Raw genomic sequence first — 461,373 nt, forward strand, 5'->3', positions numbered from 1 at the left:
GACAATCTGGTTCAGCGTCGGCCATGATATGCCGGTCGAGACCAGATGCACCTGGGGAAGGCGCGGACGTGTTCCAGCTCTAACCTCGGCCAAAATAGCGGCTGAACTTCGAAACCGCGCTGATGTAGGATCGCTGCGTCGCCGGCGACAGATTGCGGACGGTCATGTCTTCGATCATGCGGCGGCGAAGAGGGCTAAAATCGGCCATCTCGATACTCCTGTCTGAGGGGGGCTCCAACACCCACATCCTCTCAGCCAGGAGGCGACCTAACCACCTTGCCCCTTGCCCCTTACGCCGCGGCAGCGGCTTCGTTCAATCCCCATCTGATTCATTTCGGTCAGATTTTGCTCTCTAAATCGTTAAAGCCTAAATCCCGCCGCTCGCGCGTCGTCGAAAAACATCTTAACCGTTTCAAGCGAGTAGTCATTTAAATCCTTACCCACCAGATGAAGTTTTTTTAGCAACTCGTTGGTGACGGTGATGACATGGCACCCGATTGCGTCAGCCTGAAAAATATTCAGGAGCTCCCTCGGACTAGCCCAAATCAACTCGGCTGTTGGGGCAGCTTTGAGCAATTCCAAAGCCCCCGCCATGAGAGGAACTGGATCCAGACCCGTATCAGCAATGCGGCCAGCAAACACTGAAACGTAACTTGGGACGTCCGGATCCAGGGCAGCCACGACGTCCCGCACTTGATCCAAGGTCATCAGCGCGGTGATGTTCAACTTAACCTTCTTGGCGGCAAGCTTCTCGATAAGCCTGTAGCTGCCTTCCCGTTTGGTATTAGTGACGGGAATCTTAACGTAGACATTCTTGCCCCAACTCGCAATTTCCAGCGCCTGACGCTCCATTTCGGCAAAATCGTCGGAGAACACTTCGAGCGAGATAGGCCGATTGGGAATGGCTGCTAGAATATCTAGGGAGAAAGCCTTGTAGTCAGTGATTCCGGCCTTGCGCATCAACGTCGGATTGGTGGTCAGACCTTTAACGAACGGCTTTGCATACATCTCCAGCATGCCTGCCTTGTCCGCGCCATCGGCGAAAATCTTGACGTTTAGCTCTTCAATTGTTTTCATTGTCACTCTCGCTCTCTATGACTGTCAGCGCTTCATGCGTCGAGAAGACCCTGTGGTTGTAGTTGGTAGGGGGCGGTTCCTCGTACGCGCGATCGATGAAGATGGTGCGGGTACCCGCAGCGATGCCGGCCTCCACATCACTTCCGCGGTCCCCGACCATATAACTCCGCCTCAGGTCGATTTCGAACTCGGCGGCGCCGGCCAGTAGCATTCCTGGCTTCGGTTTGCGGCAGTCGCAGCCGTCACCGCCGTCATGGTAGCAGACGATGAACCTTTCGATCGCCGTTATTTTGCGCGCAATAAGCCTATTGATTGCCTCGACTGTCTCCTTGCACGTGGTTCCACGCGCAACATCCGGTTGGTTGGTAACCACGATTAGAACGAACCCCCGATCCTTCAGACGCTGAAGCCGCTCACTGAGTCCTTCGTAAATTTCCAGGTCCTCGACCCGCGCCGGAGGGTGAGGCTTTCCCGCTCGGATCATTGGACGATTTAACACGCCGTCGCGATCGAGGAAGATCGCCTTCGATTTCATGAGCGCTAACTCGCAGTCCCGACCGTGGATTCCCACTTCGTCTGGTTTGCCTTCAGTTTCGGATGCGAGACTAGCAGATGCCAAACCACCGCCTGAAACGCTTCAGAGTGAGGAGTGACATTTTCCGAATTTACGGTAGGTACGATCACACAGGCGTCGGCAACCTGAGCAGTGTAGCCACCATCGCGGCCTACGACGCCCATGATCGTTGCTCCGATCGTCTTGGCATACTGCAATGCGGTCACTAGATTTGGGCTGATGTTCTTTTCAATGCTTCCGCCGCCGACGGAAAAAATAAAAATCGCGTCTTTTGTCAACAGCTTGCTGATTTTCAGCCACTCTACAAATATGGATGCCCAGCCCTCGTCATTGGCACGCGCAGTCAATTCTGATACGTTGTCCGTTGGCGCATAGCATTCGATGCCAACGATCTTACGAAAATCATTAACCGCATGAGAACAGTTGCCGGCGCTTCCTCCCACGCCGAGGAAAAAGACTCGGCCGCCCTCGGCTTTCACTTGCGCCAGCAGATCGGCTATCTTTTCAATTGGCGTCAGATCCATCTTTTCGATGATCTGGATCGATTCACGCATGTGCTGTTCAGCGTAACCCATCTTTTCCTGCCCTTGTAAAAATCCGCTGTCCCGACGATCTCACTTGCGTGATGTGCATCAGAATTTTTCAGGTGAGCATATGATATTTTACGAGCGACTTTCGAATATGTCACTCTCGTCCTTTGCCCAAGCTCACCGTATGGTTGCGAGCAGGACCTTAACATTAATAACGAGACATTGCTTGACCCCTTGAAAATTCCCGACAATGTTAAGAGGCATCGCGAGAATCGTTGATTTTAACCACGTTAGAGTAACCCTTTATGACGCAAGGCTTCGTTCGAGGCACGGTCGCGGTTTGTATCAAAATCGCGGTGACGGTGAGCCTGCTATGGTTTCTGGTTTCGCATGTTGATCTTCACCATATTTCAAACGCGTTAACGAGTTTAAGCTTAGCGTCACTCGGCCTCGCGGCATTCGTTCTCGCTTTGACGATTCCGGCAAATGCAGCTCGCTGGCATTACATCCTTTCTGCGAGTGGATCTTCTCCGGGTCTGGCGAAATTGGCGAAGATTCTCTTGGTCGGTCTATTCTTCAACCAAGTGCTTCCCAGCGGAGTAGGTGGAGACGCAGTTCGCGTCTGGCGCTGTCATCTACTTGGCATCCCGGCGGGACAAGCTATCAGGAGCGTCTTGCTCGACCGAGCTATGGGCTTTGCATCAATTGTATTGGTATATGCGGCCGGCCTCCCCATCTTGCTGCGTATGATGGCTGACCGCCTGCAGCAGGGTGTTTTCGTAGCAATCTTCGTCTTAGCGGTCGGTGGTTTGGCCGCATTGTTCTCTCTTGATTTCTTGCCCAGTTTTCTATTGCGGGTGAAATTCCTTTCTCCGTTGGCGTCGATCTCGATCGAAGGGCGCCGCCTAGTCAGTGATCCTCGTCGGCTCGGCGTCATATTTTCGTTGGCGCTCCTCGGAACCGCGATAAATATTTACGCCTATCAAAGAATTGCTCAGAGTATGGGCGCTGACCTATCTTTCGTTGATTGGGTACTGGTCGTGCCCCCGGTGACGCTAGTTCAATTGCTGCCCATATCACTGGCGGGGTGGGGAATACGGGAAGCGGCGTTGGTTGTCGTTTTAAGCGCCTTCAATATCCCGTCAGAAATCGCGTTAACGATCTCATTGCTGTTCGGCGCCTGCCAAATTCTGATCGCGCTGCCTGGTGGGCTAATCTGGATTACAGGATGGGATCTTGATGCTGGCTCAAGGTCGGGCAACGAAGATCTGACTCTGGGTATTCCTGCATTTCCCGCAAAGCCCTCTGTTGCCGAGGTCGGTTCATGAAAATCGGAGTTCTCGGTGGTGGTCTTGTTGGCCTCGTAGTAGCAAGTCAGTGCCGCAAGCACGAAAGTGAGGTCCTCGAGCTCGATGAAGAGTGTGGTGGACATTGCCGGACACTACGCGAGGAAGGTTACACGTTCGATCTCGGCGGGCCCCACGTCCTATTCTCCCGCAACCAGGACGTACTGTCATTCATGCATGAAAAGCTTGGCGATAATCTCGCCATACGCCGACGTAACAACATGATTTGGTTCGACGGGAGGTTCGTCAAGTATCCATTCGAAAACGGGCTATACGATTTGGCTCCACAGGATCGGTTCGAGTGCCTGTACCACTATCTAAACAACGATTATCCAGCACCCACGAATTTTAAGGAATGGATCTATCACACCTTTGGCAAAGGCATCGCCGAGAAATACATGATCCCGTACAATGAAAAAATCTGGAACGTGCCTGCAGAGGAAATGACCCTCGACTGGGTCGAAGGGCGCGTGCCGCGTCCACCGGTCGCGGACGTCATCAAATCGGCAGTTGGCGTTGAGACCGAAGGCTACACCCATCAGCTCAATTTTGGATATCCCAAGAGTGGCGGAATCGAAGCCCTACCGCGTGCGTTTGGACGGGACTGCAAGAATGTCACGACTGGTTTCCGCGTCGAAAAGGTTTGGCGTGAGGGCGCGCATTGGCATGTCACCGACGGGGCGAGAGTCAAGACCTATGACAGGATCGTGTCGACAATCCCCATTGAGGATTTGATAGACAGCTTGCCGAACGTTTCCACAGCTGTGCGCGCGGCGGTTCATGGATTGCGTTACAATTCGTTGACCACCGTGATGATTGGTGCTGCAACCCACAGCCCGACACCTTACACGGCGCTCTACGTTCCGGATATGCGCTTCCCTTTCCATCGGCTGTCGTTCTCGCTCAACTTCACCACCGAGGGCGCGCCACCAGGCCACGAAGGCATTGTCGCCGAAATCACTACCAATCCGGGAGACGGGTTTCACGAACTCGACGACCAGGAAGTTGTCCGCCGGGTCGTCGACGGAATGGAAACGATGAATCTACTCAAGCGCGAGAGCATGCGCTTTCAGCGCGTCTACCGCACCAAGCATGCCTATGTCGTGCGCACTTTCGATTACGACAAGAAGTTGAGTCTAGTGCTCGACTATCTCAATGGGCTTGGCATCGTCAGCGTTGGACGAAATGCAGAATTCGAATACATAAATATGGACGAAGCCATCCGCCGCGGCCTCAAAGCAGCGGCGGCACTCGATAGGGATTAACAGGCAATGAGTTACTACGAGCACGAGGACATCAACAACGCTGTTGTTGGCCTGTTTGTTGAAGCAAAAAATAATGACAATAGGACTGGTACGGTACTCGATATCGGTTGCGGCCGTGGTCGACTTGGTCTGGAGATAGAGACACTTGGATTTCGCGTTACTGGCATCGATGAAAGCTCGGTCGCATGCGAGACTGCACGCACTCGCCTGAGCGAAGTCATTGAGCTTAATCTTACGGACTTTGCGAAAGTTGGGCAGATGTTAGGGGACCGTCGGTTCGATTGGCTGATGCTGGCAGACGTACTGGAACACTTGCCGTACCCGGAAAAGGCGCTCGAGTTTTACAAACAGTATCTCGCCCTGGGCGGCCGTCTAATCGTGTCGCTGCCGAATGCCGTCGTATGGGACAATCGGCTGCGGATAATGCTCGGACGCTTCGACTATCGGGACAGTGGCACGATGGACAGGACCCATATGCGCTTCTTTACCTTCCGTTCAGCTCGAGAGTTGGTGGAGAATGCCGGTTTCACGCCGCTGCGCCGGACGTTTGACCCCGGGATCGTCCGCGCTTTCCTTCCGCTTGTGAAGAAGTTGGTTGCTGGCAAACACCCCGGCAGCATTCTCGAGTCGCCGAGCTATCAGTTCTATAAGAAATATCTATTGCCGGTTGAGCAGGCGTTCGCCAGCATTCTCCCAGGCCTTTTTGCATTCCGCATCGTCTTGTCTGCAAAAGTTAGACCTTGACCACACGGATGCGGAGCCGGTCAACCGCTTCTGAGCATCACTACCGATCCGTCAAAATCGAAGGCAAAGTCCATCTCGTGGACGCCTGCTTCGGTCATGATCGTGCGCAGCCGTCGCCGATCGTTGGTGTGAAACAGCAGGAACCCACTGCCACCTGCCCCAACCAGCTTGCCGCCGGTCGCGCCGCCCTTCGTTCGCGCAAGTTCATAGAGTTCGTCGACACGATTGCTGCTCATTCCCTTCGACCGGCTACGCTTGCGCAGCCAGTGTTCATGCATCATCGCCCCAAATCGACCGACGTCGCCCGCCTCGAGCGCGATCTTTATCTCCAGCCCGAGCTGCTTGACAAAATGGAGGCCCTCAATCATTTGCCGGTCGCCTTCTTCAGAACGTTGCTTCTGTTCAGATAATAGATCGACGGCACTGCGCGTATAACCTACAAAAAACATCATCAGCGAGTCGCGCATCTCCCATAGTGTCGATTGCGCAATCCGCAGCGGCGTAATAACGACGCTGCCGTCTGTATTATATTCCTGACAAATCAACCCGCCATAGGCCGCAACGTATTGATCCTGTTTGCCTACGGGCTCCTTCAGGCGGACCATCTCGACCTCAATCGCTTCGCAGGCCAGGAACTCAGCGTTTACCGGCTCGTGCTTATGGGCATGAAGTGCATGAGAAAGCCCGACCAGGAAACTGCCTGATGAGCCGAGGCCGGTGCCGGCAGGTACGTCGGCAACACTTACGATCTCGACATTTTGCTCGACCTCGTTCAGCCGCAGTAGCTCACGAAAAAGCGGGTGACAAATCTCATCGTAGCTAAGCGCATGCTCGATTTCAGAGTATTTGAGAAAATAGCCAGGAAAGAAAGTCCGATTGATTGTGATGTAGATGTACTTATCGATGGCCGCCGATATTACGAACCCTCCGAATTGTGAATAGTAGGACGGCAGGTCGGTTCCTCCACCGCCAATCGAGATTCGCAAAGGTGTTCGCGTTATGATCATCGGTCGCGTTTCTCTGCGGCTGTTAAGAGATAAGCGTTCGTCTCGGCGAGACCTGCGGGTGAACCGATCTCATGAAACCTCTTGTCAACTTCATAACCGGCGAGAAGCCCGCGCGCGAGAAGGTCACGGGATAGATCGGCCAGATCGAATGGGTCTCCCAGCGGCCGCTCCGCTAAAACTGGTGCGGTAAGGACGTGTATGCCATACTCGATGTGTTGCATCGACGGCGTCCGGTTTACCTTATCGTACCGGCGGATCATTCCGTCTACGAATTCGACGTTGCTCACGTCCCATCGGCCGCGGTTCTCGAATACGGTCATCAGAGCGGGACGGCGAGCGCCAAGGAAGGCTGCGTATATGGCCCGGAAATCGATATCAAGATAAGTGTCACCGTACATAACGAAAAACTGCTCTCCGAGCAGATGCAACGCATGGCGCAACGCGCCGCCTGTGCCGAGCGGTTGGGCACCATCGCTCACATAGCGCACGCGGCATCCGAACGCCCAGCCATCACCGACATACGCTTCGATCTGCTCGCCTAGGTGCCCAATGCAGACCACGATGTCGGTAATTCCGTTACGCGCCAGCAGGCGAAGCTGATGCGCGATGAAAGGGTACCCCGCGACTTCGACCATAGATTTGGGCACAGTGGTCGTGATTGGCCGCAACCGAGTTGCCAAACCACCTGCCAGCAAGGCAAGCGGTGGCATCTTCTTAGATATGCTTGTTGCGGACATCGTGGATCAACGCCATCAGGGAATCGCGCAGGGCATCACGGGTAACGCGCTGGCATGTCCAGCCGAGTGCGCGGATACGATCGGTGTTAAGGCGAACGATTGGAACGTCACCCTTCCACCCACGATTGCCACCCGAATATTCGAAAACGGGCTTTGGTGCCAATGCAAGACATTCGGCGGCAAGTTCAGCGATCTCGGTGACTGTAATGTAATCACCCGTTGCGACATTGAAGGTCTCGAAAGGTTTGAGACAATATCGGTTAGCGTGCAGGACGGCAGTAACAACGTCAGAAATATGAATATAAGACTTGCTCTGTGTTCCATCGCCGAGAATTTGGAGGCGCCCCGGATCACGCATGAGGCGCCGCACGAAATCAAGGCCGACCCCATGGGTCTGTCGTGGTCCAACGACATTTCCGAATCGAAATGCGCAGCCGGTCAAGTCGAACATAAAACAATAAGACGATATGAGCGCCTCGCCAGCCAGCTTACTAGCCCCATATGTAGATACGGGGGCCAGCGGGCCATAATCTTCAGTTGTCTCGACCTCTCCAAGATCGCCATATACTCCACTCCCTGAGGCGTAAAGAATTCGACCTAGGCCCGTGCGTCGCATAGCTTCCAACACGTTATTTGTGAGCAGCGTACCCTGATAGAAATCGATCTCAGGTTCGGTCGCGGCGCGCGCGATGTCAGGATTGGATGCGAGGTGAATCACCACATCGTGGCCAGCCATGGCAGCCTCCAGACGAGGCAGATCGCCTACATCGGCGCATACCACCACAAGCCGTTGATCGTCCCGGTGGTGCTCGTAGTGCCAGTCGCGGCCTGAGGAGAAATTGTCGTAAAGGGTAACTTTGGCAATCGCCGGATCGGTCAGCAGCCGGTCCGTAAAATGACTGCCAATGAATCCGGCACCGCCGACGATGAAATACCGGTTGCCTAAATCGGTGCGGGAGCGGCGGTTGTTCATGGAAATACGGCTCACCACGTTACGTGAACCGACTGCGCAGGATGCGCTTAAGTGTCCACCATGCGCCTTGCAAGGGCTCCATCGTGCTCTCGCCGATGCGCGACCGATATGGAATGCCGATCACTTTTACTTTGTATCCCTGCCTGATCGGACGGAGCAGGAGTTCGACCGGCAGAGCCGCACCCTTGCTTTGGTACTGCAGACGTTCGATTAGGGTCTTGCGATAGGCGCGCATACCGCTGTGTAGGTCGGTAATCCGCCGGGCGAACAGAATCGAAGCTATGCCCGCAAAGCCCCAGTTGGCGAAATAGTTGAGCCATGGCATTGCCGCAGGCTTGCCGACAAGGCGCGAGCCGTCCACCAAATCAAAACCCTCTTCAATCACCATGCGTGCCATTTGCTCGATGAATTCGGTGGGGTATGTATCGTCGCAATCGAGAGTCACTACGACCTCACGTTCAGCTGAGTGCAATGCAGTATCCATAGCGGGGCCATATCCGCGCGGAGGAAACTGGCGAATGACGCGCGCTCCGAGGGACTGAGCGATGTCAGCCGTTCGGTCGTAACTGCTGTCGACGATGAGAATCTCAGCGCCCGGCACTGCAGCCCTGATGTCGCCGATCACCTTGCCGACCGCCTTTTCCTCGTTGCGGGTGATCATGGCGACGGTAATCTTGGTTTGCAATCGCGACAATCTTGCACTCCGCCAGTCATGCGGCAGGTCGCCGTTTCGACAACTCGCGAGCCGCATCCAGTACCTACCAGAAAATGCGCACATTGAAATGGCGATTGCAGACAAGATCATTGTCATGGTCAACAGTGCCGATCATGTGCGCGCTTGGGTCCAGGCAAGGTCAGGAAGCGGCGGGATAGCGCATTACGCCGCGTCCGCTCCCCAGCCTGAAGGTCATCGATTTAAGCGCTATCCCGGAGAACGAGTTAAAAGCCCGCATCACCGCGACATGCCGCTGGCGATCGCTGACGCCTTTACAGGCGACCGGCAGAGAAGCGAGGGCGCGGGCCTCGTGCTTGTCGTGCTCAGTGCCGGCCACAGTGCAGCGGTTAACCAACTTTCGGCCTCGAGCTGTGGTGGAGTCCTTGTCGACGATGACGCGGGGCGGAGGTAAGGTTGATGGGCCGAACCGGGGCACCCCGTAGTTTTGCTATTTGCATCGCGAGGAAGGTTGTGCATACATCGGCCATTGAGCTCAGTGGTCGCGGCAAGCATCTGATCTATTTGGTTTTTTAACTTTTTCGAAATCGGAGTTTTCCGTGCCTGAAGGCGCGACGTAGGGAACAAGTTTAGTGCCCCTCCAACTATTCGGATTTCAAATGACCATTGCCGCGACGATGTTGCCGGAAACCAACATGACGTGGCGCAACGATGCTGCGCTGGGATTGGCAGGGGCGCTGTTTGCGCTTTGTCTGCATGCCGTGGGCCACTTCCCGACGCTTCCGGTACCCGCCGGAGACAATGACAGCATGCTCCGGCTGGTCGAAATTCGCGACCTCATTGGCGGGCAGGGCTGGTTCGATCTGCATCAGTATCGCATGGGGCCGCAGGGCGGCTTCGTTATGCACTGGTCGCGTTTGGTCGATGCCCCAATCGCGGTGATGATCCTCGTGGCGTCAGCATTTACCGCAAAGCTGGCGGCGGCTGAAACCGCCGCGCTGCTTGTATGGCCGACACTGCTGATGGCGGCGGCGCTGGCGTTCACGCTGAGAATTGCGCGCGCCGTCGGCGGCGATTGGGCGCTGCTGCCGGCGCTCATCATCTGCACCACGGCGCTCCACTTCGGCGGCCCCTTTGCGCCGGGCGATATCGACCACCACAATGTTCAGCTTATGCTCACTTTGGCCGCCATGACGGCACTGATTATCGGACGCAGTCACATCGCCGGGTTCGCCGCCGGCGCCGCCTGCGCGTTGATGCTGGCCGTCGGCATGGAGACGCTGCCTTACGTTGCCGTCGCCGGACTGATCGTATCTATCGGCTATTTGCTGGGCGGGCAGGCCGGAGCAGCCAAGGCGGCCGGGTTCGGGATCGGCTTTGCCGGCGTTGGGCTCGCCGCCTTCCTTGCGACCGTGCCGGCCAGCGCTTGGCTCGCGTCGCAATGCGACGCCTACTCGTTCCCGCAATTTTCGGTCGCGATGCTATCAGGATTTGGCCTGGCGGCGGCGGCAGTTTCTCCAGCGCCTCGCCGCAGCTTCGTCGGAAGGCTCGCCGCATTGCTGGCGCTCGGCTTCGCGGTTGCCGTCTTCGCCACAATTGCTTTCCCGCAATGCCTTGCCCACCCCGTGCCCGAAATGGGTCCGAGGTTGCAGTCGTACTTTCTCGACAATGTAATCGAGAACCAGTCTTTCTGGAGCGTGATCACCCAAGACTGGGCCAAAGCCGTCCGCTTTTACCTCACGCCGGTCCTCGCTCTAATCGTGCTGGGCATTCGTCTGCGAAAGGGTGGCACGGCGGCAGAGTGGACGCTTATGGCCTTCCTGATCGGAGCGTTCGCGGTCAGCGTCTGGCTGGTGCGTGGTACGATCTTCTCCATCCCCTTTGCGGCCATTGCGCTGGCGGCCTGGGTTGGTGAGTGGCGGCAGCGCATCAGAGTGAAGGCCGATCGGTTATCCATGCTGCGCTTTGCAGTGGCCTGGCTGGTTTCCCTGAACTTCGCCTGGGCCATAGCGGCCTACGCGGCGTCGGCTGCGCTGGGAGAGCGAGCCGCGGCGCCCGCAGCCCAGTCGGAGTGCGAACGCCGAGCCGATTACACCCTGCTCGCAGCGCAGCCCCCAACCACGGTGCTTGCCATCTCCAACCTCGGCGCGCCGATCCTTGTCAGCACCGCCCACCGCGTGCTGGCCGCGCCTTATCACCGCAACATCACCGGCAACCTGCTCACGTTCGACGCCTTCATGGGCACTGCAGAGCAGGCACGGACCGTGATCGACGAAAACTGGATCGGCCTTGTTGCCATATGCCGCGGCAACGGCGAAACGCAACTGCTAACTAAATTGGCGCCCGGTGGATTCCTTGCCGCGTTGATTCGCGACGATGCGCCGAACTGGCTTGAGAAGATGCCGCAAGCCGCCGGCGCGCCGCTCGAGATATATCGCGTCCGGCCGCAACGCTGACATCGGGAAGAACCCGACGGAATTTCGCTTGGCCCATCACGAGGAGGATGCGGCTGCTATAGAAGTTTAATTGCAACCTGGACTCTCGCGTAACCAAGATATTCGTATTTTACAGCGTTTTCTTGCACAAACTCTTGGAAGGCCTTGAACTCATGATTTTTCCAGTTCGGGTAGCCGAAATACTCATCAAAAACGATTATAGATCCAGCCACAAGGCGAGGGGCGATTAGATCAAAGATAGTTTTTGTTGATGAGTAAATGTCGCAATCAATGTGGACAAAGGCAATCTCGCCGGGGTTTGACGACAGCCACTTTGGCAAAGTTTCGCTGAACCACCCACGATGCAGCACCACATTTCTTGGAACCTTCGGGAGTTTACCACCGAGCGCGAATGTCCCCTTGCCCAATGTGTTTCCTGTCCAGGCCTCAGGCAGACCCTCAAAGCTATCGAAGCCGTGCACGCTTCTATTTGGATCTTTGGCAGCGATATAGCGGATTGTGGCTCCCTTGAACACGCCAAATTCAAGAACGTGTCCATGAGACAATGCGCTGTTCAAGGCAATGTCTAAGACGTTCCTCGGCGTGTAGACACCAATCGCAGACGGCATGCTGCTTTGTATGTAGTCGACGGTCTCGCTCAGTGCGCGCTTTCGCATTTCGCGCACCGGGTGGTAAGCGCCAAAATCAAAAATCTCGTAGGCTGTGCAGAGGACTTGTTGGATGAAAGTTTTCAGGCGGAAACTGGCAATGAACATAATGTGTATCAGTCCTCCATGATGAAAACGGCAGTCTCGGCCTGCTCCGAGGATCCTATACGCCCGCCGCAGCCATGGCTGGCGCCGGCTCGCGCCGCCACCACGAACCGGCACGACCCAGGATGAGGATTGAAACAATCAGCGTGGCGCCGAGGCCCGTCGGCGTGTCCGTGAAGTAACAGGCGACGAAAACGAGCGCGCCGCCCAGTGCCGGAAGTTCGTAGCTGCGAAAGCCGGTCTTTAATCCGATGCGGACCAGGAAGGCGACGGGAATGGCGAGCGCCACCATGTCGTACATGAACAGATAGGGTGTGACGAGCAGCGTGCCGGTCGCAAGCGCCGCGGCTTTCAAGGAATAGCGCACACGGCTGCGCCAGATCAGCACCAGCAGTACGGCCACCGTAGCGCCCATGATGCACTGGAATATCCATGCCAACTGTTCGGTGCCGCCGAAATGACGCACCACTGCGAAGATGCTCTGCAACTTCCACCATGCCTCGTGGCCCTCGAAAATCGCTTGCGAGGATCTCGGCATCCGTTGGAAGAACGCCAGCCAGCTCTCAATACCGAAGGCGAGCCACGAAACGACGAACATCGCGATCGCCGTCACACTGGCGCTGACGAACACGCGCCAATGCCCGGCCGCGATCAGCACGATCGGAAACAGTGGCCCGTATTGCGGCTTGTACATCAATAGCCCGAGGCAGATGCCGGCAAGCACCGGGCGTATCGGGATCAGATAGAGCGTGCCACCGATCAGCGCCGCGGTGAGGAAGCCGTTCTGTCCGGCCAGCGCATTGAACAAAGCGATTGGAGTGGCGAGCGCGAGCAGAACGCCGAAGTTATGGCCGACGATCGCGCGCATGACAGCAAGATAAGGCACGATGCTGGCAAGAACCCAGCCGAGATACGCCGCCGAATAGGGCAACAGCGCCAGCGCGGATGCGACGAAGAGGAATGGCGGGGGGTAATGCCAGGGATAATTGCCGGCAAAATCCTGGCCGAGCTTCGCGTCCTCGATCCGCCTCAGGATGTCCCAGTCAAAGACCTGTGCCGGAAAGCCATCGAGCACGAGACGCCCGGCAGCCCAGAAGCCGATGAAGTCCGTCGAGACGGGGAGGCCGTTCCGATCGTAAATCCACACGTGCACTAAATACGCCACCAGGCAAATCGTCAGGTTCATCGCGCACAGCACAAAACACACCTTCCGGAGTCGCGCGGGAATTTGGATTTGGACCGGGGCGATTTCGGGGGTGGAGCGGGAGGCGGCCATGCGAGATCCTTGCTCGGGGAGCGCTTCCTGACCGAAAGCGCACGCCCCAAACGAATAAAGCGCGCAGAAAGAAGTGTCCAGAATCTTCGCACTTTCGATCATGCGATGCCTTAGGTTCGGATGGGTACTGCCGATTGAGTGAGCGAATGCTCATGGACCATTTGACGGACCGCGCTGCTGTCGCTTGGCAAAATGGTTCAAAACGGAACCATCTCACTTCTCGAACGAAACCGGCAGATGACCAAATTACACGCCGGCATCGTCGCCAAACAGCAACCTCGATTCCAGCTAAAACGGCGATGGCGGCGGAGACCACACGCTAGGATTGTGGTATCGCCAATTCAGCCTGTCTCGCCAAGGGGACCGAACCTGGGATGACCGGCGGCAGTTGCCGGAAAGCAAAGCAGACGGTTTCGGGCGCCGACGGCGAGCCTTGCGCCTTTCGCGAGCTCGCACGGAAGCTCTCGCGAGACGTGATAGAGAGGCAAGTGCCTGTTAGCGTCGCCGTAGACGGTTGATTGCTGAACAGGCGATAGGACGAGCTGGCTGTTAGGGTTCAGGCTGCATTTTGCTGCCGCGAAGATCCAAAGTGCGGAATATCGAATCGCCGAGCAGGCAGTAGTTCCGATTTTCGGAATAGGCGAGGTGTTTCGCCTGCGCGCAGCCTGCCGGTAGGCGATCGGCTCCCCTGTGAGCTTAGGGAGCGACAGCCGGGAACGGCGGCAATCGGTGGACAACAAAGAATATTGGGAGCGATACTCTTTTGGCGTCCCTTGGTGATTGAGTTGATATCGAGCCGCGACCAGCATTCTAAAGTGCGCCCCAAATATAGGATCGAACATGCGTAGTTTGTTAATCGGCTGCGCGATCGGCGCCGCCTAGAGAGGAGGATCGGTGAGGGCGTCGCTGCGCGCTCGTCCTGACACTGCGAAGTCGCAGGATTAAATTAAATGCGTCGCTCGTCGCGAGGCTCGCCAATGCCTTCGTGAGGATTGGCATTCAGAAAGTCATAAGGTACGTCAGGATATCTGTCGTGTCGGAGGCTGGCGGACAAGGGAACCGCCCTTGGGCCAACTTTAGCCGAAGGCCGGCGAGCCTTCCGCCTCCCACGTGGCGCGCCTGCCGCCCACCTTGAGTGCTTCTGTGAGGCATTTGCCTAGTAGACAAACAGCCACTGCCGATTTTCGAGGCCGACTCAACATTTCCTGCGATTTGTCGGCGCCGGCTGTTTCCGGGCAAATACGGTAAGCATGTCATAAGTAAGGTTAATGAATGATTAGCAATCGACAATTTTTAGGCCAAGTATTATAGAATTGTTCGCAGTTGGCACCGGCTCTGCCTGCTGCTGACAGACTGCTGACAGACTGGCGTATTCATCTTGTAAAGAAGGATTTTCTCCCATGTTGAAATACTATATTCAAGCCACCGAAGCTCTGAAGGGTCTGCGCTCGGACAAGGACGGCGTCGTGTCGTTCGAGTACGTGGTCGTCGCCTTCTGCATCGTCGCCACCGTGATTGCCGTGTTTGGCACCGGTGGTAATAGCGTCATCGGGGCCGCGCTGAACAAGGCGATCAACGGTATCGTCAGCCAGCTTCCGACCTAACTCGCATTGTCGCTTGGCTAGGGGGGGGGCATTGCGTTGCGCCCCCCCCCTATCCCTTCGCTTTGATTAGTAGATTGCCTCACCCGCCGTTTCTAAACCTTCTATCCTTAAGGATTTCTCCTATGAGGAGGAATGGCAACACGAGCAGCGATCTGCCGAAGCGCCTGCTCATCGACGAAGGCGGCGTAGTATCCTTTGAATACGTCGTCCTTGCGTTTTGTCTGGTCGCGATAGTCCTAGGCGTGTTCGGTAGTAGCGGCAGTGGAGCTCTTGCGATGGGACTGACGAACACTTTGAACGCGATCGTCGCTGCTATCGGAGTTTAATATTGCCCTCGAGGGCAGAGATTTTTGATGAGTTTGAGGCGTTCGATGAGTTGGATTATTCACATAGCCTCGACTGTGGAAGTGCTGCTGTTACTCTACATTGCGGCCAATGATGTCGCGACACGATTGATCAGCAATGAGATTTGTCTGGCGCTGGCGGCTCTCGGGATCGCCAGTCAATTGGCCAGCCCGATGCAAGTTGCGGAGTCGCTGATCGCGGCTGCGATCCTCTTTCTGCTGCTGTTGGTTATCTATGCGCGAGGATGGATTGGGGGCGGCGATATCAAGTTGCTTGTTGCCCTGGCGGTTGGTCTCCCGTTGACCGGCGTGATCCACCTCTTGACCGGGACGGCGCTGGCCGGCGGCGTTCTTGCCATGGTGCACCTGATGATGCGCAACCTGCCTTACCCCAGGCTCGCGCCCGCCGGTTCATCGCTGGTGCGCCGAGTCTATGCTGTAGAACGTTGGCGTCACTTGCGGCACGCACCGCTCCCGTATGGGGTCGCCATTGCGTGCGGTGGTGTTTGGGCCGTTTTGAACAAGGGATTTTGATATGTCATCCGCTTTGCGTGTCTCGATCATCCTGGTGCTGTTGCTCGCGACCACAGCGCTGGGCCTCATTGCGTATAGTATGAACCAGCCGAAGCAGGTCGCGGAGGCGGTCGCACAGCAGGCGCCAGCGCCCGCGACTGTCGGATATTTTGTCGCGACACGCGGGTTGCCGAGAGGGACGTTGGTCCGTGACGAAGATTTCATCGTACGGTCGGTACCGCCGAATCGCGTTCCCGCGGGAGCGATCATTGAAACCCCTGACTCCAAAGCGGGCCTTCCCGGATCTCTGGTTCGCAGGTTCGTTGACGCTGGCAATCCAGTGACGTTGGAAGATATCTTGCGCCCGCGGGATCGAGGGTTCCTCGCCAGCGTGCTTGCGCCGGACAGCCGTGCCATCAGCATCAAGGTTGACGAGGAGTCCGGCGTCTCGGGGCTGATCAGGCCGGGTGATCACGTGGACGTCGTGCTGACCCAGGTGTTCGAGAAGGCAGATCCGGCACGTCGCGCCCTGAGCGAAACCGTTCTCCGTAATGTTCGGATCATTGCGATCGACCAGGAGATCGTGCAGGGCGGGCGACCCGTCACCGCTGCCTTGAGCAAGGTCGCACAGACAGTGTCATTGGAACTTACGGCGGAGCAGGTCAAGAAAATCACGGTCGCAAAGCAACTCGGAACGCTCTCTCTGGCGGTGCGGGCAGCAATCGATCAGTGGGACAAAGCAGACACGGGCGTTGTGTCCAGTTGTGATGTGTCGCCGGAGCTTGCTCGGCAGAATGCACTCGCGGGCCAGAGCACCGCGGTGATGGTTCATTCTGGCGGTGAGGTGAAGCAATACTCGGTCAGGAAGCAGGACGCAGAGGACGACGACACCAGCGTGAGCTGCGATGGGTCGCAGGATGTTGGTCGCCAGACTGCAACCGCGGCCGGGTACGCTGGCCGGTTGCCGGAGAAACGTTGATGAACATCGCCGTGGTAGATCCGCCCGGAGAAATGACGCCTGCTGTTTCGCGCGACCGGATCGTCTGTTTCGTCAATGACGAGTTGAGCGCTGCGGCACTTCGCAAGGGCCTCGAAGGGAGCAATCTGTCGATCAGGCGTGGCACGATCCGCAATGCCATCAAGATGCTCGAGACCGACACCGAGCTTTTCGCGTTGGTGACCGACATCAGCGGAATCGACGATCCATTTGCCGAACTGGAAAGGCTGGCGAGCGTCTGCCCGCCCGACGTCCGGGTCGCTCTGATCGGCGACAACAGGGAGATCACTTTCTACCGCGAGCTCATGGAGCTCGGCCTGATCGAATATCTGCCGGGGCCGATCACGCGGGACATGGTGCTCGACCAGTTGCGTCCGAAGCTGCTTGGCGACGTCCCGTCCGCTCAACCCGATCGTGGCGGGCATGTGGTCTCGATCTGCGGGGCGCAGGGAGGTGCCGGCGCCACGAGCATCGCCATCAATCTCGCCCTGCAACTGGCCGAGGCCACCAAGGCCAAGGTCGCGCTGCTCGATCTTCATCTGCAAGGTGGTGAAGCGGCGGTGATGCTGGGTGTTCAGCCGGGAGCAGGGCTGCGCATCGCTCTCGAGAACCCGATGCGCGCGGACACGTTGTTCATCGAGCGCGTGGCGATCGATGTCAACGAGCGGGTTTGCCTGATTTCCGCTGATGAGGAGCTGGATGCGCAGCTCGACATCACCGAGGCTGGCGTGCGCCATGTGCTGGGGCTGCTCCGTAAACGGTTTAATTACATCGTTGTCGACATGCCGGTGCCGTTCCCGGCATCCATCCATCCGGTGATTAAGCTCTCGCGTCACGTCCTGGTGCTGCTGGAAGCAGAGGTGACCGGACTTCGCAATGCCCATGCACTCCGCGCCGCCGTCACCAACATCGCCGGCAAGGATCGAGTCTTTACGTTGCTGAATCGCTCCAACCGTCCCGGCGGCCTTCCCAGGGCAACGATTGTCAAGGCCCTGGGCGCAGAACCCGACATGGTCATTCCTGATCTCGGAAGGAAGATGACCGAGGCGGTCAATCTCGGAATTCCGGCCCTGAAGCACGTATCAGGATTGCGACGTCACCTCGCTCCGATCGTGCGTGAGATCAGCGGCGTTGGCGCCGAAGGGAAGGGACTTCTGAGGAGGCTGCTTGGGCTATGAAAAAATTCGGGAGGCGCCCAGACGAAACGCCGGTTCATTTGCCTGCATTGACACCAGGGCTGCCGGCATCGCCGTCGCTCTCGATTGCGTCGCAGCCTGGCTCGCCGGCGTCGCCGGCAACCTTGCCTGCGTCGCAGCCGACTTCGTCCGCACCAACGCCCAAGCGCGACCAGCTTTCGGTTCATCACCCTGTGATATCCACGTCGCTGCGCGAACGGGTGATGGAGCAGATTGATCCGTCGGCGGCGGCAACTGTCTCGCGCGACGTTCTTCGGCGGCAGATCGAGGAAATCATCCACGGGATCGCCAATCAGGACCGGCTCGAACTGTCGGGTCGCGAGCAGATCCAGATGGCGGACGAAATCGCGGACGACATGACCGGCTACGGGCCGCTTCGTCCGCTGCTGCTCGATGAATCGATCAACGACATCATGATCAACGGCCCCAGCAACGTCTACGTCGAGCGAAGCGGCAAGCTGGAGCGGGTCGCGGTGCGATTCCGTGACAATGATCACATCGCATCGGTGGGGCAGAAAATTGCCGCGCAGGTCGGGCGGCGCATTGACGAATCCAGTCCGATGGTGGATTGCCGCTTGCCGGACGGCAGCCGGGTCAACATCATCTTCCCGCCGCTCGCGATCCATAGCCCCTGCATTTCCATCCGAAAATTTCCAAGCCGGCGGCTGGACATGGCCGGGCTCATTGAAAATGGTTCAATGACTCCGGCAATCGGACAACTGCTGGAAATCGCCTCCCGGTCGCGGCTTAACATTCTGGTCTCCGGCGGCACCGGTTCCGGCAAGACGACACTATTGAACGCCCTAAGCCAGTTCATCGATCACAGCGAGCGCATCGTCACCATCGAGGATGCGGCGGAATTGCAGCTGCAACAGCCGCATGTGATCAGCCTGGAGACCCGGCCGCCCAGCCTCGAAGGCACGGGCCAGGTGACACAACGCGACCTGCTGTGGAATGCCCTGCGCATGCGTCCCGACCGGATCGTCGTCGGCGAAGTGCGCGGTGCCGAAGCGTTTGACATGCTGCAGGCGATGAACACCGGCCATGACGGTTCGGTCTCCACGGTGCATGCCAACAGCGCCCGCGATGCCCTGACCCGCGTCGAGAACATGGTGCAGATGGGACAGGTCAATCTGCCCTCGCGGGCCATTCGCGCGCAGATCGTCGCTGCTTTGGACATTATCGTGCAGGTCGAGCGTATGCGCGATGGACAGCGGCGCATCGTCCAGATGAGCGAGGTGATCGGCCTGGAAGGCGAGGTGATCACCACCAATGACATCGTGGCATTCGAGTACAAAGAGGAGGATGTCCACGGCCGGCTAATAGGCGCCTATAAGTCCACCAACGCCGTCCCAAAATTCAAGAGCCGTCTTGTCTATTACGGGCTTGATCGAGCCTGGGCTGAGGCCATGAGGCACATATGACATCTCATTCTTTGCTCGCTGTAGTTTTGGTGCTCCTGTTGTGCGCAGGAGCCGTCTCGCTGTGGCTCGATGCTCGGCAAAGACGCATGGATCATCAACTCGCAGTCGCCTTACCGCCGTCGCACGCGGCGAGCCTAACCTCCATTCGTCGTTTGGAGACCAGATCCCGCTGGCTTTTTCTTCAGCGCCTGGCCAATTACAGGGCTGAGATCGCTTATGCTTTGCACCCGGCGCTTGTGCTGCTCGCCGGTTTCATTGCGGCAGCAATCATTTTTTATGCCAATAGTCTGTTTGGATTTCCTGTCTCCGTCGTGGCGATCGCGGCTGTCGCTGTGGCTGTCCTGGTGGTCCGAGGTTTGTTTGGATGGCAGCAACGGCGCCTCGCCAATCAACTTTTTCGACAGTTGCCCGACGTCGTCCAACTCGTGACAAGTACCGTTCGATCAGGGCTGCCGGTCAACGAAGCATTTCGTACGATCGCGCGTGAGATGCCGCAGCCAACGGCCGGTCAGTTTGCGATCGTCTGCAGCGAATTAAGTCTCGGGAGATCTCCAGAGGAAGCTGTGGAAGGTGTGTATCGGCGAACCCAGGTTCCGGAGTATGCAATGTTTGCGGTGACTCTGGCTGTTCAATTGAAGTCGGGGGGCAGCTTGGCAGAAACCCTGCAAACCCTCAGCGACACCGTGAGACAGCGCGTGGCATTGGCTGCCCGCGCAAAGGCTCTGGCGGGAGAGGTGATTTTTTCCTCACGCGCACTTTCGATGGGGCCTCTTATCATCGGCGGTTTGCTGTACTGGATAAATCCGGCATCGATTGATCTGCTGTTCCGTGATCCGACCGGAAACATGCTTCTGGCTTACGCGGCAACCTCAGTGCTTGTAGGGCACCTGGTGATACGCTGGATGATCAGGAGGGAAACCTCACTATGATTACAGGTTTCAGCCTGGTGGTCATGACCATAGCAGCAGCGGCCGGCACCTTCGTGTTGATTATCCGCGAGATTCACCTTCGCGCGTTGGACGCGCGCGTATCGAGTGTTGTACTCGGCACCCCTCAACAGCCAACTCGCTCCCGAGACGTGGTCGGTTGGTTGTCAGCGATCGGCATGCGATACCGGCGCTTCTACGCCGAGGAAAATCTGGAGCAACTGCGAGCGGTCCTTCAATCGGCAGGTTTTAATCATCATCGAACCTTGCCGATCTGGATCGGTGTCAAAATTGTCAGCATGGTCTTGTTCCCGATCGCTGCCTTCCTTATTGCGCAGCTTTCCGAGGGGGGGCCGAACGACGCGCTGGTCTTCATGATGGTCGGTGTGGTCATCGGAATCATGGGGCCGCGGCTGATTCTGCTGATGCTGCGGCGACGGTTCGATGCCGCCGTTCGGGCGGGCACGCCGGATACGATCGATTTGCTGGTTGTGTGCAGCGAAGCGGGCATGGGCCTGGAGAGCGGACTGGGGCGCGTGGCGGCCGAAATGAACCACGCCAATCCCGCCATGGCCTGGGTGTTGCGCAGCCTGCTTGATGACTTGCGAATATTGCCAAATCGCATGGACGCCTTCGAAAAATTGGCATCGACGTCGGACGGACTTCGCCGCTTTAGCACGATGATGAGCCAAAGTCTGCAATACGGAACTCCATTGAGCCAGGTTCTGCGCACCATCGCTGCCGACCTCCGGCAGGAACGTATTACCAAGCTGGAAGAGAGAGCCCACAAGCTGGGCGCCAAGTTGACTATTCCGATGGTGTTGTTCCTGCTTCCGGCCATGTTCGTCATCATGGGGGCAAGTCCGTTCCTGCACCTGATTCGGTCGTTCTCGCAGCTCAAAGGCGGATAGAGGCCATGAGGATGGTACGCGTCTGTCGCAATAGGCTTGGCCTTACAAGGTCATTCCTTGCAGATCAACGCGGCGCCGTCGCGTTTGAGATGCCCATTGTGTATGCTTTCCTGCTATTTGGTTTGCTTCTGCCGCTTGCCGACATGGCAATCGCGGGCTTCCGGTATGTATCTGCGCGGGAGGCACTGCGCGCGTTCGGGCAGTCCATTCAATATTCGCCGCCACTCGACGTCACGAACTCATCAAGTTGGGCGTCAAGCGCGCAAGCCAAGGCTGATCCCAACTACCCCATCCCGAGCATCAATCTGATTTGCGGCGACAGCCAGCTTGCCTGCTCTGCCACCAACCTTGCTTCGCCCAAGTACTATTCCTACACGACATCAGTCACCTTGTCGCCGCTCGTCCTGAGATCGGTGTTGTGTACGAGTGGCAATGGCGATCCTTGTACGTTCACGCTGTCTTACTCCCAACGGTTTCAATAGGATGTTCCATGCGTAACATGCTCCGTTGCCGTCGAGGTTCGGTCGCTTTCGCAACTGTCGTCGCCTTGATTCCCCTGATCGGAGTGGTTGCACTCGGAGCTGAAGGGGGGGCTTGGTACGTCACCAAGCAACACGCCCAGAATGCCGCCGATGCCGCGGCCTATTCGAGCGGCTTGTGGCTGGCGTGCTCTCTCGCCCCGTCGACATGCACGGCCGATACGCAAACGATGGCCTATCGTGGCAAGGAGCTCGCGGCACAGAACGGGTTCTGCAACGCAGGTGTCACCTCTTATCCCGGCGGTCAGTGTATCAATCTTCCGAGCGGTACGTCTCGGACCGTTACAATCACACCACAGGGAACGGATTCCGTTCAGGCTACTGTCACTCAGACACAGCCGGCGTATCTGGCAAAGGTGCTTGGTCTGTCCACTGTTACGATAGGCGCAACAGCGATTGCACAAGTTAAAGTTCTGGCGAATCCGTGCGTTCTGAGTCTCTCGGACCCGGTCGCGTTTCAAGGAAGTACGACCGTAAAGGCGCCAAACTGCGGACTGTCATCGAACAGTACGGCCTCCAATGCCATGAACTTCACCGGTAACGGCCTCGACGTTAGCAATGTCAAATCAATCTCCGGAGCAGGGGGTTGTGCTCAAACGGCCGGCTCTCAATGCAGCAAGGTAATCACCTTTGCGCCACCCGTCGTGGATCCGCTCAGCGGATTGAATTCGGCGATTTTATCGCTCACGAAGGCCGACTTCTCTGGTGGTGCATGTGGTTCGACGCTGAAGGCGTATGGGCCGACTACTGCTACCACCAGCCCTTGTTACAACAACGGCTTCCCCGCCGGCAATCAGACCTTGAACGGCGTGTACTTCTTTACCGGGAACGTCACGATCTCAGGCAGCGTCACCGTAACCGGCACAGCCACTTTGATACTGTTGGGACCAAAATTCCTCAGTAACGGAGATAAAGGAGCGACGCTAACCTTCAACGGTAATCCAACGATCCAGATTACGGCGCTATCGAGCGTATCCAGCACGCAAGTGCCAACCAAATTGGCAACGTCTTCCATCTTGTCGTTGTTGAGTGGATTGCTGATCTATGATCCGGAGACGACAAGCAAGAACCAAACCGTGACGATATCCGGGAACACCACGAGCTCCTTCACCGGCATCACATATTTGCCGAATGCCGACGTTGTTTACCAGGGCAGCACGGTGAGTTCGACGTGCGTCGAGGTCATTGCAAAAGGAGTCACCCTGTCGGGCAACTCCAACTTTGACAATTCGGGATGCCCTGCGAGCTCCAAGATCGTGAGTCAGTACGTTCGATTGGTGCAGTGATGAGAAAGCTCGATCAACGTGGCGTCGCGGCGTTTGAATTCTGTGTTGTGGGTGCGGCGTTTTTCGTATTGATTTTCGCCATCTTCGATCTGGGGCGATATGCTATCACCGTGCAATCATTGCATGCGCTTGCGGATGCCGGCGCCCGGGCGATCTTGATCAGCTGCTACACGGACGCTGCAATCGCAAAGAAAACCCCTGCCTGTAGCGGTGACCCCCTGCCATCCACTACAGCCAAACAGGCCGCAGCCCCGTTCCTGTTTAATGGCGGTCTCACGCCGACGCTGAATGCGGCGGGAAGCGCCCCAATCATCGTGACGGCATCTCAGCCGGGCTTCACCATGATCATGCCGATTTGGGGCACAAGGTTCAATGCGCCGAGCGCGTCCACCCAGATTCCTTCTCCGGTTTGACGCATACTCACATAGTGATTCATCAACCAACTTTTGGTTGCGAGCGTCGGCAATTCGGCCCGCGCTTCAGGTCAGCAGGCAGCCAAAGTGGTGCGCGCTGGCAACATCGGGGAGTTTTCTCTGGCGTTGCCACAACCCAGTGAAGGTCTTTCCTTGCAAACGATGCGTGCGGCGAGGGATTATCTTCAAGCCGCGATTTGCGGCTGGCAGGTGGCCGGGATGGGTCCCGGGTAGGGTGGGATCGTCTCTTGCTCAGCCCGCCGGGGAACGGGATTTTGTAGGTAACTATTTGTAGTCGGACATATTGTAAGCTCCACGGCGTGGTGTGCGAAGGAGTGTGTTTTCAGAAAGCCAGGAGCCGTAGATTTACGGGATAGCCGCACATCTGCGGCGGAGGGGATTTGAAATGGGTAGCGGTCGCGTGTGGGGTAGCGCGGAACGTGGTCTTTTCGCCTTTAGCCTGCTGGCTCTAGGTGCTGCGCTTGCCTTTTTCCCTTCCGCCGATCGCGCGAGGGCGGCGGAGCGTCGGGTCTCTTCCGGCGGCGTCATCGTCAGCGAGATGAGTGACGTTCAGCGCGTCAAGGTGACGGTCAACAAGTCACGCACCTTCAGGGTCGATACAGCTTTCTCCACCATTGTGGCGGGCTCGCCCGACATCATCGACGTGAAGTCGCTGAGCGATCACCTGATCTACATCCAGGGCAAGCAGACCGGAAGCACCAACGTCATTCTATTCGACTCTTCGATGAAGCAAATCGGGGTCCTCGACGTCGAGGTCGCGCTGGATACCGCAACCCTGCAGCAGAATATCCGGGCTAGCACCGGCACCCAGGGCATTCGCGTCTCGTCTTCCGATGGCCAGGTGGTGCTGAGCGGAACGGCGGCCGACGCTGTCGTCGCCGAGCGGGCGATGGCGATTGCCACCGGCACCGTTCCTAAGGGGGGCGTCGTCGTCAACGCCATGAGCGTCGCGGCGCCGCAGCAGGTCATGCTCGAGGTGCGATTCCTTGAGGTCGCGAGAACTGCCGGCCGCAATCTCGGCGTGAACCTTTATGCGGCGAACGCCAACGGGACCAATGTCGGGAACACGGGACTTGGCTCAGCCACCGCGGGGCGGGTGCCTATCGGTGGCGTCAATGGTGCTGTCGGTTCTCCCCCAACGGGTAGCCTTCCACTCCTTGGGACGATTGGGACGCTCATTGGCACCGGGGGCGGTATAGCTCCCGCTCCATTCGGAAGTTTGTTGACCAGCATCGTCCGCACCAGCAACGGCAGCTCGGTGGACCTGCTGATCTCTGCATTGGAGACGAAAGGATTGGTTCGCCGGCTGGCGGAGCCGAATTTGACCACGCTTTCCGGGGATGCCGCCCGCTTCCTGGCCGGCGGCGAATTTCCAGTGCCGATCCCGAACACGACGTCGAACGGCTTTCCCACCGTTACCATCGACTACAAGAAGTTCGGTGTTGAGCTGGCCTTTGTGCCCACCGTTCTCTCCCGCGGCGTAATCAACCTTCGGGTTGAGCCGTCGGTCAGCGAGCTTGATTTCTCCAATGCGATCACGATTCAGGGGACGACCGTTCCGGCGTTGACCGTCCGCAACGCGCGCACCACGGTGGAGTTGCGCGACGGCCAGAGCTTTGCGATAGCTGGGCTGCTGCAGACCAAGAATGCGCAGGACATATCGCAATTGCCCTGGATCGGCTCGGTGCCCGTGCTCGGGACCTTGTTCAGCAGCAAATCATACCAGCAGCAGGAAACCGATCTCGTCATTATCGTCACGCCACGCCTGGTCGCGCCGGCGGCGCCCGGTCAGCAACTGGCGTCGCCGCTCGATTCGCGCCTGCCGGCCAACGATGTCGATTTCTTCCTCAACGGCCAGATGGAAGTTCGCAAGCGCTATGACGACTACGTCAATTCGGGAGGCGGGCTGAAAGGGCCTTATGGCCACATCATTGCTCCCGAGGTGACCGCGCCCGTTCCGCCGCCCGCCGTGGCCGTGGAGCAGCCGGTCGTGAAAACGCTGAATTAGAGGAGCGGCCGATGACGATCAGGCTTCTGGCCATCATCCCAATTCTGTCGCTCGGCGGCTGTTACGGGTTGTATGGGAACGACGAGATGGACCGCTATTTTCAGCGTTCCGACACGATCACGATGAGTGCCGGCGATGCCAAGCAGGTCAATGCCGTCACTCATACGATCAACCCGTGGCCGCGTTATGTCGGCGACACCAGGATCGCCACCGATGCTCGACGTACCAGCGCCGCGGTGACGCGCTACAGCACCACGGCGCGGCCGGTGGATCAGCTACCCGACATTGGGAAGGCCGGTGAGGCAATAGGTCAGGCACCTCCAGTCACCCGGAATTATAATTATAACGTAAGTGGGGCGGGGTCGGGATCCCCTTCAGTATCGGCGCCGATCGGTGGTGGTGGTGGGAATCAATAAAGGGAACCAAGGGTCTCCGCCTCAAAGCGAGAGCGCATGAGCTGCCTTGAGACCTTTCTGCCGGAGATCATTTGATCGCTTGGGCGGGCCTGCGGGGGGAGAGGTGTCTGTTTCTAACGTTGATCTGTTGCTGTCTGGCAACAGGCCTTGCAGAGTGTTTTTGGTAAGTAAGTTTGGCGATGATATTTGCGAACGGTCAGTGAGTCCGCGCGGCCGGGGTAGGGGATAATGGTAATGCGGCCTCTCATTCTGATGCTGACCTGTTGCTGGTTGGGGACATGCCTTGCCGGGTGTGACTACACATTGAGGGAGGCCGCAATCGTGGCTCCAGTGGACCCGCCGGGCGGCGACCCCGTGCAGGAGCCGACCGACGTCAAATATTATCCTTCGGACGAACCGGTCCGGATGGGACTGGAGCAGTACAATCGCGGCAATTATGGAATCGCCCAGCGCTACTTCAAGGACGGCGTCGAGAAATCGCCCAAGGATGTGACCGCCTGGATCGGGCTCGCGGCGAGCTACGATAAGCTGCGTCGCTTTGATCTTGCCGATCAGGCCTATGCGCAGGCGATCCGCCTGGGGGGCGTAACCGTTCAAATCCTCAACGATCAGGGATATTCGTACATGCTGCGCGGCAATTTGAGTGCGGCGCGGCGAAAGTTCGAGCAGGCTCGTTCGCTCGATCCGGGCAACCCGGTCATCGTCAACAATCTCGAACTCCTGAATGGCAGCCGGCAGTTCATTGAAAGGCCGCCGAATAACCAGCCATGAGCGTCAATGCCTGCCTGTAGGCCTCGTTTAATCGATCAGTTTTAGTGCGTGCCAGGAAGGCGCCGCCCGGGCAAGGGGAACTTTTAAGACAAGTTAAACGTTTTTGACGTAAGCCGGACCCAGTGTCCTTGACCATGGCTTTCGTCGCATGAATCGTCTTTTTAAGCTGCAGTTCCTCGGACCGTTGGCGCTTTTTATCGCCACGCTCTGCGCCGAATTGGCCGCGCGCGCCCTTGAATATTCGCCCAGCTCCGGATTTCTCTGGTTCATCAATCTCAGGATCTTCGGCATCTTTCAACGAAGCGATGCGATGCTGAGCCAGTTCGTCGCGATTGATGGATTTCAGTTCTTCGGAATTGCGCTTCCGATCTTCTTGCTTGCCTGCTTTGGCCTTGCAACCAAGTCCAGGCTCCCTTTCACGGTCTCGACGCACTTGAGCGCAGCCTACGCGGCCTTCCTGGTCCAGTCCTGGCAGATTGGTGTACCGACGGTTAAGCAGGCATCGCTTGTACCTATTGCGATCCCGTCCGGTGCGGGTCTGTACGTGATGGCGACCATTTTGGGGGCTTGCCTTCTGTCCTTCTCGGTTACGCACTTGCTCTATCTTCGCTTCGTGCGCGAGGAATTGTCGGCTCTGGCAGGCTGGCTGCGGTCATCTCGCCCCTCCGAAAAGAGCGCATAATTCGTTCCAGCTGTGGTTGATTGGCGCCGAAGCTCGGTAGTGGAGGACGCCGAACCCTTGGCATTGTGGATGACCGGATGACCGTGGGCGTCAAGGCATCCAAGAGCACGCACGAACGCTGTTTCGCCCTCTTTACCAACAGGCCTCAAGCTGGCACGGCAATGCTTGGATGCGGCTGAGCTTAGCGCGCATCACGCGCAGCGTCACCTGATGAAGATTGGCTGATAAGCTTGCAGGGCCTGGTCAAGCTCGGAGAACTCCGGCCACAGAACTTGATCCGCTGCCGATAATAGCGATAAGGGCTTCATGCCATAAGCCGGCACAAGGCCAGAACAGATGGCGCGACCATTGATCCGGATCGAGAACTGCATCCCAATTGACGGATCTTGCGACCAAGTTCCGTCAAACCGTCAAACGCTCCCTTACACGTTCCAGTGCAGCTTCCGCCGCCAGCCGCTCGCCAGCCGTTCCGGCACCCGCGAAAGGAGCCTTGATCTTCCGCAACTTCTCGCGCAACTGAGACTCGATAGACATTGGCAGGGCTCGCGGTTGAGTTTAAAAAAAACCGCCACTCGGCCACATCGACGTCAACCTCCCGGGCGTCGATATCCACGCGATGATTCGCCGCGGAGCAGACGACCGCTATCCTAAGCGGCCTCAGCTCGACGTTTACGAGAGATGAGCGACTTCGAAACCATGATCCGCCGCTAGCTGTACGACTTGCGTCTCGCTAGCCGCAGCAATGGCTGTTCCAGGGCGAACCATGACAATGCTGCGATGGAAATCGAAACAATCATGGCGGTGCAGGTCACAAGGATTTGCGGCGTCGTCGCTATATCTGGTCTGCCACCAAGTACGAAGCCGTGCAGCACGCCGTTGACCGGCTGATGTACCAGATAAAGGCAATATGAGATCGCGCCCAAGGAGCGCAAAACCTTTGAGCGCAGGAACCTGAGCTTCGTCCAACCCTGCGCCGCGAGAAGGATATAAGACGCGAACAGGGGGGCCATCAACGCCAGAAAAACATGGTTCTGCTCCGTGAATATCAAAACGTCAAAGGCCGCTATGGACGCGAGCGGGATAAGGCGGAGAATGATCTCCGGCACTTTGATGTGTTGCTGGATATAGGCGGAAAGCACGCCAACCAGGAGAATGTGGCCATTGCTGAAAAGCAGCAACCTTGATGCTATGTCGGCGCCAGTCGCGTAGAGAACGACACGGGTCAGGAAGCAGAGTGCAATGCCGCTGATAATCGCCGGCAACAAAGCCCGCGCCGGTACAAGCATCATCAGTAACGGAACGACAAGATAGAACTGCTCCTCTACGGCAACCGTCCATGTCGGCAGAAGCCACAACGATCCAGTTTCACCTCGCCATGCCATTACAAAGTTTTGGGTGAACGTGAAATAGAACGGGGCGGACAGAGGCTCGTCAATCCAAGGCGCCGAGCCGCATAGCCAGATGAATCCTAGCGTCGCGGCGAGCGTCACGAAGTAGACCGGCATTATGCGCAGCGCGCGTCTGGTGTAGAAGACCGATAAGAAATTTAGACTGTCTTTGCGTTCCAGAATGATGGAGCCTATCAAAAATCCCGAGAGCACGAAGAACAGGCTGACGCCCATCCAGCCGAAAGAGAAGCCGATAAGAGCATGGTCCACCTCTCCAAAGTAATGGGCGATAACGACGGCCAAGACGGCAACACCTCGCGCTCCATCCAACTCAGGAATGCGCGCTCCACTTGAGATTTGAACGCGCAGCTGCAGTGAGCGCTCTACGCAGGGTTGCGCCCATTCTGAACCGTTCATGAAAAGAGGTCCTGCCAGCCCCTGAAGTCGTGGCAAACTAGCACCGCGACCGGTAATAGAGCAAATCCTTGCGCCTACCTTAAGCTCAACGCCAAATGCTGTGACCGCCGTCAGCCCGCAGCATCCCATGCAGCGTGGTCACATCGTCGGGAAGAGAATGTGGCCGGAGACGTCTACGTGTGGGCGTCGTCGAGGCCCAACTTTTCGGGCGGATCTGCCGAAAGGTTTGGGGGAGGCCGCCGATGGATCGAGCTCGCGGACCAAAGGTCCTTGGCGATTGGTAACGGCGCGATGTGCAGGTTGGCCCACCAGGCTTTCTCGTTGCCGTGGCGATGCAGATCCTGATGGTGCGCGCGGCACAGCGGCACGGTGAACTCGTCGCCGACCTTGCGGCCCAAAGATCTCGGTTGAGCGAACTTCAGGTGATGCGGGTCGGTCGGGGTTTGTTTGCAGACGAGACAGGGCTGGCCACGGACGAAAAGTAAGCGTGTAGCCGAAGCCGTTCAGGCTCTGAAGTTCCACGGCATGAGGGCATCGATCTGAGTGATCGGCCACCGGTTCGCGATGCGCTCGAGCGTTTGCGTGAGCCAGGCGAGTGGATCGACGTCGTTCATTTTGGCGGTCTGCAGAAGCGTAGCGATGGTCGCCCAGGAGCGGCCGCCACCATGGCTACCCGCGAAGAGCGCATTTTTTCTTGTGATTGCCTGGGGTCTGATGGTCCGCTCGACGATATTGGAGTCGATCTCGATACGACCGTCGCTCAGAAAGCGCTCGAGTGCGGCGCGTCTGGATGTGGCATAGCGGATCGCCTCGGCGAGCTTGGATTTGCCGGACAGACGCGGCAGCTCCTTCTCCCACAGATCGAACAGCGCCGCAACGATGGGGGCGGACCTTTGCTGGCGCGCATTCAGCCGCGTCTCAGGATCCTGGCCGCGGATATCGGTCTCGATCTCCCACAGCTCGACCATGGTGGTGACGGTCTGTGTCGCCAGGCGCGAGCTCTCGTTGACGTGAAGCTCGTAGAACCGTCTCCTGACGTGGGCAAAGCACGCTGCAAGCCGCACTCCCTCGTTGGCGCCCGCCGACCTGGCGAGCCGATTATAGGCGGCATAGCCATCGACCTGGAGGATGCCAGCAAAGCCTGCCAGATGGCGCTCGACGCATTCGCCGCCACGGCTGTCCTCGAAGCGATAAGCGACCATCGGTGGACCGATGCCGCCAAACGGCCGGTCGTCACGGGCATAAGCCCACAGCCAGGCCTTTTGCGTCTTGCCGGATCCGGGAGCGAGCGTTGGCAGGGTCGTCTCATCGGCGAAGATCCGTTCGCCTTGCTTGACCTTTTCCAGCACATAGTCGGCCAGCGGCTGCAATTCGAAGCCGACCTTGCCCATCCACTGCGCCATCAACGAGCGGTCCAGCTCGACCCGATCGCGGGCGTAGATCGCTTCCTGCCGGTAAAGCGGCAGCCCGTCCGCATATTTGGAGACGGCAATCTGGGCCAGAAGCGCTTCAGTCGGAAGGCCGCTCTCGATCAAATGGGCAGGCGCTGGCGCCTGTACCACGCCGTCGCGGTTGCGATAGGCGTATTTCGGGCGGCGCGTGACGATCACGCGGAACTTCGCCGGCGTCACATCCAGCCGCTTCGACACGTCCTCGCCGATCAGCACCTTCTCCAGCCCCTCGCACCCGGCAGGAACCTCCGGCTCGATGACGATCTCCACCCGCTCCAGATGCGCCCCGAACTCCTTGCGCGGCCGCGGCACGCGTTTCGGCATGTCCTTGCCGCCAGCCTTGGCCAGTTCGGCTTCAACCGCCGACACGCCGGTCTCAATCTCCTCGAACACGAAGGCGATCTGCTCCGTGCTCAGCTTGTCGCTGCGCAAGCGTTCCGACCGCGTGCCGTAAAGCGTGCGCTCCAGCATTTTGACGATCGCCGTCAGCTCCACGATCCGCGCATCGGCGGCCTTGTTGATCGCCGTAAGATCGGTGTTTGCAGCGGCAATGCGGCTGTTCTCGGCCTCGATCGCCGCCCGCTCTTCCGCCAAGGCGACGATCAGCGCGTGGGCTTCGGCAAGCGTCGTCGGGAGCTCTGTAACGGGCGTCGTCATCGTCGCCATCACAGCAGAGTCGCCGCCACTCTTCCAAACTTTTCAGCACCCTGATTCAATTCGCCGCAGCTTGTCAGCCTACCGTTTCTGGGCGCTTCACAACCACCGGACGCACCTTCGTCCAGTCCAGCCCGTCAATCAGCGCGAGCAACTGCGCATGGTTCAGCTGCACCCGGGTCGGCGCAATCCTCGGCCAGCAGAACTTTGACTCCTCGAGAGTCTTGGCAAACAGGCATACCCCGCTGCCGTCCCACCAAACCGCCTTGATCCGATCCGCCCTTTTCGAACGGAACACGTACAGTGCTCCGCTGAAGGGGTCGGCCCCACCATCTCGAACCAGCGCCATCAAACCCGTGGCTCCCTTGCGGAAGTCGACCGGCGTGCTGGCCACGTAAACCTGAACACCCGCCGGGATCATGCCTGCCGAACCGCCCGGATCACAGCAGCAAGCCGCCCCGCCTCCACATCTCCACCAACGCGCACCACGACATCGCCGATGACGATTTCCACCATCTCCCCCGCCATGGTCTCAAAGCGCGCGAACTTAACCGATCGGTCTCGCGCCCCAGAGAGCGGCGCCACCATTCCCGAGGCCAGCGCCTTGCGTCGCCACGCAAACAACTGCGATGGATCGATCCCATGACAGCGCGCTATCGCCGACACGTTCGCCCCCGGCGCAAACGTTTCCCCGACGATGCGATCCTTCTCCTCCCGCGACCAGGTGCGGTAGCTCCGCCCGGGACTCACCGAAAGCCGCTCGGCCGCCGCTGTGATAACTTCGAAATTCTTGGTATCAGACATATGTTCGCTCTCATGAACTCCTGGGACAAATCACCAGGAGATTCTCTGACAATCGAACATCATCCGCTACGTGGGATGACCTACACGCTTACGACGAAAAGGAGATGCGCCTTGCTGCGCTTGCGGGGGCTTTCCTTGGGAAAAGCGAGCCCGGCATCCGGAGCGTCGTAAAGGGGTTGACCTTGCTCAGGTTCGGCGCCCGCCGCGGCGTCCGGCGGAGATGGTGGGGCGGAGTTTGGCTCCAAGGGTGCGGCTGACCATTCCTCCGCGAGATCGGTGACGGGAGGAGCGGTCTCGAGCCGGCTCTGATAGGCGGCCTCGACCAACCGGGCGTCGCGCTCAAGCAGGGTGTTTTTGAGCGGCAGGCTCGCCTTGGCCCAGGCCAGCAGGTCGTCGCCGGAATGTGAGCTCTCAAGCTCGCTCAGTAGCCGCGCGCGCAACTCGGCCGATGGCTGGGGCGCAAGCACCGCGGGGCGGTTGAGGACGCCCTTGGCGGGCTTGGATCCGGGAACGGCTTGGGGCCTGGCGGGCGATGAGCCGGCAACCGCGTCCGGGGCGTCGAGATCGTCTTCGCCGGCGATCCCGACTAGGGCGAACAGGGCATAGCGGCGGGCGTAGGTTAAGGCCGCCCCCATCCGGTGCGGCGCCTCGGTGGCGCTGGCTGCGCAGACCGGCCAGTCGGAGGCGATCCATTCCCCGGACGAATGAGCCAGCAGGGTGGTCAGGAGAATCTGCCCCGTGGCTGCCTCCAGTCGCGTGGTCTGGACGGTGGCGATCTCCTGCCGGCTTAAGGCCTTGCGGACGATGTCGAGGCCGGAGGCAAGGGAGGCGTAGCGGAAGGTCCGATCGTCCTCCCTTGGGAACGGCGAGCGGATGGTGGCGGTCAGGGTCTTCTCGGGGTTGATCAGTTCCGCCTGAGCTCGGGCGAGGGCTGCCGCGATGGCGCCGATGTGCTCACTGGACTGCATCGGCGTGCTCCATCGCAACGGGATCGAAACTGATGGCGCCGGATTTGGAACGCTTGGCCTTGACGCCGTGGCCGGTTGCCTCCTTGGCATCCTCTGGCACGAGCTTCTTCAACTCCGCTTTGGCAAGCTCGTGGTCGCCGTGCGCCGCGCGGGTTCGCAAATACGTGGCCGCGAGTTCGGCCCAAAGATTGGACGCGCTCATGTCGACGACCTTGACTGCCGCGAGCCGTGGGCGGGGGGCTTCGACCCCGAACAGGCTGGGGGGATCCCCGGTCTGGACGCAACGCCAGAACTTCCTTTCCGCCGTGAGCAGCAGGTGCTGGTAGAGCGGATCGGCATGGACCGTGATCTCGACCCATTTGCCGCCACCGGTGATGATGGACAGCACGGACGACCTTGCCGCGATCACCCACATGTTGTGCTGCAACTGCGCCATGTGCTTCTCGGCGGCGGTTTCCTCGGTGAAGGCCCAGGGCAGCATGAATTTGGCCTCGAACACTGCGCCCGTTTGTTCGATGGTGCCATCAAGTGTTGCCGCCATCCATTTGTGGATCGGGTGATGGACTCGCTTCTGAACATCATTGACATGTTGGCCGCTGCATCGCTCAAACCAGGCCCGGTTGAGATCTTCGGTCACCTTTCCAAGTTGGACGATCAGGTTTTGCGCAAGATCCACTGGCTCGGCTTCGCCGCGCTTTTCCCGCCATAGCCGAATGAGCTCGTGTTCATCGTCGCCCATGATGATCCGGGCGTCGGAGCCGCCAAGGAAATGGCGGCGGTTGCGTTCGATCGACATCGACATATTCTGTCCTCTTGCTGTGTCATGCTTTCGGACGGCATGTGCCGCCCGACAGTGTCCGCCGCGTCGGGGCCTGATGTGCGGGGCGAGCGAAGCCGTCGGGGTGCGACCCGCATATGCAGCGGATCATCGCAGGCTCTGTGGCTACGATTCGGACGTCTAAATTCGCCGACTGGAGATCTTACGCCGGGGCGCAGAGCGCGAGCCGTTTGCGGATTTCATGGATTGCGAGCCGTCAAAGCCTTGGGTCGAGGAGCGCTCTCAAGTGCCAACACGGCGAAAGATCCATTTGTGGCCTCTCCCTCGATACAGGGGCAATCCCGCGCGTCCTGACTGCGCTTGCATTGATCGGCATTTGGATTCAATCTGGATGAGGTTACATCTTGGTTTTGGTGATGCCTCATGCACTTCAACTTCCATCTCGACGATCAAACGGCCAAGGAATCGAACCGAACGGCCAAGAAACTCGGAGATACGCGCAGCGAGCTGATCCGGAAAGCGCTGCGCGAATGGCTGGACAAGAAGCCACTCGGCAGCCCTGGTTGGCCGTCGTTGATCTTTGAATGGCAGGGTGCTTCCGGTGCTCCGATTCGAATCGCATCGTGGCGAATTGCCGCCACCGCGTGAGCCTATTCGTGAAATACCTTCTCGGTACCAATGTGCTGAGTGACGTCGCACGCGGCGAACACGCCGTCACGTCAGGAAGCAACCGCCGCAACCGGCGTTTTCGCTGATCACGGAGCTGGAGGTCGAAGATGGACTTGCACGTTATCCCGATCTTGCTTACCCGAAGCAATGCTTTTGAATACGGTCTCGGTCTTGCCGTCGAGCGCGATGACGCTCGTTGGCAGCGCAATTGCGCGCAAGTCTCAACGGCCAAGGCATGCCGATAGCTGCCTATGATTGCTGCTCGCAGCTTGTGCCTTGCGCCGCGGTCTCAAAATCGGGACGCACAACGCGCGGGAGTTGATCCACGTGCGTGGGCCCAGGCTGGAGGATTGGCGCAGCCGTCGGACTTCGAAGTCCGCTATCTGCCCTGGTGTGGCGGATATCTCGCAAGACGCTGATGAGAAGATGTCTCGATGAAACCACCCAAGCGCCGACGGGCGACCAAGCCGAACAAGGAACCCAAGCTCTCGCGCACCCACGCACCCGCCGATCTATCGCCGGCGGACTGGCAACGCCGCTTGCGCCGCCAGTTCGGCCGCGAGCAGGCTTTCGGGCTCGAGAATCTGACCAGCGAGCCGTTCTTCTCCGAGTTCAGGGTCAGCAATCCTGCTTCGCATTCCAGCTACCGCGTGGCAATTCGAGGCTTGGGGCCAGGCGGCAATTTCTGTTCATGTCCCGACTACTCCAGCAGCGAGCTGGGAACCTGCAAGCATATCGAGTTTGCGCTCCGCCAACTGGAGAAGAAACGTGGCGCCAAGGCGGCGTTTGCGCGGGGCTACCAGCCGGGATTTTCCGAGCTCTATCTGCGCAATGATGGCAAACGCCGTGTGCATTTTCGCGCCGGAACGGACTGCCCGCGGGCGATAAGGGAGGCGGCCGCGGCGTTGTTCGATGCCGCCCGCGGCGGCATGCTTCCGGACGACCGTTATGGCGAGCTGGAGCCCTTCATGGCCATGGCATCTAAGAGCGGTCATGAGTTCCGCGCCTACGACGATGCACTGGATTTCATTGCCGGAAAACGGGACGCGGAATGGCGGGCCTCGAAGCTCGACCAGCTTTTCCCGCAAGGTGCCGCCGATCCCACGCTGCAGACGTTTTTGAAGGTGCCCCTCTATCCCTATCAGGCCGAAGGCGCGCTGTTCGCGACGCGGGCCGGCCGGGCGCTGATTGCCGACGACATGGGATTGGGCAAAACCATCCAGGCGATCGCCGCAACGGAGATCCTGGCGCGATATTTCGGCGTCTCGCGCCAGCTGGTGATCTGCCCAACTTCGCTCAAATACCAATGGCAAAGCGAGATTGCGCGATTTGCGGGACGAGATGGAGAGAATGCGGCGCGCGTCATCGGCGGTGGTCGGGAGCAACGGCAGAAGGACTACGCGCGGGATGACTTCTGCAAAATCACAAACTACGAAAAGCTCAAGCCCGATCTTGACCTGATCGCCGCTTGGGCGCCTGAATTGGTCATCGTCGATGAAGCACAGCGGGTCAAGAACTGGAACACCATCGCCGCGCGCGCCTTAAAGCGCATCGACAGCAGCTATGCGATCGTCCTGACCGGGACCCCTTTGGAAAACAAGCTGGAGGAACTGATATCCATCGTCCAGTTCGTCGATCAGCACCGGCTGGGGCCGACCTGGAAGCTGCTGCACGAGCACCAGGTCAAGGACGAAGGCGGGCGCGTCACCGGCTACACTGGGCTGGAGAAGATCGGCCAAACGCTAGCGCCGATCATGATCCGTCGCCGCAAGTCCGAGGTGCTGCGGCAACTGCCCAGTCGGACGGACCAGAACTTGCTGGTGCCGATGACCGAGATGCAGATGCTGTATCACCAGGAGAATGCCGATGTGGTGGCGAAAATCGTCCACCGCTGGCGCAAGACCAGATTCCTGTCGGACAAGGACCAGCGGCGGCTGACCTGTGCGCTGCAAAACATGCGCATGTCGTGCAACAGCACCTATTTGCTGGATCAGGAAACCGACCATGGTGTCAAGGCAGACGAACTGGCAGCGCTGCTGGACGAACTGCTCACTGACCCCGAAGCCAAGGCGGTGGTGTTCTCCCAATGGACCCGGACCCACGACATCGTCATCCGTCGCCTTGAAGCGCGGGGGACAGGCTATGTCAGCTTCCACGGGGGCGTGCCGTCGGAGAAGCGGCCGGCGCTGGTGGAGCGGTTCCGTTCCGATCCCGCTTGCCGCGTATTCCTGTCCACAGACGCCGGCAGCACGGGCCTCAATCTGCAGCATGCGTCGATGCTGGTAAACATGGACTTGCCGTGGAACCCTGCGATCCTAGAACAGCGTATCGCGCGCATTCATCGCATGGGGCAGGCACGGCCGGTGCAGGTCATCAATTTCGTGGCAAAGGGTACGATCGAGGAGGGCATGCTCTCTGTGCTGGCGTTCAAGCGCTCTCTGTCAGCCGGAATTCTCGATGGCGGTGGCGGCGAGATATCGCTTGGTGGTTCGCGCCTCAACCGCTTCATGAAGCAGGTGGAAAAAGTCACCGGGAGCATGAGCGAAAGCGAGGCCATGATGCCGGCGGAAGAGGTGACAAACATTGTCACCGCTGATAACGCCAAATCCTGGGATACCGCCAATGTGGATATGGACGTTGGTACCGGCGGGACGGCGGTTGCTGATGAGACAAAAGCGCCGCCGCATCATGCGGGTGCGGATCCGTGGATAGCGTTGGTGCAGGTTGGTGCGCAGTTTATCGCGGCGTTGGCCGCCGCCAATAATCCCGATGCTCCGACGCATCCCTGGATCGAGCGTGATCCAACCACAGGTGTGCAAAGCCTCAAGATACCGCTGCCGCCACCGGAAGCCGCGAGGCAACTCGCCAATGCGCTTTCCGCGCTCACTGACAGCTTAGGGGGAAAGATTGGATGAGGGGGGACCGCATCAAATAGTCGCTTTCGTTGCCAGACAGGTGCACCGGCCTCAGACCGTATGAGCGACGGCAGGGATACGTACGCCGGTGTCGATCAGCACGCCGTATGGGAGGCTAGCTAGCCCGGATATCTCACAGTCCGATTTGTGTTCGGCCAATTTGAGGGCGGTGCCCGTTCGGGCGGGCGGGAGTTGAGTTTTGGCGGGCCGATGGAGCTTTGGGACTCGCCAAAAGCGAGTCTCGGCCTCGATCGACACGATCTGCGGGTATCGGACGGCGCGGCATTGCCGAACGATCGGCGAGCATCGACAGTGATGTCGGCGGCGCGGTTGGCTCAGCCGGTGTCGGGCGCGATGGCGAGCGCGTGACATGCCTTCGCAAAGACGGCCTTGTAGGGACAGCCGGACGCCATGGCGAACTTGATGCGGCGGACGCTGATGGTAACGAGAGCTCCGATCTTGAGCAGCTTGCGGCGGATGGTGCGCAACTGGCGTCAGCTAGGTCGGTCGCCTGCAAACCCAACGAGAAGGGGCCTCGGACCGCTCCGAGGCCCCCTCACTGCCGCTGGCGTACATCCGGCCAGCAACCGTTATCCCCATATTGGCGCGTACTTCTTGGACAAATTGCGACCACCCCCGGGTTGAACAAGGGCATCCTGTAGTTAGAGTGCTGACGATGGTAGCGCGGGCCGTGTGATGGGCGTCCAGCATGGCCTCTCTCGCAGCGCTCCATGTGGCCAACCTTTACCGGCTACCCTGGCCGAAGGTGCAAACGCATCGCCTCTGATTCAGATGTCCATTCCGGCGAGGCGCAATGCTTGCGCGTTCGCCGGTTCGCAGCCGTCCGCTGCTTGCGGCTGCACCGACGCGCGGCTCAAAGAAAAATGCCAACGAACTGCAGCCGGCCGGGCTCCGTAAGAATCCGGGGGCAATGCCAGTGGTCATTGACGGAGCATCGACGCGGCGTTTCGGCTCGTTGATCGACGTTGGCATCGACGCCGCCGCGACAGCGTGGCACCCGTCAAATGTCATTGAAAATGTTGACAAAACAAGCCGCCGGCGATTTGGCCGATCAGTCTCCCTCGGCGTCGCAATCAGCCTTCGCTTAATTGGATAACGAAGCGTTGTGCGCCAGCTCCGAATTTTGTTGGTCGATCACAACTGAAGTTTAATCGCCGCGCAATATTAATGCTCGAATTAGGCTTTTAAGCGCTTGAGGACAGCATGACCGCGTCCGTGGGATGGGAAATTGGAATGCCCACCTGGCGAGGGTCGGCACCCGGTTTTTGGAAGGCGCATCGCCTCCTGAGACACTTTGCCAGCAACGAGTCCGGCAGCTATGCAATCATCATCGCCTTGCTGATGCCGGTCCTGGCCGGGACGGCAGGCCTCGGCACTGAGGTCGCGTGGTGGTTCTACAAGCACAAGAACATGCTGAGCGCCGCCGACTCCGCGGCCGTCAGCGCGGCAACCGCGGGCAAGAATCTCGCGGCCGAGGCCAACGCGATCGCGACGTTCTACGGCTACGCCAACGGGGTCAATAACGTGACCGTCACGGTGAACCAGCCACCGTCCACGGGAAGCTTCACCTCAAGCCCTCAAGCCGTCGAGGTCATCATCACCCAGCCGCAACCGCGGCTGCTGTCGGCGTTGTTCGGTTCCGGAGCGGTGCCCGTCACGGCCCGCGCCGTCGCACTCGGCAACAGCGGAACTGGCTGCGTGCTGGCGCTCGACCCGACCGCCAATCCGGCCGTGACCGTGAAGGGCAACACCCAGCTCAACCTGATCAATTGCAACCTCTATGACGATTCCAACGCCGGCTCGGCGCTCAATGTCACCGGCACCGCCGCGATATCCGCGAACATGGTCGGCGTCGTCGGCGGTGTATCCGGCGCGAGCAGCATCACCACCACCAACGGCATCCGGACCGGCATCAGGGCGATGGCCGATCCCTATGCCAATGTCACGCCCACGATGCCGACCTGGTGCGACTACTCGAACAAGTTCAATGTGAAGGGGACGACGACGCTCAGTCCGGCAAGCTATTGCGGCGACATCTCGGTGGCCGCGGGTGCCACGCTGACCCTCAATCCGGGGATCTACTATTTCAACGGCGCGAACCTGTCAGTGGCCGGCAACGCCACCATTACGGGAACGGGCGTCACCCTGGTCTTTACCGGTTCGCCGGGCAATTGGGGCTCGGCGACGATCGGAAGCAACGCCAATGTCAGCCTCACGGCGCCGGCAAGTGGAGTCACCGCGGGAATTGCAATCTACGGCGACAGGAGGATACCGGTCGGCACCAGCTTCTCGCTGACCGGCGGCGGCACGCAGAACCTGCAGGGAGCAATCTACCTGCCGACCGGGGCGCTGAGCTTCAGCGGCGGTAATGGCACAAGCACGACGTGCACGCAGATCATCGCCGACACGATCTCGATCGTCGGAAGTTCGAGTGTCCAGGTCAATTGCGCGGCGATGGGCGGCAATGCCATTGGTACCGCGACAGCGCAGCTTGTCGAGTAAAGCCGGAGTGGTCAGATGCAAACGGACGTGACAGCTGGTGAGTGCCGTTCTCAACGGCGTCGCATATTTTTCGGTCGCAAGTTCGGAACTGACGCACGCGGTGTCGCGGCAATCGAATTCGGCATCATGGTTCCGCTGCTTTCGCTGCTGGTGGTTTCAGTAACCGACATCGGCCTTGCGATCTACCGCAAGATGCAGGTGGAGGGTTCGGCGCAGGCGGGTGTCGAATTCGCCATCGCGCACGGGTTCGACAGCAATGCAATTACGACTGCGGTGGCGGCCGCGACCAATTCCAATGTGATCAGCGCGTCGCCTGTCCCGATCAAATTCTGCGGGTGTGCGACCGCCTCTGGCGTCAGCGGCGTGACCTGCGGCGCAACGTGTCCGGGAGGTGGGTTGGCGGGGACATACACCATCGTCTCCGCACAAGGCAGCTACTCGACCATCATCAACTATCAGGTCGTTCCAAACAGCTATGTCATCAACTCCCAGTCGACGGCGAGGCTGCAGTGAAACGTGCGGGATTCTGGCCCGATCGAAGCGGTGCATCGGCACTCGAGTTCGGCCTGATCGCGCCGCTCTTCTTCACGTTCCTGTTCGGCGTGATCGAGTTCGGGCTGTTGATGTGGACGCAAGTTGGCATGCAGCATGCAGTGGAGGTCACGGCGCGATGCGCCAGTGTGAACGCCACGCTTTGCCCCACCAGCAATCCGAGCGCGATCACCGCCTACGCAACCCAGCAGGCGTTTGGGCTGAGCTTGCCGGCCTCGACGTTCACCTACAACGCCGCGGCCTGCGGCAACCAGATCAGCGCGAACTATCAGTTCCAGTTTCCCCAGGTCCTCAATCTGGCTCCGTTCACGCTGACGGCTGCGGCCTGTTTTCCCGCCTGAACGCTGGCCGGCGGATCTGCCGTGCCGGACATGAGGCGTCGGGGCAATGATCCATGTGGGTGCAGAACCGGCCGACATCGCGAGAGCTTTATCGATATGCGGTTTCCTCTTTGGAAGCCCTGTGGCCGCGCCGAGTCGCGTGACGAGCACGCGCCCGTCCAGCAACTCAATTATCAAATTCGCGCCGCCAACCGCGCGATTTAGACAAGGCTATACTCTGTCCCTTTGGATAAAGCGCTTCGCGGCCTCGATCGCCTCCAGCAGGAACGGGGAGAGCATGAAGAAGGCGCCCATTCCAACCGAGACGATGATGTGGCGCAGGGAAACCTTCTCGTCATCCTCGAACGGGTAGGTGTCCTTGTCGATCGTTGCGGGCGCGAGATGTGCGCCCGCACGGCTCGCCGGCCCCGGCCGTTGCGGCTTTCGTGGTGGCGTCCTGACGATCACAAACAGCACGTTCAGGAGCAGCCAGATCGCAACCAGCATGAGTAAGGTGCGCAAGGTCCAACCTCGACAACGGGATTCTCTTTCCCGCCAAGCCAAAGAAACAAGATTGCCGCTGCGCTCATCAGCGGCCCGCTTTGGTGATCAAAATTGCTTTTACCCTCTAATCCACCGCCTTGTGGACTCCGTAGTAACGCGGTGTTGCCTCGGAACTTTGGTGAATGGCGGGAGGCGATCGGGTCATGCCAGCTCGCCACGCCCAGTTCCGGACAGCAACTAGCTAGGCTCATCTTGAAGCCAACCCTCCCACCTGCGCATCGGCCTGCACGCTCCGCAAAAACCCTGCTTGCGCTCCGCCGGTTGCGGGAAAATCTGCCTTCCTTCTTGTAATGCAGGGGCAAGATGGAAGCATATTTTTCTGGTCGCGCTTTCGATCGCCGTCGCCGCAATTGCCAATGCGCGGGGCCGCAACGCGGGCGGATGGTTTCAACTCGCCCTCATCATTTCACCGCGCTTAGCATTGCTTCTCGTACGGGTAATGCAGCGCAAGAACGGGCCGCCCACTCCGGCTAGCGGCACCGCCTCGGCGTTGTTCAAGGAACCACCCTGTTGTAGATCCGGTAGCTCGCTCACCCGGTCAGCTGATCCACTTTTCCCGCTTCCAGGCATCACCAGGGTGGATCCGATAGGCTTGAACGTGGATTCCCGCTTCGCTGCAGCGAGATGTTGGCGGTCGCGGAGACGATGCAAGGTCGAGGCGTTGCACGCACAGACGGACTACGTGACCGCCGCCCAGTTGAATTTTTCGCGGGGGCGCCGCGGGCGCCGCGCCATCTCGGCCGCCTGGAACCAATATCGTAACTGTGGATGACGCGCGGCCCAGGCCAGCATCGCGCATGAGATGCCGAGATCGTCATGCTTGCCGGCGCGGCACGTATAGACGGTTCCGGTCTGGCGGAACTCGACCTCGAGTTCGATGAGCTGCTGGAACGCCTTTTGAAGTTCAGGCGTGTCAGCGAGACGCACCTGGTTGACTTGCATGAGGCCATGAAGTTGCTCGATCAGGTAGCTACGGCCGACGGTATAGACCAGGATCGCGCCATGGCCGCAGGGACGCCGCTCAGCGCTCTCGCCGTTGCCGGATCGTGTGATCTGCAGCCCGATCAGCCGCGGCCCGAATGTCTGCAGCAGAACCTCGGCATAGCTCGCATCATTGCTGAGGTCGGCGATGATCAAGGCGTTGTGACCCCACCGGCGATCCACCTCGGCGAGCGCGTTCGCCCGTCCCGAACCGTAGAGCTGCTGCGGCAGTTCAACCGCTTCGCGCAGCCCGATCAGGCCTTCGCCGCCGGGGCTGTTGCCGCCGATCACGGCGGTCGAGCGGTCGCGGGTGCGGCCAACGTCATGCGCCATGAGGAGGGGATGAAAGACTGACCATGTCGTCACGTCATAGGGATTGTACCTCATTGGAATAACCTCGAAGCTGGTAGCGAACGAAAGGGATTGGGGGCCGCCCGTGCCATTTCGGCGTGAGGCTGGAGCGCTTGGCCGCGCGGCACCAAGGGCGGCGTCACGCAGGTCGCCCGGTCAAACAGCTCCCAGCTGAACGGGCTGGTATGGGTGCCGGCGGGAATACCAAGATACTCGCGCTTGAAATAGTCGTCGCCAAACGCAGCGCGCTCTTGCTGCAAAAAATTGGCCGTCAGCGGACAGTCCGGCATGTCGGCGGTGGCCTGCAATCTGATCCAGCTGTCGCCATCGCTCTCCCAGGCCTGCCAGAACGGATCGGTCCGGCTCCACGCCGTCGACAGCATCGCAAATCGTGAATGCGCAAACCGCGCGCGCATCGGGCGGACCGCGGCGATCAGGTCGGTCGACAGCCGTGCCGCCTCGTCGGCGATGATCCAGCCGTCGACCGACAGGCCTCTGATCGAATCGTCGCTGCCGGGCAACGCCAACACGCGCGATCGGTTCTTCAGTTCAAGGCCATAGGTGTTGTCGACGACAAGATCGACCCCCGCAGCGGTCAATACGTCCCTGACGCGCCGCACCGCTTCGCCGCTTTGGCGTTGCGCCGGACAGGCCACCACCGAGAGGCTGTTGTCATTGTGGACCATTTGATGGGCAATCGCCCATGCCGCCGCCGTCGTCTTGCCGACTTGCCGCGCCGTAAGCGCCAGGAGCTGCGTGCCCCGTGGCGCCCGCAAGAATTGCATCTGCCAGCACAAAGGTGTCTGGCCAACGACTTCCTTGACCCAGCAGGCGGGATCGAGCCGATAGGCGAGCTTATACAGACTGTTCATGGGCCATCTCCAACAGGGCTGATGCAAGTTTTTCCTTCATCGCCGGCTCATGATCAAAGCGTTCGACCAGGCGCTCGAACACACGATCGAGATCGGCATTGCTTTGCGGCTGTTCGCTTGCGCGGGTGTCGTGATGAGCGGCAAGGCGGTACAGGCTATCGAGGGTTTGCCGCACCGAGTTCAAGCCGGCGAGCGCCGTCTTCAGCGACCCTTCCGCTTCGGCCTGGCGTGCGATGGCGTCGATGCGGTCTTTGAGCGCGGCGTAGGCGGTGCTGAGTTGTCCGGGGGATGGCAGGCATGCGGCCGCAGCCGACCCCCGGGCCGTTTCCTTCATGATGGCATTCGAAGAGCCAAGCCCCAGACAGTTGACGCGGTGGCGGTGCAGGCTCGAGGCGTTGATGCCATAGTCTTTCGCGATCTGGTTGCCCGGCTCGCCGGCTGCCAGACGACGGTCGATCTCAGCACGCTTGACGTGCTGGCATGAGCTACACTTCCTCGACATCGGATTACCCCCTTCGGCACCGAACGCCAATCTCCACGGCTGGTTGGCGCACAGACGCTTGAAACTGTTCCAACCACCACGCTGGGAGCCGAATCTTTCGATCGCGACGCGGTCCCCGTCGGGTGGTTAATGGGCAGTCAAAAGGGCAATGGTTATGGGAGAATTAATGGTCGAATTTAGCGGCGAGAAAGGCTTGCGGCTGACGATCGATCCCGGAACGTCTCCGCAAACAGAAAGGGCGCTGGTCGTGCTCGAACTGGCGGGGAAATCAAGTCCCGAAATATGCCGCTTCGCCTGGTTCAAAGCCGAATGCGTGTCTCGAAAATCGCAAGGAAGCGGGCCGTCGAAGGCCGGCACTTTTGTCGAGGGCGTGGGGTCGAGCGCTCGCGGCCGGGCTTTGGTCACATCCGGCTGGCAACCCGATAAATGTCGTTTTCGTCTTGGGGGGCCGCCGTTGAGGGGAGAGGCACCGTTCTAACCAGGGATGGAAGAGTGGCACAAATCCACCGGCCGCCGGCATCCGATACCTCGCTTCTAAATCGTAGCCCGACGCTTAGATTTGCCGTTGCGGCAAATGAACCGGTTCAGCCGAATGCAGGATCGTCTTTGCGGGGCGGCGGATGTCAAAATGATCGGCGTTGCCTTCCCCCTGAACCGGTATCTCGGACGGGATAGGTCGTTACCAGTCAGTATGACAGTCAAACCGCGCGAGCCCGCGCTCGTCGCCCGATCTCTCGATTGTTCGCCCGCCCTGATCGGAGTCTTGTCCCTGCGCATGCCGCGCTCTCGCTTGATTGTCTTCCCAGGCCCAAAGGGCAAGCCGGCTAATGAGCAGGCAGGACGGCGTCGACCTGACGGCTGTCCTTCCTGACAATGAGGATTGTACCGTCGTGGATTGCAAATCGGGCGCCGGTCAGTTTGGGCAGCTTGTCCGTGAGCGGCGAAGGCAACGGGATCGTGCCGCCCGTGATCGGATCTCCGATCGCGACATAGGGCGCCGGCGGTCCGGCGAAAGGCGCGGGTTTGATGTACTCCCTGATCAACTCAATGTCTTCGCGCGACAGGTTGAGCGCGGCTTGGTCGGCGCGCGGTTCAACTCTGGCCTTGCCTTTGTCGTCTGCCGCTGGCTTGTTTTGGCGAGCCTCCTGCTGCTCGGTTCCCTGTCTGGCTTTTTCCGCGTGTTCGAGCTTTTCCAATCGGTCGCTGAATGATCCAAGTTCTCGATCGAGCCTGGTGATTTCGATCTTGAGCGATTTCGTCTGAACAAGAGCGATCAGCGCGGCAGCGCACGCCGCAAGCGCGAAAAAGCTGAGGAACGCCGATATGGCGGCGCCCATCCTTCCGGCAGCCCGCCTGGGTGTTGGGTTGTCCTTCTTGCCGAGACCTTTCCACCCGCTGGCGACGGATCTCATCCTGGCGTTGAGTGCGGCAAAGACCCGTGCTCGCCGGAGCGGCTTACGATCCGAATCCTGCCGTATCGGTCGAAAGTCGGACGCAGGAACGACGACGGGATGATCCCGATGCCCCACACTTGATGATCGGATCGCGTCCAGACGATCCATTTCGCCTAAATCCGGCTCGCCGATTTCTGGGTTCGCGATCCGATCAGCAGTTTCCGGTGCGGTCATTGCGTGTGTGTCAAGGCCGTCCTGTTCTGGAGGCGCACTGCTTGGCGATGTCGGACAATCCGTGGGAAAGCTGCTCCTTGCCAGCGAATACAGCAGCGAGCGTCCGGCATCCGTAATCTGCAACCAGCCATTGTCCCGGAAGACCAAACCAGATGTGAAAATATCGATCTCGCCGATCTCAGGGAAGCGATTGAGCTGTTCGGTCTGACTTTGGCTCGGTCCAAAAGCTCCGGCATCATGCGTGACTTCATCGAGCGTTGCCCGACCATCAGGACGATGGGCCAATGCGTTCAAGACCTCCAGTCTAAGCCTCACCTTACACTCCCGCGGTCCATTGAGTCGCACCGGCACAAAAGCATAGATCAGAAGCTCAGTCAGGCGCCTGGCCCAAACGATTGTCTTTGGCCGGATCCGCGCTTCGGCCGAATTGGCCACCATCAGCATCTGGTGCCCGGCATGGCGGTTATCCGTTTTCTCCCGCGCGGCAGATAGACCGCGAGGTGCCCCGCCGCAGCCGCTACGGGAAGCTCGCTGGGCGCAGACACCGGTGTCAGTTCCGCAGCCTCACACCGGCGCCGCCGCCATTCCTGGCAATGAATTGAATGCCAGCTTCCTCCAGAGCCCTCTGAAGTGAGAGCACCGCTTGCCGCGAGACGTCGCGGCGAGACTTTTCAAAATCAACGATGGTTGAAAGCCCGAGACCTGCGAGCTCGGCGAGCGCGGGCTGCGTGATGTCCAGGAGCGCACGCGCCGCCCGGCATTGCCCAGGAGAAATTGGGTAGGTTTTCATTTTTTGATTGACGCGTATATTGAATGGTGATTCAATAGAAAATGTTGATACATACCAGCCCCTGATGCTTCATCCCTTATCGCAAAAATCCTGCAGAAAGCCACAGTCGATGTCGATTCCTTCGAGAAAACAGCAACATAAGCCAGACCGGATGAACTTCATCGGCGGCTCCGACGCCCGCACCATCATGGGCAAGGACGAGAAAGCCCTGCTGCGGCTGTGGCGGGAAAAGCGGGGCGAGGCTACGGCGCCGGACCTTTCCGGAGAGCTGATCGTCCAGCTTGGCCTGGTCACCGAGGACCTCAACCGCCGCTGGTACGAGCTCAACTCCGGCAAACGGATCTCCGACGTCCAACGCCACGCCGTTCACCGGACGATCCCCTGGATGGCCGCCACCCTGGATGGGTTGGTCGAGGAAACCGGGGCGGTCTTCGAAGCCAAATTCATGCTGCCGTGGTCATTCTCCGAAGAAGCCGCAGCGGAGAAGCACATGGCCCAGCTTCAACACAACATGTTGGTCGCGGGCACCCGGGAATCTGTCCTCTCGATCATCAATGGCGGCGGCAAATGGATCGAGCTCTCGATCTCGGCCGACCCGATCTACCAGACCATCCTCATCGCCGCCGAAAAGGCCTTCTGGCGGGCGGTCAAGACTGGCGAACCCCCGGCGCTGTTCGACTGTGAGCCTCCAAAGCCCCGTATCGAAGCCGTCCGCGTGGTCGACATGGATGCTTCCAACTCCTGGGGCGAGTTTGCTTCCCTCTATCTCGTGACCCGGGACGCTCACCTCGATCATGAACGGGCCAAGACCGAGCTCAAGGTGCTGATGCCGGAAGATGCAAAGGAGGCGGCAGGCCATGGAGTCCGGGCCAAACGATCCAAATCGGGTGCCGTCAGCTTCGACCTCGTGAATCAGGAGAGTTCTCATGCATCGGTCCAGTGAAAGCGTCGGCTCGATCGCAACCGCACTTGCAAAAGCCCAGACCGAACTCACCAACCCCGAGAAATCGATGGTCGGCTCCATCCTCCACAATAACCGGGGAGACAATCCGCAGACCTTCCGCTATGCGCCCCTTTCGAGTGGCCTGGAGATCGTCCGCAAGACCTTGGGCGGGCAACAGATCGCGGTGGCGCAGACCACCGACGTTGATCGGGTCAATGGCTTGATCAGTCTCACAACAGTCTTGATGCACACCTCGGGTGAGTGGATCTCGTCGGACTGGCCGGTTTGCGTGCTCTCGGAAGCGTCTGCGCCGCGACGAATGGGAGCTGCACTGACCTACGCGCGGCGCTACGCTCTTTTCACCTTGGTAGGAATCGCCGGCGAGGACGACCTCGACGCGCCGCCCGACCTTACCACCGACTCGCCAGCCGGCGACAGCGTAGTAGCCGCGGCGCCCAATCCCATCATTGTGCGACCGCCGGCTCGATCAAGCCAAATCGAGGCCGGCAAGCCTGGCGTCCAGCCCGTTCGCGACAAGCCCAGCGCAGAGCAGTCGGCCGCGATCAGCGCGCAACTGATTCAAGAGATCGAAACGCTGGGGGAGGATGACCTGCGGTCGCGCGCGATCGCCATCCTGAAGGCCAAGAACCGGTTGTCAGCGGATGATGCCAAGAGGCTCGAGGACGCCTTCGAGGCCAGGATAGCCTTGCACCCGGAGATTTTGACGACGGTTGAACCAACGCCCCCTCAAGCAGGACCGGCGGTGAAGCATCCGTCCACGGGATCTGCGGATCCAGAGAAGCGGCCGAGGGGGCGCCCGAGAAAGATCAAAGCCGCAGTCGAACCATCCGCTACAATTCCTGCCGTTCCCTTCGAACCAGCCATTGATGCGTCCCTCCCTGCTTCGACACACCACCAAGCCGACGCCGCTCCCGGCAAGATCCAAAAAAGCGAGCTTTGGATCAGCGAACCGCGTCGGTTTCGCGACAAGGCCCATCTCAAGTTCGTTGGGTCGCAGCCCTGTCTGGTCTGCGGCAGAAATCCGGCGGACGCCCACCATCTGAGGTTCACCCAGTCCCGCGGGATGGGCCTCAAGGTCAGCGACGAGTTCACGGTGCCTTTGTGCCGAGCCCACCACAGGGATAATCACAACTATGGAGACGAGATCGCCTGGTGGGAAAGACGGGCGATCGATCCCGTCGCCACGGCGCGCGCGCTTTGGATCTCAACGCGGCGGATCGAATGAGAAAGAAAAATATCAAATCTGTGCACGGAGAAAGGCAATCAGCTTTGATCTGGTCTAGCGTGGATTTCGATACAGATCCAACTTGAGATTCACGGGGCCTGATCACCTCATTTAATTCGCTAGGAATTGTCACGATGCAAAACAACCTCACTTCCAAAAAAGACGCGCGGGTCCCGCGCGAGCTCGATCCGTTCATCAAGTGCCCGCGGTTGCTGCCGGGCGAATCCGAGAAAGATTACTATGCACTGTTCGACCTCATGGTTGAGGAGATCTGTCCCGAGGAGGCTTCGGAGTGGCTGGTGGCAGCCGATATCGTCGGGCTGTTTTGGGAAATCGCGCGTTATCGAGCCTGGAAGGGCGCTATCCTCAATCTCAATCGCCGACAAGCGCTCGTGACGGCACTGTGGGATACACACCCCAGCCGTCTCCCCACGCAGCCCTCGCCGGTTATCGTCGCGAGGGCGAACACAGAGGCCGACGAGTGCTACGCAAATCCGGAGTTTCGCCGGGCTCTGGAGCCGCGCCTGGCCCAGCGTGGCTATGATGAAGAAGCCATCAACGCGGGGGCATTTTTGGAAGCAATCGAACCGCTCTCGAAAATCGACCGGTTTTTGGCTTCGGCGCGCGGGCAGCTCCAGGTCATGCTGAAACAAGTGTACGTGCGCAGGGAGTTTGCCAACCGCGCCCGCAAGGCGCTGAATGACCGCCTCGATGCGGCGGCGGCCAAGGTCCCCCAGCCCAAGCAGATCGGACCGAACTAGCCGAGCACAATAGTGACCTCCGCTCGCAAAATCGAATCCAACCGAAGCAACGCCTCCCGGAGTACCGGTCCACGGACTCCGGGAGGCAAGTCACATTCCAGTTTTTCCTCAAGGATCAGCTTACACTCGCTGCTGAGCAACTGAGGAAACTCAGCGTCGATGCTGCAAAGTATTCGAAGGAGGATTAAATCGGGCGGCAGTTCGCCGGTCGGCTGGCAACAATGATCCCGGGCATTTGTCCTTGTGTTAGGCAGCGTCGGCCTGCGCTAGATTAATTGTCTTATTCGTATTGCATTCCTCGAAGTGAGAAGCGATTTCGGCTTCAGCGAGACGCTCCCAACGTTCGGCCTCACTTAGCCATTTCCAACCTTCCTCGGGACGAAGAGCCGCCTGCTGACGGCAGCGCGCACTTGATGCTCGGTAGCTGCGAACATTCTTCATTGCGAACTCCTTCAATTGGGCACCTGTCTGTCCGTGCGGGCGATTACGATTATGCGACAGAACCAAAATGAGTGGCTACCAACGGCCGTCAACCCAGGTGGCCTAAAAACTCCCACCCTTAGGGGCGGGTATTAGTTGCGAGACTCCATGACAGGTCACAGACCGTCGCAGAAGACAATTTCGTACCAACGAGCTTTGACGGCTGTATTACAGCCTTATCTGAGTATCTGTTCAGGATGGACTGTGAGGCGAAGGGCTTCTGCCGAGCCGTGAATGATCGCAGAGCAAGAAGCGGAACTCGAGGGCATCCGATTGTGCGACACGAGCGGATTTTGTTGATCGGACAAAGCTGAAGTTTAATCGTCGCGCAATATAATATTTTGAATAGTGGAACTAGGCTTTTAGGCACTTGAGGATAGCATGATGCGGCGTTTCGCGACGTTGGCATCGACGAGCGGCTGGCGAGGCGGGGGACCCGTCGGATGTCATTGGAAATGTTGATAATTCAAGCCACTGGCGCTTCAGCCGATCAGGCCTCCCTCGGCGTCGAAACCACCCCTAACGAAGCGTTACGCGCCAGCTCCGAATTTTGTTGATTGAACACAACTGAATTTTAATCGCCGTGCGGTAATTTAAATTGTGGAACTAGGCTTTCAAGCGCTTGAGGACAGCATGACCACGTCCGTGGGCCGGGAAATTGGAATGCCGTCGTCGCGAAGGTCGGCACCAGGTTTTTGGAAGGCGCATCGCCTCCTGAGCCGCTTTGCGCGCGATGAGTCCGGCAGTTACGTGATCATCATCGCCTTGCTGTTACCCGTTCTCGCCGGGACGGCAGGCCTCGGCACCGAGGTCGCATGGTGGTTCTACAAACACAAGAACATGCTAAGTGCCGCCGACTCCGCAGCCGTCAGCGCGGCAACCGCGGGCAAGAATCTGCCGACCGAAGCCAACGCGGTCACGACGTTCTACGGCTACGCGAACGGCGTCAATAACGTGACCGTCACGGTGAACCAGCCACCGTCCACGGGAAGCTTCGCCTCAAGCCCTCAAGCCGTCGAGGTCGTCATCACCCAGCCGCAACCGCGGCTGTTGTCGGCCTTGTTCGGCTCCGGGTCGGTGCCCGTCACGGCCCGCGCCGTCGCGCTCGGCAACAGCGGAACCGGCTGCGTGCTGGCGCTCGACCCCACCGCCAATCCGGCCGTGACCGTAAAGGGCAACACCCAGCTCAACCTGATCAATTGCAACCTCTATGACAATTCCAACGCCGGCTCGGCGCTCAATGTCACCGGCACCGCCACGATATCCGCGAACATGGTCGGCGTCGTCGGCGGTGTATCCGGCGCGAGCAGCATCACCACCACCAACGGCATCCGGACCGGCATCAGGGCGATGGCCGATCCCTATGCCAATGTCACGCCGACGATGCCGACCTGGTGCGACTACTCGAACAAGTTCAATGTGAAGGGGACGACGACGCTCAGTCCGGCGAGCTATTGCGGCGACATCTCGGTGGCCGCGGGTGCCACGCTGACCCTCAATCCGGGGATCTACTATTTCAACGGCGCGAACCTGTCAGTGGCCGGCAACGCCACCATCACGGGAACGGGCGTCACCCTGGTCTTTACCGGTTCGCCGGGCAATTGGGGCTCGGCGACGATCGGAAGCAACGCCAATGTCAGCCTCACGGCGCCGACAAGTGGAGTCACCGCGGGAATTGCAATCTACGGCGACAGGAGGATACCGGTCGGCACCAGCTTCTCCCTGACCGGCGGCGGCACGCAGAACCTGCAGGGAGCAATCTACCTGCCGACCGGGGCGCTGAGCTTCAGCGGCGGCAATGGCACAAGCACGACGTGCACGCAGATCATCGCCGACACCATCTCGATCGTCGGAAGTTCGAGTGTCCAGGTCAATTGCGCGGCGTTGGGCGGCAATGCGATCGGTACCGCGACAGCGCAGCTTGTCGAGTAAGCCGGAGTGATCAGATGCAAACGGGCATGACAGGTGGTGAGTGCCGTTCTCGACGGCGTGGCATGTTTCTCCGTCGCAGGTTCGGAAAGGATACACGCGGCGTTGCGGCGATCGAGTTCGGCATCATGGTTCCGCTGCTTTCGCTGCTGGTGGTCTCGGTGACCGACATCGGTCTTGCGATCTACCGCAAGATGCAGGTCGAGGGCTCAGCGCAGGCGGGCGTCGAATATGCCATCGCGCATGGGTACGACAGCAATGCGATTACGACTGCGGTGGCCGCCGCGACCAATTCCAATGTGATCAGCGCGTCGCCGGCTCCGACCAAGTTTTGTGGATGTGCGACAGCCTCCGGCGTCAGCGGCGTGACCTGCGGCACAACGTGTCCGGGAGGTGGGTCGGCGGGGACATACACCGTCGTTTCGGCGCAAGGCAGCTACTCGACCATCATCAACTATCAGATCGTTCCAAACAGCTATGTCGTCAACAGCCAGTCGACGGCGAGGCTGCAGTGAAACGTGCGGGATTCTGGCCCGATCGGAGCGGTGCGTCGGCACTCGAGTTCGGCCTGATCGCGCCGGTCTTCTTCGCGTTCCTGTTCGGCGTGATCGAGTTCGGGCTGTTGATGTGGACGCAAGTTGGCATGCAGCACGCGGCGGAGGTCACGGCGCGATGCGCCAGTGTGAACGCCACGCTTTGCCCCACCAGCAATCCGAGCGCGATCACCACCTACGCAACTCAGCAGGCGTTTGGGCTGAGCTTGCCGGCCTCGACGTTCACCTACAGCGCCGCGGCCTGCGGCAACCAGATCAGCGCGAACTATCAATTCCAGTTTCCCCAGATCCTCAACCTGGCTCCGTTCACGCTGACGGCCGCGGCCTGTTTTCCCGCCTGAACGCTGGCCGGCTGATCTGCCGGGCCGAACATGAGGCGACGGAGCTTCCTGTGGTTCATGACGATGCCGTTGCGGCTGAGCAAGACGTAGAGGCCGTCGATAGCCGAACTTCGGTATCGAAAACCTGATCGAGCTCATCAAGCTCTACAAGGAGAATCCTGCGCTGCTCAGGCGGTGACCGCGATGCAAGCCATCCAAGCAACTTAAAGGACCGACGATACCGCTCCCAAAATGACGGATGTCATATGATTGCTGCGGATTTTATTTTGCAGGCGATGCTCGCAGGAAGCACGCAGCAACTAACGCGAGAATAACTGCACATTGGGCCCCCGATTTTTTAGACTTGTGCCGCATGAGGGTTGCGCCGCCCTGCCGGCTCCGCGGTCGGAATCTTCCTCCGAGGTAGGCATTAACACCGCCGGTGAGCGCATAATCCCCGGCGGTTAAGCGTTGCCGACTGATCTGTTAGAGAGCGGCAGTCGTGCCGATGCGGTTCCGTTGCGGAACCCCCGTATGACTCCGGACAAATGAGTTTTCCGCGGGGGCGATCCATTTTGTAGAGCCTTGCTGTCACAAATTAATAGTTAATCAAAAGTATATCACGCGGCATATGGACGGTCGCCTGAATTTATTGCTAATTGCATTCAAAGTAAGTTAAAGAATCCTTATTGAGTGAACCGGGTCGTCACCACCGGAAGGCGGGTTTGGCGAGGGACGTATTGAAGAACTTAGCGACAAATAATTTTCAACGTGCGCGGTGTGCAGGACCGAAGCACGAAGCGGGCAGGGTAATGGCAGTCGGAGTCATTTCACGGTAGGCGAAAGAGCATATTTGCAGCTGCAATTGCGCTTGGCAGGACGCACACGCGACATTTTGAACGGGCGTCTTGATTTCGGTGGATTGAATTTCGGATGCGATCGCGCCTGCTCTGCGTCAGCAGAGTTGAGGAGTGAGCAGTGGGTCGCGTTGTGTTTAGCCCGAAGGCAGAGCCGGCACTCGACTGGTCGCAAATCGAAGCGCGCCTCCTCGACCTCGCCAATTCCTGCGCTCAATCCGCCGATCTTCCGATCGAGCTGTCCGTAACACTTGCCAATGATCCGCCGGCGCCGGACGAGCTACCGGCAAATACAGAAAATACAAATCACTCTGCGGCGACGAATGCCCGGAGCGATCCATTTGACATGCCGTCATTGCTGACAGGCATTCAGTCCAATCAATCCAGAATTTTTTCGAATCAATCCGATTGCAGGGCAGCACCATGACCACTCGTTCCCAGGTTGCTTCAATCTCTACGAACACTTCGGGCGCCGACGCGCTCCGGCTCAATCCTGTCCAGTGGAGAGCGTTTATGGCTGCAAGTGACAAGCGTGAGATCGCCTTCATCGACCGCGGCATCGATGACCTCGAGACGCTGATCGCTGGCCTCCGGCCCGATGTCGAACCGATCCTGCTCTCCAACGATGAACCTGCACCGCGACAGATGGCGCGCGCGGTTCAAGGTCGCGAAGGACTCGAAGCAATCCACGTCATTGCTCATGGACGACCAGGTGAAGTGTCGTTCGGGGCAGGGGCGCTGTCGGTCGAGACAATCGCGGAACATTCCGATGATCTCGGGCAGCTCGGGCTGAGAATCGGCAATGGCGAACTTCAATTGTGGACTTGCCAGACGGCTCAGGGCGAGCGCGGCGCCGCCTTTGTCCACACGTTAGCGCGTTTGGCGGGTGCGCAGGTGGCCGCTTCGACGCAGCTCGTCGGTGCAGCGGCAATGGGAGGACAGTGGGCACTCGACGTCGGTTCAAGCAGCTTAGCGCCGCTCTCCGCGGAAGGGGCCGCGGCCTATTTCGGTGTGATGATGACAACCACCTCGACGACCATCAACGACAATAACACCTCGGCGAACCTTGCGTTGGCGCCGATCACCACCACAAATGCGACGGTCAACCTTAACAACAGCAGCGGCAACGATACCGTCACCACCGATGGCAGCGGCGCGACCACGGTCAACGCCAACAACAGCATCGGCAACGACGCGATCGACATCAACAACGCCAACTCGGTGACGGTCAACCTCAACAACAGCACCGGCAACGATGATATCGACATCGACGGCACGACCGTCAATGCCACGGTCAACGACAACAACAGTGGCGTTGCGGGCGTCTCTGGCAACGATGACATCGACATCGCCGGTACCAACGTTACCGCGACGGTCAATCTCAACAACAGCGTCGGCAACGACGACGTAACGATTGCCGGCACGACCGTCAATGCCACTGTCAATGACAACAACAGCGGCGTTGCCGGCGTCTCCGGCAACGACTGCATCGACATCACCGGTGCCACCGTCATCGCGACGGTCAATCTCAACAACAGTGTGGGCAACGACGACGTAACGATCGTTGGCACGACCAGCGTCAACGCCACGGTCAATGACAACAACAGCGGTGTTGTGGGCGGCACCGACATCATCGACATCACCGGCGCCGCCATAATCGCGACGGTTAATCTCAACAACAGCGTAGGCAATGACGACGTCATCATCGGCAACGCCGGCACCACCAGCGTCAACGCAACCGTCAACCTCAACAACAGCGACGGCACCGACGTCGTAGACGTCACCGGGGCGTCCGCCGCCGTGACGGTCAATCTCAGCAACAGCGCCGGCGGCGATCTGGTCGAACTCGTCGGCGCCGGCACTGGCACGATCAACGCCACCAACAGCCTCGGCAACAACACGCTGGTTGGCGACAATACCACCGACACGATTACCGGCGGCACCGGCAACGACATACTCGATCTCATGGGCGCCGGCACGATCAATGCCGGCAAGGGCAACGATCTCGGCATTTACGACCTGTTGGATCACTACGGGAAGGGCGGCGGCGCCGACTACTATTACGGCCAGGGCGGGACCGACACGCTCGAGGTCGTGTATAACCCGAACCTGTATACCTCGGCGCAGAACGCGACGATCCAGGCGGCGATCAGTGGCTACAACGCCTTCCTGGCGGGCCATCCAGGCGTTAATCAAACCTACACGTTCAATTTCGGTGGGAACACTGCCCCCTTGACGGTCGCGGGCTGGCAGACCCTCAAAATCTCTGGCCTGATGCCGGCGATAACGGTGCCGGGGGCGCAGAATCTCACGCCCGGGCAGCCGACGCTGATCCCCGGCGTCAGCCTGTCGGAAACCGGTAACGTCGCGGGCGAGACCTTCACGGTTGCACTGAGCGACAAGTCCGGCGACCTGTCGGCGAACACGTTAGCTCCAGGCGGTGGCGGCACGATCACCGGGTCTGGCGGGACGAGCCTGACCATCAGCGGCACGCTGGCTCAGGTCAACGCCGACCTCACGACATTGAAGGACATGGTCGCCACGCCCGATACGCCCGATACGATCAGGCTGAGCGCGACTGACAGCTTTGGCAACGGCGCCATTGAGCAAGCGATCGCGGTCGGGAGTTGCGGTGACATTACCGCGACTGGGAAGAACGTCAGCGCCACCGAGGGTCTGTCGACCGGCTCGGTGACGGTGGCCACCTTCACCGACGGCAATTCGGGCAACAACTCGGGCGACTTCACCGCGACCATCAACTGGGGCGACGGTAACAGCTCGACCGGCACCATCAGCTATACCAACGGCGTCTATTCGGTTGCCGGCAGCCACACCTATGCGGAGGAAGGCAGCGACCCGATCAACGTGGTGATCAACGACGTTGGCGGCAGCACGGCGAGCACCACCAGCACCGCCACGGTTGCCGACGCGGCGCTTACGGCGGGAACGGTGACGGTGAGCGGCGGGGTCGAGGGCACGGCCGCGGCGACGCTGTCGGCGACCTTCAGCGACGCCAATGCCAATGCGCCGGCCAGCGACTTCTCGGGCACGATCAACTGGGGCGACGGCCAGACGTCGACCTTCACTAGCAGCAACGTTACCGCCAATGGCAACGGCACCTTTAAGGTGAGCGGCCTGTCGCATGTCTATGCGGAAGACGGCACCGACAGTGTCAGCGTGGCGATCAAGGACGTCGGCGGCAGCACGACGACCGACACCGGCACGACCACGGTTGCCGACGCGGCGCTGAGCGCGGGGACGGTGACGGCGGGCGGCGGCGTCGAGGGCACGACCGCAACGACGCTGTCGGCGACCTTCACCGACGCCAACCTGGGCGCGCCGGCCAGCGACTTCTCGGGCACCATCAACTGGGGCGACGGCACGGCGACCCAGACATTCACCAGCAGCGCCGTTTCGGGCAGCAATGGCTCCTATGCGGTGAGCGGCTCGCATCAATACGCCGAGCAAGGCAGCTACACGGAGACGGTGACGATCAACGACGCCGGCGGCAGCACGACGACCGACACCGGCACGACCACGGTTGCCGACGCGGCGCTGAGCGCGGGGACGGTGACGGCGGGCGGCGGCGTCGAGGGCACGACCGCAACGACGCTGTCGGCGACCTTCACCGACGCCAATAAGGGCGCCACGCCGAGCGACTTCTCGGGCACGATCAACTGGGGCGACGGCACGGCGACCCAGACATTCACCAGCAGCGCCGTGTCGGGCAGCAATGGCTCCTATGCGGTGAGCGGCTCGCATCAATACGCCGAGCAAGGCAGCTACACGGAGACGGTGACGATCAACGACGCCGGCGGCAGCACGACGACCGACACCGGCACGACCACGGTTGCCGACGCGGCGCTGAGCGCGGGGACGGTGACGGCGGGCGGCGGCGTCGAGGGCACGACCGCAACGACGCTGTCGGCGACCTTCACCGACGCCAACCTGGGCGCGCCGGCCAGCGACTTCTCGGGCACCATCAACTGGGGCGACGGCACGGCGACCCAGACATTCACCAGCAGCGCCGTTTCGGGCAGCAATGGCTCCTATGCGGTGAGCGGCTCGCATCAATACGCCGAGCAAGGCAGCTACACGGAGACGGTGACGATCAACGACGCCGGCGGCAGCACGACGACCGACACCGGCACGACCACGGTTGCCGACGCGGCGCTGAGCGCGGGGACGGTGACGGCGGGCGGCGGCGTCGAGGGCACGACCGCAACGACGCTGTCGGCGACCTTCACCGACGCCAACCTGGGCGCGCCGGCCAGCGACTTCTCGGGCACCATCAACTGGGGCGACGGCACGGCGACCCAGACATTCACCAGCAGCGCCGTTTCGGGCAGCAATGGCTCCTATGCGGTGAGCGGCTCGCATCAATACGCCGAGCAAGGCAGCTACACGGAGACGGTGACGATCAACGACGCCGGCGGCAGCACGACGACCGACACCGGCACGACCACGGTTGCCGACGCGGCGCTGAGCGCGGGGACGGTGACGGCGGGCGGCGGCGTCGAGGGCACGACCGCAACGACGCTGTCGGCGACCTTCACCGACGCCAACCTGGGCGCGCCGGCCAGCGACTTCTCGGGCACCATCAACTGGGGCGACGGCACGGCGACCCAGACATTCACCAGCAGCGCCGTGTCGGGCAGCAATGGCTCCTATGCGGTGAGCGGCTCGCATCAATACGCCGAGCAAGGCAGCTACACGGAGACGGTGACGATCAACGACGTCGGCGGCAGCACGACGACCGACACCGGCACGACCACGGTTGCCGACGCGGCGCTGAGCGCGGGGACGGTGACGGCGGGCGGCGGCGTCGAGGGCACGACCGCAACGACGCTGTCGGCGACCTTCACCGACGCCAACCTGGGCGCCACGCCGAGCGACTTCTCGGGCACGATCAACTGGGGCGACGGCACGGCGACCCAGACATTCACCAGCAGCGCCGTGTCGGGCAGCAATGGCTCCTATGCGGTGAGCGGCTCGCATCAATACGCCGAGCAAGGCAGCTACACGGAGACGGTGACGATCAACGACGCCGGCGGCAGCACGACGACCGACACCGGCACGACCACGGTTGCCGACGCGGCGCTGAGCGCGGGGACGGTGACGGCGGGCGGCGGCGTCGAGGGCACGACCGCAACGACGCTGTCGGCGACCTTCACCGACGCCAACCTGGGCGCGCCGGCCAGCGACTTCTCGGGCACCATCAACTGGGGCGACGGCACGGCGACCCAGACATTCACCAGCAGCGCCGTGTCGGGCAGCAATGGCTCCTATGCGGTGAGCGGCTCGCATCAATACGCCGAGCAAGGCAGCTACACGGAGACGGTGACGATCAACGACGCCGGCGGCAGCACGACGACCGACACCGGCACGACCACGGTTGCCGACGCGGCGCTGAGCGCGGGGACGGTGACGGCGGGCGGCGGCGTCGAGGGCACGACCGCAACGACGCTGTCGGCGACCTTCACCGACGCCAACCTGGGCGCGCCGGCCAGCGACTTCTCGGGCACCATCAACTGGGGCGACGGCACGGCGACCCAGACATTCACCAGCAGCGCCGTTTCGGGCAGCAATGGCTCCTATGCGGTGAGCGGCTCGCATCAATACGCCGAGCAAGGCAGCTACACGGAGACGGTGACGATCAACGACGCCGGCGGCAGCACGACGACCGACACCGGCACGACCACGGTTGCCGACGCGGCGCTGAGCGCGGGGACGGTGACGGCGGGCGGCGGCGTCGAGGGCACGACCGCAACGACGCTGTCGGCGACCTTCACCGACGCCAACCTGGGCGCGCCGGCCAGCGACTTCTCGGGCACCATCAACTGGGGCGACGGCACGGCGACCCAGACATTCACCAGCAGCGCCGTTTCGGGCAGCAATGGCTCCTATGCGGTGAGCGGCTCGCATCAATACGCCGAGCAAGGCAGCTACACGGAGACGGTGACGATCAACGACGCCGGCGGCAGCACGACGACCGACACCGGCACGACCACGGTTGCCGACGCGGCGCTGAGCGCGGGGACGGTGACGGCGGGCGGCGGCGTCGAGGGCACGACCGCAACGACGCTGTCGGCGACCTTCACCGACGCCAATAAGGGCGCCACGCCGAGCGACTTCTCGGGCACGATCAACTGGGGCGACGGCACGGCGACCCAGACATTCACCAGCAGCGCCGTGTCGGGCAGCAATGGCTCCTATGCGGTGAGCGGCTCGCATCAATACGCCGAGCAAGGCAGCTACACGGAGACGGTGACGATCAACGACGTCGGCGGCAGCACGACGACCGACACCGGCACGACCACGGTTGCCGACGCGGCGCTGAGCGCGGGGACGGTGACGGCGGGCGGCGGCGTCGAGGGCACGACCGCAACGACGCTGTCGGCGACCTTCACCGACGCCAACCTGGGCGCGCCGGCCAGCGACTTCTCGGGCACCATCAACTGGGGCGACGGCACGGCGACCCAGACATTCACCAGCAGCGCCGTTTCGGGCAGCAATGGCTCCTATGCGGTGAGCGGCTCGCATCAATACGCCGAGCAAGGCAGCTACACGGAGACGGTGACGATCAACGACGCCGGCGGCAGCACGACGACCGACACCGGCACGACCACGGTTGCCGACGCGGCGCTGAGCGCGGGGACGGTGACGGCGGGCGGCGGCGTCGAGGGCACGACCGCAACGACGCTGTCGGCGACCTTCACCGACGCCAACCTGGGCGCGCCGGCCAGCGACTTCTCGGGCACCATCAACTGGGGCGACGGCACGGCGACCCAGACATTCACCAGCAGCGCCGTGTCGGGCAGCAATGGCTCCTATGCGGTGAGCGGCTCGCATCAATACGCCGAGCAAGGCAGCTACACGGAGACGGTGACGATCAACGACGTCGGCGGCAGCACGACGACCGACACCGGCACGACCACGGTTGCCGACGCGGCGCTGAGCGCGGGGACGGTGACGGCGGGCGGCGGCGTCGAGGGCACGACCGCAACGACGCTGTCGGCGACCTTCACCGACGCCAACCTGGGCGCCACGCCGAGCGACTTCTCGGGCACGATCAACTGGGGCGACGGCACGGCGACCCAGACATTCACCAGCAGCGCCGTGTCGGGCAGCAATGGCTCCTATGCGGTGAGCGGCTCGCATCAATACGCCGAGCAAGGCAGCTACACGGAGACGGTGACGATCAACGACGCCGGCGGCAGCACGACGACCGACACCGGCACGACCACGGTTGCCGACGCGGCGCTGAGCGCGGGGACGGTGACGGCGGGCGGCGGCGTCGAGGGCACGACCGCAACGACGCTGTCGGCGACCTTCACCGACGCCAACCTGGGCGCGCCGGCCAGCGACTTCTCGGGCACCATCAACTGGGGCGACGGCACGGCGACCCAGACATTCACCAGCAGCGCCGTGTCGGGCAGCAATGGCTCCTATGCGGTGAGCGGCTCGCATCAATACGCCGAGCAAGGCAGCTACACGGAGACGGTGACGATCAACGACGCCGGCGGCAGCACGACGACCGACACCGGCACGACCACGGTTGCCGACGCGGCGCTGAGCGCGGGGACGGTGACGGCGGGCGGCGGCGTCGAGGGCACGACCGCAACGACGCTGTCGGCGACCTTCACCGACGCCAACCTGGGCGCGCCGGCCAGCGACTTCTCGGGCACCATCAACTGGGGCGACGGCACGGCGACCCAGACATTCACCAGCAGCGCCGTGTCGGGCAGCAATGGCTCCTATGCGGTGAGCGGCTCGCATCAATACGCCGAGCAAGGCAGCTACACGGAGACGGTGACGATCAACGACGCCGGCGGCAGCACGACGACCGACACCGGCACGACCACGGTTGCCGACGCGGCGCTGAGCGCGGGGACGGTGACGGCGGGCGGCGGCGTCGAGGGCACGACCGCAACGACGCTGTCGGCGACCTTCACCGACGCCAACCTGGGCGCGCCGGCCAGCGACTTCTCGGGCACCATCAACTGGGGCGACGGCACGGCGACCCAGACATTCACCAGCAGCGCCGTGTCGGGCAGCAATGGCTCCTATGCGGTGAGCGGCTCGCATCAATACGCCGAGCAAGGCAGCTACACGGAGACGGTGACGATCAACGACGTCGGCGGCAGCACGACGACCGACACCGGCACGACCACGGTTGCCGACGCGGCGCTGAGCGCGGGGACGGTGACGGCGGGCGGCGGCGTCGAGGGCACGACCGCAACGACGCTGTCGGCGACCTTCACCGACGCCAACCTGGGCGCGCCGGCCAGCGACTTCTCGGGCACCATCAACTGGGGCGACGGCACGGCGACCCAGACATTCACCAGCAGCGCCGTTTCGGGCAGCAATGGCTCCTATGCGGTGAGCGGCTCGCATCAATACGCCGAGCAAGGCAGCTACACGGAGACGGTGACGATCAACGACGCCGGCGGCAGCACGACGACCGACACCGGCACGACCACGGTTGCCGACGCGGCGCTGAGCGCGGGGACGGTGACGGCGGGCGGCGGCGTCGAGGGCACGACCGCAACGACGCTGTCGGCGACCTTCACCGACGCCAATAAGGGCGCCACGCCGAGCGACTTCTCGGGCACGATCAACTGGGGCGACGGCACGGCGACCCAGACATTCACCAGCAGCGCCGTGTCGGGCAGCAATGGCTCCTATGCGGTGAGCGGCTCGCATCAATACGCCGAGCAAGGCAGCTACACGGAGACGGTGACGATCAACGACGCCGGCGGCAGCACGACGACCGACACCGGCACGACCACGGTTGCCGACGCGGCGCTGAGCGCGGGGACGGTGACGGCGGGCGGCGGCGTCGAGGGCACGACCGCAACGACGCTGTCGGCGACCTTCACCGACGCCAACCTGGGCGCGCCGGCCAGCGACTTCTCGGGCACCATCAACTGGGGCGACGGCACGGCGACCCAGACATTCACCAGCAGCGCCGTGTCGGGCAGCAATGGCTCCTATGCGGTGAGCGGCTCGCATCAATACGCCGAGCAAGGCAGCTACACGGAGACGGTGACGATCAACGACGCCGGCGGCAGCACGACGACCGACACCGGCACGACCACGGTTGCCGACGCGGCGCTGAGCGCGGGGACGGTGACGGCGGGCGGCGGCGTCGAGGGCACGACCGCAACGACGCTGTCGGCGACCTTCACCGACGCCAACCTGGGCGCGCCGGCCAGCGACTTCTCGGGCACGATCAACTGGGGCGACGGCACGGCGACCCAGACATTCACCAGCAGCGCCGTTTCGGGCAGCAATGGCTCCTATGCGGTGAGCGGCTCGCATCAATACGCCGAGCAAGGCTCCTACACGGAGACGGTGACGATCAACGACGCCGGCGGCAGCACGACGACCGACACCGGCACGACCACGGTTGCCGACGCGGCGCTGAGCGCGGGGACGGTGACGGCGGGCGGCGGCGTCGAGGGCACGACCGCAACGACGCTGTCGGCGACCTTCACCGACGCCAACCTGGGCGCCACGCCGAGCGACTTCTCGGGCACGATCAACTGGGGCGACGGCACGGCGACCCAGACATTCACCAGCAGCGCCGTGTCGGGCAGCAATGGCTCCTATGCGGTGAGCGGCTCGCATCAATACGCCGAGCAAGGCACCTACACGGAGACGGTGACGATCAACGACGACGGCGGCAGCATGACGACCGAGAGCGGTTCGACCACGGTCAATCCGGCGGCGGAGAATCCGACGCTGGGTGAAACCAGCTCGTCGATCACGGTGACGGAGAATACGGCGACCGCGCTGGGTCTGAGCCTGTCGGCCTTCGACAGCGACGACAGCTTGACGGTGACGATCACCAGGGTACCGAGTGGGGCGACGTTCAATGCCGGGACGCTGAGCGGCACTACCTTGACGATCAGCCAGGCTCAGCTCACCGCGCTTGGCGGCCTCGGCAATCTGATGATCACAGCCACAAACGCGGGCAGTGGTACGTTGGGAGTCACAGCAACCAACGCGGAAGGCGGCTCGGCAAGCGAGAACCTGACCGTGACGGTCAACTCGACGGCGCCGACCGTGACTAACGTTACGTATACGGACTCCACCGGAACCACCGAAATCAATCACAAAGACACGGCCACCATAACGCTCACTTTCAGCGAGGTCGTCACGGTAACCGGTTCGCCGTTTTTGAATTTGAACGTGGGTACTGCTGATACCGCTCTCTTTACGAGTGGCTCCGGCACGAACGAACTTGTCTTCACCTACACAGTACCGAACTCCGCAGATAAAACCACGGCCCTCGCAATAACTGCGGTCAATCTGAATGGTGGCACGATCAAAGACGCGGGAGGCGATAACGCCATCACTACTGGTGCCGATGTCACCCTCTCGCCGCATCTGGGCGTCAATGAAGCGGCGGCTCCGGCTGGCGTCGCCGGAGATCCCATCAATCTAGGTCTGACGGATCCATCCGGAGGCCAAGCGGCGGGTCCAATTACGCTGACAGTCACCGGGGTTCCGTCCGATTGGAGCCTCAACCAGGGCACCACCAGCGGCAACGGCACCTGGACGGTGCAGACCAGCGATCCCACGACGCTGACGGTTACGACGCCCGCTACTTTCAACGGGGCGGCGCTATTGCAGGTGACCGAGAACTGGACCAATGCCGACGGCAGCGCGGGAACGGCCAGCCTTGGGAACAACGTCGAGGCCTATGCGCCGGGCGCGCCCATCTTCGCGGTCAGCGGCGACGATACGCTCACCGGAGCTGGCGCAAACGATGAATTCGTCTTTGCCCAGCCAATCGGCAACGACACGATCTACAATTTCAACGTCGCGTCGGACCAGATCGATCTGATCGGCTTCAACAACGTCGCGAGCTTCGCTGACATCCAAGCGAACATAACCGACGACATCAACGGCAATGCGGTGATCACCATCGGCACCGGCAAATCCATAATGCTAAAGGGTGTCGATCCGGCATCGCTAACCGCGAGCGACTTTGTCTTCAACCAGGAGCCGGTCACGACCAATACCGGCGCCATGACGGTGAGCGATGGCGCAATCCTGCCGCTGGGCGGCACCATCGACAACACCGGCACCATTGCGCTCAATTCCACCGGCGACGAGACGGACCTCGAAATCATCGTCCAGGGCGTGACGCTGCAGGGCGGCGGTCAGGTCACGCTCTCGGACAACAGCCAGAACGTCATCTTCGGAGGTGCGGCCGGCGCAACGCTGACCAATGTCGACAATACCATCTCCGGTGCCGGCCAGCTTGGCCAAGGGCAGATGACCCTGGTCAACGAAGGCACGATCGATGCCACCGGGGCCAACGCGCTCATCATCGACACCGGCAGCAACATCATTGCCAATTCCGGCACCCTCGAGGCGACCGGAGGCGGCGGGCTGATCGTTAACAGTGCCGTCGACAATTCCGGCAGTCTGTCGGCGAATGGAGGCAACCTTACCCTCGAGGGAGCAGTCACGGGCAACGGCACCGCGACGATTTCTGGTGCTGCAACGCTCGAGTTCGGCGCGGCCTCGGCCGAGGCCGCGAGCTTCGCCGCTGGAGCGACCGGGACGCTCAAGCTCGACCAGTCGTCCAGCTTCACTGGCTCCGTCTCAGGATTTACGTCCGGCGACGCTCTGGATCTCACGGATATCGCCTTCGGCGCCAATTCGACGCTCGGGTATGCGGCCAACACCAACGGCACTGGCGGCACGCTGAGTATCAGCGACGGGACGCACAGCGCCAGCATTGCCTTGTTCGGGCAGTATGCCGCGGCGGGCTTCCACGTTGGCAACGATTCAGGCGCCGGCACGATCGTTACCTATGCTGATCCGGCCGCAGGCACGACCAGCGCTCCGTTAATCACCAATCCTAACCAAACGTCGTGATTTTGATGTGTGCAGCGAAGCCTGACGGGTACAACTCCGGTGGCTCAAGGCTGAGGGCAGGCGAGTAGATGCCGATAAAGACCGACCAAATCAGAGCTGATGATCCCGGGCTTTTCACCCTGGTTTTGCTGCTGCGCTTTTACGGCCTCAAGGTCGACGCCGCTCAGGTTCGCGAGCGTTTCGGGAGGAAGGCGATCGGCGTCAAGGAAATGGTCCGCTGCGCCAAGGACCTTGAGCTGCGCCCGCGGGTGCAGCTGATGAAGTGGGATCAGCTCTCCGGAGTATCGCTGCCCGGGATTGCGGGGTTGCGCGATGGCGGATTCCTCATTCTTGGCAAGATCACCGATAACACGGTGCTGATCCAGCACCCCTCATCCCCGCAACTCGAAACGCTCACGCGGGCGCAATTCGAATCCATGTGGAATGGCCGCGTCGTGACGGTGGCGCACCGGAGTCAACAGCCTGGTTTGGCCAACAGCCTGCTCCGGTCGCTCGGCGAAATGCGTGAGAGCGTTCGCCGCCTGGCGCAGCGTATGCGTAGTCCCTTTGCCCGGCCCGGTATCCCGGCCGGCGGAGCCGTTGTTGATTCTGAGATCGCGGTCGGCAAGGCCGATTCGATAGCAGCTGACGATTCAGGGCTTGCCGCGCTTGTCATGATGTTACGTATTCATGGCATCGGCGCGGACCCCGAGCAGATTCGCCACCGATGCGGGATGGTCACGATCGGCGTCAACCAAATGCTGCGTTGCGCGAAGGAGCTCGGTCTCAAGGCGCGCATCAGCACCACGAGTTGGGAGCGCTTGTCTGCGACACCGTTACCTGGGATTGCAACACTGCGCGACGGCGGATTTCTCATTCTCGGCAAGGTGGCCGAAGACACGATCCTCGTCCAGCGCCCGTCATCATCGAAACCCGAAGCGATGACGCGCGCACAACTGGAGGCGATCTGGGATGGTCGGCTGGTGCTGATGGCGCGCCGGGCGACACTGGCCGATCTCGGGCGCCGCTTTGATATCACCTGGTTTATGGGGGCGATCCACAAATACCGCCATCTCCTTAGCGAGGTGCTGGTCGCGTCGTTCTTCCTGCAATTGCTTGCGCTCGTTTCGCCACTGTTCTTTCAGGTCGTCATCGACAAGGTGCTCGTGCATCGCAGCATGAGCACGCTCGACGTATTGGCGATCGGCCTGTTGGGCATCTCGCTCTTCGAAGCCATCCTCGGCACGTTGCGCACCTACATGTTTGCCCACACCACAAACCGTATCGATGTAGAGCTTGGTGCCCGGTTGTTTCGTCACTTGCTGGCGCTCCCTATCGCCTATTTTCAGGCGCGGCGCGTCGGCGACTCGGTGGCACGGGTGCGCGAGCTTGAGAACATCCGGCAGTTTCTTACAAGCTCCGCGCTGACGCTTGTGATCGACCTGTTGTTTACCTTCGTGTTCATTGCGGTGATGTTCTACTATGCGCCGCAGTTGACCTTCGTCGTGCTCGGCGCTTTTCCATTTTACATCGCGATCTCGGCTGGCGCGACACCGGCGTTCCGACGCCGGCTTGACGAAAAATTCCGCCGTGGTTCCGAGAACCAGGCCTTTCTGGTCGAAAGCGTCACTGGCGTCGAGACGCTCAAAGCGATGGCGGTCGAGCCGCAAATGCAGCGGCGCTGGGAAGAACAGCTCGCAGGCTATGTGGCGGCGAGCTTCCGGGTCATCAGCCTCAACAACACGGCAAGCCAGGCTGTCCAGCTGATCAACAAGGTGACGATTGTCTTGATCCTTTATTTTGGTGCCAAGCTCGTTATCGAAGGCGACCTTTCGGTCGGCGAACTCGTCGCCTTCAACATGCTGGCCGCCCGCGTCAGCGCGCCGGTGTTGCGTTTGGCGCAGATGTGGCAGGACTTCCACCAGGCCCGTCTTTCGGTGGCGCGGCTTGGCGACATCCTCAACACCATGCCGGAGCCGAGCTTCAGTCCGGGGCGTGCCGCACTCCCGGCGATTCGCGGCGAGGTTAGCTTCGAGCACGTGACGTTCCGCTACCGTGTTGACGCTTCGGAGATTTTGCACGACGTCAGCTTCAATGTAGCGCCCGGCCAGGTCGTCGGAATCGTCGGCTCTTCCGGTTCCGGCAAGAGCACACTGGCCAAACTCGTGCAGCGGCTCTACGTACCGGAAAGCGGGCGCGTGCTGGTTGATGGAGTTGATCTCACGATGGTCGATCTCGCCTGGCTGCGGCGTCAGATCGGGGTCGTGCTGCAGGAGAACGTGCTGTTCAATTGTTCAGTAGCCGAGAATATTGCGTTAGCCGACCCGGCGGTGCCGGTGGAGCGGATCATTGCGGCGGCCAAGCTTGCCGGCGCCCACGACTTTATCCTGGAGCTGACCGAGGGCTATGACACGATCATTGGTGAGCGCGGCAACAGCCTATCGGGGGGACAGCGGCAGCGCATTGCGATTGCCCGCGCCCTTATGTCGAATCCGCGCATCTTGATCTTCGATGAAGCGACCAGCGCGCTCGATTACGAAAGCGAGCGGGCCATACAGGAAAACATGAAGGAAATTTGCAGGGGGCGAACAGTCTTTGTTATCGCCCACCGGCTGTCTACGGTACGCCACGCCGATCGCATCATCACCATCGAACGCGGCCGTATCGTCGAAGATGGCAGCCATGACCAACTCATCCGCAGCAACGGCCGCTATGCCAAGCTGCACTACCTGCAGGCGGGCATCCAGTGACAACCGCTCAGAAAGTCATTCCGTTTCCGAAAAAGGAAGTTATTCGACGCAGCGAGAGCGAACTCGCGTTCCTGCCGGCGGCGCTCGAGATTGTCGAGACGCCACCCTCGCCGATCGGCCGGGCGATCGGGATGACCGTGATCGCGGTATTCTGCCTCGCACTGGCATGGGCCTCATTTGGCACCGTCGATATCGTTGCCACGGCGCCGGGCAAGGTCATTCCGAGCGGCCGCACCAAGGTCATTCAGCCGTTTGAGACCGGTGTCGTGCGCGCGATCCATGTGCGCGACGGTCAGGGCGTCAAGGCCGGCGAGGTCTTGGTCGAGCTTGATCCGACCATAACGGAAGCCGAGCGTGACCATATGAAGAGCGACCTGGTCTCCGCTGCGCTCGAGGTTGCCCGGCTTCGCGCGGTATTGTCCGGCAGCGTCGATGCAAATAGGGAATTCCATCCGCCGGAGGGTGCCAGCCCATCGCTGATCGAAATGAATCGCCAGTTCCTGATCAGCCAGATCGCCGAACAGCAGGGAAAGCTTGCCGCGCTCGATCTGCAAATACGACAGAAAGAGGCGGAGCGCGGGACCATTACAGCCGCGATCACCAAGCTTGAGACCACCATCCCCGTGCTGGCGCAAAAGGTTGATATCCGTAAATATCTTTATGACAAGGATCTGGGCTCCAAAGTCGTGTGGCTCACTGATTACCAGGATCTCGTTGGACTCCAGCAGGAGGTCCTCATCCAGAAGAGCAAATTCCAGGAAGCCGACGCAGCCGTCGCAGCGCTGATCGAAACCCGCGCGCAGACGGCAGCCGAGTTCCGCCGCACCCGGTTTGAGGAGCTGGCCAAGGCCGAAGCGAAGGCCGCCGGCCTGGCGCAGGACGTGATCAAGGCCGAACAGCGGACCAAGCTGCAAGCGCTGGCCGCACCGGTAGACGGCGTGGTGCAGCAGCTGGCCGTTCACACGATCGGTGGCGTGGTAACACCGGGCCAGGCACTGCTCGCAGTGGTGCCGCTCGAAAGCCGTCTGGAAATCGAGGCGATGGTGTCGAACCGCGACATCGGTTTCGTGCACGCGGGTCAGGCGGCTGAAGTCAAAATCGACACCTTCAGCTTTACCCGATACGGGCTCCTTCACGGTGAAGTGATCAACGTCTCGCGGGATGCCATCACGCGCGATAAGCCGCAGGACAAATCCAACGACAAGACGCCGGGCGCCGAGACGACCAGCAGCGAGCCCAAGGGTCAGGAGATGAACTACGCGGCCCGGGTTTCGCTTGACCGCACACAGATGCAGGTGGAAGACAAGCTCGTTAATTTGGCCCCTGGCATGGCGGTCACCGTGGAGATCAAGACCGGATCGCGGAGGATCATCAGCTATCTGATGTCGCCGATCATCAGATATAAGCAGGAGATGCTTCGAGAACGATAGGGCGCGCTGCATCTTTGCCTGCCGCTGTCGGTTTTGGGACCCGTGCTTTTCAGCCCGTTGCGGCGGTCTCCGCTCGTCGTGACGGAAGGACCGGGCGCTGCGTTACCCCGCCTGCGCACTCGCTGAGTCTCGGAGCGGATGGGCCTCGATCCAAAGCTTGCCCGCGATGCCGATCGGCCCGATGCCGGTATTCGCCCACCAGGTGGTTTCGGTCCCGGCGCGGTGCAGCCTGCGGGAACGGATGCTGCCGCATATCCATTGGTTTTGTCGGGTCGATGGTCCATGACCGTTCGCAGCGAGTACCAGTGCGTCGGCAGTCAGCGCCGGCACGTCCTGCGCATCGGGATCATCCTCGCCGGCAATTCCAACCAAAGTGAAGAGCGCATAGCGCTGAGCATAGGTGAGGGCGGCGCCCATCGATGCGGGGCGTTGGTATCGCTGACCGGGCATTCCGCCCAGTCTGACGAGATCCATTCGCCGGACGAATGCGTAAGCAGTGGGTAAGCGGGGCGATCGATCCCGTCGCCACTGCGCGCGCGCTTTGGATCTCAACGCGGCGGATCGAATGAGAAAGAAAAATATCAAATCTGTGCACGGAGAAAGGCAATCAGCTTTGATCTGGTCTAGCGTGGATTTCGAGACAGATCCAACTTGAGATTCACGAGGCTTGATCACCTCATTTAATTCGTAGGAAATTATCACGATGCAAAACAACCTCACTTCCAAAAAAGATGCGAGGGTCCCGCGCGAGCTCGAACCGTTCATCAAGTGCCCGCGGTTGCTGCCGGGCGAATCCGAGAAAGATTACTATGCACTGTTCGACCTCATGGTTGAGGAGATCTGTCCCGAGGAGGCTTCGGAGTGGCTGGTGGCAGCCGATATCGTCGGGCTGTTTTGGGAAATCGCGCGTTATCGAGCCTGGAAGGGCGCTATCCTCAATCTCAATCGCCGACAAGCGCTCGTGACGGCACTGTGGGATACACACCCCAGCCGTCTCCCCACGCAGCCCTCGCCGGTTGTCGTCGCGATGGCGAACACAGAGGCCGACGAGTGCTACGCAAATCCGGAGTTTCGCCGGGCTCTCGAGCCGCGCCTGGCCCAGCGTGGCTATGATGAAGAAGCCATCAACGCGGGGGCATTTTTGGAAGCAATCGAACCGCTCTCGAAAATCGACCGGTTTTTAGCTTCGGCGCGCGGGCAGCTCCAGGTCATGCTGAAACAAGTGTACGTGCGCAGGGAGTTTGCCAACCGCGCCCGCAAGGCGCTGGATGACCGCCTCGATGCGGCGGCGGCCAAGGTCCCCCAGCCCAAGCAGATCGGACCGAATTAGCCGAGCACAATCGTGACCTCCGCTCGCAAAATCGAATCCAACCGAAGCAACGCCTCCCGGAGTACCGGTCCACGGACTCCGGGAGGCAAGTCACGTTCAAGTAACAACGCACGGCGGCATGGCCTCGCCACGCCCATCGAAGACGATCCTGAAGCAGGAAGTGAGATCGAGTGCCTGGCGGCAATTCTAGCTCAAGGGAGCGATGACTTCTTGCGGCTCGAGCAATCGCGCAGCCTCGCCAAATGTCATTTCGACTTGCGGCGGATACGATCGGCCCGTCACGACGTATTCTTGACGATGGATGACTTGCAACCTTCGACCTGTGAGGACTTCGAGAAGGCGTTGCACGCCATCGAGAGAATCAGCCGGTACGAGACCAGAGCGTTGTCGAGGCTCAGGCGACAGCACCGCTACCTACTCCAAGCTGAAGAAGGAGATTCGAAACAAATCGCCACAGCAGCGCTGCCAACCTGACCTCCTACAAATGGCAGAACGAACCCAATTGGCGCGTTCCGGCCGGCGCGCCTAACGCCCTTGTGGGTTCAAATGTCCTCACGACGCGAATAGGCGGAACGAACCCAAATTTTACGAACAAATTCAGAGCCTGGCGCCGGTGATATCAGACGAGCAATATCTTTAAACCCAATCTCTCAAACATGGAGAGCTCTCCAGCGGCGAGCTCCTCCCTTGGGGAGATCCGAGCGAACCGGCGAGGGGAACGGGATCGTGCCCGTGATCGGGACCGCGACGGCGGGTGCCGACGGTTCGGCGAACGGCGCGGGTTTTGATGTATTCCCGAATCACCTGGATTTCCTCGCGCGACAGGTTCAGCGCGCCTAGGTCGGCGCGCGGTTCAACTCCGGCGTTGCCTTTGTTGGCCGCTGAATCTGCCCGCTGGCTTGTTTTGGCGAGCTTCCTGCTGCTCGGTTCCCTGTCTGGCTTTTTCCGCGTGTTCTTACACTCGCGCGGTCCATCCAATTGTACAGCCACAAAAGCAATGATCGGAAGGCTCGGAGCTCAGACGGAATTTCCGATGTGGAAGGCAGGCTGCGATCGCTATGCTCGATCGGCGCTTGATAAAGAGCTCTGCGTTTGGCACCCTCCGTCAAATTAGCGCCGCCGCGAAATTGAGGTTTGCCATGCAGAAGTCATTGTTTGCCGTCGCTGCCGCTCTTTCGCTGATGGCCCTTTCAAGCGGTCCAGCCGTTAGCGGACCTTATCCCTTCGGTGACGAGCCGTACCGGCTCGATTGGGGATACGATCCGCAGATGGAGACCGGTTGCCTGAAATGGAATTGGCAGCAATATCAGTGGCAGAATACCTGCCCGATCTACGTGCACCCCAAGGCCTACATGTATCCGCGTCGGACGGGGGCTGTGCTGCGCACCAAGGGCTAGGCTTAGCCTTGATCGGCGCAGGCACGTCGATAACTTGACGGGTCCTGCCTCACGAGCGCTGCAGTGTGCAGGCGACCTGACTGTGCTTGCCGAAGTTCAGCAGCGCGTTCTCCCGGAAGCCGTCCAGCCAGATCCCGCGCCCGGCGTAGCGATAGCCGACGCCCATGGGGATCATCCGGACATGTGTCGCGCCATGGTGGCCGAGGTGAAGGGAGCCGGTAACGACTTCTCCGGCAATCGACACCGCAATCGGGCAAAGCGGATACTGTCGGCCATTCTCGCAGGTAAAGACCAGCTCGGAGCAGTTTCCGATCGAGCGTGGGCCCGAGGCCATCAGACCGAGATCCGCTGCTGGTGCCGGGCCCGCGAACAAGGACAATCCCAGAAAAGCCGCGGCTGAAAAGAATGTGCCAAGCCCAATGCGCATCGCCGCCCCCCGAGAAGCCAAAAAAACTAGTGCCAAGAGAGCAAAAATTACTCCGAACGTCAATTAAATGGGAGCGTCGCGCCTTGGAGTTCACCCCGACCGAGGCGAATACCGCTTTCAAATCACCTTTACGTCACGGCTCGCGGGCCTCTTTCTTTCACGAGGACGAGGCGAGATTTGCGTTCGGTGTTGCCGGTTTGCCTCAGTGAAGGAGAAGATAATTAAGCAGCATCTTGCGCGCCGCCGTTAACCTTTACTGGCCACAATTAAACTGCAAGTGGTCGGGGTAGATGATTCTTAGCGGCCCGTTTTATCCAAAATTGGCGGGCATGGGGGCAGGGAATGAACTTCCGAAATCACGTTGCTTGCACGAAATTCCGAGGCGCTTACGTCCTCGTCGCATTGATCGTTATGGTACCGTTCTCGGCCCAAGCGCAGTCTCCGTCCTCTCAAGGCCAGGTTGCTGCCGGCCACGCGCCTCAAGCCCATGCTGAAGCGGAATTCGGTGGACCGAGCTTTCGCAAGGGTCTCTGGCATTTCATCCGGACGCTTGATGTCGTCAGGGACGCAAACAAGAACATCAAGTACAGATTGGTCAACGGGGATATGACCCGCTGCGTCGATCCAACCCAGGCGATGAAGGCAACCTTCTCTACGGCACCTGTCGGCAGCTGCGTTTCGGACAGGCCTGAAAAGGTCGGTAACAAATATACGTTCGCCCACAGGTGCGATTATTTGGGGGCGGTCAGCACCATCATAACGGTGCAAAGCGATGAGGCCTACACCGAGGTCAACGAAGTCAGCGAAGGCGATCATCCAAAAACCGATCTCGTCGTCGCAACGAGAATTGGGGATTGTAGCGATGAGAAGACGAGCGGCTTGACTACATCTTCCGTGTCGTCCTGGCAGCACTGAGATGCTCGCTGATCGCAAATCCCGCAAGACGGGGTAGGGCGGCAAGGCTATGGCCCGGCCCTCAGCGCTCGCTACGCAAATGCCATGGCAGGGGCGCTCATCTCGCAGGCCGTCGCGTTCGAATGGCTTGGCGGCTTTCGGCCTGGGTGAGCATCTTACGCCCTTGTTTACCAGGCCGAAGCCCAAGCGCCGTTCGTTAACCTGGATTTAGCGCAGGGCCCCGAATGATCGTCTATAGCTGCCGGAACTGGCTGCTCGGATCAGGCAATGGGGAAAATCGAAAATGACCGCGGGTAGCGACTTGGCTCAGTCAAAAATCGTCGCTCACTGTCTCCGCGTCATGGTCGCATCGTTCATTGCGGCGCTCGTGCTTGTGCCCCAAGCCCAGGCCGACGAGGGGTTCGGCGGTCCGACCTTTCGAAGGGGAATGTGGCGGTTCGTGCGAACGCTGGAGATCGTCACGCATTCAAACGTGCGACAGAAGCTGATCGAACAAGAGATGACGCGGTGCGTTGATCCAACCGTGGCGATGAAGGCGACTTTTTCGTCCGCGCCGGTTGGAAACTGTCACTCCGCGAAGCCTGAGAAGGTCAATAACCGGTTCATCTTCTCCAATCGCTGCGACTATATGGGGCCGGTCAGCACCGTCATAACGGTGCAAAGCGAGGGGGCCTATACGGAAGTCAATCAGCTTTCCGTGGGTCGGCTTCCGAGAACTGATCTTGTGGTCGCTCAAAGGATTGGTGACTGCCGGGAGGATGGCGCCGCGCTCGCCCAGTCTGTTGATTTGACCATCGAGCACTGACGGCCGAGTCGATCCCTAGGACCCGCATCGGCTCAAATGATGGCAATTTAATACCTTGAGCTCGAAGCTTAGATCGCGAATCTCGCGCTTGCTGCCGGTCGCGTGGCGCTCAGATCTTCTGCTGGGTCCCGGGGCCGCTCACCTTGACGGTGAATTTCTGAATCTCCGCGCGTCCGCCCGCATATTTGACCTCGAGGGTGAAGGTGTCGTCGCCGAGGAATTCCGGCGGCGATTTGTAAAACGCGACGTAGGCCGGCACTTCGAGCGCCAGGCAAGCCTTGTAGTTGGTGGCTTTCGCTTTCCCGGTCTTGACGACCACCTTTCCGGCGGCCGGCGGACTGACCAACCGAATGGTCGGCAGTGGACCCGACGTGCAGTCCGGCAGCACGTTCAAGTAAATGCCGATCTGGGTGTCCCTGTTTGGGAGCGCGCGGACTGAGCGCTCGACGGTCGTCTGCGTCGGGGCCTGGGCGGATGCCGCGCCAACGAATCCAGCAAGGACGGCCACGGCGCACGTCCGATAGATTGACCGCATCGACGGCTCCAAATGCTCGGATGGTTAACAGAATGGGGCGCGCAAGCGCCAGCCAACGCATCAATATTGGCTAACCTCTTGTTCTGACAAGTCGGTCTGTCTCCCCTTTACCACATCCCGCCGAAAGGATTGATTAACCAAACACATTTCTTGACCGTCGCCAGCGTTAACAATACCTTAAACGCAAAATTTATCGCTAAAATTTCTGCAAATCGAATTCAACAGAATTTATGGTCTGGCGGAGCTAAACATTATGAACTCTCAATTTCGGGTTGCTCAGGCTACCGGCACCGGGAATTCCAACAGTTCGGCTCCTCCGCGAATTTTTACATTGACGAAGCCGCTCACCGATCAAGCGGTTACTGTCAATCTGGGATACGACCAGAAGGTCAAGGTTGATTTCTCCGGGATCGCCAAAGAGAAAATCACGCTCGTCCACATCGGCGAAAAGCTCATCATTCTGTTCGACAACAACTCGACCGTAACGGTCGAGCCGTTCTTCGATTCCCGACACGACGCGCTGCAGAATCTCACGATTGAAACAACGCCCGGTCGCGAGGTCTCGGTCAGCGATTTTGTAAGCCTGTTCCCGATCACCACGGATTCGTCGGTATTGCCCGCAGCCGACAACGGCGGCGCCTCAAATGCGAACGCCCAAGCGAGCGGTGCGCACTTCAGTGACGCGTTGGTCGACCCACTGCCGCCTGTGCCGACCAATCAGTTGGCTCCGCCGGAAGTGTTGCCCAACTTTGTCATCGAGTTACCGACAGGTATAATCCCGATCACGACGTTGACTGTAGCCAACGCAACGATCGTCAAGAGCTTCACCACGACGCCGACCGATCCGGCAGATGCAGGCCAGGCGGATCACGCCGGGCAGGTGATCGGCTACAAAGTGGTTGTGACCAACACCGGCAACGAGACGCTGACCGGCATGACGGTGACGGACTCGCAGGGCAACATCCTAACGGGCGGCTCGACGACGCTGGCGGTTGGCGCGAGCGAGACGCTGACCGGCACCCATATTGTGACGCAGGCCGAGATCGATGCCGGCAAGGCGATCGTCAACACGGCCACGCTGACCGATAGCCAGGGCGTCGCTGGCGCTTCGACGGTGACGACGCAAATCGATCAGATTCCAGGCGTGTCGATTGTCAAGAGCTTCACGACGGCGCCGACCGATCCAGCAGATGCGGGTCAGGCGGATCAGGCCGGGCAGTTGATCAACTACAGCGTGGTCGTCACCAACACCGGCAACGAGACGCTGACCGGCGTGACGGTGAGCGATCCGAATGATCCGAACCTGCAGGTCAGCCTGACGACGCTGGCGCCGGGCCAGAGCGAGACGCTGACCGGCAGCGTGGTCGCCACCCAGGCCGAGATCAATGCCGGCACGCCGATCGTCAACACGGCGACGGTGACCGACACCCAGGGCGTGACCTCGAGTTTCACGGTGTCGACGCCGGTCGAGGACCATGCGGCTGTGTCGCTGGTCAAGTCGTTCACGACGACGCCGAGCTTCCCCGGCAACACCGACCCTGCGAATACGGTCGATCAGGCCGGGCAGTTGATCAACTACAGCGTGGTTGTCACCAACACCGGCAACGAGACGCTGACCGGCGTGACGGTGAGCGATCCGAATGATCCGAACCTGCAGGTCAGCCTGACGACGCTGGCGCCGGGCCAGAGCGAGACGCTGACCGGCAGCGTGGTCGCCACCCAGGCCGAGATCAATGCCGGCACGCCGATCGTCAACACGGCGACGGTGACCGACACCCAGGGCGTGACCTCGAGTTTCACGGTGTCGACGCCGGTCGAGGACCATGCGGCTGTGTCGCTGGTCAAGTCGTTCACGACGACGCCGAGCTTCCCCGGCAACACCGACCCTGCGAATACGGTCGATCAGGCCGGGCAGTTGATCAACTACAGCGTGGTCGTCACCAACACCGGCAACGAGACGCTGACCGGCGTGACGGTGAGCGATCCGAACGATCCGAACCTGCAGGTCAGCCTGACGACGCTGGCGCCGGGCCAGAGCGAGACGCTGACCGGCAGCGTGGTCGCCACCCAGGCCGAGATCAATGCCGGCACGCCGATCGTCAACACGGCGACGGTGACCGACACCCAGGGCGTGACCTCGAGTTTCACGGTGTCGACGCCGGTCGAGGACCATGCGGCTGTGTCGCTGGTCAAGTCGTTCACGACGACGCCGAGCTTCCCCGGCAACACCGACCCTGCGAATACGGTCGATCAGGCCGGGCAGTTGATCAACTACAGCGTGGTCGTCACCAACACCGGCAACGAGACGCTGACCGGCGTGACGGTGAGCGATCCGAACGATCCGAACCTGCAGGTCAGCCTGACGACGCTGGCGCCGGGCCAGAGCGAGACGCTGACCGGCAGCGTGGTCGCCACCCAGGCCGAGATCAATGCCGACACGCCGATCGTCAACACGGCGACGGTGACCGACACCCAGGGCGTGACCTCGAGTTTCACGGTGTCGACGCCGGTCGAGGACCATGCGGCTGTGTCGCTGGTCAAGTCGTTCACGACGACGCCGAGCTTCCCCGGCAACACCGACCCTGCGAATACGGTCGATCAGGCCGGGCAGTTGATCAACTACAGCGTGGTCGTCACCAACACCGGCAACGAGACGCTGACCGGCGTGACGGTGAGCGATCCGAATGATCCGAACCTGCAGGTCAGCCTGACGACGCTGGCGCCGGGCCAGAGCGAGACGCTGACCGGCAGCGTGGTCGCCACCCAGGCCGAGATCAATGCCGGCACGCCGATCGTCAACACGGCGACGGTGACCGACACCCAGGGCGTGACCTCGAGTTTCACGGTGTCGACGCCGGTCGAGGACCATGCGGCTGTGTCGCTGGTCAAGTCGTTCACGACGACGCCGAGCTTCCCCGGCAACACCGACCCTGCGAATACGGTCGATCAGGCCGGGCAGTTGATCAACTACAGCGTGGTTGTCACCAACACCGGCAACGAGACGCTGACCGGCGTGACGGTGAGCGATCCGAATGATCCGAACCTGCAGGTCAGCCTGACGACGCTGGCGCCGGGCCAGAGCGAGACGCTGACCGGCAGCGTGGTCGCCACCCAGGCCGAGATCAATGCCGGCACGCCGATCGTCAACACGGCGACGGTGACCGACACCCAGGGCGTGACCTCGAGTTTCACGGTGTCGACGCCGGTCGAGGACCATGCGGCTGTGTCGCTGGTCAAGTCGTTCACGACGACGCCGAGCTTCCCCGGCAACACCGACCCTGCGAATACGGTCGATCAGGCCGGGCAGTTGATCAACTACAGCGTGGTCGTCACCAACACCGGCAACGAGACGCTGACCGGCGTGACGGTGAGCGATCCGAACGATCCGAACCTGCAGGTCAGCCTGACGACGCTGGCGCCGGGCCAGAGCGAGACGCTGACCGGCAGCGTGGTCGCCACCCAGGCCGAGATCAATGCCGACACGCCGATCGTCAACACGGCGACGGTGACCGACACCCAGGGCGTGACCTCGAGTTTCACGGTGTCGACGCCGGTCGAGGACCATGCGGCTGTGTCGCTGGTCAAGTCGTTCACGACGACGCCGAGCTTCCCCGGCAACACCGACCCTGCGAATACGGTCGATCAGGCCGGGCAGTTGATCAACTACAGCGTGGTCGTCACCAACACCGGCAACGAGACGCTGACCGGCGTGACGGTGAGCGATCCGAATGATCCGAACCTGCAGGTCAGCCTGACGACGCTGGCGCCGGGCCAGAGCGAGACGCTGACCGGCAGCGTGGTCGCCACCCAGGCCGAGATCAATGCCGGCACGCCGATCGTCAACACGGCGACGGTGACCGACACCCAGGGCGTGACCTCGAGTTTCACGGTGTCGACGCCGGTCGAGGACCATGCGGCTGTGTCGCTGGTCAAGTCGTTCACGACGACGCCGAGCTTCCCCGGCAACACCGACCCTGCGAATACGGTCGATCAGGCCGGGCAGTTGATCAACTACAGCGTGGTCGTCACCAACACCGGCAACGAGACGCTGACCGGCGTGACGGTGAGCGATCCGAACGATCCGAACCTGCAGGTCAGCCTGACGACGCTGGCGCCGGGCCAGAGCGAGACGCTGACCGGCAGCGTGGTCGCCACCCAGGCCGAGATCAATGCCGGCACGCCGATCGTCAACACGGCGACGGTGACCGACACCCAGGGCGTGACCTCGAGTTTCACGGTGTCGACGCCGGTCGAGGACCATGCGGCTGTGTCGCTGGTCAAGTCGTTCACGACGACGCCGAGCTTCCCCGGCAACACCGACCCTGCGAATACGGTCGATCAGGCCGGGCAGTTGATCAACTACAGCGTGGTCGTCACCAACACCGGCAACGAGACGCTGACCGGCGTGACGGTGAGCGATCCGAACGATCCGAACCTGCAGGTCAGCCTGACGACGCTGGCGCCGGGCCAGAGCGAGACGCTGACCGGCAGCGTGGTCGCCACCCAGGCCGAGATCAATGCCGACACGCCGATCGTCAACACGGCGACGGTGACCGACACCCAGGGCGTGACCTCGAGTTTCACGGTGTCGACGCCGGTCGAGGACCATGCGGCTGTGTCGCTGGTCAAGTCGTTCACGACGACGCCGAGCTTCCCCGGCAACACCGACCCTGCGAATACGGTCGATCAGGCCGGGCAGTTGATCAACTACAGCGTGGTCGTCACCAACACCGGCAACGAGACGCTGACCGGCGTGACGGTGAGCGATCCGAATGATCCGAACCTGCAGGTCAGCCTGACGACGCTGGCGCCGGGCCAGAGCGAGACGCTGACCGGCAGCGTGGTCGCCACCCAGGCCGAGATCAATGCCGGCACGCCGATCGTCAACACGGCGACGGTGACCGACACCCAGGGCGTGACCTCGAGTTTCACGGTGTCGACGCCGGTCGAGGACCATGCGGCTGTGTCGCTGGTCAAGTCGTTCACGACGACGCCGAGCTTCCCCGGCAACACCGACCCTGCGAATACGGTCGATCAGGCCGGGCAGTTGATCAACTACAGCGTGGTCGTCACCAACACCGGCAACGAGACGCTGACCGGCGTGACGGTGAGCGATCCGAACGATCCGAACCTGCAGGTCAGCCTGACGACGCTGGCGCCGGGCCAGAGCGAGACGCTGACCGGCAGCGTGGTCGCCACCCAGGCCGAGATCAATGCCGGCACGCCGATCGTCAACACGGCGACGGTGACCGACACCCAGGGCGTGACCTCGAGTTTCACGGTGTCGACGCCGGTCGAGGACCATGCGGCTGTGTCGCTGGTCAAGTCGTTCACGACGACGCCGAGCTTCCCCGGCAACACCGACCCTGCGAATACGGTCGATCAGGCCGGGCAGTTGATCAACTACAGCGTGGTCGTCACCAACACCGGCAACGAGACGCTGACCGGCGTGACGGTGAGCGATCCGAATGATCCGAACCTGCAGGTCAGCCTGACGACGCTGGCGCCGGGCCAGAGCGAGACGCTGACCGGCAGCGTGGTCGCCACCCAGGCCGAGATCAATGCCGGCACGCCGATCGTCAACACGGCGACGGTGACCGACACCCAGGGCGTGACCTCGAGTTTCACGGTGTCGACGCCGGTCGAGGACCATGCGGCTGTGTCGCTGGTCAAGTCGTTCACGACGACGCCGAGCTTCCCCGGCAACACCGACCCTGCGAATACGGTCGATCAGGCCGGGCAGTTGATCAACTACAGCGTGGTTGTCACCAACACCGGCAACGAGACGCTGACCGGTGTGACGGTGAGCGATCCGAATGATCCGAACCTGCAGGTCAGCCTGACGACGCTGGCGCCGGGCCAGAGCGAGACGCTGACCGGCAGCGTGGTCGCCACCCAGGCCGAGATCAATGCCGGCACGCCGATCGTCAACACGGCGACGGTGACCGACACCCAGGGCGTGACCTCGAGTTTCACGGTGTCGACGCCGGTCGAGGACCATGCGGCTGTGTCGCTGGTCAAGTCGTTCACGACGACGCCGAGCTTCCCCGGCAACACCGACCCTGCGAATACGGTCGATCAGGCCGGGCAGTTGATCAACTACAGCGTGGTCGTCACCAACACCGGCAACGAGACGCTGACCGGCGTGACGGTGAGCGATCCGAACGATCCGAACCTGCAGGTCAGCCTGACGACGCTGGCGCCGGGCCAGAGCGAGACGCTGACCGGCAGCGTGGTCGCCACCCAGGCCGAGATCAATGCCGACACGCCGATCGTCAACACGGCGACGGTGACCGACACCCAGGGCGTGACCTCGAGTTTCACGGTGTCGACGCCGGTCGAGGACCATGCGGCTGTGTCGCTGGTCAAGTCGTTCACGACGACGCCGAGCTTCCCCGGCAACACCGACCCTGCGAATACGGTCGATCAGGCCGGGCAGTTGATCAACTACAGCGTGGTCGTCACCAACACCGGCAACGAGACGCTGACCGGCGTGACGGTGAGCGATCCGAATGATCCGAACCTGCAGGTCAGCCTGACGACGCTGGCGCCGGGCCAGAGCGAGACGCTGACCGGCAGCGTGGTCGCCACCCAGGCCGAGATCAATGCCGGCACGCCGATCGTCAACACGGCGACGGTGACCGACACCCAGGGCGTGACCTCGAGTTTCACGGTGTCGACGCCGGTCGAGGACCATGCGGCTGTGTCGCTGGTCAAGTCGTTCACGACGACGCCGAGCTTCCCCGGCAACACCGACCCTGCGAATACGGTCGATCAGGCCGGGCAGTTGATCAACTACAGCGTGGTCGTCACCAACACCGGCAACGAGACGCTGACCGGCGTGACGGTGAGCGATCCGAACGATCCGAACCTGCAGGTCAGCCTGACGACGCTGGCGCCGGGCCAGAGCGAGACGCTGACCGGCAGCGTGGTCGCCACCCAGGCCGAGATCAATGCCGGCACGCCGATCGTCAACACGGCGACGGTGACCGACACCCAGGGCGTGACCTCGAGTTTCACGGTGTCGACGCCGGTCGAGGACCATGCGGCTGTGTCGCTGGTCAAGTCGTTCACGACGACGCCGAGCTTCCCCGGCAACACCGACCCTGCGAATACGGTCGATCAGGCCGGGCAGTTGATCAACTACAGCGTGGTCGTCACCAACACCGGCAACGAGACGCTGACCGGCGTGACGGTGAGCGATCCGAACGATCCGAACCTGCAGGTCAGCCTGACGACGCTGGCGCCGGGCCAGAGCGAGACGCTGACCGGCAGCGTGGTCGCCACCCAGGCCGAGATCAATGCCGACACGCCGATCGTCAACACGGCGACGGTGACCGACACCCAGGGCGTGACCTCGAGTTTCACGGTGTCGACGCCGGTCGAGGACCATGCGGCTGTGTCGCTGGTCAAGTCGTTCACGACGACGCCGAGCTTCCCCGGCAACACCGACCCTGCGAATACGGTCGATCAGGCCGGGCAGTTGATCAACTACAGCGTGGTCGTCACCAACACCGGCAACGAGACGCTGACCGGCGTGACGGTGAGCGATCCGAATGATCCGAACCTGCAGGTCAGCCTGACGACGCTGGCGCCGGGCCAGAGCGAGACGCTGACCGGCAGCGTGGTCGCCACCCAGGCCGAGATCAATGCCGGCACGCCGATCGTCAACACGGCGACGGTGACCGACACCCAGGGCGTGACCTCGAGTTTCACGGTGTCGACGCCGGTCGAGCAGCACGCGCCGACCGAGAGCGGCGCCGTAGCGTTGACGGTGTACGAAGCGGCGCTGTCCACGGTCCCAAAACCCAACGACATCGAGGCGGCAATCACAACAGGCACCACCCCGCTGGCAACGACGGAGACGGCACAGAGCGGTGTTGGGAACCTGCTCACGTTCACGGCGGGGACGGACAACATCACGGGAATTGTGTTCGGCACGGTTAGCGGGATCGTGGTGAATGGCTCGACACTGCCGAGCGCGGACTTCTTCTGGGATGTCAATGGTTCGGGTCAATTGGAGGGGCATATTGGCTCGCTGACTGGTCCACTTGGCATCATCCTGGCGATCTCCGGGACCACGACGGCGGCTGCCTACGGCGGCACGGCCACACCGACGATTACCGCAACCTTGACGGATGCATTCCCGATGCCGACGGGGCCAGCGGGGACGGTGTCAATCTCGGTGACGGGCATCCAGGTGATTGCGGAGACTGACGGGATTCATGACACGTCGAACCCGGGGGCAGTATCAGTCACCATCGTGGATGACACCCCGTCGATCGGCGCCATCCAAAATGTCGTCATGCCGAACGTCATCAATACGGATGCCCACGGTACCTGGCAGCCGAACTTCGATGCGGACGGACCGAATTTGACTAACGCAATCGGGATCGCAATGGGAACAGCTCCCGCGGGCGAAACCTTCACGGTGACCGACACCCACACGACAGTTGGTGGTCACGAGATCTTCCAAGTCGCGGTCACTGGCCCGGCGAACTACACGTTCTATGAGTACACGACTTACACGGCTTCGACCCAGACAGGGGAGATGCTGGCCTTCACTGACTCGACTGCTTCTGCAAATCCGTTCTTCACGCTATCGATGAACGCAAATGGAACTTATGTTTTCGATCTGGAAAACAATTCGTTTCTGAGTACTCAGACGTTTAGCGTCTCGGGAGCCACCCCGAATGGCAATGGCGAGTTCGTCGAAGTTAATCCTGCCGGTACCGGCGCCTATGGCAGCGGGGCCATCCCCGCTCCAAGCGCTGCATTTCCGTTGATTATCGATGGTTTCACCACAACGGACACAAATCCGGCAGACCACAGGGTTTTCAAAGACACGAACGGATTCGGTGTCGATCAGAGCAATTTGCAGGTGGATAGCACTCTTTCGTTCAATTTCCTGTCGCAGCAAAGCGATGTTTCGATGGTTGCTGGAAAGGCAACCGTCACTGAGACGGCGACGGTGACGCTCTTCGATAACCTCGGTCATCAGCTGGCTGCGGAAACGATAAATCTGACGCCCAACGCCGCCCACCAGATCACGATCAACGTCGATGCAGCGGACTGGGTCGGAACAGGAGCAAACGCGTTCCAGAATTTCTATACGGTGGATATCGAGAACACCGGAACGTCCAAGTTCAATCCACTATCGTTGACCTACAACGAGACGACCGTGATCTCCGGTACCACGCTGACCTTCGCTCCAACCATCACTGACGGTGATGGCGACACGGCCACCGGCGGCAATCTTTCTGTTGCATTGACAGCCGCAAACGGCGGTGGCGGCTACACGTTGACTGGCACCGGCGGCGACGTTTTCGTTGCCAGCGCCCATGCGGATACGTTTACCGGTACGGGGACCGGTAACACCGTTGATTATTCCAACGCGCCGTCCGCGGTGACGATCAATCTGGGGACCGACACGGTGAGTGGCGGCGGTGTTTGGAGCGTGGGCGACACGCTCAGCGACATCCAAAATGCTGTCGGCTCGAATGCTGGTGGCAATTCTTTGACTGGTTTGGCCGCCGGCGGCAGCCTGCTGATTGGCGAAGGCTCGGGTAACATCCTTACCGGTCAGGGGAGTGGCAATATCCTCGTTGGCGGCACTGGCAGCGACACTCTGAATGGCTCACTAGGTGGCCATGATATCTTTGCGTTGCAGGGTACCGGCGGCAGTCTCAACGACACCATCAACAATTTCTCGTCTACGGATGAAATTGTGGTGGACGTGGGTAGCCAAAGTATCAACTTCGGTAATGCACAGACCATCAGCACAGCGGGTGCCATTTCCGCATCGCAATTGTTTAATGGAGCACCCAGCAACACTGGCGTGAACAACAGCTTCTTCATTCAAACAATTGACGCCAGCCATCACGATCTTTGGTATTCACCGGACGGTACTGCCGCGCATGCCGTGGATCTTGCGCACCTTGGCACTGGCGTGCCAACGGCGGCGCAAATTCATGTTCATTGATGGCAAAGCGGGTCTCAAGCTGAGTGCTTCGGTGGGACTTCTGGCATTGCCGTCACAGGAGCAAAGGCAGCGTGTCTACCGCCGCGCCGTTGCTCTTGTTCGACACAGCTAGTCCATAGTTCGTCCCAGAGCGTCGGCAGCGGTCGTCGATGTAGCTTGGCTTCGCTCGTGACCGGCCGCCCCTAGAGTTAGTCCGCGGCGTGCGGAGAGGGCGCGTCGAAGTTCTCAACGATCAAAAACAGATCGCTGCAGGTCCAGAGGACTATTCATCGCCGGGACCTCACAACCTCACATCCACAACGGTAGCGAGTTCAGCTCGGGGATGTCGCGGTTCGGCTCATTCAAGCCATTCCATTCCCCAACATTGTTGGTGTCCGCGGCAGCGGGCGCTGCGTCGGTTTCGCCGGCGAGTAGCGGGCGCGCAGCATAGGGGGCTGCAAGGAGTTTGACGCCGCGATGGTCGATCGTGAACAGAGGCGTAATGCTTGAAGCCTCGGAGTCCTCGCTCAATTCCGAGTGCCTGTTATCCAGGATCAGCCAGCGGCCATCGAGGCGAGCGGCCAGGACGGCATGATCCTGCCGAACGGCACGATCGCGGCCCAGCACCAATCGCAATTCATCGCGCGGGAAGCCGGCCTCCTGCAGAGCCACATATTTGGCGATTGCATAATCTTCACAGTCGCCTTTTGCAGTTGCAAATGATGCCAGCGGTGCGCTCCATCGGTCAACTTCACCGAATTGAGCATAGTCGCTGACGTAGCGGATGACCGCGTTGACTCCGCGATTGACCTCGTCGAGCTGGGCCCGGCCGGACTTCGACTTGACGGCAGCGACCAGGCGCAGAAATTGCGCGGCGTTGGGCGGGCAGCTCTTGGCGTCTTCGCGGCAACGATCCAGGACAGTTTGCTCCTTGGCCATGTCAGCTTCGAGGCCACGCCATTTTCGCCAAAGCATCCCGTCAGGGGCGCGGAACGTGAACAGGCCAAACGGCTCGGTCCCTACCGGCGGCGCGTCCTTGGTCGCGGGCAGGGCGTCGGTTTCGACGTTTGAAGGAGTAAGCGATGCAAGGCGCGTCGCGCCCGGACCGCGGCCGTTTTGACGGTCAATCTTTGCAAGAACTGCGTCGATGCTGAAGAACGTCGCCGGCGGCCGCGCCGGTCCGGCGTCGGAGATGGGCATATGCTCTCTCGAGTGAGCCGCGATCGCGTCGGCCGCTCGCGCCGCCGGTGAAACCGAACATGCACCGAACGAAAGAATGAGCGTAGCAACAAGTGCAGGTGAACCCGGCTTACGCAATTTCAAGCGCGGTGTCATGGATGACCTCCCCCGTGTCAGGAACGCCGTCGACGTCTATGCGTCGATCTGCCGTCCCCATCTGTTATCGGGATGGAGAGTGCAGCCGCGGCCGCTTATGCGGCGTTAAAGCGCGCGGGAGGCGAGGGGAATGTCCGAAAAGTCGGTCAACGGCAGGTTTGCGGGATCATTCGAAATCGAGGGCCGAAAGAGACGATCCATTAAGCAAATCGGGCCGTCCTTAATGCTCGCGTAGGGCGTCGCTGCGCAAGGTGCGTGCCGGCTTGAGAAGATAATCGAGAACCGATTTCTGGCCGGTCAGGACCTCCACGGTCGCAACCATTCCGGGGATGATAGGCAACGGCTTTTCGTCTGTGCCGAGGTGGTTCTTCTCAGTCCGCACCATGACCCGATAGAACGTTTCCGGGCGCTCCGTTTTTTCCTTGTCGTCGATAATGGTATCGGCGCTGATGCGCTCGACCTTGCCCTTCAGCGAGCCATAGACCGAGGAATCATACGCGGAGATCTTCACGACGGCATCCTGGTCGGGACGAATAAAGGCAATATCCTGAGGCCGAATACGGCTCTCGACCAACAATGAATCGTCGAGCGGAATGATATCCATCAAATTGGCGCCGGGTTGCACCACCGCGCCGATCGTGGTCACGTTCAATTTGTTAACGATACCGTGCACCGGAGCTCTCAGATCTGTCCGTCGGACGCGATCTTGCGCAGACTTGATATTCTCGTCGAGGACCGCGAGGTCTGCTTTTGATTTGGCCAAATCCTCATCGGCTTGGGATCGAAAAGAGGCGGTTATGTTGGCGATCTTCGATTGCGACTCGGCGAGTTGGCCTCTCATTTCGGTGGCTTGCCGGTCCAGCCGCAACATTTCGATCTCGGGTACAATCTTCTGCTCGTAAAGCCTGTGGGTGAGGGCGAGTTCACGGTCCAGCAGCTTGAGCGTTCCGGTGAGCCGGGTAACCTGCTGGTTCAGCACGTCGATATCCTGAGCCACCTTTTGTGCCCGCATCTTGAACACGCTGGTTTCGGTGGCGACCGCCGCCGGCACCACCTGATCCAGTTGATCCGGAAATACGACCTCGCTGCGTCCCCTCGCTTCGGCTTCAAGCCGCGCAACACGCGCAGCCATCGCCGCGCGGCGCTCCCTGATTTCACCGAATTCGGATGCAAACTTGGTGTCGTCGATCCGCATCAGCGACTGCCCCTGCTCAACGATGGCCCCTTCCTGCACCAGAATATCGCCGACGATGCCGCCCTCGAGGCTTTGGACCACTTGGGTCTGTCGCGACGGCACGACCTTGCCGTTGCCGCGCTTGACCTCGTCCAGGATCGCAAAATGTGCCCAGACGAGAAATGCGACAAGAAGAGCAAGGGAGGCCAGCAGCAACATGCGCGAGGTGCGCGGCGTACGCAGACTTGCTGCCGCCCGGATATCATTGGCGAAGGCAAAATCAGACTGCGGCATTGGGCTTCTGCACCACGGTTGGCGACGCGTTAAAACCCGCAGGTCCCTGGTTCACCGTAGGGCCCGCGGCGGGTTTACCCTGTAAGAGCGCCAGAACCTTGTCGCGCGGTCCATCGGCGACCAGGCGGCCCTGATCAAACAGCAGCAGCCGGTCCACCATGCTAAGCAGTGAAAGCCGGTGGGTGGAAATGATAATCGTCATCCGTTCGTTGCGGATCGCCTTGAGGCGTTCCAGAAACTCGCCTTCGCTGCGTACATCGAAGTGTGCCGTCGGCTCGTCCAGGAACAATACCTGGGGTTTTCTGATCAGCATGCGGGCAAGTCCGATGGCCTGTTTCTGGCCGCCGGACAGGCTGCGTCCGCCTTCGGAAATGGGCATATCGTATCCCAGCGGATGTCCGGCAATGAAGCTTTCCACCCCTGACAGACGCGCCGCGGCGATAACTTCCTCGTCAGTTGCCTCCGGCTTGCCCAGCGCAATGTTGTCGCGCAGCTTCCCAAAGAACAGGTCGGTATCCTGCATCGAGAATCCGATGCCCGTACGGAGATCCGACGGATCATATTGCCGCGAGTCGATGCCATCGATCAGGATGCGGCCTTCCTTGGCTTCGTAGAACCCGAGCAGAAGACGCCCAACGGTCGTCTTTCCCGACCCAACGCGTCCAATGATGCCGATCCGCTCGCCGCCCTCGATCTTGAACGAGACCTTGCTGAGCGCCTCGTCAGGGGCATTGGGATAGGCAAAGCTGACGTTCTCGAAAGCGATCCTGCCGTCCTGGATCTTTCGTGAAACGTAGGTCCGCTGAGGCGATCGTTCACGTTCCAGGGACATGATTCGATCGATCGATTTGAGCGCAGTGAAAGTCTGCGTGCCTCGGGTGATCACGGATGTGATCCCCGCGATCGGCGCAAGGATGCGGCCGGCCAGCATATTCGCCGCGACCAGCGCGCCGACCGTGAGGTGGCCGTCGAGAATGAGAAAGACGCCGATGACGATCAACAGGAGACTGGTAATTTGCTGGGCGGCGGTGGAAGCCGACAAGGCGAGCGATGCCCAGAAATGCACGTCTTCTCCGGATCGTGCAGTAGCCGCGACCGATCGTTCCCAGATCGTCTGCATCCGCCCTTCGGCGCCGACCGCCCGAACGGTCTCGAGCCCGGCGAGAGATTCCACGAGCACGCCGTGGCGCGCCGAAGATTCTGCCTGCAGCCGCTTCATGGCCCGGTCGAGCGGGCGCTGCATCGCCAGGCCGACGATCACCATGACAGGCAACATGAGCAGCGGGATGAACGCCAGCGGCCCGGCAATGATGTACAGGACCCCCACGAACAGAACGGCGAAGATCAAGTCGGTCGCGGATACGACGCCGCCCGACGTGAAAAACTCCCGCACCGAATCGAAATCGCGAATCTGATTGGCGACGATGCCGACTGACGTCGGCCGCTGCGCCATTTTCACCGACATCACATGCTCGAAAATATTGGCGGCAAGGACGACGTCGGCGGTTTTTCCGGTCACATCGATCATGCGACTTCGGACCATGCGGAACAGGAAATCGAAGGCGATCGCCAGTCCCATCCCGATCGAGAGCGCGATCAGCGAGGGAATCGCGCCGTTCGGGACGACACGGTCGTAGACGCTCATGATGAACAGGGGCGTCGACAGCGCGATCATGTTGATCAGGAAAGCGGAGATGGCGATGTGCCCGTAACTGCGCCAGTGGCTCTTGACCACAGACCAGAACCAATGATTCCGCGGCAGCTCGCCGGCCGCGACGGTTCGCGCATCGGCTTCGATCGCGGCCCTGACCAGGAATGTGTAGCCGGTATGATCGGCGGTTAGAGCTCTCAGCTCGCGGATCTCGGGAGTGTTTGGACTCCGCTGCGCATCGACTATCTTGGCACTTTTGTGCTGCTCGTCGAATCCGAGAAGGATCAGCGCGGTGCCATCCTTCATGATCAAGACGGCTGGAAGCACCAGCGCTGGAATATCGGAAATTTCTCGTTTGATGGCCTCGGTCTCAAGGCCTGCACGCCTGGCTGCGCGGTCATAGAGCGCCACCGACAGCCGCCCATCGAGGATGGGGAGCCCTCCCAGCAACGCCTCGCGACTGACCGCGCGGCCATGATAGGCGGCTAGATAGACCAGGGAGGCGCTGAGGGGATCGTCCCCCAGAACGCTTACCCGATTTGGTGTTGCTGCCTTCGTATCCGACTTGTCCGGCGCGGGTCGGTTGGATTCGAGGGCCTGTTTAGGCGTTCGAAATAACAATTTGGAAGTCCTTGATCGCAAAAGAGAAGCTGAAAATTTAATGAGACTAGCCACTTCAGGATACAATAAAAGGCAAACAAGATCATGCGCCTAATCGAACGCGTTCATTTGACAGTTAATTTAATAATGGAAAGGGCCCCTGTTTCGAGGCCCTTTTGTCAAAAATGCTACGAAAGTCGATTATTGCTTCTGGGGCACCGGGAAGGCTGAAAGCAGCCAATTCGGCTTTTGCGTTGCAGCGTAAGAATTCGCGCTCGCGTCAGCCGTATCTCCATATATCACCGTTGGCGTGTCAGCATTGCTACCCTTTTGCTGTGCTATCCACCCCGCGGCGCCAGGTACGTTCGAGGCTTGCGATGGCTGGGGCCAGCGGTTTGCAAAGGCCTCGCCTCCACCCTGGGCCACCTGGGGATCAGCCACCTTGGGATTGGCCGATGCATACGCAGCCGCCGGGCGGGCGGACCCACCGGTGACGGCGTCCGTACGGAGCGGCTCAGAACCCGTTTGCGGCAGATTCACCCGAAGGGTGGGAAGCTTGTAGGCCGGAAGACCGAACGAAAGGACATCAACCGGCGCGGCGTCAACCGCCGGGGGAGCCTTCAGATATTCCATCAGGGTCCCCATTGCCGCCAGCAATTGATAGTCGGCGAAAACGATCACGCCGCGAGCGGACGTCAGCGACACGGCTGCATTGAAATACTGATTCTGAGCGTTCAACAAATCTATCAGGGAGCGCTGGCCCAGCTCATACTCTTTCTGGAAAGCCGCAATGGTCTTCCTGTCTGCGTCCAGCTGACGCGTTAGCGCTGCAATGCGTGTCGCTGTAATTGTACGTCCGTTCCATGCCTTGTCGATTGATTCATAGGCATCGCGTTGCAGTCCCGCGTGGCGCGCCGTCGCCTCAGTAAAGCGCTCCGCCTTTTCCGACCTGTTCCAGACATCCTGACCGCCCCGGAAGATGTCCCAAGACATGACCACCTTGCCGCTATAGTCCTCGTGGGTGACGCTGGGGAGACCGGAGACCGCAACATATGGGAACGAGTTATCATAGTGCGTTGCTCGTCCCTCAAGGTAGAACTTGGGAACGAATGCGCCATCGGTAACCCGGAACGCATGTTTGGCTGCGTCGACGTCATGTTGAGCCGCCGCAATTGTAGAATTGAATCGCAAGGTAATCGCCAGGGCTTCGTCGCGGCTGCCCGGCATTCCTGCGAGCGGACCCGGGAAACGGAGATTGATCGGCTCCAGGCCAACCACCTTCCGGTACTTCGCCCTGGCGTCTTCGAGGCTTCGCTGGAACTCCGCAAGTGCTGCGCGAGCGTTTTCAACGCGCTCTCTCGACTGTTCCAAATCGCCTTCGCCGGCGCGGCCACCCGAGAAGCGGGAATTCACATTCGCGAAGATCTTATCGTGGTTGGCGACGTTCTGCTGAGCGAGGCTGACCAGCCGCATATAACGAGTAACGTCGACGTAGGCTTCGGCGGCGTCCAGGGCCAGTAACTCGGTTCTTTCCTTGACGCGGGCAGCGGCAGCGTCGACCCGTGCCGTTTGACGCCAAACATCGTGGATCGAAGCGAAGCCGTCAAAAAGCAGTTGTCGCACGACAACCGATTCCTGGCTGCCATTCCGCCACGGCCCCGTTCCCGCCACGGGTGCCGTCAATCCAGGTATCGGCGCGGTGCCCGCATAATTTTGATCGAATTTTTCTGGCCCGTAGCTGGCATCAATACGCACCTGGGGTAGCAGCGTGCTCTGAGTCTGCCGCATCTCGCTTTCCGTCGCCCGCCGGTTAGCCGAGGCTTCGCCGACGCCCGGATTGGTTTTGGCGGTCTGCCGCAAGGCATCATTAATTGAGAAAGTCTCGGCCGCGGCCGGGTTCACCAGCAAGAGCAGGCCTGCCGTTGCTATGTAAGCGCCCCTCATTATGCCCCCAAACCGTGGAGTAGAATTAAATTAGTCCCCATCGATTGGTGGAAACCTAACAAAGGGCAGGAGATTCACCTATGACATTTCGGCCACACGCAGACACAAGCTGCCTGTGGAGAGGTAATATAGCACCGTAACTCTATTTAAGTTAAATTAGTGTATATTAGTTGACGTCGAGGTGCTGACCATCAAAGCGCAAAAACAACGCGGCGCGTATCCTCTACGAAGAGGCTTGGCGGCCGGTGTCTCGACAGATCTAGTCCGGAGATTGCCGTATGGAGCGTTTTGCCATGAAAGCCATAGAACAGATCATAGCAGGCTACGTTTTTCTAAAAGACCGCCAATCGCTTGAAGATATCCGGGATCATCGCCAGCGGCTGCTGAGTGAAATTCGCCTGCACAGCTTTTCCGGCTTTAATCCGGCGGCCGTCAACGAAACGCTGCAGGAAGAGTTGGACCTCGTCGAAGCGGCATTGGTCGATCTTGAGAGCGCTCAATTGCCAAGATCGTTCGGCTCGACGAACTTGAAACCTTGAGATTGATCAGAGCTTTCGCGAAAATCGAGGACCCCGACAAGCGGAAGTTGGTCCTGGAGTTTACCGAGGCCGCAGCCTGTGCTCGCCGGTCCGAAGATGGAAGCGACCGGACGGCCGCGCAGGCTGGCCCTCAACCCGAGGACTGAAGCGTCTGCACGACGCCACAGACCGCAACGGGAGGGCGTCTCGGCCTTGAGGAGGCACTGGGTAGTCGAGACTGGGCCTGCCTCGCGCGGGTACTGTCCGAATTTTGGAATTGCCGGGTGCCCGATCTGAAGCCTGGGCGACAGTTTCGCTCTACGAACTCCTTCTTATCCAGCGCACGATTGAACCCCGTCATTCTCGGGCCGTGAGCGGAATTCCGCGGTGGCAGCACCCCAATTTTAAATTAGCTCACACAACGATCAACTCTCGTAAGCTCCCACAGCCGTCGATCAGTCCTTTTGGAGAATATTGTTCTCGCACCGCGAACCCGAGGCGCACACCCACTAATCAGAGTGAGGGGGAGCGCACGAACGACATGGGGGCCCCAAAGCGAAGGCGGGAGGGTCACCTGCGCGGCATCTGCGCCGGCTCTCCTTTCGCGCTGCGCGGATTGCGTTCGTAATTTCATCGCCGGTCATGGTCTTGCGCTTCAGCAGGGTCTCCGCCGTGACCGTTATGTCGTCCCAAAAATAGTTGATCATCTGATCTGCTTGCTCGCAGAGCGATTTCAGACGCTGGTCCCTTTGCGCGGTCGTACCCCCGCTCTTCGCGATGATCTGATCCACACTGGCGAAGTCGCTGGTGAGCCATTCCGACTCCGGCGCCAAGCGCCTCTGCGCAAGCGGGCCCGCGAGAGCGATCAGCATCGCCGAATCGTCGTCCGGTGGGGGCAAACCATGATGGGCAACCCGACCAAGGCTGTTTCCCATCGGCTCGATCGAGACATGCAGGCGCGTCACCGACAGCGCGAGCGCGACAACGGCGTGCCCCGCTTCATGGTGCGCTGCAATATAGCGCTGGCTCACTATCAAATACCCTCTCCCTAAGCAATAGCGCCAAGACTGGTGTCGAGTTCCTGGGATGTCAATTGCAGGGCAGCGGGCGGGGAGAGGCTGCGTTGGCGCGCGAGTGCGCTAGCTTGAGGGTTTTCGCGTTATCGTGGCAGCTCGCGGCCTGAGAAATTCTGAGGACCGGTACGGTTCTGCCATCGTTGCAACCGCTTACTGACCTGGCGTTGCATCACGGTGGATTGGTGGACTCCAATCCTTCTGCGACCGGGCGCGGCGCCAATCGCCGCTCACATCACCACTTCTATCGCCCCGACAAGCAAAATCGTCTCGGTGACCTGCCGGTCGTTTCCCACACCGAGCTCAGATCACTCTACCAACTCGAGTTTTCGCATTTCCTGCAGGCGGGCCAGGCAGCAGTCTCTCGATACAGTGCGTCGATGATTGCCCACATAACCAAATCCCCTGTCGTCCTAATAATAGCACGGTAAGCCGCGTTTGTTTCCGGCGTGCTTCGCGGTTCGGGAAAGTGGCTTCTTGAGCGGCCAGAATGAAGGAGCAGGGGCGGAGCACCGGTTACCGAGCTGTGAATTTGCACGACAGATCACAAGAAACCGACCGAGATTTTCCGGGGAGCCTTTGATATTTGTTCGGTGGGTCGAACCTTTTCCGTTGCCGATCGCCAGGCCCAGTTCAAAGCAGCTCCGCTGCACTCCTGATATCTGGAAAGAATCGCAGCCAATTGGCCCCGGGGGCCGCAAGTCTGGCTCATCCTGCGGACGATTGATCACGCCGCGGCTTCTCTCGGCATCAACAGAATCCTATCGTATGAGCTTAAACCAACTGAACCGAGGCGGTTTCGCTGCCAGTTTCAAGACCTTGAGGCCGGCGTCCTGCAGATCGATCAACGTTCGTCTGCCCGAGCGGGCGCACTGGACGAGTTCGTCGGCAATGCGCTTTCGTAGTTCATTACTGTCGCTGCTCGCCGGGATTTTCTTGCAGACGTGATCCAGGGCGGCCGTCATGTTGGCAATGGTATTTTGATCGAACTCGGTCAGCATGCTCTTGATACTGTCCTTGTTTCTTAAAGCGGAACTTCAGCACATTGATTGGAGTAGGGGGCGCAAAGTGTGCCGCCTGCAACGACGGATTAATGCGCATTAATATGACCGATTCTAGTTAAAATGCCAAAGTCGGAACCCGCGCCCGATCAGATCCCAATTCATCCGACGCATTAATTCCGTGGATATTTTAAGTATGGCGCAACTTGTGAGCGTTAAATTGGGGCTATGGACCACGCACCGGACGTTCAGCAGCGTACCCTTCTCGAGCTCCGAAAGAGCTATGGGCCGTTCGCGAAATGGGTTCTGCGTCTCGACGGCTTCCTGGAACCGAAACTGTCGGCAAATCCTGCCCGAACCGACGTTCCGTCGCAGCTGGTAGAGCCTGCGCCAAAAGCGGACTGAAGCCGAGCAGTCGTATCATCACATGAGAGAAGCTGCCGGGCGGTTCGACGACTTTCGCCTTGCGGTGGACCGCTCGCCCGCCCTAGGTTGTCGGTCTTGCTTCGAACGGGAGAGACGACGTGGCGACAGGTACTGTGAAGTGGTTCAATCCGGTCAAGGGGTTCGGATTTATCCAACCCGACAACGGCGGCAAGGATGTGTTTGTGCACATTTCGGCTGTCGAGCGAGCAGGCCTCAGCACTTTGAACGAGGGAGCCAAGGTGAGCTTCGAAGAGAAGGAAAACCGGGGCAAGACATCTGCGGAAAATCTGAGGGTTGGTTGACGAAGCGTCTGGTGCCCTCGCAATGCGACTGAAGTGCCATACCATGCCGTGCGGTCGATTGCACGGCATGCGCGTTGCTCGATAGCACCGTCAAAGTGGCGCTGCCCTGTCCAGGGCAGGGCGATAATTGGTCCAAGTGAGGCTGATATTGCTGGATTATCACGGCTGCCGTAGTCGATTGGCTTGATGCCTGCAGAAATGCGTTCGATTGCTTCGCTAACGATGCCAGCCTTGCGTGCGGATGCGACAATATCAGTGTCTTCGGCCGCTCGGAGCTTGCGGCTTATCGGCTCCCGCGGCTCACGCGGGTCTCGGCCTTCGGGCTCTAGGACATCAGGTTTCCGAAGGCGTAATGCTCGATGACCTCAATCATGAGGGTAAGCTCGTTGAGATCGTATTTGTGTTCAATGTGGTGCTGGAGTTGTTGCTTACGCGATGCACTGCGGGGCGGGTGGGCCAGCTGCGGCAATGTTCACTAGACGAGCGCGACGCTGCGGCAAGGCGGGCTAATGGCCCCCGGGGAACGACCGCGAGATGGTTATCGGCACCTCGTGGGAAGATCGATGTTCGACAAAGAGGTGCGCTGCCAGCAGCATGCCGATCGAAAACACTGCTGCGAGCGACGCACAAGTGATCCATTGCGCCCACCTTTTCCACATCCGCTCTTCTTCCATAACAACATCCGACCGCTTGACTAAGAGCCGGGACGGCAGGCTTGTTCCAATTGTTGGGAAAAATGGTATCCGTCAAATTCGGATCGGGCATATTAGTGCAAGTGAAATGCTTGGGATCGGATGAGTAAAATTAGCGTCGCGGGTCAGCAAAAATGGATCATTGTCGCAAGGCAGCTTACAGCTGATCCGACCAGATCGGTGCGTTGCCCCTTTTGCGAAGCAGCAGACCTCATCGTATTTGATATTCCAAAGCCAGCGGAAGTGGCTGAGCGCCGGATTGCCTGTATCGCCTGCAAGGAGACGGTGACACTCCGAAATTCCAAATAAGCAATTCGGAGCGGCATAGCCCCGCACGCGCTGTCACCTTTTTAACCTTTCCGTAACCGTCGGTCCGAGGGTTGAAAAACAACCTTTGCTAATATCTTAATAGGCGAGCACTATCGCTACAGCAGGCCGTGCATCCCGACGTGCGGCAACAAGTCCCTCGCATCTGTGGTGGATCAGAGTAGGTGGTGCCTCTCGCACTGGATCAAGATCACCGTGAAACGAGGCTGACGGCTCGTATTTAGATATTAAAATACTGCGCGGCTCAGCGGATTGTGGAGCGGCTACATGGGCAAGACCGTCAACGATTTTCCCGATCCCAGCGACAGGCGGATGTCTGTAAGCATTGTGGGCGCGATCACCCCCAAGTGTCATCGGGCTGACATTAATTAACGCGCATAATTAGCGCGACAGTCAAAATCACACGATCCCGAATTTAGTTTGAATGACCGCCCCTAGGGCCAAGTGTCATTGATGTCATAACGTCCTACGATTTAAGCGCAAAGCTCTTGTTTCCGTTCCGTTTTGGATTGGACACCGCCCATGAAGCTCAGCATTCGCCGGAGTCCAGCAAGGCCGAGGTTCAAACTTCCTGAGTGGAGGGAAGTGGTCAAAAAGTTTTCGCTGGAGCGGCCAGACCCGCTGCAGGGGGGGCACGAATCTCCGTCTAATCGGGAAACAGCATTAAAGTCCGGCTGGTCGGATCGTTTTCGGCGGCGGCCGGCTCGCCTGCAGGCCTATGCGCTGGAGCCGATCGAACCGCGCCTGTTGATGTCCGCGGACCTGGCCTATGCGGGGACCGGAGCGTTCACGCTGAGCGCCTCGGGTAACGTTCTCAATATTTACGCCAGCACCACCGTTTTCGACAGCAGCACCCTCGTCGCCAGCGACACCTTGTCTTCCGGTTCCCAGACTGTCAGCATTCAGCGTGGCAGCGGGAGCGACACCAGCGGCGGCGACATCCTGCATTTCAACCTCGACACCCTTTCCGCGCTCGATAGCACGATCGGCGGCGGCAGCAAGCTGACCCTCCAGTTTACGAGCACCGATCAGTCCAAAGATCAGATTGTGCTCGACGGCACGAACAAGAACAACGCCACGCCCGGCGAGACGATCAAATACGACCTGGCGGTGACGAGCGATTCGCAGATCGTGTCGAGCGGTGCGGCGACGATCCAGGGGAACCTGACGATTCAGTCGTCTTATCAGAGTAATGGCACTGCGGGGACCGGGCTTCTCGCCAACGCCAATACGGGCATCGCCCTCACCGGCACCAACTTCACCACGCTCGGCGCGGGCAATAAAATAACGCTAGCGGCGACTTCGACCCTCGACGTCGCGAACAATGGGACGAATACCGGCAACGTCAGCTCGCTCAACGGTCTGGAGTCGACAGCGCAGTCGGTGCTGAGCAGCGATCTCGGTAGCCTCGCCGCCAGCGCGGGACTGTCGATCATCACCAGCTACAGCAACGCCGCGATCAGCATCACCGGCGGCTCCGTGCTCAACTCTGCGGGCGACCTCGACATTACGTCGATGGTCAGCGGTTCGCTGACGGGGTCGGCCGACGGTCTGACCGGAGTCGATGTCGCGGTCCTCGTGGGCGGCGCCGACCCATCGGTCACGATTGACGGTTCGAACCTCACGGCCGGCGGCGCGATCAACGTGACGGCGACGACGGCGGACGCAAGCAACACGCCATTCACGATCAGCAACACCACGAATCCGGACTCCAACCAGCTTCAGTCCACCGCCGACGGCGCGGTCGCCGTCACGGTGTTTGACAGCCAGGCGACGGTCAGCGTCACTGGATCGGCCGGCGTCAATGCGACTGGCGCAGCGACCTTCACCGCGGACAACGCGCTCAACGCCACCACCACGGGCGATCCCGGCACTGGCTCCACGGCCGGCGCCGGGGTTGCGGTCGCGGTCGTCTACGGCGACACGAATGCCTATGTCGACGGCTCGACCGTCGACGGCAACTCGGTCACCTTCGCCGCCGACTCGTCTCGCACGATCACCACCACGGCGGACGCGTCGTCCATGGGGTCGTCAGCCAGCGGCGATAGCACCTCGAGCACAAAAAACGCGAGCGAAGACGTTCTGTCGAACAACAACGCTTCGGCCAGCGATGGCGCGGGGTCGTCCAGCAGCGTCAGCGTTGCCGGCGCCGTCGCGGTGACGACGGACACTGGCACGGACCAAGCGTATATCAACAACGGCACGATCGGCGCCGGCAGCGGCGGCGTGACGGTGTCGGCGACCCCGACGGACGTCGTGTCGACCACCGCCTCCGGCAGCCAGACCACTTCCGGTTCGGGTTCGGGTCCCAATGTCGGCGTCGGGGTCGGGGTCGCGATCAACATCGTCGACCGCAACAACGATGCGTATATCAGCGGCGCGACCGGCATCACCGCCGGGTCAATATCGGTTCAGGTGCTGGCGACGACTCCGAGCAGTTTCAGCGCCTCGGCCACCTCGGGCTACGGTGCGGCAAACGTCGGCATCGCCGGATCGCTCGCGATCAACGTCATCGTCGACAACGACAAAGCCGATGTCGCGCAAAACGCCGTCCTGACGTTGACGGGCTCCCCCGACCTGACGATCGAGGCTGATTCGAGCGTCACCAACACCGCCACCGCCATGCCGTCGAGCGATACCCCCGCCCAGGCGGGCAAGGTCGGGATCGGGGCCTCGATCGCCATCAATTACGGCGAGAACGCCACCCAAGGATATGTCGACAACGGCGCAGCGATCACGGGCGCGAACAATCTCATTCTAACCGCCAATTCGCAGCAGACCATGTCGACGTCGGCGCAAAACGGCGCTGCCTCCGGCGACGTCGCCGTCACTCCGGTCATCGCGATTTCGATCGCCGACAACACTGTGTCCGCCACCCTCGGGACCGGCGGCGGGCTCCACATCGGCGGCGGCTTTAAGGCTCAGTCGACGCTGAACGACGGCGTGCAGACCACCGCCACGGGCAACACCACGGCCTCCAACGTCGGCGTCGGCATCTCGATCGCGCTGTCGATCGTCAACGACAGCTCGCAAGCGACGACCGCGGAAAACCTCACTGCCGGCGGCGCCGCAGCGTTCCTGTCGACGGTCATTTCGGGCAGCGAGAGCAGGGCGACGGCCAGCAGCGCGGGCGACTCGGACAAAGACAGTTCGGGCGACGGCACCGGCGTCGACGACCAGACCTCGAACCAGAAGAGCATGGCCGGCAACACCGCGAGCGCCGACGAGTCGAAGGTCGGGAACAGCAAGACGATGGGAACCGGTGACGACAGCTCGCCGAAGGCGAAGTCGTCGTCCGGCTCGGTCGATATCGCCGGCGCGGTTGCGGTCAACATCGAGAACGGGTCGTCGACCGCCTCGATCCCCGACGGGATTACGGTCCACGCGGGCGGGCTGGTGACGGTGCAGTCGCAGGCCAACGTCGACAGCCATGCGATCAGCAGCGGCTCCGCCACCACGACTGGCAGCGGCATCAGCGTCGGCGTCGGGGTGTCGGTCAACGTCAACAACCCGACCAACCTCGCCTATGTCGGGCAGGGGGCAATCGTCACCGGCGCCGGTCTTTCGGTCAGCGCGACGATGGCCGACCGCCAGGTCACCGCGCCGGCTGCAACGCCGGCGGTGGTCACTGTGGACGGAAACAGCACCAACACCCCCTTTGGCGCCGATTCGATCTTCCTCGGCCTCAATTCGGGACTGCATAGCGGCGATGAGGTCCTATATAACGCGGAAACGCATAGTGCGATCGACGGGCTGACCAACGGCGACAGCTATTATGTCAACGTCGCCACCAACGGCACGATCCAGCTGTACGGCGACGGCAGCGGCATGGGCAACGGTCAATCCGACGCCATGGCCGGGAACAGCAATTTTATCAAGCTCACTTCGACCGGCTCGGGCAGCGAGCAGGAATTCTTCCCGTACATATCGTTGCCGATGGTCGGCCCCGAGCCCAACCTCGCCAGCCCGATCAAGTTCGACCCGACGGGCAATGTGACGCTCTTGAACCTGGGCGACGCCAGCGAATTCCGTACCGGCGACGTGGTAACCTACGATGCGAACAGCGGTGGGGCGATCGGCGGGACCAGCCCCGGTACACCCTACTACCTGATCGACCTGACCGGCGGCTATTACCAGCTCGCGGCGACGCAGCAGGACGCGTTCGCCGGAAACTTCATCACGACCATCTCCGGCGCCGGTAACACGGGCCAACTCGTGCACGACGACACGGATTCGACGTTCGCCAGCGCGATGTCGGGCGCCAGCGGCGGCAAGATCGGCGTGGACGGTTCGCTCGCGCTCAACATCGTCAACAACAACACCCAGGCGATAGTCGGGCTTACCCCGGGCGAGACCGGTCCCAGCATCGCGTCGATCACGATTGCCCCGACCGGCAATGTGTCGGTCATGGCGGCCAGCGCCCAGACGAACTACGCGTTGGCGACGCCGTCGGCCGGCGACGCCGGCGGCAGCAGCGTCGGGGTCGGCGCGTCGATCGCGATCAACGTCGTCGGCGCCACGCAGAATCTGGTCAATGCCGAGATCGCCGACGGAACCTCGTTCAGCGGCACGATCGGCGCGCTGACGGTATCTGCGACCGGCGATGACGGCGCCTACACCCACGCCGAGAACGGCGCGGCGGGCAGCGTCGCGATCGGCGTCGGGGCGGCGGTGCCGGTCATCGACGACACCACGACGGCATACGTCGGCAGCGGCGGCGGGATTACGGGGACCGGCGACGTCAATATCACCGCACTGCAGACCACCGATTTCACCACCGAAACCGACGCGAAAGCGGCCGGCGGCAAGGTCGGCGTCGGCGCTTCGATATCGGTCACCGTGGTGACGGAAAACGTCAGCGCCGACGTGGCGCGCGACATCACGACGAGCGGCGGGCTGTTCAACCTGACTTCGACCACGACTTTGTCGGACGACGCCATGGCCGTCGCCACGGTGAAGGGCGAAGACAGCAGCGGTTCGAGTGGCGGCGGCAGTAACACCGGCGCCGACGGACAGGCCAGCGAGCAACAATCTAGCGCGACCATGGCCGGTGCCAAGAGCTCTACGCTACCGTCGGCCGGCACCCAAGCCAGTGGCAGCGAAAGCACGAGTTCGTCCGCGGGCGGCGATACCTCGAGCGGCGGCAGCAGCGGCAAAGGCGGCGGCGATTCGAGCGGCGTCGGCGTCGCCGCGGCGGTGTCGGTCAACGTTCTGACCGCGAACAACACCGCTGAAGTCAGCAATGGCGCGGACATCTCCGCAAGCGGCGCGGTGACGATCGAGGCGCAGGCCGGGGACAGCGCGTCGGCCAAGGCCATCGGCGCATCGGTGGCGATGAACAACAACGTCAATATCGGCGCCGGCGTCGGCCTGAACGTCGTCAGCGGCAGCAACAAGGCGTTTGTCGACATCGGGGGGACCGCCGTTCGGGGCGACGGGATCACCATCGAGGCGGTCACGCCCTCCGGGCAGCTCGACAATTTCATCGCCTGGGGCGCCGCCGCGGCGGGCGGCAAGGGCGAACTTTCGATCGCCGGATCGGTCGGCATCAACGTCGTCACGTTCGACACCGAGGCCTCGGCACGCAGCGGATCCTACCTTAATTCGATCGGCGGCATCAATGTCAAGGCGATCGCCAACCTTGATCCGCAGACGTTGGCGGCGGCGGGCGCCTTCTCGCAAGGCGGGAACGCGATCGGCGCGACGATCAACGTGGCCGTCCTCAACGCCTCGACCACAGCCTATATCGGCGGCAACGCCGATGCCCGCGGCGCCATCTCGATCGATGCCGAGAACCACCTCACGCCGTCAGCAATCGCGATTCCCTTCCTCCCGGCCGGGGCGGACCCGTCGGCCACGTCGGTCGCAGTCGCCGGCGCGGCGAGCAGCGGCGACGTCGCCATCGGCGGCTCGTTCATCGTCAACGTCTTTACTCTCGACGTCGACGCCCATATCGGCGGCGGCAGCGATATCAACCAGGGCGTGTCGGGCATAAGCGACGTGATGGGCACGCTTTACACCCCGAACGCCGGCCAAACGATAACGATCACCGCGCAGAACGAGACGCAGATTACCGCTGTCGCCGGCGCGCTCGGACTGACCACCGGCGATGCGGGCGTCGGCATCGGTCTCGACGTAGAGATCCTCGACAAGTCGACGCTGGCCTATATCGCCGGCGGCGAGACGGTCAGCGCTGGCGGCGCGATCAGCGTGACCGCCAAATCGACTGAGCAGATGCTGTCGATCGCGGCGACAGTGGGCGCCGCCGACACCGTCGGCGTCGCCGCCTCGATATCGGTCGCCGTCATCACTCCGGAGACCGAGGCATACATCGGCTCGCCCGCGTACACCGATTCGAGTTCCGTCTTCCATCCCGCAGTGGGGGCAACCGTCAATGTCGGCACCGCCGGCAGCGGCGGAGTCACGGTCGGGGCGGCCGACACTTTCTCGACGTCGATGATCGCCGGTTCGGTCGGCGCGGCCGGCACCGCCGGGATCGGCCTCGCCAACACGACGCTCGTGCTCAGTCCGACCACCGAAGCTTTTGTGGTCGGCGGCAGCAACATCACCGCGGCGGGCACGGTTTCGGTCAGCGCGCAGGCGAGCGAGAATCTCATTACCGTCGCGGCCGGAATCGCGATCGGCGGCGACGCCGGGGTCGCCGGTTCCGCGGCGGTCAACGTGCTCAGCGACACGACGACCGCCTATGTCGGGCCGAGCACGCAGATCAAGACAACGAGCGCCGATCTCACCAACAACCCGAGCAATCTCATCGTCAGCGCCAGCGACGACACCTCGGTCGTCTCGGTCGCCGGATCGCTCGCCGCAAGCGGCAGCGTAGGGGTCGGGATCGGCGCCGATGTCGGCGTCTACACCAAGCACACCAACGCCTATATCGATTCGGGCGTCGTTACCGATATTGCCGGCAACATCCTCGTTTCTGCCGAGTCGAGCGAGAGCCTGATTTCGGTCTCGGCCGGCGTCGCCGTGGGCGGCGATGTCGCGGTCGGGGCCAATGCCGGCGTCCATATCTTCAACCTGCAGACCCGCGCCTTCATCGGTGACGACCCGCTGAATCCGTCGGGCGCCGGGCCGGGCGATGTGCATGCGCAGGGCAGCATCTATCTGAACGCCAACGATATGTCGGACATTAACGAAATCGTCGGCGTGATCGCGGCGAGCGGAGTCGCAGGCGTAGGCGCTGCGGTCGGCGTCAATGTATTCACCCCCGACACCGAATCCTTCATCGGCGCTGGCGCCAATGTCACCGGCGACGGCAACGGCTCGGGCCTGATGGTTGACACCGGCGGGATCAGCATCGGCAGCAGTCCGTCGACAAGCTCCCTCAATCCGAGCAATCCGAGCGGCGTCGGCATCGAGACAAACAATCCCGGCACCATGACCATGGCCGAGAACGGCGACCAATCCGGATTGCAAAGTCAGGGCCAGGTCGGCACGCCGATGCTGGCGAACATGAACTTGGGCAGCGGAAGTCAGAGCTTGCAGGGCATGGACCCGTCGCTGAGCGGCGTGCGCACCGCCAGCCTCGGGGCCGAGAGCGGCTTCCACGGGGTCGCGGTCAGCGCGTCGAACCGCGACCAGGTCCGCACCTTCACGATAAGCCTTGCCGGCGGGACAGTCGGGGTCGCGGTGTCGGCCGGGGTCGACGTCGTCAACGCGACCACCAAGGCCTATATCGGCGATAGCGCGACGGTCAACGCAAACACCTCGGGGGCGAACCCCGCGCAATCGGTCCTCGTCGGCGCGGGCGACGATTTCTATCACCTGGCGGTCGCCGGCAGTGTCGCGGGCGGCGTTGTCGGGGTGGGGCCGGCGGTCGGCGCCAACATCATCACCAACACCACCGAGGCCTATATCGGGCAGTCTGCGACGGTGAACGCGCTCGGCGACATCGCGGTCGCGGCGAGCGGCAGCGAAAACGTCGTGATGGTCGGCTTCGGCATCGGCGCTGGCGTCGTCGGCGTCGGCGGCGCGGTCGATGTGCTCAGCATCAACAACACGACGATTGCCAGCATCGGCGATATTACCTTCGTCGACGGCAATCTGGTCAGCGTCGGCGATGGCGTTCACGTCTACGCCGGCGGCAATGTGTTCGTCGATGCGACCGACGACACGCATGTGTTCCTGCTGTCCGGCGCGCTCGCCGGCGGCCTGGTCGGCGTCGGCGGTTCGGTCGGGGTCATGATCATCGACAAGAACACGGACGCGACGATCGGGACATCCGCCACGGTCGATGCTTTGGGCAATACGTCGGGCGAAACTGGCCTCTTCGACGGCTCCGTCGACGCTAGCGGCACGTTCACGGCGCCGGACGGCGATATGATCTCAGGCGGCAATTTCGGCACAACTTCGGCGCGTGGCGTCATCGTGCAAGCCGAGTCGAGCGAAGACATTTTGCATATCGTGGCCACCGGCGCCGGCGGCTTCGTCGGCGTGTCTGGCGCGGTCGGCGTGACGCTGATCAGCTCGAACACCGACGCCGAGATTGGCGCCGACGCGCAGATCGACACCCTGCACCAGAAGCTCGCCGGCCCGAACCAGAGCGTCTATGTCAACGCTGCCAACGACTCCAACGTGCACACCTACATCGTCGGCGTCGCCGTCGGCGCCGTCGGCGTTTCCGGCGCGGTTGACGTCGGCACGCTCAACAACAATACCAGCGCCAAGGTCGACGCGGGCGCCTCGGTCAACGCGCTCGACAATATCGAAGTCGATGCAGTCGGCATCAAGAACATAACCGGCGTCGACGTCAGCGGCTCGGCTGGGGCCGTCGGGGTCGGCGGCGCGGTCAGCGTGTGGGCGATCGGCACGCAGATCCAGAAAAGCACCGAAGAAGAGAACGGCCAAGGACAGCAGACCCAGAGCAGCAGCGCGCTCAGCAGTAGCAGCGGGTCGGCCGACAGCAGCGCCGGCTCACAGGCGCAGAGCGGCGCCGGCACTGTGACCGGTGGCAACGGCCTCGGCACTTTCACCGGCGACAGCACCGGCAACAGCAACACCAGCCAGAACCGCATCCAATCCGCGACCGGTCAGGCAGGGACGACTGTCAATAACATGGCGCCGACGGCATCGAGCGTCAGCAGCGCCGAGAATGCGGCGTCGACGCCGGCGGGTACGACGGCGCAGATGGACGGCACGGCGACCGCGGGCGGCAATATCGGGGTCACCGCCAACGACAAGGCGGATGTGACCGTGACGACAGGTCAGGTTTCGGCCGGCATCTTTGGAGCGGGCGCCTCGGTCGCGATTCTGTCGGTCAACGACAATGTCTCGGCGCTGGCCGACGGCACGCTGAAGGCCGGCGGCGCCATCGCCGTCAACGCGACGCTCAATGAGACTGTCACCTTGACGGTGATCGACGGCGCGGGGGGCTTCGTGGGAATCGGCGCCGCGGTGGCGGTGGTGACCGACGATAGCCTGACCCAGGCGAGCCTCGGCAATGTCTTGGGCGCCGGCGCCGTTTCGGTCACGGCAAACTCGACGCGCACGATCAACGAGACCACCGGCCAGGTCTCGGTGGGCGCGGTCAGCGCCGGTGCCTCCATCACGAGCATCAATGTCGGCGGCGGCGCCGACGCCTCGGTCGATGCCAACGCCACGCTGTCGTCGATCGCCTCGCTCAGCGTCTCCGCAATGTCGACAATCCACCTCGACGCCGATGCTGTCACCGTTTCCGCCGGGATTGGCGCATTCAGCGCCAGCTTCTCCTTTGTCGACGTGAATCCCGACGTCGAGGCGTCAATCGGCCAGGGCGCGACCGTTAAGGCCAGCGGCGCGGTCTCGGTGGACGCGACCAGCACGGTCAACGCGACAGCGGACATGACCGGCGTTATGGTCGCCAGCGGCGTGTCGTTCGGCGCGATGTTCGGCTTCCTGACGGTCGAAGGCACGACCGCGGCCTCGATCGGATCGGATGCCTCCGTCACGGGATCCACGGTGGCAGTCGATGCGACCTCGACGAATACGGCGAACACAACAGTCGAGGGCGCGTCGGGCGGCTTGGCGAGCGTATCGCTGATGCTTGCCTCGGCGGTTATCCAGGGTATGACACAGGCCTCGGTCGGCGCCGGGTCCAGCGTAACCGGGACGCTCAGCGTCAAGGCGAAAGACACGAGCACCGGAACACCCACGACGAAAGTACTTGGTATCGGCGCCTTCACCGGGGCTGGTTCCTATGCCAGCGCCGTGCTGAATCGCACGGTGGAGGCCTATATCGGAAATGAAACGGGATCGAATCCGGCAAGCCAGTCGACCTTCACGCTGAACGGCTCGGCCGACGTTGAAGCCACGTCGAACGAAACAGCAAACGTCAATTCGGAAGGTGCCAGCGGCGGCCTTTTGGCCTCCATCGGCGTTACGACGAACAACGCGGAAATCGATGGCGACACGCGCGCCTATGTCGGCCCGAACACGACGGTGAACGGCAGCGCCTCGAACAGCGCCGTGACGCTGAAGGCCTCGGACACCAGCACCGCCACTGTCAACGCGGTCGGCATCGACGTTGGCGGTCTGGCCGCCATCGATGTGGTGAGCCCGACCGCTACGGTGGCGCGCAATTCGCGGGCGTTTATCGACGTCGGCGGCAAGGTATTGGCGGGCAGCGCGACAGTTGTGCTGGAGGCCGCATCCGTTACCAGCGCCTCGGCCTCCGCGAGCGGCGGGGGCGGCGGCGGTCTGAGCATCGCGGCGATGATTCCGACCGCGACGATCAGCGGCAACACCGACGCGTTCGTCGGCTCTGGCGGTAGCGTTACCGCCGGCGTGCTCGAGATCACGGCCCAAGACACCAGCCCCCGACTGGCAAGCGCGGACGCCAATGTTATCAGCATCGGGATCGCGGCCGGGGCCGGCGTCGACGCTGTGGTCAACATCAGCGGCGACGTCTACGCCTATATCGACAGCAGCGCCACGATCGATGTCGCGGGCGAGGTGAAGGTCAATGCCCAGTCTTCGGCCAACCCCACCTCGACGGCCAGTGTCGGCCAAGGCGGCGCGATCTCGGTCGGCGTGATGACCTCCGAGGTCAACGTGACCAGCCAAACCTCGGCTTATATCGGCGACCATACGAACATCGTAAATGCCGGAAGCCTCGACGTGGCGGCGAACGACACCAGTACCGCGTCGGTCACCGGGTCGGTGGCGGGCGGCGGCATCGGCGAGGGGCGCAGCGCCAAGACGGTAGCGACGGTCGACCCGACGATCACCGCCTATATCGGCCAAGACGTTCAGGCAAACGTCGTCGGCGACGTGTCGGTGGTCGCCACGTCGATCCGCGCCCAGGGCGATGCGAATTCCACCGACAATGGCGGCGGCGGAGTCGACGTCGGCTTCGCGCAGGCGACAGTCAACGCCAATCCGACGGTCAACGCTTATATCGACATCGGATCGAGCATCACTGCCGGCGGGTCGGTCAAGGTCGACGCAGAGGCTCAGTCGACATCGAGCTCCGGCAGCGCGCTGAACGACGACATTCAAGGCGTCAATACGTCGAATGGCGAGATCACCTTCCCGCAGAGTGGCCTGGCGACCGGCGATTCGGTTACCTACAACCCGAATGGCAATACGCCTATCCAAACCGCGAGCGGCGCTCTGCAGAGCGGCGGGCGCCTGTACAACGTTGTGGTCGTGGATCCGAACACTCTGCAATTGGGCAATCTGTTCAGGGCCGATTCGATCGACTCGAGCATTCCGTTCACCAAGGTCAGCGGCGTCGACTACGCGCGTGACGTGATCCGTTTTGCGATCCCGGACAATTTTGTCACCGGTGACTCGGTCGTGTATTCGCCCAATGGGAACGGCAACATCGGTCTGACGGCGGGCGCGACCTATTATGTCCGTGTCATCGACCCAAACACGATCGAGCTTTACGACACCCTTGCGGGCGCCAAGGCGGTGGCGGACTCCGTGACTGCGTCGGAGGTCAGCGGCAACGCCATCAACATCGCAAACACCTTCGCCAACGGCGAGGCCGTCACCTACAAAGCGCCGGCGCCGATCGCGTTCAACACCGGCGCTGTCAACGTGTCGATCAACAGCGACGGGTCGCTGAGCGCCGCCTCCGGGGCCAACAATATTCTGGTCGGCAGCGGAACCGGGTTCAAGACCGGCGACGAGGTCGTCTACCACACGAACGACACCAGCGAGCCGATCACCGGCCTCTCCAACGGGACAACCTATTTTGTCATCACAACCGGCGATTCGCGTCTGATCCAGCTCGCGGCGAGCGCAAGCGACGCGTCGAAGGGAACGGCCATAACCCTTACTCCGAGCGCCACGGGCGGGTCGTTCCAGGAAGAATTGACGCGGGAGCCAATCGGCGGCCTGCAGGATGGCGTCACCTACTACGTCGCGAACGAGACGCCGACCTCGTTCCAGCTCGCGCTGACCCAGGCGGACGCCACGGCCCAAACCCCGACGGTCATCACCCTGACGGCGCCGGTCAGCACGGGCGGGACGCATCAGTTTTTCGCGGCCGGCGTGCCTCTCGTCAATACCGGCGCCAGCGGCAATGAGGAGCTGAGCATTGATCTGACCAGCGCCGGCAGCGGCACGACGCAGGAACTGCTCGGTCCGGGCGGCATTTCGCTGCGCACGATCTCGCCCCCGGCGGGCAACGGGATCTCCTCTGCTTCGGCAAAGGGTGGCAGCGGCGGCGGAATCGAGGTCAGCAAGCCGACCGCGGAAGTCAACTCGACATATACGGTCTCGGCGAAGATCCTGGCGACTCTCGTCGATGCCGGCGGCGACGTGACGGTTTCCACCGACTCACTGCCGAATGAGTCCTCCTACGCGCAGAACGGCTCGGGCGGCGCCATCAATATCGGCAACGCCGAGGCAGACATTACATTCACCAACACGAACACGACGGCGATCGGCGCCAGCACGACGATCGCCGCGGGCGGCGACTTCTCGATGGTTGCCGACAACGCGTTCAACTTCACGGACGACTCGACCGCCCAGGGCGGCGGCTTCATCAGCTCGGCCGCTTCAACCGCTAATATTCACATCAACAGCACGACGAAAGCCAATATCGGCGCCGGCGCCAATATCACGGCGAGCAGCGTCGACGTCGAGGCTTTGATCTCGTCGAGCAACGCAAGTACGACGGCGGAAGCACAAGGCGGCGGCCTGTTCGGCGACGTCAACGCCAATGGCGACATCGACGGCACGTCGACCGCCAATGTGACGATCGGCGGCGGCGGAACCATTATCGACGGCATCTATGGCGTAACGATCAAGGCCGACCAGAACAATTTCAACGTCAATCCGTCCACCGACAGTTCGTTCTTCATCGGGATCGGCCCGACCATTACTAGCGCGAACAACAATACCAACTTGGTTGAGAACGTGGGTGGCGAGGCGGGCGCGACAATCATCGCGGGTCCGCCGAGCGAGAGCAATCCTGAGGCTCTGGACGTCGAGGCAAACGGCGGCGGCGGAGGGTCCGAGAGCCACCACATCACGTGGTCCGCGGACGTGATCATTTACGAGGGCGCCAGCCCTGAGTTGATCGTCAACGCCGCTGGCGACATCGTCAAGGCCATCAATGTTACGGTGAATGGCGGGAACGACACCGTTGGGTCGTCAGCGGTGAGCAACGGCGCCATCTCGGTCGACCCGATCGCCGACCAGGGCGGTGCCGAGGCCGTCTTCAATTCGCCCGGCAGCAGCATCAACCTCGACTCCTCCGAACCGACTTTCGAGTTCCGCGACAACTTCCAGCAGGTGCTGATCACCAATGAGTCGCCCTACAACCTGACCATCAACGAGATCGACGTCATCGATCGTAAAGGGACGCCGCCGACGGTGCAGTTGGACGGGACCAGCATCGGTCTCAAGTTTTTCCTGACGCAGGATTTCACGCCGACTCTCGTCGACATCGGCAATCTCGGCGCCGGCGACATCGTGCTGCAGGGCGATCCGACCAGCGCCGCGTGGATGGCCACGGACAGTCTGATCGAGAACCCGATCGGCGAGACCCGCATCCTCAACACCGGCGGCGACATCGTCTCGGCTGGGGCGTGGGCCATCATCCGCACGAATACGCTCGGCAACCAGTTCGCGACGCTCCTGCCGGGCGAATCCTTCCATGGTATTCGGGCGACGCTCGGCAGCATCGGCACGGCCACGGCGCCGGTGAACGTGCAGCTGGTGCAGAGCCCCGGCCGCGACGAGCAATTGTACGCCAATGCCGGCGGCAACGTGTACCTGAACCTGACCGGGCTGCTGCACGACCCGACGGTAAGCAACTTCACCGTGCACATCGACTCGATCGTGGCGGGTGGTGACGCCAGTGTGGTGTTGCAGAGCAGCCTGGAGCAAACCTCGGTGTCCGGCGACCTGGGCGGCGTCCTGGTCACCGTGCCGCCCAATGGCCAGAGCGGGACCTTTTACCAGCAGTTCACCTACTTCAATCCCGATGCGAACCCGAATACTGGGCTGGACGTCGGCGTATTCGGGACAGGCACGACGACGATCGCCAGCACCTACGACTTCCGGCAGCGAGACAAAACACTGACGCCTACGACAATGCCGGGCATCACGGCGGGCGGTGACATTATCATCACCGCAGCTGATCCGCTGCAGACAGATCCGATCATCAACGTGCTCGCGATCACGCAGCTTTCGCTTAGCCGTGACATCATCAACGTGCTGACCAACGGTTTCATCACCCTGATGGAAGAGACGGGCGACCTGCGGGCCGGCGTGATCACGTCGACCGCGAACGATGTGACGCTCTACTCGCCGGCTCGGATCATCGACGGGCTGAACGACGCCGCCGGGCTGGACACCAACGTGACCGGGGTCAACATCACGCTGACCGCCGACGACAACAACCTCGGCCAGTCCAACAGCGAGTCCGGCACGGGCGGCATCGGGACGCCGGAGGACTTCGTCACAATCGATGTGAACGTGCTGCGCGGTACGGGGAGCGGGCTTGGCGTTCTGAATGCCTTCGACAACACGACCGGCGTCTTGACCCAGGGCATCTTTATCACGCAGACGACCGGCGACCTCGAGGTCGATACCGTCACCACCTACGGCAACGTTTCGACCAAGGGCAACGTTTCGCTGGCGACAAAGGGCGGCTCGATTCTCGATGCGCGCAATTTCGGCGTCGGCCAGGACGCGCCGGCCAATGTCATCGGCAACACCATCGACCTGTTCGCGTCCGGCGGAAACATCGGTGACTCGAGCGGCGACAACGATCTCAAGATCGATTCGCAGAACGCCGCGTACGGGACGATCGGCGCCCGGGCAACGGACAATATCGATCTGACCCAAGTCAGCGGCAACGCTCAGGTGGCGCTAATTCAGGCGCTGACCGGCGACATCCGATTCACCGTGCGCCAGAGCGGGTTGTCGGGCGAGTACCTCGATCTGCTGAACTCGGGCTCGGTGCTGTTCCTCTCGAATGCTCCGGAGGCGGTGCCGAACGGCCTGATCGACGCGCCGGAGGGCTCGGTTCTGCTGCGTGTCGGCGGAGACGTGACCATCGACCCGAACGCGAAGATCCTGGCCGGCGACAATATCACCATCTTCGGCGACTTCGCCCGGGTGAGCGAACTCTCCGGCGGCGTCTCCGTCAGCGATCCGCTTCCTTCCGTCGGCGCCATTATCACCGTGGAAGGGACGGTCGATGCCGGGCAGTCGATCGCGATCTACGGCGGGATCAACGCCGCCATCACCACGGTGACGACGGGCCTTTACGATCAGATCATCCTGTGGGGCATCATCAGCGCGCCGGAGACCGACATCTACGCCGGCTCCGGCATAGACGCCGGCGGCGGCGTCAACGCGCTGATCGCGCTCAACCCGACCAACGACCTCGGCTACGTGTTGAAGACGGCGGCGATCTCTGGACCGATCAACCTGTGGGGCAACGCCAGCAACGTCACGTTCATCGTCAACAAGCTCGGCAATGTCGATCTGGCGGACAAATTCATCGCCGGACAGAGCGGCCCGACCAGCATCGACCCGGGCAACGGGCAAACACTGGCGCCCGGCGTCGCCAGCGTGCGCGAAACCATCAATCTGTTCGGCGGCGACGGGTCGAACCAATACGACATCAATCTGACCGGCAATAGCGACTACATCGTCAACGTCAATCGCATCGGCCAGCCCAACACAGGCTCAGATACGCTGACCATCAACGGCGTGCCCGGCGACGACACGTTCCTGCTGCGGCAAGACTTCGTCGCGCTGTTGCAATACGACAGCAGCGGCAAACTGCTGCCGACCTATGAGCGGATCAACTACAACGGCCCCGTCGACGCCCTGACAGACGTCGGGGTAGCGAGCAACCCGGTCAACGTGCTCGATGTCAACGCACTCGAGTCGTACGACTATCTCTACAGCGACAGCCTCGGCATGGTGCCTCTCCAAAGCGGCAACCTCAGCACAGTGCCGCAGCCGCAGCTGGTGCCGCAGCCGCAGCTGGTATCGCCGGCCTACGCCGCGCTGAGTCTTACCAGCCAGACCAGCTTCTACGTCGACGGCAACAGCGCGATCACCACGCTGACCGGCGCCGACGGCGGCGACACCTTCCAGTTCGGCCAGGTATTCGGCTCGACGCGCGTCGGCGGCAGCACGGTGCAATTCGGCGACGACATCCCAACGGTCGAGGTTGCGATCGGCGTGGACGCCATGGGGAATATAATTCCCGGCTATCTGACGAGCGGCCCCGAATATTCGACGACGGCTTACGGCGGCGCCGGCAACGATCAATTCTTTGTCTACAGCAATCAGGCGCCGCTGAAGCTCTATGGCGAGGCCGGCAACGACAACTTCGTCGTCCGCTCCTTCGCGCTCGCCCACCAGACCGGTCAATCGACGACGGCGTTGACGACGATCAACACCGGCAACGGCGACAACCAGATCACCTACAATGTCAATGCGCCGGTCAGCATCGACGGCGGCAGCGGCCTTAACACGGTCACCGTGCTCGGCAGCGGCTTCGGCGACAGTTTCGTGATCACCAACCAGGGCGTTGTCGGGGCCGGCGTCAACGTCAGCATGACGAACGTCGAGGTCCTGTATGTCGACGGTGTCAGCGGCAACAACGCCTTCTATGTGCTGAGCACGGCGCCGGGCGAAGTCGTGACTCTGATCGGCGGCAGCGGCAACAACAACACGTTCGACGTCGCCGGCGACGTGACGACCCCGGTCATCGCCGAGGACGTCAACGGCGTCAGCGGCGTGATCAACAACAATGTGATCAGCAACGACCCGAACTACAACGGCATTTACGCCCCCGGCGTCTCGGTCAACGTCGCCAGCGGCGCTGCCGGGCAGGTCGTCATCGGCCAGCTCACCGCGGTCGGCACATCAACCCCAATCCCGCAGCTGTTCGAGAATTCGACGAGCGGGCCGAACGAGGGTCAGTACACGATCAACCTGGCGGCCAAGCCGGGTGCGCTCGTCTATGTCACGGTCGCGGCGGCGCTGCGGCCGTATCAGGACACGTCGCAGGGCAGCCAATCGCTCGAAGTGTCGACGGATAACGTTAATTTCTACCAGTCGTTGGTGCTGACGTTCGCTCCGGGCGACTACAGCACCCCGCAGATTATCTATGTGAAGGCCGAGGCGGACAACGTTGCGGAGGGCCAGCAGACGGTCGTCATCAGCCATTCGAGCTACAGCACGGAAAAAAGCTTCAACGATCTGGCGATCTCCAATCTCGAGGTCAACGTCATCGACCAGACGCTGCCCGACGCCGTCATCACCCCGGCGCATACCGGCAACCTGCAGGTCATCAGCGGCAATTCCTCCGGCTTCGCAGCGCAGAACGATTCGTTCACGGTCCAGCTGAACCGCGCGCCCGTGTCGGGCGAGACGGTGACCGTCACGCTCAACAGCCAGGTCTTCACGACTAACAATTACTTGGTCCTGTCGGCCACGAATGCGCTCGGCGCCCCAGTCTTCACGCAGACCGCCACCGGGGCGACGATCACCTTCAATTCGTCGAACTGGAATGACGCGGTGACGGTGACGGTGGCCGCCGCGCCTGACGGAGGCAAGCCGTTCAACCCGTTGGAGACCGTCATCGAAGACACGGTGACGAGCAGCGGGGGGATCGCTCCTCTATTCAACCAGGACGCCGTCCAGCACAAGCTCACGGTCAACGTGATCGACAGCGCCGTGCCTCAGGTTCTCGTCAGCCCGAGCACGCCGATCACGGTGTCGCCGACGCAGCCCTCGAGCTACACGATGCAGCTCACCGTGCCGCCGCAGGTGGGCGACGCGGTCACGGTCCAGCTTCTCGACGACGGCCAGACGCTGCTGTCTTCGACGAGCGCCAATTTCCATGCGGCGAGCGGCGCCAATCCGCCGTACGTGTTGTTCAACAGCAGCAACTGGAACATCCCGGTCACGATCACCGTCAGCTACAACCCGAGCTACGTGAGCACCAGCCCTCCGGGCGCCCAGCCGCATATGGTCTATCCGGCCCAGCCGCAGCTGACCTCGTCGATCCAGGGACCGGTCATCGTCGAAGGCTATAACATCGCCAACCTGAACCTGACGTTGCGGCCGGCGGTCATGCTGCCGACCGAGACGGATATTGCGCTGGGGACGGTGGTCTATCCGAGCGCCAATACTCAAGCCACTCAGACCAACGTCCTCAACGTCTTCAATTCCGGCAGCAGCGAGGCCGACAACGGGACGCTCACGACGCTCAACAATTTGCCCGTCACCGACCTGAGCGGCATCCTGCAGGATTACGCGGAGAAGACGCTCAACCCGCTGGAATTCGGCAATATCTCCGGCGAGGACATGACCGGCGCGGCGGTCGGGGCGGCCTCTTCGCCGTCGCTGACGCTGAACTTCGGCACGTTACAGAACCCCGACGATTTTACTTATGCCGGCGGCATCACCTACCGCGACGTTCAGGTCGTGAACATTCTGCTGGGGTCGGGCAACGACACCTTTACCGTCAACGCCACGCCGGTGCAGCCGGCGAGCGGCTTCGGCGCCGATGTCGGTGACAGCCTGACCGTCATCCAGGGCGGCGGCGGCAACAACCATCTAATCGCCAACGGCGGCGGCGGCCAGGATTCGGCCTTGATGCTGCTCGGCTCGACGACGCAGGACGGCTACTTCTATAGCTCGACGACGGCGACGCTGAATGGCGAAGGGCGCGTCTTCCACGATCTCGGCAACAATGTCCTCGACGCGCGCAACGACCCCAATCCGGTCATCCTGTACGGCGGCGGCGGCAACGACACGATCTATGGCGGGGCGGGCGGCGACTGGATCGCCGGCGGCGGCGGCGCCAATTTGATCTACGGCGGCACCGGCAACGACATCATCCTGGGCAATGACGGTTTCAACCTGAACCCGGTCTACGAGACGCCGATCAATCAGTACGAAGGCGTGCTCGAATCGGACGTCATGGCCAATCATGTGCCCGTCCCGATTCGGCTCAGCGTGGCCCTCGCGAGCCTCGAGACCAGTCAGCCCGTGCAGGTTCTGTTGCAGGCCAGCGCTCCGCCGACCGGCACGACCGCTCCCGACGCCGACCTCCTGAAGGCGGGCGGCAACACGATCTTCGGCGGCAGCGGCGACAACATCATCGTCGGCGATCTCGGCGTCGTCACGCAGCTCCCGGCGGTCCAGTCGATCCTGACCACCGCCTACGTGACCAGCGTCAGCACCGCCTCGGATTTCGATTTCGCCAATAACACGATCTACGGCGACGGCGGCGGCCTGAGCGGCTTGGTTTGGAACGGCGTCGGCGGCGGCGTCAGCGGCTCGGGCTTGGGCAATGACTTCATCCTCGGCGGCAGCGGCAGCAATACGATCTGGGGCGGCAACGGCCACGACATCATCATCGGCAATGACGGGTTGATCAATTGGGGCGATCTCACTGGCGCGGCCAACCCGCCGACGCTCGTCGAATCGACCGACTTCGCCTATGGCGGCGGCTACATTCAGGGAGGCGGCACGACCGGCAATTTCATTCACGGCGGAACGCTCGACAGCATCATTCTCGGCGGCCCTGGCGACAACTGGATCTGGGGCGGAGAGGGCAACGATCTCATCATCGGCCAGGTCGGCCAGGTTACGATGGACGGCTCAGGGCTGGGCTACGAGCATGCGACGCTGATCGATACGGTGTCCTACGTCGATCCGATTACCGGAGATGTCGCGGCGACGACGCACGGCCCCGGCATGACGGTCGCCGGCAATCCCGGGATCAGCGACGTCATCCAGGCCTACCCGCAAGCGACTGCGCTCGCCGGACCGGTTCCGACCGGCGGTGAAGACGACATTCTGGTCGGCGGTTCAGGCAATTCCTGGATCGGCGGCGGCGCCGGGGACGATCTGATCTTCGGCAACAACGTCAGGCTGGCGCGGCAGGGCAACACCGACAACCCGATCTTCCAGGTACTGACCGGCTCGCAGATCTACACCGACACCGCGACCACCGACACGGTCAACGTCGCCGGAACGGCGAAGGCGTACCGCACCGAGAACGGCCATAATCCAGTATGGGCGAATTTCGGCGTCACGAATCTGGACGAGTCCATAACTACGCCGTCGACGCATTACGGCACCAACTACATCGCCGGCGGACCGGGCGATAACATGATCTTCGGCGGCCAGGGAACCAACGCGATCCAGGGTGCTGGCTCGATCCTCGGCGCGCTCACCCCCCCGACCGTCATAGTCACAACGCCGGGCGTGATCAACACAACGGCGCAGATCGATACCCTGACGTTGAACCCTTTCACCACCACCTACAGCCTGGCTTTTGTCGGCCAGTCGGCAGGCAGCGGAGGGGTGATCGACGGGATCAGCAATACCGCGACCGCAGCATGGCTGGCCGCCTCGATCGCGGCCTTGCCCGGGTTCAGCGGGACCACCGTAACCGGCAACGCCACTGGTGGCTATACGATCACCTTCACCAAGGCGCTCGGCAGCGTCACGCCGACGGTCAACAGCAAGGTCTACGCGTATCGCAATCCGACCATCAATGAGACCGTCGCGCCAGGACAGGTCGTCACCGCGCTCGGTGCATTGCACGTCAACCCGTCCTTCGAGGCGGCGACCGACGGCAACAATTACATCGAAGGCGGCGGCGGCAATGGCACCGTCATCTTCGGCGGCACCGGCCAGAACGACATCATCGGCGGCAACTCCAACCTGTTCAGCCTGACGACGCCGCAGCAGCGGCCGGATTCGGGGAATGTCATCATCTTCGCCGGCGCCGGCACGGAGATTGGCGAAGGCGATTCACAGTCCACCGTGACCATCGGCGGCACCGCGAAGGCGAAGGACACACTCAGCCTGACCATCGGCTGGATCTCGACCGGCACCGGGGCGAGCATGACCGAGACGGTCAGCTACACGGTTCAGGCCAGCGACAACGCCGCCAGCATCGCGCTCGGTCTGCTCGGCGCGGCGCAGAACACCGCGTCGACAGCGGGCGGCATGCTTGCGGCCGCAGGGTTCACCTTCGGGGTGAGCGGCAACGAACTCGTCATCGACAGCACCGACGCCTACACCCTCACGAGTTCCGTCAGCACGGGAGCGACGGAGACGATCAGGATCGCACAGGGCGGCGCGACGGTCGGCACGACGCAGGGCAATGTCCATGCGCGCAACGCCTCGGTGGTCGTCGCCAACAATGGCGACATCTTCGACCTGGTCGGCACGGGCGGGACTGACAGCCACGGCTTCCTGACCTTCAATTACGACTCGGGCATGAACAATTATATCTACATGCCTGGAGAGGATAACGGCGCGACGCCAGCCCTGAACTACTATGGCGGCTCGCAGTTCGTGATCCCGCGGGCGGTCCAGCTGCTCGACTACACCTATGGCGGACCCGACTTCAACGCGACGGCAGCCGCCTCCAATATCGGCGGCACGGCCGAAATCCATGCCGAATCCGGCGATACGCAAATCTACGGTGGCCCGAATCTCGACTATCTGTTCGGCGGGTCGGGCGACGATCTGATCACCGGTGGCTACGGCGGCAAGTGGATTTCGGGCGGCAACGGCGAGACCGGCGAAACGAGCGGCGTGCAGACGATCAACACGACCGGCATTCTCGGCTCCGATGGCCGCCTGGAGATGAGCCGCTACGGCATCGCCGAGCCTCTCTATGGCATCGCAGCGGTCCCGGCTGGCGAAACGCTCAACGAGGTGATCACCAACACGCCCGGCGCCAACCCTATCCTGCAATCGACGATCAATGTCGCCGGCGCGCTGACGGTCACAGCCGACCTGACGCCACTCAACGTCGACCCGCAAGGCGAGTCCGCTTGGACGACGAGTGTGCTAAACGGTACGCCTTTCCAGGCGCAGCATTACGACGACATCATTTATGGCGGGCTCGGCAATGCCTTCATCCATGGCGGCGCGGGCAGCACCGCGATTTCGGGCGTCGAGGCATTGCCGATCTTCTGGAACGATCCGGTTCAGAACCCCTACAACTATTCGATCACAAGCCCGGGCGGCGGCATCCTCGGCTACAATTCGACGACCAACCTGTTCGCAGCTTACAACGAGGCAAATCCGCGGACGCTGATCGGCGGCACGCTCAACGGATTCTTCCTGAACTTCAATCAATACCAGGGCATAGTCGTCTCCGGAGCGACTCCCACCGATCCCGCCTATGCCGGCAACAAGGACCTCTTCGGCGACCTCGGCAACGACTGGATCGTCGGCGGCAACGGCTCAAGCAATCTCTGGGGCGGCTTCGGCAACTCTCTGCTCGACGTCCGGCGCAACCTGACGCTCGACAACGGCCTCAACGACATCACCGACAACAATGCCTCGCCCAATTTCCAGGGTCTCGCTTTTGCCGGAGCCGGAATCAATACGCTGATCGCCGGCGGCGCCTACGACCGGCTGATCGGTTGGACCGGCAACTTCAACACCTTCGTCGTGCCGTTCGCTCCTTGGGGCGAACCCACCGTGACCCGCAGCCCGGCCCCGCACAATCAGCAATACCTGATCAGTTTGGGTGAGGCGGACGGCGCCGACAATCTCTACGCCGATTACAGCGCCGCCACCAATCCCAACGGCAGCGCCAATATCGATCACATCGCCGGCCTCGACCCGACGCGCAACGGCGAGCCCTACGGCGAACTCGGGCTCGTCAACCAGACCGACACATTCTGGAAGCTGCAGCATGGCGCGCCGAACCAGCCGCCGCCCGGCAACATCCCCGGCGGCTCGCGCCTGGTGACCGGTAAGTTTATCGCAGGCTCGACCTCGACGGCTCCGGCTACGCTGACGGCGGTGACCGGAAATCTGTCGATGACGAGCAGCGGCGCCACCGAAACGCCGACAACAGCCGGCGCCAGCACCTTCGCAGCGTTTTCCCCCAACGATTGGCTGCCCAATTATTTCGAGATGACGGCGTCTGTGACACCGGGCGCAGCAGCGAAAGGGGCGCTGTCCAACGGCTATCTGATCTTCAACTATCTCGGCCCGACCAGTTTCGATTATGCTGGCGTCAACGCCACCACCGGCAAGATCGAACTCGGATCCTATAACGGCTCGAGCTGGACCGTGGAGGCCTCGGCAGCAGCGAATATCACGGCCGGAACGACCTACAGCGTGTTCCTGGCGATCAATGGCAATTTAGCCGCCCTGACGGTCATTACCTCCAAGAGTTCAACGACGATCAGTTATACTTACCCCTGGAACGTGGTCGACGGGGTCAATCTCGGACTAAACTACGGCATCGTCGGCACGGGCACCAACAACGCGACCGCGACCTTCAACAACGTCGTCACCCAGGTGCCGATTGCGGCGACCACTTGGACCTACAGCACCTATTTCGGCAGCGGGCCGCTTTATTTCGACGCGCTGACAGGCGGAACTTCGTCGACCAGCGGGACCGGGTTGACCCTTGTTCCGTCAACCGGCGGCTTTGCCATCGAGCCGATCGACCCAGGCCTCGCGCTCACTCCCGCCATGGCGCCCGGATCGTTTGCGTTCCAGGTCGGTTCAAACGTGGACATCGCGGCCACGATCAAATTCCTGGGCGGCCGGGCCGGGCTCGTTTTCGACTACACTCCGGGGTCCTTCAACTTCGCCGCGCTGCTCGGCGATACCAAACAAGTGGCGCTCGGCCATTACACGACGGCGGGTGGCTTTGTTATCGATGAGGCGCAGCACCTTTCTTCGATCGGCAACAGCACTGTGCTCGAGATCGTGGCCAATGGCGATCTGGTCAACGTATTGGTCAACGGCACGCAGATGCTGAGCATGACTTATGGCCGGGTCACCACCAGCAACCAGTTCGGCCTGTTGACGTGGACCGGCAGCAATACGTTCGGCGCCCTGACGGTGACGACGAACGATCCCGCTTTCGGCGGGACGACCCAACTTCAAGTGGCGTCCGCGGCGGCACCAACCAACGGCAGCGTTGCGCCGCTGACGCAGGCGGAGCTGGCGCCGATCGTGGCCGAGGCGGATAAGTTGTGGATCGCGGCGCTTGGCCCGAACAATGCAGTGCTCGCTGCACTGACAACGGTGACGATCGAGATCGGCAATCTGCCGGGCCTCGAACTTGGCGCGACCCACGACGGCGTTATCACGATCTCGGCGAACGCTGCTGGATGGGGGTGGTACGTCGACCCGACGCCCGCCAATAACAGTGAATTTTCGACGGCCTTGTCCAGCTTCGCCTTTTTCGCCAATCCGTCGAGCCCGGCTTACGGTCATATGGATCTTCTGTCGACGGTATTGCACGAACTGGGCAACGCCATGGGATTCGCCGAAGATACGGGTCAGGACGTGACGGGCAAGGTGCTGTCGCCCGGTGAACGCCTACTCCCGGGGACCTTCGACGCGGCGCCCGTGACGGTCGCGCCGAGCGCCTATTCGCCCTGGACGGCGATCCGCGGCTCGGATGCGGGCGATGCGCCGTCCTCACGTCCGGGGGGGGCGCCGTCGATCGACTGGTCGCCCGCGTATCCTCACGTCGCCGACGGCCGCAACATGGCCCGGGGAGACAGCGTGCCAACCTGGCTCGTGGATCTCCTGAACCAATCAGATCATGATACCTTGTTCAAGAAACCAAACGCGAGCATGTCGTTCCGGACAAGTGATGGTCCGCACTGAACGGCGCGGCAAGCCGCGCCGTTCAGTGCGGCCGGCAGCACCGGAGTTATAGCGTAGAGTTGCAACCGGAGGTGAGTTTCTGATGTCGACGCAGCTGCTTATATATAAAACTGCTGTTCCAGTTTCGAGGGCCCGGCACGGCGATTGCTTTATCGATGGCGGCGTGGACTATAGATTCAGCGGCGAAGTCAATTCTGTTCCGCTGATGGCCGTCGAGTTCCCGCAGGCGGCTGCTGAATATGCAATCGTGTTCGCCGGCAACGAGACCGAGGTGATGCCGACCGCGATCCTGGGCGTTCGGGGATCGGAAAACCTTTACCTCGGTGACGACAGCCAATGGAAAGCGAAATACATCCCCGCTTTCGTGCGGAGATACCCATTCGTATTTTCCCGTGAGGGAGATCGATTCCTGTTGTGCGTGGACGAGGAATTTGCTGGCTTCAACCGCGAGGGACGAGGACAGCGCCTTTTCGGCGATAACGGCACGCCTACGCCCTTTGTCAATAATGTGCTCAAATTCCTTCAGGAGTATCAGGCGCAGTTTCTGCGTACGCAGCGGTTCTGCCGGCGCATAAGGGACTTGGGTCTGCTGGAGCCCATGCAGGCGCAGGTGACGATGGGAAGCGGCCCGCGCCTTTCGCTTGGCGGCTTTTCGGCTGTGAGCCGGGACAGACTGAAAGCCCTGCCTGGCGAAACGCTCAGTGAACTGGCGAAGTCCGACGAACTGGAGCTTCTCTATCTTCATTTGCAGTCGATGCGGAACTTCGAAGGTCTGCGCGACCGACTTGAGCATTGCTTGCAGGAGGCAAGAGAAACGCAACTTGAGGACAGCGGCTTGCCGCACGGAACGAACGTTGTGAATTGAACGGGGCGTTCGTATGACCGTCGCGTTTCGTTCGATCGGCTCGGAAGATGGAGTTCGCGCCGAGGCTATCGCTTGGGCGAGATTTTCGTCGGCCAAGAGCGCGGACGAATTCTTTTCGGGCTGGTTGGCAATCCTCTGCTCGCAAATCGATCGGGCGGAGGGCGGTCTGCTGCTTCTCGGGTCCGGCGTCGACGGATCGTTTGCGCCGGCGGCCTTGTGGCCCGACGCCACCCACGATCTTCGCCATCTGGGTTGCGCCGCGCAGCGCGTCCTCGACGGGCGCATCGGCGTTGTTGCAGGCGTCGACGGGCAGTCGGCGCCGACGCGCGATCAACCGGCGCAAATTGGTTATCCAATCGAACTGGCCGGCCAACTCAAAGGCGCAGTTGTTGTGCAGATCGGGGCCAGCCCGGAGTCGAATCTGCAGCGATCGCTGCGGTCGGTGCACTGGGGCTCGGCCTGGCTGGTCGACAGACTGCGCCAGCGGAGTCTCGATGAAACCAAGGAACGCTTGGCCCGAACGGGTCTGGCGATCGACCTCGCCGCCACCGCGCTGAAGCAACGGGGCGTTACGGTATCAGCACTCGCCATCGCCAACGAGCTGACGGTACGCTTGCACTGTGATCGCGTCGCGATCGGGCTGGAGCGTGACGGCGACATTGAGCTCGCAGCGATCTCTCATACCGCCGCCTTCAATCCGAAAATGAGCGTGGTGCAGACGCTATGCGCCGCCATGGAAGAAGTGCTGGATCTGGACGCAGCGATTGTCCTGCCGTCCCTGGACGACGCGCCGCCGGGGGCTGCGGCGCACGCTGAACTTGCGCGCGACCAACACGATATCGGCGTTTGTTCGGTCCCGCTGCGTGACGAGCACCGCGTGATCGGCGTTCTGACCGCAGAGAGAACGAAAGGAAGCCCGTTCGACCAGGAGGCGACGGAGATCCTGGAAGCGGCGTCGACGCTGCTGGCGCCGATCATTGCCCTCAAAATGCAGAACGAGCGCGGGATTCTGCACCGCACGCGCGACGCGTTTTTCCGCCAATTCGAACGTCTGTTCGGACCGGGCCATGCGGGCCTGAAGCTGATCGCCTTGACGGCGACGGCCGTGGTCCTGTTTTTCAGCCTTTTCACAACCACCTATCGCGTTTCCTCCCGCGCGGTCGTCGAAGGGCTCGTGCAGCGTGCGGCCGTCGCGCCGTTCGACGGCCACATCGCGGACAGCGAGGCGCGGGCTGGGGACGTCGTGCGCGCCGGCCAGGTCCTGTGCCGGCTGGACGACCGCGATCTCAAACTCGAGCTGACCCGCCTCTTGTCTGATCGCGATCAGGCGATGGGCAAGCATCGGCAGGCGCAATCTTTGCAGGACCGCGGCGCCATGGCGATCCTGGTAGCCCAGATCAAGGAACTCGACGCCCAGATAGAGTTGCTCCAGTATCGTCTCGCCCGCGCGACGCTGGTCGCGCCTTTCGATGGCGTGGTCGTATTCGGTGACCTGAGTCAATTGCTGGATACGCCGGTCGAACAGGGTAAGCTGTTATTCCAGATCGCGCCGCTGGACGCCTATCGCGTGATCCTGGAAGTTGACGAACGCGACATCTCGGCGCTGAAGCAACATCAGGGCGGCGATCTGATGTTGTCCGCGCTACCCGGGCAGCGCCTGCCCCTCGAAGTGCAGCAGATAACTCCCATGACGACGACACAGGAAGGCCTGAACTTCTTTCGCGTCGAGGCCAGTCTGCGCGGTCCGACCGACCATCTGCGCCCGGGAATGGAAGGGGTAGGCAAAATCGAAGTCGGACAAAGGCGACTTTTCTGGATCTGGACGCACAGCCTGTTCGACTGGCTACGGATGTGGGCCTGGAAGGTAATGCCGTGAACGGGCCGATCCTGAGTAACCTCTGGTATCGAGTCGCCGATTTGAAACCGCGGTTGCGCGCGCACGCCGTCATGTATCGTCATCGCTATCGTGACCGCGTCTGGCACCTGCTGCAGGATCCGGCGTCCGGCCGCGTGCATCGCTTCACGCCCTCGGCGCGCTTGATCATCGGCCTGATGGACGGTCAGCGGACCGTGGCCAATCTATGGGATATCGCCAATCGCCGTCTCGGCGACAGCGCCCCGACCCAGGACGAAATGATTCAGCTCCTGAGCCAATTGCACGCGACCGACCTGCTGCAGAGCGACGTGACGCCCGATGTGGCCGAGATTTTCGATCGCGGCGAGAGGGAGGGGCGCGCGCGTCAACGCCAGGCCCTTGGCAATCCGATGGCGATCCGCCTCGGATTGTGGGACCCGGATCGGTTCCTTAACCGTTGGCCAGGGCTCATCCAGTTCGTCTGGAGCCGGTGGGGCGCACTTTTGTGGCTGGCGGCCGTGCTGCCGGTGCTGGCGCTGGTTCCCCTGCACTGGCCCGAACTCAGTCATAACTTCGCGGATCGCGTGTTGGCGGTCGATAACTTGTTTGTTCTTTATCTGGTCTTTCCAGTGCTGAAGGCGCTCCATGAAATGGGGCACGCGACCGCCATCAAGGCAGGCGGCGGCGAAGTGCACGAAATGGGCATCATCCTGCTCGTGCTGCTGCCCGTGCCGTTCGTCGAGGCGTCGGCCGCAAGCACGTTCAAATCAAGGTATCGCCGCGCCATGGTCGGGGCGGCTGGCATGGCGGTGGAAGTCTTCATCGCCGCGCTGGCGTTCTATCTTTGGTTGATTGTCGAACCGGGGCTGGTGCGGGCCGTTCTGTTCAACATCATGGTGATCGCGGGCGTGTCGACCCTGTTGTTCAACGGCAATCCTCTGTTGCGCTATGACGCCTATTATATTTTGAGCGATCTGGTTGAGATTCCAAATCTCTCCACTCGCGCGACCCGGTACTGGCTGTATTTTGCTGAGCACTATCTGCTTGGTCTGAGTGAACTGGAGCCGCCGGACGCGACGCGTTCAGAAAAGGCATGGTTCCTATTCTTTGGTGCGGCATCCACGGTCTATCGGATCATCGTCACCGTCGTGATCACCTTGTTCATCGCGACAAGATTTTTCTTCATCGGAGTCGTGCTCGCGCTTTGGGCTGTGGCCGCGATGGCGATCGTTCCCATAGTGAGGGGCGTGCTCTACCTGAGCCGAAGCCAAAGGCTGCAAAGGAGCCGTAACCGCGCGGTCGCGGTGGTGGCGGGCGCCGTGACGGCTATTTCGGCCTTCGTCTTTTTTGTGCCCCTGCCTTCCCATACCGAGGTCGAGGGCGTGGTCTGGCTGCCGGAGCAATCGTTTGTTCGTGCCGAAGCGAATGGGCTGCTCGTGCAGTTTCTCGCGGAGCCTGGCAGTCGCGTGGCGGCCGGCGACAAGCTGGCTCGCTTCGACGACCGCGCCTTGGCTTCGCAGTTTGATTTTGGCGCAGGCCGTGTGGAAGAGCTGGAGGCAGTCGCCGCGGTCGAGGCGGTTACCGACCGGGCCCGCGCCGAGCTCGCGCTCCAGCGGCTGCAACACCAGCGTCAGGATCTCGCGATCGTCGCGGGCAAAATGGCGAATCTGACGGTGACGGCGAAGACCGCAGGCGAGTTTGTCGTTCCGCAAAAGGATGACCTGATCGGCCGCTATTTCCGCAAGGGCGAGTTGGTGGGCCACGTTATCGGCGACGTCGAGCCGCTCATCCGCACCGTGGTGCCGCAAGACGCGATCAACCGAGTTCGTATCGACACCGACCGCATCCGCGTGCGAATGGTGGATGATCCAGGGTCCGCATGGGATGGCCGAATCGTTCGCGCCGTTCCCGGTGGCGACGAATTGCTTCCAAGCCGCGCCCTTGCGTTCGAGGGCGGCGGCGAAATCGCCACCGATCCGAGGGAAACCAAGGGCGCAAAGGCCATGGGGCGAATGTTCCAGTTCGACGTCGCGTTGGTCGGCGGGACGAAAATCAGCCACTTTGGTCAGCGGGCGCTTATTCGTTTCGAACATGAGGAGGAGACGTTGTCGACGCAATTCTATCGGGTGATCCGCCTGCTGTTCCTGACGAGGTTCAGTGCCTAGCGCCTCGCTTCTGCTCGCGCCCGAGGAACTCGCTCCGGGCCGCCCTTATGCCGAGCGCGCCGAACGTGTGCCCGGCCAGCACGATATTGCGGCGGAGTTCCTGCTGGCGAACGTGGTTCGGCCGTTGCGACGCGTCTTTTGGAATCCCGCTCGATCCTTGCGGCGGATCGTCGCGGAGAGCGATCGACATGTGGCGAATTTCCGGCTTGCGAGCGACGAGGCACTGGCGGCCAGGGCCGCTGCGATGCGCCCGCTCTTTCGGCGGCGGGGGTTCGCCGCCCCGCTGGCCGGCGAGTGTTTCGCAATCGTCGGCGAGGCGGCGTCGCGCACGCTCGGCGTCCGGCATTTTCCCAGCCAGATGATGGCGGGATGGGCCCTGCTGTTGGGGCGGCTGGTTGAGATGGAGACCGGGGAGGGCAAGACGCTCGCGGCGACGCTTCCCGCCTGCGCTGCGGCGCTGGCGGGCGTGCCTGTTCATGTGATTACGGTAAATGATTATCTGGCCCAACGCGACGCCGCGGCGATGGAGCCGCTCTACCGATTCTTCGGATTGAGCGTGGGCACCGTGACACAGGGTTTGACCCGGCACGAGAAGCGCGAGGCCTATCGACGTTCCATTGTCTATTGCACGAACAAGGAGCTCGCCTTCGATTATCTGCGCGACGGGGTCACGCGCTCGGGCCGGCGCAGTCGACTGCATTTCAGTTTGGACCGGCTGCGCGGAGAGGCCTCAGCGGACGACGCGCCGGTCCTGCGCGGCTTGCATTTTGCGATCGTCGACGAAGCGGACAGCGTCTTCATCGACGAGGCGAGGACGCCGCTGATCCTGGCGACCGACGCGGGCGACAAAGAAGAGGCTGAGGTGCTGCGACAGGCGCTGACGCTGGCTGCCCAGCTTGAAGAGGGCGTGGATTTTATTATCGATCTGGCTGTGCGCGACTGCGCCTTGACCGGCGCAGGATGCAAGAGACTGGCCAGCGCGACCCGGGATTTCGAAGGCGTCTGGCGGTCGGCGCGCGAGCGTGAGGAGCGCGTGACGCACGCGCTCACAGCGATGCGCCTGTTCCACAGGGATCAACACTACGTGCTCGCGGACGGCAAGGTTCAGATCGTCGACGAATACACGGGCCGCGTGCTGGCCGATCGATCCTGGGAGCGCGGGCTGCACCAGATGATCGAGATCAAAGAGAATTGCGAGCCGACGCAACGCCGCGAGACACTCGCGCGCCTGACCTATCAACGCCTGTTTCGCCGCTATGTCCGACTTTCCGGCATGACCGGTACGGCCCGCGAAGTCGCGCGGGAGATCAGATCCGTCTATGGGCTTGACGTCGTTCGCGTGCCGCTGAACCGGCCCTCGCAACGCCGCTATGTGCCTCCGCGGCTCTGCGCGACGAAGGCCGAGAAATGGCGCGAAGTCGCGGAATGCGTCGCGGGTCTTGTTCGCGATCAATCGATCCCTGTCCTGATAGGAACGCGGTCGGTTCTAGCCTCCGAGGAGGTTAGCGCACTCTTGCGCGAGCGGGGAATCGACCACGCTTTGCTGAATGCCAAGCAGGACGAGGCCGAGGCGGCGATCGTGGCATCGGCGGGCGCCGCCGGGCGCGTAACGGTGGCGACCAACATGGCGGGGCGCGGCACCGACATAAGGTTGTGCGACGGGGTGTCGCAGCTTGGCGGTCTGCAGGTAGTCCTGACCGAATATCACGATTCGGCTCGCATCGACCGGCAACTGTACGGCCGCTGCGCACGCCAGGGAGATCCCGGCGGATGCCACACCATCGTGTCCTTGGAGGACGACCTGTTTGTCAGCAATTCGCCCTGGCTTGTCGGGGGGGCGCTCCGCTTTCTCAGCGCGGACGGATTGCGCTGGCCGTTCGTTCTTCGCCTGCTCAAGCTGCGCTCCCAAGCCGTCGCGGAAGCGCGCAACTCGCAGCAGCGGATGACCAACCTTCGGCGGGATCGGCGCCTGGAGCAGATGCTGGCGTTTTCGGGGCCCAGCGAATGATTTCGGACGGGTTAGCGAATCTCGTCCGGACGCAATGTGACCGCACTGACCTCGGCCGTCTTAAAGAGTGAATTCGATCGGTCGATGCCGTTTCGTGGGAAATAGAAGACAAGCTACGCGCTAAGGATCGCCTCGGGGAATTTGATCTGGAATTTATCAGTTTGGGGCAGCGGCATATTAAACGGAATGATGAGCGCCATGACCTGAAGAAGCAACTGGATGTGCAATTAAACTCTGATATTGTCGGGGCACAGAGCCATAAAAAAGTTTGCTCACTTCTCTCGCTATGAAATGGATTTTTCGGAAACGCGTTGATTGTGCGCGAGGCCTTTGACGGGCTGCGTACCAAAAAGCGTCGGACGGCCGGATGTCTGACGTCAGGACTGGACCGAGGAATGTCGTTGCGCCAACAAAACTGCGATTTTTCAGTCTAGAGTGCGCCAAGGCGCCGTGGAGTCAGATCAAATGGCCGACCTGACGTTCAAAAAATGTCTGGATCATTATCGAAATCAGATTTTTTTTTTGAAATGCAAAAGCTAGCGCTGTGGGTCGCGTCAATCGGCGCGGTGCTGTCAGTCGTGTTCGTGGGTATGGCTCGTGCGGGTGTCCTGGCGGACGCGTCTACGTGCCTGGTCAAGCCGAAACAGGTTGTCCAACTCGGAAGCTCCGTATTTGGCGTGCTGGCGGAACTGACGGTCGACCGTTCGGATCCGGTCGTCAAGGGGCAGGTCATCGGCAAGCTCGATACGAGCGTCGAAGAAGCGCAACTCGCGCTAGACACTTATCGCGCGCAGAATACGGCAGCGCTCCGCTCCGCGAAGGCGGATATGGAGTGGAACGAACGCGAACTGGCGCGGCGGCAGAAGCTCGCAAGCAACATGTTCTCGCGCTTGAACGACGTCGATGAAGCCGCCACCAAGGTCGCACAGGACAAGATCGCGATCGACAAGGCCGAGGACGATCAGAAAATCGCCAAGCTGGAAGCGGCCCGCTCGCAGGCCCAATATAACCTCAGACTCATTCGCAGCCCGTTTAATGGCATCGTTTCAGAGGTCAAATTGCAACCGGGTGAGTTCATCTACGAGACGACCCCGATCGTCACTCTCGCGCAGGTGGATCCGCTAACGGTCGACCTGGTCATCCCCGGCAAGCGTTACGGGTCGGTGAAGCTCGGCCAGATGGCTGAACTTTACCTGTTGCCGCCCGCCGACAAGGTCGTTCAGGCTCGAATCGACGTCGTCGACCCCCTGATCGATCCCGCGAGCGATACCTTCCGGGTGCGCCTCACATTGCCCAATCCCGACTACGCAATTCCGGCCGGGATACGCTGCACCGCCAACTTGCCGGACGCGCCCCATGAATGACGCCGGCGAGCAAGCGACCCGAATTAGTCTGGGGTCGTTCCGGACGGCGAGACGTTGTGAGCGCGCTCGTCGCGGCTCGGGCCGCCGAACAATGCGTCGTTGTCGACTTTGGCGAGCGCCTTCATCGCGGCGTCCAAGGTGAGGAAGTGAGTGTTGTCTTGCTGCGCCGGATGAAGTTGCGGCGGCTTTGTCACGCCGACGCGATCTTGCCGTGTCTTCGACTTTACCAACTGGAAATCCTCCGGATTTCTTCTAACGGACCGCGCCTTCGCACAGCTGGGGACAACCACCAACAATCATTCAGCCGTCGTCTCGCGCTTGGCGACGGTAATGAGCCCCTTCGCGATCGCGCCATGCACACGCCCGCAGGAACGAATATCATCTCCGCTCTCGATCTGCGTTCGCATAGCATCCGGATCGCTACCAACTGGCGCAAAGACGCGACCTCCATCGGCCAGGTCAACGGCCACCATTCCCTGAGGCGGACGTACGAGGCTGCGCAGAACCTGCGTCTCGGCTGCGTTGTCGGCAAGCACGACGTGGGCGAGTTTCGCGCGCTTCTTTTGCCCGATGCCAAATTGTACACGCCAGCGGAACAGCAGAACAGCAGCCCGGTGACGATCCCGTGCTTGCGGGCAACGGCAGATACCTTGGCGCCCGGCTGCTCGGTTTCCCTTGCGATCGCGAGCTTCTCCTCGTCGCTGAAGAAGCGCCGGATGGGGGCGGCGGGCGCCGTCGGATCGCCGATTTCTGCGGCTGTCAAGCTCCTTTCGGGAGTTGAGTTCCTGGCACCAGTGCTAACGGCCGGACGGGCGGAGGAGTGAAGATGCGCGCGGTAGTCAATTGCGACCTCGCCGCTATCCAGTCGGTCACCCCATTTACGCCACGAATACGGCGACAGCTGCATCGCAGCGGCGTAGGACGGACGTTCATTCCGCTCCAATTCATCGCCTCTACATGCATCGCCCAGAACGCTTGTGTCGCGCGGTTGCGGATGTCCGTGCTGACGGAAAACCGTTGCTGATTCCGCTTTCGCAGCGCTTTTGTTCGCTCATCCCGGTGCTTCTCGCGGCGCAATTCCGTCTGATATTCCGTGAATTTACGCGCAGTGTCATCGCCGGCAAGCTGCTTCAGCGCTTCAGCCAACGCCGAAACGTGTTCTCGGTGAGACGCTGCTGACGACAATGTTTGCGGAGCCCCAGACCGCTTCGGCGCCGCGCTTCGACGTGCAGCGAAGACTAACGGCTGGGGCGGGCGATCCCTTATCGCGCGATAACGCATTGGTCGGGTTTGGAGTGCGGCGTCGGCCAATATCCGCGCGACTCGACGCTAGAACCAAAAATGCCGTGGGCAATTGCAATTCCGAACTAGCCCTAACGGGCACACGCATCGCGCAGGCCGCCGCAGCGATGTCACTTCTGCTCGACGCCCTCGATCTCGATCCCGATTGCGCGGAAGCTGGCGTATTTGTTGCCAACGTCTGCCTCAGGCTGCGTGAATCTCGACGCGGGAACCCGTTCCGGAAGACGTACTTTGAAACGTGGCTCGTCTCAGCTCGTTACTTGCTACATGGGAAAGAAGCTGAAGCAGCCGTCAGAAGACGATCCGAAAAAGGATAAGCCGTCGCGCACCGATCAGGCTCGGCAAGTCGCCGAGGAATACGCGGACGACCTGCGGGAGACCATCAAGGAACTCCGCAGCTTGCTGAATTGAGGCAGCCTCTGTTTGTCGGCCCGTTTTGTTGTGATGTAACAGCCGATTTTGCTTCTTGCCGACCGATTGAGTGTTACAGTTCCACTTGGCGCTTGCCACCTGCCGCCAAAGCCGCGCAAGCGCCATTTGGTTAGAGACTTTCATCTCTTACCGGCCCCTGTCCGATCCAGCCCCGGACGGGGGCTTTTAATTGGTGGCCTGTTTTGATTCCGCGAGTGGCCTATTTCGACCAGTACCGAAACGTGGGGCCACGGCCGGCAGGGGGCGCTAGACTAGGCGGTGAAAAACACCGATCCTGCCGCGCGTGCGTTCCGCTTCGATACACGGAAAAGTACTGGCGGTTTGCACCGCACACAGGGAAAACCCCGCTTTGGGGAAGCGGGGCTTTCTGGGTTGGGCTGAAGCGGGGGTGGTTGGGGGACCTTGGCGCTTCAATTATCTGTCGGCAGATTTAGTGAAAGGTTCAAAAGAAAAGCCGTCCGAGCCGTGGGCTGCCCCGATACCCTTGTTGAAGTTGATCACCTCGCTCCAGTAGAGCCGAGTGTCGACCCAGCGACCCTGCCGCAGCCGGTGCACGCGAGATGCGTCGAGATGTCGTACCAGTCCCAATCGGGCAGGGCGGCAAGCTTCAGCCAGCCGCTGTGGTGGACGGCGAGCGCAAGCGTCAATCGCCTTCCTTATCAAGCGTGTTGCGAACCGGAGATATACGGCTGAGGTAATTGAATGGATCGACCGACATCTATCGGCACAGTAGCAGATACATACCAACGTTATCCATTGGTCTCCTGTTCTCTGATCTGGACCAAGTCGAATAATGCATATCGCACAGCGCTGCAGCTTGTCGAAGCGAATAGTCACAGGCCTCGCGGGCCTTCCTAAGGTCTCGACCAAATTGCTTCCAATTAATCTTCATGGGAAACCGCATCCAGGGCAAATGGTAGCTTGCGTCGAATGACGGCGAGTTATTGCAAATCGCGGAGGTGAAGGTCTGACGTCATTCGCGGCCTCTCCGAAAGAGTCTCTTCGTGGCCTCGATGGCTTCAAGCAGGACGGGCGAAAGCACGAAAAATGCACCGAGCCCGATTGCCATGATGAGGTGGCGGAGCGAGATCTTTTCCTCATCCTCAAACGGATAAGCATTTTTGTCGATCGGGACGGGGGCGAGTTCACTGGCGCCCAGGGCGGTCGACCTCGAGCGCGGCTTGCGCGGCGGGATCATGATGACCACGAACAGGACATCCAGCAGCAGCCAAATTCCGAGGCAGACCAACAAGATTTGCAAACAGACACCTTTGATAAAATAATAGAAATTTGAATATTCTGAAAGGAAAGCGCAACGTCCGGGCGAGGGCAAGGGTGGAGGGCCCCGCAAGATAATGGGGCCTCGCCGCACGTCGTGGGTATGGAAAAGGCGGTGACCAGGCGCTTGCGCGAGGGGATCTGCCCATTTCCGCCTGGACTGCCTCTTGTCAGGTGCTCCACCGCGCTGACGGCGAACGGTAGCAGCCGAGCGATTTAATTGTTTGGGTTTGAGCGCTCTCCGCTTCATTGTCGCGGTTCGCTTCTTCTTTAATGTCAGTATTCGCTCTTCTGGTCTTTTGTCGCTCACCTACCGGCCCCGTTCGAAAAGGACGTTCATTTCAGTACCGCGGAATCCGTGTGCCGCTAGCACCGGTGCACGGGTTCACTGATGGATAGAATTTAGGGCGGGGGGGCTTACTGGGTGAGGAGCCTGTAGATGTCGGCAAGGTGCGCGCGTTTGCCGCGTTTTCATCGGCTTTTGCTTTGGCCCTTACTTTTGCAGTGATTACCACCTCTAGGCATATCAGCGTTTCTCACGCGGCGGCGGTATCCCGGACAATCTAAGCCCGCAAATCAGCTCCAGCGAATACCGATAAAATCGCCATCTCGCCAGACGAGACGGCACGTGCGGGCCGTCCGGAAGTTGTCGAACGACAGTTCGAAATCCGTAGGCATAGCGCCGATACCATGAAGGCGAATGCTTGCGCCGCGACCGCTCGCGTCGCGGACCGTGCACGAGAGTATGCTGTCCGATCCCACAAAGAACAGTGCTGCGCCACGATCAATTCGCGTCCGGCGGACCGATCGTCGTTCCGGCCTTGAGCGCAGTATGATTTCTTCGATCGAAAACATCGATATCACCTTCAAATGACGAGAGGCATTTGTAAATCCAGCGTCGCCCGTTGAACCTGCGCCAGACACGGCCCCAGACTAGCCATCCTGTGATCGTGCGCCTGGGCATGAGTACCGTCCACACATGCCAGCACTTGGCCCAAGCTGTTTTCGATGTCGAACTATGCACCCGCTCTAAATCCCCTAAGTGGAATTAGGTAAAAAGCCGCGGTCTCGGGTCGCGCCTCTGCGCGCGAGTTCTAGCGAGTTAACTTTGCGCGGACTACCCGTCGGCGCTGTGGACGTAATGCATGACCGTTGGGTTCCAGGCTATCGCATTCAGCTTCACGACGAGCTGTCGTAACTCGAGCTCCTCGCTGTATCGAATATTCAAGCTACGATCGTCTTACTCGCGCTTTGATCTGCCATTTTTTGTCATCTACTTCGGCTGAAAGTACGTGAACGGCTCTCGCTCTATTTGGCGAGATCGCCGCACCGTTGGCGATCCCTGGCCGCGCCGGCTCGGGTAGTGAATGGGGATTATCCCGGCACGATTGCAGGCGAGCATGCGGCGTTGCGTGGCTAAAGTCGTATGCCATCAATCTGGTGTTGCATTGAGACTGAACGCGGAAACCGCGCAACCCGTTTAACTCCTTCATCTCCCGATCAGATCGTCGGCTCGGCTGCGAGCGCGAGCAACACCGCGACAAATGCCGCAAGTGTTGTAACCGCAACATGGAACGCATCGTCTAGCTGCGCAATCGTCGCTGTTTCCTGGATTTGATCGGTTTGCAATCGTCGCCGGAGCCAGAAACAAAAGACCGCCGACGGCGGTCTCTCCGTTAAAATATTCAGTAGACTCAGATCCAGCGGAATGTTGCGTCTCTGCGCCTGTAGCTCATAAATCCTAATCCGGCAAATCCGATGACAATCATCGCCCAGGTGGCCGGCTCCGGAACCGACGAAGCGAGAGACGCTACCTGGATCACATCCACACCGCCTTGCGCGTTCGCGAAGGTAGCGCCGACCGTGAACACTTCATTGCCGGGATTGGTCGCGATAAGATTATTCAATTCTGTCTGCTCCGCGGGCGTGAGCCCGAATACCAATCCGGAGCCGCCGACGCCGCCCGCGACCTGGTCCAGCGTTTGGCCGGCGGCGGTGGAGAACTGTCCCAGAAGCGTCCCGCCCGCACTATAGGCGTTCAACGTGATCGCATTTGCAAGGTTGGCATTGCTCGCCAGTGGACTTAGGGCTGTCGTAACCGAAGGCGGATTTTCCGATCCTGGCTCCGATAGGTTCACCACTAGTGCGAGTTGGCTGGCGCTGGTGATGCCCAAACTCGCGAATGTGAATGTGCTCGATTGGGACGCTCCGGATTTTGCGTCTCCGAAGACTGTCCCATTGAACAGGACACCTCCGCTTTCGGTCGTCGAACTCCCTGGCGATTGCAGGGTAAGCGCGGTCAAGGTTGAACCGATACCTTGGCCCGTGAGGTGCACCTGGGTCAGTTCGACCAGATCCGCCCTGGCGGGCGAGCTTAGCATTCCTACCGCCGCCAGCACGACGCCGACAGCAGATGCGCGAGATAGAAGCATGGTGGACTCTCCATAACTTAGCATCGCCCCCAGTGCCTTCGGCAAGTAGTAGAAGGCGTCCATGTTCCTCCACATTTATGGCAATATGAAAAATATTTAATCAGACATTTCGCTTTAACCGTAAATACTAACACATGTTAATCTCGGTTCCACTTTTACCGGCTTGGACTTGTACGGGATGCGCCCCAAGCCGTGGAGCGAGGATTCGGATTCGACCGGTGGTGAGACCCGCCGAGAGTGCCGCACGAGGCATCTAGGTGTGCCTCATTGCCGCGCGTTTCCTAGAGATGCTGATCAAGAGGTGGTGAGGAGTCCCGGCTAGTCTAGCTAGAGCAGATTCTGATCAGGCGCGATCATAGCCAGCTGGCGGCGAAGAAGTTCAGACAGTCTTGGGCAGTGAGGGCAGCAATGGCGGCGGCGATCGCATTGACCAAGGTCTCGATTGATCTGGCCGCGGCCTTTCGAAGGGCGGCTTTGAGCTTGGCGAAGGCCATGATTCGGGCGAGCTTGCGCCCCTAGGTTGCGTTACGTTAGTATCGCTCCGAGGAGCAGGGGATGACAAGCGAGCTTGAACGAGCCGTACGATTGGCTGACGAGCGGGCGCCAATGCTGTGCCGGTTGCGTCGCGTCGAGGAGTGGCGCAGGGCACCCTTCCAGCGCCTCATGGGATGGGCCGGACCGTGACAAAGCCATCAAGGCCGCACGGCTTTATCTCGAAGTCGGTACGCGCCGGATGACCGTGGAGCGGGGGTTGACCTGACGCTGAGGGCGGCGTGTCTTACTGCACGCCATTTCGAGTAGGTACTACTGCGATTGCACTGTTGACTTTGACCGCAGTTATTGCGCTGCATCTGCCGGTTTTCGCTATCGTTCGAAGCTGTCCGGACACGAAGCGACAAGATTGAAGGAACGGCAGAGCGCCTCGCTCATGCCAGTATCTTTTAGAACGCGAGAGACGTTTGCCCAGGGCCTTCTGCTGTGGCGAAACCCGAGATTGAAACGCCAAGCAGCCTGACCGCCTTCTTCATCGGGAAGAGTGCTTTCAGGAGTTCAACTGATACGGATTCGAGCTCGTCGCGGCTGTCGACGGCGCCAGTCAGTGTCCGACTCCGTGAGATCAGTTCGAAGTCGGCGAACTTCACCTTGAGCGTGACGGTCCGGCAGCGTGTGCCCTTGCCCTCGCAGTGCAACCAGACTTTGTCGATCAGTGGCTGCAACTCTGAGAGCATGGGTTCGAACTCGGTGAGGTCGTTCATGAAGGTGTTCTCGGCGCCGACCGATTTCCGGATCCGGTTGGCACGGACCTCGCGGTCGTCGACGCCCCTCGACACCCAATAGTAATACGTGCCGGCCTTGCCGAAGTTCGCCCGCATGAACTCGAGTGTCTGGTTACGCATGTGGAGACCTGTGTGGAGCCCAAGCGAGTTCATCTTCGCGCTCGTCGCCGGTCCGATGCCATGGAATTTACCGACAGGCAGCGTCTCGACGAAGGGCGGCCCCATCTCCGGCGTGATGACGTACTGGCCATTCGGCTTGCGGTGGTCGGAGGCGAGCTTGGCCAGAAACTTGTTGTAGGAGATGCCGGCGGAGGCGTTGAGACCGGTCTCTTGCTTGATTTTGGCGCGGATCGCTAGCGCGACATCGCGCGCCAGCGCAATCCCTTGCAGATTTTCGGTGACATCTAGATAGGCCTCATCCAGTGACAGCGGCTCGATGATGGCCGTGTGCTCGGCGAAGATTTCGCGGATCTGCTGGGAGATCGCCTTGTAGACCTCGAAGCGGGGCTTCACGAAAATCAGGTCCCGACATTGACGCTTCGCCGTCACTGACGACATCGCCGATCGGACGCCGAACTTGCGGGCCTCGTAGCTTGCGGCCGCCACGACGCCGCGCTCGCGCGACCCACCGACGGCGACCGGCTTGCCGCGGAGGTCCGGATTGTCCCGTTGCTCGACGGACGCATAGAATGCATCCATGTCGACGTGGATGATCTTGCGCTGTCGGGATGGGGCCGTCCCTTGATCGTCGTCTTCGTCGGTCACGCCGCCGACCCGGCCGGATCTTCCTTGGCGCCGCGGGCGACGATCCGGAGCAACCCATCCGGAAGCGGCCGCTGCAGCTTCAGGGCCTCGTCCGGAGGGCCGGTCAGCCAGGTCTCGATTTCGGCTGGCGTCGTCAGGATAACCGGCATCGCCTGCGGATGGATGACGCGGACTTCGGTGTTCGCCTCCGTCGTGAGAAAGGCGAAGATGTCATTGGTGGTCTCGCCTTCCTTCACTTTCCGGACGGACGTCCATTTGGTCCAGAGGCCGGCGAAGCAGGCGAGGGGACGGCTCTCGTCGCGGGCGAACCAGACGTCGCCGCCCTCGGCCTTGTTGAACTCGCTGAAGGAGTTGAACGGCACCACGCAGCGGTGTTCCACGCCCAGCCATCGCGTCCAGTGCTTGCTCTTCACGTTACGGATGTTCGTCGTCCCGCCATCCGGCTCCATCCGGAGCAATTGCTTGAAGTCGATAGGCTTGCCCTTGGCCTCGAGTTTCGCGGCGCGCTTCTTGGTCGCCTGCATCAGGGCCTGCTGCGATGATGGCATCCCCCACCGCGCGGTGGCGAGCTCGCGGCCATCGGCGCCGTTGCGCACGATCGGCGCCTTGTGGTCGGGAAAGACACCTGGCATGGGTGCCAGATTGCCGGCGTATCGATTTACCAAGCGAAACAGCGCCATGATGGCCGCCTGATTGGTGGTGATCGAATAGAGATTGCAGATGTGGACGGCCCCCCACTTGTCAGGATTGTAGCAGACTTCTGGCCAGATCGCTTGCTATCAGATGTCCGGCCTGTTTGCGCGGGCAAAGCCCGCTGGCCGAGATGGTGTTCGCTACGCACGTTCCAAGCACATGGGCGACATTCTTGGTGCCAGTGTAACCTTCGGAAGCTCGCGCGTATCGACCGATCGGTCCTTCCATCTACTGCGTCCTGCAAGTTCATGGGCAATCCGCCGAGCAACCTTGCTCGCGGGCCGATTTCAGATCAAGTCGGCATGGCGGCTACCGGCTGCTTGTACACGCCACCCGAAATCATCAAGCGCCAAGCGATGCGGGCAAACTTGTTGGCCAAGGCCACCGCGACCAGCTTCGGCGGCTTTCGCTCCAGCAGCGCGGCGAGCCATGGTGTGGGCTTATGACGACCCTTTCGGACATGCCTCAGCAGCGCAGTTGCACCGACGATCAACGTCGATCGCAGTACAGAATCTCCAGCCTTTGTGATGCCGCCGAGTCTTTGCCGGCCGCCAGTTGAATGGTCCTTTGGGCGTCAGTCCGAGCCATGCCGCAAAGTCGCGACCCGATCTGAACGTCTCGGGCGGCGGTGCCTTCATGCTGAGCATCGACGACCCAATCGGACCGACGCCGGGAATTGTCGCTATACGCCTGCTGATGTCATCCTCGCGATGCCACTTCATCAGCTTAGCCTCGATCTTTGCTAGGCGAGCTTGGACCGCGGCATACTCGTCCGCCTGAAGGCGGAAGAGATCCCGCGCCATTTCCGGCAGGCTATCGTCTTCGAGCACGCGTTTGATGAGTGCCGCCACGTTCTGCCGGCCGGCGGGGCCGACGATACCAAACTCAGCGGCATAACTCCTGAAAGCGTTGGAGAGCTGCGACTTCACGCTGACCAGGCGTTCCCGCACGGTCATCAACATGCAGGCCGCTTGCCGTTCCTTTGATTTCACCGGTACGAACCGCATGCTGGGCCGGGTGACCGCCTCGCAAAGTGCCTCGGCGTCAGCCGCGTCGTTCTTGCCGCGCTTCACGTAGGCCTTCACGTATTGAGGAGGAATTAGCCTTACCTCGTGCCCGAACGATTGGAGCAGGCGCCCCCAATGGTGCGAGCTGCCGCAAGACTCTATGGCGACGAGAACCGGCGGAAGCCGCTCGAAGTAGCGGATCATCTCGGCTCGCCGGAATTGGCGCCGGACAACCACGACCTCATTCTCATCAACACCGTGAAGCTGGAACACCGACTTCGAGGTATCCATGCCGATACGAACGGGAATATTCATCAGACTTTCCTCTCATCTTTCTGTGACGCCAAGAGCGCCATCAAACCGCGGGGATGAGAGGCCGTCCACACCAGCACATGTCAGGGTCCGGTCGGGGATGGCTCGGCTGCCGGGCAAGTTGCAGCAGGGTCGCGGCCGGCCGCCGCCCCACCTTGGCGCACTTCCGGCAGCGGAGCCGGCTGGCGAGATCGTGCACGAACGTGGTCGGAGGATGCTTCATCGCCGCAAGATCGACGTCGCTCGGCGTCTTGCAACGCGCGCACTGGATTTCCAGCCACGGGAAACCGCCATTGACGGCCTGGTCGATGGTGGGCGACGGATCGATCGGTTCGCCGTCGGACCACATCCGCTCGTTCCAGCTTTCGCATAGAAGCCTGTCGGCCTGCTGGATCAGCGCTTCGCCCTTGGCCCGCATCTCGGCCGACTGCGCGGCCAGGATATTGGCCATCGCGCGCGACTTGCCGAGCTCCTTTGACAGAGCCTTGCGATCGCCGCCCGACAGGGGCGTGGGGTGATATTTCGGGGCCATCCGGATATCCAGGCGCAGAGAGATCGGATCGGCAAATCCGCAGCAGACTACGGCGTCTCAAACCCTGGCCAGCATCCGTCTTCTTCGTGTCTGCCGGTGCGCTGCTGGCAGGTGTTGTAGAACAGCCGCTGCGCGACGTCCTTCCAGACCGCGTCGCCGCCATACAATCGGACGGCATCGGCGGTTTGGATTTCCACGGTCCGCTCGCAGCGGCGGCAGGAGACGCGCAGCACGTGGCGCTGAATTTCCGAAAGACGTCGCTGCCGATTCTGGGCCGCGGTCGCGCCGGCGCGAGGGTCTTTGAGGACCGATTCCCAGTATTCGGCGGGCAGGGGCGCATCCGGACCCTCAGCAGTGGCTGGACCCGGCCTGCGGGCGGCTTCAGCGGCCAGTTTTTCCATCTGCTTCGGGGTCGGCATACGCCAGCTCGCGGGTCGGTCGGTCATTCCGAATTAGAACATAAAGAGAACAAAAGTCGAGTCCGCGTCGACTGGCGCCTGAGAAAAATTCCTGTTGTCGGGAAGCCACCCTGTCGGAACCAAGGCCGCCCGTTCGTCTTGAATCCAGAGACTGTATTTGGAGTTCCCCGCTATGGCCCCCCGCGCTAACTGGAAAGGCTTCCTGCGTCTTTCCCTCGTCACCTGCCCGGTAGCGCTCTATCCGGCCACGTCGGAATCGGAAAAAGTCTCCTTCAATCAGCTCAACCGGAAGACCGGCCACCGCATCAAGTACGCCAAGGTGGACGCTGACACCGGCGAGGAGGTCGCCAACGAGGATATCGCCAAGGGCTACAAGGTCGACACCGACACCTTCATCGAGGTCACGAAGGAGGAGCTCGAGAACGTCGCGCTGGAATCGACGCGAACCATCGAGATCGATGAGTTCGTCGACCGCAGCGAGATCGACCCGAGATATCTGATCCGTCCCTACTATTTGGTGCCGGACGGGAAAGTCGGCCACGACGCGTTCGCGGTCATCCGCGAAACCATCCGAGAGCTGAACAAGGTCGCCATCGGACGCGTGGTGCTGACCAACCGTGAGCACATCATCGCCCTCGAGCCCATGGACAAGGGGCTGATGGGAACGCTGCTGCGCTATCCCTACGAAGTCCGTTCCGCGGATGAGTATTTCGACGAGATACAGGACGTCAAAGTCACCAAGGACATGCTCGATCTCGCAAGGCACATCGTCAATCAGAAGGCGGGCCATTTCGAGCCGGACAAGTTCGAAGACCAGTACGAAACCGCCCTTATCGATCTCATCAACCAGAAGCGCGCCGGCAAACCCATTGCCGCGAAAGCGCGTCCACGCGGCGAGAATGTCGTGGACTTGATGGACGCGCTGCGCAAGAGCATCGGCGCCGCCGAACCGGCCAAAGATTCGAAGACGGCCAAGAAGCCGCGCAAGGTCGCCAGTGGTCAGAAGGAAATGCTGATGCCGATCGCCGGCAAGAAACCAGCGAAGGAGGCCGCGGCGAAGAAGCCGACGGCCAAACCGCAGCGGAAGTCAGCCTAGCGTATCGTGAAGCATCCGGTGACGCCGGACGGTCGCTAGCCAAACGTCGTCGCGCCTCAGATCTTGCGCCGTTACTCCGCCTCGATTTTGCGTTGCAAATAGGAGCGATATGGCAGCGCTGACAAAGACCTCCAGGCGATCGACGTTGAGCGCGGGCATGCTGGCCTACCGGCAAGGCGCTCGCGGGCTCGAGGTTCTGCTCGTTCACCCCGGCGGTCCGTTCTGGCGCGAGAAGGACAATGGCGCCTGGTCCATTCCGAAGGGTGAAATCGATACCGCGGAAGATCCAGAGCAGGCAGCGCGACGTGAGTTTGCCGAGGAACTCGGCACGAGCGCTTCGATTGGGCGGCTGCAGGCCTTAGGGGAGGTTCGCCAGCGAGGAGGCAAACGCGTGATCGCTTTCGCCGGAGAGGGGCATTTCGACCCGGCGACACTGGCGAGCAATACGTTCGATATCGAATGGCCCCCCCGAAGCGATCGGCGACAGAAATTTCCCGAAGTCGACCGCGCGGAATGGTTCGATATCGAATTGGCACGAACGAAGATGCTGTCCGGACAATTGGAGCTTCTCGATCGTCTTTTGGCGATCGCGGGTGAGAGCGCCGGAAAATGATGTACAGGATTGGAATCATTTCGGACACGCACGGCCTGTTGAGACCCGAGGCGGAACGACGACTGACGGGCGTCGATCACATCATTCACGCCGGCGACATCGGGTGTCCCGAGATCGTCGACGCGCTTCGCCGGATCGCGCCCGTCACCGCCATCCGCGGAAACGTCGACAGCGACGAGTGGGCCCGGGAATATCCCGACACGAAACTCGTGCACCTGGCGGGAAAGTTGATCTACGTTCTGCACGACCTGAAGACGCTGCAGGTCGATCCCGGCGCCGGCATCGACGTGATCGTCTCCGGGCATTCCCACGTACCGAAGATCGACACGGTCGGCGGCGTTCTCTACCTGAATCCCGGCAGCGCCGGACGCCGGCGCTTCAGGCTGCCGATCACGCTTGCGACGCTCGAAGTCACGCCTGAGGGCATACGACCGGAAATCCACGACCTTGGAGGTGCGCGACGTTGACGATCGATCGGGAGCGCGGATCAGGCCGATGGCCAGAAAACTGAAAACCTATCAGACTTCGCTGGGCTTCTTCGATCTGGCGATCGCGGCTCCGTCTAGGAAAGCCGCTCTGGAAGCGTGGGGGGCGGACAGCAATCTCTTTCACCAGGGCGCGGCGAGGGAAAGTGACGATCCGGACGTCATCGCCGCGGCTATGGCGAAACCGGGCGTTGTACTCAGGCGCCCGGTCGGATCCGCCGGATCCTTCGGCGAACATGCTGAGCTGCCCACCGATCTTGGCGGCCCCAGGCCAAGGAAGGCCGCCCGCAAGTCGAAAGGCAGAACAGCAAAGCAGCCTTCCTCTCGCCCCATCGACAAGGCGGCGGAGCGAAAGGCCGCTCTCGCCTTCGAAAAGGGGCAAAAGCGGCGAGAGCGCGAACGGACGAGCGAAGAGGCCGCCAGGCAGAGGGACCGTGAACGTCGTCAACACGCAGTCGACAAGGTGCAGGCTGCATTGAACAAGGCCGAGCAGGAGCACGCGAAGCGCGCCGCGGCCATCCGGACCGAGGTTGAGGCTCTCGAGAAGAGATCGCAAGCCGAACAAGCCCGCTGGGATAAAGAGAAGGGGCGATTGGAAGCCGCGTTACGGCGCGCGCGGGGGATAGCTAACGGCTTTTAATTGTCCTTCAAATCAGGAGGGCATTCTGGGCAGGTATCACCGATCGAGTTCAACACGTCGCGAATCTCGGCCGCCGCTGCGTCAGGGGAGACGCCTGCCGGCGGGTCACCACGGGCGATGTCGAGGGCCCGCTCCCATGCATGCGGATCGGCGCGGTCCTGCATCCAGCTATGCGCCTCGCACTCACGGATGGCGCCAGCTTCCTGGAGCACGTCAATCGCCCATCCGCGCATCGTCCGTATCGCCGGTCTTCGGTCACGTGTCATCAGCATGGAAATACTCCTGATACGGCGAATCGTTTCGTCCGCGATTCGTTCCGGCCGCTAACACATGGCTGGGATTCGCAACGGCGGGAACTCAAGGTTTGGCGTGTTATCGCACGCGAGCTGTCCGCTACAGGTTACGCGCCAGGTGGATGGCCGACGGATCGCGGAATTTGCCAGCGGGACCTTGCCTCGGCCGGCGGTGAAGAGTGGAAGAAGCGATTTCCGATGCTTCCGATCACAATTAGGTCGCGCAGACAAACGCTCCCAAGGAAATCTCCAAGGCCTCCAACCCTGGGTCTTCTTTTCCGTTTGTGCGTCCGGCAAGGGCCGGACCGGGCTCTCGTGAACCGAGCCGCGTAGCGTCTCGGCCGTGCGGCTTCGATCCCTCGCGCAAGAGCACATCATGCCCATTGGGGCAGAAACGAAAAACCGGACCTTTGTGCAGCAGCCACCTGCACAAAGGTCCGGCCTTATCTTATCAGGCCGCGATACCGAACGGCTGCAAAGGACGTTTCGGATCCTTTGGAAGGTTTCGCTTTGCGTCCGGGTTGCGACCCGAAGGCGGCAATCTCTCAGTCGCGACTACTTCTTTTTCTTGGAAGTCTTCTTTGCCACCTTCTTGGTGGCTGCCTTTGCGGTCTTCTTTGCCTTCTTCGCTTTCTTGGCCATGTCGTCCTCTTTGAAAAGTGGCTCAGTGAACATGCACACGCCGAGTATCGACATGCACAACGTCGAGACCATATCACAAATGCAGAATTGATACCAACGCATGGTGAGGTCGTTATTGAGTCGCTCGCGTCATTGCATGCCGGCGTCGCTATCACTGTCCCGCGTTCGGGTGCCTTGTTAACCGGTCTCGCGACTGCAGTCGGTCCCGCGTCCCGCCGCGTTCCGCGTCGGCGCTATGCTGACGCTCCTGCGGCTGCCTCTTTCTCCCGGGCATGACTTGCACCGACCAACAGGTCTCTTCCTTTCGCAGAAAAGCTAACGGGCTCCGCCCCTCGCGCGCGCCAGGGTGAAGCGCCGGCAAAACGCCGGCGCCGACCCGAGCGGTATCCCCGGTCTTCCGCGCTTCCTCACATCCAGAATCTTCGCGGCCGGTCATGCGCTTGTGCAGACCCGTGTGTTTCGGCATGGAATAAGGACCCCGTATTCGGGGTAATCGGCATCCAATCGGGACCCCGGGACAAGGGTCCACAGTGGCTTCCATCAAGTCATGGAAGCCGAGGTTGGGATGCTGGTGGTGGAGACGATTGCGAAGATCCGTCGCGCCTATTTTGTTCATGGTCAGCCCATCAAGGCGATCTGCCGGGAGCTTGGCGTATCGCGCAAGGTGGTCCGCAAGGTCATCCGTTCGGAGGCGACGGAGTTCCGGTACGAGCGAGAGACGCAGCCGCTTCCGAAGATGGGCCCGTGGAGTGCCGAGCTTGACCGGTTGCTGGCGGCGAACGAGAGCAAGACGACGCGCGAACGGCTGACGCTGATCCGCTTGTTCGAAGAGCTTCGCGGCCTCGGATATGCCGGCGGCTACGACGCGGTTCGTCGCTATGCGCGGCGGTGGAGCCGAGAGCGTGGCGCCTCGACGACCTCAGCTTATGTGCCGTTGAGCTTTGCGCCCGGCGAAGCCTACCAGTTTGACTGGAGCCACGAAGTCGTCCTGTTGAGCGGGACCACGGTGGTGGTGAAGGCGGCGCATGTCCGGCTTTGCCACAGTCGGATGCTGTTTGTTCGGGCCTATCCGCGCGAGACGCAGGAGATGGTGTTTGACGCCCACAACCGGGCGTTCGCACTGTTCAAGGGGACTTGCCGGCGCGGCATCTACGACAACATGAAGACGGCGGTGGAGACGATCTTTGTCGGCAAAGGCCGCCTCTACAATCGGCGCTTCCTGCAGATGTGCAGCCATTATCTGGTCGATCCGGTTGCCTGCACGCCAGCGTCGGGCTGGGAGAAGGGACAGGTCGAGAACCAGGTCGGGTTGGTCCGCGAACGCTTCTTCACCCCGCGGCTGCGCTTCAAGACATTGGATGAGCTGAACGCCTGGCTGCTCGATAAATGTATCGCCTACGCCAAGGCTCATCGGCATCCAGAGTTCGCCGACCGGACTGTCTGGGAGATCTTCGAGGCCGAGCGACCCAATCTCGTGCCGTATGCAGGTCGGTTCGATGGCTTCCATGCCGTCCCGGCCTCGGTCTCCAAGACCTGTCTGGTGCGCTTCGACAACAACAAGTACTCGGTTGCGGCAAGCGCGGTCGGGCGGCCCATTGAGGTCCAGGCCTATGCTGACCGCATCGTGATCCGCCAGGACGGCCGGGTCGTTGCCGAACATCCGCGATCATTCGGTCGCGGCGAAACGGTCTACGACCCCTGGCACTATGTGCCCGTGCTGGTGCGCAAGCCCGGTGCCTTGCGTAATGGCGCTCCCTTCAAGGACTGGGTGCTGCCCGCAGCGATTGAGCGTGTACGGCGCAAGCTCGCCGGTGCCGATGATGGCAATCGACAGATGGTCGATATCCTCAATGCGGTGCTGACAGACGGATTGCCCGCGGTGGAAGCCGCCTGCGCCGAGGCGGTCGCTCATGGCGTTCATTCCGCTGATGTCGTGCTCAACATCCTGGCTCGTCAACGTGAACCTGCCCCACCGGCCAACATCATGACGCCGGCCGCCTTGACGCTTCGCTATGCGCCGATCGCCGATTGTGCCCGCTACGACAACCTCCGGAGGACAAACTGATGGAACGAACCCAAATCTTCGATCTCATGGGCGAGCTTAAGCTCTACGGTATGAAGGCCGCCTTCGACGAGATCATGGCGACCGCCGTCAAACGCCAGCACGAACCCCAGCGCATCGTCGGCGATCTGCTCTCCGCCGAGATCAACGAGAAGCAGGCCCGCTCGATCAAATACCAGCTCACCATCGCCAAGTTGCCGCTTGCCAAGGACATCGCAGACTTCCAGTTCGACGGCACGCCGATCAACCAGACGCTTGTCAATGATCTCGCCGGCGGCGGCTTCATCGCCCAGCAACGCAACGTCGTCCTGGTCGGCGGAACGGGCACCGGCAAGACCCATCTGGCCATTGCTATCGCGCGAAGCTGCATCCGATCCGGCGCCCGTGGCCGCTTCTATAACGTGGTCGACCTCGTCAACCGCCTTGAGACCGAGACCCGCAACGGGCGACAGGGCCGGCTTGCCGAGCACCTAACCCGCATGGACTTCATTGTCCTGGACGAGCTCGGATATTTGCCCTTTGCCCAGTCCGGCGGTCAGCTTCTCTTCCACCTCGTCAGCCGCCTTTATGAGCGCGCCTCCGTCCTCGTCACCACCAATCTGGCATTCGGCGAGTGGCCGAGCGTGTTCGGCGACGCCAAGATGACAACCGCGCTGCTCGATCGTTTGACTCATCACTGCGACATCGTCGAGACCGGTAACGACAGCTGGCGCTTTAAAAGCCGCGACGACGATCAAACAACCCGCGCTCGCGCCGTCTCCGCAACCCCGGCCAGCTCCGACGCCGCGAGCGCTACCATCAAGACTCGCCGATCAAAGGGGTCCCCTTTGGACGCCGATCGGGGGTCCCAGTCCAACGCCGATTGACAGACCCGCTCTTCGAGCGGCCCTTAAGGGCGGGCGATCCCCCTCCACTCGGGTCGCCCTGGCACTTGCTACCCCCGATCTCGCCGACGGGCAGGGGCGCAGGCGCAGGTGCGCTCTGCGCCCTTAACCCAAAGGAGATCACTGATGTCGGCCAAGCACGTCGAAACCACCGTTGAAAGCGGGACTGAGGTTTTCATTCCGCTCAACAAGCTCAAGAAATCCCCGAAGAACGCCCGTAAGACGCCGCACAGCGAGGCAGCGATCGAAGCCTATGCGGCAAGTATCGCCGCGAAGGGCATTCTGCAAAATCTCGTCGTCGAACCGGAGTTCGACGACGGTGTGACGACTGGATTCTATTTCGTCACCATCGGCGAGGGCAGGCGGCTTGCCCAGCTTCTGCGGCTGAAGCGCAAGGAAATCAAAAAGACCGAGCCGATCCGCTGCATCGTCGATACCGCGAACGATCCCCACGAAATCAGCCTCGACGAGAACGTCACCCGGGAAAACATGCATCCTGCCGACCAGTTCGAGGCCTTCAAGAAACTCGCGGACGAACGCGGGTTCGGTGCGGAAGAGATCGCCGCCCGGTTCGGCGTGACGCCTCACGTGGTGCGTCAGCGCCTGCGCTTGGGCGCGGTCTCCCCGAAATTGATGCAGGTCTATCGCGATGGCGATCTGGCACTGGACCAGTTGATGGCCTTTGCCATCACCGAGGACCATGCCCGGCAGGAGGCGGCTTACGAGCGGCTATCGTACAACCGCGATGCAAGCACGATCCGCCGCATGCTCACCGAAACCCATGTTGCCGCCACGGATCGCCGCGCGATCTTTGTCGGTGTGGAAGCGTACACCGAGGCGGGTGGAACGATCCTTCGCGATCTCTTTACGGAGGATCGCGGCGGCTACTTTGAGGACGTGGCGCTGCTCGATCTGTTGGTGACCGGAAAGCTCGGACGCGCGGCGGATGTCCTGCGGGAAGCAGAGGGCTGGAAGTGGACGCAAGTCCACCTCGATTTCCCCCACGCCCATGGCTTGCGCCGGACATACCCACACCCGGTGGAGCTTTCGCCGGAAGATAGGGCCGCCCTCGATGCGGCGCAGGCCGAATTCAACAGCCTGACCGAACAGCACGAGACGGCCGAGGAACTTCCGGACGAGGTGGACGCACGGTTTGGCGAACTGGAAGCCGAGATCGAGCGACTGGAAGGCAAGCGGCTGGCCTATGATCCTGACGACATCGCGCGGGGCGGCGCTTTCGTAATCCTCAATCATGACGGTGCAGTGCGAATCGAGCGTGGCTTCATCCGAGCCGAGGATGAAAAGCCGAAGGCGGAAACCGAGCATGATGGGGATGGTTCGGAGACCACCGATGCGGAGGCTGGAGAAGGCCGGTCTCCAGAGGATGGGGACGGCGAGGCGGATCAGACAGCCACCGACGGGGAAGATAGCGACAGTCCGTTGTCGGATATCCTCGTTCGTGACCTCACCGCCCATCGCACCCTGGGGCTGCGGCTCAATCTGAGCGAACAGCCCGACGTCGCCATCGTGACCGTCACCCATGCGCTCGCCGCGCAAATCTTCTATCTCGGGGCGGAAGCGCACGTTGTCGGCATCCACCCGGTCAATACGGTGCTGGCGTCGCATGCTGGGCAAGGCAGATGCCCCGCGACGTGACCACCCTGTGGACGTTCGTGACCGAACTGGATCACGACAGCCGCATGGCGTTGCTCGCCCATTGCGTGGCGTTGACGGTCAACGCCGTCAGGTTGCCTTGGGAACGGAAGCCTCGCACCATGGCTACAGCCGAGCGGCTGGCGGAAGCTGTCTCGCTCGATATGACCGGCTACTGGCGGCCGACCGTGCGCACCTATTTCGGTCGCATCACCAAGGCGCGTATCCTCGAAGCGGTGCGGGAAGGCGTCAGTGGCGAGGCGGCCGACCGCATGGCGGACATGAAGAAGCCAGACATGGCGGAAGCCGCCGAGCAGTTGCTGGCCGCGACGGATTGGCTGCCCACGCTGATGCGGACGCCGAAAGCCGTGCAAGAGCGCGGAGAGCAACCGGAGGCGGATGCGGCCGCGGATACGCAGGCAAACGCCTACGCCGACGCTGCCGAATGATCGACGCGGCCGGGACCGCTTCGGCGGTCCCGGCTTTTTCCTATCCAACTGTAGAAAATTCGGCCGCGCGCCATGAGGCGCGCGGCCATCGTCATGATCTTCACTCACCCACAAGAAACACTTTCGGAAGAAAGTGAGATCGCTGTGCGAGGCGCGCCTGTGCGCATCCATTCTGCGAATGGCGCATGACGGATCGCTCCGGTTGGATCGATTGCTGTTGCGGCGGGACCAGATCAGCGTGTAGCTGCCGGCGCGGTCGCTCCTTTACCTGCGAGCTCTAGTCGTTTCGAAGGCTTCGACTGCTCCACGACGAGATAGCGGCATGGTCCCCGGGGACTTCCGTCAGAGCAGCACCAAGGCGCGCCGCAATGCGAAATCGGTCGCTGTCGTTCTCCAGGTCACGCCTTTGTCTTCGTTGACATCCGAGAGCGCGTCTTTACGCGATCAGTGAGGCCGTGTCCTTGTGCCGGTTCGATGACCGTAGTCATGGTGGTCCCTGTCAGTCCGTTTATGGGCGCGTCCCACGCAACCTCGAATGGACGGATCAGGCCCGAGGGACGGCTACGCCTCGATCGCCTTCCCGCAACGGCTTCGCCGGCTTTTTTCCCCTGCCGCTAAGGGCGACATTCCTCGCGAGGCAAAAAAGCCGGCTAACGCCGTCCTCCGCTGCGCTGCGGGCCTGACGGCTGCGGGCCGATCGCTCCCCGGGCCAAGGACCGCCATCGAGGCTGCGATGGTCGCGGCCCGACAACGAAACGGAGACAACCATGGCTACCATCGGCACCTTCACTGCGGCGAACAACGGCTTCACCGGCTCGGTCAAGACGCTTACGCTCAACGTCAAGGCGACCTTCGTCGCGACCGAGAAGGAGAACGACAAGGCTCCCGACTATCGCATTCTGGCGGGCGCGACTGAGTTCGGCGCTGCCTGGAAGAAGACCGCCCGAGAGACCGAGCGCGAATATCTCTCGGTCAAGCTGGACGATCCGAGCTTCCCGGCCCCGATCTACGCCTCGCTGGTGAAGGGCGAGGGCGATGACAGCTACACCCTGATCTGGTCCCGCCGCAACGGCGACTGATCCGCTCCGGACCGATCCGCCCCGCCTCCCTCGGAGGCGGGGCTTTTTTCATGCCTATGGCCCGTCCGCGCAGAGGAGAACGGAAGACCTCCGGTCTCCTTATTTTTGCGGAAGGATCGCTAAGGGCTCCGCCCTCGCGCGCGCAAGGGTGAAGCACCGAAACCGGTGCCGGCTGCAGCGGTCTCCCCGGTCTTCCGCGCCCACGAAGCTTCAGGACGACATTGTCGTCGGGGGCGCGTGCAGACGCGCGATCAACGCGCGCCCTTGTCAGGCGGGTGATCCCCCTCCACTCCAGCCGCCCTTGCTCTTGCTACCCCAGGTCTCGCCGACGGGCAGGGTTGCAGCGCAGCGCTGCGCTTCAACCCAAGCCCATAGGAAAAGACCCATGACCATGATGACCCTGTCTCAGAGTGAACAGCCTGCTTCCGGAGGTTTTCGCGTGGATGTATCGCGCGGCCAGCGGATCGGCCGCGTATCGTCCGAGTGGTTTGCGCGACCGGATGACGAGCGTTATCTGAACCTGCCGGACCTTTATGAAGCGGTGCGAGGACGGGCCGAGCGCGCGCAAGCGCGGACGGTGGAAAGCCGCGCCATCCGAGTGGAGGCGAACCGGGACAATTCCGAGCGGCTCGTTCTGACGGTGCCGGGACGTGACGAGCCGGTGGCGCCGACGCATTGGAGCTTTGGCCAGTTGTGCACGCTTGTCGGCGCGCCGACATCTTATCTGCGGCAATTGCCTGCGACACTGTCGGCCATCAACCTGCAGCATGGTTTGCTGTCCCATCGCGCCGAACTCGTGAAAACTTTGGAAGACGATAGCGGACGCGTCGAGCTTCGTGCTGTCACCGGCCCGGACTATGGTCGTATCTGGGACCACGAGTTGGTTGCGGCGGTCATGAAGATTGCGGGCAACGGCGCGGGAGATACGCGGTGGAAGGTGCCCGGTGTGATGGATTGGTCAACCATGACACACAATCCCTTTGTGGACGTGACCAAGGACACGACCACCCTTTACGCCAGCGATCGCGACGTGTTTCTGTTTCTGGTCGACGATACGAACCCGATCGAGGCGGGGCGATTGCCGGATGGATCACCAGATTTGTATTTCCGGGGATTTTACTGCTGGAATAGCGAGGTCGGCAGCAAGACGCTCGGCATTGCGAGCTTCTACCTTCGTGCCGTCTGCATGAATCGTAATCTGTGGGGCGTCGAGAATTTCGAGGAGATCACCATCCGGCATTCGAAATTTGCCGCGCAACGCTTTGCGCACGAAGCCGCCCCAGCGTTGACGAGCTTTGCCAATTCATCGCCCGCGCCTTTCGTCGCCGGTATCAAGGCCGCGCGGGAGAGGGTTGTTGCCCGCACGGACGATGATAGGGAAAGCTTTCTTCGCAGAAGCGGGTTTTCCAAGTCGGAGACGACGAAGGTCATCGAGACCGTTCTAGGCGAGGAAAGCCGTAAGCCCGAGAGCATCTTTGACTTCGTGCAGGGGATTACGGCGCTTGCTCGCACCAAGTCGCATCAGGATGCAAGGCTTGAACTGGAAGGTAAGGCAAAGCGCTTGATGGAACGCGCAATCTGAGGAGCGAGCCGCGCAATCGCGATCGGTTGCGCGGCTACTTCCCTGTACCCTATGCATCGCCGCCGGTCCGGCTTGCCGGACCGGCGGCGATAACGCGTGTCCGCGTCCGGCGCTCGCCGGGCCTTCGGCCCGGCTCGCGAGGGATCAGGATCTAATCTTAGACACTCTTTCCTCAAGCAGATCAGCAGGCCGCACTTCCAAGGCTTGGGCGATCTGCCAGATCGTGAGGAGGGTTGCGTTTTGCAGCCCTCTTTCCATGCTGCTTATGAAGGCCCTATCGACGCCCATGCGTTCCGCGACTGCCTCTTGGCTCAAACCAAGGGCCAGCCGGAATCGGCGCGCATTTCCTCCGAAGACCTTGCGAATGTCCATCCGCAGGATAGGAGGCAATCGCGTATTTTGGCGCTACGTGTTATAATACGCGGAGTGCCCGGACGCGTGGCCGCAGGATGGAGGTTCGATTTGCGGAAATGTAGAGAAAAGCGCTCCGGGATGCCTTTTGTGGCATGCCAAATGCTACACTCGTACGCTATACGAGGTGGCGGGATGCGTCCCTCAATTCGTGTTTCGATTGCTCGCGCGGCGTAGGGCCATGACTAAACCACCGCTTGATCCTGACGTAGCGGATGTCGCGCCAACCGATTCCGCTCTGACGGTCTATGACGAGCAGCACGTCGTGACGTACACGCGTCTTTTGCAGGCCGACAACGAGGGGGCCGACTGGCGGGAGGTCGCACGAATAGTGCTGCATATCGATCCCGAGCGAGAACCCGATCGCGCGCGTAATGCATACCTGACTCATCTTAAGCGCGCTAAGTGGGTTACGGAACAAGGACGTCTCTTGCGCGGTGCCGGGTCCAAATAGAAGAAATTCATCGACGCAATTCCCGTCGAGAACAAAATCTTCTTCGACTGGCTGGTGGTCATCCCGGAGCACCACGTGGTGCCAAAGTAGGGGCTTCCTACAACCCAATCGATCAGAATTATTGCGCCGCAATCCTTGTTATCTGAATGGATAGGGGGCGTAAGCAATGCCGACATTCGACTGGCGGTCGCCGGATTCGTACAAGAGCCTACAGGACGCTGACATCACAGACATCGCCTGGGAATTTCTTCGGCGAAACAAAGACTATCAGCGCGACTATGAGGAGACCATCAGAAACAGCCCGGACGGCGAAGTAACCCCGGACTTCAGGAGGAAATGGGGTATCTGCTTTCGCCCATGACCCGCAGAGGTCCTTCGAGGAACAGGTTATCATTTGGGCGCCCGAGGTTCTGCCAACGGTCATTCCAATCGCGGTGATGGCGTCGACGGTTAGTGGCGGCATCGCGTTTCAGCCGCTGCTCGATCTTGCTGCGGGCCAGGCGCGGCGAGCCTCCGATGGCTGGCACGCCGTCCTACGGATCGGCGTCGCCGACCATCGCGTCTGGCTGAAGGAGCTGCCAGTCGCCGACGCCAATTGCGCAGCCCAATTGCCCTTCGACCGCGATTTCGATGCACGCGCCCATGCAGCGCAACGGCTGTGGCGCGCGATCAATGAGCGCGCGGTCGGTACCGCCTCTCACGGGCTGTCAAAACAGCGATGCGAACGGCTGTGCGTCGCCATTCGGGCGCTCGACGCTCGTGAGGCCGGCGGTACGTATCGCATCATCGCTGAAGCTCTATTTGGCAGAAAGCGCATCCCCGATCGTGCCTGGAAAACGCACGACCTGCGTAGTCGCACAATTCGTCTCGTGCAAAGCGCCCTTGCATTGATGCGAGGCGGCTATCGCGAATTGCTGCGTCCCAGGCGCAAGGACAAATAGCGCCTCCAGTTTGGGTATCGAAAACATACCCCACAATCATCGGCATCCCCCTTCGCAGGCCTTCTCCGCGATCGTGACCGTCGACGCGCCGCCGTTCGCGCCGGCGCTCCAGATGGTCACGGAGCTTCTCAAATGTCCGATCCGAACGCCGGCTTGCCGCCGCGATACTTGCGCACGCCCGAAGCCGCGCGATTTCTCGGTCTTTCCGGCCGCACGCTGGAAAAGCACCGCACCTACGGCACAGGACCGACCTACCGGAAGATCGGTGGTCGCGTCGTCTATGCGCTGGATGACCTGAAGGCCTGGGCCGATCTCGGCGCCAAGACGTCGACATCCGATCCAGGCAAGGGGACCGTGCTGCCTGCCAAGAAGCATCCGACCCTGCGCCCGTATGCGGGCCAGGAACGCCGCTGATCGTCACGAAAGAGCACTGGCGATGCGGCGCAAACACCTATCCGAACGTGACCAACTGCAACTGTTTCGTGCGCTGCCAGGCGATCTCGCGCCGCGCGACGCGCAGGATCTGATGGCCTATCCGTTCTTTTCGCTCGCAAAGACCAAGCGCATTGTGCCGATCGATTTCCGTGCCGGCGCGATCGCCATTCGGGTCGAAGCCGTGCCGGAACACGGCATGGCAACCATCTGGGATGCAGATGTCCTGATCTGGGCTGCGTCGCAGATCGTCGAGGCCCGTGACTCAGGCCTGAAGACCTCGCGTCTGATGGCTGCAACCTCCTACGAGATTCTGACGTTCGTCGGCCGAGGCACCAGCGCACGTGACTATGATCGGCTGAAGGCGGGTCTCGACAGGCTGCAGTCAACGACGGTGCTGACGTCGATCCGCCAGCCAACAGAACGACGGCGGCATCGCTTCTCCTGGATCAACGAATGGAAGGAGACGGCTGATGCAAATGGCCGTCCCTTCGGGCTCGAGCTGATTCTGCCCGATTGGTTCTATGCCGGCGTGATCGATGATGCGCTCGTGCTGACGATTGATCGCGCCTATTTCGATCTGACGGGCGGACTTGAGCGCTGGCTTTACCGTCTTGTGCGCAAGCACGGCGGTCGTCAGGAGGGCGGCTGGAGTTTCGATCTTGTGCATCTCCATGCCAAGTCGGGCAGCCTATCGCCGCTCAAGCATTTTGCATACGACCTGCGCCAGATCGTCCAGCAGCAGACATTGCCCGGCTACCAACTCGTGCTCACGCGCGATCCCAATGGCGCCGAGCGATTGAACTTCGCAGCCACACCCGTCGATCCATTCACCGAGAGGCTTCGCGGGCGCGGTCTCATTCCGCAGTCAGGAGGCAGCCTGTGAATCAGCTCGTGCTATCGGGGACCACGATCCTCGTGCCATCAGGGACCGGATCCTCGTGCTATCGGGGACCGGAATCGAGCTTAAGTCCTTGTCATCAAGCGCTTTCCAGCCCCCGTAACTTTACTAACATACTGACACTAACTTCTTGTTGTGAATCAGTACGTTGTGAACAAGTCGGCCGCGCGTGCAACGAGGATGCCGCATGCATCCACTCTCTCACGCGCAACATCCACTCTCTCACGCGCAACATTGTCCTGCAACGCGAATCTTTTCTCCAATCTGCGCGCGCGTGCGCGATCACGCGCAACACTGCGCGATCGTCAAACTCAGCGTCACCGCATCACGATCGTTGCTTCCCTTTGCGGCCACTCGCTCGTCGAGGAGAACTCGCTAACATCCGTGGTTGGCACGATGGCCACCACAAGCCGGAATCTGGAGAATGGGCGGTCAGGCTAACCAGCGCCGTGCTTGATGGCTTCAATGGTCTGCATGAAGCCGCCGGCAAGAAAAGTTGCGATCTCACCCAAATCCCCGTCTCCTCGGGAGACGCCGCTCCGCCGTGGCGGAAGGAGAAGGCGCGCGTGGAAGCGGCCGGGTCGCGGAGGCCCTTACTTCGCCGCAGCGACCCGGCCGCGCTTGCCGCCGGCGCCAAACCGGAACGTGGTGCCACTGGTCCAGATCTTGTGCAGCAGCACGGCGAGCGCGCGCGCCACTGCGGTCGCCGCGCGCTTCAAACCCTTCTTCCTGGTGTGTTTCGGCGCCGACGTCGGGACCCATGCTGGTTGCCTGCAGCGGATTGATTCAACTAAGAATTCAGCGCTTCGAGAGGGGTCACAATCGGCGCCGATCGGGCCCCCTCTTAAAGAGCAACTTTTCAAATGTTATCAGCGCGTTGTGCTAGGCGCGGCGGGGGTTCCATTTCAATCAGCAATGACACGTGATCGATGGCAATCACCGCATCAGCGCTTTCTGCGGCTTGCAAAAGATGCCGCCGGAGAGCTTCGAGAAGCTCAAGTTGCGGAAGCCCGAGCCTGCGCAAAAGGTTTGGATCGGAACGCATGCGCGGGACGAAGTACCGCTCGATTAACATGCCGGTCTGATCGAGTACGCCTATCGCGATTGGCCTTAAGGCTTCCCCGCAAATTCCTTCCATAGCCCCAGCACGAGCAGACAATGGATCAGGAGACGCACCGTGTGACCGTCAAACGCGGTAGCACCCAGGAGACCGTGGGCCATTTCGTTTCGAAGATTGAGGCCGCGCGGATCGGCGAACAGCGCTTGCAAGTGCAGGGTCATGTTTGGTCCAAGAACCGCAGTCACCCTATCTTGGTACAGAATGTCACCCATTCCTATCGCAACACTCGTCTCCGGAACTTTGGGATGGGCTTTGGTGACAGGAAGGCCAGCTTCATGCGCGATGCTGCGCAACGCTACTTCAATTTGTGGGATCAGGATATCCTGGTTTGGAGAAGAGGGACTGATCGCGCTTGCGGAAAATCGGCGGCGCTGGCGTAAAAATAGGACGGGTCGAACACAAGCCTTACGAAGATTTGCGCACATGAAGTCATCAGAAATTGGACGTAGAGCCAGGGGAAAGTCACAGCGTGAATTCGGCGGAGTTACGCACAAGCTGCCGGTGGTGCTCAGTTCCGAGGAAGTCGCGCGGCTGCTCGATGCCGCGCCGGGGCTGAAGTACAAGGCGGCGCTGAGCGTGGCCTACGGCGCCGGCGGCGCCCCACGGGTCAGGCATAATAGGCCTGAATGGTGCGGCCGCGAGACTTGCGATGATTGGAGATAGGGTAATTATTGTTGCATACGCCGCCTTTGACGAGGCCGAGGCAAGAATGTTCAGACCGCGCGTCGTGCTGGTTGACGCAGAAAATCGCATATTGCCAGGCTGAAAGCTACAAGGCCGATGTGGAGCTTTAGTTTCTAGCGGCCGCAAAAACGTGTGCGCAACTGATGGCTCGCGTGGAAGTGACCAATGAACCGAACCCATCCGGACAAAACTGCCAGCTATGAGGCCAAACGCTGCGATAACCACCGTGCTTTTGCGCCGCGAACGCTGACAGCGTGGCTGTGCTATGATCCGGCGCCGGGCGTAGTGCTCTCGATCGTAGGAGCGGCCAGGAGCCCGGCCAATGAAACGCCGTCGACGTCTTCGAAAGCGTAACCGGCAGCGGCTAGCGGCTCATGCTCGCCGTCTGGCGAGGTAACTCTCGATCGAACGTTCTGGCGCTAATTTAGCCGGGCGTCGCGGATATGTAGCTCGCACCGCGACAACATCTATGAGCCCGTCGGGGTAAGAAGTCCGACGGGCTTTTTCATTTTGCAACAGGCGGTCGAAAGCTCTAGGGCGTTTCTCGCTTCGGCGAAGTCGCTGCACCGCGGTACGTCGCTGCGAATACCGCCGCGTCTTGCGCTGCTCTGAGCTCACGCGCCTCCTTTAGTGCCCTGCGCAGAAAAGGGTCCTCAGTCTCTTTCGTCAAAGTTATTAACTTATTGCAATCGTGGCAGTTGACCTGCAAGCCATCGCGAACCCGGTTAGCTCTTTCCCTAAATACACGCGTGCAAGCCGGGCAACGAATTTTGACCTTGGTGTCCATAGAATGCCCTTCGTCAAAGAGGGTAACGTGGCAGTGCCGACTTACGAAAGCCTGAAAGGGATCGTTCGATAGCGATGTATCCAGAGACCGCACTAGCGACCTCGCCAAAGGCATGGTGGACCGGTTTAGCGCGGGGCCGCGGACGTCCGAATTTTGATCGGAACTTCTTGCCGCTTACATGCCGATCGCGACGTCGATGCCGTACCGCGCGAAGGCAAGAGAGATCGCCAGCCCAACGAGGCTGAACAGGGTCACAATGGCCAATGTGGAGACCGGACGCGAAGCGGCGAGATCGGTAGCGGGCTTTGAAAGTGAGATCATCAGAAATCTCCCAGAGTCAGCAATGGGTGAGACGATAGGGGTCCGGCGTTACCGGCCGATTTCGTAACCTGTTTCAATTTGATTTCTTCCAGGCGCTGGCGACGAGCCTCAAAAAACTTACGCAGCCAGAGGCCCAGGTCGGCCGATCGGCGAAGATGAGCGTTGTGCAAGACTTGATCGAGATCCTGGAATTGAATGCCCTTGTGTTCCTGCATGGCTTTGCTCCCGCGTCGGGTAAGGGAAAGCACTTCAGGGGCGCTCGACGATCCGAGCAACCGGCTTCTTATGATGCGTCGGCTGAGGGTGCCCAACGATGGTCCATAAAGCTACCGCAGCGGCCACCGCGGTCAGAACTGTACTCGTGACCGGGTATCCTTTCGCGCGGACCATGGTTTAGTGCGACAGCTCGAGCTTCCGCATTTCCTGCAGGCGAGCCAGGCAATAGTCGCGATACAAGGCGTTGATGAAATCCCACATGACCTAATCCCCTCTGGTCCAATGACCGAACGCTAGGCCGGATTCGTTTCAGGCCTGCTTCGTGCGGACCGGAAAATGGTTTCGCGCGGCTCATGTCGCACTGGCGGCGGCTGACAGCCCAAAAAGATACGCCGTCGGGCTCGAAAAATCGTGTCCCGGCGGCGCCCTGCGACTGGGCCCCTGAAATCCCCCAGCGGCTTAGACTGTAGTACGTGCTGCGCAGCACAAATGTGAACTGCTTCACAATTGGCTTCGTGTTGTTTGACGGGAAGAGGAGCCGCCAACGGGGCTGGGGGGTGGCGGCTCCTCCCCGACACGAGACCGCTACTGTCCCCATGCGGACCCGTCCCAAGATCAGGATGCGCGCAAGTGGTTAATAAGGGCGTCGGTGTGCACCCGCCTGTGAACGCAGGTGTGCACCGGCAGGGTCTCCGCAATTATACGGGCGCGATTTTCATAGTGCTGTAACGGACGCCGGCCTTTAATCGCTGCATACTTTACGTGTTCATATTTTCGAATGGCCCGGCACGCAACTGCCGGGTTTTTCGTTCGCGGGGCGCGAGCGGGGAGAGAGCAGGGCTCGGGGCTACGGCTCCGCGTTCCCCCTCGATCGCTGTGGCAGATGATAAGTGAACGGATCTAGCGGACCGCCTTTTCCCTGCCGAACCAGCCAACCTCTATCGACCAGCTTGCGGCACGTCGGGTTGATCCGTTGCTGAGTGCCGCTTTTGCTCAATAGATGTTCGGCCAGTTCGCATTCGGTCTGACCAGGATTTGATCTCAGCTCGCGCAGGATATCGTCTGCCACGCTCATCAAGGTTCTCCGCTTGATCCACAAAGTGACGAAGTGCAGCCAATATCGACTGCAGCCTATATGACGGCCAAGCCGGGCAATTGTTTCTGGCTATTTAGTTGGACCCTGTCGTGGAGCGTGACATAGATCCCGCAAGAGCCCTTTGTTCCGCGTAGCGGAACGAGGGAAAGCCGGCCCCAGTCTTGGGGAAAACTGAGGCCGGTGGGTTGGGAAAAGGGGCCCGGGTTGGGCAGCAGCTTGGACCCCGACAAGAGATTATCGAAGAGCGCCGCTAGCGCGAGTCGAAACGTCAGGCAATCCGGCGAAAGATTCGTGAGGGCGGGTATTCCTACAGCCTCAGCCGAAGTTCTCCTTGCACGAATGCTCGACAAAAATAGATGCCCTCTGTCTTGAGCGCGACCGTCTCAAAGCCGCGCTACCTGTGTCGAAAGGACGAGTTCTCGGTGGGCGGAAATGGTAGCCGGAGCGATGTCAGTTGTGGTACGTCTCATCCACACGTGCAGGGGATACGATGTCCAAGCAAACGGCGAAAGCCGAGATCACGGCGGAGGTGATTATCGTTCGGCTGCGCCGCGTCGAGGAGTGGCGTCGGGCACGCCTCCAGAGGCGGCTAGCCGTAGGCCCCACGGCTCACAAGCAAGCCATCCGGGTCGCCTCTATCTGGAGGTCGGTGCCCGCCGCATGGCCGTTGAGCGCGGGCTGATCGAGCGATAGCGAGACTTTGAGGCGCACCCACGGGGCTAGATCACTCGGGCTCCTCGGTTGGCCCATCAGCGTTGGCTCGCCGTCACCTCTCGAAGATGCAATTCAACTTCCGTGAGGCTGTAAGGCTTGGGAATGAACCGCCCGCCAGCCGGAAGTTTGTCCCGCACGTTCACGGCCGAAGTGGCGATAATCGCAATGGGCGGCCAGCGGTCGCGAACCGCCGCAGCGAGCTTCAAACCATCCATTGAACCGGGCATCTGGATATCAGTGAAGATTACCCGGACATCGTCTCGTGCCTCAAGGATGGCTATGGCGTCGTCAGCGTTCTCCGCCGTGAGAGCTTGAAACCCCGCCGCCTCGACCATATTGGCCGCGTGCAAGCGGATCAGAAATTCGTCTTCGACCACGAGTACAATCAGGCGCGTCATTTTTGGGCCGCCCGTAAAGGATCGGGACCAATCCGGCCGCGCGGCCCATGTTCCTGTAAGCACTGGCGATTGTTCGGAAGGTCAGCCGGCCGCAAAAACTAAAGCCGCCGCGCCGGGTTGAGATCGGTGCGACGGCTCTGGGCTGGATACGCTGCGCGGCGCAGAGTGTCACCGGGTCGAGTAAAGAAACCATCAACAGGCCGCGTTAATGGCCTCCACGAGCGCACGATACGTCTCGTGATTTGGCGCGTTCTCAAAGTTCTCCCACGCGCTCGCTAAGGCATTCCAGATTTCATAAGGCATGCGTCGTCTCCGGTCCTGATCGCTCATGGTGACCCGGCCCGCATGAAACAATCGTTAGCGGTCCCGCAACAGCTTCCGCTTGCCCCAGTGGTGCTCTTTGCGATCAGGATTGAAGACGCGCTCGTCGTGACGGTTGAGGGCCTTCATGACGCCGATGCGCTCCAACATCGTTGGCCCGGTCCGACTGTTCGCCACGAGGATCAGCACTTCAATGGCGGCTTTCCGGATGCTTGTTCGCCCACTGCCAGTACAGATCGAAGGCGTCCATCATAGATCCCTCCCGCACGCCTCGGAAGAACGGGTGCCGCACCTTGCCCTCGGCCGATCTGGCGCGGTACTCGATCTCGGCCAATAGCTCCGGTTCAACCCAGATCGCCTTGTGGGCGATGCGCTTGCTGTGCAGGGTTGCGTCTTTCGGATCAGCGGCGTCAGGCGCTGGCGTAGGTCCGCGATGGAGGCAAGGTATTGTCGAGTTGCTTCGCTCGCGTCGCGTGCCGCAAGTGGCGGTGCTGGCGCTGATGTCTTTTGCCTTTGCCGGCTGCAGCGCCGACATGTCGTCGCGCTTCTCCCAAAACTCCTACTCGCATGTCGAAGCCGTGGTCGACCTTGCCAGCATAGACCAGATCATCGCCCTTGCGGCGGCCTGTTAATCGGGGTACAATATCGACGCCGTCTATCCGAAGTTGATCAAGCACTTAGGATGCCGATCGGCGCTTGGACCCCACGCCGATTAACAGCGCAGGTTCGTTGCAAATAGCTGCCGCAGATCCATTGCGTCAGCCAAGCGGCTTGTGGTTTAGGGGTCCTATGCCTTTTTGAGACGACTCACTCCGATGTCGCTGCAGTTGCGCCGACCGGTCCGGCCCTAACCCCTACGACCATGCCCACCGCGCGACTTATCTGAGGTTGCTCGATGCTCAGGCCGAAGGTGCTGGCTGGCGCCAGGTCGTGCGAATTGTATTGGAAATCGATCCAGATCGAGAACCGGAACGAGCGCGCAACGCGTTTGAAAGCCATCTCGGCCGAGCCAGGTGGATGATTGAACACGGTTACAAGCATCTGTTGAAGGGCGTTTAGATAGATTCAGATACGTGGGCCCGTGGCCCGCCTGTAGTGGCGTCACGCTGACGCTTCTGCGGCTGCCCTGCCTCTCGACCTCGAATGGCCCCCGCTCGCGCTCCCTCCGGCACACGTTGAAATCGTGCCGCTAGACAAGCGTCACATCATCCGAATTGTACGCAATTGCGTCCGAAACTGCGCCGATTGGTATTCGGTCGTTGTCGAGCACTCGCTTCATCTCTAGCTGGTCCGCATCTCTTCAAGTGATGCCGTCCGCAGTCGAGCGTATCGCGCAATCGGTTGGGCCGAACGCACGATGACCGACGAGCCGCAATCAAAGCAAGATCGATGACGATAGCAAAACGCGACGCAGCCCTCCGGTCTGCCGTTGAAAAACTCGGCCTCACTGTTGCGGACGTTGTGGCACTTTCCTCACTCGGCCAGACGTCCGTCTATAAGGCGATTAGGGAAGGGCGCTTGCGAATTCGCAAATATGGCACGCGAACCATTATCACGCGCGCCGACCTGGCGTCCTTCTTGGAGAACCTGCCCGATGGACCGAGAAGCCCGAGGAGTGATATCCTCGTTGATCTAGACGAGAGGCCCAAATCCCTCAGGCGGCTCTGATCGACTTGACGTTGTCTTTCGGTGGTCGCGTCGCGAAGTCCGCAAACGCTTGCATCACGACACGGCGCTTCCTTAGCGCCTCGCCGCGCTTGTAAGCCTTTTCAGCATCATCGCCGGTGATGTGATGCAGGCAATGCTCGACGATCTCCTCCTCGAAGTCGGTTTCTTCCTGCGCCCAGGTCCGGAATGTAGTGCGGAAGCCGTGCACCGTTAGGGTTTCATCTCCTGTGATCTGCTTCAAATGCTTGAGCATCGTCATGTTGGAGATCGGCTGCTTCAGGCTGCGACCCGGAAATACGAACTCGTCACTCACGCGGCTCTCATAGGCCTCGCGCAGATGGGCCAATGCCTGCCGGGCCAGTGGCGTGCGTTTGGGCCGTTCATTCTTGGTATCAATCGTGTTCAGATCCCAGAGTCCGCTTTCGAGATCGAGCTGCGACCAGCGCATGCTCTGCACTTCATTGGTGCGCGCCAATGTGAGGATCGCGACTTCAAGCGCCCGCGTACTTTGATCTGAATTGGCGGTGAGCTTCTGCATGAACGCCGGTAAGTCTTGGTAGTCCATGGCCTTGTGGCTGCCGCGGACGGTGCCACGCTTGCGCTGCTTCGGCATGATCGGCTTCAGCCGGCTGTCCCAATCCGCCGGGTTGTGTTTCGGCCGCAGGTCCAACGCTATGGCTGCGTCCAGAATCTTCTTGATCCGCTGGCGCGCGTCGCGTGAGACCTCGCGTTGATGCCAGACCTTCCGCAGAACGGCGATCACGTGCTCGGTCTCGATCTGGTCGAGCTGCAGCTTGTGCAGCGGTTGGCAGGTAACCTGCACGATGCGACGGAGCTTGTTGCGCGCAGCCTTGTGTTTCAGGCCGGTCTCATAGGTCTGACGCCATTCCTCGGCGAATTCGCCGAACAGGCGCGATCCTTGCGCGCGGCGCTTCTCGTCATCGCGCTGTTCTCTCGGATCAATCCCCTTGGCGAGAAGTCGCAGGGCATCGATCGCCTTGTCCTTGGCCTCGGATAGCTTGAGGCCGGCCGCCTTGGCCGAGCCGAAACCCATCTTTTTGACAATCCCATTGCGCTGATAGCGGAACGCCCAGCGACGGCCACCGGTGGGCGTCACAACCAGATAGAGATTGTTGCCGCACGGGTATTCGCCGGGGCCAACAGCAAGGTAGTTCTTTCCGGTGATTTCCGGCTTCTCAGTTGGAATCTGCATGGGAGATTCGAACTCCTGTCCCTCGGGGAATAACGCGCTCGACGAGCGAAGGGAGATTCTAACTCAGACCGAGGGACAGTTGAAGGGGTGTTCCGGCGCCGGAACGTCGGCGATGGCGAGCGACGGCCAGCGACCTCCAGCGAAGCAATAAACCCATATAGAACATGGGTTTATTGAACGCGTGGCGACGGCCGGCGATGATGTGTGAAGGTTGGCAAAAGTGGGCTTGGCGCGCTCGGAGAGATTCGAACTCCCGACCCTCGGAATCGAAATCCGATGCTCTATCCAGCTGAGCTACGAGCGCGTTGGTTTGGTCGATTACCAGACCTGAAGCGAAACGGCCAGTGACGGCCGCCTCAGAAGCAGGTCGCCTCAGAAACAAGGATGCCGGCGGCGGTCCTGGCCGATATAGGCGGCCGAGCTCTGGTAGCATTTGTTGGTCGCGGGGCCGTCGTAATAGGCGAAGGTGCCCGCATCCGGGCCGGGGCCGTAATTGTGCAGATAGCTGATGTGGTAGGGCAGGCCCCGATAGGCGTGCCTGTAGTGGTGATGCCGGTGGTGCGGGTAGACCGAGAGGTCGGCCGCGGCGGCCGGGGTGAGGGCGAGAGCGGCCGAGGCTGTCAAGGCAATGGCAAACGCGGCGAAAAGCTTCATTTTGGTCATTGGCGGCCTCCGGGCATTAAGCTGAATCGGCATTTCCGATCGATCCGGATGCCATTTAACGCGAAACCGGGACGAAAAGCTGCGGGAAATCAGCCACAGCGCGCCAAAATTCGCCTTTTTGGCGATGCTTAACGGATTGCCAACACAGTCCAGCCAGAGTCTTGGGGTCAGGTCCGTCCGGGCCGACCCTCCCTGACCGGGCATTTCGGTTTCGAACGTTCCATGCGCATCACGCCCCTTGCCTTGCTGTTCCTCGCCCTGGCTGCAGCGCCCGCGCGGGCGGAGCTGCACATCACGCGCGACCATGGCGGCTATGTCGAGGAGTACAAGGCCAAGTACAAGCGCGTCCGCGACCGTGGCGAGCGCGTCATCATCGACGGCATCTGCAACTCGGCCTGCACGCTGGTGTTCGGCATCGTGCCGATGAACAAGATCTGCGTGACGCCGAAGGCGAGCCTCGGCTTCCACGAGGCCTATTACGACAAAGCCTTCACCTTCGGCATCAAGGTCACCAGCATGGAGGGCACCTCCGACCTGATGTCCTATTACCCCAGCACGGTGAAGGACTGGATCCGCAGGAACGGCGGGCTCACCACCGAGATGAAGAAGATCAAGAACGGTGCCGAGCTCTGGAAGATCGTCGATCCCTGTCCGGACGAGTGGTAGGGCCGCCGTTTTCCGCCACACGCGCGCGCGAGCTTTCAATCACAACGGGCTCAGCGCCAGCCGCCCAGCTTGCGTCAGGGCGCTACAGCGGAAGATCGCGCCCATGTTCTCCGTCTGGCCGGGAAAATCCCCATCCCACGAGTAGTAGAGGCTCGCGGCGAGCCGTCCCTGGTCGACAAAATGCTTCAGCGTGGTTCGCTCGGCCTCGACCAGTTGCACACGGGTCTCGTCGCGCAGCGGGCAGGACTGGTCGTGGTTGTTGAAGGCCCATTCGGTGAGCCAGCACGGCTTGTCCCGGGTGCAGACATGAAAGATGTCCTCGAGCACGGGGATGCGTTGCGCGATGGTCTCGTGCGGATCGCCGCTGGTATAGGCATGTACGCCATAGCCCTCGACGAAGCGGTCGACGCAATGCTGATGCAGGAAGGAGATCGTGTCGGCGACCGCGCTTGCGGTTTGCCCGTTGAACGATTTCGGGCTGGGCTTTGCGACATTGGCGAGACCTCCCGTGATGATCGGCGTCGCCTTGTTGAGTCTGGAGTGATCGCGGACATCCTTCACGACCGTCATGATCTTGATCAGTTGCAGGTAACCTTCGGCGACCCGGCGAGCCTCCGCATCCCCGGGGTTGTCGAGATCGGACAGCCCGAGCACGCGCCCGCTGCCGTGTGCGGGGAAGTCGGCGTTGTAGCCGACGGTGTTGAACTCGTTGCCGATCTCGAACGTCGCCAGCTTGACGCCGGCGTCTTCCAGCGCCGCGAGCTGGGCTGAGAATAACTTTTTGAACGCTTCCGGATCAGCGTCGACCAGCGCCGGGACGCGCCAGCGGCGTCCGGCGCCGGGATCGACCTCGCTGGTATGCTGCTGCGTCCCGCCCAACGTGGGATAGATGATGGCGACCGTCCCGATGCCGCGCTTGTAGGCCGCGATGATGAAGCGGTTGAACTTCTCATCCATCTTCGAGGGAAATCCCTCGCGGATCGTGGTGACGCCGTAGCCGTGCAGCTCGTTGAGCTTGGCGTCCTGTTTGGCGTCGTCGACACCGCCAAGTCCGCGGATATTGACGCCGACAATCACCTTCTCCGGCGCTGCCGCCTGGACCTTGAACGCGGCCGCGGCAATGCAGAGCGTCGCAACAATCCAAAACCTGCGCACGAGGGCACCTCCGCTCGCCGACACTATGGCTGCGATCTTGGCGCGGCGATGACGACGCGCATACGCCCCGCGCATGCGAGGCGCAGGGGCGGCGGCTGAAGCCCGAGGTCGTTCTCCCCTCACGAGATTGTTGCCTGCAGGCTCGGCTGATGGCAGGCTAAAATCCAATATTCATCTCATCTTGTAGAAGTTCTCCCGTGAGTGGCAGGCAAAACAATCTCCTTGCTCAGGCCTTGCAACAAGGCGCACAGGCGCTGCGAACACAGCAGTTCGGTCTGGCAGAGAAGATCGCGACCGAAATCCTGAAATCGAGCCGCACGGACCGGAATGCCGCACTGATCCTGGCTCATGCCCTGAGGGGCCTGAATCGGGCAGGCGATGCGATTGCCTCGCTCGAAAGGGTTGCGCGCCGCGGCAACGACGGGGAAATCGAGACCCTGCTTGGCGCATCGCTATGCGATTCCGGACGTGCACCTGACGGCATCGAGCAACTGCGGCGTACTGCTGCCCGGCGCCCAGCCTATTTGCCCGCCTTCCAGGAACTAGCAGGTCAGCTTTCCAAAGCCGGACAACTCGACGAAGCCATCCGGACCATTCAGGATGGTGCTGCGCTGGCCCCTGACAGCGTTGAGTTGAAGCTCGATCTGGGACGCCTGTTTCAGCAGAACGGTGAGCGTGCCAAGGCCCGCGACATCCTGACGATAGCGCGTGATGCTGCGCCCGGACGCCCGGACGTCTTAAGCGAACTTGGCCGGGTGCTGCTTCTCGATGGAGACTACACTGCCGCTGCGGACGCCTACCGCCACGCGCTCGCGCTGCGTCCGGACGACGGCCTGACCCGCGCCAATCTCGCCACCTGTCTCATGGAGAGGGGAGAGCGCGACGCCGCCGAGGCGACGTTGCGCGTGGTGATGCGCGGCCGGCCGCATTTGCTCGGTCGCGCCGCCTATGTGCTTGCCGCGTCATCCCATGGCCGCTTTTTCTTCGATCTGAGCGCGGTTGCGAAATTCCTGGATAGCGAAACGTCCTGATGCAAGCAGAATCGAAGCTCTAGATTCTTGTTTTGACGCGTTTTCTTCACGCGAACCGGCGTCCACTTCGCTCGAAAACGCTCTATAACCTGAATTTCTTTCGGTAGAGATCGTGCTGCCGTCCCAGCTCATTTCGGAATTCGTGAACCCGTGCGGTTTCTTCCGTCGTGAAAGAAGACGTCTGCGCGGTCCAGTCGTCTCGCTTGACCGGAATGCATTGCGCGATCGGCGTGCCCTTCGGGAGAACGCCTTTGAAATTCCTGTCATGCCAATGCGCGGGGAAGTGCACCCAGGTATCGGTATAAACGTCGCAATTGACCAGCCCGCTGAGCGTGGTGAATGGCAGATCGAAGCGATTGACGGGGTGCGTGAAGTAGACCGCGTATCCCGGCGGGGCCTCGATGGCCCACAAATTGTGGAATTTCATGAAGAAGCGGCCGGAGTCGAAAATCGGCGTACCGCTGACCTGGCCCGGATCATGGAATCCGATCGGCGAGCGGGGAAAATCGAGCTCGCCTCCCGGCGGGATATCGTTGTCCCAGGTGATCTCCCCGTTCTCGACCCTCAAGTCGCAGATCAGCGGAAGCAGGAAGCCGTGCGTCATGGCGTCGACAAACGGGGGGCACCGCTTGACCGTTTCCTCGTCGCGCAGATTGATCGAACTGAAGGCTTTCGCCGGCATCGCCTTGAGCCAGTCGGGAACGCCCTGGGCCGCCGGTATGGGCGGCGGAAGATGTCCTTCGAGTTCTTTCGGACAGCGAAATTTAAGCGTCAGTTTGTCGTTGTTGGGCATGGGGCGCGCTTCCGTGGCCAAGTTCCGTTCCGATTCCACGGAACGGAGATAGCTCTAGAGAATGCCATAGGCAGGAGTCCACGATCAATTGATCGTACGGCGCCAGGGGGCTCAGGCAGGGTCAACCCGCCAACAACCATCGTCGAGATTCCGGATCACTGAGTTGCCCGACGGCGCAAGCCCTTGCGTCAACAATATTTCGGTTTATCGAAAGTGCAACTCAGTGTATAGATATTCCCGTTTCACCCGACTGAGGGGCGAGCGCACGTCACGAATGCGCGGTGAGATGCGGTGGACGCCGAGTGCGTGACTGACGAGCACGCATGAAGCGGACGGTGAAGTCGTGTGGTCCCGACGCCCCAGTGGCAGGCAAAAGTTCGCAAGATGCATGCGCGTCGCGCGGACGATGGTGACAAAAAAGCCCGGTCTCGCCGGGGAGAGCACGTATAAGCCGTAACCCATCGCGCAGGGAAAGCCGGGTTGTTTCCGGTTACACCTGTGGTCCTACCCCGGTGCTTTTTGTTGCACCGGGCCCATGGGTGCAATCGGCACCCGGCTTTCCCTGCGCCCTCTGTTCAAGGAGAGGGCGGAACGACAAGCAAAGCTCGGGCGCATCGTGCCGCGAGAATGCGGATGTATGACTCACCAACCGCGCCACACATTCAGCGTCGTCCCTGCGAAAGCACGGACCCATAACCACAGATGCTGATTGTTGCGCAGCGCTGGAACGACGAATCCCGCCAACAACGCAAGCCGCGGAGTATGGGTCCCTGCTTTCGCAGGGACGACATTGTGCGTGAGGCGCCTGCGCATCACGCCCTGCAAAATTTCGCGATTGCCCATCGCCCCGTCTTCAGGCAATGACGGCTGCAAATGAACAAGAGCTTCGAGGAAACTGCCGCTCGCCTGGCGCCGGCGATTTTTGTCGTGCTGTGGAGCACGGGATTTATCGCCACCAAATACGTCATCAACAATGCCGATCCGCTGACCTATCTCGCGATCCGGATGGCGTTCGTCGTCGTGGTGATGACTGTCATCGCCGCGGTCTCGCGGCCGAAATGGCCGGACGCGACAGGGGTGTTGCACAGCGCGGTCGCCGGCATCCTCGTTCATGGCTTCTATCTCGGCGGCACCGCAATCGCGATCGCGCATTCGATTCCCGCCGGGCTCTCGGCGCTGATCCCGGGCCTGCAGCCGATCCTGACCTCGACGATCGCCAACCGCTGGTTAGGGGAGCGCGTCACGCCGCTGCAATGGGGCGGGCTCGTGCTCGGGCTCGCCGGCGTCGTCCTGATCCTGCACAACCGGCCGATGACAGGCGAGGCGGGCTGGGGCTGGCTCGCTTCCGGCGTTTCGCTGATCAGCATCACCCTGGGCACGCTCTATCAGCGGCGCTACTGCAACACGATCGACTGGCGCGCCGGCAATCTCGTGCAATACATCGCAGTTACGATCTTCTTTGGGATCGGCGCGTGGCTGTTCGAGACCAATGTCGTGCATTGGACGACAGAATTCATGCTGGGGCTGGCCTGGCTGGTGTTCGCGCTGTCGATCGGCTCGATCGGGCTGTTGTACTGGCTGATCCGCCACCATGCCGCGACCTCGGTCGCGAGCCTGTTCTATCTGGTGCCGGCGGTGACCGCGCTGATGGCCTATGTGCTGTTCGGCGAGCGGCTCGACGGCGTCGCGATGGCAGGCATGGCCGCCTGTGCCGGGGCGGTGCTTTTGGTCAACCGCCGCAAGTAGGTTCAGTCCTTGCCGCGGATCTTGGCGTAGGCTGCAAGCGCGCGCTCGCGGCCCTGCTTGTGATCGACGATCGGCTGCGGATAGGTTGTGCCGAGCTCGATGCCGGCGCTTGCGAGCTCGATCGGCGTCGCAGTCCAGGGCTGATGGATCAGGCCGTTCGGCAGCCGCGTAAGCTCCGGCACCCAGCGCCTGACATAGGCGCCATCGGGGTCGAATTTCTCGCCCTGCAGGATCGGATTGAAGACGCGGAAGTAGGGCGCGGCATCGGCGCCGGAGCCCGCGACCCATTGCCAGTTGGCGGGATTGGATCCGGCGTCGGCGTCGACCAATGTGTCCCAGAACCATTGTTCGCCGGCGCGCCAGTCGATCAGGAGATGCTTGACCAGGAACGAGGCGACCACCATCCGCACCCGGTTGTGCATCACGCCGGTGTGCCAGAGTTCGCGCATGCCGGCGTCGACGATCGGGTAACCAGTCTGGCCGCGCTGCCAGGCCTTCAGGGCACGGGCGTCATGCTTCCACGGAAAGCCGTCGAAATGCGCCTGCAGGTTCCGCTCGGCCAGGTCGGGGACGTCGAACAGCAGATGGCGGCAGAATTCGCGCCAGCCGAGTTCGCTGAGGAACTTGTCGATGTCGCCGGAGAGGCGCGGGTGCTCGGCAGCGGCGAAGCGGGCGGCGTGCCAGATTTGGCGCGGGCCGATCTCGCCGAACCGCAGATGCGGCGAGAGACACGAGGTGCCATCGCGGTCCGGGCGGTCGCGGTCGTCGCTGTAGCCATGGACGATCTCGGCGAGGAACGCCTTCAGCCGCGCCTGCGCTGCGGCCTCGCCGGGAGTCCAGTTCTCGCGGAGGTCGGCGGCCCAATCGGGCTTCGTGGGCTCGAGCGCCCAGTCGTCGAGGGCCTCGCTCGCGATACCGGGAACGGATGTGAGCTTCTTCGGCGCCGGCAACGGCTTTGGCGGACCGCCGAGCAACTGCACGCGCCGCCAGAATGGGGTGAACACGCGCAGGCCGCGGTTCTCCTTGTTGCGGATCGCCTTGGGTTCGACGAGCAGGTCGCCCGGAAAGATGTGCGAGGAGATGCCGTCACTTGCGAGCGCGACCTCAACTTCCCCTGCAACGGCTTGATGCGGCGCTTGCGCGATGTCGTTCCAGAACACGGCGCCGGCATTGGTTTGGCGCGCCAGCGCGGCGATCGCGGTGGCGGCCGGCCCCTTGCGCAGCACCAGCGATCCGCCGACCGCTGCGAGATCGGTGCCGAGCGCGCGCAGCGATTGCGCGAGCCACCAGCGCGTCGCGCCCCCGAGGGGGCGCGCGGCCGGCGGTCGCAGCGCCCGGCTTTCTTCGTCCAGTACGTACAGGCCGACGACCAGCGCACCGCGGCTGGCTGCTTCGTGCAGGGCCGGATGATCCGACAGCCGCAAGTCGTCGCGGAACCAGACGATGATCGGTCTTGCCTGCGCCACCCAAAGGCTACGTGCCTGCCGTTACTTCGGTTGCGGCACGATACGGATATATGGCTTCGGCGACTTCCAGCCCTGCGGGTAGATCGTCTTGGCCTCGTCGTCGCTGACCGAGCCGGCGATGATCACGTCCTCGCCCTGCTTCCAGTCGGCGGGGGTGGCGACGCGGTGCTTGGCGGTCATCTGCAGCGAGTTCGATCACGCGCAGGATCTCCTGGAAGTTCCGTCCCGTGGTCATCGGGTAGACCAGCACCAGCTTGATCTTCTTGTCCGGCCCGATCACGAAGACGTTGCGGACGGTCAGATTGTCGGCGGCGGTGCGGGTGAGGGGATCGCCGGAGGTCGAAGCTGGCAGCATGTCGTAGAGCTTCGACACGTTGTAATCGGTGTCGCCGATCATCGGGTAGTTCGGCGCCGCGCCCTGGGTCTCCTTGATATCCTCGGACCATTTGGCGTGGCGGTCGACCGGATCGACCGATAGGCCGACCAGCTTGACGCCGCGCTTGTCGAACTCGGGCTTGAGATGGGCGAGCGCGCCGAGCTCGGTGGTGCAGACCGGCGTGAAGTCCTTGGGATGGGAGAACAGCAGCGCCCAGCTGTTGCCGATCCAGTCATGGAACTTGATCTTGCCTTCCGTGGTCTCGGCTTCGAAGTCGGGGGCGACGGCGCCAATCTGAAGTGCCATGATTTTACCTCATCCTGTTGAAGTTACTGTTGAATTTCTTTTGAGCGTCGGCGCGAGTATACGAGGCGTCGACGCCCAAGTGAACTGGACGATGAAAAAGGCGAAATCCTTCCCCGGGGGAAGGGAATACCGAGCAATTTGTTTTGATCCTTAACCCTGCGGCGAAATAACAACTGCGACAGTAAAAGCTTGGAAATGCCCAGATAATGCCGTTTATCGCCCCCATCACACCGGCCCCGGCTGCTATACGACCGAACCATGACGGTGGTCACAGCGACCAAATAGCAACCATGTAAAAATCTCGAAACCCAAGTTTCGAATCATTAACCACTCGTTTACGCCCGCATGGAAAAGCTGGCCTGAAATAGGAACTGAAAGTACCCAATGTCCGCCCCAAGTACCAAGACCGCTGAGGTTCTCAGCGGTGCGTTGCAACCCTCCTGCCGCAACACCGCCGCCCAAGCGCTGACCATCGTCCGTGACGGCGTCATCACCGGCGAAGGCCCGACCACCAAGGGCCGTATCCATTTCTCCCGATCGCTCGATGCCGATGACGCCGCCTGGTGCGCGCGTATCCTGACGGCGGCCGCCGTTGCGCATCAGCCGATCAGCCGCGCCGAGGTCGAGGCGCTGTTCCAGATCGACGAGGCCGCGGCCGAGCGCAGCGACAATGGCCGTTTCGACGACCTGCTTGCCAAGGCGATCGCCCATCATGCGGCGTCGGAGTCCGGCCTGCCCGTTCCGCCGCGCAACGTCGCGCTGTCGCCCGATACCGATATCGAGGGCTGGGCGCCGGCGCAGGCAACCAAGATCGACACCAAGGTTTTGGAGTGGATCGCAAGCCAGATGCGCGGCAAGCGCCGTGCCGGTCACGCGCTCGCAGCCATGGTGGCGACGCTGGTCGGCGCTGCCGCGCTGCCGCTCGCAACCCAGCTGCCCAACGTGTTCGACATCGGGATGATGTAAGCCATCATCCCGAACGACTGTTATGCATGTGAGAGCGGCGGGGTTACTTCCCCGCCGTTTTCTGTTTGCCGTCGGCCTCGAGCCCAAGCGTCCGCCCCGGGAACCCGGCGACGTCGAAATAGCGGGTCGAGAGCACGCGCTGGAACTTGATCATCGTGCGCAGGCCATTGGCCGAAGGCTTCGAGGTGAGGGTGCCGTCAGCCATCTTCGGCACGATGCCGTTCGGCAGCGCTTCCGACATCACCCGCCCCACCAGCCCGCCATTGTTCGGCGTGCGCAGGCCGAGCAGCTGGGCGGCGGTGATGCCGACATCGGCATTGCTCACGGGGAGCGGATCGACATAGCCGGTCTTGAAGTCGGGGCCGTTCGCCGCGGTGAAGTTGTAGGTATCGCCGCGGCTGAAGCTGCCATGCATGCCCTGGCCCTGGCGCAGCACGGTGTCGGCGATCTGCACCGAGCAGTTGGTCGGGATCTCGCAACCGCTCGACCAGGAGCGGAAATTGACCACGATCGACGGGTTCGGCGTCGTCGCCTTGCCCTTCAAATTGAGGTTCGACATCGGCAGTGTGCCGGCGAATTTGCCGAGCTTGTCATCGACAAAGAGCCCGCTGATGTAGTCCTGCTCGAGCAGCGCCTTGACGACTCGCTCAGTGAGCTTCTTGTCCCGGTTCGGCAGATAGATCAGGTCCGAGCCGCCATTGGTTGCGACCACGACGTCGGGTTTGGCCGGGTCCTGGCCGAGCACGCCGTTGCCGGCCTTGGGGTGGGCGGTATCGGCGACGCGGGCGTTCTTGTCGTTGGGGTCGTAGAGCGGCAAGCTCAAGGCCTTGGCGAGATCGATCGCCAGGAAACCCATGGGGAGGAAATCCTTCGGCGTGTCGTCATAGGCGATCTTGGCCGACGGGCTTGTCTTGCTCTCCTTCGAAATGGTCGAGAAACCATGGTCGGAGGAGACGATGATATTGGTGGTAGCGGTAAGCCCGAGCTCGTCGAGCGCCTTGCGCAACTGCGCCAGATTGTTGTCGGCATTCTTGATACCGGCCATCGAGGTCGGGCCGTTGATGCCGGGGGTGATGGTGTTGAGGCTGTCGCCGGTGTTGTGCTGGCTGCCGTCCGGATCGCGCGACCAGAACACCAGCACGAACGGCTTATTGCGCGCCTTGAACATCGGCAGCACGACCTTGGTCGCGACATCGGCCATGTAGGCCTGCTGCGCCACATTGGCGACCGTCGTGCCGGGCGTCTTGGCGTCTCCCGCCTTGGCGTTGTCGCCACGGCCGGGCGTGGCGAGTGGCAAATTGGCCTTGGTCAGCGCGTCCTTCACCTCGTCGGAGATCGGAACGCCGGTCTTGCCGCCGGTGGAATCGTCGATCACGATGGTGTTCTTGCCGCGATCGGTGTGGTCGAACAGCAGCGTGGGGCCGACCTTGCCAATGGCCGCCGTGCTGAAGCCCTCGTGGCGGGCCATCTTCAGCAGCGTCTCTTCATTGAGATAGTCGCCGCCGAAATGATCGTCGATGTCGGCAAGCACCGCATCATTCTCGATGAAGGGAACGACGGTGTCGCCGGCAGGCACCGAAGTGTAGCCGGTGTAGATCGTGTTGGAGAACGTACCGGTGTCGCCGAGATAGTGGCCGGTCGACAGCGCCGAGCTGTTTGCCATCGTAAAGGTCGGGAACAGCGAATGCGAATTCTTGAAGTGGACGCCCTTGTCGCGCAGCGCGGCCATCGCCGGCGCCGTCTCAGACGTTACGATGCCGCCACGCAGGCCGTCCGGCACGAACAGGATGAGGTTGCGAGGCTTTGCGTTCTGCGCCGATGCGGCGGCCGCCGACAACGCGATCATGCTCGCGGACAACAGAGTAATGGCACGACGCATATGATTGTTTCCTCATGAAAAAGAGCCCCGCGACCTGATCGCGGCCGCCCCCGCTTAATAGTTTTGTCACATGACATATTTGTTACAGTTCCCTCGCGGCGCCGTCCAACAAGCCGTTATTCCGCAGGCTGCGCGGACGTCCTCTCATCGCACGCAAGCTTGCCGGCATGACCGTACCGCGCGTAGAGGGCGGGCAGCACCGCGAGCGTCAGCAGGGTTGCACTGATCAAGCCGCCGATCACGACGGTGGCGACCGGCTTCTGCACCTCGGCGCCAGTGCCGGTGGCAAATGCCATCGGGACGAAGCCGAGCGAGGCGACCAGCGCGGTCATCACGACGGGGCGGAAGCGGGTGAGGGCGCCTCGCTCGATCGCAGTCCGCATCGGCACACCTTGCTCGCGCAACTGGTGGATGAAGCTCAGCAGCACCAGCCCATTCAGCACCGCGACGCCTGACAGCGCGATGAACCCGACCGCAGCCGAGATCGAGAACGGCATGCCGCGTAACAAGAGCGCGGCGATGCCGCCCGTGAGCGCCAATGGCACGGCGCTGAACACCAGAAGGGCATCGCGCGCCGATCCCATCGCCGCCAGCAGCAACAGGAAGATCATCGCAAAGCAGGCCGGCACGACGATGGCAAGGCGGCTGGCGCGCCGCGGCCAGATTCTCGGACTGGCCACCCCAAATCATCCAGTAGCCGGGCGGCAGCTTCACCGATTGTGCCACCTTGGCCTGCGCATCCTCGACCACCGAGCCGAGATCGCGGCCGCGGACATTGGCCGTCACCACGATGCGGCGCTTGCCGTTCTCGCGGCTGATCTGGTTCGGCCCTTCGGTGAAGGAGAATTGCGCAACGCGGTTGAGCGGCAAGCTCTGCACGGGCGAGTTCGGCGTCGCCCGCGGCAACGCGACCGGCAGGTTGCTCAGCGCTTCGAGATCCGAGCGCACGCTTTCCGGCAGCCGCACCACGATGTCGAAGCTGCGATCACCCTCGTAGACGACGCCCGCATCCTGGCCGCCGACCGCGGCGCCGATCACGTCCTGCACCGCCGAAACGCTGAGGCCGCGGCGGGCAATCGCCGCCTTGTCGACCTTGATTTCAAGCACGGGGAGGCCGCCGGCCTGTTCGACCTTCACATCCGTCGCGCCGCGCACGGCGCGGAGCGCAGACGCAACCTCGTTGGCGGCCTTCAGCATCGGTTCGAACTCGTCGCCGAACACCTTGACCGCGATGTCGCCGCGAACGCCGGCGATCAGTTCATTGAAGCGCATCTGGATCGGCTGGGTGAACTCATAGACATTCCCCGGCAACCTGCCGACCGCCCTGGAGATCTCCTCGATCAGATGCTCCTTGGTCAACGACGGATCAGGCCATTCCCCGCGCGGCTTCAGGATGATGAAGGTGTCGGACGCGTTCGGTGGCATCGGATCGCTGGCTACTTCCGCGGTGCCGGTCTTGGAAAAGACGAACGACACCTGCGGAAAGCGGCTGACGGTCTTCTCGACCGACAGTTGCATCGCCTGCGATTGCGACAGCGCGGTGCTGGGAATCCGCAGTGCGTGCATGGCGATATTCTTCTCATCGAGCGAGGGAATGAACTCCTGGCCCAGCCGGGAGAACCCGAACAGCGCGGCGGCGAACAGCACGACCGTAACCGCGATGACCGGCACCGGCGTTGCGACCGCACGCAGCAACAGCGGGCTGTACCAGCGCTTCAGCGTCGCAACGAGGCGATTTTCCTTCTCCTGCACGCGGCCGGTGACGGCAAGTGTGATCAGCGCGGGAACCAGCGTCAGCGACAGCACGAAGGCCGCCGCGAGCGCGAGGATCACGGTGAGCGCCATCGGTTCGAACATCTTGCCTTCGACGCCAGTGAACGTGAGCAGGGGCACATAGACCAGCAGGATGATGGCCTGGCCGTAGAGGCTCGGCTGGACCATTTCGATCGCCGAGGCGCGCACCGTCCCCAGCCGTTCGTCGCGGGTGAGGACGCGGCCGAGGGCCTGCTGCTTTTCGGCGAGGTGACGCAGGCTGTTCTCGGTGATGATGACGGCGCCGTCGACGATCAGGCCGAAATCCAGCGCGCCGAGGCTCATCAGATTGGCGCTGATGCGCCCTTGCCACATCCCGATCGCGGTCATCAGCATGGCGACGGGGATCACCAGCGCCGTGATTAGCGCCGCCCGGAAATTGCCGAGCAGCAGGAACAGCACCGCGATCACGAGCAACGCACCTTCGGTCAGGTTGCGGGCCACCGTGCCGATGGTCGCGTCGACGAGTTGGGTGCGATCCAGCACGGTCTTGAGCTCGATGCCCGGAGGCAGGGAGGCCACGATGGCGCGAAGTCGTGCGTCGACCGCGGTCGAGACGGTCCTGCTGTTGGCTCCGATCAGCATCAATGCCGTGCCGATCACGACCTCGCGGCCGTTCTCGCTGGCGCTGCCGGTGCGGGTCTCGCCGCCGATCGACACCGTCGCGATATCGCGGATCCGGACCGGCACGCCGCCGCGGGTGGTGACGGCGACCGTGCCGAGTTCGTCGATGGTCTCGATGCGGCCGCCGGAGCGCACCACAAAACCTTCGCCGTTGCGCTCGATGTAACGGGCGCCGCGGCTGACATTGTTGCCCTCGATCGCCTTGGCGACGTCGGCAAAGGTGAGGCCGAGCGCGATCAGCTTCGCCGCATCGGGCTGGACTTGATATTGTTCGAGGTAGCCGCCGATCGAATCGACACCGGCGACGCCCGGCACCATCTTGATCTGCGGCTTGATGATCCAATCCTGCACCGTACGCAGATAGGCATCCTTCTCGACATCGCTTCGCAGGACCTGGCCATCTGCCGTGACGAAACGGCCATCGCTTTGCAGGCCCGGCGCGCCGTCGGTCTGCGCGGGTCGGCTGGAGAAATGGACGGTCCACATGGTGATCTCGCCAAGACCGGTCGAGGTCGGGCCGATCCGCGGCTCGATGCCTTGCGGCAGTCGGGCGCGGACTTCGGTCAGGCGCTCGCCGATCAGCTGGCGACCAAAATAGATGTCCGTTGCTTCGCTGAAAACAGCAGTGATCTGCGAAAAGCCATTGCGCGACAGCGACCGCGTGCTCTCCAGCCCCGGTGCGCCTGCCAGAGCGGTCTCGATCGGGAACGTGATCTGCTTTTCGATTTCCGCAGGCGAGAGTGCCGGCGCCGTGGTGTTGATCTGGACCTGCTTGTTGGTGATGTCGGGCACTGCGTCGATCGGCAACCTGGTCAGCGCCAAACCGCCGAGCAGCATCAGGATGGCGGCAAGAGCGACGACGACCCAGCGACGCTCGATCGCAAGACCGATGATGCGCTCAATCATGATCATGCTCCGCGTCGTCTTTCTCGAGCTCGGCCTTCAGGGTGAAGGTGTTTTCCAGCGCGACGGTCTCGCCGGCGGCAAGACCGGCCAACACCTCGATATCATCGTCGTCTTCCCGGCCCGTGCGCACCGACATCGCTTCAAATCCGTCGGCATCGCGAACGAAGACGGTCGGCGTGCCCTTGATGGTCTGCAACGCCTTCTTCGACACGATCACGGGCGATGGCGCACCGGTGAGCGGCACTTCCGCCGTGACGAACGTGCCGGGCTTCCAGCGATGGTCCTTGTTCGGCATGGTCGCGATCACCCGCGCGTTGCGGGTCTCACGATCGAGCATCGGGCCGACGAAGATGACGTCCGCGACGGCCTCGTCCTCGCTGCCGATGGCGCGGATCTTGACCGGCGCGCCTTCGCGAACCGAGCCGATGTCTTCGGGCGAGACCGCAAGATCGACCCAGATGTCGTCGAGATTGACGATGACAAAGAGCTCGCTTTCCTGTCCCTCGCGGCCGATCAATCCACCGAGGTCGACACGCCGTTCCGAGACCCGGCCCGAGATCGGCGAGCGCAGGAACTGCTTGCGCAGGCTTTCAGCCGGCTGGCTCGGCAGGTCGGCGATCTCGCTTTCCGACAAGCCCAGCGCAAACAGTTTCTGTCTGATGCCGTCGAGCTTGATCTGGGCGTCGTTTGCGGTCAGCCGGGTGCGCAGGAATTCGTTCTCCGACATGGTGCGGCTTTCGACCAGCGTCTTCTGCCTGGCGTAGAGCGTCTGCTGCAGGTCGTTGGTCAGCCGTGCGGCGAGGTATTCGCTCTTGGCATCGGCCACCTCGCGACTCTCGATGGTGGCGACGATCTCGCCTTTCTCGACATTGTCGCCGAGCCGCTTGCGCAGTTCCGCGACCGTCGCCAGCACGCGCACCGACACGCGGCCGATATGATCGGCATCGGGAATCAGCGATCCCGACGCGAGGAAATGGCGTTTCAGCATGCCACGGCCTGCCTGCGCGAGCGTGATGCCGGCTTCCCGAATCTGGTCTTCGTTCAGCGCAATGTGGCCTGGTGCCTGATGCGTGGTCTCGGCCTTCGGCGAACTCGCCGTGGCCGTCTCCTTGATCGCAGCCGGGATTGATCCCGGCCATCCGGCCCATCCAGCCGCCAGAATGGCCAGTCCAATGCCGGCGGCGACACCGGCGGAAAATAGAAAAATCCGTTTCATCTGCGCCTCTCTGCAACGCACGGCACAGGCCTTGCGCTGTCGCAACGTTGATATGTGCGAAGGCCTGCTCGCTGCCCGATGGCAACGAGACACGACCGGTCATGACTGACAGGATCAGGCGCGGGGCGGCTTGAACGGAGAGAGGCGATCGGCCGATGCGGGCAGGCGCATGCAAGCATCGCCGTAGGCATGTGCCGCATATTCGGTGGGAAACACCGTGTCCTGCGGCGCGACGGAGGCGACATGGGTCAGGCAGTGATCGCCATGAGGCGATGCGGGATGGGCTGGAGTCTTGTCACCAGTGTCGTTGATCGACTGTGCGACGGATATGACGGAGCCAGCATCGTCATCGCCGTCGGACGTCCAGCCGTGGAAGAACGACAACACCAACGCCAGCGAGATCAATCCGGCGAGCAGACTGCGCCAACGGCGCGATCCTGCTTTGCGCGAGGAAGATTGAGCAGTGGCAAGCGAAGCGTCCATGCGCCCTAGTTAGCGCCGCGCCCGTGCGCATTCAAGCGCAAGCGTGCGGCAGAATTGCCGCGAATACTATAACGTTACGTGCTGTGCGCGCCGTGACGTATCAGCCATCGGCGTGCGGCGACGACAGCCCAGACTGCTTCGACGAGGCCGAACGGCCAGGCACCCTGCAGGAAACCGTAAGCGGAGCCGAGTGCACACGCGACTGCGAACGCGAGGATGAACCAGGGGCTGCGCTCTTCGGCCGCATAGCAGACGAGCATCATGGTCACGGCGAACAATCCGAACAGCGTGAGTGCATCCATCGACTGGCAAGGCCTCGGTTACTTCAATGCCGACATCCGACCATGCCGTGGATGAAATATCCATGTTGCGCCGAGGGCGTGGGCCTCGCGTCAAGCGACGGACGGGTACGCGCGGATCAATCGACCCACCCGACTCACCACTGTAAGCAAAGGTTTAAGGCCTGCGACATAAGATCGCTGGATGAGCGTATTCACGCTAACCGCCGGTTAACCATGCGGCTTCTGCCAATCAAGGATCCCGAGCGGTCCTGGCGCAACATCAAGGCACAGTGGAAGAAGGACGCTGAAGGCGTCGGGGAGGAATTTGCCACCTTCGGCGGCTTCGCCGCCCTCGAAACGCTGACCGCCAAGGAAGAGGACAGCCAGGGCCTGTATTATCTGACGGACGGTGAGCGCGTTCACGCGGTTTGCCAGGTCAGGCGTCTGCTGATGAGCAAATATCCGACGCCTGCCTTGCGCGCGCGCTTCGTCAACGTCTCTCCGATCTATGACCTCGGCCTCGCCGATACCAGCGACTACGCCCGGATGCTTGTCGCGCTGTTCTCCGGCGTGGTCTGGCTGTCGCGCGATGCGCTGGCGGCCAGCCACATCCGCTTCTTCCTGAAGAGTCCGGGCGACTCGCAATTCTTCGCGGCGCTCCGGGTCGCGACGCCGCTTTCGCCGTTCTCGAAGTTCACCATCGAGGGGGCGTTGATCGAGTGCAGCCTGAAGGAGGCCAAGGCTGCGCCCGGAGCGGAGAGGGTGGCTTCCTGACGACGTCTTGCCGGATCAGACCCCCGTCGGGTGCGTGTACGCCTTAACCGACCGATAACTGACTTTCCTAACCGCGCCTTGTGTTGTGTTCCCGTACAACGGCTCCCGCAGGGTCAGGAAAATGTCAACGCGTTCAACGAGCGGCAAGATGCCGGAGTACCGGTGGCTGTCGATAGAGGGTGTGCTTCGCGCCACAAGGCTCGGTGCCATTCAATGGCTCGTGCTGAGCGCTGCGCTGCTCGTGCTTGCGATCACGCTCAGCACCGGCTACCTCGCCTTGCAATACCGCCAACGCGCGCTGCAGGTTTCCGAGCGCGAGCTCGACAACACGGCACTCCTGCTGTCGAGGCATTTCGACCAGCAGCTCAGTGACCTCCAACATGTCCACGACGATATCGTGAGTTACATGCAGGCGGGGCAGATCGAGACCGCCGATCAATTCGAAAAGACCATGTCGCTGTTGAGCGCGCACGAGATGCTGCGCACTCGGCTGGCGACGCTGCCGCATGTCGGGGGTCTCAATCTCTTCAATGCCAAGGGATGGCTCATAAACTCGTCCGAGATGTGGCCGGTGCCTGATATCAATATATCGGAGCGGCGCTATTTTCAGGAGTTCACCTCGGGAAGGCCGACACCCGATGTCATCGTCGAACCGGCGATGAGCAAGGTGACGGGAAACTGGACCACGATCTTCGCGCGCAAGATCACCGGGCGCAACGGCGAGATCATCGGCTTTGCCAGCCGCGGCGTCGAACCCAGCCATTTCGAAGACTTCGTCGCGTCGCTGGCCCTGAACGGTGACACCGTGATCTCGATGATTCACCGGGACGGCACCATCATCGCGCGCTATCCCCAGGATACCAGCATCGTCGGCCACAACATCTTCGACGAGCCGCTGTTCCGGAAAGTCCTGAGCCTGGGCGGCAACACGTCGGGCCGCTTCGTCAGTTCGCAGGGCGAGGATAGCGTTGGGGCGGTCAAGGCGCTGTCCCATTTTCCGATCCTGATCGTTGCGACGACCAGGACATCCAGCGCGCTGGAGGACTGGCGCGCGCAAACCAAGCTGGAGTTCTTCGCCGCGGTGCTGGCCGTGGTCGTCGTCATCCTTACGATCTTCCTGATTGTACGCCAGCTGAGGCGGCAGCACGAAGCCGCGCAGCACAGGCTGTCCGAGAAAAGCCAGCATCTCGACACCGCCATCAACAACATGACCCAGGGGCTGTTGCTGTTCGACGCCTCGTCGCGGCTCGTGATCTGCAATCAGCAATATATCGACATGTTCGGCGTCTCGCCTGAAATCGCCAAGCCGGGATGTCATCTGCGTGACCTGATCCTGCATCGGCAGGCGACCGGCTCTTTCGTCGGCGATGTCGACGAGTACTGCGCGCGGTTCACGAACCGGGACGGTGACAACGTCCAGGACACAGTGATCACGACGCCGGACGGCCGCAACATCCGCCTGATCTACAAGCGCTCGCCTGATGACGGCTGGGCCACCACGCTCGAGGATGTCACCGAGGGGCGGCGGGTGCAGGCGCGGATCGAGCACCTCGCGCATTACGATGCTCTGACAAATTTGCCGAACCGCACGCTGTTCCAGCGCCATGCGGAAGCGCTGCTGCTCGAGCCCGCTGCGCGCGAGTTCGCGATCCATTACATCGATATCGACGAGTTCAAGCGCATCAACGATACGCTCGGACACCTGATCGGCGACGAATTCCTCAAGGGCGTTGCCGACAAGCTGCGCCGATCGATTGGTCCGAACGACTTCATCGCGCGGCTCGGCGGCGATGAATTCGCCATCGTGCAGCACGATATCGCGTCGGACGACGATGTCAGCGATCTGGTTGCGCGGGTCTATCAGTCGTTGCGCGCGCCGTTTGACTGCCGCGGCCATCGCCTGTCGAGCGATGCCAGTATCGGGATCGCGATCGCGCCGCGCCATGGCTCCGACCTGTTCGACCTGCTCAAGAGCGCGGATCTTGCGATGTACGCCGCCAAGGCGGCCGGCCGCAGGACCTACCGCTTCTTTGATCCCGCGATGGAGAAGCAGGCCAATCTGCGCCGCGAGTTGGAGGCCGACCTGCGAGTAGCGCTGGCCTAGGATGCCTTCGAACTCCACTACCAGCCGCTGGTCGACCTCCGCAGCGACGAGGTGACCGGCTGCGAAGCGCTGTTGCGCTGGCGGCATCCGGTCCGCGGCATGATCTCGCCGGCAGATTTCGTGCCGGTGGCCGAGGAGACCGGCCTGATCGAGGAGATCGGGCTGTGGGTCCTGCGCACCGACTGCATCGAGGCCGCGGGCTGGCCGGCGAATGTGCGGGTTGCAGTCAACGTCTCGCCGGTTCAGTTCAAGTCGGAAACGCTGGCGCTGAAGGTTGCGCGGGTGCTCGCCGAAAGCGGGCTTGACCCGCGGCGGCTCGAACTCGAGATCAGCGAGGCGGTGCTGATCGCCGACGACGATGCGGCACTTGTCACGCTCGGCCAGCTGCGTGCGCTCGGCGTCCACATCGCGCTCGACGAACTTCGGAACCGGGTACTCGTCGCTGCAATATCTGCAACGCTTCCCGTTCGACAAGATCAAGATCGACCGCAGCTTCGTCAAGGAAGTGACCCGCAACACCAGCTCGGCCTCGATCATCCGCGCGTGGTCTCGATCGCCGCCGATCGCAACATGATCACGACCGCCGAAGGCGTCGAGACCGATCAGCAGCGCGACACCGTGCAGATGCTTGGCTGCACGCAGATGCAGGGCTATCTGTTCAGCAGACCGGTTCCAGCAAAGGATGTCCGCACGCTGCTGGCAGCCGATGGCGTCGAAGACGCAGCGTAGCGGCCGGCGGCCATCTCATGGACCATTTGTGGGGAACTGTTTTGCTGGAAACGCGTTCCCTTGCGGGGCTCGACCGGCAGGCGATTAATGAAGACCGCAGCAACGTCCGTGGCCATGCTGCTGTTTGCCTCGTGTGCGGCAAACGCAGAGAGTGGCCTTGCATCCTACTATCATGGCATCGGCAAACGTGGTGAGATGACCTGCGCACATCGCAACAGGCCGTTCGGCAGTATGGTGACGGTGTCCCATGGCGGCCGATCAATCCGGTGCCGCGTCAATGACCGCGGCCCGTTCGTGCGCGGACGGATCATCGATATCTCAACCGCTGCCGCGCGAGCGCTCGGCATTCTTGAGCTCGGCGTCGCGCATGTGCTGATCGAGTAGGGCGCGGCCGACGGGCGACACAATCAGGACTTCGAGGCGATGGTCCGCTGCTCGACGATCGCCTTCCTGAGCGTGCGCGACAGCGCCTCGACGGAATAGGGCTTCTGAATAAGCTCGAAGCCGCTGTGGGCATTTTCGGCGAGCACGTTGCTGTAGCCGCTGGTCAGCACCACAGGCAGGCCGGGAAAGCGATCGCGGATGATGCCGGCAAGCTCGACGCCGTTCATGCCGGGCATGATCACGTCCGAGAACACGAGATCGGCGGAGAACTCGTTCTCTGACAGGATCGCGAGCGCAGCGTTGGCGTCGGCTGCGCGCTTCACCGAATAGCCGAGGTCTTCGAGCAACTCGGTGGAGAAGCGGCCGACGTCGTCATTGTCCTCCACGACAAGGACGCGATAGCCGCGGCCGATCGAGGCTTGCTCGCTGCCGGCGGAGGCCGCGACCTTCGCATCCGCGGGCCGCATCGCGTGTGGCAGATAGATGGTGAAGCTCGCGCCGCGGCCGGGCGTGCTGGTGACCTGGATGTCGCCGTCGGACTGCTTGACGAAGCCGAACGCCTGGCTCAAGCCGAGACCGGTTCCCTTGCCGACCTCCTTGGTCGTGAAGAATGGCTCGAAGATCGCGTCGAGATTTTCGGGCGAGATGCCGCTGCCGTTATCCTGAATCGAGATCGCGACGAAATCGCCGCTGCGCGGGGCCTGGGCGCGCAGCGCGGGTATATTGCGGACCTTCCTGACCCCGATCGTCAGCTGGCCCTCGCCATTCATGGCGTCGCGGCCGTTGACCGCCAGGTTGATCAGCGCGGTCTCGAACTGGCCGATATCCGCGATTGCAAAGCAATCGGGATCGACGATCCTCACTTCGATATGGATCCGCCCGCCGACCAACGGCCGGATCAGCTGTACCACACTGTCGACCTGCGCGCCGACGTTGAACACTTCAGGGTTCAGTGGCTGCCTGCGCGCAAACGCCAGCAGCTGGGCCGTCAGTTTGGAGGCCCGCTCCACCGTTTCCGAGATCGCGTCGATGTAGCGGCGCCGGCGCTCGTCGGGCAGCTCGCGGCGGCGCAGGAAATCGGTCGCCGAGCGGATGATGGTCAGGAGATTGTTGAAATCGTGCGCGACGCCGCCGGTGAGTTGGCCGACCGCCTCCATCTTCTGCGACTGCCGCAAGGCTTCCTCGCCGCGGCGGCGTTCGGTGATGTCGACGGCTTCGGGCACGGCGCCGACGACGGTGCCATGCCGGTCGCGCAGCGGCCGCATCTCGAAGTCGAAATAGCGGTCGCCGATCGGCAGCCGCAGCAGCATTTCGGACTTGACGTCCTCGCCCTGCATCGCCGTGGCGAAGGCGTTCCTGATTGCCTGCGACGCGTCTTCGGTCGCACTGAACCACGGCGTGTCCCAGAACGGTTTGCCGATGACGTCGGCTGGTTCGGCGCGGATGCCGGCCAGCGCGGTCCTGTTGGCATACAGCAGGTCGCCATCGCGGTTGAGCAACCCCTGGTATTGATGGCTGGTCTCGAAGATCGCACGCATCTGCGCTTCATTGGACTCGAGCTGCGCGGTGCGCTCGGAGATGCGCCGCTCCAGCGTCTCGTTGAGCTTTCGCAGTTCGATTTCGGCTTCCTTGGCGGCCGTGACGTCGTGGGCGACGCCGATGAAGCCGATATGCTTGCCGTTCGGATCCCAGCGCGGCTGCGATTCCGAGCGCAGCCAGCGCCAGTCGCCCGCGGCGTTGCTGTAGCGTGCCTCGAGCACGAATGGCTTGAGCGAGAGCTCACCCGTGATCTGCTCCTGAAGGACGCGGGGCAGATCATCGGGATGCAGCGCCTTGCGCCAGTCGAACACGATCGCTTCCTCGAAGGGCAGGCCGAGGAAGTCGAGATAGGCCTGGTTGGCGAAAGAGCGCGTGCGGTCGAGCTTGGTCACCCAGACCGGGACCGGCGCGCTGTCGGCGATCAGGCGAAAGCGCTCCTCGCTCTCACGCAAGGTCTCCTGCGCCAGCATCTGGTCGGTGACGTCGAGGTCTGCGCCGACCAAGCGCAGCGCACGGCCGCTGCGGTCGCGTTCAATCTTGGCGACGACACGGATCCACCGGCTCTCGCCGTCGTTCGGGCGGATGATCCGGTACTCCGCCGTATAGTCCTCGCTTCTGCCCTTGAGCACGCCGAACAGGTGCTCGACCGTCCGCTCGCGGTCCTCGGGGTGAATTCGCGCGACCCAGTTCTCATAGGCTTCGTTGACTTCGTCGGGCGGCAGCCCGTGCACGAGCAGATATTCCGGGGAGCGGCGGTTCCGCACGCCATCGCGGAAATCGATCTCAAGCCCGCCGACCCGCGCGATGCGCTGGATTCGCGCAAGCTCGGCTTCGCGGTCCAGGAGCGCGCGATGAGCCCGGTCGCGTTCGTGCGCAATCTCCTCCAGATGCTGCCGCAGCCGTTCCGCGGCCGCGGCCTCGGGGAGCACATCGGAGGGATCGGGAGGGGTCATTCGTGCCGGCAACCTCTTGGGCCCAGTCTCACACAAGACGAGGCAGTTTTGCCAGCGGTGATTTGCTGCCGCTTACTTGCTCTTCGTGCCGGGGCGGCAATTATAGGCCCGCCGGAACCCGGCGGCCTGCGCGTCTTCCTCGGAGCAGAACCATCGATCCGGATTGGTTAAGCCGGGGTAACTGCGGCATGCCTGCAAGTGATAGATGCCGACATTGCCGGTAACGCGGGCGCGCACGGCGTACTTGCCCTTGATGTTGCAGCTTGCGGGCATTGCGAGGTCGTCGGGAAACAGCGCCGCGCGGATCTGCGTGTCGCGGTCGGCCGGGCAGGAACTGCCGAGCAGGACGCCATCCTTCTTGCCGCTGCGAAACTCCCGCGGTGCGACGAAGCAGCCTTTCCAAAGTCCCCGGCGATCGTCCCTGGCGGCGGCTTCATCGGGCTTGAAGCGGCCGGTGGCCGACGCCTCGACATTCAACGCGTAGCCCTGGCGGACCACCAACTGGCTCAGGCTGGTCGGGTCGCCCTCGATCTTGCAGACGCCGAGGCGGCGTTTCCTGGCGGTGGGGTCGACACCGATGTCGTCGCAATGAACTGACTTGCCGCCGATCAGCCTGGTCAACTGGTCGCGCGCTTCGACACCACAAGCCCAGGCGTCGGCGTGCTCGTCGATGCAGGGCTGATCGACCGCCGGCGCATCGATGCCGTCGAGGCGATAGGTCACGTTGCCGAGTTGGATCGTGCTGCCGTCCTTGACAATCATTGTTGCGGCGAAACCAGGTCTCGCAGACAGAAGTGCAAGCAGAAGTGTGATGGCGATGGGATTTCGGAATCGCATATTTTCACTTCAGTTCTTTGGCGGACTGCCGAACTTCTAGCACAGGCTGGCACGATCGAACCAAGGCCTGTTCGCAAGAGCTGTGTGCGTGTCATCGTCGACGTCGTTACCGAGCAATGCCTACACGCCGACGCAGGAAGAGAAAGGCGCCAAGAGACGGCACCCCGTCAAAGATCGATTGACTCGATGAGAACAAAATAGGAACATATGGCATCACTTGATCCCGGATACCTCCATGACGTCTGTACGGCCCGAATCTGACGACGATGACGGCTTGGAGGCGGCTGTCGATCAGGCCATCTCAGCTTGTGGCGGGGACCTGCGCTCGACCATCCGCGCGCTGATCGTCGCCAATGAATTTCTGGAGAATGAGGTCAGCGAGCTGATGAAAGCGGTCTCGCGTGCTCATTCGCGCGGTCGCTTCCAGTCCTATTCGGGCTGAACCACCCCTCGGACTACCGCCAGAGACGGACCGGGCCGCACGAGACCGTTGCCTCCGGTGCGATTTGCTGTACCACGGGCTGGTTACGCCCAATCGCCCGTGCCAGATTGCGCGGGGAGGATCCTGCCTAAAGTCAAAATCCAAATCGAAATCCAAGCCGAAAAGCCCAAGCAAGAAGAGCATGTTCAAACGAATCCTGATCGCCAATCGCGGCGAGATCGCCTGCCGGGTCATCAAGACCGCTCGCCGCATGGGGATTGAGACGGTTGCCGTCTATTCCGAGGCCGATCGCGACGCGCTGCACGTCGAAATGGCCGATGAAGCCGTCCTGATCGGCCCGCCGGCCGCCGCCGAGAGCTATCTTTTGATCGACAAGATCGTCGAGGCCTGCCGCAAGACCGGTGCTGAGGCCGTGCATCCCGGCTATGGCTTCCTGTCCGAGCGCGAGGCGTTTCCGCGCGCGCTGGAGGCGGCCGGTATCGTGTTCATCGGCCCGAACCCCGGTGCGATCGCCGCGATGGGCGACAAGATCGAATCCAAGAAGGCCGCCGCCAAGGCCAACGTCTCGACCGTGCCGGGACATCTCGGCGTCATCGAGGACGACAAACACGCGGTGCAGATCGCCGACGAGATCGGCTACCCCGTCATGATCAAGGCCTCCGCCGGCGGCGGCGGCAAGGGGATGCGCATCGCGCATTCGAAGTCCGAGGTCGCCGAAGGATTCAACCTTGCGAAAGCGGAAGCCAAGTCGTCGTTCGGCGACGACCGCGTCTTCATCGAGAAATTCATTACCGACCCGCGCCACATCGAAATCCAGGTGCTCGGCGACAAGCATGGCAACGTGATCTATCTCGGCGAGCGCGAATGCTCGATCCAGCGCCGCAACCAGAAGGTTATCGAAGAGGCGCCGTCGCCGCTGCTCGACGAGCAGACCCGACGCAAGATGGGCGAGCAGGCGGTCGCGCTGGCGAAGGCCGTGAGCTACGATTCAGCCGGCACCGTGGAATTCGTCGCCGGTCAGGACAAGAGCTTCTTCTTCCTGGAGATGAATACGCGCCTGCAGGTCGAGCATCCCGTGACCGAATTGATCACGGGTATCGATCTCGTCGAGCAGATGATCCGCGTCGCCGCCGGCGAGAAGCTTGGCCTAGCGCAAAAGGACGTGACGCTGACCGGCTGGGCAGTGGAATCGCGCGTCTATGCCGAGGATCCGTTCCGTAATTTCCTGCCGTCGATCGGGCGTCTCGTGAAGTATCGCCCTCCGGCCGAAGCAAGCCATGACGGCATCACCATCCGCAACGACACCGGTGTGCAGGAAGGCGGCGAGATCTCGATCTATTACGATCCAATGATCGCCAAGCTCGTCACCCACGCCCCGTCGCGCGCGGCCGCGATCGAGGCCCAGGCCACCGCGCTCGATGCGTTCTATGTCGACGGCATCCGCCACAACATTCCGTTCCTGTCGGCCTTGATGAACCATCCGCGCTGGCGCGAAGGGCGGCTCTCGACCGGTTTCATCGCGGAGGAATTCCCGAAGGGATTTTCGGCGCGTCCGCCGGAGGGCGAGATCGCGCGGCGGCTGGCCGCGGTCGCCGCCGCGATCGATCATGTGCTCGGCGAACGCAAACGGCAGATTTCCGGCCAGATGGGCGGCCGCGTGGTGCAGCGGGAGCGCCGCCGCGCGGTGTGGCTCGATCGCGCCGAGATCGCACTCGACGTCGCGCGCGAGGGCGATGCGATCGTCGTGCGCTTCGTCGGCGCGGACGGGCAGGCGGGCAACCCGCACAATCTGGTGTCGACCTGGGCGCCGGGCGAGCCGGTCTGGCAGGGCACCATCGACGGCAATCTGGTTGCCCTGCAGGTGCGCGTGATCAATAACGGCTTCCGCCTCGCACATCAGGGCTTCGAGGTCCCTGTCTTTGTCTTCACCGAGACTGAAGCGGCGTCGGCGCGGCTGATGCCGGTGACCTCGGCGGCCGACACCGGCAAGAAGTTGCTGTGCCCGATGCCCGGGCTCGTGGTGTCGATCGCCGTGACCGAAGGGCAAGAGATCAAGGCCGGCGAGACGCTGGCCGTGATCGAAGCGATGAAGATGCAGAACGTGCTGCGCGCCGAGCGCGACGGCACGGTGAAGAAGATCCACGCCGCCGCCGGCGCCACGCTCGCGGTCGACGCGCTGATCCTGGAGTTCGCATAGCCGTTATCCCGTCATTGCGAGCGAAGCAATCCACCTGTTCGCGCAAGAAAGAATGGATTGCTTCGTCGCTTCGCTCCTCGCAATGACGTTGATGGAGAGGGATGCCATGGCCTTTCGCAAACGACGTGAAGCTCTCCGCTCGATCCTTTTCGGATCGACCTGCATCCGTCCGGGCTCGGTCTATGACGCGACCTCGATCCGGATTGCCGAGGATATCGGCTTCGAGCTCGGGATGTTCGGCGGCTCGGTGGCCTCTCTTGCCGTGCTCGGCGACCCCGACATCGCCCTGATCACGCTGACCGAGCTTGCCGAACAGATGCGGCGGATGTCGCGCGCATCCGCCTTGCCCGTGCTCGTCGATGCCGACCATGGCTACGGCAACGCGCTGAATGTCCGCCGCACCGTGCAGGAGCTCGAAGCCGCCGGCGCCGCGGGCCTCACCATCGAGGATACGCTGCTGCCGCAGGCGTTCGGCGAGGCAAAGACGCAGCTGATCTCACTGGAGGAGGGCGTCGGCAAGATGAAGGCCGCGCTGGACGGCCGCGGCGATCCGTCGCTCGTCGTCATTGGGCGTACCGGCGCCGTCTCGATCACCAATCTCGACGACGCGATCGCGCGTGCCAGGGCCTATGAGGCTGTTGGCGTCGATGCGCTGTTCTTCACCGGCATCAAGGCGCGCGGCGAGCTGGAGGCGATCTCCGCTGCGACGAGCCTGCCGCTCGTGCTCGGCGGCGCGCCGGAGGAGATGACTGCGCCCGACTATCTGGCGAGCCAGCGGGTCAGGATCGCGCTGCAGGGCCACGCGCCGTTCGCTGCGGCGACGCAGGCTGTGTATGAGACCTTGAAGGCGCTGCGCGAGGGTGCCTCGCCGAAGACCTTGAAAGGGATCGCCTCGTCCGAACTGACCGGCCGCGTGATGCGCGAAGCAGCAACAAAAGCCCGCGCCGGTGATTTCCTTAACCTGAAGAAATGACCGGCGCGATCCGCCACGTTGTTGTTCGCGGCCGCGTGCAGGGCGTCGGCTATCGCGCCTGGGTCGCGGAGCAGGCGAGATCACATCGCCTCGACGGCTGGGTTCGCAATCGCCGCGACGGCAGTGTCGAGGCGGTGTTTTCCGGACCCGAGGATATAGTTGCCGAGATGATTGCATCATGCCGGCGCGGGCCGCTTTTGGCGCACGTGGATGACGTGCAAGTTGAGACAGGCGATTCCGACCTTTTGAACCTGCGCCGGGCAGGCGAGCGGTTTTCGTTCCTGCCCACGGTCTGACCGCCGCCATCCGTTCATCGTTGGCATGACTGACGCCTCCAGCTAGGCCAGACCCTGGCTCTTGACTTCCGCTCCGAACTGTCTGATATTTCTGTTATGACAGAAATAACCGCCAAGAAGAAACTCCCCACCGCCGTCGAGCGCTTCATCCTGCACTGGGGCGACATGGGTGACCAATGGGGGGTCAATCGATCGGTCAGCCAGATCCACGGGCTGCTTTATCTGGCGGAAGCGCCGATGACGGCCGAGGACATCGCCGACACGCTCGGTATGGCGCGCTCCAACGTCTCCAATTCGATCAAGGAACTTCTGTCCTGGGGATTGATCCGGCGCGTGCCGATCCTCGGCGACCGCCGCGACCACTTCGAGGCCGAGACCGACATCTGGGAGGTCGCGGCGCGAATCGCGGCCGGCCGCAAGGAGCGCGAGATCGATCCTGCCGTCGCGGCCTTGCGCACCTGCGTCTCCGATGCCGCCGATGACCCGAGCATCAGCCCGGTCGCCAGCAAACGTCTGAAGGAGATGCTGGCGTTCACCGAACTGGTCGACCGCTGGTATGCGCAGATGCTGAACGTGCCGCGGCCACGCCTGGTCGCGCTGATCAAGCTCGGCGAGAAGATTGTGAGTTTCCTGCCCATGGGCAAAGCCAAATAGGGACGGCGCATAGCGGGAGTGTGCGATGACGTCAGCAAGGACATCCAGCCTCAGGACATCGCCGGTCGCGGATACAAAACTGCTCGACGATCGTCGCTTCCGTGCATTGCTGCCGGACGAGGATTGGGGCCGTCTGCCGCTGGCGATCTGGCGGCGATTTTCCAAGCGTTTCGAGGACGGCAACACCGTCGTCTATGTCGGCGAGGTCGATGAGGCCTGTTCGAGCCGGATCGGCTGGTGGCTTGCGCAAGCTGCGCGCCTGATCGGCGGACCGCTCCCGACCGGCACCGAGACGCATGTGCCGATGATCGTCACGGTTACCGAGGACGCGGCAAGCGGCGGCCAGATCTGGACCCGCATCTGCGCGCGCCGCGACGGGTTTCCGCAAGTGATTCATTCCGCCAAGCGCTTCGCCGGCCCGACCGGGCTCGAAGAATATGTCGGCTTCGGCGTCAGCATGGCGCTGCGCATCGCGGTCGAGCATGAGGCGCTGGCGTTCCACAGCGTGAGCTATTCGCTGCAGATCGGCGGCCTGCGGCTTTCGCTGCCGGTTTGGTTGACACCCGGCGATCTCACGGTGACCCACTCCGATCTCGGCGACGGCGCCTTCCGCTTCACGCTAGAGATCGTTCACCCGCGTTTTGGCCGGCTGATACGTCAGTGCGCCGTGTTCAGGGAGGCCTCATCATGACGCCGCTGCTGTGGACCCTGGTCGCTATCCAGATCGCGATGGGTGCGTTCGACACCTTCTATCACCATGAATTCACCGAGCGGCTGGCCTGGCGCCCCTCGCAGCGCCACGAGCTCGAGCTGCACAGCCTCCGCAACATGCTCTATGCGCTGTTGTTCCTGGTGCTCGGCTGGCTGGAGGTGCACGGCATTTTTGCGATCGCGATCATCGCCGTGCTGGTGATCGAGGTCGTCATCACGCTGATGGATTTTGTCGAGGAGGATCTGAGCCGGAAACTGCCGCCGAGCGAGCGGATCAATCACACGCTGCTCGCGATCAATTACGGCGCCATTCTCCTGCTATTGTTGCCGGTCCTGATCGACTGGGCGATGCGGCCGACCGGGATCGAGCCGGCTTACGCCGGGCTGCTGAGCGTCTTCGCGACCGCGTCGGCGATCGGCGCAGCTGTCTTCGCCGTGAGGGATATTGCCGCTGCCCGGCGGCTCGGGCGGATGACGAGCGCATCTGCGGCAACCCTCGTCGACAAATTGCCGGCACGGCAAACCGTGCTTGTCACCGGCGCGACCGGCTTCATCGGCAGCCGCCTGGTCGCAAGCCTGACCGCATCGGGTCATCAGGTGATTGCGCTGATCCGCAATCCGGCCAAGGCCGAGATGCTGCGGCCGCCGATCACGCTGATCACCAGCCTCGACCAGTTGCCCGCGGAGACGAGGATCGATGCGATCGTCAACCTCGCGGGCGAGCCGATCGGCAATGGCCTGTGGACCGAAGCCAAGCGCCGTGAAATCGTTGCGTCGCGCGTCCATCTTACGACCGAAATCGTCAAGCTGATCGCGCGGCTCGAGCACAAACCGTCCGTGCTGGTGAGTGGATCTGCGATCGGCTGGTATGGACTCTGGCAGGACCAGGTGCTCACCGAGTCGGCGAAATCCCACGCTTGCTTCAGCCATGAGCTGTGCGAAGCTTGGGAGAATGCGGCCAAGCCCGCCGGCGATCACGGCGTACGCGTGGTGTATCTGCGGGTTGGTCTCGTGATCGGAACTGACGGTGGGTTTATCACGCGGATGCTGACGCCGTTTGAGTTCGGTCTCGGCGGTCCGCTCGGCTCAGGCAGGCAGTGGATGTCCTGGATCGAACGCGACGATCTGGTCCGCCTGATCGCGCACGTGGTGGCGAGACCCGGACTCTCGGGTCCCATCAACGCGACTGCGCCGATTCCCGTGACCAACGCGACGTTCACCGAGGAGTTGGGACGCCGCCTGCGCCGTCCGGCGATCTTCCGCGTTCCTGCTGCGCTGCTCCGCACCGTCGGTGGCGACTTCGCCGATGAACTCCTGCTCGGCGGCCAGCGCGTGCTGCCTAACAAGGCGCTGAGCAACGGCTTTGTGTTCCGCCACGAAACCCTGCGCAGCGCATTCGAGGCGATCCTGTAGCGCGCATATCAGGCTGTCGCGGCGACACTTCGGAATGTCGCCGCCAGTGTTCGCAGCGCCGCCAGCTTGGTGGGATCGCCTTCGAATGCAGCATCACCTTTGAGGCACCGAGCGGCGGCAATTTGTGCGCGGGTCCGATGTCGACCAGGCCCGGCGGTGCGATGCGGCGGGCGAGGGGCGCCACCGCAAGGCCCGCGAGCGCTGCCGCGACCACGGCGGTGACGCCGCCGCCGACGAAGCTTTCGGTCCAGACGATGCCTGCCTTGGCCGTGTCCGAACTCACGGCCAGGATCCTGCACAAGGATCCCAAGGTCACCGCTGTTATCGTGAAGTCGGCCGATGCCGCCGACTGGTTTGCTGGGGGCAAGTCGCTCGCCGAACAGAAGCTCGCGAGCTACTGGCTCGACATCCACGTGACCGAAGGCACCAACACCAAGGACGAGAAGGGGGCCTATCTCGCTGCGTTGTTCCAGCGGATCGAGAATCTGCTCGGTCCTCTCCATAACGAAACCTACGCGCATGTCGACGAGGTCAAGGGCGATGCCTACGGCTTCGGCGGCCTGACCCAGGAGCGCCGTTATATCGCCGGCAAGCTCGAGGTCTCACCGCAGAAGGCCGCCGCGTGATCTTGGCGGGCGTGAAGCTCATGGACACTGCGCGTTGATGGCGCTCTCGATCGTGGCAGTCCAGGCGGCGTATCCATCGGCACTCAGATGGACGCCGTCCGGCACCACCGGGCTGGTTTTCGTCGGCAGCGCGCCGACGTCGATCAGCGAGGCTGTACCCTCGCGGGCGGCCTGTCGGATCACCCGGTCGATCTCCGCAAAGCGCGCCCGGTCGATCTCATCGGCCATCACGCCTGACGCCGCGACCGGCGCCAGCGACACGACGAAGACCTTGCCGCCAAGCGCGACTGCGCGGCGCACGATCTCCGGATAGGTTTCGGCAAACGGACGGCGATCGATGCGAATGCTGTCGTTGACGCCGACCGCAATCACGAGAACGGCCGGAGCAAACCGGATGCGCTCGAACGCCTCGACCAGGCGCAGCACGCCGCTGGCGACCGCGCCGCCATAGGCGGCGTTGATCACGGGCCGGCCGCAGAGCGTCGGCGAAAAGCTCGCGCCCTCGACCAGGCTGTCGCCGACGAAGACGACCGGCTTCGCTCCGCTCCGCTGCGCCACGAACTCCTGGATCCGCTGCAGGATCGCTTTCTCGCGGCGTTCGGCAATCGGTGTGTCCAGCATGTAGAACAACAATCCAGCTACGATCAAAACGACCATACCGACCAGGAAACGCTTGCGCATCGGATCACACGGCGGGCTGTTCGCGAGCGGCTGTCGCTGCCGCGGCGGCCCCGAATATCTCCGAAAACGCCTGCTTGAGGGCGATGTCGACGTCGGCCGTCGTCACCGGCAGCCCGAGATCGACCAGCGAGGTGACGCCGTAGTGCGGATCGACCACGCCGCACGGCACGATCGCCTGGAAATGCGAGAGCTCGGGGTCGACGTTGATCGCGAAGCCGTGGAACGAGACCCAGCGGCGCAGGCGGACGCCGATCGCTGCGATCTTGTCCTCGAAGCCCAAACCCTTGTCGGGGCGCCTGACCCAGACCCCGACACGGTCCTCGCGGCGCTCGCCGCGGACGTTGAAGGCCGCGAGCGTGCGGATGATCCATTCCTCGAGCGAAGCGACATAGGCGCGCACGTCCGGCCGCCGCCGCTTCAAGTCGAGCATCACGTAGCCGACTCGCTGGCCGGGACCGTGATAGGTCACCTGGCCGCCGCGGCCGGTCTGAAACGTCGGAAAGCGCGGGTCGAGCAGGTCGTCGGCCTTGCCGCGGGTCCCGGAGGTGTAAAGCGAGGGGTGCTCGAGCAGCCACACCAGCTCCGGCGCGGTACCATCCGCAATCGCGGCTACCCGGGTATCCATCGCGGCAAGGGAATCGGGGTAGGGGACCGGACGGTCCGAAACCTGCCATTCGACGGGGCCGCTGCCCGAGGGCAGGGCAAAAGTCGTCAAATCAAGGCTTTGGCGGTCGTTAACCATTGGCTAACTCTAACGTGGTCAGGTGAATCCACAATTTAGTTCCAGTTCGGCGGTTCAGAAGTGCCCACCCTCGATAAAGTCAGCGTTGATCTCATGGTGGTCCTCGGCACGACCACCATGCCTATACACCAGGTTATGCGGCTGTCCCGCGGTGCCATCATCGAACTGGACGCCACCGAGGCTGACGAGGTCAAAATCCTCGCCAACAACCTTCCGGTGGCCAGCGGCGTGGTCTTGGTCGACCGCAACCGGATTGCGGTCGAGGTCAAGCAAATGCTGCCGAAATCGCCCGGTGTTCGGTAGTTAATTCCGTCACCAACCGCCTTGTCCCTGCATCCGTGATTTGTTACATGGCCCCGTCGATCCGGCGGTGCCCCATGGGTTCCACGCCGGAATCCCGAGCGCTCGTGGCGGAATTGGTAGACGCGCTGCCTTGAGGTGGCAGTGAGTAAAATCGTGGGGGTTCGAGTCCCTCCGAGCGCACCATACCCACGCTTAAGTACTTGAACTTACAGCGTCTTTTTTTCGAATGTTACTACGCAAAGTTACTACTTTGTCCGCAGCCGGCGTTCCCGTGCTGTTCGCGGCTGGCAGCCGCATGAACTCATCCGAGTGATTGGCTCTAATCGAATGCGACAATTTTCTCCATGCCGGTGATGCCGAGCTTCTCTCGATTCGCCTGCGCGATGTAATGTGCTGGCATCTTTGGATCGGTCCAACCGAACATCGCCATCATCTGGCTCTCGGTGCAGTCGGCATGGGCGGCCACCTCGGCCCGGGCCTTGCGCACGCCGTGGCAGCTTTTCTTGGGTTCGTTGACGTCGGCGAGGACCGCGTATGAAAACGTGCCTTGGTCGAAACCAACGGTCGTGAGGCAATCGTCCCAGTTCGTGGTTTTGGACTCGTTACCAGTCAGAATGCATGACGGAGAACATTTGCATGTCGCCAGTAGAATTACAGGCCCTGAGTTGGGGTTAAGCGCAGCCAACTTTTCCCTCGCGGCGTAGGGTGAAAGGTCGAGGCTGGGATGAAGTCGACGTTGGAAGAATTGCAGGCGCTCCGACTGGTTCGGGCATTCTGTAAAATCAAAGACCCGGATAAGCGGAAAGAGGTGCTCGACTATGTCGAGGCTCAGGCGAGGCCTGAAAAGAAGTAGGGCGGGATTGTTCGAACGAACCGGCTCACACGCACACAATGAAGCCCATCATCCCGGCCCGCCGGGTGGCCAGGCCTCAGCCACCGCTGGCGATGCAATCGGGACCGTCCCCCGTGGCGGCGTATCGCGATGAATGCCGATAAGTCGTTAGAAGAGAAGCTGTGTGCGTTGCAGTTCTATTTGGACCAAACCCATGCGAACCTAAAGCGTGATTTCCTTACGAGAGGATGGTGGCGTCGCCCTGCGTGGAAATCGGCGGGTCGCTCTCTCGGGCACGCGCCGTCCGCACAGACGACGACCGTGGCACAAACCTTGCGCCCCTTGGCGCAATGCGTCTTCTGCCCCGCCCCAAACGGTCCATCACACAAGGGGCGGGGAGAGTTCTCAACCAACGGACCGTCGCTCAAAGGCCCTTGTAGACTGGCTTGCGCTTCTCCTTGAACGCACGAGCGGCCTCGGTGTGATCCTCCATTGTCATGGTGATCCGCTCGAGAGCGTGGCTGGCATCGAGGATCAAGTTCACCTGGTCTTTGATAGCCTTGTTCACGCTAAGCTTGGTCCAGCGTACGGACCAGGGTGCCGCATCGGCAAGTTCGCGTGCGAGTTCCATCGCCGCCGACAGCACTTCGGCCCTAGGCCGAACGTAGTTGACGAGCCCGATGCGTTCGGCTTCGATACCGGTGATCGCCTTTCCCCGCATAAGGTATTCCTTCGCGCGGTTCGGTCCGAGCAGCATCGGCCAGATGATCGCACCGCCGTCGCCGGCCACGAGGCCGACCTTTGCGTGAGGATCGAGAATCTTCGCATCCTCGGCCATTACCGAGATATCGCAGAACAGCGCCGCCGTCGCCGCAAGGCCTGCGCATGTGCCGTTGATCGCGCTGATGATCGGCTTGTCGCAATTGAGGATGTCGTTGACCATATCGCGGCTGCGGCTGCGGTAGGGCTTTTCCCCCTCGTGAAGAAAATCGCCGCCCGGCCGCTCTGACATTTGTTTCACGTCGCCCCCGACGCTGAAGTAGTCTCCCGCACCGGTCAGGACGATCGCATAGACATCGTCGTCGTCGGTCAGCTCCGCCCAGACGTTGTGGATCTCATGGATCAGCGTTCGGTTCATCGCGTTATAAGGCGGGCGATTGAGGGTCGCCACCGCGATCCTATCCTTCACCTCGACCTTGAGTGCCTCATAGTGGGAATATTTGGACATTGGTCCTCCTGATGGTGGTGCTGCGCTGGCGCGTCCGCGGCTTGGTCGGACCATTAAAGGGATCGACGAATATCAGTCAAGGAAATCTGAGATGCACAGGCTGACTTTTCTGATGGCCGCGATTGCGGAGCGTGCGTCCGCAAGCCGAGAAATGAAGGCGGTGGTCCAAATCCTGGCGACCGTCAGCTCTTAAGCGGCAATGCACGCGTCGAACGAGCGCAGCCGAGAAGCCCCTTGACTGTCGCGCCCGGCCAAATTACCAATTGGTCTGACCAATATCATTTAGTCGTCCGTGAAGAGCGGCTAAGCGATTGAGCTAGAATCGCATTTGTCGTTGTGGACTGTTTTGCGATTGCAGGGTTTTGATGCTTCGAGCATCGGAACCCTGCAATTTCATTTTCAGGATTCCGTCGAATCGCCAGTCATGATTCCGTCGTCGCATCGGAGGTGGCGATGCGACCGAAGAAGCACAGGACGACGGGATCGGGCGATCTGTTCCGGGCCAGGCTGGACCAGATCATCAATATGAAGCACGAGCTGGTTCAGCTCGCCGGCAAAGTCGATTGGGACTGGATCGACGGTGAGATCGCGCCACTCTATAGCGAGAACGGTCGGCCAGGCATCGCGACCCGATTCATGATCGGGCTGCTGTTGCTCAAGCACATTTATGGCCTGTCCGATGAGGGGGTGTGCGAGCGCTGGGTCCACGACCCGTACTTCCAGTTCTTCACCGGCGAAGAGTTCTTTCAGCACGCCTTCCCGCACGAGCGCTCGGACCTGAGCCACTGGCGCAAACGGCTCGGCGACAAGCTGGAGCTGTTGCTGGCCGAGAGCTTGCGGGTGGCGCACGAGGCCGGCGCGTTACGCAGCCAGGACCTCAAGCGGGTCACGGTCGATACCACCGTGCAGCCGAAGGCGATCACCTTCCCGACCGATGCCAAGCTGCTGCACGCGGCGATCAAGGGGCTCAACCGCCTGGCGAGGAAGCACGGGGTCAAGCTGCGGCAGTCCTACCTTCGCATTGCCAAGACCGCGGCAATGATGGCGGGGCGCTACGCCCATGCCAAGCAATTCAAACGGCATCAGCGGCAGTTGCGCATCCTGCGTAGCCGGCTGGGCCGGATCATCCGCGATCTCCGCCGCAAGATCGAAGGTCAGGCTGTGATCGAGAACGCGTTCGCCCTCCCGCTCAGCCGGGCTTCGCAGATCCGCTCGCAGCAGCAACGCCAGCGCGGCTGGAAGCTCTATTCCTTCCACGCCCCGGAGGTGGAGTGCATCGGCAAGGGCAAAGCAGCCGCGCCTTACGAGTTCGGCGTCAAAGCCTCCATCGTCACCAACAACCGCCTGGCTCCTGGGGGCCTGTTCGTGCTGCACGCCACGGCGCTACCCGATAACCCGTACGACGGTCATACCTTGCAGGACGTCATTGACCGCACCGAGACACTCACCGGCTGCGCGATCGAGCGGGCCTATGTCGACAAGGGATACCGCGGTCACAACGCACAAAATCCCCGCCGAATCTTCATCTCTGGCCAGAAGCGCGGCGTCTTCGGTGTCATCAAGCGCGAGCTGCGCCGCCGCTCCGCCATCGAACCCATCATCGGACACCTGAAGACCGATGGTCACCTCGGCCGCTGCTACCTCAAAGGCCGCGCCGGCGATGCGGCTAACGTCATCCTCTCAGCCGTCGGCCACAACTTCCGCCGCATCATCGCCTGGCTAAGGGCTCTTTGGTGCCTGATCCTGACCACCCTCATCGCTGCCGCCAGCGACCGCTCTCCGCTTAATTCGGTTTCTTAACGGACGACCATTTAGTCCGTCGACCCAACGGCAAGGCAAGCACCGCTCCGCATGGGGAGGGCAGGTCGACGTGAATAAAACGGGCTGGTCGGGAGCTCCCTCCGAACTGGTCAACAGGAGGAAACGATGAACGTCGCCAGCTTCAGAGCGATTGTGTGCTGCCTTGGCTTGATCTGCTGTGGCGCGCCGGCTTCAGCTCAAAAGAGTTATGGTCCTGGTGTAAGCGATACCGAAATAAAGATCGGCCAAACAAACACATACAGCGGTCCGGCTTCAAGTTACGGAATGATCGGCAAGGTCGAGGCCGCGTACATCAACAAGATCAATGCCGCTGGAGGCGTCAACGGGCGCAAGATAACATTTATCTCTCTCGATGACGCCTATAGCCCCGCAAAAGCCGTCGAGCAGGTTCGCAAGCTCGTGGACCAGGACAACGTCCTCGCGCTGATGGGCATCATGGGAACGCCGAGCAATCTTGCTGTCGCGAAGTACCTCAATAACAACAAGGTTCCTCAGCTTCTGAGCGCAAGCGGGTCGCCAAAGCTTATGGATCCTCACACTTATCCGTGGACGACGGTCTTCTACCTGCCACAAGAAGTTGAGGGTCGTCTCCTGGGCCAATGGCTGCTCACTGAGAAGCCTCAAGCCCGGATCGGGGTGCTCTATCAAAACGACGATTTCGGCAAGGGCTATCTGACCGGGCTCAAAGCGGCCTCGGGCGAAGCCGCTTCGAAGATGATCGTGAAAGAAGAGAGTTATCAGTTGTCCAACCCCACCGTGGATTCGCAACTGCTTGTGCTGAAGGCAGCCAACATCGATACGATCTACATCGCCGCCGCCCCGAAGTTCGCCGCCCAGACGTTGAGGAAGATCAGCGAGCTCGGTTGGAGCGTCGAACGCATCATCACTGGCGCATCATCGTCTGCGCGAGCGGTACTGCAGCCGGCAGGTCTGGATGCGTCGAAAGGAGTGCTCGCCACTCTCTATATCAAGAACCCGGACGATCCGATGTGGGCCGATGATCAAGCAACGAAGGATTATCTCGCATTCATGAAGGAATGGGCACCAAACGAGCCCTCGACCGAGTCGCTCGCTGTGATGGGTTATTCGGTCGCTCAGACGATGGTCGAAATCCTGAGGAGGTGCGGCGACAATTTGACCCGCGAGAACCTTCTGTCGGTCGCGACCAACATCAAAGGCTATCAACTGCCGATGTTCATTCCAGGGCTCGTAATCAACGTATCGCCAACCGATCGGGTGGCCATGAAGCAGGCTCGCCTGGGCAGGTTCAATGGAGTCAGCTGGGAATTTGTCAGCGACGTTGTGTCCCGGCAGGAACAGTAGTGGCGCGAGGAATGGAGGTGGGTGCAGATCAATATCATTCGCTTGGGAGCGTTGTACGAGCTCCCAGAGGCAAGTTGCCGAGCTCAAGCTGTGATGCCCAATTCCACGTGTTCGGTCCAACGGATCAATATCCGATCAGGCCGAATGCAGCCTATTCGATGCCACTGGCCACGCTCTCCGTAGCCCTGGAGATGCACAAGCTTCTTGGTTTTCGGCGAGGAATGATCGTGCAAAGCACCGTCTATGGTGCCGATAATTCGTGCCTGCTCGACGCATTGAAAATAGCCGGCGCGAATTACAGAGGAACCGCGATCATTGACGACTCAACTGCCGATTCCGATCTGGATCGAATGCACTTGGCCGGGGTGCGTGCGGCACGATTCAATTTCCATCGCCGCCTGAATTTGATGCCGAGTGACAGCTCGTTCGAAAAGGCTGTTCAGCGAGTCAAAGAGAGAGGATGGCACGCCAAGATAAATACGACGCCTGGCGCGTTGGTTACTCTGATGCCGCTATTGAAGCGTCTGCAGGTCAGGTTCGTCGTTGACCACATGGGCGGGCGTGACTTGCCCCCGTCGTCGACCATCGACGTTCTTCCGCTGCTCCTCGAGCTCGTTGAACTCGATAACTGCTGGATCATGCTTTCAAACGGTGATCGGCGCTCGGTCAAAGGAAAGCCATGGGACGACTCGGTTGCGCTTGCGCGGGAGCTCATCTCGAAAGCACCAGACCGAATGATATGGGGCTCTGACTGGCCTCACCCCATGATTCCGGTGAGCGAGAAGCTCAAGGATGACGGCGAGCTGTTGGATCTGGGGATGCGATATGCCGACGGGGACGAGCACATTCTGAGAAAAATCTTCGTCGATAATCCTGCGAAGCTATTCGGCTTCTCGGCGTCAGCGTGAAGGAAGGCCTGCGTTCGATTGAGCGCCGCAGGGTGTGGAAAGGAAACGGCATGTCCTCGAAGATCGACGTCAAGCATCACGCCATCGGCGAGCTGCAGGTCACAAGGGTGGAGGAGATGTGTCACCTGGTCTCGCCACCCCACGATTGATATCTCGATTATAGCGCGGAGGAACTGGAGCCGCATTTGGATTGGCTGGCTCCGCGCTTTTACGATCGAACCGCCGGTCGTCCAATTTCATGCATCCACAGCTGGGTGCTAAAGACGTCGAAGCACACCATTCTCGTGGATAGCTGCACGGGAAATCACAAATCGCGTCCTGATTTTCCGATGTTCGACATGCTGAATACGCCTTATCTGGAACGACTGTCAGAGGCCGGCGTGAAACCCGAGGACATCGATATTGTTCTGTGCACGCACCTGCATGTGGATCATGTCGGCTGGAACACGAAACTGGAGAATGGCCGATGGGTGCCGACGTTTCCGAATGCGAAGTACCTGATGTCTCGCGTCGATAACGAATATTATGCTGCCGCCGCGAGTGATCCAGCTACCAAGCCTCTTACGCGAAACACCTATAACGATAGCGTCTTGCCGGTTATCGAGTGCGGTATGGCGCACTTCGTCGAAGGCGCCGAGGAGATTGGACCGGGTCTCGTACTACGTCCAAGTCCCGGTCATACCCCAGGTCATGTGTGCTTGGACGTGAATTCGAAGGAACAGCGAGCTCTGTTCTGCGGCGATGTTCTGCATCATCCACTGCAAATTCCGCTTTGGCATTGGCGGACCAGGGTCTGCTACGATCCAAGTCAGGCTCGCGATACCCGCCGCGAAGTTCTGGAGTATTGCGCGGAGAACGACGTTCTCCTGCTGCCTCAACATTTCGCAAACCCACACGGCACTTATGTGAAAGCATCTGCCGGCACATTCATGCCGGATTTCATCCGGTTCTAATGGGGGCATCGCAGCCTGTCCTGGCTCTGCCGGTAGAGGCCGGTCCTTGCTACGAGCGTTGTCGACAACTGCTCAGGCGTCCTCCGAGGCGAGAGTTACGCCGACGGTCGTAGGGCTCGCAAGGAGAGTCGTCCGGTGTTGTGCCCTGCTCGAGACGGCTTGCCGAGTCCGCAGCGATACTGGGCGAGTACGGCAACCTGCCTTTCCATGGGCTTGGCTGTTTTGGCCACTTCCCTCGCGAACGTCGCACTTCCGGTCATCGCTCGCAGCTTTCAGGTCGGTCCCTCTTCAGTCACCTGGGTCGTCGGGAGCTATCAGTTCGCAGCGACAGTGACGCTGCTGCCGCTCTCGGCTTTGGGAGAGTTGTTCACATACCGGCGCGTATTCCTTTTCGGAATGGCTATCTTTCTCGCGGCGTCGCTAGGATGCGTATTCGCACCCAGCTTAAGCGTTCTCGTACTTTCCAGGGGCATCCAGGGAATCGGAGCCGCCGCGATGATGGGGACCAGCTCGGCTCTGATTCGATTCATTTATCCAGCTCCGATGCTCCCACGAGGGATGGGGAGCGTGGCGGCCGTGGTCGCGTTGGCATCGGCGGCGGGACCTCCCTTGGCAAGCGCGATGCTGGCCTTCGTCGAATGGCGTTGGCTGTTCTCGATCGGCCTCCTGGGAGCATCCGCCTTTCTCATCGGATGGCGAACCCTTCCAGGGTCGCCACGAGGAGGTCACAAATTCGATCTGTTGAGCGCTGTCCTGTATGGACTCAGTTTGGGAGCAATCGTCCTGGGCGTCGACCTGATTTCCAGGGACATTCTCCTGTTTGGATCGTGCGAGCTGGTGGGTATCGTCGTGGGAGCGTGCCTGGTCTGGCGGCAGCGATTCCTTGATGTCCCGCTCTTGCCTTTCGATCTGCTCAGGCGACCGCTTTTTTCCACGTCGATCGGAGCTTCGGCTTGCTGCTTTGCCGCGCAGATGTTGGCTTTCGTATCCTTGCCGTTCCTTCTTCAAGTGCAACTCGGTTTGTCCGTGGTCGAAACAGGATTGCTTATGACTCCGTGGCCTTTGGCGACCGTCGTGATGACGCCAATAGCAGCGAGATTGTGTAGCCGCGGTAACCTCTCGCTCATTGCCGGCTGCGGACTGTTAACGATGGCTTCCGGCCTCGTCTTGACAGGGTATCTAGTCCCAACATCGAGCTATCTGAACATAGTGTGGCGCTTGGGGTTGGCCGGCTTAGGCTTCGGCTTATTTCAACTGCCGAACAACACCTTGATCATCGGAGCGGCGCCGGCGGAGCGAGTCGGTAGTGCAGGGGGTCTGTTGGCGACAGCGAGGCTCCTGGGACAGACGGTTGGCGCAGCTGTGGCGGCGGTAATCCTGTCCATTTGCGGCTCTGCCGGATCCCCGCTGGGTCTCAAGCTCGCGGGTGCTGCGGCCGTCTTGGCGGCGATTATCAGTGTCCTGCGCTCGACATTGGCGCCAGGACGCTAGTCGCAACGGATCGGCGGCGGTTTTGATCTACAGTCGAATTCCGCGTCGGACGGACGCCTGGTCCCGAGCGACATGCTCGGGAGGCCAACTGGAGCCGCTCGGTCCCCGCGATCCAAAGATCGGACCCAAGGGCGGCGCTAACACCGAGACAGGGGGCTGTTGACATTCGGAACTAGCCCGATCACTGAAATATCGAGATTTATCGCCGGACAGGACCCTTCGAAGCATCGCCATGAAAGCCAGCAAAGCCAAGCAAAATCCCAGCCGTCCTCCAAGGTTGCCCTCGGTCCTTCCTATCAAGGTCGATCTACCATCCCGCGCGTTCGATACGATTTGTCAGAAGGTCCGCGACTTGCTGGCAGACGGCTCTCTCAAGCCCGGAGACAAGCTTCCGGCCGAACGTCAGCTAGCTGAGCAGTTTGGCGTTGGACGCAGCGCGCTCAGAGAAGCGTTGCGCACGCTCGAGGCAGCGGGAATTCTCACCCTGAAGAAGGGTGCCCATGGGGGGGCCTTCATACGGCAGGGCGATCCGAGCCGGGTCACACAGGTGATTTAGGATCTCCTCTATCTCGGGTCGATCTCGCTTGAGAATTTGACCGAGGCTCGCATCATAGTTCAAGAGTTGATCATACGGCTTGCGTGCGAGCGAGCAACACCCGCGGACCTTGCCGCGCTTGATAAGTGCATCGATCTGGAAGAGCAGCTGACGATAGAAAAGAAATTCTCCGAGCGTCTCAACGTCTCGATGCAGTTTTATGAATTGTTGGCCGCGGCAGCTCATAATCCGGTACTGTCGATTACCGTGGACGCTATGACGAAGATATTGTTAAGCGTGTTGCGGATACTGCACTCGACCGGTGTGACAAGACCGAACGCCAATCTCGTACAGGCCCGGCGAGCCTTCATGGCGAAGCTTCACGCGCGCGACGCGGTCGGTGCTGCAGCGGAGTTGAAGGCGCACCTCATCTCAGTTCATCAGCAGTTGAACAGAGCTCCGCTGCACCCCGGGAAGCCGCCAGAAAAGCGCGCGAGAGTCCGGTCGCGCCCGGCACCTCGCGCAACAAGAACGTGATGACCCGTGTCGCCGCACTGCTCGACGTCATGCAGGTCTGGGAGATCATCAATGTTGGCGATCGAGGAAACTGCGTCGCGCGGAGGTCTACAATCCGTGGACGACGCGCGAAGAGAATATTATCGTCTGACTGTAGCTCCCGATTGCTGAAGTCCTTCAGCGTCCTCGTGTCGCTCACCAAGTACCTCCGAAAGAACTTCGCTGGTGTGTTCTCCGAGTTGCGGCAACCGCTGCCGGGCTCGTACCAGGCTTCGCGATAACTTATAGGGTGGATTGGCGACCAAAAATGGTTCCTGGGAAGTCCCGACCCGTTCGAAGGATCTGCGGTGCTCGGACTGTGGATCGGCCATCGCTTCGACAACCGTCCGGTACATAGCGCACGGAACTCCCGCACGCATCAGCAGGTCTTCGCATTCGGCGCCGGACCGTTGCGCAGTCCAACCTTCGATGATGTCAAGCAGTGCGATCCAGTTTTGCTCTTTGGCTTCAACAGTGGCAAACCTCGCATCCGTCTTTCCCTCAGGAAAGTCGATGGCCTCGAAGAGAGCCGCTAGATTTTTCGGAGTGACGGCGGCAACCATCACAAAGCCGTCCTTGGACCGCACCGGTTGGTAGACCTGACGTGCCTTCCCCGAGGGATTCTGCGCGGCTTGGATTTCGTAGATGAGCATTCCCATAACGCAATCCATCAGCGAAAGGTCGATTTGTTGTCCGTTTCCAGTCTTCTCGCGATCATAGAGCGCCAAATTGATTGCGCTGGTCGCATGCGCCGCAGCGAGGACATCGGCTATGAATATTCCGTTGTTTGGAGGGCGCTCCGCGTTTCTCTGATACTCCATGTTGGCCATGTCCAATCCAGACGCCGCATGGATCACTGGCGCATACGCTGGCCAATGCGAACGTGGGCCGGACTGGCCGAAGCCGGAGATCGAGCAGTAGATTAGTCGAGAATTCCTTCTGGACAGCGTGTCGAAATCCAGTCCGAGCCGTTTCATGACTCCTGGGCGGAAGTTTTCAACTAAAACGTCCGCATTGTCCGCCAAGTGTAGGGCAGCTTGCCGTCCTTCATCGGTCGCTAGATCAAGTACGATGCTGCGCTTGCCGCAATTCATCGAGGCGAAATATGTGCTGATATCGGATCGGTAAGGGGCGCGCCGGCGCATTGTATCTTCCGAAGGTGGTTCCACCTTGATCACATCGGCCCCTGCGTCGGCGAGCGCCCTCGTGCACATTGGTCCAGACATAATCATCGTGAAATCGATCACCCGGACGCCCGCCAGCGGCTCGTGTAAGTGATCCTTATCGTCACTATCGAACTGGATCGGCGTCACGGTCGTCTGCTGCGGTGCTGTCATGTGCTGGGCGTTCCTACTTATTTTATGAGGTACGCTCTAATAGGTCTGACCAATAAAGGCAACCATAAAAGCCTTTCCCAAGTTTCATTCCCAAGGCCGACGCTGAGCCGGTCGCAGTGGAGGCTTTTGCGCAAGTCGGCCTTGACGAGAGGCGGATCGAATGAATATAATGGTCAGACCAAAGGATGGATACGCTTATGCTCGAATATCATTTGCCTACCGAAGAAGATCGTCGACTGCTCCGTGATTCGGTTCGGAACTTTCTGCTTAGCCATTGGCCTGAGCAGGGAGCGGTGCAAAGGGGGATGGAGCCCGATCAGATTCGGAAAATTTCCGATCAGCTTGCAGCTCAGGGTTTGGCAGAACTCGGAAATGATCCCCGACAGGGCGGCCTCAGCGAGATCCTGATTGTGCAGGAGGAATTGGGCCGGGCGGCCTGTCCCGCCCCGATGCTTGCCGCCTCGCTGGCAAACATCCTCTTCGACCGCTACAAGGTTGGCAATCAGCTTGTCGTAAATCTATTGGAAGAACTACACTCCGGACGAGCGCTCACCGCAATTGCCTTCGGACCGCTGGATGGGGACAGGACCGCGTGTGCCTATACCTTCAAGGATGGGCGCGTCTCCGGAGAAGTTAGATACCTCGACGTCGCGCATTGTGCGACGCACTTTATTCTGACGACATCGGCTGACAGCGTGGCGATTGTCGAGGCGAAGGCTGCCGGCGTATCCGCTATTCCCACGCGGGTGTTGGGCGGCGAGGGATTGGCGACGGTCACTTTCGACCGAGTGTTGCCGCTGACGACGCTGCAGGTTGACCCGTCCTCCTTGGTTGATCTCTGTCGTGTTGCGCGGCTCGCCCTCTCAGCTCGTGCATTTGGAGCCGCCGACAGGGCATTTGAGCTCGTTGTGGCATACGCAAAGGAGCGTAAGCAGTTCGGTCGGCCGATCGGAAAATTCCAGGCAATTCAGCATAAGCTCGCGAATTGCCGGATCTCGCTCCTCGGCGTTGGACTCGCCATTAAGAATGCCGGTCAGAACTACGACAAGGGTGTAGCGGCCTGGCGGGTCTTCGCAGCCGCAGCTTGCGCGGCCGCTAGTCCCGCACTGAGACAAGCCGCTCTAGAAACCCATCATGCATTCGGTGCGATTGGATATGCGGAAGACCACGAGGCACCCCGTCACTTCAAGCGGGTGCACCAAGACGTCCTGCGGCACGGCGGCGTCAGGCGAGCGCGGGAAGAATTGGCCGCCTTCATCCTGGATGAAGGCAATTCGCTTCCGGAGTACGACCTTGGCCCGGAAGCGAATGAATTCCGTGAGGAGGTGAGGTCGTGGCTGAAATCGCATTGGACTTCCGAGCGCCAGGAGGAGATGCGAGGACGTCCCAATGCGCACCGGGAGTATCATGCTGAATTCGCGCGTGATCTCGGCAAGACGGGATGGATTGGTCTCAACTGGCCGAAGGAGCATGGTGGGCAGGAACGCTCCCCGTTGGAAAATCTTGCCTTCGTTGAAGAACTCGCTCGTCACGAAGCGCCGCGGGTAGGTGCCCCCATCCAGGCGACATCCTGGATGCTGTTCGGTACCGACGAACAGAAGAAGAAATATTTGCCGGAGATTCTGTGCGGCGATGCGATCTACGGAATGTGGTATAGCGAGCCGAATTCCGGTTCGGATCTCGCCTCGATGCGCACACGGGCGGTGAAGGATGGAGACGAGTGGGTCATCAATGGCCAGAAGATCTGGACGACGAGCTACTGGGGCGACTACATGTGGCTCGCCGCCAAGACGGACACCGAGGCCAATCCGCCGCACGCCGGCATCAGCATGTTTTGCATCCCCACTGGAATCAAGGGAGTCACGATCAGGCCCGTAAAGACGATGTACGACGGGGAGTTCATCAACACGTTCCTGGACGACGTTAGAGTACCGGCAGAGTGTATGGTTGGAAAGTTGAATGGTGGATGGGAAGTGCTGACCGGCTCGCTCGGTACGGAGCGAGGCATCGTTGGCGCCAATCTTATTGCGAAGCTGATGCGGTCGTTCGAGATCGCCTGCGACTACATCAGGAATACGCAATCGACCGGCGGGCCTCTGAGCAAGGATCAGACGGTGAGGGATATGATTGGCTCCTTTGCGGCCCAGATCGAGCTTGGCAGGCAACTGGCCCTGCATTGCGCGATCATGGCAGGAAACGGGGAAACCCCGCATGACCTGGGGGCAATCGCAAAGGTCCACGCGGGCGAAACGACCGAACGTTTCTACGAGGCCATCCAGGAAACACTGGGCACGGAGGCGGCCCTGTCGAAGGACAGTCATGGCGCAATCTTGCGCGGGCGCCTTGATCAGCAGTTGCGTCACTCGCTGATGTGGGTGATCTCGATCGGAACGAACGAGATACAGCGCAACCTCATTGCGACCCACGGTCTGGGGTTGCCGCGCTGACGACAGGAAGGAGAGATGGTCGCGGCGTCGACGGTGTGACGCGCGGCGGGCGGCGCCCGACAGTGCTGGCAGCCAGCGCAGCGCAGTCTTCGATTAGGAGGCAGTCTGGCCCACCGCCGCGTTGAATTGCCAGACCACTCCGTTGGAGACGAGGGTGTCGATCTTCATGGGGCTCATCTTCAAAATATCCTGCAATACTGCTCGCGTGTCTTCGCCGAGCGTTGGCACGCGGCGTTGCGCCGTGACCGAGCCGTCTGAAAACTTGAACGGGGGATTGGGCACCAGGAACGTGCCCGCCCCATCTTCCACGGTGGCCATCGTGCCCCGCGATGTGACTTGAGGGTCGGCGATCGCGTCGGCCACGGTGAGATATCTGGAGCACGGCACTCCTGCTGCCATCAACGTATTCTCACATTCGCGCGCGGATCGAACGCGGGTCCATGCCTCGACCTCGTCCATTAATTCGCTCCAGTGGGCGCTGCGAGCCTCACCGGTCTTGAAGCGTGGATCGGACTTCCAGGCCGGATTTCCAGTGGCGTCCGCCATCTGCTCGAAATTGCGCGGATTGACCGGCGCCACGATCACGAAGCCGTCCTTGGCCCTCAGCGGAACATAGAGGTGCCGCCGCGTGGCGCTTGGAAATTGCGCTTCCTGACATTCGTATACCAACAGATTGATCATCGAATCCATGAGCGCCACGTCGATGAACTGACCGCTACCGTATCGCAAGCGGCCCACCAGCGCCGTCTGAATGGCGCTGAACGCGTACACTGCTGCCAATACGTCGGCCACGAAAATCCCCGTTTTTGCCGGCCGATCGACCCCGTCTTGGTACCCAAAGTGGGCGTGATCGAAGCCGCTGGCAGCATGGACAATGGGGGCATACGCGGGTTGCCCCGATCGAGGTCCCGTCTGCCCGAAGCCGGAGATTGCGCAATAAATGAGGTCGGGGTGAGTGCTCGCGAGTGATGCATAGTCCAATCCGAGCCGCTTCATCACGCTCGGACGATAATTCTCGAGAACGACGTCGCTTTGGGCGGCCAGATCGACGGCGATGGATCGTCCCTCCGCCGACTTAAGATCGACCGCGAGGCTCCGCTTGCCGCAATTGAGATGTCCAAAATACGTGCTGTGACCGTCACGCAGCGGCTTCCCTGCGCGCATGTGGTCGCCGGAGAGGCCTTCAAGCTTAAGAACTTCCGCGCCGGAGTCGGCGAGCAATCGCGAACAATAGGGGCCGGCAATCATGCTGGTGAAGTCCAGCACTCGGATGCCGCTCAGCGGCTTTACACCAGAATTCATCGCCGCAACTCCTCTCGCTGCCGTGTGCACGGCCGTGCATTACAAAGGTCCGACCAATATAGGCGGAGCGATGAGCTTATTTCCAGTGGCTTGTCGTGCGAACACGGAAAGAATCGCGGCCGACCAGGGCTCGTGATGAGACGAAATAACGCGATCCGGCGACGTGCGGGCAAAACGTAGTGAAGCGCACGCAGCGCGGATGCCTGCGGTGCGCAAGCGACCGACGTCGCGGTCGCATTAGCGCAATCGCCCGGCATCCGCGCGTATTGACTATAATGGTCAGACCAAATAACTTGACGCGGTAATCGTCATGTCCGAGCTGGGCCGCGCTTACTGCGCTTTCCAATGCCAAGGCGGCAGATGAAGGCGCCGAGGGCGGTGGTCCAACGGCACGCGACCCAGGACAGACCGCGGCCTTAATGGTGGAAAGAATGAGCCAACTGTCGAAGCTTTTCGAGCCGTTACAGATCGGCCCGATGACGGTGTCAAATCGCATCATGATGTCGGCTATGTCGGCCGGACCAAAGGTTGACGAGAATCTGGAGATTACCGACCAGATTATCGCGTACTACACCGAGCGTGCACGGACGGCCCCGGGCATGATGGCAATCGGAGCAACCGCAGTGGTGCCGAACCCATTGCGGCGAGGGATTCGCCTGTTCGACGAAGGAATTCTGCCTTCGCTCACTCGTCTGGTAGAGGCGGTTCATCGTTATGACACGCGGTTTGGCACGCAACTTTTCAATCCCGGCGGCACGGGAGGCGGATCGATTGAGCTGATCTCACCGTCCGGTATCTCCTCTAACGTGCGAGACGCTCGCGAGACCGGGCGCACCTCGCGGAAGCAGAACAATCGCCCGCTCAGCATCGATGAGATACCAGGTGTGGTTGAACACTACGCCAACGGTGCGCGCATGGCTGAGCGTGCCGGCTTCGATTTCGTTGAGATCCATGCCGGTCATGGCTACCTGATCAGCAACTTCATGACGCCCCTGTTCAATCGCCGAACCGACCGTTACGGCGGCACGATGCAAAATCGCGCGCGCCTCCTGCTCGAGGTCGTTGAGGCGGTGAAGGGCGCGGTCGGAGGCCGGCTCGCTGTGGGAGTGAAGTTTAATGGAGACGACTTCATTGGGAAGGACGGTTGGACCCTGGCCGAAACGCGCGAACTCGCGCCGATGCTTGAGGCGGCCGGCGCGGACTACCTCACGCTCACGGCGGGCCTCGTTGGGTCACCGCGCCTTACCATACCGCCCCTGTACGAGCCGCAAGGTTGCTATCTCGAACTGGCCGAGGCGGTAAAGCCGATGGTTAAGATCCCCGTCGCGACGGTCGGTCGGATCAAGAGCCCGCACATGGCTCATGACCTGGTGGCGCAAAAGAAAGTGGACTTCGTCGTGCTCGGCCGTGCCTTCATCGCCGATCCCGAGTTCGTCGCCAAAACCCGCGCCGATCGGCTCGACGACATACGGCCGTGTCTGGGCGAGTGCCGTGGTTGCGCAGACGAGCATATTCAGCGCGGAGGACTGACGTCGTGCGTGGTCAATCCACGCATGTCGCGCGAACTCGATCTTGTCGATGTCGAGGGCGCAGCGAAGTCGGCGCCCAAGCATGTCCTCGTAATCGGCGGCGGTCTCGCCGGGCTGGAGGCTGCCCGGTGCACGGGTTTCTCAGGTCACAAGGTGACGCTGTGCGAACGTGGCGAGCGGTTCGGTGGCCAGCTGCTTTTGGCCTCAAAGATACCAGCTAGAAGGGAGCTCGCAGATATCCTGCCGTGGTACATACGGCAACTCGAGAAGTATGGAGTCGACGTGCGCCTCTCGGTCGAGGTGGACCAAGCATTCATCGAGCAGATGAAGCCCGACACGGTCGTCGTCGCTTCCGGCAGCATACCCGAGGTGCCGCAGCACCTCATAAACATCGTCATGAACGCGGCGAACATCAAGTTGCTGATGCTTGATGACATGCTTCGAGACGACAGCTTCACCGGCTTGAAGACCTTGGTCATCGGCGGCAACCAGAATGGCATCCTGGCCGCCGATTGGCTGGCCGAGCATGGCGCGGAAGTCTGGGTCGCCGAAGCGCACACGCATTTCGGCGAAAAGCTCGCCGGCCACGACCGCTGGTACCTCCTGAACCGCCTCGTGAAGAAGCCTGTTCACCGCATGAAGAATGTACGAAGTGTCGAGGTGGGCGGCAACGACGATGTCTGGCTGGTTACCGATGAAGGCTCACAGATGCTGCCCGGGATCGATACGATTGTGTTCGCCTCGGACCGTCGCGCTGATCGCGGGCTGGCCGAGGTGGCGGAAAAGCTGGGCCTCGACACCTATGTGGTCGGCGACGCCCATGATGCGGTGTCCGAACACGCCAGTACGATCCTGGCGACCATTCAGCAATCGTACGACGTCAGTCGGCGGATCTGACACGCAAACGTTGCGCTCAGCGCGCGGAATCGTCGGGTCGGGTCCACTCTATTGCTTCGGAACGCCTGCGGCTCGGGCAATCTCTTCGTACCGCTGCGTTTCCTTTGCCAGCATCGCCGCGAACTCGGCGGGCGTGGTCGACGTCGTCTCGAGCGATAGCTGTCCGTATAGCCGTCGAATTTCGTTCGAGGCCAATGCCGCCTGAATAGCCTGCGCGAGCTTGTCAAGGGTGGACGGCGGCGTGCCCGCGGGTGCGAGCAACCCAATCCAGCCGTCGAAGACAAAGTCTTTGTAGCCGAGCTCGATCATCGTTGGCACATCGGGCAAGCTCGACATGCGCGTCGCACTGAACACGGACAGTGGTCTAACCAAGCCAGATCGCACCATCTGTGATACCGATCCCAGAGAATCGGGTGTCATCGAAATGTTGCCAGCCAGCAGATCGTTCATAGCCTCGCTGGGCCCCTTGTAGGGAATCGGTGTGAGTTCGATGTGTCCGAGCTGTTTGAAGCGCTCCATCGACAGTTGATACAGCGTCGCCGACTGCCCGTAGGTATAGGTGCCCGGCTGGGCCTTCGCCTTCGTGACGACGTCTGCAATCGACTGAAATGGTGAGTCCTTTGCCACCGTGAGTAGCAGCCGCGTATTCGCGATCAGGCTTACCGGCGCGAAGTCCCTGAGAACATCATAGGGGAGCGATTTCGTCACAGCGGGAGCGACAACCGTGGTCGACGCGCTGACAACAACAAAGGAATAGCCGTCCGGCTTGCTCCGCGCGGCCGTGGACATGCCGATCTGGCCATTGGCGCCGGGACGATTCTCGATCACAACTGGCTGGCCGAGCGACACGGTGAGCTGCTGTCCGACCGCCCGCGCGGTAAGATCTGACGTCGACCCAGGCGGGCTCGGCACGACAAACCGTATCGGTCGCGAGGGCCAGGCTTCGTTGGCCGACGAACCAGAATGCGCGAAGCCGATTGTTGCTAACGCGAGGGCCAGCACCTTCTTTAAACCACGCATGGCGTCCCTCTATGCGCTTTCGGGTGTTCCGTACACGGCATCCAGCGTGCCGGCTTTCTTCAATTCGGCGTATCGATCTGCACCAATCCATGCTTTGACCGTCGCAAGCGCCTCATCTTTGGTCACGCGATGTGGAAGACGGGGCGGCGGCAAAGGCGTGCGTGAGAAGCGCGGCGCTGGTGCAGGTTGTGGTACGCCATCAACGCGCACAATGGAGCCACGAGCCGAGATATGTCGATGCTGCTCGACTTCTTCGATCGACAGCACCGGCGCAAAACAGGCGTCGGTACCCTCCAGAAGCGCAGTCCATTCGTCGCGAGTCCGGCTTCTGAAACGTTCGGCCAGAGTTGAACGTAGGCGCGGCCACTCCGCGCGGTCCCGTCGGACCGATGCGATGGCCGATTCCGGAATCTCAAGCCGGCGTAGCAGCTCGTCGAAGAAGCGGGTCTCAGCCGCTGCTACCGAGATCCACTTGCCGTCAGCGCACTGGTAGACGTCATACCAGTACGGGCCTTCGTCCTGAGTTGAGTGCCCACGCGGCGGACTCCATGCCGCTTCAGCGAGGCTTCCGAACTGCATGGTCATCAGCGACAGCACGCCATCAACGATGGCGGCGTCCACCACTTGGCCTCGGCCAGATCGCTGCGCCTCGCGCAGGGCCGCCAGGACGCCCACGGCGAGGTAGAGCGCGCCGCCGCCCATATCGCCGACCAGATTTAGAGGTACGGCGGGCGCCTGGCCAGGTCGGCCAATAGCATCCAGCGCGCCAGTCAGGGCGATGTAATTCAGATCATGACCCGCAGCCTGCGCGAGAGGTCCTTCTTGTCCCCAGCCGGTCATGCGGCCGTATACAAGAGCGGGATTGCGGGCGAGGCATGCGTCCGGACCGAGCCTTAATCGTTCCATTACACCGGGCCGGAATCCTTCGATCAGGATGTCAGCGTGCGACACGAGCTCGAGCGCGACATCGACGGCAGTGTGATCCTTGAGGTCAAGCGCCACGTCCTGCCGGCTGCGGTTGAGAAGGTTGAGTTCCAGCTTGCGCTTGCGGCCGAGCTCGACTGGCCGAGTTCGCTCAATGCGAAGCACGCTTGCACCGAGATCGGCAAGCAACATTCCACACATTGGCGCGGGCCCGAGTGCCGCAAATTCGACTACCTTAACGCTGGACAATGGCCCCATGAGAAGTTTCCGAGTCTGAACCGCTGCAATCGCGCGTTTTAATGTTCATACCATTAGTGAGAGTGAACCCGTGCACGTCAAGAAATTTCCATATGCAGATGACTAAATAAGCTATTCTTGACGCATATGATCGTTAGAAGTTATGGTCGGACCATTGATTATATAAAAGGAGAAGCCTTGGATTGGCTGACATTCGATCGAGAAGTCGGACGGCGCAGCAACACTCATGTTCAGTCGCGCGTAGGAGCTGAATCCTGCAACCGGGAATCATCAAGTTGACAGCATCTGGCTGGATCCTGCGGAACGACAGCAAGCGCGGGATGCGGTCTCGACCGATGTGGCTCGACCGCCAGCTCGATGGCGACCTAGTCGTCAGTTCGCCTGCTGAAAGGCTATCCGATCCTCAAAGATCGGTGGTGGATTAATCGACGACCGATGAGTGCAGAGCAGCCGATTGACAACGGCTCGGATGATGCTGCGGTGAAATCCAAGAACAAAAGTCCTTTAGGAGGGACAATAGATGCGGCAACTGAAGGCGTGGCGAGACTTGCTGGGCGGCGGCCTCCTGATTGCGGTCGCGATCGGCGCCGTCGCCGAAGGGCAGACTTACGGCCTCGGCACCCTGACCCGCATGGGGACTGGTTTTTTTCCCGTGATTCTTGGCGTCGCGCTGGCGGCGCTTGGCCTTGCGATTGCGATCGGCGCATTCGTGTCGGTACCGTTGCCTGATATCGCGCAAACGGCGGCACCTTCCCCGAGCTGGCGCGGCATTGGAGCGATCGTCCTGGGCGTCGTCACCTTCATCGTCTTTGGCAAACTGTTTGGTTTGGCTCCGGCGGCTTTTGCCACCGTGTTCGTCTCGGCGCTCGGAGACCGAAAGTCCAGTGTTGCGGGGGCAGCCTTGCTGGCCCTCGTACTGACCGTCTTCGCCATCGCGATATTCTCTTATTTGTTGCAGGTGCAAATGCCGGTTTTCCAGCTGCCGGGCAATGGAGATTGACATGAGCTCTACCGCGCTTGGTGATCTATGGCACGGCTTCGAAGTGGCGCTACAGCCAGGCAATATCCTGTGGTGCTTCGTGGGCGTTCTGTTTGGCAACCTGGTTGGAGTCTTGCCTGGCATGGGGGCACTCGCCGCGATCTCGCTCCTGTTGCCGCTGACCTTCGCTATGAAGCCCGTAGCTGCAATCCTGATGCTGGCCGGCATCTACTATGGCTCTCAGTATGGCGGAGCGATCTGCTCTATCTTGCTCAATCTTCCATGTCATCCGCCGCACGCCGTGACGTGTCTCGACGGATATCCGATGACGCTCAATGGAAGAGGTGGCGCCGCGCTGGGCATAACTATGCTGTCATCCTTTGTCGGCGCATCCTTTGGAATCTTCGAGATGATTTTCCTAGCTCCCATTCTGGTAAGGATTGCCTTCATGTTTGGGCCAGCGGAAATCTGTTCACTGATGCTGCTTGGTCTGCTGGCGGGCTCGACGCTCGCACGCGGATCGCCACTCAAAGGCATCGCCATGACGGTGCTCGGCTTGATGCTGGGATTAGTCGGAACCGACGTAACGACGGGTCAGCAGCGATTCACGTTTGGGATTGATCATCTCTATGACGGTCTCGACATCGTGGCTTTGGCTCTCGGAGTGTTTGGAATCGCCGAGTTCATGAAAAGCATCAACAATCTTGCGCCTGTCAAAGCAGGCGGAACAACCGTACGGGTGCGCGACATGTGGCCGACCCGCGAGGAGCTGCGGCGCGCCGTTCCCGCGATGTTCAGGGGAACGTTCGTCGGCAGTCTGTGTGCCCTTATCCCTGGCACCGGCCCAACCATCGCGTCATTCGTTTCCTACGCCGTGGAAAAAAAGATCTCCCGGCATCCTGAGACGTTTGGTACAGGCGCAGTCGAAGGAGTCGCCGCTCCTGAAGCCTCTACCCATTCGGCAGTGCAAGGAGATTTCATTCCAACGATGAGCCTTGGCATACCTGGGGACGCTGTCATGGCCCTGCTCCTCAGTGCACTCATCATCCAGGGGATACAACCGGGCCCTCAGCTGGTCCGCGAACACCCCGATATCTTCTGGGGCCTGATCGCCAGCTTCTGGGTTGGCAACGTCATTCTGCTGTTCCTGAACATACCCCTCATTACTGTATGGGTAAGGCTGCTCACAGTTCCGTATCGCTATCTTTATCCAAGTGGCCTCCTATTTATCTGTATCGGCGTTTTCAGCAGCCAAAACGACTTCTTTCCGGTCGGCGAGACGTTAGTCATCGGCATCATCGGTTACATTCTGCTGCGGCTTGATTTCCACCCGGCTCCCCTGCTGCTTGGGTTCGTCCTTGGTACTCGCTTCGAGGAAAATCTGCGCCGGGCGCTCCTGTTGTCCCATGGCGACGTGAGGATCTTCCTCGAGCGGCCAATCAGTGCGGCTTTCCTGGCACTCGCGGCTACCCTGATCACCATACGCATTGTCTTCGTAATTCGTCGAGCCCGGATGGGGGTCTTGTTGCCAGAAGCCGCGGCGGACAGCGATTGGGCGACGGCCGATATCAGTACCGAACAGCGCAGAGCGGCAATGGGGGAATAACTATGAGACGCAGTAGATCACTGCCGCGGCGATGTCGGCAATCATTTGGCGGTGGCGCGCGCAGCTCGTCGGCCAGCGGCGATCTGGCACGGATCGTTGTATCTTCCGTGGCTGGGGGCTCACTGAGTGATCGCAACCCCCATGGCAAACGCGTTCCGACTGGGCGTTATCGTCGATAACCGACAGGGCCTCATCGACTGAGATCGTCCGCCGCGATGACGGGACCTTCTGGTACCCAGCTTACGCCATCGAAACGAGCCATTTGTAATTGCGAGAATGGAGCGTAGCGGTTCGGACTTGTCGTCAAGGTTATGCCAGGGAGCAGCATGGGCGCTCGTACATTTGAAAGCGTCGTCACTTGCTTCATGAAGTTTTCGCGCGAGAGATCCTTGCCGCATGATTCGAGGATCTTGGTGGTCAGGTAGGCTGAGACGTAGCCGACGACAAGGTTCGAGTCGCCGAGGTCCGCCTGCGGCATCCAATCCTTTACGAATTGCTGGAATTCCTTGACATCGGAGTCATTTTGCCAACGTGGGTCCACGGGAGATTTGTAGGCAAGGGTGGTCACGAGGCCCTTCGCATTTTCGACGCCGGCGGGCTCGAGCACCGCTTTGATGGAGTTTGCAGGTGCGACAATCCAGTTGAAGGGTTTCCATCCGAGTTCTCCGATCTTACGAATGGTTTGGGCAGCAATTCTTGGCGTGCCGCCCGAAAACAAGGTGTCGGCACCCGACGCCTTCAACTTCACGACTTGGGAGTCCACGGTAGGGTCGGAATTCTCGTAAGTGACGATCTGCACGATCATTCTTGCGGCGCGCTCGCCCAATCCCTTTCGAATTCCAGAAACATAGTCGCGACCAGCATCATCGTTCTGAGTCATGATCCCGATTTTCGCATCGGGTCTATTTGCCAGGACGTACTTGCTGAAAGTCTCTCCTTCAAGCTGATACGGTGGCGCCAGTGCAAGAGTGTAGGGGAAGTGTTGGGGGTCGTTCCATTTTGATGCGCCGGTACTGATAAATACCTGCGGGACTTTCTTCGAATTGAGGTAGCGCTGGACGGCCGAGTTTGTCGGCGTACCGAGTGAGCCGACCATCGCGAATACCTCGTCTTGCTCGACCAACCTGCGCGTTTGTTCGACCGTTTTGGGAGGACTATAGGCATCATCGAGGCTGATGAGGGTGATTTTCCTGCCGTTCACGCCGCCCCTCGCGTTGATCATCTGGTAAAAGGCGGCCTCGACGCGCGCCGCCACCACAAAGGCGGAGGCTGGACCGCTGTAAGGCATGGTTTGCCCGAGTTTGACTTCGGTGTCCGTGACTCCGGGATCGGCAGCCGTCGCGGGCCCTGTGACCGTGTTGGTCAAAATCATCAGTGCCGCGAACGTACAGAATCTGAATGGGGCAGATCGGGATTCGAGATCTTCCCTTGCTCGACGTGGCGGGGTCATGTCAGTTCCCTTCCTCTTTGTTAATTGGTCATACCAATATTTGGGAAGTTATTATTTGTCAATTTCCGCAGTTTCGAGGGCCGGGCCCTCGATTTGCTTGGCCCGATCACTTGGGAGTTCGGGCCATTCGTTGCGACCCGGCGGAACCTCCGTTTAACAGAGGAGCTTTGCAATGGCCCAGGTCCCGACGATGTCGATGCAATGGACACAGGAAGCACAATATCGACGCCGCGCATCCTGAAAGGCCGCCGTCCCGCAGGCGCGAGCTACTTCAGCTTTCGAGAATAGACTGAAGTGCGGCCGCATCTCGACGAGGGGGCTCGCCGAACAAACGTTTGTACTCGCGGCTGAACTGCGACGGGCTTTCGTAACCAACGGAAAATCCTACGGATGCGGCATTGCTTCCATCTGTGATGATTTGCCGTCGAGCCTCGTTAAGTCGGATATGCTTTTGATACTGTAGCGGGCTTAGTTCAGTGATAGCCTTGAAGCGTCGATGGAACACTGATGGGCTCATTCCTGCAATGGCCGCCATCTGGCCGATGGTGATCCGCTCTGCGTGGCGTTCACGAATCCATTCCATCGCCCGTCGAATTTGACCTAGGCGTGAGTCCGGCCTTGCCAACTGGCGAAGGACAAAACCTTGGGGCCCCATGAGCAGTCGAAGTAGCACCTCTTGCTCAAAACGGGTCGCCATGATCGGAATTTCTTCCGGACGATCCAGAAGCTCGACGAAGCGCCGCCATGCATCGAGCAAGAGCGAAGGCGCTTTGGCTATATTGAAGCCCGAGAGAGAAACAGGTTCAGGGATTCCTGCCATGTCCACCAGCAACGCAGATATCATGGCCGGATCGAGATAAAGATTTGCCGCGAGGTAAGGCCGGCCAAGCTTGGCTTGGCTTATCTGCACCATGGCGGCGACCTCCGCAGCCACGATCATGCAATCGCCCGCACCGTATTCGAGGGTCTTGTTACCAATCACCATTCGTTTGGCGCCTTGAAGAACCAGACAGACAGCGGGCTTCCATATGAACGACATCGGCTCGGTGGGGTAGTCCGACCTGGAAATCTTGAGACGGGGAACGTCGTCATTACTTGGCGCGTCATGGCGACGGGCGATGTCCAGAATGTCTTGGATCGTGCTCATGTCTGAATCTCGCAAGGTTGCGCGGTCAGGTCAATGGATCGGCAGAATCAGGCAATCTTTCGAGGGCATCAGGCATCGTCCCGAATGGATGAATGTCCAAAATGGCAAGGCCTCAATGAAAAGGACATTGCCATGAAGAAGCGCAAACTTGGTTCGAACGGCCCTGAAGTATCAGAGATCGGCTACGGCGCGATGGGCGTTCACCTGGCTTATGGATCGAGTGACGAACAGGAAGGTCTGAAGACAATTCACCGCGCCTATGAGTTGGGCATAACGCTCTTCGACACCGCCGAGTTCTATGGTTGGGGGGAGAACGAGAAGTTTATTGGCCGGGCAGTGAAGGGCTTCCGCAATGATGTTGTCATCGCCACAAAGTTCGGTCTCACCCGTGACAAGGGCATGAACAGCCGTCCGGAACACATCCGTGAGGTCACGGAAAACAGCCTTCGTGATCTCGGTGTTGATCATATCGACATCCTTTACCAGCACCGCGTCGATCCGAATGTTCAGATCGAGGATGTTGCAGGAACCGTCAAGGACCTGATTGCCGAGGGCAAAGTCAGACATTTCGGGCTAAGTGAAGCCGGTCCGCAGACCATCCGCAGGGCACATTCGGTCCAGCCCGTGACCGTATTACAGACTGAATACTCGGTGTTTGAGCGTGACGTTGAAACCGTCCTGCAGACCACACGGGAATTGGGCATTGGCTTCGTCGCCTATTCACCGCTGGGGCGTGGCTTCCTTACCAGCGCTGTGAAGCCGGCCGCTGCTTACGAGCAGACCGACATGCGCCACAGTTTTGATCTTCGATGGCAGCCCGGAAATTTCGAAAAAAACTTCGAGGCCGTCCGCCAGTTGACTGATATTGCCGAAAGCAAAGGTGCAACAGTTGCCCAACTCGCACTTGCATGGCTCCTTGCGCAGGGTAACGATATCGTTCCGATCCCCGGCACCCGAAAGCAGGAGCGGCTGGTCGAGAATGTCGGTGCGGTCGATCTCAATCTCACGCAGGATGATCTCGCAAGGATCAAGAGAGTCCTCCCGAATGGTGCTTTCGGCGAGCGTTACATCGGCGGTGCGCCGAAGTGGATTTAGATTAGGCGAATCTAATTTTCTCGACTTTCAGGCTGCATAATGGTATGACCAATGATAGTCAGCTACCGGCGCCCTGTCAATAGCAGGTTTATTATTGCACGATTGGTCAGACCTATTATTCTCTCTCTCGGGACAACAGCGGAGCGGCGCCATGTCGGTACCAAGCGCTTAGCTGCGAAACCATCGGCTTCACAGGTTCGGGTAGCGCCGGGCGCCGGTGGGCCCCGTTCCCAAGTTGCGGACGACCAAGAGGGATGAAAGAGATGCTGGCAACCGAAATCGCGAACGCAATCGTCGATCCCCGGGCTTACGCGCAGTGGGATATATCACATAGAGCCCTTGCCGAGTTGCGCCGGAGCGAGCCGGTCGCGATAGCGCAACCCGATGGATATGACCCCTTTTGGGTGATCACTCGATATGACGACGTTCAAGCGGTAGAGTTGAAGACGGACGTCTTTCTCCACGCTCCTCGACCGCATATCCTCATCAGTAGAGCCGAGGCCCGGCAGAATAGACTGCTAACGGGAGGTTCCGAGTCTTCGTCGCGTTCGATAGCACGGATGGATAATCCAGATCACACCAGCTACCGGCGGATCACCCATGGTGCTTTTTTGCCGCAGAACATGCGCCGACTTGACGACCAGATCCGCGCTCTAGCCAGGGAATACGTCGACCACATGCTTGACGCTGGTGAAGAATGCGACTTCGCCAGGGACGTGGCATTCATGTTTCCATTGCGCGTCATCATGACGGTGCTCGGTGTTCCCCCAGCGGATGCGCCTCTGATGCTCAAGCTTACTCAGGAAATTTTTGGTGCCGCAGATCCTGAACTCAATCGTGCAAAGACCAGCCAAGCCCCGGGCGAGATGGCGAAAACACGGTATGAAGCAGTCCGTGAAATTCATGACTACTTCGCCCAAGTTACCGACGCTCGACGCCGAGCGCCCAGAAATGATCTGGCGAGCGTGATTGCCAACAGCAAGGTTGACGGTGCCGATCTTGGAGATCTCGAAACCGTTTCCTACTATAGCGCTATAGCTACTGCGGGGCACGATACGACCTCGTCATCGCTCGCAAGTGCAGCTTGGGTTCTCGCGGAGCGCTCCGACCTTTTGCGAACCTTGCAGACCGATCTCTCGCTCGTTCCAAAGATGATTGAGGAGACGTTGCGCTGGGAGACGCCAGTCAAACATTTTATGCGAACGGCCGCGATTGGCGTCGAGCTTGGCGAACGGCGAATTGAAGCGGGGGATTGGGTGATGGTTTCCTTTCCCTCAGCCAATCGGGACGAAACCAAGTTCGACGAACCATTTCAATTCGATCTTGCGCGCAGTCCAAACCGGCACCTGGGCTTTGGTCATGGAGCGCACGTCTGCCTTGGCCAGCATCTTGCTCGCCTGGAAATGAAAATCTTTCTTGAGGAACTGTTGCCACGGTTGAAGACACTTGAACTTGCGGGTGAGCCTAAACGCACTGCTGCAAATCTGGTGTGTGGTCCGAAGGCTGTACCCATTCGATACAAGGCCGCATGAGACGCCGGCGCGACTAGCCCCACGTGATCGCTCCTCAAGGGAATCTTTCGTGGTCCAAAGCGGAAAATGGCGGGAATCGATTTGGAGAAGATGACAGACCTCAAGATTTGGCAGTGTCGGAGTTGTGGCTACGTCTACAGCGAGGCGGAGGGCGATCCGGATGGAATGTTGCCGCCCGGCACGCGTTGGACCGACATTCCGGATGATTGGGTTTGTCCATCATGTGGAGCGGCAAAATCCGATTTCGATATGGTCGAAATCTAGTTTTGCCGTCCAATGGGATGCCAACGCTCGAAGTACCCGGAATCTTTCGAGTTCGCGGTTTTATTCCGAATGGTGGCAATCTGGCGCCCCAGCGCCGATGAAACTGATAACTACATTAGCTCTGGGGCACTATGATATTTTAGCCTGCAGGTCGCTAATGCCGCCGCTCGCATCCAAGATGTGCCGAAACTGATAGGATCTGAGGATTTGCACGTTGCCATTCGCGCTTCATAGCCTGAGCGGACGTTATATATAATCTCGACTTTGCGATCTCCCATGCTGCGTATACTAACTTAACGCCATACGTCTGTTTAAGGCTGCGATTGATGGGCAGGGCTCCGTGCTCACTGCGCAGACCCCTCCCGATCCGGGTACAGCACCTTGAACCCGGCCAACGCCATCTCTGACGTCATCACATTCTCGGGTGTGTCGTCGCACATGGGCCTCAACGCCGGAGCTCCAAATGTATTCGTCAGCAATATCGTGAGGAGTTCCCATGTCTGAAGTCACACCGCCGCTCGTTGCTGTTATGGTGCCAGCGGCATCCAAAAGGGCTCTAAACTGCTTCTTCGCGTTGAGCTTTCTATCATCTTCGTAATAAGCAAACTCCGTCCCCTCGACCAGATCTACACCTGGAATCGATCGCTTCCCCCGCTCCTCGATCTTCCCGCCGAGTATTCTTTCCATCGCTTCGCGCTTCTCATCTTGATTCACTACGTCGCCCCTATTCCTTCGCGGGAGTAATCGAGCTGCACCACCGTTTGAGCACCGCCAATTCGGAAGTACGACCTTGCGGCAGCTGATTATAGTAACGCGCGCGGGCCACGACAGATGGCCATAGCCCCATGATCACCGCATTCGTCGAGCGAGTGCAGCGTCTCCCGAAGGCGGGTGACGATTTGGTTGGGTCAGTCGACGGAGGATCGCCGGATGAATTTCCAGGCTCACATCCATCCTGCTTCAACGGCCTGCTGAAGGACTGCGCCATGACGCCACACGCCACGTGCCATCGCCCCCGCCGCCCGCATCTGAGCGGAGCGTCGTTGCTGTTGTTGGCGTTTGCGTTGCACAGCAGCCCGGCTTGGGCTCAGTTAGGCAGCGGTGGCACGGGTGGCACAGCTGGGGCGGCTGGCCAGAATGGCATTGGCACGGGCGGCGCTGGTGGCGCCGGCGGGGCTCTGCCCGGAGCAAACGGCAGTAGCGGTTTCGACGGCAATAGCGGCGGCGGAGGTGGCGGCGGCCAATACGGCAATGGAAGCGGAGCTGCGATCTTGATCAATAGCGGTGCGCTGACGGGAGGCAATGGCGGTGCCGGGGGCGGGGGCAGTCTCGCCGGCGATGGCGGAGGCGGGAAACCGGGCCCAGGTGGTGCCGCCGACCAAGGCGGCAGTGGCGGCTTAGTTGTCTATGGTCCAACAGGCGGTAATGGTGGTGGTGGTGCTGGGGGGGCCGGAGCGCTTGTCACAGGAGGCGGTGCCACCAGCAGTAACTCGGGGACCATTCTGGGCGGTAATGGCGGTAGCGGCGGAGTCGGCGACTTCAGCGCCTACCCTGCGAGCGGTGGTGGTGGTGGCAGCGGCGTCATCTTTACGGGGACTGCCAATACCTTCACTAATGTGAGTGGCGGTACCGTTTCGGGGGGGCAAGGCGGAAACACCTCCCCCGACCCCTTCGCAAACTCCACAGGCAACGGTGGCGCCGGCGGTCACGGCATTTCGGGCGATAGGCTGACCGTCCGCAATAGCGGAACCATCTCGGGGGGAGGGGGCGGCACGGGCGGCATTCTTAACACTGGTGGCCGGGGTGGCGATGGGATCAACGGCAGTGGTCTAACCGTCATAAACAACGTCGGGGCTGCGATCAGTGGCGGCGGCGGCGCCCCCGTCGGTGCGGGCGGACGTGGCATTAACGGCAGCGACGTGAGTATCGTCAATGCCGGCGCCATCAGCGGTGGCCTGGATGGCAGCGGTGTTGTGCGCGGGAATGCGATCACCTTCACCGGCGGCAGCAACAGGCTGGAATTGCAGGCCGGCTGGAGCATCACTGGTGACGTCAATGCCTTTGCCGGTGTCAGCAATACTTTGGCATTGGGCGGCGTGGCCAACAGCAGCTTCGACGCATCGGACATCGGTTCGCAGTTTCTCGGCTTCCAGAATTTCGAGAAAACCGGCGCCAGCACCTGGAATTTGACCGGTGCGACGTTCGCAATAACCCCATGGAGCATTCTGGGGGGCACTCTGCAGATCAGCAGCGACGACGCTCTAGGAGCGGGGTTTGGGACGCTGACGATCGCAAACGGCGCGACACTGGCCACCACGGCCAGCTTCACCTCGGTACGCTCAACAACGTTGAACGCCGGCGGAGGGACCTTCGACGTCGCGCCCGGCACCACATTCACCATGAGTGGTGTAATCGACGGTGCGGGAGGTCTGACCAAGACCGGCAGCGGCACGTTAGTGCTCACCGATGCCAACACCTACAGCGGTAATACCATTATCTCGGCCGGTACGCTGCAACTGGGCGATGGAACGTCGAACGGTTCGATCGTTGGTGACGTGACCAACGCAGCGAGGCTGGCCTTCAATCCCGCAACCAGTACGATGATGAGCTATGCTGGCTTGATCTCCGGCACCGGTGCGGTCAACCAGATCGGCAGCGGCACGACGGCTCTCACCGGCAACAGCACCTATACCGGCGGCACCATTATCAGTGCTGGCACATTGCAACTCGGCGATGGCGGCACGACGGGCAGCATCGTCGGCAACGTGACGGACAACGGTACGCTCGTTTTCAATCGCAGTGATCCGCTGAGCTTCACCGGCTTGATCTCCGGCACCGGTGCGGTCAACCAGATCGGCAGCGGCACCACGATCCTGACCGGCGCCAATAGCTATAGTGGTGCAACGAGCGTGGCCGCGGGGCCCTGCAGGCCGGCGGGCTGAACACATTCAGCCCGAACTCGGCAGTGACCGTGGCGAGCGGCGGCACACTCTATCTTGCCGGCTTCAACCAAACGGTCGCCGGCCTGACCAATACCGGCCTGGTCAACATGGGCACCAGCACTTCGCCGGGTACGGTGCTGACGACCGCCAATTATGTCGGGCAAGGCGGCGCGATTGCCATGAACACGTTTCTCGGCGCGGACGGATCTCGGTCGGACCGATTGGTGATCAACGGCGGCGCGGCGACCGGCAATTCGTTCCTGCGCATTGCCAATGCCGGCGGCGCTGGCGCATTGACCACCGGCAACGGCATTCTGCTCATCGATACCACGAACGGCGGCACCACCGCGGCCGGTGCTTTCGGCCTCGGCAACCGAACGGTGGCGGGCCCGTACGAGTACACGTTGTTCCGCTCCAGCATCGACGCCAGTAATCCGCAAGCCTGGTACCTGCGCTCCACCCTCGACTGCACGCTGGCGCCGAACGCCTCGGTTTGTGCACAGCCGTCGATTCCACCGACATCGCCCTCGGCTCCTCCAACCCCTCCGACTGTGCCCCACTATCGCGCAGAGACGTCGCTCTACGCGACGCTGCCGTCCATGGTGCTGCAATACGGCCGCAACCTGATGGATACGCTGCATGAGCGGATCGGCGAGGAACGGCCGAGCGTCGCGCCGGCGGACGGTAACAATCCGCAGCCCTCGCTCGGCTGGGCCCGCATCATCACACTGAGTGGGTCCCAATTTGGCAGCTCGGACGGCATTCTCAGCAAGGGCCCGCAATACAATTACGGCATCGACGCCTTCCAGGGCGGCATTGATCTCTATCGTGCCGAACGTGCTGACGGCGGCAGCGATCACGCCGGCATCTATACCGCGATCGGTCAGATGTCCGCCAACGTCACGCATCTCACCGGGCTGCCGGCCGGCAGCAACACCCTCAAAGCCTACACGCTCGGCGGCTACTGGACGAGGTTCAGCGCCACCGGCTGGTATCTCGACGCCGTCACCCAGTATACCTGGAACGATCTCAAGGCTGCGCCGCTCGGTATCAGTGGTCTTACCACCCAGGGCGGCAGCTTCGCGGCATCTCTGGAGACCGGCAAGCCGTTCCAGCTCGGCGCCGGCTATAGCATCGAGCCGCAGGCGCAGCTGATTTACCAGACCGCGTCGCTTGCGGGCAGCGCGGACAGCGCCGCCAGTGTCGCGTTCAACGATGTGGACTCGCTCGCCGGCCGGCTGGGCGCGCGATTTGCGCGCAGCTTCGCCATCGATCCGGGCGCGGTGCAGCCACACCTCATCACCGCGTGGGTCCGGCCGAGCGTATGGTACGAGTTCTTAGGCAATCCGACCACGTCGTTCTCTTCGGCGACCGGCTTTATTCCGTTCCGCTCGGATCTCGGCGGAAGCTGGGGCGAAATCGCCGCCGGGTTTGACGTCCAGGTCGCTCGCAACACTAGCTTCTATACCAACCTGAACTATCAGATTGGCTTCAACGGTCGCAGCGACGCCTACGGCGGCAAGTTCGGAGCGCGCGTGGCTTGGTGAGGCCTTGAAAGATATTTCGCTCGCTCCGCGTCAGCGAAGACTGTCGCTCACCGCAGCGGAAAGCGCGAAAAGTTTCTCGACGGGCTCTTCGACAACCAGAATTTCTCAGCGTGGATTCCCGACATACTGCGGCTTGTACCGGCGCCGATCCCGTCTCAGGAATTCAGCATTTTTAATGGCTGGTGTTAATGATTGTTGCGAGGCCATGTTCACCGATCAAAAAGGTCGCTTGCGGCAGCTCCAAACGCCGATGGTTTCCGGCTGATTTCGGTCTTGAACACTGCATCCCAAAAGCCAGTGGATACACCGAAGTTTCCCGTCCGATCGGAATGGTGATGATGAAGCAGATGACGGCGCCTGACCTTCAACAGCCACGAATCCTGCTTCAGGGGCCATCTATGGACGGCGTCGTGAACTAGAAGATACCAGACGTACCCCAGAATAAGCCCGGAAAGACCACCGCTCGCGATTTCAAAGTCGCTGATCCGCCACAGCAGTAGAAAGACGATCAACCAGGCTATGAAACTGATCCAGACCGGAGTTCCGACAAAAGCGCTAGGTCGAACGTGATGCCGATCGTGAAGCTGCGCGATTCCTGGGAGTTTATGCAGAACAAACCGGTGCAGCATATACTCGACGAGGGTCCAGAAGGAAATACCAAGGAGACACGCCGTCATCCAAACCAAGAGGGACGGTCCATTCGCTCGCGCTTCGATGATCATAAAGCCCACGATGAGAACCGGGTAGAAGACCATATCCGCGTAGTATGACATTTTACTTTGATGCACGGCAGGAACTCGGAGCTATCGCTGACGCTCGATTGCAAAGGCGTCTCTCGCGTAAACGTTCAGTCGGTCGCTTACGGTATCTGAGTCACTGAGCGACCAAAGACAGCCAAATTAAGACCTGTCGCATGCGGGATAGGCGCAAAGCGCACCATTTGCTGTGACCATATGCGGTAGATAGATAAGAATAATTGAGGTTCAACTGAAAACACGCGCCAGTCTTCTTGTCGCAATGTTCGGAAATATTCTCGAGACCACCGAAAGGTAACCTGCGTGTAACTTCAGTGAGTTGGCTGTGACGGATGCTGAAGGAAGGCGGCGCCAGACTCAGTGGTACCTGCGAAGATGCGGTATCTGAATCAGGGCCCTGCGATCGCTTCCTTGAGCCGTCCAAGAGGCGGAGCGATTCAAGCATTTGCAGAACCGGGCGCCGCAATCGTGCACCGGGGGAACCAAGAAAATCTATGGATGGCAGGTGCGAGCAGCCGACCTCGGGCAGGGCGCGGAAGACCGACTCGACCCGATCGAATTTGCGAGATTTTGCTCGTCAGAAGACAGCAGGGTATCGGCCGCCATCCAGCATGACATTCTGGCCGGTCAGATAACCGGCATGGGCGCTGCAGTAGAACGCGCAGACGGCACCAAATTCCTCGACGCGTCCCATGCGCTTGGCGGGGCTGCTTGCGGCTGCCGCGGCGATTTCCTCATCGAGTGTGCGGCCGCTCTTGGCGGTCAGCTTCTGAATGTTGGAGCGCAGCCGATCGGTTTCAAACTGCTCGGGCAACAGGCTGTTGATCGTCACATTTGCCCCCACGTATTGGGCGGCAATCGCCTTGGTAAACCCGGTCAGCCCGAGCCGCGCCGCGACCGACAGACTCAAAGCGGCGTGCGGCTGCTTCACCAGTGCGGACGTGATATTGATGATCCGTCCGAACTTGCGTTCGGCCATGCCGTCGATCACTGCGCGTATCAGCATGATCGCCGCAACCATGTTGCTGTCGGTCGCACCCAGCCACTGATCGCGTTCAAAGGTGCGCCAATCACCGACCGGCGGTCCGCCGGCATTATTGATCAGAATGTCGGGGGCCGGACAGGCCTCCAGCGCCGCTGCGCGTCCACTCTCAGTGGTGACATCGCCGGGTGCGGTGGCAACCGTGACGGAAAATCTTTGGCGAATCTCCGCCGCCGTCTGCTCCAACAGTTCGGCATTGCGCGCTGTGATCACGAGATTGACGCCTTCTGCGGCCAACGCTTCGGCGCAGGCTCGACCGAGCCCCTTGCTTGCGGCGCAGACCACCGCCGTACGACCATTGATCCCGAGATCCATTGTATTTCGATCCTGATGAAAAAAGTACGCGTCGACCGCGGCGATCATCATGGCCGCTGCGCGTCCGCGACCAGACCACGCATTCGAGCGGCTAAATCTGAATCACGTCGCCCTGGCCGACCCATTTCTCGCCGTCGAACTGGATCAGTTCCATGGCATGGAAAGCGGCGTAATCGGTCGGCGAGTTCGACACTTTGATTCCATTTAGAAGCATCGGCAGAGCAAGGTCCCTGAGCGATGTCGCATGCTTCAGGAGGTTTTCCCGTGTCAGCTCGTCGCCGCAACGCTTCAGCACCTCCGCGATCGCACAGGCACAATTGTAGCCGGGGACCGCATTAAGATCGTCCAGGCTGTATCGCGGCATATATCGGCTGACGAAGCGCTTGAATTCCTGGACGCCCGGGTCGTTGGCGAAAGCGGGATCGCTCGGTGCCTTCTCCCAGCGCGCGGACAGGATGCCCTTGCAGTTCTCAACACCCGCGGGAATCAATGTTTGTCCGATGCTCGCCGCATTGGAGCAGATGATTTGCAGCGGCTTCCAGTTCGAGGTCGCCACCTTGCGGATGCCTTGCGCGGCATAGCGCTGGTTGGTGAATTGGAGGAATGCGTCGGCACCCGCGGCCTGAATTGAAATGACCGCGCTGTCGATCGTCGGATCGGTGGTCTCGTGAGACTTTTCGGCAACGATCATCGTCGACGCCTTGTCGCCCAGTCCCTGCTTGAGGCCCCGCTGATAATCGCGCCCAAGGTCATCGTTCTCGTACAGCACGCCGATCTTTGCGTCCGGCTTGGTCGCGAGCAGAAACCGCGCATATATCGCGCCTTGCGCGACATAGGAGGGATAGAGCGGAACGATCCAGGGATAGTTCGTTGGATCGTTGAATCGTTCGGAGCCCGACGTGAAGAACAAGTTCGGGACCTTCTTGGAATTGAGATACTTCTGGACCGCGGCGTTGGTTGGCGTGCCGAGAGCGCCGGCAACCGCGAACACGCCGTCGGACTCGACCAGCCGCCGCGTTTGCTCAATCGTCTTGGGCGGAGAGAAGGCATTGTCGAGCGAGATGAAATTGATCTTGCGGCCGTTGATGCCGCCTCGATCGTTGATCATCTTGAAATAGGCCACCTGCGCTTCGCCATAGGAAGCGATTGCCGAGACTGGTCCGCTATAGGTCGCCGTCGATCCGAGCTTGATCTCGGTATCGGTGATGCCCTCGTCATTGGCGCTTCGCGCTTGTCGCGGCAAAATAAATGGTGTTGCGATCGCTGAAGCGGTGACCGCAAGCGCGCGGCGTCGGGTGATGCTCAATCGCATGTTTCTTCCCTTGGTGTGGCGCACCTGACGCGCAATTATTATTCGGGCCACGCGCTGGTTCGCGTCGCTTTCAGAGACTTGAACTATGCAACTCGGTCTAGTCGAGACATATGGTCACTTCGCCATGCACGGATGGAAGCAAGGCGCTGTCGATGTCCTGGAAATCTGCATCGCTGATTTCGATGCCGGCCGAAAAGTTAAGTGGATCCATGTGGCCGTTGAGAACCGCCGGGTAGGACCATTCCGCCTTGGCGACAGCGCGGGCACCGACACGAAACTCGATCGCCAGCGGCTGCGGCTCGCATGATCCGTGCCCACTCTGGTAGCCATCGCCAATGCAGTAGATCTCGAACTGAAACGACTTGGGGCCACGACGCTGGATTGAAATTTCGATGTCCAGAAGTCCGAAGGCAGGATCGGCTTTCGCGTCCTTCTGATAGAAATAGACAAAGGGTATCCGGCCGTATTTGCTTTCGCCTCGGCTTGAGTCCGATGGCACCTGAGCGTCGCTTCGACCGGGTGTCCGGGGAGGTACCGGACCGAGCAGGCACATCTGATGGAGCGACCGGCACTCAACCATGGTGATCTCGGCCGAGAAAGGCGAAGGCGTTTTCCGTTAGTGCCGCTTCGCTCAACGTGCTCGCAGCAAATGCGCCGGGCTGCTTCTGCATGATGGTGAAAGGATAATCCGAGCCGACAACGATGTGGTCGCTTCCGACGGCGCCGGCGAGATACGACAACGAACTGGCGTCATAGAGGATCGTGTCGTACCAGAACTGACGGGCGGTCTTCGAAGGCGGTTGCTGCATTTGGCCCTTCAGGCCAAGCGACCAACCGACCTCGAGTCTCGGCAATATCCAGGACAGAGCGCCCCCGCCATGGCTGAGCAATATTCTCAAGCGTGGGAAACGTTCGGGAATTCCAGCTGCCAGCAGCGACACCGATGCAAGCGCAGTTTCAAGCGGAAATGCCGCTATCGCCGCAAATTCCGGACTCGACCCGATCCTCTCCACACCGGCCGGGTGCAGCGGGTGCACAAAGATTGCGAGATCCATTGCTTCCGCCGCCTCGTAAAGCGGAAGCAATGTTTCGCTCCCAAGCGGGACCCCGTTGATGTGCGTTCCGATTTCAATCCCGGAAAAGCCAAGCGCCTTGATCTTTTGCAATTGGCGAACGGCGCGTGGAACATCCTGCGCGCAAACCATTCCGATGCCGGCAAAGTGGCGCGGAGCGCGCGAGATCATCCCGGCGATCTGTTCGTTCATGAGGTCGGCGAGGTATTCGGCGTCACCGGCAGGCAGCCAATGCGACAAGAGCTCCGGCATCGGTGACAGCACCTGCATGTCGGTGCCGTCTTCACTCATGTCCGATAGCCGCCGCTCGACGTCCCACGACCGCGCATCGATTTTCCGAAAGACCTTGCCTGCGATCATCACCGCGGCCTGATCGCCGCCCGACAGCTTGACGCTCGGCCATCGTGCGTCCCGACCGGAATCGGCAGGAAGCCGCGAAGGCACGACATGGGTATGGACATCGATCACCGGGCCCACTGCGTCGCTCCCTGTTGCTGCTCAGAGATCTTGAATCGATCGGGACCTGGTTAGGCAAGCCCGTCGCGAGCAGCGTTTTTACTTTACAAACAGGATTGATTGTTTCTAATCTGGAGTCAAGGCGTGTTTTGAAACGTCAGAACGACTGCCGGATTGGCAAGGGAACGAAACGCCGACGCTAACACGGGCGTCGGGATAGCCAGAGGGAAACGCGATGAGCGCGAATAACGCCCAGTCAGCTTTGCTCGTGGATCCAGCGCAGCGGATCTTCAAGGTCGCGCGTCGCAACTTCGTCGACCATGAGATATTCGAAGCGGAGAAGGAAAAAATCTTCGATCGCTGCTGGCTGTATCTCGGCCATTCCTCGGAGTTGTCGAAGCCAGGCGACTTTCTCGTTCGCCCGGTTGCGGGCCGCAACATCCTGTTTACGCGCGATTCGAAGGGGCGGCTTCGCGCCTTGCTGAACACTTGCCCGCATCGTGGCGCCCAAGTCTGTCGCGAGCGCAAGGGTAACGCCAAGTCGTTCCAGTGTTTCTATCACGGCTGGACGTTCAGCGCCGACGGAAAGCTGCGAGGGCAGCCCGGCGAGGAATCCTATCCCGAGGACTTCAAAGGCCGCAGCACGTCGAACATGCAGTCCGTGCCGCGCTACGAAAGCTATCGCGACTTCAATTTCGTCTCATTTGATCCTAACATCGCGCCGCTCGAGCAATATCTCGGCAATGCCAAGGAGTATCTCGACGTCATCTGCGACCAGACCGAGGCCGGGATGTCGATCGTGGCAGGCAGTCAGGAATATTCGATCCGCGCCAATTGGAAGCTGCTGACCGAAAACAGCATCGACGGCTACCATGCGATCACCACGCATGCGAGCTACTTCGATATTCTGATGACGAGCACCGACAATATGAGCTCAGGTACCGGCGGCGGCTTCGGCTACGATCTCGGCGGCGGGCACGCCGTTCTGGAATATGGCGCGCCGTGGGGCCGGCCGGTCGCACAGTGGATTCCGGGCTGGGGCGAAGCCGGCAAAACGGAAATTGCCCGGCAGTACGACAGACTGATCGCCCTGTACGGCAAGGATCGCGCCGACCGGATCGCGCTCAAGAACCGCAATCTGTTCATTTTCCCCAATCTCGTCGTCAACGACATCATGGCCCTGACCGTCAGGACCTATTTTCCGATCGCGCCCGATTACATGGTCATCAACGCCTGGGCGTTGGCGCCGAACGACGAAACGGCTTGGGCGCGTAAATACCGTCTCAATAATTTCCTCGAATTTCTTGGCCCCGGCGGGTTTGCGACCCCGGACGATGCCGAAGCGCTCGAACACTGCCAACGCGGCTTCAAGAATTCCAAGGAGGCGCTGTGGAACGACATCTCGAAAGGCATGGGCAAGGAAAAGCCATCCCACAACGATGAGCTTCAGATGCGAGCGTTCTGGACCCAGTGGAACCGCCAGATGTTCCCGACGCCCGTCCCCAGTGTCAAAGACGTTGCAGCTTGAGGAGGCCGACATGCATTCCGTGAGCCGTGCCGATGTCGAGGATTTTCTATTTGCCGAGGCTGACCTGCTCGATCAGTGGCGGCTGCCGGAGTGGCTGACCCTTTTTACCGACGACGCCAAATATGAGGTGCCTTGCACCGACTTGCCACCGGATGCATCGCCTGACACCAACCTGTTCTACATCGCCGACGATCGCATCAGGCTCGGCGAGCGGGTCAAGCGGTTGATGAAGCGCACCGCGCACGCCGAGTTTCCGCATTCGAAGACCAGCCGAATGGTCGGCAATGTCCGGATCCGCAGCCGAACCGACGACGAGATCGAAGTCAGCTGTGTTTTCCAAACGCTGCGCACCAAGGACGGCACCACCGACCTGTATTTCGGGACCAGCAACTACCGCCTGGCGACCGACGGCGAGTGCCTCAAGATCCGGGAAAAGCGCTGCCTGCTCGGCAGCGAAGGGCTGCGGCCTTCCGGCCGCATCAGTATCGTGCTCTAAATCAACGGGTAGCGGATGAAGTCGCGTTTCGACAACCAAGTAGTGATCGTCACCGGCGCGGCCAGCGGAATTGGCGCCGTCATCGCCAGGCATTTCGCCGAGGATGGCGCACGCCTGATGTTGTCGGATGTCAATGAAGAGCAGCTCAAGGTCGTCGCCGAGGATATCGCCGCGCGCGGATACGGGATGCCGAAGGTGAAAGCGGGCGACCTCTCCAAGGAGGAGATCGCCGGCGATGTCGTCAAGTCGGCAATCGACGCTTACGGAACCCTCGATGTGCTCGTGAACAATGCCGGCGGCGGCATCATCAAACCGTTCCTCGAGCATACCCCGGCCACCCTGCGCACCACGATCGATCGCAATTTGTGGACGACGGTGTGGTGCACGTGGCACGCCGTACCGATCATGAAGGCCAAGGGTTACGGCCGGGTGGTGAATATCGGTGCCGACTCGGTTCGCAACGGCCTCTGGGATCATGCGGCCTATAATGCCGCCAAGGGCGGCGTGCATGCCATCGCCACCGGCCTTGCCCGGGAGTTCGCCAAAGATGGCATTACCTTCAATGTCGTCGCGCCGTGCATCGTCAACACCCCCCAGGTCCAGAAGGCCACCCTGATGTCGGCGCAGGCCCTGCAGAGGTTTGTCGATGTGGTTCCGATGGGCCGAGCTGGCGAAATGGACGAGATCGCATCCATGGTCTGTTATCTGGCCTCAAAGGAAGCGTCGTTCGTGACCGGGCAGGTGATCAGCGTCAACGGTGGCAGCACGATGTTATGACGCGCGCGGCGACCAGGTCGCTGATCGGCGCGACAGAGTTCTGTGGCGCTCCATCTAGGGCCTTCTCGGTTCAAATCATCGAAGAAAGTGTCTATGTCGAACACCAAAGACCCAAAGCCGATCGGGCAACCCAGTTCTCGAACGCTGCAAGCCCCGGCCCCGCGGCAAAAACTCCGATCGCGGCGAGAGAGCTCTGCCGAACCTAAATATGCGCCACGCCGGACTCAAGCGGAGCGCAGCGAAGCCACGCGCAAGCTGTTGCTCGAGGCCGCGGCCAAGCTCATTCGAAAGAACGGCTTCGGCGGTTTGCGGACGATGGAAGTCGCCAAATTCGCAGGCGTTTCTCGCGGCGCTTTGCTGCATCATTTTCCGAACAAGCACGCGCTGGTCGTGGAAGTGCTGACCTATGTCAATGAGATGACCTTCGCGCAGAGCACCCGCCGGGCGCGGCTGGCCCGTGGCAGTGGGGATCAGATCGGAGACATCATCGAGGACGCCAAGGATTACTTCTTTGGCGATCACTTTTTCATCGGCCTCGCGATAGCGATGAGCGATGAGAGTACGCGGCGTCTCAGGCGCGAGACGTCCCAGTTCACGCGCCAGACCCGCTTTTCGATCGAAGCTGCGTGGTTGGATACCCTGATATCCTCTGGAATTCCCAAGCAGCTTGCCAGCGACATTCTCGCACTGACCTTGAGTGTCGTCCGCGGACTTTCGGTAAGAACGTTGCTCGAAAACGATCCCGAGCAATTTAGGCGCCTGATGAACGTCTGGCGCTCGATCGTCGGGCAGCACATTGCGACTTCGATGTCCAAGCAGTCGAGGAAACGAACATGACCAGCATGAAGTCGCCCGGCGTATCTCGGCGCTGTCCGCTGAAACAACTGCGTTATGTCCGACTTCCGGTCCAGACGATGCAGCCGGCGGCAGCTTTCGCAACCGACATTCTTGGCCTGCAACACGTTCCGAACGATCTGGAGCCGCATCTCTATCGTTCCGACGACCGCTATTACACGCTCTGTTTCGCGACTGACGCCGAGAGACCGAGCCTCGGTATCGAAATATCCGACGAACACGAGTTCGACCGCATCGCCGAAGCTTTGGTGAGTGATCAATTTCGCACGCGCGAAGCCACGAAGGATCAGTGCGCGCAACGCTTCGTCCGCCGGGCGCTCATCATCGAGGATGCCACCGGCAACGAAATTGACCTGGTGCTGCGACCCTACCAGAGTGGCCGCCGGTATTTCCCGAGCCGTGACGCCGGCGTCACGGGATTGCAGGGCGCCGGCCTTCGCAGCTGTGCGATGAAAGACGATCTCAGATTATGGACGACGATCCTGGGTGCGAAGATCACCGACCGGGTCGGCGAGATAGCCTATCTCGGTATCGATCAAATGCATCACCGTGTGGTGCTCTATCCATCGGATAGAGCCGGCCTCGTGTACGTTTCGTACGGCGTCGAGAGCATGGATGCCTTGATGCAAAATCACTATTTCGTCGAAGAGCGCCAGATCAAGATCCTGCACGGGCCGGGCCGCGAGCCGGCATCCGGCCAGATGTTCGTCAGGTTTGCCGGGCCGGAAGGTTACGTCTTCTCCTATGGCTATGGCCTTGGAAGCATCGAGCCGGATCATCACCCGCGGCAATTCACCCTGGAGGCTTCCTCACTCTGCGAATGGGGAAGCCGAAGCACTGATATCATCGAACTACAGCCGGCATAGCCGGCCAATCTGGCGCCCCACTCGGGAGAGACACATGATCGAGCTCAAGGACCTTTCATACGTCCGGTTTGGCACATCCAATCTCGAAGACGCGGAAAGCTTTGCGACGAAATGCCTGGGGCTGCAGGTCGGCGAACAGGCCGGCAAGGCCCTCTATCTTCGCTCAGACGATCGGGCTCATACGCTCTGCTATTTCGAAGGTGATCCGGCCGAGCAGACTGTCGGGTTCGAGGTGGAAGACGAAACCAGTCTGAGCGCTGCCGCGGCGACGCTGGACCAATTGGGGCACCCGGTTCACGCGGGAACGGCGAGCGAATGCGCGTTGCGCAAGGTCAACGCATTTATCGGCTTCAAGGACCCGACCGGCAATCACATCGAATTGGTGGTTCGACCGGAACGCAGCGGCAAGCGCTACTTTGCGTCTCGGGACGCGGGTATCACGGGGTTCAGCCATGTGGGTCTTTTTACGACCGATCCCGTGAGAGACGAGCGGTTCTGGACCCAGGTATGCAACGCGCGTGTCAGTGACCGGATCGGAGACATCGCGCTGATGCGGGTTAACGCCATCCATCACACGATCGCGCTGGCGCCGGGACCCAAGCCGGGAGTGCACCACGTCAATCATCAGGTCGAGAGCAACGATGACGTGTTGCGCTCCTACTATCATTTGTCGGGTCAGCGTGTGCCCATCGTGTTCGGTCCGGGTCGTCATCCGACATCAGGCGCAAGGTTCCTCTACTTCCGGGGCCCGGACGGAGTGGTGTTCGAATATTCCGTCGGTGTGGACGAAATCGAGGACGAGGAAACGCACAGGCCGCGCCAATTTGGTTTCGAGCCGTCGAGCCTCTGTATGTGGGGCTCCAAGCGCAGCTGGTGAACGGACCAGCCGCCTAAGGCGTGATGAAAGTAGGAAACAATGCCTGCCAGCGCCGAACCTTTTGACGTCATCGTAGCGGGGGCGGGACCTGCTGGGTTCTGTACCGCGATCGATCTTGGCCGGCGTGGCGTGAAGTGTCTGCTCATGGAGCGCCGCCCCGCCACGGCCCCATGGCCAAAGATGGATCGAACCAACGCCCGATCGATGGAATTCTTCCGCCGTATCGGCATCGCCGATCGTATCCGCGAGCTCGGCTTTCCGTCGGAAATGCCGATGGACGTTTTTCTGATGACGCATCTCAGCGATCCGCCCGTGGCAGTGTTGCCATTCCCGTCGGTCGCCGATTGGCGGAAGCGTATTGCGCGTACCCACGATGGATCGTTGCCTCTCGAGCCCTACCAGCTGGTCGCACAGAACAAGGTCGAGCCGTTGTTGAAGGAGGTTGCCGAGAGCACGCCCAACGTGACGGTGCGCCATGGATGCGAAGTGACGGGCTTCGTTCAGGACGATACAGGCGTGACCGTTACGGCTCGCCGGATCGATGGTGAAGAAATGGAGGCGCGCGCCTCCTATCTGGTCGGCTGCGACGGCGGCGTGAGCACTGTTCGCAAAGGCTTGGATATTAGACTGGAGGGGGATGGTTCGATTCGCGAACTGCGTCAGGTGATCTTTTATTCACACGACCTTTTCGACAAGATTCCGTATGGCAAAGGACGTCACTACTCGTTTCTTGATCCGGAAGAGAGCTTCACGATCGTCGTCCAAGGCGATCGCAAGGAATTCACCCTTCATACGTCGTTACCGGAAGACGCCGACTTCAAGGCCGTCATTGCGAGGCTTGTGGGCTACCCCTGCGACATCAAGATTTTGCACGTTCTGACGTGGCGGCACCACCTTCTGCTCGCGGAGCGTTACAGGGATCACCGGGTATTTTTGGCTGGCGATTCCGCCCATCTCGTCATTCCGACCGGGGGGTTGGGAATGAACACGGCGCTCGGCGATGCCTTCGATCTGTCCTGGAAACTAGCCGGTGTGATCAAGGGCTGGGGAGGGCCGGCGCTGCTAGATTCCTATGAGCTGGAGCGGCGTCCAGTGGGCGTGCACAACGTCGCTGCTTCTGGGTGGGCGGCATCGGGCGTCCCAATCTGGCAATCCCTTGTGAAGCCCGATGTCCTCGACGATACGCCTGATGGCGCCGACCTGCGCCACGAAATCGCGAAATCCTTCAGGATCAATCATGCGCGCATGCACGGCATGAGAGGAGCCGAATTCGGGTACACGTATGCGGGTTCGGCCATCCTGGATGAGGAATCCAGATCTGAGACCTGGGACACCAACGTCTACACTCCACATACGCGGCCCGGCGCGCGCGCGCCGCACATGTGGCTGAGCGATGGGCGACCGCTGCAAGACGTCGTCGGGTACTGGTACACTCTGCTTCATTTTGGGGTGGACAGCAGGGACATCAGCGAATTCGAGGCGGCATTCCGCGCTATCGGTGCGCCGTTGACTGTGGTGAAGCTGGATGAGCCCCACATGCGCAAACTGTACGACAAGTCGTTATTCCTGCTGCGACCTGACATGCACATAGCTTGGCGCGGTGACAAGGCACCCGCAAATGTGGGCAAGCTCGTGGACCGGGTTACGGGCCGCGCGAAGGACTAGTCGTTCCGCCGTTGTTCATATATCAGCATGATTTCGGTTGGCCCGACTGCTTCCGGGTGCAGGATGCATGATGCCGGTTTGGCTGCACAAATTTGGCAGCGGCAGGGGCTGGCCGATGCGTTCCTGTAACAGCGATCGCGTAGTCTCGCGCATGCATGGCCTGCTGGTTCACCGCTGCCGGCCCGATGTGCCTGATTCTGTTGACTGCGTGCGCTGGGAAGCCAGCTTCGCCCGGAGCGCCTGATGATTTTTTTGAGCTACGCCTACCGTGCCGTCTCCAATTTCGTGTTCCTCGGGCTGGTCTATTTCAGCCTGAACTACCTGGAGAGATACGAGCAGCGGGCGATCGTCGCGATCCTCGTGCTGGTCTATGCGGCGATGCATGCGTTCTCCGCCTTGCGCTCCTTTTATTTCTTTCAGCGCATCGAGCGGCTGGAAGGCGAGACCCGCCGGCTGGCCGCGGCCTCGGGCGAGGGGCCTAATTCGGCGGCCTCGCGCAAGCAGATCGTCAATGACGTCACCGCGCTCCGGCACGCCGGCGAGATCAAGGCCTATATCGATCTCTTCTTCCTTGCGCTGGTGATCCTGCTCTGCGTCGCCAAGATCGTCACGAATTAGTCCGGTACCCGCTTGGCGATCGCGGTCGCCTCGGCGCGTGGCGATCGCTTCTTCAGGCTGGCAACGCGGACCGAACCCGGCTTCCCGGTTTGCTCGGCATGCTGGGGTGCGACACGACCGTTGCCATGGGCCGCCGCCGGCGGCAGGTGCGCGGTCCGCTTGGGGTGTTTGGCCTGGTGCGCGGACAGCGCCTCTGATCGGGCCGCGGCTGCGCTCGCCACGCGAGCGGCCCGAGGCCGCGCTGCGAGCAGTGTCGGGCGCTCTCCTTCCGGAATTGTGAAGACGCCCGCCGCCGGGACCGGTAAGGTCGCGGCGGAACTCGGCTGCGCGACGAGCGGTTGCGGCCAGAGCGCCCGGCGAGGTTCGCCGATGCGGGCGTGTTGCGCGTGATCCAGCGCCTCGGCGTCGCGCCAATCCAGATCGGAAAACACCGGTGACGGCAGCGTCCTGCTCGCGGTGAAGACGAAATTCGGAACGCTCGGCCAGCGCTTGAGCGCCACCCGCTCGGACGGCGGATGCATGTACCAGTCCTGCGGGTCGGTCGGCGTCGCCGGCAGATCCGGCGTCGCGGGCACGACATGGACGATGTGGTAGCCGCGCGCCTTCAGCTCGTTCAGGATTCGGGGCAGCGCCGCGACGGTGCGCGGCTGGATGTCGTGCAGCAGCAGGATGCCCTTGCCCCTGGCCTCGATCCGCTGGATCGCGAGGTCATAGACCCGCTGCGGCGAGATGTGGCGCCAGTCATCCGCCGGAAAATCCGCGCTCCAAACCTGGATGCCCTGTGAAGCCAGATAATCTTCGACGGCGGTGGCGCGTAGCAATCCGGGAATGCGGAAGAATGGCGCCAGCTTGCTCCTGTCGCCATTCAGCGCAGCCAGCGTTGAGGCGATTCCGTCGTCGATTTCCTGCTTGGCCTTGTCGATCGGCATCTTGTTCATGGTCAGCGGATGGTGCTGCGTGTGCGTGCCGATCGTATGCCCGGCCGCGGCGAGCTTGCGCACACCCTCTGGACTGGCATTGGCCTGGCTGCCGATGGTGAAGAAGGTCGCCTTGATGCATTGGCTGGCGAGAATGGCCAGGATCTGGTTGCTGTGTTTCGGCAGCGGCCCGTCGTCGAAGGTCAGCACCACCTCGTGATCGGCGAGCGGCAGCGTTTCCGGATACTGCATCGTGCCGATCCGCGGGTGCGCTCGGGGATCGACCACGAGGGTCCGGGAGGTGCCGAGCGCGTTGGGGTTGCCCGGGCAGTCCTCCGCAAGCGCCGCCTGCGCCATGAAACAGCCGAGCAGCGCGCCGCCAATGACGGTCCATGACCGCTTCCGGATACCCACCAGGACGCTCGCTAACATAGGACCTCGGCCGCATTCCAAACGCACTGCTAAATCCTTAACGGAGGCGCCATGAACGCTGCCTTAACGATCTGTAATCCAGCTCGAGGCCCGCGTTCAATGTGTCTGATCGGACACGACTTTGGCGGCAGCCGGGACGATGTGGACTATGCGATAATTGTGGTCGTGCAAGTACCGCAAGAAGGCCGGCAGCATGTCATCCGTTCGCTGCTGCGGGTCATGTAGCAGGATAATTCCCTTGCGGGCGGCCTCTAACCGCCCGGTGAGCAGTTTCAGCTCCTCGTCGGGCGTCATCTTGACCCAGTCGCTGGCCCAGAAATCGGCTCCGAACACCGCAATACCGCGCTTTTCCAGGAGGTCCAGCAACTCGGGCGTCGACTCGAAATAGGGGAAGCGGAAGAACGGCATGCTCGGGTTTGTGGTCCCGGTTCCGTGCAGCGCCTTTTCGACCGCCGCGATGCCACGGTCGATATTGGCCTCGGCCTCGTCCGTCGACAGCTTGTTGAGGTGCGGATGGTCAAAGGTATGGTAGCCGATGGTATGGCCGAGGCCCGCGATTTTGCGCACCATATCGGGATGCTCCGTCGCGTTGCGGCCGACCATGAAGAAGGTGGCCTTCACGCATTCGGCTGACAGCGCCGCCAGCACCTTGTCGGTGAGGCCCGGTGACGGCCCATCGTCGAAGGTCAGCACGATCTCGTGGTCCTGAAGCGGCAGTGTGTCCGGAAAGCTCTTCAGCCCGACGCGCGGATAGGCCTTGGGATCGACCTCGAGCACCCGTGAGGTGCCGAGCGCATCCTTGCGCGGGCACTCGGCGGCGTGCGCGGAGCCGACGAGCGCGGCGGGCGCAAGCACTATCGCAATGAGCAGCGCGAGCGCATTCGGCCTCGACCGTGTTCCGTGAGACATATTTCTCATTGCACAGGTCACCGCCCATTAGGTAATCCGTTCCGCATAACTCAGACCAATTCTTCATTCCTGTCAAACCGGCGAGACGCGGCATGGCCGAGGAAATCGACGTTGCCCAGCCCGTCGGCGCAGACGTGCTCGATCGCACGCCAATGCGGGACGAGGAGGGGCAGCTCCGCCACGAATTCGTCGACGGGATCACGCGCGCCATCCACGCCGCCGACCGGCCGCTGCTGTGTGAGGTGGTGGCGGAACTTCACGAGGCTGATCTCGGCGATCTGATCGCGGCGCTCGCACCCGACGACCGCGTCACCCTCGTCGAGATTACGGGGGCGGATTTCGACTTTTCGGCGCTCAACGAGGTCGACGAGACCGTCCGCGAGGAGATCCTCGAGGAACTCGAGCCGGAGACGGTCGCCGAGGGCGTCCGCGAGCTCGAATCCGACGATGCCGTCGAGCTGCTGGAAAGCCTCGACGAGGCAGACCAGGAAGAGATCCTGGAAAAGCTGCCCCAGTCCGAGCGCGAGGACATCGAGCGCAGCCTGCTTTATCCGGAGAATTCCGCCGGCCGGCGGATGCAGACCGAATTCATCGCGGTGCCGCCGGCCTGGACCGTGGGGCAGGCGATCGACTACATGCGCGACACGCCCGACCTGCCGGAGCGTTTCTACGAGATCTACGTGGTCGACGCCGACAGGCATTGGCTTGGCGCGGTCTCGCTGGATGTGCTGTTGCGGGCGCGCCGCCCGGTGCCGATCACCGACCTGGTCGATGAAGACCGCCGCCGGGTCTCCGCCCTGGAGGACCAGGAGGAAGTCGCGCGGATGTTCGGCAAGTACAATCTGGTTGCAGCTCCCGTGGTCGATACCACCGACCGGCTGGTCGGCGTGATCACCATCGATGACGTCGTCGACGTGATTGAGGAGGAGGCTGACGAGGACCTCAAGGCGCTCGGCGGTGTTACCCACCCCGAAGAACTCTCCGACACGGTCTGGACCATCGCCCGCGGCCGCTTCAACTGGCTGCTGGTCAACCTCGCCACCGCCTTCCTGGCCTCGTCGGTGCTTGGTCTGTTCGAAGGACAGCTCGAGAAGATGGTGGCGCTCGCGGTGCTGGCGCCGATCGTGGCGAGCCAGGGCGGCAACGCCGCGACCCAGACCATGACGGTCGCCGTGCGCGCACTCGCCACCCGAGAGCTCGGCTCCTTCAATGCCATGCGCGTGGTGTTGCGCGAGGGCATGGTCGGAATCGTCAACGGCCTTGCCTTCGCGATCATCACGGGCATTGCCGCGGTGGCCTGGTTCAAGATCCCGGGCCTCGGCATCGTGATTGGCCTCGCCATCATCTGCAATCTCGTCGCCGGGGCGCTCGGGGGCATCCTGATCCCGATGGTGCTGGATCGGGTGCGGGTCGATCCTGCGGTCGCCTCCGGCACGTTCGTCACCACGGTCACCGACGTGGTCGGGTTCTTCTCTTTCCTGGGCATCGCGACCTTGTGGTTCGGCCTCAAATAACAGAGCGTTTTCGAGCGAAGTGGCCCCCGGTTCGCGTGAAGAAAACGCGTCAGACAAAGAGGCTTTTATCGTTAATCGGGCCTTAAGCGGCTTTGCGGATGATGTCTGCCTTCCCAAGGGGGACATCATGCAGCGCTTGCGGCTCAAGGCGGACGGACGGATCGTCGAATTGCGTGACGGCAAGGAAATCCCGCTGGCCCCGGCACTGCCCGTTGCAGCCGCAGCGCCACCGGCCGCATCGCAGCCGGCGGTACGCGACCTGCGCCGCCGGGCGCAACTGACCCAATGTGAATTTGCCGCCAAGCTCGGCGTCCCCGTGGAAACCATCCGGAACTGGGAGCAGGGCAAGCGCGCGCCGCGCGGCCCCGCCCGCGCACTGCTCGCCGTGATCGCCCATTCGCCCGAGACGGTGTTCGCCGCGCTGTCGAGCGAGCCGACACCGGCTTGAGCTGGCGCGGCGCATTTTCTATTGCGAGACAATGGACACGTCTGCGTGCCACACCAGCGCTGTCGTCCTGGAGAACGCCAGGACCCACCAGCATTTGTTCTGAGGGGAATTGGGGCCTAAGCATCGCGCAACGATTTATATTTGGGGTTGATGGTGTGGACGGCCCCCTACGGCATCAGTGTGCCAGAATGAGGTTGTTGCAAATCTCAGACAAGGGAGCCGTCCGTGAGAGAGATTATCCGCATTGGAATGGATACGTCGAAGTATATTTTTGTGCTGCATGGGGTTGATGCGGCGGAACAGCCTGTGTTGCGCAAGAAGCTTGCGCGCAAGCAGGTGCTGGAGTTCTTCGCCAAGTTGCCGCCGACCGTGATCGGGATGGAGGCCTGCGGGGCCTCGCACCATTGGGCACGGGAGCTTCGCAAGCTGGGCCACGAGGTGAAGTTGATGGCGCCGCAATTGGTGAAGCCCTATGTGTCGCGGAACAAGAACGACGGTCGGGATGCGGAGGCGCTGTGTGAAGCGATGAGCCGGCCGAGCATGCGGTTCGTGCCGGTCAAGACGGTCGAGCAGCAGGCCGCGCTGATGCTGACGGGTGTCCGCGCTGGATTGATCGCCCGGCGCACCCAGCTCGGCAATATGATCCGCGGCCATGCGGCGGAGTTTGGCCTGATCGGGGCCCAAGGGACCGACAAGATCGAGCCGCTGCTGGCGCGGATTGCGCAGGACGAGACGCTTCCTGCCCTGGCACGCGAGCTGTTTACGGTGCTGGGCCGCGACTACACCAGACTCGTGGGCGAGCTGCAGGAGATCGAAGCCAGATTGATGGCCTGGCACCGCTCCGACGCCGTGGGCCGGCGTCTGGCGCAGATCCCTTCTGTCGGGCCGATCGTTGCAACGACGCTCGTGATGAAGACACCCGATCCCCATGCTTTCCGCTCCGGCCGTCACTTCGCAGCCTGGCTCGGCCTCACCCCCCAGGATCACTCCACCGCCGGCAAAACCAGGCTTGGCAAGATCACGCGGGCGGGCGACGAGGACCTGCGCCGCCTGCTGGTGATCGGGGCAACGGCGGTCATCCAGCAGGCCAGACGCGGGCGCGGCCATCACTCGCGCTGGCTGCTGGCCCTGATCAAGCGCAAGCCACCGAAGCTTGCCGCCGTGGCGCTCGCCAACAAGGTGGCCCGCATCGCCTGGAAGCTGATGGCGACCGGCGAGAGTTATGACGCCGCACGGATCAATGCCACCGCGGCAGTCGCCGTCTAACAGATTGGCCGGCTGGCGGGCTCGCTCGTCAGCCGACCCGGAGCTGCAGGAGCAGATGGAGCGATCGATCGAGCAACGATGCGAGACAGTCCGTGGGACCCATCGGCCGTCAACAGGCCGCGTGGTTGTTTGGAACTCGCATCGCGCAAACCATCTTGGCCAGCGATCCATCCGATCGCACTCAAAAGGCCGGACATATGGATGCAAGCGATCCGATCCGCTCAAAAAGCTCTTGTGCCACGGGGGCCGTCCACATATGGGTCCTGGCGTGCGCCAGGACGACACTAAATCTGTTGCGCGATCACGAGTCATACGTTCGCGTTCTCGCGACATGAATCGTCCGAGCTTTGCTTCTCGTTTCCGCCCTCTCATCTTGTAGAGGGCGCAGGGAAAGCCGGGTGCCGATTGCACCCATGGGCCCGGTGCAACAGAAAGCACCGGGGTAGGACCACAGGTGTAACCGGAAACAACCCGGCTTTCCCTGCGCGATGGGTTACGGCTTATACGTGCTCTCCCCGGTGAGACTGGGCTTGCTTGTCACCGCCGTCAGCAAGAGACCTCAGTCTCTTGTGACAGGACACCTGCCACTAGGGCGTCAGGCCTGCACGACTTCACCGTCCGCTATCTGCCACGATCGTCCATCGTGACATCGGCGTCCACCGCATCCCACCGCGCGTTCGTGACGATCGCGAGCGCCCCTCGGTCGGGTGAGACGGACAAATCTATAGCACTGAGTTTCGTTTCCGAAAATCAGAATATTTTTGTCACGAGGGCTTGCGCCGTCGGGCAAATCAGTGATCGTGATCGCCAATATGCCAACCGGCGCCGAGCGTAGTTTTACCCGTGGTGGTCGCCAGGGCCGTGAACCCCTTGATTTTCCCGATAGATGGCTTGGCGGAACGCACCGCGCTCCTACAGCAACGGTCCGGCGTTGCGATATCAAGCGAAGTGAAGCAGCGACGACTGTCTCATGATATCATGGCCGGAACGGATTTGATCGAGAGTTGAGATGACATACGAAGGTCAAGCTCCATGGATCAAAAGCTGGTCGACGAAATCTACGAATGCTCATTCGCGCCCGAACGTTGGCCTAACGTTCTGGACCAGCTCGCGCGAATTTCAGATGCGCTGGGCGGCACATTCTTTGTGGCCTCGTCGACCAAGGTCGAGAGTTGGACAGCGTCGGAGTCCCTGCGCGCGGGGATAGAGCTGTTTGCCAGGAGCGATTTGGTGACGCGCGGACAACGGGTCACGCGCCTCCGTGCCGTCCAGCACGCCGGCTTTGTGCTGGAGCCTGAGCTTTACGGTACCGAAGAGGAGATGGCCGCCGATCCCGTCTATAGCGAGTTTCTGTGGCCTGCCGGACTCGGCTGGGGTACCGGGACGGCGGTGCCGCTGCCGACCGGTGACACGCTCTGTCTGACCTTGGAGCGAGTTCGCACCCGCGGCCCTGTCGAGGCTTCCATCATCGAGCAGCTTGACGCGTTCCGACCCCACCTCGCGCGCAGCGCGCTGATGTCGGCCCGCCTTCAATTGGAGCGCGCGCGTGTCGCGAGCGAGACGTTGGCGCTGCTCGGTTTGCCGGCGTTGGTTTTCGATCACCAGGGCAAGGTTCTCGCCGCGAACCATTTGATTGAAGCGCTGACCGACCATATCAGGTGGCAAGCCCGAGACCGCATCTCACTGAAAGATTCGGGCGCCCACTCATTGCTCCGGCAGGCAGTCGCCAATCTCGACGTGGAAGGCGCCACGCCGGTGCTTTCCTTCGCCAGTCGCGGCGTCGCAGCCAGCGCCGCCATGGTCGTGCATATCGTCCCCATCCGCGGCTTGAGCCGCGACATTTTTCAGAGTTCTGCGGGTGTCCTGTTGATGATGCCCGTAACTTTTCCGCAAGCGCCGCCGGTGGAACTTGTCCGCTCGTTATTTGATCTGACGCCGGCAGAAGCGCGCGTCGCCCGCAGCCTCGCTGTCGGGAAAACCGTCGATGAGATCGCATCGGACAGCCACATATCGCCCAATACGATCCGCACGCACGTACGCGGGATTCTGGAAAAGACCGGTTGCTCGCGTCAAACCGAGGTCGTCGCGTTGCTGACGGGGCTTTCCTCGACCAGGTTGAACGACCCGGGCTGATCCGATCAAGCCGGATGCTCTAAAAATATTGGCCGCCTCATCAGTTCTGATGAGGCGTCGAGCGCTGTGGCGTTGCAACCTCGAACCAGCCAATTCTCTCAGGCAAAGTTTCACCTCAAAATCGCCCAGCGATGATGTGCGTGCAGCCGCCCTGTTCGGTTGGATCGGATGGTTAGCGACGTTTCGAAATTGTGTTTCGTAGTGTGAACGACCTCACAACGACCCAGGCACCAAGGAGTCAGACTATCCGACGCCAGGCGTGAGCGCTTGGATTTGGAGTTGCTTGGCAATTTCGCAGGTTCCAGTTTTCTGTCCGGATTCTCCGGATGCACAACGAAATCGGAGCGCATATCGTGTTTGAAGCAAACCGCCGTTTTCTTCTTCAGTCATTTGTGGCCGGTACAGGCGCACTCGTCGCGTCGCGATCGCTTGCAGCCGGCAGCGATGGACATGCCGCCGGATACGAGGTCTCGGCTGCGTCGGACTACCTGAAGACCATTCCGCGCAAACCGGGCGATCCCGTCGGTTTCACAACGTCCCTCGACAAGGCACCGATCAAGGCGACATCAGGCGGTTGGGCGCGTGAAATCACTGCGCGTGGACTTCCGATCGCCACCAATATCGCCGGCGCGCATCTGTTTATCAATGCAGGCGGCGCCCGTGAAATGCATTGGCACAACTCGGCCGAATGGGCCTATGTGGTCGGTGGCCATTGCCAGGTCACGGTGGTCGATCCCGAAGGCCAGCTTGAGGTCGTCAACCTCGGTCCGGGAGACCTCTGGTATTTCCCGAATGGCCATAGCCATGCCATTCAGACGCTGGGGCCAACGCCCTGTCATGCCATCCTTGCCTTCGATGACGGACTCTATTCCGAGCATGGCACTTTCGGCATTAGCGATTGGATGAGCCGCTATGACTCACTGACCTTGTCACAGGCGCTTGGCATCCCCGCGGAGACATTCGCTGCGGTCCCAAAGGCCGAGACCTACATCATGCAGGGTGAGGTGCTGCCGCTCGACGGGCCGCAGGCGCGCGTCGTCCGTACTCTGGATCCGGATCGCACGCATCGCTATTCGCTTATGGCGCAAAAGCCCAAGATTAGCACGGCCGGCGGGGCTCTTTATGTGGCGTCGGCAAAAGAGTTTCCGGTCGCGACAACGATGACCGGGATGCTCCTTAAACTGAAGCGCGGCGCGATGCACGAGCCGCATTGGCATCCGGACGCTAACGAGTGGCACTACGTGTTGACCGGAAGGACGCGGGTCACGCTGTTTGCGTTCGACAAACACGTCTCCGTCGCGGAGCTTTCACCCGGCGATTGCGCCTATATCCCGCGCAATTGCGGGCACTCGATCCAGAACATCGGAACCGAAGATGCTGAAATTGTCGGCGTTCTCGACAGCGGAGTTTATCGAGAAAGCAGCCTTTCCAATTGGCTGGCGACCGCGCCGCGCCACTTGCTCGCTAACAATTTCGGTATGACCGAAATGGCCGTCGCGCCTTTCAAGCAGACGGCGGTTATTTCTGCGCCACTCGATGCAGGTTGATATTTGGTCATCCGGTCAGAACCGGCCAAGAGCCGCCGGGCGCTTTGAATATCGGAGGGTGCCGTGACTTCCATGCTTCGTGCTTGCCGCCTTGGAGTTGCTCTTCTCGCAATGACATCTTCGCTCGCAACGGCTTCTGATCAATCCGTTGCGCTGCGGCTCGGCACCAAGTCCGTGCTAACCCTTGATAGGCCTTTCGCGACGATACTGATCGCCGATCCGCATGTCGTCGATGTGCACCAGCAGGGCGATCAGACTGCAAGTCTGGAGCCGCTGACCGCTGGAAGCACGGTTATCGTCTTTGTAGACGCGCAAAGTATCGTGATCGCCAACGTCAGGGTATTTGTCTGCGGAATCGCGGCCCGCGCCCGTACGCCGTGTCCGGCAACGACGATCCGACCCTCATCGTCCGGGAAATCTACATCTATCTGAGTGCTCATCGTTTTGCGTCCTGGGCAAGACGCCGTCCCGAGGTCGGCACGCGAAGTGCCAGCGGCGCGTCCTCGAATTCCTCTACGAGCGCCATCGCTTCGTCGAGGTAGCCTGAGCTTTTCGGCCCCGACGCAACGACGCGGCGGGAGAAGCAGCGCGTATGGAGGCACATATGACACCCGACCAAGTCAAGCTCGTCCAGGGCACCTTTTCCAAAGTGGCACCGATCTCGGAACAGACGGCGGTCGTCTTCTACGACCGCCTGTTCGAGGTCGCGCCCGTGGTCAAGGCGATGTTCCCGTCAGACATGAGCGAGCAGCGCAAGAAGCTGATGGCGACGCTCGCCGTCGTCGTCAACGGGCTGACTGATCTGCCGTCCATCCTTCCCGCCGCCAGCGCACTCGCCAAGCGCCATGTCGGCTATGGCGCCCGTCCGGAGCATTATCCCGTGGTCGGCGCAGCGCTGCTCTGGACGCTGGAGGAAGGACTCGGCAACGCCTGGACCCCTGATGTCGCCGCCGCCTGGACCGCGGCCTACGACACGTTGTCCGGCTATATGATCTCCGAGGCTTACGGCAGCGCGCAGCCGGCCGAATAGGCAGTGGCTGTAGGCGCGGCGCTGCTCATGTCGCGCTTCGTCAAGGGTAAGCCAGAATGGCGGATGCATCGCGCGGATCAAATCCTGCACCGGCCAGAGTTGCATCGACGTCGCGTAGGTGTTTCGGTCCTGCTGGGCAGGGGCGTACCGAAACGAATTTGGCGAGGATTTCACAAACACTATCGAGGTGAGTGTAGCAGATCGACCCGTGCAAGAATCGACGCCTCACGGACTCATGTCCGCCGATCTCGTCCGCCGCAATTGCCACGGGCGAAGCCGCAGCCCAGTTTGTCTCGCGCCCGAACATGGATGGAGAAGGACGCCGTGTGGTTGACCTTAACTGTTATTTTTTCAGATCAGCGGCAAAGAACTTGGCGGCCTCGGCCTTCGATTCCTGATCTGCCTTGGCGTCGTATCGGATCGCGATGTTGAACTTCTTGCCGAGTTCGGTGGCTTCGGGGTTCGTGAACGCGTGCACGGCGCCGGGATACTCGATGATCCGGTAATCGACCTTCGCTGCGTCGAAATCCTTCTTCAGCACAGCGTACTGCTCAGGCTTGACGAAGGGGTCGTCCGCACCGTTCATGATGAGGATTTTCGCCTTGACGGCTCCCGGTGCCGGCGCGGGGGTATTGAGACCGAGCGAAGCATGGAAGCCCGCCACCGCGGCGAGATCGGCGCCGGCGCGCGCCATGTTCAGCACGACCGCGCCGCCGAAGCAGTAACCGACGGCGCCGATCCGCTTGGGATCGACCGAGGCTTGCTTGGCGAGCTGGTCCCGCGCGGCGTTGAAGCGCTGCTCCATCACCGACGGGGTCTTCATGACCGACGACGAGAGCGCGCCGGCGTCCTTCGGGTTGTCGGCGGTCTTGGCGTCGCCGTACATGTCGGCGATGAGGACTGTGTAACCCTGCTGCGCGAAGTTCCGCGCCTCGTCATGGATGTGCTTGGTGATGCCCCACCATTCATGCACCATCACGATCCCGGGCTGCTTGGCTGCGGTCGCGTCGTCGTAGACGACGAAGCCCTTCATCGTGGCCTCGCCGTCCGAATAGGTGACCGGCTCTTCCCGGACCGCAGCGTTTGCGCTCGTGACCATTGCGATGGCGCAAAGGGCTCCCAGTAGATTCGTTCGCATCGCTGACCTCCCGCGGGTTTGGCGCAATGATATTGGCATACCAGGGATTCCTGCGCCAGACCGTAACAGCGTTGATGGTGGACCTTGTAGTCTCCCTCAGGGGACTTGACTGCGACGGCGGAGGCCGGCGGTGGATAACGGGTTCCGGTTTCAGCGAAGCGCATGAGCTTTTCTCAGCGTCTTCTCGCGTGGACTCCGAGCTTGTCCAGACCTGCTGGATACCGGTGAAGAACAGATAGCGGCGTCACCACGGCAGCGTTCCGAGTTTTGCGTGCGTGAACGTGCCCGTTGGGCCATCCGGGCCGAGCAAGGCGACGCGTACCGCCTCGCGGGCGCCGTCCTCGACGGTCTCCGTGCCCGCATAACCGTTGAGATTTGTCCTGGTGAATCCCGGGGAAACGGCGTTGACCTTGATTCCTTCCGCTTCCAGCTCGATTGCCATCGCGAGCGTGATGGCGTTGAGCGCCGTCTTCGAGGCAGGATAGACCGGCCCGAAGATCGGGCGATGGGAGTTGGCCGGGTCGGCGTTCATCGCCAGCGAGCCGGCGCCGCTCGATACGTTGACGATACGGGCGCCCGGCGCCGCGCGCAGCAGCGGCAGCATCGCCTGGTAGACGGCGAGCACGCCGAACACGTTGGTCTCCCACACCGCGCGCATCTCATCGAGCGATACGTTGCTCGGCCGGGTGGTCGCGGCGTACTCGGCGACGGACTGGGCCGGCCGCTTGCTCGTGTTGGAGATCGCCGCGTTCTGGATCAGCACGTCGAGACGGCCAAGCTCGCTGCGGACGCGCTGCGCCGCGGCCGTGATCGAGGCCGGATCCGTGACGTCGAGTTGCAGCGCGTGAGCGTCCGGCCCGACCTCCGTCGCCGCGGCCACGCCGCGTTCGAAATTGCGCGACCCGACCAGCACGATGAAGCCGTGCGCGACGAGGTCCTTTGCAATCTGAAGACCGATTCCCTGATTGGCCCCGGTGACGAGGGCGACCTGCTTGTCTTGCATGTTGATCTCCGTTCGAGAGGTTTATTCCGTGCTTACGCTGACGCTGCCTCGGCCCAGATCACGGCGTCGGCCCCGGCGGGGATGCGCATGGGGCTCGCTGGATCGTTCACCGCGCGCCACACCGCGCGCATCGTGGCGACGACCTTCCAGTTGCGGTCGAGGAAGTAGCTGCTGGTTTCGAGGCCGAACCCGGACGAGCATCCGGTAATCAGGACGGTTTTCATGGGGACTCTTGCGGGTGGTTTGTGATGACCGGAACGTAGATTGCCCGGGCAGGACTTTCTACAATAGGAAGTCTAGTTTTCGTTTGCAGGAGTCCGGAAGTGATCGATCCGCTTCCAGAGGTCGTTACGCTGCTGCAACCGGGCGCCGCGTTCTCGAAAGTCGTCAGCGGCGCCGGTCCATGGCGTGTTCGCCGCCCGGATGCCGGCGAGCCCTTCTATGGTGTCATCCTCGAGGGATCCTGCCGCCTTGGAATCGAGGGACACGAGCCGGTCAACCTCGTGGCGGGCGACTTCGTCCTGAGTTGGCGCGATCGCGGCGATGCGTCGAGCGCGCACTCATCAGGATTGACTCCTGGGTAAGGTCTCGCGTTATGCAACCGATGCGAGAAATGAGCGCACGCGATTTTCACACTTATTCATCGACAGCATAAAATCGACACAGACCTGTTACCGGCGGCGGCTAACGTGCCGCACGTCAACGTCATAAATCTGTAAAAGCAGGGGCACTCCGGTGAAGGGCAAATTTCTTTCGACGGTCGGATTCTGTGTGATTGCTGCCGCGCTCGCGTGCAGCGCTGTCGCCCAGGGCGACCGAGAGCGGGATCATTCTGATCCGCATAACTTCCACACGGATACACCGATCAAGCATCTCGTGGTCATCTTCAACGAGAACCGCTCGTTCGATCATTATTTTGCAACGTATCCGAAGGCGGCCAACCCGACCGGCTCGATTCCCTTCGTTGCGAAGCCGAATACGCCGAGGGTGAACAATCTCGCTAACGCCAACCTGTTGACGAACAATCCGAACCTCAACCCCGCCAACGGCACCGGCGCGACCAATCCGTTCCGTCTCGACCGCACCCAGGCCAACACCAAGTCGCAGAACCACGCCTACACGCCCGAGCAGCAGGCCTATGACAACGGCAAGGCCGATTTGTTTCCGGAATTCACCGGCCGCGGCACGGCCGGCGGCGTCGGCGCCTTCGGCACCAACGGCCAGGTGATGGGCTATTTCGACGGCAACACCGTCACCGCGTTTTGGAATTACGCCCAGAACTTCGCCATGAACGACAACACCTACACCGGCACCTACGGTCCCTCGACGCCGGGCGCGCTCGAGGTGGTCGCGGGCCAGACCAACGGCGCGGTGAACATCGTCGGCGGTTCGTCGTCGATATCAGACGGCCAGGGCGGGCTGACGCTGATCGGTGATACCGACCCCGCCTACGACCAGTGCTCGAGCGCGACCAGCACCGTGCTGATGACCAGCAAGAATATCGGCGACCTGCTCAATGCCGAGCAAATCAGCTGGGGCAGCTTCATGGGTGGCTTCGACCTGACGCTTACGAACACCAACGGCACGACCAAGTGCGCCCGCAGCACCTTCACGAGCATAGTGGGCGCCGCCACCGCGGACTACATCCCGCACCACGCCTGGTTCCAGTATTACAAGACGACGGCCAACCCGACCCATGCGCGGCCGAGCTCGCCAGCCGCGATCGGCCACACCTATGTCGATGGCAGCAAGGCCCTCGATCCGGCCAACCACGCCTACGATCTCGAGGATTTCTACGCCGCGGTCAAAGCAGGCAATTTCCCGGCCGTCTCCTACATCAAGATGCCGGCCTATCAGGACGGCCATGCCGGCTATTCCGACCCGCTCGACGAGCAGGTGGGCAATGTCGAACTGATCAACTTCCTCCAGAAGCAGCCGGAATGGCATGACACCGCCGTCATCATCGCCTACGACGACTCCGATGGCTGGTACGACCACGCCTACGCCGTGCCAACCAGCGCCTCCTATGATCCGACCGCCGATCAGGTCAACGGTCCGGGCCTGTGCGGCCTCGGTGCCGCCAAGCAGCCGCAGCCGAAGGGCCTCATTGGCAAGCCGGTGAACGGCCGCTGCGGTCCGGGCACGCGCATTCCGTTCATCGTGATCTCGCCCTTTGCGAAGCGGAATTTCGTCAGCCATACGCGTCTGACGCAGGCGTCCGTGGTGCGCTTCATCGAGGACAACTGGCTGCACGGCCAGCGCCTCGGCGGCGGATCGTTCGACGAGAGCGCCGAATCGATCATGGATCTGTTCGACTTCGATCACGATCACTCCCGCGACGATCAGGCGAGCAGGCTGTTCCTCGATCCGACGGCCGGCACGGTTATTGTCAGCCCGCCGGATGAGCACCACCACTAGAGCGTTTTCGAGCGAAGTGGATACCGGTTCGCGTGAAGAAAACGCGTCAAAAAAAGAATCCAGAGCCCCGTTCCGATCTTATCGGAACGGGAAACGCTCTGGGATTACCGGACGCGAAATGATCCGCCGCACTTTGTGGCTCCTCGGCGCCGGCCTGCTCTGCATGGCCGGCGTCGTCGCGGCAGCAGAGACCCAACAAGGTCCGGATGCGAAGCAACTGGCGGGCATGAATCCGAGCCCGGTCCACCTGATGCGCCCAGCGGTCGCGCCGCTCTCTTCGATGGCGCAACTCGGCAAACTGATCTTCTACGACGCGTCGCTGTCTGCGACGGGCGCGCTGTCCTGTGCGTCCTGTCACAGCCCGGATCACGCCTATGGCCCGCCCAATGACGCACCGGTGATGCTCGGCGGCGCCACGCTGATGCGGCAGGGCGCGCGTGCCGTTCCGTCGCTGACCTATCTCGAGCGGCAACCGAATTTCAGCATCGGACCGGAGAAGGACGAGGACGACAATGTCGTCGACCTCGCGCAGATGGCCGCGCTCGGCCAGCAGACGGTGCGCGCGAAGAAGATCGCGACGGCCACCGCTGCGGCTGCGGTCAACATCGTGCCGCAGGGCGGCCTGTTCTGGGACGGCCGCGCCGACACGCTGCAGGACCAGGCGCTGTTCCCGCTGCTCGACGCCAACGAGATGGATGGCGGCAGCCTCGAGGTGGTCGCCGACAAGCTGCAGCGCGCACCCTATGCGCTGCGCCTCGTCGAACTGTTCGGTGCCGGCATCTTCGAGAACAAGCGGTTGCTGGTCGCAGAGGCGATGTTCGCGGTCGCGCGCTATCAGGTGGAAGAGGCGAGCTTCCATCCCTATAGCAGCAAGTACGACTACTGGCTGGAGGGCAAGGCACGCTTGAGCGAGGCCGAGCTGCGCGGCCTGCAATTGTTCAACGACCCCGAGAAGGCCAATTGCGCCGGCTGTCACACCTCGGCGCCGACCCGCGACGGCCTGCCGCCGTTGTTCACCGACCATCAGTACGAGGCGCTCGGCGCGCCGCGCAACACCGCGCTCGCGGGCAATGGCGATCCCGGCTATTTCGATCTCGGGGTGTGCGGCCCGCAGCGCACCGACATATCACAGCAGACGCAATATTGCGGCATGTTCCTGACGCCGACCTTGCGCAACATCGCGACCCGACGCGCGTTCTTCCACAACGGCTTCTTCCATAGCCTCGAGCAGGTGCTCGACTTCTACAATTTTCGCGATACGAATCCGGAGAAGGTCTATCCGCGTCAAGCGGACGGAACGGTGCGGAAATACGACGACCTGCCGGCGAAGTATCACGCCAATATCGACGTCAGCGATCCACCTTTCGATCGCCATTTGGGCGATACGCCGGCGATGACGGCGCAGGATGAAGCCGACATCATCGCCTTCCTCAGGACGTTGACGGATGGTTACCAGCCGGAACCTTGAGACCGGCCCTGCGATGGTGTCTTCGGCAACTTCCTGCCACCGAGCCGGCGCCGGCGTGAGTTGGCAGCGGCCGCCCGGCGGCGCATAATGAGCGCATGAACGTCATTGAAGGCAACGGCGCCAGGATCCCCGCAATCGGGCTCGGCACATGGGAGTTGCGCGGTCGCACCTGTGCGCGGATCGTCGAGCAGGCGCTGCGGCTTGGCTATCGCCACATCGACACCGCCCAGATCTACGAGAACGAGCGCGAGGTCGGGGAGGGGCTGCGCGCCTCCGGCGTCAAGCGCGACGACGTCTTCGTCACCACCAAGGTCTGGACCAGCCATTTCATGCCGAAGGACCTCGAGCGATCGGCCAAGGAGAGCCTCGCGCGGCTGCGCCTGACCGAGGTCGACCTGCTGCTGCTGCACTGGCCCAATCCGCAGGTGCCGCTCGCCGAGACGCTCAGTGCGCTGGCGCGGGTCAAGCAGGCCGGGCTGGCGCGCCATATCGGCGTCTCGAACTTTACGGTGGCGTTGATCGAGGAAGCGGTGGCGGCCTGTCCGGAGCCGCTGGTCTGCGATCAGGTCGAGTACCATCCCTATCTCGATCAGGCCAAGGTGATGGACGCCTGCGCGCGCCACGGCATGGCGCTCGTCGCCTACAGCCCGATCGCTAAAGGGCGGATCAAGGGCGACCGCGCGCTGGCGCGGATCGGTGACCGCTATAGCAAGACCGCCGCGCAGGTCTGTTTGCGCTGGCTGGTGCAACAAAATGTTTCTGCGATCCCGCGGACCTCGAAGCTCGAGCGGCTGCAGGAAAACCTTGATATCTTCGATTTCGAGCTGTCTGAGGCGGATATGCACGAGATATCCGCGATGGGCAGCCCCAGCGGCCGGCTGACCGATTCCGGTTTTGCGCCGAAATGGGATTGAGGCAGGTTGGCCCCAACCGCTATGCTAGACGGCGGGGAGACATCACGATTTGATCGAGTGGGATGAAGTTCCGGCCAAACGCTGACATGATGGCGTCGGTGCTCGTGCACCTGTTGCTGCTTGCGCTGATTTTCCTGTATTCGGAAGTCCATCAGTTCGATCCTGTCGCGGCTGACACGATTCCGGTCGAGGTCGTGACGCAGCAGGAGGCCGCCGAGATCAAGCCCGATCCGACGCCGAGCCCGTCGCCGACGCCGGATTTTCAGTTGCCGTCGCTCGACAAGCCGACGGCCCCCGAATCCGCCGCTCAGACGCCAGCGCAGCAACCGTCACAGAAGCAGGCGCCGCAGCCGCAACAGCAGAGCCAGCAGAAGCAGGCGACGCCGCCACAACAGCAGCCTCAGCAGAAACAGGCGACGCCGCCGGCGCCGACGCCCAGTCCCGCCCCGCAGCAAGCGGCAAAGGCTGAGCCGCCTCCGGCGCCGCAGCAACCGGCGCAGCCGCCGCAGCCGGCCTACGCGACGCCGGAGCCTGACGTTTCCGTCAAATACGGTGTCATGCTCGGCCTGCCGCCCGATTTGTCGGCGCGGACGCCCGCCGCGGCGCCTGCCGGCAGCGCACCTGGTAAGGACAATTTCGACGCGCCGGCCAGCGAAACGGCCGATATCGGCACCGGCGTCGTCGTGGAGTTCCGCCGCCATCTGAAGACCTGCCTGAGGCTTCCGCCCAACCTGAACCCGGAAGACGACGTCAGGGTCAAGCTGCGGGTGCTCATGACACCGGACGGCAAGCTCGCATCGGCCCCGCAGCTGATCGAGGCGACCGCGTCAGCGAAGGGCCCGCTCCTGATGAAGAGCGCGACCAGCGCGCTGCAGGCCTGCCAGCCTTATGGGATGCTGCCCAGGGATCGTTACGGCGAATGGAAGGTGCTCGATCTCGACTTCACGCCGCGCGATTTTGGGTCATGAGCCCGATTGCCTCGCAACGCCGAGACTAGCTCGTCGTCCGTTAAGAAACCGAATTAAGCGGAGAGCGGTCGCTGGCGGCAGCGATGAGGGTGGTCAGGATCAGGCACCAAAGAGCCCTTAGCCAGGCGATGATGCGGCGGAAGTTGTGGCCGACGGCTGAGAGGATGACGTTAGCCGCATCGCCGGCGCGGCCTTTGAGGTAGCAGCGGCCGAGGTGACCATCGGTCTTCAGGTGTCCGATGATGGGTTCGATGGCGGAGCGGCGGCGCAGCTCGCGCTTGATGACACCGAAGACGCCGCGCTTCTGGCCAGAGATGAAGATTCGGCGGGGATTTTGTGCGTTGTGACCGCGGTATCCCTTGTCGACATAGGCCCGCTCGATCGCGCAGCCGGTGAGTGTCTCGGTGCGGTCAATGACGTCCTGCAAGGTATGACCGTCGTACGGGTTATCGGGTAGCGCCGTGGCGTGCAGCACGAACAGGCCCCCAGGAGCCAGGCGGTTGTTGGTGACGATGGAGGCTTTGACGCCGAACTCGTAAGGCGCGGCTGCTTTGCCCTTGCCGATGCACTCCACCTCCGGGGCGTGGAAGGAATAGAGCTTCCAGCCGCGCTGGCGTTGCTGCTGCGAGCGGATCTGCGAAGCCCGGCTGAGCGGGAGGGCGAACGCGTTCTCGATCACAGCCTGACCTTCGATCTTGCGGCGGAGATCGCGGATGATCCGGCCCAGCCGGCTACGCAGGATGCGCAACTGCCGCTGATGCCGTTTGAATTGCTTGGCATGGGCGTAGCGCCCCGCCATCATTGCCGCGGTCTTGGCAATGCGAAGGTAGGACTGCCGCAGCTTGACCCCGTGCTTCCTCGCCAGGCGGTTGAGCCCCTTGATCGCCGCGTGCAGCAGCTTGGCATCGGTCGGGAAGGTGATCGCCTTCGGCTGCACGGTGGTATGTGCGCCATGACGGCGCGAAGAAGGAGGTTGAATATGTAGACCATCTTTCGAGCAGCCTTGCTGCGCAAGAGATGAGGGCAGGTCCCTCGGACTCGGATTGCAGGATCAGAGTCCAAACCGCCACAAGCTGCTTTAGCTCAATGGCTGAGGTGGTGAGCGTTGCTGGAAAAGGCGGGCAATCAGCCCGTCAGGTGAGCCACGGGAAGACGAACGCAAGTAAACCGCCGATGATGCATCGAAAGTACAGTTCAGGTGTTGTCGAAACCAGGGGCGATACCACCTCCTGGGATCAAGCGCGGCGAGAGCCTGTCTATTGGCCGAGCGGCAACCGGTGTAGAGGCGGCGTGATCCCGATGGCAGGCTCTTGCGCGGAACATGGGAACCTGCGTCGCGATGCCAAGGGAGACCCCAAAGGCGGCGGACCCGCCGAGGGCAGAGTACCAATGCGCGACGCAGGGGCGGACGGGTTCGTAATAGTGATGAGGCCCGGTAATACGGGCGGAGCGAAGGGACCCGATCTTCCAGCCAAAGTCACAGGCCAACCGGAAACGGGAGGAGCCGATGACTGAGGCAAAGTCGTATCAGATCCCCAAGCATCTCGTTTGGGAAGCTTGGAAACAGGTGAAAGCGAACCGCGGGTCAGCGGGTGTGGACGGGGTCTCCATCGAGGAATTCGAAAAGGACTTGAAGAGAAACCTCTACAAGATCTGGAATCGAATGTCGTCGGGGACATACTTTCCGCCTCCCGTCCGTCTCGTGGAAATTCCCAAGGCTAATGGAGGGAAGCGACCGTTAGGAATACCCTCTATAGCTGACCGCGTGGCTCAGACGGTTGCAAAGATGGTTATGGAGCCGACGATGGAACGAATATTCCATCCCGACTCCTATGGCTATCGGCCCGGCCGTTCGGCGCTTGACGCAGTCGGGACAGCGCGAAAGCGTTGCTGGAAATTCGACTGGGTTATCGACCTTGATATCAAGTCGTTCTTCGACTCGATTCCTTGGCACCTGATCGAAAAGGCCGTCGCCCACCACACGGAACTGAGTTGGATTCGTCTCTACGTAAAGCGGTGGCTGCAAGCTCCCGTGGAGAAAGAAGACGGAATCCTTGTGGAGGGAACACGCGGAACCCCTCAGGGTTCAGTGGTTTCACCGCTGCTCGCAAATTTGGTTCTGCACTATGCATTCGATCACTGGATGCAGCGGACCTTCCCTTGTTTGTGTTTCGAAAGATACGCTGACGATGCGATAGTCCATTGCAGAACTGAAAGCGAGGCTCGAACCGTGATGGAGGCGATCCGAAAACGTCTTACGGAATGCGGTCTGGAGCTCCACCCGGAGAAAACCCGGATCGTCTACTGCAAGGATAATAAACGGAGAAAGGAATGCGAACACATCTCGTTCGACTTCCTTGGCTACACCTTCCAGCCGCGCAGCGCTCGCGATCGAAAGGGCGAGAAGTTCCTCAACTTCCTCCCGGCAATCAGCAACAAGGCTGCCAAAGGAATCCGACAAACCATTCGCTCATGGCGACTGGGTTCGACGCGAAACCACTGGAGTCTTGAAGAACTCGCCAAGCTGATTGATCCTGTCGTGCAAGGATGGCTGAACTATTATGGACGGTTTTACCGGACAGAATGTGTCAACGTCCTTCGTCACGTTAACGACGCGCTCGCCCGTTGGACGAGGCGGAAATACAAGCGGTTGAAAGGCCGGAAAGTCGCCTCAGTATATTGGTTGGGACGGCTCGCACAGCGCGATCCGAACCTGCTCTATTTGTGGCGAGTCGGCATTCGACCTGCGGCTGGAAGATAGAAGCCGGATAAATCGAGAGGTTCACGTCCGGTTTCGTGAGAGCCTCGGGGTGCAATTCCCCGGGGCTACTCGACCGACCGTGACCCGCTTGAGGTCCTGGCTGCGTAACGCGCCGGCCTCGTGCGCCACCCGCAAGCTCTCGGCCAGCAACAGCTCCAGCTTGTTGCCGAGCCGTTTGCGCCAGTGGCTCAGGTCCGAGCGCTCGTGCGGGAAGGCGTGCTGAAAGAACTCTTCGCCGGTGAAGAACTGGAAGTACGGGTCGTGGACCCAGCGCTCGCACACCCCCTCATCGGACAGGCCATAAACGTGCTTGAGCAACAGCAGCCCGATCATGAATCGGGTCGCGATGCCTGGCCGACCGTTCTCGCTATAGAGTGGCGCGATCTCACCGTCGATCCAGTCCCAATCGACTTTGCCGGCGAGCTGAACCAGCTCGTGCTTCATATTGATGATCTGGTCCAGCCTGGCCCGGAACAGATCGCCCGATCCCGTCGTCCTGTGCTTCTTCGGTCGCATCGCCACCTCCGATGCGACGACGGAATCATGACTGGCGATTCGACGGAATCCTGAAAATGAAATTGCAGGGTTCCGATGCTCGAAGCATCAAAACCCTGCAATCGCAAAACAGTCCACAACGACAAATGCGATTCTAGCTCAATCGCTTAGCCGCTCTTCACGGACGACTAGCTCCCCATCGCCTCCCAGGCATTCGAGGCAAACTGCCGGCGCCAGACCACGATCACAACCGCGGCCGTGGTGGCGAACAGCACCCAGGGACTGACGAACCAGCCGAGATAGCCGAGCGCGAAGAAGAATGCCCGCTGCCCGCGATTGAAGTGCTGGCCGGCGGATTCGAACGGCCGCGTGGTGCGGATCACGTGGGCTTCCGCTTCCGCCGTGTCGCGCTGGGTTGCCGGCGGCATCGCGCCGAACAGGATCGCGACATAGTTGAACAGGCGATAGGCCAGGCGAATTTGAAGAACGTGTAGATGAAGATCAGGATCAGCCCGACGCATTTGACTTCCCACAGCGCAGGCGAGGGGCTGAGGTTGACCGGCAGCGTGCCGAGCACGGCGAGCGCATCGTTGGTTTCGCGCAACAGCGCCAATGCGCCGCCGATCGCGAGCAGGCTGGTGGAGGCAAAGAACCCGGTGCCGTTCTGCAGACTGGCCATGATCTGCATGTCGACCATCCGCGCCTCGCGGTTGAGCAGATTCCTGACCCAGATCTCGCGATAGACGTGCATGCGCGAAGACAGGCTGTCGCGTCCGTAGGCGGTGTGCTCCAGCGTGATGGCGTAGACCGTCCATTCCAGCGCGAAGAAGCCGACCGCAAAGACATCGACCCAATAGCCAGTCATGTTGCTTTCCCTCAAGACCGCGCCGTTGCGCCGTGCCTTGTCGTAGCGAGGCGGCTCCGCGTCATGTACAGGTTGAACGCGTGCAATGCACTATGGCAAGATGCACGTGACAACAGGATTCTCCGCACAATGTTGAAGCTCGTCATCGGCAACAAGAACTATTCGTCATGGTCGATGCGGCCGTGGCTGGCGCTGCGCGCCAACGACATCCCGTTCGAGGACATCTTCATTCCGCTCTATACCGACCAGGCCGACAAGGACCGCATCCTCAGCGTCAGCGATTCAGGCAAGGTGCCGGCGCTGATCGACGGCGACGTGACGGTGTGGGATTCGCTCGCGATCATCGAATATCTCGCCGAGCGGTTTCCGGACGCAAGGCTCTGGCCGGCGGATCGCGCCGCACGCGCACATGCCCGCGCGATCTCGGCGGAGATGCATTCCGGATTCATGGCGCTGCGCAACGAATGCGGCATGAACCTGCACCGCCCGATCCGCGCCGTGGCGCTGTCGGACGACGCGCGCGCCAATGTCGCGCGGATCCAGGAGATCTGGGCCGATTGCCACGCCCGCTACGGCAAGCAGGGACCGTTCCTGTTCGGCGCATTCTCCGGCGCGGATGCGATGTACGCACCGGTGGTGCATCGCTTTCGCAGCTATGCGATCCCGGTGCAGGGCGCGGCGCAGCATTATTTCGACGCCATGTTGTCGCTTCCGGCCTTTCAGGAGTGGACCCGCGACGGCCTCGCCGAGACATTGCTGATCGACCGATTCGAGCACGTCTGACGGGCGCGTCGGCTTCCGAATTGTGACAGCGGTGGCAAAGATCGCGGCTTGACGGCGGAAGGCCAAAGGCGTCTGAATCCGCGGAATCGGTCTTTTGCAATTCGCTTGAAAGGGCTTGGACCATGGGCATTCTGGATTCAATTGAGAACTCGCCCGAGTTGAGGGGGATGCTTGGCCAGCTCGGCGCGGCGGTGCTCCCCGCGGTGCTCGGCGAAGTGATGGGCAATGGCGCCGGGCAGGGCGGACTGTCGGCCATCGTCGCCAAACTGGAGCAGGCCGGCCTTGGCGACCAGGTCAAATCCTGGATCGGCAACGGCCAGAACCTGCCGATCACGGCCGACCAGCTCCAGCAGGCGCTCGGCAGCGACACGGTCAAGCAATTGGCTGCCCGGTTCAACATCCCGATCGACCAGCTCTCCAAGGTCCTCGCCCAGCAGCTTCCGACCGCGGTCGATAATGCCAGCCCCAACGGCAAGCTGCCGCATACCGCCTGAACGCCCGGAACCCGGTTAGGCGGCAGGCTGGCGAACGATCTCCGCGGAACCGCCAACGGTCGCCTATCGCGCTGAAAAAGCTGCAAAATTGCGCATTTCTCATGCCCTAATCCTGCTGGATTTTGGGGAGTGCCGTGTGCTAGGTTGACGCAGGGGTGTCAAAAAGTTGGCCAGAGCTAGCGGGACCGTGAGCCCGGCCAGCAATCTCTAAAAAATGGAGAGGGCGTTGAAGCACAAGTACTCGATTGGCGAGACTGTCTATTTTACTGCCAGCAACGTTGCCCGTCCCGCCGCGACCGGCACCTACCAGGTGATCCGCCTGCTGCCGACCGATGGCGACGACTGCCAGTACCGCATCAAGAGTTCGATCGAAGCTTTCGAGCGGGTGGCCAAGGAAAGTCAGCTCGCACTGTCCTGACGAGCACTTTCCGGACGGGCACTGCCTGACGAATGGTGTGCAAGCCCGCAGGTTGGGCGGTTCCGTCCCCGCTGCCGTGAAAAGGCCCCGTTCGCAGACCCATTCTGCCGAAGGTTGGATGCCGGGGTGGTGGCGTTCACCGTCGCTGATTGTACTTATGCTGCGTTGAGGGACATCGCTCATGAATTGGGCCATGAATTCGGGTTGGGCTTCCGCGCTGGATCAGATCTGGCGCGCGCCGACTTTTCCGATGTGGTTGACACTGGCCGCGGCGGGGTTTTTCGGAATTGTCGTTCTGGTCACGCTGCTGCGCGCGGAGAAATCCGTCGCCAACGGCGCCTTGACCGTCATCACGCTGCTGTCGATTGCGGTTGCGATCGGCGCGACCATCCGCGGCTTCGGTCCGGGCGGGCAGGCGGGGCCGACCGAAACGCGCGTGACGCAGGCGACCGGGCCGACGCTGGCGGCACTCTCCTGCATCGACGACCTGGCCGGTGATGCGGTCCTTAATGCCTGCGAGAAGGCGCTGTTCGGCTCGGCCGACGCCGCCGCGGCTGCCGTCAGCTATGCGGCCGCCCAGATCACGCAACTGACCTCCTACGGCGATCTGGCGACCGCTGAACGCAGCCCGACGACTGAGTTACAGGCGCTGCGCCGCGCGGTCGAGCGCGATCGCTATGGCTTGATGGCCTATGCGCTGATGGCGCGCGATCACTGCTCGCCGACGGCGTGCCCGGCGTTCCGCTCATTGGGCGACAACCACCAAATCATCTCCAACATGAACGACCGCGTCTACGAGAACACGGTGACCCGCTACACGGCGTCCTGGAATGCGCCTGCCGTCGCATCGCCGCTGGTGCCGCCGGGTCTCGTCGCGGCGCTGCCGCAGTCGATGCCCACGGGCAAGCCGACCAATGCCGAGTTTCCGAGCGCAGCGTCGACACCGCCGGTCAACATCATGACGCCCGAGCCCGGGGCCAAGCCGGCGGCCGAAGCCCCACGCCCTGCGCGCGCGCCCGCGGCGACGGTCGCGGCGGCGAAGCGGCCGCCCGCGAGGCGCCCGGTCCAGATCGCGCCGCCCCCACCAGCCGCGCCCGCCGCCGCGGCGCCGGCCGCCGCGAGCGATCAATAGATCATCCGATCGATCGCGCATGACCTCTGTGCAAACAGGGGAAACCGGTCGTGCGCCCTTTTCAAAGGGGGCGCCGGCAGCTAAATCCGGCGCATGCCGCTTCATCTCATCAAGCTTGCCGTCGGTTGCGAGTCGGTCAAGGAACTCAAGGGCTGGATCGCCGAACGGATGGCGACCGCGAAGAAAAAGGGCCTGCCGCTCCGTCACGTCCACATCACGCGCATGACGCCGAAGCGCGACGAGGAACTCCTCGCCGGCGGTTCGCTGTATTGGGTGATCAAGGGCGAGATCGCCGCGCGTGAAAAGATCATCGCGATCGAACCGTTCCGCGACAAGGACGGCATCGGGCGTTGCCGCCTGGTGATGCAGCCCAAGGTGATTGCCGTCTCGCCGCGGCCGATGCGGCCGTTCCAGGGCTGGCGCTATCTGACCACGGACTCCGCGCCATCAGATCTCACCAAATCGAGTGCGGCCGTCGTGGCCTCGATGCCCGAGCCGATGCGCCGCGAGCTGCGCGACCTCGGATTGCTCTGAGCAATCGGATTGCTGTAAGCAATCGGATTGCTGTGGCCAGCGCCGTCCTACAGCGACGGCGTGACGAGATGCAGCCGGTTCCATTCAGAAGCCGGGATTTCACGTTGCTATCCGCGATATCGATCAGCGCCGGCTCGACGCCCACCTCGGTCAGATATTTCCGGAACGGTCCGCGGATTTCACGCTGAGGCTCTCGCGTGCCTCGGCCGAGACGTTCGGTGCCAGCAGGTTGTGGATCGACATGCTGGTAACGATCACATGGCTACCGGGGGGCAGGCTGCGATGGACGCCGCCTGCCAGCATCATCACGCAGACGAGATCACAGACAATCTCTGACTGCCTCTCCACGGCGTCGAGCGGGCCGCCGAGCCGCTTCAGCGTGAAGCATTCCGCCTCCTCGGGCTTGCCGTTGCGGGCCTCGACCACGGTCGCCCCCCACCGTGACGTCGATGCCGCGATCGCGCAGGATCCGGCAGATGCTGGCCGCGACGTTGATATTGGACTGGCCCCGGCTGTTGATCACCACCGGCAGCTTGTGGTCGGCCTGCCGGTCGAGGATCGCGATCAGCCGCTTGAAGGTATCGAACTGAACGGTGCCTTCGGCGGCAATCCAATCCGAGCAGCCCGGGCCACAGGCATCGGGGCCGCCATGCGCGACATAGAAGATCATCGTGTCCGGCAATTGTCCGATGCCACCGATCGGCGGCCGGGTCTGGGCCTGCGCCATGCCGCCGGCCAAAAGCGCGATGCCGAGAATAATGGCCTTCCTGAAATATGTGGACATGATGATCGCCTCTGAAAGCCGCGGTCATCCACGCACAAGCGGGGCGGTGCAAGCGCAACCCTCAAGGCCCTTCGGCGGCTAGACTAATTCATGGCTTCGAGGCTGTGTAGCGCTTGATGTGACCAAGCGCCATGTCAAAGGCCAGTTCCAGCGGCTTCGAATTGCGGGCTGATTTCGACAGGAGAATGCCACCTTGGATCGCGGCTAACACGGCAATGGCGATGGCTTTCGTGTCGGCACATTGTGTGATGTGCCCTGACGCTTTCATTCGAGACAAGCCCGTTTCGATAACGGCACTCCAGGCTCCGAAGCTCCGATCGAGCAGATTTCGGGTTTCCTCGGACTGCGCGGAAAGCTCATTGGCCAGTGATCCCAATGGACAACCTCCGACACCTCCCCCCGCTTGGTTTGCAGCGACCACCATGTCGCGCCATGCACTCAAGCCTTCGAAGGATTCAAGCCGATCGAGATGGATGTTATTGGCTTGCACGATGCGGCTCGTTTGCAAGGCGATCACCTCGCGCAACAGGTCATCCTTGTCGGTGAAATAGTGATATAGCTGCGATTTGCTGGTGCCGCTGGCCTCCATCACTTCGTCGAGGCTCACTCGTTCCGCACCGCTCTCATAGACCAGTTTGGCGGCAGCTTCGACGATGCGCAGTTTGGTCGCCGTCCCTCGCCGGGTCAGAGAAGTGCGCTTTTGCTTGATATCCCTGGGCATTCAAAAGTCCCCCAAAATGGACTTGACAGTCCACTTTCGGCTCTGCATTGGACTAGCTAGTCCAGATGGAAGGAAGGATCAATGCCCCAGCACCTACAGAACGGCCAGATTTTCCCGCATCTTGAGATCCCGGCTGTCGGCGGTGGCGTCCTCAACCTGCCGCGCGATCTCGCCGGATCATTCGGCGTCATCACAATCTACCGCGGACACTGGTGCCCGTTCTGCAATGAGCAGATGGCGGCGTTCACGAGCGCGTCCGAAGCGCTCGCCAAAGAAGGCATCAAGGTCGTGGCCTTCTCAGTCGATGACGAAGCGACGACCAGGGAGTTCATCGCCAAGCAGAACATCCCTTTCAAAATGGGGCACTCTGCGAACCTTGAGACGATCGTCGATGCGACGGGCGCTTACGACACCGAATTTCCGACACGAGGACATTTCCTCGAGACCACGGGGTTCGTGCTGGCGCCGGACGGAACCATTGTCAACGCGACCTATTCGAGCAGAGCTGTTGGTCGCCTTGTTCCAGGCGATGTGATTCGCCTGGTCGCATTCATGAAGTCGCAGGCCAAGTAAGCCTCCGGAAACCTGGCACCCACCGCTCTAGACCGCGATGTTGTCGATCAGGCGCGTGGCGCCGAGCTTGGCTGCCACCAGCATCCGCATCGGGCCGTCCTTCAGTGATCCGATCGGCGCCAGCGTGGCGGCGTGGCGGGCCTCGAGATAGTCGAGCACGAAACCGGCCTTGGTGATGTCAGCGGCGCCGGCGGTCATCGCGGTTGCGGTGTCCTCGCCGGCGCGCAGACGGGCGGCCGTTTCCTTCATCACCCGATAGAGCTCGGGGGCGGCGTGGCGCTGCTCTGGCGAGAGGTAGACGTTGCGCGAGGACATCGCGAGACCATCGCGCTCGCGCACCGTCCTGGAGCCGATCACCTTGACGCCGAGGTCGAGATCGTCGGCCATCTGGGTCACCACCCGGAGCTGCTGGAAATCCTTCTCGCCGAAAATGGCGAAGTCCGGCCGGCATTGCGTGAACAGCTTGCCGACCACGGTCGCAACGCCGCCGAAGAAATGCGGCCGGAAGCGATCCTCCAGCCCGGCGGCGGCCGGCCCCTCCGGCACGATCCGCGTGGCGAAGCCGTCGGGATACATCGCCTTCACCTCGGGGTGCCAGATCAGGTCGACATCCTCCGCGGCGAGCTTGGCGATGTCGGCCTTCCAGGTGCGCGGATAGGAGCCGAAATCTTCGGTCGGCGCGAACTGCGTCGGGTTGACGAAGATCGAAACGATGACCCGTTTGGCGCGCCGTTTGGCGAGCCGCACCAGCGACACATGGCCGTCATGGAGGGCTCCCATGGTTGGGATCAACGCGACGGTCGCCTTTCTGGCACGAAGGGCGTCGACGGCGCGACGAAGGGCGGGAACGGTGCGGACGACAATGGGGGTTCTCGGCATCTGGGCTCGATTTCTTCTGGCAATGCGGGTGAGCGACGTTGGCGTTCGGTGGGCGGCGCAGTTTACCAAGACCGATGCGCTGACGGCAAACCGGTGTCGTTCGATCGACGCGGCGGTCTCGTTCGGCCGATTAATGATGAAGGTGAGGCAGAAATTGATTTTGACAATCTGTCATGCATTTCACTTGACCATAGCCGCGCATGATTTGAAAATATCGCGGAGGTTGAGTCATGTTGGTGCAGGCTAGTCACGGTCAATCCGGCTCCGCGCATGTCGTTGTGCTGGGCAACGAGAAGGGAGGTTCGGGCAAGTCGACCACCGCCCTGCACATCGCTGTCGCCTTGATGAAGGCCGGACAGCGCGTCGCCAGCATCGATCTCGACTGCCGCCAGCAAAGCTTCACCCGTTACATCGGCAACCGCCGGGCCTGGGCGCGGCGCACCGGGCTCGATCTCGAACTCCCCGTCCACACCTGCATCAAATACGGCGAGACGATGCAGATCGAGGACAACGAGAACGCCGAGTTCCAGCAGTTCATGGAAGCGGTGAGCGCGGTGGAACGCGCCTATGATTTCATCGTCATCGATACGCCGGGGGCGGACAGCTATCTGATGCGGCTCGCGCATTCGATGGCCGATACGCTGGTGACGCCGATCAACGACTCTTTCCTCGATTTCGACGTGCTGGGCACGGTCGATCCAGCCACCTATGCGGTCACAGGCGAAAGCCATTATGCGGAGATGGTGCGCGACGTCAGGCGCAAGCGCCGCCAGCTCGACGGCGCCTCGACCGACTGGATCGTGGTTCGCAACCGGCTGTCGATGCTCGGCTCGCGCAACAAGCAGCTGGTCGCCGATGGCCTCAAGCAATTGTCGTTGCAGCTCGGGTTCCGATCGGTCGACGGCTTTGCCGAGCGGGTGGTCTATCGCGAGTTCTTTCCGCGCGGACTGACCGCGCTCGACGACATCGACGAGGTGACGCTCGGCAGACGCCCGAGCATGGGCCATGTCACCGCGCGCGAGGAGGTCATGAGCCTGCTCCGCCAGCTCAAGCTGCCGCTCGACGAGCGTGGCCGGCGCCGCGCCGCCAACCGGGCCGAATGGTTCAGCCAGGTCGACAAGCCGCTCGAAGTTCACGACATCATCGGCAGCTAGGTCTCATAAGTTGGGGTGCTTGGGCCAGGCACGCCGATGTCCGCTTGCCTGCATATGGCGGCGTGACAAGAGCTATCGCGTCAGCTGCAAGAGATTCCAGCGGTTTCCATAGAGATCATCAAAGACCGCAACGGTTCCGTATGGCTCAATGCGCGGTTCCTCCCGAAACAGCACGCCCTTGAGCGGTAGGCCTCGTAGTCGCGCCAGAAATGGTCCGTGTGCAGGAAGAGGAACACTCGCCCGCCAGCTTGATCACCAATGTGTCGCGTTTGATCCGCTGTGATGGCCTTCGCCAGGAGGATCAAGCGTTTAAGCTGCAGTTCGGCGTTTTCAAGGACGTCTTGCAGGCGATTTCGCCACCGGCCTGAGCCGGAAGCGCCACCGCTGCGTCTGCCACCAGGTTTATGAGCGCACGCGCTGGTCCGGCTTCAGCACCGTCATCCTGAACGGCCCACCATTGGCGGCAGCGTGCGCGACCGCCTCGTTGGCGTGGTCGAGGTCGAAGGTCGTCACCTCGAACTGATCGAGTTGCAAAAGACCGCAACGGACCAGGTTGACGAGGCCGAAGGTCGCCTCCGGTGGACACATCCAGACGCCGTGGATGGTGATGCATTGGCGCATGATCCAGGGGTAAGGCAGGTCGAGCCCGGCGCCGCCCGGCATCCCGACGCCGCCCATCAGCACCACGCGTCCGTAAGGCCGCACCGCCATCACGGCGGCGCGCACCGTCGTGGTGGTAACCGACGGCGGCATCAGGTCGAGCACAAGGTCGATCGGGACGCCCGCGGCCTCTCGCATGCGCTGCCGATCACCGTCCTCGTTGCCGCTCAGCCTGATGGGACGGACGCGCGGCCCAAAGCGCCGGACAAGATCGGCCAGCACGGCTTCGTTGCGGCCCGGCGCGACCACGCAGGCCGCGCCCATGGCGAGCGCCACGGCGACCGCGGCGCTGCCGAAATGGCCTGTCGCGCCGGAGAGCAACACCGTTTCGCCCGCTTGCAACCGCGCCGCGAGGAAGCCGCCATAGGGCACGAGGCAGGTGTTGAGCGCGCACCAGGCCGGCGCATCGGCGGCGTCGATCGCGCCGATCCGCTTGACGTTCTCGGTCGGTAGCAGCGTCTGTTCGGCGAACGAGCCGTGGCGAAAGTGCCGCTGCAATTTGAGACCGCCTTCGCCGCGCGCGCTCCAGCCCTGCAGCGTGATGTCGGGCGAGACCACGTCGTCGCGCGAGCGGAAGGTGGGGTCGCAGAACACCCAGTCGCCGACGGCGAGATGGGTCGCGTCGGGCCCGATGGCGCGCACCCGCCCGATGCCGCCGGGGCCGGGCACCGCCGGCAGCTTGAGCAGATATTTGCGGGCGCCGCTGAACACCTCGTCGGTGTAGGACAGTACCGGCGCCGCCACCACGTCGACGATGACCTCGCCCGTGCCGATGCGAGGGGCGGGGACCTCCTCGATCGCGAGCGCCGAACCGAATGACTTCAAGACTGCTGCTTTCATCTGTCTCATCCTTGTTGAGACAGCCATGATCGTCAGGCCCGTTGCAGCCAACAAGACCTGGTATTATCCTAGGATTACTCAACCCCTCTGACGCGAGGATCGTGATGGCCGGCACGACACAAAGTGAGCTCGGCGATTTCCTCCGGTCACGGCGGCAGAAACTGACGCCCAAGCTCGCCGGCCTTGCCGCCGGACGGCGGCGGCGCACGCCGGGGTTGCGCCGCGAGGAGGTCGCCGAACTCGCCGGCATCGGCGTCGACTGGTACGTCCGTCTCGAGCAGGGCCGCTCGGTCAGTCCTTCCGTGACCACGATCGACGCGCTGGCGCGGGCGTTGCGCCTGACCAAGGCGGAGCACGCCCATTTGCGCGCGCTGACCCGCGACGGCGATCGCCGGCCGTTCGTGCCGGAAATTGTTCCGCCGGCGATCCGGCGCACCGTCGAGAGCCTGAACCAGCCGGCTTATGTCACCGGCCGGCGCTGGGACGTTCTCGTCTGGAACGCCGCTGCTGAGGACATATTCGCCTTTGGCAAGCTGCCGGAGGCGGATCGCAATGTGCTGATCTGCGTGCTGGCCAGCCCGGCGACGCGTCGCCTGTTCGGCGCAGGATGGGCCAATGAGGCGAGGCGCATGGTGGCCCAGTTTCGTGCCACCCACGATCTCTGGGCCGGAGATCCGGCGTTCCGCGACCTGTTGGCGCGGCTGCGGGCGGGCTGCCCGGAATTCGAGGAATGGTGGGGGGCGCATGATGTCAGCGGCGTCAGCGCCGGCCGGAAACTGCTGAAGCACCCCCGCCGCGGCCGCCTCAGCCTGGAATATGCGAGCTTTCAGGCCAATGACGACCCGGCGCTGAAGCTGATCATTTACACCGAGACGCCCTGAAACCCGGTAGTTCTGCGGGGATTTCGGCCACAGAGTTGTCAAAAAAGCGGAACAAAGCTGCCTCTGACAGGGTTTTCCCTCGACTTTTAGCGACATGTCGAACCCAACGTTGAGAGCCCGCGTCGTAGGTTCCAGGAGGTACGATTTTCCGGAGGTGTGTGCATCTGCACAATGTATAGGTGCATCGCACAACGAACATGCTGCGGAATCACAACATTTAGACTTCCTGTCACGTCGCTGTGACCTATATGCTGAAGAAGGAGGCCGAAGAGTCTCCGGGCGAAAAATAGCCCCTGTTTGGCGGGCGCCTTGAGGACGTCATGAAACGTGGAATTGCCGTTCTGCTTTCTCTCTCCGTGGTGGTCACGGCCGCCTACTTCACCGCGAGCAAGTGGGCGATCCGTCACGAAACCATCACGTTCAAGGATCCGACGCGCGATGATCGCGTGGTCGCGGTCGACGTGGCGGTGCGCCGCGATAAGGTGATGCAGGCCGACGCCGGCATGATCAGGCTGCCGGTTGCGATCCTCAATCATGGTAATACCGTTAAATTCACCGAATATTCCTTCCTCGCGAACGTGTTCGCGGCGCGCGGCTATCTGGCGATCAGCATCCAGAACGACCTGCCGCAAGACGGGCCGATGGTGACCAAGGTTGGCGAGATCTATGTCGGTCGCCTGCCGCAGTATCAGCGGGGCATCACCAACATCAAATTCGCCGTCGAAGAGATGAAGAAGGTCGAGCCGAACGCCGACTACAGCAAGCTGACGATGGTCGGCCATTCCAACGGCGGCGACATCGCGATGTATTTCGCCAAACAATATCCGGACGAGATCAAGAAGGTCGTGACGCTGGATAATCTGCGCGTGCCGTTCATGACCGACGGTAGGTTCAAGATCCTGTCGTTCCGCTCCCATGACCCGCAGTTCAAGCCCGATCCCGGCGTCGTGCCGGATCAGGAGGAGTGCGACAAGGCCGGCATCACCGTTGTGAACACCAACTTCCAGCACAACGATATGCGCGACACCGGGCCAGACCAGGCCAAGATCTCAATCGAGGCCATGCTCGATAAATTCCTCGCGGATACCGACAGCGATGTCGCACCGGTCGACACCAGGAACTCACCGCCGAAGATTCTTGAGCCCGGTCCGGTTTCGCTCTACGTGCCGATCGAGAAGCCGAAGCCCCAGACCTTTGGCGACAAGGTCAAGCAGGCCCTGACCGGCAAGAAGACCGAGAAGGATGCGTCCTCGGCCACGAATTGATATCACCTTGGGCCGGGCAGTCTGCCTGGCCGCATTGACCAACCGGAAATCCCCGCCCACATAGTGCTTGCTGCAAGAGGCGAGCGCGAATGGCTGGTGAGCCAACCAAACCGACATCGGGAAACGACGTGCGCGGGGCGCCTGACGAGCGCAAGACCGGCTCGCTGCCGGAGGCGCGGACGTCGACCGCCGACGACATCGCCGCGTTCGTGGCCAAGGCGCACGCGATGTCGCCGCACCGTGCCGGTGCGCGGGGCCGGCTGGTGTTTGCGCTCGATGCGACCATGAGCCGGCAGCCGACCTGGGACATGGCGTGCGCGCTGCAGGCGGACATGTTCCGTGAGGCCGCCGCGCTCGGCAGCCTCGATATCCGTCTCGTCTATTATCGCGGCTTCAACGAGTGCCGGGCCACCGGGTGGATCTCCGATAGCGCGCAGCTCGCGCGGCTGATGGGCAAGATCGACTGTCAGGGCGGCAATACACAGATCGGCAAGGTGCTGTCGGAGGCGCGGCGCGAAGCGGTCGCCGCCGGCGTACGTGCAGTCGTGTTCGTCGGCGATGCGATGGAGGAGCGCGTCGACGAACTCTGCCGCAAAGCCGGCGAGCTCGGCCTGCTCAAGGTCCCGGTTTTCATGTTCCAGGAAGGCGAGGACGTTGTCGCGGAGCAGGCGTTTCGCGAGATCGCGCGCCTGACCGGCGGAGCATGGTGCAGGTTCGACCCGGGCGCCTCCGCCCAGCTCCGCGAGCTGCTGCGTGCCGCCGCGGCCTACGCCGCCGGCGGTCGTGAGGCGCTCCTGCAATTGGCAAAGAGTGCGAGCCGCGCGGCCACGCTGATCGGCCAGATGAAATGAGCGCGGTGTCACGCTCCGCTTGACGTCACCGCCTTTGCAAGCACACTCAGCATTCCCGACATGTTGGCCGCCACCGTCTTCGTCTGCTCCGTGATGCCGTGCCGATGCGCCAGCCACGTGGGATCATTGTAGGAAAGCCAGGTGTCATCGGCGTCATCCTGCCAGACCAGCGCCTTCAACGGCAGGTCGATGCCGATCGTCTGCGCCGCTTGCATCAGCGGCGTGCCGCCCTTGGCGTTGCCGAAGATCAGAACTTCGGTCGGGCGGAGCGCCAGGCCAGCACTGGCCGCGCCCGCGGCATGATCGATCTGTGCGAACAAGGTGAGCCCGCGTGCCTGCAACCCGGCCTTGAGTCGATCGGTTGTTTCCTTCGGTCCGAAACTGCTGCGCAGGCTGACCAGTCCCTCAACTGCCATGACGTTCTCCCTCAGCTCCGGTCCAGCTTCAGGCAATCTGGAGCAAGTGCCTGACCATAACGCTTCACGCTGCGGCTAGGCGAAGCTTCGCATGCTTTTTGTGCCGGGGACGCCTATATTCCGCCCATGCCAACCCTGATTGCCGGCGTCGTCGCCGTTGTCGTCATTTACTCCGCGCTGCAGATGTTTCGTGCGGCCAATCCGGCTGTGCTTGCGCGCATGGTCAAGATCGTGGGCGGCGTGCTCGCGCTCGCGGTTGCGGCCTTCACCGGCGTCAAGGGCGAACTCGCAGTCGCAATTCCGCTCGGCATCTTCGGTGCGGGATTGCTCGGCTGGTCGCCGTTCGGGAGCACAGGCTTTCCCAATTTCGGCAGCATCTTCGGCGGCAGGCAGCCTTCGTCGGCACAGAGCTCGCGGGTGCGCTCGCAATATCTCGAGATGAGCCTCGACCACGACAGCGGCGTGCTCAAGGGCCAGATCGTGGACGGGCCGCACGCCGGGCGCATGCTCGACGAGTTCGATCTGCCGCAACTGCTGGCGATGGTCCCTGGCTTCGATGCCGAGAGCGTCGCGCTACTTGAAAGCTATCTGGACCGCCGGTTTCCCGCCTGGCGTCAGGACGCGCAGGGCGACCGGGCAGGGGGGCAGCGGCGTGCGGCGGCGACCGGCAAAATGACTGATGAGGAGGCCTATCAGATCCTTGGCCTGCAGCCGGGGGCGACGCGTGACGAGATCAGCCGGGCCCACCGCACCCTGATGAAGAAACTGCATCCCGACCAGGGGGGGTCTACGTACTTGGCTGCCCGTGTAAACGAGGCCAAGGATACTCTGCTGCGCACGCATCTCTAACTCCGGCAACGCTACAAACGCCACAAGCCGAGAGCTGCTTCCGTCGATCTCTGGTCGATGCCCGTGTCGCCCGCCGTTGTCCGGTGTGGTCGATCATCCCTTCGCGAGAACTTAACCGTAAAAGCTTGACGAGAAGTTTCGTCGCGCGCGGTGCGAGGAGGCCTGCCGATCAACCTTCAACGCTGTGTGCCAAAAGCAACAAGGCCGGCGCTTGCGGCGCCGGCCTTGTTGGCTGCAGATGATGTGGCCGCTTAGTTGCGAACGGTGATGCAGGAGATCTCGGCGCGCTTCAGCGTCTTGCACACCGCTTCGGCCTGATCGCGCTCGAGGCCGGCGAAGCGGGCACGGTAGAGCTTGCGATCGCCCTTGGAAACGACCGGCTCGGTGAACGGATCGGCCTTGCTGAGCAGGCCGCGGGCCGAATTGCGGGCGAGGTCGATGCGCTGCTTGGCTTGATCCTCGGACTCCAGCGCGCCGACCTGAATGATCCAGCCAGTATGCGCAGCAGCGGCAGCCGACTTGATCGCGGCGTCCTGCTGGCTGCGGGCGGGTTCGATCGAGGCCACGGCCTGGGCTGCGGCCGGCGCGGGCGCCTGCATGGCCGAGGCCGGCAGCACGCCGAGGATGCCCTTGCCGGTGCCGAAATTGGCCGGCTGCGGCGGCATCTCAGGCCTGGAGGTCTCGGTGGCCCGCGCCATCATCGCATTGGAGGTCTCCGCGATGTCGGCGCGCGGAGGAATCGTATTGGTGATCGGCGGCGAGGATTGCGCGGGACCGGCGGCAGCGAGCCTGATCTGGCCGGCCTTGACCTGCACGGTCTTCACCTTCACCGGCTTCATCGGCTCGGCCGAGCCCGGGATCGCGGCGATCGGCTGGGTCTGGATCACACCGCTGGTCAAGGGCGCGGGTTCGGGCTTTGCCTGCGGCTCCGGCTTCGCCGGAAGCGGCGGCAGGGCGGCAGCGGCCGCCGCCATTAGCGAGGGCTTGGCCGGGCGAGGAACGGGGGCCTGAATGGCAGCCACCGCGGGCTCGGAAGCAGCGGCCATGCTGTTGGATGCGCGCGGATCGCTATCAGCGTCGGCGATTTCCACATTCGCGTCAGCCGGGTTGCGCTCAGTGATCGCAGCGGCGGTGCGGGTCGTCGCGGCCTTTGCGAGGTTCTCGGCAAGCAGGTTGCGCATGATGGCGTCGCGCGAGCCGCCGCTGCGGCCGCCGAGCACCACGCCAACCAGGAAGCGGTTGCCACGGTGCATCGAGGTCACGAGGTTGAAGCCGGAGGCGCGGGTGTAGCCGGTCTTGATGCCGTCGACGCCCTCGACGCTGCCGAGCAGATGATTGTGACCGGTGATCGTGTGGCCGCGGAAATTGAAGGCTGTCGTCGAGAAGTAGCGGTAGTAGCGCGGGAAGCGATCCTGGAGCGCGCGGCCCAGGATCGACTGGTCACGCGCCGTCGTCACCTGCTCGTCGTTGGGAAGGCCGTTGGCGTTGCGATAGACCGTCCGGCTCATGCCGAGCGCGCGGGCCTTGCGGGTCATCATCCGCGCGAAATCGTCTTCGCTACCGCCGATCGCTTCGGCGATCACGACCGCGGCGTCATTGGCGGAGCGGGTGATCAGGCCTTTGATGGCGTCTTCGACCCTGATGGTCTGGCCAGCGCGCAGGTTGAGCTTGGTCGGGTCCTGGTCGGCCGCGTGCTCGGACACCGGCATCTCGGTGTCGAGCTTCATCTTGCCGGAATCGAGACGCTCGAACAGCAGATAGAGCGTCATCATCTTGGTGAGCGAGGCGGGGTGGCGCAGGCCGTCGGGATTGTTGGAGGTCAGCACCGAGCCGGAATTGCCGTCGACGATAATCGACGCGAATTGCGGGCTGTAGCTCTCGCGCGCCTCTTCGCTGTGGTGGCGGGCGTAATGGCGCCGGTAACGGCGCGCCTCGGCGCTGTCACTCGTGATCAGGATCGCTGTCGTGAGGGTAACGAGCCCGAGAACGCCAACCCGCAGCGCGCGCGAGGAAGCCAAGGTTTTGCGAAGCATTTACTTCCCCGTCCCAATTTCTATCTAGATCACCGGCTCGTGAGGCGAAATTGTGCCCGACGGCCGCCGATCCTTGCCTGCGCAACAAACCGTTCCGGGCGGAATGCTCGGGCTCCGGTGGCAGCTCAGGTTGCTCTTCTAGCTAAGGTGCTGTTCACAAACAGTTTTCAGACCGTCTGTCGGAAGACGAACAAAGTCCAGGAATCAGGGTAGGCGGGCCGAGTTTCCAAAAGATTAAACAACCGTTGCGTAGTGCCCCGGGATTTATCGCAAATGGGTCGGAATCGAGACCGGAATTGTGCGTCGCACAATTCTTCTTGACTATATTGTGCAGTGCACTAAGTAGGTGATGTCAGGGGGCCGGGAGCTTCCCGGCAATGGGAATCGAACGTTCAAGTCTGGGAAAAGGAAATCTCCACTATGGTCAAGATTGAAGACATTCAGAGCTACGGCAAAGAGCACATGGAATCGGTTGCTGCTTCCACGAGCAACCTCCAGAGCGGCGTGCAGGCGATCGCCACCGCGTACGGCGACTACGCCAAGAAGTCCTTCGAGGACACCAAGTCCTTTGTCGAGAAGCTGTCCGGCGTGAAGTCGCTCGACAAGGCGCTCGAGGCGCAGACCGAGTTCGTGCGCGCCGCCTACGAGACCTTCGTTGCGGAGTCGCAGAAGATCGCCGGTCTCTACAGTGATTGCGCCAAGCAGACCTTCAAGCCCTATGAAGGGCTGGTCTCCAAGTTTACGCCTGCGGCCTCGCACTAATCGCCGCCATACGGCGCTGACGACAAAATAAAAAGCCCGGCTGGTTCAGCCGGGCTTTTTTCTTGCGCTTCCTCTCGAGCTTCCTCTTGGGCTTTCCCCGCTACTTCGCCACGCGCAGCTTGCTGAGGGCGGTTCCGATCGAGTTGAACGTCGTCACGATCTGGCTCGAGCTGGTCAGCATGTAGAATTTGTCCGAACTGCTTGCGCAGTTTTGCAGCACGGTCGAGGTCGGATCCTGGGGCGTGCTGGTGTTCACCTGGATCGTGTAGATCGTGTACATCGGATTGCCGTTGGCATCCTTCGCATTCTGCAGATTCTGGCACATCAGCGCCTGCCGGACGTCGATCGGATTGCCGGATGCCTGCGAGCTGCCGTCGCCGTAGACCGGCCAGCGGTCTTCCGTGTTCAGGCCGTCCGACAACAAAATGATGACCCTGTTGTACGTGGTGTTGGAATCCTCCGCCGGCGCATTCAGGGGCCCGCCCGGCAGCAGGGACTGCCACCCCCACGCCAATCCGACCGCCTGATCGGTGCCGCCGGTCGGCTGCATCGCGTTGACCGCGGTCTTCAGCGCGCTCCAATTGTAGCTCAGGGGAATGATCGGCTCGAGCGGTGTCGAGGCGCTGCTGCTGCAATAGGCTGTGCTGTTCTCGTAGTATTCGTTGGCCGGAAACTGCGTCGTGACATCGGATGTCGCCGGCAGCACGCCCGTCGCGTCGTTGGGCTGTGTGCGGTCGGTGATGCAGCCAGTCCAGTTGGTGATCGGGTCGGTGGACGGCTGCTGCCAGTTGTTCTGCACCGTGGGAGTCTGATTGGTCGACGTATACTGGTTGTTGGTCCAACCAACAACGGCGCTCACCCGGGGCTGGTACTTGTTGTCTGTGGTGTCGTTCGGCCCAGGCTGTGTCCAGTCGTGGGTATAGATGTAGCCCTTGCACGATGTGTTGGAGCCACTGCCAGTGCAGCTGCAGCCGGTCACTTTGCTGCCGGACGAGTTCAATGGGCAGCTACAATTGCTGTTCCCTGAGCAGAACGTCTGGGCTGTGGTGCCGACTTGCGTGCTGACCCAACAGCCATTGTAGGCCGTGTGGGAATTATAATCGACGCCCGGGCAGATGTAGCCCTTGTAGGTGCCGCTCGACGGAATGATCGTCGGGGTCGAACTGCCGCTCGTGCTCGAAGCGCTGGTCGGCGTGGCGAGGCAGGTGAAGCCCCCATTGGGGTTGGTCCACGGACATTGCGCTCCTGGTCCCACAGCATGCCAGTTGATCGGCAGAGCCGCCTGCAAGCTCGGGCTGCCCGTCCCCATGCTGCCATTGGCGGGTTGGGTAGTCGGCGGATTGAGCCAGTCGGTCCAGTCGATCCAGCTCTGCGTGTAATTCGAGGAGCCGAGATTGACGACCTTGGCGAAGGGGATGACGGAGATGTAGACGTCGCCGTTGGTCTTGCTGAGCGCACTGAGCTGGTCGATCAGGCCGCCGGTTCCGGCGACGGCGTTGCGCAGCGCGGTGATCTTGCCGTTCTGGGCCATCGATCCCGTGTTGTCGAGGACCAGCGCAACGCGCATCTTGGCGTTGCCCCAGGTCGAGGTCGAGCTGCTGTTGAAACTGACACTCGGAAGGCCCGCAAGCTTTAGGAAATCAGTATTCACGGAGCCCGATCCATTGATCTGGATGGTCGAGGTGGTCGTGCTGCTCGCCGCCGTGTAGCTTGCGTTGATTGTGACCGACTTGGCATCGGTGTTGGTGAAGAGCGCGGTAAAATAGGCCTGCGCCTTGCTGCTGATCTGCGATGCTGTGATGGTCCCGCTGCTCAGATCCTTCGCCACCATCAGCGCGGTCGAATCCAGTGCCGCCTGCATCGAGGAGCGGGCGCTGTTGGCACGGGAATAGTCGACTGCCACGCCCACGAAGCTGATGATCGGCACGGCTACGAGAGCAAACACGACCGCGATATTACCGTTGGTTGCCGCGGAAAACCGGGCGGCTGCCGTACGGATGCGAGTGAAAAAAGCTGTTCCAAGCATGATGCTCTCGTCGAAATGGATTGGACGCGCCATCTCTGCGCACCGCACTAAACAGATGATGAATCGAGCCTCTGAAACCGGGCAGGGCTCGCCGCAGGCGCTGAAAAGTCGGGCAAAAGCCGCTGATATCCTCAATGCCCGCTAAATCCGATCCCGGACTCCTTTGTCAAACCCGGCAGAAATGATTAACCTTGCGGGGATTGCCGCGCCGGGAATCGGTCCGGTTTGGGGCAGCTGTGTGCGGTGCTTCTGTGCTTGCGGCAGCGCGCCCTCGGCCCCATATTCGAAAGGCCGATCCAGCCGCTGGATCGGACCGGGAGCGGCAATCTGGAAAGCGTTGCCGGGAGTTCCGCGATCGCTGTTGCGGCAATCGCTGATACTCCCGATACGCCACCGGTTTCCCTGGGGAATTCGAACGCTGAGCCATGCTGCGATCCACGACCACAGCCTTTTCGTCTAAATTGATTTCGTCCAGGCCGGCGGCATCTGCCGCGCGCCCACCTAAAATGAGCGGCGACGAGAACCGCAATAGCGGGGCCGGCGGCCCGTCGACTTCGGTCATCACCAAGGTCAAGCCGAAGACCAAGCGTCCGAACCTGTATCGCGTCCTGATCCTGAACGACGACTATACGCCGATGGAGTTCGTCGTTCTCGTGCTGGAGAGGTTCTTCCAGAAGGACGCGGAGGCGGCGACCAAGATCATGCTCCACGTTCACCATCACGGGATCGGCGAGTGCGGCGTGTTCACCTACGAGATCGCCGAGACCAAGGTGACGCAGGTGATGGATTTTGCACGCAAGCACCAGCATCCGCTGCAATGTGTGATGGAAAAGAAGTAGTTCGCCGGCAATGGCTGGCCCGCCGGAAACCGGAACGGGTCTTGCATTCTCAACTGGTGCGGCGCCTGAATTTGCCGTGACGTCGGCGACGGTCATCCCCGCATGATTGCGGGGCTCGGTTGCGCGACTCGGTTACGCCCAAATTTAGAGAAAGACTAAGGCAGTATCCGGAAAAGTGTGTAGCGGATTTCCGGAAAATAACTTGCTCGATCTAAGGTGTCGGAACCGGCCCTTTCGCCACGATCCGACATACCTATATCAGGCAACATGACAAAGGTTGTTGTTGCCTGACCGGGTAATGGCGATCATGATGACCGGGGGCCGTAGAGGACGCGAATGCCAACTTTTTCCCAAAGCCTTGAACAATCCCTGCATCGTGCATTGGCGATTGCAAACGAGCGTCACCATCAATACGCGACGCTTGAACACCTTCTGCTGTCGCTGATCGATGACTCGGATGCGGCAGCGGTGATGCGGGCGTGCAGCGTCGATCTCGACAAGCTCAGGACCAGTCTCGTCAATTATCTCGAGACCGAATTCGAAAACCTGGTGACCGACGGTGCCGACGACGCCAAGCCGACAGCCGGGTTCCAGCGCGTGATCCAGCGCGCGGTGATCCACGTGCAGTCGTCCGGTCGCGAGGAAGTGACCGGCGCCAACGTGCTGATCGCGATCTTCGCGGAGCGCGAGAGCCATGCCGCGTATTTCCTGCAGGAGCAGGACATGACGCGCTACGACGCCGTCAATTACATCAGCCATGGCATTGCCAAGCGCCCCGGCGTTTCCGAGGCGCGGCCGGTGCGCGGAGTCGACGAGGAAGCCGAGACCAAAGGCAACGAGGACGCCAAGAAGAAGGGCGAGGCGCTCGATACCTATTGCGTCAACCTCAACAAGAAGGCGCGTGACGGCAAGATCGATCCGGTGATCGGCCGCAACGCCGAGATCAATCGCGCGATTCAGGTGCTGTGCCGCCGTCAGAAGAACAACCCTCTGTTCGTCGGTGAAGCCGGCGTCGGCAAGACCGCGATCGCGGAAGGCCTCGCCAAGCGCATCGTCGACAGCGAAGTGCCGGAGGTGCTGGCGGCCGCGACCGTGTTCTCGCTCGACATGGGCACGCTGCTCGCGGGCACCCGCTACCGCGGCGATTTCGAGGAGCGCCTCAAGCAGGTGCTGAAGGAGCTAGAGGCGCATCCGAACGCGATCCTGTTCATCGACGAGATCCACACCGTGATCGGCGCCGGCGCCACCTCCGGCGGCGCGATGGATGCGTCCAATCTGCTGAAGCCGGCGCTGGCTTCCGGCACGATCCGCTGCATGGGCTCGACCACCTACAAGGAATACCGTCAGCACTTCGAGAAGGACCGCGCGCTGGTGCGGCGCTTCCAGAAGATCGACGTCAACGAGCCGACGGTGGAAGACGCGATTGCGATCCTCAAGGGCCTGAAGCCCTATTTCGAGGATTACCATCGGCTGAAATACACCAATGAGGCGATCGAGGCTGCGGTGCAGCTCTCCTCGCGCTACATCCACGACCGCAAGCTGCCCGACAAGGCGATCGACGTGATCGACGAGTCCGGCGCGGCGCAGATGTTGGTCGCCGAGAACAAGCGCAAGAAGACGATCGGCATCAAGGAAATCGAGACCACGATCGCGACGATGGCGCGGATTCCGCCCAAGAGCGTGTCGAAGGATGACGCCGAGGTGCTCAAGCATCTCGAGCAGACCCTGAAGCGCACGGTGTTTGGCCAGGACAAGGCGATCGAAGCACTGGCGGCGTCGATCAAGCTGTCACGGGCCGGCTTGCGTGAGCCGGAAAAGCCGATCGGCTCGTATCTGTTCTCGGGTCCGACCGGCGTCGGCAAGACCGAAGTGGCCAAGCAACTCGCGGCCTCGCTCGGTGTCGAGCTGATCCGCTTCGACATGTCCGAATACATGGAGCGCCACACCGTGTCGCGCCTGATCGGCGCGCCTCCCGGCTATGTCGGCTTCGACCAGGGCGGCCTGCTCACCGACGGCGTCGACCAGCATCCGCATTGCGTGGTGCTGCTCGACGAGATCGAGAAGGCGCATCCTGATCTCTACAATGTGCTGCTGCAGATCATGGACCACGGCCGGCTCACCGACCACAATGGCAAGCAGGTCAATTTCCGCAACGTGATCCTGATCATGACCACGAATGCGGGCGCGGCCGACCTCGCACGCCAGGCCTTCGGCTTCACCCGCAGCAAGCGGGAAGGCGACGACCACGAGGCGATCAACCGGCAGTTCGCGCCGGAATTCCGCAACCGGCTGGATGCGGTCGTCTCCTTCGCGCACCTCAATGCCGACGTGATCGGCATGGTGGTCGAGAAGTTCGTGCTTCAGCTCGAGGCGCAGCTCGCCGACCGCGACGTCACCATCGAGCTGTCCGAGCCTGCCAAGGCCTGGCTGATCGAGAATGGCTATGACGAGCAGATGGGTGCACGTCCGATGTCGCGCATCATCCAGGAGCACATCAAGAAGCCGCTCGCCGATGAGGTGCTGTTCGGCCAGCTCAAGGGCGGCGGCCACGTCCGTGTCGTCCTGATCAAGGATGAGGCTACCGACAAGGACAAGATCGGCTTCGAGTTCGTCGAGGGCCCGGTCACGCCGAAGCCCGAGAAGCTCCCGAGCGCCCGCAAGCGCAGGCCGCCGAAGTCGGGTGGCTCCGATGGCGGCGGCGGCTCCAAGGCACCGCCATCGCGCGGGCCGCTGGTCAAGGCCTGACATCTCGGCGCATCGTGAATCGAAAAGGCCGGCTGAAGAGCCGGCCTTTTTATTTGTCGCGGGGAGCGGGGCATGATGCGGTCCAATCAGGTTGCGCCCGAAGGGTCACTCGCCCGTCAAGCGCTGGCCTTCATGAACCCGCACCTGCTCGGCGCCTTGGCTGCCTGCCGACGACAGGCGGAGTGTGCTGAGTGCGGCGCCAGCCAGCGCGAAGCCGACGCCGACCATCAGGGAAATCCTTGTGCCATCCTCCGGAAAGCGCGCCAGCAGTAACGCGACCAGAGCCGCGCCCGTGGTCTGTCCCAGCAGGCGTGCAGTGCCGAGCATTCCGCTGGCGCCACCCGAACGCTCGCGCGGGGCTGCGGCAATCATGGTGCGGTTGTTGGGAGTCTGGAACAGGCCGAAGCCGGCGCCGGCGAGCGCCATGCGCCAGATCACGTCGAAAGGTGAGGCGGCGGCTGGCATCAGCGCCAGGCTAGCCAATCCCGCTGCGAACAGCAGCAATCCGATGCCGCCAAGCAGGCCGGCCGGATAACGCTCAACCAGCCGGCCCGCCAACGGCGCGGCGCATGCGACCGCGATCGGCCAGGGCGTGATCAGCAGCCCGATCTGCACCGCCGAATATCCGAAATGGTTTGCGAGATAGAAGGGCATCGCGACAAAGGCCAGCATCTGGCCGCAGAACGAGGCGATTGAGGTGCCGATCGACAGCGCGAAAATCGGAATCCGCAACAGGTCGACCGGCAACAGCGGCGAGGGCAGGTACTGCTGCCGCCGGACCAGCAGGAAGCCGGCGACCGCGGCGATCGTAAACTCGGAAAGGCAGAGATACAGCGCTTCGCCGTGGCCCGCGCTGTCGATCGCGGCGATGCCAATTCCGAACGTGATGGCGCTCAAACCGGCACTTTGCCAGTCAAAGGCGTGGACCGCCGGATTGGTATGCGGGAGATAGCGCAAGCCCAGCGCCAGGGTTGCGACGCCAAGTGGAATGTTGATGGCGAACAGATACGGCCAGGTTCCGATCGCCAGAATCAACGAAGCCACGGTGGGGCCGACGGCGGCCGAGATGGCGACGACCAGCGCGTTGATGCCGATGCCGCGACCGAGCTGGTCCCTTGGATAGGTGAAGCGAACCAGCGCCGCATTGACGCTGAGGATGCCGGCGGCACCAAATCCCTGCACGATACGCGCGACCGTCAGCAGCGGCAGCGTATGTGACAGCGAGCAAAACACCGAAGCCAACGTGAAAAGCACCAGTCCCGCGAGATAGACGCGGCGATAGCCGATGATTTCACCAAGCGAAGCCAACGGCAACAGCGAAATCGTGATCGCCAACTGGTAGCCGTTGACGATCCAGACCGAAAATGCCGGGCTCGCGTTAAGGTCCTTCGCGATGGTGGGCAGCGCGACGTTGGCAATCGAGCCGTCGATGACGGCCATCACGAGGCCGAGTGCGATCGTGAAAATCGCCCAGTTGCGTTGTGGCTGCGGCAAGCCATCGGCATGCTCGATCATCGCGGACGACATGTCGTGAATTTGCTCTCCGTTCCAGGATGGGTCACTTACCGCATGCTGGATTGGCCTGTGCTTTGCAACCCCCGAAAACGCCGGGCCGCCGGCCGGAACGGAGCATCAGATCGTGTAATTTGGCCTGTCGGCGCGGGGACTCAGCCTTCGCCGAGCAATTGCTTGATGCGGCGCTGGAGCTGGCGCTTCTTGATCTCGCTCCTGCGCAGGCGCTCGTCGAGATCGCTGACCGGGGTATCCGATGTCATGATGCGGAAGGCGAGGCCGACCTTGTTGGCCTGGCGCCAGATCAGCCGCGTGAGGTACGAGCGGCCCTTGCGCGCGACGGTGAGGTTCATCTCCTCCGGGAGTTTCGCGGCGGTGTCGAATTCGACGCAGGCGCCGGTGTCGCTGATATTGCGGACCACGCAATCCATCGTGGTGCCGTGCTCGTTGACGGCTGCAACGCCGCCATAGAGCACCTTGTCACGCGCGCCTTGGCGCCGGTCCTGCATCGGAAATCCTCCAAATGAACGGCCGGACTGTATCGGGATGCGGCGCGATGAGAAGGGCATCGGCAGAACCCGTTGGGATTAAAGTAAATTGATTGCATCCGTGGCGGCCTGAATTCCACGGCAGTTTTTGCGCCGCAACGCGCCGCAGACTTTTGGCCGATCAGTTCGGCAGCCGGCTCTGCCGCCAATCGCGCGGCGACAGGCCGTAGTGCTCGCGGAACACCCGGCCGAAATGCGAGAGATCGTTAAAGCCCCAGGCGAAGGCGATCTCGCTGATATGGCGATGGGCGTGAGCCGGCGAGGCGAGGTCGCGCTTGCAATGCTCGAGCCGCTGCGCCAGCACGAAACGCTGGAACGAAGTTTGCTCGTCGGCGAACAGGTTGTTGACATAGCGCGGCGAGATACCGAGCGCGGCGGCGGCTTCAGTAAGGCTGAGCTCCGGATTGGGCAGGTGCGCCAGCACATGCGCCTTCAGCCGATACAGCAGCGCCGAGCGATGGGTCGAGGCGGGCAACGCGCCGGTGCCGAGCCGCTCGCTCATCGCCATCGCAAGCAGGTCTGCGGCCTGATCGGAGAGGCGGATCGCATTGTCCTGGTCAAGCTTGTCGGCGACATCGGAGACCGCCGCGATGAACTGATAGGCGAGCCGCTCCACCGGCCGATCCGGCGTGAAGGCCGTAGCCGTGAGATTCTGGGTGCCGGCAAAGCGCCGGTGCAGCATGTCGCGCGGCACCTGGAAAATGGTCTGCGTGAAGTCGTCCGTGAAGCGCAATTCGTAGGGCCGCGTCGTGTCATAGAATGCGAATTCGCCGGGCTGGATCAGGGTCTCGCGGCCGTCTTGCAGCACGGCGCCGGCGCCCTTCCGGCCCAGCGCAAACAGCACGAAGTCCTCGCTCGCCCGCGAGATCCGAGACGGCGTGCGGATGACGCGCTGCCGGCTCGATGAGACGGTCGAGCATTTGACAGCGCCGAGCTGCGAGCTGGTGATCGCGCCGTGGAAAGCGCCGCCGAGGTCGGACTTGCAGTCGAGCTGCACAAAGACATCGCAGACGATGTCCTGCCAGAGCGCGAGGCGCCGATAGGTGGGCGCGTCTTCCGTGGTGAACAGGGCCGGCATGATCTCCTCCCTTCACGAGTCCCAACGCTAGCCGCTCAAGTCCTTAGACGCAAAAGCCGAAGCAAGGTCCGTACCGAAGGCAACCGCGCCCGATCGGCCGGCGGTCGAATTTTCGTTCCGTCCCAGTCGAACGGCGTTCCCAGTTTCGCGGCACCATGATGTCAGACGCGGCTGGGGCCGATCAAGTGCTGAGACGGCGGCATTGCCGGCGGCGAGGAGGACATCATGGGCATTGAACATCCGAAATATCGCGTCGCGGTGGTGCAGGCGGCTCCGGCCTGGCTCGACCTCGATGCGTCGATCAGTAAGACTATCGCATTGATCGAGGAAGCGGCCGCCAAAGGGGCAAAACTGATCGCGTTCCCCGAGGCCTTTATCCCCGGCTATCCCTGGTACATCTGGCTGGACTCGCCGGCCTGGGCGATCGGGCGCGGCTTTGTGCAGCGCTATTTCGACAACTCGCTCGCCTACGACAGCCCGGAAGCTGAAAAGCTGCGGCTGGCGGTGAAGAAGGCCGGCATGACCGCGGTGCTCGGCCTGTCCGAGCGCGACGGCGGCAGCCTCTACCTCGCACAATGGCTGATCGGACCCGACGGGGAGACGATTGCAAAACGGCGTAAGCTGCGGCCGACCCATGCCGAGCGCACCGTCTACGGCGAGGGCGACGGCAGCGACCTTGCGGTGTACGACCGCCCCGGCATCGGCCGGATCGGCGCGCTGTGCTGTTGGGAGCACCTGCAGCCGCTGTCGAAATACGCGATGTATGCCCAGAACGAGCAGGTGCATGTCGCGGCCTGGCCGAGCTTCTCACTGTACGACCCGTTCGCGCCGGCGCTGGGCTGGGAGGTCAACAACGCGGCATCGCGCGTCTATGCCGTGGAAGGCTCATGCTTCGTGCTCGCGCCCTGCGCCACGGTTTCGCAGGCCATGGTGGACGAACTTTGCGACCGCGACGACAAGCACGCGCTGCTGCATGTCGGCGGCGGCCACGCCACGATCTTTGGCCCAGACGGCAGCGCGATCGCGGAAAAGCTTCCGCCCGATCAGGAAGGCCTTCTCATTGCCGATATCGACCTCGGCGCGATCGGGGTCGCGAAGAACGCCGCCGATCCGGCCGGGCACTATTCGCGCCCCGACGTGACGCGGCTGCTGCTCAACAAGAAGCCGTCGAAGCGCGTCGAGCATTTTGCGCTACCGCTCGATGGACTCGCAGGCGAAGAGATCGACGCGGCCGCGAGCTGACGCACACAGCCCAACCGGAGGCGACTGCCATGGAATCCGCTATTCCATCTCATCTGCAGACGGCACGGTCCCGTCACCGGCGCGTGCCCGACGACTACACGCCGCCTTATCCGTCGTTTGTCGCGCGACACAAGCCCGCGGTCTCAAGCGTGATCATGGCCTATTTCGGGGTGCAGTATCGCGGCGAAGTGACGGCCGCCGCGACGGACGCGCTGGCGCAGATCGCCGCGCGCTTTGCCGACGACAATGCGCCCACGCATTGGGACCGCGCGCACTATGTCGATCAGGCCGGCTTCACCAATGTCGTCTCGGTCGCCTATTGGGACGACGCTGCGCGCTTCGATGCCTGGTTTCAGCAGGCGCGCGAGGCCTGGACCGGCAGCGGCGCCACGGACGGCGCCGGCCGCTTCATCGAGGTGCTGCGACCGCACGTCGAACGTTACGAGACGCTGTTTTCCTCGCTTGGTCGTCCCGAGGGTGTTGCAGTTCTCGCCGATAATATGAGTGGCGAAGTGCAGGAGCACGCCTATTGGGGCGGCATGCGCGATCGCATTCCGCTGTCGCAAACCGACGCGATGGCCCCACACGGCGAGCCGCGCGCTATCAGAGACGGCGCGCGCATCCGCGTGGTCGCGCACGACAATCTCTGCCTGATCCGCTCCGGACAGGACTGGAGCGACACCGAAGCTTCCGAGCGCAAGATGTATCTCGACGATGTCGAGCCGGTGCTGCGCGAGGGCATGGATTTCCTGCGCGACGAGGGCGGCCCGATCGGCTGCTACGCCAACCGCTACATGCGCGTCGTCGATGCCGAGGGACGGCTGACCGAAAAATCCTACGGCCAGAGCTGGTGGAAGAGCCTGGCTACACTGGAGCGTTGGGCGGAATCGCATCCGACCCATGTCAGGATCTTTGGCGCGGCGATGAAGTATCTGTCGACGCTCGGTCCAAGCGCCAAGCTCAGGCTGTATCACGAGGTCACGGTCGCCGCAGCAGACGAGCAGTTCTTCGAATATCTCGGCTGCCATGACCGGACCGGAATGCTTGGCGCGGTTCATGTCACGACGGACGGGGCAACCTGAGGCCGGTTGCCGATCTACGGCCGCAGCCGGCCGCCATGGGTCGTGATGGCCTGTGCCAGTTCGGCGGCGGGGCCGCGCTTGGTTCGGCGCGCGGTGCGGACCACGAACTCGACGCTGCCGAGCGGCGGCAGCCCTGAGGCCGGTATCTCCTCGAGACCATCCGGAATGAAGCCCTCCGCCTGCGGGGTGACGCCGAGTCCGGCGAGCGCTGCGGCGCGTAAGCCGCTCAAGCTGCCGCTCGAACAGACGATGCGCCAGGGCCGTCCGGACCGCTCCATCGCCTCGAGCACCGCGCTACGCATAACGCTGGGCGGCGAGTAGAGAATGAGAGGCAGCGGCTGATCCGGATCGAGGCGCATGCCGGGTGCGCTGGTCCACACCAGGCGGTCTTGCCACACCAATTGGCCGAGTGCATCCCCGGGCCGGCGCTTGCCCAGCACGAGGTCGAGCTCGCCGGCATCGAGCTGCTGGTAGAGCCTCGCGCTCAAGCCCACCGTCAGTTCGAGATCGACCTGGGGATGCCGGCGGACGAAATCGCGCAGGAGATCCGGCAGCCGCGAATTGGCAAAATCCTCGGCCGCGCCGAAGCGGATCTTGCCGCGAACCTGCGACCCCGCGAAGTAGTCGCGAGCGCGCGCATTGGCCTCCAGGATCGGGCGCGCGAAACCCACCATGGCCTCGCCATCAGCCGTGAGCACCACCGAATGGGTGTCGCGCACGAACAGGCGGCGGCCGGTCTCGGCCTCCAGCTTGCGGACATGCTGGCTCACCGTCGACTGCTTCAGGCCGAGGCGTCGACCTGCCTCCGTAAAATTCTGCGTCTGCGCCACGGTGAGGAAGGTTTCGAGCTGGATCGGGTCGAGCATCGGCTGACCATCATAATTACAAAGCGTAATGACAATAACATCGGTCAACGTGGTTCACAATTGGCGTGTTCAGGCCCACCTTTTGGGGCAAGGAAAGGAGCCGTCATGGGAACCCGTTGGATGAAATCGCTGCCGCACATCGATCCCTACATCGTGGCCATCGTCGGCATGGTTGGCCTTGCCACGCTGCTGCCGCTGCACGGGGCGGGGACCGTTGTCGGCAGCTACGCGACCGATGCGGCGATCGCGCTGCTGTTCTTTCTGCATGGCGCCAGGCTGTCGACGACGGAGGCGCTGGTCGGCGCCCGGCACTGGCGCCTGCATCTGGTGATCTTTTTCGCCACGTTTGGGCTGTTTCCGCTGCTCGGGCTCGCGGCCCATACGCTGGCACCGCATTTGCTGACGCCGGCGCTGTGGGCGGGCGTGATCCTGATCTGCATCGTGCCGTCGACGGTGCAGTCGTCGGTCGCCTTCACCTCGATTGCGCGTGGCAACGTGTCGGCGGCATTATGCTCGGCGACGGCCTCCAATCTCCTCGGGATCGTGGCGACGCCGCTGCTGGCGGGTGTCTTGCTCTCCAGCCATGGCGGGTTCTCCGGTAGCGCCGCGCGCGACATCGTCATCCAGTTGCTGCTGCCCTTTGTGGCAGGGCAGCTGTCGCGGCCGCTGATCGGACGCTGGGTTGGCAGGCACCATATGCTGCTCGGCCTGGTCGATCGCGGCTCGATCCTCCTGATCGTCTACACCGCGTTCAGCGACGGCGTGAGCCATGGCATCTGGCACCAGGTCGATGTGATGCAAATGGCTATCGTGCTCGGCATCGATGCGGCCCTGCTGGCCATGGTGCTGCTCATCACCAATTTCGGCAGCCGGCTTCTCGGTTTCTCTCGCGAGGATCGCATTGCCATCATGTTCTGCGGTTCGAAGAAGAGCCTGGCGAGCGGGCTGCCGATGGCGAGCGTGCTGCTCGCCGGTCAATCGGTGGGACTGATCGTGCTGCCGCTGATGCTGTTCCACCAGATCCAGCTCATGACCTGTGCGGCGCTGGCGCGGCGTTACGCCGGCGCCACGGAAGGCGTCTCACGCGGTCCGGTGACGTCGCTCGTGGAGGCCCGCTGAGTGGCCTCCGCTTGTCGTCCCCCGGCTTGACCGGGGGACCCAGCACGCCGCGGCTTCTCAATCACTGACCGACGTCTCTGGAATACTGGATCGCCCGGTCGAGCCGGGCGATGACGATGACACTGTCTCAAGCGACGCGCAGGCCCTTCGCGATCTCCTTCTGCGCGTCGAATTCGCGGCGCAGGCGCGCCAGCTCCTCGGGGCTGAGCGCGTCGGCATTGCTGTAGTCGCGCTTCCAGGAATGATCCTCGCTCCAGCGCAGCGGTGACTGCACGGTGGTCTGCGGGCCCGGGGCCTGCTCCAGCACGCGCAGCGCCAGCTCCAGCGTGAAGGCCTGCGAAGCCATGTCGTGCGGCTTGCCGGCGGAGTTGCCGAGCGGAAAATCGGAGAACAGGAAGCGCGGTACCGCGGCGTGCTCGACGATATCCTTGGCGCAGCCCATGACGACGGTGGGGATGCCATTCGCTTCGAGGGGCCGTGCCACCAGGCTGATCGTCTGGTGGCACACCGGGCAATTCGGTACCAGCACCGCGGCGTCGACATTGTCGTCGCGGCAGCGCTTCAGGATTTCGGGCGCATCGGTCTCGATGGTGACGCGATGGCTGCGGTTAGTCGGCGCACCGAAGAAGCGCGGCGCGACCTCGCCGATCGTGCCTGCCACGGCGAGCCGCCTGAGCTGCGCCAGCGGGAACCAAGTGCCGCTATCCTTGGCGGAGGTGTGCACGCGGTCATAAGCGATGTGGGAGATCCGCAGATCGTGTTGTTTCGATGTATCGCCGTCATAGACGGAATAGAATTTGGCGCCGCCGTTGTATTTCGCGCCGGGGCCCTGGTCGCCCTTGGCGGGGTCGAACGGTGCCGCCGTCGTGATGAGGGCGACGCGGGACTGGCTCAGCGGTTTCTGCAATGGCTGGAACGGCGCGGACGTGTAGTGCGCCCAGCGGTAGGGCGTGGTGTAGCCGATCGCCGCGTAATAATCGCGGGTGCGCTTCATGTAGCCGATCGGTGCGTCGTCGTCGGGTGCGAAGCCGAGCTGGTCGTCCGAAGATGCGGCCATGTTGCGCTCCCTTTTCCGCGCTATCGTTGTCAGCCATAGCTAGACCAGGGGCCCGCGGTGTCAAGCTGCGGTCACGCCGGAACAGAATTGCGATGCGAACAGGCCTGTGCGCCGGATTGGGCATGCTTGCGATGCTGGTGTCGCCGGTCGGCGCCGGCGCGGACGACGCGCCGTCGGCTGCACCCCGGTACGCCCGCCCGAGCGTTGAGGAGCTTGCGATCCCTCCGGAGAAGCCTGCGGATGGCGCGCGCGAGAGCGACACCCGCGAAGCGATGTGCCTGATGATCGAGTCGGCGGCGCGGGCAAATGACCTGCCGCTTGAGTTTTTCGCCCGTGTGATCTGGCAGGAGAGCCGCTTCCAGCCTGACGCGGTCGGACCTGTCACCCGCAGCGGCCAGCAGGCGCAAGGCATTGCGCAATTCATGCCTGGTACCGCCAACGAGCGCGGGCTGCTCGATCCGTTCAATCCGGTGCAGGCGCTGCCGAAATCGGCCGAGTTTCTGAGCGAGCTGCGCGGTCAGTTCGGCAATCTCGGCCTTGCCGCCGCGGCCTACAATGCCGGCCCGCGCCGGATCCAGGAATGGCTTGCCGGCAGTGGATACATGCCGCAGCAGACGCGCGCCTACGTATACGCGATCACCGGCTCCAGCGTCGACGATTGGGCCGCGGCCGGCCGCAACGGCAAGATGCCGGAGCGGGCGCCGGCGTCGAGCTGCCGCGAGCTGATGGCCCTGTTGACGCGTGCGCCGAACCCGTTTGTGACCGGGCTCGAGGAGCACGTCACGCTGTCCGCCGCCAAGCTCTGGGGCGTGCAACTCGCCGCCGGCTTCAGCCGCGACAAAGCGCTCGCCATGTATGCCCGCGCCATCAAGCGTCTGAGTGCCGTGATCGGCGATCAGGATCCGAGCCTGCTCTCCTCACGGCTGCGCACGCGCGGCAGCGCCACCTTCTACCAGGTCCGCATCGGCGCCGACACCCGCCCCGAGGCGGATGGTCTCTGCAACCGCATCCGCAAGGCCGGCGGGGCGTGCTTCGTGCTGAAGAACAAGGCGTGATCCCGACGCAAAGCGCCGATAGGCCCTGGCGCAGCTGATTGCGGCCGTTGCGTGCTATCGGGTAGTGTCGTCGCTCAGACATCCAATAGCGGCAGACCCCCAAATGGTACGTGAAATGGAATTGCGTCAGGGCGAGATCGCTGTCGACATGCCGTCGGCGCGCGATGCCGGCCTCGTCTTCATCGGCCGGATCCGCACGCCCTGGACCTCGCGGCTGGCGACGCCGCGGCAGGGGCGGCATGACGGCCCGGTGTGCCGGCTCGAGATCTTCGAGCCCTGGACTGCCGCGCTCAAGGGCGTCGATTTCTACACCAACCTCGAAGTGCTCTACTGGCTGCACCAGTCGCGGCGCGACATCGTGCTGCAGAGCCCGAAGAACAACGGCAACACCCGCGGCACCTTCTCGCTGCGCTCGCCGGTGCGGCCCAATCCGATCGGGACCTCGATCGTGAAGCTGGTCGGCGTCGAGGGCAGCGTCATCCTCGTGCGTGGGCTCGACTGCCTCGACGAGACGCCGTTGATCGATGTCAAGCCCGACAGATGCGAGTTCACGCCGCTGGCCCCGCCGCAGGCAGGGGATTTCGAGACGGAGTAAATTCTCTCCATTGTCATTCCGGGATGGTCCGAAGGACCAGACCTCAGATGCGCAATTGCGCATCGGGGAATCTCGAGATTCTCAGGCGCCCAATTGCGCGCCAGAGTTCGTCGCTACGCGGCGCCCCGGAATGACGCCGATGGCGTCACTTCAACGCCGCGATCAGCTTCGCCGCATTCGCCTCCAGCACCTTGCCGTCTTCCTTTTGGCTCGCAGGCTGCAACAGCGCGACGCCGTCGTGGCGGGGCATCACATGCATGTGCAGATGGAACACGACCTGGCCGCCGGCGGGCTCGTTGGCCTGCACCACGGTGATCCCATCGGCGTCGTAGGCCTTCATCGAGGCGGCTGCGATCTTGTGGGCCGTGCGCGCGACGTGGGCGTAGTCGTCGGCCGTGATGTCGAGGATGTTGCGGGCAGGGGCCTTCGGGATCACGAGCGTATGGCCTGATGAACGCGGCATGATGTCGAGGAATGCGAGTACGTGCTCGTCTTCGTAGACCTTGTAGCAGGGGAATTCGCCGCGCAGGATCCTTGCGAAGGGGTTTTGCGGGTCATAGGCGGTCATGGTGGCGGCTCCTCAGCTCAGGTCTTCTTTTTGGGTCGTATCAGAAACGTCAGGCGTCGTCGTCGGTCTTCCGGAACGGGCCGGCTTCAGCGAGTTCGCGGCCGACCTCGGCGACATATTCGCGCTCACGCTTGAGATAATCGGCGATCGCTTTGCGCAGTCCGGGATCGGCGATGTAATGCGCCGAATAGGTGGTCTGCGGCAGGTAGCCGCGCGCCAGCTTGTGCTCGCCCTGCGCGCCGGCTTCGACCACCTTGAGCCCGCGCTGGATCGCGAAGTCGATCGCCTGATAGTAGCAGACCTCGAAATGCAGGAAGGGGTGGTGCTCGACCGCACCCCAGTTGCGGCCGAACAGCGTGTCCGAGCCGATGAAGTTGATCGCGCCGGCGATCCAGCGGCCCTCGCGCTTGGCCATGACCAGCAGGACATCGCGGTTCATGCTCTCGCCGATCAGCGAGAAGAATTTTCGGGTCAGATACGGCCGGCCCCATTTGCGCGAGCCGGTCTCCGTGTAGAATTCGAAGAACGCGTCCCACGCGTCTTCGGTGATGTCGGGGCCGGTCAGCCTGTGGATGGTTATCCCGGCGGTGACGGCGTCGCGGCGCTCGCGCTTGATCGCCTTGCGGTGGCGGGAATTCAGCGTGGCGAGGAAGTCGTCGAAGCTCTTGTAACCGTCGTTGTGCCAGTGGAACTGCTGGTCGGTCCGCTGCAGGAAGCCGTGCTCGCCGAGGAACTTTGCTTCCTCCTCGCGGGCAAACGTCACGTGCACGGACGAGGCCTCGGTGGCGTTGCAGAGCGCCCTCAAGCCCCGTGCCAGCGCCGCGCCGATCTGCGCGCGGTCGACGCCGTCGCGGATCAGCAACCGGGGTCCGGTCGCGGGCGTGAAGGGGACCGAGACTTGTAGCTTCGGATAGTAACTGCCGCCGGCGCGGTGATAGGCCTCGGCCCAGCCGCGGTCGAACACGTATTCGCCCTGCGAGTGCGATTTCAGATAGCAGGGCACCACGCCGACGATTCTGCCATCGAGCTTTGCCACCAGATGCCGCGGGCCCCAGCCGGTCCGCGCGCAGGCCGAATTGGAGGCTTCGGCAGCAGTGAAAAAAGCATGGGAAACGAAGGGGTTATAGCCCGACCTTGAGGCCGTTTGGCAATCTCCTGCCGAACCGGGCGAGGCGAGCGTGTCGAGATTATCGAGACTGTCAGGGTCTGGCTTCGGATTCGCGCAGGCGTCCCATTCCGCGGCCGGAATGTCGCTGATGTCGGGAATGGCTTCGAGGGTGATTTCGGAAGACGCCATCGAGAATCGAGACCGGTCCCATCTTGCGATCAGCGATCGCGCGCGGCGACCAACCCTTGCCAAGATCGTGCATCGCAGCGACGACTTCAAGGCTGCAAGGGGCATGTCAGGTTCCCGGGACGAACCCCTCGAAAATCATCTGGTCGGCGTAACGCGCCGCGCGCTCGTGCTGTTCCGCCGTCCGCACGGTCCAGGCCAGTAGCGGGCAACCGAAGACGTTGCGGGCGATCCAGGGCGCCGGCGCTGGTAACTGGTTGACCCAGAACGCGACGAAATGCGGCTCGGTCCGCATGCCGTGGCGTAGATAGAGCATGCTGTCGCGTTGCGCCGGCGTCAGCTTGGTCCAGGAACTGTCGTCATAGGTGCGCTGGGCGGTGATGCCGCGCGGCAAAGCCGGCATGATTTCGCGCAGCGCCAGCACCTGATCGGGATCGAAGGACATCCCGACCACCGGACCGGAATAGGATGACAGCACCTCCGCCATCCGCCGCACCAGCTTGCGGTCGCCATCGAAATGGCTCTTCACCTCGACCACCAACGGCACGCGGCCGGCGACCAGCGCGCAGAGCTCACCCAGCGTCATCATCCGCTCGGCCGTATCCTTGAACTTGACCGCCTTCAGTTCGGCAGCAGTTTTGGTCAGCAGTGCGCCCGAACCCTCGGTGAGGCGACCCAGCGCGTCGTCATGATGCACCATCGCCTCGCCGTCGGCGGTGAGCTGGATATCGCACTCGATCGCGAAATTACCCGCGACCGCGGCATTGGCCGCGGCCGGCATGTTCTCGATGACACCGCGTGCGGCATCGTGCAGGCCGCGATGGGCGACCGGCCGCTTGGTCAGCCAATCGGGCGCGCGCATGCCTAGGCGACTTCGAAGATACCTTCGACTTCCACCGCCGCATCCGCGGGCAGCGAGGCGACGCCGACCGTGGTGCGGGCGTGGCGGCCCTTGTCGCCGAAGGCTGCGACCATCAGGTCGGAGGCGCCGTTCAGCACCTTCGGCCCGTCGAGGAAATCGGGCGCCGAATTGATGAAGCCGCCGAGCCGCACCACGCGCACCACCTTGTCGAGGTCGCCGAGTGCCGCCTTGACCTGCGCCAGCAGGTTGATCGCACAGCCGCGTGCCGCGGCCGCGCCGTCCTCAAGGCTGACGCCGGCCCCTAACTTGCCCTTGGCGATCAGCTTGCCGTCGGCGCCGAAACAGACCTGGCCGGACACGAACAGCAGGTTTCCGCTGCGCACAAACGGCACATAGTTTGCGACCGGGGAGGTGGGCTGCGGCAGCGTGATGCCCTGTGCCACCAGCTTCTGTTCGATTGTACCCGTCATGATTTTGTCCCCGGTTGGATGATCTCGTGCCTGAAACGCGCTCAGGCCGGGCATTGTTTCGCGCATCGCGCCGCCGGTTGCAAGCGAGGGCGACATGCGGGCATTTTCGTCGATCTGTGCGCAATCACACGGAAAGCCGCCGAAAAAGGCGGCATTGCCGTATCCGTCCGTTACCATTTTGTGAAACGGCCCTAGTTGCGGCGCAATAGGGCCGCCACTATTGTGGCGAGTTGCCGCCGCGTCGAGGAGAACCCATGATCCTGCCATTCCGGAATTCGTCGCGTGCCTTGGCGGCGACGTTCGCTGTCGTTGCAGGATGCGGCTTCGCTCATCTGCCGGCTGCCGCGGCGGCCGGCGGGCCGTTCCTCTCGCATCAGGCGCTGTATGAACTGAGCCTGGTCAAGTCGCGCGGCAACAACGCGATCAATGACGCGCGCGGGCGCATCCTCTACAATTTCTCCGGCAATTCCTGCGAGGGCTATACGTCCGAGTTCCGCCAGGTGTCCGAACTCGACAGCGGCGAGGGCAAGGTGACACTCTCCGACCTGCGCTCGACGTCCTGGGAGGATGCTGCCGGCAAGAGTTATCGATTCAAGATCGACACCCGCATGAACGACAGCGAGTCCGCACCGGTCGACGGCGTCGCCGAGCGGGTCGGCGACCACATCACCGTGAAGCTCACCGAGCCGGTGAAGAAGACCTTCGATCTCGACGGCAAGACCGTGTTCCCGACCGAACAGATCCAGGACATCATCGCTGCGGCCCGCGCGGGCAAGTCGGTGCTCGAACTGACCGTCTATGACGGCTCCGACAATGGCCAGAAGGTCTACAACACGCTGTCGGTGATCGGCCAACCGATCCCGGGCGACCACGCCCCGGCGTCACCCGATGCGTCGACCTCGAGCGACGTGATGAAGTCGATGACGCGCTGGCCGGTGACGGTGAGCTATTACGACCGCGACGCCAGGGCAAAGGACGGCGAACAGACGCCGGTCTATGCGATGTCGTTCGAGCTCTACGAAAACGGCGTCTCCCGGGCGCTCGTGCTCGACTACAACGATTTCGTGATCTCGGGCGCGATGGGCAAATTCGACGTCAAGGACTCCAAGCCCTGCAAGTGAGGGGACTGGTCCTCTCAACTGTCGTCCCGGGCAAGCGAGGCGCGACCCATAACCACAGGGTTGAGTTGTTAGGCGAGGCTGTGGCCCCAGCGAACTTCACCACCCACAGCGGTGGATGGGTCCCTGCTTTCGCAGGGGCGACAGCTGGAACGAGTGGACGAATTGCTCCATCGCTTCCTCTGGCCGGAACCGCCGGACCCGGATACGCTTCTCTCAAACACACACGTGTCAGGGAGGCACCATCATGAGCAAGCTCGAACATCTTCGCCCCAGCGGCCTTCACCACAATCCGGCATATTCCCACGTGGTCGCAACCTCGGGCGCGCGCACGATCTACATTTCGGGACAGGTGTCAGTCGACGAGGAAGGACGCGTGGTCGGTCCCGGTGATCTCGCCGCGCAGACGACGCAGGTGATGCACAACCTCGGTCTCGCGTTGAAGTCCGCCGGTGCCAGCTACGTCAACATCGTGAAGATCACGACCTTCGTCGTCGGCTACAGACCGGAACTCCGTCCCATCATCGGCAAGGCGCGCTCTGCGTTCTTTGAAGGCATGGAGCCGCCGGCGAGCACGCTGGTCGGGGTAACCGCGCTCGCCGCTCCGGAATGGTTGATCGAGATCGAGGCGGTTGCCGTCGTTTGATGTCCAACAGCCTTCATGCGCGCGCTTGACCCGCGCATCCATCTCTCTTCAGAGACTCTTCGAGGTAGATGGATGGCCGGCCCGTCTCCGCCAAGGCTTCGACGAGGCTGACGGTCTCAGGCACGCCGAAGCCCTTGGCGAAGGCGGCAAGCCCGGCCATGACGGCGCGGCGCCTACTCCTCCGCCGGCTTCTCCGGCCCATCGTAAGCAATGCCCCTGATCACGGCGGCATTGCCGAACTTCTTGCGCAGGCTGTCGATCGCGCGTTCGGCATGGGCGGAACGGCGGTCGAGCATGTCGGCATCATTGGCCTGCGCGCCGGGCCGTAGCGCGCTGACGCCGGTGCCCATCAGGCGGAAGGCGGTGCCGTCGATTTCCTTGGCCAGCATCTCGCGCGACACCGCAAAGATCTTGGCGGCGAGTTGAGTCGGGGTCTGGATCGATTGCGAGCGGGTGCGCTGACGGAAGTCCGCGGTCTTCAGCTTCAGCGTGATGGTGCAGCCGGAGAGATCGCTCGTCTTCAGCCGTGCCGAGACTTTCTCCGACAGTTTCCAGAGCAGCTTTTCCAGCGTCGCGAAATCGCGGATGTCGGTTTCGAACGTGGTTTCGCTCGAGATCGTCTTGGCGCCGCGATCGGCCACCACCGCGCGGTCGTCGATGCCGCGCGCCAGCCGCCACAGCCGGCGGCCTTCGCCGGCAAACTGCTTCATCAACTCGGTCTCATCGGCGCGCTGCAGGTCGGCGATGATGCGGAAGCCGCGCTGCACCAGTTTCTCCTGCGTCGCGGGCCCGACACCGTAGATGAAGCCGACCGGCTTGTCGGCGAGCATCGCGCGGGCTTCTTCCTGGTCGAGCGCGGCAAAACCGCGGGGCTTGTCGAGGTCGGAGGCGATCTTGGCCAGGAACTTGTTGCAGGACAGGCCGACCGACACCGTGATCCCGATGTTGCGCTCGACGTCGCGCGCGAACTTCGCGAGCACCTTGGCCGGGATCATGCCGTGGACCCGTTGCGTGCCCGACAGATCGAGGAAGGCCTCGTCGATCGACAGCGGCTCGACCAACGGTGTCAGCGCCTGCATGGCGTGGCGCACCTCGCGCCCGACCCGGACATATTTCGCCATGTTCGGCGGAATCACTGTCGCGCCCGGGCAGAGATCGAGCGCCTTGAACATCGGCATCGCCGAGCGGATACCGTAGGTACGGGCGATGTAGCAGGCGGCCGATACGACGCCGCGCTTGCCGCCGCCGATGATCACGGGCCGGTCGGCGATCTCAGGATTGTCGCGCTTTTCGACGGTCGCATAGAACGCGTCGCAATCGATGTGGGCCAGCGCCAGCGCGGGAAGGGTGCGATGGCGCACCAGCCGCGGCGAGCCGCAATGGCTGCATCGCTTCGCCTTGATGTCGAGATCGCCGAGGCAGTCTCGGCAGAAACTGAAGGGGCCGTCGAAAGCTGGCGCCGCCGCCGTCGTCACGGCACGTCGCGCTCCCACTTCGGGTCACCCAGCGCCTGATGGGCGGCGGCGATGTTGGTCGGATGCAGCTCCGAGGCCTTCGCAAAGGCTTTCACAGTGGCATCGTCGCGCATCACGAAATCGAGCACACTCGCGAGAAATTGAGGATTGGACGCGGCGTTGCGCAACGTCTCTGGCCCGATTCCCGTCTCGGCCAGAAACAACCCCAGCCGTTCAGGATCGCCGGCAATGAAGCTCAGCGCCTGAATCGCAACGATTTCAGCGACTTCCCGAGGGTTGTGAACAGGCTTTTTCAAAGCGTCGGTTTGCCTTTCCGTTAACTTATGGTCTCTATTGAGAGGCCCATCATGCCCGAGTCTTCCAAGCGTGTTCAAGCAACGGAAACCACGCTGCGGAAGTTGTACTGTGGGGTTAACGGGTTAGAGCGATTCTGGCGCTAGTTTGAATTCACATTTTCTACGTGCCCCAAGCGCGGTGCGTGATGCGCCGCAGGTGGGCCCGTTCTCTAGGTTTGGGAGGGACGGGATGGCCAAAACCGTCCTGATCGTCGAGGACAACGAGCTTAACATGAAGCTCTTTCGCGATCTGTTGGAAGCGCATGGCTATCAGACCTCGGGCACCAGCAATGGTTTCGAGGCACTTGATCTCGTCCGCAAGCTGCGTCCGGATCTCATCCTGATGGATATCCAGTTGCCCCAGGTGTCCGGCCTCGAAGTCACGCGCTGGATCAAGGACGATCCCGAGTTGCGCGCGATTCCGGTGGTCGCGGTTACCGCCTTTGCCATGAAGGGCGATGAAGAACGCATCCGCGAGGGCGGCTGCGAGGCCTATTTGTCCAAGCCGATCTCGGTCGGCAAATTCATTGAGACTGTCCGGCGCTTCATCGGATAGGGGAGTAGTGGTTCGATGTCCGCGCGTATCCTCGTCGTCGATGACGTTCCGGCGAACGTCAAGCTGCTGGAAGCCCGGCTGTCGGCCGAATATTTCGACGTGCTGACCGCCTCCAACGGCACCGAGGCGCTGGAAATCTGTTCGCGCGCCGAATGCGACATCATCCTGCTCGATGTCATGATGCCCGATATGGACGGCTTCGAGGTCTGCCGCCGCCTGAAGTCCAATCCGGAAACCCATTTCATTCCCGTCGTCATCGTCACCGCGCTGGACAGTCCCTCCGATCGGGTTCGTGGCCTCGAGGCCGGCGCCGACGATTTCCTGACCAAGCCGGTGTCCGACATCGTGCTGATCGCGCGGGTGCGCTCGCTGACGCGGCTGAAGATGATGACCGATGAGCTGCGCATGCGCGCCATCACTTCGCTCGAGATCGGCATGCAGGCGCCCGAGCGCAGCGCGATCGCCGACAAGGGGATGGGCGGCCGCATCCTGCTCGTCGACGACCGCCCGTCGTCCTATGAGAGGCTGGCGCCGATCCTGTCCGCCGAGCACACCGTCGATGTCGAGATCAATCCGTCGGAAGCGCTGTTCCATGCGGCCGAAGGCAATTATGATCTGCTGATCGTTTCGCTAAGTCTCGACAATTACGATGGCCTGCGCCTGTGCAGCCAGGCGCGCTCGCTGGAGCGCACCCGCCAGGTGCCGATCCTCGCGATCTCGGATGCCGACAACAACGCGCGGCTGATGCGCGGGCTCGAGATCGGCGTCAACGACTATCTGCTGCGCCCGGTCGACAAGAACGAGCTGCTGGCGCGCGCACGGACCCAGATCCGCCGCCGCCGCTACACCGACCATTTGCGCGACAATGTGCAGAACTCGATCGAAATGGCGATCACGGATGCGCTGACCGGGCTGCATAACCGCCGCTACATGGAAAGCCATCTCGGCACGCTGGCCGAGCAGGCCTCGATGCGCGGCAAGCCGTTGGCGCTGATGATCCTCGACATTGATTATTTCAAGGCGATCAACGACACCTACGGCCACGATGCCGGTGACGACGTGCTGCGCGAATTCGCCGTCCGGATTCGCAAATCGATCCGCGGCATCGACCTCGCCTGCCGCTATGGCGGCGAGGAATTCGTGATCGTGATGCCGGAGACTGACCTTCACGTCGCCGGCATGGTCGCCGAGCGGCTGCGCCGCTCGATCGCCGGCGAGACCTTCGCCGTCGAGAAGGGTGCCAAGCGAATCGAGGTCACGATCTCGATCGGCCTCACCACGCTTGAGCAAAAGGGCGAACCGGTCAACGACGTGCTGAAGCGCGCCGACACCGCGCTCTACCGCGCCAAGCACGACGGCCGCAACCGGGTAGTTTCGGCCGCGGCTTAACGCCCCCGCTTCACCGCGTCATACGCCATCCGCTTGAACTCGAACGAGAACGGATGGACGAATGCCATCTGACGCTGCGCCATCATCACGCCCGCGACGTTGGCTTTCGGCGAGATCCACCATTGCGTGCCCGCGACACCACCCCAATAGAGTTCACCGGCGGCATCGGGATGATCGATCGGCGAGGGGTTGAGGATCAATCCGCCGGCGAGGCCGAAAGCCTTGCCCGGCTGTTCGCCCATCATCGCAAAGCGAATCCACTGTCCCGGGGAGAGCTGGTTGGTCATCACCTGCGCCATCGTCTCGGGCTTGAGCAGCGTCGGCCCGCCCGGCAGCAGGCTGCGGATCAGCGCCACCATGTCGGGCATCGTCGACACCAGACCGCCGCCGCCGTTGAAGCGCGGCACCGGACGCAGATAGGCACCCGGATAGGGCGAGTTGTCGGTCCGCGTCAGCCCCGGCTTCATCGGGTCCATCAGATCGGCGCCGGCGTAATAGGCGACGAGCCTGTTGTAGTCCTTCTCGGGAACATAGAAGCCGGTGTCGACCATGCCGAGCGGATCGAGGATCCGCGCCTTGATGAAGGTGTCGAACGGTTGCCCGCTGACCACCTCGACCAGACGCGCGACCACGTCGATCGCCACCGAATATTCCCACGACGTTCCGGGGTGGTAGAGCAGCGGCAGATCAGCCAGTCCGTCGACCATGTCGGCGAGCGTCGTCAGCGGGTTGAGGATCTTGCGTTCGTTATAGCCCTGGAAGATCGGCGTGCCCGGATCGAACAGGCCGTAGCTGAGGCCCGCGCTGTGGCTCAGCAGATGGCGGATGGTGATCGAGCTTTTGGCAGGCTCGGTCTGATCAAGCGACGTCGCGCCTTTCAGCAAGACCTTCCGGTTGCCGAGTTGCGGAATGAATTTTTCGATAGGGTCGTCGAGCTTGAAGCGGCCTTCCTCGAACAGCAGAAGCGCCGCGCTGGAGGTGATCAGCTTGGTGTTGGAGAAGATGCGAAAGATGTGGTCGGTGCGCAATGGAATCTGTGCTTGCTTGTCGGCCCATCCGACGCAGCTGACGTCGACCAGTTCGCGGCCGACCATGACCGCGGACGAGATGCCGGACAGCAGATTGTTGTCGATATAGCGCTGCATGGCCGCGCGCGCCGGCGCGAAATCGTAGCCGGTGGCGGTCACCTTCAGATCTTCCATGGTCGCTCCTCGTTGAATGGCTGCTGTCGCGTGTGCCCGGCAATCTCGCCGCGCGGAATATCCGTCTGGTGACATCGTCGCGCGGTTAGCGCTAACAACCAAACGGGAGTGCGGGACGCAACCGAATTCAGCCGGCGCGCGTCTTCGGCGCGACCGCAGGCTTGTTTGCGGCACCTGACATGCCGACCTTCACCCCGGCATTGGCCAGCAACACCCGCGCAGCTTCCTTTGCTGCGCGCGCCATCGCGGGGTCGTCGCGCACCAAATCCTGCGCGATCGAGCCATCCACCAGCAGCACAAGCTGCGTCGCAAGCCCCTCGGCATCGGTGACGCCGAGCTGGTCCAGCAGATCGCGAAACCAGATGCGGCGGTTTTCCTTGAAGGCAACAGCGATGTCGCGAACCGCCCGGTCCTCTGGTCCGAGCTCGGCCACCGCGTTGACGAACGGGCAGCCGCGGAAGTCCTTGCTCGCGAAACGCCGCTCAAGCGAATCGAAGGTGGCAAGGATCTGGTCGGCCGGCGGCTTGCCGGAGGGATGCGGTTGCACGAAGCGGCGCTGGAGATAGGCTGATATCAGCGCGTCTTTCGACGGGAAGTGATTGTACAGCGTGCGCTTGCTGATCCCGATCTCCGCCGCGATGGTGTCGACGCCGATGGCGCGAATACCCTGCAGGTAGAACAGTCTGTCGGCGGTCTCGAGGATCCGCTCTTTCATGGTCTGTTTCGGAGGCGGGGAAGCCATGCGTCGGCCGTGATCCTCTTCGCTTGACAGGGCAGTCCGTCTATAGACTAATTACACAGGTCTGTGTAACTAAATGATACGGGAATCGCAGGCTGCGGCAGTCGTGCCGCGCCGAAACGGGAGAACAAGAACAATGCCCCTGTTGAAGGTCCTGCGTCCGACGCTTCCGATCCTGATCGGCGCCTCCATCATGCTCACGCTGAGCATGGGGCTGCGGCAGAGCCTCGGCATCTTCCTGCAGCCGCTGACCCATGACATCCACATCTCGGTGTCCGATTTCACGCTGGCGCTCGCCGTGCAGAACCTCGCCTGGGGCTTCCTGCAGCCGCTGGCCGGTGCGATGACGGTGCGCTACGGCTTCCGCCAGATCATGGTGGTTGGTGCGCTGTTCTACATTGCCGGCCTTGCAATGATGACGTCCGCGCACGGCATGATCAGTGTCATGATCGGCGCCGGCGTGTTGATCGGCACCTCGCTCGCCTGCACGGCGAATGCGATCGCGATGTCGGTTGCCGCGCGCGCGGTGCCCGCGACGGTGCGCTCGACGGTGCTTGGCATCGTCTCCGCTGCGGGCTCGCTCGGCGCGCTGGTGTCGGCGCCGATCGGCCAGATGCTCAATGAGGGATTCGGCTGGCGCGTCGGGCTCGGGGCCTTTGTCATCCTGTCGGTGTTCATGATCCCGGCCGCCTGGTACGCCGGCCGTGTCGACCAAATTCCGCTGCCGAAGCCGTCGGCCGATGACATCGGTAACGCGACTGCCGCAACCGCGGTGAAGACCGCGTTCGGCAACGCGTCGTTCGTGGTGATGACCTGCGCTTACATGGTCTGCGGCATGCAGCTTGTGTTCCTCACCACGCATCTGCCGTCGTATCTGGCGATCTGCGGCCTCGATCCGATGCTGAGCGCACAGACGCTCGGCATGATCGGCGGCTTCAACGTAATCGGCTCGCTGTTCTTCGGCTGGGCCGGCCAGCGCTGGAACAAGCTCGCGCTGCTCGGCGGCATCTACATCTTCCGCTCGCTGGCGCTCGGCTGGTACTTCATGCTGCCGGCGACGCCGGCCTCGACGCTGCTGTTCGGCGCCATCATGGGCTTCCTCTGGATGGGCGTCGGTCCGCTGGTCGCGGGCGCGGTCGCCGAAATGTTCGGGCTGCGCTGGCAGGCGATGATCCAGGGCCTCGCCTTCATGAGCCATCAAATCGGCAGCTTCCTCGGCGCCTATGGAGGAGGGCTGATCTACGACACGCTGGGCTCCTACACCATGGCCTGGCGTATTGGTGTCGCGCTCGGGCTGGCCGGCGGCATCATCCAGGTGGCGTTCGCGCTGATCCGGCCGTCGCAGCCGCCGCTGCTCAGGACTGCCTAGCGCCGATTCGATTGACCTGAATTCGCGGGGAGCGGCTGCCAAACGAAAGGGCGATAGAAATGGATGCCTATTTATCAGTCCGTCAACTGCTGAGAAAATAGGCTCGCAGCCGCCGCCCGTCCGCGCTGATTGACTGAAAATGACGTTAATTCAATATGTTGCCTTGGCATTACGGGTGGCATGATTCTTGATTGGATTTGATTAACAAATGGTGGCGGAAACCCATGCTGAGGTTTCCGACCGGGCGATGATGGGAAGAGCTGGCCAGCGATGAGGCTAGTCGACGCCAATCTCCGGCCATCCGAGCCCGGCGCCCTTGTTGCGTCGCCGAGCAACCGGCGCTTTGCGCCTCACGTCAGGCTTTATCCGGCCGCGATCCCTGCAGGTCCTTGCATCCAGGTCCTTGCATCGCGGCCTTCGAGACACCCGAAACCTGGACGGCCGGGCAACGCCTTGGCGTTTGCCCGTCGAGCGAGCTGTGCGCGCTCGTGCTGGAACGCGCGGCAAGGCGGCTGACCACTGACATTTCTTGTGACGGGAGGTAGACGATGGAATCAGTGACATACACGCGCCAAAGGCTCGTGAGTTTCGTGGTTGCTCTGCTGGGGATCGCGTTCCTCTTCGTCGTGTTCAGTAACCTTGCATTGGCCGACGACGCGGCGCCGCCGGTCTGTGGCGGCAAGATTCTCGAGAAGTGCACACCAAATTCCGGCGACACCGCGTGGATGCTGACATCCGTCGCGCTGGTGTTGATGATGACGGTGCCGGGCCTCGGCCTGTTTTACGGCGGCATGGTGCGCAAGAAGAACGTCGGCGACACCGTGATGACCAGTTTTGCCGTCACCTGCCTTGTCACGATCCTGTTCGCCGTCCTGACCTACAGTCTGGCATTTCGTGCCGGCACTCCGTTCATCGGAGGCCTCGACCGCATGTTCCTCAAGGACATCCTGAGCGACATCGGCAAGGGAGGAATAGGCAATCCCAATCCGCTCGCTGCGACAATTCCCGAGAGTGTGTACATCTGCTTCCAGATGACGTTCGCGATCATTACGCCGGCGTTGATTGCCGGTGCCTTCGCCGAGCGCATGAAATTCTCCGCTATGCTCTGGTTCATCGGCTTGTGGGCGATCTTCGTCTATGCGCCGATTGCACACTGGGTCTGGGGACCTGACGGAATCTTCTCTTCCGGCAACGACGCCGCCTATGTGAAAGTGCTCGATTTCGCCGGCGGCACGGTGGTGCACATCAACGCCGGCGTGGCCGGGCTCATGTGCGCCATCATGCTCGGCAAACGCAAGGAGACGGGGCCGGCCCACAATATGGTGCTGACCTTCATCGGCGCCTCGCTGCTGTGGGTCGGCTGGTTCGGCTTCAACGCCGGCTCTGCCGTTACGGCTGGGATGCAGGCCGGCATGGCCATGCTGGTGACGCAGATTGCCACTGCCGTCGCCGGCTTCACCTGGATGCTGGTGGAATGGGCGCTCAAGGGCAAGCCGACCGTCGTCGGTATCTGCTCGGGTGCGGTCGCCGGCCTTGTTGCGATCACGCCGGCTTCCGGTTTCGTCGGACCGATCGGCGCCTTTGCGATCGGAATTGCCGCGGGCGTCGCCTGCTACTGGGGATGTACCGGCCTGAAGCGCATGTTCAGCTATGACGATGCGCTGGATTGCTTCGGCGTGCACGCGCTCGGCGGGATCGTCGGCGCGCTGCTGACCGGGATATTTGCGGTCGAGCAATATGGCGGCACGGCCGGCCTTCTGGAGGGAAATCCCGGCCAGTTCGTGAACCAGTGCATCGGTGTTGCGACCGTGTTCGTCTATGATGCCGTCGTCAGCTTGATCATTCTGTTCGTGGTCAAGATGACCGTCGGCCTCCGCGTGGCGGAGGACATCGAGCGCGAGGGTCTCGACCTCGCGCTGCATGGTGAAGTCGTGCAGTAGCACTGGGGCGGCATTCCGCGAGGCCGGCGATCGCCGTCGGCCCCGCGGCTAAACCTGTTCGAGGTAGTCCCATGAACTGGTTCTATTGGCACACCGCGTGGTCGCTGTTTTTCAGCCTCGTTTGGTTCATGACCATCACGCACAATCCCGATGCGCGCATCGCGGATGCGCATCTGCGTGATGAGGCGTTCGGCGGCGGTTAGCTCCGGTAGTAGCGCCACATCCTGAGGAACGTCCGATGGATCTCATCGGGCGCGCGGTCGAACGGCTCGAGGTTGATGCGCACCACGCCACGGTGGTCCATGCGCCACGGCAGCCGCATGAGCAGGCGATAGGCCGGCCGCTTGCGCCAGTCGGCAACCAGCGCGCTGCCGAGAGGTCCGTTGAGCGCGATCTGCAGCTCGTGGACGGTCATCGCTCGCTCGGCGATCTCTACGAGATCGATGCGTTCGACGGCGCGCCACCGGATCAGCCCGAAGGCCTGGATGAAGATGCCGTATTGATTGGCGCCGATGGTCGGACGGCCAGCCTCCAGCAACGGGATGTTGTAGTAGGTGAAACCGGCCGCCGCCGCGGCAAGCGCGAGCCAATAAAGGGCGCCCGTGATCCAGCTGGCCGTGACGAAGATCGCGGCCAGCGCCGCCGTCACGTAGACGGGGAAGTAGATGTCCTCGCGCCCGTAGGCGACCGAATAGCCGCCGACGTGGCCTTCCTGCAAGGTTGCGCTCATGTGAACCCTACGCCCGGGCTTGTCCGGGAAGCATAAGGGATGACGCCCGGCTGCAAAACAAAAACGGGGCCGCGAGGGCCCCGTTTGATATCAACGTCCAGCGATCTTACTTGATCTTGGATTCCTTGAACTCGACGTGCTTGCGCGCCACCGGATCGTACTTCTTCTTGACCAGCTTGTCGGTCATGGTGCGTGAATTCTTCTTGGCGACGTAATAGAAGCCGGTGTCGGCCGTCGACACGAGCTTGACCTTGATGGTGACCGCTTTGGCCATGTGTAAACCTCGGAAACAGGGGATATCGGGAGCCGGCCAAATCGGCCCGCGTTGGCCGGGAAACTAGCCACAAACCGCCCAAAGTCAAGGATTTCCGGGGCGAAAGCGGTTCAATTCGGGCCGATTAACCCTCGAAGAACCGGTTCTTCGGCCGCGGCAGCCCCAAATTCTCGCGCAAGGTCCGCCCCTCGTATTCGGTGCGGAAAATCCCGCGCCGCTGCAGTTCCGGCACCACCTTGTCGACGAACTCGAACAGCCCCTGCGGCAGATAGGGGAACATGATGTTGAAGCCGTCGCTGCCGCGGCCCGTCAGCCATTCCTCCATCTGGTCGGCGATGGTTTGCGGCGTGCCGACAAAAGCGAGCCCGCCATAGCCGCCGACACGCTGCGCGAGCTGGCGCACGGTGAGCTTGTCGCGCGCGGCAACGTCGACCATGCGCTGGCGCCCGCTTTTGCTCGCGTTGGTTTCCGGGATCGGCGGCAATTGCCCGTCGGGATCAAAGCCGGAGGCATCGGTGCCCAGGATCACCGAGAGCGAGGCGATCGCGCTCTCATAGTGCACGCGGCTGTCGAGCAGCGCGCGTTTCTCCTTGGCTTCCTCGACGCTGTCGCCGACCACGACGAAGGCGCCGGGCAGGATCTTCAGATGCTCGGGATCGCGCCCGACCTTCTCCATGCGGCCCTTGATGTCGGCATAAAGCTTCTGTCCATCGGCAAGGCTGCCGCCGCCGGTGAAGACCGCCTCCGCCGTCTCGGCCGCAAGCTGCCTGCCGTCCTCGGACGCGCCGGCTTGCACGATCACAGGCCAGCCTTGCACGGGACGGGCGATGTTGAGCGGACCGCGCACCGAGAGATATTTGCCCTTGTGATCGAGCACATGCATCCTCGAGGGATCGAAGAACAGCCCGGACTCGACGTCGCGCACGAAGGCGTCGTCGGCGAAGGAATCCCACAGCCCGGTGACGACGTCATAGAATTCGCGGGCGCGCTTGTAGCGCTCGGCATGCTCCATGTGATCGTCGAGGCCGAAATTCAACGCCGCATCGGGATTGGACGTCGTGACGATATTCCAGCCGGCGCGGCCGCCCGAGATGTGGTCCAGCGAGGCAAAGCGGCGGGCGACATGATAGGGCTCATCGAAGGTGGTCGAGCCGGTCGCGATCAGGCCGATATGCTCGGTGACGGAAGAGAGCGCCGACAACAGCGTGAACGGCTCGAACGATGTCACGGTGTGGCTGCGCTTCAGCGCATTGACCGGCATGTTGAGCACGGCCAGATGGTCGGCCATGAAGAAAGCGTCGAACTTGCCGGCTTCCAGCTTGCGGATCAGCGCCTTGATATGGGCGAAGTTGAAATTGGCGTCAGGCCACGACCCGGGATAGCGCCAAGCGCCGGTGTGGATGCTGACCGGCCGCATGAACGCGCCGAGCTTCAGTTGACGCTTCGCCATTGGCCCCGTTCCGTCGTTGATACCGTTAGCTGAACAGATAGGGAGGCGGTTCGCGGCGCGCCATCGGGAAGATTATTTTGTTTTTGGTCGATCTCTCGACATCGTCATTCCCCGGTGCGCAATTGCGCACCGGGGAATGACGAACCAACTCTCACGCCCCCAACACATCCTTCTGCATCTTGCCGCCGTAGAAATGGAAGAACGGCACGGCTGCGTCGTGGCGGAGTGGGCCGGTGGCGAGACGGCGGTCGAGCTCGGCGAGCACATTCTTGGTCATGGCGTGCGCATCGGCGAGCGGCTCGGAGCCGATCTCGACCCACACCAGATCGACCAGCTCGGCGTCGGCATGCACAACGCCCTCGACGCGATGCGCGATGGTCGAGGCATCGGCGGTGAAGAAGCGGGTGTCGAAGCGGCGGACGCGGCCGGGCGGGGTGATCGCGCGCGCGATCAGGAACAGGCCGGAAGGATCGGGCAGCAGGCCGGCATCGGCGAACGGAGCCCAGGGGCCGTCGAGCTTGGTTGGTCTCTCGATCTTGCGGCCGAGGCAGAGACCGGTCTCCTCGCAGGCCTCGCGGATTGCGGCATTGGCGAGCGCACGCGCGCGGCCAGGGGTGATCTTCGGGCTGCCCTTCAGGAGATTGGCTTCGAGCTCGGGTGTGATCGATGCGGCGACCGGCACGCGGTTGTCGGCCTTGTCGACGCGGCCGCCGGGGAAGACGTACTTGCCCGGCATGAACACCACCTTGTCGTGGCGCTTGCCGACCAGCACTTTCGGCTTCGCACCGGAGCGGTCGATCAGAATCAGCGTCGCTGCATCCTTCGGCCGGAAGTACGGATGATGATCGGCTTCTTTTTCCCCTTGGTGGACGGGAGCGGCAGTCTCAGTCATTTCATCCCTTTCGGCTCTTCTTGTCGCCCGGTTTAGCTAGACCGGCGGGATGTCGCTAGGGGCATTTTCGTCAAAGCCGCCCATGCGCAATGCCCATTGCAGTCCGATCACGGCGCCTTTCACCGGCTGCAGCAGCGCGAGCGATGCGAAGAAGGTGAAGGGCAAATAGATCGAGAGCTGCAGCCACACCGGCGGCGAATAATCGGTCTCGATCCACAGCGCCGTCGGTACCACGATATGACCGACGATGATGATGACGAGGTAGGCGGGCAGGTCGTCGGCCCGATGCGGCGTGAAATCGAGGTCGCAGACCGGGCAGTGGCCGTCGCATTTGAGGAACGCGCGGAACAGTCTGCCTTGACCGCAGCGCGGGCAGCGGCCGCGGAAGCCGCGCTTGATCGCGGTCCACACGTCTCGCTTTTCCGGTTGCGCTGTGTCGCGGGTCCAGACAACGGTCGGCGGGTTCACCGTTTCCATCATTTGCCTCGTTTGGATTTGCCGGACTTTTGCTTCGCCGGCTTGCGGCCCTTCTTGTTGCTATGCGCTTTCTTTTCCGGATGCGGCTTGGCGGATCCCCCGGTAAATTCCTTGGCAAATCCTTTGGCAGGTCCCGTGACACGCCGCTCGGACCTTGCGCCATCGCGTCCGCGTCTTCCGCCACGCGGAATGGCCTGACCTTCGGATAATAGCTCAAACCGCAGCGCGCCGGCTACGGGCGCGGCCTCGACCAGACGCACGTCGACGACGTCGCCGAGCCGGTACATGACGCCGCTGCGCGAGCCGATCAGCGCATGGCGGGTTTCGTCATAGTTGAAATATTCGCTCCCGATGGTGCGGATCGGGATCAGTCCGTCGGCGCCGGTATCATCGAGCTTCACGAACAGGCCGGCGCGGGTCACGCCGGAGATGCGACCCTGGAACGACGCGCCGATGCGGTCGGCCAGGAAATGCGCGATCAACCGATCGGAGGTCTCGCGTTCCGCCTTCATGGCGCGGCGCTCGGTGACGGATATTTGCGCCGCAATCTCGGCAAGGGTCTCCACGGATTCGTCCGGTGGCAGCGCGCCTTCGCCGAGGCCCAAGGCACGGATCAGCGCGCGATGCACGATCAGATCGGCGTAGCGGCGGATCGGCGAGGTGAAATGCGCGTAGCGGCGCAGGTTCAAGCCGAAATGGCCGTAGTTCTCGGCGGAATATTCGGCTTGCGCCTGCGAGCGCAGCACCACCTCGTTGACCAGCGGCTCGTAGTCCTCGCCCGAGACCTGCGCCAGCACGCGATTGAACTGCGCGGGCCGCAGCGCGCCCGATTTGGTGAAGGGCAGATCGAGCGTTTTCAAAAATTCCTGGAGATTGTGGACCTTCTCCTGGCTCGGCTCGTCGTGCACGCGGTAGATCAGCGGGAGATTCTTCTTCTCCAGCATTTCGGCCGCGGCGACGTTGGCGAGGATCATGAACTCCTCGATCAGCCGGTGCGCATCAAGCCGCTGCGGCACCACCACGCGATCGACGGTGCCGTCGGGCTTCAGCAGGATCTTGCGCTCGGGCAGATCGAGATCGAGCGGGTCGCGCTCGTTGCGTGCGAGCTTGACCAGCTCGTAGGCCGTCCAAAGTGGTTTCAGGATCGGATCGAGCAGGGGACCGGTGGTGTCATCGGGCCTGCCGTCGATCGCGGCCTGCGCCTGCGCGTAGCTGAGTTTCGCAGCCGAGCGCATCAGCACTCGATGGAAGGTATGCGAGCGCTTGCGGCCGTCGGCCCCGATGACCATGCGCACCGCGAGCGCGCCGCGCGGCTCGCCGGGCACCAGCGAGCACAGATTGTTGGAGATGCGCTCCGGCAGCATCGGCACGACGCGATCGGGGAAATAGACCGAGTTGCCGCGCAGGAGCGCGTCGCGGTCGAGCGCCGAGCCCGGCCGCACATAGAAGGCGACATCGGCGATCGCGACATGGACGATATAGCCGCCCTTGTTGTTCGGATCGCCGTCCACCTCCGCATGCACGGCGTCGTCATGATCCTTGGCGTCGGGCGGATCGATGGTGACGAGCGGCACGTCGCGCCAATCCTCGCGGCCTTGCAGCGTTGCGGGTTCTGCCTCTTCGGACTCGCTGATAGCTGCGGGTGAGAACACCTGCGGAATGTCGTGGGCGTGAATCGCGATCAGGCTGATCGCCTTCTCGCTCGACAGCGAGCCGAGGCGATCCTTGACGCGGCCGGAGCCAAGCCCGTAGCCGCGGCTGCGCACCAGGTCGACGCTGACGAGATCGCCATCCTCCGCGCCGCCGGTATCTGATGTGGCGATGTTGAGTTCGCGGCCGGCCTGTTTCTTGTCGACCGGGATCAGCCGTCCGCTGCCGTCAGGGTTGCGGCGGAAGATGCCGAGAATGCGGCTGCGGGCGTGGTCGATGACCTTGATGACGCGGCCGCGATAGGGCGTACCGTCGCTTTCGTCCGATACATCGACCCGCAACAGCGCGCGGTCGCCCACCCCGGCTGCGGTGCCGGGCTTCGGGCGCCGCGGCGTCTCGATGCGGATCTTGGGCGCGGGGCCGCTGTCTTCGGTGTCCCACTCGGCGGGGGTGGCAATCAATTCGCCGTCGCTGTCGCGGCCGGTGATGTCGGCAAGCACGGTCGGGGGCAGTGCGGCCGGCTGGAGGATATTGCGGCCGCGTTTGGCGACCGTGCCGTCGTCGGCGAGCTCGCGCAGAATCTTCTTCAGCTCGGCGCGGTCGGCGTTCTTCAGGCCGAACTCGCGGGCGATCTCGCGGGTGCCGACCTTGCCTGGATTGGCGCGGATGAATGCGACGATGGCGTCCCGGGCCGGAAAGCCATGGTCGTGTTTTGGTTTCACTTATCCTCTTGCCTTGCCGGCGCTCTTCTTCGCGGGTGCTTTGGTTGGTGCCGCAGGCTTCGCGGCTGAGGTCTTGGCGGCTGACGGGACCGGCGCGCGCGCTTTGCTGACCGCGTCCGATTTCGGCTTTGCGGCGGCTTTCTTCGCCGCGGCCTTCTTGGCGGGCTTGGCCCCGGCGTCGCCATCAGCCTTTGCAGCAGCGGCTTTCGCCGGCTTCGCGGCTTTCGCCTTCTTGACCTTCTTGCCGCCGCCCTTGGCAGCGCGCTCGTCGATCAGCGCGATCGCGTCGGCAAGTGTCATCTCGTCGGGCGTCTTGTCGCTCGGGATCGTCGCATTGACGCCTCCAGCGGTGACGTAAGCGCCGTAGCGGCCGTTCTTCAGCGCGACCGCGCCGAGCGAGGGGTGATCGCCGAGCGGCTTGCCGGGATCGGCACCGAAGCGGCGGCCGCTCGGCCCCTTGGCCACCTTCTCCGCGATCAGCGTCACCGCGCGGTTCAGCCCGATGTCGAACACCTCGTCGCCGGCCTCGAGGCTGGCATAGGTCTTCTCATGCTTGACGAACGGCCCGAAGCGGCCGAGGCCCGCGATGATCGGCTCGCCGGTCTCCGGGTGCTTGCCGATCTCGCGCGGCAGCGACAACAGCTTGAGCGCAAGCTCGAGGTCGACATCGCCGGGCGAGGTGCCCTTCGGAATGCCCGCGCGCTTCGGCTTCTCGCCCTCTGCGTAATCCTTCTGCTCGCCGAGCTGGATGTAAGGACCGAAGCGGCCGGCCTTGACCACGACATCGAACCCGGTGTCGGGATCCTTGCCGAGGATGCGGTCGGCGCTCTCGGCGTTGTCGGCGGCGAGCGGACGGGTGTAACGGCATTCCGGATAGTTCGAGCAGCCGACGAAGGCGCCGAACTTGCCGGCCTTCAAATTGAGCCGGCCGGTGCCGCAGGTCGGGCACTGCCTGATATCGCCGCCATCCGCGCGCGGCGGATAGATGTGCGGACCCAGCATCGCGTCGAGCGCGTCAAGCACTTCGGAGACCCTGAGGTCCTTGATGTCGTTCACGGCACCGATGAAGCCGGTCCAGAAATCCTTCAGCACCTGCTGCCAGGCAATCTCGTTGTTGGAGACGCGGTCGAGCTGCTCCTCGAGATCGGCGGTGAAGTCATACTCGACATAGCGCGAAAAGAAGTTCTCCAGGAACGCGACCACGACGCGGCCCTTGTCCTCGCCATGCAGCCGCTTCTTCTCCAGCTTGACGTAGCCGCGGTCCTTCAGGACCTGCAGGATCGAGGCGTAGGTCGAGGGACGGCCGATGCCGAGCTCTTCCATCCGCTTCACCAGCGAGGCTTCCGAGAAGCGCGGCGGCGGCTCAGTGAAATGCTGGGTGACGGCGAGGCTCTGGCGCTTCACGGTTTCGCCTTCGCTCATCGCGGGCAGGCGGCGTGAATCCTCGTCCTCCTCGTCGTCGCGGCTCTCTTGATAGAGCGCGAGGAAGCCGTCGAACTTGATGACCTGACCCGAGGCGCGCAGCTCCAGTGTGCGGGAGCCTGCCTTGGCCTCGATATCGACGGTGGTGCGCTCGAGCTCCGCCGATTCCATCTGGCTTGCGATGGTGCGCTTCCAGATCAGCTCATACAGCCGCGCCTGGTCGGCATCGAGCCGGCGGCCGATCGAAGCGGGCCGGCGCGACAGATCGGTCGGGCGGATCGCTTCGTGCGCTTCCTGGGCGTTCTTGGCCTTGGCCTGGTACTGGCGCGGCGCATCCGGCACATAGGCGTTGCCGTAATCCTCGCCGATCACCTTGCGCGCCTGGGTGATGGCCGACGGATCGATCTGCACGCCGTCGGTTCGCATATAGGTGATGAGACCGGTGGTCTCGCCGCCGATATCGATGCCCTCATAAAGACGCTGCGCGACGCGCATGGTGTGCGCCGGTGCGAAGCCGAGCTTGCGGCTGGCTTCCTGCTGCAGCGTCGAGGTGGTGAATGGCGCTTGCGGATTGCGCCGCGCCGGCTTGGCCTCGACGGTCGCGATCTTGAAGAGGGCGGCCTCGATCGCCTTTTTGAGATCCTCGGCTTCCGCGCCGGTGCCGATGTCGAGCCGCTGAATCTTCTTGCCGTCGGCGCCGACGAGACGCGCCTCAAACACGTCGCCGCGCGGCGTCAGCAGGGTGGCAACCAGCGACCAGTATTCGCGGGGGACGAACTTCTCGATCTCCAGCTCGCGGTCGCAGACCAGCCGCAGCGCGACCGACTGCACGCGGCCGGCCGAGCGCGCGCCGGGCAGCTTGCGCCACAGCACGGGGGACAGCGTGAAGCCGACCAGATAGTCCAGCGCGCGGCGCGCCATATAGGCGTCGACCAGCGCACCGTCGATCTGGCGCGGCGCCTTCATGGCGTCCGTGACCGCTTGCTTGGTGATGGCGTTGAACACCACGCGCTCGACCTTCTGGTCCTTCAGCGCGCGCTTCTCCTTCATCACCTCCAGCACATGCCAGGAGATCGCCTCGCCCTCGCGATCGGGGTCGGTTGCGAGAATCAGACGGTCGGCGCCCTTCAGCGCCTTCGCGATGTCGTTGAGCCGGCCGGCGGCCTTGTCGTCGATCTCCCAAATCATCTGAAAATTGGCGTCCGGATCGACCGATCCGTTCTTGGCCGGGAGGTCGCGAACATGGCCGAACGACGCCAGCACCTCGTAGGAGGCGCCCAGATATTTGTTGATCGTCTTGGCCTTGGCCGGCGACTCCACAATGACGATATTCATGTCATTCCAATGGTTTATGGGAAAACTTGAAGGCGGGTTCCGCTAAACTCGCGCCCCGCCATGTCGGGGCGAACATGGGTGCTGGGGCGGCCCCTGTCAAATCGGCAGATATTGAAAGAGCGGGTTTGGGCGGGAAAATCCTATCCCCAGAGTTGAAAAATACGTCCTAGAGTTGCGGCCGGAAACGGCGTATCTCTCTTTATACTGGTGGATGGGAAGTAGCCTTTTTGAGCAGAACAGAAGGCGGCCGGAAGCGCAAAGCATTCGGCCGGCGTCGATCGGCGGACGACGATACAGGTGGGGAGGGCGGCCCGGATGACGCCCTGGTCCTGATCGCGGCAGCCGTGACCGAACTCGCCAGACTGGCCCAGCGCCACAAATTCGAAATTCTCGACCATCTGCGCGCGATGGCCCGGCTGGAAGCCGACGAGCAATTGCGCGTGCGGAGCCGGCGCAGGCTGTCGTGAGGTCAGTGTCATCGCCCGCGAAAGCGGGCGATCCAGTATTCCAGAGGCAGTTGTGATTGAGCGGAGGGGCCGCGGCGTACTGGATCGCCCGCTTTCGCGGGCGATGACAGCGGTGGGTGTGGTTGCGCGTTCTCGCGACATGATTTGTCCGAGCTTTGCATTTCGTTTGCCCTCTCGCTTGATAGAGGGCGCAGGGAAAGCCGGGTGCCGATCGCACCCATGGGCCCGGTGCAACAGAAAGCACCGGGGTAGGACCACAGGTGTAACCGGGAACGCCGGCTTTCCCTGCGCGATGGTGTTACGGTTTCCTTCGTGCTCTCCCCGGTGAGCGCTTTGTTGCCACCGTCGCCCCTGAGAAGCGTCAGCTTCTCACGGACTTTCTGCCTGCATTGCAGCGTCAGGACCACACGACTTCGCCGTCCGCTTCATGCGCACTCGTCTGTTGCGCACTCGGCGTCCACCGCATCCCACCGCGCGTTCGTGACGTGCGCTCGCCCCTCAATCGGGTGGGACGGGCAAATTCATACACTAGTTTTTGCTTCAGATAAACCGAAATATTTTTAAGCAGAGGGCTTGCGCCGTCGGGCAAATCAGTGATTGGCGCCGTTCGGGTCGAGAGTAACGCTATGCGGTCACGCGTTGGCGCTTCGCGGGCCGCGGCTTCAGCGTGGTCCCGGCGGCGTCAAGCACGCGGCCGTCCTGTGAATAGAGCATAAGCTTCTTCACCGGCTTGCCGGTGTTGCGGTCGACCAGGATCGTTGCAATCTCGTCCGGATGCTCGTCGAACTCCTCGGTCCACTGCCGGAGCGCGACCAGGATCGGGAAGATGCCGCGCCCCTTCGGCGTCAGCGCATATTCCTGATAGGCGCTGCCGTCAGAGGCGGGGACCATCTTCAGAATGCCGCGCTCGACCAGTGTGCGCAGCCTGCTCGCGAGGATGTTTTTCGCAAGGCCGAGGCTCGCCTGGAATTCGCCGAAGCGGCGCCGGCCAAGGCTCGCGTCGCGGATGATCAGGAGCGACCACCAGTCGCCGAACACATCGAGTGCTCGCGCCACCGGACAGCCGTCGCCTGCAAGGCTGGTTCGTTTCACCGCCACGTCTCCCGAAAGATGCGCCATCACGGCTTTGTGTGGTTGCAATATTAAACTGCATACTCTAGCTAGGCAATCAGGTTTAATAATGCAACTGAATTGGAGGCGGACATGAGACTGGCGAACAAGACGGCGTTGATCACCGGCGGCAACAGCGGCATTGGGGTTGCGACCGCGAAACTGTTCGCGGCCGAGGGCGCGAAAGTCGTCATCACCGGTCGCAACAAGGAGACACTGGCGGCGGCGGCCAAGGAACTCGGGCCGAACGGGTTTGCGATCGTGGCCGACGCCACCGACGTCGCGGCGCTGGAGGCCGCGGTGAAGCAGGGTGCGGAAAAATTCGGCAAATTCGACATCGTGTTCGCCAACGCCGGCATCCCCGGCCATACGCCGCTCGGCGGCACCACGCTCGCGGCGTTCGAGAACGTGATCCGGACCAATCTCACCGGCGTTTTCTTCACCGTGCAGGCGGCGGTGCCCTATCTCAACGACGGCGCGTCGATCATCCTCAACGGTTCGGTGATCTCGGTGCTCGGCAATCCCGGCTATGCGGCCTATGCGGCGAGCAAGGCCGGCGTGCGCGCGATGGCGCGAGTGATGGCGTCGGAACTGTCGCCGCGCGGCATCCGCGTCAACGTGGTGGCGCCGGGCGCGGTGCGTACCCCGATCTGGGGCGTCGCCACCGCGACGCCGGAAGCCGAGAAGATCTTCGAGGCGCGGATCGCCAAGACGACGCCACTCGGACGTCTTGGTGAACCGGATCATATTTCGAAGACGGTGCTGTTCCTGGCCTCGGACGATTCAGCCCATGTGCAGGGGCAGGAACTGTTCGTCGACGGCGGCGCGACGGCATCGCCTGCGGGCGCGCCGATCTATCGCGGCTGAATCATTTCCGATTGTTCGAGCGGACCGGCGTGACTGATGTCACGCCGGTCGAATTATTTTCGGATGTTTTCTTGAACGCCACAAAAACGCGTTGAACCTTGGTCTAGGTTGATGGGACTCCCCATAGGGCGGGGATTTTTTCACTACGGATTCATTTGGAGTGCCATCATGCTCAAAGCAATTGCGCCCAAGGCTACCCGCATGCCGGCGTCGGTTCCGGTTTCATCCGAGTCATCGGCCGCCGAAAATTCAGACACGTCGCAACTCGTGACGGTCGCGCTGTTTTCGGGCATCGGTCTGCTGATCTCGCTTGTCGCTGTGATTTACGGAGTCCAGGGCGCCTGGTTCTGAGGTACTGACCTGAACGAATACGCCGCGACCTGAACAAATCCCCCACCGTCGCCGAAGCGACGGCGGGCCATTTTTGGTATCAGGCGGCGTTCAGGCTGCCTGCGGCCTGCAACGCGCTGGCGACGGCCTTTTCGCGATGCTCTGGGCCGACCTGGATGCCATCGGCCGAGATGAATTCAAGGTTCTTCACCCCGATGAAGCCGAATACCCCGCGCAGATAGGTTTCGAGATGCTCGAGCGCGGCCATCGGCGTGCCGGCGCCGTAGAAGCCGCCGCGCGAGATCGCGACGATGACGCGCTTGTTGCCTGCCAGCCCTTCGACGCCGGCCGCGCTGTATTTGAAGGTCTTGCCGGCGACGAGGATGCGGTCGATCCAGGCCTTGAGCTGGCTCGGAATCGTAAAATTGTACATGGGGGCGCCGATCACGACGATGTCGGCGCCCAGAAACTCCTCCAGCACGGTCTGCCCCGCGGCGATGTCGTCGCGCAACGAGGGCTCCGGAGTGGCGCCCTGGCCGGCGGCCAGGTGCAGGCCGGTGAGGTGGCCAAGCGGGGCCACGGAGAGGTCGCGATAGGTCACGGCGAGGCCAGGATTGGCCTGACGCAGCCGGTCAACGGCGGCGGCGGAGACCTGGCGGCTGACGGAGTGAGGGCCGAGGACGCTGGAATCGAGATGCAGGAGTTTCATGGCAGGTTCCACCTTTGGTATGGATTTGTAACTGGCGCTATATGAGTGACTGTCTTAAATCTCTGCAAGAACGCACATTTTTGAAACCTGAGCACAGCCATGAGACCCGAGAACATCCGTGTGCCTGCCCTGCCGCCGCCCCCGCCCGGCGGCGACCACAGCGATTGCCGCGCGGTCGCCAGTGTGCTCGCGCGGATCGGCGACAAATGGAGCGTGTTCGTGATCATGATGCTGATCGACGGGCCGCTGCGCTTCAATGAGCTGAAGCGCACCATCGCCGGCATCTCGCAGCGGATGCTGACGCTCACCTTGCGCGGGCTGGAGCGCGACGGCCTCGTGACGCGGACGGTATTCCCGACCATTCCGCCGCGGGTCGACTATGAGCTGACCGATCTTGGACGAGGGTTGGCCGAACCGGTGAAGGCGCTCGGCCAATGGGCGTTCGCGCATCTGCCGGAGATCCAGGGCGCGCGCACCCGGTTCGACGGGCGGAACGGGGAGTAATTGTGCGCTCGGCTCTTTCCGCGTCATTGCGAGGAGCGATAGCGACGAAGCAATCCATGTCTGCGCCTGCGGTGCGATGGATTGCTTCGCTTCGCTCGCAATGACGGGGGAAACGATTACGTGCTAAATCGCACAGCGCTAAATCATCGACACCAATCCGCCGCCGTGACGCTCGAGCTTGCCGGCGAGTTCGAGCTCCAGCAGGACCGTGCGCGCGACCGCGGGCGATACATCCGGATCAGATCGTCGAGGCTGATCGGGGTCGGGCCGAGCAGATCGATGATGCGGGTGCGATCGGAGGCTGCGGTTGAAAAATCCAGCGGCTCGCCGTCCTCGCGTGCGCCAAGTATGATCGGCCGCTCCATGATCGGCGTGACCGCGTTGACGACATCGGCGGCTTCGGTGACCAGCGTCGCGCCCTGCTTGATCAGACCGTTGGTGCCGGCGGCGCGCGGATCGATCGGCGAGCCCGGCACCGCGAACACCTCGCGGCCTTGTTCGGCCGCCATGATCAGCGAGCCCGAGCGATGTGCGGCCTCGACGATGACCACACCGAGCGAAGCACCCGAGATCAGCCGGTTGCGGCGGGGGAAGTCGCGCGCCCGCGGCACATGGCCGAGCGGCATTTCGGAGATCGCAGCACCATGCTCCAGCAGTGCGGCCAGCAGGTCCGTATGCTCGGGCGGATAGATCCTGTCGTGGCCGCCGGCCAGCACTGCGACCGTGCTGCTCGCGACGGTGGCGCGATGTGCCGCCTGGTCGATGCCGCGGGCCAAGCCCGAGATCACGACAAAGCCGGCGTCGCCGAGATCTCGCGCGAGGGTGCCTGCAAATTTCAGCCCGGCGCCGGAGGCGTTGCGGGAGCCCACGATCGCGATGATCGGTCGCGTCAGGGTGTCGAGCAGGCCGCGGACGCCGAGCAGCGGCGGCGCGTCATCGATGGTGGCGAGGCGTGGCGGATAATGAGCTTCATCAGGCGCGACGAGATCGACGCCGATCTTTTCGCAGGCGGCGAGCTCCGCGGCCGCGTCGGCCGCGCTGCAGATGCGCCCCGGTCCCGATGCGCCGCCGCGGCGCGCAAGATCGGGCAGCCGCTCCAGCGCGCTGGCCGCATCGCCGAAATGGCGGAGCAGAGATGCAAAAGTGCGCGGGCCCGGTATTATGGCGCAAACGCCACCGGCATCAGGAAAACGAGCAGCGCGGCGCTAAGGATGGCAACGCCAAGACAGATGCGCGCGGCGACTGAATACGGAGCGGGATGGGGCTGTTCGATCATGACACTTCCCCCTGTGATGCGGGGAAAAAGTGTGCGCCCGGATTTGATGGAACGCGAGTGTTATTTTGACGCGGATCAAAGCGTCTTGGTGAAGCCTAGGAATGCAAGAATATAAGCAGCGCAATTCCGACCAGACACGTAAGCCACGCGAACCAAATCGCCATGACCCAATCAGATTGCCGTCTCAGATGCCGAGAGTTCATGAAGCGCTCTCCGCGTAAACTTGAATCAATATGAAGCGGTAAATCCTACCATAAACGCTTGATTCGCTTAGGAGACAGTTACTCCGTCAGCGGGTGCGCAAGTACCGGATTATTAAATCTCCTCCAGCACCACCTGCTCAAGCTCAAGCGCTGCAACGCACGCAAGAAAGAAGATCGCCGTAAACGATCCTCGTTTCAGCTTCATGGTGATGCCCGCCTCGGTCTCTTCTTTGAGGCCGTGCTTCTTCAGCCGCTTCACCAACTCAGCATAGGTGACATTCGCCTTCTTCATTTCCGCCTTGAGGAAGTCGCTGGCACGTCGGCCCCATTCCTCTTCCGCCTTGGGTAGGACCATGGCATCTCCTATCGATTCCGTTAGCTAACAAATATGATAGACCGGGCTTGACTTCCGGTCAAACGGTTCATATCCGTTAGCTAACACATTCGATAGGATGCGGCAATGCGCGGCAGACCGACGAAAGACCCTCCAGCCCATCGGCGGGGGCGTACCAACTTTCAACCTGAACAAAATCTCCATAAGCTATCCCGCCACGCTGCTTGAATGGCATATGGTCAGGCACGTAACCTAGCGCAGCTTCAGCCCAAAGGACTGAAATAGCGATCCAAATTGCCCCTTGTAGCCCGCGCATCGTTCATTCCTTTCTGAATGAACGGCATCAGGTGCGAACGGACAGGCCGTTAGGCCGGTGGCGTTTGCGCCATAATACCGCGCGGGCCGACATTGTCGGAGCGGATCAGCCTGAGACGGTTGAGCCGTTCGGCGTCGGAGAGCTTGTGCGGGAGGTCGTGCATGCGGGATGCAGCTTCGCCCAAGAGGGGATTGTGATCAACGGGCGCATTGGCACATCCGGCCCGACGCGCTAGGTACAGCCGACAGCAGCAGGATGCAGCGCCCATGATGTCCCTTGCCGACTTCCAGCAGCGTATCGAACAGGGTGCGCTTTCGCCCAATGCGGCTATCGCGCAGGCGCTGGAAGCGATCCGGGTGCAGGACGGGACGATCGGTGCCTTTGTCCGCCATGATCAAAGAGCGCGTGCGCAATCGTCCGGGCCGTTGCGCGGCATTGCGGTCGGCATCAAGGACATCATCGACACGGCTGATTTCCCGACCGAGATGGGCGCGGTGCTTTACCGCGGGCATCAGCCGCGGGCCGATGCGCCGGTCGTGATGGCGTTGAAGCGCGCTGGCGCCACCGTCATCGGCAAGACCACGACGACAGCGTTCGCGGCGAATGATCCGACCGCGACCGTCAATCCGCACAATCATTCGCATACGCCGGGTGGCTCATCTTCGGGTTCGGCCGCGGCCGTTGCCGCCGGGATGGTTCCGCTGGCCCTGGGGACGCAGACCGGCGGCTCGGTGATCCGGCCGGCCTCGTTCTGCGGTGTCGCCGCGATCAAGCCGAGCTACCGGCTGCTGCCGACGGTCGGCGTGAAGTGTTTTTCGTGGACGCTCGATACCGTCGGACTTTTTGCGGCCGGCGTGCGCGATGTTGCGGCAGGGCTATCGGCGATGACCAACCGGCCGGAGCTTTTGGTGCCGGCGCATGTTGCCGCGCCGCGCATCGGCGTGGTGACGCAGGCCTTCGCCGGCGCACCGGAGGCATCGGGCGCGGCGGCGCTGAAGAAGGCTGCGCGCGCCGCGGCGCAGGCCGGGGCAAATGTGCGCGAACTCGAGATGCCGGAGATCATCGCGGAGGCCTGGCGCATCCATCCGATCGTGCAGGATTTCGAGGCGCAGCAGTCGTTCGCCTGGGAGTACGGGCAGAATTACGATGCGATGCCGCCGCTGCTGCGTGGCCGGCTCGACGAGAGCAAGGGCGGCACGCCGGCCCACTATGACGCGGCCATGGACGTCACCTTGCGTGCGCGGCAGGTGCTTGCCGCGGTGTTTGACGAGGTCGACGTGCTGCTGACGCTATCGGCGCCGGGGGCTGCGCCCGCGGGTTTGGCCTCGACCGGCGATCCCCGCTACAACCGTCTCTGGACCTTGATGGGCGTGCCCTGCGTCAACGTGACGGCTGATATCGCCGAGGGCGGATTGCCCGTCGGCGTGACCGTGATCGGAAGGTTCGGTGCCGACGCATGGGCGCTGGCGGCGGCGAGTTTTGTCGAGGATGCGTTGAGAGGATAGCACCGTCATTCCGGGGCGATGCGAAGCATCGAACCCGGAATCTCGAGATTCTCAGGTGCGCAATTGCGCACCATAGTTCTCGCTACGCGAGCGCCGGAATGACAAGGCGCTATTTGCCAATCTTGCCTTCGGTGCCGGCCTGCAAGCGCTTGATGTTCTCGCGGTGCATGTAGAACAGCAGCAGCGTCAGCACGGCGAACAGCGAGGCCAGCGCGGCGTGGCCGAACCACCACAGGAAGATCGGCGTCGCGAAGGCTGCGACCAGCGCCGACAGCGACGAGTAGCGGCTGGTGAAGGCGGTCGCCAGCCAGATCACGGCAAACACCAGCGCCGCCGGCCAGAACAGGCCTAGCAGCACGCCGATATAGGTCGCGACACCCTTGCCGCCGCGAAACTTCAGCCAGATCGGGAAGAGGTGGCCGAGGAAGGCGCCGAGCGCAGCCAGCATCGCCGCGTCAGGGCCGTCATAGGAACCGGCGATGATGACGGCGACCGTGCCCTTGAGCATATCGCCGATCAAGGTCGCCGCGGCGAGGCCCTTGTGTCCGGTGCGCAGCACGTTGGTGGCGCCGATATTGCCCGACCCGACCGAGCGCAGATCCTGCGTGCCGGCGAGCCGTGTCAGGATCAGGCCGAACGGGATCGAGCCGAGCAGATAGCCGATCAGCAGTGCTACGATGAGAAACCAATCACCCGACATGGTCGCAGCTCCAGACGTCCCGGCGAACCTGCCGCGGTTTACACATGTTCGTACACCGTCCGTCCGCCAACGATCGTCCGCATCACGCGGCCGGAGAAGCGGGCATCGTCGAACGGGGTGTTCTTGCAGAGCGATTTCAGATCGTCGCGATCGAGCACCCAGGGCGTATCGGCATCGATCACGATGATGTCGGCCGGGGCACCGGCGCGCAGCGTGCCGCCCGGCAGGCCGAGCAGTTCGGCCGGCCGCGTCGACATCGCGCGGATCAGCGTCTTGAAATCCATCTCGTTGTTATGGATCAGCCGCAGCGCCGCCACCAGCATGGTCTGCAGGCCGACCGCACCGTGGGCTGCTTCCGCGAACGGCAGCCGCTTGACCTCGACGTCCTGCGGATTGTGGTCGCTCATCACGACGTCGATCAGCCCGGAGGCGAGCGCGGCCACCAACGCCTTGCGGTCGTCCTCGGTGCGCAGCGGCGGCGACAGTTTCAGGAAGGTGCGGTAGGGGCCGATGTCGTTCTCGTTCAGCGTCACATGGTTGATCGAGACCGACGCCGAGACGGCTATGCCGGCATCGCGGGCGCGCTTGAGGATCTCCAGCGACTCGATCGAGGTCAGCGAGGCCGCGTGATAGCGTCCGCCGGTTAGGGCTGCGAGCCGCAGGTCGCGCTCGAGCATGATCGATTCCGCCGCGGTCGGAATCCCGGCAAGGCCGAGCCGCGTTGCGAACTCGCCCTCGTTCATCACGCCTTCGCCGACGAGATTGGGATCTTCGGTGTGATGCACGATCAGCGCGTCGAAATCGCGGGCGTAGGTCAGGGCGCGCCGCATCACCTGCGCGTTGGTGACGCTCCTGTCGCCGTCGGTGAAGGCGACGGCACCGGCGGCCTTCAACAGGCCGATCTCGGTCATCTCGTGGCCCTGCATGCCCTTGGTGAGGGCGGCCATCGGATGGATGTTGACGATCGCGGTGTCGCGGGCGCGGCGCATCACGAAGTCGACGGTCGCCGAATTGTCGATCACCGGCGAGGTGTCCGGCTGACAGATGATGGTGGTGATGCCGCCGGCTGCCGCGGCCTGGCTCGCCGAGGCAAAGGTTTCGCGGTGGCTGGCGCCGGGCTCGCCGACAAAGGCGCGCATGTCGATCAGGCCGGGGGCCACGATCTGGCCGGCGCAATTGACGATGTCGGTGCCCTCAGGGACGCCGGCGGCGCCGATGCCGCGCTTGGCGTCGCGGATCACGCCGTCGGCAATCAGGACGTCGCCGAGGCCGTCGAAATCGCGGGAGGGATCGATGATTCGGGCGTTGGCGAGCAGGATCGGTCTGCGGTCAGTCAGCATGGCGTCACGCGTTCGGCAGGTTGCGGGCGAGCGCTTCGAGCACCGCCATGCGTACCGCCACTCCCATTTCAACCTGTTCGCGGATCAAGGATTGCGCGCCGTCGGCGACGAAGGTGTCGATCTCGACGCCGCGGTTCATCGGTCCCGGATGCATCACCAGCGCGTCCGGTTTGGCGTAAGCGAGCTTCTTCTGATCGAGCCCGAAATAGTGGAAATACTCGGCCGTCGACGGCACGAAGGAGCCGTTCATGCGCTCGCGCTGCAGCCGCAGCATCATCACGATATCGGCGCCGTTCAAACCCTCGCGCATGTCGCGCGCGACCTCGACACCCATCCGGTCGATGCCGGACGGCAGCAACGTGGAGGGCGCCACCACGCGGACGCGGGCGCCCATGGCGTTGAGCAGCAGGATGTTGGAGCGCGCCACGCGCGAATGCAGCACGTCGCCGCAGATCGCGATCACGAGCCCCTCGAGCCGGCCCTTGTTGCGGCGGATGGTCAGCGCATCGAGCAGCGCCTGGGTCGGGTGCTCGTGGGCGCCGTCGCCGGCATTGATCACGGAACCGTCAACCTTGCGCGCGAGTAGCTCCACTGCGCCAGAGGCGTGGTGGCGGACCACCAGGATGTCGGGGTGCATCGCGTTCAGCGTCACCGCGGTGTCCATCAGCGTCTCGCCCTTGCGGGTGGACATCGATGACACCGACATGTTCATGACGTCGGCGCCCAGCCGTTTTCCGGCGATCTCGAACGAGGACTGGGTCCGGGTCGAGGCCTCGAAGAACAGGTTCACCTGGGTGCGGCCGCGCAAAGAGGCGCGTTTCTTGTCGACCTGGCGGTTGAGTTCGACATACTCCTCGGAGAGGTCGAGCAGGCCCGTGATGTCGTCGGCGGAAAGGCCCTCGATGCCCAGCAGATGGCGGTGACCGAGGACGAAAGTCGATTTCAATGATGGGGTCATTAAAGCGAGAGCTATAGGCGCGGATGGCCCAAGGGGCAAGCGCGAAGAGGGGCCGGACGAGTTATCCCCGAGTATGATGTTGCCGGTCTCGTTCGGGCGGCCATGCCCGGTCATGACGAATTGGATGGGACTTCAATGAAGAGATTTATGACGGCTCTCGTTGTCGTGATCGCCGTGGCATCCGCCCACGCGCAGGGCCTGCCTGACGGCTTCGTGTTCCTGCGCGACATCGATCCCACCATCATCCAGGATATCCGCTACGCCTCATCGAACAATTTCATGGGGCGGCCGATGGCGGGCTATGGCGCCGGGGAATGCGTCGTGCGCCGGGAGCTGGGACTCCGCCTCAGGGGTGTGCAGCAGGAACTCGCGCCGCAAAAACTGTCGCTCAAGATGTTCGACTGCTACCGGCCGGCCCGTGCGGTCGCCGACATGGTGGCTTGGTCGGGGAATGGCAAGGAAACCGCCGCCGAGCGGCGCTACAGCCCGACCTTCTCCAAGGCCGACTTGTTCCGCCTCGGCTACATCGCGACGCATTCGGGGCATTCGACGGGCGCTGCGGTGGATCTCACGCTGGTCGATCTCTCCGCCGACAATTCCGCAAAATTCGATCCGAAAAAGCAATATGCCGACTGCATTGCGCCAGCCGCGGCGCGCGCACCGGAGGGCAGCGTCGACATGGGCACGGGTTACGATTGTTCTGACCCGAAAGGCCACACCGCCGCTGCTACCATCACGCCGGCGCAGCGGCGCTGGCGGAATACGCTTGTTGCGGCGATGACCCGGCAGGGCTTTGTGAACTACACCAAGGAATGGTGGCACTTTTCGCTGCCCGGGGCAGGTGGGCGGGCCTACGACTTCCCGATCACGCGACCGCGCTGATCCAGACGGATTTCCTCAAATTCGAGGCATTTTCGCAAGACAAAGCTTGCCCTCGCAGGAGCGTGTGGTGGCGCGTTCAACACTCCTTAATTGCAGCGGTCGCTTGATATGCGGGTGACACGGGAGCACGCGGATGCGTCTGGGAGCCTTTGCAATTATCGCCATCGGCGTTGTCGCCGTGACGGCGTATGACCAATACGACAAGAAGGTCAATTACCAGCGCGTCGATGCACGCGTCAGCACCGTCAGCGAGCAATGCTACATGGAAAAGGTCGACCGCGGGGCCGTCACCAAGACGACGCACACCTCCGACCTGCTGGCTTGCGACCTTGCCCAGCGACTGACCCGCGAGCATCCGAAGTGGCAGGGTTACGACGTGAAGCACAAGATTGAGGTTCAGTTCACCTATGTCTCGCCGGCGGATGGGGCTTCGCATATGTCGAGCTTGCAGGCGGCAACCTTCCCCAACGGCAAGCCGCTGCACGCCGGCGACGTGCTTGCGATCCTCGCCTCCAAGACCAAGCCGGACAAGACGCGCTGGTCCTGATCTGCGCGCACGCGGGGAGAACCGAGCATGCGGCTCTTCTTCTTTGGAATTGTTTGTGCGGGCCTTGCCAGCATTCACATCTACAACGAGTTCGACAAGAGGGTGAATTTCCGGCCGGTCGACGCCCGCATCAGCCAGGTCAAGGAGCAATGCTACCTCGAAAAGTCCGACGTTGCTGAATCGGGGAAAACCTGGAGCTCCGATCTGTTGCCTTGCGGGTTCGCCGTGCTGTCTGCGCAGATGCATCCGAAGTGGCAGGGCGCCACCGTCAAGCACAAGATCGAGGTTCGCTTTGCCTATATCTCTCCGGTTGACGGGGCCGCGCACGAGTTGAGCCTTCAGATGGCGGCCTATCCCGACGGCCGCGAGATGCGCGCAGGCGATATCTTTCCCGTTCAGGCCTCAAGGAAGCAGGCCGACAGGACGCGCGCCAACGACTGGCTGGACGTCCGGCTTGGTCGCCATGCACCAAAGCATGGAAGCATCTAGCTGATGCCACATTTTTCGCTGCCCGGCTCCGGCCGGCGGGCTTATGATCTCGCGATTCCGTCGCGCCGCCGGCGCGTGAACCCGGACATCAGAGACCGGTCTTCCATGACGCAGGATCGATTCGCGACCCACGAGGTCCTCAACCAGTCGCCGCCGTTTTGGGATGTCGACCTGTTCACATCGGATGCGCCGCTGGTTGCGGCGGTCGCGGCCAATGGCGGGGCTGCGGCTGCGACCGAGCTGTCCGATTTCGGCACGCACTGGGGTTCCGCTGTCACGGCGGAGCGCGGCAGGCTCGCCAACGAGAACACGCCAAAACTGCTTCTGTTCGATTCAAACGGCAACCGCCGCGACGAGGTCGAGTTTCATCCGGCCTATCACGAACTGATGGCGCACTCTGCGCATGCCGGCGTGCACAATTCGACCTGGACCGCCGATGGCAAGCCGGCCGGCGGCGCGTCCGAGGTGGTGCGCGCGGCGAAATTCTATATCGCCTCCCAGGTCGAGACCGGTCATCTCTGCCCAATCACGATGACGCGCGCCTCGGTCGCGGCGCTGGCCTCGCAGCCGGATCTTCTGGCGAAGACGATGCCGGTCATCGGCACGCGCGCCTACGATCCGAGCTTCGCGCCATGGTGGACCAAGCGCGGCATGACGCTCGGCATGGGCATGACGGAAAAGCAGGGCGGCACCGATGTGCGCGCCAACATGACGCATGCGGAGCGCGACGGCGGCGCCTACCGGATCACCGGGCACAAATGGTTCATGTCGGCGCCGATGTGCGACGCGTTCCTGGTGCTGGCGCAGGCCAAGGACGGCTTGAGCTGTTTCTTTATGCCGCGCTTCGCGCCTGATGGCTCGGTGAACGCCATTCACTTCCAGCGGCTGAAGGACAAGCTCGGCAACCGCTCCAATGCGTCGTCGGAGGTCGAATTCCACGGCGCCTATGCCGAGCTGATTGGCGAGGAGGGCAAGGGCATCCGCACCATCATCCAGATGGTGCAGTTGACGCGGCAGGATTGCGCGATCGCCTCCGCCGGGCTGATGCGCTCGGGGCTCGCGCATGCGCTGCATCACGCGCGGCATCGCAGCGTGTTCCAGAAGCATCTCGCCGACCAGCCGCTGATGAGGTGCGTGCTCGCGGACATGGCTCTGCATGTCGAGGCACAGGTTGCGCTGGTGATGCGGCTCTGCCGCGCCTTCGACCGCGCGCCTGATGACGCCGGCGAGGGCGCCTATATGCGGCTGCTGACGCCGGCGATCAAATACTTGATATGCAAGAGCGCGCCGGCCTTCCTCTACGAGGCGATGGAGTGCCTCGGCGGCAATGGCTATGTCGAGGACGGCATTCTGGCCCGCCATTTCCGGGAATCGCCGGTTAACGCAATCTGGGAAGGTTCCGGCAATGTGATGTGCCTCGACGTGCTGCGCGCACTCGGCCGCGAGGCCGATGCCGCGCTGGCGGTGTTGCGCACGCTCGCCGAGGAAACCAAGGGCCTGCCGGGCGCGGCGGACGCTGTTGGGTTTATCGGCAAGTCGTTCCGCCGCGCCGACGGCGAGCGCGTCGCGCGGCTTGCGGTCGAGAAGCTGGCGTTGCTCGCAGCGACGGCTGCGCTCAACCAGGTGTCGCCTGGGAGCGCCGAACTGTTCGCAACGACGCGGCTTGCCGGAAACCACGCCGGCATGTACGGCGCGGTGGAATTATCCGAGGACGACGCACGCGCGCTGCTGGCGCGGGCGCTGCCATGAAGGTCTGCTGATGGACGCACTCAATCCCGAAATGCCGCCCGCCACCATCGAGCCGGCCCCGCGTCCGCCGCGGGTCTGGAAGTTCTGGGGCACCGCGCTGTGGGGCTTGCTGATCTTCGCCGCGATGTTCCTCGGCCAGCTCGCGGTCATCGTCTATTTCGTGATGCGGCAGGATGAGCCGCTGTCGGTGGCCGTTCTCACCCATGTGGTCGCCAGCGGCTTGACGATTTCACTCTCGGTCGTCGCGGGCCTGCCGATGGTGCTGCTGGCGCTGTGGGTCGCGATCCGCCCGACGCGGATATCCTTCGCCGATTATCTCGGGCTGCGCTGGACGTCGTGGAGGAATGTGATCATCGGCATCGTTGCGCTGGCGGTCCTGGTCGAGGCCTGGGATCTTGTGTCCCGCCTGGCCGGCCGCGATGTGACGCCCGGTTTCATGGGCGACGTGCTGAAATCGGCGCAGGCCGACGGCGCGCTGTGGCTATTGGTCATCGCATTCGCCGGCGCCGCGCCGGTGTGGGAAGAGCTGTTCGCCCGCGGCTGGCTCTACCGCGGCTGGTCGCAATCTTTTCTCGGCCCCTATGGCGCGATCGTCTTGTCGTCGGTCGTCTGGACGCTGATGCATCTCCAGTACGACTGGTTCTTCCTCTGCGAGGTGCTGTCGATCGGGCTCTTGTTCGGGTATCTGCGCTATCGCACTGGCTCGATCTGGCTGACGATCCTGCTGCACGCGCTGAACAATCTGGCGGCGACGATCCAGACCTGGTGGCTGGCGAGCTGAGCGTCCCATGTGGTCGGTAGAGGCCAAGCCCACCGTCGCTGCGACGTTGCAGAAAGATCCGTATGTCGAATTTCGAAAATGCCAATGCTCCGGTCCCGGCTTCAGCAAAATCGCCGCGGACATGGGACTTCGTGGAAACGACACTTATTGGCCTTGTTGCCTACGGTGCGTTTGCCGTGGCGGCCGCAGTTGTTCTCTCCGTCCTCCTGGTCGCGCATTACGGGATGATCCCGCTTGCTCATGTTGAACTGGAGGGACGTTGGCAAGGCGCTGCTCTCATTGTGGGAAGTCCGGCGGCCATCATCGTGCTTTGGATTGCGATACGAAAAGTCGATCGCGAGTTTTCAGAGTATCTGGCGCTGAATTGGCCCAGTTCTCGAGAGTTCTTTCTCGCATTTGCGATTATGGCGTTCACGTTGATCGTAGAGGGGTATTTCGTGCCTACGTCGGAACGGAAACGAGTTGGGTCGCTCCCACTCTGAACGTTCAGGGGCAGGTCGGTTTGCTAACCCTCTTGATCGGGGGCTGTTTGTCGGCTCCGATCATGGAGGAATTCGTCATCCGAGGCTTCATGTTTCGTGGATGGTCGCAATCGTTCCTGGGTCCAATTGGCGCCATCGTGCTTACATCCGTGGTTTGGGCTTTGAATCACACCCAGTACGGTTGGTTCGATCGGTTTGGCATTTTTATCTCTGGCCTTGCACTGGGTTACTTTCGGTGGCGAGGCAATTCGACGTGGCTGACGGTGGTGATTCATTCGTCGATGAACATCTTCAGTCTTTTCCTGATAGGCCCGTACACCTAAGGCCCAACCGCAGCGATCGCGATCGGCATCGTGATCGCCGCCAAAATCGTCTGCAGCGTGATGATCTGGGCGAGCAGGGGCGCGTCGCCGCCCATCTGGCGGGCCAGCACGTAGGCAGAGGGAGAGGTCGGGACTGCCGCGCAGGCGGTGACGATCGCGAGACTAGAGCCGGTGATGCCGAACCACACCGCGAGCGTGACGGTCAGTACGGGCATCAGGATCAGCTTCAGCACCAGCGCCACGCTGGCGGCAAGGCTCGGGCGAAACAGGCCCTCCAGGCGTAATCCGGCGCCGGTCACGAGCAGGCCGATCGCCAGCGACGAGCCGCCGAGCGCATCCGCGACGTTGTGCCAGAGCTTCGGCAACGGGATGTGCGTCACGTTGACGGCAAGACCGACGACGCAGGCCCAGATCAGCGGGTTCTTCACGACCGTCATCGCGATCGCGCCCGGCGACCGCTTTTCGGACGAAGCGTAGTGCGCTAGCACGGCGACGCTGAACACATTCACCATCGGAATGATCGCGACCATCGCGACGGAGGCGAGCGCAAGCCCGACCTTGCCATACAGATTGCCCGACACCGAAAGCGCGACATAGGTCTGCCAGCGGGTCGCGCCCTGGAAGATCGAGGTGAAGGCCGGACCGTCGACGCCGGCGCGGGCGAGCGGTGACCGCAGCGCGAGGCAAAGCAGCGACATCGCAAGCGCCGAGAGCAGCAGCGCGCCACCGACGCCCGCGACCGGCACTGTTGTCAGATCCGCCTTCACCAGCGTCTGCACCAGCAGCACTGGGAACAGCACGTAATAGGTCAGCTGCTCCAGCCCGTGCCATTGGGTGTCCAGCCGCATCAGCGTGCGCTTCAGGATGACACCAAGCACGATCAGCAGGAACACCGGCAACAGCGCCGCAACCACTACCGCCATCGTCAGCGGTCCCCGCGCAGCTTCGTGAGCCGGTCCAGCGCGCCTTGCAGGATGAAGATCGCGGCGTGCTCGTCGATCACCTCGGCGCGACGCGCGCGGCTGACATCCATCCCGATCAATTCCCGCTCGACCGCCGCGGTCGAGAGCCGTTCGTCCCACAGCGCAATCGCAAGCGGGGTGAGGCCGGCGAAGTTGCGCGCGAACGCCCGGGTCGACTGCGCGCGCGGGCCCTCGCTGCCGTCCATGTTGATCGGCAGGCCCAGCACGAAGCCGACGACGTTGCGCTCGGCGGCGAGCGCGAGCAGCCGCGCAGCGTCGGCCTTGAAGGCCTTGCGCTTGATGGTCTCGACGCCGGTCGCGAGCCGTCGGTCCGGATTGGAGACGGCGACGCCGATGGTCTTGGTGCCGAGATCGAGCCCGATGAGGGCACCGCGCTCAGGCCAGTGCGTTGCGGCGTCGATCAGGGGAAGGATGGGGGCTAGCATGGCCTGCGCATAGCACCGCGATGACAGCAGCGCAAAGTCAGCTTTCACCTCTCCCCGACGGGAAGAGGTCGGATTGCATCGTGAGATGCAATCCGGGTGAGGGGCCTTGCTCCATCGAGGGGCCGTAAGCCCTCACCCGGCGCTACGCGCCGACCTCTCCCGATGGGAGAGGTGAAGTTGAGGCCGTATCACGCCGCAGCCGACGCTTCGCCTTCTCCGAGGCAGGCGGCAAATCCCTGCAGGGCGCTGTATTGGTGCGCTGTGCGGCGCTGGATGAACAGCGTCTCGACCCGGGCATGCTGCGGGCTGAGCTTGTGGATGTTGACGTCGCGCTGGACGTGATCGCGCTCGACCACGGTACGCGGCAGCATCGTGACGCCCATGTCGGCGGCGACGCAGCCGATCATGCCGTCGAGCGTGCCGAGCTCGAAGCGTGCGGCGGATGGCCAGCCGAATTCGGTGAACGCCTGTTCGAGGCGCTGCCGGTAGGTGCAGCCGGTGCGGAACACCAACGCCGTCGGGCCTGATTCCGGCGTGCCGGCACGCAAGGCGGCGAGGCTTTTCCAGCGCTGCGCGGTGACCAGGACCAGCTCCTCGTGGAAGGCGACGGTGGAGACCAGTTCGGCGTGCTCGATCGGACCGGCGACAAACGCGCCGTCGAGCGTGCCGTCGAGCACGGCGGCGACCAGATCGGCGGTCGGCGCGGTCCGCAAGGTCAGGCGCACGGCGGGATAGCGGCGGTGGAAATCGGCGAGCAGGGTCGGCAGCCGTACCGCGGCGGTCGTCTCCATCGAGCCGATCGAGAGCGGGCCCTTCGGCTCGCCATCATCGCGCGCGGCAAGCACGGCCTCCCGCGAGAGCGCCGCCATGCGTTGCGCGTAAGGCAAAAGTCTGCGGCCGGCGCCGGTCAAGGTCATGCCGCGGCTGTGCCGCTCGAACAGCGCGGTGCCGATCTCGGCTTCCAGCGCCTTGATGCGCTGGGTGACGTTGGACTGCACGGTGTTGAGTTCGTCGGTGGCGCGCGTGATGCCACCGAGCCGGGCGACGGTGGAAAAGGTGACGAGATCGGTCAATTCCACAGGAGCCACTCCGTTTCGTTTTTGAGATGGCAGCGTTCTCTAGTATTCATTTTCCAAGAATGTTAGTCCTGCTTAGGCTTGCTGTCCAGAACCGGGAGCAAACGCATGCCTGTCAGCACCGAGTTGACCGCACGGTTGGGCATCCAGCACCCGATCCTGCTGGGACCGATGGACACGATCTCCGGCACTCGGCTGGTCAGAGCCGTCAGCGAGGCCGGCGGTTTCGGCATCCTCGGCGGCGGTTACGGGGATCGGGACCGGCTGGTGGCCGACACCGCAAAATTAAAGGGCTTCGATCGACCGTTCGGCATCGGCTTCATCACCTGGAGCCTCGCGAAGCAGCCCGAGTTGCTCGATATCGCGCTCCGAGCGCGTGCCGTGATGTTGTCGTTCGGCGATCCGGCGCCGTTCGCTCCTGACATCAAGGCGGCAGGTGCGCTGCTGATCTGCCAGGTGCAGGACGAGGACATGGCGCGGCAGGCGCTCGACTGCGGCGCCGACATCCTGATCGCGCAAGGTTCCGAGGCCGGTGGGCACGGCGCGTCGCGCACTACGATCGATATCGTGCCCGCGACCGTCGACCTCGCGGCCGGGCGCGTGCCCGTTGTTGCCGCCGGCGGCATCGCGGATGGCCGCGGGCTGGCCGCGATGCTGATGCTCGGGGCGTCCGGTGTGCTGATGGGGACGCGCTTCTATGCCAGTATCGAAGCCGACGGCGCCGAGCAGGCGAAGCAGTTGATATGTGCAGCCAAGAGCGGCGAGACCGTGCGCGGCGTCGTGTTCGACTGGTCGCGCAAGCTGATGTGGCCTGCGCCATTCACGGCACGCTCGCTGATCAACGATCATTTGCACCGATGGAACGGCCGCGAGATCGAGTTGATGCAGCGGGCTGACGAGGTGGCGATGGAGTATGCAGCGGCGAAGGCGGCCGGCAATTTCGATGTTGCGGCCGTGTTCGCCGGCGAGTCCGCCGGCCTGATCCATGATATTCCTCCGGCAGCCGAGATCGTCGGCCGCATCGTCGCCGAGGCCGAGCAGAGCCTGCTCGGCCGGCGCAACTCTCTTTCCTCTGTCGCCTGAAACCGCACGAGACGCACCATGTGGCCAGACCGTCGATTGATCGACCTCTTCAAGACCGAATTCCCGATCGTGCTGGCGCCGATGGCCGGCGTCATGGACGCGGAGTTGGTGATCGCCGTTGCACAGGGCGGCGGGCTCGGCTCGCTGCCTTGCGCGATGCTGTCGGCGGAGAAGGCGCGGGAGCAGGTCAACATCATCCGCCAGCGGGTGTCCGCGCCCATCAACCTGAACTTCTTCTGCCACAGGGCGGTCGACGCCGATCCCGCGCGCGAGGCCAAATGGCGGCAGCGGCTGGCGCCTTTTTATCGCGAGCACGGGCTCGATCCGGATGCACCGATCAATGCCGCCAACCGCGCGCCGTTCGACGCTGCGTTCTGCGCGGTGGTGGAGGAGTTGAAGCCCGAGGTCGTGAGCTTCCATTTCGGCCTGCCGGAGCCAAAGCTGCTGCAGCGGGTCAAGGCCGCGGGCGCCATCGTGATGGCGTCGGCGACCATCGTGAAGGAGGCGATCTGGCTCGAGGAGAACGGCGCCGATGTCATCATCGCGCAGGGCGCGGAGGCTGGCGGCCATCGCGGCATGTTCCTGACCGACAACATCGCTGAACAGCCTGGAACCTTTGCGCTGGTGCCGCAGGTGGTCGATGCGGTGAAGCTGCCCGTCGTCGCTGCCGGCGGCATCGCCGATGGGCGTGGGATCGCGGCGGCTTTCGCGCTCGGCGCCTCCGCCGTGCAGATCGGCTCGGCCTATCTGCGCTGCCCGGAGTCCAAGGTGAGCGCGCAGGGCCGCGTCGCGCTGGCGCAGGCGTGGGACGATTCCACCGTCATCACCAACGTGATGACCGGCCGGCCGGCGCGCGGCGTCGCCAACCGCGTGATGCGCGAGGTTGGGCCGATCTCATCCGATGCGCCTGACTTTCCGCATGCCGCAACCGCCCTCGGGCCGCTGAAGGCGGCTGCCGAAAAACAGGGCAGGGTCGATTTCACCAATCTTTGGGCTGGCCAGGCGATTCGTATGGGCCGCGAGATGCCCGCAGCCGAACTGACGCGGGCGCTGGCGGGGGCTGCGCTGGTGCGGATGACCGCGCTGTCTCGGGCCTAATGAGCGGGCTCGTCGCGGTTGATCTCCAGATGCTCCGCGGCGAGCGTCCGATAATGCGCGGCCATTTCCTTGTAATGTCGCCTGGAGATCGGGTCGGCGGCGCTTTCTGCGCGGCGCTCGAACATTTCTGCCTTTTCCTGCAGAACTTTTGCCTGGGACACGGGGGTTGTGTGCCTAGCTTAGACCAGGCAGGCGACGTAGAGGATCGCGATACCGAGCACCGTGCCGATCGACCAAAGGGCAGGGTCCCAGCCTTCCGATCGGGGGCTGCTTTCGAGGGTTGACATGACGCGCTCCAAATTCTTCTTTGGAGCAAGTACGCGCCGCGAATGTTTCAGGACGACTGCGTCGGCAGTCCAAAGTGGTTTCGTCGCGGGATTTTGCTCTGGGAGATCAACTGCTCACCGCACCTGATCGTTCCGGCAGGGCGCAAAGATCGCCCTGCTGCGGTTGCAGTGCAAAACCGGCCTCTGCTATACCGCAGCCTGACCTTTAAGCCTTAGGACCCTATATAATGTCCGTAGACGCCACGACCGTCCGCCGCATCGCGCATCTGGCGCGGATCGCGGTCAGCGACGCCGAAGTTCCCCATCTCCAGGGGGAGCTGAACGCGATGCTGGCCTTTGTCGAGCAACTCTCGGAGGTGAACGTCGATGGCGTCGAGCCGATGACCTCGGTGACGCCGATGGAGATGAAGAAGCGCGCCGACGTGGTCAATGATGGCGAGATCGCGGACGCCATCGTCAGGAATGCGCCCGACACGCTGAACCATTTCTTCCTGGTGCCGAAGGTGGTCGAGTAACGTCTGACATAGCGTTTTCGAGCGAAGTGGATCCCGGTTCGCGTGAAGAAAACGCGTCAAACAAGAAGCTGGAACGACGGTTCGATGTGCCTGCTCTGCGACGATGAAAAAGCCTACAAGGCCTATATGGACTTCCTCGACGTGATGGAGCGGAAGGGCAAGGCCGCCGATCCCAATGAGGCGATCGATGCTGTGCTCGACCAGCTCGAGGCGCTCGACGCGGCGCGGGCGAAAGAAAATAAAGCCCGGCAGGACGATCCCGCCAACGACAAGACCCTGTCTCCGTTCTTTTGCAGCCCGATCAATAAATGACTGATTTGACATCGATGACGATCGCCGAGGCCCGTCAGGGCCTGGCGAACAAGTCTTTCACCGCGCTCGAGCTGACCGACGCCCATCTGGGGGCGATCGAGGCCGCGAAGCTGCTCAACGCTTATGTACTGCCGACGCCGGACCGCGCGCGCGAGATGGCAAAGGACGCTGACGCGAAAATCGCCAAGGGCGAGGGCGGTCCTCTGGCCGGCATCCCGCTCGGCATCAAGGATCTGTTCGCGACCCGCGATATCAGAACCACGGCGTGCTCGAAGATCCTTGGCAATTTCATCCCGTCCTACGAGTCGACGATAACGTCGCAGCTCTGGCGCGACGGCGCCGTGCTGCTCGGCAAGCTCAACAATGACGAGTTTGCAATGGGCTCGTCGAACGAGACCTCGTGCTTCGGCCCGGTCACCAACCCGTGGCGGCGCGGAGGCTCCAACACCGCGCTGGTGCCGGGCGGCTCGTCCGGCGGCTCGGCGTCAGCGGTGGCGGCGCTGCTCTGCATGGGCGCGACCGCAACCGACACCGGCGGCTCGATCCGCCAGCCGGCGGCGTTCACCGCGACCGTCGGCATCAAGCCGACCTATGGCCGCTGCTCGCGCTGGGGCATCGTCGCATTCGCCTCCTCGCTCGACCAGGCCGGCCCGATCGCGCGCAGCGTGCGCGACGCCGCGATTCTGATGCGCTCGATGGCAGGCCACGATCCCAAGGACACGACGTCGGTCGATCTCGCGGTGCCGGATTACGAGGCCGTGATCGGCAAGTCCGTGAAGGGCATGAGGATCGGAATCCCGAAGGAGTATCGCCTCGACGGCATGCCGGCCGAGATCGAAAAACTCTGGAGCGAGGGCGCGGAATGGCTGAAGGCAGCCGGTGCCGAGCTCGTCGAGGTGTCGCTGCCGCACACCAAATACGCGCTGCCGGCCTATTACATCGTGGCGCCGGCGGAGGCCTCGTCCAACCTCGCGCGCTATGACGGCGTGCGCTACGGCCTGCGCGAGCCGGGCAAGAGCATCATCGACATGTACGAGAACACGCGCGCCGAAGGTTTTGGCGCTGAGGTGCGCCGCCGCGTGATGATCGGCACCTATGTGCTGTCGGCGGGCTATTACGATGCCTATTACCTGCGCGCGCAAAAGGTGCGGACGCTGATCAAGAAGGATTTTGAGGACTGCTTCGCCAAGGGCGTGCACGCGATCCTGACGCCGGCGACGCCGTCGGCAGCGTTCGGTATCGGCGAGAAGGGTGCCGATCCGGTCGAGATGTATCTCAACGACATCTTCACTGTGACCGTGAACATGGCGGGCCTGCCCGGCATCGCGGTGCCGTCGGGCATGGATGCGCAAGGATTGCCGCTCGGCCTGCAACTGATCGGCCGTCCGTTCGACGAGGAGACGCTGTTCTCGCTCGGCGCTGTGATCGAGCAGGCGGCCGGCCACTTCACACCGCCGAAATGGTGGTGAGCGATGACGGAGTTCCGCGCCAGTCTCGCTGATGCCGCGCCGGACACGACGCTGTCGCCGCCGCTTAAGGCGTTGTGGTGGGCGGCCAAGGGTGATTGGGATCGGGCGCACAGGATCGTGCAGGACGAGAGCGACGCAAACTCCGCTTGGGTGCACGCCTATCTGCATCGGGTCGAGGGCGATCCCGGCAACGCCGGCTACTGGTATCGCCAGGCCGGGCAGCCTGTGGCAAAGGACACGCTCAAGGTGGAGTGGGAGCGCATCGTTGCCGCGCTGCTGGCACATCGGGCATGAATGCGCCGGTGCCGGGCACCGTGATCATTAACCCTGTTTCGCCCGCCATGCCGCCGCCCGGATTGCCCGTGATAGGCTGGCAAACTCAGGGGCGGGGGCCCAGCGGGCAAGAGAATAGTCGTGCGTGGGTCGGGCATAGGGGGATGGCTGTCAGCGATGCTGGTGGCCGTGGTGGCGGCGGGCCTTGCGGGGTGTGCGACCGTCTACAATCTGCCCGGCAATGTGCCGTTAGGCGCGGCGCTCGCCGATAATGACAGCGCCCGCGACATTCCGGATTATCAGGACGACTCCCTGCTCGCGCTCTCGTTTTCCGGCGGCGGCACGCGCGCCGCGGCGTTCTCCTTCGGTGTGTTGCAGGAACTCGATCGTGCGCGGTCTGGCGCAGCGGGCGGCAAGACGCTGCTCGACCGCGTCGACTTCGTTTCCGGCGTCTCCGGCGGTTCGGTCACCGCCGCCTATTTCGGCCTGAAGCGTCGCGCCGCGCTCGACGATTTCCGCGAACGCTTCCTGCTGCGCAATGCCGAAGAAGGACTGAAGACCCAGATCTCGCTCGGAAATATCGGACGTGCGCTGAGTGGCGGCGTCAACGACAGCCAGTTCACCGATTGGCTCGATCGTAACTTGTTCAACGGCGCGCGTTTCGATGCTCTGTCCGACGATCAAAGGCCGCGGGTCTGGATCAACGCCTCCGACATCTACAACCGCACGCCCTTCGTGTTTGGCAAGACCACCTTCGACGCGCTGTGCAGCGACATCCGCTCCTATCGCGTCGCGGAAGCAGTGGCGGCATCAGCGGCAGTGCCGCTGGCGTTCGCGCCGATCGTGCTGCAGACCTATCCCGGCGGCTGCAAGGCGCCGTTGCCGCCATGGCTCGAGCGGGTGCGCAACGATCCGAATGCGCAGCCGCTGCTGCGCTCGTTTGCCGAAGCTCAGGCGCGCTACCGCGACGGTTCGATGCGCTACGTCAAGCTGCTCGATGGCGGCCTCGTCGACAATTACGGCCTGTCCGGCATCAGCATCGGGCTGCTGGCGGCGCAGCGGCCATACGAGCCGCTGAACGAGCGGCAGGCGGCGAAGCTGCATCGCATCATGTTTCTGGTGGTCGACGCCGGCCGCGGCATCTCCGGGGATTTCGCGCAGACAATCGAGGGGCCGACCGGCATCGAACTGGTGTCAGCGGCAGCCGATACCGCGATCGATTCCAGCGTGCGCTCGAGCTACGCGGCGTTCTCGGCGCTGACCAATGATTGGAACGGCAAGCTGAAGCGCTGGCGCTGCGGCCTGTCGGCAGCGGATCGCGCCCGGCTTGGCGTCGGCGCGAACTGGAAATGCAGCGACGTCACCTTCTATGTCGAGCGGCTGAGCTTCGAGCAGCTCGGCCCCGAGCGCGCCGGCATCCTGAACGCCATCCCGACGCGATTTTCGCTGCCGCCGGAGCAGGTCGACCAGCTGATCGCCGGCGGCGCTGATGCCTTGCGGCAGAGCAAGGCCTACCAGTCGTTCCGACGCGGGCTGTAGATTCTTGTTTTGACGCGTTTTCTTCACGCGAACCGGTGTCCACTTCGCTCGAAAACGCTTTGGGCCGCGACAATTCATCGTTCAGAGCGACTTGACGGCCGCTTTTGGTTGCGCGAAGCCCAATCCATCCCAGATAACCAATATGTCCGGAAACCTAGATCCATGAACGCTCCTGCCGCACCCCATAAACTGATCAAAGGCGCGACCGGCGACTGGGAAGTCGTGATCGGCATGGAAATCCACGCCCAGGTTACCTCGAACTCGAAACTGTTCTCGGGCGCATCCACCGCGTTTGGCGGCGAGCCCAACAGCCACGTCTCGCTGGTTGATGCCGCGATGCCAGGCATGCTGCCCGTGATCAACGGGGCGTGTGTCCGCCAGGCGGTGCGGACCGGCCTCGGCCTGAACGCCAAGATCAATCTGCGCTCGGTGTTCGACCGCAAGAACTATTTCTATCCGGACCTGCCGCAGGGCTATCAGATCAGCCAGTACAAGTCGCCGATCGTGGGCGAGGGCGAGGTGGTGCTCGAATTCGACGGCGGCCGCAGCGTCACCATCGGCATCGAGCGGCTGCATCTCGAGCAGGACGCCGGCAAGTTGCTGCATGATCAGTCACCAACGATGTCCTATGTCGACCTCAACCGCTGCGGCGTCGCGCTGATGGAGATCGTCTCCAAGCCCGACATCCGCGACGCCGAGCAGGCCAAGGCCTACGTCACCAAGCTGCGCTCGATCCTGCGCTATCTCGGCACCTGCGATGGCGACATGGAAAAGGGCAGCCTGCGCGCCGACGTCAACGTCTCGGTGCGCAAGCCGGGTGGTCCGCTCGGCACCCGCTGTGAAATCAAGAACATGAACTCGGTCAACTTCATCGGCCAGGCGATCGAGTACGAGGCGCGGCGCCAGATCGAGATCATCGAGGACGGCGGCAGCATCGACCAGGAAACCCGGCTGTTCGATCCCAACAAGGGCGAAACGCGCTCGATGCGCTCGAAGGAAGAGGCGCACGATTACCGTTACTTCCCCGATCCGGACCTGCTGCCGCTCGAATTCAGCCAGGCTTTCGTCGACGAGCTCAAGGCGGGCTTGCCGGAACTGCCGGACGAGAAGAAGTCCCGGTTTACTACGGGCTTCGGTCTCTCGCCCTATGATGCGAGCGTGCTGGTGGCCGAGCGCGAGAGCGCTGAGTTCTACGAGACGGTGCTGTCCGGCCTCGCCGACAAAGCGCGCGACGGCAAGCTCGCCGCCAACTGGGTGATCAACGAGCTGTTCGGGCGGCTGAACAAGGAGAGCCGCGATATCGCGGCGTCGCCGGTGTCGGCCGGGCAACTCGCCGCGATCGTCGATCTGATCGGCGAGGGAACGATTTCCGGCAAGATCGCCAAGGACTTGTTCGAGATCGTCTGGCAGGAGGGCGGCGATCCGCGCGCGCTGGTCGAGGCGCGCGGCATGAAGCAGGTCACCGATCTCGGCGCGATCGAGAAGGTGGTCGACGACATCATCGCGGCCAATCCGGACAAGGTCGCGCAGGCCCAGGCAAAGCCGCAACTGGTCGGCTGGTTCGTCGGCCAGGTGATGAAGTCGTCCGGCGGCAAGGCGAACCCGCAGGCGGTCAACGACCTGCTGAAGTCCAAGCTCGGCATCTGAGCGAACACGGAAGACGACGTTATCCCTGGAGCATGATGCTCCGGAAAACCGGTGCCGACTTTTCCGGATCGTGCCCATGCGTCGTCTTTGTCGCGCCTCTCGGTGTCGTCGCGCGCGCATGCGCGTGACGTGATCTGGCCTCACACGCTCCCCTTCATCGTCGCGATGACGCCCGTCGCGACCGAATCGCTCCGACCGCGATTCGTCCGGAAATCCGGTTTTGGCGACCGCCGATGGGGCGAAAACGGCTTACCCACGAAATTTTTTTCATTGCCAAATTTTACGACTCAGCGTCCGTGCCGACGCGTTTTTCGGTCGCGGCATCGACTCACGACGATGACGATCGCGCGTCGATCGACAAGATGCGAATTCAGGAAATGCCTGTGGCGCAAGCCTTTCCTGCGACGTTGACAAACGTCGATGTCGGCGGTGGCTGCACTTTTTGCATCGTCGCGCCAACGCGTCGTCGAATTATTCGACGACGCGCGCGGCGCGCTTGCGCATCACTGCGTCAACACTTCCTTAAGCGGGACACTGTTTTTTTCGATGTGTTGGTGTATTCGGGATGGGTGTGCATCTCGATTCCCGAATGCACGCAGCGAAGTAGAGCCATCTCACACATACTGGAGGGCAACATGGCTAAGAAGGCAAAGAAGGCTAAGAAGGCGAAGTCGGCAGTGAAGAAGACTGCGAAGAAGACCCGCAAGGTCGCCAAGAAGAAGAAGTAACTCTTCTCGGCTCGAGAGGATTGCCGGCGGCTTGATGCCGGCACGTCACGAGAGCCACCGGGCGGACTGCCGCAAGGCGAGGTCTCCCGAGGCTCTGGTTGACGAAAGAGGGTGTCGGCGAGACATCAGGTCAAACGGCTGGATCGAATTCGGGCAAGGCTTGCTTTTGAAAAAAAGGCTCGCTCTCCCAGATCGGTCCGGCAGAAGAAGCAAGAGCTTTCTTCGTTCGGTGCGGATCCGGTCTGGCTCCGCAATTTCACCGGCGCAAATGCCCAAGTGAGATCTGGTCCTGACGTGTTCGCCGACGCCCTCGTTCCGGCGGCCCGCGCAGTCCGCGCCCGGCGCCTGTTTTTCCATTAATCTGTTCTTCATTGTCGGCAAGCCGGTTGGTCTCGCTTCCCGTTTGCGCAACGTCAGATGGCGCCGGAACCTTGGACCGCTCGCCGCTCCTGACGACCTTTCCGTCAACTCCGAACCCGATTGCCCGAGACGATGGCCGAGACCGGCCACGCCGTCTTTGCCTGCAATGGTTATCGTAGTCCGAAGCGCAAGGGTAAACCGGCGTTCACGAATGCCAGGAAATGCCTGTGGCGCAGCCACTTTTGCGATTCCGGGAATTGCCGGGCGCACCGCGAATTTACACCCTGTTCATCGCGATGCTTAAACCGCTCTTCAAATTTGATGGGCCATGATCATCCCAACAAGCCGGCAAACGGCGAGCGCATGATCAAGGATCAGCGCGGCGCATAATCCGAAGGATTAGCGCGGGGAATGAGGCGATTTGAACAGTGGACGGGGGCCGCGCTCGGGGGAGGGCGGCCAACAACAAAAAGGGGAGTTGCGACAATGTTTCAGGGTTTCATCGATCAGGACACCGCCATCCCGGTTGCGGCAACTGCGATCCAGGACGTGCTGTTCGAGCGCGGCCTTTACTGGGCGAGCGGCCGCTCTGGCGTGGTCAACCTGGTCGCCGCCCATAAGTGGTTCAACCTCGCCGCCGTGAAGGGCCGCACTGAAGCGATCGCGATGCGCCGCGAAATCGCCGAGCAGATGTCGGATGTCGAGATCGCCACCGCCCAGCGCGAAGCCCGCACCTGGATGACGACGCACTAACCAAGATTTTTGGCGTGGCGGGCTTCGGCCCCTCGCCACAGCACAGCAGGCCGCCGACCGTCATGGCACCGCCGAAGCAATCGGTGAGCCGGTCCGCATCGTTGCCACCGCGATGAGAGCGGCGACGAAATTGGCGGCGGCGCTGATCGCCACCGCAATGAAATAGCTGTGGCTGATGTCGAATGCGAAGCCCGCTGCGCTCGGGCCCAGCAGCGTTCCGATCGCGACGCTGGTGTAGAGGATGCCGATGATGCCGCCGACATTGCGGCCGCCGAAATGGTCGGTGACCACGGCGGGCAGGATCGCGACCCAGCCGCCATAGAACACGCCGAACAGCAGTGCAAAGACCGCCAGCGACCAGAAGCCGCCTGCCGCCGCCCAGATCGTGAGCGAGATGGCCATCCCGACACACATCGCGATGAGGAACGTATCCCGTCCGATCCGGTCGGCGATGCCGCCGAGAAAGAAGCGGCCGGCGGTGCTGCCGATGCCGATCATCCCGAGCAGCAACACCGCGGCGGTGGGCGCCACCTGATGATCGACGGCATAGGGCACCAGATGCACGAAGGGGACGAACACCCCGAAGGCGCTGATCAGGCACGCGGCGTAAAGTCCGGCGAAGCGGAGCGTCCGCACTGCATCGCGGATCGAGACACCTCGGCGCACAGGCGCGCTTGAATTGTCGAGCGGATCGCCGTCCGGTCCGGTGCCATGGCGGCGCGGATCGTCCGATATCAGCAACGATGATCCGATGCCGACGACGGGGGCCACGATGCCCAGCACGAGGTAGGCGTCCCGCCATCCGAGGTTTGCGATCAGCCAGGTCGCGAGCGGCGGCATCACCAGCGTTCCGACGCCGATCCCGCTGACGGCCAGCCCCGATGCGAAGCCGCGCCGCTTGACGAACCAGCGTTGCACGGCGCCTAGCGTCGGAACATAGGCGCAGCCGACGCCGGCCCCGATGCCGATGCTGTAGGCGGCATAGACCTGAACGATGGTTTGCGCCTCGCTCGCCAGAACGAGGCCGAGACCGACCAGCCCCATTCCGAGGGCGGCAAGGTTTCTCGCACCCCAGCGGTCGGCGAGGGGACCTGAAATTACGCCGAGGCCGAAATACAGGAAGCCGGCGAAGGAGAACACCAGCGACACGGAGCCGCGCGAGGCGCCGAAATCGCGTTGCAGCGACTCGACGAACGAGGAGAACGTATAGGCGCTGCCAAAGCCGACGAATGTGACGACGAAGGCGGCCGCCACGACGAACCAGCCGTAGAACGCTTTTGCTTTTGGATGATCGGTGGTCACAGCAGGATTCCTCATGACCGCTCCGATGGCATTGTGCGATTGGCGGGCTCGCCGGGCGGGTACAGCAGCATCTGCGTGCAGCGGAACAGCGCGAGGGTCTTGGCCGTGGCCTCGCCGCGGATCTCGGCATCCCACACCTGGGTCGTGCGCCCGGCATGAACGAGGCGTGCCTCGCAGCTCACGATCCCCTCGCTGACCGTACCGATGAAGTTGGTTTTCAGTTCACCGGTGGCGAAGCCGGTTGCATCCTTCGGCAAGGACGCGAGGCAGCCGAAGCCGCAGGCTGAGTCCGCCAGTGCGACGATGGTCGCACCGTGCAGCAATCCATGCGGCGAGAAGTGCTTTGCCCTGACATCGAAGCGGCCGCGGACGCGGCCCTTCTCGACCTCCATCCACCGAAACTCCAGCACGCCGGGCAGGCTGCTCTTTTGCGATGCGTTGATCCGATCGACCAGCGCGCTCATGCCGCGGCCCCCACCGCCGGACGGTGGAAGGTGGAATTGCTTGAAACCTCGGTCATGCCGTCGCTCCATCAATGCCTTCTGCGGTGAACGGGGAACGCTCCACATGAAATAGGAAATCTAATCAATATCGTGCAGGGTTCTTCGATTGACGCAGTTCGAACTGGCGAGATACGCTCATGAAGCACTTGGATTCACGGAACCGCAAACCAGGATTACTGCTCTGGTTGCCTTAGAAAATCTAAATCATGGACCACAAGATTCCGCCGCTGAACGCGTTGAAAGCGTTCGAGGCCGCCGCTCGCCATCTCTCGGTGAAGCTCGCGGCCGAGGAGTTGTGCGTGACGCCGGGCGCGGTCAGCCAGATGCTCAAGACGCTGGAAGCGCATCTCGGTGTGAGGTTGTTCGAGCGGGTGCCGCGCGGCATCTATCTCACCGACGCCGGGCGCGACTATCTGCCGTCGATCCGCAACGCGTTTCGCCAGATCGCGGAGGCGTCGCGGCGTGTTGCCGCGTCAACCGATGCCGGCGTGCTCACGGTCAGTGTCACGCCGTTCTTTGCATCGGCCTGGCTGGTGCCGCGCATGGCCTCGTTTCAGGACGTGCATCCGGAGATCGATCTGCAGATCGGCACCAGCAGCGCACTGGTGGATTTTTCGCGCAGCGGCATCGACGTTGCGGTTCGTCATGGTCTCGGCCGCTATCCGGGTCTGCGCAGCGACCGCGTGGTCACCGTTGAGATGGTGGTGGTGGCTGCGCCGTCGCTCGTCGCGCGCCTCGGACGGCCGAAATCATCCGCTGATCTCGCGCGCTGGCCGCAGGTGCATGATGCCGATCGCAAGGGATGGAGCCTGTGGTTTCAGAGCAACGGCGTCGAGGAAGTTCGCGCGCCGCGCGGACCATCGTTCGACGACACGGGCCTTCTCCTGACAGCGGTCTTGTCGGGGCAGGGCGCGGGCCTGTTGCCGGCGGCGATGGTCGCGAATGAGATCGCCAGCGGACAGTTGATCCAGCTGCTGGCAACGGCGCAGATGGAGGAGTTCGCGTATTACCTTGTCTGTCCCGACAACAGACAGGGGCTGCCGAAGATCGCGGCGTTCAGGGAATGGATATTGGGTCCGATCGCCCAATCGGTCCATGCGGACCGCTAACGCGCGATGAGATTAGGTTGAATCGTCATCGCGCTTTAGCTTTTTGTTTGATCCAGCAGCCGCTGAGGGTCGCGCGGGCCGCCTGATGGCTTCAGCTGATCCCGCCGATGTGACCGGCCGTGAGACCGCGGCAAGTTGCGGTCCTGCGGTCGACGCATCACTTATGATGGCGGAGAGCGCGTGCGATGCGTCTTGTCTTGGCCCTGGGCCTGTTCGTCACGCTATGGTCTGTCGCTGCTGACGCAGCGAGGGCTCATCGGCACCGCGTGCGTCAACATGTCACCGTGCGCCCGAGCCCGGATGCGGCACCGCCGGGATGGTCCACGTCGCTTGGCTGGAGGCCTATCCCTCCGGAGGAAAACAGGAATTTCGACGCGTCCACCCGTGGTGGCGGTTGATGTCGGCTGGACCAATGGGGGCGGCACTCAGCGCCTGGCAACGGTCCATTAACCATACCAGTAAGACAGTTCATGCCAGCGCATGGAGGCAGTGATGACCGAGAAGATGCTGATTCTAGCGATATTGGTAGGCGCGATCGGATTGGATTTCACGTTCGGATATATTCTGGGTCTGTTGGACTTCGACCTCTGACATATCCCCAGGCCGCGCGAGACTGAGATCACGACGGAGCCGGCAGCAGCCTGGTTTCCATCGGCAGATCAGGCGCGCGCTCGGCTCGCGCTGTGAAATAGTCCCAAGCCTTTTCATGGCCGAAATAGACAAAGGGACCGAGTATGAAGCCGCTGGCTGACAGGATCGTCGCCTCGGCAACGTTGCGCACCACCACATAGTTGGTGGTGAAGTCCACCACGGTTGCGATCGTCCGGTAGGTGATCGTCTTGGCCAGTGCGCGACTGATCCTGATGCCGGCTTCGCCGGCTGATTGAGGGTTCCCTGCGGGCGAGGCAACCGCGGGCAGGTCGACGGCGGTGTCGGAGGACTTCAGGTAGTTCCAGGCGGCTTCATGGGCCAGATAGAACAGCGGGCCGGCCACCAGGTTGAAAGATGAAAGACCGGCCGCGGTGCCGAGTTCGCCGATCACCAGATAGTTCGTGGTGAAGTCGAGGCTCGTGACGATGATCCGGAACGTGATGGTCTTGGCCACTGTCCGTCCGAGCACCAACCGCGGCAGCAGCGTTTGCGCCAGCCTGATGGATTGCGGCAGCCTGACAGGAAGCTGGCTCAGAAAAGAGGCTGCGGGCGCCCGCTCCCGGCGCGACATCGCCCCGGACTTTCGCTTCCGGCGAGACCAACTCGGCAGGAAGCTCGGTGCGAGCATGGCTACGCCGCCGATCAGCAAGCCCGGAACGAGCGCCACCTCGATCAGGGCGGCTCCTGCGATGACTGCCAGCCCTACAGTCACATATTGCTTCATGGCCTGACCCTCGGCGACTCCGGTCCGGACGGTAGCCACGTTGCGTGTAAGAAAAATGTCGTATTCTGTCCCGGTAGGTCAGTGATCCGGGGGGGCCCCAAGCGCGGCTCCTTCAAGGGCCTCAAGCAAGGAACAGCTCCAAAACCTGGGCGTTTCCTGTCGGAAGGAGGCATACCATGCTCTTGAATGTCGTCATATTTGCCGGCGTGATTGCCGTGCACTACTTCCGTATGCGCAGGGTTGCGCATGATTAGGCCGAACGGCTCGCTCATCTTGAGCGGCGCCTAAGCTCACGTCGCGGGCCGTCGCATGGCTAGACGTTTTCGATCAGCCAGCTGCTGCCGCTGTCGTTGACACCTGCCCAGGTCGCGGTATCGCCGGAAATATCAATAACGAGTAACTGGTCGTCAAATCCAAGAAACCGCTCCAGCCGATTTCGAATTTCATCCGGCGTTTCTGCGCATTGTACAATCCACACCGTCTCGAGGTGATGCCACCAGGCGCCCAATGATTTTATCGTTTCGCCCAATTCACGGTACGCAGCCCCTTGAGCCGGGTGAATGTCGTAGACGATGAGAATCGTTGCCGTTTGCGCACTGGCTTGAAACAATTTACGGAGCGCTTGATGCTCCGGTCCATTGGCGCTTCCTGAGAGGAACGTTTCTATCTCGATGTGCGAGGCGTGGCTGCCTGAGGCGGCATTGGCACGATGTAGGACAACTTTCGCGCCGGTTGCAGGGTCGTGCACCAGGGACCATGAATCGCCATTGCTGCTCGTATAGAACAAGTGCTCCGCGCGCGGCGTCCTGCCTTCATCGACTTCCTTGCCGAGTACATAACGGCTCGGATCTTCAACGGGGCTGCCTTCAACAGGAGCCTTGCACATCAACTCAAACAGCACGTTGGGGTCGTTCTTCCAGATCGCAATTTCGGCAACTGTAACGGTAAGCGTACCGCCACGGAACGGATAATCTCCCGGCTCCCGAACGTTGTTGACGTCACCCCAAGATACATTCATTGGCAAATCCGGAGGCGTGGGGACCCGGCTGGGACGCCGTTGATGGCCGGCGCTCCCCAACCGCCGACAGCCATCCCAACGCGGTCAAATGATCGACGTTCCTCCAGCCGATGTGGCTGCGGAACCCAGTGGCTGTATCGGCATTGATCCTCAGATTCAGAAATCGGAGGACGATCATGAAGTTGATTATCACAGCGGCTGTTGCGGTGGTTATTTCAGCGGCTTCGGTGGCCGGCGCTGATGCCAAGGGCTGCATCAAGGGAGCTGTCGTCGGTGGTGTGGCCGGTCACATGGCCGGCCACGGCAAGTTGGGCGCGGCCGCAGGGTGCGTAATTGGCCACCACGAAGCGAACAAACCCGATCCGAAGAACGCCAATGCTCAAGCGCCGAGCCAAAAGTGAACTCTTTTCCGAACGTGAGCGGCTACATCCTGCGATGAAGATTCGATCGCACTCGGAGAGTCACCTTGTCGAGCTTGAGGACGGTTCGCAATGGCAGATTTTTCCGGGAGACATTGACGTCACTCTCGGCTGGACGCCCGAAACGGATCTGACATTGCTGAGAGTTGACGACGAAGTGCACTCGAATGTGCTGCTCAGCGAGAGCGGGCCGGTTCGCGTCATTGCGGTGGGCGCGGTTTGGCCAGAACCGCAAGTGAAATCGATCTTGAAGGAGGGCTAGCGACGGCTCCAGATGTATTGGTGGAACGATGGCTGGCGAGGTCCATTGAATCCTCGGTGAGATGGAACGAGGCTCGATATGGCTTATCGGTTAGGAAGATGGCGCCTCTACCGGGCGATGGTTGGTGCGACGCTTGAGCTAGTCATCGGCGCGGCTGCGATTTTCGCAGCAGTCTATCATTTCGCCTGATCGCACGTGGTCGGCTCGCAAATTTTGGCTTGGTCAGGACGGGGCATCAGGAGGAGAGGCAAATGGTCAATGCAGGTCGACCTCAGCAGCGTATCGAACAGGCCACAGAATCCATACGTGCGATGACCCAGGACCTTGCCGACGAACTCGGACCGCGCCCCAGGTGGATGGACCGCTTGAGCGAGATGACCCGCGAAGCGCCGCTTCAGTCTCTCGCCGTGGCTTTTCTGATCGGCGTGTTTCTAGCGCACCGTTAATTTGGCCCAAGGTTGTTCCTCGTAAATCACCATCCAGCTCACGTTGCTCGACCGCAGCGGGGTGAGAGGATCGCGGCGCCGTGCACTGCATACATCCCCGTTTGAGTCGCTGTGTTTCGGAGCGGTAATCCAGTTGTAAAAGCGCCGTGACAGTCCTGTCGGGTGTGTTAGCATCGTACCTATCGCATTCCTTCAGTTTGAGAGGCGCGGGCCATGAAAGCCTTGTTCCGCTTAAATCAAACCGTCGCGGTCTCATTGATTGTGGTGTTGTGCGGCCCAGGCGGCATGGCAATATCGAAAGCCGCAACGCCTTCAGGCGGTCCGACCACATCGCTTCCCCACCTCTTGGTCGAAGCGCCAAGGCTAGCCGTCTCTCCGCGGAAGCCTGTCAACCATGCACATGCGCGCCATTTTGCGGCCGCTCGACCGTCAGCCGCCTCTACGGGGTGTGTCGACGGCTGCGTATCGAGCTTTAAGTCGGGCGACCGTCCTTGGGTTGGTTGCTCCGTTTCCGGTCAATACGCGTATTCGACAACATGCAGAAATACAGGTGGCTACAAAAACTACAATGAGTGCCTGGAGGCTGGACTGAAAACCGGTGCAAGATCAGTCGAGATCGACTGGTACTGCCATAGCCTCGCAGCTGGGAACAACTATAGGTAAGGCGCTAAGCCCTCAGTGCCATGAGGTGGCAGCATCCGTATGGATGGCCGGCGCGACCAGCGCAATTCTCACAACGCATGTAGCAGCGGCTGCCACCGACAAGAGTGCCGCACCAACTCACATCCAAGCCAATTGGGGCAGGGGAATCAGGGCATTGAGCCGGCTGGCGGAGAGGGAGGGATTCGAACCCTCGATACAGCTTGAGACCGTATGACGCTTTAGCAAAGCGTTGCCTTCAGCCACTCGGCCACCTCTCCGGTGGCGCCGATATGCCCGAGCGGAGGCTGAGCCGCAAGCATCAGATTCAGATTGCGGCAAGGTGATTTGGTGGCAAGGCAGTCTCAGGCCCGCGGTCCAGCGGCGGAATCGGCGGCAAACCGGCTGCCAGCCCTTGTTCCGGAGCCTGATTGCGGGGTCGACGGGTGCTTCACTTTCTGGAAATTCCATTTGTAACAAAGGCTTATGCGGTAGCCTGCCGCCGCCGCCTTCGATCTGCCTATCGCGAGCCTGTCGAAAACCGCCAGTGGCGGCTCATTCCACGCTGCTGCCGCGCCGGAGGTCCGCGTCGATCTGCAGTTTGGTCCCGCCGCCGAAGCGCGCGCGATAGACCTGCAGGTTCTCCATGATCCGCTGCACGTAGTTGCGCGTCTCCGAGAATGGAATCAGCTCGACCCAATCGACCGCGTCGACCTTGGGATCGCGCGGATCGCCATAGCGCTCGATCCACTTCTTCACGCTGCCGCGGCCGGCATTGTAGGCGGCAAAGGTCAGGATGTAGGAGCCGCGATAGTCCTCGAGCAGGCCGCCGAGCTCGGCCGCGCCGAGCGCCGCATTGTAGACCGGATCGGTCTTCATCCGGCTGAGGTCGAAGCCGATGCCGGCGCGTTTGCAGACATAGCGGCCGGCCTCCGGCGTCACCTGCATCAGGCCGTAGGCCTGTGCCGGCGACACCACGGCGGGATTGAACGCGCTCTCCTGGCGCGCAATGGCGTAGACGATGCTGGGCTCGACTTCCGGCCCGACCTGCCGGAACGACGGAATGCCGTTGACCGGATAGGCGTAGTGGTCGAACGGCAGTCCGCGATTGAGCGCCGCCTTGCCCATCAGCAGCATGCCGCGCGCATCGGTGTTGCGCGCCGTCAGCTCGCCGAGGCCTGCGAGCGCTTCCGGATCGCCATTGTCGCCCATATCGCTGAAGATCGGGATCGCAAGCTCGCGCTCGTCGATCTCGTAGAGCAGCGCCACCGCGCGAACGATCTCCAGCCGCTCGGCGCCGCGGCCGCGCGGCGCGCCGTTGAGCTCGATCTGCGGCATGCCGAGCTTGGCGCGTGCAAGTTGGCCGTAATAGCTCGTCGACTGCTCGGCCGCTTGCGCATAGGCAGCGCGGGCCTCCTGGCCGCGGCCGGCGGCTTCCGCGGCGCGGCCCTGCCAATAGCCGGCACGCGCCAGCGCCGTCGGGTTGGTGCTGCCGACGCCGATCCGCGCGAAGTGCTGTGCGGCCACCGACGGATCGTTGAGGAAGCGCAGCGCGATCCAGCCCGAGGTGAATTCCTGCTCGGTCTTGTAGATGTCGCGGGCGGGGAGCGCCGCATCGCGCGCGATCAGATAGGCGGTGCGGTATTCCCCGACGTCGATCATCTTGCGCGACAGCAGCCGGCGCTCGACCCACCATTCGTCGACGTTGAACAAGCGCGCAGCGTCCTTTGGCGCGCTCATCATCAGTTGCGCGGCCTCCGCGAATTTCTCCTCGCGACGGAGCAACTGGATCTTCGCGAACAGATAGCCGGTATCGCCGGACAGTTCGCGCGGCACGGCGTCGACCAGTTCGCGCAGGTTCGAGCCCTTGCGGTTGGCGGCGATCCGCGCCTTCGCCAGCGCGACGTAACCGGAGCCGAGGCGCTTGGCCGCGCGTATGCCAGCGGCCTCGTTGTCGGTGCCGTAAAGCATCGTATCCATGCGCGCCTTGTGGTCGCCGGCGGTGAGGAGGGACCCGAACAGATCGAGCGCGGTGCTCTCGGTGTCCTCGCCCATCGCGTCGTTGCGCCAGGCCTCGCGCACCAGCCGCTCGGCATTGGCGCGGTCGCCGCGCCCGATCATCGCCTTGGCGAGCGCGAAGCGGCCCTTGGCCGAGACCGGCGATTCATTCTGGAACCAGGCCCAGACGGCGGAATCGTCGCGATGGTCGTCCCACAGCGCGGCCTCGATGCGGCGGCGCAGGAAGATCTGCGACGGCCAGCTCGGATTGGCGTCGAGGAAGGCGCGGTAGCGCTCGACCGAGGCGCCGTTGTTGTCGCTGCGCAGGATCAGCCATTCCGCGAGCTTGCGCGCGACCGGATCGGAGATCGAGGCCTCGGCCTGCGTGGCCTCATCAGGCCTGCGCTTGCGCAGGAGCTCGACGACGTTCTCGAGCGCGTCCTTGTCCTCTTGCGACGTCGATGAGGTTGCAGCCACGGCCGCCGGGGTCACCGGCTTGCGCACTGCCGGTGCAGCGTGCTGGCGGGTCGCCGGAACCAGCGCAGGCGCGACCGCACTCGCGGCGACTGGCTTGTTCGGCAGGGACGTGCCGGCCTTTGGAACGCTAGTCTTGGCAGTGCTAGTCTTGGCAGTGCTAGTCTTGGCAGTGCTAGTCTTGGCAGTGCTAGTCTTGGCAGTGCTAGTCTTGGCAGTGCTAGTCTTGGCAGTGCTAGTCTTGGCAGCGCTCGTCTTGGGAGCGCTGACTTTGGGAGCGCTGGTCTCGGTGGCGCTGGTCTTGGCCGGAGTTGTCTTTGCGGCGGTGGACTTGGACGCGTCGCTCTTTGCAGTGCTCGTCTTGGCTGCGGTATTTTTGGCAGTGGAATTCTTGGCTGCAGAACTCTTGGCTGCAGAACTCTTGGCCGCAGGATTCTTGGCCGCAGGAGTTTTGGCTGCGGCGGCCTTGGGAGCCGCGCTTTGGTCTGCCGGCGCGGGTGTTGGAACGTCCGCGGCGGCCCAGGCATCGGCCGCCGTCACGGCAAAACCGATCACAAGCGCCAGGCTGGTTGCCAGCGCCGTCGATCGCAATGTGCCTGCGCGGGCGGAACGGTTCACGGACATCCTCTGCGGCGGCGGCGAATCACCCGATCGCCCGGGCCATAGGTTCTTATTTGATTGAATAAGTGCACAAAATGCTAAAAAGCGCTGCCGGTGCGGCTGTTTGCGCCATCACAACGGCAAAATCGCGGCTGGGAATAGGTACGGCGCGGCCCTTTCGCCTGACAGTCAGACCCGATATGACTTGTCTTTCATGGCGTTACGGCAGCACGCCAACAACGAAGGTCTGTCGACCTAGCCTTAAGCCTGAAGCGTTTGGAGGAAATCCATGGCAGCCAAGACAAAATTCCGGGGGTCGTTCACTGCCTTGGTGACGCCCTTCAAAAACGGCTCGGTGGATGAGGCGGCGTTCCGCGGCCTGGTGAACTGGCAGATCGCGGAGGGCACGCACGGCCTCGTGCCGGTCGGCACCACCGGCGAGAGCCCGACGCTCAGCCATGACGAGCACAAGCGCGTGATCGAGTGGTGTATCGCGGAGGCCAACGGCCGGGTGCCCGTGATCGCGGGCGCCGGCTCGAACTCGACCAAGGAAGCGATCGAACTGGCCGAGCATGCCGAGAAGGCGGGCGCGACCGCGGTGCTGGTGGTGACACCGTACTACAACAAGCCGACGCAAGAGGGCATGTACCAGCACTTCAAGGCGATCAACGATGCGATCGCGATTCCGATCATCATCTACAACATCCCGCCGCGCTCGGTGATCGATATGTCGGTCGACACCATGAAGCGGCTGTTCGAACTGAAGAACATTGCCGGCGTCAAGGACGCCACCGCCAGCATGGTGCGGGTGTCGCAGCAGCGCGCGGCGATGGGCGAGGACTTCAACCAGATGTCAGGCGAGGACGCGACCATCATCGGCTACATGGCGCATGGCGGCCACGGCTGCATCTCGGTGACGTCGAACGTCGCGCCGCGGCTGTGCTCGGAATTCCAGATTGCCTGGCAGAAGGGCGACGTGACCACCGCGCTGAAGATCCACGACAAGCTGATGCCGCTGCACACCAATCTCTTCATCGAGAGCAACCCGGCGCCGGTGAAATATGCGATGTCGCTGCTCGGCAAGCTGGACGAGAAGCTGCGCCTGCCGATGGTGCCGGTCTCGGAGTCGACCCGCGCGGCCGTGCGCAGCGCCATGGTGCATGCCGGTCTGATCAACTGAATGAGCTGAGTACGTCGAGAACGGCCGTGAGCAATACTGTTCGCAATGTCGAAGAAAGGGGATGGGCATGTTGAAGGAATTCCGCGATTTCGCCATGAAGGGCAACGTCGTCGACCTCGCCGTCGCCGTCATCATCGGTGCGGCCTTCGGTGCGATCGTCACGTCGCTGGTCGGCGACATCATCATGCCGATCATCGGCGCGATCAGCGGCGGCCTGGACTTCTCCAATTATTTTATCGGCTTGTCGAAAAACGTCACAGCAACCAACCTCGCCGATGCCAAGAAGCAAGGTGCGGTGCTCGCCTACGGTAGCTTCCTGACGCTGACGATCAATTTCCTGATCATCGCCTTCGTGCTGTTTATTGTGATTCGCCTGATGAGCCAGTTCAAGCGCAAGGAAGCGGCTGCACCCGCCGAGCCGCCGAAGCCGACCGCCGAGGTCGCGCTGCTGACTGAAATCCGCGACCTCCTCAAGAAGAGCTAAAGTGGCAGCCGACAAGAACGAACGCCAAATCAAGGTTGTCGCCGAGAACCGAAAGGCCCGCTTCAACTACGCCATCGAGGATACCATCGAGGCCGGCATCTCGCTGACCGGCACCGAGGTGAAATCGATCCGCAGCGGCAAGAGCACGATCGCGGAGTCCTACGCAAACTCCAAGAACGGCGAGATCTGGCTGATCAACGCCACCATCCCGGAATATCTGCAGGCCAACCGCTTCAACCACGAGCCGAAACGGCCGCGTAAGCTGCTGCTGCATCGCAAGCAGATCAACAAGCTGCTCGGCGCGGTCGACCGTGAGGGCATGACGCTCATTCCGCTCAAGCTCTATTTCAATGAGCGAGGCCGTGCCAAACTGCTGCTCGCGGTCGCCAAGGGCAAGAAGCTGCACGACAAGCGCGAGACCGAGAAGAAACGCGATTGGAGCCGCGAGAAAGGCCGCCTGATGCGGGCGCGGGGGTGATTAGACGCGAGTAGCGAATGGCGCATAGGAAGGCGGGCACCTCTGCCGTTCCATTCGCTATTGGCCGCTCGCCATTGGCGGCTTGCTGGAGCACGACATGACTCAATCGAGCGTGACCGACGTCGACTGGAGCAAGATCCCAGCGCCCTCAGACGATGGCGGCGCGGCGCATTTGAAGGGTATGACGATTCCGCCCGTCACCCTGCGCGCCACCAACGATACCTCGGTGACGCTGTCCGAGCTTGAGGGCCGCACCGTCCTGTTCGGCTATCCACGAACCGGCGAGCCCGGCAAGATCGGGTTAGTCGACGACTGGGACATGATCCCCGGCGCGCGGCTGCACGCCGCAGACCTGCGCGTTCCGCGACCTGTTCGCCGACTTGAAGGCCGCCGGCGCCGCCCAGGTGTTCGGCCTGTCGACGCAGAGCAATCAATATCAGACCGAGATGGCGTCGCGGCTGCATCTGCCGTTCCCGGTGCTGTCGGACGAGGCCTTGCAACTCACGCGTGCATTGAGCTTACCGACCATGTCGGTCGCGGGGCTGACACTGATCAAGCGGCTCGCGCTTGTTGTCGACGACGCGCGTATCACGCACGTGTTCTATCCGGTGTTCCCGCCTGACCGGAACGCGGGCGACGTGCTGGATTGGCTGAAGGACAATCCGTCGCAGACCTAGCCGAGGTCCTTCCGTACGGTAGCGAACACACTGCGGAACATGTCTGATGTCAGCACGCCGGTATTCGTGTTGTACCGCGAGCAATGGTAGCTGTCGTAGAGCTTGTACTGTCCGGCTATATGCACGGCACCGTGCGCAAAGGGCGCGGCGGCGAGTTGGATTCCCAGCGCCCTCAACGTTGATTCGTGCGCGATGCGTCCGAGCAGCACGATCGCGCGCACCGTTGGCATCGCGGCGATGGTCGCGGCGAGGAATTGCCGGCAGGTGTTGATCTCGGCAGGCAGCGGCTTGTTCTGCGGCGGCACGCACCGCACCGCGTTGCTGATCCGGCAGTCGACCAGCTTCATGCCATCGTCAGGACGCGCCTGATAGACGCCGCTGGCAAAGCCATATTCGAGCAACGTCGCGTAGAGCAAGACGCCGGCGTAGTCCCCGGTGAAGGGACGCCCGGTGCGATTGGCGCCCTGCATGCCCGGTGCAAGTCCGACGATCAGCAGCCGTGCATTGGCGTCGCCAAACGAATCCACCGGCGCGTTGAACCAGGCAGGTTCGCGCACGCGGGTTTGCGCGCGGAAGTCGGCCAGCCGCGGACAGAGCGGGCAGTTGCGATCGGGGACGGTGCCAGGGGTGACGAGACTACTCGTCGAAATCGTCATCGGCGCCCCGTGGCGCCACAGTGGAGGGCGTGCGCGTCAGGAATTGCGGGGAGTGATGGCGCGGCTCGCGCGGCGCCGGACGCTCGGACGGGTCGCGGCCGAGCTTGGATTGCAGCTCCACGAGATCGGTGAAAACGTCGGCCTGGCGGCGCAATTCGTCAGCAATCATCGGCGGCTGGCTGGCGATGGTGGAGATCACGGTGACGCGGACACCGCGGCGCTGCACCGCCTCGACCAGCGAACGGAAGTCGCCGTCGCCAGAGAACAGAATCATCTGGTCGACATGTTCGGCAAGCTCCATGGCATCGACAGCGAGCTCGATGTCCATGTTGCCCTTCACCTTGCGGCGGCCACTGGCGTCGATGAATTCCTTGGTGGCTTTGGTGACGACGGTGTAGCCGTTGTAGTCGAGCCAGTCGATCAGCGGACGGATCGACGAATACTCCTGATCCTCGATGATCGCCGTGTAGTAGAATGCGCGCAGTAGCGTGCCCCGGCCCTGGAATTCCTTGAGAAGGCGCTTGTAGTCGATGTCGAAGCCCAGAGTCTTTGCGGTAGCGTAGAGATTGGCTCCGTCGATGAAGAGCGCGATCTTGTTGGAAACAGGTGACGACATCAAAGTGTTCTCGCGTGGTTGTTAGTGTTCTTAGCGCAGCGGCGACCGACCGCGCGCAATTTCCTGCGTTGCTGCCTAAAGCTCGGTGAATCTTTCCCCGCAACAGTCACCACCGCAATTATGGTGAGGCGAGGGCAAAAAGCCTAGACTTTTGACATTGCAATGAAGAGATTTACTTGTCTGGGACGGCAACCAGGCCCTGTCGTCAGACGCTCTGGCCATTCTGGCCCCGGCGGAGGGGGTTACCAGAGCCTGCCAAGAAGGCAAATCACAAATTTTGCCTTGCGAAACGGAGGCCGGCCCTATAACTAACCCTCATAACCAACATGTTCGGTCCCTTTTACCACGGAGCGCCTTGATATGGCTCGCGTCACCGTCGAAGATTGCATTGATAAGGTCGACAATCGTTTCGACCTCGTCCTGTTGGCGGCCCACCGCGCCCGGATGATCTCGTCAGGCTCGCAACTCACGGTTGATCGGGACAACGACAAGAATCCTGTCGTCTCGTTGCGCGAGATCGCCGACTCCACGATCTCGCCAGAAGACCTGCGCGAGGAACTGGTGCACTCCCTGCAGAAATTCGTCGAGGTCGACGAGCCCGAACCCGACACTGTCCCGCTGATCGGTTCCGCCGGCGCGAGCGTCGATGCCGACGACACCGAAGTCGCCATCGAGCGCATGACTGAGGAAGAGCTGCTGAAGGGCCTCGAAGGCCTGGCGCCCCCGGAAGAGCAGCCCGAGGAAGACGAATAAAGCCGGGTTCTCAGGTCCCACTTTCAGACAGATTTGCCAAAGGCCCGGACATCGCTCCGGGCCTTTGCTTTTGTTGACAATTTCGCTGTTACCGTGCGTCCTGTACGGACGCGGGAAATTGAACATTTCTGGTCCCGCGTGGGGTGCTGCTTCGCTCGGCAGCACACTAGATTGGATGGAGGGCCTTTCGGCCCGCGCGAGAGGCATCGAATTCATGGCGTATCGACGCCGCAGTACCAGCCAGATGCAAGCTGCGACCGAAACGGTCGCGGTGGCGCCGGCTTCGCCCGTAGCGGAGAGGCCGGGCAGGCCGCGGGCGCGGATGATGCGACAATATGACCTCGTCGAGCGCGTCCGCTCCTATAACCCTGATACCGACGAGGACCTGCTCAACCGCGCCTATGTCTATGCAATGAAGGCGCACGGCACCCAGACCCGCGCCTCCGGCGATCCCTATTTCTCGCATCCGCTCGAGGTCGCCGCGATCCTCACCAACCTCAAGCTCGACGACGCCACGATCGTCGCAGCCCTGCTGCACGATACGATCGAGGATACCGAGGCGACACGGGCCGAGATCGACCATGTCTTCGGCCACGAGATCGGCGCGCTGGTCGAGGGGCTGACCAAGCTGAAGCGGCTGGAGCTGGTGTCGCGCGAAGCCAAGCAGGCCGAGAACCTGCGCAAGCTTCTGCTTGCGATCGCCGACGACGTCCGCGTGCTGCTGATCAAGCTCGCCGACCGCCTGCACAACATGCGGACGCTGGAATTCGTGCCGCCGGCCTCGCGCCGCCGCATCGCCGAGGAGACGCTCGACATCTATGCGCCGCTCGCCGGCCGCATGGGTATGCAGGAAATGCGCGAGGAGCTGGAGGACCTGTCCTTCTTCGTGCTCGACCCGGAGGCCTATGCGGTGGTCAAGCAGCGGCTCGATGGGCTGGCCGAACGCAACCGCAACCTGATCGGCGAGATCGAGGCCCAGCTCTCTAAGAACCTGCAGAAGAACGGCATCATCGCGCGGGTGTTCGGCCGCCGCAAGCAGCCGTTTTCGATCTGGACCAAGATGGAGCGCAAGTCGGTCGGCTTCGAGCAGCTCTCCGACATCTACGGCTTCCGCGTCATCCTCGACGACGTCGGCGCCTGCTACCGCGCGCTCGGCACCGTGCACACGACCTGGCCGGTCGTGCCGGGGCGCTTCAAGGACTACATCTCGACGCCGAAGCAGAACGACTACCGCTCGATCCACACCACCGTGATCGGGCCGGGCAAGCAGCGCGTCGAGCTGCAGATCCGCACCGAGGACATGAACCAGATCGCCGAGTTCGGCATCGCCGCGCACGCCTTCTACAAGGAAGGCGCGGGCTCGCCGCACGAGCGGCTGAAGCACGAATCCAACGCCTTCGCCTGGCTGCGCCACACCATCGGCATCCTCTCTGACAGCGCCAACCCGGAGGAATTCCTTGAGCACACCAAGCTCGAGCTGTTCCACGACCAGGTGTTCTGCTTCACGCCGAAGGGCAAGCTGATCGCGCTGCCGCGCAAGGCCAATGTGATCGATTTCGCCTATGCGGTGCACACCGCCGTCGGTCACAGCGCGGTCGGTTGCAAGATCAACGGCAAATTCGCGCCGTTATCGTCCGAGTTGCAGAATGGCGACGAGGTCGAGGTCCTGACCTCGAAGGCCCAGTCGGCCCCGCCATCGGCCTGGGAGGTGCTCGCCGTCACCGGCAAGGCGCGTGCCGCGATCCGCCGCGCCACCCGCGACGCGGTGCGCGACCAGTATGCCGGCCTCGGCCGCCGCATCGTCGATCGCCTGTTTGCCCGCGCCAAGATCGAATATGCCGACGACAAGCTGAAGGGCGCGTTGCCGCGGCTGGCGCGCAGCTCGATCGAGGATGTAATGGCCTCGGTCGGACGCGGCGAGATCAAGGCATCCGACGTCGCGCGCGCCATGTATCCCGACTACAAGGAAGAACGGCTGGTGCGCTATGGCGCCAAGAAGGGCCTCGCCGCCAAGCTGAAGAGCCAGGCGCCGCCGCATCCGGCGCGAGCCGCCTCGGTGATCCCGGTGCGCGGCATCAATTCCGACCTGCCGGTAAAGTTCGCGCCGAATGGCGGCGCGGTGCCGGGCGATCGCATCGTCGGCATCGTCACGCCGGGCGAGGGGATCACGATCTATCCGATCCAGTCGCCGGCGCTGAAGGATTTCGAGGAGGAGCCGGAGCGCTGGCTCGACGTGCGCTGGGATATCGACGAGACCATGCCGCAGCGTTTCCCGGCGCGGATCCTGATCCACAATGTCAACGAACCCGGCAGCCTGGCCCAGATCGCCACCGTGATCGCCGAGCATGACGGCAATATCGACAACATTCACATGTCGCGCCGTTCTCCGGATTTCACGGAGCTGACCATCGATCTCGAGGTCTATGACCTCAAGCATCTCAGCGCTATCATCTTGCAGTTGCGCGCCAAGGCTGTCGTCGCGCGGGTCGAGCGCGTCAATGGGTAGGGTCTTGTCGTTGCCGGGCTTCACCCGGCAAGCCATCTTCCAGGAATGAAAGTACACGCGGGCCGAGCCCGCGGCCAATTGGATTTGCAAGGTCAGAGAATGTCCAAAGCTCCTCCGCTGCGCCTCGGCGTCAATGTCGATCACGTCGCGACCCTGCGCAATGCGCGCGGCGGCGCGCGGCCCGATCCGGTGCGGCTCGCGCTTGCCGCGATCGCGGCCGGCGCCGACGGCATCACCGCGCATCTGAGGGAAGACCGCCGCCATATCCGCGACCAGGACATGGCGCGGCTGAAGGCCGAAATATCGAAGCCCTTGAATTTCGAGATGGCGGCGACCGACGACATGCTGCGGATTTCGCTCGCAACAAAACCGCATGCCGTCTGCCTGGTGCCGGAGCGGCGTCAGGAGCTCACGACCGAAGGCGGCCTCGATGTGATCGGCCAGCACAGCGCGCTGGCGCCGTTCATCGCGCGGCTCAGCGACGCCGGCATAAGGGTGTCGCTGTTCATCGCCGCCGATCCGAGGCAGATCGAGATGGCCGCGAAGCTGAAGGCGCCGGTGATCGAGCTCCACACCGGCGGCTGGTGCGATGCCGTGGTCGACGGCCACAAGGACAAGGCCGCCGCCGAGTGGACGCGCATCGTCGAAGGCGCGAAGCTCGCCCGTGCGGCCGGCCTGGAGGTGCATGCCGGACACGGCCTCGACTACGACACCGCCGAAACGATCTCGGCGCTATCTGACATTCGCGAGCTCAACATCGGCTACTACATGATCGGCGAGGCGCTGTTCGTCGGCATCGCCGAGACCGTGCGCGCGATGCGCGCGGCGATGGACCGCGGGCGCGCCAAGGCGGAAGGCGCTGTCCACGCATGATCATCGGCATCGGCTCCGACCTGATCGACATCACCCGGGTCGCCAAGGTGATCGAGCGCCATGGCGAGCGGTTCCTGGAGCGCATCTTCACCGACGCCGAGCGCGCCAAGGCGATGCGCCGCGCCAACAATGAGAAGATGGTGGTCGCGACCTACGCCAAGCGCTTTGCGGCCAAGGAAGCCTGTTCCAAGGCGCTCGGCACCGGCATCCGCCAGGGCGTGTGGTGGAAGGACATGGGGGTGGTGAACCTCCCGGGCGGGCGACCGACCATGCAACTGACCGGCGGGGCGCTGGAACGGCTGAAGAAACTGACGCCGGAGGGCATGGAAGCCCGGATCGACCTGTCGATCACCGACGACTGGCCGCTAGCGCAGGCCTTCGTCATAATTTCGGCCGTTGGCCCCGGCAAATGAGGCTGGCGGCCGGGGGCTCGTTCGAAAATTCTGGAAAAACTAAAAATCATTGACATTTCAATGGATTGCGAAGTTTTTACCCGGCGATTGATTGCGCGCCCGCGAACAACCGTCTAAAACGCCGCAGGGTTAGCATCGAGCGAGACGCGGATTCGGGTTTGCGCCGGAATTTGCCCTCAAGATCGGTATCAAGGCCATTTTCGTCACGCGAGGGCCAATGCTTCGCGTGGAGAGAACGTTCTGCCACCACGCGGGCACCAGGGGCTTGCGGGAATTGGGAAAGCAATGAGCGTGACTACCGGGACCAAATCTGAAAGCGGCTTGGGCGAAACCATCCGCGTCGTCATCCATGCCCTTCTGATTGCGCTCGTTATCCGCACCTTCCTGTTCCAGCCGTTCAACATTCCATCGGGATCGATGAAGGCGACGCTCCTGGTCGGCGACTATCTCTTCGTCTCGAAATATTCCTACGGCTACAGCCACTACTCGATCCCGCTGTCGCCGCCGCTGTTTTCGGGGCGCATTTTCGGCTCCAATCCGAATCGCGGCGACATCGTCGTGTTCCGGCTGCCGAAGGACGACACCACCGACTACATCAAGCGCGTGATCGGCCTGCCCGGCGACCGCGTCCAGATGAAGGAGGGGCTGCTCTATATCAATGACACCCCGGTCCAGCGCGAGCGGTTGAGCGATTTCATCGGCGAGGACCCCTGCGGCGCGGATGCTACCGCCCGGGTCAAGCGCTGGAAGGAGACGCTGCCGAACGGCGTCAGCTATGAGACGCTGGATTGCGTCGACAACGGCTTCTACGACAATACCAACGTCTACACAGTGCCCGAAGGCCACTTCTTCATGATGGGCGACAACCGCGACAATTCGACCGACAGCCGGGTGCTGTCGGCGGTCGGCTACGTGCCGCTCGAGAACATCGTCGGACGGGCCCAGATGATCTTCTTCTCGATCGCCGAGGGCGAACGCGCCTGGATGTTCTGGCGCTGGCCCACCGCCGTGCGGTGGAATCGCATATTCTCCATCGTGCGATGAACGACGAGACATCCATCATCAACGATCAACCGCCAGCCGGCGAGCCGAGCCAGACGTCTGACGCGGGCGGCGAAGCCGCGCCGAAGAAGCGGCGCAGCAAGGCTGCCAAGGCTGCGGACGAGAAGGCCGCGATCGCGGGCACCGAGTCGCGAATCGGGTACACATTCTCCGATCCCCTGCTGCTGACCACCGCTTTCACCCACGTCTCCGCGCTGAAGCCTGCCACCCGCAACCGCGCCGACAGCTACCAGCGGCTGGAATTCCTCGGCGATCACGTGCTCGGGCTGATCGTCTCCGACATGCTGTTCCGGGCCTTCCCGAAGGCCGACGAGGGCGAACTGTCGAAGCGGCTCGCGGACCTCGTCCGCAAGGAGAGTTGCGCCGACGTCGCCAAGTCGCTCGGATTGCTCGACGACATCAAGCTCGGCATGGTGAAGGCGGTCGAGGGCGCAAGGTTGCGCAAGTCCGTGCTCGGCGACATCTGCGAGGCCGTGATCGGTGCGATCTATCTCGACGGCGGCTACGAGGCCGCTCGCCTGTTCGTCGAGCGCAACTGGACCGAGCGGATGCACAAGCTGCGGCGGCCGCTGCGCGATCCCAAGACCGTGCTGCAGGAATGGGCGCAGGGCAAGGGACTGCCGACGCCGGTCTATCGGGAGATCGAGCGCACCGGGCCGCACCATGATCCGCAATTCCGTGTCGCCGTCGACCTGCCGGGACTGACATCCGCGGAAGGTCTCGGCGGCAACAAGCGCGCGGCCGAGAAGGCGGCGGCATCCGCGATGATCGAGCGCGAAGGCGTCGGCACCAATGACTGACGAGGTGAAAGCGGAAACGACGGCGACGCGCTGCGGCTTTGTTGCGCTGATCGGCGCGCCCAATGTCGGCAAGTCGACCCTGGTCAACGCGCTGGTCGGCTCCAAGGTGACGATCGTCTCGCGCAAGGTGCAGACCACGCGCGCGCTGATCCGCGGCATCGTGATCGACGGCAACGCCCAGATCATCCTGGTCGACACGCCCGGCATCTTCGCGCCGAAGCGCCGACTTGACCGCGCCATGGTGTCGACCGCCTGGAGCGGCGCGCATGACGCCGATCTCGTCTGCGTGCTGCTCGATGCCAAGTCGGGTCTCGACGAAGAGGCAAACGCGATCCTCAGCAAGCTCGAAACCGTCGCGCATCCGAAGATCCTGGTGCTGAACAAGGTCGATCTCGTTCAACGGGAGAAGCTGCTGGCGCTGGCGCAGGCCGCCAACGACCGCATGGGTTTCGAGCACACCTTCATGATTTCGGCGCTGTCGGGCGACGGCGTCGCCGATCTGCGTCAGGCGCTGGCTAAAGCGGTGCCCGAGGGACCGTTCCTCTATCCCGAGGATCAGATGTCGGATGCGCCGATGCGGCATCTGGCGGCCGAGATCACCCGGGAAAAGATCTTCCGCCATCTGCACCAGGAGTTACCGTATCAATCGACGGTCGAGACCGACAGCTGGACCGATCGCAAGGACGGCTCGATCCGGATCGAGCAGACGATCTTCGTCGAGCGCGAAAGCCAGCGCAAAATCGTGCTGGGCAAGGGCGGCGCCACCATCAAGTCGATCGGCGCGGATTCGCGCAAGGAGATCGCCGAGATCACCGGCGTCCCCGTGCATCTGTTCCTGTTCGTCAAGGTGCGCGAGAACTGGGGCGACGATCCTGAGCGCTACAGGGAAATTGGACTTGAGTTCCCCAAAGAGTAAGAGCCGGCATCTGCGATGAACCTGCCCAAAAACGTGCTGTGGTTTGAAGTGCTGCTGTATATGTCGCTGACGCTTGATGCGCTGTCGGTGGCGTTCACGGACCGCACCCCGAGCGAGGAGATGACCGATCAGATGGTCATGGTGGGGACGCTGCTGGCGGGCTGCATGATCGTGCTTCTGACGTATTTCGTCTGGCTCGCCGCGCAGCGCCGCAAGAACTGGCCGCGCTGGGCGCTGGTTGCGGCGTTGGTGCTGTCGGTGATCTCGCTGGTGCAGGCGATCGGGGACCGCGGCCTGGAACTCGACAGCGGCATCGAGATGCTGTCCTGCATCCTGACCAGCGCCGGGCTGTACTACTCCTTCACCGGCGACGCGCGGGGCTGGTTCAACGCGTAGATTTTTGGCTGTCATTCCGGGGCGCGTCGAAGACGCGAACCCAGAATCTCGAGATTCCCCGGTGCGCAATTGCGCACCTGGGATGCTCCGCATCGCCCCGGAATGACGGACGAGACGGCTGCGTTCGTTCTCGGAATCCTGCTAAACTTCATCCATGGAATGGACCGACGAAGGCATCGTGCTGGGCGTCCGGCGGCATGGCGAATCCTCCGCCATCGTCGAACTGCTGACGCGCGGGCACGGCCGCCACCTTGGCCTGGTGCGCGGCGGCGCCGGCTCGCGGATGCGGCCGCTGCTGCAGCCCGGCAACAGCGTCACCGCGCTGTGGCGGGCGCGGCTCGACGAGCATCTCGGCATGTACACGCTGGAGGGCACGCGGCTGCGTGCGGCGACGCTGCTCGCCTCGTCGTACGCGGTCTATGGCGTGACGCATCTGGCCGCGCTGGCCAGGCTGCTGCCGGAGCGCGATCCGCATGAAGATATCTACGAGATGCTGCAGGGGACGCTCGACGATTTCGACGACGCCGGCACAGCCGCCGTGCATCTGATCCGGTTCGAGCTGGCGATGCTCGCCGAACTCGGCTTCGGACTCGATCTGGACAATTGCGCGGCAACGGGGGCAACGACCGAGCTGATCTACGTCTCGCCGAAATCCGGTGGTGCGGTGTCGCGCGCGGCAGGCGAACCCTGGCAAGATCGCCTGCTTCCGTTGCCGGCCTTCTTGAGCGAGAGCGAGGGTGGCGCCAATGCCTGGTCGGACCAGGATCTGCTCGATGGTTTCCAGATCACCGGCATGTTTCTGCTCCGCCACGTCCTCGAGCCGCGCGGGCAGCGCCATTCCGACGCCCGCGACGGGTTTATCAAGGCCGTGACGAAGCGCCGGGCGCGGGCGGCGGTTCCGCAAGGGTGATTCGCAGCCTAAATTGCCGGTGATTCGCGGCTTGCCCGATTCACCACAAGAGTTTAACGCCTCTCCATGGGAAAACGACAGATACCGCCGCCGCCGGAAGAACCGGCCGAGATCCATGACGTGCCGCTGCGTGATGCGCTCGAGGAGCGCTATCTCGCTTACGCACTCTCGACCATCATGCATCGCGCATTGCCGGACGCCCGCGACGGGCTGAAGCCGGTGCACCGGCGCATCCTCTACGGCATGCAGCTGCTGCGGCTGAACCCTGGCACCCCCTTCAAGAAGTCGGCCAAGATCGTCGGCGACGTGATGGGCTCGTTCCATCCGCATGGCGACCAGGCGATCTATGACGCCATGGTGCGCCTCGCGCAGGATTTCTCCTCGCGTTATCCGCTGGTCGACGGCCAGGGCAATTTCGGCAATATCGACGGCGATAATCCCGCCGCCTACCGTTACACCGAAGCGCGCATGACCGACGTCGCGCGGCTGCTGCTTGAGGGCATCGACGAGGACGGCGTCGAATTCCGCGCCAATTACGACGGCCAGTCGAAAGAGCCGGTGGTGTTGCCGGGCGGCTTCCCGAACCTGCTCGCCAACGGCGCGCAGGGCATCGCGGTCGGCATGGCGACCTCGATCCCGCCGCACAACGTCGCCGAACTCTGCGACGCCGCGTTGCATCTGATCGAGAAGCCGGACACCAAATCGAAAGCGCTGCTGCGATGGGTCAAGGGCCCGGACTTCCCGACCGGCGGCATCGTCGTCGATTCCAAGGAGGCGATCGTCGAGGCCTATACCACGGGCCGCGGTTCGTTCCGCACCCGTGCGCGCTGGACCCAGGAAGAGGGCTCGCGCGGTACCTGGATCGTCGTCATCACCGAGATTCCGTGGCTGGTGCAGAAGTCGCGGCTGGTCGAGAAGATCGCTGAACTGCTCAACGAGAAGAAGCTGCCGCTGGTCGGCGACGTCCGTGATGAATCGGCTGAGGACATCCGCCTCGTCATCGAGCCGAAGTCGCGCGCGGTCGATGCCGCCTTGATGATGGAGTCGCTGTTCCGGCTGACCGAGCTGGAAAGCAAGATTTCGCTGAACCTCAACGTGCTGATCAAGGGCCGCATCCCGAAGGTGGTCGGCCTCGCCGAATGCCTGCGCGAATGGCTCGACCATCTGCGCGATGTACTGATCCGCCGCTCCGGCTTCCGCAAGGGCCAGATCGAGCATCGACTGGAAATCCTCGGCGGCCAACTGATCGCCTTTCTCAACCTCGACAAGGTGATCAAGATCATCCGCACCGAGGACGAGCCGAAGCCGGAGTTGATCAAGGCGTTCAAGCTTAGCGACGTCCAGGCCGAGGCCATCCTCAACATGCGTCTGCGCAACCTGCGCAGGCTCGAGGAGATGGAGATCCGCACTGAGGACAAGGAGCTGCGCAAGGAGCTGAAGGGCATCGAGGGCCTGCTCGGCTCCGAGCCCCAGCAATGGATCAAGGTCGGCGAGCAGGTGACCAAGGTCCGCGAGATCTTTGGGCCGAAGACGCCGCTCGGCAAGCGCCGCACCACCTTTGCCGATGCGCCCGAGCATGATCTCGCCGCGATCGAGGAGGCCTTCGTCGAGCGCGAGCCGTGCACCATTGTGATCTCCGAGAAGGGCTGGGTGCGGACGCTGAAGGGCCATGTCGAGGATCTCTCGGGCCTCGCCTTCAAGACCGACGACAAGCTCGAACACGCATTCTTCGCCGAGACGACGTCGAAGCTGCTGTTGTTTGCCACCAACGGCAAATTCTACTCGCTCGACGTCGCAAAATTGCCGGGCGGCCGCGGCCATGGTGAGCCGATCCGCATGTTCATCGAACTCGAGCAGGACGCGGCGATCGTCTCGCTGTTCGTCAACAAGGGCGAGCGCAAGTTCCTGATCGCGAGCAGCGAAGGCCAGGGTTTTGTCGTCAAGGAAGAGGACTGCGTCAGCAACACCCGCAAGGGCAAGCAGGTGCTCTATGTCGAGATGCCGAACGAGGCCCGCGCGATTACGACCGTGAGCGGCGATACCGTCGCGGTGATCGGCACCAATCACAAGATGGTGCTGTTCGGTCTCGACCAGGTGCCGGAAATGGCGCGCGGCCGCGGCGTTCGCCTGCAGAAATACACCAGCGCTTCGCTCTCCGACGTCGCAGTGTTCGAGGCCAAGGCCGGCCTGACCTGGAAGGACTCCGCCGGCCGCGAGCACAGCATGAGCATGAAGGAACTGGCCGATTGGCGCGGTAATCGTGCCGACGCGGGCCGGCTCGCGCACGGCCTGCCGAAGTCGAACAAGTTCAACCGCGGTCTCGAGTAGTCGAGTAGCCGGATGGAGCGGAGCGAGATCCGGGATCGCTGAGGATTTGGCGACTGGTCCCGGATTGCGCTGCGCTCCATCCGGGCTACGTTTCTGTCCTGCACGGTGTGATAGTATCCATATTTCCGGGCGCTATAACGCTGCCATGGCGCATCATCATCACGACTACGATCATAGCGGTCATTCCCATGACCACTCTCACGACCATTCTCATGGCCATGCCGGGCATAGCCACGCGCCCGCCAGTTTCGGTACGGCGTTTGCGATCGGCGCGTCGCTGAACACGGCGTTTGTCGTTGCGGAGCTGGTCTTCGGCTACTCCGCCAACTCGCTGGCGCTGGTGTCGGACGCCGTTCACAACCTCTCCGACGTGATCGCCTTGCTGCTGGCCTGGGGCGGGGCGTGGCTGGCCGGCAAGCGGCCGACCGACACCCACACTTACGGCTACCGTCGCGCGTCGATCCTGGCCGCCTTGTTCAACGCCGGGCTGCTGCTGATCGCGGTCGGCGGCATCGCGGTCGAGGCGATCAACCGGTTTCGCGAGCCGGCGGAGGTGGCGAGCTGGACCGTGGTCTGGGTTGCGGCACTCGGCATCCTCGTCAACGGCGGCACGGCGTTGTTGTTTATGCGTGGCCGCGACAGCGATCTCAATGTTCGCGGCGCCTATCTGCACATGGCGGCCGATGCCGGCGTCTCGTTCGGCGTCGTCGTCGCCGCGCTCGTGATCATGGCGACCGGCTGGCAGTGGCTCGATCCCGCGATCAGCCTGTGTATCTCCATTGTGGTGCTGATAAGCGGCTGGGAGCTTGCCCGCGACAGCGTCAATCTGGCGCTCGACGCGGTGCCGAGGAGTATTGATCTCAAGGTCGTCAGGGACTATCTGGTGACGCTCGAAGGCGTTACCGAAGTTCACGATCTGCATATCTGGGCGATGAGCACGAGCGAGACCGCGCTGACCGCGCATCTGGTCCGCCCCGGCGGCCATGACGATGCCTTCCTGCATCATGTTTGCGCGGAGCTGTCGCACCGCTTCAGCATCCATCACGCAACGCTGCAGGTCGAGATCAGCGGCGAGACCTGCCGGCTGGCACCGGCGGAACTGGTGTAGCATTTGCCGACCATTCCCTGAAAATCCGGGTGGTCTCCTCATCCATCGGGAAGAAGCTCTCGATGCGGAGTTCCTGCAGCGTGATGTCCTGGGGAATTCCGAGTGTCGCGATGGTCGTGAACAATTGCAGCCGGACGTCGCTCTTGCAGAACAGCATCGGCAAAACCAGCCCGGGCGCAGACTCCCCAAGCGGCACCGCCAGCGCCGCTGCGACGCCGTCATAGGCGAGCAGCCGTTTGAGCAGGCCCGCGGTCGCGGCGGTGCCGTCGGCAGCGGCATCGGCCTCGACGCTGCGGACGAAATAGCCGGCAACCTCGGTCCAGTTGGTGAGATAGGGCCGCAGCACGTCGGGAGCGACCAGCGCGTCGGCGAGATTGACGGACACCCCGGGAGCCAGCGGCCCGACCAGGAATTCCACCAGGCGTCCGGCACCGGAATTGGCCAGCAGCAGATTCCAGTGCCGGTCGACCACGACCGCTGGAAACGGCTCCTGCTGCGCCAGCATGAAGTCCAGCGCGTGACGGATCTGGGAAAGCTCGGGCGCGGCGAGATCGGTTTGCCGCCACACCGGTGCGAAGCCGGCCGCGACCAGCAGCGCGTTCTGTTGGCGCAACGGCACGTCGAGCGCCGCGGCAAGCCTGATCACCATGTCGCGGCTCGGCGCGGCGCGTCCGAGCTCCAGGAAGCTGAGATGGCGCTGGGAGATACCTGCGCGCCCGGCCAGCTCGAGCTGCGAGTGGCTCTTGCGCTGCCGCCACCAGCGGAGGCTGGCCGCAAAATCCTGCTGCGACATGAATACCTGTCAGGTAGTTGCCGGGATGACCTCGTTGGGCAAGATGCCACAAGCGGCAACGAAACGCATTGGGGCAGCGATGGACGAATGGATCGGCGTTGCGATCGCGTTGGTTTCGAGCTGCCTCGGCGGCACCGCGGCGGCGATCACGCGGTACCTTGTTGGAAATGCCGATCCGATCACGCTCGCTATTCTGCGCTGGGCGATCGGCTTTGTTTGCATTTTTCCCGCAGCAATGCTGCTGCGCGCAAAGTGGCCGCCGCGCGAGGATTGGGCCGCGGTCGCGGCGCTTGGCTTCGCCTTCTTCGGCGTCTTCTTCGTCCTCTACAACATCGCGATCTCCTATACGACGGCGGCGCGCGCGAGCCTGGCTTTGGCGACGCTGCCGCTTTCCACCATGGTGGTCGGCGCTGTGCTCGGAATCGAGCCGTTGACGGTGCGCAAATCGATCGGGGTCCTGATCGCGATGCTCGGCGTGGGCGCGGCGCTTGCATCCGGATTGTCGGCGGCGCCACCGGGCGCATGGCGCGGCGAACTGATCATGATCGCCGCCGTCCTGTGCATGGCGTTCTACAACGTCCTGTCGCGCCCCTTTATTCGCCGTTCGAGTGCGCTCGGCTTCCTTACCGTTGGCATGGGGACCGGAGCCCTGGCGCTCGTGGTCGTGGGGGTCATGACCGGCAGTGTGGCGGCGCTCCGTGAGTTCGGTGTGCCACAATGGATCGCCGGACTTTATCTCGGCGTGGCCGGCGGGGCGCTGGCCTTCATCCTGTGGGTGCTGGCGCTGGAGCGGGCGTCACCGACCCGCGTCGCCAATACGATGACGGTCAATCCGATTGCCGCGAGCCTGCTCGCCACCCAGCTCGTCGGCGAACCGATCACGCCCAATCTTGTAGCCGGCCTGATCGCGGTCTTCGCCGAAATCTGGATCGCGACGTCGGAGAGGCGAGCCGGTTAGCTGTGCGGCGCGGAGGGGGCGGTTGCAGCCGGCGGCGCGGGCACGTGCTTCGGCTTCAGGGAGCCGGCGTAGAATGAGGCGGTGAAGATCAGGATCAGTGCGACCAGATAGACCCCATAGGATTGCGGCGGGGTGGTCGCCCATTGCACGAGGCGTTGGAAGGAGGTTGCCGGGGCGGTGTCGTTGTCCATGCCGTCTTTTGCGGCAAAGCCGGCGCAAAGGGAAGCTGGAAATCGCTGCCGCGAGGGGACCACGTTCCGCGGGACATCATCAGGTGGCGGGGTTGCATTGTAATATTGGCGTTCGCATCTACTTTACGCTCGCCGTCACGCTGAGGCTTGGCATGCGACGACACGTCTTCCTCCCACACCAATTGCCCGGCATAATCCACAGATGGAACTGACGCCCCGATTGCGCCTCATGAATTGGCTGGTCCGCCAGGGTCTCACCGGCCTGTCCGAAAATGACCTCCTGCGCGGTTTCTGCGAGCGCTGCCGGGCGGCAGGGATGCCGCTGGCGCGGGCGATCGTCTTTATCGATACGCTGCATCCGATCTTCGAGGGCCGCGGCTTCCGCTGGAACGACGGCGTCACCAATGAGGCCGACGTGTTCGAGTACGGCTCGACCAGCACTGGCGACGCCAACCAGAACTGGCGGCGGTCGGCCTTCTTTCACATGCTCGAAAACGGCCACGACGAGATGCTGATTGATCTCGGCGGCTCGCACGACTTCTCGATGATCAACGATCTCGCGGAAAAGGGCTACAAGCATATGCTCGCCTTCGTGCACCGCTTCGGCGAGGCCGGCACGATCGGGGAGATGGACTGCTTCTATTCCTACTGGACGACGCGGCATTCCGACGGCTTCGATGAGAACCACATAGCTGCGTTGCGCGACCTGGTGCCGGTGCTCGGGCTCGCGGTCAAGTCGGCGGCGCAGGTCGAGATCGCCCGCACGCTGGGGCGGGTCTATCTCGGCCGCGAGACCGCCGAGCAGGTGCTGCGCGGGCGCATGCAGCGCGGCATCACCGAGAAGATCAAGGCCGTGCTGTGGTACTCCGACGTCCGCGGCTCGACTGCGATCAGCCAAAGCATCGGACCGGACGAGATCATCCCGTTTCTTAACGATTATGCGCAGGCCTCGATCGATGCGATCCACGATGCCGGCGGCGAGGTGCTGAAGCTGATCGGCGACGGCGTGCTGGCGATGTTCACCAACGAGAACATGGCGATCGCCAAGCGCGGCGCGCTACGCGCCGAGCATCAGTTCCGCCGCAACCTGGACACGCTGAACGCCCGCCGCGCCGGCGAGGGGCGGCCGACCACGACGGCCTATGTCGGTCTCCATGTCGGCCAGGTCTTCTACGGCAATATCGGCAGCGAGGACCGGCTGGATTTTACCGTGGTCGGACCTGCCGTCAACGAGGTCAGCCGGATTGCCTCGATGTGCGCCTCGGTCGACCGTGATTTGCTGACGTCGACGGCATTCCGCGCCGGGCTTGATGCCGCCGGGCGCAACCATCTGGTCTCGACCGGCCGCTTCGTTTTGCGCGGGATCAGCCAGGCACAGGATCTCTACACGCTTGATCCTGCCATTGCCGCCGACGAAGTTGTCGGCGGCAAGTACGAACGGTACCTGGCGAGTTGATTTAACACCGCGCCAGCTCGCCGACCATGTCGGGCTGTCGCGTCAGCGACACCGCGGGCGACATCAGGATCACCAGCGCCTGGGCGGCGAAAATCGCTGCCGCGAGATAGAGGCAGGTTTCGGCACCGTAAAGGCCGCCGATGATCGCGCCGATCGCGGAGCCGACCGGGCGGGCGCCGTAGCTCATGATGTTGATCGCCGAAACACGGCCGAGCAGCGAGGGCGGCGTCACCGACTGCCGCAGCGTGGTGGTCGAGATCACCCACAGGATCGGGCCGAAGCCGAGCAGGAAGAAGCCGAGGCCCGCGAGCAGCGGCGACGGAAACCAGGTCGTCAGCGCCATCACCGCCGCGGCCACGAAACCGGTCACCGGGCCGAGCCCGATCACGGTGCCGAACGCCAGTCGCCGCATCACGCGGGTCGCGAGTAGCGCACCGACCACCATGCCGACGCCATACATCGCCAGCGTGGTGCCGACACCGATCGCAGTGAGCCCGAGATGGCGCACGGCATAGGGCACGAACACGGCGAGCAGCAGGAAGGAAGCGGTGTTGAAGATGAACTGGGTGATGAACACCGGCCGCAGCAAGGCGTGATGCAGCACGAAGTTAGCCCCTTCCTTGATGTCCTGCAGCGGATGGCGCTGTGGCGCGGGCGGCCGCACTGGCTCATAGATGCCGGCGAGCAGCACGACTGCGATGGTCGACAGCGCCGCAGCAAACCCGAACGCGGGTGCTGCGCCGACCCAGCCGACCAGCACGCCGCCGAGCGCGGGCCCGCTGGCAAAGGCGATCGTGCGCGCCAGCTCGATGCGGGCATTCGCCGCCGGCAATTGCTGCGCCGTCACCAGGGAAGGCACCAGCGCCGGCGCGGCGACGCTGTAGGCGACCGTGCCGCAGACTGCTATGAAGCCAAGCAGCGCAAGCAGCGGCAGCGTCATCGAGCCCAACCAGAGCAGCACCAGGATTGTCGCAAGCGCGGCCGCCCGCAGCGCCTCCGAGCCGGCCATCACCCAGCGCCGTGACACGCGGTCGGCGAGCAGGCCCGCAGGGATCGCGAACAGGATGAAGGGTAGCGTCAGAGCGGTTTGCAGCATGCCGGTCTGGCCTTCGCCGACACCGAGCACCAGCACGGCGACAATGGGAGCCGCGGCCAGAGCAATCTGCTCGGCCGATTGCGCGGCGAGATTGGACCAGGCCAGTCGGTTGAAGGTTGCTGGCAAGTGAGGCGTATCGGCGGACATGGCAGAATCCCGTGAAATTCGATCTGGCCATACTGTGTGGTTGGAGGACGCCCGATCCCACCCGTTTCCCGACAACAACAAAAAGACCCGCCGCAGAACTGCGACGGGTCTCTTCAATGCGACGATCGGCGCCGTTCAGGCCATCATGGCGATTTGGGGCTCGCGCCGAGCTGGCCCGTGATCGTGCCGACCAGCGCCGCAGGGTGGATGTGGTCGCCGCTCGCGGGCGTCTCTGGGGCGACCTCGGCCTTCCGTTGCGCGAGCGCGCTGGTCAGGCTGGTCAGCGCATCGGGGCCGGCTGCGAAGCCAGCCTCGGAGAGGATCTTGTCGATCATCGGCTTGAACGCCGAAACCGACAGCAGTTGCGCGGCGAGGCCATCGCCGAGCCCAAGGCCGCCATTGCCGTTGGCATGACCGTTGGCGCCGCCGCGGCCGAGCAGACCGCCGGTGTCGAAGATCCGGATGTCGGAAATCTTCTCAATCGGCTTGACGGCTTCCGCCAACGCGCTCGGGATCACATTGATGCGCGCGAGGTTGAGGTCGTAGTCGATCATCTCCGCGCTCAACTTGTTTCGCGCCTCCGCCTTCAAGGTCGCGACCTCGGCTTCCGCCTGGCCGAGCGCCTTGACGCCGGCGGCGCGGGTGGTCGCGGCATTGGCGTCGGCTTTCGCCAGCACGTTAGTGGCCTCGGCCTTGTTGGCGGCAGCCTCCTTTTCCGCTTCCGCCATCACGGTGATCGGCATTGCGTTGGTTTCGGCTGCTTTCCGTGCCGCGATCACGTTGATGATCTTGTCGCGCTCGGCGATTTCGGTAGCCTTGGCGGTTGTGACCTTTTCCTCGGCTGCGATCGACAGCGCGCGGGCGGTCTCGGCGACGGTTTGCGCCTCGGACTGCTCTTTGCTTTTGGTCGCGACCGCGATCGCGCTTTCTTGCGCGACGATCTGAAGGTCGCGCTCCATTTCGGTATTGCGGCGCTTGACCGCGAGATCGGCCTCGATCTTTCTTGTGTCGCGAGCCTGGTTGGCCTCGGTCTGCTTGTTGGCGACCGCGAGTTCCTGCTGGATGCGATACTCCGCTTCGTTCTGCAGCGCGGTCTGCTCGACCTGCGCGGTCTGTGCCCGCATCGCCGCGGTCTTGTTGGCGATGTCGCGCTGTTGCGCCAGTTCCGCGTCGCGCTTGGTGGTTTCGATCGTCAGCGTGGTCTGGCGTGCGACCAGGTCCTGCTGGGCGATAGTGACCTCGGTGGTGCGGACGATCTGGTTGCGCTCCTGCTCGCGCTCCTTGGTGATCTTGGTCAGCGTGGTGAGGCCATGGGCGTCGAAGAAGTTGCTGGGATTGAAGTGCTTGATGTCGCTCTGGTCGAGCCTTGTCAGCGATACCGATTCGAGCTCGAGGCCGTTGTTCTGGATGTCGGCGCCGACCGCGTCCTGCACCGCCTTGACGAAGGTTGCGCGCTGTTCCTGCAGCTCCTCGAGGTTCATGGTGGCTGCGACCGAACGTAGGCCGTCCACGAACTTCGCCTCGACCAGCTCGCGAAGCTCGGCCGCGTCGTTGGTGCGGTTGCCGAGCGTTTGCGCAGCCAGCGCGATCGACGAACTGTCCGGTTTGACGCGGAGATAGAACTCGGCGCCGATGTCGACGCGCATGCGGTCCTTTGTGATCAGCGAGTCAGGTCCGCCGCGCGCCACCTCAAGCCGGAGTGTCTTCAGGTTCACCGCGGCGGTCGAGTGGAAGATCGGCAGCACGACTGAGCCGCCGTCGAGCACGACCTTCTGGCCGCCGAGGCCGGTGCGCACATAGGCCTCATCGCGCGTCGAGCGTTTGTAGAGTTTTGCGAAAAGCAGGCCAATGACGAGGATAGCAACGACGCCAATGGCAACGGGTACTGCAAGTTCCCACATGTGTTATGCCCTGTTGGAAGATTGTTGTTGTTCGATGAGGTCGGCAGGAGCGGTAATTGCGATGAAGCTCTTGGCGTCGCGGTCGACCAGCAGGACGCTGGCACCGACCGGCAGCGCTACGGAATCGTGGCTGGCACGCGCCGACACAATGTGCCAATTGCCGAAGACATCCTTGAGACGAACGCGCCCGGGCAGGCCCTGATCGAGCGGGCCGACCGAGACGGTCGCGACCTTGCCGACGAAGTCGCTTTCACTGACCGCGTAGCTTTCGTCGCGCGGGATGATGCGGGCGAGCCCGCGGCTTGCATTCCTGATCACGGGGATGCTGCCGAAGGCGACCGCCACGGCGGCAATCGAGACGGGGATGGCGGTGCCAGCGGCATGGGCCAGGCCCTGGAGCAGGAAGCCTCCGATCGAGAATACACCAAGCACCAGGATGATCAGGATCAGGAGGGGAAGCCGTCCGGCGTTGATCCAGAGAAACAGGCCACTGAGAGCATTGTGGCTCTCGGCCTCGACCGCGAAATCCTTGCCGATGAATTCGCTGATCGAAAGTCCGATCATGGTGGTCAGCAGTTCGATACCGCCAAGCGCCACCATGATCGCAGCCGCGACCGCGAAGGGCCGCACGTCGGAGGCGAGCAGAATGTCGCCAACTGCACTCATTGTTGTGACTTGATCCTTTCAAGCCGCGCCGCGATCTCCTTTTCGCGGTGCAAGCGATCGAGTTCGTCAAGCTCCTTGTCGCCGAGCACGCTTGCAGCGGGAACGCCGGTCACCCGTGCGATCGCCGCCATGGCACGCTCAGCACTCAATGTATTAGTCGCCGATGGGCCTCGGCTGGTTTCGTGCTGGGCCTCTCGAATCAGACTTTGTTCGAGATCGGTCAGTCGCGCCTCGGCCTCACGCCGCGCGCCAAGCATGGCCTGCAAGGCCTTGGTTTGCTCGTCGATTTCAAGTTCGATGAAATCCATTGCCCGCTCCAGCGCGATCATCTGGGATTCCAGATCAATTTGCCGTGCGACGCCGGCGCGCGCGAGGTCCTCGCGATTTTCCGCAATTGCGAGACGGATCTTCTCGTTGAGACTGGCCGTCTCGGTATCCAGTTCTTCGCGCCGCTTCTTGAGCCGAAACTCTTCGGCGCGCGATTTGCCGAGCGCGTGGCGCGCCTCGTCGGCGCCGACGTCGATCTCGCGGATCGCCTGTTTGACCAGCGCGACCTTGTTGTTGGCCTCGGCGTTATCGATGGTCTGGCTTGCGATGGCGGCAAGAAGCCGGCCCATGCGAGCAAGAATGCCTTCGTGAAGCATGGTCTTCTCCTCCGGTTGTGCAGATTTGGATTTGACGGCGATGTGGATTTCGTAGCCGCGTCCATCCGAGATCAAATGCGCCGGGAAGGGACTTTCCCACCCCGAGACATATCCCGGCACCTCGAACGGCACCAAGACGCGTCCGCTGACAGTGCTAATGGTCAGTGAAGTTGGACCCTTGATCGCGAACAACTTTTCGTCGAGCGGTATCCGGCGCACGGTTGAGCCTGCCGCGTAGTTGGCGCGGTCGCGCAGGCCCAGCGTCACCAGCCGGGCGGGCAGGCCGGTCTCCCGGCGGATCGTCTCGTAAGCCTGGGCGTGCAGCGAGACGAGATTGGCGCCGACCGGCGCGACCTCGGCGAGGATCGCCATCATCCGATCATACGCCGCAAACGTCGCCTCGATCGCCTCGATACCCGACGGGTCGGGGGCGAGGGCGTAGCGCAATGTTGCGGCGGGCGTCTCGACGGGGAGCTTGATCATGCCTCTAACGTAAAGCACTTCTTCAGTACTTTACAAGCCGCATGGCTGGTATCATTTTCGTGACCCCAGATGCAGTTGCAAATGAGTTGCATTAAGGTGGTGGTTCAGCCATCTTCGTCCCATGGACGCCCGAACTCCTGAAGTGCACGCCGTTTCCGCCCCCGGAGCCCTGCCGGGAGCTCACGGTTGGCGCCGTGATGCCGGCCACGCGCGCAGCCTGCCGGAGGTCAATTCGACGGTCGCGGTGCCCAGCGGCGGGTCGTGGTGGCGTCGGCTGCTGGCTTTTGCCGGTCCGGGCTATCTGGTGTCGGTCGGCTATATGGACCCCGGCAACTGGGCCACCGACCTCGCGGGTGGTTCGAAGTTTGGCTACACGCTGCTGTCGATCATCCTGCTGTCGAACCTGATGGCGATCCTGCTGCAAGCGCTCGCGGCGAGGCTCGGCATTGCCACCGACCGTGACCTGGCGCAGGCCTGCCGCGCGACCTATTCACGTCCGGTGAACCTGCTGTTGTGGCTCGCCTGCGAGGCCGCGATCATCGCCTGCGACCTCGCCGAGGTGATCGGCACGGCGATCGCGCTGAAGCTGTTGTTCGGCATCCCGCTGATCGGCGGCGCGTTGCTTGCGGCGCTCGACGCGTTCCTGCTGCTGCTCCTGATGAACCGGGGTTTCCGTTTCCTCGAGGCCTTCGTGATCGCGATGCTGATCGTCATCGCGGTCTGCTTCGCCGTCCAGATCGCCGCCGCCGCGCCGCCGGTCGCCGCCATCATCGGCGGCTTCATGCCGACGCGCGAGATCGTCACCAATCCGGAAATGCTCTACATCGCGATCGGCATCATCGGCGCCACGGTGATGCCGCATAACCTCTATCTGCACTCCTCGATCGTGCAGACCCGCGCCTACAAGCGCACCGAGGAGGGACGCCGCGATGCGATCAAATGGGCGACGGCGGACTCCACCATCGCGCTGATGCTGGCGCTGTTCGTCAACGCCGCGATCCTGGTTCTGGCGGCGGCGACCTTCCACAAGAGCGGCCATTCCGACGTCGCCGAGATCGACCAGGCCTTCGAACTGCTGTCGCCGCTGCTTGGGCTGGGCATCGCATCGACGCTGTTTGCGATAGCCTTGCTCGCATCCGGCCTCAACTCGACGGTGACGGCGACGCTGGCCGGCCAGATCGTGATGCAGGGCTTTCTCGACCTGCGGCTGCCGGACTGGGCGCAGCGGCTGCTGACCCGGGGCATCGCGATCATCCCGGTCGTGATCGTCGCCGCGCTCTATGGCGAGAGCGGCACGGCGCGGCTCCTCGTGTTCAGCCAGGTCGTGCTGTCGATGCAACTGCCGTTCGCGGTGATCCCGCTGGTGCGGTTCGTGTCGGACAAGCGCAAGATGGGCGCGTTCGCGATTTCGGTGCCGGTCGCGGCGGCGGCGTGGATCGTCGCCGGGCTGATCGTGATCCTCAATGTGAAGCTGCTGATCGATACGTTCTCGGGGTGAGGCGGGACGCTCAGTCCTGCGGCTCCGCCAGCACTTCGCCTGACGCGTCGACGCGCAGCCAGCCGCTGGGCGCGAGACGCTGCTGGGGCAGGAAGCGGCCCTTGTAGTCCATCTTCTTCGAGCCCTCGATCCAGTAGCCGAGATAGACGTAAGGAAGGCCCTGCCGGCGGGCGCGGGCGATGTGGTCGAGGATCATGAAGGTGCCGAGCGAACGGGCCTCCTGCGACGGCTCGAAGAACGAATAGACCATCGACAGCCCGTCGCTCAGCACATCCGTCAGCGCCACGGCGATCAGTTCGTCGCCGCGGCCGGTGATGCCACTGTCGATGGTGCGCTTGCGGTACTCGATGATGCGGGTCTCGACATGGCTGTCCTCGACCATCATGGCGTAATCGAGCACCGTCATGTCGGCCATGCCGCCATTGCGGTGGCGCCGGTCGAGATAGGCGCGGAAGACCGAATATTGCTCCGAGGTCGGCACTGCGTTGCGCTGTTCGCCGATAATGTCGGCGTTACGGGCCAGCACCTTGCGGAAGTTCCGGGACGGACGGAATTCGTTGGCGACCACCCGGACCGAGACACAGGCCCGGCACTGGTCGCAGGCCGGGCGGTAGGCGATCGACTGGCTGCGGCGGAAACCGCCATGGGTCAGCAGATCGTTGAGATCGCCGGCTTTGTCGCCGACCAGATGCGTAAACACCTTGCGCTCATGCCGGCCCGGTAGATAGGGGCAGGGCGAGGGCGCCGTCAGGTAAAACTGCGGGGTGTCACGCGAGTGCTGGGTCACGTCAGATCGTCAGGCTCCAAACAATACAGGCAGCCGAGCTAGCATCGCCCTCCGAAGGCTAACGGTCAATTGGTTTAGGCGGGCCTAATAGGCCCGCGCCGCCGGCGTTACCTGGGTCCGGACCGAGCTGTTGATAACCACGGTTCCGAGGACAATGTCGTGCAGCAGCCTGCGACGGCCGTTGAACAGGCCGATCAGCAGCACCAGGGGCGACAGGAACGAGACCGACGCCCAGAATACCAGCGCATGGGCGGCGCCGAGCACGAAATACCCAGGCGCCCCGTACCAGGTGCGCAGTTCCAGGTCCATCATGCGCATGCCGATGGTGGCCGAATGCGGCCCGCCGATCGAGGAGCCGTAATAGACGATCGCCCAGACGACGGAGGCGGGCCAGACCAGCCAGAACAGCGCCCAGCCGAGGCCGAGCGTGACCACGCCGAACAGGGCGATGAAGACCTTGGCGAGGATCACCGGGACAACCAGCACCACGAGGTCGATCAGGAACGCAAACACTCGCCGGGTCAGCACGCCGCGGAACAGGTTCGGCTGCGTCCACGGGTCGAACGCATGCGGGGGAACGCCGCCATCGCTGCGCCAGGTGCCGCCGCCATTGCCCGAACCGTTGTAAGACATGACCAACCTCCGATGAATATCCCGCGCAGGACATGGGAACCGGCCTTGCGGCCGCAAGTCCGCGCGAACATTAACATGCCGAAATATTCCGGCGATTCGGCGGCCGGGCCTCAGCGCTCCGCCCTGATCTTCTCCGCGGCCTGCGGCGCGAAGTAAGTCAAAATGCCGTCGGCGCCGGCGCGCTTGAAGCCGACCAGGCTTTCCATCATCGCGCGTTCGCCGTCGATCCAGCCATTGGCGGCGGCGCCCGCTATCATCGCGTATTCGCCGGATACCTGGTAGACGAAGGTCGGCATCGCGAAGGTGTCCTTCACGCGGCGGAGGATGTCGAGATAGGGCATGCCCGGCTTGACCATCACCATGTCGGCGCCCTCTGCGATGTCGAGCTCGACCTCGCGCAGCGCCTCGTCGGAATTGGCGCTGTCCATCTGATAGGTGCGCTTGTCGCCGGTCAGCGTCTTGGCGGAGCCGATCGCGTCACGGAACGGGCCGTAGAAGGCGGAAGCGTATTTCGCCGCATAGGACATGATCTGCACGTCGATGAAGCCGTTGTCGTCGAGCGCCTGGCGGATCGCGCCGACCCGGCCATCCATCATGTCCGACGGCGCGATCACGTCGCAGCCGGCCTCGGCCTGCGTGAGCGCCTGCTTCACCAGCACCGCGACGGTCTCGTCGTTGAGGATCCTGCCGCCTTCGATCAGCCCGTCATGGCCGTGGCTGGTGAAGGGGTCGAGGGCGACGTCGCACAGCACGCCGATCTCGGGAAACTCCTGCTTGATCGCGCGCACCGCCTGGCAGACCAGATTGTCGGGATTGAGCGCCTCCGAGCCTTCATCGTCGCGCAGCGACGGCTCGGTGAAGGGGAACAGCGCGATGCAGGGGATATTGAGCTTTGCCGCGCGCTCGGCGTCGCGCACGATTTGGTCGACGGTGAGCCGTTCCACGCCGGGCATCGAGGCCACGGGGGTGCGGGTGTTGCTGCCATCGACCACGAACATCGGCCAGATCAGGTCGTCTGATGTCAGCACGTTCTCGCGGACCAGCCGGCGCGCCCATTCCGACTTGCGGTTACGGCGCGGGCGGACTGTGAGGTCGAGCGAGGGCGAGGTGAGGGGCGTTTCGGTCTGGCGCCGTGGCGCGTCGCGCAACTCGATCGGGCGCCCAAATTTGATCGCCATTTGTCTCTCTCCTCGGCGGCAGGCTGATTGGACCTGATATAATTCCAATTCTAGCACCTTTAAGGGGGCGCCGTCATTGGGCCCCCTTGGCGCCCCTCGGCACCCTGATCTGCCGGGAGGGCGATTGATTTTGGCCCTCCGGCGGGCCAAGACTGCGGCCATGGACCCCATTTTGCAGCCACTGCGCGGCGATTCGCATGTCTGACTCATCTACGCGCGACCAGGCCCGGGACAATGCCATCCCGGCCGGCGGGATGTCGTCCGACCGGATCGAGCCGGACGAGAATGCGTGGACGCGGCGGCTCGTCATCTTCTTGCGCATCATGGCGGTCGTCTCGATCGCCAAGGGCCTTTACCATTGGGCCCAGGTGACCGGCTTCGTCGGCGGCGACGAGGACGCCTTCGAGAACCAGTCGATGGCCTGGCAGACCGCCACGATCTATTTCGCGGTCATCGAGCTCGTTGCCGCGGTCGGGCTGTGGCTCGCGACCCCCTGGGGCGCCGTGGTGTGGTTGACCACTGTCGTGTCGATGGCGGTCATCGAGCTGATGTTTCCCGGCATCTATGGCGGCAGCCTCACGGTGGTCGGGTTCGAAGCCGTGATGCTTGCGGCCTATCTGGCGCTCGCCTGGATGGCGGCGCGTGAACGACCGCCGTAGCGACCGCGCTTCGCTGGTGCGGCCTTCAGTGTGGCTGCGGCGCGACAGCGCTGCGGAATCCGGCCGGTGATGGTGCAGATCATGCCACGCGTGCGCGCACTGAGAAGACAGCATTGCTGGCTTTGCTAGGTGTGTGCCACAGACCGCACGCTGTACCGAGACATCCCATCTTGAAGTGCGTATCTGCGAGACCGTCGCCGGGACCGATTTCCGGTTCTCGGCAAATTTGTCAGTCGGCGTTGCGCCGACCAGCGGCGGGACCGTTTGGTCGGGCAGCCATGGCTCCGCAACACACCGCGCGATGCGTGCAGAATCCGCCACGCGATCCCGTAACATTTTCCAAGATTTTTCCGGTAACCGTTCGGTCACTGTAAAGGGTTCCCTCACACCCGTTACCTCACCGTTTCGAATTCGAACGACCCTGTTTCCGAATGCGACAGGGGAGGCAGACGAAGCGTGAACAGGAGGCTCGCACCGTCAATGAAAAGTTGCGAAAAGCCCTTGATCTACCGGCTTAATCCGCGATTCACTGTCTTAAATTCATGATCTCTTTATTGTCTTATTTAAGCTGATCTTCAAACGGCCCCCTTAAGTTGCAGTCATCAGGCGGGACACAAGTTTCGTCGAATAAGTCGATAAAAACGACAACAGGGGAAGTGTCATGATGAAAGCCGTTGCGACAACGGCGGCGGAAGCCGCTGATCGCGCTGCCGGTCAAGCTCCGGTACAGCCGCTCTACCTCGAAGCACTGACCTTGGTGGAGCGGCTGCATCGCCGGCTGCTCGACGTCATCAAGGACGAGTTCGATCGCCGTGGCCGCGCCGACATCAACTCGGTGCAGGCGCTGCTCCTGTACAATATCGGCGACAAGGAGCTGACCGCCGGCGAGCTGCGCACCCGCGGCTACTATCTCGGCTCCAACGTCTCCTACAATCTGAAGAAGCTCGTCGAGCTCGGCTTCCTCGATCATCAGCGCTCGCGCGTCGATCGCCGCTCGGTCCGCATCCGCCTGACGTCGCAGGGCCAGGAAGTCCGCCGCATTGTCGATACGCTGTACCAGAAGCACGTCAAGACGGTCGAGCAGGTCGGCGGCATCTCGAACGAGGAATTCGCCAGCCTCAACAAATCGCTGCACCGCCTCGAGCGCTTCTGGACCGACCAGATCCTGTATCGCCTCTGAGACTTTCTGCCTGCTTCGCATCTTCTTCGCCACTTCTTCGCCTTCTGGTCAAGCCGGCCGTTCAAAAGACCGGCAGCCACCTACCTCCAGACAAGCGCATCGGCTGTGCCCGGCCGGTGCGCTTTGCTGTTTTGTGCATCTGCGAAAAAAAGATCGCGGTGCGGGAACCAAAGGGCGGTGCCGCGGCTTATCCGTCGGTTCCGGAGAGCCGTCACCGTGATGGTCGAGCGTGGGTTGCAGGTGCTGAATGTCGAGCTCGTGGGCGACGCCTACGCGATCGCTTCCAATTACCTGCGCAAATCTGGCGCTATCCCCGACACATTTTCCACCAACGAGCGCCTGCTCGGTATCGTGGTGAAGCTGTTTCATAATGGCGAGAAGAACCGGATCCGCCTTGCCAACAAGGCGATCGCCAAATTCGAAGCCGAGACGCTGGTCATCGTGTGACCGCCAACCCGGAGATACCCATGGACGCCGCCATCGATCGCATCATGCACACCTACGATCTGCTGCTCAATCGCACGACCGCGGCAAGCGAAGAGGCGAGGGCGAAGGTGACCGATTACGTGCGGATGCTGTTCGAGGCCGGCGAAAAGGATACCCACCGTCTCACCGTGTACGGCCTGACCTATCTGCGCCAGCTCGACGGCAGCACGGATCATGTCAAGGCCGGGTATACCGGGCTGTAGAGTTCCCCACGCGTTGCCCAAATCCATCGTACCTGCGAGGGATGAACCGCGTTTGCGCCCAACCAAAGCGGTGTCGTCCCTGCCTAGTGCGCAATTGCGCACGGGAGCAGGGACCCATACGCCGCGGCAGTGTTGTGAATGGGACTCGTCGTTCGAGCGCGGCGCAACAACCAAACACCGGTGGCTATGGGTCCCTGCTTTCGCAGGGACGACACGGAGTTTTTTGCACGGCTTGTGAGTCATACGTTCGCGTTCTCGCGACATGATTTGTCCGAGCTTTGCATTTCGTTTCACCCTCTCACTTGGTAGAGGGCGCAGGGAAAGCCGGGTGCCGATTGCACCCATGGGCCCGGTGCAACAAAAAGCACCGGGGTAGGACCACAGGTGTAACCGGAACAACCCGGCTTTCCCTGCGCGATGGCTTTACAGCTTATACGTGCTCTCCCCGGTGAGACTGGGCTTGCTTGTCACCGCCATCACAAGAGACCTCAGTCTCTTGTGACAGGACACCTGCCACTAGGGCGTCAGGCCTGCACGACTTCGCCGTCCGCTTCATGCGCACTCGTCTGTTGCGCAATCGGCGTCCACCGCATCCCACCGCGCGTTCGTGACGTGCGCTCGCCCCTCAATCGGGTGGGACGGGCAAATTCATACACTGAGTTGCACTTTCGATAAACCGAAATATTTTTGCCGAGAGGGCTGGACAGGCCGGGCAAATCAATGATCCAGAACAAGCGGCGAAACTCCGCCCCACCACGCTCCGGGTCCTTTTAATCTGGAAAGCTGTGCGTGGAGGGCGCTCGGCAGTCATCGTTTGATCACCGATACTGAACTGTTCGTGATCGTCGCAACGCGCGCCACGCGTAGCCAGTTGACATAACCGGCTACAGGGTTTTTATTCGCACATACGGGGGCAGCGATCCCCCCGCGAGGCGACATGCCCAAGAATCGCGTCCTGTTTAAAAAGGGCGCACGCATGTCTTCTTACACATCGATCTCACCTGAAAAACTTTCTCGTCTGATCGGCACCGCCAACTCGCCGACGCTGGTCGATGTCCGCATCGAAGAGGACTTTGCCGCGGATCCGCGGCTGATCCCAGGCGCAACACGCCGTTCGCATCTCAATGTCCAGGATTGGGCGCCCGGTTTTGCCGGACAGTCGGTCGTGGTCATCTGCCAGAAGGGGCAAAAACTCAGCGAAGGCACAGCGGCCTGGCTTCGTCACGGCGGCATCGCAGCCGAAATCCTCGAAGGCGGACACCTCGCCTGGACGGACGCGGATCTGCCGGCCATTCCCGCCGACAAGATTCCAAAACGCGACGGCCGCGGCCGCACCGTCTGGGTCACGCGCGAGCGGCCGAAGATCGACCGTATCGCCTGCCCGTGGCTGATCCGCCGCTTTGTCGATCCGAGTGCGGTGTTCCTGTTCGTCGCTTCGTCCGAAGTCGAGGCCGTGGCAGAGCGGTTCCATGCGGCGCCTTTCGACATCGAGAATGTGTTTTGGAGCCATCGCGGCGAGTTCTGCACCTTCGACGTGATGGTGAAGGAATTCGGGTTGACGACGCCGCCGTTGCAGCGGCTCGCAACCATGGTGCGCGCGGCCGACACCGGCCGCCTCGACCTTTCGGCTGAAGCACCGGGCCTTCTCGCCGCATCGCTCGGTCTGTCGCGAATGTTCAACGATGACCTCGAGCAATTGAGCGCCGGCATCCTCCTCTACGATGCCTTCTACCGATGGTGCCGAGACGCCAGCAAGGAAACCCACAACTGGCCGACCAACAAGGTCAAGCCGTGACCGCTCCCAGCCCCCCGAAAAGGAGAAGCCATGAAACGAATAGCAGCATTGATCGCAATCGGAATCGCGACGCCGCTGGCGATGCCAGCGCATGCCGCCGCCGACGCGGCCGCGAAGCCTTCGGTCGTGACGATAGCCGCGCCAGCCGGCGCCGGAAGCGACCGGTCTCTGGAAACCTTGCGCGGCTTTGTGGAGGCCGTCGACGAACGAAACGACGTGATGACCCTGCGACTGCCTTCCAACGTTGTCGCCGCCCTGAAGGTAAACGACGGTTTGCTCTTCAACGCGGTCCGCTATGGCGACCAGGTCGAAGTCACGGTGAAGAACATCGACGGTGCCGAGACTATCATCGGCTGCGTCAGAGAATAGACGCGGCCCGTCCCGCCCGCGACGAGGGCATTAAGAGAATCAGGAGACGCAATCGCGCGCGCGGGCACGAAGAGCTGCGGCCCAACACGGGGTGTGAGGGTGACGAACAAAATGGAGAACTGAAATGACGATGAATACCGAGCGCCGAAACTTCATCAGGGGCGTTGGTGCCTCCGCATCGACGGCCGTGCTTGCGGGAACACCCGCCCTTGCACAAGCCAATCAGCAGACAGGAGCCAAGCCGATGGCGTACCAGCCTAAACCGATGCCGTTCGATCCAAAATCCATCGCCGGCATCTCGGAGAAGGTGCTCGTTAGCCACTACGAAAACAACTATGTCGGCGCCGTGAAGCGGCTCAACGCGATCGGAACGCAACTTGCCGAGCTCGACTTCGCCAAAGCCCCGAACTTTGTCGTCAACGGCCTGAAGCGTGAGGAGTTGATCGCCTCGAACTCGATGATCCTGCATGAAATCTATTTTGACGGGCTTGGCGGCGGCGGCAGTGCAAGGGGGCCGCTCATCGAGGCCATCGTGCGCGATTTCGGCACTATGGAGCGGTGGCGCGCCGAGTTCTCTGCCATGGGCAAGGCCGAAGGCGGCGGTTCTGGCTGGGTGATCCTGGCCTACTCGCCGCGAGACAAGCGGCTCGTCAACCAGTGGGCCGCCGACCACACCACGACGCTTGCCGGCGGTCGCCCGGTGCTCGTGCTCGATATGTACGAGCACGCCTATCACATGGACTATGGTGCCGCGGCCGCACGCTACGTCGACATCTACATGGAAGCGATCAAATGGGACAACGCCGCGAAACTCTATGATCAGTACAGCCGCGAGGCATAGGTGCGATCGCTTCGTGCCTCGACGGGATTCTTCAGATCGTAACTGGCGGGTATAGGTAATGACGACGACCACGACAACCGAGCCGGGCCACATGGGCGAACTGGTGCGCTATTTCCTGCGGCTCGGTTGTCTCGGGTTCGGCGGACCGGTGGCTCTCGTTGGCCAGATGGAGCGCGAACTCGTCGACGGCAAGAAGTGGCTCACCAAGGAGCAGATGCGCGAGGCCATCGCGATCTGCCAGTCTCTGCCTGGACCGCTCGCGATTCAGGTCGGCGTCTACATTTCCTATCTCCGCGGCGGCTTCTGGGGCGCATGGGCCGGCGGCTGGGCTTTCATCCTGCCGAACTTCATTATCGTCGCAGCGCTGGGCGCGCTCTATGTCTATCTCGGCGACCTGAAGGCGGTAACCGCGATCTTCTACGGGGTAAGCCCGGCCGTCATCGCGCTCATTCTGCATTCCTGCTACCGCCTCGCCAAGCTCGGGATGGAAGACTACCTGCAGTGGGGGATCGCGGCGGTTTGCCTCGTGGTCACCGTTGTTCTTCAAGCTGAAGTCGCGCTGCTGTTCATCGGCGCGGGTATCGTCGGCATTCTCTACTACGGCAATATCTTCCGCCGCCGTCCACCGGTGGCCCTGGAGATCGCGACGTTGCCGGTTCTCGCGCAGCTTGCCCCGACCGCCTCGAACTCGATCCTCGGAAAGCTCCTGCTGTTCTTCCTCAAGGCGGGTTCGCTGACCTTCGGCAGCGGACTTGTGATCGTGCCGTTCCTCGAGCAGGGACTTGTGCAGCAGTTCGGCTGGCTCGATGAGCGGCAATTCCTGATCGCGGTCGCGATCGGGATGATTAGCCCCGGTCCGGTCGTGATCACCGCGACCTTTGTCGGTTATCTCGTCGCAGGCTTTTGGGGCTCGCTGGTCTCGACCATCGGCATCTTCCTGCCGTCCTTCCTGCTGGTGCTGATCGCAGCCCCGCTATTGGCGCGGCACCGCGCCAACCCGAACGTGCAGGGGTTCGTCAAGGGGGCCTATGCGGCCGCAATCGGAACGATCCTCGGCGCCTGCATACTACTCGGCCGCATCGCGATTGGCGATTGGTTGACCGCCCTGATCGGAATCGTGTCGCTCGCCATCCTGTTCCGGTGGAAGGTCAGTAATCCGCTGCTGATCGCGGCGACCGCCGCCGTCGGGCTTATCGCGTACCCGATCCTGCAACCGACATGGGTGATGGTGCACTAGATCGGGTCTTAGGATAGCCAACTTGCGCGAAGCTGATCTCTATTGGGCAATTCTATTTCGTGCTGACTTAAGGGGAGCCCATCTTCGGGAGGCAAATCTGTGCGGCGCCGATCTAAAGGAAGCAAACCTCGAAGGAGCCGGTCCGGACTTCGGCTGAGGCAAATTCAGACATTTTCGCAAATTGGTCGAAATTTCGGAAACAGCTTTGATGGTATTTAGTCGGGCCGTGGTAGACTGCTCCGGATGAGAAATTGAGACACCTTTTATGGACGCGAAATCCGCCCTACAGTTTAAGAAGCACACAGATATGGTAGTCAGGGAGCTATCCTTGGCATTGGTCCTTGCTGAAGGAGCCTCCGCAACGGATGAGTTTCTGAGACTGAGGACATCAGTTGGCGATATTATCGCTCGTGTGGACAGTATGCTCTACGAGACCATCTAAAAAGATCATCCCGATCTGGATGAAACAAAATAGTATTGCAGCTGTGCGAGGGTTGCGCGAAGCCGGGCTACCCGAAGGTTGAGTGTCCTCTTCAGCACGCCCTTCCGCCAACGCATGATCCTTGCAAGAACGATTTGAACCCAGCAGGTCAAGACAAGACACAATTTAGAAAGCCACGACTTGTTAGAAAGCCGCGACTTGGAAACCACGGAAGCCGCACATTGGGAGAGTGAGCATGGGGCAAAAATACCGAAATATTCTCGAGACGATCGGCAATACGCCGGTGGTGAGGATCAACCGCCTGGCGCCGCCGGACGTGAATCTCTTCGTGAAGATTGAAGCTTTCAATCCCCTGGGATCCGTCAAGGACAGATTGGCGCTGGGCGTCATAGAAGCCGCCGAAAAGTCTGGCGAGCTGAAGCCTGGCCAGACCGTCATCGAGGCGACGAGCGGAAATACCGGAATCGGTCTTGCGATGGTTTGCGCCGCCAAAGGATACCCGCTCGTTATCACGATGGCAGAAACCTTCAGCGTCGAAAGGCGCAAGCTCATGCGGTTCCTGGGAGCGAAGGTGATCGTGACCCCCGCTGCAGAACGCGCCGTCGGCATGATCAACAAGACGATTGAACTCGCCAAGGCTCACGGGTGGTACATGACCCGGCAATTTGAGAACGAAGCAAATCCCGAAATTCATTCACGTACCACCGCTCGGGAAATCCTTGACGATTTTGCCGGAGAGCAGCTGAATTATTGGGTGACCGGTTATGGAACAGGGGGAACGTTAAACGGGGTCGCCCGGGTTCTGGCCAAAGAGAGGCCTGAAACCAAGATCATCGTTTGCGAACCTGCCGATGCTCAATTGTTGGGAAGCGGAGTTGCGCAGTCGCGCAACCCGGACGGCACTCCGGCGGCGCCACATCCCACGTTCAAGCCACATCCAATGCAAGGCTGGACACCGGATTTCATCCCGAAAATTGCCGACGACGCCGTAGCGATGAAGGTCATCGACCAGATCCTTCCGATATCTGGAGCCGATGCCATTCGTTGTAGCCGTGACCTGGCGACCCATGAGGGCATCTTCGTCGGTATTACGTCGGGCGCCACCTTCGCCGGCGCGCTAAAAATTGCCGGCGAAGCTCCCAAGGGAGCCAACATTCTCTGTATGCTTCCAGACACCGGCGAACGATATCTGAGCACGCCTCTGTTTGCGGACGTATCGGCAGACATGAACGAGGCAGAACTCGAGATTTCGCATTCCACGCCAGGAGCCCAGCTCAAGGCCTGAGCCATCCTTTCGGTGTCCCGGTCCAGGCGCACCCGCGCGGCCGTGCTCGATGAGTTGGCTTCGATTACGACAGCGGCCGCCGCTTCGGCAAGCCGATTGCTTGACATGGATCGCGGTGGATTCGGTGTGACATTCAGATTGAATGATCATACGTAACTCGCTACCGTCCGCTTGCAAGCTGCTGAACTCGGGGAGCGTCATGCAGGGACATGAAGGTGCGCCACGCAAGTAATGAGTGAGTTCGTAGCCCCAGGCAGCAGCGAGCGGGCGCTGCCTCTGCGAATTTTCGACGACGAGCCGGCGGAGGCCAAGGGGAAGGCGTATCTTCTTGGCGCGCTTCTGGTCCTCGTCAACGTCGCGGTCTGGCTGTGGGCCTATGTCAGCTTCCGCGAACATCCGCTGCTGCTCGGGACGGCGTCGCTCGCCTACACGCTCGGGCTTCGGCATGCCGTCGATCCCGACCACATCGCGGCGATCGACAACGTCACGCGCAAGCTGATGCAGGATGGCAGGCGTCCGGTGACCGTGGGCCTGTTCTTCGCCTTGGGCCATTCGACGGTCGTGATCGCAGCCTCTCTGCTGGTTGCGCTGTCCGTCGGCATGCTCGAGGCAAGGTTCGAGGGTTTCAGGGCATTTGGAGGCGTGATCGGGACGGGGGTATCGGCGGCCTTCCTGCTGGTGATCGCTCTCGTCAACACGGTGATCCTGATCTCGGTCTATCGTGCCTTTCAGGCCGTCCGACGCGGTAATGACGTCACCGAGCATGAACTTCACGACCTGCTGCAACAGCGCGGCTTTCTCGCCAGGATGCTGCGGTCGCTGTTCGCCGTCATCACCAAGAGCTGGCAGATGTATCCGCTCGGCCTGCTGTTCGGCCTGGGTTTCGACACCGCGAGCGAGATCGGCCTGCTCGGAATTTCGGCGGCGCAAGGCTCCGCCGGCTTGCCTGTATGGGCGATCCTGGTGTTTCCGGCGCTGTTCACCGCCGGCATGTCGCTGATCGATACCGCCGACGGCATCATGATGGTGCAGGCCTATGGCTGGGCGTTCGCCCAGCCCGTGCGCAAGCTCTATTACAATCTGACGATGACCCTGATTTCGATCATCGTCGCGTTGCTGATCGGCGGCATCGAGGCGCTCGGTCTGATTGCGAGCAAGCTCGAGCTCCAGGGACCGTTCTGGGATTTCATCGGCAAGGTCAGTGATGATTTCGGTCTGCTCGGATATCTCATCGTCGGGGTCTTCATCGCCGCATGGCTGATCTCGATGCTGGTCTTTCGGCTGGGCCGGTTCGATGAGGCCGGAGGCGAGCGCCGCGCCAGATAGTGCCTGCGATGACAAGGCTCGCACGAGGCCGTCAGGCTGCTGAAAAGCCCGCTCCGGCGGGTGGTATCCTCAACGCAACGTTGGCGGAACTCTTCTTCCGGAGTGGCAATCCAGGCGATCGAAGCAGCAGAGACGTCCAGCACGTGAACCGCTCCCGCGGCATCTGGCCCCCAGGACACGGTACTGAGCGGGCAGTATGTCCGCCCACGCGGCAAGCTGCGCGAAGGGGAGCTCCTCTGAAAGAAAATCCGATCGGTTCGGTCCCATTCCGCGATCATGAAAGACTGGCGGCTCCATGGCAAGCTGAGGCCCCGCGCGGCTGGCAATCCCGTCATCCCCACCATATCTGGCATAATTGGCAGCAGGGGACCGCAACCGCTTGGCCATTTTGGGTCGATGTGGTAACCGTCGGGGACCGCTTCGACCGCCACTCGTGACCGTCCGCACCTGGCTTTAGGGCTTGCGGCGGTGGAGATATTTCGCCGATGACCTCTTCGCCCAACGCCGCTTCCGCGCCCGATTCCTTCTTCACGGCGACCCTTGCCGAGGCCGATCCCGAGATCGCAGCCGCCATCAAGGGCGAACTCGGCCGGCAGCGCCACGAGATCGAGCTGATCGCCTCCGAGAACATCGTCAGCCGCGCCGTGCTGGAAGCGCAGGGCTCGGTAATGACCAACAAATACGCGGAAGGTTATCCGGGCGCGCGCTACTATGGCGGTTGCGAGTGGGTCGACGTCGCCGAAAACCTGGCGATCGACCGTGCCAAGAGGCTGTTCGGCGCCGGCTTTGCCAACGTGCAGCCCAATTCCGGCAGCCAGATGAACCAAGCGGTGTTCCTGGCGCTGCTGCAGCCCGGCGACACCTTCATGGGCCTCGATCTCGCCGCCGGTGGCCATCTCACCCATGGCTCGCCGGTCAACATGTCCGGCAAATGGTTCAAGGCCGTGCATTACACCGTGCGCCGCGACGACCATCTGATCGACATGGATGAAGTCCAGAAGCAGGCCGAACAAGTCAAGCCGAAGCTGATCGTCGCCGGCGGCTCGGCCTATTCGCGCGCCTGGGATTTCAAGCGCTTCCGCGAGATCGCCAACTCGGTCGGCGCGTATCTCCTAGTCGACATGGCGCATTTCGCCGGTCTCGTCGCCGGCGGCGTGCATGCCTCGCCGGTGCCGCACGCTCACGTCACCACCACCACCACGCACAAGTCGCTGCGCGGCCCGCGCGGCGGTCTGATCCTCACCAATGACGAGACGCTCGCCAAGAAGTTCAACTCGGCGATCTTCCCCGGTTTGCAGGGCGGCCCGCTGATGCATGTCATCGCCGCCAAGGCGGTGGCCTTTGCAGAAGCGCTGCGCCCGGACTTCAAGGTCTACGCCAAGAACGTGGTCGAGAACGCCAAGGCGCTGGCGGAGACGCTCCGGAGCCACGGCTTCGACATCGTCTCCGGCGGCACCGACAACCATCTGATGCTGGTTGACCTCAGGCCGAAGGGGTTGAAGGGCAACGCCTCCGAGAAGGCGCTGGTCCGCGCCGCCATCACCTGCAACAAGAACGGCATCCCGTTCGACCCGGAAAGGCCGTTCGTCACGTCCGGCCTTCGCCTCGGCACGCCGGCGGCGACCACGCGCGGCTTCGGCGTCGCCGAGTTCAAGCAGGTCGGCGGCATGATTGCCGAGGTGCTGAACGCGCTGGCGCAGTCGCCGGACGGCAAGGCGCCGCTGGTCGAGGCCGCGATCAAGGAACGCGTCAAGGCGCTGACCGATCGCTTCCCGATCTATCAGTAAGGTCTACACCAGAGGTCTCGTTGGATGCGCTGTCCGAGCTGCAACAGTCTTGATACGCAGGTAAAGGACTCGCGTCCGACCGAGGATTCCGCCGTGATCCGCAGGCGGCGCGTCTGCATCGCCTGCAACTTCCGTTTCACGACGTTCGAGCGGGTGCAGCTCCGCGAACTCACCGTCATCAAGCGCAACGGCCGCCGCGTGCCGTTCGACCGCGACAAGCTGGTGCGCTCGCTGCAGATCTCGTTGCGCAAGCGTCCGGTGGAATCCGAGCGGGTGGAGAAGATGGTCTCCACCATCGTGCGTGAGCTCGAAAGCGGCGGCGAGGCGGAAGTGTCGTCGGAGGCGATCGGCGAGATCGTGATGGAGCATCTGCGGCAGCTCGACGACGTCGCCTATGTGCGCTTCGCCTCGGTCTATCGCAACTTTCGCGAAGCGAGGGATTTCGAAGCCGTGCTCGACGAACTGACCAGCGAAGACGATCCGCGGGTCGCATCGTTGCGAAAATGATCTTCCGCATTCTGGAAGACCAGTTCGCTCAAAAAGCCAGAGACGCCAAGGAAAAGACCAAGGCGGCCGACCTCCGCTTCATGCAGCTCGCGCTGGCGCTCGGCCGGCGCGGGCAGGGGCGCACCTGGCCCAACCCCGCGGTCGGCGCCGTGATCGTCAAGGATGGCGTGATCGTCGGCCGTGGCTGGACCCAACCAGGCGGACGCCCGCATGCCGAGGTCGAGGCACTCAGGCGCGCCGGCGACGCCGCCCGCGGCGCCACGCTCTACGTGACGCTGGAGCCCTGTTCGCATTTCGGCCGCTCGCCGCCCTGCGCGGATGCCGTCATCGCCGCCGGTCTCGCCCGTGTGGTGTCGGCGATCGAGGATCCCAATCCGGAGGTCGCAGGGCAGGGGCACACCAGGCTGCGCGCCGCTGGCATCGCCGTGGATATCGGGCTTTGCGCAGCGGAGGCTGCACATGACCATGCCGGGCACTTCCGGCGCATCCGCGACAAGCGTCCGCATGTGATCCTCAAGCTTGCCGTGTCGGCCGATGACAAGATCGCGGCCGTCGGCCACAGGCCGGTCGCGATCACGGGCGATGCCGTGCGCACCCGCGTGCATCTGTTGCGTGCGCAGTGCGACGCGATCCTGGTCGGGATCGGCACGGTCAAGGCCGACGATCCGTTGTTGACCTGCCGGCTGCCGGGCATGGCCGCGCGCTCGCCGGTGAGGGTGGTGCTCGATCGTGCCCTGCGGATTTCGGGCGACAGCCGCCTGGTGCATTCCGCGCGCGAAACGCCGCTCTGGGTGATGACCTCTGATATGGCCGAGGCTCCCGCCGCGATGAAGCTTGGGGCGGCCGGTGCGCAGGTGATCCGCACAGCCTCGAGCGCGACGCCGCCAGGGCTCGATGTGCCGGCCGTGCTGCATACGCTGGCGGAGAAGGGCATCACGCGGCTCCTCGTCGAAGGCGGAGCCAGGGTAGCGAGTTCTTTCCTGCTGGCTGATTTCGTCGACGAAATATGGCTCTTGCGCGGACCTGCACCGATCGGCGCCGACGGCGTTCCCGCGCTGCACGCATTGCCGCTGGCCGCAATCACGCAGTCGCCGAGTTTCGAGCTTCGTGCTAGCGAGACGCTCGGAAAAGATACCCTTACGATTTACGAGCGCGCGTAAATGTTTACCGGAATAGTCACCGATGTCGGTGAAATCACCAGTCTGAAGCAGGTCGCGCAAGGGCAGCTGCACCGGATGCGGATTGCCTGCGGCTACGACCAGACCACGATCGCGGATGGCGCCTCGATCGCCTGCAATGGCATCTGCCTCACCGTGGTCGCCTCGGGTGTTGCCGGCGGCAAGACCTGGTTCGACGTCGATGCTGCCGCCGAGACGCTCGGCATGACCACGGCCAAGCGCTGGGTCGAGGGAACCAGGCTCAACCTCGAACGCGCGCTCAAGATCGGCGACGAACTCGGCGGCCATATCGTGGCGGGCCACGCCGACGGCATCGCCACCATCGTCAAGCGCGACGATCTGCCCGACATGGCGCGTTTCGAGCTGAAAACCACCCGCGAGCTGGCGCGTTTCATCGCAACCAAGGGCTCGGTGACACTGGACGGCGTGTCGCTGACCGTGAATACGGTCGACGACGTGACCTTTTCGGTGCTGATCATCCCGCATACGCTTCAAGTGACGACCCTGAGCGGCTGGAAGACCGGCAGCGAGGTCAATCTCGAGGTCGACCTGATGGCCCGCTACGCCGCGCGGCTGTCGGAGATGAAGTAAAAGCGGCCTTGGCTTTGCACGGCGCTGCGCCTAAAACGCAGCTCAAATGATCCCCAGTTCCAATTGGTGTTTGTAAATGGCTGACGCGCGGCGCGCCCCCTTGAAGGACCAGACCGACATCTCCGGCGCGCGTGTCGTGATCGTCGAGGCGCGGTTCTATGACGACATCCAGGATGCGTTGCTGGAAGGCGCGGTGGCCGAGCTGAAGGCAGCCGGCGTCAGCCACGACCTGATCACGGTGCCGGGCGCGCTCGAAATTCCGGCAGCGATCGCGATCGCGATCGATGCGGCGCAGGCCAACGGCAAGCCCTATGACGCTGCGATCGCGCTCGGCTGCGTGGTGCGCGGCGACACCATCCATTTCGAGATCGTCTCGATGGAATCTTCGCGCGCGCTGATGGACCTCTCGGTTGCCAGGAAATTCCCGCTCGGCAACGGCATCATCACCGTCAACACCGACGCGCAGGCCTGGGCGCGGGCGCGCGCCAGCGAATTGAACAAGGGCGGCGATGCGGCGCGCGCGGCGCTGGCGATGCTGCGCATCAAACGCCGGCTGGCAAAGGCCTGATCATGGCAGAGAGCAAGAAGCCGGCCAAAGGTCCCGACCGGAAAGCCAACCGGCGCGGCGCAGCAAGGCTCGCCGCCGTGCAGGCGCTGTACCAGATGGACATCGGGGGCGCCGGCCTCAACGACATCTTCGCCGAGTTCGAAAGCCACTGGCTCGGCAACGAGGTCGAAGGCGAGAAATACCTGCCGGCGGAGGCTGCGTTCTTCCGCGACGTGGTGTCCGGCGTGGTGCGCGACCAGGCCAAGCTCGATCCGCTGATCGACGAGGCGTTGCAGAAGGGCTGGCCCTTGCAGCGGATCGATGCGATCCTGCGCGCGGTGCTGCGTGCGGGCTCCTACGAGCTCGAGCACCGCAAGGACGTACCGGGCCGCGTCGTCGTCTCCGAATATGTCGATGTCGCGCATGCCTTTGTCGAGAAGGACGAGACCGGCATGGTGAATGCCGTGCTCGACCAGATCGCGCGCCAGTTTCGCAGCGATGAGTTTGTGCGGGGCTGACTGGAGCTATGCCTCACTCCGTAGCCGTCACCCTGAGGTGCCGGAGCGTAGCGGAGGCCTCGAAGGGCGGCGGCGTGGCGTGGAGGCTGCACCTGGGCCGTGCATCCTACGAGGCTCGCAAGAGGTCGCACCTCAGGATGACGGGTCTGATATCGTGACGCAGAGCGACAGACAGACCTCCGGCGAAGACTCCCTCATCGCGCGTTATTTCAGGCCGCTTGCGACCGATCCCGGTGCCTTCAATCTCGACGACGACGCCGCGTCCCTGAAGGCTATCGGCGAGGACATCGTGGTCACGACGGATGCGATCGTCGAGGGCGTCCACTTCCTCCCCAATGATCCGCCCGAGACGCTGGCGCGCAAGGCGCTGCGGGTGAACCTCTCCGACATCGCCGCCAAGGGCGCGGTGCCCGCCGGATTCGTGCTGACGCTGGCGCTGCGCGGGGCCGAGGAAGCCTGGCTGAAGCCGTTCGCGCAGGCTTTGGGCGAGGATGCCGCGCGATATGGCTGCCCGCTGCTCGGCGGCGACACGGTGTCGACGCCGGGGCCCCTGATGATTTCGATCACGGCATTCGGACGGGTGCCGGAGGGGCGGATGGTCCATCGCTCAGGCGCGCATGCGGGCGATCGCGTGGTCGTCACCGGCACTATCGGCGACGCCGCGCTTGGCCTCGACGTGCTGACGGGCGGACCGGTGGCTGCCGCGCTCGCCGGCGACGATGCGGCTCGGGAGATGCTGGCCTCGCGCTACCGCGTGCCGCAGCCGCGCAATGCCCTCGCCAGGATCCTGCGCAGCCACGCCAGCGCGGCGATGGATGTGTCGGACGGTCTCGCCGGCGATCTGGCAAAGCTTTGCGCGGCCTCCCGCGTGACGGCGGTGATCGATGTGCAGAGCATTCCGCTGTCGCCAGCGGCGTCGGCGCTGCTGGCGCGCAAGGTGATCGGCATCGAGACCCTGGTGGCCGGCGGCGACGATTACGAAATCCTGTGCGCGGTCCCGGGCAACCGCATCGACGCCTTCACCCGGGAGGCACGGCAGGCCGGGGTCGCGGTGACGGCCATCGGCGGGATCATCGCAGGCTCGTCGTCGCCAAGCTTTCTCGATGCGCAGGGCAGGGAACTGGCGCTGAAGCGGCTGTCCTACAGCCATTTCTAGAATTCCGGTCCAAGCCTGCCGATTTTCCTTCTAAATAGCTGCCGATATCGGCCTTTTCGGCCTTGGGTGGCGTTGCACAGGGGGGATGATTTTGGCAAGGTCGCGCCCGATTTGAGGCCATCCCTTTTTGGGGAGGGATGGTCCTCATGAATAAGCGCCTGCCGCGTCCTGCGGCAAAAAAGGCGCGGGGGTTACATCAAGGATCTGAGGCAAAATTCACATGACAGCATTATGGGCGATTGTGCTCTGCGGGGCGCTTTCCATCGTTTACGCAATCTGGGCGACGCAATCGGTATTGAGCGCTGACGCGGGCAATGCGCGGATGCAGGAAATCGCGGCCGCCGTGCGCGAAGGCGCGCAGGCCTATCTGCGCCGGCAATACACCACGATCGGCATCGTGGGCATCGTGATCTTCGTGGTGCTGGCCTACTTCCTCGGGATGCTGGTTGCGATCGGCTTTGCGATCGGCGCCATCCTGTCGGGCGGGGCCGGCTTCATCGGCATGAACGTCTCGGTGCGCGCCAACGTCCGCACTGCGCAGGCGGCGACCACCTCGCTCGCCGGCGGCCTCGAACTCGCCTTCAAGGCGGGCGCGATCACCGGCATGCTGGTTGCCGGCCTCGCGCTGCTCGGCGTCACCATCTACTTCATGGTGCTGGTAAAGTTCATGGGCTTCGCACCCGATAGTCGCACGGTGATCGATGCCATGGTGGCGCTCGGCTTCGGCGCCTCGCTGATCTCGATCTTCGCCCGTCTCGGCGGCGGCATCTTCACCAAGGGTGCCGACGTCGGCGGCGACCTCGTCGGCAAGGTCGAGGCCGGCATCCCCGAGGACGATCCGCGCAACCCGGCGACCATCGCCGACAATGTCGGCGACAATGTCGGCGACTGCGCCGGCATGGCCGCCGACCTGTTCGAGACCTATGCGGTGACCGCGGTCGCCACCATGGTGCTCGCGGCGATCTTCTTCGCCAAGACGCCGATCCTCGAGAACATGATGACGCTGCCGCTCGCGATCGGCGGCATCTGCATCATCACCTCGATCATCGGCACCTTCTTCGTCAAGCTCGGCGCCAGCCAGTCGATCATGGGCGCGCTCTACAAGGGCCTGATTGCTACCGGCGTGCTGTCGCTGATCGGCGTCGCGGGGGTGATCTACTACCAGATCGGTTTCGACAAGCTCGCCGGCGTCGAATACACCGGCATGGCGCTGTTCGAGTGCGGCGTGGTCGGCCTCGTCGTCACCGGACTGATCATCTGGATTACCGAATACTACACCGGCACCGACTATCGTCCGGTCAAGTCGATCGCGGCGGCCTCAGTCACCGGTCACGGCACCAACGTGATCCAGGGTCTGGCGATCTCGATGGAGTCGACCGCGCTGCCCGCGATCGTCATCATCGCCGGCATCCTCGTCACCTACAGCCTGGCCGGCCTGTTCGGGATCGCGATCGCGACCGCGACCATGCTGGCGCTGGCCGGCATGGTGGTTGCGCTCGACGCTTTCGGTCCGGTCACCGACAACGCCGGCGGCATCGCCGAGATGGCCGGCCTGCCCAAGGAGGTGCGCAAGTCGACCGACGCGCTCGATGCGGTCGGCAACACCACCAAGGCGGTGACCAAGGGCTATGCGATCGGCTCCGCCGGTCTCGGCGCGCTGGTGCTGTTTGCGGCCTATAATCAGGACCTCAAATTCTTCATCTCGGACTCCGCGAACCACCTCTACTTCAAGGGCGTCAATCCGGACTTTTCTCTGAATAACCCTTACGTGGTGGTGGGCCTGCTGTTCGGCGGCCTGCTGCCGTATCTGTTCGGCGCGATGGGCATGACGGCGGTCGGCCGTGCTGCCGGTGCGATCGTCGAAGAAGTGCGCCGCCAGTTCCGCGAGAAGCCCGGCATCATGCAGGGCACCGACAAGCCTGACTACGGCAAGGCGGTCGACCTGCTGACCAAGGCGGCGATCAAGGAAATGATCATCCCGTCGCTGCTGCCGGTGCTGTCGCCGATCGTGGTCTACTTCCTGATCTACTTCATCGCGGGCAGCGGTGCGGCCGGCAAGTCGGCGGCATTCTCCGCGGTCGGTGCCATGCTCCTCGGTGTCATCGTCACCGGTCTCTTCGTGGCGATCTCGATGACCTCCGGCGGCGGCGCCTGGGACAACGCCAAGAAGTACATCGAGGACGGCCATTACGGCGGCAAGGGCTCCGATGCCCACAAGGCGGCGGTGACCGGCGATACCGTCGGCGATCCCTACAAGGACACGGCGGGCCCGGCGGTGAACCCGATGATCAAGATCACCAACATCGTGGCGCTGCTGCTGCTGGCGATCCTGGCGCGCTGAGCGGCGAAAGCCGATCGAAACAACACCCCGCGGCGCAAGCCGCGGGGTTTTTGTTTTACGCAACCTTTAGGCCACGCCGCTTGCCGAATGGATCGGCTTCCGCCAACGATATCGGCCGAACCAGACACACAATACGGAGGTCAAACGATGTCGCTCTCGTCCGCCCGGAACTATGCACTCCGCGCCTCCAAGTCGCAGGACCAGACGGAGGCCATCGAATTGCTGTCGAAGGCGATCCTGGAACTGGCGACGTCGATGGAAACCACCGATGCCAAGATCAAGAAGATCAACAAATCGTCCTAAAGCGCGATGAGATCGGGTTAACGAGGAGACCAGACCATGCCGAGGAAACCTGCTTCGGATTGAATTCCGAACGTCTGAGTGCTGTACCAGTGAGCCTCCTCGTTCTCCGGCCGTTTGAAGGCGTTAGATACGATCGCTATTGAATTCGGGCCACCCTGCGCGCCGATCTTGGCCATCGGCAAAACGATTTGCCCCTGAACTGTTAGGCGCTACCGCCAGGGAAACGGCGGACGTTGGATAAACGCGGGGGTCACCGGCGAGCTCGACGGGAGGAGCCAGGAAACACCAGAAGACTGCCGTGTCGGCTGACTGATTGACGAGGTAGATGGTGTAGGTATCGGGCAATGTCCTTCCCCCCAGATGATAGGGGACACGCAACACGCGCTCCCTGTTGCTTTCAATGCCAAATTGCACTCGTATCGGGGCCGTGCCTGTCTATTGGATGTCGCTTGGTCAAAAGCTCGCTCCCTGCATTGATTGGGTCTTGCAGGGAGCGTGGGCATGACGCGGCCGCCCGGCAAGCCAGGCGACTTCGCGCAAGTCCGCGCGGCTACACCAGCGCGTCGGCGTGCTTGGCAAACTCCTCCTCATTGGTGAACGCAATCTCCTTCACCTTGACGACCTCGTGCTTGTTGCTGCCGATCACCACGATCTCCTTGAGGAAGGAGCCGGGGAAAGTCCCATGGACCTTGTACGGCTTCGTGCCTTTGCCCAGCGGACCGGTCCACCCCATCACCTTGATGGCCAGACCGCCGACCCACTGCTCGTCGCGGACCAGCTTGATGCCGGATGTGAAATTCGGGGCGTGCCCCTCGACGGTGACGGAGAAGAAGCCCGGTGAGCCGATGCCCGTCCAGAAATAAACGGCTTGTGCGGTATCGAAAGGTTCCGGTCCATAAAACATGAGGTATCTCCTGCTGAATTGGAGGATGCTGAGAGCGAGCCGTTGAAAAGCCGATGGCTTGATCCGGCTCGCCGCCGTCCTAGCAGGCGGGATCGCGACACACGTGTGAGTTACCTTACAAACAATCATAAATTGTTGTCGCGCGTAAGCTGACGCGTCGCCCCGCAATGCGTCCGGGACAAGCAGAGCTAGTTGAAGCTGAGCAGCTTCAACAGCGGCGTGATGTACGAGATCTCCTGACCCGAGGTCGGCGTGGTGCGGCTGACGAAATCGAAGACCTTGCCGTCCTGCAGGCCGTAATTGGCAAGCCTGCGCACCTGCCGGTTCTTGTCGAAATAGACCGCGATGACGCGCTGGTCGATCACGCGTTGGTTCATGAAGGCGACCGGGCGTGAGGCGCGTTGCGAGATATAGTAGAACACCTCGCCGTCCAGCGTCGCGACGGTGGAGGGGGTGCCCATCACGATCAGCACCTGATCCTGGCTCGCGCCGATCGGAATCTGCTCGAGCGCTCCCTGGGGCATAATGTAGCCCTTCTGGAATTGCTCGCCGGTGCACGCCGCGAGTGCGGCGCAGACGAGACCGATCGCGGCAACCGTGCGGAAGCGCGAGAATACGCCGCGCGCGGAGGCCACGCGAGACTGTGTTGGACTGCTTTCGGTCATCGGCGGAACTGATCCGTCCCCTTGCATCGCGCGAGGCGTTGACGTACCGGGCAGCTCAATGGAATGCAATATCGCTGAGCCTCCAACAGGCGAACCCTCACGGGCGAACCCATTGGGGCTCGCAGCCGGAACCCACCATGCTTTGGCCGTTCAATCACTTCAGAAAACCCCCGGTGCCCCCGCGCGGCACCATTGAGACCATCTATGGCATGATCGTGACGCAGGCGCGAGAACCGTTGTTTTACCGGGACTTGAGCGTCCCAGACACGGTTAATGGCCGTTTTGACTTGCTTCTGATGCATCTCTGGCTGGTGCTGAGGCGGTTCAAATCCGTTGAGGCCGGTTCGGACCTATCCCAGGCGCTGTTCGACCATTTCTGTACCGACATGGACGACAATCTGCGCGAGATGGGCGTCGGTGACCTCACCGTGCCCAAGCGCATGCAGGCTTTCGGCGAGGCGTTCTATGGCCGGACTGCGGCCTATGACCTCGCGCTGACCGACGGCGACGAGGCGCTGGCGCAGTCGTTCTGCAAGAACATCCTCAACGGCGCCCAGATCGAGAAGGCGCGTGAGCTCGCCACCTATGCCAGTCGCGCAATCGCGGTGCTTGCGCGCACGGACGCGGCGGCGCTGAAGCAGGGGGCGTGGAGCTTTCCCGCACCCCAGACCATGGGTGCCACGGCATGAGCGGCGATACCCCAAAGCGGCCGGGTGCCGCGCGCGATCCGTCACGTGACCCCTGGCGCGTTCTCGTCAGCGTGGCGCAGATCCCCGATACCGGGCTGCGTCGCGAGATCGACGCCGACGAGGCGGTGCGCAAGGCGATCGCCGAAATCGCCGAGCTGCGCGAGGTCATCTCGGCGCATGCGGCAATCGACCTCATGTTGAAGCGCGACGGGACTGTCCACGTCACAGGCCGGGTAGGGGCGCGGATCGGACAGACATGCGTGGTGACGCTCGATCCGATCGAGAACGACATCGACGAGCAGATCGATGTGATCTTCGCGCCGCCTGAGCAGATTCCGCAGATGGCCGACCTGGTCGACGAGGGAGAGGAAGGCGCTGTGGAGACACCAGACCCGCCGGAGCCGATCGTCAATGGCACCATCGATGTCGGCCGGCTTGCGACCGATGCGCTGTTTCTCGGGATTGATCCGTATCCGCGCAAGCCGGATGCCGTCTTTGAACCGACGGTTGAAGCACCTGATCCCCGGGATCATCCCTTTGCCGCGCTGAAGGCGCTGCAGGAGCGGCCGGGCAAGAAGCCGAACGGCAACAAGGGCGATAATTGAGGGACGATGCAGCTGCGTTGTCGCGTGACAGGTTGTCGTCTTCACTTCAGGATGTGTCACTAAGATATTGAATTATTGTGATTTTATGTAATGATGTGGCTGCGCTTCGGGAAGTTGCGTACTGCGTCGTTCGGTGGTCAAGAGGTTGTGTCGGACGGCGGACACGCTATTGTCGCCGCCCGGCTGGAATGCGACATGGCGTTTCGCCGCGCGCCGTTGACAGCGGTGACTTCAAGCTCGCGGTCTTCGATTGAAGGGGCTGTGGGAGATCAGGTTTCCGGGACGTTCATGCCTCAAAAGGTTCGAATCGCGCTTGACGCCATGGGTGGCGATGTCGGCGCATCGGTCGTCATTCCCGGCGCCGCGATTTCGTTGAGCCGTCATCCGGGCAGCGAATTCCTGTTGGTTGGTGACCAGGCCAAGATCGAGCCTGAACTCGCCAGGTATCCCGCGCTCAAGGCAGTGTCGAAGGTGATCCATACCGACGTCGCCGTGAAAAATGATGAGAAGCCGAGCCAGGCGCTGCGGCGCACCCGCCGGGCGTCATCGATGTGGCTGGCGATCGATGCCGTGAAACATGGTGAGGCCGATGTTGCGGTCTCGGCCGGCAATACCGGTGCACTGATGGCGATGGGCGGCATCAATCTGCGGACGCTGCCCGGCGTCGACCGCCCGGCGCTGGCCGCAGTGTGGCCGACGCTGCGCGGCGATTCGGTGGTGCTCGATCTCGGCGCGACCATCGGCGGCGACGCCCGCCATCTGGCGACGCTGGCGGTGATGGGCAGCGCGATGGCGAGCGTGCTGTTCAACCTGGAACGCCCGACCGTCGGCCTGCTCAACATCGGGTCCGAGGAGATGAAGGGCCATGAGGAGATCCGGGAGGCGGCCGAACTGCTGCGCGCGATGAACTCGACCCAGTTCAACTATATCGGCTTCGTCGAGGGCGACGCGATCGGCAAGGGCCTCGCCGACGTCATCGTGTCGGAAGGTTTCAGCGGCAACATCGCGCTCAAGGCCGCCGAGGGAACCGCGCGCCAGATGTTCACGCTTTTGCGCGAGGCCATGAACTCGAGCTGGCTGGCGCGGATCGGTTATTTGTTTGCCCGCGGCGCATTCCAGAAGCTGCGCGACAAGCTCGATCCCAACAAGTCGAATGGCGGCCTGCTGCTCGGCCTGAAGGGCATCGTGGTCAAGAGCCATGGCGGCATCAACGCGGAAGGCTTTGCCTATGCGGTCGATGTTGGCTATGAGATGGCCCATTACGATCTCCTCACCAAGATCAATCAGATGCTTAATCGCGATGGCAATGCGCTGGTGCAGGCGCGGGCCGCGCAGGAGGCTGTCTCGTGACTACGATACGTTCGGTCGTGCTTGGCTGCGGCTCTTACCTACCGGAGCGGGTTCTGACCAATGCCGAACTGGCTGCTCGAATTGACACGTCGGACGAGTGGATCGTGCAGCGCACCGGTATCCACCAGCGCCACATCGCCGCCGACGACGAATTCACCTCGCACCTCGCGATCAAGGCGGCGCAGGCCGCGCTCGCCGATGCGCAGATCGATGCGCAAACGATCGACCTGATCGTGCTGGCGACCTCGACGCCCGATAACACCTTTCCGGCCACCGCGGTTGCGGTCCAGCACGCGCTCGGGATCAACCACGGCGTAGCCTTCGACCTGCAGGCGGTGTGCTCCGGCTTCGTCTTTGCGCTCACCACAGCCGACAATTTCCTGCGCGCGGGTGCCCACAAGCGGGCGCTGGTGATCGGCGCCGAGACCTTCTCGCGCATCCTCGACTGGGAGGACCGCGGCACCTGCGTGCTGTTCGGCGACGGCGCTGGCGCGGTCGTGCTCGAGGCCCAGCCGCATGCCGGCACGATCGCCGATCCCGGCGTGCTGACCACGCATCTCCGCTCCGACGGGCGGCACAAGTCGAAGCTGTTCGTCGACGGCGGCCCGGGCTCGACCAGGACGGTCGGGCATTTGCGGATGGAGGGCCGCGAGGTGTTCAAGCATGCGGTCGGCATGATCACCGACGTGATCGTCGACGCGTTCAAGGCCACCGGCCTCAACGCCGACGACATCAACTGGTTCATCCCGCATCAGGCCAACAAGCGAATCATCGATGCGTCGGCCCAGAAGCTTCATATTGCGCCGCAGAAGGTGGTGCTGACGGTCGACGGGCACGGCAACACCTCGGCCGCCTCGATCCCGCTCGCGCTGTCGGTCGCCGTGAAGGACGGACGCGTGAAGAAGGGCGACCTGGTGCTGTTTGAGGCGATGGGTGGGGGCTTCACCTGGGGGTCGGCGCTCGTCCGCTGGTGAACAGATCGCCAAGAAACGCTGGCATTTTGCCGATTTCTTTCCTGCCTCAGCATGCTGGACGCTGTTGACCATTGCGCGCTAAGCTTTTAATTTCAGTCAAGAATTGTTCGCCGAGAGTGCGGGGCAGGCGATGACCAACGGAACCGGAAAAACAGTTACGCGTGTCGATTTGTGCGAGGCGGTCTATCAGAAGGTAGGCCTGTCGCGCACCGAATCGTCGGCGTTCGTCGAGCTTGTGCTGAAGGAGATCACCGATTGCCTGGAGAAGGGCGAGACGGTGAAGCTGTCGTCGTTCGGCTCCTTCATGGTGCGCAAGAAGGGACAGCGCATCGGGCGCAATCCGAAGACCGGCACCGAGGTGCCGATCTCGCCGCGCCGTGTCATGGTGTTCAAGCCATCGGCGATTCTGAAGCAGCGCATCAACGGCCAGGTGGTGACCAACGGCGACGCCGGCAAGGACGATTGATCCTTGAACCAAGAGGAGCTGGCATTTGGACAAGGCGCCGGATGCGTTCCGTACTATCAGCGAAGTCGCTGACGAACTGGACATTCCCCAGCATGTCCTGAGATTCTGGGAAACCCGCTTCGCGCAGATCAAGCCGATGAAGCGCAGCGGCGGACGCCGCTACTACCGCCCTGATGACGTCGACCTGCTCAAGGGCATCCGCCGGCTGCTCTACGGCGAGGGCTATACGATCCGCGGGGTGCAGCGGATCCTGAAAGAGCACGGCATCAAGTCGGTACAGGGCATTGCCGACCAGACCGCTTCCGTCTCGTTCGGCGCGGTCGAGGAAGCCGTCGGCCACAGCATGCAGGAGCCCGACGCCGCCGAGGCGGGCGACGGCCTCGATCTCGACGGCGAGGAGGGCGATGGCGACGAGCAGGGCATCGACTATCGCTTCGTCGACCCTGACGAGGATGCCATCCTGTCGACCTACAAGAGCCATCTCCAGCCTGCCAAGGCGCCTGTCAAGGCCCCGGCCGCCGCCCCGGCACGGGCGGCCGTCGCGGCCGCCGATCGCCAGCGCCTCGAACGCGCGCTCCAGGATCTGGTCGCCTGCCGGCAGATGCTGGATACGGCGATGAAGGAGGGTTGACGCCCAGGGGGAACCGGCGCCCCGATCTCCGTCTTTGAGGCCCGTTCCGCCTTGCGCGAATACGGGATCGCAGCTAATGGAACGGCATCGGAGCGTGGCGCAGCCCGGTTAGCGCACTAGTCTGGGAGACTAGGGGTCGGAGGTTCAAATCCTCTCGCTCCGACCATTCAATCGAAACCCTTCTTTGTTTGATACGGTTCGATCCCGGCGAGCCTTTCCCGGCTCGACCCGGACCGCAGGCTCACTTCACGCGGCGCCCCTTGAAGAAGCCTGCGTTGGTGGTGTTCTGCTTGATGTTGGCGGTTTCGCCCTGTTCAGCCGAGTTCTGGACGTCGTGATGACCTTTTGACGTGTCGCGCTCGGCCTCGGCGTTCTGCGTCGGGCCTTTGTTGCTTTGATTGCCCTTTGGGATCGGTGGCATTTTGCTCATGTCCAACATCCTCTTTGAGTTCAATCTTGCCGAGCATAGGGCGTTTCTCGTGCAGCAGAGAAACACTTTTCCGCGTGTTGCCTCGCGCGGAGGAACCCTGGCGTCATGGCCGACTTGGTTGCCGCTGGGGAGCGAATGACAAGGAGACGACCATGGCACGAGACGAGCACAACAAGGCTGCAGAGCACCACGAGAATGCTGCAAAGGCACACCGGTCCGCCGCAGAGCATCATGGCAAGGGCGATCACGCCAAGGGCAAAGAGCACGCCTCGGCTGCAAAGCAGCACTCTCAGACCGCCAATCAGCACAGCGATCAGGCGCATTCCAAGAGTCAGCAGCAGAAGTAAATGAATCAAGAGAGGCCTGGCATGAGCCGGGCCTCTCTTCTTTCGGGCATCATCGTTTCTTCGATCCGAGACACAGCCTCGCATTTGTGCATCCGGACCCGGAACGAGATCGGCGCTGCTTCATTGAATTGGTACGGCGACGGAATCTACGCGAGGAGCGGGACAGTCCCAGCAAAGGCCATGCGGAGTAATGCCCGCACGGCCTTTGTTGCGTTGGTGCGGCGCGGGGACGCGTTGCGAATGCAATACTTCCGACGATATCGATCAAGGAAGACAGCAACCGGGCAAGCTTGAATGTTTCGGGAGGACGGAACCTATGGCCGCCCGGCGCGTTGACCTGCATGGATTATGAAGCCCAAGAGAAGCGTCAGCCCACGGCCGAGGAGCGCGCAGCGAAGAAGGAAAAGAGCCTTTGGGACGCCAAAAAGGCGCTCGCTGAGCGGAAGAAGGCGGATGACGCCTTTCGTGCAAACTTTGAACGATTGAAGGCAGAGCGCCTCGCCCGCGAACGAAAGCCGTAGCGGAGGGGCGGACGCCTCTCGGTGAAAAAAGGCTCTCGGTTCTCCGGGGGCCTTTTGTTTGAACTGTCGCCAATTCCGATTGAAAAATCCCGTCGAAAAATCCCGCCCGGCGATCTCCGCTCAATGGCCGCCTAAACCGCCAATGACCTTCAGGCGCTGCGCTTGGGCGCATTCGTCCTCGATCTTGAAATAGCGCACGACAGCGTCAGCACCGACATCGAGCGGGTGACGCTCACCAGGCTGCCGATCGGCCAGGATCCGCAGCTTGTCGGCGGCACCATTAAACTCGGATTGATTGTTGAGGATGAGAGTCGCGCCGGCCGCCGCAGCCAGCGAGGCAAGCTTGCGCTCGGATGCGAGGTATTGGTCGAAATGAGCGACGTCGTTGGTAAAGTTGAACTCCGTGCCGCCCGAATAGACTACCGTCAGCGGTCTGCCGTGGTCGTGTACCTGGAAAATGCCGGAAATGGTCCCGGGCGTATGCCCCGGCGTCGAATAGAGCGTGACCGTGCGGCCGCCTACCGTGATCTTCATGCCGTCGGTGGCGACGATGTCGCGCTTCGGCCTGCCGGTTGGATATCCGAAGAGGGAGCCTTCGATCAGGTCCCAATCCGCCGTCACCACATGCGCGCCGTAGCGCGACTGGAACAGATAAGCCCCGCCTGACTCGCCGCGATGACCATGCGACACGATCACATATCTGACCTTGGCCGGGTCCAGCCCGAGCTTTGTCATGCCACCGACCAACACATCTTCGGCGTCATGGACGTTCGCCGTGTCGTACAGGATGTAGCCGTCGTCAGAGGTCAACAGCCACGCCGAAACGCTTTCGGTGCCCATCCAGTAGACGTCATCGAACGCCTTCTTCGGCTGCATGTAGGCCGCCTTGCGGCCGGGGTCTTCGCGTGGGGCAGGTGCATCGAGCCGCGGTGCTCCGCGTTGAGGCGCGACGCAGAGGGCGGTCACGAGGCCATAAAAGTCCGGCGTGTTATCGCGGCCGCCAGCGGCGTTTTTTCCGGCGGCGAGATGACCGTCGATCGTATCAGGCACCGGTGGCGGCGATTGCGCATTCGCGGAGCCCAGCATCAGAAGCGCCAGCAGGCAGGGGACCAGGATTTTCGACCGCATGGCGCCCTCCGTTCGCTTCTTTGTTGAACGGCCAGCGTAAGCTCCATTGGCGCGCTATCAAAGCGCGGGCGCAACATCGAGGCTCCGCGCCCCCGACATGCCGGCCGTTCGACGCAGATAGGCCCGCTCACGGCCGAGGATGATCGGCCGAGGTCCCTCAAGCGACGGTTGTGGCGTCAAAAACTGTAATTCAGCGCGACGGTCAGGCATGCCTTTTCGAGGCGGCTGTTGAGCGTGGCGAGCTTGGACGTAAATTCCGCCAGTTCCTTCTCGCTGAACTCCGAGAAGACGCACGTCTTGAACGCCTTGTATTGCTCGGCGAGGCTTGCCAGATGCTTCTTGGTCTTGTCGGTCAGCGACAACCGGACCACCCTTGCATCATCAGGCGAGGGCCCGCGGCGCAGCAGCTCTTTCTGCTCCAGAAGCTTTGACTGGGTGGTCACGAAGGACGGATCGACGTGGAGCAGCTTCGACACCACGTTGACCGGCACGCCGCCGTCCTTGTCGAGATCCGAGACCGCCATCAGGATCATCCATTGCGGACCGGTGATGCCAAGCGTCTTGCCCCAGAACTGCCGGACCTGTTCGAGGTGACAGTTGATGGAGGAAATCTCCAGAGTGAAGCGCTTGATGATGTCGAGATTTTCGATAGCGCGTTGCCGCGTCGTATCCTTCCTCGTTACTGACACTGCTTTCCCTTCCTCGTCGCCGACACACAGCTTTGCGCTGGTTTGATTCTTTTTTGCTCGCGGCTGGTATCATGATCACGGAAGTCGACCATGAACGCAAGTGAGCGTAAATTAATTATGATGTTTATGTGACGAGCGTATGATTTTGCCTGCGACAAATTCTTTTGCGCGAGCAATGCGATACTGGAAGTGTTGCTGGCGAGACACAGTGTGGCCGTATTCGTATAGCTGACTTTATAAACTATTTTGATTAGCAAACTCACCGATGCATATTGGACCTCGGCGGTAGGGGAATCTCGATCGACCCGTTGCGTTGACTGCTCGCATCCATCGCGCTCCTCCAGATTCGTCTGAGGGGGCCAAGTGGCCGGGCGGTTTTCGAATAGGCGGGGGATCAAGGGACGCAAACGCGGCCTGGACTCTCCGCGTATGAGCAACTTGGAGGTTGATATGAAATTGGTGAAGAGCCTTATCCTGGGCTCGGCGGCTGCGCTGATGGCGGTCGGCGGAGCTCAGGCGGCTGATCTTCCCGTGAAGGCCAAAGCGGTCGAATACGTGAAGGTTTGCTCCCTGTACGGTCCCGGCTTCTACTACATCCCGGGCACCGACACCTGCGTCAAGCTGGGCGGCTACCTGCGTGCCGACGTCGTGGTGAACGGCAACAGTGTCTACGGCGCGAACTACAACGGAGCCAGCGGCGCGAACAACCGTTTCACCAACGCCTACACTTGGCGTTCGCGTGAAGACTTCAACATCGATACGCGCACCGCGACTGAATACGGCGTGGTCCGCACCTACTTCGACGCGGTGTTCACCTGGACGTCGGACAGCTACGGTCCGGGCGCCGCTGCCGGCTCGACCATTTACTCGCCGATCGGCACGGCTGCTGCTCCGGGCAACGCCACCGGTGGTGGTGTCGCCGGCGGTGCGCTCGGCGTCTACTTCGCCTTCATCCAGTTCGCCGGCTTCACGATCGGTCGGTCGGTCTCGCAGTTCGCTGCTCCCTGGACCGGCTATCCGGGCAACAACTACGACGCTCTTGTGGGTGGCGTGAACACGACCAACGGCATCAACCAATTCAGCTACACCGCGCAGTTCGGCAACGGCGTGTCGCTCTCTCTGTCGGCCCAGGACCCGACGGTGATCTTGCAGTCGGGCGTGAACAATCTCAGCGTCGGCGGCGCTTACGGTTCCAGCGACTTTGCCAACACGGCGGTACCGGACTTCGTCGCAGCGCTCAAGGTCGAGCAGGCCTGGGGCATGTTCCAGGCGTCGATCGCATCGCATGACAACCATGCGGCCTACTACGGCGCCTCCGAACTCACCGGTCACCCGGATGACAAGTGGGGTTGGGCTGGTGCTCTCGCCTTGTCGATCAAGAATATCCCGACCGGAGCTGGCGACACGCTGAACATCCAGGGTGTGTATACGGATGGTGCAACCCGTTACAACATCCAGGAACTGGCCAGCCAGGCCAGCTCGATCGCGATCTATAGCGGTTCGAACCTGCCGGGCGCGTATGGAAGCGTTGGCTTCGGCACGGCACCTGACACGGTGTTCATTGCCGGCGGTCAGCAGCAGTCGATCAGGACCTGGGGTATGCGCGGTGCGTACACCCACAACTGGAATCCCTACTGGAACACCAGCCTTTACGGTGCTTTTGCTGCGGTCATGTATAATGACACGTCCAAGTCGTACATCTGCGGCATTGGTGGCGTGGGCGGCACGTTCCGTACCGCGTTCGGTGGCGGCGCTGGCGTGACCTCCTGCAACCCGAACTACAACATCGGGCAGATTGGTGTGATCACCCGGTGGACCCCGGTCAAGAACCTGACCTTCTCGGCAGACGTGACCTACAGCCACCTCGATCAGAACTATGCCGGCACGATCACGACGGCTGCTGCTTCCGTCGGCAAGCCGACCGCGACCTACGAGCTGAAGAATCAGGACACCGTCCAGATGCTCTTCCGCGCTCAGCGCAACTGGTAGTCCCCGTTGATCTGATTGCGATCCAACAGAACCCCGGCAGGAAACTGCCGGGGTTTTTCTATGGTGAGAATAAGTAACGGATGGGCCTGCGACGCTTTGATCCACGCATCTGACGAACATTAGCCATGCGATTCATTGGTTCGCAAATTTATTTACTTACCTGATTTACTAAACTATATAGACACCAGCCAACACATTGAATGATGGCTCTTAGCTCACTGCTAAGCCTCCCAAACCTCCGGCAATGCCCTGCCGGAGGTTTTTGATTCAGGGATTCGATTCTTGACTTCGATTCTCGAACCCTGCGCTGGTACCGCAACGATCGCCGCACACGCAGCCTTCAATCATGCCTACGGCTGCGTTGCAGGCCGCTGATTCGGCGCCGTCAAGATTTGACGGAATCGATCCGCAATGCATTCTCGCGGCTCATGGGGGGCTTCAAGAACAGCCGCCTGGCTCGCATGAGCAGCGGCCATTATTGCTTGATACGGGATCTTGGCCTGGTGAAGGGCGGCAAGGGGCTGCGGCATCACGAGGTGGTCCTCGATTTCTCATGGCGCGGCCTGCTCAGGCTGCTCATTCCGTAGCGCGGACATCCTGCGATGCGTCAGCGGCTGGCGCCGTTGATGGGCGATGACTCCGTGATGTAGGGTGCATCGGCCAAACGGTTGGGATTGCGATCCGCGCTCCAACCGAAACAAAAACAAGCAGGGAAGAAACGGAACTGACATGAAGGATTTTGCCGGAAAGATTGCCGTGATCACGGGTGGTGGCACGGGGATGGGGCGCGAGCTGGCGCGCCAGCTTGTCGCGGAAGGCTGCAATGTCGCGATGTGCGACGTCTCGGCCGAGGCGATGGCGGAGACCAAGCGGCTCTGCGAGGTCGAGAAGCTGCCGCAGGGCCTGCGCATCACCACCCACATCGCCGACGTCTCGATCGAAGATCACTACAAGCGCTTCCGCGACGAGCTGATCGAGCAACAGGCCACCGACAGGATCCATCTGCTGTTCAACAATGCCGGCATCGGCGGCGGCGGCAGCCTGTTCACCAACACGCGCGAGCAATGGGAGCGCACCTTCAACATCTGCTGGGGCGGCGTCTATCTCGGCGTGCGTACCTTCCTGCCGTTGTTGGTGAAGGCCGACGAGGCCCATATCGTCAACACCTCGAGTGTCAACGGCTTCTGGGCCTCGGTCGGCATGGGCGTATCGCACACCGCCTACAGCGCGGCGAAATTCGCGGTGAAGGGCTTTACCGAGGCGTTGATCAACGATCTCCGCCTCAACGCGCCGCACGTGAAGTGCTCGGTGGTGATGCCCGGCCATATCGGCACCTCGATCGTGTCGAACTCGCGCAAGGTGCAGAACGGTGCCGACCAGCTCACGGCGGACGAGCTCAAGCAGGCCCGCCAGCGCCTGCAGGGGCAGGGCATCGACGTCGCGAAGATGTCGGACCAGGACATCCAGAACCTCGCACTCGATCGTGCGCGCACCTTCCTCGAGGAGGCACCAACTACGGCGGCTGCTGCCGCCAAGATCATCCTCGACGGCGTCAAGGCCGACCGCTGGCGTATCCTGGTGGGCGACGACGCGCATCTGCTCGACGAGCACGTGCGCGAGACCCCCGAACAGGCTTATACGCCGGAGTTCTATCAGAGGATCGTGGCGGCGACCGGTTGGAAGATCGGCTGATTAGCCCCGCGCCGCACGCTGGCGCGAGCCGGTCTGGTAGGCGAGGCGATAATGCCCTGAGCAATAGGGCATGCCGCCGAGCGGGGTGTTGCCGCAGAAGCAGAAGTCGTCGGCGCCCGGCGTGTTGATCGGCCAGCGGCAGCGCTGCTCGCTCAATTCGAGCAGCGAGCAGTTGTTCGCGCTGACGATCGGTGCGTCGTCGGCTTTCTGGTCGTAAACCGCGTGCAGTAGTGCGAGCTGCTGCTTCGCTGTCGGCCTCTCGCCCGGCGCGCCGGACTTCTTCTTTCGCAGCCGGCGTTTGCCGTCGGGCGCGCTGTGGGACAGGTTCAGCCGCGAGAGCTTGCCGATCACGGCGTTACGGCTGACGCCGATATTGACGGCAATGTCGCGGCAGGAGAGGCCGGCTTCAAAGTAGCTTTTGAGTTGTTCGACGCGCTCGGGCGTCCAGGTGGGTTGAATGGCAATCATCTGCGGTTCCACGTTCTGTTGAACCGCCGCGCACAGGTCGCGCCCCCTCAGGGCGCGCGGCCGTTGTCGCGGATCGCAAGCAGCCCGTCCTTGATGGCGAGCCGAATGCCTTCCTCGATCAATGTCCGTGCAACGCCCGGGACGCTCGTGCCGTGGGTGCCCTGTCTCACCAGCCTCTCGAGATATCCAATGGTCGAGAGCGCCAACGTGACCGGTACACGGTCGGTTTCGGCCTTTTCCGTAGCCATGAGAGAACGCTAACTCTGAACGCGTGTACTGAAAAGTATCTATTTAGAGTCTATTTAGGAATAGGGCGCCAAGTCAAGCCGGATCGGTCGGGCCGCCCGCGCAGCCGGCCACGCGCGATCGCCCGCTGACTCGAGGGATCACCGGCGCCGTAAAATCCCAAATGCAGAGAATGGGTTAAGGGCGCAATTCAACCTTGACCGGAAACGTCTTGAGCAACCGCTCAGCGGTTTCGGCCTTGTCGGGCGTTGCGGTCACGCTCAGATACAGGCCGCGGGACGGGTCGGTGATCGCCTCCACGCTGACCTCACTGGTCAGTCCTTCCAGCGCCAGCAGCTCGCGCGCGGCTTCGCCGGCGGCGATCTCGCGCAGCTTGGGCTTGAAGATCTTGCCGACCGGGGTGACCGGCATCTCTGCAATGACCGACACCGCGCGCGGCCGCGCCGGCGGCTCGGGGATGTTGTCCTGAACGAAGGCGGCGAGCGCCTGCGCATCGATGTGGACGCCGGGCTGCGCCGAGACGAACAGCATCGGCACCTCACCGGCATAGGCATCGGGACGCCCGACCGCGGCGGCGAGCGCGACACCAGGGAATTGCAGCGCGGCGTCCTCGATCGCGCGCGGATCGATGTTGTGGCCGCCGCGGATGATCACGTCCTTGGCGCGGCCCAGGATGTAGACGAAGCCGTCGGCATCGATCCGGCAGATATCGCCGGTGCGCAGCCAGCCGTCGCGAAAGGCCTCCTCGGTCTGCTTTTGGTCGACATAGCCGGCAAACACCTGCGGCCCCCGGGTGAGGAGTTCGCCGACCGGCGATGGCCACGGGCCGGTGTGCAGTTTGCCGCCCTCGAGGATCGCAAGCTCGACCAGCGGATTGCGAGTGCCGACGCTTTCGGCACGCGGCTTAACGCCGTGCACATCATGGGTGATGGCGCCGGCGAGTTCGGTCATACCGTAGAGCTGCTGGATGCAGGGGCCGCCCCAGATCGCCAGATAGCGCCGCTCGATCTCCAGCGGGCAGATCGAGGCGCCGATGGCGGTGACGCGCAGGCTCGAGATGTCGCTGTCGCCGACCGGGATGTTGGCGATGGCGCCGAGCGTGGTTGGCACGCCACCGGTAATATTGATGCGGTACGTCTCGACGATGCTCCAGAAATGCCTGACCAGCGCTGGATCGCGGGCGCCGGCGGGGCCGGGAATGACCATGGTGGTCCCGGCTGAGAGAGCGTTAGAGGAGGTGCAGAACAGGCCGCCGACATGGAACAGCGGCATCGTGATCATCGCGCGCTCGCCACGACGGAAGTCGAGCGCCATCCGCGAGGAGACGACGGAGGCGACCATCGCGCGGTTGGTCAGTCGCGCCACCTTGGGATGACCGGTGGTGCCGCCGGTCGGCAACATCACGGCGACGCGGCCGGCCTCGCTGATATCCCTGGACTTGCCGTAGTCCTCGCGCCAGGCGGGATCGGGCCGCAGCACCTCGCCGTCGAACGCGATTGAGCCGTCGAGCGGCACGATCACGATCCGCTCGAGCGAGGGCACCTCGCGCTCCAGGCCCTCGATCTTCTCATAGAGCCCGCCCGCCATGCCCGGCGGCGGCGCCAGCAATAGTTTTGCCTTGATGGCGTTGAGTTGCGCCACGATCGCCTCGCGCGTGAACAGCAGGTTGAGCGGCTCGGCGATGGCGCAGGCGGCCGCGCCGAAGATTGCGACCATCGTCACTGGGGCGGCCGGCAGCAGCACCGCGACCGCATCGTCCTTGCCGATGCCTTGGGCGCGGAAGTAGTTCTCCGCTGCCTTGATGCAGCCCATGAAGTGGTCGTTCGAGATCACGACCGGGTCGGGATCCAGTGGCGAGCGCAGATAGATCGCGGCTTCGGCCTCCGGCGCGCCCTGCGGACCGGGGGCAATCAGATCGAGGATGCGCGGGCAGGCGGCCAGCGTCTCCTGCATCTCCTCGTCACGCGCGGCCTCGTCGGTCGGCGAAAGCCTGTCCTTCAACATGTCCGTCCCCGTCGTTTTTGTTCGTTCGTTGGGACCGGGATTGTATCGAGCCGAAGTTGCAAAGCACAAGTGCGGCTTATCGACAGCCCGTCACCCGTGCACGACCGATTTGGCGATCATGCAGTGGATGCCCTTGGAGCCGTTCACGGTTTGCGTTACGCGCAGGTCGGCGGCGAGGCTGCACAGCGTATAGGCATCCTCGCGGGAGAGATTCCGCTTCTCGCCGAGCAGGACGATCATGTCACGCAGCGCCCGCACCACGCATTGGTCGAGGTCGGGATCCATCGCCATGGTCATGTAATGATCGGCAGTCTCCGCGCGCGGATAGGCGAGCTTGAGGTCCTTGCGCAAGGTCAGACGGAAGCGGCCGGTCAGCGCAGTCTCGATCGCGGTGACGCAGACCTCGCCGTCGCCCTGCACACCATGGCCGTCGCCGCACGAAAACAGCGCGCCCGCCACGAACACCGGCAGATAGAGCTTGGCGCCGGGCCCCAGCTCCTTGTTGTCGAGATTGCCGCCCATCGCGCGCGGAATCAGCGAGGAGATGCGGCCCCAGGCCGGCGGCGGCGACACCCCCATCACGCCGAAGAACGGCTTGAGCGGCAGGTCGAGGCCCCAGGGCATGCGGCCGACCATGCGCTCGCGATCGAGCGGGAGGTTGAGAATGCGCGGCTCGTGGAAATCGTCGGGCAGGGTGCCGGACAGCGGCTTGATCAAATTGTAACCCCAGTCCTGCCGGAGCTGCACGTCGATGATATCGACCTCGAGCACGTCGCCGGGTTCGGCACCCGTTACCGCGATCGGTCCGGTGAGGATGTGCCCCGGCAGCATCCGCTCCACCTTGGCGTGGATGTCGGCGAGTTCTGGCGGGACGTAAAACTGGTTGCGATCAGGCACCACATCCGGACCGCCGCTGACGGTTTCGATGGTGACTTCGTCGCCGCTCGCCATCGTCAGGACCGGCTTCAACTTTGCTTCAAAATAGCCCCAATGGCAGGTTTCCGGACTGGACTTCAGGTGATGATGGGGCATGTGACGTCTTTCGATTGCGCTTCCGGCAGCGTATGACGTGACGACAAAACTTCCCAGAGGCCTCCCTTGTTTTTTGTGCTCTCCAAGACGATCGGCATCATGCTGCTGCCGGTGAATCTGTTGATTGGCGCAGGCTTGCTCGGCGCCGCCCTGATGCCGACGCGGTTTGGGGCGCTCGGTCGCAGGTTGGTGGTCGCCGCTGCCGTGCTGCTTGCGGTGATCGCCTTTTCGCCGGTCGGCAATCTCCTGATCTATTCGCTGGAGCAGCGTTTTCCGCCCTGGAATCCGGCGCGCGGCGCGCCTGATGGCATCATCATTCTTGGCGGATCGGTCGATCCCGATATCTCGCTCGCGCACAAGACCCCGGTGGTGCGGCAGGCGCCGGATCGCGTGATCGTCGCGGCCGAACTGGCGCGCAGATATCCGGACGCCCGCATCGTGTTCACCGGCGGCAATGCCAATCTGCTGTCGAACGATGCCAAGGAAGGCGATTATGCCGGCGAGGTGCTGGAAGGCCTGGGCGTTGCCAAATTGCGTCTGACCGTCGAGCGGCAATCGCGCAACACCGTGGAGAACGCCGAATTCTCCAAGGCGCTGGTCAGACCGAAGCCGGGCGAGCGCTGGCTGCTCATCACCTCGGCCTATCACATGCCGCGCTCGGTCGGGCTGTTTCGCAAGGCGGGATTTGCGGTCGAACCCTATCCGGTCGATTGGCGCGTCGGAAAGCTCGGCGATCTGTTCGTCGCCAATTTCGCAATGGACGGGCTGTCGCGCACCGACATCGCCATTCGCGAATGGCTCGGGCTCGTCGCTTATCGGCTGAACGGCAAGACCGATACGCTGTTCCCGGGGCCGGAGGCGCACTGACACGCGACGAAATTGTCGCCTCCGCCGGTCAATCCGGCTAACATCGCAACAACAGGCGGCGTAAAGCCGCGGGTCACGGGAGTTCACGCCATGCAACAGCAGACGCCGCCGGAACAGTTCGACTTCGCTGCAATGGTCGCTGATATCAACAGTCTGCTGCGGCTGAAGACCACGGTGATCGGCATCAAGATGTTCGCCCGTGTAGAAGACATGGAGGCGATCCCGAAGATCCGCCGCCCGTCGGCGATTCACACCACCGACCAGATCGTCAGCATGGCCTCGCGGCTGGGCTGGACCGTCGGCATCACCGGCGACGATCTGGTCGGTGCGCAGTGCCGCGCGGTGATCGGGCTCGCGCCGCAGGATGAAAAGTGGCTCGCCGGCGAAAACTATGTGGGCGTCTGGCACGGCACATCGGAGGATGCGCGCAAGCGCCAGGAGGCGCTCCACGTCGTGCCTTACGGTCAATACCAGGCGATGGCAGTGAGCCCGTTGACCAGCGGTCGGCTCGATCCGCCCGATATCTGCCTCGTCTATGCGACGCCGGGCCAGATGATCATCCTGATCAACGGTCTGCAATATGTCGGCTACAAGAAGTTCGAGTGGGGGGTGGTCGGCGAGACCGCGTGCGCGGATTCCTGGGGCCGTGCATTGAAGACGGGGGAGCCGAGCCTGTCGCTACCATGCTTCGCCGAACGCCGCTATGGTGGCGTGCCCGACGAGGAGATGCTGATGGCGCTGCCGCCGGCCTACCTCGCCAAAGCCATTGCCGGCATGAAGCAACTCGCCAAGAACGGACTCCGTTATCCGATCGCGCCCTATGGCATTCAGGCCGACGTGCGCGCCGGGATGGGCGTGTCCTACGCAAAGAAATAGCACGCGCGCCACCGCCGGGTTTTTATGGATTGCTTCGTTGCACCCGCAATGACAAAAGGGCCGCAATTCGCCCCGCAGGGAACCTGATTTATGGCCTCGTCGAAATTCGACATCGTCGTCTATGGCGCTACCGGCTTCACCGGCCAACTCGTCGCCGAATATCTCGCCGCGCATTACAGCGACGGCAGCCTGACATGGGCGATGGCTGGACGCAGCAAGGACAAGCTCGCATCGGTCCGTGACGCAATTGGCGCGCCGGCCGATACGCCCCTGATCGTCGCCGATGCAAGTGACGTCGCTTCCTTGCAGGCGATGGTCGCGCAGACCAGATCGGTGATCTCGACGGTCGGTCCGTATCAGCTCTACGGCGATGAGCTGATCGCCGCCTGCGTGGAGGCCGGCACCGATTATCTCGATCTCTGCGGCGAGCCGATCTGGATGCGCCAGATGATCGACAAGCACGAGGCGGCCGCGAAAGCGAGCGGCGCGCGCATCGTGTTCTCCTGCGGCTTCGACTCGGTGCCGTTCGAACTTGGCGCGTTCTTCGTGCAGCAAGAGGCCAAGCGCGTGTTCGGCACACCGGCTCTGCGCGTAAAGGGCCGCGTGCGCGACATGCGCGGCACGCTGTCCGGTGGCACCGCAGCGAGCGCCAAGGCAACCTTCGATGCGGTCGCACAGAATCTCAGCCTTGTCGCGATCCTGAATAATCCGTTCGCGCTGACTCCGGGATTTGACGGCCCGAAGCAGCCGCGCGGCAGCAAGCCGCTGTACGAGGAAGACCTGCAATCCTGGGCCGCGCCATTCATGATGGCGCTGATCAACACGCGCAATGTCCATCGCTCCAACATGCTGATGGGGTTTCCATACGGCAAGGAATTCATTTACGACGAGATGGTTCTGACCGGTCCCGGCGAGAAGGGCGAGGCGAACGCCAAGCGCGTGATGGCGCTGAATGCCGAGAAGACCGGTCCGAGCGCGCCGAAGCCGGGCGAGGGCCCGTCGAAGGAAGAGCGCGAGAACGGGCTCTATGATCTGCTCTATGTTGCGATTGCGCCCGACGGTCGCGAGGTCCGCGCCGCGGTCAAGGGCGACCGCGATCCCGGCTACGGCTCGACCTCGAAGATGATCTCCGAATGCGCGATCTGCCTGCTGCGCGATACGCCCGATGTGCCGGCGGGTTTCTGGACGCCGGGAGCGGCGATGCAAAGCAAGCTGATCAAGCGGCTGGTCGACAATGCCGGACTGACGTTCGAGGTCGTGAAGTAGGCGCGGGCCTTCACCTCGCCCCGCTTGCGGGGAGAGGTCGGATCGCATCGCCAGATGCGATCCGGGTGAGGGGGTACAGGTCCGTCGAAACGCATCGCTCGTGGAGAAAGCCCCTCACCCCAACCCTCTCCCCGCAGGAGCGGGAGAGGGCGAGGATAGAGTGACTACGCCGCGCGCGGATCGTAGGCGTACATGAAGTCCATCCCCCTCGACGCGAAAGGCAGCATCAGTTTCAGCATGTGATCGCGGATCCAGGCGCCGGTCGGGCTGAATTCGCGCTTGTTGTTGCCGTTGCGACGGGCAATAGCCACGATCTTCTCGGCGCGCGGACGCCGCTCGTGCTCGAAGGCCTGGAAGGTCAGGCCAAGTTCCTGGCCGTCGCGCATCAGCAGCCCGAGCCGCATCGCGTCTTCCAGCGCGAGCGACGCGCCCTGACCGGCATGCGGGCTCGTGGCATGCGCGGCGTCGCCGATCAAGAGCGTGCGCTTGCGCGACCAGGTCGGCAGCGTCGCGACGTCGAGTGTATCCGTCACCACGATGTTCTCGGCCGCCTCGATGATCGCGGGAATCGGATCGTGCCAGCCGGCGTGAAAATCGCGCAGGTGCTGCTTGATCGCATCCTGGCTCATCATGCGATAGGCCACCGCGGTCATGCCGTGCGACGGTTGGGTGCTCCACCACATCGCCCCGTCGCTCAGATCGGGGCTGCAGAAACCGTAGCCGAAGAAGCCGCTTTGCCCGAACGTCGTTTCCACGCGCTGTCCGATCGGCAGGTTTTCGAACACCGCGCGCGGCACAAATCCGCCGAAGCCAATCAGTCCGGTGTCGAACGGCGTCGGGCCGTCCGGAATCACGTGCCGCCGCACCGCCGAATGCACGCCATCGGCGCCGATCACGAAATCGCCTTCGGCGGTCGAGCCGTCGGCGAAATAGGCGATGATGGGCTGATCGCCGCGGTCCTCGATCTTCACCAATCGCTTTTCGAAGAACACCCCGACGCTCTCGGACCAGGCCTTGTCGATCAGTGTCTCGTTCAAGGTGGCGCGGCACATGTTCACCGCAGGTTGGCCGAACCGCTCGCGCATGTTCTGATTGATCGAGCCAAGTTTCTTGCCGGCTTGCGAACGGAAGTCGAAGGACTCGGCGATCGAACCGTGGCTGATCAGGTCGTCGGCGAGGCTCAGTTCTGCCAGCACGTGCATGCCGTTCGGCGCGATCTGAATGCCGCCGCCGATGCCGGTGGAGTAGGGCCAGGCTTCATAGAGCTCGGCTTCGATTCCGGTGCGCTTCATGAACATCGCGGTCACCGGACCTGCGATGCCGGCGCCGATGATCAGGGCTTTACGGGGACGTTGGGTCATGCCTTGCTCCGTGCATCCGTGTGAGGTAGGAAAGGCCAGTAGCTAATATTCTTAGTTACTAAGACAATCAGGAACTAAGATATGAAATCGGCTCTGTCAAGCCCGAACGCGCGCGATGACTTGCTCCAGGAACTCGAGGAGGCGATGCGACGCTCGTCCGCCCAGGGCGTCCTGTTCGGTCAAGCCGTTGCGAACATGGCCGGAATTTCCAACTCGGATATGGAATGTATGGACATCCTCCACCTAGAGGGACGCGTGACCGCCGGCCGGCTGGCCGAGGTGACTGGACTGACGACGGGAGCCATCACCGGTGTGGTCGATCGTCTCGAGAAGGCAGGCTACGTCCGCCGCGAACGCGATGAGAGTGACCGGCGCAAGGTGTTCATATCGGTCGTGCCGGAGACGGTCGCGAAGATTGGCCAGTTCTACGTGCCGATGCAGCAGGCGATGCAGAAGGTCTGGGGCGCCTACAGCGATGACGAATTGCGGCTGCTGCTGCGTTTCACCAAGGACGGCTACAAGGGTGTGTTGCAGGCCACCGAGGCGCTGAAGGGGCTGCTTGAGATGCCGCCCGAGCAGCGCGCCAATCTCAAGGTGCCGCCGAAGTCTCGGCGCTGACCGGCGGTGCCGACGGGGCGCGGTAGCGCTCGGCCGCCGCATACATGCCCCACATCGTGCCCAGCATCATCCAGAAGTGCCGCCAGTGATCGGTATCGATGATGAAGCTCTCGCCGACGGTGCCGAGGAATGCCGAGAAGATGGCCAGATACGCGCGCTGCCAGGGCACTCGCACGAAGACATAGCGGAAACCCATGATCACGCTGACGAAGACGAGCGCGGGATAGCAGATGCCCGAGATCCAGCCGCCCGACATGAAGGCGTTGAGATAGGAGTTGTGGGTGTCTTCGGGAAAGTAGGTGTGGAATTGGAGCGGCCCGATGCCGAACGGCATCTCGAGCGCCATCTGGGCACCGAGGATGTGGCGACCGAACCGGCCGAACCGTCCTTCGTCGTAGCTCTGGTCGAAACTCGCGCGCTGCTTGAACATTTCCGCGACGGAATCAAATGACAGCAGCACCGCCAGCAGCGCGGCCGCGAGGATCACGGCGATCAGTGCCATCACGATGATGCGCGAGCGCTGCTTCGACGAGCGGCTGGTCAGCACCATCAGCGCCAGCATGAACATCGAGGTGATCACCAGCCCGCCCCAGGCGGCGCGCGAGAACGCCAGCAGCACCGCGAGCGACATGATGCCAAGGGCGATCGCGTTGCGGAAGGCCTTGCCGAATCGATCGGAGACGACGCTCTGCAACGCGAACAGCGCTGGCAGAATCAGGAACGCGCCGAGTACGTTCGGATCCTTGAAGGTGCCACGGGCGCGGTCGTACAAGGTCAGCAGGTCGTAGCCGCCGGGCACCAGGTGGAAATAGCCCGCAACACCCGAGATCGAGGCGATCATCGCGCCGACGATCAAGCCACGGCGCAGCATGTCGAGGCGCGCTTCGGTATCCTCCGAGATCACCATCGCGAAGAAGATGACGGTGACGGCCATGTACCAGGAGGTGAAGATCCAGTTCATCACCTCCGGCGTGTCGAGGAACGGAATGGCGCCGATGCTGTAGCCGATATTGAGCACGATCAGCGCAAAGAGCAACGGCATGAACACGAGCCGCATCCGCAGGCCGGTGCCGAAGAAGACGACGCAGGCGGTCAGCGTGACCAGTTCGTACGGGCTCGGCTCGATGAACACGATGGCGCCGGATGCGCCGGCCAGCCATACCAGCGCCCGCTGTAATGCCAGCACGCCCGGTGGCGCCGTGATCGGCGGATAGGATGTCCCGGCTGTCGCCGCATAGGCCATCGGATACTCGCGCCAGCGAACTAGTAAGCGTTCTCGTTCTTGGACAGCAGGGAGAACGGCGTCTTCAGGAGAATGTAGAGGTCGAACAGCACCGACCAGTTCTCGATGTAGTAGAGATCGAATTCGACGCGCTTCTGGATCTTCTCGTCGGTGTCGACCTCGCCGCGCCAGCCGTTGACCTGCGCCCAGCCGGTGATGCCGGGCTTGACGCGGTGACGGGCGAAGTAGCCGTCGACGGCTTCGTCGAACAGCCGGTTCTGCAGCTTGCCCTGCACTGCGTGCGGGCGCGGGCCGACCAGCGAGAGATTGCCCTTCAGCACGACGTTGAACAACTGCGGCAACTCGTCGAGGCTGCTCTTGCGGATGAAGCGACCGACGCGGGTGACGCGCGGATCGTTCTTGGTCACGACCTTCGAGGCGCTGGGATCGGCCTGATGGTGATAGAGCGAGCGGAACTTGTACACGTCGATCCGCTCGTTGTTGAAGCCGAAGCGCTTCTGCCGGAACAGGACCGGACCCGGACTGTCGAGCCGGACCGCGAGCGCGACCAGTCCCATCACCGGAAGTGCAGCGAGCAGGATCAGTCCGCCCACCACGCGGTCGAACAGCCATTTCATCACCAGATCCCAGTCGGTGATCGGCGCCTCGAACACATCGAGCGTCGGCACCTTGCCGAGATAGGAGTAGGAGCGGGGACGGAAGCGCAGCTTGTTGGTGTGCGCCGACAGGCGGATGTCGACCGGCAGCACCCACAGCTTCTTCAGCATTTCCAGGATGCGCGTCTCGGCCGAGATCGGCAGCGCGAACAGCACGAGATCGACGCGAGTGCGGCGGGCGAATTCCACGATGTCGTCGACCTTGCCGAGCTTGGGGCTGCCGGCGCAGGTGTCCATGGCGCGGCCGTCATTGCGATCATCGAACACGCCGAGCATGTGGATGTCGGAATCTTCCTGGCCCTTGAGCGCTTCGACGAGCTGTTCGCCATTCTGGTCGGCGCCGACGACGATGGTACGGCGGTCGAGACGGCCGTCGCGCGCCCAGGCGCGCACCATCGCGCGCAGTGCGAGCCGTTCGACGATCAGTGTCGCCAGGCCGATAAAGAAGAACGACGACAGCCAGACCCGCGACACTTCGCCGCCCAGCTTGGACAGGAAGGACACGCTGATGAACAGCAGAAACACGAACGACCATGACGAGACCATCAGCGTCATCTGGCGGAGCTGGCCGCGGAAGACCTGGACCTGATAGATGTCGGCGGCCTGGAAGCAGATCACCGCGGACAGGCTCATGCCGATGATCGCAGCGATGTATTCCCAGTTGAGGCCGGCCTGCGGCACCACATAGGCGAGGTAGATGCCAACGCCGATCAGGCTCAGCAGCACGAAATCGGCGACGCGGACCGCGCCCGCGATCAGGACCGGCGAGTAGGCGCCGCGAACTCTCTGGTTGGTGATGGTGAGGGCGACCGGCGACAGGCGCCGCCGTCGTTCGACCTGCGGCTGTCCGGCGACCGACTGACCGATCGTTGCCGACGCAGCGGCATCCAGCATCGAGCGTGCGTTGAGCGGTTCCACGTGTCCACGTCCATTCCTGCGCATGCAGATAGGCATGCGGGCGCAGGGGCGAAATTCCCCGAGGCTGACTTAGCGGGACAAATCAGAAGAAACGGTTACACGGGTAAGAAATGGTTAACGTCCGGCAAACGCGTCGCGGTAGCCGGCCAGCACGCCCTCGACCATCGCGCCCTGCGAGAAGTGCTGGGCGATCCGCTCGCGCAGCCTCTCGGCCCGCGCCTCGGTTGCCTTGGGATCGTCGAGTGCGGCCTTGATGGCGTCTGCCATCGCGACGACGTTGCTGGGCGCGAACAGGGCGTCGGTGTGGGTATCGAAGATCTCCGGGATGCCGCCAACATTGGCGGCGATCATCGGAACGCCGGCCGCGGCGGCCTCGATCACCACATAGGGCATCGAATCGCCGCGCGACGGGACGACCAGCAGCCTGCCCTTCGAAAAGCCATAACGGGCCTTGACGTGACCGATGAAGCGGACGGCGTCGCCGAGCGACAACCGCTTGACCTGCGCCTTCAGCGTCTCGGTTTCCTCGCCGTCGCCACCCAGCGTCAGCGTCACCGGCTTGCCGTCGGCCCGCAGCTTCGCCACCGCATCGATCAGGAGGTCGGCGCCCTTGATGTGCCGGAATTCTCCGACGTAAACGATGTCGGTGGCGTCGTCGGCCTTCGGCACCGGCTCGAATTCTTCCGCGGTGACGCCGTTGAACACGCAGCGCACCAGCCCGCTCGGTACACCGACGGTGCGCTGATAGGTGTTGCGGGCAAACGCGCTCTCGAACAGGAACAGTTCGGTGCTGTCCTTCAGCCTGCGCTCAAGCTGGCTGTAGAATTTGCCTTTCAGTGTGTCGAGCGGGTAGTGCAGCGAGCCGCCATGCGGCGTGTAGACCCGAATGGTCTTCTTCGAACGCGGCCGCAGCCGGACATAGGCGCCTGCCTTGGCGCCATGGCCATGCAGGACGTCGGGTTTCAGCTTCCAGATCAGGCTGACGATGCTGGTCCAGACCGTGACATCGGCAAAGCGCGGCTCGCGGCGGATCGCGACGCGTTGGACGCCGAGCTTGAGGCGGGGCGCGATCTCGGCGAGCGCTGCATCGGCGCGCGTACCCCCGGTCAGGCTATCTGCGACGATACCGACATAATGCCCGCGCTCGATCTGGCCGTTCGCGACGTCGAGGATGTGGCGGAAGATGCCGCCGACCGGGGCGCGGACGACGTGCAGAATACGAAGCGGTTGTTCCTGATTCTGATCTCGCGCCATATCTTGGGTCATGGCTCAGAACCAGCGTTCGGCGACGAACACAGTGTCGCCGGGACCGATCGGCGTGCCCAGCGGAACGACGAAGCGGCCCGAACCTGACGCATCGCTGTGGGTGACGGTGACGGCATCGCGCTTGGCGCGCGGCGTGAATCCGCCAGCGATCGCCACCGCGCTCTCCACCGTCATGCTGGGCACGTAGGGATACTGGCCGGGGGCTGCGACTTCACCAAGAATGAAGAACGGGCGATAGGCGTCGATCTCGACCGCGACCGAAGGATCGCGTATGTAGCCGTTGCGCAGCCGAGCGGCGATCTCGCCGGCGAGCTCCGCTGGCGTGCGGCCTCGTGCCGGCACAGACCCGATCAGCGGTATGGTGATCGCGCCCGCGGCGTCGATCGTATAGGTGTTGGTGAGGCCTTCCTGGCCGTAGACCACGACACGCAGCCGGTCGCCGGCGTCGAGATGGTAGCCGCTGTCGTAACGCACTGGAACGGGCTCGGCATAGCCAATCGGGACGGGCGCGACGGCGACCGGACCGGTCGTGCTCATGCAACCCGACAATGCGAGCGCGGCAATCAGACAAACAATGGGGGCGCGCAGGTCGCGCATCACAAAGAATCCCGCAAAAATATCAGTCTCGATTAACGGGCTTCATGGTTAACAAAGAATGATCGCGACTGAAGGCGGCTTGCGCGTTTTGCCCGGCCGCCGCGCCCGATTAACCCAGCGGCAACCTTAATGGAGTGTAATCGGGTCGTTCAGGTGGAGTCGCGGCGTCCGCGGGAGTGTGTGATGCGGTTTGCGTTCTGGCGTAGAGGCAAGGAAAAGACCGTCGTGCAACGGGCGTTGCCGAAGTCAGCGCCCGTTGCCGGCGAGGCTGCCGTCAAGCCGGCTTCCGCAAAGCCCACTTCCGTCAGGCCCGCCGCGACATCCGAGGTGGGCGATCTCGATCTGCATGCGCTTGGCAAGGCGCTGGCACGCAGGCGTAACTGGATCCTCATTCCCACGGCGCTCGCCTTCGCGCTATCGCTGGCCGCCGTCAATATCATCACGCCGCGCTACAAGTCGGAAGCGCGCATCCTGGTCGATAATCGCGAGAACGCGTTCCTGCGGCCGAACGGCGAGCAGAACCAGGAGCGCACCGCGCTCGACGCGGAGGCCGTGACGAGCCAGGTGCAACTGCTGCTGTCGCGCGATCTCGCACGCGAGATCATCAAGAAGAACAAGCTCGCAGATCTCCCCGAGTTCGATCCGGTGCTGCGAGGCTTCTCGCCGCTGAAGTCGCTGCTGGCGCTGTTCGGCATCGGCCGCGACCCGTTCAGCCTGACGCCGGAAGAGCGAGTGCTCGATGCCTATTACGAGCGTTTCCAGGCCTATGCGGTCGACAAGTCGCGCGTGATCGTGATCGAATTCCAGTCTCAGGATCCCGACCTTGCGGCGCGCGTCGCCAACTCGATCGCCGATGGCTATCTCGTCCTGCAGCAGTCGGCGCGGCAGGACCAGGCCAGATCCGCCAGCACCTGGCTCTCCGGCGAGATCGACAATCTGCGCAGGAAGGTCGCGGACGCCGAATCGCGCGCCGACGATTTTCGCTCGAAATCGAGCCTGTTCATCGGCACCAACAACACCACACTGTCCAACCAGCAGATGGGCGAGCTGAACACGCAGCTCAACAATGCCCGCGCGCTGAAGGCGGATGCCGAGACCAAGGCGCGCCTGATCCGCGAGATGATCCAGAGCAACAAGCCGATCGAGGCATCGGAAGTGCTCAATTCCGAGCTGATCCGCCGGCTTGCCGAACAGCGCGTGACGCTGCGCGCGCAGCTCGCCGAGCAGTCGTCGACGCTGCTCGACAACCATCCGCGCATCAAGGAGCTGAAGGCGCAGCTCGCCGATCTCGACCGGCAGTTGCGCGAAGAGGCGAGCAAGATTTCGCGCTCGCTCGACAACGACGCCCGCGTCGCCGGTGGCCGGGTCGAGGCGCTCTCCGCGAGCCTCGACCAGGTAAAGAAGCAGGCGACGTCGAGCAACGGCCAGGACGTGCAGCTCCGGGCGCTCGAGCGCGAAGCCAAGGCGCAGCGCGATCTGCTCGAATCCTATCTTGCCAAATACCGCGAGGCGACCGCGCGCGAGAACATCGATGCGACGCCGACCGATGGCCGCATCATCTCGCGTGCCTCGGTCTCCAACACGCCAGCCTATCCGAAGAAGCTGCCGATCGTGCTGATCGCGACGCTGGCGACATTGCTGCTGTCGTCCGGCATCATCATCACCAGTGAATTGTTGCGCATCTCCGCGCCGGCTGCGGTCGCCCGCGCATTCGCGCCGGTCGCGGCAACGGTTCGTCGCCGCGAGCCAGTCATGGATACCGTGATCGAGGATGAGCCGGAGCCGGAACTGGCGCCAGAACCCGAACTGGTTGCGGAGCCCCAACTGCCTCTGGAGCCTCAACTGCGGCCTGAGCCTCAACTGCGGCCGGAGCCTCAACTGCGGCCGGAGCCGGAGTTGCCGTCGGAGCCGGTGGCTGCCCCCGAACGCGCAATGAGTGAGCCGTCACCGCCCCGCGCCCCGTCGGCCGGTGAAATCGACGAACTCGCCATGCGTCTGGTCGAAGCCGGTGCCGCCGCCCACAAGGTGACGGTTCTCGGCACGGCGTCCAGCGAAAGCGTCACGCTGACTGCACTGACGCTGGCCCGCCTGATGGCCCGCCAGGCCAAGGTCGTAGTGGTCGATCTCGTCGCGTCCTCGCCTACGATGCTGGCCGCCTCGGTCGATCCCGCCGCGCCGGGGCTTGCCGAGCTGATGCAAGGCGAGGCAACGTTTGCGCAGATCATCACCAAGGACCGGCAGTCCCGGGTCCAGCTTGTCAGTGCCGGTCGTCCGGGCTTCGACCGCGCGCAGCTACAATCACCGCGGCTGACGCTCGCGATCGACGCGTTGCTCAGGGTCTACGACCATGTGCTGCTCGACGCCGGCTCGGCCGTCGATCTGCCCGCCGATCTCTTGACCAGGGAGGCCCAGGCCATTGTCGTCCCCGATGCCGCGATGGCAAAGGATGCGCGCAGGGTGATGGTCGACCAGCTCAGGGCTGTCGGGTTCTCCGAGGTGACCATGCTGAGCAAGGCGTGTCAGCCGTCGGAAGTGGTCGTGCCGCCACGCGTGGTGGCGGCCTGACCGGTTTTGCGGGCGCGCTCGAGGATCAGTGCGCCAGTACGGGTTCGCGCGTGCTGCGCTCGAGCAGCGGATCGATCCGCAGCCTGATCGCAACGACGGCGCCGATCAGCCCCACGACCGCAAGCAGCAGCAGCCCCGCGGTAAATCCGCCCGTCAGGTCCTTCAGATATCCCATGGCGAAGGGGCCGGCGAAGCCCGACAGGTTGCCGAGCGAGTTGATGGCGGCAATTCCCGCGGCCGCCGAGGCGCCGGTCAGCATGCCTGCCGGCATCGGCCAGAACATCGGGGGCACCGCCGAGACGCCGATCTGCGCCAGGCAGAGCAGGGCGACGACCATCACCGGGTTCGACACCAGTCCGGCGAGGGCGATCCCGACGGAGGCCAGCACGAGGGCCCCGGCGACATGGAGTTTCCTTTCCCCGGTCTTGTCGGAATGACGGCCGAGCAGCACCATGCCGATCGCGCCGAACACGAAGGGGAGCGCCGCGATCAGTCCGGTCTGGGTATCGGTGACGCCAAACGCCTTGATGATGGTGGGCAGGAAGAATGCGACGCCATAACTTGCCGCGTTGAGGCAGAAATACACCACGGAGCAGGCGAGAATCCGCAGATCGGTCAGCGACTGAAGCACCGAGATATGCTCATGCGCCACCGTTCGCTGCCGCTCGAATTCGAGGGTAGTCTGGATCCAGCTGATTTCGTCCGGCTGCAGCCAGGTCGCCTGGCGCGGGAAGTCCGGCAGGAACATCAGGACCGCGAAGCCGACCAGCACCGACGGCAGCGCTTCGCAGACGAACAGCCATTGCCAGCCTTGCAAGCCCAACCCGGACATGTTGAGCAGCAGTCCCGAGATCGGCGAGCCGACGATGCTCGATATCGGGATCGCGAGCATGAACAGGCTGATGACCCGGGCGCGATACACCGACGGGAACCACAGGGTCAGATAGAAGATGATGCCGGGAAAGAAGCCCGCTTCGCAGGCGCCGAGCAGCAGGCGCAAGAAGTAGAATATCCATTCGCTCGATATTCCGCTTGCCGCGGACATCGATGGAATGAACGCAAATGCCGCCGATACGATGCCCCAGGTGATCATGATGCGGGCGATCCAGCGCCGCGCGCCGAACCGTTCCAGCAGGATGTTGGAAGGCACCTCGAAGAAGAAGTATCCAATGAAGAAGAGACCGGCGCCGAGCCCGAATGCAGCCTCGCTCAAGCCGAGCGATTGGTTCATGTGCAGCTTGGCGAAGCCGACATTGACGCGATCAAGATAGGCGACGAAGTAACACAGGATCAGGAACGGGATCAGCCGCCGCATGATCTTGCCGATGGCACGCTTTTCTACGGTGTCGGTCATTGTTCCCATCCCGTCTCGAATTTTTGTTTTGACATGCCGCCGCATTTTCGTGCGTCCGCCGTGCCGGCTGCCTGCCCTTGCAAGCTATGCTTGCATAGTTGTGTAATCGAGAGGCGAGTGACTAATGGCATTTGGGAATGGAGCCACGGCGAAACCGTCATGATGCAGCGCGGCATGAACGTTGGAACCTTGCCGGGCAGGATGGCGAAAAGGCCGTGATCAGGAACCTCAAATTGCGCCAGCTCCGCCTGCTGGTCGCCCTCGACAGCGAACGCAAGCTGCAACTGGCGGCCGAGCGTCTCAACATCACCCAATCGGCAGCTTCGAAAATGCTCGCCGAAATCGAAGCCCTGGCGCGGGTTCCGCTGTTCGAACGCACCGCGCGCGGCGTCGAGCCGACGGCCCATGGCGCGATCCTGATCCGCGGCGGCAAGAGTGTGCTGGCGGACCTCGACCAGGTCACTGACGAGTTCGCCGGTTACCAGTCCGGCGAGCTTGGAACGGTGTCGATTGGAACGGTGGCCAGACCGTGCGCCGACCTCGTTATCGACGTCATCGAGTATCTCGGCAAGAAGCATCAGCGGGTGAACATCACGCTGGATGTCAGCACGAGCCCGCCGCTGATCGAGCGTCTGCTCGCGCTCGAATTCGACTTTGTCGTGGCCCGGATTCCCGCTGGCGTCGACCCGCGACAATTCGACTATTACGAGATCGGTGCTGAAGAGGCGGTGCTGCTCGTTCGCGCCGAGCATCCATTGCTTTGCCGCGAGACCGTCGAGCTGGAGGAGATGGTCGACCAGCAATGGATATGCCAGCCGCGGGAGTCCTTCATGCGCCAGGCGCTGGAGCGGCTGTTCTACAGCCGTAACGTCACGCCCCCCTCGCGTGTCATCAATACCGAGTCCTTTCTCGCGTCCGTTGGAATCGCAGCGCGGATCGATGCGATCGTGCCGGTTCCCATGCTCGTCTTCGATCTGGTCGATCCCGAACGTTTCAAGAAGCTACGTATTCGAGACCAGCTCATGCTGGAAAACTATGGCCTGATCAAGCTTCGGAAGCGCACGCTGTCGCCTGCCGCTATGCTGGTGTTTGACGCGATGATGCGGCTTGGCGTGCCGAACGGCGACGCCTGAGGCTCAACGCCCGACGAGAGCGTTCCGTGTCGCGTGAGCTCAGGAGGCTCAGCGGAACATGCTGCGCAGGTTCTGCGCGATCTCGAGCAGGGCTGCGTTGTGCTTGACCGAGCGCTTGGCGTGATTGAAGCCCGACAGGGCGCTGGCCGCCAGTTTTCCGCGCAGGCTGAGCGGAATGAAGCTGTCGAAGATCGCTTCGTCGTCCTTGCAGAACAGCCGCTTGTAGTCATCCGATCCGATGCCGAGATCGAAGGCGCGGTAGTGCTCGCCGGCGTGGCGATCGATCATGTCGCGCATCAGGATCAAGCCGGGGCTGAATTTCGAGTTGCCCGACATCGTGTAGGTGTTGAACATCATCGAGAAGCGATGGCCGTCGGCGACGCCGGCGAAGATCGCGATCACCTCGTCGTCACATTCCAGCGCATGGATGTCGATCACGTGTCGATCGCTGTCAGCAAGCAGCGTCAGGCAGGCGCTGCGGATGAATTGCTCGATGCCGGGTTCGGCGAACACGTTCGGGAGCTTCTGCTCGGCCATCCGTTCCGGCTTGACGCGGAAGAACCAGTCGAGCAGGCGGCTGATGTCGGCGCTCTCGGTCGCGATGTGATAGCGGTAACCGGGCAGCGCCTGCAGCTTGCGGGCCTTGCCCTTCAGCCGGCTGCGGAACGAATTGCTGATCAGTGCCGCGGGTGCCATGCCTGGTTCCATCATCAGCAGCGGGCAGTCGTTGACCGAGGGCTGATGCGGCAGCAGCGCCAGCGGGTTCGGCAGGTCCTGCCAGCGCTTTGGCTGCTGATGCAGCGCCAGGGCATCGACGCGGGATCGCTCCGCGATCGAGGCGACCAGCGCGGCCATATCAGCTGCGGTCGCGTTGGCGGCGAAATCCTTGTCGCTCAGCGCCATGTTGAAGGTTGCGTGCTTGCCGCCCATGAAACTCGCGCAGCGGGCGCCCCAGCGCTGTTCGATGGCGAGCGGCAACAGCATCAGCGGCTGGCGTTCGCCGTCATGGGCAACGACGATGAAGGGACGCAGTCCCTCGCGCTCGCCGACTTGCCGCTGCCAGGCGGCCAGGAAGTCGAAGCGCTGATAGGGGGTGAAGGATTGCCGCGACGTCTCGAAGCCGCGCCAGATCGTTTCGGCAGCAGTGAGATCATGGATAATATCGACGCCGGCAATGCGGCTTGCTGTCGACCATGCCGGTGCATCCGCCCTTTGGCCCTCGATTGCAGCAGCCATCGTCATCCCTGGAACCCGTTCTCGGCAGGTATTTATTTACAGTTCTCGGGCGGACCTTCGCAGGGAAATGTCAACAAAGAGTAATAACAATGCGGCGGCGGTAGGCGGGAGCCGCGAGACGGGGTGGAACGACCTTGGCGTCGGAAAGCAGGCTTTTGCGGCGGGCGCAGATGGAGCTCGCCTATTTCAGCGGCTCCTTCAGGCTGAGGCAGCACGAGGCCGGCGGCGCCGGCGTGATCCTCCGCTTCGAGCGGGTCCGGCCGGCGAGGACCGCCCGGTTCCAGCCGCTCAAATCCCGGGAAATCACGCCGGAATTCTTGCACCGCACGATCCACGCGTTGAAGCGCTGGAACTACGACATCGTCGGGATCGACGAGGCTTGCCGGCGCGCGGTGACGTTGCCCGAGCGGCGGCGCTTTGCCTGCCTGACTTTCGATGGCGGCACCAAGGATTTCATCACCCATGCCTATCCCGTGCTGGCCGGCCACGGTGTTCCCATCACGCTGTACCTGCCAACAGCCTTTCCCGACGGCGTTGGCGAGGCCTGGTGGCTGGCGCTGGAGGACGTCATCGCGCGCGAGAGCCGCATTAGCTTGATGATCGACGGCCGGGAGCAGCATTTCGTGATCCCGAAGGCGTCCGACAAGTACGAGTTGTTCGACTTCCTGTTCCGTTGGATGCGCAAGCTCGCGCCGTCGGACCTGTCGTTTGCCATCAACGATCTCGCCAGGCGCTATTCGGTCGATCTCGTGCAATTGTCGCGTGGCGTTTCGCTGGATTGGGCGGATCTGGCGAAGCTCGCCGCGGATCCGAAGGTGACGTTCGGCTGCGCCACCGTGAACTATCCTGCGCTGTCGAACCTCAGGGAGTCAGATGCGCAGCGCGAAATGACGATGGGGAAAGCGGTCGCCGAGACCGCTTTTCGGCGCGAGGTCAGGCATTTCGCCTTCCCGTTCGGCGACCGCGAATCCTTTCGCCGCCCGCATGTGGTGATGGCTGAGGAGGCTGGCTTTGCCAGCGCAGTGTCGAAATTGCCCGGCGTCGTGGAAGCGCAGGGACGCACCAACCTCTATGCGTTGCCACGCATTGCCTGGGACGGCCGGGAGCGCTCATTGCGGATGATGCGCGTGCTGCTTTCGGGTGTCATGTTCGCGCCGGTTCGGCCGACACGCCATACGCGCGACTGATTCACGATCCATCAAGCGTCTTACTCTCGGACCAGCTTCGACGTGGAGTGCACGCGATGCCATCGCCCAGAATGGAACGGCAGTTCGGGCGGCAGGCGTTCGGAGCCGATCCCGCCGGCTACGATCAGCGCTGGCGATCAGTTCGGAGCGCGGTCGGGCCGCGACATCCAGGATACGATCGGCATTGCCGGCAGCACCCAGCCGAGGCCAGCGACGACATAGAAAATCGCCTGCCGTAGTCCAGAATCTGCCAGCCATGGTGTTTGCGCTACCGTCATGCCGAGTAGCGACCACACCACGACCAGCATGAGCAGGGCGATGGTTCCAAGCAGTTTACGGGTACGAATGGCCATGGCTTATACGTGTAACTCGTGATCTCGGTGGTGCTTGCGCGGACGGCGGGGCGGACTATAAGGGGCGCGAAAATCCAATCAAGTCAGGGCGAAATGGCCGGTATTTCCGCAAAGGCACCGCAGCTCCGCGCCGTCAGGATATGGCTGTTCTCGGTCGCCGCGCTGATCGCGCTGATGGTGCTGGTCGGCGGCGCGACGCGGCTGACCGAATCGGGCCTGTCGATCGTGGAATGGAAACCGGTTTCCGGGACGCTACCGCCGCTGACGGACACACAGTGGACCCAGGCGTTCGAGGGCTACAAGAGCATCCCGCAATATCGCGAGCTCAACGCCGGGATGACGCTTGAACAATTCAAGACCATCTTCTGGTGGGAGTGGAGCCATCGACTGCTCGGCCGCGTGATCGGCATGGCCTATCTGCTGCCGTTCCTCTACTTCCTGTGGCGCGGCGCGGTGAGCGGCGAATTGGGGCGACGGCTGTGGGTCATCTTCGGGCTCGGCGCGCTGCAGGGCGCCGTCGGCTGGTGGATGGTTGCCTCCGGCTTGTCGCAGCGCGTCGAGGTGTCGCAGTATCGGCTAGCAACGCACCTGGTGCTGGCGCTGCTGATCTTCGCTGCGATCGTCTGGACGCTGCGACGGCTGACAGAGCGCGCGCCCCCGATCGCAGCCGTCAGGATGAGGATCACCGGCGCGGTGCTGGTCGCGCTGACCTTCGTGCAGCTCTATTTCGGCGCGCTGGTTGCAGGCCTACGCGCGGGCAGCGTCTACAACACCTGGCCCGAGATCGACGGCAGCTTGATCCCGTCGGCTGATCGGCTGTGGTTCGAGACGCCATGGTGGCGCAATCTGTTCGACAACACGCTGACCGTGCAGTTCGAGCATCGCATGACCGCTTATCTGCTGTTCGCGATTGCGATCACGCACGCAATCGACGCCGTGTGTGCGCGCGCGGGGAGTGGCGTGATCGCGGGCGCCTGGTGGCTGGTCGCGGCGATCACGCTGCAGGCGACGCTCGGCATCCTGACGCTGCTGCATCAGGTGCCGATCGATCTGGCGCTGACGCACCAGGCCGTCGCCATCGTCGTGCTGACGCTGGCGGTCCTGCAGGCCGAGCGGCTCGCCGCGCGCCGGACCGAACGGGATCAGCCAAACCTGGTTCCCGCTGGCCAGCCGGGTTGATCTACTACGGCAGATAATCCAGCCCGATATCGAGCGCGGCCGAGCTGTGGGTTACCCAGCCGACTGAGATCAGGTCGACGCCGGTGGCGGCAATCGCTGCGGCGGTCGCCGCGGTGATGCGGCCGGAGGCTTCGGTGATCGCCTTGCCGCGCGCCATCTCCACCGCCTGCGTGAGCTGCTCGGTCGTCATGTTGTCGAGCAGGACAGCATCGACGCCGAGCGCCAACGCCTCTTCGAGCTGCGACAGCGTATCGACTTCGACCTCGACCTTGACCATATGGCCGACGTTCGCCTTGGCGCGCTCGATCGCCGTGCGAATGCCGCCGGCAAGTGCAATGTGATTATCCTTGATCAGCACCGCATCGTCGAGCCCGAAGCGGTGATTGCCACCGCCGCCGGCGCGGACCGCGTATTTTTCGAGCGCGCGCAGTCCCGGTGTCGTCTTGCGGGTGCAGACGATCTGCGCGCGCGTGCCCTGGACAACCCCGACGAGCGTCGCGGTCGCGGTCGCAACGCCGCTCAGATGGCAGAGGAAATTCAGCGCGGTCCGCTCCCCGGTGAGCAGGCTGCGCGCCGGCCCGTCGATGATCGCGATGACCTCGTCGGGTTCGACCACGCTGCCGTCGGGACGCTCGGCGCGAAGCTCGATTGCGGGCGAGACCGTCTGGAAGGCGGAACGCGCGACATCGAGTCCTGCGACCACGCCGGGTTGCCGCGCCCGCATCACGAGCCGGGCCTGCTGGCTGGCCGGTACGATCGCGTCCGCCGTGATATCGCCGGCGCGGCCAAGGTCCTCACGCAGGGCGGTCCGCACGATCGGCTCGTAGATCAGCGGCAACAAGGGATTGAGGGTCATGATTTGGCACTCCTGAGCGATGGGATGGATTCGACGATGTCGCGCGCGGCGGCGAGCGCCTCGGTGCGGGTGAGGGACGACGGCACGGCCGATTGAGCGGTGTCTGGAAAATCGGTGCGGAAATGGCCGCCGCGGCTTTCCTCGCGCCTGATGGCCGCCACCGCGATCATCAAGCCGACCAACGCCGCATCGGATGTCGCGACGGATGTCGTGCCTTGGCCGCGCGCCAGCGGATAGAGGCTGCGGATGGTGCGTTCGATCCCGTCGCGGTCTCGCAACACGCCGAGCCCTTGGGTCAGGATCGGACGTACGACTGCGGGATCGGCGGCCGGCGGAGCGGCCTCGGCCTGCAGCATCACCCGCGGACCTGCACTCACGCCGCCGACGCTTGCTGCGACCCATTGCGCGCAGACGATTGCTTCCATCAACGAGTTGCTGGCAAGCCGGTTTGCGCCGTGCAATCCGGTTCGCGCCGCTTCGCCACAGGCCCACAATCCCTGCACCGTGCTGCGTCCTACGCCGTCAACCGCGATGCCGCCCATGTGATAATGAACTGCCGGACGGATCGGGATCGGATCGTTGGCGGGGTCGATACCCGCCATCTTGCAGAATGCGCTGATCACGGGATAGCGCCGCGCGAAGTCCGCGCCCGGATGTTGGCGCGCATCGAGGAAGGTGCGATGTCCGGCCGTGCGGTGGTGCCACACGGCGCGCGCAACGATATCGCGGGGCGCGAGCTCGGCGCCGGGCTGATCCGCCATGAAGCGTTGTCCGGTCTCGTCGATCAGCGTTGCGCCGTCGCCGCGGATCGCTTCGGTCAACAGCGGCATCGGCCGTGACGGCCCGTCGAAGGCGGTCGGATGAAACTGGACGAATTCGAGGTCCGAAAGTTTTGCGCCGGCATTGGCCGCGAGCGCGAGCCCCTGACCTAAACATCCGCCCGGATTGGTGCTGTCGGCGAACAGCCCGCCGATGCCGCCGGTTGCGATCACGACGCGGTTGGTGACAAGCAGCAGCGCGCCGCGGTCGTTGGCTGCCAGCACGCCCCTGACCGTGTTGTCCTCGACCAGAAGCCGGCGAGCCTCGACGCCTTCCAGCAGCGTGATCGACGGCGTGCGCCGGACCTCGGCGATCAACGCGCGCATGATCTCGCGGCCGGTGCCGTCGCCGGTAGCGTGCACGATGCGGTTGCGGCCATGCGCAGCCTCCAGCCCGAGGCGCCAGCCGCCGTCGGGCCTGCGGTCGAAGGCGACACCGAGCTTTGCCAGGCGCACGACGGCGTCGGGGGCGCCATGGACGATCCGGCTTGCGGCGGCCTCATCGCAGAGGCCCGCGCCGGCCGCGATCGTGTCGGCGAGATGGAGGGCAGGGTCGTCGTCTTTGCCGACGGCGGCCGCAAGGCCGCCCTGCGCCCACATGCTGGAGGCTTCCGCGCCCAGCGGTGATTTCGACACCAGCACGACCGGCTCGGGTGCGAGTTGGAGCGCCGTCATCAGCCCGGCGGCCCCGCCGCCGATGATGACGGGGCGGCCACTGAGTTCGGAGATATCAGTGCTCATAGCGCCAGCATCCTTTCGACGGAACGTCGCGCGCGATCGGCAATCGCAGGGTCGATCGTGACTTCGTGCTGATTGGTCTCCAGCGCGTGGCGGATGTTCTTCAGCGTGATCCGCTTCATGTGCGGACAGAGATTGCAGGGGCGGACGAACTCGACATCCGGATGCAGGGCGGCGATGTTGTCGCTCATCGAGCATTCCGTCAGCAGCACGACGCGCGGCGGACGTTTGGTTTCTACAAACGACTGCATTGCGGCGGTCGAACCCGAAAAGTCCGCTTCGGCGACGACCTCCGGCGGGCACTCCGGATGCGCAAGGATGGTGATCCCAGGATGGTCCTCGCGCAGCTGGCGGACGTCGTCCGCGGTGAAGAGTTCATGCACCTCGCAATGGCCCTTCCAGGCGATGATTTTCGTCTTCGTCTGCGTGGCGATGTTCTGTGCCAGATACTCATCCGGAAGCATGATGACTCGCTCGGCGCCGAGCGACTCCACGACCTTCAGCGCATTCCCCGACGTGCAACAGATATCGGACTCGGCCTTTACCGCTGCCGATGTGTTGACGTAGGTGACAATGGGTACGTCTGGATAACGCGCGCGCATCAGCCGCACATCCTGCGCCGTGATGGAATCCGCAAGCGAGCAGCCGGCCTTGAGGTCTGGGATCAGCACGGTCTTGGCTGGATTCAGCAGTTTTGCCGTCTCGGCCATGAAGTGCACGCCGGCGAGCACGATAACATCCGCGTCAACCTTGGTGGCTTCGCGTGCCAGCAGGAGACTGTCGCCGACGATATCGGCAACGCCGTGGAAGATCTCCGGCGTCTGGTAATTGTGCGCCAGCACCACCGCGTTGCGGTGGCGCTTCAGTTCGAGGATCGCGTCGACGTCCTCGGCGAAGGTCGCCCACTCGAAGGGCGGGATGACCCGTTTGACGCGTTCATAGATCGGCGCCGTGCGGGCGAGCAGTTCGGTGTTGAGGGAAGCCATATATACTCTCCGTGAGCATAAGATGGCTTATACTTAGCCTGAGCATAAGGCCTGTCAAGTGCGCGAAAGCGGAAGCTTGGTGCCGACGACGGCTCGTTCCGCCAGCACGGCGTGGCGGAAACGGAACAGCTTGGCCGGCCGCCCGACCGCCTCGGTGGCGATTGCACCAGTCTCTTCAACGAGTTCCTGCTGCTCGATCAGCCGGCGGAAATTCTGCTTGTGGACCAGCCGGCCTGCGAGTGCCTCAACACTGCGTTGCAGCTGGAGCAGGGTGAACTCGTCAGGCAGGAGCTCGAACACCACCGGACGGTATTTGATCTTGGCGCGCAACCGCGCAATCCCGGTGGCGAGAATGCGGCGATGATCCGCGGTCATCGGCCTGCCCGGCACGATCGATGCCTCGCGGCCGTTCTCCCGTCCGGCTTCCGGGATCAGCGACGCTTCGTAGAGCAGCTCGTAGCGCTGCAGCACCAATTCCTCGTTCCAATCGCGATCATCGAGGCCGAAGGTGATGGCGCAACGCTGCCATCGTTCGCGCTGCAGCGCCGGCGTCGAGGCCGATTTCGCCCACACCTTCAGCTTCGGCGCGATCATCTTCGCAAGGCACGCCGGCGCGCCGGCGCGGTGGTCTTCCCACGGGAAATAGTCGTACCAGCCGGACCAATGCGCTTCAAAACCTTCGCCGACCCTGTCCTCCCGGGTCAGGCCGAGATAGCTGATCGAGATGCTGTGCGGCGTCTTGGTGTCGCCGGACCGGCCGCGGTCGGCGAAGGTGTAGAGCTGCTCGACATAGCCGAGCGGGTGGCCGGTTTGGGCCTCGACCCAGGCCCGAAGAGCGGTCTGCAGCGAGCGGTGGGTGAATTCGAACGGGCCGCTCGGCAGCGCAGATCCGCCCGCGATGGTGACGATCTTCGGCGCGCCGTCGGTGACGGCGACCAGCACCGCGACGAGGTCGACGGTAACCGCGTTCCCGGAAGCTGATGTGCTGTTTTTTTGCGGCGATCTGGCCACGATCGTCCCGCGCTAGCAGTAACCGTAGATGCCGCAGGCGTAGGGCAGGCGATCCCAGTAGTCCACATAGGCGCCGCCGTAATAGGGGCCCCCGTAGCTGTAGGAATGGCCGTCGCCATAATAGCCGGGCAGCGAGGACGATCCCGGCAGCAGCGGCTCACCGCGCACGATCGGGACGAGGGGCCACGAGTTGAGCGGGATCACTTCCGGCTCGACGATCACGAGCTGACGACCGCGCCGCACATAGGTCGGCGGCGCGACCGTGGTGCGATAGTCGTAGTGCGCGTGGGGCAGGCCGGGCGGTAGCTGGCGCGCGGCACGTACGGCGGCGCGCTTGGTGGCGGCAGGGGTGTCGGCGGCGTCGGCGGGCGCAATCGCCGATAGCGCGATCGCAAGCGGCAATATCCAGCGCAGCATCAATGCTCTCCCGAATCATCTGGAGCCAATCAATGCCACTTTATGCCGGAATGGGCGTTAACGAGAGGCCTGCCGTTTCGCGCGAAATTGCCGGTGCGGCGCCGGGCACCGCTCCGGCAAGCGGGGCGATCAGGCGTTCAGGGCCTGGTCGAGGTCGGCCATCAGGTCTTCCTTGTCCTCGATGCCGATCGAAAGCCGCACCACGTCGGGCGCCGCGCCCGACTTCACCTTGGCGGCGTCGTCGAGCTGGCTGTGGGTGGTGGATGCCGGGTGGATCACCAGCGAGCGGGTGTCGCCGACATTGGCCAGATGCGAGAACAGCTTCAGGTTCGACACCAAATTGACGCCGGCGTCGTAGCCGCCCTTGAGGCTGAAGGTGAACACCGCGCCGGCGCCCTTCGGCGCATATTTGCGCTGCAGATTGTTGTACTTGTCGCCGGGCAGGCCGGCATAATTCACCGCCGACACCGCGCCGTGGCCGGAGAGGAATTCCGCCACCGCCTTGGCATTGTCGCAGTGCTTCTGCATGCGCAGCGGCAACGTCTCGATGCCGGTCAGGATCATGAAGCCGTTGAACGGCGACAGCGCCGGGCCGAGGTCGCGCAAGCCGAGCACGCGGCAGGCGATCGCGAAGGCGAAGTTGCCGAAGGTCTCCTGGAGCTTGATGCCGTGATATTCCGGGCGCGGCTCGCTCAGCATCGGATACTTGTTGTCCTTCGACCAGTCGAAGGTGCCGGCATCGACGATGATGCCGCCGAGCGAATTGCCATGACCGCCGAGGAACTTGGTCAGTGAGTGCACGACGATGTCGGCGCCGTGATCGATTGGCTTGATCAGATAGGGCGAGGCCAGCGTGTTATCGACGATCAGCGGCACGCCGGCCTTGCGCGCCACGGCGGCGATCGCCTCGATGTCGGTGATGCTGCCGGAGGGATTGGCGATCAACTCGATGAAGATCGCCTTGGTGTGCGGCGTCACCGCGCGCTCGAAGCTATCGATCTCGTCGGGATCGGCCCAGGCCACGTTCCAGCCGAACGCCTTGAAGGCATGGGTGAACTGGTTGATCGAGCCGCCATAGAGCTTGCGCGCCGCAATGATCTCGTCGCCCGGCCGCAACAGCTGCTGCAGCACAACGACCTGCGCCGCATGGCCGGAGGCGACCGCGAGCGCCGCGGTGCCGCCCTCCAATGCGGCGACGCGCTCTTCGAGCACGGCGTTGGTCGGATTGCCGATGCGCGTATAGATGTTGCCGAATGCCTGCAGGCCGAACAGCGAGGCGGCATGGTCGGCGTCGTTGAAGACGAATGATGTGGTCTGGTAGATCGGCGTCGCCCGCGCGCCGGTGGTGGGATCAGGCTGCGCGCCGGCGTGCACGGCGAGGGTGGAAAATCCCGGAAGGCGATCGGTCATTCTTGGTGTCCTGTTGTGGCCTTGTCGAAAATGCGCGGCATGCTGATGGCGGCGCGCTCCGCCGTCAAGGCGCGTCGGATCGCCGATACGTGTTTGGAACAAGCATGCTGCGCCATACCGCCTGATCGCGACGATTATTCCGTTGATGCGTCACGTCGTCTCGGTTTTGTTTTTTGCAGCGCGGTCGGATGCCGCAGTCTGGCCGCCGCCGAAACTGGAACGATTGAGCGACAGCCGCATGCCCTGCGTCGGGACCGGCGCACGCTTGGAACTCAGGGTGCGCGAGTTGACGCCCATCCAGGAGATCTCCGACGACAGCCGGCCATACTCGATCTTCGGGCAGCGGTTCATCACGACCTTGAGCCCTGCGGCTTCGGCCTTTTCCGCGGCCGCATCGTCGCGCGCGCCAAGCTGCATCCAGATCACCTTCGGCGGCGGCGACAATGCGAGAGCCTCGTCCACCACGGGCAGGATGTGGCTCGAATTGCGGAAGATGTCGACCATGTCGATTGGGTGGCCGATGTCGGCGAGCGAGGCCACGAACGGCTTGCCCATCAGCGACTTTCCGACATGGCCCGGATTGACCGGGATCATGTCATAGCCGCGCTGCGCCAGATATTTGAACGCAAAGTAGCTCGGCCGCACATTGACCGGCGAGGCGCCGACCATCGCGATCGACTTCACGCCATTGAGGATGCTGCGGATGTAATTGTCGTCGTAGGCGTCGTGGTTCATTTGTTATCCGGTTGGTCATTCCGGGATGGTGCGTTAGCACCAGACCCGGAATCTCGAGATTCTCAGGTGCGCAACTGCGCACCATAGTTCGATGCTTCGCATCGGCCCGGAATGACGCTCTCATTGCGATTGCAATGAGAGCGTCACTTGTCCTGCCACTGCGGCTCGCGCTTCTCGATGAAGGCGCCGATGCCTTCCTCGGCGTCGCGCGCCATCATGTTCTCGGTCATCACCTCGGCGGCATAGCGATAGGCGTCCGCGAGGCTCATCTCGGCCTGGCGATAGAACGCCTCCTTGCCGAGCTTGACGGTGTAGGCCGACTTTAGTGCGACCTTCTGCGCCAGGGCGATCGCGGCGTCGCGTTCGGTGCCTGATGGAACCACGCGGTTGATCAGTCCGATGCCTTGCGCTGTCGCAGCGGAGATCGGCTCGCCGGTGAGCAGCATCTCCATCGCCTGCTTGCGCGGTACGTTGCGCGACAGCGCGACCATCGGCGTTGAGCAGAACAGGCCGATGTCGACGCCCGGCGTTGCGAATGTCGCGGCCTCGGAAGCAACAGCGAGGTCGCAGCTTGCGACCAACTGGCAGCCGGCCGCGGTGGCAATGCCCTGGACGGAAGCGACCACCGGCTTCGGCAGGTGGACCACGGCCTGCATCATCGCGCTGCACGCGTTCATGATCTCGGAGAAATAGGCCCGGCCGCGATCGGGATCGGTGCGGCGCGCCGTCAGCTCCTTCATGTCGTGGCCGGCGGAGAAGGCCATGCCATTCGCGGCGATCACGACGCCACGGATGCTGTTGTCGCCGGCGATGTCCTTCAGCGCGGCGTGCAACTCGCCAATCAGGCTCTCCGACAGGCTGTTACGCGCCGCGGGGCGATTGAGCGTCAGGACCGCAATACTGCCCACGCTCTCGCGCAGCAGGATCGGGGCTTGTGGTGTTGGCGCGCGGGCGGCTTCGGCTGGGGCTTGGGCAGACATGGCGAGATTCCACTATGGTCTTCATGACAACTTAATGTAACAGGCTGGTTGCGGCGAGGGCAGGGACGGCATGACGACTGCGAAAATGAGCGTGGCTGAGCTGGAGGAGTTCCTGCGCAAGGAGTTTCCGCAGGCGTTTGCCTTCGATGACATCAAGATCGAGAGTGCCGACGGCGAAACCTGCCTGCTGCGCCAGAGCTTCAGCGAACGGATGCTGCGGCCCGGCGGCACGGTATCGGGACCCACCTTGATGGGGCTGGCCGATTTCGCGATGTATGTGGTGCTGCTGTCGGCGATCGGCCCCATTGGCCTCGCCGTAACAACCAATCTCAACATCAATTTCCTGCGCAAGGGCCAGCCCGGGCAGGACGTGCTTGCGGTGGCGAAGCTGCTCAAGCTCGGCAGGCGGCTTGCGGTCGGGGAGGTCAACCTGCTGTCCGGCACCTCGCCCGATCCGATCGCTCATGTCACGGCGACCTATTCCATTCCAAATCAATAGGCTTTTCTCCGGTATTATTGCACCATATTTATAAGCCATTGAATTACATAAACTAATTATACCCCAGCGGCGTTGACGTCCGCGCGCGGCTTCTCTAGAAAGCGGCACAGTTCGGCGCGCTCGGCGCCGATTTCTTTTTCATGGATTTCACACATGACCACGTTCTCGGCCAAGCCCGCCGACGTGACGAAGAAGTGGGTGCTGATCGACGCCAAGGGTTTGGTCGTCGGCCGTCTCGCTACTCTCGTCGCGATGCGTTTGCGCGGCAAACACCTCCCGACCTACACCCCGCATGTCGATTGCGGCGACAACGTCATCATTGTCAATGCAGCCCATGTGGTGCTGACCGGTCGCAAGCGCGACCAGAAGGTCTACTACAAGCACACCGGCTTCATCGGCGGCATCAAGGAGCGCACCGCGAAGCAGATCCTCGAGGGTCGCTTCCCCGAGCGCGTCGTCGAAAAGGCGATCGAGCGCATGATCCCGCGTGGGCCCCTCGGCCGCATGCAGATGGGCAATCTGCGCGTCTATCCCGGTGCCGAGCATCCGCATGAAGCGCAGACCCCCGAGACGGTCGATATCGCTTCCCTAAATCGCAAGAACACGAGGGCCGCATAAATGTCCGATACGTTGCAGTCCCTCGATCAGCTCTCGCAGGTCAAGCCGGCCGCTCCCGAAGCGCCGAAATACATCAAGAAGATCGACAAGTTCAACCGCGCCTACGCCACTGGCAAGCGCAAGGACGCGGTCGCCCGCGTCTGGATCAAGCCGGGTGCCGGCAAGATCTCGGTCAACACCCGCGACGTCGAAATCTACTTCGCTCGTCCGGTGCTGCGCATGATGATCCAGCAGCCGCTGGTCGCGGCCGCGCGCAACGGCCAATACGACGTGATCTGCACCGTCGCCGGCGGCGGTCTGTCCGGCCAGGCCGGTGCTGTCAGACACGGCATCTCGAAGGCGCTGACGAACTTCGAACCCGAACTGCGCGGCGTCCTCAAGAAGGGCGGCTTTCTCACCCGTGACTCGCGTACGGTCGAGCGCAAGAAGTACGGCAAGGCCAAGGCGCGCAAGTCGTTCCAGTTCTCGAAGCGCTAACTCGCGTCCTGCAATTCGCGGCAATTGCCGCATATGCCGATCTGAAGAGGGCGCCGCGAGGCGCCCTTTTTGCTGGAGCGTTTTCAAGCGAAGTGGGTACCGGTTCGCGTGAAGAAAACGCGTCAGATGAACAACAAGCGCGCCCGGTTTAGAACCGGGCTCGATGGGGTTTAGAAGTGAATTAACGCAGTTTTTCATGAAAACTTGCGTGTGCATGCAAACGGAATTGGAACTCGCGCGTCCTAGCCTGTGCATCAGCAGTAGCGCTGCATCACACCATTTAAGAATTGCGCCTGCGAACGTTGCATCACACCGGGCTGGGGTGAGTTATGTCGTTCGACACATCGACGCTTTATCTGTTCGCCACCATGGTCGCGGGCATGCTCGGCGCCATGCTGATGTTCTTCGGCAGGCAGGAGAACATCCCCGCGTTGAAATGGTGGGGCACCGCCTATCTGCTTGGCGCGGCCTCGGTTGCGCTGTGGACGATCGGTGGCGCCGCGCTCGGCGCGCCGCTGTTGCTGGCGCTGAACGCGGTCGGCTTTGCCGCATGCGGCATGGTCTGGAACGCCTCGCGCGTGTTTCACGGCCGCAAGCCCAATCTGCCGGGCCTGATGCTCGGTCCGATCGCCTGGGTTGGCGCCGTGACGACCGTGCAGGATTCCGCGACCCGCCTGACGATTGGCGCGGCGATCGTCGCGATCTACGCGGCGCTGACCGCCGCCGAATTGTGGAACGAACGCCGCCGCGCGATGCAAAAGCGCTGGCCTGCGATCGTGGTGCCGGTCGCGCATGGCTGCGTGTTGATGCTGCCGATTCTGCTCGGCGACCTCTTGCGCGGGAATGACGAGAATTTCGCCGCCAGCTTCTGGGTCACCTTGTTCTCGGTCGAGCTCGTGCTGTATGCGATCGGAACCGTGTTCGTGATCTTCATGATGGTGTCGGACCGCGCGGTGGCCGTGCACAAGACCGCGGCCTCGGTCGACCCGCTGAGCGGCATGCTCAACCGCCGCGGCTTCTCGGAAGCCTGTGCGCGGGTGATCGAGCGCGAGGCCAATGCCGGTCGCCCGGTCACGGTGATGATCTTCGACATCGATCATTTCAAATCGATCAATGACCGCTTCGGTCACCCCGCCGGCGACGAGATCCTGAAATTGTTTTCCGCCGTCGTGGTCAACAATCTCCGCATCAGCGATCTCTCCGGTCGCATCGGCGGCGAGGAATTCGCAGCACTTTTGCCGTGTTCGCTGGAAGAAGGCGTCCTGGTCGCCGAGCGTGTGCGCGAGGCCTTCGAGACCAGCGGCATCACCTGTGAGGAAGGTCCGGTCGACACCACCGTCAGCATCGGCGTCGCCGGTGGCCCGGCCGGTACCGAGCTGGAGGTGCTGCTCGCCTCGGCCGACACCGCGCTGTACCAGGCGAAGCGCAGCGGTCGCAATCGCGTCGAGGCGGCCGAAGAGCTGCCGCTCTCGCTGGAGAACTGGCGGCGCAAGACCGCCGGCCTGCCTGCGGCGGCGCGTCACAAGCCCGCGACGGTCCAGTGACGGGCCACGGTAACCATTGATTAACAATCCGGCTCCATCCTTTGAGGTATGGAGTCGATACCCACACGCAACCCGCAGGCAGCCCTGATGTCGCTCGAAGCGGCCGCCGCCGCGGCGCGTGGCGGCTTCGCCTGCATGTTCTCCGACTCGGACGAATACGAGACGGCGGTGATCGCCGAACGGCGCGCGCGGGGCCGCTATGAACAATCCAGCAGGCGCTGGCCGATGGTGTTGCTGGTCGGCGCCATGCTGGCGGTCTTTGTCACCGGCTTGGTCTTCGGTTGAACATCGGCAAGAACCGGCTGACCAAGACCTTCCTGACATCGGCGCCCATGGAGGCGCCTTTTTCTTTGCGGCCGGCTGGGGTAGAGACGGGCGCTCATCAGCAGAGGTCCAGCCCCAATGATCACGGAAATCGCACTGATCGACGTCAAGCCCGGCAGCGAGAAGGATTTCGAAACGGCCGTGGCCAAGGCACGCCCGCTGTTCCTGCGCGCCAAGGGCGGCAAGGGATTTGAGTTGCACAGGTCGATCGAGAAGCCGTCGCGCTACCGGCTGTTGGCGAAGTGGGAGACGCTGGAGAACCACACCGTCGATTTCCGTGGCTCGGAGGATTTCACCGCCTGGCGCGCGCTCGTAGGCCCTTACTTCGCCGCGCCCCCTGAGGTCGAGCACACCGAGACGGTGGTGAGCTCGTAAGGCCACCGGCTCAGGCGGCGTGCGCAGGTAATGCGTCCTCCGCCTTGAAGTGGTCGATCATCACCTTGCTGATCGCCATCAGCGGCAGGGCCAACGCCAGCCCCCAGATGCCGAATACGACGCCGAGCAGAATCTGGAACGCGAACAGTGTGGCCGGGGGGATGTCGAGCGCCTGCCGCTGGATGATCGGCGTCAGCACGTAGCTTTCCATGGCGTGCACGCCGAGGAACAGGATGAAGGCGGAGAGCGCCGCGATCCAGCCCGTGGCGAGACTCGCCAGCACCACGATGATTCCGCCGAGGATCGCGCCGACCGTCGGGATGAAGGCCAGCAGGCCGGCCTGGATGCCGAGGATGAACGAGCTCGGAATGCCGATGATCTCCAGACCAATCCAGGTGACGAGGAACACCGCCACCATCGTGATGATCTGCGCGATCAGCCAGCGCTCCAGGGTCTCGCCGATACGGTCGACGATGAGAATGGCCTGGCCGCGGTATTTGGCCGGCGCGATGAACAACAGCCCGGCGCGGTAGATACTGGGCTGCGCGGCGAAGGCGAGCCCCAGAAACAGCACAATAAAGAAGTTGCCAACCACGCTGACGGTGCCGAGCAGCACCTTCAGCGTCTGGCTGACGATCGCACCGCCGCTGGAGGCGAGCGCGCTCGCGCCCGGCAAATTGTGCGTCGCGTTTGAGCCAGGCGTCGTCGTGCCGGCAGCGCCTTCCGGCTTCACGTCGCCGGCGGCGTTGGTGAAATCGAGATAGCTGGTGTCGACGCCGTGTTGCTCGAGGAAATGCTTGACGTTGCCGAGCTGCGATTTGATCGTGTTGCTGAGCACGGTGGCCTGTTCCGCGATGGTGGTGCCGCCGAGGAACACGATACCCGACAATAGCCCCGCCAGCGCGAGGCAGACGATCGCGAGCCGCAAGGCGTGCGGCAATTTGACGAGGTGGCCGAGCAGGGTGGTCATCGCGTTCAGGCCGACGCCGAGCAGGACGCCGGCGAACAGCAGGAACAGCGTCGCGGCGAAAGACCAGGTGAACAGCAACAGCGCCGCGAACAGCACGACGCCGATGCCGCCGACGGCGATCGCCCACGCCATGTCGTTGCGGGCCTGCAGGCGATTGTCAGCCGAATCTGTCACGGGTGATTCCCTCTCTCGTGCCGGTGTACTGGGCAGTCTTTGGCGAAATCTGCGCCAGGATCAAGCTGTCGCCCCAGGCAATAGCCCGGACGGCGCTACGACCGGTCAGGCTTGGGAGGGCGTCCTCCGCTGGACCCGGTTTTGTGCAGGGCTGCAAGCTGTGCTGTGCAGATATAGACAGTTGATCCGGCGGGAACTCGGAGGCATGATCGTCTCTGAAACGTGGCAAGCGTAGAAGATTCATTGCGCGAGACTTGAATAATGAGACGACCCGTGGTCGGCGTAATCGGAAACGCCCATCGCCTTGAAAATCGCTTCACAGTCCAAATGGTCGGAGAGCGCAACCTTCGCGCTGTAGCCGAAATCGCGGGCGCCGTGCCGCTGATGTTCGCGGGAACTCCTGAAATCACCGACGTCGCTGCCTTGCTCGACGTGGTCGACGGCGTGGTGCTGACCGGGGCCCGCGCCAATGTGCATCCGACGCGCTTTAACACCGAGCCTTGCGCGGCCCACGAACCCTACGATCTGCACCGCGACGATGTCGCGCTGGCGCTGTCGGAAGCCTGCGTGGCGCGCGGTGTGCCGATCTTCGGCATCTGCCGCGGCCTGCAGGAGATGAACGTTGCGTTCGGCGGCTCGCTGCATCCGGAGATTCGCGAGATCCCCGGTCGCATGAACCACCGCATGCCGCGGCTCGAGAACGGCGAGATCCATCCCGATCCCACGGTCGTGTTCGCCGATCGTCATGACGTCACGCTGACACCGGGCGGTGCGTTCGCAATGATCCTCGGCCGTGACACCATCCGCGTTAATTCGCTGCATGGGCAGGGTATCCTCGAACCCGGCAAGCGCGTGGTGATCGAGGGGATTGCCGAAGACGGCACCATCGAGGCGATCCGCATCGCCGACGCGCCCACCTTCGCTCTCGGCGTGCAGTGGCACGCCGAATACGACCCGCAGCGCAACCCGATCAACCGCGCGCTGTTCGAGGCGTTCGGCGACGCGCTGCGCGAGCGGCGGCAGGCGGCGTAGGGCCGCAAACAACGCTGTCGTCCCTGCGAAAGCAGGGACCTATACTCAGCGGCGGGTGTTGTGAATGGGACTCGTCATTCCAGCGCGGCGCAACAACCAAACATCGGTGGTTATGGGCTCCTGGCTTTCGCCAGGACGACACTGAGTTTGTTGCGCGATTTGTGAGCCGTACATCCGCATTCTCGCGACATGATTTGTCGGAGCTTTGTATCTCGTTTGCCACCGAGCTTCGCTTCCAATAAACAGAAAAATATCCTTCGAACATAGGCTTGCACCGTCGGGCAAATCAGTGATTGCCCCCAACGAGGCTGGCTTACCCATCAGCCAGTTCTGGCACCGGTTGCGGCAAAACAACTCAGGTCCACTGGACTGAGGCGCCGCGTACTTCACGCGACGGTGTTGGAATGAACCGCCGGGACGAGCCGTCATGGGATGTGAACTCACGAACTCGCCGGAGAGGCCAAGCCTCTTCGACTTGTTACATCCCAACGGAGAAGTCCAATGACGACAATCAAGCTCTTGCTGGCCGGATTGATTGCGAGCGGCCTGCTCACAATGCCTGCCGGTGCTCACGAGGACGCGACCACCAGGCGACCCGGCATGATAGGAGGAAAGGCGGCCGCCGGTCCCAACGGCGACTGGATTTACGGCAATGCCCGGATTGAGGCGCCGCACGCCCTGTTTGCCTCGCCGCCGCGCGACGAGCCCGGCGGCGTTTGCGACTTTGGCGACAATCCAATGATCTGCTGAAGCGGTAGCCGGACCGAAGCTATCTCCGGGGCAGAGGACAATGTCTGACGCTCAACTCATTCTGGCCGGACTCCCCGGCGCCATGATCCGGATCGATCGGCGCCGGGATGTTTCCCTCCGTAATTCTACGGGCGCGAAATTGGCGGATCGCCAAGCCGAACTCGGCTAAGCAACATAACAAGCCGCCGGATATTGCCCGGTGCTGATAATGCTTGCCGATATTTCCCGCCCTTCCACTTTCGGGTGCTGCGGATCACGATGAGTTGGTCGGGATGAATTTGTCGGGCCGCCTGGCGCTCGGGATGATGGCGCCCGTCGTCGTGATCCTGCTCGCGCTGGGCTTCATCCATGGCGTCGCTTCGCTGGGCTTTCTGCTCGCCACTGGTGTGGTCGCGTTGGTCCTCGCGCTCATCATGGCCGTCATGATCGGCAGGTCGCTGTCGAGGCCGCTCACCCGGATGACGCTGGCGGTGGAGGGGCTGGCCCGCGGCGAGACGGTGCCGATGCCTTCAGGCGGCGGTAGTGAGATTGCGAGCCTCGCGGGCGCGCTCGCCGAGCTGTCGGCGCAATTCGGCACCCGGCAGAACCTGCTGGAGAAGACCGTCGAAAGCATCCGCGATCCCGTGGTGGTGGCCGACCAGAGCGGAGCGGTGTTGATCGTCAACGCGGCGGCGCGCTGCATGTTCGGCATCGATCCCGGCTTCAACAGCCTGACCGGTGTCCGGACCTTCCAGTGCTATTACGCCGATGGCGCGACCGTGATGCCGATACCGGAGACGCCGCTGGCACGCGCGCTGCGCGGCGATGACGTCGACGATCTCGAACTGATCGTGAGGCCGCGGCCGCCTGGTCCGGAGGTCTGCCTGCTGGCCAACGCCCGGCCGTTGCGTGACGACGCCGGCAACCTGCGCGGTGCGGTCACGGTGCTCCACGACATCACGGCGCGACGGCAGGCGCATCAGGCGCTGGTCGAGAGCGAGCAAATGGCGCAGGCCATCGTCAAGACGGCGCTCGATGCATTCGTGCAGACCGATCAGGACGGTGTCGTCCTCGACTGGAGCCCGCAAGCCGAGGCACTGACCGGGTGGACGCGGTCCGAGACCGTGGGCTACCGGCTGGTGGAAATGGTGTTCCCGGAAGAGCTGCGGGATGCGCATCGGCAACGGATCGCCCAATTCCTGCAGGAGGTCGCGGCCGGGGGCATGGGCATGCGGTACGAATCTGCGGCCCTGCATCGGGAGGGCCACCAGTTCCTCGTCGAAGTGTCGCTCAGCGCGTTGCGCCGCGGCGATGGTTACGTCGTCAACGCCTTCGTCAGGGATATCACCCAGCGGCGCCTCGCGGAGGAGCAGTTGATCCAGGCGCAGAAGATGGAGTCGGTCGGGCAACTGACCGGCGGCATCGCGCACGACTTCAACAACATGCTGACCGTGATCACGGGCACGATCGAGATCCTCGCCGACGGCGTCAAGGACGACCCGCAGCTTGCCTCGATCGCCAAGCTGATCAGCGATGCGGCCGATCGCGGCGCGCAACTCACGTCCAGCCTGTTGGCGTTCGCCCGCAAGCAACCGCTGCAACCCGCCGAGACTGACGTCAACGATCTCGTCGGCGAGGTGGGGCGGCTGCTGTCGCAGACGCTGGGCTCGCAGATCGCGATCAGGACGGAGCTCGGGCCGCGACGCGTGGCTGGCATTCGTCGACCGCAGCCAGCTCAGCGCGGCGCTGGTCAACCTCGCCATCAACGCGCGCGACGCCATGCCGGACGGCGGAACGCTGACATTCGCGACCCGCAACATCCAGCTCGGCATTCCCGATGCGGTGGCGTGCGGTGTCGAGCGGGCCGGCGACCACCTTGTGATCGAGGTCAGCGATACCGGTGTCGGGATTTCGCCTTCGCATCTGGAGAAGATCTTCGATCCGTTCTTTTCCACCAAGGAGGTGGGGCAGGGCACCGGGCTCGGGCTCAGCATGGTATTCGGCTTCGTCAAGCAAACCGGAGGCGGGATCGAAGTGCTGAGCGAGCAGGGGCATGGTGCGACGTTCAGGATCTACCTGCCCAAGGCCGAAGGCGCCGCCCGGCGTCCCGCGGAACAGGACGATCTGCCGGTCCGCGGCGGCAATGAGACGATCCTGTGCGTCGAGGACGATGCGCGGATCCGCGACTACGTCGCGGGGCAGCTTTCGGGCCTTGGCTACACGGTTCTCGTTGCGGCCAATGCCGACGACGCGCTTGCCATCGTCGGTCGCGGCGCGGTGTTCGATCTGCTATTCACCGATATCGTGATGCCCGGACCCATGAACGGCCGGCAGTTGGCCGAGACGCTGATGGCCGGGCGCCCCACGCTCCGGGTGCTCTTCACCTCCGGCTACAGCGACGGCGCGCTGCCGCTGTCGGGACGTGCCGGGCACGGCATTCCGCTGCTGCGCAAGCCCTACCGGCGTGCGGAACTGGCGCGCATGTTGCGGCGCTGCCTCGATCTCGCGGTCGACCTGGAAGGCGACCCCGTGCCGCTGCCTTATTCGGTACAGTCCGATCTCGCCCGCTTCCTGCGCGAGAACCCGCCGGGGGAGGATTAGTCCGGGCCAAGTCCGGAGGATGGGTGGAGCGCAGCGATACCCATCAACTCTTGCACGGTTCGACATGATGGGTATCGCTTCGCTCCACCCATCCTACGCGCTATCATTGCCTGACAATGGCGTGGCCGGCCAACGGCCCGATGTCAGGGAGTAACGCAATGCAGGACCGCAAATGGTCGAGACGCGATTGGCTCAAGGCGACGGCTGCGACGGCGGCCGGCATGGTGTTCGCCGAGCCCTTGCGGGCGGCCGCGCCGCCGGCCTCAGCGGTGACGCCGGAGTTGATCGCGGCGGCGAAGCAGGAGGGCAAGGTCTCGTTCTACAGCGCGCTGGAACTGAACACGGCCGAACGCCTCGCACGGGCCTTCGAGCAGAAATATCCCGGCATCAACGTCCGGGTCGAGCGCTCCGGCGCGGAGCGCATCTTTCAGCGCATCGAGCAGGAGCAGGGCAGCGGCATCAATGCCGTCGATGTCGCCAATTCCACCGACCCCGCGCATTATCTCGACTGGAAGAAAAACGGTTGGCTCGCGACCTATCTGCCCGAAGATGTCGTAAAGCATTTCCCGGCCGACCAGATCGATCCTGATGGCAGCTACGCGACGTCATGCGCCTGGTTCGAGGTGATCGGCTACAACACCGAGCAGGTGAAGGGCGAGGATGCGCCGAAGAGCTATGCCGACCTGCTTGATCCCCGGTGGCGCGGCAAGCTCGTCAAGGGCCACCCGAGCTACAGCGGCGCGATCCTGACCGCGACGTTCGTGCTGGCGCGCGATCTCGGCTGGCCGTATCTGGAGAAGCTGGCGCAGCAGCGGGTGATGCAGGTGCAGTCGGCTGCCGATCCGCCGAAGAAGATCCTGCTCGGCGAGCGCGCCGTGATGGCCGACGGCAACGACTACAATCTCGTGCTGGCCAAGGATCAGGGCAAGCCGGTCGAGGTGGTGTATCCGGCCGAAGGCGCGCCGCTGATCATCGTGCCGAGCGGCATTTTCAAGAGCGCGCCGAACCCCAATGCAGCAAAACTGTTCCAGAATTTCTTCTTCAGCGCCGAGACCCAGCAAATGCTGGCCGACGAGTTCGCCCATCGCTCGTTCCACGCCCAGGTGAAGGAGAAGGCCGGGCACGTGCCATTGGCAAAGCTGAAAATGCTCAAGGCCGATCCGGCCGCGGTGCAGGCGCAGAGCGAAGAGATCAAGGCAAGGTACGCGAAATTGTTCCGGGTGTGATGTCGCCGTAGACCTCGTAGGATGGGTGGAGCGCAGCGATGCCCATCATTTCGCCGCACGGATAGAACGTCGATGGGTATCGCTTCGCTCCACCCATCCTACGAGACTTCCGCAATTTGCAGTAACGGCGGCGGGTGACAAGGCGTAATACGTGAGGGGCCGCGCGAGGTTGACACAAGGAGCACTTCACAATGGCGAACGAGGTTTTGCGGACCCCTGAGGCGCGCTTTGACGGCCTTCCCGGCTATTCGTTCGCGCCGAACTATCGTGACGATCTTCCAGGCTACACCGGCTTGCGCATGCACGATCTCGATGAGGGCGCAAGCAACGCCCGCGTTGCGCTCTGCCTTCATGGCCAACCGACCTGGAGCTACCTTTACCGCAAGATGATTGCCGGCCTCGTCGCCTCCGGTTATCGGGTGATCGCGCCTGATATGTTCGGGTTCGGTCGATCCGACAAACCGGTTGAGGAGGCCATCTACACCTTCGACTTTCATCGCGAGAGCCTGATCGCGCTGATCCGCGCACTCGATCTCGATCGCATGACGTTGGTTTGCCAGGATTGGGGTGGTCTGCTCGGTCTTACGATCCCGATGGAGATCCCCGATCACTTCGAGGCGCTGCTGATCATGAACACGATGTTGGCGACCGGCGACCGCCCGCTGACGAAAGGTTTTACGGATTGGCGCGCGTGGAACAACGCCAATCCGGACATGCCAGTTGGCAAGCTCATGTCCCGCGCCTGCCCGCAGCTCTCGCCCGCAGAGGCCGCTGCCTATGATGCACCTTTCCCTGATGCCACCTACAAGTCTGGCGTGCGCCGCTTCCCGAACCTCGTGCCCGACAAGCCCGACGCGGGCGGCGCTGCGATTTCCCGCAAGGCTCGCGAATGGTGGCGCACCGAATACCGCGGCAGGACTGCAATGGTGATCGGCATGACCGATCCCGTCCTTGGGCCTGTCGTGATGGGGGAAATGCGCCAAACAATCCGCAACTGTCCTGAGCCGGTAACGATCACCGCCGCGGGACACTTCGTGCAGGAGTGGGGGGAGGATGTCTTGAAGGGCGCCCTGCCGCTGCTGTCCTGATCTCGCAGGATGGGTCGAGCAAAACCTGTCTTCGTTGCAAGGCTTGAGCCGATGGGTATCGCTTCGCTCCACCCATCCTACGACCTATTCAAAAACAAAAGGCGCTTCCTCCGGAAGCGCCTTTCGCAGTCGTGAAGCCGTGGGGGCTTACAGCGAGTAGTACATCTCGAACTCGACCGGATGCGGGGTCATTTCGAAGCGGGCGACCTCGGTCATCTTCAGCTCGATATAGGCGTCGATGAAGTCGTCGTCGAACACGCCGCCGTTCTTGAGGTAGGCGCGGTCCTTGTCGAGGTTTTCCAGCGCCTCGCGCAGGCTGCCGCAGACGGTCGGGATCTGCTTCAGCTCTTCCTTCGGCAGATCGTAGAGGTCCTTGTCCATCGCCGGGCCCGGATCGATCTTGTTCTTGATGCCGTCGAGGCCGGCCATCAGCATCGCGGCGAAGCCGAGATAGGGGTTGGCCATCGGGTCGGGGAAGCGCACTTCGACGCGCTTGGCCTTCGGGTTCGACGTGTAGGGGATACGGCAGGAGGCCGAGCGATTGCGCGCGGAGTAGGCGAGCAGCACCGGAGCCTCATAGCCCGGGACCAGACGCTTGTAGGAGTTGGTCGACGGGTTGGTGAAGGCGTTGATCGACTTGGCGTGCTTGATGATGCCGCCGATATAGTGGAGGCAGGTCTCCGACAGGTCGGCATACTTGTTGCCGGCGAACACCGGCTTGCCGTCCTTCCAGATCGACTGATGGACGTGCATGCCCGAGCCGTTGTCGCCGTAGACCGGCTTCGGCATGAAGGTGGCGGTCTTGCCGTAGATGTGCGCGACCTGATGGATGCAGTATTTGTAGATCTGCATCTGGTCGGCCATCAGCGTCAGCGTGTCGAACTTCATGCCGAGCTCATGCTGGGCCGAAGCGACCTCATGGTGATGCTTCTCGACCTTGACGCCCATCTTGGCCATCGCGCCGAGCATTTCCGAGCGCATGTCCTGCACGCTATCCTGCGGCGGAACCGGGAAGTAGCCGGCCTTGGTGCGGATGCGGTGGCCGAGGTTGCCGCCCTCATATTCGGTCGACGAGTTGATCGGCAGCTCCGAGGAGTCGAGCCGGAAGCCGGTGTTGTAGGGTTCGGCCGCATAGCGCACGTCGTCGAACACGAAGAACTCGGCCTCGGGACCGACGAACACGCTGTCGCCCACGCCCTGCGACTTCACCATCGCTTCCGCCTTCTTGGCGATGCCGCGGGGGTCGCGATTATAGGGCTCGCCGGTGGTCGGCTCGAGCACGTCGCAGACGATGACCATGGTGGTCTCGGCGAAGAACGGGTCGATTGTCGCGGTGACCGGGTCGGGCATCAGGCACATGTCGGATTCATTGATCGCCTTCCAGCCGGCGATCGAGGAACCGTCAAACATCTGACCTTCGGCAAAGGTGTCCTCTTCGATCATGCCGACATCGAAGGTCACGTGCTGCCATTTGCCGCGCGGATCGGTGAAGCGCAGATCGACGTATTTGACGTCGTTGTCCTTGATCGATTTCAGGACGTCTTTGGCGGTCTTCATGAATACCCCTTTTGGATTGACGGGTCGGTTTCCAGCGTTCGACGAGTTTATTCCCGCTTTTGGCAGGTTGGTGTGACCACCCAAACGAAATCAGGCCGCCAAAGCAGCCCTTTTTCTCTTCTTGGTCGCAGAATCCGGATAGCACCCGGCTCAGATAGCGTCCAGCCCGGATTCGCCGGTTCGGATGCGGATCGCTTCCTCGATGTTGGAGACGAAGATCTTGCCGTCGCCGATACGTCCGGTCTGTGCCGCGCGGCGGATCGCGTCGATCGCCTTCTCGACCAGATCGTCGCCGATCACGATCTCGATCTTCACCTTGGGCAGGAAGTCGACAATGTATTCCGCACCGCGATAGAGTTCAGCGTGACCCTTCTGCCGTCCGAACCCCTTGGCCTCGGTGACGGTGATGCCCTGTAGTCCGACCTCCTGGAGCGCCTCCTTCACCTCGTCGAGCTTGAACGGCTTGATGATGGCTTCAATCTTTTTCACTGAGCGCCTCCCGGGCATTGCAGATTACAGGTCGTCTTCGATGCGCATGGGGCGCAGTCTGGTCTGATCTTATGGCTTCCGGCGCGGAGCCGGAAACACGCACCATGGTCGCAGGACGCACCATTGTGAGCGGCTTCCTCAAAAGCAGGGTCTATGCCAAGTTGTAGAGGTCCCCGATTTTGGAATGTTATCAGCCTTTTAGCAGGCATCGGCTGATATCGAACCACTGGCGGCATGATATCCAAGCCCGGCGAATAGGCAAATAGATCAATCCGTATGCAATTGGCTAGAAGAGACTTCGGGAACGTCACAGGAATTGCCTCTCGAAAAGGCGGAGAGATTGAGGATTCGGCATGGACGTTCTGACCATCACCGAGATGGAGCGCGCCGACCGGTTGACCATCGCAGCCGGCACGCCGGGCTTTGCGTTGATGATGAGCGCCGGACAGGCAGTCGCTGAGGCAGCAATGGAGCTGGTCGAGGAGGGGCCGATCGTCGTGGTCGCCGGCCGCGGCAACAATGGTGGTGATGGATTCGTCGCCGCCGCCGAGCTCGCGGCGCGCGGGCGCGAGGTCTCCGTTATCCTGCTCTGCGAACGCGACAGCCTGAAGGGCGATGCGGCGCTGGCGGCCAAGGGTTGGAAATTTCCGGTGCTGCCGTTCAACCCCCAGGCGCTCGGCAAG

General features: G+C 62.3%; 406 protein-coding genes, 4 tRNA genes and 27 pseudogenes (2 of these 437 only partly in view). 252 read left to right on the forward strand and 185 right to left on the reverse strand.

All coding sequences use genetic code 11. From position 1 onward, the window contains the following. The 4 genes and pseudogenes from ACP2YO_RS20545 to ACP2YO_RS20560 form a co-directional block, all read right to left on the reverse strand. A pseudogene (locus tag ACP2YO_RS20545) lies at positions 1-208 on the reverse strand (tyrosine-type recombinase/integrase) (its annotated part extends 458 nt beyond the left edge of the window); the annotation flags it as partial. Between the two features lie 152 nt (positions 209-360). Further along, positions 361-1,077 (reverse strand): transaldolase, encoded by a 717-nt coding sequence (locus tag ACP2YO_RS20550; protein ID WP_426442428.1) that lies wholly within the window; start codon positions 1,075-1,077, stop codon positions 361-363. Further along, a complete protein-coding gene (locus ACP2YO_RS20555) occupies positions 1,064-1,612 on the reverse strand; it encodes a D-glycero-alpha-D-manno-heptose-1,7-bisphosphate 7-phosphatase (RefSeq protein WP_426442429.1) in 549 nt (182 codons plus the stop codon). Before ACP2YO_RS20555 ends, ACP2YO_RS20550 begins: the two co-directional genes overlap by 14 nt. A 5-nt stretch (positions 1,613-1,617) precedes the next feature. Next, a complete protein-coding gene (locus ACP2YO_RS20560; protein ID WP_426442430.1) occupies positions 1,618-2,226 on the reverse strand; it encodes an SIS domain-containing protein in 609 nt (202 codons plus the stop codon). Positions 2,227-2,486: 260 nt separating this feature from the next. Between ACP2YO_RS20560 and ACP2YO_RS20565 the strand changes: the two genes are divergently transcribed. The 3 genes from ACP2YO_RS20565 to ACP2YO_RS20575 are packed head-to-tail and all read left to right on the forward strand — an operon-like array spanning position 2,487 to position 5,536. Beyond that, a complete protein-coding gene (locus tag ACP2YO_RS20565) occupies positions 2,487-3,509 on the forward strand; it encodes a lysylphosphatidylglycerol synthase transmembrane domain-containing protein (RefSeq protein WP_426442431.1) in 1,023 nt (340 codons plus the stop codon). Beyond that, positions 3,506-4,792, forward strand: a complete 1,287-nt coding sequence (locus tag ACP2YO_RS20570) for a protoporphyrinogen/coproporphyrinogen oxidase (RefSeq protein WP_426442432.1) — start codon at positions 3,506-3,508, stop codon at positions 4,790-4,792. The genes ACP2YO_RS20565 and ACP2YO_RS20570 overlap by 4 nt, the downstream gene beginning before the upstream one ends. Positions 4,793-4,798: 6 nt before the next feature. Beyond that, positions 4,799-5,536, forward strand: coding sequence for a class I SAM-dependent methyltransferase (locus ACP2YO_RS20575; RefSeq protein WP_426442433.1), 738 nt, complete (start codon positions 4,799-4,801; stop codon positions 5,534-5,536). Between the two features lie 20 nt (positions 5,537-5,556). Here ACP2YO_RS20575 and ACP2YO_RS20580 read toward each other — a convergent pair whose 3' ends face one another. Genes ACP2YO_RS20580 through ACP2YO_RS20595 form a run of 4 tightly spaced genes read right to left on the reverse strand, consistent with a single transcriptional unit; the run spans position 5,557 to position 8,914 of the window. Next, positions 5,557-6,543, reverse strand: a complete 987-nt coding sequence (locus tag ACP2YO_RS20580) for a GHMP kinase (RefSeq protein ID WP_426442434.1) — start codon at positions 6,541-6,543, stop codon at positions 5,557-5,559. Next, on the reverse strand, positions 6,540-7,253 hold the full coding sequence (locus ACP2YO_RS20585) for a nucleotidyltransferase family protein (RefSeq protein ID WP_426442435.1): 714 nt from the start codon (positions 7,251-7,253) through the stop codon (positions 6,540-6,542). The genes ACP2YO_RS20580 and ACP2YO_RS20585 overlap by 4 nt, the downstream gene beginning before the upstream one ends. A 4-nt stretch (positions 7,254-7,257) precedes the next feature. Beyond that, positions 7,258-8,253, reverse strand: coding sequence for an NAD-dependent epimerase/dehydratase family protein (locus tag ACP2YO_RS20590; protein WP_426442436.1), 996 nt, complete (start codon positions 8,251-8,253; stop codon positions 7,258-7,260). Positions 8,254-8,272: 19 nt separating this feature from the next. After that, complete coding sequence (locus ACP2YO_RS20595; RefSeq protein ID WP_426442437.1) at positions 8,273-8,914, reverse strand: glycosyltransferase; 642 nt, start codon at positions 8,912-8,914, stop codon at positions 8,273-8,275. Between ACP2YO_RS20595 and ACP2YO_RS20600 the strand changes: the two genes are divergently transcribed. Together ACP2YO_RS20600 and ACP2YO_RS20605 are read left to right on the forward strand one after the other, a co-directional pair. Then, the gene (locus ACP2YO_RS20600) at positions 8,913-9,380 is read left to right on the forward strand and encodes a hypothetical protein (RefSeq protein ID WP_426442438.1); all 468 of its coding nucleotides are present in this window, start codon (positions 8,913-8,915) and stop codon (positions 9,378-9,380) included. The genes ACP2YO_RS20595 and ACP2YO_RS20600 overlap by 2 nt on opposite strands. A 205-nt stretch (positions 9,381-9,585) precedes the next feature. Beyond that, complete coding sequence (locus tag ACP2YO_RS20605; RefSeq protein WP_426442439.1) at positions 9,586-11,382, forward strand: GtrA family protein; 1,797 nt, start codon at positions 9,586-9,588, stop codon at positions 11,380-11,382. Positions 11,383-11,438: 56 nt separating this feature from the next. On the opposite strand, the gene ACP2YO_RS20610 is transcribed toward ACP2YO_RS20605, so the two are convergent. Together ACP2YO_RS20610 and ACP2YO_RS20615 are read right to left on the reverse strand one after the other, a co-directional pair. Further along, complete coding sequence (locus ACP2YO_RS20610; protein WP_426442440.1) at positions 11,439-12,137, reverse strand: class I SAM-dependent methyltransferase; 699 nt, start codon at positions 12,135-12,137, stop codon at positions 11,439-11,441. A gap of 55 nt (positions 12,138-12,192) precedes the next feature. Beyond that, a complete protein-coding gene (locus tag ACP2YO_RS20615) occupies positions 12,193-13,299 on the reverse strand; it encodes a glycosyltransferase family 87 protein (RefSeq protein WP_426442441.1) in 1,107 nt (368 codons plus the stop codon). 1,511 nt (positions 13,300-14,810) lie between these two features. On the opposite strand from ACP2YO_RS20615, the gene ACP2YO_RS20620 reads away from it, so the two are divergent. From ACP2YO_RS20620 to ACP2YO_RS20685, 14 genes are all read left to right on the forward strand, one after another. Then, positions 14,811-15,014: a hypothetical protein gene (locus ACP2YO_RS20620; protein WP_426442442.1), complete on the forward strand. Its 204-nt coding sequence runs from the start codon at positions 14,811-14,813 to the stop codon at positions 15,012-15,014. Positions 15,015-15,385: 371 nt separating this feature from the next. Further along, positions 15,386-15,892: an A24 family peptidase gene (locus tag ACP2YO_RS20625; protein ID WP_426442443.1), complete on the forward strand. Its 507-nt coding sequence runs from the start codon at positions 15,386-15,388 to the stop codon at positions 15,890-15,892. A 1-nt stretch (position 15,893) separates the two neighbouring features. Then, complete coding sequence (cpaB, locus tag ACP2YO_RS20630) at positions 15,894-16,850, forward strand: Flp pilus assembly protein CpaB (RefSeq protein ID WP_426442444.1); 957 nt, start codon at positions 15,894-15,896, stop codon at positions 16,848-16,850. Next, entirely contained in the window at positions 16,850-18,046 is a 1,197-nt protein-coding gene (locus ACP2YO_RS20635; RefSeq protein WP_426442445.1) for an AAA family ATPase, read from the forward strand. Before cpaB ends, ACP2YO_RS20635 begins: the two co-directional genes overlap by 1 nt. Beyond that, positions 18,043-19,488 carry a CpaF family protein gene (locus ACP2YO_RS20640; protein WP_426442446.1) on the forward strand — a complete coding sequence of 482 codons (1,446 nt, stop codon included), beginning with the start codon at positions 18,043-18,045 and terminating at the stop codon, positions 19,486-19,488. The genes ACP2YO_RS20635 and ACP2YO_RS20640 overlap by 4 nt, the downstream gene beginning before the upstream one ends. A gap of 86 nt (positions 19,489-19,574) precedes the next feature. Then, the gene (locus tag ACP2YO_RS20645; protein WP_426442447.1) at positions 19,575-20,417 is read left to right on the forward strand and encodes a type II secretion system F family protein; all 843 of its coding nucleotides are present in this window, start codon (positions 19,575-19,577) and stop codon (positions 20,415-20,417) included. Beyond that, on the forward strand, positions 20,414-21,325 hold the full coding sequence (locus tag ACP2YO_RS20650) for a type II secretion system F family protein (protein WP_426442448.1): 912 nt from the start codon (positions 20,414-20,416) through the stop codon (positions 21,323-21,325). The genes ACP2YO_RS20645 and ACP2YO_RS20650 overlap by 4 nt, the downstream gene beginning before the upstream one ends. A gap of 89 nt (positions 21,326-21,414) precedes the next feature. Further along, positions 21,415-21,807: a hypothetical protein gene (locus tag ACP2YO_RS20655; RefSeq protein WP_426442449.1), complete on the forward strand. Its 393-nt coding sequence runs from the start codon at positions 21,415-21,417 to the stop codon at positions 21,805-21,807. 8 nt (positions 21,808-21,815) lie between these two features. Next, positions 21,816-23,150 carry a pilus assembly protein TadG-related protein gene (locus ACP2YO_RS20660; protein WP_426442450.1) on the forward strand — a complete coding sequence of 445 codons (1,335 nt, stop codon included), beginning with the start codon at positions 21,816-21,818 and terminating at the stop codon, positions 23,148-23,150. Then, positions 23,150-23,563, forward strand: coding sequence for a TadE/TadG family type IV pilus assembly protein (locus ACP2YO_RS20665; RefSeq protein WP_426442451.1), 414 nt, complete (start codon positions 23,150-23,152; stop codon positions 23,561-23,563). Before ACP2YO_RS20660 ends, ACP2YO_RS20665 begins: the two co-directional genes overlap by 1 nt. A 406-nt stretch (positions 23,564-23,969) precedes the next feature. Continuing rightward, on the forward strand, positions 23,970-25,592 hold the full coding sequence (locus ACP2YO_RS20670) for a type II and III secretion system protein family protein (protein WP_426442452.1): 1,623 nt from the start codon (positions 23,970-23,972) through the stop codon (positions 25,590-25,592). An 11-nt stretch (positions 25,593-25,603) separates the two neighbouring features. After that, complete coding sequence (locus tag ACP2YO_RS20675) at positions 25,604-26,008, forward strand: hypothetical protein (RefSeq protein WP_426442453.1); 405 nt, start codon at positions 25,604-25,606, stop codon at positions 26,006-26,008. 321 nt (positions 26,009-26,329) lie between these two features. Beyond that, the gene (locus ACP2YO_RS20680; protein WP_426442454.1) at positions 26,330-26,779 is read left to right on the forward strand and encodes a tetratricopeptide repeat protein; all 450 of its coding nucleotides are present in this window, start codon (positions 26,330-26,332) and stop codon (positions 26,777-26,779) included. A gap of 148 nt (positions 26,780-26,927) precedes the next feature. Then, positions 26,928-27,461, forward strand: a complete 534-nt coding sequence (locus ACP2YO_RS20685; RefSeq protein ID WP_426442455.1) for a hypothetical protein — start codon at positions 26,928-26,930, stop codon at positions 27,459-27,461. Positions 27,462-27,863: 402 nt separating this feature from the next. Here ACP2YO_RS20685 and ACP2YO_RS20690 read toward each other — a convergent pair whose 3' ends face one another. The 8 genes and pseudogenes from ACP2YO_RS20690 to ACP2YO_RS20725 form a co-directional block, all read right to left on the reverse strand. Beyond that, positions 27,864-27,995 (reverse strand): hypothetical protein, encoded by a 132-nt coding sequence (locus ACP2YO_RS20690; RefSeq protein WP_426442456.1) that lies wholly within the window; start codon positions 27,993-27,995, stop codon positions 27,864-27,866. Between the two features lie 173 nt (positions 27,996-28,168). Then, complete coding sequence (locus ACP2YO_RS20695) at positions 28,169-29,266, reverse strand: acyltransferase family protein (RefSeq protein ID WP_426442457.1); 1,098 nt, start codon at positions 29,264-29,266, stop codon at positions 28,169-28,171. Between the two features lie 173 nt (positions 29,267-29,439). After that, positions 29,440-29,763, reverse strand: a pseudogene (locus ACP2YO_RS20700) (ERF family protein); the annotation flags it as partial. A gap of 6 nt (positions 29,764-29,769) precedes the next feature. Beyond that, the gene (gene tnpC / locus ACP2YO_RS20705; RefSeq protein ID WP_426443053.1) at positions 29,770-31,374 is read right to left on the reverse strand and encodes an IS66 family transposase; all 1,605 of its coding nucleotides are present in this window, start codon (positions 31,372-31,374) and stop codon (positions 29,770-29,772) included. 73 nt (positions 31,375-31,447) lie between these two features. Next, positions 31,448-31,792 (reverse strand): IS66 family insertion sequence element accessory protein TnpB, encoded by a 345-nt coding sequence (gene tnpB / locus ACP2YO_RS20710; RefSeq protein ID WP_426433797.1) that lies wholly within the window; start codon positions 31,790-31,792, stop codon positions 31,448-31,450. Continuing rightward, on the reverse strand, positions 31,789-32,175 hold the full coding sequence (locus tag ACP2YO_RS20715; RefSeq protein WP_426435284.1) for a transposase: 387 nt from the start codon (positions 32,173-32,175) through the stop codon (positions 31,789-31,791). Before ACP2YO_RS20715 ends, tnpB begins: the two co-directional genes overlap by 4 nt. Before the next feature lie 92 nt (positions 32,176-32,267). Then, positions 32,268-33,143 (reverse strand): annotated as a pseudogene (locus tag ACP2YO_RS20720) (ERF family protein); the annotation flags it as partial. Continuing rightward, entirely contained in the window at positions 33,130-33,945 is an 816-nt protein-coding gene (locus ACP2YO_RS20725; RefSeq protein ID WP_426442458.1) for a YqaJ viral recombinase family protein, read from the reverse strand. The gene ACP2YO_RS20725 and the pseudogene ACP2YO_RS20720, both read right to left, overlap by 14 nt. Before the next feature lie 399 nt (positions 33,946-34,344). Here ACP2YO_RS20725 and ACP2YO_RS20730 point away from each other — a divergent pair, with 399 nt between their 5' ends. Continuing rightward, the gene (locus ACP2YO_RS20730; protein ID WP_426442459.1) at positions 34,345-34,569 is read left to right on the forward strand and encodes a ribbon-helix-helix domain-containing protein; all 225 of its coding nucleotides are present in this window, start codon (positions 34,345-34,347) and stop codon (positions 34,567-34,569) included. 455 nt (positions 34,570-35,024) lie between these two features. After that, positions 35,025-37,505, forward strand: coding sequence for a DEAD/DEAH box helicase (locus tag ACP2YO_RS20735; protein WP_426442460.1), 2,481 nt, complete (start codon positions 35,025-35,027; stop codon positions 37,503-37,505). Between the two features lie 335 nt (positions 37,506-37,840). Here ACP2YO_RS20735 and ACP2YO_RS20740 read toward each other — a convergent pair. Further along, a pseudogene (locus tag ACP2YO_RS20740) lies at positions 37,841-38,028 on the reverse strand (transposase); the annotation flags it as partial. Positions 38,029-38,319: 291 nt separating this feature from the next. Between ACP2YO_RS20740 and ACP2YO_RS20745 the strand changes: the two are divergent. The 4 genes from ACP2YO_RS20745 to ACP2YO_RS20760 all read left to right on the forward strand — a co-directional run bounded on the left by ACP2YO_RS20745 (position 38,320) and on the right by ACP2YO_RS20760 (position 40,921). After that, entirely contained in the window at positions 38,320-38,622 is a 303-nt protein-coding gene (locus tag ACP2YO_RS20745) for a hypothetical protein (RefSeq protein ID WP_426442461.1), read from the forward strand. A gap of 137 nt (positions 38,623-38,759) precedes the next feature. Next, entirely contained in the window at positions 38,760-40,028 is a 1,269-nt protein-coding gene (locus ACP2YO_RS20750) for a TadE/TadG family type IV pilus assembly protein (RefSeq protein ID WP_426442462.1), read from the forward strand. 111 nt (positions 40,029-40,139) lie between these two features. Then, positions 40,140-40,541 (forward strand): TadE/TadG family type IV pilus assembly protein, encoded by a 402-nt coding sequence (locus tag ACP2YO_RS20755; protein WP_426443267.1) that lies wholly within the window; start codon positions 40,140-40,142, stop codon positions 40,539-40,541. Beyond that, entirely contained in the window at positions 40,538-40,921 is a 384-nt protein-coding gene (locus tag ACP2YO_RS20760) for a TadE/TadG family type IV pilus assembly protein (protein ID WP_426442463.1), read from the forward strand. The genes ACP2YO_RS20755 and ACP2YO_RS20760 overlap by 4 nt, the downstream gene beginning before the upstream one ends. Positions 40,922-41,131: 210 nt before the next feature. Here the strand turns inward: ACP2YO_RS20760 and ACP2YO_RS20765 are convergent, their stop codons facing one another. The 4 genes from ACP2YO_RS20765 to ACP2YO_RS20780 all read right to left on the reverse strand — a co-directional run bounded on the left by ACP2YO_RS20765 (position 41,132) and on the right by ACP2YO_RS20780 (position 44,200). Then, the gene (locus ACP2YO_RS20765; protein WP_426442464.1) at positions 41,132-41,422 is read right to left on the reverse strand and encodes a hypothetical protein; all 291 of its coding nucleotides are present in this window, start codon (positions 41,420-41,422) and stop codon (positions 41,132-41,134) included. 720 nt (positions 41,423-42,142) lie between these two features. Then, on the reverse strand, positions 42,143-42,832 hold the full coding sequence (locus tag ACP2YO_RS20770) for a hypothetical protein (protein ID WP_426442465.1): 690 nt from the start codon (positions 42,830-42,832) through the stop codon (positions 42,143-42,145). Further along, a complete protein-coding gene (locus ACP2YO_RS20775) occupies positions 42,829-43,668 on the reverse strand; it encodes a terminase large subunit domain-containing protein (protein WP_426442466.1) in 840 nt (279 codons plus the stop codon). Before ACP2YO_RS20775 ends, ACP2YO_RS20770 begins: the two co-directional genes overlap by 4 nt. Then, the gene (locus tag ACP2YO_RS20780) at positions 43,652-44,200 is read right to left on the reverse strand and encodes a hypothetical protein (protein WP_426442467.1); all 549 of its coding nucleotides are present in this window, start codon (positions 44,198-44,200) and stop codon (positions 43,652-43,654) included. The genes ACP2YO_RS20775 and ACP2YO_RS20780 overlap by 17 nt, the downstream gene beginning before the upstream one ends. Before the next feature lie 136 nt (positions 44,201-44,336). On the opposite strand from ACP2YO_RS20780, the gene ACP2YO_RS20785 reads away from it, so the two are divergent. Further along, positions 44,337-44,648, forward strand: coding sequence for a hypothetical protein (locus ACP2YO_RS20785; protein WP_426442468.1), 312 nt, complete (start codon positions 44,337-44,339; stop codon positions 44,646-44,648). A 346-nt stretch (positions 44,649-44,994) separates the two neighbouring features. On the opposite strand, the gene ACP2YO_RS20790 is transcribed toward ACP2YO_RS20785, so the two are convergent. Both ACP2YO_RS20790 and ACP2YO_RS20795 read right to left on the reverse strand, forming a co-directional pair. Next, on the reverse strand, positions 44,995-46,242 hold the full coding sequence (locus tag ACP2YO_RS20790; RefSeq protein WP_426442469.1) for a hypothetical protein: 1,248 nt from the start codon (positions 46,240-46,242) through the stop codon (positions 44,995-44,997). A 106-nt stretch (positions 46,243-46,348) separates the two neighbouring features. Continuing rightward, positions 46,349-46,588 carry a helix-turn-helix domain-containing protein gene (locus ACP2YO_RS20795; RefSeq protein WP_426442470.1) on the reverse strand — a complete coding sequence of 80 codons (240 nt, stop codon included), beginning with the start codon at positions 46,586-46,588 and terminating at the stop codon, positions 46,349-46,351. Positions 46,589-46,739: 151 nt separating this feature from the next. Here ACP2YO_RS20795 and ACP2YO_RS20800 point away from each other — a divergent pair, with 151 nt between their 5' ends. From ACP2YO_RS20800 to ACP2YO_RS20810, 3 genes are all read left to right on the forward strand, one after another. After that, positions 46,740-47,531, forward strand: a complete 792-nt coding sequence (locus ACP2YO_RS20800) for a YqaJ viral recombinase family protein (RefSeq protein ID WP_426442471.1) — start codon at positions 46,740-46,742, stop codon at positions 47,529-47,531. Between the two features lie 67 nt (positions 47,532-47,598). Beyond that, positions 47,599-48,777: an ERF family protein gene (locus ACP2YO_RS20805; protein WP_426434884.1), complete on the forward strand. Its 1,179-nt coding sequence runs from the start codon at positions 47,599-47,601 to the stop codon at positions 48,775-48,777. Between the two features lie 134 nt (positions 48,778-48,911). Next, positions 48,912-49,538, forward strand: coding sequence for a hypothetical protein (locus ACP2YO_RS20810; protein ID WP_426442472.1), 627 nt, complete (start codon positions 48,912-48,914; stop codon positions 49,536-49,538). Positions 49,539-49,784: 246 nt separating this feature from the next. Here the strand turns inward: ACP2YO_RS20810 and ACP2YO_RS20815 are convergent, their stop codons facing one another. Beyond that, the gene (locus ACP2YO_RS20815; protein ID WP_426442473.1) at positions 49,785-49,979 is read right to left on the reverse strand and encodes a hypothetical protein; all 195 of its coding nucleotides are present in this window, start codon (positions 49,977-49,979) and stop codon (positions 49,785-49,787) included. A gap of 672 nt (positions 49,980-50,651) precedes the next feature. Between ACP2YO_RS20815 and ACP2YO_RS20820 the strand changes: the two genes are divergently transcribed. The 8 genes and pseudogenes from ACP2YO_RS20820 to ACP2YO_RS20855 all read left to right on the forward strand — a co-directional run bounded on the left by ACP2YO_RS20820 (position 50,652) and on the right by ACP2YO_RS20855 (position 69,735). Further along, on the forward strand, positions 50,652-51,950 hold the full coding sequence (locus tag ACP2YO_RS20820; RefSeq protein WP_426442474.1) for a TadE/TadG family type IV pilus assembly protein: 1,299 nt from the start codon (positions 50,652-50,654) through the stop codon (positions 51,948-51,950). A 62-nt stretch (positions 51,951-52,012) separates the two neighbouring features. Beyond that, complete coding sequence (locus ACP2YO_RS20825; protein WP_426442475.1) at positions 52,013-52,462, forward strand: TadE/TadG family type IV pilus assembly protein; 450 nt, start codon at positions 52,013-52,015, stop codon at positions 52,460-52,462. Then, positions 52,459-52,842, forward strand: coding sequence for a TadE/TadG family type IV pilus assembly protein (locus ACP2YO_RS20830; RefSeq protein WP_426442476.1), 384 nt, complete (start codon positions 52,459-52,461; stop codon positions 52,840-52,842). Before ACP2YO_RS20825 ends, ACP2YO_RS20830 begins: the two co-directional genes overlap by 4 nt. A gap of 957 nt (positions 52,843-53,799) precedes the next feature. Then, positions 53,800-54,105, forward strand: coding sequence for a hypothetical protein (locus ACP2YO_RS20835; RefSeq protein WP_426442477.1), 306 nt, complete (start codon positions 53,800-53,802; stop codon positions 54,103-54,105). An 86-nt stretch (positions 54,106-54,191) separates the two neighbouring features. Continuing rightward, positions 54,192-65,576 carry a DUF4347 domain-containing protein gene (locus tag ACP2YO_RS20840; protein WP_426442478.1) on the forward strand — a complete coding sequence of 3,795 codons (11,385 nt, stop codon included), beginning with the start codon at positions 54,192-54,194 and terminating at the stop codon, positions 65,574-65,576. 68 nt (positions 65,577-65,644) lie between these two features. Then, a pseudogene (locus ACP2YO_RS20845) lies at positions 65,645-65,971 on the forward strand (cysteine peptidase family C39 domain-containing protein); the annotation flags it as partial. Positions 65,972-66,229: 258 nt separating this feature from the next. Next, complete coding sequence (locus tag ACP2YO_RS20850) at positions 66,230-68,305, forward strand: type I secretion system permease/ATPase (RefSeq protein WP_426443268.1); 2,076 nt, start codon at positions 66,230-66,232, stop codon at positions 68,303-68,305. Positions 68,306-68,436: 131 nt separating this feature from the next. After that, on the forward strand, positions 68,437-69,735 hold the full coding sequence (locus ACP2YO_RS20855; RefSeq protein ID WP_426442479.1) for an HlyD family type I secretion periplasmic adaptor subunit: 1,299 nt from the start codon (positions 68,437-68,439) through the stop codon (positions 69,733-69,735). Between the two features lie 294 nt (positions 69,736-70,029). On the opposite strand, the pseudogene ACP2YO_RS20860 reads toward ACP2YO_RS20855, so the two are convergent. After that, positions 70,030-70,232, reverse strand: a pseudogene (locus ACP2YO_RS20860) (ERF family protein); the annotation flags it as partial. Between the two features lie 206 nt (positions 70,233-70,438). Here ACP2YO_RS20860 and ACP2YO_RS20865 point away from each other — a divergent pair. Both ACP2YO_RS20865 and ACP2YO_RS20870 read left to right on the forward strand, forming a co-directional pair. After that, on the forward strand, positions 70,439-71,065 hold the full coding sequence (locus ACP2YO_RS20865) for a hypothetical protein (RefSeq protein WP_426442480.1): 627 nt from the start codon (positions 70,439-70,441) through the stop codon (positions 71,063-71,065). A 1,139-nt stretch (positions 71,066-72,204) separates the two neighbouring features. Next, positions 72,205-72,462 carry a hypothetical protein gene (locus ACP2YO_RS20870; RefSeq protein ID WP_426442481.1) on the forward strand — a complete coding sequence of 86 codons (258 nt, stop codon included), beginning with the start codon at positions 72,205-72,207 and terminating at the stop codon, positions 72,460-72,462. 49 nt (positions 72,463-72,511) lie between these two features. Here ACP2YO_RS20870 and ACP2YO_RS20875 read toward each other — a convergent pair whose 3' ends face one another. Further along, positions 72,512-72,889: a hypothetical protein gene (locus ACP2YO_RS20875; RefSeq protein ID WP_426442482.1), complete on the reverse strand. Its 378-nt coding sequence runs from the start codon at positions 72,887-72,889 to the stop codon at positions 72,512-72,514. Positions 72,890-73,231: 342 nt separating this feature from the next. On the opposite strand from ACP2YO_RS20875, the gene ACP2YO_RS20880 reads away from it, so the two are divergent. Continuing rightward, positions 73,232-73,804 (forward strand): DUF3617 domain-containing protein, encoded by a 573-nt coding sequence (locus ACP2YO_RS20880; protein ID WP_426442483.1) that lies wholly within the window; start codon positions 73,232-73,234, stop codon positions 73,802-73,804. A gap of 283 nt (positions 73,805-74,087) precedes the next feature. Continuing rightward, positions 74,088-74,609, forward strand: a complete 522-nt coding sequence (locus tag ACP2YO_RS20885; RefSeq protein WP_426442484.1) for a hypothetical protein — start codon at positions 74,088-74,090, stop codon at positions 74,607-74,609. A 109-nt stretch (positions 74,610-74,718) separates the two neighbouring features. Here ACP2YO_RS20885 and ACP2YO_RS20890 read toward each other — a convergent pair whose 3' ends face one another. Continuing rightward, positions 74,719-75,144 carry a hypothetical protein gene (locus tag ACP2YO_RS20890; protein WP_426442485.1) on the reverse strand — a complete coding sequence of 142 codons (426 nt, stop codon included), beginning with the start codon at positions 75,142-75,144 and terminating at the stop codon, positions 74,719-74,721. A 331-nt stretch (positions 75,145-75,475) separates the two neighbouring features. Here ACP2YO_RS20890 and ACP2YO_RS20895 point away from each other — a divergent pair, with 331 nt between their 5' ends. Beyond that, positions 75,476-85,126: a DUF7507 domain-containing protein gene (locus tag ACP2YO_RS20895; protein WP_426442486.1), complete on the forward strand. Its 9,651-nt coding sequence runs from the start codon at positions 75,476-75,478 to the stop codon at positions 85,124-85,126. 288 nt (positions 85,127-85,414) lie between these two features. Here the strand turns inward: ACP2YO_RS20895 and ACP2YO_RS20900 are convergent, their stop codons facing one another. The 4 genes from ACP2YO_RS20900 to ACP2YO_RS20915 form a co-directional block, all read right to left on the reverse strand. Next, on the reverse strand, positions 85,415-86,305 hold the full coding sequence (locus tag ACP2YO_RS20900; RefSeq protein WP_426442487.1) for a transglutaminase-like cysteine peptidase: 891 nt from the start codon (positions 86,303-86,305) through the stop codon (positions 85,415-85,417). 355 nt (positions 86,306-86,660) lie between these two features. Beyond that, positions 86,661-87,908, reverse strand: a complete 1,248-nt coding sequence (locus ACP2YO_RS20905; protein ID WP_426442488.1) for an HlyD family type I secretion periplasmic adaptor subunit — start codon at positions 87,906-87,908, stop codon at positions 86,661-86,663. Then, the gene (locus tag ACP2YO_RS20910; RefSeq protein ID WP_426443269.1) at positions 87,895-90,084 is read right to left on the reverse strand and encodes a type I secretion system permease/ATPase; all 2,190 of its coding nucleotides are present in this window, start codon (positions 90,082-90,084) and stop codon (positions 87,895-87,897) included. The genes ACP2YO_RS20905 and ACP2YO_RS20910 overlap by 14 nt, the downstream gene beginning before the upstream one ends. A gap of 276 nt (positions 90,085-90,360) precedes the next feature. Beyond that, complete coding sequence (locus tag ACP2YO_RS20915) at positions 90,361-92,103, reverse strand: TolC family outer membrane protein (protein ID WP_426442489.1); 1,743 nt, start codon at positions 92,101-92,103, stop codon at positions 90,361-90,363. Positions 92,104-92,381: 278 nt separating this feature from the next. Between ACP2YO_RS20915 and ACP2YO_RS20920 the strand changes: the two genes are divergently transcribed. Continuing rightward, positions 92,382-92,642, forward strand: a complete 261-nt coding sequence (locus tag ACP2YO_RS20920) for a hypothetical protein (protein WP_426442490.1) — start codon at positions 92,382-92,384, stop codon at positions 92,640-92,642. Positions 92,643-93,130: 488 nt separating this feature from the next. Here the strand turns inward: ACP2YO_RS20920 and ACP2YO_RS20925 are convergent, their stop codons facing one another. Together ACP2YO_RS20925 and ACP2YO_RS20930 are read right to left on the reverse strand one after the other, a co-directional pair. Then, positions 93,131-93,658: a hypothetical protein gene (locus ACP2YO_RS20925; RefSeq protein WP_426442491.1), complete on the reverse strand. Its 528-nt coding sequence runs from the start codon at positions 93,656-93,658 to the stop codon at positions 93,131-93,133. A gap of 797 nt (positions 93,659-94,455) precedes the next feature. After that, on the reverse strand, positions 94,456-94,695 hold the full coding sequence (locus ACP2YO_RS20930; RefSeq protein WP_426442492.1) for a hypothetical protein: 240 nt from the start codon (positions 94,693-94,695) through the stop codon (positions 94,456-94,458). A 524-nt stretch (positions 94,696-95,219) separates the two neighbouring features. Here ACP2YO_RS20930 and ACP2YO_RS20935 point away from each other — a divergent pair. From ACP2YO_RS20935 to ACP2YO_RS20960, 6 genes and pseudogenes are all read left to right on the forward strand, one after another. After that, positions 95,220-95,423 carry a cold-shock protein gene (locus tag ACP2YO_RS20935; protein ID WP_426442493.1) on the forward strand — a complete coding sequence of 68 codons (204 nt, stop codon included), beginning with the start codon at positions 95,220-95,222 and terminating at the stop codon, positions 95,421-95,423. 1,541 nt (positions 95,424-96,964) lie between these two features. Further along, positions 96,965-97,192, forward strand: a pseudogene (locus ACP2YO_RS20940) (hypothetical protein); the annotation flags it as partial. Next, positions 97,193-121,549: a hypothetical protein gene (locus ACP2YO_RS20945; RefSeq protein ID WP_426443270.1), complete on the forward strand. Its 24,357-nt coding sequence runs from the start codon at positions 97,193-97,195 to the stop codon at positions 121,547-121,549. A gap of 82 nt (positions 121,550-121,631) precedes the next feature. Next, positions 121,632-122,414: a SapC family protein gene (locus tag ACP2YO_RS20950; RefSeq protein WP_426442494.1), complete on the forward strand. Its 783-nt coding sequence runs from the start codon at positions 121,632-121,634 to the stop codon at positions 122,412-122,414. A 13-nt stretch (positions 122,415-122,427) separates the two neighbouring features. Continuing rightward, positions 122,428-124,290, forward strand: coding sequence for an HlyD family efflux transporter periplasmic adaptor subunit (locus ACP2YO_RS20955; protein ID WP_426442495.1), 1,863 nt, complete (start codon positions 122,428-122,430; stop codon positions 124,288-124,290). Beyond that, on the forward strand, positions 124,287-126,434 hold the full coding sequence (locus tag ACP2YO_RS20960) for a peptidase M50 (protein ID WP_426442496.1): 2,148 nt from the start codon (positions 124,287-124,289) through the stop codon (positions 126,432-126,434). The genes ACP2YO_RS20955 and ACP2YO_RS20960 overlap by 4 nt, the downstream gene beginning before the upstream one ends. Here the strand turns inward: ACP2YO_RS20960 and ACP2YO_RS20965 are convergent. Continuing rightward, complete coding sequence (locus ACP2YO_RS20965) at positions 126,424-126,624, reverse strand: hypothetical protein (protein WP_426442497.1); 201 nt, start codon at positions 126,622-126,624, stop codon at positions 126,424-126,426. The genes ACP2YO_RS20960 and ACP2YO_RS20965 overlap by 11 nt on opposite strands. Here ACP2YO_RS20965 and ACP2YO_RS20970 point away from each other — a divergent pair, their 5' ends adjacent. Both ACP2YO_RS20970 and ACP2YO_RS20975 read left to right on the forward strand, forming a co-directional pair. After that, complete coding sequence (locus ACP2YO_RS20970) at positions 126,625-128,442, forward strand: DEAD/DEAH box helicase (protein WP_426442498.1); 1,818 nt, start codon at positions 126,625-126,627, stop codon at positions 128,440-128,442. Between the two features lie 488 nt (positions 128,443-128,930). Further along, positions 128,931-129,806 (forward strand): efflux RND transporter periplasmic adaptor subunit, encoded by an 876-nt coding sequence (locus ACP2YO_RS20975; protein ID WP_426442499.1) that lies wholly within the window; start codon positions 128,931-128,933, stop codon positions 129,804-129,806. Between the two features lie 23 nt (positions 129,807-129,829). On the opposite strand, the gene ACP2YO_RS20980 is transcribed toward ACP2YO_RS20975, so the two are convergent. From ACP2YO_RS20980 to ACP2YO_RS21050, 15 genes and pseudogenes are all read right to left on the reverse strand, one after another. Further along, positions 129,830-130,036: a hypothetical protein gene (locus tag ACP2YO_RS20980; protein WP_426442500.1), complete on the reverse strand. Its 207-nt coding sequence runs from the start codon at positions 130,034-130,036 to the stop codon at positions 129,830-129,832. A 391-nt stretch (positions 130,037-130,427) separates the two neighbouring features. Then, a pseudogene (locus ACP2YO_RS20985) lies at positions 130,428-130,521 on the reverse strand (transposase); the annotation flags it as partial. 44 nt (positions 130,522-130,565) lie between these two features. Continuing rightward, complete coding sequence (locus ACP2YO_RS20990; RefSeq protein WP_426442501.1) at positions 130,566-130,952, reverse strand: hypothetical protein; 387 nt, start codon at positions 130,950-130,952, stop codon at positions 130,566-130,568. Between the two features lie 32 nt (positions 130,953-130,984). Continuing rightward, positions 130,985-131,038: pseudogene (locus ACP2YO_RS20995) on the reverse strand (hypothetical protein); the annotation flags it as partial. 361 nt (positions 131,039-131,399) lie between these two features. Then, positions 131,400-131,663, reverse strand: a complete 264-nt coding sequence (locus ACP2YO_RS21000; protein ID WP_426442502.1) for a hypothetical protein — start codon at positions 131,661-131,663, stop codon at positions 131,400-131,402. Between the two features lie 595 nt (positions 131,664-132,258). Further along, the gene (locus ACP2YO_RS21005; protein ID WP_426443271.1) at positions 132,259-132,444 is read right to left on the reverse strand and encodes a helix-turn-helix domain-containing protein; all 186 of its coding nucleotides are present in this window, start codon (positions 132,442-132,444) and stop codon (positions 132,259-132,261) included. A 69-nt stretch (positions 132,445-132,513) separates the two neighbouring features. Continuing rightward, positions 132,514-132,738: a hypothetical protein gene (locus tag ACP2YO_RS21010; RefSeq protein WP_426443272.1), complete on the reverse strand. Its 225-nt coding sequence runs from the start codon at positions 132,736-132,738 to the stop codon at positions 132,514-132,516. Positions 132,739-133,394: 656 nt separating this feature from the next. Beyond that, entirely contained in the window at positions 133,395-133,673 is a 279-nt protein-coding gene (locus tag ACP2YO_RS21015) for a PilZ domain-containing protein (RefSeq protein ID WP_426442503.1), read from the reverse strand. 839 nt (positions 133,674-134,512) lie between these two features. Further along, entirely contained in the window at positions 134,513-135,313 is an 801-nt protein-coding gene (locus ACP2YO_RS21020; protein WP_426442504.1) for a PEP-CTERM sorting domain-containing protein, read from the reverse strand. A 290-nt stretch (positions 135,314-135,603) separates the two neighbouring features. Next, positions 135,604-135,744: a hypothetical protein gene (locus ACP2YO_RS21025; RefSeq protein WP_426442505.1), complete on the reverse strand. Its 141-nt coding sequence runs from the start codon at positions 135,742-135,744 to the stop codon at positions 135,604-135,606. 447 nt (positions 135,745-136,191) lie between these two features. After that, positions 136,192-137,226 (reverse strand): DNA polymerase IV, encoded by a 1,035-nt coding sequence (gene dinB, locus ACP2YO_RS21030; protein ID WP_426443273.1) that lies wholly within the window; start codon positions 137,224-137,226, stop codon positions 136,192-136,194. Positions 137,227-137,288: 62 nt separating this feature from the next. Next, positions 137,289-138,014 carry an SOS response-associated peptidase gene (locus ACP2YO_RS21035; protein ID WP_426443274.1) on the reverse strand — a complete coding sequence of 242 codons (726 nt, stop codon included), beginning with the start codon at positions 138,012-138,014 and terminating at the stop codon, positions 137,289-137,291. A 263-nt stretch (positions 138,015-138,277) separates the two neighbouring features. Continuing rightward, positions 138,278-139,307, reverse strand: a pseudogene (locus tag ACP2YO_RS21040) (IS110 family transposase). Between the two features lie 40 nt (positions 139,308-139,347). Further along, positions 139,348-139,836: a hypothetical protein gene (locus ACP2YO_RS21045; protein WP_426442506.1), complete on the reverse strand. Its 489-nt coding sequence runs from the start codon at positions 139,834-139,836 to the stop codon at positions 139,348-139,350. A gap of 47 nt (positions 139,837-139,883) precedes the next feature. Beyond that, complete coding sequence (locus ACP2YO_RS21050) at positions 139,884-140,282, reverse strand: hypothetical protein (protein WP_426442507.1); 399 nt, start codon at positions 140,280-140,282, stop codon at positions 139,884-139,886. Between the two features lie 145 nt (positions 140,283-140,427). Between ACP2YO_RS21050 and ACP2YO_RS21055 the strand changes: the two genes are divergently transcribed. The 4 genes from ACP2YO_RS21055 to ACP2YO_RS21070 all read left to right on the forward strand — a co-directional run bounded on the left by ACP2YO_RS21055 (position 140,428) and on the right by ACP2YO_RS21070 (position 143,089). After that, positions 140,428-141,351, forward strand: coding sequence for a Ku protein (locus ACP2YO_RS21055; protein WP_426442508.1), 924 nt, complete (start codon positions 140,428-140,430; stop codon positions 141,349-141,351). A 109-nt stretch (positions 141,352-141,460) separates the two neighbouring features. Continuing rightward, positions 141,461-141,964, forward strand: coding sequence for an NUDIX domain-containing protein (locus ACP2YO_RS21060; RefSeq protein WP_426442509.1), 504 nt, complete (start codon positions 141,461-141,463; stop codon positions 141,962-141,964). Next, entirely contained in the window at positions 141,961-142,431 is a 471-nt protein-coding gene (locus ACP2YO_RS21065; protein WP_426442510.1) for a metallophosphoesterase family protein, read from the forward strand. The genes ACP2YO_RS21060 and ACP2YO_RS21065 overlap by 4 nt, the downstream gene beginning before the upstream one ends. A 28-nt stretch (positions 142,432-142,459) precedes the next feature. Further along, positions 142,460-143,089, forward strand: coding sequence for a cell envelope biogenesis protein TolA (locus ACP2YO_RS21070; RefSeq protein ID WP_426442511.1), 630 nt, complete (start codon positions 142,460-142,462; stop codon positions 143,087-143,089). Here ACP2YO_RS21070 and ACP2YO_RS21075 read toward each other — a convergent pair. Next, positions 143,086-143,361, reverse strand: a complete 276-nt coding sequence (locus ACP2YO_RS21075) for a hypothetical protein (RefSeq protein ID WP_426442512.1) — start codon at positions 143,359-143,361, stop codon at positions 143,086-143,088. The two genes, ACP2YO_RS21070 and ACP2YO_RS21075, sit on opposite strands and share 4 nt — an antisense overlap. Positions 143,362-143,758: 397 nt before the next feature. Here ACP2YO_RS21075 and ACP2YO_RS21080 point away from each other — a divergent pair, with 397 nt between their 5' ends. The 6 genes and pseudogenes from ACP2YO_RS21080 to ACP2YO_RS21105 all read left to right on the forward strand — a co-directional run bounded on the left by ACP2YO_RS21080 (position 143,759) and on the right by ACP2YO_RS21105 (position 151,733). Beyond that, positions 143,759-144,115 carry a hypothetical protein gene (locus ACP2YO_RS21080; RefSeq protein ID WP_426442513.1) on the forward strand — a complete coding sequence of 119 codons (357 nt, stop codon included), beginning with the start codon at positions 143,759-143,761 and terminating at the stop codon, positions 144,113-144,115. A 474-nt stretch (positions 144,116-144,589) separates the two neighbouring features. Continuing rightward, positions 144,590-146,089: an IS21 family transposase gene (gene istA, locus ACP2YO_RS21085; protein WP_426443088.1), complete on the forward strand. Its 1,500-nt coding sequence runs from the start codon at positions 144,590-144,592 to the stop codon at positions 146,087-146,089. Beyond that, positions 146,089-146,952: an IS21-like element helper ATPase IstB gene (istB, locus tag ACP2YO_RS21090; protein ID WP_426435624.1), complete on the forward strand. Its 864-nt coding sequence runs from the start codon at positions 146,089-146,091 to the stop codon at positions 146,950-146,952. The genes istA and istB overlap by 1 nt, the downstream gene beginning before the upstream one ends. A gap of 144 nt (positions 146,953-147,096) precedes the next feature. Beyond that, positions 147,097-149,072, forward strand: a pseudogene (locus tag ACP2YO_RS21095) (ParB/RepB/Spo0J family partition protein). Positions 149,073-149,839: 767 nt separating this feature from the next. Beyond that, positions 149,840-150,151, forward strand: coding sequence for a DUF736 domain-containing protein (locus ACP2YO_RS21100; RefSeq protein WP_426442514.1), 312 nt, complete (start codon positions 149,840-149,842; stop codon positions 150,149-150,151). A gap of 391 nt (positions 150,152-150,542) precedes the next feature. Continuing rightward, positions 150,543-151,733 (forward strand): DUF932 domain-containing protein, encoded by a 1,191-nt coding sequence (locus ACP2YO_RS21105; protein ID WP_426443275.1) that lies wholly within the window; start codon positions 150,543-150,545, stop codon positions 151,731-151,733. 144 nt (positions 151,734-151,877) lie between these two features. Here the strand turns inward: ACP2YO_RS21105 and ACP2YO_RS21110 are convergent, their stop codons facing one another. Next, a complete protein-coding gene (locus tag ACP2YO_RS21110) occupies positions 151,878-152,105 on the reverse strand; it encodes a helix-turn-helix domain-containing protein (RefSeq protein WP_426442515.1) in 228 nt (75 codons plus the stop codon). Between the two features lie 220 nt (positions 152,106-152,325). Between ACP2YO_RS21110 and ACP2YO_RS21115 the strand changes: the two genes are divergently transcribed. From ACP2YO_RS21115 to ACP2YO_RS21135, 5 genes are all read left to right on the forward strand, one after another. Further along, positions 152,326-152,598 (forward strand): DUF2285 domain-containing protein, encoded by a 273-nt coding sequence (locus ACP2YO_RS21115; protein ID WP_426442516.1) that lies wholly within the window; start codon positions 152,326-152,328, stop codon positions 152,596-152,598. Positions 152,599-152,764: 166 nt separating this feature from the next. After that, positions 152,765-152,959, forward strand: coding sequence for a transcriptional regulator domain-containing protein (locus ACP2YO_RS21120; RefSeq protein WP_426442517.1), 195 nt, complete (start codon positions 152,765-152,767; stop codon positions 152,957-152,959). Positions 152,960-153,035: 76 nt separating this feature from the next. Further along, entirely contained in the window at positions 153,036-153,539 is a 504-nt protein-coding gene (locus ACP2YO_RS21125) for a DUF2285 domain-containing protein (RefSeq protein ID WP_426442518.1), read from the forward strand. Positions 153,540-153,671: 132 nt separating this feature from the next. Then, positions 153,672-153,953 carry a helix-turn-helix transcriptional regulator gene (locus ACP2YO_RS21130; protein WP_426442519.1) on the forward strand — a complete coding sequence of 94 codons (282 nt, stop codon included), beginning with the start codon at positions 153,672-153,674 and terminating at the stop codon, positions 153,951-153,953. A gap of 22 nt (positions 153,954-153,975) precedes the next feature. Then, positions 153,976-154,857, forward strand: a complete 882-nt coding sequence (locus ACP2YO_RS21135) for a replication initiator protein A (RefSeq protein ID WP_426442520.1) — start codon at positions 153,976-153,978, stop codon at positions 154,855-154,857. A gap of 608 nt (positions 154,858-155,465) precedes the next feature. Here ACP2YO_RS21135 and ACP2YO_RS21140 read toward each other — a convergent pair. The 3 genes from ACP2YO_RS21140 to ACP2YO_RS21150 all read right to left on the reverse strand — a co-directional run bounded on the left by ACP2YO_RS21140 (position 155,466) and on the right by ACP2YO_RS21150 (position 156,417). Then, the gene (locus ACP2YO_RS21140; RefSeq protein WP_426442521.1) at positions 155,466-155,591 is read right to left on the reverse strand and encodes a hypothetical protein; all 126 of its coding nucleotides are present in this window, start codon (positions 155,589-155,591) and stop codon (positions 155,466-155,468) included. 140 nt (positions 155,592-155,731) lie between these two features. Next, positions 155,732-155,947, reverse strand: coding sequence for a hypothetical protein (locus tag ACP2YO_RS21145; protein ID WP_426442522.1), 216 nt, complete (start codon positions 155,945-155,947; stop codon positions 155,732-155,734). Between the two features lie 35 nt (positions 155,948-155,982). Beyond that, positions 155,983-156,417 carry a DUF4209 domain-containing protein gene (locus ACP2YO_RS21150; RefSeq protein ID WP_426442523.1) on the reverse strand — a complete coding sequence of 145 codons (435 nt, stop codon included), beginning with the start codon at positions 156,415-156,417 and terminating at the stop codon, positions 155,983-155,985. A gap of 67 nt (positions 156,418-156,484) precedes the next feature. On the opposite strand from ACP2YO_RS21150, the pseudogene ACP2YO_RS21155 reads away from it, so the two are divergent. Beyond that, positions 156,485-156,586 (forward strand): annotated as a pseudogene (locus ACP2YO_RS21155) (integrase); the annotation flags it as partial. A gap of 1 nt (position 156,587) precedes the next feature. Beyond that, a pseudogene (locus tag ACP2YO_RS21160) lies at positions 156,588-156,758 on the forward strand (aspartate 1-decarboxylase); the annotation flags it as partial. Between the two features lie 879 nt (positions 156,759-157,637). Here the strand turns inward: ACP2YO_RS21160 and ACP2YO_RS21165 are convergent. The 6 genes and pseudogenes from ACP2YO_RS21165 to ACP2YO_RS21190 form a co-directional block, all read right to left on the reverse strand. After that, on the reverse strand, positions 157,638-157,784 hold the full coding sequence (locus ACP2YO_RS21165; protein WP_426442524.1) for a hypothetical protein: 147 nt from the start codon (positions 157,782-157,784) through the stop codon (positions 157,638-157,640). Beyond that, positions 157,784-157,999, reverse strand: coding sequence for a hypothetical protein (locus ACP2YO_RS21170; protein WP_426442525.1), 216 nt, complete (start codon positions 157,997-157,999; stop codon positions 157,784-157,786). The genes ACP2YO_RS21165 and ACP2YO_RS21170 overlap by 1 nt, the downstream gene beginning before the upstream one ends. Positions 158,000-158,847: 848 nt before the next feature. Further along, positions 158,848-159,075 (reverse strand): winged helix-turn-helix domain-containing protein, encoded by a 228-nt coding sequence (locus ACP2YO_RS21175; RefSeq protein WP_426442526.1) that lies wholly within the window; start codon positions 159,073-159,075, stop codon positions 158,848-158,850. 770 nt (positions 159,076-159,845) lie between these two features. Continuing rightward, the gene (locus ACP2YO_RS21180; RefSeq protein ID WP_426442527.1) at positions 159,846-160,208 is read right to left on the reverse strand and encodes a response regulator; all 363 of its coding nucleotides are present in this window, start codon (positions 160,206-160,208) and stop codon (positions 159,846-159,848) included. A gap of 357 nt (positions 160,209-160,565) precedes the next feature. Continuing rightward, the gene (locus ACP2YO_RS21185; RefSeq protein WP_426442528.1) at positions 160,566-160,718 is read right to left on the reverse strand and encodes a hypothetical protein; all 153 of its coding nucleotides are present in this window, start codon (positions 160,716-160,718) and stop codon (positions 160,566-160,568) included. 70 nt (positions 160,719-160,788) lie between these two features. Next, positions 160,789-161,203 (reverse strand): annotated as a pseudogene (locus tag ACP2YO_RS21190) (hypothetical protein); the annotation flags it as partial. A 214-nt stretch (positions 161,204-161,417) separates the two neighbouring features. Here ACP2YO_RS21190 and ACP2YO_RS21195 point away from each other — a divergent pair. Next, entirely contained in the window at positions 161,418-161,588 is a 171-nt protein-coding gene (locus ACP2YO_RS21195) for a hypothetical protein (RefSeq protein WP_426442529.1), read from the forward strand. A 330-nt stretch (positions 161,589-161,918) separates the two neighbouring features. After that, positions 161,919-162,197, forward strand: a complete 279-nt coding sequence (locus ACP2YO_RS21200) for a helix-turn-helix domain-containing protein (protein ID WP_426442530.1) — start codon at positions 161,919-161,921, stop codon at positions 162,195-162,197. Here the strand turns inward: ACP2YO_RS21200 and ACP2YO_RS21205 are convergent. From ACP2YO_RS21205 to ACP2YO_RS21215, 3 genes are all read right to left on the reverse strand, one after another. Continuing rightward, positions 162,184-163,410, reverse strand: a complete 1,227-nt coding sequence (locus ACP2YO_RS21205; protein ID WP_426442531.1) for a tyrosine-type recombinase/integrase — start codon at positions 163,408-163,410, stop codon at positions 162,184-162,186. The genes ACP2YO_RS21200 and ACP2YO_RS21205 overlap by 14 nt on opposite strands. 227 nt (positions 163,411-163,637) lie before the next feature. Beyond that, positions 163,638-163,714 (reverse strand) — tRNA-Arg (locus ACP2YO_RS21210). 68 nt (positions 163,715-163,782) lie between these two features. After that, positions 163,783-164,073: a hypothetical protein gene (locus ACP2YO_RS21215; protein ID WP_426442532.1), complete on the reverse strand. Its 291-nt coding sequence runs from the start codon at positions 164,071-164,073 to the stop codon at positions 163,783-163,785. Between the two features lie 222 nt (positions 164,074-164,295). Here ACP2YO_RS21215 and ACP2YO_RS21220 point away from each other — a divergent pair, with 222 nt between their 5' ends. Then, positions 164,296-164,739: a hypothetical protein gene (locus tag ACP2YO_RS21220; protein ID WP_426442533.1), complete on the forward strand. Its 444-nt coding sequence runs from the start codon at positions 164,296-164,298 to the stop codon at positions 164,737-164,739. A gap of 39 nt (positions 164,740-164,778) precedes the next feature. Here ACP2YO_RS21220 and ACP2YO_RS21225 read toward each other — a convergent pair whose 3' ends face one another. Then, positions 164,779-165,894 (reverse strand): hypothetical protein, encoded by a 1,116-nt coding sequence (locus ACP2YO_RS21225; RefSeq protein ID WP_426442534.1) that lies wholly within the window; start codon positions 165,892-165,894, stop codon positions 164,779-164,781. Between the two features lie 197 nt (positions 165,895-166,091). Between ACP2YO_RS21225 and ACP2YO_RS21230 the strand changes: the two genes are divergently transcribed. After that, entirely contained in the window at positions 166,092-166,925 is an 834-nt protein-coding gene (locus ACP2YO_RS21230) for a tetratricopeptide repeat protein (RefSeq protein WP_426442535.1), read from the forward strand. An 82-nt stretch (positions 166,926-167,007) separates the two neighbouring features. Here the strand turns inward: ACP2YO_RS21230 and ACP2YO_RS21235 are convergent, their stop codons facing one another. Next, the gene (locus tag ACP2YO_RS21235; RefSeq protein WP_426442536.1) at positions 167,008-167,718 is read right to left on the reverse strand and encodes a hypothetical protein; all 711 of its coding nucleotides are present in this window, start codon (positions 167,716-167,718) and stop codon (positions 167,008-167,010) included. Positions 167,719-168,591: 873 nt separating this feature from the next. Here ACP2YO_RS21235 and ACP2YO_RS21240 point away from each other — a divergent pair. After that, positions 168,592-169,464: a DMT family transporter gene (locus ACP2YO_RS21240; RefSeq protein ID WP_426442537.1), complete on the forward strand. Its 873-nt coding sequence runs from the start codon at positions 168,592-168,594 to the stop codon at positions 169,462-169,464. Positions 169,465-169,466: 2 nt separating this feature from the next. On the opposite strand, the gene ACP2YO_RS21245 is transcribed toward ACP2YO_RS21240, so the two are convergent. After that, positions 169,467-170,930, reverse strand: a complete 1,464-nt coding sequence (locus ACP2YO_RS21245; protein WP_426442538.1) for a cryptochrome/photolyase family protein — start codon at positions 170,928-170,930, stop codon at positions 169,467-169,469. Positions 170,931-170,951: 21 nt separating this feature from the next. Then, positions 170,952-171,612: pseudogene (locus ACP2YO_RS21250) on the reverse strand (peroxiredoxin). Positions 171,613-171,996: 384 nt separating this feature from the next. Here ACP2YO_RS21250 and ACP2YO_RS21255 point away from each other — a divergent pair. Further along, positions 171,997-172,578 carry a hypothetical protein gene (locus ACP2YO_RS21255; protein WP_426442539.1) on the forward strand — a complete coding sequence of 194 codons (582 nt, stop codon included), beginning with the start codon at positions 171,997-171,999 and terminating at the stop codon, positions 172,576-172,578. A gap of 43 nt (positions 172,579-172,621) precedes the next feature. Here the strand turns inward: ACP2YO_RS21255 and ACP2YO_RS21260 are convergent, their stop codons facing one another. From ACP2YO_RS21260 to ACP2YO_RS21280, 5 genes and pseudogenes are all read right to left on the reverse strand, one after another. Continuing rightward, positions 172,622-174,457, reverse strand: coding sequence for a nucleotide pyrophosphatase/phosphodiesterase family protein (locus ACP2YO_RS21260; RefSeq protein WP_426442540.1), 1,836 nt, complete (start codon positions 174,455-174,457; stop codon positions 172,622-172,624). Positions 174,458-174,573: 116 nt separating this feature from the next. Next, positions 174,574-177,799, reverse strand: a pseudogene (locus tag ACP2YO_RS21265) (efflux RND transporter permease subunit). Beyond that, complete coding sequence (locus ACP2YO_RS21270) at positions 177,792-179,015, reverse strand: efflux RND transporter periplasmic adaptor subunit (protein WP_426442541.1); 1,224 nt, start codon at positions 179,013-179,015, stop codon at positions 177,792-177,794. Before ACP2YO_RS21270 ends, ACP2YO_RS21265 begins: the two are co-directional and overlap by 8 nt. Positions 179,016-179,129: 114 nt before the next feature. Next, positions 179,130-179,498: a hypothetical protein gene (locus ACP2YO_RS21275; RefSeq protein ID WP_426442542.1), complete on the reverse strand. Its 369-nt coding sequence runs from the start codon at positions 179,496-179,498 to the stop codon at positions 179,130-179,132. A 74-nt stretch (positions 179,499-179,572) separates the two neighbouring features. After that, positions 179,573-179,800: a hypothetical protein gene (locus ACP2YO_RS21280; protein ID WP_426442543.1), complete on the reverse strand. Its 228-nt coding sequence runs from the start codon at positions 179,798-179,800 to the stop codon at positions 179,573-179,575. A 213-nt stretch (positions 179,801-180,013) separates the two neighbouring features. Between ACP2YO_RS21280 and ACP2YO_RS21285 the strand changes: the two genes are divergently transcribed. The 4 genes and pseudogenes from ACP2YO_RS21285 (at position 180,014) to ACP2YO_RS21300 (ending at position 183,770) form a co-directional block, all read left to right on the forward strand. Further along, positions 180,014-180,553, forward strand: coding sequence for a hypothetical protein (locus ACP2YO_RS21285; protein ID WP_426442544.1), 540 nt, complete (start codon positions 180,014-180,016; stop codon positions 180,551-180,553). A 121-nt stretch (positions 180,554-180,674) separates the two neighbouring features. Next, positions 180,675-182,657 carry a diguanylate cyclase domain-containing protein gene (locus ACP2YO_RS21290; RefSeq protein WP_426442545.1) on the forward strand — a complete coding sequence of 661 codons (1,983 nt, stop codon included), beginning with the start codon at positions 180,675-180,677 and terminating at the stop codon, positions 182,655-182,657. A gap of 15 nt (positions 182,658-182,672) precedes the next feature. Further along, positions 182,673-183,386, forward strand: a pseudogene (locus tag ACP2YO_RS21295) (EAL domain-containing protein); the annotation flags it as partial. Between the two features lie 87 nt (positions 183,387-183,473). Next, positions 183,474-183,770 (forward strand): septal ring lytic transglycosylase RlpA family protein, encoded by a 297-nt coding sequence (locus ACP2YO_RS21300; RefSeq protein ID WP_426442546.1) that lies wholly within the window; start codon positions 183,474-183,476, stop codon positions 183,768-183,770. A 23-nt stretch (positions 183,771-183,793) separates the two neighbouring features. Here ACP2YO_RS21300 and ACP2YO_RS21305 read toward each other — a convergent pair whose 3' ends face one another. Both ACP2YO_RS21305 and ACP2YO_RS21310 read right to left on the reverse strand, forming a co-directional pair. Beyond that, the gene (locus tag ACP2YO_RS21305; RefSeq protein ID WP_426442547.1) at positions 183,794-186,262 is read right to left on the reverse strand and encodes a PAS domain S-box protein; all 2,469 of its coding nucleotides are present in this window, start codon (positions 186,260-186,262) and stop codon (positions 183,794-183,796) included. A gap of 72 nt (positions 186,263-186,334) precedes the next feature. After that, entirely contained in the window at positions 186,335-187,099 is a 765-nt protein-coding gene (locus tag ACP2YO_RS21310) for a thermonuclease family protein (protein WP_426442548.1), read from the reverse strand. A gap of 235 nt (positions 187,100-187,334) precedes the next feature. On the opposite strand from ACP2YO_RS21310, the gene ACP2YO_RS21315 reads away from it, so the two are divergent. The 7 genes from ACP2YO_RS21315 to ACP2YO_RS21345 all read left to right on the forward strand — a co-directional run bounded on the left by ACP2YO_RS21315 (position 187,335) and on the right by ACP2YO_RS21345 (position 193,785). Further along, entirely contained in the window at positions 187,335-187,541 is a 207-nt protein-coding gene (locus tag ACP2YO_RS21315; protein ID WP_426443276.1) for a hypothetical protein, read from the forward strand. A gap of 181 nt (positions 187,542-187,722) precedes the next feature. After that, on the forward strand, positions 187,723-189,738 hold the full coding sequence (locus ACP2YO_RS21320) for an acetyl-CoA carboxylase biotin carboxylase subunit (protein WP_426442549.1): 2,016 nt from the start codon (positions 187,723-187,725) through the stop codon (positions 189,736-189,738). Between the two features lie 106 nt (positions 189,739-189,844). Further along, positions 189,845-190,711 carry an isocitrate lyase/PEP mutase family protein gene (locus ACP2YO_RS21325; protein ID WP_426442550.1) on the forward strand — a complete coding sequence of 289 codons (867 nt, stop codon included), beginning with the start codon at positions 189,845-189,847 and terminating at the stop codon, positions 190,709-190,711. Next, complete coding sequence (locus ACP2YO_RS21330) at positions 190,708-191,007, forward strand: acylphosphatase (RefSeq protein ID WP_426442551.1); 300 nt, start codon at positions 190,708-190,710, stop codon at positions 191,005-191,007. The genes ACP2YO_RS21325 and ACP2YO_RS21330 overlap by 4 nt, the downstream gene beginning before the upstream one ends. A 96-nt stretch (positions 191,008-191,103) precedes the next feature. Next, the gene (locus tag ACP2YO_RS21335) at positions 191,104-191,661 is read left to right on the forward strand and encodes a GbsR/MarR family transcriptional regulator (RefSeq protein WP_426442552.1); all 558 of its coding nucleotides are present in this window, start codon (positions 191,104-191,106) and stop codon (positions 191,659-191,661) included. 25 nt (positions 191,662-191,686) lie between these two features. Then, on the forward strand, positions 191,687-192,352 hold the full coding sequence (locus tag ACP2YO_RS21340) for a DUF4166 domain-containing protein (RefSeq protein WP_426442553.1): 666 nt from the start codon (positions 191,687-191,689) through the stop codon (positions 192,350-192,352). Beyond that, on the forward strand, positions 192,349-193,785 hold the full coding sequence (locus tag ACP2YO_RS21345) for a TIGR01777 family oxidoreductase (RefSeq protein ID WP_426442554.1): 1,437 nt from the start codon (positions 192,349-192,351) through the stop codon (positions 193,783-193,785). The genes ACP2YO_RS21340 and ACP2YO_RS21345 overlap by 4 nt, the downstream gene beginning before the upstream one ends. Before the next feature lie 8 nt (positions 193,786-193,793). Here ACP2YO_RS21345 and ACP2YO_RS21350 read toward each other — a convergent pair. Beyond that, positions 193,794-194,050: pseudogene (locus ACP2YO_RS21350) on the reverse strand (LysR family transcriptional regulator); the annotation flags it as partial. Here ACP2YO_RS21350 and ACP2YO_RS21355 point away from each other — a divergent pair. Further along, positions 194,040-194,411 (forward strand): tautomerase family protein, encoded by a 372-nt coding sequence (locus ACP2YO_RS21355; protein ID WP_426442555.1) that lies wholly within the window; start codon positions 194,040-194,042, stop codon positions 194,409-194,411. The pseudogene ACP2YO_RS21350 and the gene ACP2YO_RS21355 sit on opposite strands and share 11 nt — an antisense overlap. Positions 194,412-194,429: 18 nt before the next feature. Here ACP2YO_RS21355 and ACP2YO_RS21360 read toward each other — a convergent pair whose 3' ends face one another. Then, positions 194,430-195,092 (reverse strand): SGNH/GDSL hydrolase family protein, encoded by a 663-nt coding sequence (locus tag ACP2YO_RS21360; protein ID WP_426442556.1) that lies wholly within the window; start codon positions 195,090-195,092, stop codon positions 194,430-194,432. A gap of 4 nt (positions 195,093-195,096) precedes the next feature. Next, positions 195,097-195,834: a lipoyl(octanoyl) transferase LipB gene (gene lipB / locus ACP2YO_RS21365; protein WP_426442557.1), complete on the reverse strand. Its 738-nt coding sequence runs from the start codon at positions 195,832-195,834 to the stop codon at positions 195,097-195,099. 60 nt (positions 195,835-195,894) lie between these two features. On the opposite strand from lipB, the gene ACP2YO_RS21370 reads away from it, so the two are divergent. Next, positions 195,895-196,137, forward strand: coding sequence for a FliM/FliN family flagellar motor switch protein (locus ACP2YO_RS21370; RefSeq protein WP_426442558.1), 243 nt, complete (start codon positions 195,895-195,897; stop codon positions 196,135-196,137). Positions 196,138-196,235: 98 nt separating this feature from the next. After that, positions 196,236-196,320 (forward strand) — tRNA-Leu (locus ACP2YO_RS21375). A 136-nt stretch (positions 196,321-196,456) separates the two neighbouring features. Here the strand turns inward: ACP2YO_RS21375 and ACP2YO_RS21380 are convergent. Further along, entirely contained in the window at positions 196,457-196,822 is a 366-nt protein-coding gene (locus ACP2YO_RS21380; protein WP_426442559.1) for a hypothetical protein, read from the reverse strand. A gap of 39 nt (positions 196,823-196,861) precedes the next feature. Here ACP2YO_RS21380 and ACP2YO_RS21385 point away from each other — a divergent pair, with 39 nt between their 5' ends. After that, entirely contained in the window at positions 196,862-196,990 is a 129-nt protein-coding gene (locus tag ACP2YO_RS21385) for a hypothetical protein (protein ID WP_426442560.1), read from the forward strand. A gap of 403 nt (positions 196,991-197,393) precedes the next feature. Here ACP2YO_RS21385 and ACP2YO_RS21390 read toward each other — a convergent pair whose 3' ends face one another. Next, positions 197,394-198,197 (reverse strand): enoyl-CoA hydratase/isomerase family protein, encoded by an 804-nt coding sequence (locus ACP2YO_RS21390; protein ID WP_426442561.1) that lies wholly within the window; start codon positions 198,195-198,197, stop codon positions 197,394-197,396. 453 nt (positions 198,198-198,650) lie between these two features. Here ACP2YO_RS21390 and ACP2YO_RS21395 point away from each other — a divergent pair, with 453 nt between their 5' ends. The 7 genes from ACP2YO_RS21395 (at position 198,651) to ACP2YO_RS21425 (ending at position 205,765) form a co-directional block, all read left to right on the forward strand. Continuing rightward, positions 198,651-199,997, forward strand: coding sequence for an IS5 family transposase (locus ACP2YO_RS21395; RefSeq protein WP_426436472.1), 1,347 nt, complete (start codon positions 198,651-198,653; stop codon positions 199,995-199,997). Between the two features lie 126 nt (positions 199,998-200,123). Next, on the forward strand, positions 200,124-201,341 hold the full coding sequence (locus ACP2YO_RS21400) for an ABC transporter substrate-binding protein (RefSeq protein WP_426442562.1): 1,218 nt from the start codon (positions 200,124-200,126) through the stop codon (positions 201,339-201,341). Between the two features lie 11 nt (positions 201,342-201,352). After that, the gene (locus tag ACP2YO_RS21405) at positions 201,353-202,249 is read left to right on the forward strand and encodes an amidohydrolase family protein (RefSeq protein WP_426442563.1); all 897 of its coding nucleotides are present in this window, start codon (positions 201,353-201,355) and stop codon (positions 202,247-202,249) included. Between the two features lie 284 nt (positions 202,250-202,533). Beyond that, positions 202,534-203,202, forward strand: coding sequence for an MBL fold metallo-hydrolase (locus tag ACP2YO_RS21410; RefSeq protein WP_426443277.1), 669 nt, complete (start codon positions 202,534-202,536; stop codon positions 203,200-203,202). Between the two features lie 207 nt (positions 203,203-203,409). Further along, entirely contained in the window at positions 203,410-204,693 is a 1,284-nt protein-coding gene (locus tag ACP2YO_RS21415; RefSeq protein WP_426442564.1) for an MFS transporter, read from the forward strand. Between the two features lie 232 nt (positions 204,694-204,925). Beyond that, complete coding sequence (locus ACP2YO_RS21420; RefSeq protein WP_426442565.1) at positions 204,926-205,249, forward strand: FadR/GntR family transcriptional regulator; 324 nt, start codon at positions 204,926-204,928, stop codon at positions 205,247-205,249. Positions 205,250-205,315: 66 nt separating this feature from the next. Next, positions 205,316-205,765 (forward strand): FadR/GntR family transcriptional regulator, encoded by a 450-nt coding sequence (locus ACP2YO_RS21425; RefSeq protein WP_426443278.1) that lies wholly within the window; start codon positions 205,316-205,318, stop codon positions 205,763-205,765. A 119-nt stretch (positions 205,766-205,884) separates the two neighbouring features. On the opposite strand, the gene ACP2YO_RS21430 is transcribed toward ACP2YO_RS21425, so the two are convergent. After that, a complete protein-coding gene (locus tag ACP2YO_RS21430) occupies positions 205,885-207,120 on the reverse strand; it encodes a CaiB/BaiF CoA transferase family protein (protein WP_426442566.1) in 1,236 nt (411 codons plus the stop codon). A gap of 197 nt (positions 207,121-207,317) precedes the next feature. Between ACP2YO_RS21430 and ACP2YO_RS21435 the strand changes: the two genes are divergently transcribed. Then, a complete protein-coding gene (locus ACP2YO_RS21435; RefSeq protein ID WP_426442567.1) occupies positions 207,318-209,567 on the forward strand; it encodes an acyl-CoA dehydrogenase family protein in 2,250 nt (749 codons plus the stop codon). 93 nt (positions 209,568-209,660) lie between these two features. Here the strand turns inward: ACP2YO_RS21435 and ACP2YO_RS21440 are convergent, their stop codons facing one another. Next, positions 209,661-210,869, reverse strand: coding sequence for a CaiB/BaiF CoA transferase family protein (locus tag ACP2YO_RS21440; RefSeq protein WP_426442568.1), 1,209 nt, complete (start codon positions 210,867-210,869; stop codon positions 209,661-209,663). 431 nt (positions 210,870-211,300) lie between these two features. Here ACP2YO_RS21440 and ACP2YO_RS21445 point away from each other — a divergent pair, with 431 nt between their 5' ends. Further along, positions 211,301-213,295, forward strand: coding sequence for an FAD-dependent oxidoreductase (locus ACP2YO_RS21445; protein WP_426442569.1), 1,995 nt, complete (start codon positions 211,301-211,303; stop codon positions 213,293-213,295). Between the two features lie 48 nt (positions 213,296-213,343). Here ACP2YO_RS21445 and ACP2YO_RS21450 read toward each other — a convergent pair whose 3' ends face one another. Continuing rightward, the gene (locus ACP2YO_RS21450) at positions 213,344-214,144 is read right to left on the reverse strand and encodes a Bug family tripartite tricarboxylate transporter substrate binding protein (protein ID WP_426442570.1); all 801 of its coding nucleotides are present in this window, start codon (positions 214,142-214,144) and stop codon (positions 213,344-213,346) included. Between the two features lie 180 nt (positions 214,145-214,324). Then, positions 214,325-215,431, reverse strand: a complete 1,107-nt coding sequence (locus ACP2YO_RS21455) for a CaiB/BaiF CoA transferase family protein (protein WP_426442571.1) — start codon at positions 215,429-215,431, stop codon at positions 214,325-214,327. 586 nt (positions 215,432-216,017) lie between these two features. Between ACP2YO_RS21455 and ACP2YO_RS21460 the strand changes: the two genes are divergently transcribed. Then, positions 216,018-216,497: a tripartite tricarboxylate transporter TctB family protein gene (locus tag ACP2YO_RS21460; RefSeq protein ID WP_426442572.1), complete on the forward strand. Its 480-nt coding sequence runs from the start codon at positions 216,018-216,020 to the stop codon at positions 216,495-216,497. Position 216,498: 1 nt separating this feature from the next. Next, complete coding sequence (locus tag ACP2YO_RS21465) at positions 216,499-218,082, forward strand: tripartite tricarboxylate transporter permease (RefSeq protein ID WP_426442573.1); 1,584 nt, start codon at positions 216,499-216,501, stop codon at positions 218,080-218,082. 190 nt (positions 218,083-218,272) lie between these two features. On the opposite strand, the gene ACP2YO_RS21470 is transcribed toward ACP2YO_RS21465, so the two are convergent. After that, positions 218,273-219,454, reverse strand: a complete 1,182-nt coding sequence (locus ACP2YO_RS21470) for an ABC transporter substrate-binding protein (RefSeq protein ID WP_426442574.1) — start codon at positions 219,452-219,454, stop codon at positions 218,273-218,275. 349 nt (positions 219,455-219,803) lie between these two features. Continuing rightward, complete coding sequence (locus ACP2YO_RS21475; RefSeq protein WP_426442575.1) at positions 219,804-220,679, reverse strand: AraC family transcriptional regulator N-terminal domain-containing protein; 876 nt, start codon at positions 220,677-220,679, stop codon at positions 219,804-219,806. 132 nt (positions 220,680-220,811) lie between these two features. Here ACP2YO_RS21475 and ACP2YO_RS21480 point away from each other — a divergent pair, with 132 nt between their 5' ends. The 5 genes from ACP2YO_RS21480 (at position 220,812) to ACP2YO_RS21500 (ending at position 228,059) form a co-directional block, all read left to right on the forward strand. Further along, complete coding sequence (locus ACP2YO_RS21480; RefSeq protein WP_426442576.1) at positions 220,812-221,774, forward strand: aldo/keto reductase; 963 nt, start codon at positions 220,812-220,814, stop codon at positions 221,772-221,774. 560 nt (positions 221,775-222,334) lie between these two features. After that, the gene (locus ACP2YO_RS21485; protein WP_426442577.1) at positions 222,335-223,306 is read left to right on the forward strand and encodes a cytochrome P450; all 972 of its coding nucleotides are present in this window, start codon (positions 222,335-222,337) and stop codon (positions 223,304-223,306) included. 165 nt (positions 223,307-223,471) lie between these two features. After that, on the forward strand, positions 223,472-223,570 hold the full coding sequence (locus tag ACP2YO_RS21490) for a rubredoxin (RefSeq protein ID WP_426443279.1): 99 nt from the start codon (positions 223,472-223,474) through the stop codon (positions 223,568-223,570). A gap of 845 nt (positions 223,571-224,415) precedes the next feature. Continuing rightward, complete coding sequence (locus tag ACP2YO_RS21495; protein WP_426442578.1) at positions 224,416-226,512, forward strand: autotransporter-associated beta strand repeat-containing protein; 2,097 nt, start codon at positions 224,416-224,418, stop codon at positions 226,510-226,512. 23 nt (positions 226,513-226,535) lie between these two features. Further along, the gene (locus tag ACP2YO_RS21500) at positions 226,536-228,059 is read left to right on the forward strand and encodes an autotransporter outer membrane beta-barrel domain-containing protein (RefSeq protein ID WP_426442579.1); all 1,524 of its coding nucleotides are present in this window, start codon (positions 226,536-226,538) and stop codon (positions 228,057-228,059) included. 209 nt (positions 228,060-228,268) lie between these two features. On the opposite strand, the gene ACP2YO_RS21505 is transcribed toward ACP2YO_RS21500, so the two are convergent. The 5 genes from ACP2YO_RS21505 to ACP2YO_RS21525 form a co-directional block, all read right to left on the reverse strand. Then, positions 228,269-228,832, reverse strand: coding sequence for a sterol desaturase family protein (locus ACP2YO_RS21505; protein ID WP_426442580.1), 564 nt, complete (start codon positions 228,830-228,832; stop codon positions 228,269-228,271). Positions 228,833-229,391: 559 nt separating this feature from the next. Beyond that, positions 229,392-230,171 carry an SDR family NAD(P)-dependent oxidoreductase gene (locus ACP2YO_RS21510; RefSeq protein ID WP_426443280.1) on the reverse strand — a complete coding sequence of 260 codons (780 nt, stop codon included), beginning with the start codon at positions 230,169-230,171 and terminating at the stop codon, positions 229,392-229,394. A gap of 91 nt (positions 230,172-230,262) precedes the next feature. Further along, the gene (locus ACP2YO_RS21515) at positions 230,263-231,483 is read right to left on the reverse strand and encodes an ABC transporter substrate-binding protein (protein WP_426442581.1); all 1,221 of its coding nucleotides are present in this window, start codon (positions 231,481-231,483) and stop codon (positions 230,263-230,265) included. Positions 231,484-231,580: 97 nt separating this feature from the next. Then, complete coding sequence (locus ACP2YO_RS21520) at positions 231,581-232,063, reverse strand: hypothetical protein (RefSeq protein ID WP_426442582.1); 483 nt, start codon at positions 232,061-232,063, stop codon at positions 231,581-231,583. Next, the gene (locus ACP2YO_RS21525; RefSeq protein ID WP_426442583.1) at positions 232,056-233,033 is read right to left on the reverse strand and encodes an amidohydrolase family protein; all 978 of its coding nucleotides are present in this window, start codon (positions 233,031-233,033) and stop codon (positions 232,056-232,058) included. The genes ACP2YO_RS21520 and ACP2YO_RS21525 overlap by 8 nt, the downstream gene beginning before the upstream one ends. Before the next feature lie 214 nt (positions 233,034-233,247). Between ACP2YO_RS21525 and ACP2YO_RS21530 the strand changes: the two genes are divergently transcribed. The 8 genes from ACP2YO_RS21530 to ACP2YO_RS21565 all read left to right on the forward strand — a co-directional run bounded on the left by ACP2YO_RS21530 (position 233,248) and on the right by ACP2YO_RS21565 (position 240,694). Next, positions 233,248-234,540, forward strand: coding sequence for an aromatic ring-hydroxylating oxygenase subunit alpha (locus ACP2YO_RS21530; protein ID WP_426442584.1), 1,293 nt, complete (start codon positions 233,248-233,250; stop codon positions 234,538-234,540). 10 nt (positions 234,541-234,550) lie between these two features. Beyond that, positions 234,551-235,036, forward strand: coding sequence for an aromatic-ring-hydroxylating dioxygenase subunit beta (locus tag ACP2YO_RS21535; protein ID WP_426442585.1), 486 nt, complete (start codon positions 234,551-234,553; stop codon positions 235,034-235,036). Positions 235,037-235,051: 15 nt separating this feature from the next. Continuing rightward, the gene (locus ACP2YO_RS21540) at positions 235,052-235,813 is read left to right on the forward strand and encodes an SDR family NAD(P)-dependent oxidoreductase (RefSeq protein WP_426442586.1); all 762 of its coding nucleotides are present in this window, start codon (positions 235,052-235,054) and stop codon (positions 235,811-235,813) included. Between the two features lie 390 nt (positions 235,814-236,203). Then, positions 236,204-236,650, forward strand: coding sequence for a hypothetical protein (locus ACP2YO_RS21545; protein WP_426443563.1), 447 nt, complete (start codon positions 236,204-236,206; stop codon positions 236,648-236,650). Next, the gene (locus tag ACP2YO_RS21550) at positions 236,647-237,534 is read left to right on the forward strand and encodes a VOC family protein (RefSeq protein ID WP_426442587.1); all 888 of its coding nucleotides are present in this window, start codon (positions 236,647-236,649) and stop codon (positions 237,532-237,534) included. Before ACP2YO_RS21545 ends, ACP2YO_RS21550 begins: the two co-directional genes overlap by 4 nt. 34 nt (positions 237,535-237,568) lie before the next feature. Continuing rightward, positions 237,569-238,411, forward strand: coding sequence for a VOC family protein (locus ACP2YO_RS21555; protein WP_426442588.1), 843 nt, complete (start codon positions 237,569-237,571; stop codon positions 238,409-238,411). A 39-nt stretch (positions 238,412-238,450) separates the two neighbouring features. Next, entirely contained in the window at positions 238,451-240,076 is a 1,626-nt protein-coding gene (locus ACP2YO_RS21560) for an FAD-dependent monooxygenase (RefSeq protein WP_426442589.1), read from the forward strand. A 243-nt stretch (positions 240,077-240,319) separates the two neighbouring features. Beyond that, entirely contained in the window at positions 240,320-240,694 is a 375-nt protein-coding gene (locus tag ACP2YO_RS21565; protein WP_426442590.1) for a hypothetical protein, read from the forward strand. Here the strand turns inward: ACP2YO_RS21565 and ACP2YO_RS21570 are convergent. Next, positions 240,691-242,043, reverse strand: coding sequence for a polysaccharide deacetylase family protein (locus ACP2YO_RS21570; RefSeq protein WP_426442591.1), 1,353 nt, complete (start codon positions 242,041-242,043; stop codon positions 240,691-240,693). The genes ACP2YO_RS21565 and ACP2YO_RS21570 overlap by 4 nt on opposite strands. Before the next feature lie 96 nt (positions 242,044-242,139). Next, positions 242,140-242,952 carry a polysaccharide deacetylase family protein gene (locus ACP2YO_RS21575; RefSeq protein WP_426442592.1) on the reverse strand — a complete coding sequence of 271 codons (813 nt, stop codon included), beginning with the start codon at positions 242,950-242,952 and terminating at the stop codon, positions 242,140-242,142. Between the two features lie 92 nt (positions 242,953-243,044). On the opposite strand from ACP2YO_RS21575, the gene mgtE reads away from it, so the two are divergent. The 7 genes from mgtE to ACP2YO_RS21610 all read left to right on the forward strand — a co-directional run bounded on the left by mgtE (position 243,045) and on the right by ACP2YO_RS21610 (position 250,890). After that, positions 243,045-244,466: a magnesium transporter gene (gene mgtE, locus ACP2YO_RS21580; RefSeq protein WP_426442593.1), complete on the forward strand. Its 1,422-nt coding sequence runs from the start codon at positions 243,045-243,047 to the stop codon at positions 244,464-244,466. Positions 244,467-244,593: 127 nt separating this feature from the next. Beyond that, positions 244,594-244,914 carry a helix-turn-helix domain-containing protein gene (locus ACP2YO_RS21585; protein ID WP_426443281.1) on the forward strand — a complete coding sequence of 107 codons (321 nt, stop codon included), beginning with the start codon at positions 244,594-244,596 and terminating at the stop codon, positions 244,912-244,914. A 225-nt stretch (positions 244,915-245,139) separates the two neighbouring features. Continuing rightward, positions 245,140-246,180: an IS110 family transposase gene (locus ACP2YO_RS21590; protein WP_426434447.1), complete on the forward strand. Its 1,041-nt coding sequence runs from the start codon at positions 245,140-245,142 to the stop codon at positions 246,178-246,180. 1,032 nt (positions 246,181-247,212) lie between these two features. Further along, positions 247,213-248,313, forward strand: coding sequence for a helix-turn-helix transcriptional regulator (locus tag ACP2YO_RS21595; protein WP_426442594.1), 1,101 nt, complete (start codon positions 247,213-247,215; stop codon positions 248,311-248,313). A gap of 326 nt (positions 248,314-248,639) precedes the next feature. Next, positions 248,640-249,860, forward strand: coding sequence for a cupin domain-containing protein (locus ACP2YO_RS21600; protein ID WP_426442595.1), 1,221 nt, complete (start codon positions 248,640-248,642; stop codon positions 249,858-249,860). Between the two features lie 72 nt (positions 249,861-249,932). Further along, complete coding sequence (locus ACP2YO_RS21605; protein WP_426443282.1) at positions 249,933-250,292, forward strand: pilus assembly protein N-terminal domain-containing protein; 360 nt, start codon at positions 249,933-249,935, stop codon at positions 250,290-250,292. A 172-nt stretch (positions 250,293-250,464) separates the two neighbouring features. Then, positions 250,465-250,890, forward strand: coding sequence for a globin family protein (locus ACP2YO_RS21610; protein WP_426442596.1), 426 nt, complete (start codon positions 250,465-250,467; stop codon positions 250,888-250,890). A 343-nt stretch (positions 250,891-251,233) separates the two neighbouring features. On the opposite strand, the gene ACP2YO_RS21615 is transcribed toward ACP2YO_RS21610, so the two are convergent. The 3 genes and pseudogenes from ACP2YO_RS21615 to ACP2YO_RS21625 form a co-directional block, all read right to left on the reverse strand. Further along, positions 251,234-252,028 carry a dienelactone hydrolase family protein gene (locus ACP2YO_RS21615; RefSeq protein ID WP_426442597.1) on the reverse strand — a complete coding sequence of 265 codons (795 nt, stop codon included), beginning with the start codon at positions 252,026-252,028 and terminating at the stop codon, positions 251,234-251,236. Positions 252,029-252,272: 244 nt separating this feature from the next. Further along, positions 252,273-253,031, reverse strand: a complete 759-nt coding sequence (locus tag ACP2YO_RS21620; protein WP_426442598.1) for an SDR family NAD(P)-dependent oxidoreductase — start codon at positions 253,029-253,031, stop codon at positions 252,273-252,275. Positions 253,032-253,156: 125 nt separating this feature from the next. Beyond that, positions 253,157-253,255 (reverse strand): annotated as a pseudogene (locus ACP2YO_RS21625) (short-chain dehydrogenase/reductase); the annotation flags it as partial. A 99-nt stretch (positions 253,256-253,354) separates the two neighbouring features. Here ACP2YO_RS21625 and ACP2YO_RS21630 point away from each other — a divergent pair. From ACP2YO_RS21630 to ACP2YO_RS21650, 5 genes are all read left to right on the forward strand, one after another. After that, entirely contained in the window at positions 253,355-253,615 is a 261-nt protein-coding gene (locus tag ACP2YO_RS21630) for a cupin domain-containing protein (RefSeq protein WP_426442599.1), read from the forward strand. A gap of 151 nt (positions 253,616-253,766) precedes the next feature. Then, the gene (locus ACP2YO_RS21635; protein ID WP_426442600.1) at positions 253,767-255,449 is read left to right on the forward strand and encodes a phospholipase C; all 1,683 of its coding nucleotides are present in this window, start codon (positions 253,767-253,769) and stop codon (positions 255,447-255,449) included. A 118-nt stretch (positions 255,450-255,567) separates the two neighbouring features. Further along, complete coding sequence (locus ACP2YO_RS21640; protein WP_426442601.1) at positions 255,568-256,917, forward strand: cytochrome-c peroxidase; 1,350 nt, start codon at positions 255,568-255,570, stop codon at positions 256,915-256,917. Positions 256,918-257,012: 95 nt separating this feature from the next. After that, entirely contained in the window at positions 257,013-257,831 is an 819-nt protein-coding gene (locus ACP2YO_RS21645) for an aldo/keto reductase (protein WP_426442602.1), read from the forward strand. A 62-nt stretch (positions 257,832-257,893) separates the two neighbouring features. Beyond that, positions 257,894-258,799 (forward strand): hypothetical protein, encoded by a 906-nt coding sequence (locus ACP2YO_RS21650; RefSeq protein ID WP_426442603.1) that lies wholly within the window; start codon positions 257,894-257,896, stop codon positions 258,797-258,799. Between the two features lie 40 nt (positions 258,800-258,839). Here ACP2YO_RS21650 and ACP2YO_RS21655 read toward each other — a convergent pair. Continuing rightward, positions 258,840-259,748, reverse strand: a pseudogene (locus tag ACP2YO_RS21655) (IS5 family transposase); the annotation flags it as partial. Positions 259,749-260,306: 558 nt separating this feature from the next. Here ACP2YO_RS21655 and ltrA point away from each other — a divergent pair. After that, positions 260,307-261,560: a group II intron reverse transcriptase/maturase gene (gene ltrA, locus ACP2YO_RS21660; protein ID WP_426442604.1), complete on the forward strand. Its 1,254-nt coding sequence runs from the start codon at positions 260,307-260,309 to the stop codon at positions 261,558-261,560. 75 nt (positions 261,561-261,635) lie between these two features. Here ltrA and ACP2YO_RS21665 read toward each other — a convergent pair. Both ACP2YO_RS21665 and ACP2YO_RS21670 read right to left on the reverse strand, forming a co-directional pair. Further along, positions 261,636-262,076 (reverse strand): annotated as a pseudogene (locus tag ACP2YO_RS21665) (transposase); the annotation flags it as partial. Positions 262,077-262,243: 167 nt separating this feature from the next. Further along, positions 262,244-262,920 (reverse strand): annotated as a pseudogene (locus ACP2YO_RS21670) (DUF599 domain-containing protein). A gap of 129 nt (positions 262,921-263,049) precedes the next feature. On the opposite strand from ACP2YO_RS21670, the gene ACP2YO_RS21675 reads away from it, so the two are divergent. From ACP2YO_RS21675 to ACP2YO_RS21695, 5 genes are all read left to right on the forward strand, one after another. After that, complete coding sequence (locus ACP2YO_RS21675) at positions 263,050-263,703, forward strand: glutathione S-transferase family protein (RefSeq protein ID WP_426442605.1); 654 nt, start codon at positions 263,050-263,052, stop codon at positions 263,701-263,703. 122 nt (positions 263,704-263,825) lie between these two features. After that, positions 263,826-264,197: a YidB family protein gene (locus ACP2YO_RS21680; protein ID WP_426442606.1), complete on the forward strand. Its 372-nt coding sequence runs from the start codon at positions 263,826-263,828 to the stop codon at positions 264,195-264,197. A gap of 214 nt (positions 264,198-264,411) precedes the next feature. After that, on the forward strand, positions 264,412-264,615 hold the full coding sequence (locus tag ACP2YO_RS21685) for a hypothetical protein (RefSeq protein WP_426442607.1): 204 nt from the start codon (positions 264,412-264,414) through the stop codon (positions 264,613-264,615). 181 nt (positions 264,616-264,796) lie between these two features. Then, the gene (locus tag ACP2YO_RS21690; RefSeq protein ID WP_426442608.1) at positions 264,797-265,747 is read left to right on the forward strand and encodes a hypothetical protein; all 951 of its coding nucleotides are present in this window, start codon (positions 264,797-264,799) and stop codon (positions 265,745-265,747) included. 93 nt (positions 265,748-265,840) lie between these two features. Beyond that, the gene (locus tag ACP2YO_RS21695) at positions 265,841-266,281 is read left to right on the forward strand and encodes a DUF1489 family protein (RefSeq protein WP_426442609.1); all 441 of its coding nucleotides are present in this window, start codon (positions 265,841-265,843) and stop codon (positions 266,279-266,281) included. Positions 266,282-266,431: 150 nt separating this feature from the next. On the opposite strand, the gene ACP2YO_RS21700 is transcribed toward ACP2YO_RS21695, so the two are convergent. Beyond that, positions 266,432-266,707 carry a hypothetical protein gene (locus ACP2YO_RS21700; protein ID WP_426442610.1) on the reverse strand — a complete coding sequence of 92 codons (276 nt, stop codon included), beginning with the start codon at positions 266,705-266,707 and terminating at the stop codon, positions 266,432-266,434. Between ACP2YO_RS21700 and ACP2YO_RS21705 the strand changes: the two genes are divergently transcribed. Next, positions 266,691-267,080, forward strand: a complete 390-nt coding sequence (locus ACP2YO_RS21705; protein ID WP_426442611.1) for a hypothetical protein — start codon at positions 266,691-266,693, stop codon at positions 267,078-267,080. The genes ACP2YO_RS21700 and ACP2YO_RS21705 overlap by 17 nt on opposite strands. 73 nt (positions 267,081-267,153) lie before the next feature. On the opposite strand, the gene ACP2YO_RS21710 is transcribed toward ACP2YO_RS21705, so the two are convergent. After that, entirely contained in the window at positions 267,154-267,786 is a 633-nt protein-coding gene (locus tag ACP2YO_RS21710) for a TetR family transcriptional regulator (RefSeq protein ID WP_426442612.1), read from the reverse strand. 81 nt (positions 267,787-267,867) lie between these two features. On the opposite strand from ACP2YO_RS21710, the gene ACP2YO_RS21715 reads away from it, so the two are divergent. Then, entirely contained in the window at positions 267,868-268,359 is a 492-nt protein-coding gene (locus ACP2YO_RS21715) for a redoxin domain-containing protein (RefSeq protein ID WP_426442613.1), read from the forward strand. A gap of 27 nt (positions 268,360-268,386) precedes the next feature. Here ACP2YO_RS21715 and panC read toward each other — a convergent pair whose 3' ends face one another. Then, complete coding sequence (gene panC / locus ACP2YO_RS21720) at positions 268,387-269,238, reverse strand: pantoate--beta-alanine ligase (RefSeq protein WP_426442614.1); 852 nt, start codon at positions 269,236-269,238, stop codon at positions 268,387-268,389. On the opposite strand from panC, the gene ACP2YO_RS21725 reads away from it, so the two are divergent. Next, a complete protein-coding gene (locus ACP2YO_RS21725; RefSeq protein WP_426443564.1) occupies positions 269,138-269,485 on the forward strand; it encodes a hypothetical protein in 348 nt (115 codons plus the stop codon). The genes panC and ACP2YO_RS21725 overlap by 101 nt on opposite strands. Next, positions 269,469-270,392: a division plane positioning ATPase MipZ gene (locus ACP2YO_RS21730; protein WP_426442615.1), complete on the forward strand. Its 924-nt coding sequence runs from the start codon at positions 269,469-269,471 to the stop codon at positions 270,390-270,392. The genes ACP2YO_RS21725 and ACP2YO_RS21730 overlap by 17 nt, the downstream gene beginning before the upstream one ends. Positions 270,393-270,464: 72 nt before the next feature. On the opposite strand, the pseudogene ACP2YO_RS21735 reads toward ACP2YO_RS21730, so the two are convergent. After that, positions 270,465-270,694 (reverse strand): annotated as a pseudogene (locus ACP2YO_RS21735) (VOC family protein); the annotation flags it as partial. 100 nt (positions 270,695-270,794) lie between these two features. Beyond that, a complete protein-coding gene (locus tag ACP2YO_RS21740; protein WP_426442616.1) occupies positions 270,795-271,892 on the reverse strand; it encodes an alcohol dehydrogenase catalytic domain-containing protein in 1,098 nt (365 codons plus the stop codon). A 104-nt stretch (positions 271,893-271,996) separates the two neighbouring features. Here ACP2YO_RS21740 and ACP2YO_RS21745 point away from each other — a divergent pair, with 104 nt between their 5' ends. The 3 genes from ACP2YO_RS21745 (at position 271,997) to ACP2YO_RS21755 (ending at position 274,889) form a co-directional block, all read left to right on the forward strand. Beyond that, entirely contained in the window at positions 271,997-272,773 is a 777-nt protein-coding gene (locus ACP2YO_RS21745) for a helix-turn-helix transcriptional regulator (protein ID WP_426442617.1), read from the forward strand. Between the two features lie 320 nt (positions 272,774-273,093). After that, positions 273,094-274,038, forward strand: coding sequence for an alpha/beta hydrolase family protein (locus tag ACP2YO_RS21750; protein ID WP_426442618.1), 945 nt, complete (start codon positions 273,094-273,096; stop codon positions 274,036-274,038). Positions 274,039-274,127: 89 nt separating this feature from the next. Then, positions 274,128-274,889 (forward strand): VWA domain-containing protein, encoded by a 762-nt coding sequence (locus ACP2YO_RS21755; RefSeq protein WP_426442619.1) that lies wholly within the window; start codon positions 274,128-274,130, stop codon positions 274,887-274,889. Positions 274,890-274,897: 8 nt separating this feature from the next. Here ACP2YO_RS21755 and ACP2YO_RS21760 read toward each other — a convergent pair whose 3' ends face one another. Continuing rightward, a complete protein-coding gene (locus ACP2YO_RS21760; RefSeq protein WP_426442620.1) occupies positions 274,898-275,305 on the reverse strand; it encodes a DUF302 domain-containing protein in 408 nt (135 codons plus the stop codon). Positions 275,306-275,431: 126 nt separating this feature from the next. On the opposite strand from ACP2YO_RS21760, the gene ACP2YO_RS21765 reads away from it, so the two are divergent. Further along, positions 275,432-276,154: a DnaJ domain-containing protein gene (locus ACP2YO_RS21765; RefSeq protein ID WP_426442621.1), complete on the forward strand. Its 723-nt coding sequence runs from the start codon at positions 275,432-275,434 to the stop codon at positions 276,152-276,154. Positions 276,155-276,405: 251 nt separating this feature from the next. On the opposite strand, the gene ACP2YO_RS21770 is transcribed toward ACP2YO_RS21765, so the two are convergent. Next, a complete protein-coding gene (locus ACP2YO_RS21770) occupies positions 276,406-278,187 on the reverse strand; it encodes a serine hydrolase (protein WP_426442622.1) in 1,782 nt (593 codons plus the stop codon). A gap of 420 nt (positions 278,188-278,607) precedes the next feature. On the opposite strand from ACP2YO_RS21770, the gene ACP2YO_RS21775 reads away from it, so the two are divergent. After that, positions 278,608-278,949: a phasin family protein gene (locus ACP2YO_RS21775; protein ID WP_426442623.1), complete on the forward strand. Its 342-nt coding sequence runs from the start codon at positions 278,608-278,610 to the stop codon at positions 278,947-278,949. 100 nt (positions 278,950-279,049) lie between these two features. On the opposite strand, the gene ACP2YO_RS21780 is transcribed toward ACP2YO_RS21775, so the two are convergent. Continuing rightward, complete coding sequence (locus tag ACP2YO_RS21780; protein WP_426442624.1) at positions 279,050-281,008, reverse strand: pilus assembly protein TadG-related protein; 1,959 nt, start codon at positions 281,006-281,008, stop codon at positions 279,050-279,052. Between the two features lie 473 nt (positions 281,009-281,481). On the opposite strand from ACP2YO_RS21780, the gene clpS reads away from it, so the two are divergent. Together clpS and clpA are read left to right on the forward strand one after the other, a co-directional pair. Continuing rightward, positions 281,482-281,814 (forward strand): ATP-dependent Clp protease adapter ClpS, encoded by a 333-nt coding sequence (gene clpS, locus ACP2YO_RS21785; protein WP_426442625.1) that lies wholly within the window; start codon positions 281,482-281,484, stop codon positions 281,812-281,814. Between the two features lie 336 nt (positions 281,815-282,150). After that, a complete protein-coding gene (clpA, locus tag ACP2YO_RS21790; RefSeq protein WP_426442626.1) occupies positions 282,151-284,559 on the forward strand; it encodes an ATP-dependent Clp protease ATP-binding subunit ClpA in 2,409 nt (802 codons plus the stop codon). Positions 284,560-284,664: 105 nt separating this feature from the next. On the opposite strand, the gene ACP2YO_RS21795 is transcribed toward clpA, so the two are convergent. From ACP2YO_RS21795 to ACP2YO_RS21805, 3 genes are all read right to left on the reverse strand, one after another. Further along, on the reverse strand, positions 284,665-286,086 hold the full coding sequence (locus ACP2YO_RS21795) for an MFS transporter (RefSeq protein WP_426442627.1): 1,422 nt from the start codon (positions 286,084-286,086) through the stop codon (positions 284,665-284,667). Positions 286,087-286,226: 140 nt separating this feature from the next. Then, a complete protein-coding gene (locus ACP2YO_RS21800; RefSeq protein ID WP_426442628.1) occupies positions 286,227-286,580 on the reverse strand; it encodes a PilZ domain-containing protein in 354 nt (117 codons plus the stop codon). 160 nt (positions 286,581-286,740) lie between these two features. Continuing rightward, positions 286,741-287,697, reverse strand: coding sequence for a helix-turn-helix domain-containing protein (locus tag ACP2YO_RS21805; RefSeq protein WP_426442629.1), 957 nt, complete (start codon positions 287,695-287,697; stop codon positions 286,741-286,743). Positions 287,698-287,922: 225 nt separating this feature from the next. Here ACP2YO_RS21805 and ACP2YO_RS21810 point away from each other — a divergent pair, with 225 nt between their 5' ends. Then, positions 287,923-288,939 carry a carbon-nitrogen hydrolase family protein gene (locus tag ACP2YO_RS21810; protein WP_426442630.1) on the forward strand — a complete coding sequence of 339 codons (1,017 nt, stop codon included), beginning with the start codon at positions 287,923-287,925 and terminating at the stop codon, positions 288,937-288,939. A 29-nt stretch (positions 288,940-288,968) separates the two neighbouring features. Next, positions 288,969-290,021, forward strand: a complete 1,053-nt coding sequence (locus ACP2YO_RS21815) for a phenylacetaldoxime dehydratase family protein (protein WP_426442631.1) — start codon at positions 288,969-288,971, stop codon at positions 290,019-290,021. A gap of 14 nt (positions 290,022-290,035) precedes the next feature. Here the strand turns inward: ACP2YO_RS21815 and ACP2YO_RS21820 are convergent, their stop codons facing one another. Further along, a complete protein-coding gene (locus tag ACP2YO_RS21820; RefSeq protein WP_426442632.1) occupies positions 290,036-290,887 on the reverse strand; it encodes a LysR family transcriptional regulator in 852 nt (283 codons plus the stop codon). Positions 290,888-290,992: 105 nt separating this feature from the next. Between ACP2YO_RS21820 and ACP2YO_RS21825 the strand changes: the two genes are divergently transcribed. Continuing rightward, positions 290,993-292,006 (forward strand): bile acid:sodium symporter family protein, encoded by a 1,014-nt coding sequence (locus ACP2YO_RS21825; protein WP_426442633.1) that lies wholly within the window; start codon positions 290,993-290,995, stop codon positions 292,004-292,006. Positions 292,007-292,133: 127 nt separating this feature from the next. Here ACP2YO_RS21825 and ACP2YO_RS21830 read toward each other — a convergent pair whose 3' ends face one another. Continuing rightward, positions 292,134-293,063, reverse strand: a complete 930-nt coding sequence (locus tag ACP2YO_RS21830; protein WP_426442634.1) for a glycine/sarcosine/betaine reductase selenoprotein B family protein — start codon at positions 293,061-293,063, stop codon at positions 292,134-292,136. A 92-nt stretch (positions 293,064-293,155) separates the two neighbouring features. Here ACP2YO_RS21830 and ACP2YO_RS21835 point away from each other — a divergent pair, with 92 nt between their 5' ends. Both ACP2YO_RS21835 and tsaA read left to right on the forward strand, forming a co-directional pair. Next, the gene (locus ACP2YO_RS21835) at positions 293,156-294,118 is read left to right on the forward strand and encodes a transglycosylase SLT domain-containing protein (RefSeq protein ID WP_426442635.1); all 963 of its coding nucleotides are present in this window, start codon (positions 293,156-293,158) and stop codon (positions 294,116-294,118) included. A 103-nt stretch (positions 294,119-294,221) separates the two neighbouring features. Beyond that, positions 294,222-294,713, forward strand: coding sequence for a tRNA (N6-threonylcarbamoyladenosine(37)-N6)-methyltransferase TrmO (tsaA, locus tag ACP2YO_RS21840; RefSeq protein ID WP_426442636.1), 492 nt, complete (start codon positions 294,222-294,224; stop codon positions 294,711-294,713). Positions 294,714-294,858: 145 nt separating this feature from the next. Here the strand turns inward: tsaA and ACP2YO_RS21845 are convergent, their stop codons facing one another. From ACP2YO_RS21845 to ACP2YO_RS21860, 4 genes are all read right to left on the reverse strand, one after another. Next, positions 294,859-295,281: an HIT family protein gene (locus tag ACP2YO_RS21845; protein ID WP_426442637.1), complete on the reverse strand. Its 423-nt coding sequence runs from the start codon at positions 295,279-295,281 to the stop codon at positions 294,859-294,861. A gap of 49 nt (positions 295,282-295,330) precedes the next feature. Further along, positions 295,331-296,578 carry a GNAT family N-acetyltransferase gene (locus ACP2YO_RS21850; RefSeq protein WP_426442638.1) on the reverse strand — a complete coding sequence of 416 codons (1,248 nt, stop codon included), beginning with the start codon at positions 296,576-296,578 and terminating at the stop codon, positions 295,331-295,333. A gap of 106 nt (positions 296,579-296,684) precedes the next feature. Continuing rightward, a complete protein-coding gene (locus tag ACP2YO_RS21855) occupies positions 296,685-297,437 on the reverse strand; it encodes a glycerophosphodiester phosphodiesterase family protein (protein ID WP_426442639.1) in 753 nt (250 codons plus the stop codon). A 2-nt stretch (positions 297,438-297,439) separates the two neighbouring features. Then, positions 297,440-297,907, reverse strand: coding sequence for a RidA family protein (locus tag ACP2YO_RS21860; RefSeq protein ID WP_426442640.1), 468 nt, complete (start codon positions 297,905-297,907; stop codon positions 297,440-297,442). A gap of 254 nt (positions 297,908-298,161) precedes the next feature. Between ACP2YO_RS21860 and ACP2YO_RS21865 the strand changes: the two genes are divergently transcribed. Then, positions 298,162-299,028, forward strand: a complete 867-nt coding sequence (locus tag ACP2YO_RS21865) for a cell envelope integrity EipB family protein (protein WP_426442641.1) — start codon at positions 298,162-298,164, stop codon at positions 299,026-299,028. A 244-nt stretch (positions 299,029-299,272) separates the two neighbouring features. Then, complete coding sequence (locus ACP2YO_RS21870) at positions 299,273-299,671, forward strand: RidA family protein (RefSeq protein ID WP_426442642.1); 399 nt, start codon at positions 299,273-299,275, stop codon at positions 299,669-299,671. Positions 299,672-299,844: 173 nt separating this feature from the next. Here the strand turns inward: ACP2YO_RS21870 and ACP2YO_RS21875 are convergent, their stop codons facing one another. Then, a complete protein-coding gene (locus tag ACP2YO_RS21875) occupies positions 299,845-301,164 on the reverse strand; it encodes a DNA polymerase IV (RefSeq protein ID WP_426442643.1) in 1,320 nt (439 codons plus the stop codon). Beyond that, positions 301,143-301,442 (reverse strand): DUF3572 domain-containing protein, encoded by a 300-nt coding sequence (locus ACP2YO_RS21880; protein WP_426443283.1) that lies wholly within the window; start codon positions 301,440-301,442, stop codon positions 301,143-301,145. Before ACP2YO_RS21880 ends, ACP2YO_RS21875 begins: the two co-directional genes overlap by 22 nt. 229 nt (positions 301,443-301,671) lie before the next feature. On the opposite strand from ACP2YO_RS21880, the gene ACP2YO_RS21885 reads away from it, so the two are divergent. Next, positions 301,672-302,037, forward strand: a complete 366-nt coding sequence (locus tag ACP2YO_RS21885; protein ID WP_027538546.1) for a response regulator — start codon at positions 301,672-301,674, stop codon at positions 302,035-302,037. Positions 302,038-302,052: 15 nt separating this feature from the next. Next, entirely contained in the window at positions 302,053-303,426 is a 1,374-nt protein-coding gene (locus ACP2YO_RS21890) for a PleD family two-component system response regulator (RefSeq protein ID WP_426442644.1), read from the forward strand. Here ACP2YO_RS21890 and ACP2YO_RS21895 read toward each other — a convergent pair. Then, positions 303,423-304,628, reverse strand: coding sequence for a serine hydrolase domain-containing protein (locus tag ACP2YO_RS21895; RefSeq protein WP_426442645.1), 1,206 nt, complete (start codon positions 304,626-304,628; stop codon positions 303,423-303,425). The two genes, ACP2YO_RS21890 and ACP2YO_RS21895, sit on opposite strands and share 4 nt — an antisense overlap. A 127-nt stretch (positions 304,629-304,755) precedes the next feature. Continuing rightward, entirely contained in the window at positions 304,756-305,343 is a 588-nt protein-coding gene (locus tag ACP2YO_RS21900; RefSeq protein WP_426442646.1) for a TetR/AcrR family transcriptional regulator, read from the reverse strand. Between the two features lie 160 nt (positions 305,344-305,503). On the opposite strand from ACP2YO_RS21900, the gene ACP2YO_RS21905 reads away from it, so the two are divergent. The 3 genes from ACP2YO_RS21905 (at position 305,504) to ACP2YO_RS21915 (ending at position 308,879) form a co-directional block, all read left to right on the forward strand. After that, a complete protein-coding gene (locus tag ACP2YO_RS21905; protein ID WP_426442647.1) occupies positions 305,504-306,736 on the forward strand; it encodes an MFS transporter in 1,233 nt (410 codons plus the stop codon). Between the two features lie 548 nt (positions 306,737-307,284). Next, the gene (locus ACP2YO_RS21910; protein WP_426442648.1) at positions 307,285-308,676 is read left to right on the forward strand and encodes an ammonium transporter; all 1,392 of its coding nucleotides are present in this window, start codon (positions 307,285-307,287) and stop codon (positions 308,674-308,676) included. Between the two features lie 71 nt (positions 308,677-308,747). After that, positions 308,748-308,879, forward strand: coding sequence for a hypothetical protein (locus ACP2YO_RS21915; RefSeq protein ID WP_426442649.1), 132 nt, complete (start codon positions 308,748-308,750; stop codon positions 308,877-308,879). Here ACP2YO_RS21915 and ACP2YO_RS21920 read toward each other — a convergent pair. The 7 genes from ACP2YO_RS21920 to topA all read right to left on the reverse strand — a co-directional run bounded on the left by ACP2YO_RS21920 (position 308,876) and on the right by topA (position 317,628). Then, positions 308,876-309,406: a hypothetical protein gene (locus ACP2YO_RS21920; protein ID WP_426442650.1), complete on the reverse strand. Its 531-nt coding sequence runs from the start codon at positions 309,404-309,406 to the stop codon at positions 308,876-308,878. The two genes, ACP2YO_RS21915 and ACP2YO_RS21920, sit on opposite strands and share 4 nt — an antisense overlap. 106 nt (positions 309,407-309,512) lie before the next feature. Beyond that, the gene (gene rpmG / locus ACP2YO_RS21925) at positions 309,513-309,680 is read right to left on the reverse strand and encodes a 50S ribosomal protein L33 (RefSeq protein ID WP_027537094.1); all 168 of its coding nucleotides are present in this window, start codon (positions 309,678-309,680) and stop codon (positions 309,513-309,515) included. 124 nt (positions 309,681-309,804) lie between these two features. After that, positions 309,805-311,130: an LLM class flavin-dependent oxidoreductase gene (locus ACP2YO_RS21930; protein ID WP_426442651.1), complete on the reverse strand. Its 1,326-nt coding sequence runs from the start codon at positions 311,128-311,130 to the stop codon at positions 309,805-309,807. Between the two features lie 151 nt (positions 311,131-311,281). Continuing rightward, a complete protein-coding gene (locus tag ACP2YO_RS21935) occupies positions 311,282-312,022 on the reverse strand; it encodes an NUDIX hydrolase (protein WP_426442652.1) in 741 nt (246 codons plus the stop codon). A 36-nt stretch (positions 312,023-312,058) separates the two neighbouring features. Further along, a complete protein-coding gene (locus tag ACP2YO_RS21940) occupies positions 312,059-312,502 on the reverse strand; it encodes a DUF983 domain-containing protein (RefSeq protein ID WP_426442653.1) in 444 nt (147 codons plus the stop codon). After that, entirely contained in the window at positions 312,499-314,871 is a 2,373-nt protein-coding gene (rnr, locus tag ACP2YO_RS21945) for a ribonuclease R (protein ID WP_426442654.1), read from the reverse strand. Before rnr ends, ACP2YO_RS21940 begins: the two co-directional genes overlap by 4 nt. Continuing rightward, entirely contained in the window at positions 314,872-317,628 is a 2,757-nt protein-coding gene (topA, locus tag ACP2YO_RS21950; RefSeq protein ID WP_426442655.1) for a type I DNA topoisomerase, read from the reverse strand. A gap of 227 nt (positions 317,629-317,855) precedes the next feature. Between topA and ACP2YO_RS21955 the strand changes: the two genes are divergently transcribed. Then, positions 317,856-318,095, forward strand: a complete 240-nt coding sequence (locus ACP2YO_RS21955; protein WP_426442656.1) for a hypothetical protein — start codon at positions 317,856-317,858, stop codon at positions 318,093-318,095. A gap of 624 nt (positions 318,096-318,719) precedes the next feature. Here the strand turns inward: ACP2YO_RS21955 and ACP2YO_RS21960 are convergent. Beyond that, on the reverse strand, positions 318,720-319,214 hold the full coding sequence (locus ACP2YO_RS21960) for a winged helix-turn-helix transcriptional regulator (protein WP_426442657.1): 495 nt from the start codon (positions 319,212-319,214) through the stop codon (positions 318,720-318,722). A gap of 84 nt (positions 319,215-319,298) precedes the next feature. Between ACP2YO_RS21960 and ACP2YO_RS21965 the strand changes: the two genes are divergently transcribed. Both ACP2YO_RS21965 and ACP2YO_RS21970 read left to right on the forward strand, forming a co-directional pair. Further along, positions 319,299-320,072, forward strand: coding sequence for an SDR family oxidoreductase (locus ACP2YO_RS21965; RefSeq protein ID WP_426442658.1), 774 nt, complete (start codon positions 319,299-319,301; stop codon positions 320,070-320,072). A 168-nt stretch (positions 320,073-320,240) separates the two neighbouring features. Continuing rightward, positions 320,241-320,423, forward strand: coding sequence for a hypothetical protein (locus ACP2YO_RS21970; protein WP_426442659.1), 183 nt, complete (start codon positions 320,241-320,243; stop codon positions 320,421-320,423). Positions 320,424-320,502: 79 nt separating this feature from the next. On the opposite strand, the gene ACP2YO_RS21975 is transcribed toward ACP2YO_RS21970, so the two are convergent. Continuing rightward, positions 320,503-321,111 (reverse strand): FMN-dependent NADH-azoreductase, encoded by a 609-nt coding sequence (locus ACP2YO_RS21975; protein ID WP_426442660.1) that lies wholly within the window; start codon positions 321,109-321,111, stop codon positions 320,503-320,505. A 99-nt stretch (positions 321,112-321,210) separates the two neighbouring features. Here ACP2YO_RS21975 and ACP2YO_RS21980 point away from each other — a divergent pair, with 99 nt between their 5' ends. Next, positions 321,211-321,615 (forward strand): winged helix-turn-helix transcriptional regulator, encoded by a 405-nt coding sequence (locus ACP2YO_RS21980; protein WP_426442661.1) that lies wholly within the window; start codon positions 321,211-321,213, stop codon positions 321,613-321,615. 138 nt (positions 321,616-321,753) lie between these two features. Here the strand turns inward: ACP2YO_RS21980 and dprA are convergent. The 3 genes and pseudogenes from dprA to ACP2YO_RS21995 all read right to left on the reverse strand — a co-directional run. Then, positions 321,754-322,769 (reverse strand): annotated as a pseudogene (dprA, locus tag ACP2YO_RS21985) (DNA-processing protein DprA); the annotation flags it as partial. A 437-nt stretch (positions 322,770-323,206) separates the two neighbouring features. After that, the gene (locus ACP2YO_RS21990) at positions 323,207-323,449 is read right to left on the reverse strand and encodes a DUF6471 domain-containing protein (RefSeq protein WP_426442662.1); all 243 of its coding nucleotides are present in this window, start codon (positions 323,447-323,449) and stop codon (positions 323,207-323,209) included. 344 nt (positions 323,450-323,793) lie between these two features. After that, a complete protein-coding gene (locus ACP2YO_RS21995) occupies positions 323,794-323,907 on the reverse strand; it encodes a hypothetical protein (protein ID WP_426442663.1) in 114 nt (37 codons plus the stop codon). Positions 323,908-324,010: 103 nt separating this feature from the next. Here ACP2YO_RS21995 and ACP2YO_RS22000 point away from each other — a divergent pair, with 103 nt between their 5' ends. Next, entirely contained in the window at positions 324,011-325,249 is a 1,239-nt protein-coding gene (locus tag ACP2YO_RS22000) for an amidase (RefSeq protein ID WP_426442664.1), read from the forward strand. Between the two features lie 109 nt (positions 325,250-325,358). Here ACP2YO_RS22000 and plsY read toward each other — a convergent pair whose 3' ends face one another. The 3 genes from plsY to ACP2YO_RS22015 are packed head-to-tail and all read right to left on the reverse strand — an operon-like array spanning position 325,359 to position 328,247. Beyond that, the gene (gene plsY, locus ACP2YO_RS22005; protein WP_426442665.1) at positions 325,359-325,949 is read right to left on the reverse strand and encodes a glycerol-3-phosphate 1-O-acyltransferase PlsY; all 591 of its coding nucleotides are present in this window, start codon (positions 325,947-325,949) and stop codon (positions 325,359-325,361) included. 38 nt (positions 325,950-325,987) lie between these two features. Then, positions 325,988-327,289, reverse strand: a complete 1,302-nt coding sequence (locus ACP2YO_RS22010; RefSeq protein WP_426442666.1) for a dihydroorotase — start codon at positions 327,287-327,289, stop codon at positions 325,988-325,990. A 4-nt stretch (positions 327,290-327,293) separates the two neighbouring features. Then, positions 327,294-328,247, reverse strand: coding sequence for an aspartate carbamoyltransferase catalytic subunit (locus ACP2YO_RS22015; protein ID WP_426442667.1), 954 nt, complete (start codon positions 328,245-328,247; stop codon positions 327,294-327,296). A 147-nt stretch (positions 328,248-328,394) separates the two neighbouring features. Between ACP2YO_RS22015 and ACP2YO_RS22020 the strand changes: the two genes are divergently transcribed. From ACP2YO_RS22020 to ACP2YO_RS22050, 7 genes are all read left to right on the forward strand, one after another. Beyond that, entirely contained in the window at positions 328,395-329,129 is a 735-nt protein-coding gene (locus tag ACP2YO_RS22020; RefSeq protein WP_426442668.1) for a M15 family metallopeptidase, read from the forward strand. 133 nt (positions 329,130-329,262) lie between these two features. After that, positions 329,263-329,676, forward strand: a complete 414-nt coding sequence (locus ACP2YO_RS22025; protein ID WP_426442669.1) for a hypothetical protein — start codon at positions 329,263-329,265, stop codon at positions 329,674-329,676. Positions 329,677-329,703: 27 nt separating this feature from the next. Continuing rightward, positions 329,704-330,165, forward strand: a complete 462-nt coding sequence (locus ACP2YO_RS22030) for a hypothetical protein (RefSeq protein WP_426442670.1) — start codon at positions 329,704-329,706, stop codon at positions 330,163-330,165. A gap of 105 nt (positions 330,166-330,270) precedes the next feature. Then, positions 330,271-331,914 carry an acyl-CoA dehydrogenase family protein gene (locus ACP2YO_RS22035; RefSeq protein ID WP_426442671.1) on the forward strand — a complete coding sequence of 548 codons (1,644 nt, stop codon included), beginning with the start codon at positions 330,271-330,273 and terminating at the stop codon, positions 331,912-331,914. A 10-nt stretch (positions 331,915-331,924) separates the two neighbouring features. Next, complete coding sequence (locus ACP2YO_RS22040) at positions 331,925-332,695, forward strand: CPBP family intramembrane glutamic endopeptidase (RefSeq protein ID WP_426442672.1); 771 nt, start codon at positions 331,925-331,927, stop codon at positions 332,693-332,695. Positions 332,696-332,757: 62 nt separating this feature from the next. Beyond that, positions 332,758-333,177 carry a hypothetical protein gene (locus ACP2YO_RS22045; RefSeq protein WP_426442673.1) on the forward strand — a complete coding sequence of 140 codons (420 nt, stop codon included), beginning with the start codon at positions 332,758-332,760 and terminating at the stop codon, positions 333,175-333,177. A 32-nt stretch (positions 333,178-333,209) separates the two neighbouring features. Further along, entirely contained in the window at positions 333,210-333,500 is a 291-nt protein-coding gene (locus tag ACP2YO_RS22050; RefSeq protein ID WP_426443284.1) for a CPBP family intramembrane glutamic endopeptidase, read from the forward strand. On the opposite strand, the gene ACP2YO_RS22055 is transcribed toward ACP2YO_RS22050, so the two are convergent. The 3 genes from ACP2YO_RS22055 to ACP2YO_RS22065 form a co-directional block, all read right to left on the reverse strand. Then, complete coding sequence (locus ACP2YO_RS22055) at positions 333,497-334,423, reverse strand: AEC family transporter (RefSeq protein WP_426442674.1); 927 nt, start codon at positions 334,421-334,423, stop codon at positions 333,497-333,499. The genes ACP2YO_RS22050 and ACP2YO_RS22055 overlap by 4 nt on opposite strands. Positions 334,424-334,425: 2 nt before the next feature. Continuing rightward, entirely contained in the window at positions 334,426-334,908 is a 483-nt protein-coding gene (gene ruvX / locus ACP2YO_RS22060) for a Holliday junction resolvase RuvX (protein ID WP_426442675.1), read from the reverse strand. A gap of 188 nt (positions 334,909-335,096) precedes the next feature. Beyond that, a complete protein-coding gene (locus tag ACP2YO_RS22065) occupies positions 335,097-335,987 on the reverse strand; it encodes a LysR substrate-binding domain-containing protein (protein WP_426442676.1) in 891 nt (296 codons plus the stop codon). A 105-nt stretch (positions 335,988-336,092) separates the two neighbouring features. On the opposite strand from ACP2YO_RS22065, the gene ACP2YO_RS22070 reads away from it, so the two are divergent. Beyond that, complete coding sequence (locus tag ACP2YO_RS22070) at positions 336,093-337,067, forward strand: NAD(P)H-dependent flavin oxidoreductase (RefSeq protein WP_426442677.1); 975 nt, start codon at positions 336,093-336,095, stop codon at positions 337,065-337,067. 18 nt (positions 337,068-337,085) lie between these two features. Further along, positions 337,086-338,165 (forward strand): NAD(P)H-dependent flavin oxidoreductase, encoded by a 1,080-nt coding sequence (locus ACP2YO_RS22075; protein WP_426442678.1) that lies wholly within the window; start codon positions 337,086-337,088, stop codon positions 338,163-338,165. On the opposite strand, the gene ACP2YO_RS22080 is transcribed toward ACP2YO_RS22075, so the two are convergent. Further along, positions 338,162-338,290 (reverse strand): hypothetical protein, encoded by a 129-nt coding sequence (locus tag ACP2YO_RS22080; protein ID WP_426442679.1) that lies wholly within the window; start codon positions 338,288-338,290, stop codon positions 338,162-338,164. The two genes, ACP2YO_RS22075 and ACP2YO_RS22080, sit on opposite strands and share 4 nt — an antisense overlap. 389 nt (positions 338,291-338,679) lie before the next feature. Between ACP2YO_RS22080 and gatC the strand changes: the two genes are divergently transcribed. From gatC to ACP2YO_RS22120, 8 genes are all read left to right on the forward strand, one after another. Continuing rightward, positions 338,680-338,967 (forward strand): Asp-tRNA(Asn)/Glu-tRNA(Gln) amidotransferase subunit GatC, encoded by a 288-nt coding sequence (gene gatC, locus ACP2YO_RS22085; protein ID WP_426442680.1) that lies wholly within the window; start codon positions 338,680-338,682, stop codon positions 338,965-338,967. An 84-nt stretch (positions 338,968-339,051) separates the two neighbouring features. After that, positions 339,052-339,279 carry a hypothetical protein gene (locus ACP2YO_RS22090; protein WP_426443285.1) on the forward strand — a complete coding sequence of 76 codons (228 nt, stop codon included), beginning with the start codon at positions 339,052-339,054 and terminating at the stop codon, positions 339,277-339,279. Beyond that, entirely contained in the window at positions 339,276-340,748 is a 1,473-nt protein-coding gene (gene gatA, locus ACP2YO_RS22095) for an Asp-tRNA(Asn)/Glu-tRNA(Gln) amidotransferase subunit GatA (RefSeq protein ID WP_426442681.1), read from the forward strand. The genes ACP2YO_RS22090 and gatA overlap by 4 nt, the downstream gene beginning before the upstream one ends. Before the next feature lie 3 nt (positions 340,749-340,751). After that, positions 340,752-341,042, forward strand: a complete 291-nt coding sequence (locus ACP2YO_RS22100; protein ID WP_426442682.1) for a hypothetical protein — start codon at positions 340,752-340,754, stop codon at positions 341,040-341,042. A 156-nt stretch (positions 341,043-341,198) separates the two neighbouring features. Next, a complete protein-coding gene (locus tag ACP2YO_RS22105; RefSeq protein WP_426443286.1) occupies positions 341,199-342,560 on the forward strand; it encodes a patatin-like phospholipase family protein in 1,362 nt (453 codons plus the stop codon). Positions 342,561-342,722: 162 nt separating this feature from the next. Beyond that, complete coding sequence (gene gatB, locus ACP2YO_RS22110; protein ID WP_426442683.1) at positions 342,723-344,207, forward strand: Asp-tRNA(Asn)/Glu-tRNA(Gln) amidotransferase subunit GatB; 1,485 nt, start codon at positions 342,723-342,725, stop codon at positions 344,205-344,207. A gap of 233 nt (positions 344,208-344,440) precedes the next feature. After that, entirely contained in the window at positions 344,441-344,935 is a 495-nt protein-coding gene (locus ACP2YO_RS22115; RefSeq protein ID WP_426442684.1) for a hypothetical protein, read from the forward strand. Positions 344,936-345,781: 846 nt separating this feature from the next. Beyond that, positions 345,782-346,048, forward strand: a complete 267-nt coding sequence (locus ACP2YO_RS22120) for a hypothetical protein (RefSeq protein ID WP_426442685.1) — start codon at positions 345,782-345,784, stop codon at positions 346,046-346,048. 60 nt (positions 346,049-346,108) lie between these two features. On the opposite strand, the gene ACP2YO_RS22125 is transcribed toward ACP2YO_RS22120, so the two are convergent. After that, positions 346,109-347,365 (reverse strand): MFS transporter, encoded by a 1,257-nt coding sequence (locus ACP2YO_RS22125; RefSeq protein ID WP_426442686.1) that lies wholly within the window; start codon positions 347,363-347,365, stop codon positions 346,109-346,111. Further along, a complete protein-coding gene (locus ACP2YO_RS22130) occupies positions 347,362-347,814 on the reverse strand; it encodes a PaaI family thioesterase (RefSeq protein ID WP_426442687.1) in 453 nt (150 codons plus the stop codon). The genes ACP2YO_RS22125 and ACP2YO_RS22130 overlap by 4 nt, the downstream gene beginning before the upstream one ends. Before the next feature lie 245 nt (positions 347,815-348,059). Between ACP2YO_RS22130 and gcvA the strand changes: the two genes are divergently transcribed. Then, positions 348,060-348,962, forward strand: coding sequence for a transcriptional regulator GcvA (gene gcvA, locus ACP2YO_RS22135; RefSeq protein ID WP_426442688.1), 903 nt, complete (start codon positions 348,060-348,062; stop codon positions 348,960-348,962). Between the two features lie 619 nt (positions 348,963-349,581). On the opposite strand, the gene ACP2YO_RS22140 is transcribed toward gcvA, so the two are convergent. Together ACP2YO_RS22140 and ACP2YO_RS22145 are read right to left on the reverse strand one after the other, a co-directional pair. After that, positions 349,582-350,337: a DUF2061 domain-containing protein gene (locus ACP2YO_RS22140; protein ID WP_426442689.1), complete on the reverse strand. Its 756-nt coding sequence runs from the start codon at positions 350,335-350,337 to the stop codon at positions 349,582-349,584. Positions 350,338-350,650: 313 nt separating this feature from the next. After that, positions 350,651-351,355 (reverse strand): hypothetical protein, encoded by a 705-nt coding sequence (locus ACP2YO_RS22145; protein ID WP_426442690.1) that lies wholly within the window; start codon positions 351,353-351,355, stop codon positions 350,651-350,653. 176 nt (positions 351,356-351,531) lie between these two features. Between ACP2YO_RS22145 and ACP2YO_RS22150 the strand changes: the two genes are divergently transcribed. The 3 genes from ACP2YO_RS22150 (at position 351,532) to ACP2YO_RS22160 (ending at position 352,482) form a co-directional block, all read left to right on the forward strand. Continuing rightward, positions 351,532-351,756, forward strand: coding sequence for a hypothetical protein (locus ACP2YO_RS22150; protein ID WP_426442691.1), 225 nt, complete (start codon positions 351,532-351,534; stop codon positions 351,754-351,756). Continuing rightward, the gene (locus ACP2YO_RS22155; RefSeq protein ID WP_426442692.1) at positions 351,731-352,036 is read left to right on the forward strand and encodes a hypothetical protein; all 306 of its coding nucleotides are present in this window, start codon (positions 351,731-351,733) and stop codon (positions 352,034-352,036) included. The genes ACP2YO_RS22150 and ACP2YO_RS22155 overlap by 26 nt, the downstream gene beginning before the upstream one ends. Positions 352,037-352,287: 251 nt before the next feature. After that, positions 352,288-352,482 (forward strand): hypothetical protein, encoded by a 195-nt coding sequence (locus ACP2YO_RS22160; protein ID WP_426442693.1) that lies wholly within the window; start codon positions 352,288-352,290, stop codon positions 352,480-352,482. Positions 352,483-353,309: 827 nt separating this feature from the next. Here ACP2YO_RS22160 and ACP2YO_RS22165 read toward each other — a convergent pair. Together ACP2YO_RS22165 and ACP2YO_RS22170 are read right to left on the reverse strand one after the other, a co-directional pair. Then, positions 353,310-353,402, reverse strand: a tRNA-Ser gene (locus tag ACP2YO_RS22165). A 274-nt stretch (positions 353,403-353,676) separates the two neighbouring features. Further along, the gene (locus tag ACP2YO_RS22170) at positions 353,677-356,211 is read right to left on the reverse strand and encodes a transglycosylase SLT domain-containing protein (RefSeq protein WP_426442694.1); all 2,535 of its coding nucleotides are present in this window, start codon (positions 356,209-356,211) and stop codon (positions 353,677-353,679) included. A gap of 271 nt (positions 356,212-356,482) precedes the next feature. Here ACP2YO_RS22170 and dapA point away from each other — a divergent pair, with 271 nt between their 5' ends. The 4 genes and pseudogenes from dapA to ACP2YO_RS22190 all read left to right on the forward strand — a co-directional run bounded on the left by dapA (position 356,483) and on the right by ACP2YO_RS22190 (position 359,012). Further along, positions 356,483-357,373: a 4-hydroxy-tetrahydrodipicolinate synthase gene (gene dapA / locus ACP2YO_RS22175; protein ID WP_426442695.1), complete on the forward strand. Its 891-nt coding sequence runs from the start codon at positions 356,483-356,485 to the stop codon at positions 357,371-357,373. Between the two features lie 67 nt (positions 357,374-357,440). Then, positions 357,441-357,857 carry a large conductance mechanosensitive channel protein MscL gene (gene mscL / locus ACP2YO_RS22180; protein ID WP_426442696.1) on the forward strand — a complete coding sequence of 139 codons (417 nt, stop codon included), beginning with the start codon at positions 357,441-357,443 and terminating at the stop codon, positions 357,855-357,857. Between the two features lies 1 nt (position 357,858). Continuing rightward, the gene (gene smpB / locus ACP2YO_RS22185; RefSeq protein WP_426442697.1) at positions 357,859-358,335 is read left to right on the forward strand and encodes an SsrA-binding protein SmpB; all 477 of its coding nucleotides are present in this window, start codon (positions 357,859-357,861) and stop codon (positions 358,333-358,335) included. A gap of 97 nt (positions 358,336-358,432) precedes the next feature. Further along, positions 358,433-359,012 (forward strand): annotated as a pseudogene (locus ACP2YO_RS22190) (peroxiredoxin). On the opposite strand, the gene ACP2YO_RS22195 reads toward ACP2YO_RS22190, so the two are convergent. Both ACP2YO_RS22195 and ACP2YO_RS22200 read right to left on the reverse strand, forming a co-directional pair. Further along, positions 359,009-359,668 carry a uracil-DNA glycosylase gene (locus ACP2YO_RS22195; protein ID WP_426442698.1) on the reverse strand — a complete coding sequence of 220 codons (660 nt, stop codon included), beginning with the start codon at positions 359,666-359,668 and terminating at the stop codon, positions 359,009-359,011. The pseudogene ACP2YO_RS22190 and the gene ACP2YO_RS22195 sit on opposite strands and share 4 nt — an antisense overlap. Next, positions 359,649-360,284 (reverse strand): NYN domain-containing protein, encoded by a 636-nt coding sequence (locus tag ACP2YO_RS22200; protein WP_426442699.1) that lies wholly within the window; start codon positions 360,282-360,284, stop codon positions 359,649-359,651. The genes ACP2YO_RS22195 and ACP2YO_RS22200 overlap by 20 nt, the downstream gene beginning before the upstream one ends. 360 nt (positions 360,285-360,644) lie before the next feature. Between ACP2YO_RS22200 and rpoZ the strand changes: the two genes are divergently transcribed. The 11 genes from rpoZ (at position 360,645) to ACP2YO_RS22255 (ending at position 372,349) form a co-directional block, all read left to right on the forward strand. Next, positions 360,645-361,037, forward strand: a complete 393-nt coding sequence (rpoZ, locus tag ACP2YO_RS22205) for a DNA-directed RNA polymerase subunit omega (protein WP_044542538.1) — start codon at positions 360,645-360,647, stop codon at positions 361,035-361,037. 214 nt (positions 361,038-361,251) lie between these two features. Beyond that, the gene (locus ACP2YO_RS22210) at positions 361,252-363,543 is read left to right on the forward strand and encodes a RelA/SpoT family protein (protein WP_426442700.1); all 2,292 of its coding nucleotides are present in this window, start codon (positions 361,252-361,254) and stop codon (positions 363,541-363,543) included. Between the two features lie 99 nt (positions 363,544-363,642). Next, on the forward strand, positions 363,643-364,416 hold the full coding sequence (locus ACP2YO_RS22215; protein ID WP_426442701.1) for a pyridoxine 5'-phosphate synthase: 774 nt from the start codon (positions 363,643-363,645) through the stop codon (positions 364,414-364,416). Continuing rightward, the gene (acpS, locus tag ACP2YO_RS22220; protein WP_426442702.1) at positions 364,413-364,829 is read left to right on the forward strand and encodes a holo-ACP synthase; all 417 of its coding nucleotides are present in this window, start codon (positions 364,413-364,415) and stop codon (positions 364,827-364,829) included. Before ACP2YO_RS22215 ends, acpS begins: the two co-directional genes overlap by 4 nt. 285 nt (positions 364,830-365,114) lie before the next feature. Beyond that, positions 365,115-365,873, forward strand: coding sequence for a signal peptidase I (lepB, locus tag ACP2YO_RS22225; protein ID WP_426442703.1), 759 nt, complete (start codon positions 365,115-365,117; stop codon positions 365,871-365,873). After that, complete coding sequence (rnc, locus tag ACP2YO_RS22230) at positions 365,870-366,691, forward strand: ribonuclease III (protein WP_426442704.1); 822 nt, start codon at positions 365,870-365,872, stop codon at positions 366,689-366,691. The genes lepB and rnc overlap by 4 nt, the downstream gene beginning before the upstream one ends. After that, complete coding sequence (gene era / locus ACP2YO_RS22235) at positions 366,684-367,607, forward strand: GTPase Era (RefSeq protein WP_426442705.1); 924 nt, start codon at positions 366,684-366,686, stop codon at positions 367,605-367,607. Before rnc ends, era begins: the two co-directional genes overlap by 8 nt. A gap of 15 nt (positions 367,608-367,622) precedes the next feature. Then, on the forward strand, positions 367,623-368,003 hold the full coding sequence (locus ACP2YO_RS22240; protein ID WP_426442706.1) for a hypothetical protein: 381 nt from the start codon (positions 367,623-367,625) through the stop codon (positions 368,001-368,003). A 154-nt stretch (positions 368,004-368,157) separates the two neighbouring features. Then, positions 368,158-368,913 (forward strand): DNA repair protein RecO, encoded by a 756-nt coding sequence (gene recO, locus ACP2YO_RS22245; RefSeq protein ID WP_426442707.1) that lies wholly within the window; start codon positions 368,158-368,160, stop codon positions 368,911-368,913. Between the two features lie 66 nt (positions 368,914-368,979). After that, entirely contained in the window at positions 368,980-371,241 is a 2,262-nt protein-coding gene (parC, locus tag ACP2YO_RS22250) for a DNA topoisomerase IV subunit A (RefSeq protein WP_426442708.1), read from the forward strand. A 145-nt stretch (positions 371,242-371,386) separates the two neighbouring features. Further along, positions 371,387-372,349 carry a cation diffusion facilitator family transporter gene (locus tag ACP2YO_RS22255; RefSeq protein ID WP_426442709.1) on the forward strand — a complete coding sequence of 321 codons (963 nt, stop codon included), beginning with the start codon at positions 371,387-371,389 and terminating at the stop codon, positions 372,347-372,349. Here the strand turns inward: ACP2YO_RS22255 and ACP2YO_RS22260 are convergent. Beyond that, positions 372,306-373,142 carry a helix-turn-helix domain-containing protein gene (locus ACP2YO_RS22260; protein WP_426442710.1) on the reverse strand — a complete coding sequence of 279 codons (837 nt, stop codon included), beginning with the start codon at positions 373,140-373,142 and terminating at the stop codon, positions 372,306-372,308. The genes ACP2YO_RS22255 and ACP2YO_RS22260 overlap by 44 nt on opposite strands. 79 nt (positions 373,143-373,221) lie before the next feature. Between ACP2YO_RS22260 and ACP2YO_RS22265 the strand changes: the two genes are divergently transcribed. Continuing rightward, positions 373,222-374,100 carry a DMT family transporter gene (locus tag ACP2YO_RS22265; RefSeq protein ID WP_426442711.1) on the forward strand — a complete coding sequence of 293 codons (879 nt, stop codon included), beginning with the start codon at positions 373,222-373,224 and terminating at the stop codon, positions 374,098-374,100. Here ACP2YO_RS22265 and ACP2YO_RS22270 read toward each other — a convergent pair. Next, positions 374,097-374,291 (reverse strand): hypothetical protein, encoded by a 195-nt coding sequence (locus tag ACP2YO_RS22270; protein ID WP_426442712.1) that lies wholly within the window; start codon positions 374,289-374,291, stop codon positions 374,097-374,099. The genes ACP2YO_RS22265 and ACP2YO_RS22270 overlap by 4 nt on opposite strands. A 202-nt stretch (positions 374,292-374,493) precedes the next feature. Here ACP2YO_RS22270 and ACP2YO_RS22275 point away from each other — a divergent pair, with 202 nt between their 5' ends. Then, positions 374,494-375,747 carry an adenylate/guanylate cyclase domain-containing protein gene (locus ACP2YO_RS22275; protein WP_426442713.1) on the forward strand — a complete coding sequence of 418 codons (1,254 nt, stop codon included), beginning with the start codon at positions 374,494-374,496 and terminating at the stop codon, positions 375,745-375,747. 1 nt (position 375,748) lies between these two features. Here the strand turns inward: ACP2YO_RS22275 and ACP2YO_RS22280 are convergent, their stop codons facing one another. From ACP2YO_RS22280 to ACP2YO_RS22295, 4 genes are all read right to left on the reverse strand, one after another. Beyond that, positions 375,749-376,990: an MFS transporter gene (locus tag ACP2YO_RS22280; protein WP_426442714.1), complete on the reverse strand. Its 1,242-nt coding sequence runs from the start codon at positions 376,988-376,990 to the stop codon at positions 375,749-375,751. 143 nt (positions 376,991-377,133) lie between these two features. After that, on the reverse strand, positions 377,134-378,891 hold the full coding sequence (locus tag ACP2YO_RS22285) for a flotillin family protein (protein WP_426442715.1): 1,758 nt from the start codon (positions 378,889-378,891) through the stop codon (positions 377,134-377,136). A 3-nt stretch (positions 378,892-378,894) separates the two neighbouring features. Continuing rightward, positions 378,895-379,557, reverse strand: coding sequence for an OB-fold-containig protein (locus ACP2YO_RS22290; RefSeq protein WP_426442716.1), 663 nt, complete (start codon positions 379,555-379,557; stop codon positions 378,895-378,897). Beyond that, the gene (locus ACP2YO_RS22295; RefSeq protein ID WP_426442717.1) at positions 379,554-380,684 is read right to left on the reverse strand and encodes a PspA/IM30 family protein; all 1,131 of its coding nucleotides are present in this window, start codon (positions 380,682-380,684) and stop codon (positions 379,554-379,556) included. Before ACP2YO_RS22295 ends, ACP2YO_RS22290 begins: the two co-directional genes overlap by 4 nt. Before the next feature lie 121 nt (positions 380,685-380,805). On the opposite strand from ACP2YO_RS22295, the gene ACP2YO_RS22300 reads away from it, so the two are divergent. Continuing rightward, a complete protein-coding gene (locus ACP2YO_RS22300) occupies positions 380,806-382,182 on the forward strand; it encodes an Nramp family divalent metal transporter (protein ID WP_426442718.1) in 1,377 nt (458 codons plus the stop codon). A gap of 10 nt (positions 382,183-382,192) precedes the next feature. Here ACP2YO_RS22300 and ACP2YO_RS22305 read toward each other — a convergent pair whose 3' ends face one another. From ACP2YO_RS22305 to hemB, 3 genes are all read right to left on the reverse strand, one after another. Continuing rightward, positions 382,193-382,969 (reverse strand): arginyltransferase, encoded by a 777-nt coding sequence (locus ACP2YO_RS22305; protein WP_426442719.1) that lies wholly within the window; start codon positions 382,967-382,969, stop codon positions 382,193-382,195. Positions 382,970-383,053: 84 nt separating this feature from the next. Next, entirely contained in the window at positions 383,054-383,602 is a 549-nt protein-coding gene (locus ACP2YO_RS22310) for an RDD family protein (protein ID WP_426442720.1), read from the reverse strand. A gap of 110 nt (positions 383,603-383,712) precedes the next feature. Next, positions 383,713-384,780, reverse strand: a complete 1,068-nt coding sequence (gene hemB / locus ACP2YO_RS22315; protein ID WP_426442721.1) for a porphobilinogen synthase — start codon at positions 384,778-384,780, stop codon at positions 383,713-383,715. A gap of 197 nt (positions 384,781-384,977) precedes the next feature. Here hemB and ACP2YO_RS22320 point away from each other — a divergent pair, with 197 nt between their 5' ends. The 20 genes from ACP2YO_RS22320 (at position 384,978) to ACP2YO_RS22415 (ending at position 403,531) form a co-directional block, all read left to right on the forward strand. Then, complete coding sequence (locus ACP2YO_RS22320; RefSeq protein ID WP_426442722.1) at positions 384,978-385,439, forward strand: DUF6163 family protein; 462 nt, start codon at positions 384,978-384,980, stop codon at positions 385,437-385,439. 661 nt (positions 385,440-386,100) lie between these two features. After that, positions 386,101-386,619: a transcriptional regulator LdtR gene (gene ldtR, locus ACP2YO_RS22325; protein WP_426442723.1), complete on the forward strand. Its 519-nt coding sequence runs from the start codon at positions 386,101-386,103 to the stop codon at positions 386,617-386,619. A 216-nt stretch (positions 386,620-386,835) separates the two neighbouring features. Further along, positions 386,836-387,066, forward strand: a complete 231-nt coding sequence (locus tag ACP2YO_RS22330) for a hypothetical protein (RefSeq protein ID WP_426443287.1) — start codon at positions 386,836-386,838, stop codon at positions 387,064-387,066. A 20-nt stretch (positions 387,067-387,086) separates the two neighbouring features. Further along, positions 387,087-387,308 (forward strand): hypothetical protein, encoded by a 222-nt coding sequence (locus ACP2YO_RS22335; protein ID WP_426442724.1) that lies wholly within the window; start codon positions 387,087-387,089, stop codon positions 387,306-387,308. Positions 387,309-388,284: 976 nt separating this feature from the next. Continuing rightward, positions 388,285-389,103, forward strand: a complete 819-nt coding sequence (locus ACP2YO_RS22340; protein ID WP_426442725.1) for a chromate resistance protein ChrB domain-containing protein — start codon at positions 388,285-388,287, stop codon at positions 389,101-389,103. A gap of 30 nt (positions 389,104-389,133) precedes the next feature. After that, on the forward strand, positions 389,134-389,472 hold the full coding sequence (locus tag ACP2YO_RS22345) for a hypothetical protein (protein ID WP_426442726.1): 339 nt from the start codon (positions 389,134-389,136) through the stop codon (positions 389,470-389,472). 244 nt (positions 389,473-389,716) lie between these two features. Then, positions 389,717-390,313, forward strand: coding sequence for a superoxide dismutase (locus ACP2YO_RS22350; protein WP_426443288.1), 597 nt, complete (start codon positions 389,717-389,719; stop codon positions 390,311-390,313). A gap of 58 nt (positions 390,314-390,371) precedes the next feature. Then, a complete protein-coding gene (gene chrA / locus ACP2YO_RS22355; protein ID WP_426442727.1) occupies positions 390,372-391,550 on the forward strand; it encodes a chromate efflux transporter in 1,179 nt (392 codons plus the stop codon). Positions 391,551-391,572: 22 nt separating this feature from the next. Then, positions 391,573-391,707, forward strand: coding sequence for a pentapeptide repeat-containing protein (locus ACP2YO_RS22360; protein WP_426442728.1), 135 nt, complete (start codon positions 391,573-391,575; stop codon positions 391,705-391,707). A gap of 520 nt (positions 391,708-392,227) precedes the next feature. Further along, positions 392,228-393,277, forward strand: coding sequence for a cysteine synthase A (gene cysK, locus ACP2YO_RS22365; protein WP_426442729.1), 1,050 nt, complete (start codon positions 392,228-392,230; stop codon positions 393,275-393,277). A 231-nt stretch (positions 393,278-393,508) separates the two neighbouring features. After that, complete coding sequence (locus ACP2YO_RS22370) at positions 393,509-394,603, forward strand: HoxN/HupN/NixA family nickel/cobalt transporter (protein ID WP_426442730.1); 1,095 nt, start codon at positions 393,509-393,511, stop codon at positions 394,601-394,603. A gap of 485 nt (positions 394,604-395,088) precedes the next feature. Next, positions 395,089-396,390, forward strand: coding sequence for a serine hydroxymethyltransferase (glyA, locus tag ACP2YO_RS22375; protein ID WP_426442731.1), 1,302 nt, complete (start codon positions 395,089-395,091; stop codon positions 396,388-396,390). 24 nt (positions 396,391-396,414) lie between these two features. Continuing rightward, positions 396,415-396,897 carry a transcriptional regulator NrdR gene (gene nrdR / locus ACP2YO_RS22380; protein WP_426442732.1) on the forward strand — a complete coding sequence of 161 codons (483 nt, stop codon included), beginning with the start codon at positions 396,415-396,417 and terminating at the stop codon, positions 396,895-396,897. After that, positions 396,894-398,057, forward strand: coding sequence for a bifunctional diaminohydroxyphosphoribosylaminopyrimidine deaminase/5-amino-6-(5-phosphoribosylamino)uracil reductase RibD (gene ribD, locus ACP2YO_RS22385; protein WP_426442733.1), 1,164 nt, complete (start codon positions 396,894-396,896; stop codon positions 398,055-398,057). The genes nrdR and ribD overlap by 4 nt, the downstream gene beginning before the upstream one ends. Further along, positions 398,058-398,666 (forward strand): riboflavin synthase, encoded by a 609-nt coding sequence (locus tag ACP2YO_RS22390; protein ID WP_426442734.1) that lies wholly within the window; start codon positions 398,058-398,060, stop codon positions 398,664-398,666. Positions 398,667-398,742: 76 nt separating this feature from the next. Then, entirely contained in the window at positions 398,743-399,234 is a 492-nt protein-coding gene (gene ribH, locus ACP2YO_RS22395) for a 6,7-dimethyl-8-ribityllumazine synthase (protein ID WP_426442735.1), read from the forward strand. Between the two features lie 2 nt (positions 399,235-399,236). Further along, positions 399,237-399,731, forward strand: a complete 495-nt coding sequence (gene nusB / locus ACP2YO_RS22400) for a transcription antitermination factor NusB (RefSeq protein WP_426442736.1) — start codon at positions 399,237-399,239, stop codon at positions 399,729-399,731. A gap of 154 nt (positions 399,732-399,885) precedes the next feature. Beyond that, positions 399,886-400,887: a thiamine-phosphate kinase gene (thiL, locus tag ACP2YO_RS22405; RefSeq protein ID WP_426442737.1), complete on the forward strand. Its 1,002-nt coding sequence runs from the start codon at positions 399,886-399,888 to the stop codon at positions 400,885-400,887. 220 nt (positions 400,888-401,107) lie between these two features. Next, a complete protein-coding gene (locus ACP2YO_RS22410; RefSeq protein WP_426442738.1) occupies positions 401,108-403,228 on the forward strand; it encodes a sodium-translocating pyrophosphatase in 2,121 nt (706 codons plus the stop codon). A 147-nt stretch (positions 403,229-403,375) separates the two neighbouring features. Next, positions 403,376-403,531, forward strand: coding sequence for a hypothetical protein (locus ACP2YO_RS22415; RefSeq protein WP_426442739.1), 156 nt, complete (start codon positions 403,376-403,378; stop codon positions 403,529-403,531). Positions 403,532-404,081: 550 nt separating this feature from the next. Here ACP2YO_RS22415 and ACP2YO_RS22420 read toward each other — a convergent pair. Together ACP2YO_RS22420 and ACP2YO_RS22425 are read right to left on the reverse strand one after the other, a co-directional pair. Beyond that, complete coding sequence (locus ACP2YO_RS22420) at positions 404,082-404,435, reverse strand: hypothetical protein (RefSeq protein ID WP_426442740.1); 354 nt, start codon at positions 404,433-404,435, stop codon at positions 404,082-404,084. Positions 404,436-404,623: 188 nt separating this feature from the next. Beyond that, positions 404,624-405,100, reverse strand: a complete 477-nt coding sequence (locus tag ACP2YO_RS22425) for an outer membrane protein assembly factor BamE (RefSeq protein ID WP_426442741.1) — start codon at positions 405,098-405,100, stop codon at positions 404,624-404,626. Between the two features lie 137 nt (positions 405,101-405,237). Here ACP2YO_RS22425 and ACP2YO_RS22430 point away from each other — a divergent pair, with 137 nt between their 5' ends. From ACP2YO_RS22430 to ACP2YO_RS22460, 7 genes are all read left to right on the forward strand, one after another. After that, positions 405,238-405,789 (forward strand): ubiquinol-cytochrome C chaperone family protein, encoded by a 552-nt coding sequence (locus ACP2YO_RS22430; protein WP_426442742.1) that lies wholly within the window; start codon positions 405,238-405,240, stop codon positions 405,787-405,789. Then, complete coding sequence (locus ACP2YO_RS22435) at positions 405,786-406,394, forward strand: YceD family protein (protein WP_426442743.1); 609 nt, start codon at positions 405,786-405,788, stop codon at positions 406,392-406,394. The genes ACP2YO_RS22430 and ACP2YO_RS22435 overlap by 4 nt, the downstream gene beginning before the upstream one ends. A gap of 288 nt (positions 406,395-406,682) precedes the next feature. Next, positions 406,683-407,744 (forward strand): phosphate acyltransferase PlsX, encoded by a 1,062-nt coding sequence (gene plsX, locus ACP2YO_RS22440; RefSeq protein ID WP_426442744.1) that lies wholly within the window; start codon positions 406,683-406,685, stop codon positions 407,742-407,744. Beyond that, positions 407,741-408,718, forward strand: a complete 978-nt coding sequence (locus ACP2YO_RS22445; protein ID WP_426442745.1) for a beta-ketoacyl-ACP synthase III — start codon at positions 407,741-407,743, stop codon at positions 408,716-408,718. Before plsX ends, ACP2YO_RS22445 begins: the two co-directional genes overlap by 4 nt. A gap of 130 nt (positions 408,719-408,848) precedes the next feature. Beyond that, positions 408,849-409,184 carry an integration host factor subunit alpha gene (locus ACP2YO_RS22450; RefSeq protein ID WP_426442746.1) on the forward strand — a complete coding sequence of 112 codons (336 nt, stop codon included), beginning with the start codon at positions 408,849-408,851 and terminating at the stop codon, positions 409,182-409,184. A 25-nt stretch (positions 409,185-409,209) separates the two neighbouring features. Then, positions 409,210-409,815: a MerR family transcriptional regulator gene (locus tag ACP2YO_RS22455; RefSeq protein WP_426442747.1), complete on the forward strand. Its 606-nt coding sequence runs from the start codon at positions 409,210-409,212 to the stop codon at positions 409,813-409,815. 88 nt (positions 409,816-409,903) lie between these two features. Further along, a tRNA-Pro gene (locus tag ACP2YO_RS22460) sits at positions 409,904-409,981 on the forward strand. 75 nt (positions 409,982-410,056) lie between these two features. Here the strand turns inward: ACP2YO_RS22460 and ACP2YO_RS22465 are convergent. After that, entirely contained in the window at positions 410,057-410,245 is a 189-nt protein-coding gene (locus ACP2YO_RS22465) for a hypothetical protein (RefSeq protein ID WP_426442748.1), read from the reverse strand. A gap of 152 nt (positions 410,246-410,397) precedes the next feature. Between ACP2YO_RS22465 and ACP2YO_RS22470 the strand changes: the two genes are divergently transcribed. Both ACP2YO_RS22470 and ACP2YO_RS22475 read left to right on the forward strand, forming a co-directional pair. Then, positions 410,398-410,592 carry a hypothetical protein gene (locus ACP2YO_RS22470; protein ID WP_426442749.1) on the forward strand — a complete coding sequence of 65 codons (195 nt, stop codon included), beginning with the start codon at positions 410,398-410,400 and terminating at the stop codon, positions 410,590-410,592. A 341-nt stretch (positions 410,593-410,933) separates the two neighbouring features. Continuing rightward, complete coding sequence (locus ACP2YO_RS22475) at positions 410,934-411,113, forward strand: hypothetical protein (protein ID WP_426442750.1); 180 nt, start codon at positions 410,934-410,936, stop codon at positions 411,111-411,113. Between the two features lie 120 nt (positions 411,114-411,233). Here the strand turns inward: ACP2YO_RS22475 and ACP2YO_RS22480 are convergent, their stop codons facing one another. Next, a complete protein-coding gene (locus ACP2YO_RS22480; protein ID WP_426442751.1) occupies positions 411,234-412,241 on the reverse strand; it encodes an MBL fold metallo-hydrolase in 1,008 nt (335 codons plus the stop codon). A gap of 176 nt (positions 412,242-412,417) precedes the next feature. Further along, positions 412,418-412,930, reverse strand: coding sequence for a MarR family winged helix-turn-helix transcriptional regulator (locus ACP2YO_RS22485; RefSeq protein WP_426442752.1), 513 nt, complete (start codon positions 412,928-412,930; stop codon positions 412,418-412,420). A 450-nt stretch (positions 412,931-413,380) separates the two neighbouring features. Here ACP2YO_RS22485 and ACP2YO_RS22490 point away from each other — a divergent pair, with 450 nt between their 5' ends. The 3 genes from ACP2YO_RS22490 (at position 413,381) to ACP2YO_RS22500 (ending at position 416,611) form a co-directional block, all read left to right on the forward strand. Then, complete coding sequence (locus ACP2YO_RS22490) at positions 413,381-414,919, forward strand: porin (protein ID WP_426442753.1); 1,539 nt, start codon at positions 413,381-413,383, stop codon at positions 414,917-414,919. Between the two features lie 392 nt (positions 414,920-415,311). Continuing rightward, positions 415,312-415,506 (forward strand): hypothetical protein, encoded by a 195-nt coding sequence (locus ACP2YO_RS22495; RefSeq protein ID WP_426442754.1) that lies wholly within the window; start codon positions 415,312-415,314, stop codon positions 415,504-415,506. A gap of 142 nt (positions 415,507-415,648) precedes the next feature. After that, positions 415,649-416,611, forward strand: coding sequence for an SDR family oxidoreductase (locus ACP2YO_RS22500; RefSeq protein WP_426442755.1), 963 nt, complete (start codon positions 415,649-415,651; stop codon positions 416,609-416,611). Here ACP2YO_RS22500 and ACP2YO_RS22505 read toward each other — a convergent pair whose 3' ends face one another. The 4 genes from ACP2YO_RS22505 to ACP2YO_RS22520 form a co-directional block, all read right to left on the reverse strand. After that, complete coding sequence (locus ACP2YO_RS22505; RefSeq protein ID WP_426442756.1) at positions 416,612-417,079, reverse strand: GcrA family cell cycle regulator; 468 nt, start codon at positions 417,077-417,079, stop codon at positions 416,612-416,614. Between the two features lie 47 nt (positions 417,080-417,126). Then, positions 417,127-417,327, reverse strand: a complete 201-nt coding sequence (locus ACP2YO_RS22510) for a hypothetical protein (RefSeq protein ID WP_044542480.1) — start codon at positions 417,325-417,327, stop codon at positions 417,127-417,129. Positions 417,328-417,502: 175 nt separating this feature from the next. After that, positions 417,503-419,329, reverse strand: coding sequence for an AMP-binding protein (locus ACP2YO_RS22515; protein WP_426442757.1), 1,827 nt, complete (start codon positions 419,327-419,329; stop codon positions 417,503-417,505). A gap of 90 nt (positions 419,330-419,419) precedes the next feature. Next, positions 419,420-420,361 (reverse strand): acetamidase/formamidase family protein, encoded by a 942-nt coding sequence (locus tag ACP2YO_RS22520; protein WP_426442758.1) that lies wholly within the window; start codon positions 420,359-420,361, stop codon positions 419,420-419,422. 66 nt (positions 420,362-420,427) lie between these two features. On the opposite strand from ACP2YO_RS22520, the gene ACP2YO_RS22525 reads away from it, so the two are divergent. The 3 genes from ACP2YO_RS22525 (at position 420,428) to ACP2YO_RS22535 (ending at position 423,370) form a co-directional block, all read left to right on the forward strand. Next, on the forward strand, positions 420,428-421,228 hold the full coding sequence (locus ACP2YO_RS22525) for a YdcF family protein (RefSeq protein WP_426442759.1): 801 nt from the start codon (positions 420,428-420,430) through the stop codon (positions 421,226-421,228). A gap of 90 nt (positions 421,229-421,318) precedes the next feature. Further along, on the forward strand, positions 421,319-422,104 hold the full coding sequence (locus ACP2YO_RS22530; protein WP_426442760.1) for a DUF169 domain-containing protein: 786 nt from the start codon (positions 421,319-421,321) through the stop codon (positions 422,102-422,104). Positions 422,105-422,194: 90 nt separating this feature from the next. Next, on the forward strand, positions 422,195-423,370 hold the full coding sequence (locus ACP2YO_RS22535; RefSeq protein WP_426442761.1) for a saccharopine dehydrogenase family protein: 1,176 nt from the start codon (positions 422,195-422,197) through the stop codon (positions 423,368-423,370). Between the two features lie 164 nt (positions 423,371-423,534). Here the strand turns inward: ACP2YO_RS22535 and ACP2YO_RS22540 are convergent, their stop codons facing one another. Further along, the gene (locus tag ACP2YO_RS22540) at positions 423,535-424,731 is read right to left on the reverse strand and encodes an FAD-dependent oxidoreductase (protein ID WP_426442762.1); all 1,197 of its coding nucleotides are present in this window, start codon (positions 424,729-424,731) and stop codon (positions 423,535-423,537) included. Positions 424,732-424,812: 81 nt separating this feature from the next. On the opposite strand from ACP2YO_RS22540, the gene ACP2YO_RS22545 reads away from it, so the two are divergent. Continuing rightward, the gene (locus ACP2YO_RS22545; protein WP_426442763.1) at positions 424,813-425,349 is read left to right on the forward strand and encodes a MarR family winged helix-turn-helix transcriptional regulator; all 537 of its coding nucleotides are present in this window, start codon (positions 424,813-424,815) and stop codon (positions 425,347-425,349) included. Here the strand turns inward: ACP2YO_RS22545 and ACP2YO_RS22550 are convergent. The 4 genes from ACP2YO_RS22550 to ACP2YO_RS22565 form a co-directional block, all read right to left on the reverse strand. Next, a complete protein-coding gene (locus ACP2YO_RS22550; RefSeq protein ID WP_426442764.1) occupies positions 425,321-426,592 on the reverse strand; it encodes an O-antigen ligase family protein in 1,272 nt (423 codons plus the stop codon). The genes ACP2YO_RS22545 and ACP2YO_RS22550 overlap by 29 nt on opposite strands. A 20-nt stretch (positions 426,593-426,612) precedes the next feature. Continuing rightward, complete coding sequence (locus ACP2YO_RS22555) at positions 426,613-428,166, reverse strand: undecaprenyl-phosphate glucose phosphotransferase (protein ID WP_426442765.1); 1,554 nt, start codon at positions 428,164-428,166, stop codon at positions 426,613-426,615. 114 nt (positions 428,167-428,280) lie between these two features. After that, on the reverse strand, positions 428,281-429,432 hold the full coding sequence (locus tag ACP2YO_RS22560) for a glycosyltransferase family 4 protein (RefSeq protein ID WP_426442766.1): 1,152 nt from the start codon (positions 429,430-429,432) through the stop codon (positions 428,281-428,283). 3 nt (positions 429,433-429,435) lie between these two features. After that, on the reverse strand, positions 429,436-430,029 hold the full coding sequence (locus ACP2YO_RS22565) for a polysaccharide biosynthesis/export family protein (protein WP_426442767.1): 594 nt from the start codon (positions 430,027-430,029) through the stop codon (positions 429,436-429,438). Between the two features lie 183 nt (positions 430,030-430,212). Between ACP2YO_RS22565 and ACP2YO_RS22570 the strand changes: the two genes are divergently transcribed. Further along, complete coding sequence (locus tag ACP2YO_RS22570; protein WP_426442768.1) at positions 430,213-432,594, forward strand: GumC family protein; 2,382 nt, start codon at positions 430,213-430,215, stop codon at positions 432,592-432,594. 25 nt (positions 432,595-432,619) lie between these two features. Here the strand turns inward: ACP2YO_RS22570 and ACP2YO_RS22575 are convergent, their stop codons facing one another. Beyond that, the gene (locus ACP2YO_RS22575) at positions 432,620-433,957 is read right to left on the reverse strand and encodes an MFS transporter (RefSeq protein WP_426442769.1); all 1,338 of its coding nucleotides are present in this window, start codon (positions 433,955-433,957) and stop codon (positions 432,620-432,622) included. 206 nt (positions 433,958-434,163) lie between these two features. On the opposite strand from ACP2YO_RS22575, the gene ACP2YO_RS22580 reads away from it, so the two are divergent. After that, positions 434,164-435,081 carry a LysR family transcriptional regulator gene (locus ACP2YO_RS22580; protein WP_426442770.1) on the forward strand — a complete coding sequence of 306 codons (918 nt, stop codon included), beginning with the start codon at positions 434,164-434,166 and terminating at the stop codon, positions 435,079-435,081. Positions 435,082-435,129: 48 nt separating this feature from the next. Here the strand turns inward: ACP2YO_RS22580 and ACP2YO_RS22585 are convergent, their stop codons facing one another. After that, entirely contained in the window at positions 435,130-436,323 is a 1,194-nt protein-coding gene (locus tag ACP2YO_RS22585) for a GNAT family N-acetyltransferase (RefSeq protein ID WP_426442771.1), read from the reverse strand. Positions 436,324-436,451: 128 nt separating this feature from the next. Here ACP2YO_RS22585 and ACP2YO_RS22590 point away from each other — a divergent pair, with 128 nt between their 5' ends. Then, on the forward strand, positions 436,452-437,504 hold the full coding sequence (locus ACP2YO_RS22590; protein ID WP_426442772.1) for a polysaccharide deacetylase family protein: 1,053 nt from the start codon (positions 436,452-436,454) through the stop codon (positions 437,502-437,504). A gap of 137 nt (positions 437,505-437,641) precedes the next feature. On the opposite strand, the gene ACP2YO_RS22595 is transcribed toward ACP2YO_RS22590, so the two are convergent. Then, positions 437,642-437,857, reverse strand: coding sequence for a DUF2842 domain-containing protein (locus ACP2YO_RS22595; protein ID WP_426442773.1), 216 nt, complete (start codon positions 437,855-437,857; stop codon positions 437,642-437,644). 93 nt (positions 437,858-437,950) lie between these two features. Here ACP2YO_RS22595 and ACP2YO_RS22600 point away from each other — a divergent pair, with 93 nt between their 5' ends. After that, complete coding sequence (locus ACP2YO_RS22600; RefSeq protein ID WP_426442774.1) at positions 437,951-439,036, forward strand: COX15/CtaA family protein; 1,086 nt, start codon at positions 437,951-437,953, stop codon at positions 439,034-439,036. Between the two features lie 4 nt (positions 439,037-439,040). Here the strand turns inward: ACP2YO_RS22600 and nadC are convergent, their stop codons facing one another. The 8 genes from nadC to ACP2YO_RS22640 form a co-directional block, all read right to left on the reverse strand. Further along, a complete protein-coding gene (gene nadC, locus ACP2YO_RS22605) occupies positions 439,041-439,892 on the reverse strand; it encodes a carboxylating nicotinate-nucleotide diphosphorylase (protein WP_426442775.1) in 852 nt (283 codons plus the stop codon). Next, entirely contained in the window at positions 439,889-441,451 is a 1,563-nt protein-coding gene (locus ACP2YO_RS22610; protein ID WP_426442776.1) for an L-aspartate oxidase, read from the reverse strand. The genes nadC and ACP2YO_RS22610 overlap by 4 nt, the downstream gene beginning before the upstream one ends. Then, on the reverse strand, positions 441,448-442,434 hold the full coding sequence (nadA, locus tag ACP2YO_RS22615; RefSeq protein WP_426442777.1) for a quinolinate synthase NadA: 987 nt from the start codon (positions 442,432-442,434) through the stop codon (positions 441,448-441,450). Before nadA ends, ACP2YO_RS22610 begins: the two co-directional genes overlap by 4 nt. 54 nt (positions 442,435-442,488) lie before the next feature. Continuing rightward, on the reverse strand, positions 442,489-443,445 hold the full coding sequence (locus ACP2YO_RS22620) for an NUDIX hydrolase (RefSeq protein WP_426442778.1): 957 nt from the start codon (positions 443,443-443,445) through the stop codon (positions 442,489-442,491). Positions 443,446-443,457: 12 nt separating this feature from the next. Next, a complete protein-coding gene (locus tag ACP2YO_RS22625; RefSeq protein ID WP_426442779.1) occupies positions 443,458-443,862 on the reverse strand; it encodes a hypothetical protein in 405 nt (134 codons plus the stop codon). A gap of 129 nt (positions 443,863-443,991) precedes the next feature. Then, positions 443,992-445,272, reverse strand: coding sequence for an O-acetylhomoserine aminocarboxypropyltransferase (locus ACP2YO_RS22630; RefSeq protein ID WP_426442780.1), 1,281 nt, complete (start codon positions 445,270-445,272; stop codon positions 443,992-443,994). Between the two features lie 150 nt (positions 445,273-445,422). After that, positions 445,423-446,007, reverse strand: coding sequence for a CoA-binding protein (locus ACP2YO_RS22635; RefSeq protein WP_426442781.1), 585 nt, complete (start codon positions 446,005-446,007; stop codon positions 445,423-445,425). A 143-nt stretch (positions 446,008-446,150) separates the two neighbouring features. Further along, the gene (locus ACP2YO_RS22640) at positions 446,151-446,987 is read right to left on the reverse strand and encodes an enoyl-CoA hydratase (RefSeq protein WP_426442782.1); all 837 of its coding nucleotides are present in this window, start codon (positions 446,985-446,987) and stop codon (positions 446,151-446,153) included. Between the two features lie 70 nt (positions 446,988-447,057). Between ACP2YO_RS22640 and ACP2YO_RS22645 the strand changes: the two genes are divergently transcribed. The 6 genes from ACP2YO_RS22645 (at position 447,058) to ACP2YO_RS22670 (ending at position 450,824) form a co-directional block, all read left to right on the forward strand. Next, entirely contained in the window at positions 447,058-447,486 is a 429-nt protein-coding gene (locus ACP2YO_RS22645; protein ID WP_426442783.1) for a PaaI family thioesterase, read from the forward strand. Between the two features lie 153 nt (positions 447,487-447,639). Next, entirely contained in the window at positions 447,640-448,104 is a 465-nt protein-coding gene (gene rplM, locus ACP2YO_RS22650; RefSeq protein WP_426442784.1) for a 50S ribosomal protein L13, read from the forward strand. Continuing rightward, the gene (rpsI, locus tag ACP2YO_RS22655) at positions 448,105-448,581 is read left to right on the forward strand and encodes a 30S ribosomal protein S9 (RefSeq protein WP_426442785.1); all 477 of its coding nucleotides are present in this window, start codon (positions 448,105-448,107) and stop codon (positions 448,579-448,581) included. It begins immediately after the preceding gene. 329 nt (positions 448,582-448,910) lie between these two features. Then, positions 448,911-450,125, forward strand: coding sequence for a diguanylate cyclase (locus tag ACP2YO_RS22660; RefSeq protein WP_426442786.1), 1,215 nt, complete (start codon positions 448,911-448,913; stop codon positions 450,123-450,125). 87 nt (positions 450,126-450,212) lie between these two features. Continuing rightward, a complete protein-coding gene (locus ACP2YO_RS22665) occupies positions 450,213-450,410 on the forward strand; it encodes a hypothetical protein (protein ID WP_426442787.1) in 198 nt (65 codons plus the stop codon). Positions 450,411-450,527: 117 nt separating this feature from the next. Next, complete coding sequence (locus ACP2YO_RS22670) at positions 450,528-450,824, forward strand: antibiotic biosynthesis monooxygenase family protein (protein ID WP_426442788.1); 297 nt, start codon at positions 450,528-450,530, stop codon at positions 450,822-450,824. 10 nt (positions 450,825-450,834) lie between these two features. Here ACP2YO_RS22670 and ACP2YO_RS22675 read toward each other — a convergent pair whose 3' ends face one another. Beyond that, on the reverse strand, positions 450,835-451,968 hold the full coding sequence (locus ACP2YO_RS22675) for an AI-2E family transporter (protein ID WP_426442789.1): 1,134 nt from the start codon (positions 451,966-451,968) through the stop codon (positions 450,835-450,837). A gap of 261 nt (positions 451,969-452,229) precedes the next feature. Here ACP2YO_RS22675 and ACP2YO_RS22680 point away from each other — a divergent pair, with 261 nt between their 5' ends. The 7 genes and pseudogenes from ACP2YO_RS22680 (at position 452,230) to ACP2YO_RS22710 (ending at position 458,644) form a co-directional block, all read left to right on the forward strand. Continuing rightward, entirely contained in the window at positions 452,230-453,000 is a 771-nt protein-coding gene (locus tag ACP2YO_RS22680) for a gamma-glutamyl-gamma-aminobutyrate hydrolase family protein (RefSeq protein ID WP_426442790.1), read from the forward strand. Between the two features lie 501 nt (positions 453,001-453,501). Beyond that, a complete protein-coding gene (locus tag ACP2YO_RS22685) occupies positions 453,502-453,750 on the forward strand; it encodes a hypothetical protein (protein ID WP_426442791.1) in 249 nt (82 codons plus the stop codon). 503 nt (positions 453,751-454,253) lie between these two features. Continuing rightward, a pseudogene (locus ACP2YO_RS22690) lies at positions 454,254-455,261 on the forward strand (PAS domain S-box protein); the annotation flags it as partial. 247 nt (positions 455,262-455,508) lie between these two features. Further along, positions 455,509-455,757 (forward strand): annotated as a pseudogene (locus ACP2YO_RS22695) (ATP-binding protein); the annotation flags it as partial. 6 nt (positions 455,758-455,763) lie between these two features. Continuing rightward, positions 455,764-456,330 (forward strand): response regulator, encoded by a 567-nt coding sequence (locus ACP2YO_RS22700; RefSeq protein ID WP_426443289.1) that lies wholly within the window; start codon positions 455,764-455,766, stop codon positions 456,328-456,330. A gap of 158 nt (positions 456,331-456,488) precedes the next feature. Next, positions 456,489-457,556, forward strand: a complete 1,068-nt coding sequence (locus ACP2YO_RS22705; protein WP_426442792.1) for an extracellular solute-binding protein — start codon at positions 456,489-456,491, stop codon at positions 457,554-457,556. Positions 457,557-457,747: 191 nt separating this feature from the next. After that, a complete protein-coding gene (locus tag ACP2YO_RS22710) occupies positions 457,748-458,644 on the forward strand; it encodes a haloalkane dehalogenase (RefSeq protein ID WP_426442793.1) in 897 nt (298 codons plus the stop codon). A gap of 147 nt (positions 458,645-458,791) precedes the next feature. Here ACP2YO_RS22710 and glnA read toward each other — a convergent pair whose 3' ends face one another. Both glnA and ACP2YO_RS22720 read right to left on the reverse strand, forming a co-directional pair. Further along, positions 458,792-460,201 (reverse strand): type I glutamate--ammonia ligase, encoded by a 1,410-nt coding sequence (gene glnA / locus ACP2YO_RS22715; RefSeq protein WP_426442794.1) that lies wholly within the window; start codon positions 460,199-460,201, stop codon positions 458,792-458,794. A 150-nt stretch (positions 460,202-460,351) separates the two neighbouring features. Next, complete coding sequence (locus tag ACP2YO_RS22720; RefSeq protein WP_011441447.1) at positions 460,352-460,690, reverse strand: P-II family nitrogen regulator; 339 nt, start codon at positions 460,688-460,690, stop codon at positions 460,352-460,354. A gap of 353 nt (positions 460,691-461,043) precedes the next feature. Here ACP2YO_RS22720 and ACP2YO_RS22725 point away from each other — a divergent pair, with 353 nt between their 5' ends. Beyond that, positions 461,044-461,373, forward strand: the start of a protein-coding gene (locus ACP2YO_RS22725) for an NAD(P)H-hydrate dehydratase (RefSeq protein WP_426442795.1). Its footprint extends 1,170 nt past the window's final position; only the first 330 of its 1,500 coding nucleotides appear in the window; it begins with the start codon at positions 461,044-461,046; the stop codon falls past the right edge of the window.

The sequence above is a fragment of the Bradyrhizobium genosp. P genome (assembly GCF_049949265.1).
Classification (GTDB): Bacteria; Pseudomonadota; Alphaproteobacteria; order Rhizobiales; family Xanthobacteraceae; genus Bradyrhizobium.

Bases quoted from the DNA above. Each gene is read 5' to 3' on its own strand.
- ACP2YO_RS21465 (WP_426442573.1), top strand. From the start codon at position 216,499: ATGAGCTCTACCGCGCTTGGTGATCTATGGCACGGCTTCGAAGTGGCG.
- ACP2YO_RS22660 (WP_426442786.1), top strand. From the start codon at position 448,911: ATGTCGTTCGACACATCGACGCTTTATCTGTTCGCCACCATGGTCGCG.
- gatC (WP_426442680.1), top strand. From the start codon at position 338,680: ATGTCCGTAGACGCCACGACCGTCCGCCGCATCGCGCATCTGGCGCGG.
- ACP2YO_RS21745 (WP_426442617.1), top strand. From the start codon at position 271,997: ATGGCCGGCACGACACAAAGTGAGCTCGGCGATTTCCTCCGGTCACGG.
- ACP2YO_RS21915 (WP_426442649.1), top strand. From the start codon at position 308,748: ATGAACTGGTTCTATTGGCACACCGCGTGGTCGCTGTTTTTCAGCCTC.
- ACP2YO_RS21895 (WP_426442645.1), bottom strand. From the start codon at position 304,628: ATGGAAGATCTGAAGGTGACCGCCACCGGCTACGATTTCGCGCCGGCG.
- glnA (WP_426442794.1), bottom strand. From the start codon at position 460,201: ATGAAGACCGCCAAAGACGTCCTGAAATCGATCAAGGACAACGACGTC.
- ACP2YO_RS22350 (WP_426443288.1), top strand. From the start codon at position 389,717: ATGGCGTACCAGCCTAAACCGATGCCGTTCGATCCAAAATCCATCGCC.
- ACP2YO_RS21320 (WP_426442549.1), top strand. From the start codon at position 187,723: ATGTTCAAACGAATCCTGATCGCCAATCGCGGCGAGATCGCCTGCCGG.
- ACP2YO_RS21870 (WP_426442642.1), top strand. From the start codon at position 299,273: ATGAGCAAGCTCGAACATCTTCGCCCCAGCGGCCTTCACCACAATCCG.
- ACP2YO_RS20635 (WP_426442445.1), top strand. From the start codon at position 16,850: ATGAACATCGCCGTGGTAGATCCGCCCGGAGAAATGACGCCTGCTGTT.
- ACP2YO_RS21145 (WP_426442522.1), bottom strand. From the start codon at position 155,947: ATGTTAATCGAGCGGTACTTCGTCCCGCGCATGCGTTCCGATCCAAAC.
- ACP2YO_RS20620 (WP_426442442.1), top strand. From the start codon at position 14,811: ATGTTGAAATACTATATTCAAGCCACCGAAGCTCTGAAGGGTCTGCGC.
- tnpC (WP_426443053.1), bottom strand. From the start codon at position 31,374: ATGACGACGCCCGTTACAGAGCTCCCGACGACGCTTGCCGAAGCCCAC.
- ACP2YO_RS21845 (WP_426442637.1), bottom strand. From the start codon at position 295,281: ATGACCGCCTATGACCCGCAAAACCCCTTCGCAAGGATCCTGCGCGGC.
- ACP2YO_RS22020 (WP_426442668.1), top strand. From the start codon at position 328,395: ATGACGGCTCTCGTTGTCGTGATCGCCGTGGCATCCGCCCACGCGCAG.
- lipB (WP_426442557.1), bottom strand. From the start codon at position 195,834: ATGGTTAACGACCGCCAAAGCCTTGATTTGACGACTTTTGCCCTGCCC.
- ACP2YO_RS21850 (WP_426442638.1), bottom strand. From the start codon at position 296,578: ATGGCGTCTTCCGAAATCACCCTCGAAGCCATTCCCGACATCAGCGAC.
- ACP2YO_RS21675 (WP_426442605.1), top strand. From the start codon at position 263,050: ATGTTGAAGCTCGTCATCGGCAACAAGAACTATTCGTCATGGTCGATG.
- ACP2YO_RS22520 (WP_426442758.1), bottom strand. From the start codon at position 420,361: ATGCCCCATCATCACCTGAAGTCCAGTCCGGAAACCTGCCATTGGGGC.
- ACP2YO_RS22575 (WP_426442769.1), bottom strand. From the start codon at position 433,957: ATGGGAACAATGACCGACACCGTAGAAAAGCGTGCCATCGGCAAGATC.
- ACP2YO_RS21605 (WP_426443282.1), top strand. From the start codon at position 249,933: ATGCTTCGTGCTTGCCGCCTTGGAGTTGCTCTTCTCGCAATGACATCT.
- ACP2YO_RS20655 (WP_426442449.1), top strand. From the start codon at position 21,415: ATGCCCATTGTGTATGCTTTCCTGCTATTTGGTTTGCTTCTGCCGCTT.
- nadC (WP_426442775.1), bottom strand. From the start codon at position 439,892: ATGACCCTCAATCCCTTGTTGCCGCTGATCTACGAGCCGATCGTGCGG.
- ACP2YO_RS21600 (WP_426442595.1), top strand. From the start codon at position 248,640: ATGCACAACGAAATCGGAGCGCATATCGTGTTTGAAGCAAACCGCCGT.
- ACP2YO_RS20850 (WP_426443268.1), top strand. From the start codon at position 66,230: ATGATGTTACGTATTCATGGCATCGGCGCGGACCCCGAGCAGATTCGC.
- ACP2YO_RS20715 (WP_426435284.1), bottom strand. From the start codon at position 32,175: ATGTCTGATACCAAGAATTTCGAAGTTATCACAGCGGCGGCCGAGCGG.
- ACP2YO_RS21310 (WP_426442548.1), bottom strand. From the start codon at position 187,099: ATGCGATTCCGAAATCCCATCGCCATCACACTTCTGCTTGCACTTCTG.
- ACP2YO_RS20645 (WP_426442447.1), top strand. From the start codon at position 19,575: ATGGATCATCAACTCGCAGTCGCCTTACCGCCGTCGCACGCGGCGAGC.
- ACP2YO_RS20955 (WP_426442495.1), top strand. From the start codon at position 122,428: ATGACCGTCGCGTTTCGTTCGATCGGCTCGGAAGATGGAGTTCGCGCC.
- ACP2YO_RS21105 (WP_426443275.1), top strand. From the start codon at position 150,543: ATGATGACCCTGTCTCAGAGTGAACAGCCTGCTTCCGGAGGTTTTCGC.
- ACP2YO_RS21810 (WP_426442630.1), top strand. From the start codon at position 287,923: ATGGGCATTGAACATCCGAAATATCGCGTCGCGGTGGTGCAGGCGGCT.
- ACP2YO_RS21045 (WP_426442506.1), bottom strand. From the start codon at position 139,836: ATGGCCCCGAAATATCACCCCACGCCCCTGTCGGGCGGCGATCGCAAG.
- ACP2YO_RS21080 (WP_426442513.1), top strand. From the start codon at position 143,759: ATGCCCATTGGGGCAGAAACGAAAAACCGGACCTTTGTGCAGCAGCCA.
- ACP2YO_RS20775 (WP_426442466.1), bottom strand. From the start codon at position 43,668: ATGAACAGTCTGTATAAGCTCGCCTATCGGCTCGATCCCGCCTGCTGG.
- rnc (WP_426442704.1), top strand. From the start codon at position 365,870: ATGAACGACGAGACATCCATCATCAACGATCAACCGCCAGCCGGCGAG.
- ACP2YO_RS22045 (WP_426442673.1), top strand. From the start codon at position 332,758: ATGTCGAATTTCGAAAATGCCAATGCTCCGGTCCCGGCTTCAGCAAAA.
- ACP2YO_RS21885 (WP_027538546.1), top strand. From the start codon at position 301,672: ATGGCCAAAACCGTCCTGATCGTCGAGGACAACGAGCTTAACATGAAG.
- ACP2YO_RS20735 (WP_426442460.1), top strand. From the start codon at position 35,025: ATGAAACCACCCAAGCGCCGACGGGCGACCAAGCCGAACAAGGAACCC.
- ACP2YO_RS22595 (WP_426442773.1), bottom strand. From the start codon at position 437,857: ATGGCCATTCGTACCCGTAAACTGCTTGGAACCATCGCCCTGCTCATG.
- ACP2YO_RS21440 (WP_426442568.1), bottom strand. From the start codon at position 210,869: ATGAATTCTGGTGTAAAGCCGCTGAGCGGCATCCGAGTGCTGGACTTC.
- ACP2YO_RS21405 (WP_426442563.1), top strand. From the start codon at position 201,353: ATGGAGGTGGGTGCAGATCAATATCATTCGCTTGGGAGCGTTGTACGA.
- ACP2YO_RS22345 (WP_426442726.1), top strand. From the start codon at position 389,134: ATGAAACGAATAGCAGCATTGATCGCAATCGGAATCGCGACGCCGCTG.
- ACP2YO_RS21060 (WP_426442509.1), top strand. From the start codon at position 141,461: ATGGCAGCGCTGACAAAGACCTCCAGGCGATCGACGTTGAGCGCGGGC.
- ACP2YO_RS21645 (WP_426442602.1), top strand. From the start codon at position 257,013: ATGAACGTCATTGAAGGCAACGGCGCCAGGATCCCCGCAATCGGGCTC.
- ACP2YO_RS21805 (WP_426442629.1), bottom strand. From the start codon at position 287,697: ATGCCGGCCCTGTTCACCACGGAAGACGCGCCCACCTATCGGCGCCTC.
- ACP2YO_RS21935 (WP_426442652.1), bottom strand. From the start codon at position 312,022: ATGACTGAGACTGCCGCTCCCGTCCACCAAGGGGAAAAAGAAGCCGAT.
- ACP2YO_RS21820 (WP_426442632.1), bottom strand. From the start codon at position 290,887: ATGCTCGACCCGATCCAGCTCGAAACCTTCCTCACCGTGGCGCAGACG.
- ACP2YO_RS21990 (WP_426442662.1), bottom strand. From the start codon at position 323,449: ATGGTCCTACCCAAGGCGGAAGAGGAATGGGGCCGACGTGCCAGCGAC.
- ACP2YO_RS20605 (WP_426442439.1), top strand. From the start codon at position 9,586: ATGACCATTGCCGCGACGATGTTGCCGGAAACCAACATGACGTGGCGC.
- mgtE (WP_426442593.1), top strand. From the start codon at position 243,045: ATGGCCGAGGAAATCGACGTTGCCCAGCCCGTCGGCGCAGACGTGCTC.
- ACP2YO_RS21025 (WP_426442505.1), bottom strand. From the start codon at position 135,744: ATGGCCTTCGCCAAGCTCAAAGCCGCCCTTCGAAAGGCCGCGGCCAGA.
- ACP2YO_RS21685 (WP_426442607.1), top strand. From the start codon at position 264,412: ATGGAGAGGGCGTTGAAGCACAAGTACTCGATTGGCGAGACTGTCTAT.
- ACP2YO_RS22625 (WP_426442779.1), bottom strand. From the start codon at position 443,862: ATGCTGCGCTGGATATTGCCGCTTGCGATCGCGCTATCGGCGATTGCG.
- ACP2YO_RS21285 (WP_426442544.1), top strand. From the start codon at position 180,014: ATGCGGCTTCTGCCAATCAAGGATCCCGAGCGGTCCTGGCGCAACATC.
- ACP2YO_RS21690 (WP_426442608.1), top strand. From the start codon at position 264,797: ATGAATTGGGCCATGAATTCGGGTTGGGCTTCCGCGCTGGATCAGATC.
- ACP2YO_RS21855 (WP_426442639.1), bottom strand. From the start codon at position 297,437: ATGCGCGCGCCCGATTGGCTGACCAAGCGGCCGGTCGCCCATCGCGGC.
- ACP2YO_RS22515 (WP_426442757.1), bottom strand. From the start codon at position 419,329: ATGTTGAAGGACAGGCTTTCGCCGACCGACGAGGCCGCGCGTGACGAG.
- ACP2YO_RS21695 (WP_426442609.1), top strand. From the start codon at position 265,841: ATGCCGCTTCATCTCATCAAGCTTGCCGTCGGTTGCGAGTCGGTCAAG.
- ACP2YO_RS20885 (WP_426442484.1), top strand. From the start codon at position 74,088: ATGACCGCGGGTAGCGACTTGGCTCAGTCAAAAATCGTCGCTCACTGT.
- ACP2YO_RS22025 (WP_426442669.1), top strand. From the start codon at position 329,263: ATGCGTCTGGGAGCCTTTGCAATTATCGCCATCGGCGTTGTCGCCGTG.
- ACP2YO_RS21760 (WP_426442620.1), bottom strand. From the start codon at position 275,305: ATGGCAGTTGAGGGACTGGTCAGCCTGCGCAGCAGTTTCGGACCGAAG.
- ACP2YO_RS22125 (WP_426442686.1), bottom strand. From the start codon at position 347,365: ATGAGGAATCCTGCTGTGACCACCGATCATCCAAAAGCAAAAGCGTTC.
- ACP2YO_RS22090 (WP_426443285.1), top strand. From the start codon at position 339,052: ATGTGCCTGCTCTGCGACGATGAAAAAGCCTACAAGGCCTATATGGAC.
- ACP2YO_RS21905 (WP_426442647.1), top strand. From the start codon at position 305,504: ATGCCCCTGTTGAAGGTCCTGCGTCCGACGCTTCCGATCCTGATCGGC.
- ACP2YO_RS22295 (WP_426442717.1), bottom strand. From the start codon at position 380,684: ATGATCAAGCTCCCCGTCGAGACGCCCGCCGCAACATTGCGCTACGCC.
- ACP2YO_RS20745 (WP_426442461.1), top strand. From the start codon at position 38,320: ATGCTTGCGCGTTCGCCGGTTCGCAGCCGTCCGCTGCTTGCGGCTGCA.
- ACP2YO_RS21610 (WP_426442596.1), top strand. From the start codon at position 250,465: ATGACACCCGACCAAGTCAAGCTCGTCCAGGGCACCTTTTCCAAAGTG.
- dinB (WP_426443273.1), bottom strand. From the start codon at position 137,226: ATGGATGCATTCTATGCGTCCGTCGAGCAACGGGACAATCCGGACCTC.
- ACP2YO_RS22680 (WP_426442790.1), top strand. From the start codon at position 452,230: ATGAGACGACCCGTGGTCGGCGTAATCGGAAACGCCCATCGCCTTGAA.
- ACP2YO_RS20610 (WP_426442440.1), bottom strand. From the start codon at position 12,137: ATGTTCATTGCCAGTTTCCGCCTGAAAACTTTCATCCAACAAGTCCTC.
- ACP2YO_RS20670 (WP_426442452.1), top strand. From the start codon at position 23,970: ATGGGTAGCGGTCGCGTGTGGGGTAGCGCGGAACGTGGTCTTTTCGCC.
- ACP2YO_RS21770 (WP_426442622.1), bottom strand. From the start codon at position 278,187: ATGCTTCGCAAAACCTTGGCTTCCTCGCGCGCGCTGCGGGTTGGCGTT.
- ACP2YO_RS22535 (WP_426442761.1), top strand. From the start codon at position 422,195: ATGGCCTCGTCGAAATTCGACATCGTCGTCTATGGCGCTACCGGCTTC.
- ACP2YO_RS22500 (WP_426442755.1), top strand. From the start codon at position 415,649: ATGAAGGATTTTGCCGGAAAGATTGCCGTGATCACGGGTGGTGGCACG.
- ACP2YO_RS22070 (WP_426442677.1), top strand. From the start codon at position 336,093: ATGCCTGTCAGCACCGAGTTGACCGCACGGTTGGGCATCCAGCACCCG.
- ACP2YO_RS20590 (WP_426442436.1), bottom strand. From the start codon at position 8,253: ATGAACAACCGCCGCTCCCGCACCGATTTAGGCAACCGGTATTTCATC.
- ACP2YO_RS20650 (WP_426442448.1), top strand. From the start codon at position 20,414: ATGATTACAGGTTTCAGCCTGGTGGTCATGACCATAGCAGCAGCGGCC.
- ACP2YO_RS22465 (WP_426442748.1), bottom strand. From the start codon at position 410,245: ATGAGCAAAATGCCACCGATCCCAAAGGGCAATCAAAGCAACAAAGGC.
- ACP2YO_RS20560 (WP_426442430.1), bottom strand. From the start codon at position 2,226: ATGGGTTACGCTGAACAGCACATGCGTGAATCGATCCAGATCATCGAA.
- ACP2YO_RS21825 (WP_426442633.1), top strand. From the start codon at position 290,993: ATGGGAACCCGTTGGATGAAATCGCTGCCGCACATCGATCCCTACATC.
- clpA (WP_426442626.1), top strand. From the start codon at position 282,151: ATGCCAACTTTTTCCCAAAGCCTTGAACAATCCCTGCATCGTGCATTG.
- plsX (WP_426442744.1), top strand. From the start codon at position 406,683: ATGCCTCAAAAGGTTCGAATCGCGCTTGACGCCATGGGTGGCGATGTC.
- chrA (WP_426442727.1), top strand. From the start codon at position 390,372: ATGACGACGACCACGACAACCGAGCCGGGCCACATGGGCGAACTGGTG.
- ACP2YO_RS22150 (WP_426442691.1), top strand. From the start codon at position 351,532: ATGAAGTTGATTATCACAGCGGCTGTTGCGGTGGTTATTTCAGCGGCT.
- ACP2YO_RS21585 (WP_426443281.1), top strand. From the start codon at position 244,594: ATGCAGCGCTTGCGGCTCAAGGCGGACGGACGGATCGTCGAATTGCGT.
- ACP2YO_RS21200 (WP_426442530.1), top strand. From the start codon at position 161,919: ATGACGATAGCAAAACGCGACGCAGCCCTCCGGTCTGCCGTTGAAAAA.
- ruvX (WP_426442675.1), bottom strand. From the start codon at position 334,908: ATGCTAGCCCCCATCCTTCCCCTGATCGACGCCGCAACGCACTGGCCT.
- ACP2YO_RS20725 (WP_426442458.1), bottom strand. From the start codon at position 33,945: ATGTCGATGTCGATCGAACGCAACCGCCGCCATTTCCTTGGCGGCTCC.
- ACP2YO_RS21460 (WP_426442572.1), top strand. From the start codon at position 216,018: ATGCGGCAACTGAAGGCGTGGCGAGACTTGCTGGGCGGCGGCCTCCTG.
- ACP2YO_RS22140 (WP_426442689.1), bottom strand. From the start codon at position 350,337: ATGAAGCAATATGTGACTGTAGGGCTGGCAGTCATCGCAGGAGCCGCC.
- ACP2YO_RS22610 (WP_426442776.1), bottom strand. From the start codon at position 441,451: ATGAGCACTGATATCTCCGAACTCAGTGGCCGCCCCGTCATCATCGGC.
- ACP2YO_RS20795 (WP_426442470.1), bottom strand. From the start codon at position 46,588: ATGAAAACCTACCCAATTTCTCCTGGGCAATGCCGGGCGGCGCGTGCG.
- ACP2YO_RS22490 (WP_426442753.1), top strand. From the start codon at position 413,381: ATGAAATTGGTGAAGAGCCTTATCCTGGGCTCGGCGGCTGCGCTGATG.
- ACP2YO_RS20565 (WP_426442431.1), top strand. From the start codon at position 2,487: ATGACGCAAGGCTTCGTTCGAGGCACGGTCGCGGTTTGTATCAAAATC.
- ACP2YO_RS21020 (WP_426442504.1), bottom strand. From the start codon at position 135,313: ATGGACGCCTTCTACTACTTGCCGAAGGCACTGGGGGCGATGCTAAGT.
- ACP2YO_RS22240 (WP_426442706.1), top strand. From the start codon at position 367,623: ATGAACCTGCCCAAAAACGTGCTGTGGTTTGAAGTGCTGCTGTATATG.
- ACP2YO_RS20570 (WP_426442432.1), top strand. From the start codon at position 3,506: ATGAAAATCGGAGTTCTCGGTGGTGGTCTTGTTGGCCTCGTAGTAGCA.
- ACP2YO_RS22415 (WP_426442739.1), top strand. From the start codon at position 403,376: ATGTCGCTCTCGTCCGCCCGGAACTATGCACTCCGCGCCTCCAAGTCG.
- ACP2YO_RS22370 (WP_426442730.1), top strand. From the start codon at position 393,509: ATGAGTGAGTTCGTAGCCCCAGGCAGCAGCGAGCGGGCGCTGCCTCTG.
- ACP2YO_RS22710 (WP_426442793.1), top strand. From the start codon at position 457,748: ATGGCGAACGAGGTTTTGCGGACCCCTGAGGCGCGCTTTGACGGCCTT.
- ACP2YO_RS20965 (WP_426442497.1), bottom strand. From the start codon at position 126,624: ATGTCGATCGCTCTCCGCGACGATCCGCCGCAAGGATCGAGCGGGATT.
- ACP2YO_RS21730 (WP_426442615.1), top strand. From the start codon at position 269,469: ATGTTGGTGCAGGCTAGTCACGGTCAATCCGGCTCCGCGCATGTCGTT.
- ACP2YO_RS21490 (WP_426443279.1), top strand. From the start codon at position 223,472: ATGTTGCCGCCCGGCACGCGTTGGACCGACATTCCGGATGATTGGGTT.
- ACP2YO_RS21740 (WP_426442616.1), bottom strand. From the start codon at position 271,892: ATGAAAGCAGCAGTCTTGAAGTCATTCGGTTCGGCGCTCGCGATCGAG.
- ACP2YO_RS21510 (WP_426443280.1), bottom strand. From the start codon at position 230,171: ATGGATCTCGGGATCAATGGTCGTACGGCGGTGGTCTGCGCCGCAAGC.
- ACP2YO_RS22335 (WP_426442724.1), top strand. From the start codon at position 387,087: ATGGACGCCGCCATCGATCGCATCATGCACACCTACGATCTGCTGCTC.
- ACP2YO_RS22390 (WP_426442734.1), top strand. From the start codon at position 398,058: ATGTTTACCGGAATAGTCACCGATGTCGGTGAAATCACCAGTCTGAAG.
- ACP2YO_RS22285 (WP_426442715.1), bottom strand. From the start codon at position 378,891: ATGTGGGAACTTGCAGTACCCGTTGCCATTGGCGTCGTTGCTATCCTC.
- ACP2YO_RS20790 (WP_426442469.1), bottom strand. From the start codon at position 46,242: ATGCTGATGGTGGCCAATTCGGCCGAAGCGCGGATCCGGCCAAAGACA.
- ACP2YO_RS21485 (WP_426442577.1), top strand. From the start codon at position 222,335: ATGGATAATCCAGATCACACCAGCTACCGGCGGATCACCCATGGTGCT.
- ACP2YO_RS21930 (WP_426442651.1), bottom strand. From the start codon at position 311,130: ATGGCGAAGCGTCAACTGAAGCTCGGCGCGTTCATGCGGCCGGTCAGC.
- ACP2YO_RS20890 (WP_426442485.1), bottom strand. From the start codon at position 75,144: ATGCGGTCAATCTATCGGACGTGCGCCGTGGCCGTCCTTGCTGGATTC.
- ACP2YO_RS21280 (WP_426442543.1), bottom strand. From the start codon at position 179,800: ATGGATGCACTCACGCTGTTCGGATTGTTCGCCGTGACCATGATGCTC.
- ACP2YO_RS20815 (WP_426442473.1), bottom strand. From the start codon at position 49,979: ATGAAGAATGTTCGCAGCTACCGAGCATCAAGTGCGCGCTGCCGTCAG.
- ACP2YO_RS21435 (WP_426442567.1), top strand. From the start codon at position 207,318: ATGCTCGAATATCATTTGCCTACCGAAGAAGATCGTCGACTGCTCCGT.
- ACP2YO_RS21900 (WP_426442646.1), bottom strand. From the start codon at position 305,343: ATGAAAGAGCGGATCCTCGAGACCGCCGACAGACTGTTCTACCTGCAG.
- ACP2YO_RS21270 (WP_426442541.1), bottom strand. From the start codon at position 179,015: ATGAAACGGATTTTTCTATTTTCCGCCGGTGTCGCCGCCGGCATTGGA.
- rpoZ (WP_044542538.1), top strand. From the start codon at position 360,645: ATGGCTCGCGTCACCGTCGAAGATTGCATTGATAAGGTCGACAATCGT.
- ACP2YO_RS21235 (WP_426442536.1), bottom strand. From the start codon at position 167,718: ATGCCCAACAACGACAAACTGACGCTTAAATTTCGCTGTCCGAAAGAA.
- parC (WP_426442708.1), top strand. From the start codon at position 368,980: ATGGGAAAACGACAGATACCGCCGCCGCCGGAAGAACCGGCCGAGATC.
- nusB (WP_426442736.1), top strand. From the start codon at position 399,237: ATGGCAGAGAGCAAGAAGCCGGCCAAAGGTCCCGACCGGAAAGCCAAC.
- ACP2YO_RS21360 (WP_426442556.1), bottom strand. From the start codon at position 195,092: ATGCGCAAGCGTTTCCTGGTCGGTATGGTCGTTTTGATCGTAGCTGGA.
- ACP2YO_RS21725 (WP_426443564.1), top strand. From the start codon at position 269,138: ATGGTTGGGATCAACGCGACGGTCGCCTTTCTGGCACGAAGGGCGTCG.
- ACP2YO_RS20575 (WP_426442433.1), top strand. From the start codon at position 4,799: ATGAGTTACTACGAGCACGAGGACATCAACAACGCTGTTGTTGGCCTG.
- ACP2YO_RS22585 (WP_426442771.1), bottom strand. From the start codon at position 436,323: ATGACGATGGCTGCTGCAATCGAGGGCCAAAGGGCGGATGCACCGGCA.
- ldtR (WP_426442723.1), top strand. From the start codon at position 386,101: ATGATGAAAGCCGTTGCGACAACGGCGGCGGAAGCCGCTGATCGCGCT.
- ACP2YO_RS21495 (WP_426442578.1), top strand. From the start codon at position 224,416: ATGATCACCGCATTCGTCGAGCGAGTGCAGCGTCTCCCGAAGGCGGGT.
- plsY (WP_426442665.1), bottom strand. From the start codon at position 325,949: ATGTCGGGTGATTGGTTTCTCATCGTAGCACTGCTGATCGGCTATCTG.
- ltrA (WP_426442604.1), top strand. From the start codon at position 260,307: ATGACTGAGGCAAAGTCGTATCAGATCCCCAAGCATCTCGTTTGGGAA.
- ACP2YO_RS20805 (WP_426434884.1), top strand. From the start codon at position 47,599: ATGGTCGGCTCCATCCTCCACAATAACCGGGGAGACAATCCGCAGACC.
- ACP2YO_RS21015 (WP_426442503.1), bottom strand. From the start codon at position 133,673: ATGTTTTCGATCGAAGAAATCATACTGCGCTCAAGGCCGGAACGACGA.
- ACP2YO_RS21560 (WP_426442589.1), top strand. From the start codon at position 238,451: ATGCCTGCCAGCGCCGAACCTTTTGACGTCATCGTAGCGGGGGCGGGA.
- ACP2YO_RS22540 (WP_426442762.1), bottom strand. From the start codon at position 424,731: ATGACCCAACGTCCCCGTAAAGCCCTGATCATCGGCGCCGGCATCGCA.
- nadA (WP_426442777.1), bottom strand. From the start codon at position 442,434: ATGGCTTCCCTCAACACCGAACTGCTCGCCCGCACGGCGCCGATCTAT.
- glyA (WP_426442731.1), top strand. From the start codon at position 395,089: ATGACCTCTTCGCCCAACGCCGCTTCCGCGCCCGATTCCTTCTTCACG.
- ACP2YO_RS21205 (WP_426442531.1), bottom strand. From the start codon at position 163,410: ATGCAGATTCCAACTGAGAAGCCGGAAATCACCGGAAAGAACTACCTT.
- ACP2YO_RS20555 (WP_426442429.1), bottom strand. From the start codon at position 1,612: ATGAAATCGAAGGCGATCTTCCTCGATCGCGACGGCGTGTTAAATCGT.
- ACP2YO_RS21480 (WP_426442576.1), top strand. From the start codon at position 220,812: ATGAAGAAGCGCAAACTTGGTTCGAACGGCCCTGAAGTATCAGAGATC.
- ACP2YO_RS21540 (WP_426442586.1), top strand. From the start codon at position 235,052: ATGAAGTCGCGTTTCGACAACCAAGTAGTGATCGTCACCGGCGCGGCC.
- ACP2YO_RS21550 (WP_426442587.1), top strand. From the start codon at position 236,647: ATGACCAGCATGAAGTCGCCCGGCGTATCTCGGCGCTGTCCGCTGAAA.
- ACP2YO_RS21165 (WP_426442524.1), bottom strand. From the start codon at position 157,784: ATGATCTCACTTTCAAAGCCCGCTACCGATCTCGCCGCTTCGCGTCCG.
- ACP2YO_RS22000 (WP_426442664.1), top strand. From the start codon at position 324,011: ATGATGTCCCTTGCCGACTTCCAGCAGCGTATCGAACAGGGTGCGCTT.
- ACP2YO_RS22155 (WP_426442692.1), top strand. From the start codon at position 351,731: ATGCTCAAGCGCCGAGCCAAAAGTGAACTCTTTTCCGAACGTGAGCGG.
- ACP2YO_RS21765 (WP_426442621.1), top strand. From the start codon at position 275,432: ATGCCAACCCTGATTGCCGGCGTCGTCGCCGTTGTCGTCATTTACTCC.
- ACP2YO_RS21345 (WP_426442554.1), top strand. From the start codon at position 192,349: ATGACGCCGCTGCTGTGGACCCTGGTCGCTATCCAGATCGCGATGGGT.
- ACP2YO_RS20640 (WP_426442446.1), top strand. From the start codon at position 18,043: ATGAAAAAATTCGGGAGGCGCCCAGACGAAACGCCGGTTCATTTGCCT.
- ACP2YO_RS22570 (WP_426442768.1), top strand. From the start codon at position 430,213: ATGCGGTTTGCGTTCTGGCGTAGAGGCAAGGAAAAGACCGTCGTGCAA.
- ACP2YO_RS21970 (WP_426442659.1), top strand. From the start codon at position 320,241: ATGCTCAAAGCAATTGCGCCCAAGGCTACCCGCATGCCGGCGTCGGTT.
- ACP2YO_RS22450 (WP_426442746.1), top strand. From the start codon at position 408,849: ATGACCAACGGAACCGGAAAAACAGTTACGCGTGTCGATTTGTGCGAG.
- ACP2YO_RS22505 (WP_426442756.1), bottom strand. From the start codon at position 417,079: ATGATTGCCATTCAACCCACCTGGACGCCCGAGCGCGTCGAACAACTC.
- ACP2YO_RS22215 (WP_426442701.1), top strand. From the start codon at position 363,643: ATGTCCAAAGCTCCTCCGCTGCGCCTCGGCGTCAATGTCGATCACGTC.
- istB (WP_426435624.1), top strand. From the start codon at position 146,089: ATGGAACGAACCCAAATCTTCGATCTCATGGGCGAGCTTAAGCTCTAC.
- ACP2YO_RS22435 (WP_426442743.1), top strand. From the start codon at position 405,786: ATGAGCGGCGATACCCCAAAGCGGCCGGGTGCCGCGCGCGATCCGTCA.
- ACP2YO_RS22130 (WP_426442687.1), bottom strand. From the start codon at position 347,814: ATGAGCGCGCTGGTCGATCGGATCAACGCATCGCAAAAGAGCAGCCTG.
- ACP2YO_RS21505 (WP_426442580.1), bottom strand. From the start codon at position 228,832: ATGTCATACTACGCGGATATGGTCTTCTACCCGGTTCTCATCGTGGGC.
- ACP2YO_RS21325 (WP_426442550.1), top strand. From the start codon at position 189,845: ATGGCCTTTCGCAAACGACGTGAAGCTCTCCGCTCGATCCTTTTCGGA.
- ACP2YO_RS21910 (WP_426442648.1), top strand. From the start codon at position 307,285: ATGGAATCAGTGACATACACGCGCCAAAGGCTCGTGAGTTTCGTGGTT.
- ACP2YO_RS21135 (WP_426442520.1), top strand. From the start codon at position 153,976: ATGCGGCGCAAACACCTATCCGAACGTGACCAACTGCAACTGTTTCGT.
- ACP2YO_RS20810 (WP_426442472.1), top strand. From the start codon at position 48,912: ATGCAAAACAACCTCACTTCCAAAAAAGACGCGCGGGTCCCGCGCGAG.
- ACP2YO_RS21400 (WP_426442562.1), top strand. From the start codon at position 200,124: ATGAACGTCGCCAGCTTCAGAGCGATTGTGTGCTGCCTTGGCTTGATC.
- ACP2YO_RS21575 (WP_426442592.1), bottom strand. From the start codon at position 242,952: ATGTCTCACGGAACACGGTCGAGGCCGAATGCGCTCGCGCTGCTCATT.
- ACP2YO_RS20875 (WP_426442482.1), bottom strand. From the start codon at position 72,889: ATGCGCATTGGGCTTGGCACATTCTTTTCAGCCGCGGCTTTTCTGGGA.
- ACP2YO_RS22310 (WP_426442720.1), bottom strand. From the start codon at position 383,602: ATGTCTTACAACGGTTCGGGCAATGGCGGCGGCACCTGGCGCAGCGAT.
- ACP2YO_RS21415 (WP_426442564.1), top strand. From the start codon at position 203,410: ATGGGCTTGGCTGTTTTGGCCACTTCCCTCGCGAACGTCGCACTTCCG.
- ACP2YO_RS21565 (WP_426442590.1), top strand. From the start codon at position 240,320: ATGATTTTTTTGAGCTACGCCTACCGTGCCGTCTCCAATTTCGTGTTC.
- ACP2YO_RS20785 (WP_426442468.1), top strand. From the start codon at position 44,337: ATGGTCGAATTTAGCGGCGAGAAAGGCTTGCGGCTGACGATCGATCCC.
- ACP2YO_RS21780 (WP_426442624.1), bottom strand. From the start codon at position 281,008: ATGGCGCGTCCAATCCATTTCGACGAGAGCATCATGCTTGGAACAGCT.
- ACP2YO_RS22430 (WP_426442742.1), top strand. From the start codon at position 405,238: ATGCTTTGGCCGTTCAATCACTTCAGAAAACCCCCGGTGCCCCCGCGC.
- ACP2YO_RS21595 (WP_426442594.1), top strand. From the start codon at position 247,213: ATGGATCAAAAGCTGGTCGACGAAATCTACGAATGCTCATTCGCGCCC.
- ACP2YO_RS22600 (WP_426442774.1), top strand. From the start codon at position 437,951: ATGGCCGGTATTTCCGCAAAGGCACCGCAGCTCCGCGCCGTCAGGATA.
- ACP2YO_RS21750 (WP_426442618.1), top strand. From the start codon at position 273,094: ATGAAACGTGGAATTGCCGTTCTGCTTTCTCTCTCCGTGGTGGTCACG.
- ACP2YO_RS22100 (WP_426442682.1), top strand. From the start codon at position 340,752: ATGACGGAGTTCCGCGCCAGTCTCGCTGATGCCGCGCCGGACACGACG.
- ACP2YO_RS21130 (WP_426442519.1), top strand. From the start codon at position 153,672: ATGTCCGATCCGAACGCCGGCTTGCCGCCGCGATACTTGCGCACGCCC.
- ACP2YO_RS21420 (WP_426442565.1), top strand. From the start codon at position 204,926: ATGAAAGCCAGCAAAGCCAAGCAAAATCCCAGCCGTCCTCCAAGGTTG.
- ACP2YO_RS21795 (WP_426442627.1), bottom strand. From the start codon at position 286,086: ATGTCGTCCGCGATGATCGAGCATGCCGATGGCTTGCCGCAGCCACAA.
- ACP2YO_RS22035 (WP_426442671.1), top strand. From the start codon at position 330,271: ATGACGCAGGATCGATTCGCGACCCACGAGGTCCTCAACCAGTCGCCG.
- ACP2YO_RS21395 (WP_426436472.1), top strand. From the start codon at position 198,651: ATGCGACCGAAGAAGCACAGGACGACGGGATCGGGCGATCTGTTCCGG.
- ACP2YO_RS21110 (WP_426442515.1), bottom strand. From the start codon at position 152,105: ATGGACATTCGCAAGGTCTTCGGAGGAAATGCGCGCCGATTCCGGCTG.
- ACP2YO_RS20595 (WP_426442437.1), bottom strand. From the start codon at position 8,914: ATGATCACCCGCAACGAGGAAAAGGCGGTCGGCAAGGTGATCGGCGAC.
- era (WP_426442705.1), top strand. From the start codon at position 366,684: ATGACTGACGAGGTGAAAGCGGAAACGACGGCGACGCGCTGCGGCTTT.
- ACP2YO_RS21960 (WP_426442657.1), bottom strand. From the start codon at position 319,214: ATGGCGCATCTTTCGGGAGACGTGGCGGTGAAACGAACCAGCCTTGCA.
- ACP2YO_RS22160 (WP_426442693.1), top strand. From the start codon at position 352,288: ATGGTCAATGCAGGTCGACCTCAGCAGCGTATCGAACAGGCCACAGAA.
- ACP2YO_RS21050 (WP_426442507.1), bottom strand. From the start codon at position 140,282: ATGACCGACCGACCCGCGAGCTGGCGTATGCCGACCCCGAAGCAGATG.
- ACP2YO_RS21175 (WP_426442526.1), bottom strand. From the start codon at position 159,075: ATGAGCGTGGCAGACGATATCCTGCGCGAGCTGAGATCAAATCCTGGT.
- ACP2YO_RS21710 (WP_426442612.1), bottom strand. From the start codon at position 267,786: ATGCCCAGGGATATCAAGCAAAAGCGCACTTCTCTGACCCGGCGAGGG.
- ACP2YO_RS21865 (WP_426442641.1), top strand. From the start codon at position 298,162: ATGATCCTGCCATTCCGGAATTCGTCGCGTGCCTTGGCGGCGACGTTC.
- ACP2YO_RS21335 (WP_426442552.1), top strand. From the start codon at position 191,104: ATGACAGAAATAACCGCCAAGAAGAAACTCCCCACCGCCGTCGAGCGC.
- ACP2YO_RS21620 (WP_426442598.1), bottom strand. From the start codon at position 253,031: ATGCAAGACAAGCAGGTCGCCCTCGTCACCGGGGCCAATCAGGGAATC.
- ACP2YO_RS21815 (WP_426442631.1), top strand. From the start codon at position 288,969: ATGGAATCCGCTATTCCATCTCATCTGCAGACGGCACGGTCCCGTCAC.
- ACP2YO_RS22255 (WP_426442709.1), top strand. From the start codon at position 371,387: ATGGCGCATCATCATCACGACTACGATCATAGCGGTCATTCCCATGAC.
- rplM (WP_426442784.1), top strand. From the start codon at position 447,640: ATGACCACGTTCTCGGCCAAGCCCGCCGACGTGACGAAGAAGTGGGTG.
- ACP2YO_RS20750 (WP_426442462.1), top strand. From the start codon at position 38,760: ATGCCCACCTGGCGAGGGTCGGCACCCGGTTTTTGGAAGGCGCATCGC.
- ACP2YO_RS21830 (WP_426442634.1), bottom strand. From the start codon at position 293,063: ATGGCCGCATCTTCGGACGACCAGCTCGGCTTCGCACCCGACGACGAC.
- ACP2YO_RS22560 (WP_426442766.1), bottom strand. From the start codon at position 429,432: ATGACCCAAGATATGGCGCGAGATCAGAATCAGGAACAACCGCTTCGT.
- ACP2YO_RS22270 (WP_426442712.1), bottom strand. From the start codon at position 374,291: ATGGACAACGACACCGCCCCGGCAACCTCCTTCCAACGCCTCGTGCAA.
- ACP2YO_RS22410 (WP_426442738.1), top strand. From the start codon at position 401,108: ATGACAGCATTATGGGCGATTGTGCTCTGCGGGGCGCTTTCCATCGTT.
- ACP2YO_RS20690 (WP_426442456.1), bottom strand. From the start codon at position 27,995: ATGTCTATCGAGTCTCAGTTGCGCGAGAAGTTGCGGAAGATCAAGGCT.
- ACP2YO_RS20685 (WP_426442455.1), top strand. From the start codon at position 26,928: ATGAATCGTCTTTTTAAGCTGCAGTTCCTCGGACCGTTGGCGCTTTTT.
- cpaB (WP_426442444.1), top strand. From the start codon at position 15,894: ATGTCATCCGCTTTGCGTGTCTCGATCATCCTGGTGCTGTTGCTCGCG.
- ACP2YO_RS21715 (WP_426442613.1), top strand. From the start codon at position 267,868: ATGCCCCAGCACCTACAGAACGGCCAGATTTTCCCGCATCTTGAGATC.
- ACP2YO_RS21305 (WP_426442547.1), bottom strand. From the start codon at position 186,262: ATGACCCCTCCCGATCCCTCCGATGTGCTCCCCGAGGCCGCGGCCGCG.
- ACP2YO_RS21070 (WP_426442511.1), top strand. From the start codon at position 142,460: ATGGCCAGAAAACTGAAAACCTATCAGACTTCGCTGGGCTTCTTCGAT.
- ACP2YO_RS22545 (WP_426442763.1), top strand. From the start codon at position 424,813: ATGAAATCGGCTCTGTCAAGCCCGAACGCGCGCGATGACTTGCTCCAG.
- ACP2YO_RS21800 (WP_426442628.1), bottom strand. From the start codon at position 286,580: ATGCAGGACCGGCGCCAAGGCGCGCGTGACAAGGTGCTCTATGGCGGC.
- ACP2YO_RS22200 (WP_426442699.1), bottom strand. From the start codon at position 360,284: ATGTCGTCACCTGTTTCCAACAAGATCGCGCTCTTCATCGACGGAGCC.
- ACP2YO_RS20975 (WP_426442499.1), top strand. From the start codon at position 128,931: ATGTCTGGATCATTATCGAAATCAGATTTTTTTTTTGAAATGCAAAAG.
- ACP2YO_RS20930 (WP_426442492.1), bottom strand. From the start codon at position 94,695: ATGCTGACCGAGTTCGATCAAAATACCATTGCCAACATGACGGCCGCC.
- ACP2YO_RS21315 (WP_426443276.1), top strand. From the start codon at position 187,335: ATGACGTCTGTACGGCCCGAATCTGACGACGATGACGGCTTGGAGGCG.
- ACP2YO_RS21180 (WP_426442527.1), bottom strand. From the start codon at position 160,208: ATGACGCGCCTGATTGTACTCGTGGTCGAAGACGAATTTCTGATCCGC.
- acpS (WP_426442702.1), top strand. From the start codon at position 364,413: ATGATCATCGGCATCGGCTCCGACCTGATCGACATCACCCGGGTCGCC.
- gcvA (WP_426442688.1), top strand. From the start codon at position 348,060: ATGGACCACAAGATTCCGCCGCTGAACGCGTTGAAAGCGTTCGAGGCC.
- ACP2YO_RS21615 (WP_426442597.1), bottom strand. From the start codon at position 252,028: ATGCGAACGAATCTACTGGGAGCCCTTTGCGCCATCGCAATGGTCACG.
- ACP2YO_RS22120 (WP_426442685.1), top strand. From the start codon at position 345,782: ATGTTTCAGGGTTTCATCGATCAGGACACCGCCATCCCGGTTGCGGCA.
- ACP2YO_RS21430 (WP_426442566.1), bottom strand. From the start codon at position 207,120: ATGACAGCACCGCAGCAGACGACCGTGACGCCGATCCAGTTCGATAGT.
- ACP2YO_RS20945 (WP_426443270.1), top strand. From the start codon at position 97,193: ATGTCCGCGGACCTGGCCTATGCGGGGACCGGAGCGTTCACGCTGAGC.
- ACP2YO_RS21355 (WP_426442555.1), top strand. From the start codon at position 194,040: ATGCCTGCCTTGGCCGTGTCCGAACTCACGGCCAGGATCCTGCACAAG.
- ACP2YO_RS22565 (WP_426442767.1), bottom strand. From the start codon at position 430,029: ATGCGCGACCTGCGCGCCCCCATTGTTTGTCTGATTGCCGCGCTCGCA.
- ribH (WP_426442735.1), top strand. From the start codon at position 398,743: ATGGCTGACGCGCGGCGCGCCCCCTTGAAGGACCAGACCGACATCTCC.
- ACP2YO_RS21010 (WP_426443272.1), bottom strand. From the start codon at position 132,738: ATGATCCCGCCGCGCAAGCCGCGCTCGAGGTCGACCGCCCTGGGCGCC.
- ACP2YO_RS21340 (WP_426442553.1), top strand. From the start codon at position 191,687: ATGACGTCAGCAAGGACATCCAGCCTCAGGACATCGCCGGTCGCGGAT.
- ACP2YO_RS22040 (WP_426442672.1), top strand. From the start codon at position 331,925: ATGGACGCACTCAATCCCGAAATGCCGCCCGCCACCATCGAGCCGGCC.
- ACP2YO_RS22075 (WP_426442678.1), top strand. From the start codon at position 337,086: ATGTGGCCAGACCGTCGATTGATCGACCTCTTCAAGACCGAATTCCCG.
- ACP2YO_RS20920 (WP_426442490.1), top strand. From the start codon at position 92,382: ATGGAGCGTTTTGCCATGAAAGCCATAGAACAGATCATAGCAGGCTAC.
- ACP2YO_RS21445 (WP_426442569.1), top strand. From the start codon at position 211,301: ATGAGCCAACTGTCGAAGCTTTTCGAGCCGTTACAGATCGGCCCGATG.
- ACP2YO_RS20660 (WP_426442450.1), top strand. From the start codon at position 21,816: ATGCGTAACATGCTCCGTTGCCGTCGAGGTTCGGTCGCTTTCGCAACT.
- ACP2YO_RS21300 (WP_426442546.1), top strand. From the start codon at position 183,474: ATGAAGACCGCAGCAACGTCCGTGGCCATGCTGCTGTTTGCCTCGTGT.
- ACP2YO_RS21075 (WP_426442512.1), bottom strand. From the start codon at position 143,361: ATGCTGATGACACGTGACCGAAGACCGGCGATACGGACGATGCGCGGA.
- ACP2YO_RS22030 (WP_426442670.1), top strand. From the start codon at position 329,704: ATGCGGCTCTTCTTCTTTGGAATTGTTTGTGCGGGCCTTGCCAGCATT.
- nrdR (WP_426442732.1), top strand. From the start codon at position 396,415: ATGCGCTGTCCGAGCTGCAACAGTCTTGATACGCAGGTAAAGGACTCG.
- ACP2YO_RS22705 (WP_426442792.1), top strand. From the start codon at position 456,489: ATGCAGGACCGCAAATGGTCGAGACGCGATTGGCTCAAGGCGACGGCT.
- ACP2YO_RS20665 (WP_426442451.1), top strand. From the start codon at position 23,150: ATGAGAAAGCTCGATCAACGTGGCGTCGCGGCGTTTGAATTCTGTGTT.
- ACP2YO_RS21215 (WP_426442532.1), bottom strand. From the start codon at position 164,073: ATGACCAAAATGAAGCTTTTCGCCGCGTTTGCCATTGCCTTGACAGCC.
- ACP2YO_RS20550 (WP_426442428.1), bottom strand. From the start codon at position 1,077: ATGAAAACAATTGAAGAGCTAAACGTCAAGATTTTCGCCGATGGCGCG.
- ACP2YO_RS22290 (WP_426442716.1), bottom strand. From the start codon at position 379,557: ATGAGTGCAGTTGGCGACATTCTGCTCGCCTCCGACGTGCGGCCCTTC.
- rpsI (WP_426442785.1), top strand. From the start codon at position 448,105: ATGTCCGATACGTTGCAGTCCCTCGATCAGCTCTCGCAGGTCAAGCCG.
- ribD (WP_426442733.1), top strand. From the start codon at position 396,894: ATGATCTTCCGCATTCTGGAAGACCAGTTCGCTCAAAAAGCCAGAGAC.
- ACP2YO_RS20855 (WP_426442479.1), top strand. From the start codon at position 68,437: ATGACCGTGATCGCGGTATTCTGCCTCGCACTGGCATGGGCCTCATTT.
- ACP2YO_RS21150 (WP_426442523.1), bottom strand. From the start codon at position 156,417: ATGTGCGCAAATCTTCGTAAGGCTTGTGTTCGACCCGTCCTATTTTTA.
- ACP2YO_RS22080 (WP_426442679.1), bottom strand. From the start codon at position 338,290: ATGTTCGAGCGCCGCGCAGAAAGCGCCGCCGACCCGATCTCCAGGCGA.
- ACP2YO_RS22195 (WP_426442698.1), bottom strand. From the start codon at position 359,668: ATGACGATTTCGACGAGTAGTCTCGTCACCCCTGGCACCGTCCCCGAT.
- rpmG (WP_027537094.1), bottom strand. From the start codon at position 309,680: ATGGCCAAAGCGGTCACCATCAAGGTCAAGCTCGTGTCGACGGCCGAC.
- ACP2YO_RS20770 (WP_426442465.1), bottom strand. From the start codon at position 42,832: ATGAGGTACAATCCCTATGACGTGACGACATGGTCAGTCTTTCATCCC.
- ACP2YO_RS21220 (WP_426442533.1), top strand. From the start codon at position 164,296: ATGCGCATCACGCCCCTTGCCTTGCTGTTCCTCGCCCTGGCTGCAGCG.
- ACP2YO_RS21470 (WP_426442574.1), bottom strand. From the start codon at position 219,454: ATGATTTTGACCAACACGGTCACAGGGCCCGCGACGGCTGCCGATCCC.
- ACP2YO_RS21125 (WP_426442518.1), top strand. From the start codon at position 153,036: ATGGCGTCGACGGTTAGTGGCGGCATCGCGTTTCAGCCGCTGCTCGAT.
- ACP2YO_RS21475 (WP_426442575.1), bottom strand. From the start codon at position 220,679: ATGAGCACGATCCAAGACATTCTGGACATCGCCCGTCGCCATGACGCG.
- ACP2YO_RS22670 (WP_426442788.1), top strand. From the start codon at position 450,528: ATGATCACGGAAATCGCACTGATCGACGTCAAGCCCGGCAGCGAGAAG.
- ACP2YO_RS22300 (WP_426442718.1), top strand. From the start codon at position 380,806: ATGGACGCCCGAACTCCTGAAGTGCACGCCGTTTCCGCCCCCGGAGCC.
- ACP2YO_RS22015 (WP_426442667.1), bottom strand. From the start codon at position 328,247: ATGACCCCATCATTGAAATCGACTTTCGTCCTCGGTCACCGCCATCTG.
- ACP2YO_RS22645 (WP_426442783.1), top strand. From the start codon at position 447,058: ATGACGACTGCGAAAATGAGCGTGGCTGAGCTGGAGGAGTTCCTGCGC.
- ACP2YO_RS22145 (WP_426442690.1), bottom strand. From the start codon at position 351,355: ATGAATGTATCTTGGGGTGACGTCAACAACGTTCGGGAGCCGGGAGAT.
- ACP2YO_RS22210 (WP_426442700.1), top strand. From the start codon at position 361,252: ATGGCGTATCGACGCCGCAGTACCAGCCAGATGCAAGCTGCGACCGAA.
- ACP2YO_RS21170 (WP_426442525.1), bottom strand. From the start codon at position 157,999: ATGCAGGAACACAAGGGCATTCAATTCCAGGATCTCGATCAAGTCTTG.
- gatB (WP_426442683.1), top strand. From the start codon at position 342,723: ATGAACGCTCCTGCCGCACCCCATAAACTGATCAAAGGCGCGACCGGC.
- ACP2YO_RS22320 (WP_426442722.1), top strand. From the start codon at position 384,978: ATGTCTGACTCATCTACGCGCGACCAGGCCCGGGACAATGCCATCCCG.
- ACP2YO_RS21385 (WP_426442560.1), top strand. From the start codon at position 196,862: ATGAAGTCGACGTTGGAAGAATTGCAGGCGCTCCGACTGGTTCGGGCA.
- ACP2YO_RS22010 (WP_426442666.1), bottom strand. From the start codon at position 327,289: ATGCTGACTGACCGCAGACCGATCCTGCTCGCCAACGCCCGAATCATC.
- ACP2YO_RS22420 (WP_426442740.1), bottom strand. From the start codon at position 404,435: ATGTTTTATGGACCGGAACCTTTCGATACCGCACAAGCCGTTTATTTC.
- ACP2YO_RS20950 (WP_426442494.1), top strand. From the start codon at position 121,632: ATGTCGACGCAGCTGCTTATATATAAAACTGCTGTTCCAGTTTCGAGG.
- ACP2YO_RS21055 (WP_426442508.1), top strand. From the start codon at position 140,428: ATGGCCCCCCGCGCTAACTGGAAAGGCTTCCTGCGTCTTTCCCTCGTC.
- ACP2YO_RS21860 (WP_426442640.1), bottom strand. From the start codon at position 297,907: ATGACGGGTACAATCGAACAGAAGCTGGTGGCACAGGGCATCACGCTG.
- ACP2YO_RS20675 (WP_426442453.1), top strand. From the start codon at position 25,604: ATGACGATCAGGCTTCTGGCCATCATCCCAATTCTGTCGCTCGGCGGC.
- ACP2YO_RS22280 (WP_426442714.1), bottom strand. From the start codon at position 376,990: ATGTCCGCCGATACGCCTCACTTGCCAGCAACCTTCAACCGACTGGCC.
- ACP2YO_RS21260 (WP_426442540.1), bottom strand. From the start codon at position 174,457: ATGCGTCGTGCCATTACTCTGTTGTCCGCGAGCATGATCGCGTTGTCG.
- ACP2YO_RS20880 (WP_426442483.1), top strand. From the start codon at position 73,232: ATGAACTTCCGAAATCACGTTGCTTGCACGAAATTCCGAGGCGCTTAC.
- ACP2YO_RS22630 (WP_426442780.1), bottom strand. From the start codon at position 445,272: ATGACCGATCGCCTTCCGGGATTTTCCACCCTCGCCGTGCACGCCGGC.
- ACP2YO_RS20900 (WP_426442487.1), bottom strand. From the start codon at position 86,305: ATGCCCATCTCCGACGCCGGACCGGCGCGGCCGCCGGCGACGTTCTTC.
- ACP2YO_RS21975 (WP_426442660.1), bottom strand. From the start codon at position 321,111: ATGAAACTCCTGCATCTCGATTCCAGCGTCCTCGGCCCTCACTCCGTC.
- ACP2YO_RS20870 (WP_426442481.1), top strand. From the start codon at position 72,205: ATGCAGAAGTCATTGTTTGCCGTCGCTGCCGCTCTTTCGCTGATGGCC.
- ACP2YO_RS21640 (WP_426442601.1), top strand. From the start codon at position 255,568: ATGATCCGCCGCACTTTGTGGCTCCTCGGCGCCGGCCTGCTCTGCATG.
- ACP2YO_RS21755 (WP_426442619.1), top strand. From the start codon at position 274,128: ATGGCTGGTGAGCCAACCAAACCGACATCGGGAAACGACGTGCGCGGG.
- ACP2YO_RS22640 (WP_426442782.1), bottom strand. From the start codon at position 446,987: ATGTCTGCCCAAGCCCCAGCCGAAGCCGCCCGCGCGCCAACACCACAA.
- ACP2YO_RS21455 (WP_426442571.1), bottom strand. From the start codon at position 215,431: ATGTTGCTTGCCGATCTCGGTGCAAGCGTGCTTCGCATTGAGCGAACT.
- ACP2YO_RS21570 (WP_426442591.1), bottom strand. From the start codon at position 242,043: ATGTTAGCGAGCGTCCTGGTGGGTATCCGGAAGCGGTCATGGACCGTC.
- ACP2YO_RS21980 (WP_426442661.1), top strand. From the start codon at position 321,211: ATGAGACCCGAGAACATCCGTGTGCCTGCCCTGCCGCCGCCCCCGCCC.
- topA (WP_426442655.1), bottom strand. From the start codon at position 317,628: ATGAATATCGTCATTGTGGAGTCGCCGGCCAAGGCCAAGACGATCAAC.
- ACP2YO_RS22510 (WP_044542480.1), bottom strand. From the start codon at position 417,327: ATGGCTACGGAAAAGGCCGAAACCGACCGTGTACCGGTCACGTTGGCG.
- ACP2YO_RS20865 (WP_426442480.1), top strand. From the start codon at position 70,439: ATGCAAAACAACCTCACTTCCAAAAAAGATGCGAGGGTCCCGCGCGAG.
- ACP2YO_RS21940 (WP_426442653.1), bottom strand. From the start codon at position 312,502: ATGATGGAAACGGTGAACCCGCCGACCGTTGTCTGGACCCGCGACACA.
- ACP2YO_RS21065 (WP_426442510.1), top strand. From the start codon at position 141,961: ATGATGTACAGGATTGGAATCATTTCGGACACGCACGGCCTGTTGAGA.
- ACP2YO_RS22470 (WP_426442749.1), top strand. From the start codon at position 410,398: ATGGCACGAGACGAGCACAACAAGGCTGCAGAGCACCACGAGAATGCT.
- cysK (WP_426442729.1), top strand. From the start codon at position 392,228: ATGGGGCAAAAATACCGAAATATTCTCGAGACGATCGGCAATACGCCG.
- ACP2YO_RS22115 (WP_426442684.1), top strand. From the start codon at position 344,441: ATGGGGCGAAAACGGCTTACCCACGAAATTTTTTTCATTGCCAAATTT.
- ACP2YO_RS21000 (WP_426442502.1), bottom strand. From the start codon at position 131,663: ATGAAAGTCTCTAACCAAATGGCGCTTGCGCGGCTTTGGCGGCAGGTG.
- ACP2YO_RS22425 (WP_426442741.1), bottom strand. From the start codon at position 405,100: ATGACCGAAAGCAGTCCAACACAGTCTCGCGTGGCCTCCGCGCGCGGC.
- ACP2YO_RS22550 (WP_426442764.1), bottom strand. From the start codon at position 426,592: ATGGCCTATGCGGCGACAGCCGGGACATCCTATCCGCCGATCACGGCG.
- ACP2YO_RS21995 (WP_426442663.1), bottom strand. From the start codon at position 323,907: ATGCACGACCTCCCGCACAAGCTCTCCGACGCCGAACGGCTCAACCGT.
- ACP2YO_RS20915 (WP_426442489.1), bottom strand. From the start codon at position 92,103: ATGAGGGGCGCTTACATAGCAACGGCAGGCCTGCTCTTGCTGGTGAAC.
- ACP2YO_RS22635 (WP_426442781.1), bottom strand. From the start codon at position 446,007: ATGAACCACGACGCCTACGACGACAATTACATCCGCAGCATCCTCAAT.
- panC (WP_426442614.1), bottom strand. From the start codon at position 269,238: ATGCCGAGAACCCCCATTGTCGTCCGCACCGTTCCCGCCCTTCGTCGC.
- ACP2YO_RS22265 (WP_426442711.1), top strand. From the start codon at position 373,222: ATGGACGAATGGATCGGCGTTGCGATCGCGTTGGTTTCGAGCTGCCTC.
- ACP2YO_RS22055 (WP_426442674.1), bottom strand. From the start codon at position 334,423: ATGGCGGTAGTGGTTGCGGCGCTGTTGCCGGTGTTCCTGCTGATCGTG.
- ACP2YO_RS22685 (WP_426442791.1), top strand. From the start codon at position 453,502: ATGACGACAATCAAGCTCTTGCTGGCCGGATTGATTGCGAGCGGCCTG.
- ACP2YO_RS22530 (WP_426442760.1), top strand. From the start codon at position 421,319: ATGCAACAGCAGACGCCGCCGGAACAGTTCGACTTCGCTGCAATGGTC.
- mscL (WP_426442696.1), top strand. From the start codon at position 357,441: ATGTTGAAGGAATTCCGCGATTTCGCCATGAAGGGCAACGTCGTCGAC.
- ACP2YO_RS20825 (WP_426442475.1), top strand. From the start codon at position 52,013: ATGTTTCTCCGTCGCAGGTTCGGAAAGGATACACGCGGCGTTGCGGCG.
- ACP2YO_RS21520 (WP_426442582.1), bottom strand. From the start codon at position 232,063: ATGGTTGAGTGCCGGTCGCTCCATCAGATGTGCCTGCTCGGTCCGGTA.
- recO (WP_426442707.1), top strand. From the start codon at position 368,158: ATGGAATGGACCGACGAAGGCATCGTGCTGGGCGTCCGGCGGCATGGC.
- ACP2YO_RS20840 (WP_426442478.1), top strand. From the start codon at position 54,192: ATGGCTGCAAGTGACAAGCGTGAGATCGCCTTCATCGACCGCGGCATC.
- ACP2YO_RS21120 (WP_426442517.1), top strand. From the start codon at position 152,765: ATGCCGACATTCGACTGGCGGTCGCCGGATTCGTACAAGAGCCTACAG.
- ACP2YO_RS21255 (WP_426442539.1), top strand. From the start codon at position 171,997: ATGTCCGCCCCAAGTACCAAGACCGCTGAGGTTCTCAGCGGTGCGTTG.
- ACP2YO_RS20580 (WP_426442434.1), bottom strand. From the start codon at position 6,543: ATGATCATAACGCGAACACCTTTGCGAATCTCGATTGGCGGTGGAGGA.
- ACP2YO_RS22105 (WP_426443286.1), top strand. From the start codon at position 341,199: ATGCTGGTGGCCGTGGTGGCGGCGGGCCTTGCGGGGTGTGCGACCGTC.
- ACP2YO_RS21100 (WP_426442514.1), top strand. From the start codon at position 149,840: ATGGCTACCATCGGCACCTTCACTGCGGCGAACAACGGCTTCACCGGC.
- ACP2YO_RS22475 (WP_426442750.1), top strand. From the start codon at position 410,934: ATGGATTATGAAGCCCAAGAGAAGCGTCAGCCCACGGCCGAGGAGCGC.
- ACP2YO_RS21275 (WP_426442542.1), bottom strand. From the start codon at position 179,498: ATGGACGCTTCGCTTGCCACTGCTCAATCTTCCTCGCGCAAAGCAGGA.
- ACP2YO_RS20695 (WP_426442457.1), bottom strand. From the start codon at position 29,266: ATGAACGGTTCAGAATGGGCGCAACCCTGCGTAGAGCGCTCACTGCAG.
- ACP2YO_RS20585 (WP_426442435.1), bottom strand. From the start codon at position 7,253: ATGCCACCGCTTGCCTTGCTGGCAGGTGGTTTGGCAACTCGGTTGCGG.
- tnpB (WP_426433797.1), bottom strand. From the start codon at position 31,792: ATGATCCCGGCGGGTGTTCAGGTTTACGTGGCCAGCACGCCGGTCGAC.
- ACP2YO_RS21515 (WP_426442581.1), bottom strand. From the start codon at position 231,483: ATGCGATTGAGCATCACCCGACGCCGCGCGCTTGCGGTCACCGCTTCA.
- ACP2YO_RS21835 (WP_426442635.1), top strand. From the start codon at position 293,156: ATGCGAACAGGCCTGTGCGCCGGATTGGGCATGCTTGCGATGCTGGTG.
- ACP2YO_RS21240 (WP_426442537.1), top strand. From the start codon at position 168,592: ATGAACAAGAGCTTCGAGGAAACTGCCGCTCGCCTGGCGCCGGCGATT.
- ACP2YO_RS21535 (WP_426442585.1), top strand. From the start codon at position 234,551: ATGCATTCCGTGAGCCGTGCCGATGTCGAGGATTTTCTATTTGCCGAG.
- istA (WP_426443088.1), top strand. From the start codon at position 144,590: ATGCTGGTGGTGGAGACGATTGCGAAGATCCGTCGCGCCTATTTTGTT.
- dapA (WP_426442695.1), top strand. From the start codon at position 356,483: ATGGCAGCCAAGACAAAATTCCGGGGGTCGTTCACTGCCTTGGTGACG.
- ACP2YO_RS22480 (WP_426442751.1), bottom strand. From the start codon at position 412,241: ATGCGGTCGAAAATCCTGGTCCCCTGCCTGCTGGCGCTTCTGATGCTG.
- ACP2YO_RS22665 (WP_426442787.1), top strand. From the start codon at position 450,213: ATGTCGCTCGAAGCGGCCGCCGCCGCGGCGCGTGGCGGCTTCGCCTGC.
- ACP2YO_RS21290 (WP_426442545.1), top strand. From the start codon at position 180,675: ATGTCAACGCGTTCAACGAGCGGCAAGATGCCGGAGTACCGGTGGCTG.
- ACP2YO_RS21890 (WP_426442644.1), top strand. From the start codon at position 302,053: ATGTCCGCGCGTATCCTCGTCGTCGATGACGTTCCGGCGAACGTCAAG.
- ACP2YO_RS20800 (WP_426442471.1), top strand. From the start codon at position 46,740: ATGAACTTCATCGGCGGCTCCGACGCCCGCACCATCATGGGCAAGGAC.
- clpS (WP_426442625.1), top strand. From the start codon at position 281,482: ATGAGCGGCGACGAGAACCGCAATAGCGGGGCCGGCGGCCCGTCGACT.
- ACP2YO_RS21390 (WP_426442561.1), bottom strand. From the start codon at position 198,197: ATGTCCAAATATTCCCACTATGAGGCACTCAAGGTCGAGGTGAAGGAT.
- tsaA (WP_426442636.1), top strand. From the start codon at position 294,222: ATGGTACGTGAAATGGAATTGCGTCAGGGCGAGATCGCTGTCGACATG.
- ACP2YO_RS21530 (WP_426442584.1), top strand. From the start codon at position 233,248: ATGAGCGCGAATAACGCCCAGTCAGCTTTGCTCGTGGATCCAGCGCAG.
- ACP2YO_RS21650 (WP_426442603.1), top strand. From the start codon at position 257,894: ATGAAGTTCCGGCCAAACGCTGACATGATGGCGTCGGTGCTCGTGCAC.
- ACP2YO_RS22340 (WP_426442725.1), top strand. From the start codon at position 388,285: ATGTCTTCTTACACATCGATCTCACCTGAAAAACTTTCTCGTCTGATC.
- ACP2YO_RS21115 (WP_426442516.1), top strand. From the start codon at position 152,326: ATGACTAAACCACCGCTTGATCCTGACGTAGCGGATGTCGCGCCAACC.
- ACP2YO_RS20600 (WP_426442438.1), top strand. From the start codon at position 8,913: ATGGCGACGGTAATCTTGGTTTGCAATCGCGACAATCTTGCACTCCGC.
- ACP2YO_RS20730 (WP_426442459.1), top strand. From the start codon at position 34,345: ATGCACTTCAACTTCCATCTCGACGATCAAACGGCCAAGGAATCGAAC.
- ACP2YO_RS21680 (WP_426442606.1), top strand. From the start codon at position 263,826: ATGGGCATTCTGGATTCAATTGAGAACTCGCCCGAGTTGAGGGGGATG.
- ACP2YO_RS20820 (WP_426442474.1), top strand. From the start codon at position 50,652: ATGACCACGTCCGTGGGCCGGGAAATTGGAATGCCGTCGTCGCGAAGG.
- ACP2YO_RS22275 (WP_426442713.1), top strand. From the start codon at position 374,494: ATGGAACTGACGCCCCGATTGCGCCTCATGAATTGGCTGGTCCGCCAG.
- ACP2YO_RS21555 (WP_426442588.1), top strand. From the start codon at position 237,569: ATGATCGAGCTCAAGGACCTTTCATACGTCCGGTTTGGCACATCCAAT.
- ACP2YO_RS20625 (WP_426442443.1), top strand. From the start codon at position 15,386: ATGAGTTGGATTATTCACATAGCCTCGACTGTGGAAGTGCTGCTGTTA.
- ACP2YO_RS21330 (WP_426442551.1), top strand. From the start codon at position 190,708: ATGACCGGCGCGATCCGCCACGTTGTTGTTCGCGGCCGCGTGCAGGGC.
- gatA (WP_426442681.1), top strand. From the start codon at position 339,276: ATGACTGATTTGACATCGATGACGATCGCCGAGGCCCGTCAGGGCCTG.
- ACP2YO_RS21965 (WP_426442658.1), top strand. From the start codon at position 319,299: ATGAGACTGGCGAACAAGACGGCGTTGATCACCGGCGGCAACAGCGGC.
- ACP2YO_RS21775 (WP_426442623.1), top strand. From the start codon at position 278,608: ATGGTCAAGATTGAAGACATTCAGAGCTACGGCAAAGAGCACATGGAA.
- hemB (WP_426442721.1), bottom strand. From the start codon at position 384,780: ATGGCGATCAAATTTGGGCGCCCGATCGAGTTGCGCGACGCGCCACGG.
- lepB (WP_426442703.1), top strand. From the start codon at position 365,115: ATGAGCGTGACTACCGGGACCAAATCTGAAAGCGGCTTGGGCGAAACC.
- ACP2YO_RS21920 (WP_426442650.1), bottom strand. From the start codon at position 309,406: ATGAGCGCAACCTTGCAGGAAGGCCACGTCGGCGGCTATTCGGTCGCC.
- ACP2YO_RS20905 (WP_426442488.1), bottom strand. From the start codon at position 87,908: ATGCCGCAGTCTGATTTTGCCTTCGCCAATGATATCCGGGCGGCAGCA.
- ACP2YO_RS22260 (WP_426442710.1), bottom strand. From the start codon at position 373,142: ATGTCGCAGCAGGATTTTGCGGCCAGCCTCCGCTGGTGGCGGCAGCGC.
- ACP2YO_RS21005 (WP_426443271.1), bottom strand. From the start codon at position 132,444: ATGCGGTTTCCCATGAAGATTAATTGGAAGCAATTTGGTCGAGACCTT.